A 461,373-nucleotide genomic window follows, 5' to 3' on the forward strand; every position below is an offset into this window, starting at 1 on the left:
CTGGAAGAGCTCGGCATGGTGTGGGACACCGCCGACGCACAGTTCGCCGAGAACCTCGCCGCCGCCCGCGCCTACTACTCAGAGGCCCGCACCCTGGCCGCACCCCGCCACGCCACCGCCCTCGACAAACCCGTCGGGCAATGGCTCACCAACCTCCGGCGGCCCGGCGGACTTGGCAAGGACCCCGAGCGAGCTGCTCGGCGCGCCAAGCAGTTGGCCGCGATCGACCCGGACTGGAATCCGGGAGGGTTGGGGTGGACCGTCGACTGGCAACGCCACTACACCGGCCTGAACGCCCTCCTCGCGGCCGGCGGAACACTGGACGAGATCCTGCCCGGCGTCACGTACCGGGGCGACGACATCGGTCGCTGGCTCGCACGGCAGGCACGGGACTGGACGCAACTCAACACCGAACAGCAACACCGCCTGAGCGAGATGGGCATGAAACCGGCTGCACGGCCCCAGAAGACCGCAACGCAAACCAACACGAAGGCTGGGGCAACGAAGGGCTCCGACGCGTTCCAGCGGGGCGTAGCAGCCCTCCAGCAATACATCGCGCGGGAAGGGAAACACGTGGTCGGAAGGCAGCACGTCGAAGAACTCCCCGACGGCACCTCCGTACGCCTGGGCGTATTTCTGAGCAACCAGAAAAGCCGCCGCGACCGCCTCACCGAGCAGCAGCTCGCAGCCCTCGCCGAACTCGGATACGACTGGGCGATGTAGATGACCCAGGTGCTGCGAATCCGGGGTCGGCAGGGGGTGGGCGAACTAGGCTGGTGGTTCTTTCTGGTGATGTGGGGGAATGTCGTGTTGATCGAGGGACTCATCGCTGCGGCGGCCGCGGGTGGCGGCGCGGTCGTGCAGGCCGCGGGAACGGACGCGTGGAACGGGATCCGCAGCGGGGTGGCCCGGCTGTTCGGTCACGGCGAAGCTGGACGCGAGCAGGCGGTACTGGAACGCCTGGACCGTACACGGGCAGTGCTGGAAGCCGCACAGGACGGTGCGGAAGCCGAGCAGGTCCGTATCGCGCAAGTCGCGGTATGGCAGACCCGGCTCGAAACCCTCCTGGAAGAGCTGCCCGACACCGAACGGCAACAGGTAGTGGCCGAGTTGGAAGCCCTGGTCGCCCAGGCCGACGCTGCCCAGCCGTCCGAAACGGTGCACAACGACTTCCGAAACGCAACGTTCGAGGGGCCGGTGCAGGGCAGCGGCACGCAGAACAACCACTTCCACCGGTAGACCGGCATGGGCGGAAAGAACAAACCGAAGAACAAGACGAAGAAGGCCGGTGCCAAGGGCGCGATGCGCAGGGGCGCACAGCCTGGATCAGCCGGGCGCGCCGGCCTGTCGCCCGGGAAGGTGCCTGGGCAGCGGGTCGATTTCCGGGAGTCGACCTTGTCCGGACCGACGCAGGGCAGCGGCACCCAGAACAACACGTTCGTGCAGCAGTACGCGCCGGTGCCGACCGCGCTGGACGCCCTGCCGCCCCTGCCAGAAGGATTCACCGGCCGGGACGACGACACCACCTTCCTGTTGAACGTGCTCGATCCCGATCGTGCGACCGGCCAGTCGGCGGTTGCGGTGCTGTCGGGCTGGGGCGGCGTGGGCAAGACGACCCTCGCCCACGCCGCAGGGCACGCCGCGCAGGAGCGGGGGTGGTTCACGGGGTTTCTGCTGGTCGACCTCCGTGGCTACGACCCTCACCCGGCGCAGGCTGACGATGCTCTTGAAGCGCTGTTGCGGTCGATGGGTGTGCGTCCCCAGCATCTTCCGCCGCCCGGTGCACAGCGGGAAGTCTTGTACCGGTCGCAGCTGAACGCGCGGGAGCGGGCAGGTGAGCGGTTGCTGGTGATCGCCGACAACGCCTCCACTGCCGGGCAGGTCCGGCCTCTTCTGCCGCCGGGAGACCACGGGATGCTGGTCACTTCCCGGCACAGTCTTCCCGGGCTCGGGCGGATGCGCACCGTCAATCGTCTGCAGCCCGACGACGCCGTCGCTCTCTTGAAAGGGGCGTTGCAGGGCAACGATCCCGACGATCAGCGGGTCGATCAGGAACCGGCAGCCGCTGAGCAGCTCGCTCTGGCGTGCGGCTACCTGCCGCTGGCGCTGCAGATCACCGCGGCTCTCCTGGCCGGAGACCCCGGCCAGCCGCTCGCCGAACGCGCAGAATCCCTCGATCACGCGGAAGGACTTCTGGACGGGCTGAACGATGGTGAACGCAGTCTGCGGGCCACGTTCGACCAGTCCTTCGACCGTCTCCCGCCCCAGGAACAGGACCTGTTCCGTCTGTTGTCTCTCAACGCCGGCCCCGACATCTCCACCACCGCCGCCGCTGTCCTGGCCGACCTGCCGCAGGCAGCCGCGGAACGTCTGCTTGGGCGGCTGGCGGCCAGCCATCTGATCGAACGCGGCACGATCCGCGGCCGGTGGCAGATGCACGACCTCCTGCGCGCCTACGCCCACGAACAGGCCGACGCGTTCATTGGCCGTGGACGTGTCCCGCGCCGACGCTACGAACAGGCCCGCGCCCGCCTCACCGACCACTACGTCCAACTCGCCGAAGCAGCCGACACCCACCTCAAGCCCCCCGGCACCGTAGTGGCTTCCCAGTTCGCCGGCCGGGCCCAGGCACTGGCCTGGTTCGACGCCGAACGCGAGAACCTGATCGCTACCGCCCACACCGAAGCCACCACAGAAACCGGCGTATCTCTGGGCTTTGCGCTAGGCCGGTACCTGGTGTGGCGGCGGCGTCTGCAGGACCTCGTAATGGTCCGCTCCCTCGCCCTCGACGCCTGCCACGCCATGGGCGACACCCGCAACATAGCCGGCGCCTGGGACAACCTCGGCGGCGCGCTCAAGGAACTGCGGCGCTACGAAGAAGCCCTCGACGCCCACCAAACCGCCCGCGACCTGTACCAACAGACCGGCGACACCCACGGCAAAGCCGGCGCCTGGAACAACCTCGGCGGCGCGCTCCAGGAACTGCGGCGCTACGAAGAAGCCCTCGACGCCCACCAAACCGCCCGCGACCTGTTCCAACAGACCGGCGACACCCACGGCAAAGCCGGCGCCTGGAACAACCTCGGCCTCGTGCTCAAGGAACTGCGGCGCTACGAAGAAGCCCTCGACGCCCACCAAACCGCCCGCGACCTGTTCCAACAGACCGGCGACACCCACGGCGAAGCCACCGCCTGGAACAACCTCGGCCTCGTGCTCAAGGAACTGCGGCGCTACGAAGAAGCCCTCGACGCCCACCGTATCGATCTCACTCATTGCCAGCGGACCGGCGACACCCACGGCGAAGCGATTGCCTGGAACAACCTCGGCGGCGCGCTCAAGGAACTACGGCGCTACGAAGAAGCCCTCGACGCCCACCAAACCGCCCGCGACCTGTACCAACAGACCGGCGACACCCACGGCAAAGCCAGCGCCTGGAACAACCTCGGCGGCACGCTCCAGGAACTACGGCGCTACGAAGAAGCCCTCGACGCCCACCAAACCGCCCGCGACCTCCACCAACAGACCGGCGACACCCACGGCGAAGCGATTGCCTGGAACAACCTCGGCGGCACGCTCCAGGAACTACGGCGCTACGAAGAAGCCCTCGACGCCCACCAAACCGCCCGCGACCTCCACCAACAGACCGGCGACACCCACGGCAAAGCCACCGCCTGGAACAACCTCGGCACCGTGCTCAAGAAACTACGGCGCTACGAAGAAGCCCTCGACGCCCACCAAACCGCCCGCGACCTCCACCAACAGACCGGCGACACCCACGGCAAAGCCACCGCCTGGAACAACCTCGGCACCGTGCTCAAGAAACTACGGCGCTACGAAGAAGCCCTCGACGCCCACCAAACCGCCCGCGACCTCCACCAACAGACCGGCGACACCCACGGCGAAGCCACCGCCTGGAACAACCTCGGCACCGCCTACCGTGGTCTCGAGCGCTTCGAGGAGGCCGTAGCGGCCGGGCAGCGGGCTGCTGAGATGCTGGCCGCGGCAGAGGACTGGTTCCGTACCGGCCAGGCATGGGGCGAGCTGGCCACCACCCTCACCGCAGCCCATGCCGATCCCCAACAGGTGACGGACGCCTGGAACCACTCCGCCACCGCGTACACCCAAGCCGGCGCAGAAGAGGAAGCCACCACCTCCCGCACCAACGCAAGAGGCACAGGCGCAGACACCCCAGAACCGTAACGACCTCTCACCACTCCCCTCGCCAGCAGTGCTGACCGGCTGGCTATGTTCACGAGTTTCGACAGCAGTTGTTCAGCGTTCCGGGAGGTGGCCGGATTGGCCCGGGCTCGCTGTTCACGAGAACGGGAGGCACCCGGTGGCCAGCCTTGATCCCGAGCCTGTCCGGGATCCGCTTGGAGTTCCCGATCAAGGGCCTTCGGACAGACGCTGGACTGTCTGCCAGCGTGGGGCCTCGTCGTCAGGGGCGTCCGGGGACAGGAAGTGGAACGGCACTTCGAGGTAGCGGGCCAGGGCTCGTCCTGCCTTGTCGGCAGCGGTCCCCGGTGGAGGCCGGCCAGGCCGGCGGTAGACGGTCGCCAAGTGGCCTTCCCCGGATGGATCCTCCAGGACTGCGACCAGGAGCACGAACCAGTCGTGGACGGTGTCGCCGTCCCAGAAGGCCTCGACCGCGGCCACCCGGCCCGGATGAGCTGCAGCACGGGCCGCGAGTGAGGGCACGTCGAGCGGAACGGGCTGCGGGTACCGCACGCGGTCGCCGAAGAACTCATAGCGCTCGTGGACGACCTGCTCCGCCTCCCGCAGACCCAGCCCCAGTGGGCGCAGCGCCTCCCACACGGCCTTGACGGCCATGAGTCGGCGATCGCCCAGCACGTCCGAGTCGACCTCCTGGCGGGTCTGATCCTCCAGATAGGCCCACCACCCGCTCACTGGGCCACCGCGGAATCAGTGAAGTGCCTCATGGGCCGAACGTACCTCAGCCGCGAACGACCCCGTCGGGGCCCGCGAGGAAGGCAGAGTGCTGTCGAAACTCGTGAACATCCCGCTTCGTTCTCAAGCGCGTCCTGCCTCCCGAACCGGTGTCGAAGTGCTGTCCGTTCTCGTGGACAGAGCCACGCTGGCTTTGTCGAGCAGTAGTGAAGTCACTTGTCGATGAGTTTGGGAGGCACCCCAATCCAGGGATGGGTGATGTCCACGAGTTTGGGAGGCACCGAGGTTCTTGCTGCCGATCTTGACGTGAGCGACGAGGGGGTTGACGGACATCGGAACGAAGACCGGTGCTAAAAGATTGTTGTATGTGGGTTCAGCGAGTGATCGAACTGACCGGGTGGGAGCCACTCGGGATCTCCGTCGACTGGGCGGCGATCGAGGGAGAGCTGGGGGTTCCGCTGCCGACGGACTATAAGGAGCTCTACGAAGTGTTCGGCGGCGGCGTCTTCAGCGATTCCGTCTACTTTCTGGGGCGCGACGAGGGCGTCTCGTTCGACTTCCTGACACAGTGGCGGGTCTCCCTGTCGGTCGACCAGGACAGCAAGCTCGGAGGCGTCTCCGGCGTCGATCCCTATGCGATCTACGCGCCGGGCGGCAAGGGGCTGGTTGAGTGGGGCTCCACCGAATGGGCCGACGAGTACTTCTGGCTGATCGATGCCGAGCGGCCGGGCGATTACCCCGTCCTTGCGCGGTCCAATGACGTCGGCGCATGGGACCGGTACGACATGTCCACCTCTGAGTTCCTCTACCGCGTCCTTGCCGATGCCGATTTTCAACCTTTCGGGATCGCGCAGTACGACCTCGGCACGACGTTCAAGCCCGGCTCCGGCGCCCCCGTCGACGGCCAGCCGCTCTGACGAGAGGCTGGCCGTCCCACGTTCGTGGACACGACAGTGCCGTCGTTTCTCATCGAGATCCGTGAGCCAGGTGATCACCAACTGCCTCCGGAACCGGTCGCCAAACGCTGTTCCTGGAGATCGACGAAGCCATCGCGCGGGTGTACTGCCGTTACCGCCCTTCGGCACGGGCCTTCAGGCGGGCAAGGATGCCATTTGTGCTGGCCATGTCTTCAGCGGCGACGCGCTGCTGCGCCTCTTCACGACGGGTCTGTTCGCAGTCCGGGCACAGACCGCCCTGCGTGGGGCGGTAGCCGTCGAGGCCCGCCGTGCCGGGCTCGACATCGGCCTGGCAGGACGGGCACTCCCAGGTGGCATCCCACCGGGCCAGTTCCTCGCGCCGCCGCTGGTCCTCCATGGCACGGGCCGCTTCCTGCGCCTGGCGGCGCCTATCGCCGCGGGCGTGGTACTCCTCTTCGGTCCCGGCGTTGGTGAGGGCGTCGGTGATCGGCTGCCAATCGCTGTGGCCGAAGCGCCACCAGACGGGTCCATGGGGGCCGTGGGTGCGTAGCTGGTCGAGGTGGGCGGCGATGACGGGGACCGTGCCGGCGAAGTCCCACCAGCCGTCTTCCTCGGTGTCATTGGGTGACCAGCCGTGAGGGTTCTGCCAGCGGGGCTGCCAGCAAGTGCAGGACAGATCGCGGATGGTCTTGATGCGGCTCATCCGGGCCTGTGTGCCGACGTCCTTCGTGAACACCAGCGCGACGGGCGGGAAGCCGCCGCGGCCGGAGTCGTCCCACAGCGTCGACCACATCGGGATATCACCGCCGTGGTGGTCCTTGACCTGGCGGAGGAAGAAGCGTCGGTACCGGTCGATCTTCGCGGCGACGGCCGCTGCGGGTTCGGTGTGGTTGTCGACCTCCACGAACAAAACCGGCACCTGATCCTCCGGCGCCGTCAGCACCGCATCCGCACGCAGGCTGCCCCGGGCCGGTGTCGTGAACGTGCCCGCGACCGGCAGGGCGACCTCGGTCTCCCAACCCCGCAGATGCCCCAGCCCCCGCGGGCGAACCGGGAGCACCCGCTGGGGTGCGGGGCGGGTGGTACGGCGCGCGACGGGCTTCGTCGGCAGTGGCGGCGACTGGCGGAACGCGTCGATCGTGTCCGTCACCGCCAGAGCATGCGCGGCGCCAGCCTTCGCCGCATCCCTCGCGGTGCCGCCCATCTCCCGTACCGGCCGCCCCAGCTCCGACGCGGCCGCCGCCAGCCCGGCCGTCGTCAGGTTCCACAAGTCCCGCCGCACCGGCCGGCCGTTCACCCCCGGCCGGGACGTCCGGCCGACCGACTCCATGAGCCCGGCGTGACGCAGGTCCTTGCACGCGTTACGTACCGTCTGCAGGTCGGCCGTGCCTGGCAGCACCAACTGCCGCAGCTGCTCCGCCGTCGCGACCTTCACCACCCCCAGCGCCAGCAACACCAGACCACGCGCCCGAGCCGTCGAGTTGTACGGCCACTCCGCCTTACCCATCACTCCCCCGTCCCTGGCCGGCACCGCGGCGGACAGCACGACTGTCTGCGGCCCGCGCCACCGCGTCTCCTCAAGTCCCCTTCACCGACAACAAACAGTCGGCAAAGGGGTGTCGGAGCGGCGGGCAAGCCACGAACCAGGCGCTGACCTGCACAGCAACCGGTCACCTCGCCAGTGATCACCGTAGGGCAGAGTGTAGGGGCGACTGTAGGGCTAAGTGTAGGGAAAACCACAAGGCGCAACCGGGGCCTGACGACTCACCAGCCACTCACCGATCACCCACCAGCCAGCGCCCGGAACGCAAACTGTCATGGCGAGTACCGGGCCCTCCGCTCGATAGTGAGGCCAAAGACCGGCAGAGCTCCGGTGCTGCACCGGACACCACTCACCACGTCCCATAGGCGACCAGACACCAGCAGACGAGCCGGCCGCGGGCCAACCAGGTGACGAACACCCCACCCGCTCGCGCGTCACAGCCCAGGCATCCCGCCCGGCACGGAGAGTGAAGCAGCAGCGCCCAGGCCGATCCTGAATGGCGCCAGCCCTTGAAGCTCCCGGAACGGCGCCGTGTCACCGCCCTCCCGGGAGCCATGGCACCCACGGCCGGCAGGCGGGCGACCTTCGCCAGCCGCACCGCCGACCGGCCGTGGTTTCTCAGCCCGACTGCGAGATGCCCTGCACGAGCTGGGTCAGGACGCTCAGAATTCCCTGACCGAGGTCTGTCGGGGCAATCAGCACCCCGAGGGCCAGCACGATGGCCACGGTGAACTTCTCGTCGAGTCGGCTCCTGGAGTGTGTCCGACGGCGCAGCCGCAGGACAACAATGACTGCGAGCAGTACCGCCACGTTGATCGTCAGCACCCGACCAGTCCTCCAGTCACAGGCAAGCTCCACCCTCAACCCTCTGGTGTAGCCCGAACTGACCGCCACGGTGACGCAGTTGCCCGTCGTTGGCGGCACACGGCGCTTCTCTGGCTGAATCCAACGGGCAGGAGCGATGAGGATCTGTGAAATTGGCCAGGCATGCTTCTCCTCCTCACTTCTTCCGGGGTTCAACCGAGTGGGGAAGGTGGGGAGCGATGAGCGTGTCGGTGGGGGCTCCTAGGGTGTGGGGTCATGGGGTTCACCGGGTCTTTCTTCGTCGCGCGGTCGGGCCGGCCGCTGCTTGAGCTTCCTGCGGTCGTAGTGGCCGGTGGTGATCCATATGCGTGGTGGCGCGATGGTGAATGGCAGATGCTGCAGGTGTGGCCGATGGGCGATCCTGGCAACTCGATCGTGGAGGACACGGGGGCGCCGGTGCTGGCCGCGCATGTCGTGGACGGCGACTTCGCGGCCGTGGAGGCGGCGAGTCCGAGCGGGCTGAGCTGGAAATGCGCGCTGCGGCCGGAGGCGGCTCGGGGGTATGACTTTCCGGAAGAATGGATCGGCGATCCGCGGGAGGTCACGGAGTTGGCGGCGGCGTGGGCGAGGGAGGCCGGGCGTCAGCCCGATCCTGAGGCCGTCTTTGCGGCGCTTGTCGCCGAGGCAGGGCCAGCGGAAGCTCTGGTGCCAACATTGCTGTGTGCCTTGGGCTTTGGCTTCACGGAGGAGATCTGTCTGGCGGAGGCCGGCGAGTAGTCACCGGCCTCCGGTAGTCGTGACGCTCAGTGGGCCCGCTGGTTGACGGGGGTCAGGCCGCGTTGTCCGCGTAGCAGGCGCGGAGGAGGTGGTCGATGTTGTTCACGGTGCTGGAGATGCTGAGGTTGTCGATCCAGCGGTGGCCGACGTGGGCAGTGTGGCAGATGCCGTCGGGACGGCGAAGACGAAGATCCGGGTGTTCCGGTCGGTGTCGCGGTGGTCGTTGTGGCCGATGTCGGCGTACTCGCGTATGTGCAGAGTTGGGTACGGATGAACGTGCAGAGCAAGTGGCCGCAGAATGGTGCTCATTGCCATGCGCGACGATGGGGCGGGGGATCTTCGTTACTTCAATCAGACCGGCTGGACCGTCATCTTTTGGACATCGTTTCTTCTGGCGTGGGCCCCGCCTGCTGACTGGCTTGGAGCACCTGCTAGAACCCAGCCATGACACACAGATTCACCGCTCGTGTAGTGGCGGCAGGAGTCGACCTCGACAACGACGTTATGCAAGCGGGCTTCGCGGAGGATGAGGCTGGCGATGGCTTCTTCCTGCTCTTCATGAGCAATATCGGCGAGCCATCCCGTCAGAACGTGACTCTGGGGCTCGACAGCCACTGCCTCGTGACGCAGGACCAAGGGACGGCCTACGGCTGTGTCCGGGAGGTGACCCTGTCGAACGGGCTGCTCACCGTGTCGCTGGACCCCGCTTCGCTGGACGATCTGGGGCTGGCTGACACCACAATCGAAGCACAGCTCGATGTGCCGGACGAGGACATCGAGCGGATGCGCGATGTCCTCGTCCAAGTACTGGCGTTCGGGCGAGAAGAAAACCGGCCCCAGCGCGTGGATCTGTAGGCCCCAGTCTGCATCAAAGTCTCCGGTAGCCAATGAGTACGGCAGCGATTCCGAAATCCCAAGCGAGGCGCCATGCGTCCGGTCACGGACTACGAGGACTTCTCCCGCCTTGAGAAGGCCGACCAGGTCGTAGCCGCAGTGCCTGGTGGCGGGTGGCGGGCCCACTGGAAGGACGAGGGCCCCGGGAAATCCCGCTGACGGAACAGGTGCTCGCGTGGCTGATCACCTCTCAGGGACGGGCGCCGGCCATCACAATGGACGCTCACGGGCATGTTGACGATGCCGATAGCGCCGACGCTTTCATCCTGACCATCCCCTCGTAGCGTAGAGACCGTGACTGTAGGGGAAGTTGGGGGTCATGGCAGAGAAGCGACGGAAGTTCGACGCGGAGTTCCGTGAGGGGGCTGTGCGGATCGTCTCCGAGACCGGTCGGCCGATCGCGCAGGTCGCGAAGGACCTGGGGATCAACGAGACCACCCTGAGCACCTGGGTGTCGAGGGCGAAGAAGGCCGGCGGGGACGGGACGCTGAGCGTGCCCGAGCGTGAGGAACTGGCGCGGCTGCGCAGGCAGGACGCGGAGAAGAACAAGCGGATCAGGGAGCTCGAGATGGAGCGTGACGTCCTCAAACGCTGCATGGTCCTTTGGGTGAAGTAGCTGAGGGGGACCCGGCGTTGCTCGTTGGGGTGATCAGCGACCAGAGGACCGAGTACGACATCCCGCACACCGTCGCCTGCCGCGCTCTCGGGGTATCCGAGGCGTGGTTCTACAAGTGGCGCCGCCGACCGTCCGAGCCCACGAAGCGCGAGGCCAGGAGGAGGCAGCTGGAGGAGAGGATCACGTATTTCTTCCGCGAGTCGGGCGATACCTACGGCTCCCCGCGGGTCACCCTGGACCTGTGGGCCGAGGGCTGGCAGGTCTCGGTGAACACGGTCGCCGAGATCATGGCCGACCTGGGACTGCAGGGCCGTAAGCGGCCCCGCAGGCGACGCTCGCTGACTCGTCAGGGCAAGCGAAGAGCCGCCCCTGACCTGGTGCATCGCCGATTCGACGCGGTCGCACCCGACGTGCTGTGGGTCGGCGACATGACCGAGATCGAGACCGGTGAGGGCAAGCTCTACCTCGCCACGGTCCTGGATCTGTTCTCGCGTCGCCTGCTCGGGTACGCGATGGGATCGCACCACGACGCCGCGCTGGTCGGAGCGTCGCTGCAGATGGCGGTCGCTGTCCGCGGTGGCGATGTGGACGGCGTGATCTTTCACAGTGATCGCGGAAGCGAGTACACCAGCGAGGCGTACAACAACCTGTGCGACAGGCTAGGCGTGGTGCAGTCCATGGGGCGCGTGGGATCAGCCCTGGACAACGCCGCCGCCGAGTCGTTCAACTCGCTGATCAAAGTCGAGTACATCCACCGCCACCAGTTCGCCACCCGCGCCGAGGCCCGGCTGAAGATCGCCACCTGGATCACGGACTTCTACAACCCGCGCCGCCGCCACAGCGGGGCCGCCGGCCTACCGCCAATCGAGTTCGAACGCACCATCAGCGAAGCACGCGCCGAGCACCATCAGAAGGACCAAGCCGCGTAAGGAAGGCCTCTACGTTTCCAGGGGATTGACAATCGACCCAAGCGGAGTGCAGGAGTGGCTTGACCACAACGAACTGGGACTCGCCTTCGACGACTTTGTCGATCTGGGGCATGGCTGTGAGCTTCCGCTGGTCTTCTGGCACACCTCGACGAGGCAGCTCGTGAGATGAACCTCTACTCGGCCGCTCTCGACAAGCCGCACCTCACCTCAGCAGATCTCTGTCGTCGCCACATCGCAGCCGCATCGGAGAGCGAGGACACACACTGAGTGACTGGACTCCTTCGCGGCATTGAATACGCGACACCTCAACATGCGAGCCCACCAGTCCCGAGGCCGAACGAGGTGCCGTGGCGAACGAGCCCTCCGCTCCCGCCTCCTGACCCCGAGCAGGTCCCGTCCCTCCCCGGCGCTACGATCCGGTTGATCACCGAACCGGGGAGGGGACATGGCCGAGGGCCGGGAAGCGACGGACGCCGTCGCAGACGGCCTTGCACCCTTCACTGTCCTGTCTGTTTAACGGCGCCCCAACTCACGAAGTTGCGTGCGGCCGCCAACAGCGTTTCAGTGGAAGGGAAGGTGTGCTTCACCTGCGGAATTGACCCAACCGGAAGCTTAGCTCCGCACACGTGACTAATGCACCCTCTCAAGCGGCCGGAGGACCGGCGCGAGTGAGCCTCGTGCGGTATGAGAGGTCAGTCGGGTTCGGGCGATAGCCGAGCGCTCTTTCCTGCGTCGGCATCCTCGTAAGTTCAACGACTCCTCACGTTAGGAGACTGTCGTGGTTGTAGCTAGGCAGGCCGGTGTAGCACTGGCCAAACAAGCTCCCAATCAGCTCACGGCCGTTGTTATCGGCAACGACGAACGCATGCATGTGGCCTGGGAAACGGACAACGGCCCCTGGCAGGGCCCGGTCGCTTTCGGCGAGCCCGTCCTTCCTTACTCTCCCGACGTAGCCATGGAGAGGCAGAATCACAATCAGCTTACAGCCGCCGCTGCAGGCGACAACGGTCAGCTTTATGTGGCCTGGGTGGTCGACAACGGCCCCTGGCAGGGGCCCGTGCCGGCAGGCACCAGAGGCGTGCTTGAACCTAAGGGATCGGTCGCTCTCGGCAGACAGAGCGACAACCAACTGACGGCAGTGGCCATCGGCCATGACCAACGCATGTGTGTGGCCTGGGAGACGGACAACGGCCCCTGGCAGGGCCCGGTCGCTTTCGGCGAAGCGTCCTTCATCGCAGGTTCGCCAGTCGGAGTGGCCAGGCAGAACCCCAACCAGCTGACAGCTCTCGCCGTGGGAGAAGACGGACGCATGCGCGTCGCATGGGAAACCAACAACGGGCCCTGGCAAGGACCGGTTGCGTTCGGAGAGGACGCCCTGGCCCCGGTGTCAGGCGTAGCGGTTAAACCACAGAACGACAACCAATTGACGGCCCTTGCAGTGGGAGCCGACGGACGCATGTACGTCGCATGGGAAACCGATAACGGCCCGTGGCAGGGGCCCGTGGGCTTCGGAGACCAGGGTCTGTTTCCTTCCTACGCGGGAATCGCTGCGGAAAAGCAGAACGACAACCAGCTCACAGCCGTGGCTATCGGACACGACGGACGCATGCATGTGGCCTGGGAGACGGGCAACGGCCCCTGGCAGGGGCCCGTCGCTTTCGGAGACGCCGCTTTTGAACCCGGCTCCGGCATAGGACTGGCCAGGCAAAACGACGGCCAACTCACCGCGATGGCCATCGGCAGCGACGGCCATCTGCACGTGGCCTGGGAGACGGACAACGGCCCCTGGCAGGGGCCAGTAGCCATCTGAGTCCGGCGCTGACCGCGTGCGGGCGGGTAGGGTCGAGTGCGGCGGCCGACGGGAGTTTCCCCGCCGACCGCCGTATGCCCTCCCTGTCAGACTCTCGTGAGACATGAGGACAATCGAGTCTTCTGTTGTTAGCAGGGCGAGAACAGGATCTTTCGAACGTGACGCTGAGCAGTGCCGACCTTGAGCCCGGTGTGGCCGATGATGAGGTCGTGGGCAAGAAGAAGCGCGGTCCCCGCGCGGGCGGGCCGAAGCGGCGGTCCTTCACCCCGGAGTACAAGCTTCGGATCGTGGAGGAGTACGAGCGGCTGACCGAACCGGGCGCGAAGGGCGCGCTGCTGCGCCGGGAGGGGCTGTACCACTCGCACATCTTCGACTGGCGGACCGCCCGGGACGCCGGCGCGCTGGATGCGCTGACCGCCAAGCCGTCCGGACCGACGGGCAAGAGCGCAGCCGAGAAGGAGGCCGAGCGGCTGCGGGCAGAGAACGAGAAGCTGGCCGCCGAGCTGGCCAAGTCCCAGAGGGCGCTGGCCATCCTGGGAAAAGCACACGAGCTCTTGGAACTGCTCTCCGGGAGCGAGGACTCCGAGCCCAAGCGGACGAAGTGATCACCGAGGCGTTCGCCGCCCTGGAGCCGGTCGTCGGGATCAAGCCGGCCTGCGAGCTGACCGGCCGCTCGCGGGCCACCGTCTACCGGCAGCGCCACCCCAAGCCCCGCGTGGCCGGGCCGCGCCGGGCGCCGGCAGCGCACCCGGCGGCCCTGTCCGAGCTGGAACAGGAACGGGTGCTGAGTGTGCTGCGCTCGCAGCGGTTCGTGGACAAGTCGCCGGCCTTCCCGTTGGGCCGGTGGCTGTCCGACCAGAGAAGGGCGTACCGGGCCGGGACCATGTGCAGTACCCGGGCGGATGAGCTGGAAGAGTTCGGCATGGTGTGGGACACCGCCGACACGGCGTTCGCCGAGAACCTCGCCGCCGCCCGCGCCTACTACGCACAGGCCGGCACGCTGGCCGCGCCCCGCCACGCCACCGCCCTCGACAAACCCGTCGGACAATGGCTCACCAACCTCAGACGACCCGACGGACTCGGCAAAGACCCCGAACGCGCAGCACGGCGAGCCGAGCAGCTCGCCGCCATCGACCCCGACTGGAACCCCGGACAACTCGGCTGGACCGTCGACTGGCAACGCCACTACACCGGCCTCACCACACTCCTCGAGGGCGGTGCCGGCCTCGACGACATCGTGCCCGGGGTGACGCACCACCGCCGGCCTGCTCTTGGGTTCGGTGAGCCAGGCACTGCTGCACCACGCGCACTGCCCGTCACCGTTGTCCGCGGCACGGCATGACCAGACCCACGGCGCGGTGAGGGCTGCCCGTCGCGCGAGTTTCCCACCGTCAGGCGCCGCTCAGGCCAATTCCGACCAGGGCGGTTTGTTCGTCGTCCACGCGTCGAGCCAGAGCCATGTGGCACCAGAGCAGGAGGCCCGGTCATCCGCCCGGTCGAGGAGCTGTCCAACCTCAGCCGCGCCCGCAACACCTTCGAGACCACCATCGTTTTCTGATCTCACCGTCCATGCCCGGCGGCGGCCTGGACCGCAGACAACGGCGGACCTCGCCGTACCGCCGGATGGCCTACGTGGGGTTTGGTCAAGGGAATGTGGGCTGGTTGAGTGGATGAGTCGTCCGGTCCACGGAACCGAACCCTCACCCCGGCCGCGGCCGGACGGCGACTCCGCCCCCCACACTCGGGAGGGGGGCGGACTCAAGCTGGGTCCGAACTCGCCCCCGAGCACTCCGCCCCCTGTCTCCGGCCACGGCTATGGCTGAGACGGGGGGCGGTTTCGTGCGTCCGGGGCTCGCTCACCGCGGGGCGGGCCACAGGTTCGGCCCGCCTCCACGCCAGTCGATCATCCCGGAGAACGTCTTCCTCGGTGATGTCGTCCATGCCGGCCCGACGCAGGAACTCCGTCACATCCCGCAGGCTGTGCGCCATGCCGAGGATCTCCCCGTCGACACGCACCCGGCGGCCGCCGGACTCATCGGGCGGATAGATCACGATCGGAAGGTATCCGGACATGGGCCAAGCCTCACCCCGGTCGGCAACCCGCTCAGACAAGCCACACGCAGCAGCGCCCGGTCAGGACCAGACAGGGCGGCCCGTCCAACATCCATGTCGCACACGCTCACGGCAGGCACGCCGCCGATTCGCTGAGGCCGCGCAGACTGGACCCACGGAAGTATTAGCCCTGTAGGAGATGTGGCCGTCGCCAGGAGACCCAGCGACGGCCGGCCGCGCCGTGACCCGCCGACTGGTCACGGGGGCATTTCCGATGCGAGCACCGGGTTCACAGGCTCAATCGACCCAGTCTGTGCAGGCTTCGCGTACCCCGACGTGTCGTGTCCATGCGCGAACGCACGAAAGGTATTCGGTCGGGTGCGGTCAGGGGGCAGGCCAGATCGCCTTGCCTGCGCCGGGGCGCCGCCCTTGTGGCAACCTCACTGACTCAGCCTCAGCCCGATACCGGTCCCGTTTGCACTGGTGGAGTGATTCACCGGCCATGGAAGCCCTCACAGCCGGTGAGTCAGCTGTCGGCGGCGATGATCAGGGGAGCGAATTTCTGGGGCGATGGTCGATGTCTCACGAAGGTGAACGATTGCGGCCGGTCAGGCCAGAAGGGGCGGCTGCGGCTGTGGAGGAACGTGAGCGGCGGCCCGGCAAGAAGGTGGTGGACCGGTCGGAGGGATTCGGTGAGCGGCTTCTGGGTCGGCTGCTGGATCGGGCGCACAAGATGCCGCCGCAGTTGATCGCTCCGATGATCGCGGAAGAAGTGGCCGGCATCGGTGGCCGAGAGGTCTCGATCCTCCTGCAGGACTATGCGCGAGAGCTGCTGGTGCCACTGCCTGGTCTGGGGCTCCTTATTGGCGAGCCCGAGGAGATCGCTGACTTTCCGGCCGGTACGGCGTTCCTGCGGGCCACCCCCGTCGAGGTCTGGCAGGCGGACGGCGTGCGGATGTATCTGCCGTTGCTGGACGGCAGCGACGAGGTGGGAGTGCTGGCCCTCACCCTGGACGCCGTCGATGACGACGACCGGCGGCTGTTGCGCCGGCTCGCGAGTCTGGTCGCCGACATTCTGGTGACCAAGCATGCCTACACCGACCGGCTCTTCCAGGCCCGCCGCCGTGAGCCGATGAGTGTGGCCGCGGAAATGCAGTGGTCCCTGCTGCCGCCGCTGACCATGTCCCTGCCGCAGGTCGCGGTGGGCGGGGCCGTCGAGCCCGCGTACGACATCGCCGGCGACAGCTTCGACTACACCCTCAACGACAACATCCTGCATGCAGCCGTAATCGACGCCATGGGCCACGGCCTGGACGCCGCCACGATGGCGACCGTCGCCATCGGCGCCTACCGGCATGCCAGACGCGCCGGCATCGGCCTGGCCGAGAAGTACCTGTACATGGACCACGCCATCGCCGAACAGTTCGGGCCCGACCACTTCGTCACCGCACAGATGATGAACCTGGACATCACCACCGGCCTGTTCCAATGGGTCAACGCGGGCCACCCCGTACCGCTACTGATCCGGGAAAAGCAGGTGATCCGCCAGCTGGAAGGCCCGACCACCCTGCCCGTCGGCCTCGGCGGTACATGCCCCTCCATCAGCCACCTCCAGCTCCAACGGGGCGACCGGGTGCTGTGCTACACCGACGGGGTGATCGAGGAACGGGACGCACACGGACAACCATTCGGCGAGCAACGGCTCATCCGCTGCGTCAACCAACTCGAACACCGGGAAGGAGGAATGCGGGCCGAGGCGCTCCAGCTCTCCCAAGCTCTCAAACAGGAACGCGGCGGGTCCACCAGTGATGACGCAACCCTCTTCCTGATCGAATGGCGCGGGGAAGCCGCCGACCACCTCACCGCCCTGCAGAAGTGAAGATTTTCTCAGGCATTGCGCACGGCCTGCTCGATGTCGTTGCGGTCAAGGCCCTCATTCTTCGCGTACTGCGTGATCGCTTCCTGCAGATCGCGCTCAAGGTCACGCCACGCCCGCCATGCCGTCTCGTAGGTCGTCGTCTGCGCCTCGCTCCACGGCTCAGTGGCCGGCGGCCCCAATCGCTCGCGCAGTTCCATGACCCGCACGTGCGCCTCGTCCGTCGCACGCCGCATGCCGACCAGCTCTGCCAGGGTGTCTGCCACGCCCGAACCCTAAAACGCCACAACCGGGCGCGCCTGCGCGAAACCGGACGGATCGGTAGTCACGCAGCGCTTCAGGGGTGGGCCGGGGCGCGTGGGGCGCGGCGGCGGCGGGGGGTGGCGCGTTGGGGTGCCAGGTCGGCGGGCGGTGTGCCGGGGTCAGGCAGGGGCTGGAAGGGCAGGTCGCTGTCGTGGTGGACGGCGAGGGTGAGCTGTCCGGCGGCGAGGCGGCGGGCGTCGGCGAGGGTGAGCGTGGACGCGTCGGTGATCAGCCGGTTGGTGAGGCCGTCGAGGAGCGCCAGGGCGACCGTGGCCACGTCCGCCGGGTCGCAGTCGCGGAAGTCGCCGGAGCGCAGGCCGTCTTCGACGAGTGTGGTCAGCGGTCCCAGCATCCGGGCGCGGAACTCGGCCAGGGTGGCGGCGAGTTCGGGAGATCCCGAGGAACGGATCTCCAGTTCGGCCCACAGCCGGCATTCGAGGACGTCGTCGTGGGTGAGCGGGAGTCCGAAGTCGATGAGGTCGGCCAGCCGTTGGGGCGGGGTGTCGCGGTCCGCCTGTCGGATGCGGCCTGCCAGACGGGCTTCGGCACGGGTGAGCGAGTGCGCCAGCGCGCCGGTCAGCAGCCGGTCGCGTCCGGTGAAGTGGTAGTGCACCAGGGCGCTTGAGACGCCGGCGCGGGCGGCGATGTCGGCGATGCGGACCCCGTCGAAGCCGTCCCTGGCGATCAGTTCGACGGCGGCCTGCAGGATGCCCTCCCGCGCGCCGCCGGTGGTGTCCGCGGCCGCGCCGTCGGTCTTGCTTGCCTGCTCGTTCACGGTGTCGATCCTGGCACAGCTCTTGCCTCACTCCTCGACTGACTTTAAAGTCAAGCTCCTGACCCTGACTTTAACATCAGGGGAACGTGCGAGGAGAGCAGCACATATGAGTCGCTACGGCGCGATGTTCGGCCCCGACATCACCTTTCTGGGAGTCGACCCCTGCACGCTGGACGAGCCGGAGACCTACGCGGACGCCGATGTCGTGATCGTCGGCGCACCGTTCGACGGCGGTGTGAGCCACCGTCCCGGCACCCGGTTCGGCCCGGGTGCGATGCGGTCGACGGACTACAACGCGCACGACGGCTCGCGTCCCTCACTGCCGCTGCGCGTGGACGCGCTGCGTGACCTGCGTGTGCTGGACGCAGGTGACGTGGAAATGTTCGCGGGCGACATCGAGGGCAGCATCAAGGCGATCGAGGAGGCCGTCGCGACGATCGCCGCGTCCGGCGCGGTCCCGATCGTGCTGGGCGGCGACCACACCATCGCGCTGCCGGACATCACCGGCGTGGCCCGCCACCACGGCTTCGGCCGCGTCTCGGTCATCCACTTCGACGCGCACGCGGACACCGCGCACATCGAGTTCGGGCACCTGCACGGCCACGGCCAGCCGATGCGGCGCCTGCTGGAGTCCGGCGCGGTGCGCGGCGACCGGTTCCTGCAGATGGGCCTGCGCGGCTACTGGCCCGACGGCGAGACGCTGGACTGGATGGCCGACCAGGACATGCGCTCGTACGAGATGAGCGAGATCGTCACCCGCGGCCTGGACGAATGCGTGGACGAGGCGATGGCCATCGCACTCGACGAGTGCGACGGGGTGTTCCTGTCCGTGGACGTCGACGTCGTCGACCCGGGCATGGCGCCGGGCACTGGCACCCCTGAGCCGGGCGGTCTGACGTCGCGGCAACTCCTGGACACCGTCCGCCGCCTGGCGTTCCACCTGCCGATCGTCGGCGTCGACGTCGTCGAGGTCTCCCCGCCCTACGACCACGCCGACATCACCGCGTTCCTCGGCAACCGCATCGTCCTCGAAGCGCTGTCCGGCATGGCCTCGCGCCGCCGCGGCGACGCGTGGGAGCCGGCCCGGCCGCTGCTGGAGGGACGCGGCACCCGCAACCGCACCAGCTGACCCGACTCCACCGACCGTAATTTGCACGGCGGTCGCTGTGGCGGACACCCTGCCGCGACAGCGACCACCCTGCACATCACCCGCATCCACGCAGGCCCCCCGGTACGACCCGACCGCACCACCGGCACCGCAACGCTCCTTTGGACCGCACTCCTTGGCCCGTTCGACCCGTATGAACCGGAGGACCCCGTGACCACCGCTGAACCTGCCAGAACCGCGACCGAGCTCGCGCCGCCGCCCACTTCGGGCGACGCGGTGCACATCGAGACGCGCGGCATCGACTACATCCCCGACGACGAGCGCCACGGCCGCCCGCGCGACCTGTTCTTCGTCTGGGCCGCGTCGAATGTGAACTACCTGTCCATCGTCCTGGGCGGCACCCTGGTCCTCCTCGGGCTCAACACCTGGCAGGCACTGCTCGTCGTCGTCCTGGGCAACCTGTTCTGGGCGTTCAACGGCATCCTCGCCATCAGCGGCCCGGTCTCCGGCACCCCGTGCAGCGTGCTGACCCGCGCCACGTACGGCATCCGCGGCAACCGCGTGTCGACCGTGATCACGAACTGGTCGGTGTGCGTGGCGTACGAGGCCATCAACCTCGCCATGGGCGCACTCGCCGGCTTCGCGCTCCTCGACCAGCTCGGCGTCGCCGTCGGCACCGCGACGCGCTGGGCCGTCGTCCTGGTACTGGCGGCCGTCACCATCGTCGTCAGCGTCTACGGCCACGCCCTGATCGTGCGCCTGAGCCCGGCGTTCACCTGGATGCTGACCATCACCCTGACCGTGCTCGCCGGATTCGTCGTCGCGCACGCCGAGCCCGGACGGCAGCCGGAGGGCGCCCCGCACGGCGGCGACCTGCTCGCGATGGCGCTGCTCGGCTTCGCCATCATCGCGTCCGGCCCGCTGTCCTGGGGCACCGGCGCAGACTACGCCCGCTACCTGCCCGCCGACTCCTCACCGCGCGCGGTGGCCGGATGGACCACGCTGGGCGGCTTCATCCCCTCGGTCATCCTCGGCGCGGTCGGCGTCCTCGCCGGCACCGCCGTCGACATGGAAGACCCCCAGGTCTCCCTGGAGGAGATCGTGCCGGGCTGGTTCTACCCGCTGTTCCTGCTGGCGATCGTCATCGGCTCGGTCGCCAGCAACATCCTCACCATGTACAGCTCCGGCCTCGCCCTGCAAGCCGTCGGCCTGCCGATCCGCCAGTGGGCCGCCGTCCTGCTCGACGGCGTCGCCGGTGTAGCCATCACCGCGTACGCCCTGTTCGTCACCGACTTCATCGACGCCCTCAGCCACATCCTCGAACTCACCGTCGCCATACTCGGCCCCGGCCTGGCCATCAGCGTCGCCGACCTCATCCTGCGCCGCAACCACTACCGCGGCCCCGGCCTGCACGACGAAACCCCCACCAGCGCCTACTGGTACCACGCGGGCGTCAACTGGGCCGGCATCACCGCGCAGGTCCTCGGCACCACCGCCGCGCTACTGTGCATCAACTCCACGAAGTACCAGGGCCCCCTCACCGACGCACTCGGCGGAGCGGACCTGTCCGCGCTGGTCGGACCCATCATCGGCGCAGGACTGTACGCGGTGCTGTTCAAGCGGCTGTACCCGGCCCACCTCGCCCAGGCCCGCGCCGACGCGTAACCCCGCGCCGGGACCGAGCCGCGCCCGGCCTCGGTCCCGGGGCCCACCATCGTCCGGCGGGCCAGACGGACTCGTCGCTTTGACGAACCCATGAAAGTGCGCAGCATCCGCTCAAACTGAGCAACCGAACCGACCATGTTCAGGACGCATGCATAGCCCTTGGTCAGGCACCCATAGGACACTCGACGCCACCCACAACCGAGACCACTCAGCCGTCCCTCTACCCACCGCAACCGCTCACTCAAGTTGAGTAACACCAGGTCAAAGCTCTTCTCCCTGCCCACCTAGAGCAGCCCGCGACAGTATCCCCAAGTGGGTGGGATTCCCCGCACGCAACACAGTGCCCGCCGGGGGTGCCCGTGCCACCGTCGTGTCAGCGACCGGCTCCGGGAAGACGATCACTGCCGCATCCGCCGCCCTGGAATGCTTCCCCGGCGGCCGGATCCTCGTCACGGTGCCCACCCTCGACCTCCTCGTGCAAACCGCCCAGGCGTGGCGCCGGGTCGGCCACAACACGCCCATGGTCGCGGTCTGCTCGCTGGAGAAGGACGACGTCCTGGAGCAGCTCGGCGTGCGGACCACCACGAACCCGATCCAACTCGCCCTGTGGGCCGGCCACGGACCGGTCGTCGTGCTCGCCACGTACGCCTCCCTCGTCGACCGCGAGGACATCGACGCCCCATTGGGCCAGCAGAAGGTGCGCGGGCCGCTGGAGGCCGCCCTGGCAGGCGGCGAGCGCCTGTACGGCCAGTTCATGGCCCCGTTCGACCTCGCGGTAGTTGATGAAGCCCACGCAACCGCAGGGGATGTAGGCCGGCCCTGGGCAGCAATCCACGACAACCAACGGATCCCCGCGGACTTCCGCCTCTACCTCACCGCCACGCCCCGGATCCTGGCTGCGCCCCGGCCGCAGAAGGGAAAGGACGGCCAGGAGCTGGAGATCGCCTCGATGCGAAGCGACCCGGCAGGACCCTACGGCGAATGGATTTTCGAGCTCGGGCTCTCGGAGGCGATCGAACGGGGCATTTTGGCAGGATTCGAGATTGATGTCCTCGAAATCCGCGACCCGGACCCGATCCTGGGACTCTCGGAAGACGCGCTGCGCGGCCGGCGCCTGGCCCTCCTGCAGACCGCCCTCCTGGAACACGCCGCGGCGAACAATCTGCGCACGGTCATGACCTTCCACCAGCGGGTCGAGGAGGCCGCCGCATTCGCGGCCAAGCTGCCCGAAACAGCAGCCGAGCTCTACCGCACCGAGGCGTCCGACAAGGCGCTGAAAAACGCTGACGAGCTCCCCGCGTCGGCTATCGACGCGAAGTTCTACGACCTGGAAGCGAACCGGCACGTACCCGCCGACCGCGTCTGGGCAAACTGGCTGTGCGGCGACCACCTCGTATCCGAGCGACGCGAAGTCCTACGCCAGTTCGCAGGCGGCATCAACGCCCAGAACAAGCGAGTCCACCGCGCCTTCCTCACCTCCGTACGCGTCCTCGGCGAAGGCGTCGACATCGTCGGCGAGCGGGGCGTGGAGGCGATCTGCTTCGCGGACACCCGCGGCTCCCAGGTCGAGATCGTCCAGAACATCGGCCGGGCGCTCCGCCCGAACCCGGACGGCACCACAAAGGTCGCCCGCATCATCGTGCCGGTGTTCCTGGAGCCGGGCGAGGACCCGGGCGACATGGTCGCCTCAGCCTCGTTTGCACCCCTGGTAGCCGTATTGAACGGGCTGCGCTCTCATGATGAACGACTCGTTGAGCAGCTCGCCTCCCGTGCCCTGTCCCGCGGCAAGCACGAGCGCAAGGTGCACGTGAAGCGTGACGACGAAGGGCGGATCGTCGGGGCCGGCGGCGAGGACCAGGAGCAGGACGGCACCGAGGCCGCGGTGGAGTCGGCGCTGCTGCACTTCTCCAGCCCCCGCAACCCCGCCACCATCGCCGCCTTCCTGCGCACCCGCGTCTACCGGCCCGAATCCCTGGTCTGGCTCGAGGGCTACCAAGCCCTGCGCCGCTGGCGGGCCGAGAACGAGATCACCGGGCTCTACGCCGTTCCTTATGACACGGAGACCGAGCTCGGGGTCACCACGTTTCCCCTGGGGAGGTGGGTCCACGAACAGCGCAAGGCCCTGCGGGCGGGCGAGATGGACGACCATCGCAAGGAACTGCTGGACGAGGCCGGGACGGTGTGGGAGCCGGGCGAGGAAGCCTGGGAGACAAAGCTGGCGATGCTGCGCTCATACCACCGTGCGCACGAGCACCTTGCCCCGAGGCAGGACGCGGTATGGGGCGACGCCGAGAACGAACTCGTACCCGTGGGGCAGCACATGGCCAACCTCCGCAGAAAAGGCGGCCTCGGCAAGGACACGGAGCGGGCAGCTACCCGGGCCGCACAGCTCGCCACCATCGACCCGGACTGGAACTGCGAGTGGCCACTCAACTGGCAACGCCACTACCGCGTCCTCGCCGACCTCGCCGACACCGAACCCGGCGGCAACCTCCCCGAGATCCAGCCCGGCGTCACCTACGAAGGTGATGACCTGGGGAAGTGGCTCGCACAACAGCGAAACCCACACACCTGGGCGCAGCTCACCGGCGAGCAGCAGCAACGACTTGCCGGACTGGGAGTAAAACCCGCAGAACAGCCCGCACCCACCCCCGCCAAGGCAGGTGGTGAGCTGTCAGCGGCGTTCCGGCGGGGAATTGCGGCACTCGCGCAATACCTCCAGCGCGAAGGACACGAACGACCGGTACCGAGGAAACACGAGGAACCCATCGAGATCGACAGCCAGCAACACGTCGTGAAACTCGGCGTATTCATCAGCAACACCAAAACCCGACACGACAAACTCACCCACGCACAACGCACCGCCCTCGCCGAACTCGGGGTGGGATGGGCGTAGAGGCGGGCGCAGCAGGGCGGTGAAACCGGACACGTCATACCGACCAGCAACCAACTGACCCGCATCATCACCAAAAAACGTCAGCCCCAGACCGGCATACGTGTCACCACTCGAATCACCAACCACAACAAGCTGAACACAACAAACCCCACACCTGACGCACTGAGAGGGCGTTAAGTCCCATCTCTCTGGGTTCGTGATCGCTCGTTCGTGTGACTGGTTGCCGTTCGGGGCGGCGATTGGGCATGTGCATGCTCGGATATCGGCATGGAGCGTGGGCCGTATCCGAGCGACTTATCGGACGAACAGTGGGCGTTGATCGAGCCGATGATCTTGTCCTGGAAACAGGACCGTGTGGCGCGGTCGGCGACCAAGGATCCCGGGACCTGTGATCTCCGGGAGGTCGTGAACGCGATCTTCTACCAGAACCGGACGGGCTGCCAGTGGCGCTACCTGCCCCATGACCTGCCCGCCTGGTCGGCGGTGTTCTATTACTTCACGCTGTGGCGCAAGGACGGGCTCGACCAGCGGATCCAGGAACTCCTGCGCTGCCAAGTGCGGGAGAAGGCCCACCGATTAGAGGACCCGTCCCTCGTGGTCATCGACACCCAGTCCGTGCGCGCGGCCGCGGGAGTCCCGAAAACCACGACGGGACTGGACGCCAACAAGCGGACGCCGGGGCGCAAGCGGGGACTGGCCGTCGACGTGCTGGGACTGATCATCGGTGTCGTCGTCCTGGCCGCCTCCGCGCACGACAACGCCGCCGGGGTGGCCCTGCTCGACCAGGCAGCGGATCGGTGCGGGATGCGCCTGGAGAAGGCCCTGGTGGACCAGGGATTCAAGGACGAGGTCATCATCCACGGTGCACTGCTGGACATCACCGTCGAGGTCGTCCGCCGCAACCCGGAGGACCAAGGCAAAGGCTTCGTCCCACAGCCGAAAAGGTGGGTGGTCGAGCAGGTCAACGGCACGTTGATGCTGCACCGGCGCCTGGCCCGCGAATACGACCACCGGCCCGACAACGCCGCCTCGCGTGTCTACTGGGTCTCCACCGCGAACATGACCCGCCGCCTCACCACACCCGCACCAGCCTGGCGCGATGACCTTCAGGTGGCAGCGTGAACGTCGTCGAACTGCTGGCGGACCTCCAGGCCCGCCACGACGAGGCCACCACTCGGGCCGGCGAACTGCGCGACCAGATCGAGCACCTGACGGCCGCCCTGACCGAGACCGAGGCCCGTCTGACGGACCTCGCCACGACCCGGAAGGTCATCGCGGAACTCGTACCGACCGGAGGCGAACCCGAACCGCCCGAGTCGGCCAGCGCCTACCAGGCCATCCTGAACGCCTTCAACAAGCACCCCGACCAGGCATTCCGAGTACGGGACCTGCACGAACTCCTCGGCATGCCCACCGACGACCCGGCCATGAATGTCTCCCGCAGCCGCCTCGGGCGCCTCACCCGCCAAGGCTTCCTCACCCAACCCGGACGAGGTCTCTACCAGAAACGGACTTAACGCCCTCTAAAGCGGGTGTCAGCCTTCCGTCGCCCCAACTCGAACGTGCTGCGGGTCTACGGCTGCCGTCCGGGCAGTCCAGCAGTCAGTGCCACTCTGACCCAGCGGTCAGAGTAAAAAATGAGCAGGTGGTAGATCTCGCGTAGCCTATCGGGTGCAGTGCCTGCGGGAGGCGCGGGCCGCAAGGAGCAAGGCATGATCCATTCAGCCGATATCCGCGAGTGGCGCAACCGGGACGTGATCGACCCCAAGGGACGCAAGATCGGAGCCCTGGAAGCGGTCTACGTTGACACCACCACCGACGCGCCGACCGTGGCCACCGTCCGTACCGGACTGCCGACCCGGCACCGACTCGTCTTCGTGCCCCTCGACGAGGCAACTCTGGGCCCCGGGTACGTGAAGGTGGCGCACGCGAGAGGGCTGGTGAGGAAGGCGCCGTCCATGGGCATGGATGACGTCCTGCCGGTCGAGCGGGAAGAAGAGGTCTTCAAACACTACGACAGGCCTTACAAGCCTGGCGCTGGGCGCGGGCGCCGCCTCGCGCGCCGCTGACCAGCCTCCATCGCCAGAGTGTCGAAGCCTGACCAAATCGCTGGTCACTGCGGGGGGGCTCATCGCCCGCAGCACAGGCCTGAGGATGTGCTCACCATGGCGCTTTTCCTGTTCCTGATCCTCGTGGCCATCGTCCTGGGAATCATCGGCACGGTGGCGGAGGGGCTGACCTACCTCCTGATCATCGGCATCGTGGTCTTCGTGGCAGACCTGGTCCTGTTCGGTATGCGCTGGTCCCGGCGCTCTCGTCACCACTTCGTCCGGTGATGGGCTAAAACTGCCGCGGACCGTGTGCCGGGCCGCCTCCGGGCCGTACGAGGGCGACCAATTACGGCCACTAACGACCACCAAGAACAAGGATGGCGCGGCAGACTGCCGCGCCATCGACATGTATCTACGCAGATAGACCCAGGTGTCCAGCCAGACCCGATACGGAGTCTGCCTGCGTGACGCTCTTGAAATACGCCGTCCGGAAGATCGAGGCCATGGACACCGCAGGGCGGCGGTGGCCACGCTACAAATCCGGCGACGACGCTTCCGTTGTCTTCTGCCAGTGGTGAGAGCTGCTGGTCAGTGAACCCCTCATTGTCCTGGTCTTTGTCCAGTGCGCTGACGGACGCCACCGTCCGCCGCTGTACGCGCGCCGTGTCTGACTTGCCCGGTGAACCCCCACGGACACCCCCGTACGGCCATGCGGACAGTTGGAAAGCGTGCGCCCCGGATTCGGGGCGCCGTACGGGTCGTGCCAGCCGAACCAGCCCATGTCGGACTGAGCCACGATTGAGGCATACGATCCAAGCCCTCGCGACGGACGTGAGTGCCTAACTGCGTGACAACGCCGACGCACAGCAGCGGACAACCGCGGACGTCTGCGGACCCTCGGAGCAGGCGAGAGACATACCAGGACGAGATCAAGCGCCCAGCAAGGTTCGTTCGGGACGAAGAAGTCAGGGAGGAGGGAGACGCTGTCTCGCCCCCCCGAACGGATGGGCGAGATTACGTGGCAGTCGGTGATTGCTCGGGGTGATCCTCGGGCCCTGCCGAGCCGCTCCCAGGGGGCCCTGCAGCCGAGCGCTCAGAGGCTCAGGGCGCCCGGTGGGACGCCGTACGCGACCCCATACGACGTCAGCGCCAGCAGCCCGCTGCCCTGGCGTCTACATCGACGACTGCACGATGACCAGCAACAACACGCATCCCGTCTCGGCGCAGGATGCTCGGATGGCGCTCACGGACGCGCAATTGGAGGCGTGCGTGTTCTGCCGACCGGACGCCGAGCTAGGGATCCTTGACTGAGCCTCCGCACGAGCGAGTGCGGGGCTCGATCCATATTCGGATGGCCGGAGCACACTGGGAGCATGTCCGGACAAGCGCCCGTGATCGTTCACCCGCCGCAGCCGGACGGCGGACGGCGGGTGACGATCCGCGATGAGTACGTCGGCACGGCGTACCACCTGCTCGACGTGGTGGAGTTCCTACGCCTCGCAGGCCTGCCCGAGGCTGATACGAAGATCGACGACCCGGAGCTGCTCGAATGGCGCGGCGGGGGACCGTCCTACTGGGCTCCGGAGGCGCGCGGCTGAGGTTGTGCGGTTGGGTATACGTGAGCCCCCGCACGAGCGTGCGCGGGGGCTTCGCTGTGCCCCTGTACATGCCCGGACGAGCCGAGAGACCCTGGTTAGGCAGGCCCATCAGGGCTGGGGGCTGTGCCGTGCAACGCTGCTCCTGCCACGGGGTGCGCAATGCGAGTGGAATTGATCAAACGCGCCGCCGACGTGCTGCTGGACGTCCCCGTCGACGCGCGCAAGGAGATCGTCATGCTCATTAGCGCCGCGGCCGAGGCTCCGTTCCCGCCGCCAGGGGCGAAAGCGGCAGCGTTCGGCAATCAGTGCTGGGTCGAGTACATGGCCCGGGGCAACGTGATCGAAGTGATTGACGTCGGGTGTCTCTGCTGACGGCGCTACGCGGCGGCGCTCTGCTCGGTCCAGATGCGTCCGCACCTGGTGCAGCGGGACGTCAGCGTGCGGGCCAAGCTGGAACCGCTGCGCGGGAAGCTGGTCAGACTGGCCGACCGAGGCTGGCTGCGAAAACTGCCCGAAGGCCGGTTCACCACCCGTCTCTGACCAGGCACGCCGCCGCCCGGGGCGGGGCGCCGCAGGCGTAACCGGAGTGCCCCGGTAGCCGTTGGACCCGTGTGACGAAAACCCAAGAACCCGCCGAGGACACCTGCCCGCTTGTCTACCAGTGCCGTCTGCCGCTGTCCACGAGCACCGTCAACCACCTCGCCGATCTGCTGCGACGCCACCTGAAGGCGATACGGTCCAGGTGGCTGATCCTGCCGCCCGGGAGGATCGCGGTGATCGTCCTGGCCGCGCTGCGGCACGACCAGCGCCTCGCCGACATGGCCGGCGGCAACAACGTGTCCGAGTCCACGGCCGTGCGGCAGTCGCGCGGGCCTCGCCCTCGGTGAGCGGGACGAGGACGCCGACGAACGCGCCGGCGTCAAGCTGGGTGATCGCGTTGCTCCACGTCGCGTGCGGGATGCGCACGGGTTCCTGAGCACCAACGGTCCGCGCGATCGCCAGCGAGACCAGGTGGGTCCGCTGAACGTCGGCAAGGTAGACGCCTGCACCGTCCAGGCCCATCGCGCGTGCCGCAAGGGCGGCCAGGTCGCCGGGCGCCGAGCCCCCGGTGGGCTTGTTCGAGGGGATCGGCGAGGAGCGTGCCGAACGCCACGTCGTCCACACCCACCACCCTGCCCCGCGGCCCCGCGCGCCGCTGCCGCTCAAGGCGGACAATGGCGAAGTCGCGCTCACCCGCTGGCGCCGGATTCACCCAGGTGAGAAGAGGCCGCAATGGCCGCGCTCGAGCTGATCACCTTCGGCCACGGCACCGCCGGCCGCGAGGAGCTGTGCCGGCTCCTGCGGGGTGCCGACGTGGCTGCGGTCGTGGACGTGCGGAGCTCCCCGGGCAGCCGCCATAACCCGGACACCAACCGGGCGCGGATTCAGCGGTGGCTGCCCGGGGCCGGCGTCTCCTACCGGTGGGAGACACGCCTGGGAGGCTTCCGCAAACCCCTGCCCGACTCGCCCGATGTCGTCTGGCGCAACCCCTCCTTCCGCAACTACGCCGGATACGCCCGCGATCCGCGGTTCCTCGCGGCGATGGACGAGCTCCTTCGGGAGGCCGGGGATCGGCGCACCGCGGTCATGTGCGCGGAGGCGATGTGGTGGCGCTGCCACCGCAGAATCATCGCCGACTACACGCAGACGGCCGGAAGGTGCCCGTCCTGCACCTGATGCCCGACGGCCGGCTCCATCCGCACACGCCGACACCCGGCGCCCGGCTACGCGAGGACGGCCTGATCGTCTACGACCGCCCGCCCGCCGGCTGACAAGCCGCTTCCGTCCGCCGCCGGATACCCGCCCGGCGGACCCAGGGCCGATCAAGCGAGCCACCGGTGTGGTCCGTTCGGGTGGGCGCGTGGCGACGAGGCGAGGCGGGCACCGGGCGCGGGGAACGCTTCTCCTTTGGCCGTGGCACCCGGCCCGGCCCGCAAGTGGACAGCATGGGGCACGGCGGAAACGTCATCGGCAAACTGATGACCGATCACCGCGAGGTGTAGGAGGTGTTTGGCCGGATCCAGGCGATGCCGGGCAGCGGCCAACAGTTTCGGGACCTGGTGAGGTCACCATCGAGCTGGTGCGGCACTCGGTGGCCGAGGAGCAGTACCTGTACCCGGCGGTGCGCGAACACATCCAGGACGGCGACCGGCTGGCGGACAAGGAGATCGAGGACCACAACCGGGTCGAGAAGATCCTCAAGCAACCGGAGAAGATGAACACCGTAGCGACACCAAAGGACCTCCTCCCCCACCCCACCCCAACGCGCCCAGCTCACCGGCCGCAGCAAGTAAGCCTTCCGCTCGCGCTCGCCTTGAGTAGGGGACCAGATCCCTGCGGCAGGCACTACGTGCGACCCCGTCGCCCCTGGAACTCGGCTCGCCGGTCCCGTGACGGGGTATTCGTGGGGGAGGGAGGCGTCCCCGACTTTCGGCTTCGCGCTTTGACTCAGGGGGCTATTTCGGAGGTGTGACGATGACGGACGACGCACGATCGCATGACGGCGCTCGGCCAGAGGGTGACAGGGAGCACGGCTTCGGCCGTCACGAGACTACCGAGGCGCGAGCCGACCGTCAGTGGGCCGAGATGCTGCAGGAGGTGCGCGTAGCGCAGACCGGGGCGCAGATCTTGTTCGGCTTCCTGCTCAGTGTCGTCTTCACTCCCCGTTTCGAGCAGCTGAGTTCGTTCGACAGGAATCTCTACGTGGTAACGGTCGTTCTCGGCGCGCTGGCGACCGGGGCGCTGGTCGCACCGGTCTCCTTCCACCGCACACTTGCCGGTCACCGGAGCAAGCCCCAACTGGTCCGAGTAACAGGGCGCTTGATCGCCACAGGACTTGTCCTGCTGTCAGCTGCCATCATCTGCGCCGTGCTCCTTCTGCTCCGGGTCGCGCTGGGAACAGGCTTCGCGTGGATCATCGCGGTGGTTGTACTGATGTGGTTCGCGTGCTGCTGGCTTACCTTGCCAGCAGTTCTCAAGCGGCGCCTGGAACGCGCCCAGTGACGGTGCCCTCGCTTCCCATAGGAATCCGCACTTGCACTCTCTGGCCTAAGGGCCGTCCCGTAATTCCTGGCGGGCGCACGACGACAGCTACGGCACCTCGCCGCGTTGTCGGAACGTCCGAATACATCCAGTATGCGGACGTCCCTTCGCCTTGCGATGCACCGTATCCGACGCCGCGCGCCGACCCACCAGGGATTACGGGACGGCCCTTATGCACGTGCGCCGTCTGGTGTGCCCCACGCGCGCGGCTGCCGTCACACCTTCCGCGAGCAAATGCCCGGGCTGCTCGAGCGAAACCAGCGTCGCACCGCCCGCCTGACCCGCCAGGTCAAGTCGCGGCGCGGCTGTGTGGGAGGACGTCGTGCTGGTGGTCAGCGAGCTGGTCGCCAACGCCCACCTGCACACGGCAGGCCCTCGCGAGATCGGTCTGGACCTGGGCGCAGACCGTGTGCGGGTCGGGGTCACCGACGGCGCCGCCACCGTGCGCGGACACGGCCTGCTTGTCGTTGAGCGGCTTTCCACCAGATGGGCCCCCGACGTGCAGCTGTTCGGCAAGTCTGTCTGGGCCGAATGCCCACTGCGGCAATACTGCCCAGGATCCGGGAAGCCCTGACGTGGCACCACCCAGCTCGCGGCCGGGCGGGTTTCACGCCGGCGCGAGCGGTTAGTAGTCGTGCCCTCGGGCCCAGCAGGATCCCGAGGTGCCACAACCGCGCTGTGGAGGAGTTGGGTGATGAAGGTTTCCGACTATGTGCTCGAGCGGCTGCGCGACTGGGAGGTGGAGTACGTTTTCGCCTACCCGGGGACGGCATCAACGGGCTGCTCGCCGCCTGGGGCCGCGCCGAGGACCGGCCGCGGTTCATCCAGGCGCGGCATGAGGAGATGGCCGCCTTCGAGGCTGTCGGGTATGCGAAGTTCTCCGGCCGCACCGGGGTGTGTGCAGCGACCTCAGGTCCGGGTGCGATCCACCTGCTGAACGGGCTGTACGACGCCAAGCTCGACCACGTCCCGGTGGTCGCGATCGTCGGGCAGACCGACCGCAGCGCGATGGGTGGCTCCTACCAGCAGGAGGTGGACCTCCTGAGTCTGTACAAGGACGTGGCCTCGGAGTTCTGCGAGATGGTCACCGTCCCCGCCCAGCTCCCCAACGTACTGGACCGCGCGATGCGCATCGCCACCACGCGGCGCACGGTCACCGCGCTGATCGTGCCCGCCGACGTGCAGGAACTCGACTACGAGCCCCCCGCCCACGCCTTCAAGCAGGTCCCCTCCAGCCTCGGCCTGCCCCACTACGCCCCCGTCCCCGCCGACTCATGCCCGCCGTGCGCGGCGCGCTGCCCGCCGACGACCCTCGCACCACCGCCACCCTGCGAGCCGTGCGCACCGACCTCGTCCAGGACCACTACGTCTACCGGTTCCGCCTCGACCAACGGCCCCTTGAGGATGCCGAGGGCGCCTTCCTGCTGTGCGGATTCGCCCTGGCCCTGGCCGAACACCAGCAGCATCACGACGTCGAGGCGATGCGCTGGTTCGAGCGCAATCGCGCCGCCTGCGGCCCGCCCGGCCTGTACGCGGAGGAGTTCGACGTCGCCCAGCGCCAGCTGTGCGGCAACCTGCCCCAGGCCTTCGTCCACGCCCTCATGCTCGAGGCCGCCGCCACGCTCGCACCCCGCCGGTGAGCACGGCACAGTCGGCGCCGTCGTGATGTAGACCCCGTCGTGCAAGGTCACACTCGATGCGGGCCCGCTGGTCGGGTACGGCCATGGCATGTTCCGGGCCGAGCGCGCTGACCGTGCAACCTGCGAGAGGACGTGCCATGAGCACCGTCGGAAGCACCGAGGACGACGCCCAGCCCGACGAAGAGAGGCGGGAGCGGTCCGCGGAGGAACGCAACATCGTGGCCCCGACCCCGCAGGACGTGCGGGCCAAGGCCGAGGACGACGAGCCCGAGGAGGACAGCGAGCAGCCGGAGCCGCCGGCGGCAGACACTCAGGCCCCGTGACCGGCGGCGCGGTCATCGCCAGCGCGACTGCCTTCCGCCCCGTTCGGGGGCGGAACGATGCGTCCGGCCGCTTGCACGCTTGTCACGGTGTCCCAGCGGCCTCGACGTGGAGCAGCTCGATCAGCTGGGGGCGGTGCAGCGTCGCGATGGGTTCCAGCAGGTCGGGATGGCGCAGCAGCGCGCCGGCTTCGGTGTCGTGGGCGCCCGGGTCGACGAGGCGCTGCAGGCCGGCACTGTGATGATCGGTGGCCGCGCGGGCCCGGTGTGCTCGGACGGCGAGGGCACGGTCGGCCAGCAGGCAGGCAGCCCAGCTGACGACGGTCTCGTCCACCCAGGTCCGCCAGGCGGTGCCGTCGCGGTCCGGGTCGCATCCAGTGAGCCAGTCCAGTCGGTCGGCTCCGCCCGGGCCGCACAGGTGGAGCAGCTGTACATCGAGGCCGGTGGGGTAGCGCAGATGGGCGGCGAGGGTGGCGGCCTGGAGGGCCTGGGCCTCGGCCAGGGCGTAGTTGAGCGCGCCCGCAGGCGGCGGGTAGGCGTCAAGGAGCCATCGGGTGCAGGCGGCTATGACGGGTGTCAGATCGGTGGGCACAACGATCGGTTTCCTGGGGAGCGTGCCGGCGCCCTTCCGTCCGGTCGGGTGCGCGAGCTGGTGCGCGGGGCGGCGCTGCCCCGTTCGTGGCCGACCAGCATAGGCGGCGCCTGCCAGGAAGGCCCATGACCTGGGTCACGCCCTGCCCGTGCGGGCAGCGGGGCCGGGCCGCGCGCCTGCGCGGCCCGGCCCCGGGAGCCTGGGTCAGGATTTGCCGCGGCCGGTGACGAAGTCGCGGGCCCGGTCGACCAAGCCGACACCCGGGGCGAGGAGCTTGCTGGCCATAGGAGTGCTTGGCGCGGAAGGGTGCGGCCGGGTGGGCGCCATGGCTTTGGCGTGACGGATCTTGTCCCCGAGGTCGTCCAGCTGCTCCGGGGTGCAGGCCCGGCGCAGCATCGGGAAGATGTTGTTCTCCTCGTCCTGGACGTGGGCGGCGACCTCATCCATGAGCTGCTGCAGCATCGTGCTCATCTGCGGGTCGTCGGTGTCCATCCTCTCCAGCTGCTTGAGGATCTTCTCGACCCGGCCGTGGTCGGCGATCTCCTTGTCCGCGAGCCGGTCGCCGCCGTCGATGTGCTCGCGAACCGCCGGGTACAGGTACTGCTCCTCGGCGACCGAGTGCCGCACGAGCTCGATGGTGACCTCGTCCACCTGGTCCCGCAGCTGCTGGCCGCCCGCGGTCATCACCTGGATGCGGCCGAACATCTCCTCGACCTCGCGGTGATCGGTCATCAGCTCGTCGATCACGTTCCCGCCTTGCCCCATCGCATATCCGCCTCTCTCATCCGGGGTCGGGTCTCTCCCGCCCAGCCCAGGTATCCCCGCCCGGCACACCGCGCCCGCCCAGCCCGCTGCGGCCTCACCCGATCGGCCCCACCGCGCACGGCCCGGCACCCGGACTTGTGCGGGCCCTGCTGCCGGACGTAATCCACTGCCGTGAGCCGCTTCCGCGACCCGGGCGCTGTCGCTGGGAGTGTCTAATCAACGGCGGATCTGATGATCAAGGAGACGCCAGAGATGACCGAGTCCGTTGTCGAGCAGGAGTCCGTGGAGAAGTGTCCTCCACCTACCTGTTGCTCCTCGCCGTCGGCTACCGCCGCGGCGCCACCGCCCCCGTCTACTCCGACCTCACCCCCGGCACCCGCCCGGTCGTCGACCCGGTGGTACAGGCCCTGGCCCTGACCGACGTGGTGGTCGGCGCCACCGTCACCGCGCTGCTGCTCGCCCTGACCATCCAGCTACGCAAGCGCCACCACACCGTCGATCCGCAGGCCCTCACGGGCCTCAAGGGCTGACCGTGACCGCAGCCGACCTCCTTCCGCTGGCCGTGGCCATCCCGCTGCTCGGTTCCGCCCTGCTCGCCGTCGTCGGCCGGATCCTGCCCAGGGTCGGCTGCGACATCGTGGCGACCGCGGCAGCGGCAGCCGAGGTGGTCTGCCTGGTGCTGCTGTGGCCACGCAGCGGCACCGTGGGGAGCGCGGACCTGGGAGGCTGGCCCGCCCGGGTCGGCATCGTGCTGGCCGCCGACCCGATCAGCGCCGGCCTCGCGCTGCTGGTCGCCACCCTGGTGCTCGCCGTGATCGTGTACTCCTGGCGGTACTTCGACGAACCCCAAGGCGAGCACGCCGGGGTGTTCCCCGCCCTCATCCTGCTGTTCGAAGCCGGCATGGCCGGCTTCGCCCTCACCGGCGACCTGTTCAACGCCTTCGTCTTCTTCGAACTCATGGGGGCCGCCGCCTACGCCCTGACCGGCTACCGCATCGAAGACCCCCGCCCCCTCCACGGGGCGCTCACCTTCGGCATCGTCACCTCTTTCGCCGCCTACTGCTCGCTCCTCGGCATCGGCCTGATCTACGCCCGCACCGGTGAGCTGAACCTCGCCCGCCTCGGCCAGCAGCTCGCCGGCCACCACACCGACATGCTGACCGTGGTGGCGTTCGTCCTGATCGCCACCGCCCTGCTGGTGAAGGCCGCTGCCGTCCCGTTCCACTTCTGGCTGCCCGACGCCCACGCAGTCGCCCCGACACCGGTATGCATGCTGATGTCCGGCGTCATGGTCGAACTCGGCGCCTACGGCATCGCTCGCCTCTACTGGACCGTCTTCTCCGGCCTCGGCGGCATCCCCCACGAGGCGTTCCGCAGCACCTTCGCCGCCCTCGGCATCCTGACCGCTGTGGTCGGCGCGGTGATGTGCTGGCAGCAGCGGCACCTCAAGCGCCTCCTGGCGTTCTCCACCGTCAGCCACGTCGGCCTGTTCCTCGTCGGCGTCGCCCTGCTCACCCCGGACGGCATCGCCGGAACGGCCGTCTACGTCGCGGCGCACGGCCTGGTGAAGGCCGCACTGTTCGCGCTGACCGGGGTGCTGCTCGACCGCTACGGCTCCGTCGACGAACACGGCCTGCACGGCAAAGCCCGCGACCTGCGCCTCGTCGGCATCCTGTTCCTCGCCGGCGCTCTCGCGCTGGCCGGGCTGCCGCCGTTCGGCACCGGCCTCGGCAAAGCCCTGAGCGAGGACGCTGCCGGACAGTGGCAGCCCTGGTTGCCCGCCGTATTCGTCGCCGCCTCCGCCACCACCGGCGCCGCAGTACTCCGTGCAGGCCTGCGGATCTTCTGGGGCGCCGGGCCCGCACCCCGCAGCCGACCCGGCGAGGAGGAGACCACCGGCGAAGGCGAGGAACCCGAGATCCGCGCCCCTCAACGCGTCCTGCCCCCGGTGATGACCATCGTCCCCGCCCTCCTGCTCGCCCTCGCCGTCGCGTCGGGCTGCCTGCCGACCGTCGCAGGTGCCCTCGTGCGCGGGGCGGCTGTGTTCACCGACCCCAACTACTACACCGCCGCCGTCATCGCCGGAACGGACGCACCGCCGGCCACCCCAGCGCCGACCGCCGACTGGACCACCACGGGCGTCCTTCTCGGCCTGCTGTCCACGGGCCTCGCCATTGCGCTCGCCACCGCAACCCTCAACCGGAAAACCCCCCAACAGCCATCCGCCCGCGCCATCCGTGCGCTGCGCCGCCTGCACTCCGGACGACTCGGCGACTACCTCGCCTGACTCGCCCTCGGCGTGGCGGTCCTGTGCGCCGCGATCGCCGCCCAGACCTGACCCGCCCCTTCCGCGCTACAGGCGCTCCTTCATCCGGATGGCGGCCTTCAAGTCCTCGTGGGCCTGCCCGCCCTGCTGCTCCAGCGTGGCGCGGACGATCGCGTCGAGCTTGCGCGGGGTGGCGTGCTCCGCGCGCCGCTCGGAGTTCTTCAGCATCGCCAGCAGCAGCATCACCGCGCTCATCGCGTCCCCCACCACCAGCCGCCACTCGGCGGACAGCCCGGCCAGAGCGCCCGCGCCGAACAGTCGGAGTGTCAGGCTCGAGAGGACCAGCGCGTTCGCGGGCGGTGGCCTCCAGGCCAGCCAGACGCAGCAGGTTCTAGGCGACGGGGATCCATTCGATGACGGCGAACAGGTGGCGATGGCGGAACTGCTTGGGGTGAAAGACGGAGACAGTGGCGACGACGTCCAGGGCTGCGGCGGCGCGCCGTCTTCTTTGCGGGGCGGGTGTCAGTGGAGGCACGGGCCATCATGCGGTGGCGGATCTTCGGCCACCAGCTCGCCCAGGCGCTGCATGGTGGCCTCGTTGCGCGTGGCGGCCCAGCCGATGAGGTCCTCAGGGATGCCCGCGAGTTCCATCACGGGGCGCCCGACGGTCGGGTAGCACGGTGTGGTGGCGAGGTTCAGGTCGGTGCAGATCTCTTCGAGGACGCGCTGGTTGTACAGCTCGGACAGCGCGACGGTGTACTCGAGGAGGGTGCGGGTACGGAATTCGGGCCTGCGAGGTGTGCCGGCCGGACACTGCGCTCGGCGCGCTGTGATCAGTGCCTGGTCGCAGCATGAAAGCGTGGAACTTCCGATCAGCGTGGCGCTGGCCCGTGCCGTTGCGGTGCTGCCGCAGGGGCCGGGCTGGTGGTACGAGCCGAAGTTCGACGGGCACCGGATGATCATGGTGCGTGCCGAGGACACGCTCAGTCCGATGACCGGTCCCGTTTGCACCGTTGGAGTGATTCACCGGTCATGGGAGCCTGCACGGCCGGTGAGCCAGGCGTCGGCAGCGATGATCAGGGGAGCGAACGCTTGGCGCGAGTCGAGTCCCACGAGGTGAACAATTCCGGTTAGTCAGGCCAATAGGGACGGCTGTGGAGGAACGTGAGCGGCCCGGCAAGAAGGTGGTGGACCGGTCGGAGGGGTTCGGTGAGCGGCTCCTGGGTGTGCTGCTGGACCGGGCGCACGAGATGCCGCCGCAGTTGATCGCTCCGATGATCGCGGACGAAGTGGCCGGCATCGGTGGCCGCGAGGTCTCGATCCTCCTGCAGGACTATGCGCGGGAGCTGCTGGTGCCACTGCCGGGCCGAAGGCTGCTTGTCGGCGAGCCCGAGGAGATCGCTGGCTCTCCGGCTGGTACGGCGTTCCTGCGGGCCACGCCTGTCGAGGTCGCGCAGGCAGACGGCGTGCGGATGTATCTGCCGTTGCTGGACGGCAGCGACGAGGTGGGAGTGCTGGGCCTGACCCTGGACTGCGTCGATGATGACGATCGGCGGCTGATGCGGCGTCTCGCGAGTCTGGTCGCCGACATTCTGGTCACCAAGCATGCCTACACCGACCGGTTCTTCCAGGCCCGCCGCCGCGAACCGATGAGTGTGGCCGCGGAGATGCAATGGTCCCTGCTGCCCCCGCTGACGATGTCCGTGCCACAGGTCGCGGTGGGCGGGGCCGTCGATCCTTCATACGACATCGCCGGCGACAGCTTCGACTACGCCCTCAACGACTACATCCTGCACGCGGCCGTGATCGACGCCATGGGCCACGCTCTGGACGCCGCCACAATGGCGACCGTCGCCATCGGCGCCTACCGGCACGCCAGACGTGCCGGCATCAGCCTGCCCGAGACGTACCTGTACATGGACCAGGCCATCGCCGAACAGTTCGGGCTCGACCACTTCGTCACCGCGCAGATGATGAACTTGGACATCACCACCGGCCTGTTCCAATGGGTCAATGCGGGCCACCCCGTACCGCTGCTGATCCGCAAAAGACACGTGGTCCGCCAGCTGGAGAGCCGGACCACCCTGCCAGTCGGCCTCGGCGGTGAACGCCCGTCCATCAGCCAGCTCCAGCTCCAACCCGGCGACCGGATCCTGTGCTACACCGACGGAGTGATCGAGGAACGGGACGTACACGGACAACCATTCGGCGAGGAGCGGCTCATCCGCTGCGTCAACCGAATCGAACACGTGGAAGGAGGAATGCGGGCCGAGGCACTCCGGCTCTCCCAGGTCCTCAAACAGGAACGCGGCGGGCACACCAGCGATGACGCAACCCTCTTCCTCATCGAATGGCGCGGGAACCCCGCCAACCACCCCGCCGCCCTGCACGAGTGAAGTTTCCTCAGGCCCGGCACGGGGCGCGAGTCGTTGTACGGCACCCGGGCAAACCGCGCCTACCTGCCGCGAAGTCGTCGTCGGCGCTGACTGACCCCGGACGCACGAACCGCCCCCTGCCCCGGCCGTAGCCGTGGCCAGAGACAGGGGGCGGAGTGCCCGGGATCGGGTTCGAACCCAGCTTGAGTCCGCCCCCTCCCGAGTGTGGGGGGCGGATTCGCCGTCCGGCCGCGGCCGGGGGGAGGGTTCCGTGGACAGGTCGACTCCTCCACTCAACCAGCCCACATTCCCCACCCCCAAACCTCACGTAGGCCATACGGCGGTACGGCGAGGTCTGTGAGCCTCGTCTATCGGTGGCGGTCCAGGCCGCCGCCAGGAGACATCGGGACCGCCACCTCCATTAATTTTCCTCCCGGGCCGGACCCTCCGCAGCTCGGTCGGGTGCGCCTGACGTCGCCGTGGGCCAGTCTGGAGGGATGAGTGCCCCGATAGTTGTCCACGGCCTCTCCCTTACCCGTGGTCGGACGGTCACGATCAATGATGAGATCGTCGGTCTCGTCTGCAACGACCACGACCTGATCGAACTTCTGCGGAGGGCGGGCGTCTACGACGCCGAGCATTGCCTCGACGACCCGCAATGGATCGAATGGTGCGGCGGCCGGGCGCATGAATACGAACCAGCATGACAAAACCGCCGCCAGCGCCGTCAGAGTCACGGACCACCCGGACTGTTGTGGCGTTGGGTCAAGCGGCGCTCTTGTTGCGGCGGTGTCCGGCCCGGGCGAGCGCGTCGATGAGCTCTTCCCGGCTCATCTTGGAGCGGCCCGCGATGTCCTGCTCGGTGGCCCGCTGGTACAGCTCCGTCTTGCTCAACTGCCGAAGCTTGCTCTTGCCCCGTCCCTGGCCGCGGGTTGTCGCCGACGCGCGGGCTGCCTTCGGCGGGGCCTTCCTGGCGGCGGTCTTCCTCTTCGCCTCCGGCTGGCGCACCTTGCGCGCGACGGTCTTCTTCTGCCGTGGCGCGGCCGGCTCCTGGTCTCTGGCGCCCCGGGCCTGGTCGAGGCTGCCCTGCAGGAGTGTCATCAGGTCGGCCACGTTGCTAGCCTGCGGCGCCTCCTCCGCCGCCGCGATCTCCTGGCCCTCGGCCTTCGCTCGTACCAGCTCCCGCACCTTGTCCTGGTAGGTGTCGTGATACCGGGCCGGATCCCACGGCGCGTCCAGAGCGTCGATCAGCTGGATCGCCATGTCCCGCTCCTTGCCCTTGCCGGCACGGCCGGAGGGCAGGTCGGGCAGCTCCTGGCCGGGATCGCGGACCTCGTCGGCCCAGTGGAGCGTCTGCAGCACCAGGAGTTTGTCCTCGGCACGCAGCGCGGTCAGGTACTGCTTGCCGCGCATCACGAATGTGGCGATGCCGGCCTTGCCCGCCTCCGCCAGCGCCGCCCGCAGCAGCTCATAGACCTTGGTGTACTCCTTGCCGCGGGGGGCGATGTAGTACGTGCGGTCGAATTGAAGTGCTCTCCCGGCTGAAGCCAGGAGATTCCTGCTTACCTTGCGGCAGCGGGCTTGACGCGCTTCGCGCGCCTGACGACTGCCCTCCCGGCAGCCGGGATGAGCGCGAGGCCCATCCGGTACAGGTGCAAGACGTTCCGGGCTGCGTTGTGGTCGGCGTTGCCCGACCATCCGCAGTCCGGGTTCTTGCACACGAACACGGCCTGGCTCTCCCGGTTGCCGGGCGTGGTGAAGCCACACGCGGAGCAGCGCCTGGAGGTGCCGGGGGCGGGGACCTTGTGCAGGGTGCCGCCGAGCTGGGCGGTCTTGTACGTCAGCATGGTGACCGTCCGGCCCCACGCCTCGTCGCTGATGGAGCGGTTCAGCCCAGACTTCTGGGCAACGTTCTTCCCCGGCTCCTCGATGGTTCCCTTGGCCGACTTGACCATGTTCGTGATGGTGAGTGCTTCGACCACGACGGTGCCGTACTGCTTGGCGATGGCGCTGGTCGTCTGGTGCTGCCAGTCCAAGGCCCGGCGCTTGGCTTTCGCGCGGAGTCCTGCGATCTGGTCGTAGGTGCGGTGCAGCCGGCGGCTGGTGCGCTCGCCGGGCTTGCGGTGCCGCTTACGCTGCGCGGCGCGCTGCTCCAGGTGCACAAGCCTGGCCTTCTCCTTGCCGGTCAGCCATTCGCCGTGCTCGTACGTTTCGCCGTCCGAGAGGGCCAGGGGCACGGTGACGCCCACGTCGATGCCGACGTCCGGCCCCTGGTGGAGATCGGGCTTGACCTCCAAGGTCTGAACACGGAAGGCGATGTGCCAGCCGAGCGCGTCCTTGACCAGCCGTGCCCCGGTGATCCGGTTCTCCGCGTTTGCGCGCTTGCCGACCGGAAGGTCTTTGGTCCACCGGAAGCGGACCCGGCCCACCTTGGGAATGTTGACCATGCCCCAGCGGCGGTGCACGCGGGTGATGTTCAGGTCCCGGCCCTGCGGGATGTCCACGGACATCACCGTGCGGAACCGGCCCTTGAAGTTCGGGGCGTCGGCGCGGCCCTCCCAGCAGTTCTTCCACGCCTGGAAGTACGTCTTCAGCACGGCTTGCGCGGCCTGAGCGGGCAGGACGGCCAGGAAGTCGATGTCCTTACGTGCCTGTCGGATCGCGGCATCCGCGCTCGCGAGCGTCCGCTTCTCCTTCGGCATCATCTGCCACCACGCGTGGAGAAGATTCCACATCGTGCGGGCCGCGTGCGCCTGGGCGTCGGCCTTGAGTTCACATGCAGGGGACAGCGCCAGTCGGGCGCGATGCCCGAACTGCCGCTTCTCCACACCATGTTCACTCATAGTAGCAACTCTACTACAGTTGGCTTATGTCACCACGCTGGAATCCTAATCCCGACGTGCGCACCGGACGTCATGTCGTCTACAACCTGCACGTTCACTTGGTTTTCGTCACGAAGTACCGGCGGAAGGCGTTCACCGACGCCATGCTGACCCGCACCGAGGAGATCATGCGGGAGGTCTGCGCCGACTTCGAGGCCGAGCTGAAACAGTTCAACGGCGAACAGGACCACGTCCACCTGCTCGTGCACTACCCGCCCAAGGTCCAGCTCTCCAAGCTGGTCAACTCCCTCAAGGGCGTCAGCTCACGCAGGCTCCGCCAGGAGTACGACAGCCACGTCCGCCGGTACCTGTGGGGCGGACACTTCTGGTCCGGCTCCTACTTCGCAGGATCATGCGGCGGGGCACCCCTGACCGTCGTCAAGCAGTACATCGAAAACCAGCAGCGTCCCGTCTGACCGTCACCCCAAAGACGCAGAGCACTCCCGCGCTCCGCGCCTCCGGGCCAAGGATGGCCTTCACCCCCGCCCTGAAGGGCGGAGCACTGGCCAAGATCAGAGGTAGACCGGCTCGATGTCGCCCAGGTCGACGAAGTCGCTGATGTCGATGGTCTGGGAGCGCCCGGGCGCGATCTCGTCCAGTTCGTCGGGCTCGATGACGACGTACTCGCCTTCGGCCGCCTCGAAGCCCTTGACGATGTCCTCGGCCGGTACTTCCTTGCCGGTGCGTTCGTTGACCCGCCGGTTGCGGGCCCGGTCGGCACTGCCGCGCTGCAGCTGGTGGAAGTGGACCGTGTGGTCCCCGACCGCGGTGTACAGGCCGACCGGCACGCTGACCAGCCCGAAGGTGATCACACCCGTCCAGATCGCACGTGCCATGACCGCCCACTCCCATCCTGCCCGTCACCGTCAGCGCACCAGGCGCAGCTGCTCCTGCTGACCACGCTGGCACTCCTGCATGCACGGCGCGCACTGGGAGCAGGCGAGCGGAGCGGAGTAGGAGCATGCAGCCGGGTAGGAGGCCGGCAGTGGATCTACGGATCCGGAAGCCGACATCTATCTGACGGGGCCGGTCAGACGTTCTACCTCTTGGGCAGCCTCCTGCGCCGCCCGTTCGGACCGGGTCACAGCGTCAGCCGCCGCCTGGCACCGTGCCTCGGCTTCCTGCTGTTCGTGTTCGGCCCGCTGAAACTCCTCGCGGGCCTTTCGCAGCTGCTCCTCGGCAGCGCTCACCTGCTGGCGGGCCTGGGCGTGCCGGTCGCGTGTCTGTTGCAGCGATGCGTCAGCGTCCACTTGTTCGGCGCGCTGCCTGCGAAGCCGCTGATCGGCCGTCGCGGCGGTCTTGCGGGCCTGGGCGAGCTGTTCCTGCCTCTGGCGGCGCCGCTCGGCGAGTTCGTCCTTCGCCCGTGTCCGCGAAGACCGCGGCGCAGTCGGCGCTCGTGCCGGTTTCTGCGCTGCGTCGGCTGTCGCGGCGGTGCCGGACGGAAAGTCTGCCGGCGGGGTGAGGGCGCTCTCCAGGCGTCCGGCGGCCCACCGGTCTGCCGCGTCCTGATCGGCGAGCACGGCGCGCAGGGTGGATGCGAGATCCTGCTGCGCTGCACCCGACAGCCGGTGCCCGGCTTCACGGGCAAGTGCGGCAGCTTGCCGGGACAGGGCCGAGACGATACTGCTGCGCTGGTCAGACAGCTCTTTGATCCCGTCGGCATCCAGGGTTCGGTATGCCTCGCGCAGCGCCCGTCCGAGCTCCAGGAACCGCTGGCTCTCTGCCGGTTGCGAGCGCAGCAGCAGGTTCGCCGCCCAGGCCGCGAGCGTGGGGCGGCGGGCGGCATGGATCAGACGGGCATCCTCCACACGCCCGTCCGCCTTGGCCTCGGCAGCAAGCTCCTCACGGCGGGAGACGAAAGCGGACGGCGGCGTGGCGTAGAGCTCGTCCACAACTCCCTCTACGTCGTGCCCTCCGCTCCCCCGCGCACCCTTACGCTGCATGATCACCAGACTCCATCGAGCCGGACTACCGCGCACCTCATGCCCCCACCAGCGCGGCAGGAGCAGGCCCGTGTCGGGGACGTTGCCTGCTCCGCGATGGCTTCAGTCTGCTCCGATGGACGGAGCCAGCGGGGGTTCCTTGCAGCAGCCCCGCAATCCGTGCCGCTTGCCGGGCGTCGTTTTGCCCCCACCCGGTCCGTGTGCTGTTCCGGGTGGCGTGTGGGGCATGGGGGGCGTATGCGTGGAGTGGATGCGGTGGCCCCATAACGGATGCCGCAAGAGCCGCCTCGCTGGCTCTGCCGCAGTAGGGGAAATACGAGGAATGGAGTGTGTGATGCCAGCGGGATCGACTCGTAAGCGGGAGCGGCAGTACGAGCACATCAAGGAGAGCGCAGAAAAGCGTGGTGCTTCCGAGGGGCGTGCGAAGGAGATGGCAGCACGCACGGTGAACAAGGAGCGGGCGCGCTCAGGCGAGGCGAAGTCCGCGAGCAAGACGTCCACAGGTGATTCGAAGTCTGCCTCGCAGCGTGGTGGTGAGCGATCCCATCGTGGAGCGCAGGGGCCAACGAAGGACCAGCTGTACGAGGAGGCGAAGAAGAAGCACGTCGAGGGCCGCTCGACGATGAACAAAGAGGAGCTGCGCAAAGCGCTCGGTCATTGACCTCGCACGGACCACCGAGCAGGTCTTCTCCTGGGTGGGCCAGCCGATGGCGGGGGCGAGGGCGAGGAGACGAACCCGGAGGACACCGACAGGCCTACACACGGGCGGATGTCTGCTTCGCGCGGCCGGCTACTGGACTGGAAGGCGGTATGCATCATGGGACATGGCGGCGATGTCATCGAGGAGCTGACGGCCGACCACCGTGAAGTGGACGAGCTTTTCGACCGGATCGAAGCCGTTCCGGCACGAGGCTCAGAACGCAGACGGCTCCTCGACCAACTGACCATTGAACTGGTACGGCACGCAGTCGCAGAGGAACAGCACCTGTATCCAGCGGTACGAGAGCACGTCCCAGGCGGGGATGCGCTGGCCGACAAGGAGATCGACGACCACAGCCGAGTTGAGCAGCTTCTGAAAGACCTTGAGGGGATGAACACGGACGATCCCGAGCTCATCCACCTGTTCGTCAAACTCCGCACCGAGGTCCGCGCCCACGTCCAGGACGAGGAGAGCGATCTGTTCGTTCAACTCCGTGCGGCTTGCGGTCCGGAGGTTCTGGATCTCCTGGGGCAGGAGGTCCGTATGGCGAAGGAAACTGCTCCTACTCGCCCCCACCCCGGCGCTCCGAGTTCCCCGCTGGCCAGCAAGATCCTTTCTCCTGGGCTGGGCCTGGTCGATCGTGCCCGCGACTTCATCACCGGCCGCGGCGAATGAAGGCGCCACGCGCAAACCAGACCGGTCCCGGCCGCACAGTCTCCGCGTGGTTGAAGGGCGACGAGGTATCCCCGGTAGGCGGCCGCGGGGAAATTTGCCGGCGACTTCAGATTTCGTGATCGCCTTCGCGGGTCAGGTGCCGTTCCTCATCCCAACAGGCTTGGGTTCGGTAGGCGGGTGTGGCGGCGGGGGAACAGGGTCCGGTGGAGAGGGCATTGGGCCTGGTACCGGGTCCGGCGGGCTCGGCACAGGGCCAGGCGAAGGAGGGACGGGCTCGGGGTGCGGGCCCGGTGGTCCCGGCGGTGGTGTTGTCACAAGGCCTCCTCGATTGGCGCACAGCCCAGAATTGGTCAGCCGGCGGACAGCGCTTCGACGAGGTCGCCAACGGCCGGATCAGGCAGTGCCCGGGCGACATCGGCCTGGGCGACCATTCCGACCAACACGTGTCCGTCTATGACCGGCAGTCGACGCACTCATCGTGCGGAGAATCTCCGACGCATCGTCGTCCGCGCCAATCGTGACGGCCTCACCCTGCGCCAGCTCGCCCGCCTTGATCTCAGCGGGGTCCTTGTCCGCCGCAAGCACCTTCACCACGATGTCACGGTCGGTGAGTACGCCCTTGAGACGTTCGTCCGCTCCGCAGATAGGCAGAGCACCCACGCCCAGTTCGGCCATCTTGTGGGCGGCCAGGAGCGCGGATTCGTCCGCGCCGATGCACTCGGCGTCCGGCGTCATGATGTCTCGCGCCGTAGTCATCACACACTTCCTTTCCGATGGATTTCGGTTCGGACACTTGCGCGGTCTTCCCGCGGTCAGGTGGTGAGCAGGCGGTTGAAGAACGAGCGGTAGCGCTGAAGTGCTATGCGCAGATCCTCGGTGAGGACCTCCTCGCCCCGGCCCCACTGGCTTTCGAGCCCTTCCTTGCGGGATGCGAACGACCCGGCCAGCGTCTGCATGACCTCGGCGACCAACGCGTCGGCCGCGCGGACGGCTTCCTGCGGATCGTCGACGAAAGCTGTCTGGACGGCCGTCCATTTGGACTGGAAGGCCTCGGCTTCCTCGGGACCGAGAAGCGGCTCGTTCGCCTGGGTGTCTTCCGGCGCCGATCCATGCGGTGCGCCTGCCGCCGGCTCCTGGGACGCCGCGTCCGCAGTGGCACCCTCGGCGGACGGGGGAGCGTCATCCGCCGCTGCCGACGCCGTCCCGCGATCTGCGTCCTGGTCCTCCCGGGGCCGGGCAAGATCCTCGGTGCTCAGGCCCATATCGCCCGCTTCACTGTGTTCGCGCTGCATGCTTGTCCACCTCGTCCGAATCAATTTCGGCGGGCTCTCCATCCGCGGCCCGCCGACATACGCGGGGTCCGGGTCAAGCGCGTTGCTGTCCCGGCCTGTCGCCGTTGGTGAGCAGGTCGTCGAAGAGCGCGCGGTAGTGCACCATCGCCCCCCGCAGTTCCTCGGTGGTCGTCTGCCGGCCGCCGGCTCGTGCATTGACTTCGTGGGCGGCGCGATAATGCTCCAGCGTGCGCCCATGCTCGACCGACAGGTCCTTCACCTGCTGCTCGTACCCCTCGGTCGGGTAACCACGTTCCTTCATGAGCCGGGTCACCAGCTGGTCCGCCTCACCGACCGCCTCTTGCGGACGGTCCACGAAGTGCTCCTGCACGCTGTTCCAGTCCCGCGCATACTGCTGACGGGCAGTCGAGGCCAGCGGCTTCAGATCGAGGTCGTCATGCCGTTCCTCGCGGGCGCGCAGATCACGTTCTGCCGCCCTGTGACCACCCTCGGCTTCCACCGCGCGCTCGTACTCGGCGCCGAAACGGTCCCTCAGGTGACGGCGACGAACTGCCGTCCACAAGCCGATCGCGAGGACAATGACGACGACCGCGACAATGATCGCAATGACAATTCCTGACGACATCGCACGCCTCCCTTGATGTCGCTGCTCAGATCCCTGTCATCCGGCCCCAGGCGCGCGGCAGCCCGGGAGGCGATTCCCGCGCCCCGCACGCCTTGCCGGGCCGCCGCATGCACTCCACCCATACGCCCCCAACGCCCCGCCCGCCACCCGGGACAGCACGGTGAACACACAGGGCACCGGACCAGAAGCGGTAGGTATGCGGCTGCGGGCACTGCTGACGGTCAACAGGGCAGACCCAAAACCAATCACTCCCCACGCTGCGCGACAGCCCGGCGCCAGCGCAGACTGGGGAGCATGAACCCCTACGAGGGGCTGGCCACGGTGGAGCGCACGGACGGGACCCTGGTCCGCGTCTGGGCAGAGGTCACCGTCGCCCAGGAGCACAGCCCGGCAGACACGGACAGGCCCTGGACGGCCCGGCTGACCGCACCCGGTGGCGAAGCACTCCTGCTGCGGGGCACCGTCACCCTGGTCCTCGACTCCGGGACCCGCTGGCCCGCCGAGGTCACCCACACCCAGCTGTCGTCCGGACCGCACTCCCCGAACTGGACCGAGATCAAGGGCACCGGGCCCGCAACCACCCGGCCAGACGCGATCACCGGCAGCCACGCCGAACGCGGTGACGGACCACAGCCTGGCATCGCCGGCCCCGGCGAACACAGAGGAACAGTTCACCGGCCCGAACCGGACCACGACCACGACCACGACCACGACCACGACCAAACCGTCGAGCACCCGAACCAAGGCCGCATATCGGGCATATAATTTCGGGGATGCGGGACATCCGAAGAATCGCCGAGTACACCCGAAGGTCGCCACAGGGATGTTCCGCACCGCCACGCAGACGGCCCCCGGCACGCGGCATCGACTGAGTGCCAGGGGCCGCCGCACAAGCGGGCGTCCCACCCCGCCACGTCGCCGCGCAGCTCACCGGTGCCTGGGTGCAGGAAAAGCGGCACACCCGCTGGTCTGCGCACGCGGCGCGGGCATCTGACCCGATGGCCGATGCCGAGCCTGGCCGCCCGCTCGTTGAGCCTCACGCTGAAACCAGGAACAAGAGAAGAGACGGCGAGTGGAACGGCGCCCCCTCCCCCAGCCCGCACGCCACGCTGACGAGCCGCTCAATGAGCACGGGACAGGGCCGCTCGGTGCGGACGGAGCGGGAACGGGTCTCTACACCGCCGACCAGGCAGCGGTGGTGGCCACAGCGCTCGTCTCCCAGATCCACGCCGCGGCAGCCGAGCTGGCCGGACTCGCCGAACACCTCCTGGTACTCCAGGAGCACCGATACCCCGACGGGCCATAAGCACGAGGCCCGTGAGACCTCCCGCCTGGTCGAAAAGGCAAGATGCCGGATCGGACGGTCGCGGCGAGGCGTTGCGGGTGGCCAGGATGCTGTGGCCACGCGGCAGATGTACGAGCATCAGATAGCGGGTGGAGCGCTCGACCGCCAAGTGGCGACGAGAGTGGTGCTCCTGGCTGCAACGTCGCGCGCCGCATTACACGGAGCGTCTTGCCCTTGCCCGGCGTGGACTCGCGCACGCCGCAACCACAGACGTGGAACAGCCCTTCGTGCACCCGGCCGACACCGTGACCGCACGACCGGCACCTGGACCCCGCAGCCATGAAAAGGATGGGCTCGTGCACCGTCGCCCGCTGCACCGCCAAACATCGATCACCACAGCAGCCGCCCACCCCGGCTGGTGCGCCCGATAGCTCCCCAAGGTGCGAGGCACCCGATACCGATCAGACTTGAATGCATGGCAGAAGAACGTCGGCCGCGCGGCGGGAAATCCTCGACGACAGCCGCGCGGCGAAAGCGACGTCTCCCGCAGCGCGGCGGAGCGATTCGGAAGCGCGCACCGCGCACGTCAAGCTGCGTTTTGCGGGCCCGCTGCCCTGTTGCAACTTCGTCGCCGCTGCAGGCACTCACGTTCAGGCTGTCAGAGTCTGACATGGGACTGATCACGGGACTGATCACGCTCCCCAACGCACCGGTCCGCGCTGTGATCTGGGTGGCGGAGAAGCTCTCCGATGCTGCCGAGCGCGAGTTGCACGCCCCAGGAGTGCACCGTGCCCAGCTGGCTGTACTGAACCGGGAGCTTGAAGACGGAGATATCAGCACGGAGGACTTCGAACCGGGAAGAGGAAAGGCTGCTGGACCGGCTGCATGCTGCACAGGTCGGCCCCGCACCGGACGATCGAAGGTGACGCACTCATGGATGACACAGCCAAGGTGACCCTCGCGGCCGCAGTAGTGGGCGGCTATGTGCTGGGCCGGACGAAGAAGGGCCGGCTGGCGCTGACCATTGCGACGTATCTGGCAGGGAGACGATTCGGCCTTGAACCCCGACAGCTTGCCGCCGAAGGGATGCGCAGACTCGGAGAGATTCCCCAGTTCGCCGAGCTGCAGGAGCAGCTCAAAGGGGAAGTCTTCGACGCGGGCCGTAAGGCAGTGGCTGCCGCCGCCGACCGGGGCATGAGTTCGCTGGCCGATGCCCTCAGCGACCGCACGGCCCGGCTCGGTGAGAAACAGGATGAGGCGGAGGAAGAGGGAGGTGCGGAGTACGAGGAAGAGGAAGAACCGGAAGAGGAAGAGCCGGAGGCCGAGTACGAGGAGGAGGAAGAGAAAGAGGAAGAGGAGGAACAGCCGGAAGACGAATACGAGGAGGAGGAAGAGGAAGAGGAAGAGCCGGAAGAGACGCAGCCGAAGCGGCGCCGCGGAGAGAAGTCTCGGACGGCCAAGAAGTCCGCAGCCCGGAAGACAGCTCCGGCGAAGAAGACAGCTGCGAAGAAAACTGCTCCGGCCAAGAAGTCCGCAGCCCGGAAAACGGCTCCGGCGAAGAAGACAGCTGCGAAGAAAACTGCTCCGGCCAAGAAGTCCGCAGCCCGGAAGACGACGTCCTCGAAGCGAGCAGCGTCCAAGCGCGCCGATCGTCGGAGGTAGTCAGTCATGACCAGGACGGAATCAGACCAGCCCACGGCACAAAAGTCGGGTGCGGACCGGCTTCGCGAAGAGGCGTCCAACTTCCTCAGTGCACAGGTGGAGAGTCTCGCCGAGAAAGCGGGCGACAAACTGACCGATGTCACTGGGCAGCTCACTGATGTGGCCGAGAGTGGATCGCTTCCCGCGATCGCCTCCCGTATTCTCCAGGGCGAATCCCCGCTGAAGGCATTCGTCGGGGAGAAAGCCAAGGGCGTCAAGGACAAAGTCGTGGGGAAGGTCAAGGAAGCGTTCGGCGGCGGAAAGGGGAAACGCAAGTCGAGCGGCGGCAAGGTCATGAACATCATCGAGGTTCTCGATGTGGGAGTGCCCCTGCGTGTCGCGTACGACCACTGGACGCAGTACGACCAGTTCAGCAGCTTCGCGAAGGGCGTTCGCGACGTCTCGAAGAGCGACGAGATGTCCAGTGGCTGGAAGGTCAAAGTCGGGCCTTCCTCGCGCAGCTTCAAAGCGACTGTCCAGGAACAGATTCCCGACGACCGCATCGTTTGGACATCCGAGGGAGCCAAGGGAACTACCCGTGGTGCGGTCAGCTTCCATGAGTTGGCACCCAGCCTGACTCGAATCGTCCTGGTCGTGGAGTACTACCCGTCCGGGTTCTTCGAGAAGACGGGCAACCTGTGGCGCGCTCAAGGGCGCCGAATGCGACTCGACTTCAAGCACTTCCAGCGATACGTGTCCCTCGCTCAGGAAGAGCCCGAGGGCTGGCGCGGTGAAATCCGGGACGGTGAAGTCGTCGTGTCCCACGAAGACGCCATGGAAGAAGAGGCCGCTGAGCAGGAGGACGCACAAGGCGAGGAGCCCGAGGACGAGGACTACGAGGACGAGCCCGAGGACCACGAGCCCGAGGACGAAGACTACGAGGACGAAGACGAGCCCGAGGACGAGGAAGGAGGCGAATACGAGGAAGATGAAGAGGAAGAAGGAGAAGAAGAGGATGTAACCCCCTCCAGGAAGCAAAGAGGACAGAGGCGACGCCGCGACTGACGTCAACTTCAGGCAGGGGGCCTACCCCGTTTCGGGACCGCAGAAGACCCACCAATCTTGTCGGGCCGCAGTCTGTCCGGATGGGTCATGATCCACCGCAGGGGCGCTGTCACGTTGGCCGAATGGGTGGGATGATCTTCGGGTTGATCGCTGGTGGAGGGGTCGTCCGTGGAGGGCATGTCGCCGTCGTACAGGGGTCACCAGTACCCGGTCGAGGTGATCTCCCATTGCGTGTGGTTGTACTTCCGGTTCCCGCTCAGCTTCCGTGAGGTGGAGGAGTTGATGCTCGAGCGCGGCGTGGTCGTCTCCCACGAGACCGTCCGGCGGTGGTGCGCCAAGTTCGGGCAGGTCTACGCCTCTGTTCCATTCATGCTGTTCCTGAGCTGCGTCAATGATCTGCTGCACATCCTCCACTGAGGACTCTTGCTGGCAGCGTGCAGTCATCGACAGCAACGCGGCATAGGCGCTCACCGGCAAGGTGCGCTGGGCCTGTTTGGTATCGGTCTGCCACACGGCGATCCAGTGCTCAATCTCCTCGGCATCGCCGCGGACACCCAGCTGCACAAAGTAGCTGTCCAGGCTGGTAGCGAAGGAAGGACCGTACTCGCCCTGTGCCAAACCGAGGAGGGAGTCAGCCCAGGCCCAGCGCGATTCGGCGTCGTCCGGCATCAGGGCGAGCTCTCGCGCGACCGATACGTGATCGAACCGGTCTTCGTCCCGCCGACCGATCGATACGTCTTCGATGATCCACGGCCTTTTTCTGCGCACCGCCGCACCCTCCCCTGGGAGTTGAACACTAAAGCAGTGACACTACGGACCACCTCTGACATACGCGGGCAAGTTCGGCAGAGAGAAGCAGGTAAAGCAGGCATCGTCGGGGTAGACCGGGCCACCGCATGACGGGCACGCCCACTTCCCCGCCTCCTGACGACGCAGCCTCTCCTCGTGCTCCTGGCGGCGTCGGGCGGTGCGGCCTCTTGTGAGGTCGTATTGCCGGTACCCTGCGGTGTCTACGGCGTCAAATAGCGGGCGCCGAAATCTGGAGGCACCACCCCATGCTGATTGCTCAGCGTCCCGCGTTGACCGAAGAGGTCGTCGACGAGTTCCGCTCCCGGTTCGTCATTGAGCCGCTGGAGCCGGGCTTCGGCTACACCCTCGGCAACTCCCTGCGTCGTACGCTCCTGTCCTCGATCCCCGGCGCTGCTGTCACCAGCATCCGGATCGAGGGTGTCCTGCACGAGTTCACCACCGTGCCGGGCGTCAAGGAGGACGTCACCGACCTCATCCTCAACATCAAGCAGCTGGACCTCTCCTCGGAGCACGACGAGCCGGTCGTGATGTACCTGCGCAAGCAGGGTCCCGGCCTGGTCACCGCTGCTGACATCGCCCCGCCGGCCGGTGTCGAGGTCCACAACCCGGACCTGGTCCTCGCCACGCTGAACGGCAAGGGCAAGCTGGAGATGGAGCTGACCGTCGAGCGCGGTCGCGGCTACGTCTCCGCCGTCCAGAACAAGCAGGCGGGCCAGGAGATCGGCCGTATCCCGGTCGACTCCATCTACTCGCCGGTGCTCAAGGTCACGTACAAGGTCGAGGCGACCCGTGTCGAGCAGCGCACCGACTTCGACAAGCTCATCGTCGACGTCGAGACCAAGCAGGCCATGCGTCCCCGTGACGCCATGGCATCGGCCGGCAAGACGCTGGTCGAGCTGTTCGGCCTGGCCCGCGAGCTCAACACCGACGCCGAGGGCATCGACATGGGCCCCTCCCCGACGGACACCGCTCTCGCTGCCGATCTGGCGCTGCCGATCGAGGAACTCGAGCTCACCGTCCGGTCGTACAACTGCCTCAAGCGCGAGGGTGTCCACACGGTGGGTGAGCTCATGGCCCGCTCCGAGGCCGACCTCCTCGACATCCGCAACTTCGGTGCGAAGTCGATCGACGAGGTCAAGGCGAAGCTGGCCGGCATGGGCATGAGCCTCAAGGACAGCCCGCCCGGATTCGACCCGATCGCCGCCGCCTTCGGCGACGCGGACGCGAGCTACGTCGAGACCGAACAGTACTGAACGCTGCGCCGGGTCACACGGAGCCGGAGGTCGCCTCCCGGACCGTTACGCGGGGCCGCGCAACGCTTCTGTCGAGCCGCCACCATCAGGAGCACCCCCGTGCAGTCGCGATCAGAACCGGATCACCGTAACGCGCAGCACAGACGCGGTCGCAGGAGTTCCCACGGCATCGCCGCCCGCCGCCCCGCCAAGACACCCACCCCTTCGTACGGCTATCGCGTACAAAGAGGTGTCGGCGTCGGGAAACGGCTTGCCCACGGGGTCTGACCAGCAGAAACGGCCGGAATCCGGAAAGAGGGGTTCACACCTCCGGTCACACCTCCGGTGCAACCCCGGGCGCACCTCTCCAGCCACCTGTGCAGACAACCGTGGGTGCAACCCTCCCCAGCCCCGAACAGGCCCCTACCAGGGCGGCTTGCCCGGACCGGCTTGCCCACCCCGCCCGACCGTCCTGCAGAACGCCGGAACCGGCCCGGGCACGCGAGGAACGTACAGGTCAGCGCGAGCCCTTGAGACCTTTCACCAGCGCCCGGCGTACCGGACCGCCGTCATCCGCCAGGAGCAGCAGCGCGCGTACTACCTCCGCCTTGTCCAATCGGCGCCCGACATCGGCCCTCAGATCCAGCAGCAGGCGGTCCACCTCTTCCGCCTGCTGCTCATCGAACCGAACAGTCATCGACACTGCGTCCGCCGCCTTCGGCGCGGGCCTGTTCACGAAGCGCGGGGCGCGGCGCGGCCTGGCCACAGGCGCGGGCGCAGCCTCGGCCGCCGTCGGAACTCGGCGGTCCTGTCCTGCGAGCCCGGGTGCTCGCAGCCCTCGGCCGGCCGCGCGAGGAGCGCCCGGCCGACGAGGAACCGTATGGCACGCTCGTGGTCATCACCGACACTGCGGCCACCAAGGTCTTGATGCAGTTGCGGGATGACAAGCCGGGCCTGCGGGCACCGGGCACCTGGGCCCCCATGGGAGGGGAGCAGAGCCCGGGGACGCCGACCCGCACGCCACCGGCATCCGGGAACTGGGCGAAGAGGTCGGCCTCGAGGGCATCGAGCTGACGCCCATGTTCTCCATCGACTCCGATGGCTACCCCGTGCACGTCTTCCACGGCACCTGGGACGGTGACCCGGACACGCTGACCCTCAACCGAGGGCCAGGCCCTCGCCTTCGTCGACCCGAGGAACATCGGGGACCGCCCGATGAGCATGCTCGCCCGCTACGCCGCCCTCCGCGGACTCGCCGCGGAACACGTCCAGGTTGAGGTGGGTGTATCCGGCTGCCGCCGCCCGCTCTTGCCGCCCGGCAGGGCTTAAGCGACGAAGAACTCGCCCGCAGGCACCCCGCCGACGCGAACGAAGACGAGCAGCCGGCCCGGCCCTGCTCCCGCGCGGAGGCGAGCTGACGACCGGCGTGCGGATCGAACTCTGCCGGGCCTGCGACGCCCACCGCCCTGCCGCCCGCCCGGCGGGGCCCCCGGCGCGCGAAGCTGCGGGCCGGTTAGCGGCTGCCGGCGGCGGCAGCGGCGGAGACGGGTGCGGTGAGCATCCCTTCGACGGCGTCGACGAAGGGCACCGCCCAGGCCGGGGGGGTCTCGCCGGGGGAGGTGTCGCCTCTGCGCTCATGGTCGGCCGCGGTGTGCACCAGGACCAGGCCGAGCATGCGGAGCCGCTGCTCCACCACGGGCTCGGGCATTTCGGCGAGGCAGCGGCGGATGCCCTGCCGTACCAGTCGGAAGCTGGCGGCGGATTCCCAGTCGTACGAGTTGTACTGGGGGTCGACGACCAGTTGGGCGAGGAAGCGGCCGTAGTGGGTCGTACCGGCGGAGACGGCGATGGCCAGTGGGAAGACGAGCTCCTCGAGTAGGCAGCGCAGGTCCGCGGGGCGGCCCTGGGCCTGCATCTCGGCGATCATGCGGAGTCGGCGCTCGTTGATGCCGCTCATCCGGTGCTCCAGCAGCGCCATGACCAGCCCGTTCTTGCTGCCGAAGTGATACAGGACGGCGGAGTTGTTGCGCTCGCCGGCGGCAGCGGCGATCTCCCTGAGGGAGACCACGCCGATCCCGCGCTCAGCGAAGAGCCGCTCTGCGGTGAGGAGAAGCCTCCTGCGGGTGTCCTGCGCCGCCGTACCCATGCCGATCAACCGCCCTTCTGCGTTCGGGGACCGTACGGTCGCCCGGTCATTCTGGAGCTTACGTCTTGCCCATTTCAAAGCATGCGACTTAAGATCTCGTGTAAGTGATTTAAACCCTGGCTGCCGCCCTGAATCCAGCTCCCAGCCCCACCGTGGCGCTCGCCCACCCGCTGCCGACCCAACTGTTGGAGACACCAATTATTGGGTCGGGCTGTGCCACAACCCCACCTGCCAGACCGCCACCAGCGGCTCATCACCTCGCTGCGTGCACACGGGCGCATCCTCGGGCTTGAGGAGAGGAGCCACATGGATGTGGGCCCGCTCGGACGGGACCACGACCTCCCGCCGCACACCGCCAGGGTTCCCCACCGGCCGCTGAACGGCCTGCCACTCCCCTTCTCCATCCACCCCTTGGGAACGAGGACCGAATGACCGATCATCCGGAACTGAACTGGGACGACACCACCGACCACGCCAACGCCACCCGCGGTCTCATCGACAAGCTGGATCCATGCGTGATCCGCGACGAGGCCGGCCGCGTCGTCTGGGACAACGACCGGTGGGACTTCCTGGAGAAGGACTGCCCGGAGACCGCCAATCGCAGTTTGTGGCGGCAGAGCCGCCTCAATGCCCTCCAGGGCCTGTTCGAGGTGGTACCCGGGATCTACCAGGTGCGCGGGTTGGACATCTCCAACATGACGCTGGTGGAGGGCGAGCGGGGCGTCATCGTCATCGATCCGCTGACCAGCATGGAGTGCGCGGCAGCGGGGCTCGCCCTGTACCACCGCCACCGCGGCGACCGTCCGGTCACCGCGGTGGTCTACACCCACAGCCACGGCGACCACTTCGGCGGGGCCCTCGGGGTGACCACCGCTGAGGACGTCGCCGCAGGCCGGGTGCCGGTGATCGCTCCCTCCGGTTTCCTGGAGCACGTCGGGGAGAACGTCTTCGTCGGACCTGCGATGAGTCGCCGCGCCGTGTACATGTATGGGAGTTCACTTCCCGCGGGTCCGGAGGGCATGGTCGGCTTCGGCGTCGCCCAGGACATCTCCACCGGTACCATCGGGCTGATCCCCCCGACGGTCACGGTCACCGAGACCGGCCAGGAGATGGTCTTTGACGAGGTCCGGTTCGTCTTCCAACTCACGCCGGACGCCGAGGCCCCCTCGGAAATGAACTTCTACTTCCCCGACCACAGGGCCCTCCTGGTCGCCGACAACGTCGTGCGCACCCTGCACAACCTGGGCACCCTGCGCGGCGCTCCGGTGCGCGACGCCCGCGCCTGGGCCGACTACCTCACCGAGACTGTCCGGCTGTTCGGCGACGACGCCGAGGTGCTGATCGGCTCCCACAACTGGCCTACCTGGGGCCGTGCGGAGCTGCTGCGGCTGCTGTCCGAGCAACGCGACGCGTACTCGTACATTCACGATCAGTCGGTGCGGATGATGAATCAGGGTCTGACGGCCGCCGAGATCTCCGAGGAGCTGTCCGAGCTGCCCGGCGACCTCGGCCGGGCCTGGCATCTGCGCGGCTACTATGGCTCGCTCAGCCACAACACCAAGGCCGTGTACCAGCGCTACATGGGCTGGTTCGACGGCAACCCAGCCCACCTGTGGCTGCACCCGCCCGTGGAGGCGGGCAGGCGGTACGTGGAGTTCATGGGCGGTGCGGACGCCACAGTCGAGAAGGCCCGTGCCTCCTACGACGCCGGCGACTACCGCTGGGTCGCCGAGGTCCTCAATCACGTCGTCTTCGCGTACCCCGACCACACCGAGGCCCGCGAACTGCAGGCCCGCACCTTCGAGAAGCTCGCCTACGGCGCCGAAAACGGCACCTGGCGCAACTTCTACCTCACCGGCGCCCAGGAACTGCGCAGCAAGGCTGGTGAGGGCGACATGCAGAAATGGGGACTGAGTGGGAACCTCCATCTGCTCGCGGGCCTGTCCGCCCGGCAGATCTTTCAGTTGATGGCTGTCCGCCTCAACGGCCCCCGCGCCGCGGCCCACCGGCTGCTTCTGCGCTGGGAGTTCACCGATTCCGGAGAGGTCTGGACACTCCTCATGGCCAATGGCGTCCTCACCCCCATGCTCGGTGACGCCCCCGGCGGCGAAGCCCCCCATCTGACGCTCCGGCTCACCCGCACCGAGCTCAACCTCGTCCTGGCCCGGCACACCACCTTGGCGGACTCCGCCATCGAGCTGGAAGGAGACACCACCGCACTGACGACGCTGTACGACCTGCTGGAAACCCCACCGCGTTCTTTCGCGATCGCCACTCCGTAGCACCCGGCCCTCAAAGCACGCACTCCCTCGACACCCCTGGCGGCGGTGAACGGCAGCGGGAGTGCGATCACCAAGGACGGAACATGACGAACCATCTGACACGGGAACAGATGCGGCGGACGGCCGCTGAAGGGTGGATCTACGGGCACCCGATGCTGGAGAACTACCGGACGATGTACGCCCAGGCCATCGATACCACCGACCCTGCCCTTGCCGAAAACGTCATCCATTGAGGTCATGCGGCATGTCGGTACTCGTGGAGAATGCCGCCGAGGCGATCGCGGCGGCGTATGTCGAGGCGGGCGATCTCGTCCGGATCAGTGATCGGCGTGGGCAATGGATACAGCGGGCGGGCATTCGCGATGCCCTGGTGCGGCCGATGGGAGTTGTAGAAGTGTTCGAACTCGCGCAGGGCGTGGAGCAGATGTCGCTGGTTCCAGATCAAGGTGCGGTCCAGCAGTTCGCGTCGGCAGGTCTGCACCCAGCGTTCCATGATCGAGTTCATTCGCGGCATCTGGACGCCACTGAGTACGACCTCTATCCCCGTATCCCGCAGGACCGTGTCGAACAGGTCGGAAAACTTTCCGTCCCGGTCCCGGATCAAGAACCGCGCCCGGCAGCCTGTGTCCTCCAAGTCCATGACCAGATTCTTCGCGGCCTGCACCACCCAAGCGCTGGACGGGTGCGCGGTCGCACCCAGGATGCGGATCCGGCGACTGCCGTGCTCGATCACCGCGAACACGAACAGCCGCGCCCCGGACAAGGAGACCGTCTCCAGAAAGTCGCAGGCCAGCAGGGCCTCGGCCTGGGAGCGCAGGAAGTCCGCCCAGGTACTCGAGCTCCGTTCGGGTGACGGGTCGATCCCGGCGTCCCTCAGGATCTCCCAGACGGTGGAGGCGGCCACTTTCACGCCGAGGACCATCAGTTCGCCGTGGATGCGGCGGTAGCCCCAGCTGGGGTTCTCCCGTGCCAGGCGCAGGATAAGAACGCGGATGGAAGGCACGGTACGCGGCCGTCCCGGTCGTTTCGGGCGTGACGCGGCAGCGTGGCGGTGTGCGACCAGGTCGCGGTGCCAGCGCAGCACGGTGTCCGGCTGAACGAGCAGCCGTAGCCGGCGCAGTACGTCCAGCGGGAGCCGATGCAGCAGCGCCGTCAGAAACACTCGATCGCTCGGGCTGAACCGCACCTTCGCCTTGCCGAGTTGACGCTCCAGCACCGACAGTTGGTGGCGCAGGGCGAGGATCTCGAGGTCCTTGTCCCTGTCGCCCATCGGCAGCAGGCGCAGCATGGCGAACGTGTTCGTCACACCGAGGTGAGCCAGTCGAAGCAGCACGGTCGATCATGATGCCGCAGTGACCGCCGGCAGCGTGAGAGCCCTTGCTTGAGCGATCGCTGTCGGCATCCGCGAAACCCGGCACACCCACCCCCCACCAGGGCGGATGAGGTTATCGGCAAGGGCAGCGCTGCTGCGCCGGGAGGGGCTGTACCACTCGCACATCATCGACTGGCGGACCGCCCGGGACGCCGGCGCGCTGGCCGACGCCTACGCCACCAACCCGCACCGGTTCCGCCGAAGACCGACGCCACCCCGCCTCCCGAAGGCGGCCTGGATCAACCAACCCGCCAAGGAGGAGCATCAGGAAGAACCCGCAGCCTGACGTGTCTCACCGGAATTGACAGGCACCGCCTCCCAAACTCGTCGAGATCACCCATCCCTGGATTGGGGTGCCTCCCAAACTCATCGACAAGTGACTTCACGAGATGCAAGAACGAATGTCGGTGAGTGTTGGCAGCGCTTCCAGCCCGAGAGGGCGGGAAGTGTCGGTCAGAAGCAGAAACGGCTGGACGCTGCCCCAGGTCTACCCGCAACTGACCATGATGGCGCTGGCACACCACGTCGCGGCCGCGTGAGCCGTTCGTGCCGGGTTCAGCAGTCGTAGCGGTGGGTGTACGGGGTGTCTGGGCAGACGCGGCAGACGAAGAAATACATGCCGCCGATGTCGCCCAGGCCCATGTCGTGTCCGAACGCGTCGAGGGCGGCGGGGTCCGCCTCGGCCCGCCAGGACGGGGTCGCGGCCTGGTCCTGGCTGGGGTTCCGGTCGTCCAGGGGGAGCCAGCGACCCATGCCCGGTTCGGTCGCGGTGACACTGAGCAGGTGTTCCATGCGCGTGCCGCAGCTCGCGCAGTCGGGCCAGTCCGGGGGCTGGGTCCACCCCGGGTAGCCGCCGACCTTGCTCTGCTGCGTGGTGGCCACCTCGAAGTAGTCGAATCCGCGTTCCTCCTGCAGGGCCTCGAACCGCTCGTCGAGCAGCTCGCTGAGTCCCTCCGGCAGGTCCCAGTTCGGATACTCCACGGTCGGTGTGGGGGACACCGTGCACGGGCGGGGCAGGGCAGGGTGGTCGGGTCCTGGGAGGGGACATCCCGCTTGATGTGCTGGGCGTAGGAGGTCCAGGAAGTGGCCCGGTCGGCGCCGCGGTGGCGGCGCCGACCGGGGTCCTGTGGGTCAACCCATCGTGGTGGCGAAGATGTGCAGAGTGGTCCTGCCGTCGGATGTACGGGGCAAGACGACGCTCGCAACGGCCTTGCCCGCTCGCAGGGGCACGGTCGCCGCATAGACACTCACTTATGGTTCGTACGGCCACTGGCCGAGTTGAGGTAGGGACGGGTGGTAAGGATGTCGGTGCCGACGGCCGGGCTGTTCCACCAGAAGTCGGCGAAGCCCAGGAAGTAGGACTGGGTGGTGCCGTCGGTGTAGGTGATCGTTCCGGTGCCGGAGGTCGAGCCGGCTGCTGAGAAGCCCAGGAAGCCGAGCTTGCTGCCGGTTCCGGTCAACGCGAAGGACTGGCCCTTGGCGATGATGTTGTCGGGCGTGCCCGGTGTGGTGTTGGGCCAGGTGACGGCCGGTCCGCCCGCATCACCGCCGGAACCGGCCGATCGGTGGATCAGTCAGTGGTGCGCGCCACGACCTCGGAGATCACCGGGGCCGGGCTCCCGGTCTTCCACAGCAAGCGCACCGTGTCGGCCTTGATGCCGTGCGCGGGCAGGCGCGTGTACGGCCCTGACAGCGCCCCGATGGTCCGCCACGCATCGCCGTCCTTGACCTGTACCAGGGCCTTGGAGCGGCTGTCGCCGGGCTGGAGGACCAGCACCGAGTCCAGCGACTTCGCCTCCGGCAGCTTCACGACGAGTGCGTCGCCGTTGGCCGGCGGACCGTCGGCGCGGTAGGCGGTGTCCAGGTCCCCGTCCGCCACGGCTTCCAGCGATGAGCCCTGCGCGGCAGCCGGGGAACCGGAAACCCCGCTGTTGGCCCCACCGACGACGTTAATCTCGGCAGCCGTGGTCCACGGGTTGCCGTTCACTTCGCTGAGCGCGCGCAGCCGGACGTAGTGCGCGCTGACCGGGGTGAAGCAGGCCTTCTTTTCCTCGGCCGTGTTGGTCCAGGTTCCGGTGGCGACCGGGTTGCCCCAGTTGGTGCCATCCTTGCTGGTGTACACCTCGTACTTGGCGATGCGGCCGTTGCCATTGTCCTGGCGTGGCAGGTAGGTCAGGCAGGACACAGACTTGTCGGCGCCGAGGTTGAGCTGGATCTCGTGCGGCATCGGGTCGGAGGTGCCGGACCACTTGGTGTGCCAGAAGGTGTCCGGGTCGCCGTCGACGGCGTTGGTGGCCGGGGCGTTCTCGCCGACGGTCTCCTGGCTGTCCGCATAGGTCACCGACAACATGCTCTTCTTGATGCCGAGTGCGGCGTCGTACTCTTTCGTGGCCTGCTTCACGAATGCGTCCACTACCCGGTCGCCGACCCGGACGTTTTGCGTGGTGCCGGGGCGGGGGTGTGTGGAGGCCGCCTTGACCAGACCGGGCAGCGCCTGCCGGTCGGCCCACGCGCCGGCCGCGTCTCCCGCCTGCTGGCTCTTCAGCATGTCCAGGGCCGTAACCATGGCCGTTCCCCAGTCGGCCGCGGAGTCCAGCCACGGCGCGGCATCGGTGAGGAAGCCCTGCTGACTCTGCGCCAGATCCGCACGCAGCACGGCGGGGCCCTCGGCGACGGCCGTCAGCCGGGGACGCAACGCGTGCACTGCCTGGACCGGGTCGGTCGGCCAGGCCGCCCAGAACTCCTTGATCGCCGCGGCCAGCTCCGGGGCCTGCGCCTTCTGGAGCGGAGAGGTGGTGTTGAGATCGGCGAATGCCCGCAGGGCGGCGGTGGTCGCCGGGTCTCCGCCGGCGAGCTCCGAGAGGGACGCGGCCCAGGAGCTCTGCGGTTCGTAGGCCTCGGCGTTCCAGAGGTAGTCCGCCACCGTGAACAGGGCGATCCTTGACGCATACGACTGGTTCATCGGATTCGCGGTGAGACCCGCGAGCTGCCCGGCCACGCCCGCTTCACGCCCGGTGTACGGGGCGAGAAGCAGGCGATCGCTGAGGTAGTCGTTGACCGGGTAGTTGTCCCAGAGCAGGATCTTGTGCCCGAAGACCTTCTCGGCTTGCTGCGCCTGGGCGGTCGTGATGCTGCCCGCGATCACACCTTCACCGGTCCACCCCATCAGAACACGGGGGTCCAGCTGTTCTCTGAGGGCGGTCTTGTACGTGCTGTTCCCGGTGTCGGCGTACTCAATCGGCACCGTCTGCAGCGGCTTGGCACCGGCGTGGGTGTCGATGAAGTCCTTCTGCACCCGGTTGAGCAGGTAGGACTGCGCGGCCCCGGCCGCGGCGGCGTTGGTGCCGAACTTCGTCTTGTCGCTGGCGCAGACGGGGTTGTAGCCGATGTCGTCCAGCGGGATGGAGAAGGAGCGCACACCGATGTCCCACAGTGACTGGAACTTGGCCACGAGTGCTTTCTCGTCCGCGTCGGAGCTGTAACAGACGTCCAGGCCGGGCGAGAGCGCGTAGGTGAACGCCATGTGGTCGACGGTGGCCCGGTCGGACAGGCTCTTGATCACCGCGAGTTTGTCGGCCGGATACTGATCACGCCACTTCGCGCGCAGGTAGGGGTCGTCCTTGGGCGAGTACACATAGATGTTCATCTTGTGCGCCGCGGAGAAGTCGAGGATGTCCAGTCGCGCCGGATCCGACCACGGCGTTCCGTAGAAGCCTTCGATGGTGCCGCGCAACGGGGTGGACGGCCAGTCCCGCACGGCCAGCCCGGCAAAAGTGCGCTGGGGGTCCTTGCCTTCGGGCAGCACGATCTGACGGAGTGTCTGGGCGGCGTAGAACGTTCCCGCGTGATCGGCCCCGGCCAGCACGATCGTCTGCTGCCCGGCGCCCAGCTCATAGCCTTCGGCGGGCAGACCGCCGACGCCCGGGAGCCCGAGTTCGGACAGCGCGTGCGCGGACCCGGGAGTCTCGTCCGGGCCACCGACGTACACCGTGAGGTTCTCGCCCTCAACGGGGTGGTCGGCGCGGACGATGTCGTGGGCGCCCGCGGCGCGCAGGAGCTCTTCGGTCACCCTGATCGCCGACGGATCGGCAGAGGCTCCGGCGATCAGCGTCACCACAGGAGTGACGGTGACATGCCCGCCCTGCGGGGTGACGGATCGGGGCTTGGGGAAGATCTGCGGTGTCCTCACCGCTGCTTGCTGCGGTGCGCTCTCCGCTGCGTGTGCCGTCCACTGGATTCCGGGCAACGCGACGCCCGCCGTTATGGCGAGCGCGGCGCCGGCCGCCAGCACCACCCGTCTGACGCGTGGCAAACCGTTCGACTGCTCCATGAGACATCTCTCCTTGCTCTGCTGTCCGGCTTGTTGCTGCGCATGCTGTCCCGGCCTGCGACGCCGGGCAGATGTCGGCAGCCACCAGACGGTCGGGGCGACCATCAGACTTGACGACTCGCCGTTGCTGCCGAGAACTTCGGATCACGGTGCGTCCTGCGCAGGCATCCAGTGCGGATCGCGCGAGCAGTGCAACCGGCGGGCCGGAGTGCCACTCACGGGACGACAGTGGTCTAGACAACAACGTAGTGGGCGCCGAATTCCACCGTCAATACCGGATCGATGTGCTCAATTTTTGGATTCACACCGGGGTAAGGATGCTCGTTTCCGGCTGCCTGCAACAGTCGTGGGCCCGGCGCGGCCCAGCCCACGCAGAAAGGCCCGGCACGGCGGAACGCGGGAGCTGGTGCCGCCCGGGAGGCGGGCCATGACAGTCGGCGGGCCGTCCGCCTCCGCACGGAGCCTGGTCAGGCGCCGGGACGGAAGGCGGCGACGAAACCGGTCGAAGGCCGGACGAAGTTCAGCCGGCTCACGAACTCCAGCGCCTCCGGGGCGCCGACGAGCCGGTCCATCAAATCCCGTACGGCGCGCGGACGCAGTCGTTCACGAGTCGTTCGTCGTGCCCGGCTATGCCGGATGCCCACCTCGACCGGACCATTGGCATCGCGGAGTGGCACAGTGCTCCGTCGCCCCGGTGAAAACGACGGCGAAACAATCGACGTCGTTCGCCTGCGTCACTCAGCCAAAGTGCCGTGGTAGGGCACTGTCACGTTGGCTGATCGGGGTGAGATGATCTGGCGGCTGGTCGTGTTGGGGCTGAAAATCCCCGCTGGGGCCACCGCCGCATCCAGGGCGAACCGGCCCGACCCGGGCACCCCATCGCGGCCTCCACGGTCTGGGAAATCCTGCACGCAGCAGGCATCGACCCGGCCCCGCGCCGCTCCGGCCCCACCTGACGCGGCTTCCTCACGGCGTAGGCTCAGGGGGTCCTTGCCGCGGACTTCTGCCCTATCGACACGGCCTGGGGCAAGCGTCTGTACGCGATGGCGTTCATCGAGCACGGCACCCGGAGACTGCACATCACCGGGGTGAGGGCGCACCTGAAGTTCCCCCGCTGAAGTGGACAGCCTGATACTGGGACGGATCGGTCCCGGAGAAAGCAGTCCAGGTTGAGTGGCAAGAGCAACATGAGCAAGCGGTACACGCCGGAGTTCAAGCGGGACGCGGTGGCACTGGTCCGGTCGTCGGGCCGGAATGTCACCGAGGTCGCCCGGGAACTCGGTGTGAGTCCGGAGGGGCTTCGCGGCTGGGTGAAGCAGGCGAAGACTGACCGCGGCGAGGGGGCACCCGGCGCGCTGACCACGGCGGAGAAGGACGAGCTCCAGCGGTTGCGCAGGGAGAACCGGGAACAGCAGCAGACGATCGAGATCTTGAAAAAGCAGCGGTGAGGTCAATGGGTCGGTGCAACATCCCAGGTAGAACGGTTACTGGAGGTGTTGCTGGGTGGCGAGGATCGGGCGTCCGGGGTTGTCGGACGAGCAGAAGCGTGAAGTGTGGCGGCGATGGCGGGACGGGCAGTCGCTGAGCGAGATCGGGCGTGCGCTGGGCAAGGTGCCCGGGTCAATCCACGGGGTGGTCGCGGCGAACGGCGGTTTTGTCCCGGCGGCCAGGACCCGATCGGCCGGGGTGCTGTCGCTGGCGGAGCGGGAGGAGATCTCCCGGGGCCTGGCCGCCGCTGACTCCTTCCGGGCGATCGCGGGCCAGCTGGGGCGGGCGCCGTCCACGGTCAGCCGTGAGGTGGGGCGTCACGGCGGGCGTGAGAAGTACCGGGCCGCTCGCGCGGACGAGGGCGCCTGGGGCAATGCCCGGCGCCCGAAGTCCTGTCTGCTGCAACAGAGTCCGGCCTTGCGGGACACGGTCGCGGGCAAGCTGAAGGAGGACTGGTCGCCGCGTCAGATCGCAGGCTGGCTCGCCCGCACCTTCGCGCCCGAGGACGGTATGTACGTGTCTCACGAGACGATCTACAAGAGCCTGTTCATCCAGGCCCGAGGCGTACTCAAGAAGGAGCTTGTCTCCCATCTGCGCCGCCGACGCACGATGCGCCGCTCGAAGAACGCCTCCACCGCAGGTCAGCAGCGCGGCTGCATCCGCGACGCGGTCTCCATCCGCGAGCGTCCGGCCGAGGCCGAGGACCGGGCTGTTCCCGGCCACTGGGAAGGCGACCTGATCACCGGTGCGAAGAACAGCCACATTGCCACACTGGTCGAACGGCACTCCCGCTACGTCATGCTCGTCCGGGTCGCAGGCAAGGACACCACCAGTGTGATCTCCGCGCTGAGTCATCAAGTCCGTTACCTGCCGGACGGGTTGATGACTTCACTGACCTGGGACCGGGGTACTGAGCTGGCCGACCACAAGCGGTTCACGATGGCCACCGACGTCAAGGTCTACTTCGCCGATCCGAAAAGCCCCTGGCAGCGGGGATCGAATGAGAACACCAACGGACTCCTCCGCCAGTACTTTCCCAAGGGAACCGACCTGTCCGGATATACCCAGGCCGACCTGGATGCCGTCGCGCTCAAGCTGAACACCCGCCCCCGGCAGACCCTCGGGTTCGAAACTCCCGCTGATAGGCTCGCGGCAGCTGTTGCATCAACCGGTTGACTCTGCCGCGGCCTTCTTCGCAAAGGAGACGATGAAGTAGGCACGCTGTGCCGTTTCATCGACGCGGAGAAGGCCGCCGAGACCAACCCCGGTGGCTACAGCGTGGCCCTGCTGTGCCGCGTCATGGGGATCAACCGCTCCAGCTACTACGCGTGGCTGGTGGCCCGGCTGGCAGCGGCCGAACGACAGTGCGTCGAGGACGAGTTGACCGAGGAGATCCGTGAGATCCACGCCTCCTCGCGGGGTGCCTACGGTGCCCCGCGCGTGCACGCCGCGCTGCGGCGTAAGGGCCATGCGGTCAACCGAAAGAAAGTCGAGCGGATCATGCGCGAGCGCGACATCCGCGGCGTCACCCGCCGCAGGCACCGCCACCTGACGCAGCAGGACACCAAGGCCGCACCGGCTCCGGACCTGGTCGGCCGCGACTTCACCGCCACCCGGCCCGGCACGAAGCTCGTCGGGGACATCACGTATCTGCCGACGATCGAGGGCTGGTGGTATCTGGCCACGGTCATCGACCTGGCGACCCGCGAAGTCATCGGGTACGCGATGGCCGGTCACCACCGTGCCGAGCTGGTCACCGACGCGTTGCGGATGGCCGCCGGCCGTGGAGGCCTGCAGCCCGGCTGCATCATGCACACCGACCGCGGAAGCGAGTACACGAGTGGCGAATTCCGCCAAGAACTACGGGAGTTGAACCTGCGGCAGAGCATGGGAAGAACCGGCATATGCTACGATAACGCCGCAGCCGAGAGCTTCTTCGGCCTGCTGAAAGCGGAGATCGGCACCGCCGTCTGGGACAGCCGCGAGGCGGCCCGCGCCGACGTCTTCCACTTCATCGAGGTCGAGTACAACCGCACCAGGCTCCGCAAGCACCCCGAGTTCGGGTACCTCACCCCACTCGAAACCCGAGCCAGGCTGCAGCAAGACTTCACCCCCGCAGCGTAAGCACCCGCTGTCCAAGATCAGGGGGAACTTCCAAGGCCGGGTAGTTAGCGTTTTCGCAGGTCACGCAAGGGGTGTTGACGGGTTCTCGACGTGGGGCAACGGAGCTCGTTGGTACAGGCAGTCGTCCAAGACAGCTTGTCCCGCAAGGAGCTCCGTTGCCTGTTCATTGTGTCTCGCCGTCGGCGCTGACGGCCATCACCCGTACGGTGACTGTGGCCGCGGGCCGGTTCGCTCCCGGACATCTGGGAGAACTGACGCCGATCATGCCGTTCGAGCTGGTCGACGCGGTCTTGTCCGAGACCAGGACCGTACAGCGGCGGTTGCGTGATCTGCCCTCGCGGGTCGGCATCTACTTCCTCCTGGCGATGTGCCTGTTCCCCGAGATCGGTTACCGGCTGGTCTGGGAAAAGCTGACCGCCGGCCTGTCGGGGATGCCGATCGTCTGCCCGAGCACGAAAGCGCTACGTGATCTGCGCCGCAGACTCGGCAGCACGCCGGTGCGGGCGTTGTTCGAGGTGCTGGCCGGGCCGTTGGCCCAGCCGACCACGCCGGGGGTACGGTTCGGCCCGTATCGGACGGTGTCGTTCGACGGCTGCAGCTCGATCAAGGTGCCTGACAGCGAGCGCAACCGGAACTGGCTGGGGCGGTGTCCGCACGGTGGCTATCCCCAAGTCGAGCTCATGACGCTGGTCGAGACCGGCACCCGGGCCGTGATCGCAGCGGTCTTCGGCCCCACCCGAGAGGGCGAGACCTCGTACGCCACCAGGCTGTTGCACCATCTGGGCCCCGAGATGTTGGTGCTGTGGGACCGGGGCTTCGACGGCAACGACTTCCTCGCCGCCGTGCACACCACCGGCGCACGGGTCCTGGGCCGCATTCGCCAGCGCCGCCGCCCACCGGTCCTCCAGCCGCTCGCTGACTCCTCCTACCTCTCGGTCATCGGCGGCGTCCCGGTGCGCATCATCGAAGCCCGGGTGAGCGTCACCTGCACGGACGGCAGCAACTTCGAGGGCTCCTACCGTCTGGCAACCACGCTCCTGGACGCCCGCCGTCACCCCGCCGACCGCCTCGTGCACCTCTATCACGAGCGCTGGGAGCACGAGAGCGCCTACTACGCCCTGCGCCACACCATCCTGCACGGACGTGTCCTGCGCTCGCACGACCCGGTCGGCGTCGAGCAGGAGATGTGGGCCCTGCTCACTCTCTACCAACTCCTGCGCCGCACCATGGTCGAGGCCGCGGAGTCCAGGCCGGGCACCGATCCCGACCGCTGCGGCTTCACTATCGCCCTCCAAACCGCCCGCGACCTGCTGGTATGCGCGGAAGGAGTCTTCGAGCAGGGCATCGGAGAGATCGGCCGCCGAGTCCTGTCGGCACTGTCGCCCGCACGGCGAACCCGCGTCAGCACCCGCAAGGTGAAGTCACCCATCTCCCGTTACGCGGAAAGGAAACTGGACGGCCGCCCCGACAGCAGCAAGGTCGTGACCTTGATGACGATCACTCTCCTGCCGCCCCCATCGCCAGAGCCCGCACTGCCCGCGACGACCGTCCGGGAGAACACCGGCAACGGCAAGACCGGCAGCCGCATGGCACGTGTCCTGGCCATCCTGCAGACAGAACCCGAACGGCTGTGGCGCGCAAGGGAGATCGCCGAGCTCCTCGGCGATGTCACCCTCGTCGCCACCTATCGACAACTCGCTCGCTGGACCGAGAGAGGAATGATCAAGAGAGTCCGCACGGGCCGCTACACGGCAATCACGCAGACGACCAGCCCCTTGCGTGACCTGCGAAAACGCTAACTACCCGGCCTTGGGGGAACTTCACCGGTCAACATAGCTGGCGCCACTGACAACGCGCAGGGCACTCCGGCGCTCCGCACCTCCGGGCCTCCGGGCCTCCGGTCCTCCGGGCCAGGGATCGCATTCCCGCCCGGCCTGAAGGCCGGGATTCCCTGCGAAGATCAGGGATGGAAGCGCAGCGTGTCCGTCGCCGAGTCCTCCGGTGCGCCTGCCCGCTCGACGAGCACCTAGGTGCGGCATCGTCGCTGTCGGGGACTGCAAAGCACTCATCTCATGCAGCGAAAGATCCCGGCGCCCGATCGTCGGCTGACAGTGTCTACACGCACCCTCAAGTGCAGCAGTCATCATGTGACGGACGGCTTGGTCCCGTAAATTTAATCCTTGGCCAGCCCAGTTAGCATGGTCTGCACTACAATGGGACTACACAGTCCATCTGTCATCGACTAGACGAGCGGCGAGAGCCGAGCTCGAGCCCAGGTGGCGTAGCAAGACAGTAAGGCCTGACGCGTCTCCGGCTCACGGCCGAAGCCCGACGGCCAGCAGTCAGATGACCCACACGACGCGGCGGAGTGGGATTGACCAAGGCCCTTCTCCCTCGATCCCGAATCCCCCCAGAAGGAGGCAGAGAATGACGATCACGAGCGGACAATTAGGCGAGGGCACCGTGGGGCTGATGCTCCGCGAGGCGTCAGCGCGAGCCGAGAGCGAAGGATCGTCGCTTGCAGTAGACGCCGGAACCAGAGGGATGCAGGCCCTCTCTCCGGAAGCCACGATGGCAGCCCCGCATAGTAAAGTCGGCCTCATGGCCGAAGATGATGTTGCTCCGTCGAAGAGGCGCCTGACGCCTCGCGGAGCTGTGACACGCGATCGCATCGTCCAAGCCGCTGCAGACCTCTTTTACGTTAAGGGCGTCAACTCGGTCACCTTGGACGACGTGCGAGCGGTGAGCGGGACCAGCAAGTCCCAGCTGTACCGCCACTTCGCAGACAAGGACGAGCTTGTGCACAGTGTAATTGAGCTGCGTGCCCAGCAAATTCTCGAGCGCGACCGGCAGCACCTGGAGCGGATGAGCTCCTTTCGGGCCCTGGAACGCTGGAGCGAGTCGATCATTCGACTCAATTCCCTCCAGGACGGTGCCTACGGGTGCGCCCTCGGTTCGCTGGTCGGAGCCCGCGCTGCTCAAGACTCTGCCGCGCGAAACCTGCTCGCCGAGAAGTTCGGCGAGTGGGAGAAACTGATCGCCGCTGGCCTGCGCCGCATGCAGGAGAACGGCAAGCTCAAGAAGGAGGCCGACGCGGCAAAGCTCGCCGTGGCCGTAATGTCTGCCCTTCAGGGCAGCTACCTGCTCGCGCAGATGACGCGTGATGTCGAACCGATGCGTATCGCCATGGACATGGCCCTCGCTCACGTGAAGACGTACACCGTGAGCTGACGTATGCCCTCGCGGAGGCGGGCAGCAGAGCGGCAGTCGCTGCCTGTCTCCGAGGCGCCTCAGCAAGCAGCGTGCCCGGGCCGACGGCGCCTCGCACCGGAAGTGCTAAATAAAGGACTGATAGGTCCTGAACCCGCAAGACCGACCATCTTCTCCGGGCAGCGTCCTCGCGGCGCGCGAGACCCGCCGACGGGATGAGCCGAAGCGATGCCGCTCCCCGGCCACCCAACTCCAGCCAGTTGATTGGAGCAATTGAAGCTGCTCTCCTGGCCGCTCTCGCGGGGTGCGCCTTCACTCCAGTGGAACGTTCGCACGGTACGCGCTCACTGTCGTGCATGACATCCAGCTAGACTGTTTAGTCCTTTATGATGGTCCCTGCCGGCTGACAAGACCCGCCCTCCCGCAACCAGGAGCGCCCACCGAGACGTGTGGCCGCCACCAGACGCCCGGTTCGGCACGGGCAGCTGCTCGGCACACCGCGAAGGAGCAACGCCATGAGCCACAGCGAAGATCCCTACGACATCGTCGTCTTCGGAGCCGGCAGCGCCGGGTACGCCGCCGCGCTACGCGGGGCGCAGCTCGGACTCACCGTCGCCCTGGTCGAGCGCTACAAGCTCGGGGGAACCTGCCTGCACAACGGCTGCATCCCCACCAAGGCCATCCTGCATGCGGCAGAACTGGCCGACCAAGCACGCCAGGCCGGCGACGTGGGAGTGCGCGCATCCTTCCAAGGCATCGATATGGACGCCCTGCACGCGTACAAAAACAAGGTCGTCTCAGGCCTCTGCAACGGGCTCACCGGCCTCGTCGCCGCACGCGGCATCACCTACGTGGAAGGAGAAGGCCGGCTGTCGTCGGCAACCTCCGTCGACGTCGGGAACCGTCGGCTCACGGGCCATCATATCGTGCTCGCCACAGGATCTGTGCCGAGATCCCTGCCCGGACTGGAGATCGACGGCCATCGGGTGATCTCGTCGGACCACGCCCTCACCCTCGACCGCGTCCCCAAGTCAGTGATCGTGCTCGGTGGCGGCGTGATCGGGGTCGAGTTCGCTTCCGCGTGGGCGTCCTTCGGGGCCAAGGTCGCGGTCGTCGAGGCCCTGCCCCGTCTCGTGCCCGCCGAGGACGAGGACATCTCCAGTCGACTGGAGGCAGAGTTCCTGAGCCGGGGGATTGGCCTCCACCTCGGAGTGTCCTTCGCTGGCAGCGAGTACACACGCGACGGCATCCGCGTCCGCCTGGCGGACGGCACCGCGCTCGAAGCGGACCTGCTGCTGGTGGCCGTCGGACGAGGCCCTGTTTCCCAGGGCTTGGGCTACGAGGAGGCTGGTATCGCCATGCAGCGAGGGCACGTGCTGGTCGACGAGTACATGCGTACCAACGTGCCCACTGTCTCCGCCATCGGAGACTTGGTCCCAACCCTGCAGCTCGCGCACGTCGGCTTCGCCGAAGGAATCCTCGTCGCCGACCGCTTGGCGGGGAAGACGCCCGTGGCCATCGACTACGACGGGGTCCCGCGGGTCACGTTCTCCCGCCCCGAGATCGCGTCGGTCGGTCTGACAGAGGCCAAGGCCAAGCAGGCCTACGGCACCGGGAACATCGACTCCGTCGTCTACGACCTCGCGAACAACGCCCGCAGCCGGACGCTGCGGACAGAGGGCCACGCCAAGGTCGTCCGGAGGAAGGACGGAGCGGTCGTCGGCATCCACATGACCGGCGACCGGATGAGCGAGCAGATCGGGGAAGCGCAGCTCATCTACAACTGGGAGGCGCTCCCCCAGGACGTCGCCGGCTTCATCCACGCCTACCCGACCCAGGGCGAAGCGCTCGGCGAGGCAAGTCTCGCGCTGACCGGAAAGCCGTTGCACCTGCAGACCGCACAGCACGACAGCATCGCCCAGTAGGCGCGATGCGCAGCGGTGAAGCCTGCCACCGGCATCTGAGCGGGGGCTGACCCCTGGAAGCCCTCCGACACCCTCAGCTGTCCCGTATGGTGCGGCTCCGCCGAACAGAGGCGTCGCACGGGCCGGGGGCGCAATCGGAACAGGAGAGAGAAGAATGCACCATGCCGTACCGAAACCGGGTCACGCCCGGCGGAGACATCGTGGCCGCCAGCCTGCACGGAGCCTGGACGGGCAACCGTGGACCCCTGCACACGGGGACGGATGTCGTGCGCCCGTACCGCGGTAAGGGCTGGGTCATCTGCGCCCTCGAGTTCAACGACCGGTATGAGCCCCAGTGGGTGCCCGGTCGGCTGACGTGGCTGTTCTTCCACGGCGAGGCGGTGGCGCTGGCCGCCGGGCACCGGCCCTGCTCGGAGTGCCGCCACGGCGACTACACGGCCTACCGGCAGGCCTGGGCCGCCGGCCTTGAGACCAGCAGGCCTTCTGCCCAGCTGATCAACAGCCAGCCCGGTCGCAAGCGGCAGAGGAGGCAGTACATGACGAGCGCCGAAGAAGACCCTCCCTCCACCCTCCATGACGGACCCGTACGAGGGCAGCATGACGAGCTCGTCGCGAGACTCACCCGTGAGGTGGAGACCCTTGCCGAAGAGATCGCGGCAAAGGAGAGGCAAGCCCTGGACCTCCGCGCGGACTGCGCCCTGGACGCGGCTGACGCCAGTGCCGCCGACGAAGCGGTCCGAAGAGCGCTCGCCGAGGCCGAAAACGCGCAACGCCTGAGAGAGCAGAAGCTCGTAACGCTCGCGATCCTCCGCGAGGGCACATTCGGTGTCTGCGGCAGCTGCGGAGCAGACATCGATCCCGAACGAATGACCGCGCTGCCGCACACACGGCTGTGCGTGCGATGCAAGCAGGCGCACGAGCCCAGCCCACACTCTTAGCCGCGATCTGCCCGCCCCTCCGATCCACCCCACCGGCCAGAACCCCTCAGCGCCGGCACTCCGTTCTCGCCCTGGGAGGCGTCCGTCGTGAAAATCATGCAGTTCCTGCAGCAACGAGACGCAGGCTTCACCGCGCTCCGCAGGTCCGCCAGAGCTGCCGTCGTCGCGCCGGGGCTTTTCGCGATCACCACAGCGATCACCGACCACGCCACCATGCCTCTCTTCGCAGCCTTCGGCTCGATCGCCATGCTGCTGTTCGTCGAGTTCGGCGGCCCCATGCGGGAGCGGCTCATCGCACAGACCGCTTTGATCGCGGCCGGCGCGGCACTGATCTCCCTCGGTACACTCACATCGCAAGAGACATGGCTCGCCACACTGGCAACAGCCGTCGTCAGCTTCCTCGTGCTGTTCTCCGGCGCGGTCAGCTCCACGCTCGCCACCGCCACCACAACCCTGCTCATCAGTTTCATCCTGGCCGCAACCCTGCCCGGCCCCGTCCAGGCAATACCAGACAGGCTCGCTGGCTGGGCCATGGCCGGCGCCACGTCCCTCGCGGCCATTCGGTTCCTGTGGCCCACACCGACGAGAGAGCCGTTGAGGAACGCCACCGCACAAGCCTGCAACGCCATGGTGGCGCGCCTCAGGATCGAGGCCGACTGCATGCTCGGCGGCTTCGAACCCGCGGACAAGGCGGCACTCGAGACGATCGTCCCCTCGGCCCAGACAGCGGTCAAAACACTACGGACCTCGTTCTACGCAACGCCCTACCGGCCAACAGGACTGACAACGTCCACCCGCATCCTCATCCGCCTCGTCGACGAAGTCCTCTGGCTGGAGACAATCCTCGACCGAGTACCGCTCACAGAGAAGACAGGAGCCGCCGACGCAGAGGTTTGCGAGCTCAAAGAAGCCGCCGCCGACCTGCTCGAGACCAGTGCCGAACTCCTGGCAGCGACCGACCACCGGGCACTCGACGAGCTGGACGCGGCCGCGAAACGCCTCGCACAGGCGCGCTCCGCGATGGAGTACGCGGCCGTGTCGGCGCGACTGACGGATACCGACAGCACCGCCACAGACCCGGCCCGCAACCACACCGAACGCGAGACCGCCGCGAGCCAGTTCGTCAGCTCGCTCGAACCAAGCTTCCGCGCCCAGGAGATGAGTTTCGCAGTCTCCGCCATCGCGGCCAACATCGGGCTTGTCGTCCAGGCCCGTCAACGCACCCTGTGGCAGCGGCTCACCGGCCAGCACCCCGAACGTGTGCGCTCCACCCTGGCCTCAGCCCAGGAGCGGGCCAAGTCGCACGCCGAGCGCCACTCCGTGTGGCTCCACAACAGCGTGCGAGGAGCGATCTCCCTCGGGCTGGCGGTGCTCGTAGCCGATCTGGCCGGAGTGCAACACAGCTTCTGGGTCGCCTTCGGCACTATGGCCGTCCTGCGTTCCAGCGTCCTCCTAACAGGGCAGAGCTCCCTGCGCGCGATCGCAGGCACCACCGCCGGCATCGTCATTGGCGGCACGCTGGTCTACCTCGTCGGCACGAACACCGCGCTCCTGTGGGCCCTGCTCCCCGCCGCCGTACTGTTCACAGGCCTCGCACCGGCGACGATCTCGTTCGCCGCCGGGCAAGCAGGCTTCACGATCTCAATCCTCATCCTGTTCAACATCCTTGAGCCCACTGGATGGACGGTCGGCCTGGTGCGCATCGAGGACGTCGCCATCGGCTGCGCAGTGAGCGTGCTGATAGGACTCCTGTTCTGGCCCCGGGGCGCCGGGTCAGCCCTCGGCCTGGCCACAGCGGAGGCCTTCGCCGAAAGCATCCGCTATCTGCGCAGCGCGATCGGATACGGCGTGACACGCTGCGACACGCTCATCCCCACGAGCCCTGTGCCAGAAGACGAGCGCTCCCGTGCGGCCGCGGCTGCTCGCCGACTGGATGACGCCTTCCGCGGATTCCTCGCCGAACGCGGCACGAAACATGTGCCCCTGTCCGATGCCACCGCGCTGATCACAGCCGTCGCCGTGCTGCGCCTGACCGCAGACGCGGTGCTCGACCTGTGGAGTCGTGACCGGGGAACACCCGCCGGCGACAGGACCGCGGCGCGCACAGAGATCGACCAGGCCGGCACCGCACTTGCCACCTGGTACGAGAAGACAGCGAACGCCCTATCCGGATTTGGGGAAGCGCCCAACTATGCCGACCAGGATCCAGCAGCCGGAGCGCGGCTCATCCATGCCGTGGAGCGAGACCTCAACGACGGCGAAGGCCGATGGTCCTCCACCGCCATCCGCGTCGTATGGACCGCCGACCACATCGAAGCCGCCCGCAGGCTCGAGTCGGACGTACTGAAGCCAGCCCAAGCCGTGGCAAGGCTCCAACGCGACCACAATGCGCGTACGAGCCTCTTCCGTCGGACACAACCGCCTCATACTCCCCGACGCTGAGCCACGATCCTCGCGAAGACATCATCCGGTCGACGTCGCCGGATGACTCAGAGCCGCCCACCAAACAAGCGGTCGGGGCAGCACGCCGATGGTGGTGAAGTCGCCGCGCTGGCGGGCGGTTTCGGCGATGATGTAGGCGTCGCGGGCGTCGGTCTTGGCCTCGCCCCGATAGGCCCCGGACATGCGGTTGACGGTGCGGCCGGGCACGTAGACGGCTTGCTGCCCGTGGGCCGCGAGCAGTGCCAGCAGAAGTGTCGGGGTAGTGCCGGAGATGTCCACCGCCCAGTGGACCTCGTCCGCGAGGTCGAGGATCTCGCCGATTGCGGTCAGGATCGCCGACTCGTCATTGTCGATCTTCTTGGACCACAGCGTCGCTCCGGTCTCGTCCACCACTGCTCCCCAGTGGTGGCCCTTGCCTGCGTCGATGCCGGCCCATAACCGGCCCTGCCTGCTGATGTCCACGCTTGCTCCTCGTGCCGTGAGGCTCGCTCGTCGGCCCGAGGAACACCCCGCCATCAGCTCCGTAAACAGCGACAAGATCGCGGATCTCAATCAGCAGCCAGGGTGCCCCGAAGGGCCGGGCGGCCACCCCTGGCGAGCCACTGAAGACAGCTTCGCGTAAGCCACACCCGGCCCTCCCGGGCCATCCAACAACTTACGGATCTTCGCGTGCTTGTCTATCCGTCGTCGATGGATCTGTCCAGCCGCACCCTGCGGCTCCTGACCGGGCAACTGACCGCCAGGCGGAAGAAGCTCGGGACGCGGTGGCGGCGACTGCCGGTCGACCGGCAGGCCCTCCTGGCCCTGGCCCACCTGCGGTGCGGTGACACCTATGCCCAGCTCGCCGCGGGGTTCGGCATCGGAATCGCGACCGTGTTTCGCTACATACGCGAAGCCGTCGATGTCCTGTCCACCCTCGCCCCGACACTCGCCGAGGCCCTCTCTGTCAAAGTAGATCGAGTCAGGCATACTGGATGATTCATTGAGTCGAGGGCGGAGAAGGAGTAGTGCCCGGGTGGCCAGCACGAATGACCACGGGACCCCTGATCCGCAGGTAGAAGCCCGTTCGACCGGTCCGCGCCGGTATACCGCGGAGTACAAGGCGAGGATCCTCGCGGAGTACGAGACGTTGGACAAGAAGGGCAAGGGCGCTCTGCTGCGGCGGGAGGGTCTGTACTCGTCGTTGATCACGACGTGGCGGCAGCAGCGGGACAAGGGCGCCCTGGACGGGCTCGCCGCGTCGGCCGGACGGCCGAAGGCGGACCCGAGGGACAAGGAGATCGCGAAGCTGAAGGCGGAGAAGGCCCGCCTGGAAGCCGACCTCGCGAAGGCCCGCACCGTCATCGAGGTCCAGGGAAAACTCTCCGCGCTGCTCGACCAGTTCGCCACGGACAGCGCCCCGAACAGGAACGGCGAGAAGAACCAGTGACCGGGGCCCAGTTCGCGGCCGTGGCGTTCAACACCGCCCGCAACCAGGCCCTTGAAGAGCTCACCGGGCTGGTCGGACGCGTCCAGGCATGCGCCGCGCTCGGCGTGAGCCGTGCCACCTACTACCGCCAACACCGCCGAAGCCCCGCCCCGGCCAAGCCGCGGCGGGAACGGCGCCGACACCCCCGCGCTCTCGCACCCGAGGAGGAGATACGGGTCCTCGATGTGCTCCATTCCCCGGAGTTCGCTGACATGGCGCCCGCCGAGATCTACGCGGTCCTCCTGGACCGGGGTGTCTACCTGTGCTCGGAGTCGACGATGTACCGGCTCCTGCGACGACATGGCGAGGTCCGTGAACGCCGCCGTCAGGCCGTCCACCCACCCCGGACCGTTCCCGAGCTGGTCGCCGAGGGCCCGAACCGGGTCTGGAGCTGGGACATCACGAAGCTGAAGGGGCCGGTCAAGGGCGTCTACTACTGCCTCTACACGATCATCGACATCTTCAGCCGCTACACGGTCGGCTGGATGATCGCCGCCCACGAGAACAAGGACCTCGCCGAGCGGTTCCTGTCCGAGACGATCGCCAAGTACGGCATCGAACCCGGGCAGTTGACGATCCACTCGGACCGCGGGTCCCCGATGGTCGCGCAGAACGTCGCCCAGATGATGGCCGGTCTCGGCGTCACCAAGTCGCATTCGCGGCCGAAGACGTCGAACGACAACCCGTACAGCGAGAGCCAGTACAAGACCCTGAAATACCGGCACGACTTTCCCGAGCGTTTCGGATCTCTCGAGGACGCCCGGGCGTGGTGCACCCAGTTCTTCACCTGGTACAACGAGGAGCATCGGCACTCCGGGATCGGCCTGCACACGCCCTACGACGTGCACTTCGGTCTCGCCGAGCAGCTCCGCGAGATGCGTGCCGACGTCCTCCAGGCGGTCTACGCGAAGCACCCTGAACGCTTCGTCCGCAAGCCACCAGAGCCCCCGAAGGTCCCCGCAGCGGCCTGGATCAACCAGCCGGCACCAGACGGCCCACTGATCCCAGCACAGCGTTAGAACGATCTACCTGCCTTGATCGCTTTGACAGGTTCCGAGGCGATGAAAACGATCCGCACGAAGGCGTTCGTCATCCTTGACGGCACCCTGCTCCCGATCGACCGCATCGCAGCCCACACCCCGTACTACTCGGGGAAACACAAACGCCACGGCATGAACGCGCAAGTCCTCACCGGCCCGTTCGGACGCCTGCTCTGGGCCTCACCCGCCCCGCCCGGCTCGACCCACGACCTCACCGCCGCCCGACAGCACGGAATCATCGAAGCCCTCACCGATTCGGGGCTCAAACGCTGGGCGGACAAGGCGTATCAGGGAGCTGGCGGGCCCGTCCGGGTACCGTTCCGAGGCCGCCGCCTGAAGCGATGGAAGCGCCGCCACAACAGCAGCCACGCCAAGATCCGCTGCCCCGGCGAGCAAGCCATGGCCACCCTCAAGGGCTGGCGCCTCCTGCGAAAGCTCCGCTGCAGCACCAACCGCATCACCGACATCGTCAAGGCCGTCCTCGTCCCTCACCACACCTCAATCTGAGGTTGGAGAAGGCTCAGTTTTGTCTCGTATGACGGCGCCGCCCGGTAGGGCGTGCCCCCTTCGGAAACTGCTCGGTCTCGGCTACCGGCCGTCACATCGTCTCCGCAGGGTGCCTGTGACAACGAAATGGATGCTGGCCCCTGCTCGCCCTACCAACGGGCCAGCTTGCCCTGGTCGAGGAACCCCTGCCCCGCCTGCTCCACTGCGTACGCGGCCACAAGCCGGTTCCAGCTGTACCGACCCGGGCCGATCTCCGAGACGAGGTGCGCTCGGGTGAGGCGCGACAAGACCTTGCGGACCCGGCACTCGGGCCGTCCGGCCAGCTCCGCGACCTGCGATGCCGCGAACATGGGGTCTGGGCAGGCGCTCAGGTCACGGAAGAGCGCGGCTGTTTCCATGTCGAGCAGGCGGTACGAGCGGGTGATGGACTCGCGGACGTCGAGCGCCTGGTCCTCGTCGCTCGCGAAGGCGTCCAGAGTGCTGTGCTCCGGCGCCTCGTACTCGTCGGCCAGGCTCGCCAGGCGCAGCTGCGGTCGATAGGCCGCGCGGGCGGCGACGTTGGCCAGGGCCAAGGGGAGCTGCCCGGCCAGCCGGATGATGCGGTCGACGGCCTCTGGTTCAGCTGCTGTCCGCGCTGCGCCGAGTCGGCGCGCGAGGAGGCTGCGTGCGTCCGCCTGGCTCAGGGGCATGAGTGTCAGGGGAAGTGCCTGGTAGGCAGCGACGAGCGCGTGCAGTTGCATGCGGCTGGTGACAAGGGCCATGGAGCCGGGGCCTCCAGGGAGGAGATGCTTTAGCTGGTCCGTGTTCCATGCGTTGTCGAGCACGACGAGCACTCGGCGGTTGGCCAGCAAGCCGCGGAAAATGAGCCCCCGTGCCTGCGCGGTCTCGGGCATGTCCTCGAGGCGGACCCCCATGGACTGCAGGAAGTCCTCGAGCACGTGCGCGGGGTCCCGCGGCTCGGCCTCCGGTCCGGCTCCCTGCAGGTCTGCAAAGAGCTGGCCGTCCGGGAAGCGGTCAGCCAGACGGTGGGCGACGGTGGTGGCGAAAGCTGTCTTGCCGACGCCGGCCAGTCCGCCGACCGTGCAGATGGCCACAGAGGACGACGCCTCTGCATCGGCGACCAAGCGCTCGACCTGCTCCTGCTCTCTCTCGCGGCCGACAAGGCTCGGCAGGGCGGCTGGGAGCTGAGCCGGGGCGTGAGGCGGGAGCGTCTGTAGCGCGCCCTTCGGGCGGTCGGCGCTTTGCGGGAGCTGGAATCGTCCGGAGAGGATGCGCTCGTGGACTTGCTGCAGTTCCGGCGACGGGCTGACGCCAAGGCGTTGACGCAGCAAGTGACTGGTCGTGTGGTAGATCGTCAGGGCCTCGGACTGCCGCCCAGCACCGTAGAGCGCAGTCATGAGGAGGCTACATATGCGCTCTCGAAGCGGGTGCTCGACAAGCAGGGCAGACAGTTCTGCGGCGGCTTCGGTGTAGCGCCCTCTCTCCACTTCGCAGGCGAGCTGCTCCTCCGCACAGGCGAGGCGCAGCTCGCCGAGGACGCTGCGCTGCTGGCCCGCGAACGGCCCTGGGACCCCGGCGAGGGCCACTCCTTTCCACATCTCGAGGCCCTCGGTCAGCAGGCTCGCCGCGGACGCCAGGTCACCGGTGCCGCGGGCCTCCCTCGCCCTTGCCGTCGTCTCCTTGAACCTGTTCAGGTCCAGAGCGTCCAGTTGGATGCGCAGCAGGTAGCCCCCGTCGACCAGGCTCACGGAGCTGTCACTCTGCTCCCCCAGTGCCTGCCTGAGCCTGTAGACGTACGTGCGCACGGAGCCTACGGCCGACGGTGGGGCGTCGTCGCCCCACACGTCCTCCACCAGTTTCGAGAGGCTTACAGGCTTGCCTGCCCTGAGCAACAGCGAAGCGAGCACGGCACACTGTCTCGGCTGACCGGCTCCGGCCTCGACCCCCTGTCTGTGTAGCCGGACTGGGCCGAGCACTGAGAACCGGACGCCCGCATACATGGTGTCTACCGCCTTGGGGATCCTTGTGAGGCTTGACTGCTTGGCCGTCCGCAACGGACCGCTTTTCTCAAACGTACCGCAGATCGGCCCAATTTTCTGGCCTAAATGGTCCCCTCTTTGTTGGCCAGGCCCACTGGGCACCTCGCGCTACACGGCTGCCATGGCGCTGCGCTGGTGTGCCAGGACGGCGGCATCCTGGCTGCGGTCGAGCAACTCTTCATGACACAGCGGGCAGGCTCGCGCAGCCGCGACTGGTGGCGGTTGGCGAACCACTCGGTGACCTCCGGTGTGGAGGAAGGCATGCAGCGGCGAGCGGGCGCCCTGTCCGCGTTCCGTCCGGCCAGGGAGCTCGACGGAAAGCGACCTGCCTTTTACACAGGTGGCCGCCGCTTTTCGTTGGCGGCTGGGGCCGCATGCGGGCAGTGGGGCGCGCGAACGAACACGTCCACCCGGTAGGCGACCGCGACGCAACCGCCTGTGGCGCCGCACCGGGACTTCTCGGCGCGCCTCGTCCCGGACGGTTTTAGCGCCCTCTCGTGCCCCCTTCAGGCGGATTGCCGTCCTCGGCGGGCACGACATATGCCTTGATGTGGCCGATCGCCATGTCGAGGGCGATCTTCATGGGTTTGACGTCCCGGGCCGTCTGGGCAAGGAGGTAGCCGCCTTGAAGGGCGGCCATGAGGCCGGTGGCGAGCTCTCCAGCGTCCACGTCGGCACGGAGGACTCCCGAGTCCTTCATCCGCACGAGCCCGGCCTCGAGCAGCCCCTCCCAGGTGTCGAAGTACCGCGCGATCGCCTTGCGCGCCTCTTCGTCCTGATCGGCCAGTTCGCTTGCAAGGGAGCCGAGCGGGCAGCCGTACGCTCCGTTTCGGAGCGCGTTGTGTTCAATCACTGCGTCCCGCCAGCGCTCCAGCCCGCGGAGGGAGTTGAGCCGCCGCAGTAGCTGGTGCTGGCGTTCGAGCAGTTCTACAGCCTGCAACGCAACAACGTCCCGCACCAACGCATCCTTGTCGGGGTAGTGGCGGTAGAGCTGGGATTTACTCGTTCCGCTGGCCGCCCTGACATCGTCGAGGGTCGTGGGACACACGCCCTTGACGTACATCATGTCGGCGGCGGCCCTCAAAATGCGCTCTTGAGTCGCCCGCCCGCGCTCAGTCAACCGGGAGCCGTTTTTGTCGCTCGACTGTTCCGCCACACTGACCAGATTACCGGTGCGAACGCTAGCAGGATTCAGAGTGGACCTCAAGGTCCTTTTCTATCCTCCGACTCTCGGCCCATCCGACCTGCTAGCCATCGCCCCGAGCCTCACCGTCCCGAGGAGCCCACGACCGGAGAGCTGGAACCCGGCGCCCAGTCGACGTGACAGCCGAGCCGCGACCATGCCGGCCACCCGACCGAGCAGCCGAAACGGCCCGCTGGATGAACCGACGGACCACCACGCACCCCGGTGAACAAGGGGAAGCCACGGGGAATCCCGCACGACATCGCAGGTCAGCGACTCTGCAGGCCAGGCGCCATCCACGTACGCGATCTTCCAAACTAGGGCTCTGGGTGACTGCGGCCGGAGGGCACTTTCAGCGGCCGGCTTGGCCGAGTCACATCGAGAACACACCGCTCAGCGAATGAGCGAGAGGGGGGTCTTCGCCGTCATGTGCGTCGGATGATCAGCACGGCCACGTCGTCGAGGTGGTCTACCGCGACCGCGGCGTCGAGGATGCGGTCGGCGGTCTCCTCGGCGTTCAGTCCGTCGTGGACGGCTTGGGCGGCCAGCGTTCCGGCTCGCTCCAGTCCGGCGTCCAGTGTCAGGGTCGGTCCTTCGACCACGCCGTCGGTGACCATGACCAGCGCGGCGTCCTTGTCCAGTGTGAAGGTTTCTTCGGAGTAGTCGGCGTCGGGCAGGACTCCCAGCACCGGGCCGCCCGGCAGCTCACGGATGCTGTGGCTGCCGTCGTCGCGTGCGTACAGCAACGGCACATGGCCGGCGCTGGCGCCGGTGACCTGTCCGTCGTCCGGGTCGATATGCAGCATGGTGCAGCTGGAGAATCGTGCCGCGTCCATGGTGACGAGCAGCTCGTTGGTGCGTGTCAGCACGGTTGCGGGATCCGGTTCGTGGGCGGCGATCGCGCGTATGGAGGCGCGCACCTGTCCCATGGCTGCGGCGGCGTCCACGTCGTGCCCTTGGGTGTCGCCGATCTCCAGGGCGATGGCACCGTCGGGCATGACGAAGGCGTCGTACCAGTCTCCGCCGATGTCGAGCCCGTCTTGGCTTGGTCGGTAGCGGGCGGCGACCTCCAGGCCTGGGAGGTGCTCGGGCAGCGTGGGGAGCATGGTCTGCTGGAGCGCTGTGGCCAGCTCGACTCGTGCCTCTTGCAACCTGACGCGTTTCAGTGCCTGGCCTGCAAGGTCGGCAAGAGTACCCATGAGGGCCCGCTCATCCGGGGACGCGTGGTGTTCGCTGTCGTAGGTCACCAACCAGGCCCCGAGCGGCTGATCGCAGATCGGGCTGAGGGAGGTGATCGAGATGGCGTAGCCGGAGTCGAGCTGGTCGAAGTACGGCACCATGGCCCCGTGCGGCCAGCGGCGGATGTACTCCTCCTGGTTGGGAATGAACTGCGGCTCGCCAGTGCGGATCACATAGGGCAGCGCGCTGGGGGCATCCAGCGGCAGGCCGTGCAGGGCGGCCACCGGTATCGGGGTCCCGGCATCGGAGGACACGCGCAGGCGGCCTTGCGTGATGAACGCCAGCGCGGCGCCGGTACCACCGAAGGTCGCGGCGAGCCGGGTCAGGACGACCTGCCGTACTTCTTGCTCCGTGACTGCGGCCATCACGGCGGAGGAGAAGGCCGCGATCTCGTCGGCGCGCTGACGCTCAGCACTCAGCGCGACCAACGCTCCGCGTCGGCGCGCTTCCCCCTTGGTGTCGTCGCGGATCACTCCGAAGACCCGCTCAGGGCCGCCATACCCCAGAGTGATCCGACGGGCCTGGCAGACCAGATGGTGGCAGCCATCGCGCTCGGTAAGGAACCGCAACCTGATCCAGGGGGACCGGGCGGCCGTCGAAGTCACGAGCCGCCGCAGAGCCCCGCGGTCATCGGGGTGGGCTCGCCGAACCACCTCGGACAACGACATGGAGGCCTCCGGGAACAGCGCCGCCAAGGCGGGTGCGCCACCGAGCCACTCCAGCTCGTGCTCCTGGGGTGAATACATGCACAGGCCGAGGTTGGCGGCCTCGGCCGCCAGACGGAACGGGATCAACAGGCCGCCCCGGTCGTTTCCCGCGTCCAACGAGTGCACCCACACCAGCGGCTCGCCACCTACGGGATCGTGCACTGGTCGCGCCTCGGCAAGGCAGACGACGGATGCTGCACCTGGCCCGGGGAACTCCAGTACCCGCATCACGATCGTCTTCGTCGTGGCGGCGTGGGCCACGAGACTCTCGACCGCAGTCCGCTGGCTTACGGGCATCAGATCAACCAAGCCACGACCCACGCACTGCTCCACTGACCTGCCCAGTGTCCTGGCCATCGCCGCGTTGAGGCTGCGGATAGCTCCGTCCAGGGTCAAAAGAGCCGACGGTGTAGCCATCTGAAGAAGTTCGCCCGAGGCGTCCATTCGCCGCTCACTACCCATCGTCGAGCGATATGACCTCGTCGTCCTTCAACAACAGTATCTGCCGCAGCGTCCACCAGCAGTGGAATGCGACAGGGCGCAAAGCGGGACACCAGCCGACAGCAGGCTAGCCGTAGGGAGATTGCCGCTGTGGCGGATCGCTGGGAGGCGGACCGCGCGGCGATGCTCACCATCCCACCGGTCGGTCCGCCCGACTGGTGGCCGCTTCGCACCCGCCTGGGCCGCGACCACTACATCCGCCTCGACACCAACGGCTACTCCGTCCGCCCCCGCGCGATCGGTCACATCGTCACGGTCCGCTGCGACACCGAGGAGATCACCGTGACCTGCGGCGACGACCCGGTGGCTCGCCATGCGCGCTGCTGGGCCAGACACCAGTCGATCGCCGACCCGGAGCACACAGCCGCGGCCCGTCAGCTGCGCGAGGAGGTCTGGCAGCAGCAGGCCGCCCGCACGCCGCCCAAACCGCACTCCTCGCTGCGGACAGCCTCGGTATCAAGGTCGAACAGCGCGAGCTGGGCACCTACGACCGCATGTTCACGCTCATCGAGGGCGGAGGCGGAAAGGAGGAGACCTGATGGCCCGCACCACCGTCCAGACCGGCCAGAAGACCACCACGGCCGCCCGCTCGGCGGCTGGCCAGGCAGCCCGCACCGGCCGGCAGACCGCCGCCGACCTGGCCTTCCTCGCTCGCGCCTTGAAGGCCCCGGCCCTGCTTGACGCCGCCGAGCGGCTGTCCGAACGCGCCCAGGCCGAGTCCTGGACCCACCTCGAATACCTCGTCGCCTGCCTGCAGCGTGAGGTCGCCGCCCGCGAAGCCCACGGCGGTGAAGGACGCATCCGCGCCGCCCGCTTCCTCGCCATCAAGACCGTCGAGGAACTCGATCTCACCCACCTGCGCGATCTGACACGCCAACGACTCGCGCACCTGGGAACCCTGGACTTCATAGCGGCCAAGGAGAACGCCGTTTTCCTCGGTCCGCCGGGCACCGGCAAGACACACGTCGCGACGAACTCGCCGTCCGAGCCTGCCAGGCAGGCCACCGGGTCGCGTTCGCCACCGCCGCCCAGTGGGTCGACCGCCTGGCCGCCGCCCATCAGACCGACCGACTCCAGGACGAGCTGGTCAAGCTGGGCCGTTACCCACTGATCGTGATCGACGAAGTGGGGCATATCCCCTTCGGTGATCCGGTTCTGGCTCATTCTCCGATCCGCTAGGCGATCGACGTGCGTCGACGAGCTCAGGTGGCGACCCGCTCAGGGTCGGGTGAGGTCTGGATGACGGTGAGGATCATCATGATTACTCACCGTGCTGACTGTTCCCGGTCGTGTCGGTGTGCGGGTTGCGTGCAGCGAGGACAGTGCACAGGGTGGCGACGACGGCAAGTCCGCCGTATCCGAGGGCGATCTGCGGTAGCGAGAAGGCGCTCGAGAGTTGGCCGGAGGGCAGGACCGGCCGCTGTCCCGAGTTCTCACGGACGAACGCTGATGATCGTCTTCCCGGTGATCCGCTGGGTCGGATTGAAGGCGGCGACGGCGTCATCGAGGGTCGAGACCTTGCCGATGATTGTCCGCAGCCGTCCGTCCCGCACCCGCCGGACGACCTCACCCAGTTGGGCACGATCGGGCACGACAACGAAATCGATCGCCAGGCCGTCCGCGGGACGCACCTCAGGCGGCCCGGCGATGGTCACCAGCGTTCCTCCGGCTCGAATCAGGCCCGTGGACCGCTTCCCGATGTCTCCGCCGATGACATCGAACACCAGATCGACACCGCCGACCTCTTCCAGGACGTCGTTCTCCAGGTCGACGAACTCCCTCGCGCCGAAGCCAAGCGCCGTCTGTCGATCGGCGGTACGTCCGGTGCCTATGACGTAGGCGCCGGCCTCTCGTGCGAGCTGCGTCACCATCGACCCAACGCCGCCGGCCGCGCCGTGCACGAGGATGCTCTGCCCCGCCTGAAGGCGGCCGTGCTCGAACAGCCCCTGCCACGCGGTCAGGCCTGAAATCGGCAGGGCCGCGCCCACCGTGAAGTCGACGTCGCCCGGCAGCGGCGCGAGGTTACGCGCCTCGACAGCCGCGTACTCCGTCAGGGTGCCGTCGCGAGTCCAGTCCGCGAAGCCGAACACCCGCTGTCCCACCGACAGCCCCGTCGTGCCATAGCCGAGAGCGCTGACCACTCCGGCCAGCTCGTGCCCGGGAATCGACGGCGTCCGGTCGCGGCCGAGGCGATCGGTCCAGGTCGAGGGCCACGTCAGCTCACCCGGAGTGAATCCCGACGCATGAACCTGAACGACGACATCGTTCAGCGCTGCCTGCGGCTCGGGCCGCTCCACCAGCGTCATCCCGGCCGTTCCCGCGGCCTGATCCGTCACCACAATCGCCTTCATGGGAATTGCCTCCTCGGTCTGTCTCTTTGGTGGAAATGTTGCAGGGATGGAAAGCCCGTTCGACATCTAATGCCAGGGGCCACAGGGCGCAGCCGGCCGACCTGGACAGCGTCGGCCGGCGGCGTGCATCGATGGGTGCGTGTCGCTCACGGACGAACGCTGATGATCGTCTTCCCGGTGATCCGCTGGGTCGGATTGAAGGCGGCGACGGCGTCATCGAGGGTCGAGACCTTGCCGATGTTCGTCCGCAGCCGTCCGTCCCGCACCCGCCGGACGACCTCACCCAGTTGGGCACGATCGGGCACGACAACGAAATCGATCGCCAGGCCGTCCGCGGGACGCACCTCAGGTGGCCCGGCGATGGTCACCAGCGTTCCTCCGGCTCGAATCAGGCCCGTGGACCGCTTCCCGATGTCTCCGCCGATGACATCGAACACCAGATCGACACCGCCGACCTCTTCCAGGACGTCGTTCTCCAGGTCGACGAACTCCCTCGCGCCGAAGCCAAGCGCCGTCTGTCGATCGGCGGTACGTCCGGTGCCGATGACGTAGGCGCCGGCCTCTCGTGCGAGCTGCGTCACCATCGACCCAACGCCGCCGGCCGCGCCGTGCACGAGGATGCTCTGCCCCGCCTGAAGGCGGCCGTGCTCGAACAGCCCCTGCCACGCGGTCAGGCCCGGCATCGGCAGACTCGCGCCCACCGTGAAGTCAACGTCGGCCGGCAGCGGCGCGAGGTTACGCGCCTCGATCGCCACATACTCCGCCAGGGTGCCGCCCCGATGCCCGTCCGCGAGGCCGAACACCCGCTGTCCCACCGACAGCCCCGTCGTGCCATAGCCGCGAGCGGTGACCACTCCGGCCAGCTCTTGCCCGGGAATCGACGGCGTCCGGTCGCGGCCGAGGCGATCGGTCCAGGTCGAGGGCCACGTCAGCTCACCCGGAGTGAATCCCGACGCATGAACCTGAACGACGACATCGTTCAGCGCTGCCTGCGGCTCGGGCCGCTCCACCAGCGTCATCCCGGCCGTTCCCGCGGCCTGATCCGTCACCACAATCGCCTTCATCCGGCGCCTCTCTGTATCCAGTCCACGCCTGCACGGCCTTCTCGGTTCGACAGTAATAAGCGGCGCCAGACACCGGCGTCTTACCACGCTGATCGATAGGGGTGGGGCGCGAGGGAGTCGAGGAACAAGCGCAACAGCGAAATTTCGGTAAGACGGCGCGAAGGACCGACGCTCATCAGATAGGTGCAGAGGCAATCCGGTAGGCCTTCTCGCTCATCGGAATCGCGTGGTGCGCCACGGGGCGTGGGAGAGCCCATCCCACACACCGCGTTGAAAGGAACCCTCATGCATGACAGCTCGGCTTGTTGGCAAGACCGCACTGGTCACCGGCTCTGGCCACGGCATTGGCGCAGCGATCGCGACCGGACTTGCCCAGGCCGGAGTCGATGTCATCCTTCTCGCCCGCACCGCCGACCAACTCGACGAAACCGCCAACGCCATCAAAGCAAGTGCGTCGAGTGTTGAGGTTCGCATCGTGACTACCGATCTGACCAACGACAACCAGCGCACCACGGCCATCGACGACCTGCTGTCCGGCAGCCCGGTCGATGTTCCGATCAACAACGCGGCCACTGCCGAGCCCCTCGGCGCCCGCACCAGGATCAGTCCAGCGCAGCTACGGCAGGCCTTTGAGAATGATTTGATTCGAGCTGGACGAGGTGTGCGCCGTGCGCTGGCCAAAGCCGTGCGCGAAGCTGTCCGCACCGGCCATCTGGCCCCGGGCACACGGCTGCCCTCCTCCCGCCAGCTCGCCGCCGACCTCGGCCTTGCCCGCAACACCGTGGCTGACGCCTATGCCGACCTCGTCGCCGAGGGATGGCTTACCGCCCGCAGAGGCTCGGGCACACTCGTGGCAGACAGGATGACCACTCGGCCGATCTTGGCACGCTCGGCCGCCGAGCCGTCCGGCGACCCTTGCCACGACCTGATCCCAGGTAACCCCGACCTCACCGCTTTCCCTCGTGCAGCCTGGCTGAAGGCCACACGCCGCGCCCTGGCCGCGGCCCCCGACGACGCGCTCGGCTACGGCGACCCCCGCGGTCGGCCGGAACTACGGGCCGCACTCGCAGACCATCTCGCTCGAGCCCGGAGCGTGTACGTGAGTCCGGAGCACATACTGATCTGCGCCGGCGTCTCCCACGGCCTGCAGATCCTGAGCGGAGTCCTGGCCGGGCGGGGGGCGAGAAACGTCGCCGTCGAGTCCTACGGCCTAGACAGGTACTGGGGCCTGCTGGCGGCTGCTGGGCTGAAGACCCTCCCGCTTCCCTTGGATATCCACGGGACCGACCCGGTGCCGCCCGTCGGCACCGATGCGGTCCTACTCACACCGGCTCACCAGTTCCCTGTGGGCACGGCGCTGCAGCGCGATCGCCGGACGGCCGTCGTGGACTGGGCCAGACGGACCGGCGGCTTGGTCCTGGAGGATGACTACGACGGTGAGTTCCGGTTCGACCGCCAGTCTGTCGGGGCGCTCCAAGGACTCGACCCCGACTGCGTGGTCTACCTGGGTACCGCCAGCCAGACCCTTGCTCCTGGCTTGCGGCTGGCCTGGATGGCGCTGCCTCCCACGCTCGCTGAGGAAGCCGTGGCGGTCAAGGGGCAGATCGACTCGTGCGAGGTATTCAGCCAGCTGACGATGGCGGAATTCATCACCTCCGGCGCCTACGACCGTCACGTACGTGCTGCCCGTCGGCGCTACCGCGATCGACGAGACGCTCTCGTCACAGCCCTGGCCCAGCACGCCCCAAAGGTGCGCGTCATCGGGACACCGGCTGGCCTGCACACCGTGCTCGGTTTGCCGCCCGGGACCGAGCAGCGGGTCCTTCAGTCGGCAACCCGGCAGGGCCTCAAAGTGGCTGGCCTGTCTCAATACCGCCATGAACGGTCCCTGAATGCCATGGCCGATGCCCTCGTCGTTGGATACGGGGTGCCCTCCGACGCTGCGTGGCCTCAGGCGCTCTCCGCACTCGTGCGGATCCTTTCCTGACGCGCCCCCGAATAGCCGGGCACCCGGACTGATCTCTTTGTGGGTACGGCGTCACCTCACGCCTGCCTGGGCTGCACCGTCAAGAAGGCAGGCGCGGACTCATGACGTGCATATTCGGCGGCACCGCGTCTGGCCGTCTTTCGCGTAGCTTGAGGATGGGTGCAGCGATTCCAGCTCCCCAGTGAGCTCTTTCAGCGTTGCCTCTCCAAGGTGAGGATGGCTGCGGCAATTGACGACATTCGATTCGGGCTGCATCGGGACCGTCGGAGAATTCGCCAGGACTTCAGCCGGGCCACGCCACGCTCGCCGGGGGCCCGCGCTTGAGAGAGCGCGCGGTTGACCGTCTGCTGTGTGGGTGACAGCTCCCGGCCGGGTCGGCGGTTGGCTGGCGTGGACACCCACGGTCCGGCGCCCTGGTAGGCCCGGTCGGCCAGGATGGGCACGCCCGGACTTTCACAGATCCTGATGACGCGATGGGCGCGGGCAGCGGTCAGGTCGTGGCAGCGGCCCGGAAGCGCTGGCGAGGCCCATAGCACCTGCCGGTCGGATCAGTCATCACCTGCACGTTCGCCCCGTGGCGGCGGTGCTTGGAGGAGTAGTCGGCGCGTCCGTCCCCCACACGGTCGCATTCCGTGAGGGTGCCATCGAGCAGGAGCAGTCAGGGTCTGCCTCACGCAGGGCGCGCAGCAGTCCGGGCGCGCGGTCGGCGAGCAGATGGATCACCCGGCCGTTTAGGCGAGGGCGGTACCGACGGAGATACCGAAGCCGGCAGCGATCTGCGCGAGGGTGTCGTGTTTACGCAGGTACACCAGCGCGACCAGGGCACGCTGGTGCGGCGGGAGCTTGCAGCAGCGGTCACCCTCGCGGGTGACGATGAACATGGTGACCCACTCGACCAGCGCGTGAGGCAGGTCGAGCGCGGCTCGATAGGGAACCAACGGGGCTCCTGCACAGTGAGTTGAGATCGAACATCTCCTCAACGGCACAGAAGTCTCTTGCCGCGTGTGAACATCATCGTTCGAGCAGTTGGAGTAGTTGAGGCCAGCTGTTTTCCATGGACTTTTCGTTCGCCGCGCGGATGCCACCGCCGTTGGCCCCAAGAGGCAGGTAGGGGAAGCCTCCGATGCCGTGGCCAGCCTTCGGGTAAGGCAGGGCCATGGCCCTGCGGCCAGAGGCGTTGGGCTGCTGAGCGATCGATTGGGCGGAAGAAAGCGATCCCCCACCGAGTCGGCCCCACCCGCGACGGCCAGTACGGTCCCGCGGACGTGGTTGAGCGGAATGGGAACAAGGTTCAGGCTCTTGCCGCCCTTGGTCCAGGCGGCCTGTGTCCCACAGCAGTTGGCGGGATAGGCGCCGTTGGTATTGCGCGCATCAGGGGGCTCACGTCCGGTGAAGAGGTGTCACCAACCGTGCCACCGAAACGCGCGGCATGGCCTGGTCGGGGCGGGCCGCGCGAACACCAGGTCACCGTCAGCGGGCCGCTGCCGGGCAACCCCACCCGCCAGCACCGCAGGAACGAAGGCTTCGACCGGAACGACTTCCAAATCGACTTCGCCCGCCGACAGCACCTGCCCTCGCGGCCAGGTCAGCCAGGGCTGGCACGGCCCCTACCCGACCTCCTCGCCCACTGCCGCACCCCTGATCGTGGCGCGGTTCACTGAAGCTTCGCCAACTTCGAACGTGCTGGTCGGAGGGGCTGGTGTGGTGCTTCTTTGGGATGCTCACGCTGATCGCGGGCGACAGTCTGCGCTCTTGATCATCTGACACGGTCAGCGGTTGACTTCGAGGTCGGTCAGGACGAGCAGTGCTCGCAGGAGGGCGGTGGCGCGGGCCGGGTCGGTGCGCAGCTTGGTGAGGATGCGCCACGCTTTGAGGTTTGCGAAGCCGTGTTCGACGGGGGCGCGGGCGGCGGCCAGGACGCGGTTGGCCTGCTTCTGGCCGGGGGTGAGCTTTCTCGCCCGGGTGGCCTTGTAGCCGGTGACGATGACCAGGTCGTCGGGGTCGTCAGGCTTGTCGACGCCGAGGAAGCCGAGGTCGGCCAGGGCACCGAGGCCGGCGGCCTTGAGGTGTTCGACGATCTTGTCGCGGCGGGCGGCGGTGGCGTCGTGGGTGCGTCCCGGCCGGCAGGCGGAGATCCAGATCAGTCTGCCGTTCTCGTCGGTCAGGGCGAGGAAGTGCAGGCCGTGGCGGTGGTGCTTGCCCGAGTAGTAGGGCCGGTCGTCTTTCCCGGTGCGGCGCACGGTGGGAATCAAGGTGCCGTCGATCAGCACCACCTCACCGCCCCGCCGGGCTATCTTGCGCAGGGCGCGGTCCAGCCGTTCGGCCTTCGCGGCGAGCAGACCGATCATCTCGTCGCGCCAGCGGCGCAGCGTGGACTCCGCGACGTTGTTGCCGCCGGCCAGATCCAGCAGGCGCTGGTCGTGCCGCAGCATCGCCAGCACGAGCACCGCGATCCGGCCCGGCGGCAGGATCCGAAACGGGGAGCGGATCGCCTTCAGACGAGTCCGTAGCAGGTCGGCGAGGTGGACAACAGTGCTCGTGGACACGGGCAGGCGGCACTGATACACAAGGGAGACGGCGTCCCCGGCGCGTTCTTTGTTATTGCTCACACGATCTCAACGACCGCCGGGGGCGCCGCAGTTACGTCCCACAACCGGCCATCCTCACCCGGGCCGGAGGGCCCGCGGCGCTGGTTAACTAATTGAGTACCGGCGGCCCCGCCTCGATGCGCCGCAGCACCGGAGCCAGGCAGTCCACATCGGGGCCGGGATCGAGTTGCCGTTCGTCCCACCAGGTGGCACCCGCGTCGCGCAGCGGGCCGATCACATCCTTGGCCTTGGCAGCGTCCGCCGGAGTGGCGCCGCCGACGACGAGGTCGAAGGGTCGCTGGGCGTCGCCTTCTCGATGACCGCGCACATAGGTGATCAACTCCCGCACGTCCTTGGGGTCCGGCGGGTATCCATGCAGGGCGTTCTTGAACAAAGGCACCGCGCCGTCCCACCGCGCGGCCCGTCGCATGGGCGGACGGTTCGGCCAGAATCCTCCGATCCACACCGGCGGCCGGGGCCGCTGCACGGTGGCGGGCTGCAGGCTCACGTTCCGCGCCTGGTAGTGCCGACCGTGATGGTCGACGGCCTCGCCCGTCCAGAACCGCCCCAACAACTCCAGCCCTTCGTCCAGCCGCTCGGCGAGCACACGTCGATCGGTGGAGTCGCCGAAGCTGCCGTATTCGTCCTCGACCGGCCCACCCAGCCCCGCGGCGAAGACGACCCTGCCTCCGCTGAGGTTGTCCAGGGTGGCCACCTGCCGCGCGAGCTGCTGAGGCCGATACCGAGCCACCGGAGTGAGCAGCGTCCCCACCCGGATCCGTGACGTCGCGAGCACGGCCGCGGTCAGCAGCATCCACGCGTCCCCGAAGGGCCGCCCCGAGTACCCCCGGTAATGGACGTGGTCCCAGACGAAGAGCCCGTCCCACCCGGACTCCTCGGCTGCCGCCGCGACGGTTGCCACGTTTCGGGGGTCGGCGAAGTCGCCGAAGTTCGGGATATTGATCGAGAAACGCATCCGGGCATCGTGGGCTATCCCCACCTGCCCAGGCAACGGATTATTGAAGGCGCACGGAGTACCGGCCGTCTGGCTGTTTGCGCAGCCAGCCCCGCTCGGCGAGCCGGGTCAGCTTCCCCCGCAGCGGCTCCAGCTTGCCCCGCACCCCGGTGTCCAGGCCCAACGTCTCGCCGACGGCCCGGGTCACCACCGGCGCCCCGGCCTGGCGGACCGCGGCCAGGATGCGCTGGTACCCCGGCGGCAGCACGGCCTCGTCCACGCCGCCCTCACGGTGCGGGACCAGCAACACCGCACGTCCCGCCACCTGCACCGCGGCCGGTGCGGCTGCCACCCGCTCGCCGGCGAACCGTTCGGCCATGCGCCGCCAGACCCGCTCGGCGACGGCGAGTTCGTCCCGCTCGTCCCGCACCTGATCAAGCTGCTTGACCAGCTGTTCTTCGAGTTCGTCCAGTTCCGCGCGGCGCGCGGCGATCCGTTCCGCGATCTCGGACTCCACCATGAAGCGGAGAGTAAGTGGCGCCGAGGCCGCGGCGCGGAGGAAACCGCAAAGTCGCCCCCAGACACCCCGTCAAATGATGAAGACCGCAGACTCTCACTCACGGCCAGCGTGAGTACGCCCCACACCCCTCACGCCAGCCCCTCCGACCAGCACGTTCGAAGTTGGCGAAGGTTCACTAAAGACCGTGTCCTACGTGGTGAGGCGGACGAGTCGTTTGTAGCAGCACAGGGCGGCGGCGAGACCAAGAAAGGCCAGGTAGTTGCGGGGGTTGCGTTCGACAGCCAGGACATCGTGCGCTCGATGACCCAGCGGCGTCGCCGTAATCGCTCGCTGGACTCGATGCCTTGCGGGCGATGCGTACTCCTATTCGCTTCCAGCGTAGCCATCTGCGCAGGTCGGCGCGGTCATAGTCTGTCCTGGGGCTTCTCGCCGCTGATGGGCATGACGAAGGTCAGGCGCGGCGGCCGTAGGTGCGTGGATCCACGGGCTGCTCGGACTTGGGAAGCCCGCCGACCACGAGACGGTAGGAGTCGATCACGAGCTCCTTCACTAGCTTCTCGTCGATGGTGCCCCCGCCTTCCACCGTGATCCAGTGCCTCTTGTTCATGTGATAGCCGGGGGTAATGTCTGCGTACTGCTCACGCAGGGCTGCGGCGTCGTCCGGATCAGCTTTCAGGATCACGACGGGGCGCCCCGGCATGTCGGTCATGAGCATGAAGACCTTGCCGCGCACCTTGCAGACCTCCCAGTCGGGGCCGAAACGATGCTCCAGGTCGGCGCCAGGCAGTTCCACAGTGCAGTCGCCCGCGATCTTCTGCAGCTCCTGTCCGTCCAAGGTGATCAACTCCTCTATCGATCCGAGTGCCCTGACCGCCCGGCCAAGGCCCAAGGTGGCGTCTCCCGCATGGCCGCCACGAACGACGGCGCCCGCACGCCGGCAACAGTGACGGAAGCCGACGGGGGTACAGAGACAGTTACGCGGGCGGCGCGACGTGGCAAGCTGCTTTCGAACCTCAGGCACCTGGGCGCGGTCCGTCAGCTCCGCCGCGATACCCCATGCCCTACCGTGCTGCGACAGCGTTTCCACTGCCTCTTCAGCTTCTGTCCGGATTTCGGCCGGTAATCACGGCACTGCCACCCCCAGCAAGCACCTGCTGCGTCGTAGCCAGACCAATACCGCTACCACCGACAACGACGATCTTACGGCCCTCGAAGTCTTCACTCATGAAATTCTTCCTTCCCCACTCAACGACGGATTTGTTCTGCTGGCAGTGATCGGTGTGCCTTGTCAGTTCTCGATCCTGACCTGGCGTACATCGAAGGCGACGTAGCCGCTGAAGTCGCGACCGACACGAGTCGCCGCCGACTCCTTGATGTTCGGGTAAGACCAAGCCCCGTCCCTGAGCGCCAGCTCGCCGACCACAACGTCGTGATACTGCGCTCTCCCCTTCCAGGGGCAGGTGTAGGGGGTTGGGCTGTCGCGGAGCGCGCCGGCCGCAACCGAGTTCGGCGGGAAGTAGATATTTCCCTCGATACTGACTACCGCTTCGCTCGCGGCCTCGGCCACGACGGTCTCCCCAACCACTGCCTTCATCAGTCTTTCCTCTCATCGATCCCTTTGCTTGGGCCACATCTGCCCTCGTGTCCGCCCGCGTTAGCCCAGAGGCACCAATCCCTCGCGCCATGGCTCTCCAAGTCGCGATCACCGATTGAGACGCCAGGCTTCAGTCGGGCGTCCAGTTGGTGCAGTCACAGCCAGCTCGCGCATTCGGCCGGAGGTTAGCGTCGGGTGGACTCCGCTTCTTACCCGTGTCTTGACGCTACGGGCGATCGGGGAGACGTGAGCTCATCGGCGTTCGCCAGCCATGCCGAATCACCCTGGCCTGCGGCTGGGTCGCTGTACTCCACCCAGGAGCTCGAGGCAGCACGTCGTGAGGCCGCGATGGGGCTCCTCCGAGGGGACTCCTGATTGCGGCCCGGTAGTCTCAGCCACGAGCCGCCACTCGCGCCGACTCGGCAGCAGCACGATCGGAGTAGCCCGGGTGTCGGGCGTCGACCAGATCGGCATAGGCGGTCGTTCGCGAGAGGTAGTCGACCACAAAGGGGCAGATTACGGTGATCGTGCCCCCGCGGGCACGGATCTCGTCGAGCACCCGCCGCACCAGCGCGCCGGCCACACCCTGGTGCTGATGACTCGTCTCGACCTCAGTGTGCCGAAGAGCGTACCGGTTGGGCTTCAGGTGGGTGTAGTAGAGCCAGCCGACCAGGTCGTCGTCACGGCAGAGCTCAAAGCGGCCTTGATCGATGCTGTCGATCAGCTGCTCGGTTACCGGCACCTGCTCTTCGCCGCTCATCACCTTACCTCTCCAACGTGTCGTCACGCCGACCATTCAAACAGCCCCGCTTCGGACCTTCTAGTCCAGTATGGCGCTTCGCTACTCGCAAAAGCATGTATAAATTGGACTCGGTGGTCCGTTCGCGACTGGTGAGGACTGCTCGGGACCACCGACCGAAGACGAACGAGGCGAGAAGAGAACATGGAGCCATCACCGACCGCCGTTGAGGTGCGCAAGGACGAAACTACCCGCCTCTATGAGGCACTGATCGATGATCAGGTCGTCGGTACCCTGGCCTACGAGACTACCGGCGGACGTGCCACGCTCACCCACTCTTATGTGGACCCAGAGCAACGGCATCGGGGCATCGCGTCTGCCCTAGCGCGCTACGCCCTGGAAGACCTGACTCAAAGTCCGGCCAAGGTTGGCATCTACTGCGGTTTTGTCGCCGACTACGTCCAAGACCACCCCGAGTGGAACGATGCCGTCGACATCAGCCGCTCGGCCTTCATCGCCACGCGCACCGCGCGAGACACGACCAGCGAGCGCTGACGCTACGGAGCACCTGCACGTTGCCATCGAGCCTGAGCTCATCGTCACTTCGACGCGTCGACCGACCGCAAGGCCCGCCCACCCCTGCCTTCCTGAGGACGGACGCGTCTCCGGTGAAAGTGGGTGGGGCAAGCCTCCCGGGCTCGGGAGGCCTGCCCCACCGCGTGCCTGGGCGGCTAGTACTGCAACGGTGTTGGGTGTAGCTCCCCCTGAGGCAAGACTGCCGCCGCCAGTAAACCCGGAGGACAGGAGCGCCCAGGGATGATCGGCAGGCGGTCCGACTGGTACGTCGCCGGTGCCTGCACCTAGGGTTCCGCCCCCATGCACGTCGATGTGTCTGGGGGCCGTGACCGAGCGGTGCCAGCGCCAGACATTCTGGCGTCGCAACTGACGGGCCAAAAGCCCTGAGGTCACTTTTGAGCGCCTTCAGGGAGGTCTGTGATGACGTCAGTTGGTGCCGCATGATGGCTTTGGTGCGCTATCACCGTGTTCTGCGGGCTCACCAGGTGCTGCACCTGGTGTCGCCCATGGTCGTGGGTCGTTTGCCGAACGGCATGCGGCCCTTGGGCATCGTGCTTCTCGTTCATCAGCAGCATGGTTCCTATGCGATAGCCGGTGCGGCCCTGGCCGCGCTGACGATCGGAACCACCGGGAGCGCACCGTTTCGCGGGCGCGCAGTCGACCGATGGGGGCAGACACGTGTGCTGGTCGCCCTCGCAGTGTCCCAGTGGCCGGCGACCCAGGCTTCGGCCTCTGGGGTGCCCACCTTGTTGAGGCAGCGCGCCGCGGCCCAGACGGCTGACTCTTCCTCCTCGCCGCCTACGAGCGCGAACGCGACTGAGCCGCACGCCCCGCACCCGCGCCTCGCCGAACCCGGGGGCGCCCGGCGCCGTCGCCACTTTTCCTCAAGCGGGCCGCGCCTTCGTCACGAGTCCCACCGGTTCTCGGAGATCCGGGCCCGGACGCGCGCTCCCTCGCGCTGCAGCACGATCAGGGCCATGTCGTCGGCGAGCGGCCCGCCCGTATGCGCTCGCAGGTCCGCGCCGATCCTGCGCACGAGCGCATCCGGACGCTGATCGGCCCAAGCCGTCACCCGCTCCACGAGGGGGTAGAAGCTGCCCATGCAGTCCCGGGCTTCGGTGACTCCGTCCGTGTACAGCACCAGCCGGTCGCCCGGGGCGAAACGGAAGGTCAATGGGGCGTACTCGGTCTCCGTCAGGGCGCCAAGACCCAGCGGCGGAGCGGGGACGCTGACTTCCAGGGGCGTGACGTGCCCCCCGTGCAGCAGGAGCGGCGGCAGATGGCCGAAACTGATCAGACGGGCACAGGGCTGGTCGTCCGGGATCTCCAGCACGGCCGCCGTGACGAAGCGTTCACCAGGCCATTCGTCAGGATCCCCGCGGTGCGCCTGGCCCAGGTCCCAGCGCACATCGGACTCCAGATCGGACGCGAGCCCGGACAGAGTGGAGTGCCGGTGCGCGTTGAAGCGGAAGGCACCGAGGACGGTCTCGATGTCCTCGATGGCCCCGAGCCCCTTGCCGCGCGCATCCCCGATGATCAGCCGGGTGGCGCCAGGCGCGCGGAGCAGTGCGTACAGGTCTCCACCGATACGGGCTTCGGTCTGGGCGGCCACGTACGTCGACGCCAGGGACACCGCTCCCGCGCGTCGCGGCAGTGGCCGCAGCAGCACGGACTGCGCGGCTTCCGAGACCTGGCGCACGATGGCCAGCTGGCGCTGATGCTGCTCGCGCAGACGGGTGGCGATCAGGAGCAGCGCCGAGAACAGCACCAGGGACAGCATCTGCACGAGTACGTTCTCGGTGGTCAGCGTGCGTCGCTCGGCTCCCGCGACGACCAGCGCCGCCAGGGCGAGCAGAGCGGTGACGGCAGTACGGCGGGTGTCGGCGAAGGCGGCGGCGAGCGCGAGCGGGATGACCAGCAGATGGGCGAGGTGGATGTCCGACGGCAGGAACCAGTCGGCCACCGGAACCGCCACGATCGGCACGGACCACAGGGTCACCCATCGGTAACCGCGCCATCCGCTCAGTGCCCTAGTCGCCTGCAAAGGCGGTCGGCTCTGCATCATTGTTCTCCCAGGTTCGGAGCGCACGGCAAATGAAGCGCGCCGCTCAGTACGCACACCGAGCTGCAACAGGGCACAGGGCACCGGGAAGAGCAGCCGTTCGTACGTCCACAAACTGCCGTATCCGGCCGCTTCGGCCGTTCTGGCTGCTTCGACCACGTTGCAGATCCACTCCCAATCTCTGGGGCGGACGAGGTCCGAGTTTCACGAAACCTCCGATGTAGTCGTTGGAGTTTCGCGACAAGGCGGGAGAGCCCGATGGGACTCTCCATCCCGCCACCGGGCTGCCGCTGGCGTGGCGTGGCGTGGGAGCGTACGTCCGCTCTCCAGCCGCATAAATGGTGCGTACGAGTTGTCGGTCTTCTCGGGGCACAGGCACTGGCCTCCAAGCGCTTGAGTCGGACGGGTAAGTGGTTTCACGCACTGGCTGGCAGTTGCTGATCAGCCCAGATGATTTTGCCGTCCAGGATGTGGCGGGTTCCCCATCGGCGGGACAGTTGAGTGACGAGGAAGAGGCCGCGGCCGTGTTCGTCGGTGGTGCGGGCGTGTCGCACAAACGGGTGGCAGTGGTTAGCGTCGGAGACTTCACAGGTCAGCATCTCGTGCCGGATGAGGCGTAGGCCGATCGTGCGGTCGCTGTTGCAGTCGCCCTTGCCGTGGATGATGGCGTTGGTGAACAGCTCGCTGACGATCAGCCCTGTGGACTCGGCTAGGTGTTCCAGTCCCCACTGGGTCAGCTGCCGGGCAGCGAGAGTTCGGGCACGGCTGACGACGGCGAGGTCGCTGGGGAACTGCCAAGAGGCAACCTGGTCTGCGCTCAGCGAGCGGGTCCGTGCGAGAAGCAGAGTGACATCGTCGCTCTGCGGCTTGGCCCGCAATGTGTCCACCGCGGAAGAGCACAGATCATCCAGTGTGAGGCCGGGCCGTGCGAGGGCCGCGCGCAAACGGTTCATGCCGGCGCTGATGTCCTGGCCGCGGGCCTCGATCAGACCGTCGGTGTAGAGGGCGAGCACGCTTCCTTCGGCAAGTTCCAAAGTTACGGACTCGAAGGGGACCAGTCCGAGGCCGAGCGGTGCTCCGGTGGGCAGGTCGGGGAAGGTGACGTGGCCGTACGGGTCGATGATCGCGGGCGGGGGGTGGCCGGCCCGCGCCATGGTGCAAGTGTGGGTGACCGGGTCGTAGACCGCGTACAGGCACGTGGCGGCCATCCTGGTGGTGGCCGGGTGCCGGGGGTCGGCTTCCGCCTCGGTGAGACGGATAACCTGCTCGTCGAGGCGGGACAGTACTTCGTCGGGAGGCATGTCCATGCTGGCGAGGGTGCGCATGGCGGTGCGGAGTTGACCCATCTCCGCTGCCGCGTTGATGCCGTGTCCGACCACGTCGCCGACGACCAGGGCGACGCGGGCGCCGGAGAGGGGGATCACGTCGAACCAGTCACCCCCGATGCCGTGGTGACTGTCGGCCGGCAGGTAGCGCCAGGCCACATCAGCGGCGGAGCCGCCTGTAGCGCGGTGAGGGAGCAGCAGCCGCTGCAGGGCGAGAGCCGCGGAACGTTCGCGCACGTATTGGCGGGCGTTGTCCAGGGCCAGCGCTGCCCAGCTGACGAGTTCCTCGGCCAAGAACAGGTCGTCCTCCTCGAACGGCCTGGGGTCCTTCGTCCGCACGAAGACCGCCACGCCCAGCACCGCGCCCCGGGCGTGGATCGGGACGACCATCAACGAGTGCATGGCGTGCTCGCGGAGCTTCTCCGCCCGCGCCGCATCGTGGTGGTCCAGCCAGGTGCCCGGGGATGCGTCCAGTATGGGCTCGAAGTGGGATTTCCCGGAGCGCAGAACACCGGTGACGGGCGAAGTGGGCGGGACGAAGACCGGCTCTCCGCGAACGAACAGGGACTCCGGCGTTCCCGGGTGAATCGAGGCCAGGCCCGCGCGGCAGAAGACGGGGATGTATCCACCCTGTGGGCCGAAATGGGCCAAGGGCTCCTCGCCGAGCGGGACGGACTCCGTCAGGTCGACGGTGGCGTAGTCCGCAAGAAACGGCACGGCGAGGTCGGCCAGTTCCTGCCCGGTCTGCATGACGTCCAACGTGGTGCCGATGCGCCTGCTGGCCTCGCCGAGGATTGCCAGACGCTCTCGCGCCCGTCGGCTGTCGGTGACGTCCACGCTCACGACGCACACACCCAGCGCGCGACCCTGCGCGTCGTCGAGGCGGAAGTAGGACGCCGTCAATATGCGGTTGCTTCGCACATTCGCCGGCAGGAAGGCCTGGTAGTCCACGTTGATCGCCGGGTCGCCGCTCTCCAGCACCTGGCGCATCACTGCCTCCAGCGTTTCGGCCTCCCTCCCGGGCGCCGCCTCCGTCAGCCTGCGGCCCAGCCGCTTGGGGAGAGGGATGCCGTCCTTGGAGCCCTGGGTGTCGTTCACCCGGATGCAGCGCAGGTGCGTGTCCCGTATGACGACACCGATCGGCAGGCGGCTTGGCAGCGGCAGCGTAGCGAGGAGCGGCTCCGCCACTGTGGCCTCGGCCGGCCACGCGGGAAGCAAGGCCTTGTCGGTCGCACAGACCACCCACCACTCCAGGCCGTCCTGCCCGGACAGAGATGACACGCACAGGCGCACGTCGATGCTGCGGCCGTCGCGGTGGCGCACCTGCGCGAGGTCGGACCAGCGGCCCCGGCGGGTGCTCTCTTGTGCGGCTTGTGAAGCCTTTGCTCGGTCGTCAGGGGCCACCAACAGGACACCGGCGGACCGCCCCACCACCTCCGCGGCCGAGTAGCCCACGAGCCGCTGAGCGGCCTGCGACCATCCGACCACCGTCCCCTGCGCGTCGAGGAGAGCTATCGCTGGGCAAACTGTCTCGATGGCCGTCTGAGCCTCGGAGACTGCTGTCTCTGCGTAACTGCCCATTGCTCTTCCCTTCTGTGTCCCCCGGCGATGCGGTCCCCCAGCTGCTCGGCTGTCTAGTGGATGGATAAATTCAGGGCAGGAGTGATCGAGCTACCAGGCACGGCAGCCCACAGCCCATTCACACTGCCCCCGACGGTGGCTGCGGCGGTGGTCTCGGCCCGTCAGACGTGCTCCGGCGGGACCCCTGTCGGGGCCTGGGCGCGGCCAACCAGCGCGTGTGCTCGGTGAAGCGCTGCGGGCTTCCGTGTGCTTTCGTCCGTGTTCATGCCTGCAACGCTACGCACCCGGCGGCACCGGAGTACGGTCCATTTATATGACAAATTCCCAGTCCAATTCTGCGGACAAAGCAAGATCACGATCTATGGAGCTGGAACACTAACCCGCTCCCGAACGTCGCGCCCCGAGCATGCGACGTGGCGCTCCGGCTTCGCGGGGCAATCGGTCTGACAGACGGCGCCCAGGGGCCCGCCTCGCCGTTCGACGCGAAGTGGCCCGGTCTTTTGCTCAGAAAATGGTCCACACATGTGGGCGGACGCGCTCATACGCTCGGGTCATGCCTGCAACAGCGCCCACCCCCGATGAACATCGGTGTCTTCCTCTCAGCCACTGACGTCAACGAGCACTACACCCAGCCGACCCGCGAGTTCGGGGGAGCTCATCGGCAGGGCCGGCCACACCCTGGTGTGGGGCGGATCCGATACCGGGCTGATGAAGGTCGTCACCGATGGAGTGTGGGCGTCGCGAGGACGGCTCACGGGGATCTCGATCGATTCTCTCCGGAAGTGGGTCAGGAAGGACGCCGACGAAATGACGTTCGCCAGGGATCTCGCTGAACGGAAGGCACGGTTGCTCGCCGTGTCCGACGCAGTAGTGGTGATGCACGGCGGCGTGGGCACGCTGGACGAAGCCTTGGAGGTCCTGGAGCTGAGGAAGCACGGCCTGTACGACGAGCCGGTGGTGCTGCTGAACACGGCGGGCTCCCACGACGGGCTGATACTCCAGCTCCGGCGAATGGACGAGCAGGGGTTCCTGCCGTTGCCCCTTGCAGAACTGGTCTTCGTCGCCGACACGGCCGCCGGCGCACTCGCCTACCTGGAGAAGTCCGTTGGAACGGATGGCGAGATCGTGACAGCACGGCTTCCCGCCTGAGAGATCGCGCCGGCTCCGGAACGGGCGGCCTGGCACTTGAGACCGACAGCCCCGGCGCCTCGAATCTCGGCAGGGACGCTCCCGAACCGGACAGAGGCGCGTCCGCTCCGCCCTCGGAACCGCTTCTAGGGCAGCACCCTGCACAGTGCGTCCAGTGCGCCTGCCCACGCGCTGTCCGAGGGCGCCGCGTAGTTGACCACCAGGGCGTCCCGTTCGGGCAACTGCCATCCGCAGTCCGCCACTTCGTAGCGGAACTGCGTCAACCCCCTGATCGCCAGACCTTGCCGGGCCGCGGCCTGGACCACCGAGCTTTCGGTTCCACGCGGGAGTTCGAGGACCGTCTGCAGTCCTGCAGCCATCCCGGTCACACGAATGCCGGGAGCCCTCTGGCGCAGGACCTCGACCAGTTGATCGCGGCGACGCCGGTAGCGCAGCCGCATTGAGCGCACATGACGGTCGTACGCACCCGAGGCGATGAATTCCGCCAGCGTCAGCTGCTCCAGGGCGCTCGTCATGTAGTCGCCGTGCCCTTTGGCCGCCATGATCTCCGGGATGAGTTCCTCCGGCAGCACCATCCATCCGAGCCGTACCCCCGGTGCCAGGGACTTGCTCACGGAACCGAAGTACACCACCCGCTCCGGATCGAGGCCTTGCAGGGCCCCCACTGGCTGACGGTCGTACCGGAACTCCCCGTCATAGTCGTCCTCCAGGATCAGTCCGCCCGTGGCACGTGCCCACTCGACGGCCGCCGTGCGCCGGTCCGGGCAGAGCGCGACCCCCGTCGGGTACTGGTGCGCCGGGGTCATCAGCACCGCCCCCACTTCGCGCAGTCGCGCGAGGTCGTCGATGCGTGCGCCATGGTCATCGACGTAGAGCGGCGGGGTGTGCAGACCGGCGTTCGCCAGCAGGTCGCGATACAGGTCGAGTCCGTAGGCCTCGACGGCCACCCCTCGCACCCGCCGTACCCTGAGCGCGTGCGCCATCAGCGCCAGGCCGTGGTGGAAACCGGAACAGATGACGATCCGCTCCGGCTCGGCGTACAACCCGCGGGCTCGCGCCAGGTAGTCCGCGAGTGCGGTGCGCAGCTCCATCCGGCCGCGGGCGTCGCCGTAGCCGAAGGCGTCGAGTGGCGCGGCGGTCAAAGCCCGGCGGGCCACGGTGAGCCACTGCGAGCGCGGAAAGGTCGCGAGGTCCGGTGCACCGGTCCACAGGCCATACCGGAGACGGGGCTCGTCCGGCCTCGCGCGAGGAGCGTCGGGCGCGGCCCTGTGCGGCTCGACCCGGGTGGCCACCCGGGTCCCGGAGCCCTGCTGGGCGGTGAGCCAGCCCTCAGCGACCAGCTCGGCGTAGGCCTCGACCACGGTGTTACGCGAGACGCCGAGATCCGCGGCGAGTGAGCGGGAGGCCGGCAGCCGACTGCCGGGCGCCAGACGCCCCGTCCGCACGACCTCCCTCAAGGCGTCCGTGAGCCCTGCACGCAGCCCGGGTCCGCGCAGCTCCAGATGCAGGTCGGCGCCGAACGCGGGGGGCGGACCGGCCGCGGAATTGGCCCGGGAATCCGTCATGTAAATGCACCATACTCCGATACCATCGACTGGCCAGTCGTCCCATTGGGCCGCGCTGCACGCCACCGCAGCCTCGTCGCGGTGACGACCGCGCGCCGTGTCGTTCCGCGAGCGTGTTCGCCGCAAGCGCGGACTGGTCCCGCTTCTTGTCATTGGCAGCACTTGGCCCGAGCACTGGGCCACACTCACTACCCCGCCCAAACCCGCTGCTGAAGACCCCCACGCACGAGCCCGCTGCCTGCTGAACGGTCACGCCCCGCCCGTGCCAGTGGCCTTCATCGACGCCGACCTCCAAGCCGTGGCTTTGATGGCGCAGCACGATCCGCGACTGGCGTACGTCGCTGGGCGGGCGGAACACGGGCAGATCAGCCAGTATCTGGCGGGTGCCCCAGCTTTGATAGAGCGTTATCAAAATGTGCCAGCCCTCGCGCGAGCCCTCATCGAAGCGGCCATGGATGCGCATCGACTGGGCCACCCTCCCGGCCTGCCGCTGCCTCTGTTGGAAGCCGCCGCGGAAGGCTATCTCGCCGACTCCCAGTGGGACCTGCTGGAGGACGACTGGTTCGAACAGGCCCTCGCCTACACCGCGGCCCCGCTACACGGTGCCCGCGGCCCGCTCACCCGGATCCGACCCCGTCGTGGCCAGTCTGCACCTGCCCACCCCACTACCGCCTCCCGACTACCTCGAACAACACGGTCGCACTGACAGAGACACCAGCCTCGTCCCGGCTGTCTTGTGGGAAGCCCTCATCGAGCACCACGCCTCCCGTGATTGCCGAACCCTCGCCCGGGCAGCACGAGACCGCGGCCTGCTTCGCATCGCCATGCGCTTCTATGCCATTGCCGCGCACGCAAGCGACAACGACGCCCTCAAGGAGGCTGCTTGGCTGCTGGTGCGGGCAGGGCGGAGGCAGGAAGCGATCTGAACCGCCCCAGTCTTCCCACGCAACGCCTCCGTGATCAGGTGTTGCGACGACCGGTTGAGTCCACCGGGTTTCCATCCGGGTGGTGGTCGATCCACGCCAGTCCGTCCATGTCCAGGCGCTGGCGGGTACGGGTGACGGCTACGTATGCGAGGCGGGCCTCGCTGTCGTCGATCGGCCCGGGAATGGCGCATCCGTTGGCGTCCTTTTGACCACTGCCTTTCGGCGGGGTGAAGTCGTCGGCGATTCTCACGCAGGCCCATTCGCGTCCCTTGGCCTCGTGCGCGGTGGAGACGATCACGTCGGCGTGTTGCTCGGGAGCCAGGCCAGCCAGAGCGTTCAGGATGACGTCGGTGCCGTGCTTGTCAACGAGGTCGACCAGGGCTACAGGTCGCGTCCGGCCGGATCGTGATCTGCGTAATCCTGGAGCTCTCCCCAGGTCGGGAAGAGGAGTAGTTCGGGGTGGGTGGTGCGGCGGCCTTCCTTCAGGTCGCGGGCGGCCAACGCAAGAGCCCGCAGTCCGTCTCCTCCCCCGGCCAGGGCGACCCGTTGTCCGCTGGCCATCATGGCCATGACTTGGGCCATGGCCCCTATGTTGGTGCGGCACAGGACCGCGTCGGGGCAGGCCACGGGGCCGAGTTCGGTGGGCACGGCCGGTGTGCCGGTGAGGCGGATGGGTGCGCCTGCGATGTGCAGCCGGCGGTTGGCTTCGCGGGCGAGGTGGGGGCCGAAGCGGAAGGTCAGGCGGAGGAAGTCAGCCGGTCCCGTTCGTGCAGCACGTACAGGGCGGCCAGGGAGGGAGCGATCAGCACGGCCGCGGTGCAGGCCACAGCGACCAGCACCCACAGGGTCGAGTCGGGAGCGGCGGCCTGGGTCAAGGACAGGTGAGTGCCCAGGAGGTACGGATACTGGGCGACGCCCCATCCGGCGATCACCGTGGCCACGGCCAGCGACGCCAACGGCCGCGGCAGGCGCGGCCGACGGGCTCTGAGTGTTGCCAGGGCTGCGAGTCCGGCTGCGGCGGACACGATCAGCAGAGCCAGTCCGCGGGTAGTGAGTTGGTGGAACAGGCGCGGTGCGTCCGCATGCAGGACGAAGACGCCGGCCATGCAGACGATGCCCACCGCGATGCCTGCCGCCAGTGCCCGCCGCCGGAAGTACAGGTGCAGAGCCTCATCCCGATAGGGGTGCGTGGCAGCCGAGGAGAGGAAAACGGCAGCGAGGTAGGCGCATACGACGACCGCCAGGACACCTCCCAGCACACCGGTGGGGTTGAGCCAACTGGACAGCGGGGCGCCGCCGCCGGCGCTGGGGACGCGGCCGGAGGCGACGGCCCCTGCGATGCCGCCGAAGCAGAACGGCGTCAGCACCGAGGAGACCGCGAACAGGACCCCGGTGAGACGCTGCTGCGCGGTGCGCAGCGTCACTTTGCGGAAGGCGAAGCCGGACCCGCGCAGGACGATGCCGAGTGCCGCGAGGCCGAGCGGGATGTACAACGTCGTGGTGATGGCGGCGAAGGCGGGCGGAAAACCCGTCCACAGCACCACCAGGCAATAGATGAGCCAGGTGTGGTTCGCTTCCCAGACCGGGCCGATGGACCGGTCGATGAGCGAGCGGGGGGCGCTGCCCCGTACGGCTCCGCCCGCGGTCAGATCCCAGAACCCGGCGCCGAAGTCGGCACCACCGAAGACGGCGTAGGCGATGACGCCGGTGAACAGGATGACGCCGATCGCATCGGTCATGGCGTTCGGCCTTCTGGGCTCGCGGCGGAGACAGCAGGGGCTTCGGGGCCGTAGGGGACCTGGACGTCTTCGTCGCCCTCTGCCGCCCATCGCCGGCGCAGGGCGCGCAGAACCAGCAGGGCACCGGTGCCGACGCTGACGTAGATGATCGCGGTCGCGCCGAAGAAGGGCCACAGGTTGCCGTGAGTGGTGACGGCGTCCCGTGTCAGCAGCAGTCCGACCACGGTCCACGGCTGCCGTCCGACTTCGGTGACCACCCAGCCACTTTCCAGGGAGACCAAGGCCACCACGCCCGACAGCGCGGCGCACCGCAGGAACCAGACGTTGGTGGGGACGCGGCGATGGCGCCACCACAGCCAGGCGAACCACACGGACAGGGCCAGCAGAGCCATGGAGGCGCCCACCATGACGTCGAACGCCAAGTGCACAATGCTCACACCCGCGTCGCTTGGGCGCACCGGTGCGGGGATTGCGTCGAGCCCGTCGATATGGGTGCTGGGGCGGAACCCGGCCAGGAGCGATGCCACGTCCGGGATCGGCAGCCCGTAGCGGACCTTCCCGTCGATCAGGACACCGCCAAGTGTTTCGGGGACGTGGTCGCCGGAGTCAGGAAGCATTTCGATGGCGGCGAACTTCGCCGGTTCGGAGACGAATACCTGACGGGCGATCAGGTCCCCGACGAAGATCTGCATGGGTACGGTGACGGCGGCCACGACGAAGCCGATGAGGAAGCCCGTGCGGTGGTAGGCGTCCCGTCTTCCTTTGAGCATCCCCGCCGCGTACACCCCGGCTACGACGAAGCCGGCGACGATGTACGCCGCCAGCAGCATGTGGATCGTCTCGAACCAGAACGCGCCGTTGAAGAACACCTTGGCCGGACTGACGTCGACGATGCGGCCCGCATGCATGGTGATGCCGCCGGGCTGGTTCATCCAGGCGTTGGCAGCCACCACGGCGGCGGCACCACCGAGGCTGGAGATCACCACCGGGACACCGCTCCAGAAGTGGGCCCAGGGCGACAGCCGGTCCCATCCGTAGATGTAGAACGACATGAAGATCGCTTCGAGGAAGAAGAAGATTCCCTCGATAGCGAACGGGAACCCGAAGGCGGCGCCGTACTGCCCCATCAGTCCGGGCCACAGGATGCCCAGTTCGAAGGTGAGTACGGTGCCGGACACGGCTCCCACCGCGAACAGCACTGCGGCAACCTTCGACCAGCGGCGTGCCAGGAGCATGGCCTGCTCGTCCCCGCGGCGTAGTCCTCGATGGTTGGCGAGGAGTATCAGGAAGGTGAAGGCCACACCGAACGGCACGATGATGATGTGGAAGCCGAGAGTGAAGGCCATCTGTTCACGAGCGGGCAGCAACTGCGACGGCTCACCTGCGGACGCCAGCGCCTGCAGCACTACGGTGGTGGCGCATGAGGCTGACGGCATGCCCCGTATCCTCGCGCTCGCTGTGCTCGAGGCGCGTGCCGACACGGCCCCGCCAAGCTCGTTAACCCGAGCGGATCACCCCAAAACCCCCGGCCCCCTGGGGCTGGCGCGGTTCGGGAACCGGCGATGCTCGGAGGAGACTCGGTGAAGCACCCGCAGCTGCATGCCCGTACACCTCAAGGCCGGCCCGGGCCTGGTGGAACAGGGCCGGATCGAAGCTGCGCATGTCGTGTGTCGGTCATGCGTTGGCGACCTAGAAGACTGCTGAAAATCTTTTGCGTTCTGGCCCCGGACCGGCAGGTCCGGGGCCAGTCTTGTGAGCATGCAGGGGGAATGGGCCGGGGAGATGGTCGGGCCGGATGTGTGGGAGACCTGCCGGGAGTTGATCCCGGCAGGGAGTGTGTTCGCTTTCCTGGCCGAGCATCGTGAGGTGCTGTTCCCGCCGGAGTTCTTCGCGGACATGTATCCGTCGGCCAACGGACGGCCGTCGTTGCCGCCGCAGGTGCTGGCCGCGACGGTGGTACTGCAGAGCCTGCAGGGGCTGTCGGACTTCGAGACAGTCCAGGAACTGCGATGTGACCTGCGCTGGAAGGCCGCCTGCGGGCTGGGCCTGTACGACACCGCCTTCGATCCCTCGCTGCTGACCTATTTCCGGCGCCGGCTCGCCCGCTCGGCCGACCCGACGCGGATTTTCACCAAGGTCAAAGAGGTGGTGACTGCCACCGGTGTCCTCAGAGGAAAGCAGCGCCGGGCGCTGGACTCCACCGTCCTGGACGATGCGGTGGCCACTCAGGACACCGTCACCCAGATCGTGGCCGCGATCCGCCGCGTGATCCGTGAGGTCCCCGGCGCCGGCGAGGTCGCCGGCCGGTGGTGTACTGCTCACGACTACACCGACCCCGGCAAACCCAGGATCGCCTGGAATGACGAAGCCGCCCGCGAGGCGCTGGTCGACGCCCTGGTGACCGACGCGCTCAACATGCTCGGCCGTCTGCCCGAGCGTGAGCTGGGCGAGCGGGCCGCGAACGCGGTGGGCCTTCTCGCTCTCGTCGCAGGCCAGGACGTGGAGCCGGCCGAGGACTCCGACGGCCGCGACGGACGCTGGCGTATCGCCAGGCGCACCGTGCCCGACCGGACGGTGTCCACCGTCGACCCCGATGCCCGGCACATCCACAAGAACCGAACCCGCCACCAGGAGGGCTTCAAAGGACACGTGTCCTTCGAGCCAGAGGCCGGACTGTTCACTGCCGTCGCGTTAACCAGCGGCTACGGGCCGGACAACCACGAGGCCGCCGTCGCGCTGGACCTGCTGGCCGACAAAGACCACAGCGAGGGCGAGACGCTGACCGTGCTCGGCGATTCCGCCTACGGCACCGGCGACCTGCGTGAACAACTGACCGCCCAGGGCCACGTCCTGGTGGTCAAGCCGCCGCCGTTGCGGCAGGCCGTCCCAGGAGGCTTCACCATCGACGACTTCCACGTCGACACCGACGCCGCCACCGTGACCTGCCCGGCCGGACAGACCGCGAACCTGGGCTGCACCAAGGCCGACGGGGGCCGCACCGCCCAGTTCAAACGGCTGTGCACCGGCTGCCCACTGCGGGAACGCTGCACAACCTCCAAGACCGGACGGGTTATCAACGTCCACCCTCAGCACGAACTGCTGACCGCAGCCCGCGTCCAGGCCGCCACCGACACCGCCTGGCAGGACGAATACCGCCGATGGCGGCCCCCGGTCGAACGCGCCATCGCCTGGCTCGTCGCCCACGGCAACCGCAGAGTCCGCTACCGAGGCGTCATCGCCAACAACATCGCACTCCACCACCGCGCCGCCGCCCTCAACCTCCGCCGACTGATCAACCTCGGACTCACCCGCACCAACACCACCTGGCACCTCGCCCCGGCCACCCCATGACGAAGAAGGGGCCGCCCGGCCTACGGCCGAACAGCCCCTCAACAAGATTTTCAGCAGTCTTCTAGGGTGTAGTGCCCTCTCTCCTCGGCCGCGGATCACCATGTCCAGGTACCTGACCGCGTCCAGGACGGTGATCCCGCCAGCGCCCGCGGCGGCCCCGGCCAGGAGACCACGCAGGCGCCGGACCCGACCGCTGATTCCTGTCATAGTCCGCTCATCCCTTCACGGAGTCCAGCAGCGCGGGGTGACAACCTCTGCGGGTGTCCCGGCGACGTCGTGCGGACCGCTTCCACCGTCACGAAAGTGAGGTCCGTGAGCAGCGGAGGCGAGCGGCGGCGCCGGTTCGAGGCGACCCTGCGTTTCTGTGGCGAAGTAGAGCTGACGGCGGACAACCTCGAAGCTGGCCTGGCTGGCCCTCTGCCGGGCTCGGGCTGGAACGGATGGCGGTCGGCGACGTGCGCATCACGTCGCCCTGGCAGGAAGTGACGCCACCGCCGCGTGAGCAGGTTGCCGTCCGGCAGCCCTCCCGCGTTCCGGTCGCCTCCCTGCCGGCGACGTTCACGCACCGGGTCACCGGCATGGACGGCGGGGCCTTCTACGGCAGTGACGGCACCGGCTTGATGCGTGTGCGGCTGCGCTACAACCAGCGCGATCTCTCCGGCCAGCTGAAGTTCTGCTTCGACCCGCCCGAGCCCGTGATGCCGCAGGTCATGGCGCCGGAGCTCCGTCTGATCGCCCGCTCCGGGCGCAATCCTGCGGGTCACTACATCTAGGCCGTCTGCCCGTTGGGATGGGCGTTGATCCATGACAGGCCACCAACGTCCAGGCGGTTGCGGGCCCGGGTGACCGCGACGTAGGCGAGACGGGCCTCGGCATCGTCGATGGGTCCGGGCAGGGGACGGCCATGTTCGTCGCATTCGTCGCTGTCCTGGGGCGGGGTGAAGTCGACGGCGACTCTTACCCGGTGCCATTCCCTGCCTTTGGCCTTGTGGGCAGTGGACACAGTCACATCTGCGACGGATTCGTCATCGAGTCGGTTGACGGCTGCGAGGATGGCCCCAGTTCCATGGGTGTCGACAAGATCGATCAGCGGCTGAAGCTCCCGACCGGCCGGGTCGTGTTCGGCATAATCCTGCAGATCGCCCCAGGTGGGGAAGAGGACAAGCTCGGGGTGCGAGGTCCGGCGGCCCTCCTTCAGGTCGTTGGCGGCGTGAGCCAAGGCACGTAGGGCTTCCCCTCCCCCGACCAGCGCCACGCGATGGCCCGCCGCAAGCTGCTGCATGACTTCGTTCATGGCGCCGACGTTGGTGCGGCACAAAACGGCGTCAGGCTGCTCGACAGGACCGATCTCGGTGCAGATCGCCTCGGTTCCTTCGAGGCGCAGGGGTGCGTCGGCGATGGTGAGCCACCGGTTGGCTTCGGCCGCGAGGTGGGGTCCGAAACGGAAGGATTTCGACAGGGTCAGTTGTGTGGCGTGAAAGGTGGTCATCACGTCGCGTGCTCCGCGCCATTGGTAGATGGCCTGTGCGGAGTCGCCGACCATGACCAGCTGGGCGTGGCTGCGCTGGTTGAGGAAGATCTCCTCGACCACGGGGTTGGTGTCCTGTGCTTCGTCCAGGAGCAGGAAGTCGGTGTTGATTTTCGGCTGGGTGAGGGCCCAGATCTTGAGGTAGTGGTCGTGGCCGAAGCGCACGGCGCCGTCGTCGGTGTGCTGGAGGTCCGTCCAGGCTCGGCGGGCGAAGGGCACGACGTGTTGGGCGAGTTGGGTGTGCAGGTCGGGGTCTTCGAGGCCGCGCAGACGGGGGACGTGGCACCGGGTGATGGTGGGGTCGGCGGAGTGGCAGAAGCTGGTCACGGTGCGCAGCGTGGCGTAGGAGAGGGCCTTGGGTGACAGGTCGCGTTCGCCGATGCGGATGGTTTTGGTGATGCCGAGGACTTGGCCTGTCTGCCAGGCAGGTCGTCTGGGGGCATTCAGGCGCCGGGCGTAGTGGTGGCCGGTGGTTGCGAAAGCCAGGGCGTGGGCGGTTTTGCAGGTGACGGTGGAAGGGAAGCGGGCAGCAGCGTCCCGCGCGATGGCTCTGTTGTAGGCGAGGTAGCGGCCGCGGCGGCGGGTGTGGTGGGCGAGAAGGGCGAGGGTGCTGGTCTTGCCGGTACCGGCACCCGCCTGGAGGGCCAGGTGGTCGCCGGCATGGAAGGCGTCGGCGGCGGCGATCTGTTCGTCGGTGGGATTCAGGTTCAGCACCGGGCACTCCGTCGGTGTGCGGGGACGTGGCGAGCTTGCGTACGACAGCGGTCAGCTGCTGCTGGGTGGCGTGGGCAGGAAGTCGTTCCAGGGCGATTCGCCCCTGTGGGCGTTTCCGGCTACGCGCGTACCAGCGCCCGGGTCACGGTGTGCACGAGGTAGATATCGGGCCTTTGGTCGGCTCGTGCTGCGCGCCGCTCGACGGTGGTGTAGTCGCCGGGGAGAAGGCGATGTTGGCCTGCAGACTTCCGTGGCACTCGGCGGCACGGAAGCATAGCTGCGGGTGAAGTTCGGCTGCGCGTGGCCGCCTGTGGTTCTCATGCCCGTGCCTGGGTGCGGTGGCGGAATGTGGTGGGCAGGCGGTTGTGGATGTGCCGGTGGTGCAGCAGGGGGTCGAAGGGTTCCCAGTCGCAGAGTGCGAGGTCGGCTGCGCCCGGGGTGCCGGCGTGGTGGGGGCAGCGTTGGTGGCGCCAGCGCAGTTGTTCCGCGTAGGTGAGGTGAGTGAGGTCGTAGACGGCCATCAGGCCATCTGGGAGGGCGAGTTGTCTGTGTCCGGTGGTGGCGGGGACGAGTGTCCATGTGCCGGCCGGTGCGCTGGGGCTGAGGACGGGGTGGGTGCAGCGGTGGCGTCGGCGGGTCTGGGCTACGCACTGGAGGGTGTCGATGGGCTGGGCGGCGAGGTAGCGGGTGTGGAAGAGCAGCACGATGGGCCGGGCCGGGCGGCAGGGCTCCGGGGCAGTGGCCGGTGAGGCCGTGTCCGGTGTTGGTGGGGTGAGGGTCCCGGTATCGAGGAGTCGGCGGGTGTGCAGGGCGAGGTGGCGGCGCAGGGCGGCGATCTGCGGGGTGAGCGGGGTGGGGGCGGTGCGTGCGGGGCACAGGGCGAGGTGCGGGATGCGGCACCAGGGGGTGCCGTCGTCGGCGGGGTGGGCGATGCCGGAGCTGACGTGCCAGCGGCTGGCTACCGGAACGGCGGTGGCGTCGAGTTCGTGCGGGTGGAGGCTGACGGGGCGGTTGTCGGGGCGGGTGTACCAGTCGATGCGGTTGCCGCAGTCGCGGCATCGGCTGGGCTGGGCGCTGCGTACGAGGCGGGTGGGGCTGTCGTGGGCGACGCGCAGAGCACGTTGGCGGTGGGGGCGGTTGGGGGTTCCGTCCCATCTGCGGCCGGATGAGGCAGTGGAGGACATGGCCGTGAAGGTGACAGGCGCCGCGCCGCCGCCGCGGTGAGCGTGCCGGATTGTCCTGCGGATGGCTCAATGCGGCGGGACTGATGTGCGGTTTCCCGTACGGGAGTTCCCGTCGGTGACTGGATCGGGTGATCCTCAACGGCGGGGCCAGTGGTGCTATTCGGCGGGCTGGGCGGGTGGCTCGTGGCCTTCGCAGAGGGTGGCGAAGAGGTGGTCGACGGACACGTCGAGGGCGTGGGCGAGGGCGTGCCAGGTCTTGAGGGATCCGATGGTGCGGCCCTGCTCGATTTCGATGAGGGTGCGTCTGGCCAGGCCGGTGCGGCGGGCGAGTTCGTCGTAGGTCCAGCCGCGTTCGCTCCTCAGCCGCGCGAGCTCCAGTCGGAGGGCGGTGAGGTTCGGGTCGGGCGGGAAGGTCGTCACTCCCCCATCCGAAGGTGCAGACCCCTGCCCTGTCAGTGCAGACCTCTGCCCTATTTCTGCAGGTGACCGCCCCACGGAAGGGCGGAGGTCTGCACTACGGTGTGCCGCCGACACCCCTCCCCTCACCACAACTCCCAGGGGCGGGTCGGCTCCCGGCTGAAGGCAGGAGGAACGGGCGCCCCATGAGGCTGTGCACCCTGCGCCTACAGGTACGGCGCACCTGGACCGTGGAACTACGCCCGCAGCAGGGCAAAACCGTGCTCTATTGCGCCTTGTGCGCACCACGCGGTCACGCTCTGGCAGCGTCTGCGGCCCGGCCCGCGGTCCTGGCGCACCTGGCCCACCACGCGCGGCGCGATGTGCTGCCCCCGCATCTGCGGACCTGCCAGTGCCACGAACGCGGATGCCGGTGGCATCCGCGCCACCGGGGTTGCGCCGGCCCGGTCCTGCTCGTCCTCGCCCGTGAACGCGGGGGCCGGCTCTGGCGTCTGGCCGACGTCTGCGCCGCCTGCGCGGGCGCCACCCCGGGCAGCGCCATCGTCCCCGACACCGCCATCACATCAACCCCAGGGAGGCTCGATGCCGGCCCCGGTTCCGCCGGGGCGAAGCGTGTCAGGCTGCCCGGTGGTGCCGCTCCGGCGGATCGTGTCCGCGACATGCTCAGCTATCTCGCGGCCGCGCTTCCCCCGGATGTGAACGCAGAGGGCCGACTCCTCGCCCTGCAGTGCGCACTGCGCAGCAACACATCCGGACAGGTACATCTGCCGACCGGACTGCTCCACGGCATGCGCCTGGCCCGAACTCTCGCACCCTGGGACGAACTGGAGGACGCCCGCTGGCTACGCCGCCTGCCGCATCCCACCAAGCAGACGAGGCACAGAACTACCGCCGCGCAACTGCTCGATGCGACCGTCCTCACCCAGGAACCCGCCCGGCACGACCGTCACCAGGCTGCCGACTGGGCCCTGCGTGCGGTCTCCCAGCCACGGCTGCGCACCTTGCCAGCTGCAGACCGTCTGACCGCACTGGTGCTCGCCGCGCACCACTCCCCCGCCCCTGGGCGGACCAGCATGGAAGCAGATCACCTGACCCGCACCTGCGGACTCGATCGAAACGCACTTGCCGCGGCACTCGACCGCCTCGCGGCCGTGAACGCCGTCGGAGCATGGACGTTCGAACCCGTCACGGAAGACGTGACCTGGGACCCGCCTCGGAAGTCGTTACCTCTCTGAACGTGACCGGCGCGTTGTCGCTGGTCAGGCGTCACACATGCTCCCGGTGGTCGGCCGCGTTCCAGTACAGGTGCGCGAGGCAATCACACGACAGGGCACACGAGTTGGACGCAGCAGCAGACCGCACGGAAGACTGCGGCACCAGGGGCCTCCTGATCGCTCGGGCTTCGACACCCACGAGCTGTGCAGGAGGACCTACCTCCATGCCAGGACTGTCGAGAGATCACCCGCCCGAGCCGCCACGGTCGACCCCGCGCTCACCATGATCGGTACGACAACGGCTTCTAGATGTGCAACACGTCCGCTGCGCACGATGAGAGCGCTCACGCCACAGCGATCCGAGGGCTTCCTCAGCGAGAAAGGCGCCATCGACTCATGGGCGACAGGCAGACGTTGCTGAGATCAGACCTCCGTCACCCCGGAACATGTCCCCAGTCCAGCGCGAACCCTATCTGGCAGCACTCTCATGGATCTCTGGCACGGTCAATGTGTCGGAGTTATGGTTGTGAGAAGAGCCTCTGAGCAGGAAGTCCGACGGAAAATGGACTGCCTGCACACCCGACCAGGCCAACAGCGAAGAGCTCAGTTGCGCGCCGCAGTTGCTACCTCAACGTCACATGGGAAATACCGTGACGGTGGCAGTCGAAGGCGGCGGGGCAGAGATCCCTGGACCGCCCGTCGACGGCGCGCCGCCAGGTGCTCCGGGTGAGCGGTGGCTTCGAGGATGATTTGCGGTATTGGCCGCGTTGCCTATGGACATCTTGCCTCATGCCGATTGCGTAAATCCTCAGCCCGGAAGGCGAGGTCGGCGACAGACATGTATAGCTACATAGTCAAGGTCCGCGGAAAAACCTACGTGTGGGGATCCAACGGACTTACCAGCACCCTCGCTTGGCCACTTTTGCTCGTCATCAACAACGACGCCCTTGGTGATCCGATTACCGTCGGCTCGGAGGCGACTGGTTCGAACTCGACTTCCTACGGAACACTCCAGCCAGGAGAGTGCTGGACGGTCCCACTGCAGGGCCTTCGCGGCGTCTTTGCCAACTGCCCAACCGACACCACGTTGGCCTGCTCCATCCTGGTGCCGCAGCTGCAATCGTCTGGCTCGCCATGAGGACAGCCGGAAACCGAGCAACCCATTGACCACGTCAAGAGGGCGGTGTTTGGGGTGTCGACCGGAAAAGCGGTGAATCTACGCGTTCGACCAGTGCAATCGGCAGATCTGTGCTACCCCGTTGACGGAACCATCCTCTTTCAGCCGGACTCGCTACTCGGAAAGAGCGTACAGCCCTTCAACATCAACGGGCTGTACGAAATTCTGGGCCAGGGCCACTCCGACGGGAGGCTCATGTGGGAGGCCCAAAGCATACATCAGAACCTGGAGTCGCACATACTGTCCGAGCTACGGGCTGAACCCGTAAAGGCCGAACTGGAGCAAGCCATACGTATGCGCCAAAACGCCTACATCACGACGTACTCAGATGCAGTCCTCCAGCAGGTTCAGCGCATATACTTGGACAACCCGTCAGATCAGTCGATAGTCCTGCATAGGCTCGTCGAGGCCCTCGAGGTCGACACATCCGTGCTGCATGGAACCCTGGAACGCCTCTACATTCAAGATGGGCTTTGGGGAAATGCCATAAAGAAGGCGAGGACCGACACCACTTTCTCGTCCGTTCTTAACGTCCCCCCCGGTGTAGGGTTTCCCACCGAATACCAAAACACGGCGGCAAGCAAGTCGGAGGCGATGGGATACGAGTATCGGATGCCGTCGTCCGAGAATGACATCAGATACCACCGGGCCCGGATCGGTCAACGGCAGGAGTACCTGGCGGCCTTCCGGATGAGGGAGATGTGCGCGAACGGGGGCACGACGTTTCCCAACGAACTCGCCTCAATCGACCAGCAGATCAGGAAGCTACAGGTCGCGTACATCGACACGATGTTGGTGTCGCCGTTCGGTGGCGTCGTCACAGGCGTCTTCCGGAATACCGGTGACTTCGTGAGCGCCGGGCAACCGGTCATCCGCGTCGAGAACGACTCGTCGGTTTACCTCGTCGGCACCATCAAGTACCGCGGCATGCTCCGCCTGAACAGCAAGGTCGCGGTCAGCGCCACGCTCTTCGACGCACCTGGCGGTCAGCAGACGAAAATCGAAGGTGTCGTCTCCTCCGTCCGTGGACACGACTCCGTCGACGAGCAATGGGACGTTCTCATCCTCTGTTCCAACCGGACAGCGGGAGGTGACCCGATCCTCCCGTTGAATTACAACTTCGACTTCGAGAGCACCACCGTTGACATCACCGGCGCATGACGGACCGCATGGTGGGCGCGGGCAGGACCCAGCCGCGCACTGACCAACAAGGGCTTACACCATGGGAGACTTTTGGGACTGGCTCGATAAGCTTCTGGGCGGAGACGACCCGAGCAACCGCCAGAACCTGGGCGGCATGTCGGGCGCCTGGTCGTTCGGGCTGTCAAACTATTTCGCCCGGGCGCCCGGCCCGCTTGCCCCAGTGCTCACCACCTACTTCACTAGTGGCATCAACTTCGACGACCCATCGGACCTGGCCGAGGCCATGTCGATGCTCGACGCAGCCGCTGCGCAACGAATGATCGCTGACGATCAGGTGCCCGGGGACGGCGACAGAGTCAGGCGTGGTGAGCTCGAGCAGGCCGCCGCACACGGTCAGATGGCCGTCGACGAGCCGATCGGACAGGCGAACGGGGTGATCGGGCAGGTCGACCAAGCCGGGGGCGCAGAAGCAGAAGGTGGCCGCAGTCGGCCCGTCGGTTTCGGCCCGGACAGTGACCCGGACAGCGGCCGCCGGCTAGAGGTCCTTGATCGCTGGGGTTCGCCCAACGCGCCCGACACAGGGGAAACGTCCGCCGAGCGCCGGCTGCTGGGCTCCCCCACAGGGCAGTCCACCCAGAATCCCGACCAATCGGAGGCCCTTCGCCGGACGCGGCCGGAGAGCGCGCTGCCTGCTCGACCCGAGACGGGCGCCGCCCCCACCGTGTCCGCGTCGTCGGAGGCGTACGGGGGCCGCGACCCCTCGTGGACTCCGTTCTACGATCTCGGCGAGCTCCAAGTCCAGGTGCGCGGTGAGCCTCGGCCGGGACAAGGCGACGGCGTCCCCGAGGTCGTCATCCACGGTGTACGTCCGCCGCGGCCAGCGCGGACACTTCCACCGCGCCCCGAGACCAGCCCGGCTCCAGACGGCGGCCCCGAGCGAGGATTCTGGAACCGTGGCGGGACCGGACTAGCATTTGGCGTGGCGACGGGGGTTGCTGGGTTCGTCATCATCGTCTCGAACCCTGTCGGCTGGGTGGTCGGGCTCACTGGTGCGCTGATGTTGGCGAGCGGAGTCGCTGCGTCGGGGAGCAGCATTGTGGAGCTGGGTACCTCATACGCCGGCAAGACCACGGCCGAGCAGGACGCGGCTGCGAACCGGGCGACCTCCGCGGTACTCGGCACCAGCTCACCAGGGGGCCTCCTTGGGGGCGTCGCCGGAACCGTCTACTCCGGCGACGCCAACGGCTTCGAGCAAGGCGCGTTCGTGGGTGGACTGGCCGAAGGCGCAGCGTCACTAGGCGCCGGTCTCGGTCGGATGGGCGCACGGGAGTTGCGTTTCGGTTGGCCCCGGAACATGAGATGGGCGTCGGCCAGGACTCGCAATCAGCAGGTGTTTGAACTCGGTGACGTTGCCGCCCGCAGCCGCTACAACCCCCTCTTCCCGGCGTCGACGGAGCGCATTGAGTTGTCTCACTTCCTTCAGCGCCAGCCGAGCCAGATGCCGAACTCGTTGCCGGGAAGGATCCAGCGCTTGGTCGGGGAAAGTTGGTACGAACGGATCGTCAACCGGCCGTGGAACCTGATCCCCATGTGGGGAAGCGAGCACGCGCTCATCGACCCTAAACGGTATGGCTTGATGAAGGATTCGTTCAAGCTCTCGTACCCGCCGCTGACGGGAACCGCCCGGTGGGCGCGTTGGGCTCCACCGTGGCTCGTGCAATCGACATACGGGGGCATGCGGGCGGGTATTGCCGTTGGTGAATACATCCTGGTCGACGACACCGGCTCCGATACCGACTCCGAGGGTTTCAGCCCGCCTCCCGACTGAGGGGCGCGAGCCCGGAACAGCAAGGTCGGGAAGCCCTTTGCCGATCGCGTCGATGACCTCCAGCACGTACCCGCCAGCCAGCTGCACCACGAATGGGGCAGTCCATGGCCCGCTGACGCCGTGATCTGTTCGAGGTGGTGCTGGCGGACCCGGCATCACTGTGCCGGGAGTACAGGCAACGCAAGATCATCTGCTGGATTTCAGACAGTGCCCGTTGCCAGTCGACCTCCCGGCTCCTCGTTATGGTCATGCAGTCGGCGACGAACACCACGCTCAGGTTCTCGTCCCGTCTCACGGCGGTGAGGACCTCATCGGGCGCGGCGTCGGCCCAGGCCGGATCGTCGATGAGGTGGACGTGGGCCTCGAGCTCACCGTTCTCACCCCATGGCTGCGTCAAACCCGTCGCCGCCGCCTGCCATGCGGCTTCGTCGTTGTAGTCGGTCCTGATGATCAGGGCAGCAAATTCATCACGTCCGACAATCTCAGGCAACACACGCATGTGCCCCTCCCCAGAGGGGACCGACAGTCTCACGGAGCACTGGCACGGCCTTCGCTCGGGGACGCTACCGTTCGCAGCGTCGCCACAGCAGACTGGTCGCGACCGACAGCACCGGCAGCGTCGAAACCGTCCGCAGCGCCCTCGGCCGCCTCGTCGTTCCTCCCGCGCTCACTCGCGTGAACCTCGAAACCGGCCGGATCCGCTCATCGCGGCCTGGCCGGGTGAGTCACAAATACGACCGCGCTTTCAGGGTGGGTTCGGTTGGGTGAGGGGCAGGCCGGTGGCGGTGAGGCATCCGTCAATGAGGTGGGGCCGGAGCTGGGTTCTGCGTAACTCGCGGCGGAGTATGCGGTCGAGGTCGTCGGGTGTGTCGAACGCGGTGTTGGCCATCGCTCTTCGCAGCAGTGACCAGATCCCCTCGACGGGGTTGAGATCGGGTGCGTACGACGGGAGGCGGATGGTGGTGAGCCAGTCGTGCTCGGCCTCGTACCGCTTCAGGCCTGCCGTCAGGTGCGTGTTGAGATTGTCCCAGACCACCACGATCGGGCCGCCGAGCTGGATGTGGGCCCGTACCAGCAGGTCCCGGTAGTCCTTCCAGGAGAAGCTCTTGCGTGCACCCTTCAACAGCAGGAGACCGTGAGGCCGATATATCAGCCGGCTTGCCTCGCCGGGTTTGTAGCAGCACAGGGCTGCCACCGAGGTCCGTCGGCGGGAGCGTCCTCTGACCCGGATGACGGGGGTGTGTCCGCGCCGGCCCCAGGTGCGGGCGCGAGGCGGCGTCATGGAGAACCCGGCCTCGTCCTCGAAGACGATCCAGCCCCCACACGCCGCCGCGATCCTTTTACCCGCGGCCACACCTCCTTCTTCCACAGCTCGACGGCGTGATCGTCGCGCTCGAGTGCTCTGCGGGCGGGTGCCTGCCAGGACCAGCCGTGCCGTTTCAGCAGCCGCCACACCGTCGCCACCGACAGACTCAGCCGGAGCTGGTGGCAGATCACCGTCTGGACCCTGGCCAGGGTCCACCGCTCATCTTCGAAGCCGTGCGCAGCCGGACCCTTGCCCAATTCCTCTTCCAGCACGGCGAACTGGGCATCGGTGACAGCCGGAGAGTTCGCCGGCCCGGCCGAGCGCAGGGCCTCCATCCCGCCCTCACGCCAGGCGCGGCGCCAGCGTTCCACCGACCGCACACTCACCCGCAGATCCTTTGCGATCACCGCGGTCTTCTCACCCGCCGCGAACCGCCCGCCGGCCTGGAGCCGGATCTCCTCACGAAACGCCCGACGCTCAGCGGTCAGGCCCCCACCCTCCGGATAACGCATACCAACGGCATACCGCAGGGATCATGAACCGTCACTACCCGACGACAACCCGAAATCCTCAGTAACCGATGTCCAGGACCTCTCCGGGATGTCCGTCGCGCCCGACATCTTGGCGGGCTGATGGTCATCTGGTGGCGGGCGAACGCTGATGAAGCTCGCTGTGCCGATGGCGACGCCCGCTGACATACTGCCGCCTCGCGTTGGGCCAACCGAAGTTCGGGGGTGATCCCTGGGCGCTTCGCCGGGTGGATGTGGAATGCGCAAAAAACCCGCACATCATTGGTGTGCGGGTAAAAGAGAGGGGCAGTGGCCACGATGTGGCGAGTGCCCCTTCAAGTCCGAGCAGAGGCTATCAAGAGCGCCGCCGCCGTGCCTCCGCTCAGAGCAGGGACACATTATCTGCTCTACCTGCGCCGAGGCTCGACCTGGCAAATCTTCAGCGGCAGGCGTGCCAATACCTGCCGCACCCTGGGACGTTCTCGGTCCCAGCTCCCGGGCCCTGTCTCCCCCGGCCCGGGTAGGCCGCTCGGCGCATCAACAGTGACAGTGCCTCGGTCGGTCTCGTCGTCGTATGGCCCGCATCTGCTGGTTCCTCACCCTCAAGGGAGGAGTGAGACATCACTCGACTGGCACATGAGGGCTCTACTCGTGCGTACCATCTCTAGACACTGCTGCACATTGCGGCAGTTATGTCCTGCGGGTGTCCCAGTCAGCACAGCCTGGGCACCTGCCTCCACCCGCTCGCGGACCGGGTTCGTGCTTCTCACCGCCGTACCCGCGAGCTGCAGAAAGGCCCATGACATGTCTGAAATTCAGGCTCACGCCACAGGACTGACGTCGCAGTACATCGCCCAGGTGACGGGCGACCTCGAGCGCAACGTCAAGGAGCAGGAACGCATCAGTGCGGAAATCGAGGAGCTGCAGGAGCAGTTGGGTGCCCTGCAGCACGACCACTCCGTGCTGGTGAGCATGCAGGAGGCACTCGGCGGCGCGAACGCAGTCGGCGAGGCAGACACCACGGCCGCGCCGACCGTACCGCGCCAGGCCACCGCCGAACCCCGGCAGAGCACGCCGAAGAAGGCGGCCGCCACGAGTGCAAAGACGACGGCATCCAAGAAGGGGGCCGCCAAGGCGTCCTCCGCCAAGGCCTCGTCCGCGAAGACACCGTCCGCGAAGGGCTCGTCGGCCAAGGGCTCGCCCGCGAAGGTACCCACGACAGACGCCAAGCCGACCCTCGTCAACCTGATCCGCGGCCACCTGGAGCAGCAGAACGAGCCGCGGTCCGCCACCGAGGTCTCCGCCGCGCTCACGCAGGCCCACCCTGACCGCGGCGTCAAGACCACCGTTGTGCGTACCACCCTCGAAGGGCTGGTCGCCAAGAGCCAGGCTCAGCGCACCAAGCAGGGCTCGTCCGTCTTCTACACCGCGACGGCCGCTTCGGAGCCTGCTGCGGCCGAGCCCCAGCAGGAGACAGTGGCCGGCTGACAACCCGAAGCAGCGCGCATCTCCTGCGCTCGTCGCGGAGGTAGGGCCAGTTCTGGGGCTGGGTGAGGTAGACGGCATCGGTGCGGAGGGCGATGACGGTGCCGGGCGGGGCGTGGAGGGCGCCGGCGTAGGTGTCGTCGTCGCGGTGGCGCTGGGAGAGCAGGGCGGCGCGGGCGGAGGACCAGATGTGGGCGGCCCATTCGGGGTGGGCGTTGGGGTCGCGGGTGAAGCCGGTGGGGCGTTGCCAGGTGATGGTGGTGTTGTCGAAGCCGATGATTTCGGCGTCCGGGGGGACGTCGCGCTCTGCGGTGCGGGGGGTGGTGCCGGTGACGGTGCGGGGTCGTTGGGCGAAGGCGCCGATGCCGTAGAGGAGGATCGCGCGGACGGCGCGGGAGGCGAGGTGGGCGGCGGTGCGCTGTGCGGGGTCGCCGAGGGGATACTGGCAAATTTACGAAGGAGACGCGGAGGGACTGACACTGGACAACACGGACTCACGTCACCAAAGGTTCGGAGTCACGTCACCTTGATCAGCTCTGGAAAACCGGCCCCGTACCGCTCCAGAATGTCTGCACCGGCTCTGACCAGGGACGATGGCCCTGGTCGCCGGTAGGGCACTCTGGGTACATATGCTCGTGCGCCTGCTCTACCTGTTCGCCACGCGGATCCTCGCGTGGCTCGTCCTACTCTCCCGTTCCTCCGCCGCCAAGAACGCCGAAATACTGATCTTGCGGCACGAGGTCGCGGTCCTGCGCCGTCAGGTCGCCGCCCCGAAACCCAGATGGTCGGACCGCGCCCTGCTCGCCGCCCTCGTCCGACTGCTCCCCCGGCCGCTGCACTGCCAGCGGATTGTCTCCCCGCGCACCCTCCTCGCCTGGCACCAGCGCCTGATCCAGCAGAAATGGACCCAGCCCACTCCCCCGGGACGCCCGCCCCTCTCCGAGCAGCTGCGCGAGCTGATCGTCCGGCTCGGCTCCGAGAACCCCCGATGGGGGTTCCGCCGCGTACACGGCGAGCTGCGCCGACTCGGGCACAAGGTCAGCCCGGCCACGGTGCGCCGAGTCCTGCGCGCCGCCGGCCTCGGGCCCGCGCCCCGCCCCCACCCGGCGCGCGGCGAGTGGACTGCCTTCCTCAAGACCCACGCACACGGGCTACTCGCCACCGATCTGTTCCATGTGGACACCATCGGATTGCAGCGGCTGTACGCGCTGTTCGTCCTGGAGGTGCGTACCCGCACCGTCCACATCCTCGGCGTCACCGACCATCCCACCGCGGCTTGGGCCACCCAGCAGGCCCGACAGATGCTGTGGCACCTCAGCGACCGCGCGACCGAGTTCACCCACCTGATCCACGACCGGGACGCGAAGTTCACCGCCGCCTTCGACGCCGTCTTCACCAGCGAAGGCATCACCGTGACGAAGATCCCTCCGCGCAGCCCCAACTGCAACCCCCACGCGGAACGCTTCGTGCGGTCTGTACGGGAGGAGTGCACCGACCGCCTGTTGATCTTCAACCGCAGCCATGCCGAGAAAATCCTCCACGACTACGCCCGGCACTTCAACAACCACCGCCCCCACCAAGGGCGAGATCAGCTCGCACCCCTGGACGACCCCAACGTCATACCCCTCCCAGCCGCCCGGATCCAACGCCGACAAGCCGTCACCGGCCTCATCAATGAATATCGCCCAGCAAGCTGATCACTCAGCAAAGCAGCAGGTCAGGGCCGGTGCAGCCGTTCTGAAGCGGTACGGGCCTATCTGACCGCAACGACAGAGGCGGAGCGAACTCCGGCGCTTCGCGCCTCCGGGCTTAGGATGCGTTTCCCTCCCCGGCCGAAGCCGGGGATACCCACGCAAGAACAGGGATGGAGGAGTCGGGGGGGTTCACTCAGACGGTGATCGTTCGTCGCTGAGCACCCGATTGCAAAGCCGGACTGCCGATGGTGGCGTTGGCAGGTCGCGAGCTGTTTAGTCAGTGCTCATGTAGTCCAGCCGCAGCGCGCCGTCGCGAGAACCGGTAGCGAGCACTGCCGTGCCGTCAGGGCGGAGCGCCGCAGTGGCGGCGTATCCGGGATGAGGCAGTGCGAGTTGCTCGCCGGTCAGTGCGTTCCACTGGCGGACGGTGTAGTCGTCGTATGCCACGATCACGCGGGGTGAGCCGGCGACCGGAACGACGGAGGTGGTGTGCGGAAACCGGTCGCCAGTGGGTATGGGCGGACCGAACGCTTTGCCGGTGGCTGCGTCCCACCGGTGGATCGCATGTTCGTCGTCGTGCGCCACCAGGAGCACCCGTCGGTCCGGAAGTCGGCACGAGGAAAGGTTGAAGACGCGCCCATCGGCGCTGACTGGCAGCGGCTCACCGACGGATTCGCCGGTCTCGGCGTGCCAGCGGCGCACGGTGTCGTCCTCGCCGCCGGTGACCACCAGCGGTGTGCCGTCCGGCAAGTTGAGGGTCGTGAGGGTGATGACGTAGCCGCGGTTGCACTCCCAGGCCGGTCCGTCTGGTTCGCCGGTGGCCGCATCCCAGCGGTGGAGATGGCCGTCGATGCCCGCCCCGAGAAACACTGTCCGCCCGCTCGCGGATATCGCTGTGGTGACCTGCCAGATCGTCGTTGTGTCGTCGACCCGGCCCAGGGACTGTCCCGTTGCAGCGTCCCAGCGGTGCAGTCCGTCCGGGTCCGACGTCGCCAGGATCAGCCGGCCATCCGGCAGGTGCGCGAGGGCGCCGTTGTGCACGATGAGCCATGGGTCTGCCTCAAAGTCGACGACACGGCGGCCGGAGAGAGTATCCCAACAGCGCATTTCACCGTCGCCCTCGCAACCTGCCGTGAACAGCAGTTCCCGCCCGTCATCCGGAAACCACCACGCCAGCGGATGAGCACGAGAGCGATGGGCGTTGGCAATGCGACGCATCGGGTCTCCTGGGCGTGCCGGGATGGACGCAATAGATGGTTGGGAACATGTCGAGCGGGTCGATCATATCTTCGAATACTCGGTGGCTAGTGTCTCGTGATTCCGTCAGCGTTACTTGATCTCGCGTGGCTCGTTCTCTTGGCATGGAGCTCTCTGTGGAACAGGCCGCCGAGTTGCGGGAGTTGGTCAACAGTCGGGACGTGCCCGCGGATATAGCCATGCGGGCCCGGATCGTCCTGTGGTCGGGCGAGGGACGTCGGCGCAAGGACATTGCCGAGCTGCTCGGGGTGTCGCTGCCGACCGTGGACCGCTGGAAGACCCGTTATGCCGAGCACGGGTTGGCCGGCCTGGAAGGCGACCGGCCCGGCGGGGCCCGGGAGCAGGTTCCGGCGCGGATTCGGGCTCGGGTGATCGCGCTGACGCGCATGACGCCGCCGGCCGTCACCGGTCTTTCGCATTGGTCCACACGCGAGCTGGCGAAGTATTTGAAGCGGACCGAGAACGTCACCGTGTCCTGGCACTACGTTGCGCGGATCTGGCGCGAGGAGAATCTCAAGCCGCACCGCAATGGCACCTTCAAGATTTCGAAGGACCCTGCGTTCGCGGACAAGGTCGCCGATGTCGTCGGCCTCTACCTCGCTCCGCCGGGCGGCGCGGTCGTGCTGTCCATCGACGAGAAAACGCAGGTCCAGGCGCTGGACCGGACCCAGCCGGTGCTGCCCGTCACCTTCGCGGCCACCGAGAAACGCACGCACGACTACGTCCGGCACGGCACCACGAACCTGTTCGCCGCACTCAACGTCGGCACCGGCGAAGTCATCGGCGAGTGCAAGCCGAGCCGGAACGGCAAGAACTTCCTGGCCTTCCTGAAGAAGGCGGTGAAACCGCACGGGGGCAAGGAGATCCACGTCGTTCTGGACAACCTCTCCACCCACACCACGCCGGAGGTGAAGGCATGGCTGGCGAGTAATCCGCACGTCCACTTCCACTTCACCCCCGTCGGGTCTTCCTGGATCAACCAAATCGAGACCTGGTTCGGAATGCTGACCCGCCAGTCGATCCGCCGCGGCACGTTCTCCAGTGTGAACGTCCTGATCAAGCAGATCCGTGACTACATCGACTCCTGGAACTCCGAGGCCAGACCGTTCACCTGGACCGCAACTGCCGAAGAGATCCTGACGAAGGTCCGACTCGTCCAGACCAACGTCAAGAAACTCGTCGCAAACAACTCAAAGTGATGCAAACGGAATCACGAGACACTAGTGGGTCGTCGGACACATGGCCGGTGTCGGGGGAGGCGGATTCCTGCCGCTTTGCCCGGCTGTGCCGTGCCTCCTCGCGCTGGGCGGCCACGTCAGGGATGACGGCGATGGTCTCGGTGAAGCGGCCCTGCCGGATGAGAAGTTCAGCCAGGTCGGTTGCGGCCCGCTTGCCGGGCAGCGGGCGCACGAGGGCGATGGCCTCCTCGACACGGCCGTCCTGCGCGAGCAGCCACGCGATGGTCACCTCGCGGTCCTCGACCTCATCGGCTGGCAGGGCTTCGATCTCCGCGATCGCTTCCCGGGCACGTCCCGCCTCTCCCATCAGCCACCACCGGTTGGACCGGAGCCAGAACGCCTCGTTCTCCGCGAGGAACTCAGGGCTGCGCCCTTCCGTGAGTTCAAGCGCCTGGTCGTACCGGCCCTTTTCTGCGAGCAGGAGCATGGCCGCCTGGAGGAGGTTTCCGTCATAGAGGTCGTCGAACGTGTGCTCCACCGCTTTGACGGCGTCGTCGAAGCGGCCCTGGCGGAAGAGCAGCTCCATCAGCATGCTCTCGTACCAGCCCGGATACCTGGCCGCGATGAGGCCGCGCAGGTACGCCTCCGCCTCTTCGGCTCGCCCCAGGCTCTCCAGGGCCCTCACGTACGGGCGTACGGCGGCGTGCGGGGAGCCCGCGCGGGAACCAGCCTGGCCCCGCGACGCCCGCGACCCCCGCGACCGTCGCAGCCGCCACAGCCCCCGCGGACTCAGGAGGACCCGAGTAGACCCCCGAAAACGTTGCCCCGCACCCGCGGAAGGCACCGCTCCAGCGCGTCGCCGCGCCCGGCGACCACGCTGAAGCCGGTGGGCCGCGTCCGGAGTTCGACGACCCGCAGCCGATCCAGCGCGGACAGCCCGGCGACCCGGGCCCGCAGCTCCGGGTCGTCGAACAACTCCTCGGGGCGCAGAAACGGCACCGACCGTCCCTGGTCGGCACCGCTCAGGTCGAGCAGCCGACCACCGCCTCCGGTATTGATCCCGAACGCGCTCAGCCAGTCCGCCTCGGCCGTCGCGAACAGCCCGGGGAGCTCGGCGAAGGTGCGGGGCTCGACCACCGGGTGCAGGAACGCGTCAGCATCCTGTGCCGCGCGGGTGGCGACACCCGCGGGTCCGGCGGCGGTCGCGCCGTAGCGGTCCGCGTCCAGGGACAGGCCGAGGGCGCGGACGAGGTCCAGGTCCGCGCCGTCGCGGGCCAGCAGCCGAGTCAGCTCCCGATTCAGCATCCTGTCGTGCTCGCCGTAGGCGTGGTAGAGCCACAGGAACAGCAGGCCGTCCGGGGCGAGCAGGGCCGTGAGCCGCCGCAGCGCGCCGGCGGGGTCGGCGAGGTGGTGCACCACCCCCGTGCTGATCACCAGGTCGAACACGCCCTCCGGTTCGCGGCCGGGCACCGCGCCGAGCTGGAACTCTACGTTGCTCGCACCGTGCCGCTCGGCCAGTTCCCGCGCCACGCCGAGGGACCGCGCGGACGGGTCGATGCCCAGGAACGAGGCACAGGGGTAGCGCAGCGCCGCCGCGACCAGGCGGTGCCCGGTCCCACAGCCCGCGTCCAGCACCCGCCACCCGGCCAGCTTCTCGTCCTCCAGCAGGTGGGAGAGGCCGTTCGCGGTGTCGTGGATCAGCTCGGCGTCCCCATCCGGGGAAGGGTACGGATGCCGCTCGTACAGGCGCGCCACCTCCCATCGCGCCGCCTCCTCTGAGAGCAGCGAGGCCAGGCCCGCCGGGGTGGGCGCGCCGTACAGATCGCGGACGCTCAGCTCGGCGCCGTACTCGGTGCGAAGCCGGGCCAGCAACCGCAGGGCGACCAGCGAACGCCCGCCGAGGGCGAAGAAGTCGTCGTCCGCGCCGACCGGCGGCCCGTCCCCCTCCACATCCAGCAGCTCCGTGAACAGCGCACACAGTGCGGTCTCGTGCACGCCGGACGGCGATCGGTAGCCAGCCGGTACGGGCCTGGGCAGGGCGGCCGCGTCGAGCTTGCCGTGCCGGGTGCGCGGCAGCTCGTCCACCAGCTCCAGCCACGTCGGGACGGCCGGGCTGGCCAGCCGCGCGGCGAGGTGCCGGCGCAGGTCCGCGACGGTGACGGCACCGGACACGGCGGGTGCGGCCGGCACGGCGAACCCGGCGAGCGCGGGCGTGCCGTCCGGCAGCGAGCGCACGACGACCGCGGCCTCGACGACCCCGGGATGCTCGCCGAGCACGACGGCCACATCTCCCGGCTCCACCCGGACGCCCCGGATCTTCACCTGGTCGTCGACGCGGCCGGCGAACTCCAAGCCGCCGTCCGCGAGTCGCCGCGCGAGATCGCCGGTCCGGTACATCCGCTCGCCCGGCGCACCGAACGGGTCGGGGCCGAACGCGGCTGCGGTCAGCGCCGGGTCGCCCTGGTAGCCGCGCGCCAGGCCGGAGCCGGCGAGGTACAGCTCGCCGACGCGGCCGGGCGGTGCGGGCCGCAGCTGATCATCGAGCACGTAGACCCGCACCCCGGGACGCGGCCGACCGATCGGCACAGCAGTGTCGCGGTCGAGGCGCCTGTCGGTATCGCGGTCGGCGCCGGGATCGGTGTTGCGGGAGCCCTCGCCCTGCCACCACACCGTGGCGTACACCGTGGCCTCGGTCGGCCCGTACGCGTTCACCATCTCGGACGCCCCGAGCGCTTCCCGAACCGTCCTGGCGACACGAGCGGTCAGCGCCTCCCCGGCCAGCACCACCGTCCCCGCCCCCGCCCCGCGAAGCCCGCGCCGCGCCGCAGCCGTCAGCACGGACGGCACCGCGACCACCAGCTCCGCCTGTCGGCCCGCGAGATCGTCGTGCCCTGCCACGAGTTCGACGGTCCCGCCGGCGCACAACGGCCCGAACAGCTCGAACAACGACACGTCGAAGGTCAGCGGAGTGGCGGCGAGCACGCGCGCCAGCCGCGCCGGGCCGAACTCGAGGCCGGCCCAGCGGACCAGCTCGGCGACCGCCTCGTGTGTCAGGCAGACCGCCTTGGGCCGCCCGGTGCTGCCCGACGTCGGCAGCACGCAGACCGGGTGTGCGGGGTCCAGCGCCGGGCACGGGGCGGTCACGGGCAGCCCGGCCAGGCCCGGCGGCGTGGCGTCGTCCAGTACCAGGAGCGGCTCAGCCGCGGCGGTGAGCCGGGCCGGCGGATCGGCGGGGTCCAGCGGCAGGTATGCGGCCCCTGATTTGAGCACCGCGAGGACGGCGACCAGCAGGTCCGCACCGCGCGGCAGCCGGAGCGCGACGATCCGCTCCGGCCCCGCACCGCGGCCGATGAGGTGGTGCGCGAGCCGGTTGGCGCGGGCGTCGAGGTCGGCGTATGTGGTGGCCACGCCGTCGCAGAGCAGCGCGACGGCATCCGGCGTGCGGGCAACCTGCTCCTGGAACAGCTGGACGACCGTCGTCACCTCAGGCCTCGAACCCGCACCGGAGGGCTGCGCCTGGGGCGTCGGGACCGGACCGGTGATCAGCGGCTCCACCGGCCGTCCCGGGTCCTCGGCGACGGCCGCCAGCACCTCCGCCAGCTCATGCAGCACCCCGGTCGCGTCCTCGGCGGTGAACACCGCAGGCTGGTAGCGCAGTTCGAGCCGGATCGCCTCGCCGGGGTGGGTGAACAGCGCGAGCGGGTAGTGCAGCGCGTGGTGGATTTCGACGTCGCCGGCGGCGGCGACCGCCGCGGCGTCGACGGGGTAGTTCTCGAACACGGTCAGCGTGTCGAACAGGACGTCCACGCCGAGGGAGCGCTGTATCCCGGCGAGCCCGAGGTGGTGGTGCGGGGTCAGCGCGGCCTGCTGCTCCTGCACGCGCCGCACCAGGTCGGCCAGGCTCTCGCCGGGCTCCGGACGGACGCGGACGGGCACGGTGTTGAGGAAGAAGCCGAGCATCCGCTCGATGCCGGGGACCTCCGGCGAGCGGCCGGACACGACGCTGCCGAACACGACGTCGCGCTGCCCGAGACGCCGCGCCAGCAGCAGCCCCCACGCGCTCTGCACCACGGTGTTCATCGTGACGCCGCAGCGCGACGCCGCACGCGTCAGGACACTGGTTTGCGCGGCCGTCAGTCGCACCGACGCCGACCGCGGCCAGGACGGCGGCTCCCGCAGCGCCGACGGCGCGACCAGCGAACCCTGCGAGACGCCCGACAGCATTTCGCGCCACGCTCGGGTCGCAGCGGGGCGGTCCTGCCTGCCGAGCCACGCGAGGTAGTCGCGGTATCCGTCCTCGTGCACGCCGCCCGCGTCGCTCACATCGTCCACGCCACCCAGGCCGCCCGATCCCCCGACCGCCGCCATCGCCGCCGTCAGCTCGGCCGCGAGCAAAGGCAGCGACCAGCCGTCGAGCAGAACGTGGTGGCAGGTCAGCGCGGCACGCCGACGGCCCGCGCCGGTATCGGCCACCACCAGCCGCAGCACAGGCGCGACGGTCTCGTCGAAGCGGCGCGTGCGCTCCTCGGCGAACAGGCGCTCCAGCCGCTCGCCGAGGTCCGCCGCCCCGGTCAGGTCGACCACGCGGCACGGCGGCTCGGGCGCCTGGTCGTGGACGACCCGCACCGGCCGCCCCGAGTCCGGGTACCAGAACGCCGACCGCAGGTGCCCGTGCCGGACGAGCAGCGTCCGCACCGCGGCCCGCAGCCCGTCGGCGTCCACGCCGTCCGGCAGGTCGAACACCAGCTGCACCGCGTACACCTCGGGCGACCCCGCCCCGTCCAGGACGTGGTGGTAGAGCATGCCCTCCTGCAACGGCGTCGCGGGCCAGACGTCGGCCACCGGGCGTCCGCCGGCCTCCAGCCGGTCGATGTCGGCCTGGGTGAGCGCCACCAGCGGCAGGTCCGACGGGGTGCGCCCGCCGGCTCCCGGCCGCCCCGCGAGGCCGGCGCGGTCGGCGAAGTCGGCCAGGCGGGTCAGGGCCCTGCTCCACGCGCCGGCCAGGCGCTCCACATCCGCCGGGTCCAGCAGGCCCGCCGGCCAGGAGATCGTCGTCGCCAGCTCGAGCGCCTCGCCGGCCTTCCCGCCGCCGTCCTCGGCGACCGCGTTGAACTCCACCGCGTAGGACAGTGGCGCGTCCGGGTCCGTCCCGCCGCGTACGTCGCGGCCGGTCGCGGACGGCGACCACGGTTCGGCGGCCCCGCCGGGACCCGCGATCCTGCCGAGGTAGTTGAAGCAGACCTCTGGCAGGTCGGCCCGGACCAGCACCTCGGACGGCTCCGGGGCCAGATACCGGAGCAGGCCGAATCCAAGCCCGTCCCCGGGCACCCGCCGCAGCTGTTCCTTGACGGCCTTCACCGCTTCGGCCACCGCGCCATCACCACCATCACCAACGCCACCGGCCTCCAGTCGGACCGGATAGACACCGGTGAACCAGCCGACCGTCCGGGACAGGTCCGCCCGCTCGTCCGAGGCGTGCCTGCCGTGGCTCTCCACATCCACCAGCAGCGCTCCGCCGCCGGCCGGCCGCCACTCGGCGAACGCCAGCGCCAGCGCGGTCAGCAGCACCTCGTCCGGCCCCGCGCGGAACGCCGCCGGCAAGGTCGTCAGCAGGGCCGCCGTCGGCCCGCCGGGCGTGCGAACGGTGATCGAACGCCGGGTGTGCGCGGTATCGCGAGACGAGTCCAGGGCACGCGCCGCCAGCCGTGGCGGCTGGTCGCGCACCGTGGCCTCCCACCAGGGCAACTCGGCGCGCGCCTCGTCCCCGGCAGCCCGCTGCCGCAACTGCTCGGCCCAGCGCCGGAACGACGTCCCGGCCTCCGGCAGCACCGGTTCCCGCCCCGCCGCGACCGCCCGCCAGGCCTGAGCGAGCTGCGGCAGCAGGATCCGCCAGGACACGCCGTCCACGACCAGGTGGTGCAGCATCAGCAGCACCTGGCCCGCCCGGCCGGGCCCGGCGTCGAACCAGACGGCCTGCATCACGACGCCCGCCACCGGATCGAGCCGGCCGCGCGCGGCATCCGCCTCGGCGCGGACCAGCTCGGCGGTCGCCGGCCCGGCGCGGCGCACCCGGTCGGCGACCGGCACACTCCCCGGCGCCGGGATCTCCAGGCCGCTCGACGTCAGTCGGCAGCGCAGCACGTCGTGCCGGTCGACCAGCGCCTGCAGCGCCCGGGCGAGCCGGTCGAGCCCGAGGTCCGCGGGCACGTCCACCACCACGCACTGGTGGTGGCCGGCGATCGGGCCGCCGCGCTCCACGGCGGCGCGCATGATCGGGGTCAGCGGCGCCGTCCCGATGCCGTCGTCGGGCGTCGGCTGCCCGGCGCCGTCCGACGCCGGGCCCGCCTGTGCGGCCCGGGCGGCCAGCCGCCGCACCGTGCGGTGTTCGAAGACGTCCCGGGCGCTGATCGCCACGCCGGCGGGCAGCGCCCGGCCGACGAGCTGGATCGCGATGATGCTGTCCCCGCCGATGGCGAAGAAGTCGTCGTCCAGGCCCACGGCCGGCAGTCCCAGCAGGTCGCCGACGGCCGCGCACAGCAGCCGCTCGGCCTCCGTCCCGGGCCGCGCCGCCGCGTTTTCCGGCCCTGACTCAGCGGCCTGAGACGCTGCGGGCACGAAGGGGACAGGCAGCGCGGCGCGGTTCACCTTGCCGTTACCGGTCAGCGGCAGCCGGCTCAGCGGCATCACCGCCGAGGGCAGCAGGTGCGCGGGCAGCACTTCCCGCAGCCGCGCCAGGACCGCGTCCGGGTCAGCCACCGCGCCGGGCGCGGGCACCACGTACGCCACCAGCCGCCTGGCCCCGGAGGCCTCCTCCCGGGCCACCACCGCGGCCTGGGCGAGCTCCGGCTGCGCGAGCAGCGCGTTCTCGATCTCGCCGGGCTCGATCCGGTAGCCCCGGATCTTGACCTGCTGGTCGGCCCGCCCCAGGTATTCCAGGACACCGTCGGCACGGCGGCGGGCCAGGTCGCCGCTGCGGTAGAGGCGGCTGCCGGGTGCGCCGTAGGGGTCGGGGACGAAGCGCTGCGCGGTCAGCCCCGGCTGGTGCAGGTAGCCGCGCGCCACACCCGCCCCGCCGACGCAGACCTCCCCGGCCGCGCCCCGCGGCACCGGGCGTCCGTCCGGACCGAGCAGCCGCACCACGAGGTCTGCCAGGGGGTGCCCGATCGGGCTGGCTGTGGCGCTCACGTCCTCGGGCAACAGCCGGTGGGCGGTGACGTGGACGGTGGTCTCGGTGATCCCGTACATGTTGACCAACGCGGGCCGGCCTGGTCCCCACCGGTCCAGCCACGGGCTGAGGGCGGCCGGCTCCAGCCGCTCCCCGCCGAAGACGACCGCGCGAAGGGCGAGATCGTCGACCCCTGAGCCGCCGTGCTCAGCCACCATCGTCAGGCCGCTGAACGCCGCGGGCGTCTGGCTGAGGACGGTGACGCCCTCGCGGGCCAGCAGTTCGGCGAGTTCCTCCGGGGCGCGCGCGGTCTCGGGCGGGACGACGACCAGCCGCCCGCCGTGCAGCAGCGCGCCCCACAGCTCCCAGACCGAGAAGTCGAAGGCGAAGGAGTGCGTCATCGCCCACACGTCGAAGGACCGGCAGTCCAGTTCGGCGGACGCGGCCGCGAACAGGCGCGCGGCGTTGGCGTGGGTCACGGCGACCGGCTTGGGGCGGCCGGTCGAGCCCGACGTGAAGATGACGTAGGCAAGGTTCCCGGGCCGGACCGGCGGCGCCTCCGCCGACAGGCCGGACGGCGGCAGGTCCGACGTCGACATGCCAGAGAGCGACAACTCAGAAGGCGACAGGTCGGACTCCGGCCGCTCGGCGTCCAGGACCAGCGTCGGCCCGTCGTGGACCTTCCGAGCCTCGGGCTCATGCCGCTCCGTCGTCACGAGCAGCGCCGCACGCGCGTCCTCGACCAGCAGCCGCAAGCGCTCCAGCGGGTAGGCGGGGTCCAGCGGCAGGTAGCCCGCGCCGGATTTCAGCACCCCGAGCACAGCGGCGACCAGCTCCGGACCGGGCTCCAGGCACACCCCGACCACGGTCTCAGGGCCCGCGCCGAGGGCGCGCAGGCGCCGGGCGATCTCCTCGGCCTGGGAGTCGAGCCGGCCGTACGTCCACTGCTCCCCGCGGTACGTGACGGCGGTCTTGCCGGGGTGGCGGGCGGCCTGCTCCTGGAACGCCTCGTGCAGGCAGCGGTCGGCCTCGGGGAGCGTGGCGGGAGTGGAGACGAGCTCCGTGCGGTCCTGCTCGGTCAGCATCGCGAGCCGGGACAGCGGCGCGTCCGGATCGTCGGCGGCCGAGGCCAGCAGATGCAGATAGTGCGCGGCGAACCGCTCGACGGTCTCCGGGTCGAACAACGCGGTCGCGTATTCCAGCTCGACGCCGACCGAGCCGTCCGGCCGTTCCGCGAGCTGCACGCCGAGCTCGAACTTCGCGACCCCGCTGTCCACGTCCTCCCGGCTCGTCCGGACGCCGGGCAGGTCTGCGGACTCCGGACCGTCGTGCATCCCGAACGACAGCTGGAACAGCGGCGGGCGGGAGGCATCCCGCTCGGGGGCCAACTCGCGCACCAGATGCTCGAACGGCACGTCCTGGTGGGCCTGCGCGTCCAGCACGGTGGTCCGTACCGAGGCGAGCAGTTCGGCGAACGCCGGGTCGCCGGCCCACCGGGTGCGCAGCACCAGGGTGTTGACGGCGTATCCGATCAGATCGGCGAACTCCGGGCGGGTCCGCCCGGCGACCGGCGTGCCGACCGCGACGTCGCGACGGCCGGTGTAGCGGCCGACCTGGATCTGGAACACCGCGAGCGCCACCATGAACAGGCTCGCCCGGTGGCTCCTCGCAAGGGTGCGCAGCCGCTCGGCCAGCGGCGCGGGAATGGTGCGCCGCAGCACGGCGCCGGACTCGTCGCGGACGGCGGCGCGCGGCCGGTCGGCGGGCAGCTCCAGCGGGGTCAGGCCGTCGAGCCGCTCCCGCCAGTGGTCCAGCTCGGCGGTCGAGGCGGCGAGGTGGCCGCGCTGCCAGGCCGCGAAGTCGGCGTACTGGACGGCGACCGGAGGCAGCGGCGAGGGCCGTCCCTCAGCGAACGCGGCGTACAGCGCGTGCAACTCGTGGAGCAGGATCCGCATCGACCAGCCGTCGAAGGCGATGTGGTGCAGCACCGTGACCGCGACGTGCTCGTCCTCTGCGACGCGCAGCAGCCAGGTACGCACCGGCCACTCCCGTTCCAGCGCGAACGGCCGGCGCGACTCCGCCGCGACCAGGTCGTCGACCCGCCGCTCGGCATCGCGGTCCCGCGATAGGTCCAGGACGGTGAGCCGCACCGGCCCGGGCTCGTCCACCACCTGCACGGGTTCGCCGTTCTGCTCGCGGTACCGGGTACGGAGGATCTCGTGCCGGGCCGTGACCTCCTCCCAGGCCCGCCGCCAAGCGTCCGGGGTGAGGGAGCCGCGCAGCCGCAGCCGGCCGGTCATCAGGTACGCGGGGCTGCCGGGCGCGAGGCGGTCCAGCACCCAGAGCTGTCGCTGGCCCGCCGACACGGGCCGAGGCACCGACCGGCTCGCCGCGCCGTCGGCGACCCTGTCGGCCGCCTGGCCGGCCGTGGTGTCAGTCCCCTGGCTGGGCGCCATGTCAGTTTCCTGGCCGGCCGCGGTGGCGCCGAGGCCCCGCCGCCCGCCGGCCCGCCGCGCCCGCAGCAGCTCCGCGCGTGCCCGCTCCCGGTCGTTCATCGCATCCCCCCGGCGTCCACGGCGGCCAGCGCCGCGGCCAGTTGCTCATCCGACAGGTCGTCCAGCTCGGCTTCGATCGCGGCCAGGACGCGCCGGGCCAGCCCGGCCGGCGTCGGGTCGTCGAAGAAGGCCGTGGCCGGCAGGTCCACGGCGAAGTCCTCGCGTACCCGCGCGATCATCCGGATCGCCAGCATCGAGTGCCCGCCGAGCCAGAAGAAGTCGTCGTGCACCCCGACCGGCACGCCCAGCGCCTCCTCCCACAGCTCCACGATCCGCGCCTCCTCCGGCGTGCGCGGCGCGATCCCGGCGGTCGCGGCCGCCGCCTGCGGCGCGGGCAGCGCCGCGCGGTCGACCTCGCCGTTCCCGGTCAGCGGCATCTCGTCCACCGCGACGAACCACGCCGGGACCATGTGCTCGGGCAGCTTGCGCCGCGCGTGGGCCGCGAGTTCCGCGGCGTCCGGCAGCTCGCCGCCGTCGGCCGGCACCAGGTATGCCGTCAGCCGGCCGTCCCCGGCGGTCACGAACGCGTCCCGCACCGCCGCGTGCTCCAGCAGCACCGCCTGCACCTCGGCCGGCTCGACCCGGAAGCCGCGCACCTTCACCTGGTCGTCGAACCGCCCGCAGAAGTCCACGGCGCCGTCCACGCCGATCCGCGCCCGGTCGCCGGTGCGGTAGAGCCGGGAGCCGGGCGGCCCGAACGGGTCCGGCACGAACGACCGCGCGGTCAATCCGGGCCGGCCCAGGTAGCCGCGCGCCACCCCGGCCCCTCCGACGTACAGCTCGCCGACCGCTCCGCGCGGCAGCGGCCGCATCGCCTCGTCCAGGACATGCACGGTGGCGTGCGGCAGCGCTTCGCCGATCGGCACGGCGACGCCAGGCACGACCGTGTCGACCGGGTGGACCGTGGTGCCGACCGCCGCCTCCGTCGGCCCGTACTCGTTGATCAGGCGGCCGGGCCCGAGCAGCCCGAGCCATCGCTCGGCCAGCGGCGCGGGCAGCGCCTCGCCGGCCACCACCAGGGTCCGCGCCAGCCCGGCGGCGGTCGGCGCGTCCAGGGTGTGGCTGAGGATCTCCAGGTGGCCGGGGGTGAGCTTGAGAAAGCTGAACGGGCCGCGTGCGGCGAGCACCGGTCCGAGCTCGGCGGTCGGCAGGCGCTCGGGCAGCAGGTGTACGGGCTGACCGGTCATCAACGGTCCATAGAGCGCGGTCACCACCAGGTCGTAGGCGATGGACGACAGCAGTGGCGCGCCGCCGGCACCGCGCTTGGCGACGGCCTCGACGGTCCACTGCATGTACGCGGCGAGCGCACGATGCGTGACCTGGACACCCTTCGAACGCCCGGTGGACCCGGAGGTGTAGATCACGTAGGCGAGCTGGTCCGGATCGGCCGGCCGGTGCTCGAGCCCGGCGCCGGCCGGCTGCCGGTCCGCCCCGTTGGCCCCGTCGACCAGCACGGACGGCCGTCCCGGCGCCAGCCGGCCGGCGAACGATGAGGAGGTGAGGACGGCGACCGCGTCGGCGTCGTCAAGGGTCTGCGCGATCCGCTCGGCGGGGGTGTCAGGGTCCAGCGGCAGGTACGCGGCCCCGGCTCGCCACACCGCGAGCAGCCCGGCGATCAGGTCCGGCTCGGCGCCCAGGAGGACGCCGACCACGGTGCCGGGGACGGCTCCCGCTTCGCGCAGCACCCGGCCCAGATGCCCGGCACGCGCGTCGAGGGCGGCGTAGCTGACCGTGCTGTCGGCACTGATCACGGCGGCTTCCTCGGGGACGCGGCAGGCTTGCGCGGCGACGACGTCCGGCACCGGTTCCCAGCCGTCCGGCGCGTGCGCCGGCGATGCCGTCGTCGCCGCCGCAGTCGTCGCCTCAACCACGAGCCCTGACAGCTCCGACAGCGTCATGTCAGTTGTCTCGCCGGCTCGTTCCAGCACGGCGGCGAGGTGCTGCGCGAGCTGCGCCGCGGTCTCGGGCGCGAACAAGGCCGCCGCGTACTCCAGCGCGCCGAGCAGGCTGCCGTCCGAGCGCCGCCGCAGCAGCACCGTCAGGTCGGTCTTCGCCACCCGCCAGGCCGCACCCAGCGCCGCCAGGTCGTCAGCCGCCATCGCGGTGCTGGTCAGGCCCTCCTCGTGCAGGTCGAACGCGACCCGGTACAGCGGCGTCGAAGAGGGGTCGCGCGGCACCCGCAGCTCGTCCACCAGCCGTTCGAACGGCAGGTCCTGGCGCGCGAACGCGGCCCGGCACACCCCCCGCACCCGCTCCAGCAGCTGACGGAACGTCGGGTCGCCGCCGGTGTCGCAGCGCAGCACCAGGGTGTTGAGGAAGAACCCGACCACGTCGTCCAGCCCGGGTGCCCCGCGCCCGGCGACCGGGGTGCCCACCGCCAGGTCGGTCTGCCCGCTGTAGCGGGACAGCACCGCGCAGAACCCGGTCAGCAGCGTCATGAACGGGGTCGCGCCGTGCTCCCGGCCCAGCCGCAGCAGCCGCTCCGCGGCGTCCGGCGGGACGGTGAACGAGGCCAGCGCGCCCCGCGGGTCGCGTTTGGCGGGACGCCGGTAGTCGGTCGGCAGCTCCAGCACCGGCAGCCCGTCGAGCGCGGTCCGCCAGTACGCGAGCTGGTCGTCGAACGCGCCACCAGCCTGCTCGCGCCGCTGCCGGGCGGCGTGATCCGCGTAGCGCACGGTGAGCGGCGGCAGCGCCTGACCCGAGCCGTTGCGGGGCTGTTCCTGGGCCGTGTCAGGGGTCTGCTCGTAGAGCCGCTGGAAGTCACGCTCCAGCAGCACCACCGACCAGCCGTCGCAGGCGATGTGGTGCAGCGCCAGCAGCAGCCGGGACGGCGCGCCCGGCACCCGCAGCAGGAGCGCCCGCCACACCGGCCCGGCGGCCAGGTCGAAGCCGTGCCGCAGCAGCTCGGCGCAGGCGTCCGGGACGCCGTCCTCCGGACCTTCGTACACCGTGAGCCGCACCGGCCCGGCCGGATCCACCAGCGACACGGGCCCGTCCGGGCCGTCCGCGTACCGGGTGCGCAGGATCTCGTGCCGCTCGGCGAGGGCCCGCAGCGCCGCGCCGACCCGCCGTTCCTCCTGGCCCCGGTCGGCGCACGGCGGCAGGCGCAGGATCGCGGGCACGGCCCATTCGGGACTGCCCGGGTCCGCCTGGTCCAGCGCCCACAGCCGGTACTGGCCGAAGGACAGCTCGGCCGGCGCCCCCTCCTCGGCTCGCGGCGAAGCCCCGGAGGCATCCGAGACGGCGGTCCCGTCCTCATCGGAGGCGGCCTGGATCAGCTCAGCCTGCTCGGCCACCGTCGTGCGCTCGAACAGCCGCCGGAACGACACCGGCCGGCCGGTCTGCGCCCGCAGCTCCTCGGCCAGCCGGGTCACCTGCAGCGACGTGCCGCCGAGCTGGAAGAAGTCGTCATTCGCCCCGATCGGGCGAGCCGTGAGCAGCCGGCCCCACGCCTCGGCGACCATTGTCTCGGCCGGGGTGCGCGGCGGCACATACGAGCCCTGCGACGACACCTGCTGCGCGCCGCCGCTACGCAACGCGGCCCGATCGGTCTTGCCGCCGCGGGTCAGCGGGAAGGCCTCGACCGTGCGGAACACCGCCGGCAGCAGCGGCGCGGGCAGCCGGTCGGCGAGGAACGCGCGCAGTTCGCCCGGGACCAGCTCGCGACGCACTGTCAGGTACGCGCACAGCCGCTGCCCGCCGCCGCCGTCCGCCTCCGCCAGGACGACCGCGCCGCGCACGTCCGGATGCTCGGCGAGGGCGGCCTCGACCTCTGTCGGCTCCACCCGCACCCCGTTGACCTTGAGCTGCGCGTCCAGCCGCCCCAGGTACTCCAGCACGCCGTCCTCCCGTCGGCGGACGAGGTCGCCGGTCCGGTAGAGCCGGGAGCCGGGCGGGCCGAACGGGTCCGGGACGAACGATCGCGCGGTCAGCTCGGGTCGGCCCAGGTAGCCGCGGGCCAGACCGGCGCCTCCGACGAACAACTCGCCCGCCACGCCGCGCGGTGCGAGGTCGCCGTCCTCGGTGAGGACCAGCAGGCGCGCGCCGTCGATCGGCCGGCCGATCGGGACCGGCCCGCTCTGTTGCTCCGGGTCGTGCCTCTGGGCGCTGACATCGATCGCGCACTCGGTGGGGCCGTAGGTGTTCCACAGTGCGACGCCCAGCGGCCCCACGGCGCGCTGTGCGAGGCCCGCGTCCAGCAGCTCGCCAGCCGAGAACAGCAACCGCAGCGAGGTGCAGCGCGGCCACCGCGGGACGTCGACCAGCAGCCGCAGCACGCTCGGCACGGCTTGCAGCACGGTGACCCCGTGCTCGATCACCGACCGCACGATCGCCTCGGGGTCGTGCTCGGCGCGGGACGGTGCCAGGACCACCGTGCCGCCGGCGGCCAAGGGGGCGAACACCTCCCACAGCGAGGCGTCGAAGGTCAGCGCGGTCTTCTGCAGGACCCTGTCGGCCGCGCCCAGACCGTGCGCGCGCACGGCCCAGCGCACCCGGTTGGCGAGCGCGGCGTGGCTCACCGACACGGCTTTGGGGCGGCCAGTCGAGCCGGAGGTGAACATCGCGTACGCGGCCTGCGCTCCATCGGGCCGGTGTGCATCGGTTCCGTCTCCGTCAGGTCCATCCGCATCGGCCGGCACCACGACCGGCACCCCGGCTTCGTCCGGCCTGCGGTCGGCGAGCAGCAGCACGGCCGCACAGTCCCGGGCGATGGTGCGCCACCGCGCGGCGGGCGCGTGCGGATCGACCGGCACGAAACAACCGCCGGCCCGCCACACGGCGAGCAGCGCGGCGACCATGTCGGCCGACCGGTCCATCGTCACGACGACCGGGCTCTCGGCCCGCACCCCGCATCCCGCGAGGACGTGCGCCAGCCGCGCGGCGCGGGCGTCGAGCTCGGCATAGGTGACCTGGCGGTCTCCGTCGATCACGGCGACCGCGCCGGGGGTGCGGGCGGCCTGCGCCTCGAAGTCCGCGAGCAAGGACGAGGACTCGGTACCCGGCGCGGGCGCGGCGGCGGATCCGGCCAGCAGAGCCCGCCGCTCCCCCGCGTCCAGCACGTCCATCGCGCCGATCAGCCGGTCCGGATCGTCGAGCCCTGCGGCCAGCAACCGCAACACTCCGTCGCGATGCCGTTCAAGGTCTGAGGGCAGGTACACATCAGGGTGCGCATCCAGCCGGATCGCCAGATCCCCGGTGCCCGGGTCGCCGTGGAAGCCGACGTACAGGTCATCGGTCGGCCCGTTCGTCAGCACATTGAGGCTCGCCGCTTCCTGCTCGCCGAAAACGGCGCGGCGCTTGAACGGCAGCACGTTGACCGCCACGTCGAACACGCCGCCGTCGAGCGCGAGGTCGTGCAGCAGCTCGTCGTGCGGGTAAAGCTGGTGGACGAACACCTCCGCGATCTCCCCGAACGCCTGCCGCGCGAGTGTGCCCAAGCTCAGTTCTCGGTGCACCGCCAGCCGCAACGGAACCACGTTCGCAGTCATCGCCGGCGTGCTCCGGGACGCCTTGTCCAGCCGCCCGGTCAGCGGGAAGCCGACCACCAGGTCAGTGCGGCCCGTCGCGCGGTGCACGTATGCGGCGGTGGCGACGACCAGCGCGGGCCAGGCGACGCCGAGTTCCTCGGCGACCGGCCGCAGCCGGCCGGCGAGGTCTTCGGGCACGGGGTGCTCGTGGTGCAGCGGCGGGACGAGTGTCCGGCCGCGCCGGCCGGCCAGCCCGGCGACGGCCGAGCGCCCCGTCATCCGGTCGGTCCAGAACGTCCGGTCCTGCGCGTACGCCTCGGACCCGCGGTACGCCGCCTCGGCCTCGGCGAAGGTGTTCAGCCCGACCCAGCCGCTGTCCTGCGGCGGCTCGCCGTGCAGGCTCGCGCCGTACACCGCCAGCACGCGCCGGGCGAACCCGGCCATGCCGACGCCGTCGATGACCAGGTGGTCGGCCCGGACGACCAGGCGGACCAGATCCGGGGCCAGGATCAGCAGCGAGATCGCGAACAGCGGGTCACCCGGGTCGGGCAGCCGGACGAAGTCCCGCAGCATCCACTCCTCGGCCGCTTGCCGAGCCGAGGAGCCGGCGGTGCGGTCAGGAAAGGCGTCGGGGTCCGTGAGATCCACCCGCGGCAGCGGCCAGTCCGGCGCCAGGTCCGGCAGCAGCCGCGGCTCGCCGTCCACGACCTCGATCCGCAGATGCAGAGCGTCGGCCTCGGCGACCGCCGACCGCGCGGCGGCCTCGACCAGGCCGGGCCTGGCCTGGCCGGTGAACTCGAGGTAGCCGCCGACCTGGTAGGCGGTGCTGCCGGGATGCAGCTGCTGCGCCCGCCAGATCTCGTGCTGCACTGCTGATAGGGCCCAGCCCTGGTCCTCACAGGATGTCGCCATGATACGACCCTGGGTGTACCACCTATATCGAGCCTATAGCGGTCGGAGCCACCTCCGAACACCCATGCTGACGTGTATGCTGAACAAGATCCGCTTCATCTGAGCTTGACTATTAACCTCACCAAGATCACGTCTTGGTGGGGTTCGTCGTTCGCCTGACAGCTGGGCGGCCTTTGCGTGATCGTGTCTTCTCGCTGAAGTCGACAGTCGATCAACCCAAAGGCCGTGATGGACAGTCTGCAAGACGACGCTGCGCGCGTCGAGGCATTGACCGGGTTATCCCGGTTTCGCCGCGAGTTCTACGAGTGCCTGACCCTGCGGGCGGATGCTCTGTTCGGGCGCTGTCACGTTGTTGGGTGTGTACGTGCCTGACGGGGCGTCGGGGCATGGTGGGCCCCGGTCCGGGCCTGTGTTCAGGCCGTGGTGGGCCGGCCGACAGCGCCGGTGATCTGGTCCCAGATGGCGAAGCGGTGGCGAATTTCGGCTCGGTAGTGGTGTGCGGTCATCAGGTGGCGGCGGGGTCGGAAGTGGGCGAGATCCCGCTGAACGCGGACAGGAACCGTTGGGCCCCACCTAGGGGCTGTAAAAAATCAACGTGGTGATTCGGCCTTCTGCGGAGCGTTTTCGGGTGGTGCCACGGAGGCGAGGAGGTCCGCTGCGGTGCGGAAGGGCGTGGCCGGTGTCGGGAGGTGGCCGTCTTCCTCCAGGAGGGGGCGGAGGTCACGGAAGATGGTGCCGATGGTCTGCGGGGTGACGTCGAACAGGTCAGCGAGTACCTGTCGGGTGCATACGGTGCGCTGGTGGAGGACTGCGATCAGGATGCGTTCCGCGTGGAGGATCTTCTGGTGGAAGGCGCCTCCGTTCGTCCCGGGCTGACGCGGCCCGCCGCGCCGCTGGTAGCGGCGCCGTTCCCGCAGGGCCGTATACCTCACCAGCAGCCGATCGGTCAGTTTCTGCAGGTCCTCGCGGCTCATGCCGGTCAGTGACGGGTCGGTCAGCACCGTGGAGATGTCCGACCGCCGGGGCGGGGTGGCGGAGCCAGTCCGTACGAAGGCGAGGACCTCCTGCGCCTGGGTGAAGTGCAAGGCGGTGGGGGTGATGGCGTAGTGGTGCTCGTCCAGCACAGGCCGGGTCTCCCTGATTGCCTGGCCGATCGCCGGCGGGGTGACCTGGAGGATCTCGGCCAGGACTTTCTGGGCGCACACCTGCCGCAGATGCAGGACGGTGATCAGGAGGCGGTCCCTGGCCGAGAGCAGGGACCGGCCGTGGGCTCCCGGTACCTGGCGGCGTTTCCCGCCGCGCTGCTGGTGGCGGAGTTCTTCGCGCCGTGCGGCCTGGGCGGGGGCCAGGCGCCGGGCCATCGCGTCCAGTTCTTCGTGGTTCATCCCGGTCAGGCGCGGGTCGGACAGCAGCTCAAGGTCCGCTGCCCGCTCCAGCAGCGGGGCCTTCCCGGGGGCCGCCGGGACGGTGGGCTTGTCCGCGGGGCGGATGGTGTAGTTCCAGGTGCCGCGCTCGGTGTGCGGCTCGAGGGGAAGTGCCTTCATGCGGTCGGTGCCGACCGTGACGCCGGTGGGATAGGCGCCGGTGTCCAGGGCGGCCTCGACCCGTAGCCCGGTGCGGGTCCGGGTTGAGGCGATGGTCTGGACGACGACTTCGTGGCTGGTCAGCGGCCGGCCGCGCCAGTTCATCGTGATGTGGGAGAACAGCCGATGCTCAATTTTATTCCATTTTGAAGCACCCGGCGGAAAGTGACACACCGTAATCTTCAGGCCCGTCTCGGCGGCCAGCGCGGCCAGTTCGGCCTTCCAGACCCGGCTGCGATAACCGTTGGAGCCACCCGCGTCCGCGGTGATCAGCAACCGGGTGGCCTGCGGGTAGTCGTCTCGTCCGCGAGCCTGCCACCAACGGCGGATGGACGCGACCGCGAAGGCGGCCGTGTCGTGGTCGCACCCGACGTTGACCCAGCCGGTATCGGCGGTGAGGTCGTAGACACCGTAGGGAATGGCCTGCTCGGCGTCGGGCCGGGCACAGAAGAAGAAGCTGTGGTCCTCCACCTTGACCGGCTCGCCCTTCGGGCGCCACTCACGGCCGGCGTTGGGCAGCTGGCCGAGCTTCTCCTTCTTCTTGGCATCCACGCTGATGACCGGCTCCCCGGCACCCTGGTGCTGCTTGACCTGCTCGTTGATGTAGCGGAACTGGGCGTCCCGGTCAGGGTGCTGCCTGCCCTCCAGAGTCTTGGCGTTGACCTGGAGACTGAAGCCGTTCTCCCGCAGCAGCCGGCCCACCGTGGGCGCCGAGACGGGATGCCCCTGCCCGGCGAGCTCCTCGGCCAGGTGCCGCAGCGACTTGGTCGTCCAGCGCAACGGCGATATGGGATCACCCCGCTCGTCCGGCTCGACCAGCGCCAGCAGAGCCGGAACGAGCCGCGGGTCCAGCTCCTCGGCACTCTTGCGCCCGCCACCACAGCGGCGAACCCTCCACCCGGGCAGCGGATCCTCGCCGCCCTCCAGCTCGAAGACCCCCTTCCGCACCGTCGTTTCGCTCACGCCCGCAGTGCGCGCGACGGCCCGGACCCCGCCATGGCCCAGCAGCCGGGCCTCGGTGGCCAGCGCCAGCCGCTGCTGCCGCTCATCCAGATGCGGAAACAACACCCCGAACCTCAGGGCGAGTTGATCACGAACCTCACTCGGTATGCGCATACCAGACCAACGCGCCAGAGCCCCCAAAGCAACGCGTTGATTCTTTACAAGCCCCTACGGAGCGGAAGCCCTTCATCGCCCGTTCACGCTGCCTGGTTGGCTGGTGGCTGTTCTCCGCCCGGTTGTTCAGACCCTTGTGCGAGCGGTGCTCCACCGAGGGCATGACCTCACGGTGAGCCGCGCCGTAGGAGCGCAACTTGTCGGTGACGACCACCCGGGGCACTGTGCGGGTCGTCTTCAGCAGTCTACGGAAGAACCACCGGGCCGCGGCAGTGTCCCGGCGGTTCTGCACGAGGATGTCCAGGACATCGCCATCCTGATCCACGGCCCGCCACAGGTACTTCCGCTCACCGTTGACCTTGATGAAGACCTCGCCCAGATGCCACTTGTCGCCGGGCCGGGGCTGCCGGCGGCGCAGCGCGCCGGCGTAGCACTGCCCGAACTTGGCACACCAGCGGCGGACCGTCTCATACGAGACGACGACACCGCGCTCGAGCATCAGCTCCTCCACCTCACGGAAGGACAGCGGAAACCGGAAGTACAGCCACACACAGTGGGAGATCACCTCGACCGGGTACCGATGGCCCTTGTACGACGGCGACACGTCCCCCACGGACAACCCTCTCCAGCATGATCAACCCGAAGATCATCCCACTCAGCCAGCCAACGTGACAGCGCCCGCAGGACGCCTCTTCGGTCCGTTTCGCGCCCGTGCGCGATGCCCAGTTGCCGGACTCGATCGCCGAGGAGAGCGGACCGGCGGTCGCGAACGCCCTGCTCGGCCTTGCGTCCTGAGCGGTACGGGAGCGCCCGGGGTTGCGGCCGTGCCGGCGCACCGGCCAGCCGCACCGGACTCGAAGCGCGCTTCGTTCGATCGAAGATCACGCCCGGCGGCGGACCCGTGCGGTCGGCCGGGCAGGCGTTGGGCGCCGCTGCTGCCCGGTCAGTCAGACGTCGGTGGCGCGAGCAGCACCTCGACGTCGCGGGCGCGCAGCGCGTCGAGCAGGGCCGGGTCCGCCGAGGTCTCGGTGACGAGGGTCCAGCCGGGCTGCCAGGGGGCCCAGGCGTGGAAGGGGGCCGCTCCCAGCTTCGCCGCGTGGGCGAGGACGTACACCCGGTGCGACCGGCGCGCCATCAGTTCCTTGAGCCTGATCTGCTCCGCGTCGGCCTCGCAGATCCCGAGTGCGGGCGAGACGCCGTCAGTGCCGAGGAACACCGCGTCGAACGTCATGCGTTCCAGCGCCGCTTCGGCGAGCGGGCCGACGAACGCGTGGCTGAGCGGCCGGTAGTGGCCACCCAGGCAGGTGAGATGCACGCCTTCGGCCCCGCCGAGTTCGAACACCGCGGACAGGCTGGGGGTCGCGACGGTGACCCCGTCCGCCACCCCGCGCAGGGCCCGGGCCAGTGCGGCCACCGTGGAACCGGCGTCGAACAGGACCGTGGCGCCCGGCGCGATGCGGGTCACCGCGAGCGCCGCGATGGCCCGCTTGGCCTCGGCAGCCTCGGCCGTACGCCGCTGCAGGGACGTCTCGGCGGAAGCGGTCAGCGCCATGGCTCCGCCGTACGTGCGGGCGAGGCGTCCGTCGGCGGTGAGGCGGGCGAGGTCGCGGCGGATCGTGGACGGGCTCACCGCGAAGCGCACACTGAGCTCGTCCACTCCCGTCGGACCGGCGTCCTGGGCCAGCTCCACGATGCTTTCGCGCCTGGCGCGGGCTTCCGCACTGGTCATCGGTGCCTTTCGGTGGCAAGGGCGACCGCCTGGCGAAGCGCCTCGACCATGCTGCCGCCCCGGGCGGTGCCGGTTCCGGCGATGTCGAAGGCGGTGCCGTGGTCGACGGAAGTGCGGATGACGGGGAGTCCGACGGTGACGTTGACGCCGTTCTCGATGCCGAGGACCTTGACCGGGGCATGGCCCTGGTCGTGGTACATCGCCACGATCAGATCGTAGTCCCCCCGGGCGGCCAGGAAGAACGCCGTGTCCGCGGGAAGCGGACCTTGGGCGTCGATGCCGTCGGCGCGCAGCGCCGCGAGGGCGGGAGCGATCTTCGCCTCCTCCTCGCCGTTGCCGAAGAGGCCGTTCTCGCCCGCGTGCGGGTTGATGCCGCAGACGCCGATGACGGGCTCGGCGGTCCCCGCCCGCACCAGGGCCTGGTGACCGCGGCGCACGGTGCGCTCGACCAGGGGCGGATCGATGCGGTTCACCGCGTCGATGAGGCCGAGGTGGGTGGTGACATGGATGACGTTCAGCTCAGGGGTGGTCAGCATCATCGACACCTCGTCCACGCCCGTCAGCCGCGCGAGCAGTTCGGTGTGTCCGGCGTACTCGTGACCGGCGAGCCGCAGGGCCTCCTTGTTGAGGGGGGCCGTGCAGATGGCGTCGACGTCGCCGCGCACCGCCAGCCGCGCGGCCTCCTCGACGTAGCGGTAGGCGGCCTCGCCCGCCTCCGGGGCGAGCCGCCCCCACGGCAGGCCGGCGGGGAGCAGGTCCAGGTCGACGACGTTGACGCGGCCGGGAGTCCAGTCGGCGTCCCCGGGTCCGGTCACCGTGACCACGGTGTCGCCGCTGCCGACGAGGGCGGCGGCCTCCCGAAGCCTGCGGGCGTCACCGATGACCAGGGGCCGGCAGCCGTGGACGATGTCGGGGTGGCCGAGCGCCGCCATGACGACCTCGGGGCCGACACCCGCACCGTCCCCCATAGTGACCGCGACCAAGGGGCGGTGGTCGTCGGCAGGCGTGGCCGTCCGGGGTCGGTCGGGGCTGTGCAAGGGGGCGTTCATCGCGGTCCTCCATCGGATGGGGTGTTCGTGCCTGCGGGCGTTCGGGGCGTTGTTCCGGCGCGGGCCGGGCGGTTGCGGTCCGGGAGCAGTGCCTCGACCATGCGCACCAGGGAGTCCGGGCCGCCGTGGCTTCCCGGACGGATGACGACGCCGCGTCCTTGCGGGGTGCGGCAGCGCACCGCGCCGTGGTGTACCTGCCCGACAGGCAGCAGCGAGGTGACCGCGAGCGCGTCCAGGAGGGTCCGGGCGGTCTCGCCGCCGGTGAGGACGAGATCGGCGTTTGGCGGCAGCCGTCCGGCGACGGCACGGCACAGGCCGTGCACGAGGCGGGGCGCCGCCGAGGGATCGACCGTGCCGGTGGGGGCGATGCTGAACACCGTGACCGGGGCGGGCAGTCGGACGGGCCCGGGACCCGTGTACGGGGCACGGGCGCGGACGTGGCCGACGGCGGTGGCGGGGGCGCGATGCTCGGTGTCCGGTGCGCCCGGCCGGCCGCTCCGGGGGTCGGCGACCAGGGAAGCGGCAGGAAGGGCGATGTGCTGGGCACCACGCGCGGACAGCTGCGCGATCTGCGCAGCCGCGCCGCGGTGTGCGGTGCCGACGACGACCGCGACCGGACGGAAGGTCTCCGGTGCCGGCCGGCCGGGGCCGATGCGCTGTCCCCCGGCGGCGGACCGCCGTCCCCCGGGGCCGGTGCTCTGCACCCCGGTAGCGGACCGCCGTCCCAGGGCGGCGACGATACCGCCGGCGCCTATGGTCCGTACGGTCCGCGGCAGCCTGAGCAGGGCTCCTGCGAGGGCGTCCAGGTCGGCGTCCGTCTCCGCGTCGCACACCAGGGCCGTGCCGGCAGCGAGACCGGAGCGCAGCCGGTGTTCCAGGCTCCGTGCTCCGGCCCGTACGTCGTCCAGGCGTACGGCGACGGTGCGGGCAGCGCCGAGCGCCTCGGCCACCGACCGGGGCGGCGGTCCGGGTTCCGCCTGCCAGGCGTCGGTGCGGTGCAGGGGGACTCCGTGCAGCCGTACGACCCCGTCGCGGACGGTCCGGCCGGCGGCGGGGAGCGCGGGTATCACCAGGAGACCTTCCGCCCCTTCCCCGAACGCCCGGGCCTCCGGGGCGAAATGGCCCCGCAGCAGCGAGTCGGCCTTCTTCACCAGCCGTCCGCCGGCCGGTTCGTGGCGGTGCACCGCGTGTGCCACGAGCAGCGCCGCCCCGGCGGCGCTGCTCCGCCGCGAGTCGAGGTCGATGACCCGGGTCCGCCCGGGCGGACCCGAGGCGGCCGGGTCGAGATCGATCGCGCGGCAGCAGGGCAGCAGGGCCGCGCACTCCGCCGCACCGGACAGGTCGTCCGCGAGCACCACGAGCGACGAACCCACTTCGTCGTCGAACCCTTCGAACGGCACGGGCGGCACGAGCGGCCTCCTACTCTCCTCCGTCGCCCGCGGCTTCCTCGCCTGCGGGCGTGGCCGAACGACCGCCGGGGCCACGCACGAAGCAGCCTGCCGCAGCCCCACGGCGGTCCGGGCCTTCGCGGCCAGCATGACAGTCCTGCGCACTTCGCGCGAGACCCCTTGCGTGAAGTGCGCACGACTGCCACCGTCGACTGCACGCCCTGCGGCCCGGAGTGCCGGGCGGGCTCGACACCATCGCCGCCTTCGTGGAAGGAATCCCCATGGTCACCGCCCGCGACGTCCATCTCCCGGGCGTACCCGTCCCGTTGTCCCCCCTGGTGCTCGGCACCATGACGTTCGGCGACACCGTCGACCGGGCGGGCGCCGCCGACCTGCTCGACATGGCACTCGACGCGGGCATCACGGGGGTGGACACGGCGAACGTCTACGCCGGCGGTGAGACGGAGCGCATTCTCGCCGGGCTGCTGCCGTCACGACGCGACCGGATGGTGCTGGCCACCAAGGCCGGCATCCCGCACCCGGACCAGGAGGGCCACGCCCCGCTGTCGCGTGCGGGACTGCGGGCCGCGCTGGAAGGCAGCCTGAAACGGCTCGGCACGGAGTACGTCGACCTCTTCTATCTGCACCAGCCCGACCACGCAACACCGGCGGCCGATACGATGGAGGCGGTGGCGGAGCTGGCGTCCGAGGGCCGCATACGCGCACTGGGTGTCTCCAACTTCCCCTCCTGGCGGGTGGCCGAACTCATGCGGCTCGCCGACGAGATGAACGCGCCGCGGCCCGTGGTAGCCCAGCAACTGCACAATCTGCTGGCCCGCCGCATCGAGGAGGAGTTCATCGAGTACGCCGCGCACCCGACGGCACGCGGGATACGCCTGATGGCCTTCAACGCCCTGGCAGGCGGCTTGCTGACGGGGCGTTACTCCGGGCGGGAGAAGCCCGGCGCGGGCCGGTTCACCACCTCCCGTCTCGCCGATGCTTACCACGACCGCTACTGGAACGACGAGCTACTCGCGGCCGTGGCCCGGCTGACGGACGTGGCCGAGCAGGCCGGGATCCCGCTCGCCGCCCTGGCGCTGCGCTGGCTGCTGCACCGGGACTCCACCCACGCGGTCCTGATCGGCTCGTCCAACACCGCCCAGCTGCGCAGCAACCTGGAGGCGGCCGCGGCGGGCCCGTTGCCCGAGGACGTACTCGACGCCTGCGAACAGGCGAGCAACGGCCTGCGCGGCCCCATGCCGCCCTACCACCGCTGAGGGCTGTCCCGTCACGACGCCCCGCAGACACTCCCGCCGCACCTGGCACCGCCCCTCGACGGAGCAGGCGTCGCCTGCCGCGCCACTGCTGGAACCCCGGCCGCACTCCTCCACAACCGCTGGTCGACGGCCCCGGCGCGGGGATCACAGAAGGGTGTCGCCGACCCCGGCGCGGGGATCACAGGGCGGTGTCGCCGACCCCGGACCCAGCGAACCGCAGCCGCAGTCCTCGTCGCTGCCCGCGACGAACGGGTGGCCCGTCACCGTCACCGTCCGGCCGTCGGCGACGTGCGGGACTTCGAACACATGGCGTCCCGCACCCCGGGTCAGTGGCGCTCCGCCGCCCGGGAGATGGATGTCGGCCCGCGCCCCGGGCGGTACCAGGACCTCCACGACCAGGGTCGTCCCCTCGATGCGCCAGCCGGCCTCGGCCCTTCCGTAGGGCGTGAGGTGGGCAGCCCGCGCACGGGTCAGCGTGCCCCCGGGTGTGGGTGCCACCCGGATGCGGCGCCAGCCGGGTGCGGCGGCGGCGAGACCTGCCACGGTGCGGTGGAGCCAGTCGGCCACCGAGCCGAGCGCGTAGTGGTTGAAGGACGTCATCTGCCCCGGGTTGACGCTGCCGTCGGGCAGCATCGAGTCCCAGCGCTCCCAGATCGTGGTCGCCCCCATGGTGACGGGGTAGAGCCAGGACGGGCAGTGCCGTTCGGCGATCATGCGGTGGGCGAGCGGGGCGTGGCCGGCCAGGCAGAGCGCCTCGCAGATCAGCGGGGTTCCGGCGAAGCCGGTGGCGATACGGAACCCGGCCCGGCGCACGAGCTGCGCGAGACGTTCCCCGGCGTGCCGCCGCTGTGCCTCCTCGGGGAACAGACCGAAGCACAGCGCCAGCGCGTAGGCGGTCTGGGAGTCGGACGAGAGACGTCCGGCCGGGGTGACGAACTCGTCGGCGAACGCGCCGCGAAGGCGGGCGGCGAGGGCGCGATGGCGGGCGGCGTCGTCCTTCTCGTCGAGCAGTTCCCCGATGTCGGCCAGCAGGTCGGTGGAGTGGACGAGGTGGGCCAGGGCGACGAGCCCGGCATCGGTGCGGGCGGCGGCGGGGTCATCGGGCGGCGCCCCCGGGTCGAGCCAGTCGCCGAGCTGGTCCGGGTCCCGCCACAGCCCGCCGCCCTCGGGCCCGTGGCCGGACGCGCACGCGATCCACGCGGTCATGGAGGGGTACTGGGTACGCAGCAGTTCTAAGTCACCGGTCTCCCGGTACAGCGCCCACGGGACCAGGACGGCGGCGTCGCCCCACAGTGCGTGCGGCTGTCCGCCCATCGGCGGGTCGAGTATGTCGGGGACCACCAGGGGCACCGAACTGTCGGGGCGGGCCAGTTGTTCGGCGGCGAGGTCGCGCAGCCAGCCGGACAGCATGCCGGTGCAGCCGTACAGAAAGGCGGCGGTGGGTGCGAACACGGCGATGTCGCCGGTCCAGCCCATCCGTTCGTCGCGCTGCGGGCAGTCGGTGGGGAGGTCGACGAAGTTGCCGAGCAGCGAGTGGACGACGTTCTCGTGGAGCCGGTTCACCGTCGCGTCCGAACTGTCGAACCATCCGGTGCGCTCCAGGTCGGTGTGGAGGACGACGGCCTCGACCGCGGCCTCGTCGAAGGGGCCGGGCCAGCCGTCGAACTCCGCGTACCGGAACCCGTGGAAGGTGAAGCGGGGCTCCCAGGTCTCGTGCTCCCCCGTGCCGCGCAGCACGTAGGTATCGGTGGCAGCGGCCCGGCGCAGTGGGCGCACGGCGAGTTCGCCGTGCTCAAGGACTTCGGCGTGGCGCAGGGTGACGGTGTGTCCGGCGGTACCTGTGACGCGTATCCGGAGCCGTCCCACGAGGTTCTGACCGAAGTCGGCCACGGTGCGACCGGAGGGCGTGGTGAGTACCTCGCGAACGGGGACCGTGCGAGTACGGCGGACCGGTGGGCCGGTGGGTGCGGTGATCCGGGCGGTGGGCGGCGGGAGTTCGCGCACCCGGGACCAGCCACGGGTGTCGTGGCCCGGCCGGGACCAGCCGTCCCGCTCCAGGCGGGCGTCGTAATGCTCGCCGTCGTACAGCTCGGAGCGCAGCAGGGGGCCGGTGGCCCCGTGCCAAGCGGAATCGGTGGCGACGGTCCGGACGGTGCCGTCGGTGTGGTGCAACTCCAGCTGGGCGAGGAGGGCGCGCCGCCGCCCGTAGTGGTGGCGGCTGCCGCCGTCCCAGCCGAGGCGTCCCGTGTACCAGCCCTCGCCGAGGAGGGCGCCGATCGTGTTGGGGCCGGGCCGCAGCAGGGCGGTGACGTCGTGGGTGCGGTGGCGCAACCGGTGGTGGTAGGAGGACCAGCCGGGTTCGAGCACCTCGTCACCGACGCGGACTCCGTTGATCTCGGTCTCGTAGACGCCCAGGCCGGTGGTGTAGAGGCGGGCGGAGGCGATGTCTGCGTCGATGCGGAAGTCCCGGCGGAGCAGGGCCGCCGGCAGTGCGCCCTCGTCGTCGCCGGTATCGGGGGTGACGAACGAGGCGCTCCAGTCGGCGGGGTCCAGCAGCCCGGTCTCGACGTCGGCGGGCTCGGACCAGGGGCTGGGAGTGTCGTCGGCGCCGCCCCACACCCGTACCCGTACGGTGGCGCGGTTGCGCGAGGCGAGCGGGGGGCCGGGCCAGGGGACCAGCACGGACTCGGCGCCGGGGGTGCGCCCGGTGTCGGCGAGTATCGCGCCGTCGGCTCCTGCGATCCGTACGCGGTAGGCGCGCTGCGTCCAGTCGGGTTCGTCGGTCAGGGTCCGCCAGCTCAGGCGCGGGGCAGGTTCGCCGATGCCGAGTGCGTGGCGGTGGTGTTCGAAGGTGGGGGCCGTCACCGTCGTCGGGTACTGCACGGCGGGTCCTCTCAGTCCAGTTCGACGCGCAGGACCTGCGCGTACGGGGTGGGGGGCCGTCCGGCGGGCAGGTGGACATCGAGGCTGTCCGGGCCCTCGGTCCAGCGGACCGGGGTGTCGGTGCCGAGCAGGGTGATGCGGCGGGGCGGGGTACTGACCAGGCCCCGGGAAGGGGCGAGGCTCTCGATGCGGACGGTGCGGTCGTCGGGCCAGACCATCAGGAAGACGTAGAGGGTGCGGCGGTCGGCGCCGACGGTGAAGCGGAGGTCGTGCGGGGTGTAGACGAGCGCCTTCTCTCGCGCGCGGTCGCCGGTGACGTTGGTGGGGCCTTCTCCGTAGACCTTCCAGGGGCGGCTGCCGAAGACGGCTTCGCCGCACCTGTCGGTCCAGGCACCGAGCGAGTCGAGGACGGCGCCGGTCGCCTCGTCGATGGTGCCGTCCGGGAGCTGGGGGACGTTGAGGAGCAGGCAGCCGTTCTTGGATACGGTGTCGACCAGCAGGTGAACGATCTCGGGGGCGGTCTTGTAGCGCTCGCCGTCGGCGTAGAACCAGTCGCCGATGCTGGTGTCGTACTGCCAGGGGTGCGGGTCGAGACCACCGAGCTGCCCGCGTTCGACGTCGAGGAGTACGGCACCGCGGTCCTCGTCGGGAATGGTCTTGATGGAGACGATCCCCTCCGGCCTGCGGGCGTAGTAGTCGGCGAGGAACTCCAGACCGCGGCGGCTGGGCGGGGCCGCCTGGCACACACTCCCCTCGTCGAAGGGCATCCTGGAGTCGTCCAGGTAGACGAGGTCGGCGTCGTGGCGGAGGGCGACGTCGCGCAGCCGCGCATAGAAGTCGTCGACGAAGGCCGCGTCCGGCTTGTCGCCGGGGCACCGGGGGCGGCCGTACAGGGCCCGCGGGTCGAGCCCTTCCCACCAGGTGCCGGTCCCGTCCGCCGCGGTGAGGTGTCCGTCGTACGGGACGCCCGCGTGGGGACCGTCGGCGTCCCGGCCGAACGCCGAATCGAGCCAGCGCCACGTCCAGGAGCCGGCGTGCATGCTGACGCCGAAGCGCAGTCCGGCGGCGTGGGCGGCATCGGCCCAGCGGGCGACGATGTCGGTGCGCGGCCCGACGTTGACGGAGTTCCACGGCTGGTGGGAGGAGTCCCACAGGTCGAAGTTGTCGCAGTGCGTCGCAAGGGAGACGAAGTAGCGGGCGCCGGTCCTGCGGAAGCGGTCCATCAGCTTCTCCGGGTCGAACCGTTCGGCCTTCCAGGAGTGGCACAGATCCTTGTGGCCGAAGACGGAGGGGTGGCCGAAGTGTTCGCGGTGGTGGGCCGTCTGACGTGCTGTCCGCTCCCGTTCGAATCCTTCGGTGCCTTCGTAGGGGCCGTAGAGGTGGCGGGCGTACCAGTCCCCCCTGCGGGCCGCGGACTGCGGGCCCCAGTGCGCCCAGATACCGAGCTTCGCGTCACGGAACCAGTCCGGCACCCGGTGGCCGCGCAGCGATTCCCAGTCGGGTCGGTACGTGTTCCTCAGGTCATGGTCGGCGGTCATCCAACTCCCTTTCCCTTGACGGCATTCAGGTGGCATGCCACCTTCTGGCCATGTCTGACTTCCTCGAACGACTGGAACGACGCGAGCGAGCAGCCGCAGACACCGACCGGGTCCGGGTGGGGGCCGCTTATTACCACGAGTACCAGCCCACCGACCGCCTGGAGACGGACCTCGATCTGATGGCCTCGACGGGGCTCTCGCTGATCCGGGTCGGCGAGTCGGTGTGGTCCACCTGGGAGCCCGAGGACGGGGTCTTCGACGTGGACTGGGTGGTGCCGGTCCTGGACGGGGCGCACGCCCGCGGCATCCGCGTACTGCTCGGCACCCCGACCTACGCGGTGCCGCCGTGGCTGCAGCGCGCCCACCCGGAGATCGCGGCGGTCCGGGCGGACGGCGGCCGGGTGCCGTGGGGCGCCCGGCAGGAAGTCGACTTCACCCACCCGGTGTTCCGCAGGTACGCGGAGCGGGTGGTGCGCCGTGTCGTCGCGGCGCACGCGGACCACCCCGCGGTGGCCGGGTTCCAGGTGGACAACGAGCCGGGTCTGCTCCTGCTGCACAACGACGGGGTGTTCGAGGAGTTCGTGTCCCGGCTGCGCGCGCGGTACGGGAGCGTCGAGAGGCTCAACTCGGCGTGGGGGCTGACCTACTGGTCGCACCGGCTGTCCTCCTGGACCGAGCTGTGGAGGCCCGGCGGCAACACCACCCCGTCCTACGACCTGGCCTGGCGCCGCTATCAGGCGGATCTGACGTCCGAGTTCATCGCCTGGCAGGCGGACATCGTGCGCGAGTACGCCCGGCCCGGGCAGTACGTCACGACCTGCCTGGCGGTGACCCGCCCGGCGGTGGACGAGGAGGCGGTCACGGAGGCACTGGATGTGACGGCCGGCAATGTCTACTACGTGGCGCAGGACGAAGTGGCGCTGCCCGACGAGGACCGACGGTACGAGGGCGGCTGGTTCGGCCAGGGAGTGTGGCAGATCCACCTGTCGGCGGACCGGCTGTGGGGCGCCCGCCAGGAGCCCTTCCTGGTCACCGAGACGAACGCCTCCTCCATCAACGCGTCGCACGCCAGCCATCCCGGCTACGAAGGGCAGTTGCGGCAGGCCGCCTGGACGCTGGCCGCGCGGGGCGCGCGCCTGATGCAGTACTGGCACTGGCACACGCTGCCGTACGGGGCGGAGACCTACTGGGGCGGCATCCTCGGGCACGACCTCGAACCCGGCCGTATTCAGCGCGAAGTCGCCCGGGTGGCCTCGGAGTTCGAGGCGGCCGGGGATTCCCTGACCGGGCTGGTCCCGGACGCGGACGCGGTCTTCGTCCGGTCCGTGGAGAGCGACTGGGCGATGCGGTGCCAGCCGCCGCTGTCGCTCCCGGGGACCTTCACCCCCGATCCCCAGTCGTACGAGCGCATATTCGGCGCGTTCTTCAAGGGGTTCTTCGACGCGGGCGCGCAGGCCCGGATCATGTCGCCCCGACAGCTCGCCGCCTCCCTGCGCCGCTCCCCCGGCACGCTCCCGGGCATCCTGGTGGTGCCCGCTCTGTACCTGTGCGATAGCGAACTGCCGGATCTTCTCGACAGGTACGCGCGCTCCGGCGGCCATCTGGTGCTGACGTTCCGGACCGGTTACGCCGACGAGGAGGCGCGAGCCCGCGCCGAGACTGCCCCCGGTGCGGTGCTGCGGGCGGCAGCCGGGGTGCGCTGCGTGGAGTACGCGAATCTGACCGGCCCGCTGACCGTCACGGCGGCCGAGGGGTCTGGGCTGCCGCTCGCATCCGGCGCGCGGGCCCTGGAGTGGGCCGACGGCCTGGAGGCGGACGGCGCCCTGCCGCTCGCGCACTACGTCCACCCGCACTTCGGACGGTGGCCGGCCGCGACCGTCCGGGACCACGGGCGGGGCCGGGTGACCTATGTCGGGACGCTGCCGGACAGCGCCTTCGCCGAGGCGCTGGCCCGGCATGTGGCGGGCTGCACGACCGCGGCGGCGTGCTGGGGCCCGCTGCCCGCGACGGTGCACGTGACCTCGGCCCGCAACGTGCTCGGCGAGCGCCTGTGGTTCGTCCACAACTGGGCGTGGGAGCCGGTGCGGGTCGCGGTACCCGAGGCGGTGCGGGACGTGCTCGGCGAGGAGCGCCTCGCCCCGCGTGAGGAGCTGCGGCTGGGCGCGTGGGACGTCCGGGTGCTCCGCGCGGACGGCGGCCGCGACGCGGGTCACGCCGGACCGCCGGGCGCGAGCGGACGCAGCAGGAACTCCATCCGCCAGGGCTGAGGCCGCAGTTGGTGACGGTCCAGGGGCGCCGGCCCGCAGGAGGCGCTGCCGAGTCCGTGCTGGGCGACGTCCAGATGGAGGTGGAGATGCTCGCCCGGCACCAGATCGTGCGGATGAGCGGCCGCTTCGAGCTGCTCGACGGACCAGGGGCGGACGGTGAGGCCGAACACTCCCACCCCGCCGGCCGCCTCCACGCGGAGCCCCCGGCCGGTGGCGGGGTCGGCCAGTTCGGCCCAGCGGACGTCCGCCCGCCGTCCGTTCTCCTGCGGGACGACATAGGGGGTCTGGAGGGCGGCGACGTCCGCGGCGAACAGTCCGACGCGGGCGGCCTGTGCACTGTCCGGGTACGCCTCTCCCGGGCCCTTTCCGTACCAGCGGACCCGGTCGTGGCGAGCGGGCAGCGTGAAGCGCACGCCCACGCGCGGCAAGGTCAGGCCAGCCCAGGGGCCGTCCGGGGTGATCTCGACGGTCAGCCGCAGCGCCTCGCCGTTCGGGGCCCAGGTGTGGCGGACACGCAGACCGTGCGGCAGTCCGTCCGGCGCCGACCTGGAACGCACGAGCAACTCGTGCGGGCGCCGCTCGACGCTCTCGGTGCGCAGTACCAGGCGGTCCAGTCCGGCCTTGCGCCAGAGGCGCAGCACGGAATTCGCGCCCATTCCGCGGTCGTTGTCGGTGGGCGCCCGCCACACGTCGAGGTACGGGCCCTCCAGTTCCAGGCCGGCCAGGTCTGCCAGCAGCCCGGTGCGCTCGTCGAAGGTGCCGGCCGCCGGGGTCCGCCCGGGTCCGGTGGCCGCCGGGCGGGGGACGGGCCCGCCGACGCGGGCCTGGGCCCAGGCGACCTCGTGACCGGCCGGCGCCCACGGTTCGTCGGCCGCCAGCACGGCCCGAACCGTCAGCCAGGTCTCCCCCGCGGGCCCGGCAGCCCGGCCGGGCGGTTCCGGCGGGCAGGGCAGTTCCGGGAAGGGCATGTCCGCGTCCTGGCGCGCGGGCACCGGTGGCGTCTTCAGCTCGCCGTCTGCGACCGGGGTCCCGTCCGTCTCCAGGGTCCAGCGGAACAGCAGGTGCGCCAGGTCCCGTGCGTCGTACCGGTTGCGCAGTGCGATCCGGCCGGCCGCGGGGTCGAGGCCGATCCCGACCGGCTCGACGGCCTTCTTGTACGCCGCGAGGCCGGGCGAGGGGGTGCGGTCGGGGAAGAGCAGCCCGTCGATGCAGAAGGTACCGCCGTGGGGGCTGTCCCCGAAGTCGCCGCCGTAGGCGAAGTACGTCCCGCCGTCCTCGCCGGTGCGGCGCAGACCGTGATCGATCCACTCCCAGACGAAGGCTCCGGCACAGCGCGGGTGGGATTCCAGGGTGCGCTGGTACTCGGTGAGCGAGCCGGGACCGTTGCCCATGGCGTGCGCGAACTCACAGAGAAGAAAGGGCAGTTGTCGTCGACGGGCCTCCGCCTCGGGGGCGTCGGCCGTCTCGGGGGGGGTCTCCTCCTCATGGCGGCCGATGCGGTCCACCTCGTCCACGGGGGCGTACATCAGGCTGTAGAAGTCGGAGTGGCGGTAGGTGCGGTCCCGCTCGTAGTGCAGCGGCCGCGACGGGTCGCGCTCCCGGGTCCAGTCGGCGAGGGCTCCCAGGTTGGTTCCGTGGTGGCTCTCGTTGCCCAGGGACCAGATGACGACGCTGGGGTGGTTCTTGTCGCGCTCGACGGTGCGCCGCATCCGGTCCAGGATCATCGGGCGCCACCGGGGGTCGTCGGCGGGGTTGCCCACCCAGTCCGCGTGGATGAAGCCGTGGGTCTCCAGGTCGCACTCGTCCACGACCCACATGCCGAGTTCGTCGCAGAGGTCGAGGAAGGCGGGGTGCGGGGGGTAGTGCGCCGTACGCACCGCGTTGATGTTGTGCCGCTTCATCAGGAGCAGGTCCTCGCGCATGGTGTCGCGGCCGAAGGCGCGGCCCCGGTCGGGGTCGTGCTCGTGCCGGTTGACGCCGCGCAGCAGCACGGGGACGCCGTTGACGGTGAAGCGGCCGTCGCGGATCGCCACGGTGCGGAAGCCGATGCGCAGGCGGACGGGTGCGGCGCCGGAGAGGGGGGCGAGGTCGGCGGCGTACAGGCGGGGCAGCTCGGCACTCCACGGTTCGACGCCGGGCAATTGGATCGGCCGGTCAGCGGGGTGGTCGTGGACGCCGAAGCCGGGCAGCGACACGAGAGCGGGGACGTCGGACTCGATGCGCAGGGTCCCGCTGCCCCGTTCGTGGTCGTAGGAGGCGTGCACGAAGTAGTCGCCGATCGATCCCGGCGGGACCTCCAGCAGCGTCACGTCGCGGAAGATGCCGGGCAGCCACCACATGTCCTGGTCCTCCAGGTAGCTGCCGGAGGACCAGCGGTGGACGCGTACCGCGAGGTCGTTGCGGCCGCGGCGCAGCGCGGGTCCGGCGTCGAACTCCGCGGGCAGCCGGCTGCCCTTCGATGTGCCGAGTTCGACACCGTTGAGCCAGACCTTGAAGCAGGAGTCGACACCCTCGAAGCGCAGCACGGTGGAGCCGTCGCCAGTGACCGGCCAGTCGTCGGGCAGGTCGAAGGTGCGGTGGTGGTCGCCGGTCGGGTTGGCGTCGGGGACGTGCGGCGGGTCGATGGGGAACGGGTAGGCGGTGTTCGTGTAGCGCGGCACGTCGTGGCCCTGGAGGACCCAGTGGCCGGGGACGGTCAGCGGTGACCAGGAGGGGGCGTCCTCGGCAGGGCCGCCGGGCGCGAGGAAGTCGAGGGGCGCGTCGGCGACCGGCGACAGGCGGAAGGACCAGGTGCCGCCGAGGTCCAGCCGCCGGCCCCCGAGGGGGAAATGGGCGCGCGGCGCGAGACGGCCGCTCCCCGGGGTCAGATCGGCCCAGTAGGCCGCGGAGGCGGTGGTGTCCATCGGGTCGCCGTGGTGCGGTGCGGTCGCCGCCGGGCGGTCCGTGTCCGTCATCGGTCCCTCACCTTCGGCCGGCGGCCGCTGTCGCACTTCTGGTAGCGGTCGCTCGCTCATCGCGCCGTCCAGTCGCCGGGGACCGTGAACTCCCAGCTGCCGGGCTCCACTTCCCGTACGTCCCGGCCGCCGCCAGGCAGTGGCAGTTCCACCCGGGAGGGTGCGCCGGGCGGCAGCATGACGGTCAGCCGGAATGCGTCCGGTCGTCGGTGCCAGGCCACGGCGGTGCGTCCCCGCGGTGTCTCGTACCAGGCGCTCGCCCGGGTGAGGCCGCCCACCGGGGCGGGCCGGACAACGATGCGCTCGTACGCGACGGAGTCCGCCGCCTGCCGCAGTCCCGCCAGGGAGGCGGTGAGCCATTCGGAGGCGGCGCCGAGCATGAAGTGGTTCTGGGAGGAGCCGCGGGTGGGGCCGTCCCAGCGTTCGGTCAGCGCGGTCGCGCCGTGGGCGAGCTGGTAGCCGTAACTGGGGCTGTCGGTGCGGCTCAGCAGGTCCGCGACGACGTCGTCGCGTTCGTGCGCGGACAGGACGCGCAGCAGTGCGGGCAGGGCGATCTCGCCGACAGTGACGTGGCCGTCCGCTGCCCGGACCGAGTCGACCAGGTGGTCCAGCACGGCCGGGACCTCCTCGGCAGGGACGGCGCCCATCTCCAGGGCGAGCGCGTCGCAGGCCTGGCTGCCGCTGCCGTAGGTGTGGCGGGCCGGGTCGAAGAACTCCGTGTGGAAGGCCCGGGCGACGCGGTCCGCGAGCCGGCGGTGGGCGGCGGCGTCGTCGGGCCGGCCGATCGCCTCGGCGATGTCGCCCAGCGCGGCAGCGATGCGCTGGTGGGCGTAGGTCGCGGTGACTGCCCTGGGGGTGGAGTTGTCGAACGCGATCCAGTCGGCCAGTCCGTGGTGCAGCAGCAGGCCGTCGTCCGAGCGGGAGTGCAGGTGGCCGAGGTAGCGCAGCATGTCCGGGTAGTGGGTGCGCAGTGTCGTGGTGTCGCCGTAGGTGCGGTACAGGTGCCAGGGGGCGAGGACCAGGGCGCCGCCCCAGTTGGCGTCGTCGCGGAACTTGTCCTCGAACATGGTGTACTCGGGGGCGATGCCCGGCACGAGGCCTTCGGCGGTCTGCGCGTCGGCCATGTCGCGCACCAGCTTGCGGTAGTACGCGGCGACGTCGTAGCCGCCGGCCACGACGGGGAAGACGAGGTGGGCCTGCTCCAGCCAGCCGAGCTTCTCGCGGTGCGGGCAGTCGGTGAGGACACTGAACATGTTGCCCTGGACGGCCCGGTCGATGATGCGGTGGATGCCGTTCAGCAGGTCCGACGAGCAGCTGAAGCCACCGGCACGCGCGTTGGCGGTCCGCATGACCTCGCCGCGTACGGTGTCCGGCGCGGGGTCGCCGGGCAGTCCCTCCACCTGGAGGTAGCGGAATCCGTGGTACACCGTCGCCGGGGCCCATACCTCGCCTCCCGGGTCCCCGCGCAGGGTGTAGCGGTCGTAGCAGGGGGTGCCGGTGAAGCGCTGGTTCACCGTGCCGTCGTCGGCGAGCAGTTCGGCGGGGCGGATCACGACGGACGCCCCGGCGGGTCCGGTGACCGTGAGGCGCGGGCGGCCCGCGATGTTGACGCCGAGGTCGAAGACATGGATGCCGGGCCTCGGTTCGGCGACCGATACCGGCGCGACGGTGTCGACCGCCTCGATGGGCGGGTGGGTGCGGGCGTTCAGCGTCACGCCCTCCAGCGGGGCCTCGACGGCGGCGCTCCATTGCGCGCGGTCGTGTCCGGGGCGGTCCCATCCGTGCCGTTCGAGGCGGGCGTCGTACTCCTCGCCGCCGAACCAGGCCGACAGGGTCACGGGGCCCCCGGCGGCATGCCAGGTCCCGTCGGTGACCAGAGTGGTGGAGGTGCCGTCGGCGAGGACGGCGTGGAGCACGGCGATGGCCCGGGGGCGGCCGTGGTCGATGTGGAGTTTGGCGTAGCGCCCCGGGACCCTCGGTGCGTGCGCGATGCCGTTGCCGAGGCTCAGCCCCACGGTGTTGTTGCCCTGGCGCAGTGCGTCGGTGATGTCGTAGATGGCGTAGATCAGACGGGTTCCGTAGTCGGTGTAGCCGGGTTCAAGGAGGGCGTGGCCTGCGCGGACGCCGTTGACGGAGGCCTCGTAGGAGCCGAGGGCGGTGGCGTGGAGACGGGCCGTGACCGGGGCGGACGGCAGGTGGAAGTCCACGGCGAGCAGCGGGAGCCGGGCGGGCCCGCCGGTGTCCGGGGCGGTGATCCACCGGGCGCCGGACCAGTCGGCCGCGGTGGGCAGCCCGGTCTCCCACGTCGCGGCGGAGCTCCAGGGCGAGAGTCCGTCGTCGTACCGGACCCGGACCCGCCACCAGACGCGCCGGCGGGCGCCGGGCGGTTTGCCGTCGTAGCGGACGCAGGTGCTGCGCGGATCCTCCACCGGTCCGCTGTCCCAGAGGTCGCAGGCGCCGGAGGCCAACAGGCCGGGGTCGGTGGCGGCCTGGATCCGGTAGGCCCGCTGCCGGCCGGCGGGCCGCCATGACAGGTCCGGGTGCTGCTCGTCGATGCCGAGCGGGTCGGCGAGATGGGCCGTACGCAGAGTGTGCGGTGCGGTCGTCACGTCCCGGGCTCCCTGGGTGGGTCGGTGGTCGGGTCGGTGGAGCGGATGCGTCCGGCCACCCGGTCGAAGAGGTCGACCGGGCCGGCCTGGCCGCCCTTGAGGACGGCCGACACGCCGTCGAGGCGCGGGTCTTCGAACGTCAGCCGGCACAGGGCCGCGCCGGGGGCGAGCAGGGTGTCGATCTCGGCGGTGCGGGTGCCCAGGCGGGCGGCGACCCGTCCCGCCGTGTCACCGCCCGCCACCACCACGCGGCGAACTCCGGCGTCGACGGCGGCCCGTACGGCGTGGACGAGGATGCCGCCGAGGCAGTCCGCGGGGTCGGTGCCCGGAGCGTCGCGGCGGCCGGCCGGCACGGCGTGCACGACGACACCGGGTGCGCGGCCGCCGAGGGCGCGCAGCACCGCCCCGCGGAGCCGGGCCAGGGCGGCGGGCGAGGTGTCGCAGCCGTGGTCCGGGTCCACCGGCACCGGCACGCCTGCCCAGCCGTGGTCCGTGGCGTGGCGGATCTGGGCGGCGGTACGGAGGGCGCGGCTGCCTGAGACGACGATCGCACGGGCGGGTTCCGGCGAGCCGTAGGGGTGTGTTCGCCCAGTGCCGGCGAGGACCTGACCGACCGCGAGGCTGAGGCCGCCCGAACCGAGTGCGAAGACGGGGGACGGGCCGCCCAGGAGCGCCAGTCGGGCCGCGTGCCGGGCGTGCGCGGGCGTCAGCGCGTCCAGCACTACGAGTCCGGGACGGCCGGCGGCCGCCGCCTCGTAGACGAGCCGGGCCTCGGCGAGGGGCAGTTCGTACACCGTCAGGTCGAGGCCGCTGACGGGGAGTCCGGTCTGCCGGCCGAGGTGCTTGCGCAGGTCGGACTCGCCCATGGGGGTGACCGGGTGACGGGACATGGTGGGCTGGCGGTCGAGACGGTGCACCCGGCCGTCGTCGTCCCGGGCGAAGTGGTGGCCGAAGGCGGTGTACCGCCCGAAGTCGGGCTGCGCGGCCAGGACGGGCACGGGCGCCCGGCCGAACACCTCGTGGCCGGTCTCAGCGGCACGACCCAGGCTCCCCGTTCCGGGTGAGGAGTCGGCGGTGGAGCAGATCTTGTACTGCACGAATCCGGCCCCGGTGGCGCGCAGTTCCTCCAGGACGGGCCGGATCATGTCGGCCATCTCGGCGGTGGGCAGCGCGCGGGCGGCGCCCGCCACCCCGATCACATCGAACCCGCCCGCGGCGGCGGCCTTCCGCACCGCGCCGGGGTCGAAGAGCAGCACACCGCGCAGGCCTGCCCGGTGGAACTGGGCGAGAGCGTCGGTGGACCCGGTGACGTCGTCGCCGTAGAACGCCGCCAGGGGCGGGGTCACGCCGGAGGCCGGGCCGTGGCCGGTGGGTGCGGCCGTCATCCGCGGATCCCGCCGAACCGCTTGAGGGCGAGGGCCAGCGTCCGGTCCCGGGCGGCAGCCTCGGCCAGTGGTTCGCCCTCCGCCGCCGCCCGCCACGCCGAGCGCATCGCCGCGACGCCGGCGCCGGGGCCCTGCGGGTGGGCGTGGATGCCGCCGCCGGCCAGGACCAGCAGGTCGGGCGTGCCGGTGAGTTCCAGGGTGCGGTGGGCGAGGCCGGGCCACTGGCCGGAGGAAAGCACGGGCAGGGCCTCGTAGCCGCCGAGGAACGGGGTGCGCATCGCGTGGACGGAGGCGACCACATCCTCGTCGGTCTCGTAGAACTTGCTGTCGATGCCGCCGACGTGGAGCTGGTCGACGCCGGAGAGCCGGGCGAGTTTCTGGAACACCAGGGGGCCGAGGCCGAGCTGGGGGCTGCGCAGCAGCGCCCCGCTCATGGCGCGGTGCCCGTGGATCGGCAACGTCGCATGTTCGCGCAGATGGGCGACGCCCGCCAGGCCCACGGTCTGCACGCACACCATCACGCAGGTGCCGCCGGCCTCGCGCACCAGGTCGTGGTTGGCTTCGAGGCGTCCGATGTCGTCGGTGATGTTGAAGGCGTACATGGTGCGGCGGCCGGTGAGGTCGGCGGCCCGGTCGAGCTCCTCGTTGACGACCTTGATCCGCTCGGGCAGGGGGGCGTGCGGCGGGTTCCCGTTGAGTTCGTCGTCCTTGACGAAGTCGATCCCGGCCATGGCCAGTTCACGCACCAGGGTGCGCAGCGCATCGAGCCGGAGGCCGACCCCGGGCTTGACGATCGTGCCGATCAGGGTGCCGTCGGGGGCGCCCATGAGGCGCCGGGTGCCCGCCGTGCCGAAGGCCGGGCCGGGGTAGCGTCCGGCGAACGCGGCGGGCAGGTCGAGGTCGACCAGACGCACGGCGGCCATCTCGCGGAGTTCGAAGAGGTTGCCCGCGACCGCCGCCAGCAGGTTCGGTACGGATGGGCCGAAGTTGTGCAGCGGGAAGGCGATCCGGACGCGGGCACGGTGTGGGCGCGGGCCGGCCTCCGGGGGTCTGGTCGCCCCGGGCAGCGGGGGGTTCCCGGAGTCGGGGAGGGCGGTCACCTCGAGGACGGTCGCCCCGAACCGGGTGCGCAGTGCGTCGCTCTCGCCCGGGACGCGTACGAAGGTGCCGGTGGACTGCTCGTTCGCCAGTACCGCGGCCGCCGCCCGGGGCGGCAGCCAGCTTTCGACGTCGTAGACCGCGACGACCTGTTCGTCCGCCATGCCTGCCTCTCTTCTGTACGGGCTCTTCGGGGTCAGCGCGCCGGGTCCAGCAGGACTTTCATGACGTCGCTCCCCCGGTCGAGCTCCTCGAAGGCGTCCTGGGCCGCGGCCAGCGGCGCCGGTTCGGCCGTGATCAGGGGGCGTACGTCGAGCGCGCCACTGGCCACGGCACGGGCCGCGGCGCGGAAGTCGCCGGGGGTGTACAGGGAGGAGCCCTTGACCCGGATCTCCTTGAGCACCAGCGGGTTCAGCCCGGCGCGCACCGTCTCGCCGAACATCGGCAGCACGACGACGGTGCCGCGCGGGCGGCAGAGGGCGAGCGCCTCGTCCATGCAGCCCGGGTGCCCGGAGGCGACGACGACGGCGTCGAAGGCGCCGGCCCGTCCTTCACCCGCCACCGCTCCGTAGCGGGCGTCCAGGGTGCGGCAGCCGGTGGCGCGGGCGGCCAGGTCGAGTGCCCGGGGGCGCACGTCGGTGACGAGGACGTCCTCGGCGCCGTGCAGGCGGGCGACCGCCGCGGTCAGATGGCCGATGGTGCCCGCGCCCAGCACCGCGAGGCGGGTCCCGAACCGCACGCCCGCCGTCCCGACGGTGTGCCAGGCCACCGCGGCGGGCTCGATCAGCGCGCCCTGCGCGTACGACAGTGCACCGGGCAGCGGCACCAGTGCGCGCCGCGGCAGCACGACGTACTGGGCGAGAAGCCCGGGAAGGCCCGCGCCGGGCAGCCGCCGGTACGCGCACAGGTGGGACAGCCCTCTCTCGCAGTGTCCGCACCGCCCGCAGGACGCCAGTGGCAGCACGGCGACCTTGGTGCCCTGCGCAACCGTGCCGTCAGCGGCTTCCGCCACCCGGCCCGCTCCTTCGTGGCCCAGAACCACCGGTGGCTCCCGGAACGGATGGCGGCCGCGGAAGGCCGCGGTGTCGCTGCCGCACAGGCCCACCGCCCGCATCTCGACCAGGGCCTCCCCCTCGCCGAATGGCGGAACCCCGGACTCCTCGATCTCGATCCCGCCGGCCCGCTTCAGCACGGCACTGCGCATCAGCCCTCCGCTCACTCCCTCACCCCTGCCTCGCCGGTGGCTGGCATGCCACCTGGAGAGGGGCGAACGTCCGGAACCGTAGAACCCCTGAAAGGTGGCGTCAACACCCTCCACCTCCCCAACACACGGTCGTGTACAGCACTTTCGCGGCTCTTGACGCCCTTCACTACCGCGCTTAGCGTCTTTCCCCGACGCGCGCACCACTGATTCACCGGACTCAGAGACGGCGTGGAAACGATGACTGGCATACCAGCAACCCTGCTCCTGGAAGAACGGGCCGAGCTGGCCATGAACGCCGTGGTGGGGCTGGCCGACCCCGATCTCGGCGGCATCCCCTTCTTCGGTGCCGACCTGACCGCCGAGCCGGCCGCGCTGCGGCACGGCGACTGGGACTACGGCTCCAGCCATGGCCGGCTCACCGACGCCTACGTGCTCGCCCGGCAGATGACCGGCGTCTCGTCGTGGAGCGACGTCGAGGCGGTGTACAGGAAGACACTGCTCGCCCTGATCGGCGACGACGGGCTCACCCGGCGGCGCAGCCATCCGCGCGGCCACTGGGAGCCGAACGCGAACATGATCGACCAGCGCGCCACCCTGCTCGCGCTCACCACCTGGTACCAGGAGAGCGGCGACGAGGAGGCCGCGTCCGCGGCCGACCGGCTGGTGGCGGCACTGCACCGGATCGCGGTCAAGGAACGCGACGTCTGGTACTACCCGGCGTCCGAGTACACCGACCGCGGCTGGCCTTCCGCCAACGCGGTACAACTCCATCTGGCCCCGGATCCGGCGTCGTTCTGCGGGCGGCTCATCATGCCGCTGCTGCGCTGGCACCGGCTGACCGGCAACGAGCAGGCCTGGGAACTGTGCGGGTGGTTCGCCCGGCTGATCACTGAGCACAGCGGGGTGTTCCTTCCGGACGGCTCGTTCAACTCGGCGCTCGCCTACCGCAGCGGGCACTTCCACACCCGGCTCGGCACCCTGGACGGCCTGGCGCGGTACGCGGTGGACTCGGGCGACCACGCCCTGACCGAGTTCGTGCGCCGCTCCTTCGACTGGGCGCTCGGCCGGTGCACCGCCTTCGGGTGGACACCGGGCGACCTGGCCGGCCAGCGCTACGAGCACGAGACCTGCTCCCTGGTGGACCTGATCGCCATCGCGGGCACCCTGGCCGGCGCGGGCCACCACCGCTACTGGGGCGTACTGGAGCGTTTCCTGCGGGGCCATCTGACCTCCGCTCAGCTCCTGGACGTCTCCTGGGTCCGCTCGGCCCCCGACCGCACGCTGGACGAGCCGGGGTGGGTCACCCACCACCGGGTCGGTGAGCGGCTGCGCGGCGCGTTCGCCGGGTACGGCGCGCCCAACGACTATGTCTGCGACAGCGTCCTCGGCCGGGGCCACACCGCGGACGTACAGGCCTGCTGCGTCGGATCCGGCGTCCGCGGCCTGTTCACCGGCTGGTCCCTCGCCGTCACCGGCGACGAGCGGCTGGTCCGCGTCAACCTGCTGCTCAACCGCGGCAGCCGGTTCGCCCACGTGCTCAGCCACCTCCCGCACACCGGGAGGGTGGACCTCGACGTCCGCGAGGACTGCCGCGAACTGCGGCTGCGCGTCCCCGCCTGGGCGGGCTACGCGCAGGTGCGGGTGGTCCGCACCGCGCCCGGCGGGAGCGAGCGCACCCGGCACGGGCACGAGCCCGGCCTGTGGGCCTCTGACGGATCGCTCTCGGTGCGCGAGCCCCGCGCGGGCGAGCGCGTCACCGTCACCTTTCCCCTGCCCGAGAACGTCACCGACGAGACCGCCGCCGGACGTGTCTACCGCACGCGCTGGCGCGGCGACGACGTCATCGGCATCGACCCGGAAGGAATCACCCGACCCATGTATCCGAACCGCACCCCCTCGCCGCAGGCCCCCCTGCGCGAGTACACGCTGCACGTTCCCGCGAAGGAGTGGTCCTGGTGAACGCCCCCGACCGCAGGACCTTCCTCGCCACGGCGGGTCTCGCCGCCGCCGGGGTGGCGGCCGGCACCGCATCCGCCGCGCACGCGGAAGGGTCCACGGTGCCCGGGGCGCAGCGCCGGGCCGCCCGCATTCTCGCCAGGATCCACGACCCGCGCTTCCCGGAGCGGCGGGTGTCGATCGCCGACCACGGAGCCGTCGGGGACGGCGTGCACGACTGCACGGACGCCATCCGGGACGCCATCGAGACATGTGCGCGAGCGGGCGGCGGACACGTCGTGGTGCCGCCCGGCGAATGGCTGACGGGGGCGGTCCACCTCCGGGACCGGATCGACCTCCACGTGGAGGAGGGGGCCACCCTGCGGTTCCGGCAGGAGCCGGAGGCGTATCTGCCGGCCGTCTACACCCGGTACGAGGGCGTCGAGTGCTTCAACTACTCGCCGCTGGTGTACGCCTTCGAGTGCCGCACGGTGGCGGTCACCGGGCGGGGCACCCTCGACGGGCAGGCCGACTGGACGCACTGGTGGGACTGGACCAAGGGGGTGGACGGGGGCCCTTCGTCGCAGAACCCCGACATCAAGCAGTTGCTGGCGATGGGAGACGCGGGCACCCCCGTGCCGCAACGCGTGTTCGGCGCGGGGCACTTCCTGCGGCCCAGCATGATCCAGTTCTACCGCTGCCAGGACGTGCTCGTCGAGGGCGTCACGGTCAGCAACTCGCCGATGTGGAACATCCACCCGGTGCTGTCCACCAACGTCACCGTGCGCGGTGTCACCGTGGACAGCCCGGTCGGGCCGAACAACGACGGGGTGGACCCCGAGTCGTGCTCGTACGTCCTCATCCAGGACTGCCTCTTCGACACCGGTGACGACTGCATCGCCTTCAAGGCCGGCAAGAACGCCGACGGCCGGCGGGTGGGTGTGCCGATGGAGCACGCCCTGGTCGAGCGCTGCGAGATGCGCGACGGGCACGGCGGCGTCACCCTGGGCAGCGAGAACTCCGGCGGCATCTCCGACATCGTCGCCCGGCACTGCGTGATGGACAGCCCGCGCCTGGACCGGGCGATCCGCCTCAAGTCGAACCCGCTGCGCGGCGGTTACCTGCGCGACGTGCTGTGCCACGACATCACCGTCGGCGAGGTCGGGGACGCGGTCGTGGAGATCGCGCTGGACTACGAACGGGTGGAGACCGGCGACTTCTACCCGGACGTGCGGCGGATCGAGATCCACCGGGTCACCACCAGCGCGGGACCGCGCGCCTGGACCTTCATCGGCAACGACGCCAACCCGATCCACGACGTGCTGCTGAGCGACTGCGCCTTCAACGGCATGACCGGTCCGAACGAGCAGCGCAACATCGAGGGCCTGGTGCTGCGCGACGTCACCATCAACGGCCAGGAGGCGTCGCCTTGACCGGCCCGCAGATGAGAACTCCGGCAGATCCTCCGGTCCGGGACCCGTGGGCCGAGGCGGACGCGGTGACGGCCCGGGTGGTGCCGCCCCGGTTCCCCGGCCGCGACTTCCCGGTGACCGCGTACGGCGCGGCCGGCGACGGGCGGACCGACTGCACGCTCGCGATCAGGCACGCCGTCACCGCCTGCCACTCGGCGGGCGGCGGCCGGGTCACCGTCCCGCCCGGAGTCTTCCTCACGGGTCCGGTGCGACTGCGCAGCCAGGTGGAGCTGCATCTGGAGGAGGGCGCCACGCTGCGCTTCGTCCAGGAACCGGCCCGGTACCTGCCGCCCGTGCTCACCCGGTTCCAGGGCGTCGAGTGCTACGGCTACGCGCCGTTCATCCATGCCCATGACGAGCGGGACATCGCGGTCACCGGTTCCGGTGTGCTGGACGGCCAGGCCGACGAGGAGCACTGGTGGCCCTGGGCCGGGCAGGAGGAGTTCGGCTGGCGGCCGGGCATGCCGCACCAGGAGCAGGACTGGCCCGAGCTGTGGCGGCAGGCCGAGAACAACGACCCGGTCGAACAGCGCGTGCACGCCGACGGACGGCACTTCCGCCCCGACTTCATCGAGTTCCGGCGGTGTCACGGCGTGCTGATCGAGGGGGTGACGATCGTCCGCTCACCTATGTGGGAGATCCACCCGGTGCTGTGCACCAACGTCACCGTCCAGGATGTGGTGATCGACAGCATCGGCCCCAACAACGACGGCATCGACCCCGAGTCCTGCCGGGACGTGGTGATCCGGCGCTGCGACATCACGGCCGGCGACGACTGCATCGCCATCAAGTCGGGGCGCGAGGCCGACGGCCGCCGGGTCGCCACGCCGAGCGAGAACATCGTGATCGAGGACTGCGTGCTGCGTCACCGCTACGGAGCGATCACCCTGGGCAGCGACATGACCGGAGGCATCCGCAACGTGTACGTACGGCGTTGCCGCATCGGCGGCCCGGGCCTGTACTTCGGCCTGTACATCAAGACCAACTCGGTGCGCGGCGGCTTCGCGGAGAACGTCCACCTCACGGACCTGACGGTCACCCACCTGACCAAGGAGTTCATCACCTGCGACTTCGACCGGGGCGAGGGTGACACGGGTGCCTACCCGCCGCGGGTGGAGAACGTCAGCGTCAGCCGGGCGACGGTCGGCCGGGCCCGCCGGGGCGTGCTCGCCCGGGGATACGCCCACGCGCCGATCCGGGAACTGCTCCTGGAGGACGTGAGGTTCGAGGAACTGGCGGAGGAGGACATCGTCACGCACGTGTCCGGATACGCGAGGGAGAAGGTGACCGGTGGCCGTGACGGAGGGTGAGGCACGCCCCGGGCGGTTCGATCACTGTCCTTGGGAGTTCTGGAGCAGGAGCGACGACGAGGAGCGTGCCGCGCAGCTCGCCCACCAGGAGGCGCTCGCGGAGCGGCTGCGCGCGGACGGCGGTACGGCCGAGTTCGGCGACCGGGTGTTCGTGTCTCCGTGGGCGGGGGTCCACACCGATTCCCTGCGGATGGGCGACCGGTCGTACGTCGGCGCGCACGCGGTCGTCACCGACGAGGTGTCGATGGGCCGCAACTGCACGCTCAACCCGTTCTCCACGGCCCGCGGCAAGGTGCTGATGGGAGACGGGGTGCGGGTGGGGGCGCACACCTCGCTGCTGGGGTTCAACCACGGCTTCGCCCCGGGCGCGCCGGTCCACAAGCAGCCCCTGACCTCGAAGGGGATCGTCCTGGGCGACGACGTGTGGATCGGTTCCCACGTGGTGGTCGTGGACGGGGTGACTATCGGCGACCACTGCGTCGTCGGGGCGGGGGCGGTGGTCACCAAGGACCTGCCGGCCTGGTCGGTGGCGGCGGGCAGCCCCGCACGGCGGCTGCGGGACCGGCGGGACACCGCGCCGGGCCCGGGCCCTTCCTCCGCCCGGCCGTCGGCGGGCGGTCTCGACGGACGGCTCGAGGCGTTCGCGCGGCGGGCCCGGGAGCAGGCGGCCGGGGTGCTGGACCGCTGCCGTACGGAGGGCGTGCCGGCCGACCGGCCGGGGGCCGCGCCGACGGTGCGCGCCGGCTGCGACGCGGTGGAGATCGCGGACCTGCTGCTGGGCGGCCCGCCGCCCGGTGAGGACCGCGACGCGCTGGTGGAGCGGTTGCGGGCGCTCCAGGACCCTCTGACGGGGCTGGTGCCGGAGATCGGTGGTCCCGCCCCGTCGCTGGACGACCACGCGGCGATGTACCACATCCTCTGTGTCGGCTACGCGCTCGGCCTGCTCGGCTCACGCTTCGCGCACCCGGTGCGGGCCGTCACCGGACTGCCGGCCGAGCGGCTGGTGGAGCGGCTGGACGCGCTGCCGTGGCGGACCGAGGCGTGGCGCAGCGGGAACTGGGTGGACGGGGTGGGGACGGCGCTGCACTTCGCCTCCCTGGACGCCTCCCCCGGCGCCTCACCGCAGGCCGAGGCGCTGTTCGGCTGGCTGCTGTCGCGGGCCGACCGACGGCACGGCCTGTGGGGCGAGCCGGATGCCAGGGAGGGCTGGCGACAGCCGGTCAACGGCTTCTACCGGGTCTCGCGCGGGTCCTTCGCGCAGTTCGGGCTTCCGGTTCCGTATCCGGAGCGGGTGGTGGACACGGTGCTGGCGCACAGCCTCGATCCGGCATGGTTCGGTCCGGACCGGGGCACGGCGTGCGACGTCCTGGACGTGGCCCATCCGCTGTGGCTCTGCGCCCGGCGCACCGGGCACCGGGCCGGCGAGGGCCGGGACTGGGCGCGGGGGCAGTTGGAGCGGGTGCTGACCAGGTGGCAGGACGGCGCCGGGTTCTCCTTCGCCCTGGAGCCCGGGGAGCGCAAGGACCGCCTCCCCGGACTGCAGGGCACCGAGATGTGGCTCGCGGTGACCTGGCTGCTCGCCGACCTGCTCGGGGTCGGCGAGGCGCTCGGCTACCGCCCCCGGGGCATCCACCGGCCCGAGCCGGCACCCGGCGGCGCCGGCTGAGAGCCTGTCGGGTGGCTGATCATGCGTGAAACGTGACGGTCGCGATCTGCCCTCCGGGCATGGCGACGGCCCCGGAATGATCACGTGGTGTGTGCCAGTGCGACAACTCCGAGGCCGTCAGCGGCCCATGCTATCCGTCCAGCCTGACCGATGAGATGTGGGAGATCATCCGGCCGCTCCTTCCCGTGCGTGACCTGCGGAAAGGAGGCGGGGTGCGCAAGTACGGCGACCGGCTGGTACTCAACTCGGTCTTCTACGTGCTGCGGTCGGGCTGCCAGTGGCGCATGCTTCCGCACGACCTTATGCCCTGGGACGCCGCGCACCGCTGGTTCACCAAGTGGCGCCGGGACGGCACCTGGGGCCGCATCCACGACGAACTCCGCCGCCAGGTCCGAATCGGGGCCGGACGCGATCCCGAGCCGTCGGCCGCCGCGATCGACGCCCAGTCGATCAAGACCAGCGAGGGCGGCGAGGCTCGCGGATTCGATGCGGGCAAGCGAACGACAGGGCGCAAGCGGCACGCGATCGTGGACACGATGGGCCTCCTCCTGGTCGTCGCGGTCACCTCCGCTTCCGTGCAGGACCGGGCCGGAGGCCGCACCGTCCTGGCCCAGCTTGCCGTCGGCTTCCGCACGATCAGTCTGGTGTGGGCCGACGGCGGATACGCCAACTCCGTTGATTCCACGCTGCTTTCATGGGCCCGCGATGCGTTGAACATCGTTGTGGAGATCGTGAAGCGGACCGACGACGTCAAGGGCTTCAAGGTCCTTCCCCGCCGCTGGGTGGTGGAGCGAACATTCGGCTGGCTGGTCCGAAACCGTCGGCTGGCCCGCGACTACGAACGGCTGACCGCAACCTCCGAGGCCATGATCAAGGTGGCAATGATCCGCCTGATGCTCACCCGGCTCGCCGGGCAGCCATCACGGTGGAGCCATGAATCCCACCGCAAGACCGCCCGAACCAAGACCATCGAGGACCTCATCGCAGCGTAATCAACCGGCCACCCGACAGGCTCTGAGGGGACCGGCCGGACCGCATGCGCAGCACCTGGGACAACACCTGGGCCGTCACCCAGGAGGGGTTCCAGGTGTTGCTGCTTCCGCGGTCCTGCCAGTTGGTGGGGAAGAAGCCCTCGGCCTGCTCTCCCGGGTCGTCGAAGCCCCACTCCCCCGGCCGGGTGCAGATGCCCTGGCCGAAGGCGTTCAGGATGAGCTCGCCGAGCTCGCGGTAGACCGGCCGGTCCACGAGGTCGCCCAGCCGGGCGAGTTCGTACGCCGGGAAGAACACGTCGATGTGGTGGTTCTGGACGCTGACACCGGGCCAGCCGGTGGTGGAGAAGCCGTGTCCGAAGGGCGTGTCCCACTGGTAGACCCAGGTGAGGAGCCAGTCGGCGGCCTCCTGGGCGCGGTCGGCCCACCGCTGTTCGCCGGTGAGCCGCAGCAGCTCGTAGGCGCACAGGAAGTAGGCCATGCCGCCTTCCTTGTCCTCGCAGGCGGCGTCGAGCGTGGCGCGGGCGAAGGGGGTGGTGTAGTCGTCGGCGAAGCGCCGGTGGTACTCCTCCACGAGCGCCCCGGCGTCCCGGAGCAGGTGCGGCTCGCCGGTGACGCGGTACGTCTTGAGCATCGCGAGGACACAGGGCAGCCCGGCCGTCCCGGCGAAGGAGGTCAGGGGCGTGCCGTCGGTGAGCCAGCCGAAGGGCGGCGGCCCGTCACCGCAGGCCGCCGCGACGCCCGCGGTGAGCGTCCGCACCCACGCGTCGGGGACGTCGAGGGTGTGCCGGCGGAACAGCCGTACGATGTCGGCGAGATCGCAGAGGTTGTCGCCGAAGGCCCGGGCCGAGACGTACGGGCCCTCCGCCCCGTCGAACCCGGCCCAGAGGCGTTCCCGGGTGGCGTAGAAGCTGAGGTGCAGTCCAGGCGCGCCAGGGACTGCGCTGCCAGCGAGATGGAACTCCACGGCCTTGCGGCAGCGTTCGACGCGCCGGGGTTCGTCGTTCTCGATGCCCAGGCGGGCGTCGCACCAGGCGAGCCGGAGGCTCTGGCCCGTCCATCCGTACATGAACCCGGCCCGGTGGCCGGGGCCGGTGAACTTGAGGTAGCCGGCGGCGTCGCCGTCGTCGTACCAGCGCCGGTCGAGGGCCTCGGTCTTGAGGCGGACCAGTACGTCCTGGGAGAGCGGGTTCGCGCCGCGCGGCCGGTACAGGGCCAGACCGCGGTGGACGAGGGTGCGGAAGCCGTGTCCCGGCCGGCTGGTGCGGCCCCAGTCGAGGGCGTGGTGGGCGTGGTGCTCCTCGCCCGGGGCCAGGTCGCGGTAGCCCGCCGCGCACGGGGCGGTGCGGGCCTTGTGGACGTAGGCGACGTCGGGCTCGCCGTTGAGGAGCAGGGCGCCGCTCACGCCGAGCAGGGTGACCCCCCAGGGCCGGTGGATCGCACCGAGGGAGCCCGGTCCCGGCCGGGCCGCGAACAGAGTGGCATACCGGTCTTCGCCGCCACTCCCCCACTCGGCGTGTGCGCAGGGGACGGGCAGCCGGTGGTCCTCGACGACGAGTCCGCCGGTGTCCGCCGCCAGGCGCGGGACGACGCGGCCGGGGTCGGCCGAGGGGTTGCCCCGGTAGAGGACCAGGGGCAGCGTGACCGCTTCCGGCCGCCGGGCGGGCAGCGGCAGGGCGATGCCCAGGACGACGTCCCGGCATGGAGTGCCGCCGTTCCAGCGCCAGGTGGTGCGGAGGTGCAGCAGGTCGTCCTCGAAGACCAGGGAGAGCCGGACCTCCAGCTCGGACGGGTCCGCGAGGGTGCAGTGGATCTCCAGCCGGTCCCCGGCGGACCGGACCTCGCAGGCTCCGACGCCGGGCCGGGTGGGGGCCCAGGGGCGGCCGACGGAAAGGACGAGGAGGTCATCCAGCGGGACCGCGAGCCGGGCCGGCTCCCCACCGTCGTCGTGGCCGAGCACCAGTCGCGACGGGCTCCGTCCGTCGCCTTCGGCGAACTCGACGTATCTGGCTCCGCTGCTGATCCTCAACATTCACAACTCCCTTTTCTGTAGGCACTGTTGACCGTTCGAACCGTCAGGTGAACCATTGTGGCATTCGCCTGGCATACCAGTGGCGTTCCTTGCCGGCCTTATCGTCTGGCCCGTCGGCGATTCCCCCTAGAAGGAGAGGCACACGTATGACCCCGCACCCGCAGCAGAGTGAACAGCAGCCGCCGAGCCGCCGGAAGTTCGTCGGCGGAGCCGCCGCCGCGGTCGGCGCCGCGACGCTCACCGGAGTCGGCATCGGCGCGTCCACTCCGGCCCAGGCCCGTACCGCCACCGGGCGGGTCACCACCTCCGCGTCCGGCGCCTCCTGCACCGCCATCCCGAACAAGTACGACGAGCCGTTCGAAGTCTGCGACGACGAGCTGTTCGTCTTCATGGCCAACTACAAGCCGTTCGAGTACCCCGGCTTCTTCGACACGGTCGTGGGCGACGCGATGCGCGCGGCCTTCCCCGGCCTCAAGATCAAGGCCGTGGCCTGGGACCAGCCGGTCCGGTACGAGGACCTGGACAAGGCGGGCGTCGTTCCCGACATCATCCTGGAGGACCCACGCCGGCGCATCGACCGTGATCTGGAACCACGTGCCTGGACCCGCGACCTCACCGACGACCTGCGGGCCACCGGCATCGACCTCGGCTCCCTCAACCCGGGCGCCGTCGCCCAGATCAAGGCCCGCTCGGACGGCGGCCTGTACGGCGTGCCGGTGTTCCTGGACGAATACATCATGTTCCACAACAAGAAGGTCTTCGACAAGAAGGGTCTGAGGACCCCGGCCAACGGCGTCACCTACGACGAGGCCTTCCGCCTCGCCAAGAAGCTGACCTTCGAGCAGGACCTGGTCGCGTACAAGGGATACCTCCAGCATCCGGACATGTACCTGGAGTTCAACCAGCTCGGTCTGTATCCGTTCGTGCCCGGGCGGGGCGGCACGCCCGCGCCCGAGGACGTGAAGGTGAACATCACCTCGGAGGGCTGGCAGCGGCTCGGCAGCAACCTGGAGCGCTTCCTGCTCCACCCGCACAACATCTTCACGACGGTGGACGACTACCTGACCACCGGCAGCGTGGCGATGGCGGTGGACAACCTCCGCAAACTTCCCGCGTACGCGGGAAGCTCGCTGTACCTGGAGGAGGACGACGCGGACGAGTGGCGCGAGCTGGCCAAGAAGATCGACCTGGGCATCACGTCCGTGCCGGTGCTCGGCAGCGGCGACAACGCCGTCTACCAGCCCAACACCATCGCCGCGTTCCTGCCGCCGCAGTCCTCCAAGAAAGCCCAGGCCCTCCAGGTCCTCAAGTGGCTGGTGTCCCAGGAGGGCCAGACCGAGCTGTCCCGGCACGCCCTGAAGCCCGCGTTGCGCTCGGGCGCCGTCGAGGCCGCCTTCGGCACCGCGATCCCCGAACTGGACAGGATCGACACCTCGGCGGTCTTCTGGGGTGACAACGCCGTCGTGCGGGACTACGAGAACACGGAGTTCTGGGACCTGCCGCTGTACATGGTGTTCCGGCAGCACGTCCTGCGGGACGGGCTGAAGGTCTCCTCGGCGCTGGAGATCACCGAGAAGACCGACATCCCCGCCTACATCAAGTCCCAGGTGGCGGCCGGCTTCGACTGGTGAGTCACCGCCTGCGGAGCCGTATCGCGAGGTACGGCTCCGCGGGCAGTTCGACCGTCACCCGGTCGCCGCCGGCGTCGTCGAGCGCCCGCACCGACATGTTCCAGGTGTCCAGGACCTCCACCCTCCAGGTGCCGCCGGGCAGCGCGAAGGAACGCCTGGGGTAGCGGTGCGGCCCGAGGTACTGCAGGACGTACTCGCCGGGCTCCTCCAAGGTCGAGGCGTCGTACGTCTCGGGAGTGTGGCCGAGGCCGGCCGGGGCCGCGCCGAGCACATCCCCGAGGAAGGCGACGCGCTCCACGGCGGTGCCGCTCAGCCGGCCGCCGCCGTCGCTCCAGGCGTCCTCGCCCCACGCCTCGGCGTGCCCGCCGTAGCCGCCACGGCACACCGCCTCCCAGAGGCGGCAGAGCAGCTCCGTTCCGGTCAGGGCACGCTCCGGATCCTCCGGGTCGTCGCCCTCGGCGCCGCAGTCGTCGACGAGGACCGGCTTGCGGAGATCCCGCACCAGGCCCGACACGGCCCGCGTCTGCGGGTGCGCGACCGAGGCGTGCGTGATCCACGGGGCGCCGAAGTCGGTCCCGGGCGGGCCGTGCACGGTGAGCGGGTGGTGTCCGTGGTCGTGCTCCTGCACATCGGTCTGCGCCTCGTGGACGGGGGGCGCGCACCACCAGACGTTGGGCCGCCCCGCCAGCCGGGCGACGGTCCGGGGGATGTCCCGGCCGTCCAGCATCACCTCCGCCTGCAGGCCGAGTGCGCCGAGCGCCGCGACCTGGTGATCGAGGACGTCCAGCGGAAGGGCGTGGTCGAGCAGCCGCACCTTGGTGAACGGGGCGTCCTTCAGGGCCCGCAGGGTCTTCTCGTCGGCCTGCGGGACGCTGGTGGCCAACGGATGGAAGGGGGTGCCGTCCTCGTGCCGGAAGCGGGTTCCGTGTACGCGCACGGGCCCGTGGTCCGTGCGCGGAGCCGCAGAGTGCGTTGTCATGTCACCTTCCGGATACGCAGGGCCAGGTCCGGCCGGTGGTCCATTGGAACGCGGACCGTGCCGTGGTGCGGCCCGCCGGGCAGCGGACTCACCGTCATGTTCCAGGTGTCGATCAGGTCGAGGACCCGGGGGACACCGTCGTCGGGCAGTTCCACGTCGTAATGGCGGTGCAGCCGGTCGCCGAAGTACCAAAACCGCACATCGGGCGACTCCTCCCACAGCCGGCGCTGGAACGCGATGCGTGCCGGGATCTCGCCGTGCAGCCGGCCACCTCGGGAGATCCAGGCCCAGTCGTCCGGATCCTGCTCGGGAAAGCACTCGCCGTGTCCGACATAGGCGCCCGCGGCCATACCGTGCCAGAACTGGCGCAGGAGCACCCGGCCCGAGAGGTTGCCCCAGCGGCGGCCGAGCACCCCCTCGTAGCCGATCTCGTCGATCACCACCGGCTTTCGCACCCGGTCCAGCCACTCGGGGGTCATCCGCGCGTCCCAGTGCTGGATGGACTGGTGGGTGGTCCAGGCGTGGCGGAAGTCGTAGATCCGCTCGTACTCGTACATCCGGGTGCCGTTGTGGATGGACCGCAGGTGCTGGTACGGGTCGCGGCGCTGGACGTACTGGCCGATGCGGGTCCAGTCCTCGACGGTCTTGGCCTTGTTGAAGTCGTACTCGTTGGCGACCGACCACCAGACGTTGCGGTATGCGGCGAGGCGGGCGACGACGTACCGGACGAGGAAGAGGTCCTCCTCGGAGCTCATGTCGTCCACACCCCAGTGCCCCTTGTCGTACGGGTGCAGGATGATGACGTCGGCCTCGACGCCCAGCTCCAGCAGGTCGCGCACCCGTGCTTCGAAGTGGGCGAAGAACGCCGGGTCGAAACGGGACCTGTCCAGCTCGCCGGGCCGGGGCCGGCCCGGGCCGAGGCCGGGGAAGACCAGCCGGGGCGGTGCCATGTCGAGCGTAGGCAGCAGGCACATGCGGACCTTGTTGAAGGGGGACGCGGCGAGGGTGCGCAGTGTCTCCTCCTCCGCCTTGAGGTCCTCGTCGTGGGTCCAGTGGTAGCAGGTGGTGCCGAACGGCAGGTACCGGGTGCCGTCGGCGTACCGGAAGGTCCTCGGGCCCGCGACCCGGACCGGGCCGTGGTTGCCCGGGCCGGCCGGGGTGCAGGTGAAGCCGCCCGCGGTGCCGTCGAGGGCCGGGGCGCGGGAGCGCGTGGTGTACGTCCAGGCGCCCTCCCGGTCCGGCATGAACCGGACGCGGTAGACGCCGTCTCCGTCGTAGAAGCCGTCGACGGGCACCACCCGGTGGCCGTGGCGGAACTCTGCGCCGAACTCGACGTCGCGGTAGGGGTTCCCGTCGGCCGGGCCGCCGAGCGTCAGCTCGAAGGTGCCCCAGCGCTCCACCGTGGTGCCGGTGGTCATGAGCGTCCTTCCCTGACCCAGTCCTCGGAGACGGTGACGTGCTTGATCGTCCTGCGGAGGTAGGAGTAGGCGATGTGCAGCAGGCCGTCGCGGCGGCTCTGCATGACGCAGGGGTAGGAGTAGCCGAATTCGCCGGCCTCCCAGTACTCGTCGTCGGCGCACTGGAGGTCGCGGCGCACCGGCCAGGTGCGGCCGTCGTCGTCGGAGAGGGCCACCGTGAGCGGGGTGCGCAGTGCCTTCCTGCGGCGGCCCTCGCCCTCGCCGACCCAGCGGAACTCGCCGCGTTCCAGGCTCGCATGGTTGTAGACCAGCGCCAGGGCACCACTGTCGAGCCGGGTGACCTGGACGCCGGAGTTGTTGTTGGGCAGCTCGGTCGGTACCGCCCTGCTCCAGCTGCGTCCGGAGTCGGTGGAGACCGTGGCGTGGATGCGGTCGGCGGCGCGGCTGCGCAGCAGGCCGAGCAGCGAACCGTCGACGCGCCGGACGACGCTCATCTGGACCAGGTGGTCGCTCCCCTCGACGTCGTACTCCTTCCAGGAGGCGCCCTCGTCCTCGCTGATCAGGACGGTGCTGTGCTCCCCCTCGGCGCGGCAGCGGTAGGCGGGCAGCAGCAGGCTTCCGTCACCGGGGTCGAGCGGCGGGTTGCGTACGAAGACGCCCGGTCCCTCATGGGCGATGTGCGCGGGGTCCCAGGTGCGGCCGCCGTCGTGCGAGGTACGGGCGACCAGGTGCGCGGTCTTCTGGTCGTGCGGCTCGTTGGACGGGTGGAACAGCCACACGGTGCCGTCCGGCCGCTGGTCGAGCACCGGGTTCTGCTCGGAGCGGTCCGGGTCGGCGGACATGGCCATGGCCCCGGTCCAGCGGTCGCCGCCGAGCGGCAGCCGGGACAGCACCACATTGGTGTCGCGGTCGCCCTCGTCGGGGCCGTTGAACCAGGCGCACAGCAGGTCGCCGTCGTCGAGTTCGAGGAGACTCGCGGAGTGGCTGTCGCCCGGGTGCGGGGCGGGCAGCAGCGCCTCCCGCACACCGGGATCGCCCGGCCGGGGCCGCAGCACACCATCGAATCTCGGGTCGTGCGCCGGCCCCCTCCCCTGTTCCGTTCCCGTCATGCTCGGCATCCCTTCAGTTCCAGTTCTCCGGCGAAGTGGCAGGCCGACGTCCTGCCGGCTGCGATCTCCCGCAGCGCCGGCACCTCCGTGCGGCAGCGGTCGCGCGCGTAGAAGCAGCGCGGGTGGAACGGACAGCCCTGCGGCACGTTCGAGGCGTCGGCCACCTCACCGCGCAGCACCACGCGCTCCCGGCGGCGCGCCCCCGGGTCGGGTTCGGGCACCGCGGACAGCAGGGCCTCGGTATAGGGGTGCAGCGGCTGCCCGTACAGCTCGTCGGTCGCCCCCGTCTCCACGACCTTGCCCACGTACATCACCGCGATCTCGTCGGCCATGTACTCCACGACGCCCAGGTCGTGGGAGATGAACAGGTACGTCAGGTCGGACTCGTCCTGGAGGTCCTTCAGCAGGTTGAGGATCTGCGCCCGCACCGACACGTCGAGCGCGCTGACAGCCTCGTCCGCCACGACCATGCGCGGGGCGAGCGCGAGGGCACGGGCGATGCCGACGCGCTGGCGCTGGCCGCCGCTGAAGGCGTTGGGGTAGCGCCGCAGGTACTCGGGGCGCAGCCCGACGCGGCGCAGGAGCTCAGCGACCCGTTCCTCGGTCTCGGCGGCGCCGAGACCGAGGTTGACGCGCAGCGGTTCGCCGATGATCTGGAGCAGCGTCATGCGGGGGTTGAGCGAGGCGAACGGGTCCTGGAAGACCAGCCGGATCTCGCTGCGGTACGGCTTGAGGGCACGCTCGTCGAGCTTGGCCAGGTCGATCACCGTGCCGTCGGTGCGACGGTAGGAGATCTCGCCCGAGGTGGGTTCGAAGAACCGCATCAGACAGCGGCCCAGGGTGCTCTTGCCGCAGCCCGACTCTCCCACCAGGGCTACCGTGCGGCCTGCCGGGACGGTCAGGTCCACTCCGTCGACCGCGCGTACCCGGCCGACGGCGCGGCCCAGCAGTCCTCGCCGGATGGGGAAGTGTTTGGTGAGGCCGTGTGTCCGCAGCAGCGGGGCGGTTCCGGTGGCCGTGGCTGCGGCCGTGGCCGTGACTTCGGAGGGCGGTGCCGTCATGGGGTGGTCTCCTCGTGCTCCTCGTGCTCCTCGTGCTCCTCGTACAGCAGGCAGCTCACCGCGCCCGGACGGCCCTGGTCCCGCAGCGGCTCCGGGACCGTCACGTCGCAACGGCCGGCCATGAACTCGTCGCAGCGCGGGTGGAAGGGGCATCCGGACGGCCGCCGGTAGGAATGGGGCACCATGCCCCGGACCGGCCGGAGCCGTTCACGCGATCCGGACCCGAGCTTGGGCACCGAGCGCAGCAACGCTGTGGTGTACGGATGGCGCGGCGCCCGGAACACGTCCTCGACGCGCCCCTCCTCGACGACGGTGCCCAGATACATCACGGCGACGCGGTCGGCCATCTGGGCGGCGACCCCGAGGTCGTGGGTGATCAGCATGACCGCCATTCCGGTCTCCTCCTGGAGGCCGCGCAGCAGGTCGAGGATCTGGGCCTGGGTGGTGACGTCGAGCGCGGTCGTCGGCTCGTCGGCTATGAGCAGCTGCGGGCCGCAGGAGAGCGCCATGGCGATCATCACGCGCTGCAGCATGCCGCCGCTCATCTGGAACGGGTACTCGTCGACGCGCCGTTCGGGTGCGGGGATGCCGACGCGGCCGAGGAGTTCGACGGCGCGGGCACGGGCCTCGGCCTTGGTGACACGCTCGTGGAGCCGGATCGCCTCGCCGATCTGGTTGCCGATCGTGTGCATGGGGCTCATCGAGGACATCGGTTCCTGGAACACCATGGCGACCCGCTTGCCCCGCACCTCCCGGACGGTCTCGGGGGCGGCGCTCACCATGTCGGCCGCGCCGTCGTCGGTGCGCACCCGGATCTGTCCGCCGGTGATCCTGCCGGGCCGGTCCACGAGACGCAGCACGGAGCGCGCCATGACGCTCTTGCCGCAGCCCGACTCCCCCACCACGGCGAGGACTTCACCCCGGGCGATGGCGAGGTCGACGCCGCTGACGGCCTGCACGACGCCGTCATCGAGTTCGAACTGCGTGTGCAGACCCTCGATTTCGAGAATGTTCTGCCGCGGTGGCGTCTGCTGACGCTCCCACGATGCCTCTGTCGTCGGCATCGCAGCCCCTTACTGTTTGTACGGGTCCGCGGAGTCCCGCAGCCCGTCACCGACGAAGTTCATGGCGAGTACGGTCACGAAGACCGCGACGCCGGGTATCAGCAGCCACGGCGCCGTCTCCAGCGTCCGCACGTTCTGGGCCTCCTGGAGCAGGACGCCCCAGCTCACGGCGGGCGACTGGAGGCCCAGGCCGAGGAAGCTCATGGCGGTCTCGCCGAGGATCATCGCCGGGACGGCCATGGTGAGCGAGGCGATGACATGGCTGGACATCGACGGGACCATGTGCCGGAAGATGATCCGGATGCGGCCGCAGCCGTCCAGCCGCGCAGCCGTCACGAAGTCCTCCTCGCGCAGCGAGAGGAACCGTCCGCGCACGACGCGGGCGAGTCCGGTCCAGCCGAGGACGGAAAGGATGGTGGTGATGGCGAAGTACCGCATCATGGGCCCCCAGTCGGCCGGCACGGCGGCGGAGAGTGAGAGCCACAGGGGCAGAGTGGGGATCGCCATCAGGAACTCGATGACGCGCTGGATGAGCGTGTCGGGGGCGCCGCCGTAGTAGCCGGAGACGCCGCCGAACAGCAGGCCGAGCAGGAAGCTCACCGCGACCCCGATGAGGCCGATGGAGAGCGAGACCCGCGAGCCCTGGATGATCAGGGACAGCAGGTCACGTCCCTGCCGGTCGCTGCCGAGCAGGAAGACCTTGTCCTTGGCATGGGCCGCGCCGAAGAGATGGCGGTCCCAGGGGATGATCCCCCACATCTCGTAGGAGTCGCCGCGCGGGAGGAACCTCAAGGGGACGCGCAGGTCGGGGTCGAGGGTGTGGATCTGCTCGAAGGTCTCGGGGTCCCGCTCGGTGCGGTAGCCGTTGACGTACATCTGCAGGCCGTCGGACCAGCTCAGGTCGACCTTGACCATCTGGGGCGGGGCGTAGGTGAGGGTGGAGTCACTGGTGCTGGTCGAGGTGGGCGCGAGGAACTCGGCGAAGACGACGACGACGTACGCGAGGAGCACGACCACGGCGCCCGCCACGGCCAGCTTGTGCTTGCGGAACTTGCGCCACACGAGCCGCCAGGGGGAGCTCCTGGCGGCCGCGGCATCGAATTCGAGCTCCGGGTCCGCCTCGGCCGGCGGTGCGGCCGGCTTGTGGTTCCTGGTCAGCACGGCGGCTCACCCTCCCTCGTAGCGGTGCCGGATTCTGGGGTCCCACCAGGCGAGGGCGAGGTCGCTGATCAGAGTCCCGATGACGGTGAGGGTGGACAGGATCAGGACGAAGCTGCCCACGAGGTACATGTCCTGGTTCTCCACCCCGCTCAGCAGGAGCGGTCCGGTGGTGGGCAGGCTCATGACGATGGAGATGATGGTCTCGCCGCTGATGAGGCCCGGCAGCAGCCATCCGACGGTGGAGAAGAACGGGCTCATGGACATCCGGACCGGATACTTGAGCAGCAGCTTCCATTCGGGCATCCCGCGGGCGCGCGCCGCGACGACGTACGGTTTGTACAGCTCGTCCAGGAGGTTGGCGCGAGTGATGCGGATCAGGCCGGCGGTACCGGACAGCCCGATGATGACGATGGGGAGCCACAGATGGGCGCCCATGTCGAGCACCTTGCCGAGGTTCCAGGCGGCGTCCTGGTACTCGGGGGAGAACAGGCCGCCGGGGCTGGTCCCGAAGAACCGCATACCGGCCCACATGAAGACGAGGGCGAGCAGGAACTCGGGCACCGCCATGCCGAAGAAGCCGAAGAAGGTGGCCAGGTAGTCGCCGGGCGAGTACTGGCGCACCGCGGAGAATATCCCGATCGGGAAGGCGATGGCCCAGATGAACAGCAGGGTGGAGACGGAGAGGAAGAAGGAGAGTCCGACGCGGTCCCAGATGAGGTCGGAGACCGGGCGGCTGTTCCAGGCGAACGCCTGCCCGAAGTCCCCGTGGAAGACGATGTTGGAGATCCACTTCCAGTACTGGGCGAGAAAGGACTGGTCCAGGCCGTAGCGGGAGCGCAGGGCGGACAGCTGCGAATCGCTCATCATCTCGCCGCGGCTCTCCGCCTCGGCCTGGAGAGTCGAGACGTAGTCGCCGGGCGGCAGGCTGATGATGAAGAACGAGGCCAGGGAGACCGCCCACAGGGTGACGACCATCCACATGACACGGCGGGAGAGGAACGAGAGCATGGGTGTCCCCCGTCCGGGTCAGGCCTTGCCGGAGAAGAAGTAGGTCGCGGGATTGCTCGGCCCGGGGGCCTGGTGCGCCACCGCCGCGCTGAACTCCTCGGGCACGTTGAACATGTTGTTGCGGACGATGCCGTACTCCGACGGCGGGGTGGAGATCCCGATGTAGTAGAACTCCTCCTGGGTGATCGCCAGGATCTTCCTGGCCAGGCCCAGCGCCTCGTCGGCGTCGAAGGTGCCCCGCAGCTTGTCGTTGAGTTCGAGCTGCTCGCGTACGCGGGCCGGCGGCTCCTCGCCTGACTTGCCCTCGCTGGTGTACCACTCGGCCCACTTGCCGCCGAAGCGGGAGGAGCCACGGGGGTTGGTCGGCAGGTAGTAGTGGTTGCCGCCGGCGCCGGTGCGGAGGTCGAACGAGCCGCCCTGCCAGGTCGCGGCCTCGGATTCGCCGGCCTCGACGCGCTCCCAGTACAGGGTCTCGGCGAGCCGCTGGATGTTGGCCTTGACGCCGACCTTCGCCCAGTCGCCGCGGATCAGGTCGCAGGCGTCCACCTGGTCCGGCTGGTCGGAGACGACCAGCACGGTGAAGGCGACCGTGTCGCCGTCCTTCGTGAGGCGGATGCCGTCGCCGTTGCGGCGGGTGAAGCCGGCCTTGTCGAGGTACTCGGCGGCACGGTCGACGCTGTACTCGGTGAACTGGCTGCCGAGTTGCTTGTTGTAGAGTTCGTCGCCCTCCGCGGGTCCGCACTGCCAGGGGATGCCCTGGCCGCCGTATATGGTGTCGATGATCTTCTTCCGGTCGATGGCGTACGACAGGCCGATCCGGAAGTCCTTGTTGGCGAAGAGCTTGCGCTTCCTGGGGTCGGAGTGGGTCTGGTTGAACCCGATGATCATCATGTTGGCGAGGGCCGACTTCACCTCGATCAGGCGGTAGGCGCCCTTCTTCCGGTTGCGGGAGATCACTGGCTTGTTGCGGATCGTCCCGAAGTGGGTGAGCTGCATGTCGAGGTCGCCGTTGGTGACCTTGAGGACCTCGACCTCGACGTCCTGGATGTTCTCCACGACGACCTTGTCGATGTACGGGAGCTGGCTTCCGTCCGGGTCGACCTTCCAGTAGTACGGGTTGCGCTCGGCGACCAGGCTGCTGCCCTTGCCCAGCTCGTTCTTGGACAACCAGGCGTTGAGAGTGGGCAGTTGGTGGTTGGCCCAGCAGTCGGCGCGCAACGGCAGGTAGTCGGTCCAACTGCTCAGGCCGGCCTTCTTTGCGAGCGCGTCGGCGGTCTTGCCGTGCTTGGGGTGGAACTGCTTGATGTAGTGGGCCGGCAGCAGCATGACGATGCCGGAGGTGCCCGCCATCTCCTCCAGGAAGCCGGGCTTGGGCTCCTCGTACACGTAACGGACGGTGTGGTCGTCGACCACCTCGAACTTCGCGTTCTTCCCGGACTTCGACATCCACAGGTCGTAGACGCCGTCCGGGTGGAGGTCCGGGTCGACGTTGTAGTCGTGGTAGGCAAAGGCGAAGTCGTCCGTGGTCACCGGCCGGCCGTCGGACCACTTCAGGCCCTTGCGCAGGGTGAAGACGAACTCCGCGCCGCCCTGCTTGACCTCGTACTTCTCGCAGACGTTCGGCAGGAGTTCCGTCTTCGTCATGCCCTGCCAGGTGGGGCCCCAGGCGACGAGCGGCTCGTAACCCATGCTGTAGTGCAGCCACATCACGTCTTCCTGCGTGATCATGGCCGAGTGCCAGGTGCCGCCGTAGGCGCCGGACTTCTCCAGCGGGGTCACCTTCAGCGGGGCGGCCGGAAGCCGGTCGGCGACCTTGGGCAGTTTCCCCGCGTCCGCGAGCTTCTTCAGCGCGGGTGCTTCCTTGCCCTTGGCGCCGGTCGCCGCTCCCGCGCCCTCGGGCTCGGTGTCGAAGAACCCGCAACCGGACAGCGAGGCGGCCACCAACAGGCCACCGCCCGCCCGCAGGAGCGAACGCCGGTCGAGCATGCCGCGCCGGTCGGGGGATGGCGTGCGGTCAGTCATCAGGTCCACGCTCCTTTGCGTGTATGTGCCGCCTCTTCCAGCTCGCGGACCTTGGGGACGACGGTCGCGGTCAGCCGGCCCCGCTCCTCGTCGTCCAGGCGTGCCAGCGGCTCGGCGGCGTGGGCTTCGTCGATGCGGCCGAGGGCCGCCAGGACGAACTTGAAGGTTGCGACGAGTGCGGCGAGCGTCGGTTCGCGGCGGGCCTCGCGCATCAGATCGAGCAGGTCCTCCAGCTGTTCCTGGAGGCTCCGGGCGTGTTGCCAGTCCCCGGCACGGGCGGACTCGTAGAGGTCGACCAGGAGACGGGGGGTGACGTTGGCGAGCGAGGTGGTGGCGCCTGCCACCCCCGCGTAGAGCGAGACGTCGGTCAGGCTGCTCCCGCCGGCGAAGCAGCGCACCTCCACTCCCTGCCGTGCGCCGCGGCGCAGCAGCTGCCGCAGCCAGCTCATGTCGCCCGCGCTGTCCTTGATGCCGCAGAGCACGCCCTCGCGGGTGAGTTCGACGACGCAGTCGACGGTCAGGGCGGACGGGGTGAGCTGGGGCATGTGGTACGCGAGGACGGGGATGCCCACGGCCTCGGCGACGGCGCGGTAGTGGTCGCGGAGCTCCTCCCTGCCGTAGCCGGCGAAGTACGGGGCGATGACGGCGATCTCGTCGGCTCCGGCGGCCATGGCGGCGCGTGCGTGACGCACCGTCACAGCGGTGGCCGCGTCGCCCACATGGGCGATGACCGGTACCCGGCCGCCCGCCACCTCGGCGGCGACGGCCACGGCGAGCGCCCGCTCGTCGTGGTCCAGGGCGTGGAACTCGCCCGTGGTTCCGTTGATCCACAGTCCGTGGATCCCGGCCTCGATCAGTCCGGTCAGGTGGCGTTCCAGTGACTTCCGCGCGAGGCACCCCTTCTCGTCCATGGGCAGAACGGTGGGCGCGATGATCCCGTGGAGCTCATGTATCGGCATCGATTCCTCGCGGTATGTCGGTGGAATGCCACGAGTCTCTTGAGTGTGACATCGGTCGTCAACCCTTTCGACAAAGGCAATAGTCCGTGCACGTGATGTTCCATCAGCAGTGGTCCACCTGCGGCATACCAGGTGTCTTCACAGACGTCCGGACGTCCCTCCGCGGCCCGGGAGGCCGGGCGTACGGTCAGTGGTTGATCTTCACCTGGCTGAACTTGGCGGTCGTGTAGTGGGCGACACCGTTGGCCTCCTTGTTGCCGTCCACGAACATGCCCACATAGACCTTGTCGCCCATGGGGATGCGTTCGTAGCCGATGCGGGTCCACTGGAGCGAGTCGGGCGAGATCTCCGAGGTGAACTCGTCGCCGCGCAGGGTGATGCGCAGCCAGTACGGCTTCGCGTCGAGCACCTCGTCCTCCTCGTAGGGCCAGGTACCGACACTCATCTCGGTGCCGTGGGAATGGATGCGCTTGACGACGCCCTTGTGGCCGCCGTCGCCGAGGTGGACACCGATGAGGTTGAACGGCGAGTCCGGCGTGAGGTTCTCCCGGATCATGATGCCGCCGAGCACCTCCTGGTAGACGTCGCTGACCGAGTCGAGGCGGGCGATCAGCTCCACCACCTCGTCGCCGGGGGCATCGACCTCCTGGTACACGAAGTGACAGGAGTCCGAACGGCCGCGGAGCTTGCCCGAGCCGCGCAGCGTGAACGAGCTGCCGGCCAAGGCCGATCCGCCCTGGATGGGCACCGGGCCGATGTCGACGGCCGTCCAGTTCCCGAGCGGGCCGACCCGGTCGACGTGGACGGGCACCATGCTGGAGGTGGTGGACGTGCCGGTGGAGTCGGTGGCACGCGCGGTGAGGTGGTGGGTGCCCTCGGGGGCGTTCTTCCAGACTGCCTCGAAGGGGGCCGATGTCGCCTCGCCGACCTGCTTGTCGTCGGCGAAGAAGACCACGGAGGCGATGGTCGCGCCGTCCTGAGCCTCCGCCTCGGCACGGAAGGTGATGTCGTGGGCCCCGGTGTCCGAGGTGTGCACCGCGTCGATCGCCGGGGCGGTCAGTCTCACCACCGGGTTGGCGGCCCCGGTACGGGTGAGGGAGTTCAGGTACAGCTCCAGGTTGCTGTAGCCGGTGGCCGGGTCGATGGCGCTGCCGTCGGCGGCGTCCTTGCCCTTCAGGCCGTGCTGCTTCTCCCAGACGTCGGGGATGCCGTCCTTGTCGGAGTCCTTCGGCGCCTCGGCGGAGGCGAGCGGGGGAACGCCGCCGACCTCCTTCTGCGAATTGATCATGCGGCCGGTCCCGTTGCGCACGTCGGCGACGAGACGGGCGTCGGTCGCGTCGCGGCGCGGCAGCAGGGCGCCGACGCCGTCGAGCACCGCCTTGTACGCCTCTTTGGCGGTCTGCGACGGGATCGGGTCCAGGACCTCGAACGGGTCCTCGCGCAACGTGACGCCGCCGAGCGGGAACTTGACGCCCCGGCCGTTGTCGCCGGTGACCTCCGCCTGCCCCTCCACGACATTGCCTTCGACGTGCCAGCTCCCGCCGCGGTCGGGCGAGACGATGACCGGCGCGATCTCGGCCAGGGTGTTGGGGCCCGGCTTGTAGTAGTTGCCGACGATGTTGACCCCGTCGGCCCACTCGCCGCCGTAGCAGGAGGTGTAGCCGTGGTTGTAGATGACGTTGTTGCGGTGGTCGGTGCGCATGGGGACGTCCTCGACAAAGCTGAAGCGCGGGTTGCGGCCGCCCTGGTGGATCAGCAGGTTGTGGTGGTAGGTGACGTTGTCGCCGCCCCACAGCCCGCCGTAGCCGTGCCGGCCCTTCGGATGGACGGAGACCGACAGCCCCTCCGCGATGATGCACCACTGGAGTGTGAGGTTCTCGTTGCCGTAGACGGAGCAGCACTCATCCACCGCCCAGCTGAAGGAGCAGTGGTCGATCATGACGTTGCGGCAGCCCTCCATCCCGAAGGTGTCGATCGCGGTGCCGAGCATGTCCGTACCGCGGAAGCGCAGGTGCCGGATGATGATGTTCTCGACCCCGTTGGCCTTGGTCTCATTGCCGACCACGCAGATGCCGTCGCCCGGGGCCGTCTGGCCCGCGATGGTGAGGTTGGACCCGGTGATGTCGAGTCCGCCCTTGAGCTCGATGTTGCCGGATACACGGAAGACGACGGTGCGGTCACTGCCGGACACGGCGTCGCGCAGCGAGCCGGGCCCGGAGTCGGCGAGGGTGGTGACCTCGTAGACCGAGCCGCCGCGGCCGCCAGTGGCGTACCGGCCGCCGCCCTCGGCCCCGGGGAAGGCGAGGACATCGCCTGCTGCCTCGGCCGCCGCGGCGAGCTTCTCCGACGCCTGCGCCGTCGGCACTCGAAGCGCCGCGGTGCCCAGGAGCGCGCCGGCTCCGACGACGAAGGCACGGCGGGCCATCGCTTCGCCCTTCTCCTTGCCCGTGGCGGCGGTTCCGTTCAGTGGGGTCATGACGTTGCTCTCCTCGGTGAGTGGAAGGTGGTCCGGCGCGCCGGGCGTGCGGCTCCGGTGCGCCGTGGGGGCGGGCGCGGCTCAGGGCTCGTCGGAGCAGTTCACGTCGAGGTCCCAGAGGATGACGTCGAGCGCGTGCGGGCTGATGGTGTGCTCGCCGTGTGTGGCGTCCTCCAGGAGCTCCCAGTGGCCGTTGCCGATCACCTCGATCCGTTGCCGCACCACCGGTTCGTAGCTGCGGTGGCCGACGCCGTTGAAGCAGCAGGCGTCGAACCGGTTGAGGATCTGCGTCTGCCGGCGGTGCCGCCCGACGGACGCCAGCGCGTAGATGTCGGGGAAGTCGCTGATCCCGTAGAAGACCGGGTGCCGGTCGAGCCGCTGCTCCCAGTCGCCCGTGGTCGGGCTCGGCTTGGGCGGTGCGGAGCGCAGGAAGAACGGCAGCGATCCGGCCGTCGGGTAGCTGCGGGTGATGCGCGGGTCGAGCGCCGGGTAGACCGTGGTGGTCCAGCCGCCGCCGGACAGGCCGATCATCTGGAGGGAGGGGGGCCGGTAGGTCCGGGTGACGTGGTTGACGGCGACCGTGAGGGGTTCCAGGAAGAACCGGAGGGTGGAGAACTCCGCGGTCTCCCACGTGCCGAAGTCGTTGTGGTTCTCCGGGGTCACGAAGGTGTCCGGGTCCGTGGGGCTGCGCAGTTGCTTGGGGTTCCAGTGGTAGAGCGGCATGGCACACAGCAGTACGCCGTATCCGGCGTCCACCAGGGCTTGTGCGGTGCGCTGCATGGTCTCGGGCGTCTCGCCGTGTCCGTTGTGGTAAATGGCGAAGCGCCCGTGGGCGGCGGGGCGGCGCGGCAGCAGCAGGTAGACGACGGATTTCAGGTCGTACGGCAGGGTGACGGTGAGCCGGTCGACGCGCCGGAGCCCGGTGAAGGCGGGCAGATCGGGTACGACGACGCCCTGTTCGACCTCGGGCAGCGTGTCGGGCAGCCGGCCGTCGGCGGACTTCCAGACCTCGGCGACGAGTTGTGCGCGGAGCCGTTCCACGTCCGCCTCGGTGTGCACGGTCATCAACTGCTCGACGTCGACCCCGACGACCTGCTGGGGCAGGGCCTTGTAGTCGATGCTGTGGGCGGCGGCCACCTCTTGATTGACGGGCGCCACCGGACGGGGGCGTGCGGGGCGGGCCGCGGGCGCGGCGCTCTGCGCCCGGGCGGTACCGGTTCCGAGGGCGGCAGTGGTCGCGGCGGCGCCCACCGTTCCCAGGAGGGATCTGCGGCTGACGTTCGGCATGGCGGGCACCTCAGTTTCCCCGGCCGCGGCCGGTCGTGGCGGACGGGTCCCAGCCGTCCAGCAGGGTCGCCGGGTCGCGCCAGGTGAGCGCCTCGGCCTCGGTCAGTTGCCGTGAGCAGGACAGTCGCTGCGAGGTGTCCGTCGGAGCCCCGCGCAGGTCCGTGCTGCCGTACTCCCAGAAGCGCAGTTGCTGACCGGTCGTGCAGTCGAATCCGGTCAGGCCCCAGCCGACGGGCGCCACATGGGCGTCCATGGCGGTGTCGATGAAGACGGCCTGGCTGGCGGGGAAGCGGCTGTCGATGCGACTGAGCAGGACGCTGCCGTCGGCCACGCCCGGCGCGCGGGTGAGCCGGGTGCCGGAGAAGACCACGCCCGGCCCGTCGGGAGCGTTGCGGATCTGGCTGATGTATCCGAGGTCGAGCGCCTTGAGCTCGGAGTTACGGACGAACACGCCGCCGGTCCCCCAGAAGAAGTCGACGTCTCCCTCGATGTACGAGTCGGCCACGTACGCGCGTCCCTGGAGGCGCAGGCTGTCCTGGTGGCTGAGGATGCGCACCCGGTCCAGGACGATGCGGTCGCCGTTGCCCCGGAACGCCTCGGACTGCGAGCCGCCGTCGGGGGTGAGGTTGTGTACGGTGATGCTCCGCAGCCGGAAGTCGTCGGCGTCCACGCCGAACGCGGCACGCCAGCAGTTGAACCGGTCCGGTTGCGGCAGTACCCGTCGCGGGCAGTAGCTCTGCTCCGGGGGCACGTCGGCCATGGCGGAGTCGCCGTTGAGCACGCTGTTGTTGGGGTAGGCGACGACGGTGCGGCCTGCTCCGGAGCCGTTCACCCGCAGGTGCGGCCGGCTCTGGCCGATGTAGACGATCTCCCGGTAGGTGCCGGGGGCCACATCGATCGTGATCTCCTGCTCGTTCCCCTCCGGGACGAAGTCGACGGCGCCCTGCACGGTGCAGAAGTCGCCGCCGCCGTGTGCGTCCACGCGCAGTTCCGCGGTTCCGGGGCGGGGCGCGGCGGCGGTGCGGAACCGCCACGTACGGGGCGAGGTGATGCCCGCGTGCCCTTCGAAGAAGCCCGGGTCCACGGTGACGTAGTACTGCTTCCCCGGGTCCAGGGAGCGGTGCAGCAGGACGGTGGCGGTGCGGCCCTCGACGACGACCGGCTCGTAGGTCCAGCGATGCGGTTCGCCGTAGTCGGAGCGTGCCCCGCCGATGAGGCGCTGGTACGACGCCGGGTCGGCGAGGTCGATGGTGTCGACGGCGCTGCCGTCGGGGCGGTGCACGGTCAGGCGGCCCCCGGAACCGACCCGGACGTCCGAGTCGAAGGTGAGGCGCAGGGGTGTGTCGGCGCAGACGGCGCGTGCGGTGCCGCTGGGGGCGACCGCGGCCGGCGCTCCGGGGGGGTCGGGCAGGACCCCGGCCACCGCGGGCAGGGGCACGGCCGTCGGGGCGAGCAGGACGGCGAGGATGGAACCGGCGCGCAGCACCGGTCGTACGAGGGCAACGAGCTGACGTAATTTCGTTCGCATGGGAGCGGCTCCTCATCCCGGCATACCTATGGCATGCCAGCGATGGAAGCACATGACCCGCAGGGTGAACACCCCTTGTACAGCGCCGGAACGACGGCCCGCACGACGACTGGGGACCGAGGCGGACAAGGCGGACCAGCCGGACCGACCGGGCCTCTTCACCATGGTCCGGCACCTGTCCGGACGGAAGCCCGCCCTCGGAACCGCTGGTCGCGGCGGCGCGGGGTCACCCTCGACCGTCTGGTCCGATCGCATCCCGGAGAGCAGCACTCCCCTGTGCCCGGCCGCCGCGGGAGACCGCCCCGGGGTGCGCCGACGGCGGCCCTCAAGGTGCTCGCGGGAACGATCTCGCCCAACGGGCGGACAGTTGGCCTACCAGTGGCATACCATTCGTCACGGGCGTGCAGGGCGAACGGTACGGTGGCCCGGACCACAGTCACGGAGTGCCAGGAGGACGGCATGACCCCACCGAAGGCGGATTCGACCCCGCGCGAACCGGCCACGTCGTCGATCGCCGTCACGGCAGAGGAGAGCCTGGAGAACCGGGCGCGCAAGGCACTGGTGGACTGGCTGACGAAGGAGCACCCCGCTCCCGGCCAGCCGGTCCCTGTGCGGGAGTTCGCCCGGCGGCTGGGGATGAGCCGTACCCCGGTGCGCAGCGCGGTCGGCCGTCTCTACGAGCGCGGCCTGCTCGCCTACGACCCCGTCGCCGGTTTCACCGTCGCCATTCCCTCGCTGTCCAGCATCTACGAACTGTTCGAGCTACGGCTGATGCTCGAATCGCACGCCCTGCGCCTCTTCGGGGAGCGCACCGACCGGCAGCCGCCGGCCCGGCTGCGCGAACTCGTGGACGAGGCCGACGTACTGGCCCGGGAGTCGGTGGAGGACCACACGCGCTACATCGACTTCCGGGAGAACGACGGCCGGTTCCACCGCGCCATGGTGGAACTGGGGGGACTCCCCCGGTTGTTGGAGCTCCACGACGACCTGCATCTCAGCATCCATGTGACCCGCACCGGCATGGAGGCCCCCATCACCGCGTCCAGGCTGAACACCGCCGTCTCGGAACACCGCGCCGTGGTCGACGCGCTGGAACGTGGCGACCGGTCGGCGGCCCGGGACCTGTTGGAGGCGCACATCCTGCGGGTGCGTGACCAGACCATCGCCTTCCTAGCCCGTCCCACCATCTAGGGGAGACCATGTCGGGACCTGCGGTACCCACCAGCAACGCGCGCACCGCACACCGTCCGCTCCGACTGGAGCGACCGGAGCTGACCGGCGGACCGTGGCGCCGGTGGCGCGACGTCAACCGCGCCGTCAGCCTGCCACTCGCCCGGGAGTGGCTGGAGCGCGCCGGCAATCTGGACAATCTCCGGATCGCCGCGGGGGAGGCTGCCGGTGAGCACCGCGGTCCCGTCTACATGGACTCGGACGTGTACAAGGTCCTCGAAACGGCGGCCTGGGAACTCGGGTCCGCCGACGACCCCGACCTGGCCGGGTTCCTCGCGGACACGACCCGGCTGCTGGCCCGCGCCCAGCGGGACGACGGCTATCTCGACTCCGCCTACGACGTGAAGCAGCCGGGTCAGCGCTACACCCGGCTGGTCGACAGCCACGAGATGTACTGCGCCGGCCATCTGATACAGGCCGCGGTGGCCGCCCACCGCACCACCGGCGACACCGCGCTGCTCGACGTCGCGCGCCGGTTCGCGGACCACCTCGCCGATGTGTTCCTGGAGGACGAGGGACCCGGACTGGACGGCCATCCCGAGATCGAGACCGCGCTCGTCGAGCTGTACCGGACGACGGGTGGGGAACGCCATCTCGCGCTGGCCTCCGTCTTCGTGGAGCGGCGCGGGCGCGGGCTGGTCGGCGCGCACAAGCACGGCACAAGGCACCGTCAGGACCATCTGCCGGTGCGCGAGGCCCCGGCGGTCACCGGCCACGCGGTGCGGGGCCTCTATCTGGAGGCGGGGGTCGTCGACCTCGCCTCGGAGACGGGCGACGCCTCCCTGCTCGATGCCTCGGAGCGCCGCTGGCTGGACATGGTCGCCGCCCGGACGTCCCTGACCGGCGGTCTCGGCTCGCGCCAGGTCGGCGAGGTGTTCGGCGAACGGTATGAACTCCCGCCGGACCTCTCGTACAACGAGACGTGCGCGTCGGCCGCGAGCATCCAGTGGAGCTGGCGGCTGCTGCTGGCCACCGGCCGGGCACGGTACGCCGACCTGATCGAGCGCACCCTCTACAACGCCTTCGCCGCCGCGCGCTCGGCCGACGGCCGGACCTATTACAAGGGCAACCCGCTCCAGCGCCGGGCGGACCACGCCGAGGCGGTCGGCGATCCACGCTGCCGCGACGAGTGGTTCTTCTCCGCCTGCTGTCCGCCGGCGGTCACCCGGCTGGTCGCCTCCCTTGAACACTACGCCGCGACTGTCTCCGAGCACGCCGGTGTGCCGACCCTGCATCTGCACCAGTACGCGCCGCTCTCCCTGACCGCCCCCTTCGCCGGCGGCCGGATCGGGCTGCGGGCCGAGACGGACTACCCCTGGCAGGGCCGTGTCGCGATCACCGTCGCCGAGGCACCCGAAGGACCGTGGGCGCTGGCGCTGCGCGTCCCGCCGTGGTCCGCCCGGACCCGGCTGGACACCCCGGACCACAAGGACGTCGCGGTCACCGCCGACCAGGACGGGTACGCGGTGGTGGAGCGTGAGTGGCGGGCCGGGGACACCGTGGTGCTGAATCTCGACATGGCTCCCCGGCTGACGCTTCCGCACCCGCGCGTCGACGCGGTGCGCGGCTGTGCCGCCGTCGAACGCGGCCCGCTGGTCTACTGCTTCGAGCAGGCGGACCAGCAGGACGGCGTCGAGGTGGACGACCTGGCGATCTTCCCCGACACGGTCTTCGAGGAGGTCGCGCACGGCGACCTGGACGGTCTCGGCCCCGCCGTCACCCTGCGGGCCCCCGCCGTCGCCGTGTCAGGAGCCCATGAGGCGGGGCTCCCCTACCGCACGCTCGGCGGCCCGGCCGCGGTGGACACCGCACGGCCCGTCACCGCCACCGCGGTGCCCTACCACCTGTGGGACAACCGCGGTGACGGCGCGATGCGGGTCTGGATGCCGCTGTACGTCGGGGACACGGGGCCGGCCTCCGCGTGACCCCCCGGCGGCCGGCCGGTAACCGGCGCGCGGGCAGCCTCGAAGGGCACCAGGCATCCCCCGGGACGGAACGCTTTCGCGCCGGTGGCCTCGACCGGGTAGCCGGGCCGGACGCCTCTCGCGGGCAGTGAAGCGACCGCGGACCACCACCCATCTCACCGAGGGACACATCCATGAGTGATCCGGTACGCAGACAACTCCTCCGCTTCGGAGCCCTGGCCGCCGCCGCGCTCCCGCTGGCCCGCTCCGGCGGCGCGGCAGCCGCCGACCGCGGCGGCCCCCGCTTCCCCGACGCCTGGTTCCCCGTGACCGACCACGGTGCGGTCGGCGACGGCGCCACCGACTGCACCGCCGCCGTCCGGGCGGCCGTGAGCGCCTGCCATGCGGCCGGCGGTGGGCACGTACTGATACCCGCCGGGCGCTGGGCCACGGGCCCCATCCACCTGCTCAGCGGCGTCGACCTGCACGTGGCCGAGGGCGCGACGGTGCTGTTCAGCACCGATCCGGCCGCCTACCTGCCGGTGGTGCGGACCCGCTGGCAGGGCATCGAGGTGTTCAACTACTCACCGATGATCTACGCCTACGGCCAGCACGGCATCGCGGTCACCGGGCGAGGAATCCTCGACGCTCGGAGCGACAACACACACTGGTGGCCGTGGAAGGGCTCCGGGCAGTACGGCTGGAAGCCCGGAATGCCCAATGAACGGGCCGACTGGGCGACTTTGGAGCAGTGGGGCGCACAGAACGTGCCGGTCGCGGAGCGCGTGCTCGGCGAGGGTCACTACTTGCGCCCCAGCTTCATCCAGCCGTACGCATGCACGGACTTCCTGATCGAGGGCGTCACGCTCCGCAACTCCGCTTTCTGGAACATCCATCCGGTGCTGAGCCGTGACATCACCGTGCGCGACGTCCGGATCGAGTGCGAGGGACCCAACAGCGACGGCTGCGACCCCGATTCGTGCGAGAACGTCACGATCGAGCGCGTCACCTTCGCCACGCACGACGACTGCATCGCCATCAAGTCCGGCCGCGACCAGGACGGCCAACGGGTGGGCGTGCCGTCACGGCGCATCCGGATCCGGGACTGCGTGTACCTCAGCGGCGGAGCCGCTGTGGCGATCGGCAGCGAGATGAGCGGCGGCGTGTCGGATGTGCTCGCCCAGCGGCTCCGCCTGCCCTTCGACCCCGCCCTGGGCGAGGCGTCCGTCGCCTCGGTCCTGGTCGTCAAGTCCACCCCGGCAAGGGGCGGTTACGTCAGAAACATCCGTGTCGTCGACGTGGATGCGCCGGCCTGGACGTACGTGCCGTTCGAGGTCACGTTCCAGTACGCCGGTGACGCCGGCGGTGCCACGCCCGCCGAGGTGACCCGGCTGTCGGCGGCGCGCTGGTCGATGCGCGGCCCCTGCGAGTACCCGGTGCGCGTACGGGCCCGGCCCGAGGCGCCGGTCAGCGACGTCACCCTGGACCGCCTGACCTTCGACGACGCCGCACAGGACATCCTGCTCCAGTCCGTGAACGACCTGACCGTGCGGCACGTCATGGTCAACGGCCGCCTCCAGGAAGGCGCGCCGTAACCCCAGGAGGCCTCCCCCGGCCCTGCCGCACGCGTGGCCAATAGCTGTCGTTGCACGGGGGGTTGACGCACTCGACGCGCATTCGTACGTTGATTTGCATGTCCACTCACCAACGCATAGATATTCACTCGCCGAGTCCGGGTGAACCGGTCTACGGCGCCGGCGTCTGGCACTTCGCCACGTACGTCGACCGCTACGCCACCGACGGATACGGCGAACCCCGCACGGTCCTGGACGCCATCAAGCTGGCCGGTGCCGTCGGCGACCTGTCCGTGCTGGACCTCAACTGGCCCTTCCCGCCGGGGGGCATCAGCACCGCCGAGGTACGCGACGCGTTGGCCGAACAGAAGCTGCGGGCCATCGCCGTGACCCCTGAGTTCTACACCGGCAAGTTCGCCAGGGGCGGCTTCACCAACCCCGACCCGGCCGTGCGCCGCCAGGCCATCGACCTGGTCGCCGCCTCCGCCGAAGTGGGGCGCGAGCTCGGTGTCGAGTACGTGAAGATCTGGCCGGGGCAGGACGGGTACGACTACCCCTTCCAGGCCGACTACACGGACCTGTGGGCCAAGTCGGTGGGCGCGCTGCGCGAACTCGCCCAGTCCTTCCCCGACTTGAACTTCGCCATCGAGTACAAGCCGCGTGAGCCCCGCAACCGGATGGTCTTCTCCTCCGTCGCGCGAACCCTTCTCGCCATCGAGGACATGGGAGTGGACAACGTGGGGGTGCTGCTCGACTTCGGGCACTCGCTGTACGGGGGCGAGACCCCCGCGGAGGCCGCCCGGATGGCGATCGCCCGCTCGAAGCTCTTCGCCATCGACGTCAACGACAACTTCCGCGGCTGGGACGACGACATGGTCGTCGGATCCGTCCACCTTCTCGAGACGTTCGAGTTCTTCTTCGCCCTGCACGACGCCGGGTGGGACGGGGTGTGGCAGCTGGATCAGTTCCCCTTCCGCGAGGACCCCGTCGAGGCCGCGCGCGCCGGCATCCGCACGATGCGCGCCTTCCACCGCGCCCTCGGCTACCTCGACCGCGATGCGTTGGCCGCCGCTCAGGCCTCGCAGGACGCGCTCGGCGCCCAGCGCATCGCGAAGCGGGCACTGTTCCGTGCCCTCGCCGAGTCGGAGAGCGAGTCCGCGTGACCGCCACCGCGGAGGCCACCGCCCCGCTCGCCGTTGACGCACCCGCGGCCCGGGCATACCACGGGATCGGCGCGCGCCTGCGCGCCGCCTCGCCCACCGAGGCAGCCGCCGAACTCGCCGGACTCTCCGCCTCCGTACGACGCGATGTCCTGACCACGATCCAGGCGGCGGGGATGGGGCATGTCGGCGGCGACCTCTCCGTCACCGATCTGCTGGTCACCGCGCTGTGGGGGACCCTGCGCATGCACCCGGACGAGCCGGACCACCCGCAGCGCGACCGCTTCGTGCTCAGCAAGGGACACTGCGCCGCGGCTCTGTACTCGACGCTCGCCTCCTGCGGGTTCTTCCCACGGGCCCGGCTGCGCGAGTTCATGGCACCGCTGTCGCCGCTGAACGGCCACCCCGCCCGGCTCAAGGTGCCCGGCGTGGAGACCAACACCGGTCCGCTCGGTCACGGATTCCCCGTCGCCACCGGCATCGCACTCGGTTCGCTCCTGCGGGGGGAGAGCTGGCGAACCGTCGTCGTCCTCGGCGACGGCGAGATGCAGGAAGGCAGCAACTGGGAGGCCGCCATGACGGCCGCCCACTACGGTCTCGCGAACCTCACTGCCGTGGTGGACCGGAACAGGCTTCAGCAGGGGGCCCGCACGGAGGACACCTCGTCCCTGGAACCCCTCGGCAGGAAGTGGGCGAGCTTCGGGTGGGAGGTCCGCGTCATCGACGGTCACGACCACCGGGCGATCAAGGAGGCGTACGCGCCGTCGACCGCCGGACGCCCCGTCGCGGTCATCGCGCAGACGGTGAAGGGCAAGGGCGTCTCGTTCATGGAGGACCGGGTCGAGTGGCACCACAAAGTACCCACCGACGAACAAGTACGCCTCGGACTTGCGGAGTTGGGCCGATGAACAGCCTTGCGCGGGAGACGGTGCTGTACGACTGCCGGGCGGACTTCGCCGCCGAGTTGGCCGCCCTGGCGCGTGCCGACGAGCGGATTGTGGCGGTGTGCAACGACTCGGTCGGCTCCAGCAACCTCGTGCGGTTCCGGGCGGAGTTCCCCACCCGGCTGATCAATGTCGGCATCGCCGAGCAGGACATGGTCGGTGTCGCCGCGGGGCTCGCCAATGCGGGATTCGTCCCGTTCGTGTCCGCCGCCGCGCCGTTTCTTACCGGTCGCGCGCTGGAGCAGATCAAGGCGGACATCGCCTACACGCAACGGCATGTCGTCCTGTGCGGCCAGAGCCCGGGCATGGCGTACGGCGAACTGGGCCCCACCCATCACTCGATCGAGGATCTGTCGTGGATGCGCGCGGTCTCCGGCCTGGAGATCATCGTTCCGGCCGATCCGTCCGAGACCCGTGGCGCGGTGCGCTACGCCGCCGCGTCGGGCAGGCCCGCGTACATCCGCATCCCCCGGTTCAAGGTGCCCGCCGTCATGCCGGAGGGCACGGGGTTCGAGACCGGTCGGGCCACGCGGCTCACCGAAGGCCGGGACGTCACTCTGATCGCCGTCGGCACCATGGTCTCGCGTGCGCTGGAGGCCGCCCGCATCCTCGGCGCGGAGGGCGTGTCGGCCCGCGTTCTCAACATGGCGTCCGTCGAACCGCTCGACGAGGCCGCCGTGGTCGCCGCCGCGCGGGAGACCGGGGCCATCGTCACCGCGGAGGAAGGACTGCTCTCCGGCGGGCTCGGCGCCGCGGTCACGAAGGTGGCGGCCGAGCAACATCCCGTACCCGTAAGGATGTTGGGTGTTCCGGGCTTCGCGCCGACGGGCAGCGCGTCCTTCCTGCTCGACCACTTCGGCCTGAACGCCGAGGGGATCGCCGGCGCCGCACGATCGGCCCTGGGACGGGCTCGATGAGACCGCATCTGCTCGCTGTCGACCAGGGCACCAGTTCCACCAAAGCCCTGCTCCTCGACGCGGTCGGAGACGTCTTCGCCCGGGCCGTGATCCCGCTGGCACAATCGCACCCCGGCCCCGGCCGCGTGGAGCAGGACGCCTGGGCGCTCCTGGAGAGTGTGCGGGCCGCCGTCGCCGACTGCCTGCGGGACGCCGATCCGCGCAGCGTGGCCGGTCTCGCTCTCAGCACGCAGCGCGAGTCGGTCGTCCTGTGGGACGCGGCGACGGGAGAGCCCGTGGCCCCGCTGGTCAGCTGGCAGGACCAGCGGGGTGGCGAGCTGGCGGCCCGCCTCGGCCGCGAGGGTCACGGCGACGACATCCGGCGGCGTACCGGGCTCCCCCTCGACCCCATGTTCTCGGCCCTGAAGATGGCTGCGCTGCTCGACGAGTACGACCCCGGCCGCACCCGTGGGCTGCGACTGGGCACAGTGGACGCGTTCCTCCTGCAGGCGCTCACGGGAGAGTCGGTCACCGAGATCGGCAACGCCTCCAGGACCCAACTGCTCAGCCTCGCCACCGGCGAGTGGGACGACGAACTGCTCGGCCTGTTCGACATCCCGCGCCAGGCGCTGGCCCGGGTCGTGCCTTCCACCGGGCCGTTCGGAACGGTACGGCGGCTGGATCCGCTGCCGGACGGCACCCCCGTGCTCGCGGTGATGGGCGACTCGCACGCCGCGCTGTTCGCACACGGTGGATGGCGTCCCGGCATCGTGAAGGCCACGTACGGCACCGGCTCCTCCGTCATGACCGTCACGGACGAACCCCGGGCGGCCGAGAACCTGTGCACCACCATCGCCTGGTCCACCGGCCGCCCGGCCTACGCCCACGAGGCCAACATCCGCTCCACCGGGCGCACCGTTACCTGGCTCGCAGATCTCCTCGGCGCCTCCCCCGACGAACTGATCCGGCTCGCGGCCGGCGCCGACGCGGGTGACGTGACGCTGGTCCCGGCCTTCGGCGGGATCGGCGCTCCCTGGTGGGACGCGCGGGCGGTGCCCGTGCTGGCCGGGTTCGATCTCGGTACCGGTCGTGCTCAACTGGCGTGCGCGGCACTGGAGTCGGTCGCCTTCCAGGTCGGGGATGTGCTCGCTGCCCTCCCTGCGGCACGGTACGTGGTGGCCGACGGAGGGCTCAGTCGCAGCGACGCCCTCATGCAGCTCCAGGCCGATGTCTCGGGCGTGACCGTGGCCCGCACCGCGCACCATGAGATGTCCGCTGCGGGAGCGGCCCATCTCGCCGGGCTCGGCCTGGGTCTGTGGACGCTCGACGAGTTGTCGGAACGGGCCGACAGCCGCCTGCGGATCAGCCGGCCCGCATGGGACCGTGCGCGGCGTGACGCTGCCCGGGCCCGGTGGCGACGCCGACTCGGCGCTGCCCGCAATCTCGGTTCGATCCGCCCGCCCAGTGGGTGAGGACTCAAGTATCCGAAGGGCACACAGATGTCATGACCAGCGTGGATCCGGCAGGCCCGGCCCCACCCCGTAGCGCGGCACGAAGGCGAGCAGCGAGCCTGCGTGAGATCCGGCGAATCACGCGGCGACCGTCTGCTCACCCGAGCATTCACCCGGCGATACATTGACCGCGTTGGACACGTTCGGACCTGGAGAAGAGAGGCACGATGGCGGCAGGATCGTCGGATCCCGGACCCGACCAGGTGCGGCTGCTGGTCAAGGTGGCCCGTATGTACCACGAGCGTGGTGTGCGGCAGCCCGAGATCGCGGCGCAGCTGAGCATGTCGCAGCCCCGTGTCTCCCGGCTCCTCAAGGAAGCGGTCGACCGCGGTGTGGTGCGCACGGTGGTCGTCTCCCCCGACGGCGTCCACGCCGAGCTCGAGGAGGCCCTGGTCGAGCGCTTCGCACTCCGGGACGCCGTCGTGGTCGAGGTGGAGGGCCCGGGCACGGACGTGATCCCGGCCCTCGCCGCCGCGACCGCCACCTACCTCGACGCCACGCTCAAGGGGGGCGACACCATCGGGGTCTCCTCCTGGAGCGCGACGCTCCTGGAGTCCGTGAAGATCATGCGGGCCAAGACGTCGTCCGTCGCCCACGAGGTCGTCCAGCTCCTCGGCGGCTCCGGCAGCCCGGAAGTACAGTTGCACGCCACACGCCTGACGAGCCGCCTCGCCGAACTGACAGGCGCCCAGCCGGTGTTCGCTCCGTCCGCCGCGCTGGTCGGCAGCCCGCAGCTGCGTGACCTGCTCTCAAAGGAACCGGCGATGGCCGAGACCATGCAGGCGTGGTCCCGGCTCACGCTGGCCCTGCTCGGGGTCGGCAGCCTCGACCCGTCGCCTCTGCTGCGCCGCTCCGGCAACGCGATCACCCACGAGGACCAGCGGCACCTCAGAGAACTGGGGGCAGTCGGTGACGTGTGCGCCCGGTACTTCGACGCCGACGGGCATGCCGTCGACGCGCGCTTCAACGACCGCCTCATCGGCATCGAACCCGACCGGCTGCGGGCGGTGGAACGCCGGATCGCGGTTGCCGGAGGCATGGACAAGGCTGCCGCGATCCGCGGTGCGATGCTCGGCAAATGGGCCAACATCCTGATCACCGATGTCGAAGTGGCGAGGGAACTGCTGAAGTGACCCGCCAGATTACGGCACTTGGACGCACAAGCTGCTGCCGCGGCTCCGGACCACCGAGGATCGGGCCGCGGCGCAGCCCGTCGTCGCGCCGCTGACCGGTGGGCCGCTCCCCCGCGTCAGCGCCCCGTGGACCGGGCGGTCAGCAGGTACCGTCCGCCGCGGCGGGTATCGAAGGACACCACGCACTCCTCGGGCCGGTCGGCACCGGCACCCTCGACGTCCACCGGGTGCGGGGTCCGGACACGCACCGGGTTGCCGAGCAGCGAGCGCACCTCGGCGTGCGTGATCCCGTCCGCCGTCCATGCGAGGTCGACCTCGAATCCGCCCCTGGCCCGCAGCCCGCGGAAGGAGCCGGCGGGCCAGGACTCGGGAAGCGCCGGCAACAGGGCGATCTCGTCGGCGTGGCTCTGCAGCAGCATCTCCGTAATGCCGGAGATCCCGCCGAAATTGCCGTCGATCTGGAACGGCGGGTGCAGGTCGAAGAGATTGGGGGCGGTGCGCGCGGGGGTGAGCAGGTCCGCCAGGTGCTTGTAGGCCCGTGCCGGGTCCAGGAGCCTGGCCCACATGTTGATCTTCCAGGCGAGGGACCATCCCTGACCGGCCGTTCCGCGCAGTTCCAGGCTCTTCACCGCGGCAGCGGCGAGTTCGGGAGTCGTGCGCGGATTGATCTGCGCGCTCGGGAAGACGCCGTACAGGTGGGACACATGACGGCTGCGGACCAGCGCGGCCTCCTCCCAGTCCTCCAGCCACTCCTGGATCTGGCCGAGGTACCCGACCCGCGTGGGCGCGAGACGGTCGCGGATCTCACTGACCCGCTCGACGAGTCCGGCGTCCCGGCCCAGTTCCCGGGCGGCCTTCCGGTAGGCGTCGAACAGGTCCCGCAGGAGCTGCATGTCGATGGTGGGACCGGCACAGATACTGACGCTCTCGCCCTCGTCCTGGTGATGGGTGACCTCGGGGGACTGCGAGGGGTTGGTGACGAGCCAGCCGGTCTTCGCATCCACGACGAGCGTGTTGACGAAGAACTCGACCGCGCCCTTCATCACCGGGTAGTTGCGGCTCAGCTCGCCCCTGTCACCCGTGAAGCGGTAGTGGTCCCAGAGCATCAGGCAGAGCCATGCGCCACCGGTCGGCCACATGCCGTACTGTGCGGCGTCCACGGGCGCGGTCCCCCGCCAGCCGTCCGTGTTGTGGTGCAGCACCCAGCCGGGTGCGTCGTACATCGCCTTGGCGGTACGGGTTCCGGACTCGGCCAGTTCGTGGACCATCTGCACGGCCGGGTCCCAGCACTCCGCCAGGTTGGCGGGTCCGGCCGGCCAGTAGTTCATCTCGAAGTTGATGTTGACGGTGTACTTGGACTCCCAGGCCGGGTTGAGGCTGTCGTTCCACAGGCCTTGGAGGTTGGCGGGCTGGCCCGGTGTCCGGGAGCAGGAGGCCAGCAGGTAGCGCCCGTACTGAAAGTACAGGGCGGCGAACTGCGGGTCCTTGCCGTCCGAGAAGAGCGGGATGCGCTGATCGGTGGGCAGAGCGGTCCGCTCCGAGGGACCCAGGTCGATTGCGACCCGGGAGAACAGCTGCCGGTAGTCGGCCACGTGCCGGGTGCGCAGGTGCTGGTACGGCCGTCCGGCCGCCGGGGCGAGGTGTCGGCGGGCTCGGTCCTTGGGATCGGCTCCGGCATCCAGGTAATTGCGGTAACTGGTCGCCATGGAGATCAGCAGGGTCACGCTGTCGGCGTCCTTGACGGTCAGCGCGCCGTCAGCGGTGGACACGCGGCCGCCCTCGGTCCGCGCATGGGCGAGCGCGCGAAAGTGCACGGACCCGGGCAGGCCGTACCAGTCGCCGCTGACGCCGTCGAGCGCGACGGTGTGCGCGTCCACGGTGGAGCCGGTTGCCTGCTGGGGAGTGGTGAAGCGGGCGGTGAAACCGATGGCACCCGGTGTGTCGGCGGTCATCCGTACGACGATGACCTGGTCGGGGCTGCTGGCGAAGACCTCCCGCACGTGGCGGACTCCGGCGCGCGTGTAGCCGGTGCGCACGACCGCGGTCTCCAGGTCCAGCTCGCGTTCGTAGTCGGTCACTTCGCCCGTGCCGTCGAAGACGAGTTCGAGGTCACCGAGCACCTGGTAGGCGACCTGCTCGGAGGGGCTGCCGATGAAGTCGGTGTCGATGAGCCGCTGCGCCTGGTTCCACTTCTCCTCCACCACCAGGCGGCGGATCTCGTCCAGGTGTGTTCCGGCACCGGGACGGACGTAGTCGTGCGGGCCCCCGGCCCACAGGCTGTCCTCGTTGAGCTGGAGCCGCTCGGTGTCGGCACCGCCGAAGACCATGGCGCCGATCCGCCCGTTGCCGACCGGCAGTGCCTCCAGCCATTCCGCCGCCGGGGACCGGTACCACAGGCGCATGGGGTTGGGACCGTGCGCAGAGCCGCCGGCCGCCGGTGCGGCGGCACCGGCCGCTCCGGCCGCCTGTGCGTTTCCGGCGCTCAGGGCCATCGACGCCGCGGATGCTCCGGCAACGGCCAGGACGTTCCGCCGGGACAACTCGGACATGGGGTGCCTCCAGATGTGTGGTGCGGTGCGGGCAGGTGACGTGCCGGTCGCGGGGCGGGGGGCGCGGCCGCGTCCCGCCCCCGGGGTGCGGAGGTACGGGCCCGTCCGGGTGGGGACCGTCGCCGGTCCCGCGGACGGGCCCGTACCTCTCGGGGTGTCCGGTCAGTGACCGGTCACTGGGTGTCGCCCTCGGGCAGCGGGTACGGGAAGTCGGCGGAGACACCGATCTTGTCGTACTCCATCTTCGAGGCGTCGTAGCCGTCTTCCCAGTTGGCGTTCTTCACGTCGTTGCACTGGTAGCTCTGGTAGCTCTGGTCGGTGGTCTTGCCGACCTCGATGTTCTCGAAGCTGAACCCGCAGCCGCCGGCGTCCATGTGGACACCGCGGGTTCCGCTGTCCGGCATGGAACCGTCCGGAATCACATCGCCGATGACCATCTGGCGGACGTGGTTGTCGATCGTGTGCGGTTCGACGTTGCTGACTCCGTAGGTGTAGAAGGCGCCCATGTCACCGCTGTCCAGGCCGGCCTGGTCGATGCGCAGGTACTCGAAGGTGTTGTCGCGGGCGTAGTCGTCCGCGGGAGCGACCTCGGGCCGCACTTCGAGGCTCACGCCGTAGCGCGCACTGTGCTTGATGTGGCTGTGGCTGATGGTGTTGTGACCGGTGTTCTGGAGCTCGATGCCGGAGGCGTCGCCGGGCACCAGTTCGCCGTAGTGGGTGATGTAGTTGTTGGTCAGCAGGTGTCCGTTGGAGGTGTTGCCCTCGCCCGGGTACGGGCCCTCCACCTTGATGCCGTCGCCGCCGATGTTCTCCAGCAGGCTGTCCCTGACCGTCAGTCCGTCGTTGGCGAAGAGCGCGTACACCGCGTGGTAACCGGTGTCGGATATGTGCAGCCGGGACAGGGTGATGTCCTTGCTGTTGGTCACGGTGACGGCGCCGAAGCGGTTGCGGGGAAGCTCGATCTGCCGGTCGTACTCCGGGTACTTGTGCGGTTCGCCGGAGTCGCCGTCGCTGATCCAGCCGTAGCGGTACCAGTCGACGAAGTCGGTGTACTGGAGCGAGAGCCCGTCGAGGGAGAGGTTCTGCACGCGCCGGTCCGGGCTGGGTCCGGCCAGGTTGAACAGGGTCTTCACGGTGGGCCGCAGAACGGTGACGTCGTTGATGTCACCACGCGGCTTGTAGTACACCTGGCCCTTCTTGAAGTCCATGTAGTACTCGCCCGCCTGGTCCAGGAAGTCCAGCGAGTTCTGCAGGAAGTACCGGGAGCCCCCGCGGGAGTTCATCAGGGCGTAGCGGGTCCAGTACTTCAGGGTCATCTGGTTCTTCGCCGCGTTCCAGTCCCGGATCGGGACGGTGTCGGTGAACCAGCTCCAGCTGCCGCCCGACCAGACGACGGCCGAGGCCTGGTCGAGATTCCAGCTCGCGTCCCAGTCGCCGGGGCTGGAGTACAGCCACTGGCGGACGGCCTCCTTCTCCGGCTCGGCGAGCACGGAGGTCATGTAGGGGGCCCACTCGTCGTCGGACTTGCGGTTGGGGTAGCGGGCCGTGGTGGCGCGCTTGCCGTCCTCGAAGAGGGTGTAGAAGGGCTTGTCCGTGCCGACGTCCGCACGGTAGATGCCGTCCTTGTACTCCTCCCAGCCGGTGACCGGGGCCGCGCCCATCACACGGGCCTTGCCCGCGCCGTCGTAGGAGCGGTAGACGACCCGGTGCCCGTCGGCACCCGAGTCCCGGTCGTCGAAGTCGATCGTGGTGGAGACCGGGTAGTCGCCCGCGCGCAGATTGACGTTGATGTCGCAACGCATGCGCCCGGGGCGGTTGAGGCCCTTGTCACGGATGTGGTCGCGGGCGCCTTCGATGGTCTTGAAGGGGCTGGCCTCGGTGCCCTTGGCCCGGTCGCTCCCGTCGGGCGCGACGAAGAGATCGGTGGCCTTGCAGCCGGTCGCCTGCGCCTGCGCGTCGGGGACGTTCAGTGTCGCTCCGCTGACCAGCAGGGCGCCGGCCGCCAGCAGCAGGGGAAGTCTTGACCTGTTTCGTACGAGGGTGGTGAGGGGCATGAGGTCTCCTTGCCACGTGCGTTGTGTGGCTTTGTCGTTCGGCCGTGGACGTGCGGCCGCCGGGCGGGGCACGGGTCGTACCGCACCGGGGCGTGCTCCTGCACGCAATGACGACGTCCGAGCACGTCATCGCGGCTTCACGTTCGGTCTGTCATCGCCCGCCGGTCACCGGGGAGCAGGAACGCTCCGCCCGGGCCGTACGTGCGCGGAAGGGCGCAGGAAGGATTCGGCCCGGGTAAGCGCGGGCACGGGGGTGCCGTCGCGCGGGCCGTCATGATCGGGGGCGGTTGTCCCCGGGGGGTTCCTGGTGTCCCGGGCCGGGCCGGGGACGGTGTTCAGGTGCGGACGGGAGACACAGCGCCGGTTCTTCCGGACCCCGTCCCTCCGGTCCTTCGTTCACGCAGCGTTTCCTCCTCGGGGGGCTTCGCGGAGCACGATCTGGTGGGTCACTGGCTGAGCACGATAAGTAAGATGTTCGCGCCCGGTCGCCGTCAATACGCCGGAGCGAACAATAAGTTGATGTGTGCGGGACGTCATTCCCGTGGCCCTCCGAGTCATAAATTCACCCAACCGTGGAGTGGCAAAGCCATGACATTTTCCGATCCGCAGGCGTTTCCCCAGCTCAGCGAGGAGGACCGGGCGGCTCTGTCCGACTACTCGCGTCAGCTGCCCGGGGCCGTGCGTCTGCGCAGCAGCATCGTCCTGGCCCTGGCCGAAGGGCTGACCAACGCCGAGGTGGCTCAGCGGTTCCAGGTCAGTCCCGCCACGGTGGCCAAGTGGCGGGACCGCTACGTGCGCCGGGGCGTGGCCGGACTGAGGGACGCTCCCCGCTCGGGCCGACCGCGCAGCGTCACCAGACGGGAGGCGGAGGCGCGTATCGCGGAGGTGCTCGCGCAGGCCGGCGACGGCACTCCGGTGCCGTCCACCCGCACCCTGTCGGACGCCCTGGGCCTGTCGCAGTCCACCGTGGCGCGCATCCGGCGCGAGCAGGCCGCCGAGCTGCCCGAGGGGGTGCAACCGCCGAAGGGCGGGCGCCGGCGAGGGGGCGGCCGAAGCGCGGCGGGAGCGGCCCCGTCCCCGGCACGCCTCCCGCACCGGCCGCCCTCGGACCACGTGTACGCGCTGCTGCGTGACTGGATCGTCAGCGGTGAACTCGCGCCAGGCCAGCGCCTCGTGGAGGCGGATATCGCCCGCCGGGTGGGCACGGGTCAGGCACCGCCGCGCGAGGCGATCAAGCGTCTGGCGCACGAGGGCCTGGTGACCTCCCAGCCGCACCGCGGCACGCGCGTGGCCCGGATCCCCGAGCAACAGGCCCAGGACGTGAGGGACATTCGGGTCATGTTCGAGGAGTACGTGGCCCGTCGCACGGCCGGCCGCCTGGACGCCGAGCACACACGGCTGCTGACGGACGATGTGGCACGGCTGCGCCTCGCCGTGGACAAGGGCGACATCGCGGCCTTCCGCGGCGCCGACATGTCGTTTCACCGGCATGTGTGCGCGGCCGCCGGCAACGACGCGCTGATCCGGCTGTGGCGCGTGATCGAGTCCAGCCTCTGGGATCTCCACGTACTGGGCGACCCCCGCTACGACGGTGGCTGGGGCGCGCTGGCCGAGCACCACGCGGAGCTCCTGGAGGTCCTGCGCTCCGGGGATCCCGAGATCGCCGGGCCGATGTTCGCCGCCCACGCCGCGGGCGAGGTGGACGGCTACCTCGCCGGTCCGACAGGCCCGGGCACCTCGGGCTGACAGCCGGGCGGCCTCGGGAATGCTCCGGCTCGACGGTCCGCACGGCGCGGGGCAGAACGCGGAACCGGGCCCCCAGTCCATGGGCGTGGGCGGGGCATCGCCGGACGCAGCCGCACGGGCGGACGGGAGGCGGGCCGGCCGGGATGGACCGTGTACGACCGGCCCGCGCGTTCAGGGTCGCCCCCTGGTGCGGGCGACGGACCTGCCGGGGTCGGATCCGGGCTCATCGGGCACAGCATGTGCTCCGACATGGTGTTTTGCCGTCCACGAACCGTGCAGCACAGGCGAGTTCGGCGTTACCGCAGAGCTTCCAGGTCGTCACTTGTATGATACGTTACGACTGTTGAAGGGGTGGCACGGGGCCTCCCCCTCGACGGCGCGACGCCATGGCCCGCGCCAAGAGAAAACGCCCCCGAACCATCAGCAAACGGCGCGGTCGTCGAGCGCGAGCCGCGTGCCCCGGCACCATCCCCCGCGGCCCGCGCCCGGCCTTCCCGGACCACAGGTCACCGGTCCAGGGACGCACCAGCCACCCCGGAGGCCTCCCGCGCCTCCATCCAGGGGCTGCTAACGAGCACTCAGAGGGGGAGCAGATGAAGATCACCGGATACCGGTCCCTGCGGACCGTGCACAACTGGGGCCGCCCCGTCGGGGACGCGAACGGCTTCGTCGCAAGCGGGGTCACCGAAGTCCCGGTCGTCCTGGTCGAAACCGACGACGGTCTCACCGGCGTGGGCCTGGGGGCCCACACCGAGGCCCATCGGATCTTCCCCGCCATCGAGGGTCAGGACCCCCGGGCCGTCACCGCCCTCTACGACCGGATGCTGGCCCGCACGTTCAAGACCGGCCACGGTGGGTCCGTGTTCGGCACCATCGGCGCCTTCGACATGGCGCTGTGGGACCTCAAGGCGAAGATGGCCGGCGAACCACTGTGGCGCACACTCGGCGCCGCCGACCGCTTCGTTCCCGGTTACGCCTCCGGCCTGGACATCGCCCTGGACGACGAGCAACTCGTCGCGCTGTACACCGGCTGGGCCGAACGCGGCTTCACCGGAGCCAAGATCAAGGGCGGACTCGACACCGACCGCGACATCACGCGGCTCAACGCGGTGGCGGACGTGCTACGAGCCACCACCCGCTCCCCCGCCCTGATGCTCGACGTCAACGAGACCTGGGGCAGACACCAGGCGGTGCGGCTGCTGGCCCGCATCGAGAGGCACGTCGATCTCACCTGGATCGAGGAACCGGTCCGCCGGTGGGACGTGGCAGGCAACCGGGCCGTGGGGCGAGCCGCACGCACTGCCGTCGCCACCGGCGAGAACCTGACCGGACTGGAGCAGTTCCGGCCCCTCCTGGCCGGGGACGCCGTGCAGGTGGTGCAGACCGGCAGCGTCTGGGGCATCACCCACTTCCTCCGGGTCGCCACCCTCGCCCACGGCCAGGACCTGCCCGTCAGCCCGGTCGGATACGAGACCAACCCCCTCGCCCACGCCGCCGCCGCGACCCCCAACCACCTGGTCACCGAAGTGCAGGACACCTCGGCCCCGGTGGGACTCACCGTGGACCAGGAGATCGCCGACGGCGGCATCGTCCTCGGTGACACCGTGGGGCTCGGCATCACCGTCGACGAGGCGGCGATCGCGCGGCTTGAGGAGACGGCCGGCTGGGCCCAGCCGGCCGGACCCCACGTCCGGCCGCCCGATGCCGGCCTGCGCCTCGTGGCCGAGTCCGGACACGACGGCCGGCCCACCGACAGCGCCGCCGCCGGGCACCCTCGTGCCGTCGGGCGCGCCCGGAAGGGGATCGCCCCGTGACACGACCACGTGCCGTCCTCGCGATGAACCCGCCGGGTCTGCCCGGCTCCCTCTTCGACGAGAACGCGTTCGCCCGCCTTCGCCGGGCCGCCGACATCGACACCGGCCTCGTTCTCACCGAGCTGGAATCCGCCCGCTCACGGGAGGCCCTGGCCGGGGCGGACATCCTCGTCGCGGGCTGGAACGCACCCGTCGTCCGCGCCGCCCACCTCCCGTACGTCTCCCGGCTGCGGGCCGTGGTCTACGCGGGCGGTGTCGCCGCGACCTGCCTGGAGGACCCCGAGTCCTTCGCCGCCCGCGGGGTGGTCGCCGCCAACGCCCGGGCCGCCAACTCCGTCCCGGTGGCCGAGTACACGCTCGCCATGATCCTTCTGGCCGGCAAGCGGGCGCTGCCCGCCGCGCGGGCGTACCGGCGGTCCAGGAGCGTTCCGGACCATCCGGCCACGCACTCCGTACCCGGCAACTACCGGCAGACCGTGGGCATCGTCGGCGCCTCCACCGTGGGCCGCGCTGTCCTCGCCCTGCTCCGCTCCTTCGATGTCGACGTGCTCCTGTACGACCCCACCCTCACCGCGGAGGAGGCCATCGGCCTCGGTGCACGGCCGGTGCCGCTCGACGAACTCATGAGAAGCAGTCACGTGGTGTCCCTGCACCAGCCGCTGACACCGCGAACGCAGGGGCAGATCGACGCGGGCCTGCTCGCCCTCATGCGCGACGGGGCAACGCTCGTGAACACCGCCCGTGGAGCCGTCGTCGACCAGGACGCCCTGACCGCGGAGCTCCGCAGCGGCCGGATCGACGCCGTGCTCGACGTCACCGACCCGGAACCGCTCCCCGCGGACAGCGGCCTGTGGTCGCTGGACAACGTCGTGCTCACCCCGCACCTGGCCGGCTCCATGGGCGGTGAGCTGCACCGCATCGGAGACGCCGTCGTCGACGAGGTGGAGCGGTTCGCGTCGGGCCGTCCGTTCGCCCACCCGGAGGACCTCGCAGCCTCCGCGCGCGCCAGGGTCCGGTGAGGCGCATGCGTACCCGAACCGCCGCCCGCACCCCGGCTCTGACAGAACTCGGCTTCGGCGCGGCCCAGTTGGGCAACCTCGGACGGGTCACGAGCGACGAGGACGCCTCGGGCGCCGTCGACGCGGCCTGGCGAAGCGGCGTCCGCTACTTCGACACGGCCCCGCACTACGGGCTCGGGCTGTCCGAACGCCGCCTCGGCGCGGCCCTCTCGCGGCGTCCCCGGTCCCAGTACACCGTCTCCACCAAAGTGGGCCGGCTGCTGGTGCCGAGTCCGGAGACGGCCCACCTCGGGGACGACGGCGGATTCGTGGTGCCCGCGGCGTCCCGCCGCAGCTGGGACTTCAGCCGGGACGGGATCCTGCGGTCCCTGGAGGGCAGTCTGGAACGTCTCGGCCTGGACCACGTCGACATCGTCTATCTCCACGACCCCGACGACCACTGGCAGGAGGCGTCCACGACGGGCGTCGACACCCTCGTCGAACTGCGCGACCAGGGGGTGGTGAAGGCGGTGGGCGCCGGAATGAACCGGACCGGGATGCTCACCGAGTTCGTCCACCGCTGCGACGTGGACATCGTCATGGTGGCCGGCCGCCACACCCTGCTCGACCACTCCGCCGCGGACGAGCTGCTCCCGCTCGCCCTGGAGAGGGGCGTGGGCGTCGTCGCCGCCGCGGTGTACAACTCCGGGCTGCTCGCGGCCCCCCGCCCACCGATGCACGCCACCTACGACTACCGGCCGGCCTCCCGTGAACTGCTCGGCCGGGCCGCCGCGATCGCCGATGTCTGCGAGCGGCACGGCAGCAGCCTCCCGGAGGCCGCCATCGCCCACCCCCTGCGGCACCCGGCGGTCACCTCGGTGGTCCTCGGCGCACGGAACGCCCACCAGTCCCGTACCAACGCCGACCGGCTGGCGGCCTTTGTCCCCGACGCGCTCTGGGACGAACTGACCGCGCTGTCCCTGCTTCCCACGAGCCGGGCGACGCGGCCCGCGGGGGGACGGACATGAACGTCACCGACTCCGCGCGGCCGGATGCCGCACGGCCGTGTAACCACTACGGAAGGAACGCCATGGAACACCGCACAACCGAGCCGGACACGGCCGCACTCGCCGGCTGGCTGCACAGCTGGATCACGGAGGAGGGCGCGGTCAATGGCTTCCACAACCACAGCGTGTGGGGCACGAACCCCTTCACCTTCCTCGACTTCACCAGCGGGCACACCACGTTCGCCGGCCCGGCCGTTGGGGCCCTCGCACAGGCCCTGGCCGAACAGCCCGACGAGCGGGGCGTCGAGCTGCTGCGGCGGCTGGTGCGCTACCAGGCCACGGAGTTCCAGGACGACGGCCAGTACCGGCACATCGGCTTCCAGGTCGGTGAGTCGGCGACCACCGGTCTCATCCACAACGCCGTCGGCAGCCTCGGTGTGCTGCTCGCGCTGAAGCACGCACGTCATCTGCTGCCCGACGACGAGGTGGACGCCGCGCTCGCGGCCGTACGCCGCAATCTCGACGCGTGCGAGATGTACGGGGGCGGCCGGGCCGGTGAGGACGGTACCTGCAACCAGGAGTACGCCCGGGTGTGGGTCAAGCAGCTCTACACGGAGCTGGCCGACGACAAGACCTACGCGGAGCAGATACCCGAGGACCTCGCCACCCTGGTCCGCCTGTTCCACCACCGCGGCGTACCCGACGCGGACAGCTCCGGCACGTTCCGCACCGTGCGGGACCGTACCGAGGGCGGCATCCTGGAACCGGCCGAGTACTACGGCCTCATGATCGTCCCCCTGGTGCTCGGCTACCGCGCCCAGGGCGATCCGGAGCTGCTGGCCGAGGCGAGGCGGCTGTGCCGGCACGTGGCCCGCTCGGCGTGGACCGACGAAACCGGCGCCGTCCGCTACCACCGCTACTGGTACGTCCAGGACGACCGCGCCCTGAAGTCGGACACGCCCATGCTGATCGCGGGCATGGGCCTGACGCTCTACGGCATCCACGAGGTGCTGGCCGAGGGTCCCGACGCCGAGCTGGAAGCGTTCACCGAGGCGTGCCTCGCCACCTATGCGGGCTACCAGACGCCCGGTGGCTACTTCGCCTCCGCCAGCGGCTGGCACAACGAGGCCGACATCGCACCCAGCACCGCCTGGCACGCCCACGACCTGATGTTCCTGATGGCGCGGCTGGGACCGGGCGACGGCTTCTGGGACAAGGTGCTTGCCCCCAGGGACCGGCAGTCGGTACTGATCAGCGACCGCGCCTTCTGGGCCGAGTCCGGCGTCCACTGGTGCGTGCGCTCACCGCTGACCGCGGGGGACCTGCACATCTACGGCCGCAAGGACAAGGACACCTTCACCCGGGAGTTCTTCGCCTGGACCGACCGCGAGCCGCTGCCCGAGGACCTGCGGTATCCGGACGCGCTCGAGTTCTTCGTCGCCAACGACGGCATCTACCGCGTCGACGGCGACGAGGCACCCACCGACATCACGGCCGTCGGCCCCCTGCCCTACCGGGGGCGGCTGTGACACCGGAGCACGACCCGCATCCGCACGCCCCGCAGTCCAGCGAACGTTGATCACCAGCTTTCCCTACCGAGGAAAAGAGAGTCGACAATGATGTCTGCCAACCGAGGGAGCAAGGCGCGCGGAGCCGCCCTTGCCGCCGTGGTTCCGCTGCTGCTCCTCGCGGCATGCTCGTCGGGCTCCGGTACGTCCGGCGGCAAGGACGGCGAGATCCGGATGATGGTCAACCTGACCGACAACCTCGACCGGGCCTACTGGGAGAAGCTGGTCAAGCCGTTCGAGGACAAGACCGGTCTGAAGGTGAAGATCGAGGGCCCGACCGGCAAGTCCGTCGCCGAGTCCTTCCCCCAGCAACTGGCCGCGGGGACCGCCCCCGATGTCATCCAGTCCATCTTCCCGGACGACGACACGGCTCCGGAGCTGGTCGACCTCAGCGGTGAGGCCTGGGCCAAGGGGACCCCGATGTTCGACGCGTACGCCATCGGCGACACGCACTTCGCCGTCGGCGTCGGCACCCAGACCCAGTCGCTCGTCTACTACAACAAGACCGCGTTCAAGAAGGCCGGCATCACCGCGACTCCGACCACCTGGAAGGAGATGACCGCCGATCTGGGCAAGCTCAAGAAGGCCGGCTACACGCCGATGCAGACCGCGGGCGACTACCAGACCGGCCTCCAGCTCCAGCAGATCTACCACCCGACGCTCAACGAGCTCCACCCGAAGTGGCAGAGCGCCGTCACGGACCAGAAGCTCACCGTGGGCGATGCCTACAAGCCCGCCTTCCAGATGTACGCGGACTGGATCGACGCCGGATACATAGCCAAGAGCGACGCCGGACTCAACCCCTCGCAGGCGGACGGCAACTTCATCGCCGGCAAGGCCGGTCTCTACACCAACGGCAGCTGGTTCGCCGCCACGCTGGCCAAGGCCGGGAAACTGCCCTTCGAGGTGGGCGTGTTCTCCCCGCCGGCCGCCGACGGCAAGAGCTATCCCGGTCCGCAGGGCGCCACCATGGCCAACCCGTACATGGTGCACAAGGGCGCGTCGGACGAGGCCGGCGCGAAGCAGCTGGTGGAGTTCCTCGTGACCGACCCGGCGGCCGTCAAGGCGCAGCTCGGCTCCGACGGGGTGTTCCGCCAGGAGTCCGACGTCAAGCAGACCGGTACCGACGCCCTGATCCAGGGCATTCTCGACAATGCTCCCGCGCTCGTCGCCGTGGGCGAGGGCCAGGGCAACGTCCGGCTGCCGGTGACGGGCTTCAACCCCAAGTTCACCGAGGTCGCTCAGAGCCTCTACACGGGGGCGAGCCCGGCCGACGCCGCCAAGGCCATCGACCAGTGGACCGACGAGAACCGCTGACCATGGCACGCACACTCCCCTCGAAGCAGCGGCGATGGCGCAACGCGGGCGTCAGTATCAGCATGGTCGTCCCCGCGGTGCTGATCTACGCCGCACTCCTGGTCGTACCGGTGATCTACGCGTTCTACTACAGCTTCACCGAGTACAACGGATTCCCCACCCGCGTCCCCGAGTTCATCGGGCTGGACAACTACCGCACCATCTTCGGTTCCGACGACATGACGGGCACCATGGTGATCACCGCCGTGGTGGCCGTGGTGGGCGCGGTCGCCGTCAACGTCGCGGCGCTCGGCCTCGCGCTGCTGCTGAAGCGCACCAACCGGTTCAACACCTTCGGCCGGGTGGTCATGTTCTACCCGCATGTCCTGAGCGCGCTGGTCGTCGGCTTCCTGTGGCAGGCGATCCTCGGGCCCCAGGGTGTGGTCAACACCATGCTGGAGAAGGTCGGAACCGACAGCCTGCCCTTCCTCAGCGACCCCGACTGGGCCCTGTGGTCGATGATCCTCGTCATCGTCTGGTCCCTGTTCGGCGTGCAGTTGATCCTGTATCTGGCGGGGCTCCAGGCCGTGCCGGAGGATCTGCTGGAGGCGGCGAAGCTCGACGGAGCCGGCCGGTGGCAGACCTTCCGTGCCGTCACCTGGCCATCGCTGGCTTCCACGGTGACGGTCGCCGTCATCACCTCGGGCATCTCGCTGCTGAAGACGTACGACGTCGTCGTGTCGCTGACCGGGGGCGGTCCCGCGGGATCGACCAAGACCCTCGCCTACTCGATCCTCGCGGTCTCGTTCCCCCAGCGGAACATCGGCCTGGCATCGGCCCAGGCCGTGCTGCTGATCCTCGCGGCCGCGGTCCTGTCCCTCACGGTCCTCTTCCTGCGCAGGCGCGCCGAGAACGACGCGGAGTCCATCGGATGAAGAAGACACTCACTTCGGCCGCCGCCCTGCGCGTCGCGTTCGTCACCCTGGCGTCCCTCGGCATGCTCGTGCCGATGTACCTCCTGGTGGTCAACGCCTTCAAGAGTCAGCGGGAGATCCTCAGCAACCCGTTCACCCTGGACCTCGGCACCGCGACGTTCCAGCACCTCGCGGACGCGTGGAACAACCCCGACTTCAGCATTCTCAAGGGCTACGGCACCACGCTCGCGCTGGTGCTCTGCGTGAACGCGCTGGCCATGGTGGTGTGCGCGCCCGCGGCCTACGTACTGGCCCGCACACCGAAGCTGATCTCCCGGCTGCTGCTGTTCTTCTTCATCGCGGGGATGTTCATCCCGACCCAGGTGATCCTGGTGCCGGTCATCTTCGTGCTTCGCGCCGTGGGACTGATGGGCACGATGCCCGGCCTCATCCTCTTCATGACAGCCACCACCATCCCGTTCACGCTGTTCGTCTTCTTCGGCTACATCCGCGTGCTGCCCCGGTCGCTGGACGAGGCCGCGGCCATCGACGGGGCCGGCAAGTACTACACGCTGTGGCGGATCATCGTGCCGCTGATGCGGCCGATCATCGCCACCGTGTTCATCCTGAACTCCCTGAGCGTGTGGAACGACTTCGCCAGTCCGCAGATGATCCTCGGCCCCGGCAGTGACGTCTACACCGTCACCACCGGTGTGTACGCCGCCGTCGGCCAGTACTCGACGGACTACACCAAGGTGTTCCCGACCCTGCTGCTCGCCGTGATCCCCATTCTGGTGATCTTCGTCGTGATGCAACGTCACGTCATGAGCGGCCTCGCGGCAGGAGCCGTGAAGGGCTGATCCCCGATGGCGGGGCCGGCCGGACATCTCCCGGCCGGCCCGCCCGTCCCTCTCCTCCCCCAGACCCGACCGGCCCGGCCCTTCCGCCCGGCCGGCAAAGGCCGTTGGCGGGCCGACCGGCCCGCGTCATGAAGGAGCCCCGCCATGCCCGCCCCCCGTACCCCGCGCCGTGTCGCGTCCGTGATCCGTCTGCGTCCGGAACAGGAAGAGAAATACCGGGAGTTGCACCGGTCGGTCCCGCAGCCGGTCCTGGACACCCTGTCCCGCGCCCACATCACCTCGTACTCCATCTTCCTGCGCGACCACACACTGTTCGCCTACTACGAGTACACCGGCGACGACTACGACGCCGACATGGCCGCCGTCGCCGCCGACCCGGAGACCCAGCGGTGGTGGACCCTCACCGATCCCTGCCAGCAGCCGCTCGGCTCGGCGGAGCCCGGGGAGCGCTGGGTGGACGCGGAGGAGGTCTTCCATCTGGACTGACCCACCGTCCGCCGACTCCGCCCGGCCACCTCCCACCGCCGCGTCCCCTCGCGCCCGCTCTCCGGCGCCCGGTTCTGTCGTGACGCTTGTGCGGGGTCAACGGGAGTCATAGTCTGCACATGTCATACATGTTCTGTTTGCCTGCGGCGCTGACCCAGGCGGCACAGGGGCTGTCGGACGCCCCCTCCGGCGTCCGCTCACGGACGCCGGGACGCCTCGAAGCGGACCGGATGTCGCGGCCGGGACGGAATCACGGAATCCAACGAAAGGCTCCTCCATGTCGAGAACCGGGAGACGACCGGCGCGGACCCTACTGGCCTCCGTCGCCCTGGCGCTGGTGACGAGCGCCGGCGTGCCGGCGGCCGGCACCGCGTCGGCCACGCCGTCCGGCCAGGCGGCCTCCTCCGGGGCCCTCACGGTATACGTGTCGGCCTCGGACGGCGACGACGGAAACAGCGGGGGCCGCGATGCCCCTCTGCGGACGATCACGGCGGCGCGGGACGCACTGGCCGGCCGCACCTCCCCCGGGGCGCGGGGCACGGTGTACATCCGGGGCGGGACGTACGTCCTCGACGACACCATCCGGCTCAGCGGCAAGGAGAACTCATGGGTGACGTACGCCGCGTACCGCGATGAGACGGTCACGCTGACCGGGTCGCACGAACTTCCGGCGGACGGGTGGCAGAGGCTCACCGACATCTCGGACGACACGCTCGCCGAGCCCCGGTACTCCTCCAACACCCGCCTGAACACACCGGAACTGCGTGACGGTGTGTGGGTGTTCGACCTCGGCGCGCACGGGATCGACCCGGGCACGCTCTACAAGAACGGCTTCAACTGGGTCCAGCAGCCGTTCGCTCCGGAACTCGTCGTCGACGGCGGCACCCAGACCCTGGCCGAGTACCCGGACGGCAACTCGTGCACCACCACGGAGACCGCCTGCCACCTGTGGGGGACGGGAGCCAAGTGGAAGGCCGACGGCCCCCGGGACCTGATGAACGTGGATCTGGACGCCCGCTTCGGGCCGGAGAGCGCCTGGAACAGCTCCGGCACGACGCCCCGCGCCCAGTTCGAGGACAAGAAGCAGCTCCTCCCCGACACCGGGCAGCGGGACACCTGGAGCCCGGAGGAGATGCGGCGCATGACCCCGTCCGTCTTCACGGTCGGCGGCCGCGCCGCCAGTGGCGACCGCTACCGGAACTGGGCACCCGAGGCGGTGCCCGCGGTGGATGATCCGGGCACCCGCGGATTCGGCGAGTACTCCGACGTACCGGTCCAGCTGGATCCGCGCTGGATCGAGGACATCGACAACACCAAGTCCGAGACGGAGGGCTGGCTCTCGGGCTACCTCGGCAACAACTACGCCAACGACATGTTGCGCATCCTGTCGTGGAGCGGCGACAAGCTGTACACGAAGTACCCCTCCATGTACATCCCGCAGGACTCCTGGACCAAGGTCAAGGTGCTCAACGTCCTGTCGGAGATGGACACGGCCGGCGAGTACTACATCGACCGCTACCACGACAACGACGTCCTCTACTACCGGCCCCAGAACGGCACGATCGAGGGGAGGACCACCACGCTGCAGACGTTCGACAAGAACTTCATGCTGCTCGACGGCACCCGGGGCGTGACGGTCCGGGGCCTGGCCATGACCGGGTCGCTGATCAGCGGCGTGCAGTTGCTGGACGCCGTCGGGACCCTCATCGACGGGGTCGACATCTCCAATGTGAGCATGGACGCGATCCGGATCGGGCGTACGACGGACACGATCACCAGCATGCCGGACTACGAGACCGTGCAGGGCGGGCACGACAACGTCGTGCAGAACTCCTACCTCCACGATCTCGGCGGCGGAGGCGTACTGCTCGGCGGCGGGGACCGCGCCACGCTCGAACGCGGAAACAACGTCGCCCGCCACAACGAGATCACACGTTTCTCCAAACTCGCCACGTACACCCCGGCCGGCTACATGTACGGCGTGGGGAACACGTTCGAGTACAACTACGTCCACGACGCACCGCACATGGCCGTGCAGATCATGGGCAACGACATGCGCGTCAACCACAACCACTTCTACGACGTGGTGAAGAACGCGGGCGACATGGGGGTCGTCTACGCCGGGCGGGACTTCACCTACCTCGGCAACGAGATCGCCTACAACCACTTCGAGAAGATCGGGGGTTCCAACGACGCCCTGTACATGGACGACGGCGCGACCGGAGTCCGCTTCCACCACAATGTCGTGAGCGACGCGAAGTCCGGCGTCAACTTCAACTCCGGCCACAGCAACACCGCGAACGACAACGTGTTCATCGGGGTGGACCACGTGGGCCACGGCGGCATCTACCACAAGAACGGCGAGACGCGCCTTCCGCCGGCCAACAGCTGGGTGCTGGAGAGCCGTTACAACACGTTCCTCGACGTCCGCGAGGGCGAGAAGTACAGCGCGACCCCCCGGACCGTCGCCGCCTGGCACGCGCACTACACGAACGGGAAGCAGAAGTACTCCGACGGAAAGCCGATCACGTATCCGGAGATCACCGACTGGTACGTGCCACGCGTGACCGCGACGGGCGAGGAGTGCACGGCCGCCGTCTACACCACGTCCGGGACCAACGGCTGCAGCCGCGCGTCGGTGTGGGAGGATCCCGACTCGGTCTGGGTGCCGTCGCGGGTCGAGATCGACCACGCGGTGATCGTCGGCTGCTGCGGCTTCATCGAGACGAAGGCCGACTTCGCCGAGCCGGCATCGCAGTACAGCCTGTCGCGGTGGAGCAACCGGGTCAACACCAACCCCGTCCTGGCCGCCTCGGTGGCGGAGACCGGCCTCGACCTCGGCACGCTCAGGTTCTCGGCCTCCGGCTCGGTGGCGCGGTCGTACGGGGCCGCGTGGGTCCGGGAGTGGAACCGCAGCGTCACGACGCAGGGCATCGGCCGCCCGGCGAACCGCGACACGGACGCCGTCCACCGGTAGCCGCCGGGTGACACCGTCTCCTCGCGCCGGGGCATCCACCGCACACGGATGCCCCGGCGTACGTCACGCGCCGGACGTGTCGAGTGGTCGCCGGCGCTCCCAGGAGGACGTGATGTGGTCCCGCATCGCCTCGGCCGCCTCGTCGGCGTCCTGGGCGAGCAGGGCGGCCGCAATCCGTGCGTGCGCCTCGTGCGTCAGCTCGATGTGCTCACGCGTGGGATCGCCGCTGTACTGGGGGTAGCGCACGGCCTTGCCCTGGATGCTCGACACGATGGCCCGCCCGAACGCGTCCCGCGACGCACGGTGGATGATCTCGTGGAACTCGATGTCGGCGCGGGAGTAGGCCTCCGGGTCGCCTCGCAGAGCCGCGAGTTCGTCGAGCTTGGCCGAGAGCGCCGCCGCCTGCGTGTCGTCCATGAGACGGGCGGCGCGGGCGGACATGGCGCACTCAAGGGTCGTCCGGATCTCGATCAGGTTGTCGAGGAAGACCAGCCGGTCCTTCCGCTGGAAGAGCGCGTCGAGGATCAGGGGGTCGAGCAGACTCCACTGCTCCTGATCGAGCACGACCGTCCCCCATCCCTGGCGCGTCGCGACGAGGCCCTTCTCGGAGAGGGCCATGGTCGCCTCGCGGATGACGGTGCGGCTCACCTCGTACTGTTCACACAGGACGCCCGCCGAGGGAAGTGCCGTTCCGGGCGGGTACTCGCCGAGCACGATGGCCGTCGCCAGGCTCTGCACGACGGCGGCGGCGAGGGGAGGCCGACGCCGTTGACGGGGGGACACGGCAACGGCGTCCGCGGATGGGTTACTCATCTGGTCAGCGACTCCCAATGTGTGCAGGTGTGCCCGGTCCCCACTGTCCGAGGGCTCAAGGCTAGCGGAACATGCTAAGGTCATCACTCGTATCATAAGTGATGACCAAGGTTTCCGGTCACGCCACCGCCCCGGAGGCGAGAGCACGCCCGGGGCCGGACCGGCCGCCCGCGAAAGGCACTTCGGGCATGCCCGGTCAGGGCTCCGGGGGCAGGATTCGCCCGTCACCACCGTGCGACACGCTTCAACCGAAGGCGGGGTGCGACGCATGTCACTGGGTTCCGGTCCACGGCCACGACGGGAACAGCGGGCCAAGGAGCGAACGAAGCCTGACCACCGGAAAGCTCGGAGCGCTTCGCGCCAGGTTACTCCCCGGTCCTTAATTCGCACTCAGGGACGGGGAGTTGAGGGAGCCGGCAGCAATCGACCGGGCGCGGTTCCGCCCGGCAGCGGCCGAGCGGAACCACCACAGCCGCAGGGACAACCGACACCGTACGGAGGCAATCCGAAGTGAGTCAGCGCAACGCCCTGGTGGTACGCGGCGGCTGGGAGGGGCACGACCCGGTCGGATGCACCCGGATGTTCATTCCCCGGCTCGAACGCGCGGGGTTCGACGTATCCGTCGCCGAGGACCTCTCGGTGTACGAGGATGCGGACCTGCTCGCCGCCACCGACCTCGTCGTCCACTCATGGTCCGGGGGCGAACTGACGCCCCTTCAGGAGAACACGCTCGTCTCGGCCGTGGAGGCGGGAACGGGTTTCGCCGGCTGGCACGGCGGCGTCATCGGAACGAATGTCGCCGCCGCTCGCTATCTGCGCATGGTGGGGGGACGGTTCCTGTGGCACCCGGACGGGTTCCAGGACTTCACCGTCCGCATCACGGCCCTGCCGGAGCGGGACGGCGAGATCACCCAGGGCATCGAGGACTTCGACGTCCTCACCGAGCACTACTGGGTGCTGACGGACACTCTGAACACGGTGCTGGCCACCTCGGTGCTCTCCCCCGACGGCGGCCAGTGGGACGAGCCGGTCGAGTTCCCCGTCGTGTGGACGCGCCGCTGGGGAGCCGGCCGGGTCTTCGTCTGCACCCTCGGCCACCGCGTCGCGGACCTGGAGGTGCCGCAGACCGCGAAGATGGTCGAACGGGGCCTGGTCTGGGCAGCACGCTGAGGCCCGGGGGCGGCCGCTCGCCGGTGCGCCGGCCGCCCCCGGGCCTCAGCGGGATCCGCCCCGGCCCGGGCGGCGCCCCTGCGTCAGGAGCTTGCGCGGGCGACGACCCGGTAGCCCACGTCGCGGTGCGGAACGCCGACCGGGGTGCCGCGCATCCTCTCCAGCAGCAACTCGGCCCCCAGCTCGCCGATGAGGGTGCCGGGCACCGCCACCGTGGTGAGCGAGGGGACGAGGTGCCGGGCCAGCTCGAAGTCGCCGAACCCTGCCAGGGCCAGCGTGCCGGGGACGTCGATCCCCCGGCGCACGCACGCCTGCAGGGCGCCGGCGGCGAAGACGTCGCTGGAGAACATCACGGCGTCGGAGTCCGGATGCCGTTCCAGCACAAGGTCCAGGAGCGTGACGCCGGTGTCCATGGTGACCGGCTCCGGTCCCGCGTCCACCGTGCGGGGAGCAGTCCCCAGCAGCTCACGGACAGCGGTCGCGTAGCCGTCGAGCCGCTCGGCGGCCCGGGGGTCGCCGGAGGTGTGCCGCCCGGCGAACGTGATCCTGCGCCGGCCCCGCTCGACGAGGTGCCCGACCATCGCGGCGGCCGCCGCCGCGTTGGAGAAGCCGACCAGCAGGTCCACCGGATCGTCCGACCAGCCCCAGGTCTCCACGACGGGCACTCCCGCGGCGGCCAGCAGGGCACGGGTTCCGGGGGTGTGGTCGGTTCCCACCATGAGCAGTCCGTCCGGCCGCCGGCCGAGGAAACTCCGCAGCACGTCCTCCTCGTGCTCCGGCCGGTAGTCGGTCGTGCCGACGAAGATCTGGTAGCCGTGGGCCGCCAGGGCGGTCGAGAAGGCGTGAACGGTGTCCGCGAAGACCGACGCGTTGATCTGCGGGACCAGGACACCGACCGTGCGGCTGCGGTTCGACGCCAGGTTGCTGGCGGCGAGGTTGGGCACGTAGCCGGTCGCCGCGATGGCCGCTTCGACGTTGGCCCGGGTCTCGTCCGGCACCGACCGCGGGTCGCGCACGACCCGGGAGACCGTCTGGGCGGACACCCCGGCCGCCGCCGCCACGTCCGACAGGGTCACCGAACGGGTGGCGGAACGCTTGCGTGGGCGGCGGGGTGGCTGGGTCACATCCGAGACGATATCCATTGCGCCCGCCGCCGCGCCGTCCGCCCGGCCGGTCCGGGCGGACGGCGCGCCCTGCGTCACAGCGCTCCTCGTGCGGCCAGGGAGCGCATCAGATCGGAGATTCCGAAGTTCCACGGCTCGCAGGCATCGCTCGGCCTGATCCGGCTGACGAGTGAACCGAGCCGGGGCGTGGCGATGGTGACCAGGTCTCCGTCGTGATGGGTGAAGCCCTGGCCCGGAGTGTCACGGTCCTCGACGGGGGCGAACATCGTGCCCAGGTAGAGCACCGCACCGTCGGGGTACTGGTGGTGCGGACCGATCAGCTGACCGACGAGGTCCAGTGGATCGCGGCTGATGGCGGACATGGAGGACACCGCGTCGAGTCGGTAGCCTTCCTCGCCCTCGACGGTCAGGGTCACCGCCGCCTTCCGCACGTCGTCCATCCCGAAGGTCGCGTCGAAGAGCCGCACGAACGGCCCCAGGGCGGCAGAGGCGTTGTTGTCCTTCGCCTTCGACAACAAGAGTGCCGAACGGCCCTCCACATCACGGAGGTTGACGTCGTTCCCGAGAGTCGCGCCCACGACCTTCCCTGCGGAGGAGACGACCATCACCATCTCCGGTTCGGGGTTGTTCCACCGCGAGGTGGAAAGGACCCCGGCATCGGTCGCGGTGCCGACGGCGGCCAGCACGGGGGCCTTGGTGAAGATCTCGGCGTCGGGCCCGATGCCCACCTCCAGGTACTGACTCCACATCCCCCGGGCGACCAGGAGTTCCTTCAGCGCGGCGGCCTCCGCGGAGCCGGGCCGCAGGGATGCCAGATCGTCCCCGACGAGTCCGCGTATCCGCTCGCGCACCTCGGCGGCGCCGGAGGCCTCGCCCCGCACACGTTCCTCGATCACCCGCTCCAGCATGGACACCACGAAGGTCACGCCGGCGGCCTTGACCGCCTGAAGGTCCACGGGGGCGAGCAGCCAGGGACGTGCGGGATCACGTGTCTCGGGCGGTGTGTTGGCCAGCAGTTCGTCGAGTCCGGCGAGGCACTCGCCGTCGGCCGTGCGCAACTGCGCCGCCGGGTCGGGTGTTTCGCAGAGGTCGCGGACGGTCGGGAAGGTCCCCGTCACGTCGTGCACACCGCTCTCGCGGACGGCGACGACGCAGGGACCGATGCCGGGCTGCCAGACCCGGCCGACGAGGGCCCCTTCCGTGCCGTCGTCGGGCAGGGTGGTAGCGGCGTCGGGCCACTGGGTCATGTCGTTCCTCTCAGGCTTTGCGGAAAACGGGCGGGCGCTTCTCGGCGAACGCGCGGCGGCCTTCGGCGGCGTCCTCGGTGGCGAAGCAGATGGTCTGCAGGTCCCGTTCGTAGGCGAGAGCCTGGTCCTCGGGCAGATTCCCGGCCGCCCGCAGGTTGATCTTGGCGGTCTCCGCCGCCACGGGGGCCCGGGAGGCGATGACCGCGGCAAGGGCCTGGGCCCGGTCGAGCAGTTCGCCGGGGGCGACCACCTCGCTGACCAGGTGCCACTCCAGCGCCCGTGCGGCGTCGATGCGGTCGCCGGTGAGCAGCATGAGTGCCGCGTTGCTCGGGCCGGCCGCGCGGCTGAGGAAGGCCGCCATGCCGCCGCCCCCGATCCAGCCGAGTGTGATCTCCGGTGCTCCGAAGGACGCCGTCCGTGAGGCGATCCGGATGTCGCAGGACAGGGCGGTCTCCAGCCCGCCGCCGAGGGCGTAGCCGCCGACGGCCGCGATCGTGGGCGTCCGGGCCTCGCGGATGGCGTCGCAGTAGTCGACGCGGTTGCGGAACTCCCACGGCGTGCGGTATCCGTCGAGTTCGCGGATGTCCGATCCGGCGCTGAAGGCGCGCCCGCCCGCACCGGTCAGGATCACCGCGCGGACGTCGTCCGTGGTGTCGCACCATTGCACGGCCCGGACCAGGGCGCGGGACATCTTGGGGGTCACGGCGTTCAGTTTCTCGGGCCGGTTCAGCGTGAGGGTGGCCACACGGTCGGCGACGTCGAGCAGGACGTGTCCGGTGCCGAGGTCGGGCGGGGTGCTGGTGGTATCGGTCATGCTCGTCCTACTTCCTTCGTGGTCCGGCTCGCGCGGTAGAGAGCTCGCAGCCGGCCGACTGCCGCCCGGTGGCCGGTCTCGCCGGCCAGGGCGTCCCGGACAACGGCGGAGGCGGCGCTCTGGAAGCCGATGTAGCCGGCATGGCGGGGGCGGACCCACGCCTGTTCACAGGTGGCGGTGGTCCGGCGGTAGAAGTCCGCTGCGACGATCGCCGGGTCGGTCCAGGCGGCGCGTGCGCTCGGCTGCCCGCTGTGCCGGGGCAGGAATCCGCACTGGGCGGAGGGCGACATCAGCCAGCGGATGTGGTCCAGGAGTTCCGAGGTGGGGGTGCAGCGGGAACTGACGGCGAGTCCGGTGCCGCCTAGGGTGGAGCCCGGCCGTCCCCCCGGTCGGGCGGCCGGGGCGTCGGTGAACGTCAGCCGGTCCGCGTAGGTGACGTAGCCGTACACCAGCGGGCAGTGCGCCAGGCGGTCGGTGCCCGCCATCAGCTCCAGCAGCCCGATCGGGTTGAGAGTGCGCGTACGGGCGGGTGCGCGGGCGTCGATCCCGGCCATGAGGTCCAGGACGGCGCGTCCCGTCGTGTCGCTGATCAGTTCACCGGGGTCGGCGGCCGGTTCCTCGCCGAGGGCGACCGCGACGGAGGCGAAGGTGAGGAAGGCGTGCGGTCCGGCGAGCGACAGGGCCACCGGCGCGCGGCTCGCGAGGCCGAGCACCTCCTCCCAGGTGGTGGGCGGCTCCCCGGCAAGATCGGTGCGGGTCGCGGAGACCTGGGTGGCCGCGTCCAGGGGCAGGGCCCACTGACTGCCGTCCATCGCGTACGAGCGCATGGTGGGTCCGATCGAGCCGGCGCGCCAGCCGTCCAGTTCCTCCCTGCCGAAGAGATCGTCCAGCGGGCGGAGGCAGCCCGAGGCGAGTGCCTCGCCGAGGTGCGGATGGTCCAGCACGACGAGGTCGTAGCGGGCACAGAGCTCGTCGACGGGATGGGACTCGAAACCCTCCAGCGGCTGGACGGACCAGTGCACGAGGTCGCCGGCCGCCGCGGCGAGGGCGTCGTGGCCGCGCGGGTGGTCCCAGGTCAGTCCGGCGTAGGTCACTGGGTCTCCGTCACGGTGCCGGAGGCGAACAGCGCCTCGATCTCCTCCTGGCCGAGGCCCGCTTCGGCCAGGATCTCGCGCGAGTGCTGGCCGGTGAGCGGGGCGCCGCGGTCGATACGGGGCGGCGTGGCGGAGAACTTGTAAGGGAACCCGGGCACCTTCACACGGCCCTCGGTGGGGTGGTCGTAGGTGACGAAGGTGCCGTTGTGGCGGATCTGCGGGTCGTCGACCAGGTCCGCGTAGCCGTAGACCGGTCCGGCCCATACGCCCGCGGTCTCGAAGACGTCGAGCCAGTGGCGCGATGTACGGGTACGGAGCCGGGACGCGGTGCGCGAGAAGAGCTCGTCGCGGTGGGTCCAGCCGTGCTCCTCGTCCTCCATGGACAGGAAGCTGTCCTCGCCGAGGAGTTCGCCGAGTGTCTTCAGCGGCGGGAAGGCGAGGACGATGTAGCCGTCGGCGGTCTCGAACGCACCGTAGGGTGCGCGGATGTAGACATGTGCGTGCGGTTCGCCGGAGCGGTTCTGCGCCAGGCCGCCCACGGTGTGCACCGACAGTTCCTGCATCTGGAGTGTGGTGACGGCGTCCAGCATGTTCACCGTCACGAGCTGTCCCTCACCGGTGCGTTCGCGGTGCAGCAGCGCGGCGAGCACCCCCTCGAAGGCGGTGGACGCGGTGACGGCGTCCACGAGGTACTGGCCCGCGGCCTGCGGTGCCTCGCCGGCGCGGCCCGCGGAGAGCATGGCACCGGACATCGCCTGGAGCAGCAGGTCCTGCCCGGGGCGCTGGGCGTAGGGACCGTCCTCGCCGTAGCCGGAGATGGAGACGTACACGAGCGACGGGTTGATCTCCGCCAGCGAGGAGTAGTCGACGCCGAGGCGGTCGGCGACGCCGGGGCGGTAGTTCTGCAGGAAGACGTCGGCGTCGGCCACGAGCCGGCGGAGCACCTCTTTGCCGTCCGGGTCCTTGAGGTCGACGGCGAGGGAGCGCTTGTTGCGGTTCAGCGAGAGGAAGGAGACGTTGATCCGGTTCCCGCCCGCGCCTCCCGCGGCTGCATGACGCTGCCACTCCCCGGTGACCGGCTCGACCTTGACCACGTCGGCCCCGAGGTCGCCGAGCCGCTGGGCCGCGAACGGGCCGGCCATGGCGATGGAGCAGTCGAGAACCCGGTACCCGGTGAGTATCCCGGGCTTGTCAGGCGTCGTCATGGGACTCCTTGAAAGGGGAGGGAGGCGAAGAGGAGGGAGGGAAGGGAACTCGCCGCGCCGTCGCCGCATTTGTTGTTCCAAGCTCTGTTGTTAGCGCTACCGGCAGCGCTAACATTCACGCTATGCGGGCACCGCTCGCAGTGTCAACGCCTCGATCCGCCCCGCGGCGCCCGGCCGGCACCGGGAAGATGGGAACCACCGATGAGTCAACCGCAAGCAGCACTCGTGACCGGCGCCGGCGGCGCCCTGGGGCGCGCCATAGCCTCCCGTCTGGCCGCCGACGGGCACGATGTGGCCGTGCTCGACCGCGACGCCGCATCGCTGGAGCAGACAGTCGAGGAGGTGCGGAAGTCGGGTGCCCGCGTCTTGGCTCTGACCACCGACCTGCGCGACGCACAGGCAGTCGAAGCGGCCGTCGAACGGTCCGCGGCCGAGCTGGGCACCCTGCGCGTCCTGGTCAACAACGCCGCCGTGTACCCGAGCCGGCCCTTCCTCGATGTGCCGCTGGCGGAGTACGAGGATGTGGTCGCGGTAAACCAGCGCGCCTACTGGGTCGCCGCTCAGGCGGCCGCGCGCCGCATGGCCGGCACGGGCGGCGGGGCGATCGTGAACGTCGCCTCGATCACCATGCACGGGGGCTGGGACTCGCTCGCCGCCTACATCTCCACGAAGGGCGCGGCCGTCGCCTTCACCCGCGCACTCGCCCGCGAGCTCGGGCCTGCGGAGATCCGCGTCAACTGCGTCTCCCCCGGCGCGTTCCCCACGGCGGCCGAGGAGATCCACGACGATCCCGAGGCCTATACGCGGCATGTGCTCGACCATCAGGCTCTCAAGCGGCGCGGCCGCCCCGAAGAGCTGGCCTCGGCTGTCTCCTTCCTCGCCGGACCGGACTCCTCCTTCGTCACCGGCCAATGCCTGGAGGTCAACGGAGGGTGGGTGATGGCGTGAAGCTGAACGGACGCGACTACGACCGTCACGCCCTCGCCCGGCACGCGGGCGACCTCGCAGCCGCCGGCGGTGTGCGGTCCGTCGTCCTGGACGACGGCTCCGAACGCGGCATCCGCACGCTGGAGTTCCGTACCGGCGCCGGACTTTCCTTCGATGTGCTCGTGGACCGGGCCATGGACCTCGGCGGGGCGGAGTTCCTGGGCCGCGGGTTCGGCTGGCGCTCCGCGACCGGGTTCCGCCACCCCGGCCTGCACGAGTACCGCGACGACGACGGCCTGTCGATGATGCGCAGCTTCTCGGGTCTGCTGCTCACCGCCGGTCTCGACCACACGCTGTTCGGCGCCGAGGTGGACGCCTCGCAGTACCGCTACCCGCCGCGCCGCGCCGCCTCCCACGCACTGCACGGCCGGGTCGGCAACCTGCCCGCCCGGCTCACCGGCTACGGCGAGCAGTGGCAGGACGAGGACCACTGCGTCCTCTGGGCGGAGGGCGAGGTCCGCCAGGCCGCGATCTTCGGTGAGCACCTGCGGCTCACCCGCCGCATCGAGGCCGATCTCGGCGGCACGGAAATCCGGCTCATCGACCGGGTGCGCAACGCCGGCTTCGACCCCACACCGCACATGTTCCTCTACCACATCAACGTCGGCTGGCCCTTCCTGGACGAGGGCGCGCGCTACGAGATGCCGCTGCGCCGCACGCTGTGGCAGAGCGACAGTGTCGCCGAACAGGGCGTCTCGAACACCGAGATGCCGGGCCCGCTGTCCGGATTCGTCGAGCAGGTCTACGAGCACGAACTGGAACCGGACGCCGACGGCTCGGTACGGCCCCGGCTGGTGAACGACCGCCTGGGGATGTACTTCGAGCTGGAGTACGACCAGGCGCAGTTCCCGTCCTTCTTCCAGTGGATGCACCTGCGCGAGGGCGCCTACGCCGTGGGCTTCGAGCCCTCCACGCACCATGTGCAGGGCGAGACCGCGGCCCGGGAGGACGGGTCCATGACGTTCCTGGAGCCGGGTGAGGAACGCCTGTACACGACGACGTTCCGGGTAGGCCGGACCGGCTGATCACCCGACGGAGCGGACCGCGTCGCGGGGCCGAGCACCGGCCCCGGCAACGGCGCGGCCGCTCCGGATATGTGCGCACAGGGGGGCGAGGGCGGGAGGCCGCCGGGCCCCGGGGCGTGTACGCGCAACCTGCTCGGCCCGGACCCGCCGGAAGGCGACGCGCTGCGGCACGGGTACCGGCTCATCGCCGACCGGGGGCGTGTCCCACGACGCGTTCATCAGCCCCGGCTTGTCGCCGGAGCCTGAGTGGGCGTTTAGCTATGGATTGTGGCTCTATGTTGCTCTTGCGGCCGACGACCTTCGGGCAGATTCACACCTTACGTGCGTCTTCGCGGCCTTCCGGCTGCCGACCTGTGCGCCCGCTTGATCCGCTTCTCGGTACTGGATTCCGTCTGGTTTAGCAATGGGCAGGAAGCTCCCAACCGGTGGGGAGTTTCCAGGCATTTCTGGCCGTGCAGGTTGGTGATGAATACGACAAAGTGTGCCGAAGCGTCCATCACGAATCGCCATCAAACGCCCACTCAGATCAGAGATCATGGAGACAGGCGCTGGGCCCAGGGAGTTGTGTCATGGGCCGCCCCAACCGCGCCACACGGGCTGCCATCACCTAGCGCCGCGCCGACGCCATCGGCCTTCCGCCGCACGACGAGTGACCGGGCCAAGAACATGAATTGATCAAGGCGTCGCCCATGGTGACAGCGTCCGCCACGTGGCCGCAGCGTGGCCAGGTACTGGCACGTCGTCACCCTCATCCGTCTTCGCGTACATGAAGGGCGTACCGGCGTCCAGGTTTCCCTTGCCGCGTTTCAGGCCGTCGAACTGGAGACACCGAACGAAGTCGGAGCCTGCCGACCTGTGGACCAGCATCCACGGTGCCAGGGGTATCGGATCGGCGTCGCGTGACACGATAAAGGGCTGACCTGTGACGACGGGTGCCTGGGTAGTGATCTTGCCCGGAGTGGGCTTGCCGGTACCCCTGAGACTCAGGACGTCGACGGAATACGTCGCTCCGTCGTATGTCATGGACGTGGGGACTGCGAGCTCCGCGCGCCAGGAAGCCAGAGCACGGTGGGCGAAGCGACGCAGCAGACCGTCAAGTCGCCCAGCTTCCTCGGCGGTTAGGGTGCTACGGCCGTGAGCGAGACCGTTGCGTGCGGCCACGAGGTCGAGCGCAGGTTGGCGATCCGCTCTCTCCGAAACCAGGCAGGAAAACAGCCGGGCAAAGGTGTCCCCTGCGCCCGGCAGGCTCGCGAGTGCTGCGCACACGTCGAACCAGGTGCCCATGCTCGGGGCGGCGAACCGCTGGGCCGTGATGCCCCTCAGGGGCGCGGGCGGGGTGTTGCTGAGCCCGAGCACCGCGACGAAGCGGAACACGGACTCCAGCGTGAGCAGTCCTTCGAACACTTTCTTGTCCGGGTCGGCGCTGCGGTCGTAGCGGGCGAACCGGTGAGCGAGCGGGGCCGGGAGGCGAGCCCCGGCGACGTCCAGTGACTGGTCGAGTGCGTCCGTGAGGACCTTCACGCATCGCTCCAGGAGTTCTTCTCCCGCAGCATCCTTGACAATCCAGTCGGTCACGCCGAGCCGCACTGCCTCGATGACCTGCTGTTTCGATCCTTCCCCAGAGAGCACCAGGGTCGGAATGCCCCAGCCGCCGTTCTGTAGCTCCCGCAGTAGCCACAGGCCGCCCCACTCGTCCGGGGGCATCTTCATGTCGATCAGAACGAGGTCGTATGGCTGGGCGGCAATCTCTTCCAGGGCTGTGTGTCCGTCGGTGACGAAGTGCAGGCGTGCGCCGGCTTTCTGCAGGGGACGGCACAGCGTGCGCGCCACGTCGCTCTGGTCGTCGGCGACGAGGATGCGCGTACGAGTGAGTGACGCGGTCATGATGACTCCGAGGTCGTGGGAGCGGCGAGAGGCAGGGTGATGAGCCAGGCGGTTCCGGAGTGCGTGGCGACGGGGGTGAGCTGTCCGCCGACGCGAGCCAGGAGTGAGCGCACCCCGAGGAGTCCGAGTCCGTTACCTCCGGCCTTGGTGCTGCGCACGCGTTGTCCCGAGGCGAATGCATCGGCAATGTCGGACGGCAGCCCTGGACCGTTGTCCGCGATCTCGACGGCGGCTTCGTAATCGTCGGCTGTCCACGCCAGGGTGATGGCACCGCCGTCGTGGAGTGCTTCGATCGCGTTGCCCACGAGGTTGTCAAGGACGGCGGTCAGTGCGCGGGCGTCCACGGCGACGCGGACGGCGCGTCTGGCCTCCGGGATCGCCAGCGAGATCTTGGCGGGCAGGCGGGCAAGAACGGTCCCTGCGTAGTGGCGTAGAAAGCCTCCCAGTTCGACGCTTTCGGAACCATGAGAGCCGAGCAGGGACGTCGCTGCCCTCAGCCGCAGTGCGAGGGAGTGCGCGGAATCAAGGTGTCTGCTCGCGGTGAGCTGCTGTTGCAGTCGGCCTGTCCGGGTCTCGGCTGGTTCAGCGGACGCGAGGCGCGCGGCCACGAGCTGGTTCTTCAGATCGTGCAGCAGATCGGCGACGGCAGCCCGGTACGGTTCGGGCCCAGGGCGAAGAGCATCGACGACGGCCTGGGTGACTGGCCCTGGTTCAGCGGGTGTGTTAGCTCTGCTGATGATCACGTCGATGCCGTGATCAGTTGCCTCCATGATGGCCGTCCTGGTCACTTTGGACCACAGTGCGCAGATCTTCTCCACATGGTCGGGAGCCGGCGATTCGGTGGAGCGGAACCGTAGATGCAGAGGTCGGTCGGCAACCATCTCGACCGAGATCGGTTCCCTGTTCGTGGTGACGGTGGACACGGCGGCGTCGAGGACGGCTCGTTCTCGTCCGGTGAGCCGTGCATGGGGCAGGGATATAGGCACGGTGACGCGGCCGCGGTGCAGGATCTGCCAGTCAGCGGCAAGGTCGGACAAGTCCGTGTCCGGGTCGTCGGCGCCGAGGCAGCGGTAGACGTCACACAACTGCACCAGGTGCTGAAGGTATGCCTGATCCATGTCCTCGGGTGCTTCGAACTGCTCCAAGGTGTCCATGGCGTGGGCCAAAGCCGTGTCCAGCGTGTGGTCAGGATCGGCCGCATTCGCGATGGCATTCCGAAAGGCCGCTGGGAGGAGGCTGTCCGGCTGCAGGCGCAGGGTGAGGCCGAGGAGTTCGTCGGCGCCGACAGCCCACTCAAGGAGATCGGCGGCATTGTCGGCCAGATGGAGACCGAACAGCTTCGCGTCGATCCATCGCTGAATCGGGACAGTTTCCGTGGCCAGCACGTATGCCTGATGTGCGAGCAAGAACAGGGCCAGAGAACGGTCGCGCCCGTCGGCCCCGTCGAAAGCTCGCGCTGGAAATCGCTCGGCAAGTCGGTCGAGGGAGTTCAGGACAACCAGCGACACGTTGTGCTTCGCCGCGGCTTTGCCTACGGCTGTGGATCCTTCTACCTTCGTGTCGAGGCCCAGCGGGGCGCTGCCGAGAATGCCCGTCGCGGTGTGCAGCGAAGCATGGTGCGGTCCCTCTACGCGGAACTCGTGGCGAACCTGGAGTTTCATGGCGCGGGCCGTTCGTTCCAGGAGCGTGGTCGGGTCGGCAGGGCGTGGCGTTGCGGGCGCGACAAGCTGCCATATCGGCTCCCAACGGCTGGGCCACTTCTCCGCCAAAGTAGCCGGAAAGCCTGCCGCAACCGTTACGGCACCGATGACGGCCTGAAAGGCGTCTGCTCCCACCTCCGTGGGAATCCCGTTCGTCTTCTGGCCCGTCCCGAGCAACAGCCCGACCGACAGGCCGGTCTGTCGAAGTGCGCTGTCATAGATGTCGTTTGAGAGGGTCAGGAACGAGAACTTCCCGGTTGGCTCCTTCACCATGTGTTGTGCGGCGACACGGAGATGCTCATAGATCAGCGCCTGGGCCCCGAGATGGGCGAGAACCTGATAGTCCTGCTGCCGGCACCGAGCCATCTCGGCACGGTTCTCAAACGCCCACGATCCGTGGACGAGTGCTTGGGACAGCAACGGGCGGGCCGTGTCAGGCAAACGGAAGAGACCCTGGATGCGCCGCACCGTCTGGGCATGCGGTTCTCGCGCCGGGAGTTCCAACGGGGTTGGACGCCGCACGCCGGTCTGAGGACGTGCAGCCAAGGCGCCGGGTATGTGCCGCCGAAGAAAGTCGAGCGCGGCCTCGCGAGCGGCAGCCTTCTTGCTTCTGCCAGTCCCTTCTCCGTGACGGTGGCGTGTGTCGGTGACGACGGCATGGAACACGGCGGCGTGATCGGGGCCCTCACGCTCGTACTCGTACGTCACGGTGTCGCGTCCCAGGCTTTCCTCCAACACCGATTTCGAGTCGTGGACGCTATCCAATTGCCTGCGAAGCTCCGTGCCGATGTGATCCGACAGCAGCCTGGCCGCAACCGCCTCCTCGCCCATAAGGCACAACGCGCCGATGACTTGGCGGCACAGGAAGGCCGTGATCTTGGGTGACAGGTTCTCTCGGTCAAGGCCGACGCTCAGAGCCGCGGACTGGCGAATCCACTCCTGGCTGGATGTCCATTGCGGGAACGTGGAGACGACCCGAGCAACACCGGTACTCATAGAACGCGAGGCGGTAGTCGCGGTGGTTCGATAGATCCTGGCGGCGGCCTCTCGGTGGATGAAGGCGACGCCAAGAGCGTTGAGGGCCTCCAACACGCCCTTCGTCATGCCCGGCGAGTCGATCCGGCTCTCGTGGCAGTACGAGCTGTGCACCATTGCCAGGGCGATCGTGTTGCGCACCCCGGGTCCAGGATCAACAAGCCCCAGTGTCCCGAGGTACTCGATGGCTGGTGCGGCCTCCTCGGCCCTGGCCTCCGCGCACTGTTCGAGCACACCCAATCCGGCGTGCTCGCGCACACCGGGCTTGGCTACATCCATTCGTCCCCCACCTGAACACCCCAGTACCGGACAGAACAGTATGGCGAGTTGGACCGGCAAGCGATCAATACCCCTACAAGCCCCGTCCGTCCCACCGCACATGGCTGGATTGCCACTCACCTACGCTGAAGGACGGTGCGGGGCTGACGATGGGACCTGTCCCCCGTGGGCCTGCGCGCCTTCCTCACCGATGCCTGGTCATGGCTGAACTACAAGCCGGCGATGGCCGCCACGCTCGACGGTCGACCACACCGGGCTCTCTCACCCGAACTGCGCGCCACGTGGTTCCCGGACGACTCCATCCGGCGCCTCGCCGCATACAAGCTGCTGTCCGCGTTCGACTGCAACCAGGCCGGCGAGCTCGCCACATTCACCGGCAACGTGCTGTGGATCTCTCCCCCGCACCCGAGCGTGGGGATTCCCAGTGGACCCCGTAGGTGGGATGCCGTCGGGCCCATCACTCGCGAGGGGCGGTGGTGAGCGGGAATCCTCCGTGGCCGCCGCCCCGGCACGTCCTCCATGTCGAGCGGATCCGCGTCGGCCCGGATGGCATGAACATCGAACCCTCCCCGGCCCGCGGGGGCGTCCTTAGCGGCGCTGATCCGGTACTCCACGGTGCGGGTGCCGTGGGCGGGCAGGTCCCGCGCACCGGAAGCGCCGGTCAACGGCTGGTAGTCGTTGACCACGACCAGCTCGACGGGGTGCCAGTCGCCATTTGGGGCCTCGCGTCGTTCCACCGTCAGCTTGGACGGCCGCTCCCCCGCGTAGTTCCGCGCTCCTGCGCGACCGGCACCTGCGGTTCCTCCATGACAGGCCCCCCTTCCTCGGCATGGTCAGCGTCTCCACCACACGGCTGCCGGCGCCGGTGCCGGACCCGGCATTCCTCCACGCGGTCGAAGCCGACATGGCCCGCGCCGGCCTGCCTCTCTTGGGCCGCGTCACACTCGCCGACCGCGGCCTCGAAGCAGCACGAGCAGCATGTGACGACGCACCGTCTCCGGCCACCACGGCGGCTCTCTCCTCTCCCGGGGATCAAGGCGTCGAACAAGCCCCCGCAGCCATCCGCTCCCGCTGGTGACCTCACCCCGGGGAGGGCACAGCCTCGACAACGGGAGAGGTCAGGCTGTGCCCCGCAGTACGGCGTCCAGCGCCGCGGCCGTGGCCTTGGGATTGTCCGAGGCCACGGTGTTGAGCACAGTCGTGCTTGCCAGGATGCCGTCGGACGTAGCAGTGCCCCAGGCCCAATGGCCTTCCTCTGCCCATACGAGCCAGACGTCCTCGCCGCGGGCAAGATACTCGTGGAAGGCGACGGCTTCCTGGTTCAGCCCGATACGAATGCCACCGTGCGGAGAGTCGAGGGTCTCCCACCCAAGAGCCTCCACGGCAGTGATGACCCCCGTGACATCGACGAGAGAGGATTCAGTCGCAGAATCGGAGACCGTTGAGGGCATGCCCATGCTCCGCGAGAGCTCGGAGGCCCGCACACGGGCAAGGTTGCGGCCCCTGGCACCAGAGACACCGATGTCCAGTGCGCTGATCAGCCGGTCCCCTGCTGCGCGGTAGGTGGACAGGACCGAGGCCGTGTATCCCAGAGGAAGGCGGTGCTCCCGGATCCATGCCAGCCGCCAGGCCTCCTCAAAGGTCACCCCAGTTCCCCGCCGGATCCTCCGGGCCGCACGAAATGTACCGGGGAACAACCGGAATCTGCGTAACTGGACGAGGGCCGGCTCCCTCCGTCCCACGGAAGTCGAGCGCACAACGCTCTGCTTTTCGATCACAGGAAACCCATCCTCCAGTCGGACTCAGGCCACGGGCGCGGGCATGCATACCCAGCCCCAGCGCCGGCCATAGCTTGTCCCGCTCGAAAATACGATTTAGCGGCTGTGGCCTGCACGTTTGCTGATCCTGGCGACAAGGCCTCGACCGGCCTGCGACGATCTGCGGATGTCGCTGTCGGTCGTCGCCACACTCGTCCGGAATCTGATCACCGTGCCCGCTGCCGTACTGCGCAGCCGTATGGCCAAAGATGCGGAAGTTCTCGCGCTCCGGCATGAAAACGCGGTGCTGCGCCGGCAGATCGCCCGGGTCTGCTACGAGCCCGCCGACCGGATCTGGCTCGCCGCACTCTCCCGGCTGATCCCGCGCAAACGCCGGCGCCAGGTCTTCGCGGTCACCCCCACCACACTGCTGGCCTGGCACCGTCAACTCCTCGCCCGCAAGTGGGCGTTCACCCAACGCCGCCGCCCCGGCCGACCCTCCACCGCGCCCGCCGTCAAGCAGCTCATTCTGCGCCTGGCCCGCGAGAACAGCACCTGGGGCCACCGCCGGATTCAGGGCGAACTCGCCCGCCTGGGCTACGCAATCGCCCCGTCCACAGTCTGGGAGATCCTGCATGCCGCCAGCATCGACCCCGCCCCGCAGCGCTCCGGGCCGACCTGGCGCCAGTTCCTCACCGCCCAGGCCCACGGCATCATCGCCGCCGACTTCCTCCACCTCGACACCGTGTCACTCAAGCGCCTCTACGCCCTGGTCGTCATCGAGCACGGCACCCGGCGCCTCCACCTCGCCGGCGTCACCGCCCATCCCACCGCGCAATGGACCGTCCAGCAGGCCAGGAACCCCGCCGTGATCCTGGACCGCCCCATCGACTCGCTGCGTTTCCTCCTCCGGGACCGGGACAGCAAGTACACCCGTGCCTTCGACGCCGTCTTCGAGGCCGACGGCGTGGAGATTCTGCTCAGCCCACCACGGGCACCCAAAGCGAACGCGATCTGCGAGCGAGTCGTGGGCACCCTCCGCCGCGAGCTCCTCGACCGCATGCTGATCTACAACGAGGCCCACGCCGTGAAAGCGCTGACCGAGTACATCCAGCACTACAACGGACACCGTCCCCACCAATCCCGCCAGCAGCTCCCCCCGGACAGCGACCAACCGTCCAACCCGGCCGCCATCACCGACCCTCCAGGCCCACCGGATCCGGCGACAACCCATCCTCGGAGGATTGATCAACCAGTATCGCCGCGCCGCCTGACCAAACGACACCACCGCAGCTCACAGCACCGAATCGTATTTTCGAGCGGGATAGCCTGGCCGGCCACCCGGAGGTCGAGCACCCGCTCGTCCTGACCCACCCGGCCACCGGCGCCCGCTCGCTGCTGCTCGGCTCCATGGTGATCAGCGGCATCACCACACTCGCCGAGAAGGAGAGCCGCGCCCTGCTCGAGGAGCTGCTGGAGCACACAACCAGCGCACCCTACGTCTACAGCCACCGCTGGAAGCAGGGCGACCTAGTCGTGTGGGACAACCTCGCCGCCCTCCACACCGCCTCCCCCTGCGACAGCTCCCGCCACCGCCGGCTGCTGTACCGCGCCGCCGTCCGATAGCCGAAACCCTCGCGTTCACACCGCCGGATGACCCGCGGCAAGAACACGAGGGCTGCCCCCTTAGCCGGCCCTAGGGTTTGCCCATGACCGTGAAGGTTCCCCTGAAAGAGACCGCCCTCAACGCCGAGCGCATCGCCCGCATCGGCCACGAAGTCCAGGCGGTCTGCCCGGAGTTCGACGCCAACAGCTTCGTGAAGTCGGTGACGGCCGACCTTCCCCGGCTGGAGCTGAGCGCCCGGATCGCCCGCACCAGCGAGGGCCTGCACGCCCACCTTCCGGTCACCGGCCCCGACGCGCTCGACATCCTGCTGCGCTCTCTCCCGCCGACGCCCGAGGCGGCCGGCGTGACCAACGCCTTCGGCCTGCACCTCTACTCGCCCCACTCCGACTACGTCTCCCGCTACATGCGTACCGCCGAGCACCTGGACCAGGCGCTCGCAGCGCTGGCCCGCATGACCGGATACTTCTCCGCCGAGCTCCCGGTACGGCACTTTCTCGCCGACTTCCCCGACGAGACGATGAAGGCCGTCGACGCCTGGGCCCGCGACGAGGACTTCCGGGTACGCCGGCTGGCGAGCGAGGCCACCCGACCCCTGCTGCCCTGGGCTCCACGAATCTCGCTGCCCGTCGACGCATGCCTGCCCGCCCTCGAGCAGCTCTACGACGACGCGCACCCCTACGTCCGCAACTCGGTCGCCAACCACCTGAACGACATCGCCGCCAGCCAGCCCGACCTCGTGCTGACCACCCTTCAGCGGTGGAAGCAGTCGGGCCGACTCGCAGACGAGCACTTCACCTTCATCGCCCGGGGCGCCCTGCGCAAGCGGCTCAAGGAGGGCTGGCCGCCCGCCTACGCCATCCTCGGCTACACCCACGACGCGCCCATCGCACTCACCCCTCTCACTTTGGAGCACACCGAACTCCGCGAGGGCGACACCCTGAACTTCTCCGCCGCTCTCACCGCCACCGCCACCACACCGGTCCACGTGATGATCGTGATCGCCACCACGGGGCAGAACGGCCGGCCGCGGGAGAAGGTCTCCTTCCTACGCCGTGCCACAGCAGAGCCCGGCGAGGAACTGCGGCTCGCCAAGGCCCACCCGCTGCGCTCGACCGCACAGTGGAAGGTCTCACCGGGCTCCTACTCCCTCGCTCTCCAGGTCAACGGCCGCCGCTTCCCCTCCGTCGCCTTCACCGTCCTCGACACCTGACACCCTCCCGCCCGTCCTGATCTGAACACCCGCCGCACGCCCGCCGGCATCCCCGCCGCGGCCCGGTCCGTGTTGTCCGCAACCCCCTGAAGGAGTGAACCGCCCTGATCGAACGAGTTTGAGCCGCGATCACCCAGAGCCCGCACGCCCCACCCTCGGCATTAGAACTCGCGTTCACCAAATGCCCTCCGATCGGGCCGTGACGGGACCAGATCCAGCGCGTTTTTAGAGCATCAGTGCCACACCGACGCCCAGACGGAGGACACGCCATGCACCCCACCCCCGCCCCCTTGCAGCAGCCTCCCGGAATCAAACGGCGGCCCGGTGTGATCACGCACAACGTTGACGGCAAGCTCAGTTCAGCACGTCCGGATACTGGGTGGGTGGCATGAGCGAGCCCACCGATGCATCAGCCGACAGTGTTCCGGGACCGCGCACCACCCCCACAGCGTCCCCCACCGCCCCCTCCGCACCGGGCGGCGGCTCGCACCCGCCCGCTCCCGAGCCGCAGACGCACCGCGCCACCACCCCGCCTTTCACGAACGAGGAGCGATCTGTGGGATACACCCGGGCCGACTGGTCCGAGCACTACAACGACGGGCGAGGCTTCCGGCGGCTTGGGGAGGAGGAGATGGGCCTGCTCGTCAAGCACGCGCCAGCGCCCGAGGGCGGCCGCGCGCTCGATGTCTGCTGCGGAACCGGCGAGATGGCCGTGTACCTCGCCTCGCTCGGGTACAACGTCGACGGCGTGGACTTCGCCGAGGGCGCCCTCGCGCGGGCCCGCGCGGAGCACGCCGAGGTGGAGTCCGTGCGCTGGCTGTGCCGGGACGTGGAGCACGACGACCTGGCCGACCTCGCCGAGGACGGCTACGACCTGATCGTCATCCGTCTGTCCGTCGCCTTCATCCGCGATCGCGCCCGGGTCCTGCGCCGTCTGGCCGCGCGGCTGCGCAAGGACGGGGCACTCGTCATCATCACCCCGGTCGCGGAGCACACACCCGAAGAACGACGCCACATCGCGCTGGACGAGCACGAACTCGCCACGCTCACCGACGGGTTCGGGCACGTCGAGCGGTTCGACGCGGAAGGGCTGGCGATGCTGGTCCTGCGCGGCCCGGGCAGCCCGTTCAGCGCGCAGGAGAAACAGCGGCCCGATCCACAGGCCGTATTCGGTGCCGCAGTGGTGGTCACAGATGCGTTCGGGCGGGTCCTGCTGGGCCGCTCGACTCAGGACATGTGGGAGTTGCCCGGCGGCCGGATCGAGACGGGCGAAGCCGCACCGTCCGCTGCCGTGCGGGAGCTGGCGGAGGAGACTGGGCTGACGGCGCGCGTGGAGGACGCTCATGTCATCACCGTGCTCCACGACGACCGGCTGGACGTGCGCCGCATCACCGCCGTGGTCCGCGTCACCAGCTGGGGCGGTGAACTCGGTCTGCCCGAGCCGCACCACTTCTTGCGCTGGGAGTGGCACGACCTGCACACCCTGGCCACGCTGGGAAAGATCTTCGCGCCCTCCGCACAGGCCCTGACCGCCGTGTGGCCCGGGGCGCTGCCGGGACTGCCGCCTGTCCACTCCTACCCGTGCGCCGCCACCGTCCCGCCAGTGCCTGGTGAGCCCGCCGAGGCCGCGCGGCTGCGCGAGCGGATGGCGGACATCGTAATCGGAAACGGCTGGGCTCCCTCCCCGCGGGTGCAAGCCGCGCTGCGCGAGGTCCCCCGGCACCGGTTCGTCCCCGAGGCCCCGCTGGAAACGGCATACCACGACGACCTCGCCGTGGTGACGGTCCGGGAGTCGCCCCAGACCGCGCTCAGCTCCGTCTCCGCAGCCTGGCTCCAGGCCGACATGATCGAGCAACTCCAGCTGGAGCCGGGGATGACCGTCCTGGAGGTCGGATCCGGCGGGTACAACGCGGAGCTGCTCGCGCACGTCCTCGGACCGCGCGGCCGCGTGGTGACCGTGGACGTCGACCCGTACGTGGTGCACCGCACGCAGCGGCTGTGCACGGAAGCCGGCAGCGGCCGGGTGACCGCCGTCCTCGGCGACGGCGGACTCGGCGCGCCCGGCCACGTCCCCGCCAGCGGGTTCGAGGGGGTGATGATCACGCACAACGCGGCTGACATCGCCCCCTCCTGGCGGGAGCAACTCGCCGAGGGGGCACGGTTGGTGGTGCCACTGGAGATGGGCGGCTACACCCGCTCCCTCACCCTGGTCCGGCGCGGTGACGTGCTGCACACCGAGCACTGGACGTACTGCGGTTTCGTGCGGGACCGCGGCGCCGCCGCCCGCACCGCCCCCGCCGTCCGTCTGGCCGACGGCGAAATCACCGTGAGGTGGGAAGACGGTGCTCCTCGCGATACCGCCGGGCTCGAGGAGGCACTTCGCGGGCCCCGGCATGAGGCCACCACCGGCCTCATCGTCCGAGGCGTCTTCAATTTCGAGACCTTGCAGGTCTACGCCGCGACCACGCTGCCGGGGTTCTGCCGCCTGGCCGTCCCGGAGGGTTCCACGCTGGTGACGCAGCAGGACGCGGCCGCGATGGTGGCGGACGGCTCCCTCGCCTACCTGACCCACCGCAAGGTCAAGGACGCCCCGGATCCGGCCGACCGTCTCACCGAGTTCTTCATCCACGCCTACGGCCCGACCGCCGACGAGCTGGCGGAGCGCTTCGCCGACTGCGTGCGTACCTGGGACCGGAGGGTGCGCGAGAGCGGCTACCCGCCGATGACCGTCCACCCTGCCTGCACCCCTGACGAGCAACTGCCGGCCGGTGACCTGCTCGACAAGCCCTCCGCGAGGCTCGTCTTCCAGTGGCCTGGCCGCATTCCCGACGGGGCGGAGGGCCTGCTCGCGGCGGGCGGACAGCCTGCCTGACTTCGACGAGCCGATCCCGCGAAACCCGGGCCGCCCAAGGCCGACGAGGCCGCGGCCGGTGGGACGACCAGGACGCCCGAGAACGAGGCACCGTGGAGGCCGCATGGCTGGCCCGGCTGCCGTGTGGCTGGGCGGTTGACGCCGTCCGTCAGACGACAAGCCGATCGAACGCTGGTTCCGCACTCTAAACCAGGGACTGCTGGCCGCTCTGCCCGGCTACAAGGGCTCGGACGTGCACAGCCGCGGCGAGAAGGTCGAGGACGAGGCGTTCTTCTCCATCGACGAACTCGAAGCGATCATCCGCGAGTGGATTACCCGGATCTATCACCAGCGCCGCCACCGTGGCCTGTCCGTGCCGGAGGTGCCGGGGCTGAAACTGACCCCGCTGGACATGTTCGAGCACGGCGTCACCCGAGCCGGACCGCTACGGATCCCGGCCCGCCCAAATCTGGCCCTGGAGTTCCTGGAAGAAGAACGTGTCCCGATCCACCACTACGGGGTCGAGATCGAGGGACTGCGCTACAACGGGGACGCGCTAAACGGCTACCTGGAACCGCACAGCGTCCAACTCAGGCCGAAGGGCCAGCTGCCCCCGCAGCCAGGCCAGGCGCTCGTCCGGGTCCTGAGTCTGCCGCAGACAGCTCTCGATCATGTTCCAGAAGATCTCGTCATCCACAGCGGCACTATGGCAGGCAGGTCTGACAGCCAAGACAAGTCACTGCGATCAGTACGATGACCGGATCTCTCGCTCGGCGACGACAGATCGGCGAGACACGGAAGGAATTCAGACAGATGAACATCCACTTCGAGGCCAGCTGGTGCGGAAGCGATCTGGGTGGTCATCGTTCCTGTCCCAACACCTACGACCATTACTCCCACGATTCCTTGCCACCGCTGGATGAACGACGCTTCAAGGGGACCTTCGAATGGCTCGGGGGGCGCACCGGGACCTCTGTGGACCGCGTCACCGAGCTTCGAACAGTGACGGAGGAGCTGGACCGGAAGGGGCTTTCGCTTCCCCAGGACTTCATCACCTACTTCACTTCGGCGAACCTTCCAGACATCCTGGGCGACCAGTCGCTGACTTGCTGCTGGAGCAGCCTTTCCAAACCAATACCCAGTCCGGTCGAGCCCGGCGCCTTCCTTGTCCGCTTCTTCCGCGACCAACAGGACTGCGTTCTTTGGTACTTCTACCTGCGTCCCGGCAGCTCGGCCTTCGTGGTGCACTCCCACCTGGAGTACGAGTATGAGTACGAAGCCCACGACAGCGGCGGCGAGTTCAACGGGAACAGTGACATCGACGACTTGGACGAGCAGATGGAGGCTCTCCAGTACTGCGCTCCCACCTTTGAGAAGTGGGCGTATCGCTTCTGGATCGAAAACCGCATCAGCGAGGCAGTCGAGAGCGAGGGCAAACCTTCACTCGACGAAGACGGGCATGCCTACTTGAACCACTACAGAACCTCTCGTCAGCATTCACCGTCCGTCTGACAGGGCCCTGCCCTTGCCGAAAACGTCATCCATTGAGGTCATGCGGCATGTCGGTACTCGTGGAGAATGCCGCCGAGGCGATCGCGGCGGCGTATGTCGAGGCGGGCGATCTCGTCCGGATCAGTGATCGGCGTGGGCAATGGATACAGCGGGCGGGCATTCGCGATGCCCTGATGCGGCCGATGGGAGTTGTAGTTCGGGTGACGGGTCGATCCCGGCGTCCCGCAGGATCTCCCAGACGGTGGAGGCGGCCACTTTCACGCCGAGGACCATCAGTTCGCCGTGGATGCGGCGGTAGCCCCAGCTGGGGTTCTCCCGTGCCAGGCGCAGGATAAGAACGCGGATGGACTGCACGGTACGCGGCCGTCCCGGTCGTTGCGGGCGTGACGCGGCAGCGTGGCGGTGTGCGACCAGGTCGCGGTGCCAGCGCAGCACGGTGTCCGGCTGAACGAGCAGCCGTAGCCGGCGCAGTACGTCCAGCGGGAGCCGATGCAGCAGCGCCGCCAGAAACACTCGATCGCTCGGGCTGAACCGCACCTTCGCCTTGCCGAGTTGACGCTCCAGCACCGACAGTTGGTGGCGCAGGGCGAGGATCTCGAGGTCCTTGTCCCTGTCGCCCATCGGCAGCAGGCGCAGCATGGCGAACGTGTTCGTCACACCGAGGTAAGCCAGTCGAAGCAGCACGGTCGATCATGATGCCGCAGTGACCGCCGGCAGCGCGAGAGCCCTTGCTTGAGCGATCGCTGTCGGCATCCGCGAAACCCGGCACACCCACCCCCACCAGGGCGGATGAGGTTATCGGCAAGGGCAGCGTCGCTCAGTCACAAGATGATCGAAACCGATGACCCCGACGTCGCGCTACGAGATCATGGAAACAAGTCCATCTCGCCGCAGAGCGGATCGGACAGGTAGGGGGATTCCCCTACCGAACACCCTCTCAGAGGGCGTTTAGCTATGGATTGTGGCTCTATGTTGCTCTTGCGGCCGACGACCTTCGGGCAGATTCACACCTTACGTGCGTCTTCGCGGCCTTCCGGCTGCCGACCTGTGCGCCCGCTTGATCCGCTTCTCGGTACTGGATTCCGTCTGGTTTAGCAATGGGCAGGAAGCTCCCAACCGGTGGGGAGTTTCCAGGCATTTCTGGCCGTGCAGGTTGGTGATGAATACGACAAAGTGTGCCGAAGCGTCCATCACGAATCGCCATCAAACGCCCACTCAGGAGCGTGGCCATTTCCTCGGTCGGTTCTGATGCGGGAACCATGCCCGGCGGCGAGTGCATCTTCTGGGAACCGTGGGGCAGCAGCCAAGGGGACGCTTGCGGACGGGTCGGCCGGGACTTGGGAGTGTTGTGCGGGCGGACGAGCAGGTGGCGGGGAGCACCGGAACCTCAAGCCCGTGAACCTTTTCAGCGAGGCCGGCAGGGGCGTCAGGATCTGCGACTTCGGCATCGCTCGTGCCGCGGACTCGACCACCCGCCTGACGGTGACAGGTATGCCTTTCGGTACTCCGGCGTACATGGCTCCCGAACAGTGGCACTTGTGCGAATCGAGTGTCGTCTGGTGTGCCGTCAGGGTGCTACGGCGGCCAGGTCGATGCCCGCTGCGACCTGGCCGCCTTCGGGTGCGTGCTCTACGCGCTGCTCACCTGGGCACCGCCCTTCAGCGGTCACCTGCACGTCCTGATGCGCTGCGAGGACACGGCACCCCCACTGCGGAGCCGGCACGCCGACGTCCCCTTCGAAACTGGACCGGCTCGTAGCCGCGCTGCTGCAGAAGGACCTGGCACGGCGCCCGGATTCGGCGCGGGAGGTGTCGGCGGTGCTGTCACGGGCCCAGGCGCTCGGCGGCCCCCCGGTCGAGGGCCGCTCGTGGCCGGGCTCCTGGCGCGGGTCAGGACCTCGACGGAAGTCTTCATTTTCGGTCAAGCGGGCCGTCTGGCGACCCGGGTGAGAGCTCCGGTCTCGTAGGTGGTGTCAGAGAGGGATACGCTGTGCTGCGGTCACTTGCGCGTGTTGATCTTCGTGTGTCAAGAACGATCGCTATCAGGCAGCAGCATCCCCTTCAGCAGCTTGCCAAAGACGACTGCCGGGCCACCCGCGCCTCTCGCCTGGCGCCGCCAGTAGGTGAGGCTGTGCCGCTTTCCCATGGGGTTGGTCGGATCGGAGTCCAGCACGCGCAGTGTGGCGTCCAGGATCTTCTCTAGGGCGACTGATCTGGCCGTTCCCCTCGCCCGGCGCTGCCAGTAGGCGAGCTCGAGCCGCGTCCCCGTGGTGAGGGAGTGGTCAGGGCCAAGCACCCGCAGCATGTGGTCCAGCAAGTCCTCTAGGGCGGCTGCTGTCCCGGCTTCGTCTCCCGCCTCCCCCCGGCAGATGGCCAGATTGCGTCTAGTCCTCAGGGTGTTGGGGTGGTCGGGGCCCAGTGTGCGCTCTTGATCGGCGAACAACTCCGACAAAGTCGTTCCCGGTCCGGTCGCGTCCCTCGCCTTCCCCCGCCAGTAGGCGAGGTGGTTCCAGGTAGTGAAGGTCTTGGGGTGGTCGGGGCCCAGTATGCGCTCTTGATCAGCGAGCAACTCCTTCAAGGTTGCTGCCGCTCCGGCCGCGTCCCCCGCCATCCCCCGCCAATAGGCGAGATGCGTCCGTGTGGCGAAGATGTCAGAAGGGTCGTCTCCCCGTTTCAGGACGGTGAACAGCTTCTCTGCTGCGTCGGCCACTGTCCCCTGACAGGCGGTGAGGAACGTCCGGGTGGCCCAGGAAATCGGGTGGCCGCGCCCCAGCGCCCGCTCCAGTACTGCGAACAGTTCCTCAGCTGAATCGGCCGTGTCCTTGACCATCCCCCACGAGAAGCCAAGGAGTCCCCAGGTAGCCTGGGTGATCGGGTGGTCGCGCCCCAGCACCCGTTGCTGGCCGGCGAGCAGGTCGGCGTAGGCGGCTGCTGCCCCCACTGCATCCCCCGCCTCCCCTCGCCAGCGGGCCAGTCTGGCGAGGGTGCTGAGCGTGTCGGGGTGGTCGGGCCCGAGCACGCGTTCCTGGTCGGCGAACAATTCCTCTGCGACGGTTGCCGCTTCCGTAAGGTCCCCCGTCTCCCGCTGCAAGTCGGCGAGGGCCTGCCGCGCAGCAAGCGTGTCGGCATGGCCCGGCCCCAGCATCTGTTCCCTCTCTGCGAGCAGCCGTGTGGCAGCCCCCGTTGCATCCCCCGTCTCCTCCCGCCAGTGGGCAAGGCCATCTCGGGCGGCGCGGGTGGCAGCGTGGTCGGGCCCGGCCACCCTTTCAAAGTCGGCAACCAGTTCGGCGAAGGCGGCCGCCGCTCCCCTCTCATCCCCCGTCTTCCCCCGCAACCAAGCGAGTTCGTGCCGTGTTTCCAGGACCTCAAGGTTGTCGTGCCCCATTACGCGTTCCTGGTCGGCGAGCAATTCGGCGAAGGCGGCTGTCGCACCGGCCGTGTCCCCCGCCCGGCCCCGCAACCAGGCCAGGTTGTGCCGGACAGCGAGGGTGCTGCGGTTGTTGCGCCCGAGCACGCGTTCCAAATCGGTGAGCAATTCGGCGTAGGCAGCTACTGCTCCAGCCGTGTCTCCCGTCTTCTCCCGGAACCACGCGATTCCTTGTCGTGTCTCCAGGACGTCTGGGTGGTCGTGCCCCAGCGCAGGTTCTTGGCTGGCGAGCCGCTCCTGGAGAACGGCTGCCGCTGCTGCGACGACGTCCGCCTCCTCCAGCAAGTCGGCAAGGTTTCTCCCCGTGACCGAGATGTCCGGGAGGGTGTCGGGGACGTCCAGGCCCAGGCGGCGCCATGCCTGAGGCATGACGTCGCAGATGAAGTGGAAGCGCCAGTCAAAATGCACTCTTCGGTACGCGACATCCCGCTCAGTCCATAGGAACGACCCAATCTTGGGGGCCATCTCCTCCTGGCGATCCCGCTGAATGTAGACCTGAACATAGGGGGCCCGCATCGCAGTGGCCAGCAAGCGGTTTGCCTTCCCGTCGTCGCCGCGGCGCCATGCGATCATCCCGAGAATGGTAACCGTGGTGTAGTACGCCTCACACGCCTCGGTTGCGCGCCGGGCGCTATTCAAGGCCACACGTTGGTACTGCAGCTCGTGCTTGATGCGCCTAGGGGAGAGGCTACTGACACCGGGGGTGTCGGTCTTGAAGAACCAGGTGCCGAGGAAATAGTTGTAGCTTCGGACGAAGGTCGACGCGTCCGCTATGAGTTCTTCGTTCACCTCGTCGGAGATCTGAAGAAGCGAGGCAAATTCCCTCGGGAATAGCCTCGTTCTTCTCGTCTCCTCTGCAGGAGACAAGTCCCCGTGCTGAATATGGGCGAGTTCGTGCGCAAGGACGAACGCGATCGCCGCTTCACGGTAGTCCTGCGGGCCCTGCCCGTGTGGCCACTCCTGATCCGAACGATTCTCCAGAGCGATACTGACAGCGCTGGTGGGCATGGGTGCTTCGCCGATGCCCTCCAGCGCACGCACATACTCGTTGATCTGGAGGTCGAGCGTCTCCCGCCCCTCCGCCGCGTCCCACGTGCGACCGATATTCTCGGCGGCGTAGGGAGAAAGCATGTTCATCCCCCAGGCAATGTCGGCGCTCAACTGGACCACGAGCGGTGAGATACCGATGAGATAGCCGGTGGCCTCGCCGGGGCTTTGGAAGACGCGCGACGCCATCTCGTTCGATGGAAGACAGAACGCCTCCACGGAACCAGCCAGCTCAATGGCCCGATCTCGTTCCTCCGGAGGGAATGTTGCAAGCAGCCCGTCAAGGACTTTCCGGACCTGAGGTTGGGTGGCGCCGAAGTACATCTCCCATGCACGTTCCGGATCTTCCTCGCCTGTGAGCCACCGCAGATAGGAGATGTCGATGCAGCTCATACTCATCTTGCGTGCCTCGGCCGCAAGCAGGGGATTCTGGTACCGGGCGAACAGGACGCTGCGCCCCTCGTCACGCATTCCCTGGCCCTTCACCCAGGGTGTCGCTGCTGCGCGAAGGTAGCGCGTCCGCGATAATGTCCGCCAGCCCGGCTCCATCGCGAACGGTCACTTCTCCCGATTTGGAGCGTACGACTACCAAGCCGCGGGGTAGCGACACGTCTTGACGGATGATCAATTGCTCTCCTACTGCGTCGATCACTACGCCTTTGCTCCACGCTTTGCGCAGTGTGTTGATCAGGTAGGCAAGTCCATGCATCGCCACCGACCCGATCAGCAGCACATCGCCCAGAGGTACGGCCCCGCGTGCATCGACACCCTTCCCGACGCTCTCGGCCGCTGCGAATGCCGCCTGGGCAGTAGCACGCGACTCTGGGTCATCGGGAGCGAACAAACTTACCCGGACCCGCTCGGCCCCAACCCCGTCCACACCGAACCCCCTGTCACGCACACGACTACGGCCAAGTCGACTGTAACGCGAGTCACTTCGAGGAGGCGCAGACAGTGCGCAGTCCACAGCGGGCGCGGCTGCGCCTGGTGGCCGCACGGAGCTGACGACCGACTACTTCTGTAGGTTGACGCCCTTCTCCGGGTGCGCGGCGGCGACGTAGTTCATGGCCTTGGTGGACGACAGGCTGAACAGCCTCATGATCTGCACCGGATCGGCAGACGCGTGAGCCTCGTCGAGGACGCGGTCGTGGTGGACCGCGGCACGAACATGCGCATCTGGCTGGCCCAGGTGCGCGGGTCCCGGTCCGGCGTAAGGATCGCTGTACGGGTGGTGGCCCAGATGTCTCTCCCAGCCGCGGCTGGACCGCCGCCCGACCTGTGGGATCTCATTGCCCATGGCACCGGCGAGCTGCCTGACCAGTGGTCCTTTGGCTGTCTCATGCGGCGTCGTAGCCGCGTTGTCTCAGGTGCGCTGCGCCTATTTTGCAGTGCCCTGCGAGTCAGCGGCTGGTGTCCACGGCGTTGGCGTACTGCTCGTCAGTGACAGGTTCCAGCCAGGTCGTTCCGTCTCCGTCGGCGTCGCCGACGACCATGGCGATGTGCGCCATGAGTGTGGTGTCGGTGGCGCCATGCCAGTGCTCCTCGCCTGCGGGGCACTTGATGGTGTGACCGGCGCTGACGCGTACGACGTTGCCGTCGCGGGTGCCGACCAGGCCCACGCCGTCGGTGATGTAGAGCGTCTGGCCGTTGGCGTGGCGGTGCCAGTTGGTGCGGGCGCCGGGGGTGAAGCGGACCAGGGCCGAGGCGAGGCGGGCGGGTGCGGTGGGGGTCTCAATGGGGTTGAGGTAGACGTCGCCGGTGAATCGCTCGGCGGGTGCCTTGGCCATGGGGGTGGCGGTGATGTGCTCCATGATGGTCTTCCTTGTCGCGATGGGCTGTTGGTCGATGGCCTAGGTGGGTTCAGGCGGAGGCGCGTTCGTCGGCGATCTTCTTGAGCTTGGTGATGGCGGTCATGGCGTTGGGCCAGCCGGCGTAGAAGGCGAGGTGGGTGATGGCTTCGGACAGTTCTTCGACGCTGAGCCCGTTGTCCAGGGCGACGCCGAGGTGGTAGTCGAGTTGCTCGCTGCGGTAGAGGGCAGCCAGCGTGGTCACGGTGACCAGGCTCCGGTCACGAGGGGACAGGCCGGGACGGTCCCAGATGTCTCCGAAGAGGACGTCGTTGGTGACCTCTACGAGCTTGGGGGCGATGGTCTTGAGTTCTTCGGGTGCGGACTGCTTGGGCACAGTGGCTCTCCTTGGGCGGCGACGCCTGGTGGTGCGGGTGGAAACGTGCGGCTACTGGGCGGTGTAGCCGCCGTCGACGGGGAGGAAGACGCCGACGACGAAGCCGGCGCCGGGACTGCACGGCCACAGGACGGCCTGGGCCATCTCCTCGGCGGTGCCGAGGCGTCCGACGGGCTGGTTGGCTTCGGCTTCGGCGCGATCGAGTTCTCCCTTGGCGATCATGTCGCTGACCATGGGGGTGTCGATGGTGCCGGACCGTGGAAACCTTCGGCAGCGGCGACCTGATCCTCATCAGTGACGTCGCAGATCAGGGCGAGGGCCTGGTGGCCGGCGTCGGTGAGGTTCTTGACCGCCTCGTTCACTGCGGCCTCGTTGACATCGGCAGGGGCGACGGCGGCGCCGGAGGCGGCGAATGCTTGGGCGGCAGCCAGGCCCATGCCGGAGCTGGCTCCGGTGATGAGGCGACCTGTCCGGTGAAGTCGTAGGTGGGGTTCACGGGGGTCCTCCTGGGGATGCGGTGCGGGGGTGGGCGGACGGGCTCAGGACCGCGCCTGTGTCGCTACAGCGGTCTCCCGTGGCGTGGGAATCTGAGCGTCAGCAGCGCCCTGGACGACGATGCGGGTCGTTCCGCGCTTGGCGACGGTGGCCAGGGTGATCAGCGGCAGCAGCGTCAGCCCGGCGAAGATGGCACCGACCAGGGCGGGGCCTGTCACGCCGAGGGAGGAGGCCAGGGCCTGTCCGGCGAGTGCGGATCCGGCGGCGATGCCGGTGTTGTAGGCGGACGTGGTCAGCGCCGAGGTCAGGGTGGGCGCGTCACCGGCGAAGCGGACCGCGAGGGCGGTGACGACCGGGTTGATGGTGAACCCGGTCAGCGCCATGAGGAAGACCAGGACGACGGCGGCTGCCGGGGTGGTGGACAGCGGGATCAGCGCGAGCAGGACCAGCGCGGTCGCCGCGGCGGCCGGGAGCGTCGTGGCCATGGGACGGCGGTCGCCGAACCGGCCGCCGATGGCGGTGCCGCCCAGTGCACCGGCTCCGAAGGCGACCAGGACCAGCGGCACGGCACCGGCTGGGATGCCGGCGCGGTCGGTCAACAGCGGTGTGATGTACGTGTAGGTCGCGAGGACTCCGCCCATGATGAGGACGGCGGCGGCCAGCGCCAGCCACAGACGGCCTTGACGCAGTGCCCGGATCTCGCTGCGCACTGAACCCTGGGCGCGCTGCTCGATTCGGGGGATGAAGCGGCCGATTACGGCGGCGGCAAGCGCGGCGAGTGCGGCCAGGGTCCAGAAGAGTCCGCGCCAGCCGGTGACGTGGCCGGCCAGGGAGCCGGCAGGCACGCCGACGACGTTGGCCAGGGTCAGGCCGCCCATCATCACGCTGACCGCGCGGGTCGCGTTGGCGGGCCCGGCGGCGGTGGTGGCGATGACGAAGCCGACGGCCCAGAACGCGCCGGTGGCCAGCGCGGTGACGAACCGGGCGGCCAGGACGACGGTGAAGGAACTGCTCAGGGCCGCGACGACGTGTCCGGCGGCGAAGACCGCCAGGGCGAGGACGAGGGTGAGGCGCTGCGGGAGACGCAGGGTGGCCAGGGCCATGGTCGGCCCGCCGACGATCATCCCGATGGCGAACGCGGTGATCAGCAGCCCGGCGTGGGAGACGGTGGCCCCGAGGTCGGGGGCGATGTCCGGGAGGATTCCGGCGATGACGAACTCGGTGGTGCCCATCAGGAAGGTGCCCGCGGCGAGCACCCACACAACGAAGGGCAGCTTGCCCGACGCGGCAGCGACGGGGTGGGACATGGAGAACTTCTTTCCGTGCGTGTGGGTGGTCAGGTGGCGGGCTCGATGGTGATCCGCTCGGCCTGGGCCAGCTGCTCGGCCGAGACGTCGAGGTGGCCGAGGATGAGGAGGTCGGCCGAGGGGCTGGGGCCGTTCTTGTAGAAGAGAGCGAGGTTCCCCCACGGTGCGTAGTACGCGAGGTCGCCGGCCTTGGCCGCGGATGGCTGGGGGGTGCCGTCGGTGGTGAGCTTGCGCAGCGGATAGCCGATCCGCTCGGTGCCGTGGAAGTCCTCCAGCTCCAGGGTGAGAGGGAGCAGGCTTGCCAGGTCGCGGGCGGCGGGGCTGTCGTTCAGCGCGGCCTTGACGGGCTGGCCGTCGAGGGTGACGCGAATGTTCATCGGGGTCTTCCTCTCAGCGCCGGACGGGGCGCTCGGTGCCGGTGTCCCGTGCCGCCCGGTCGGCACGGACTGGGATGTGGTGGGGGCGTCGGGTGTGTTGTGGGAGCAGGCGGTCGCGGCCACCATCAGGGCTGCCGGGATGGTGAGGAGCCGCAGAAGGGCAGGGCGGGGTGCGGTGGCCATCAGTGCTTCTCGCCGGTCAGGGCTTGAGGAGGGTCTTGATGGCGCGGCGCGCGTCCATCGCCGCGTAGCCCTTGGCGACCTCGTTGAGGGGCAGAGTGAGATCGAAGACGCGGCACGGGTCGATGGCACCGGTCAGGACGCGGTTGATGAGGTCGGGCAGGTAGCGGCGTACGGGGGCGGGGCCGCCGCGCAGGCCGACGTGGGAGAAGAACAGCTCTTGCCCGTCGATGGCGACGTCGTGGGGGACGCCGACGAAGCCGACGTTGCCGCCCGGGCGGGCGGAGTGCAGGGCCTGCTGCATGGCCTGGGCGGTGCCGACGCACTCCAGCACGCTGTCGGCGCCGATGCCGCCGGTCAGTTCCTTGATCCGGGCGATGCCCTCCTCGCCACGCTCGGTGACGATGTCAGTCGCGCCGAAGGCGCGGGCCAGCTTCTGGCGGGGCTCATGCCGGCTCATCGCGATGATCCGCTCGGCGCCCATCTCCTTGGCGGCGATCACCGCGCACAGGCCGACCGCACCGTCGCCGACCACCACGGCGGTGGATCCGGGCTTGACCTCGGCGGCGTCGGCAGCCCACCAGCCGGTGCCCATCACGTCGGAGACCGCGAGCAGGCTCGGCCACAGCTCCTCGCCCGGCACCTCATCGGTGGCGACCAGGGTGCCCTGGGCGTTGGGAATGCGCACGTAGTCGGCCTGGCAGGTCGACATGAACTCGCGGTGCAGGCAGTTCGACTGGAAGCCGTTCTTGCAGTTCGGGCAGGTGTTGTCCGAGGTGGCGAACGATCCGACAACGAACTGGCCCGGCTTGACCGCCGTGACCTCGGATCCGACCTCCTCGACGAAGCCGACGTACTCGTGGCCCATCGGGTGCGGCTCGGCCGTCGGCTCCAGGCCGCGGTAGGGCCACAGGTCCGAGCCGCACACGCAGGTCACCGCCGTACGGATGATCGCGTCGGTCGGAGCGAGGATCTTCGGGTCGTCCAGGGTCTCGAAGCGGATGTCGCCGGGGGCGTAGATCATTGCGCCGCGCATGAGGGGTTCCTTTGCGTGCCGAGACGACGTACCCCAAAGGGAATGGCTGTCGCCGAGTGCAGAGTCAGGTGGCGTCCCGTCCTGCCGGCTCACGGCCGGGCGAAAAGCACCACGTCATCCAGGTAACCCGCTTCTGGCACGCGCAGCGAGGCACCATCGAAGGGTGTACTGCCAGTACATCCCTACGGCCGCGGGCGGGACGTACCGTCGAAGGCGTGGACAACCAAGCAGAGGTCCGCGAGTTCCTCACCTCGCGACGAGCCAAGATCACCCCCGAGCAGGCGGGCCTGCCCTCCGGCAGCCGGCGCCGGGTGCCCGGCCTGCGCCGAAGCGAGGTCGCCGCGCTGGGCGACATGAGCGTGGAGTACTACTCCAAACTGGAACGCGGCAACCTCGTCGGCGCTTCCCCGGCCGTCCTGGAAGCCCTCGCCCGCGCTCTCCAGCTGGACGACGCCGAACGCGCCCACCTGCTCAACCTCGCCCACGCGGCCGACGGCTCCGACGTCCTCACCCGCCCCCGACGCCGACGCACCAAGGAGCTGTGGCAGCCGCACCGCAGTCTGCAGTGGACGCTGGACGCCATCACCGCCGGACCCGCCTTCGTCCGCAACGGCCGTATGGACATCCTGGCCGCCAACCAGCTCGCCCGCGCCTTCTACAGCGACGTGTACGCCGCCCCCCACAACCAGGCGAACCTGGCCCGCTTCAACTTCCTCGACCCCGCCTCACGCCGCTTCTACCCGGACTGGGACCAAGCCGCCGACATCGCGGTCGCCATCCTGCGCACCGAGGCCGGCCGCAACCCCCACGACAAAGACCTCCACGACCTCGTCGGCGAACTGTCCACACGCAGCGACGACTTCCGCACCCGCTGGGGTGCTCACAACGTCCGCCACCACGGCACCGGCACCAAACGCTTCCACCACCACGCCGTCGGCGACCTCACACTCGCCTTCGAAGGGCTGGAGATGGCCGCCGAACCCGGCCTCACCCTCACCATTTACGCCGCCGAACCCGGATCCCCCTCCGAAGAGGGCCTGCGCCTCCTCGCGACATGGGCTGCCACCCAGGACGCCAACTCAGCGGAAACCCAGCGAGCTGATCACTGCTGGGAAACCCGCTTGGGGTCTTACAGGGCCTGAGAGAGTGGCAGGGGCAGGCAGCTGTTGTGGTGGCTTACGGCTGCTGCCCGGTGGGTTTAGAGGCGCCGGCGGGACGTTCGGTGGGCCGGGGCTCGGTCATGTCGAGCAGGAGCAGGGCGTCGTGGTCGGGGCTGCCGGGTTCGGCGGTGTAGACGCCGATGCGTTGGCCGGGGGTGCCTTCGACGTGCAGGGACTGGGATGTGAGGGTGAGCCTTCCGACCTGCGGGTGCTGGAACACCTTCTGGGCGGGCTTGCGCCCGGTCACTTCGTAGCGTTCCCACAGGCCCGCGAAGTCGGGGCTTTTGAGGAGGAGTTCGCCGACGAGGTTCGTCAGATCGGGCGCGTCGGGGGCAGTGCCGGCGACGGCGCGCAGCCGGGCGACGCAGGCGGTGATCTGGCGGTCCCAGTCCGGGAACAGATCACGCGCGGCCGGGTGGATGAAGAGGTAGCGGGCGAGGTTGCGGTGCTTGACCGGCCAGTCATCCAGGCCTGCGTACAGGACGAGGCCGCCGGGGTTCCAGGCCAGCATGTCCATGCTGCGGCTGATCACGTAGGCGGGGTTCGGGCGCAGCGACTCGAGCAGCAGCTTGAGGTGGGGGCGCACGGTGCGGCTGGGCGCGGGAGGTGGTTCGGAGACGTAGCGGGCGGCCCGGGCGGCGAGCTCGCGCAGGTGCTGGTGTTCCTGGTCGTCCATGCGCAGGGCGCGGGCGAGGGAGTCGAGCACGGCCGGGCTGGGGCGGGTCTCCTTGCCGCGCTCCAGGCGCACGTAGTAGTCGATGCTGATCCCGGCGAGAGTGGCGAGCTCCTCACGGCGCAGGCCGGGGGTGCGGCGGATACCGGCGCCGACGGTGAGGCCGACGTGTTCAGGGCTGGTCTGGGTGCGGCGGGCGCGCAGGTAGCGGCCCAGCTCGGCGCCCTCGCTGTGCGCGCTCTGGGATGCCATGACTCCAGTCTCACCCGCCTGGCACCCGCCGCGCTGGGCCGAGGGGGGCCCTGTCATTACCCCTGAAGAGCCCGCCCTGCCACACCGGAGCAATCCGGGCGAAGGTGAATGAGGAAGACGCCGGCCCCGCGCCGTCGCCCAGGCTCCGACCGACATGACCTGCCGGGCCGGGCGAGCGAGGGGCCGGGCAACGCCATGGATCGGAAGAGGGCGAGATGCGGTACATCAAGCTGCGTGACCTGGAGGTTTCCCGGATCGGGCTGGGTGCGATGGGCATGTCTCACGGCTATACCGGCTCGGGCACCGATGACGCGGAGTCGATCAGGACCGTGCACCGGGCGCTGGAGCTGGGTGTCACGCTCATTGATACGGCCGAGATCTACGGCCCCTACACCAATGAGGAACTGCTCGGCCGGGCCCTGAAGGGCCGCCGGGACCAGGTGGTGCTGGCCACCAAGTTCGGCCTGGTCTCCCACGGCGGCGACGGCGCGTGGAACCTGGACTCCAGCCCGGCCAACATCCGGACCGCGGTCGAGGGCTCTCTGAAGCGACTGGGCACCGACCACATCGACCTGTACTACCAGCACCGGGTGGACCCGAACACGCCGATCGAGGAGACCGCCGGTGCCGTCAAAGAGCTGATCGCCGAGGGCAAGGTCCGAGCCTTCGGGCTCTCGGAGGCCGGCCCGGACACGATCCGCCGCGCGCACGCGGTCCAGCCGGTCACCGCAGTGCAGTCCGAGTACTCCCTGTGGACGCGGGGGATCGAGGACCGCGTCCTGCCCGTTCTGCGGGAGCTGAACATCGGCCTGGTGCCGTTCTCCCCGCTCGGACGCGGCTTCCTGACCGGCACGGTCCGCTCCACCGACCAGTTCGATAACGACGACTTCCGGCGCGGCAACCCGCGCTTCACGGGCGAGAACTTCCAGCGCAACCTCGCGCTCGCCGACGAGGTCAAGGCACTGGCCGCCGAAGTCGGCGCCACGCCCGCGCAGGTCGCGCTGGCCTGGCTGCTCGCCCAGGGCGACGACATCGGCCCCATCCCCGGCACCAAGCAGGTCAGCCGTGTCGAGGAGAACACCGCCGCCGACGCCGTCACGCTGACCGACGAGCAGCTCGACAAGCTCAGCAGCCTGCCGCCCGCCGCCGGCGACACCCACACCGCGGCCCAGGCGCAGATGCTCGAACGCTGACCCCTGCCCCGGCACACCGCGCTTCTCGTGGCGCCACCCCGCCCCTCGTCCCCTCGCTTGGAGTAACACCCCTCATGCGTGCAGCAGTGATGTACGGAGCCGACGACGTCCGCGTCGAGGACCGGCCTGACCCGAAGATCGACCAGCCCACCGACGCCGTCGTCCGCGTCGTCGTCGCCTGTGTGTGCGGCAGTGACCTGTGGCCCTACCAGTCGATGCCCGCCACCGACACCGGCCGCCCCATGGGGCACGAGTTCCTCGGCGTCGTCGATGAGACCGGCGCGGACGTGACCGGCCTGAAGACGGGGGACCTGGTCGTCGCCCCGTTCACCTACAGCGACAGCACCTGCGACTACTGCGCCAAGGGCCTGCACATCTCGTGCCGCAACGGCGGCCGGTACGGCTTCGACGGCGTCGACGGGGGCCAGGGCGAAGCGGTCCGTGTTCCGTACGCGGACGGCACCCTGGTGAAGCTGCCGGTGGCCGCCGACTCCGCGCTGCTGCCGTCGCTGCTGGCGTTGTCGGACGTGATGACCACCGGCCACCACGGCGTCGTCACCGCCGGCGTGACCCGCGGGGACACGGTCCTGGTCGTCGGCGACGGCGCGGTCGGCCTGTGCGCCGTGATCGCCGCGAAGCGGTTCGGCGCCGAGCGGATCGTGCTCGCAGGCCGCCACGAGGCGCGCACCGACCTGGGCCGCGAGTTCGGTGCCACCGACGTGGTCGCCGAGCGCGGTGAGGAGGGCATCGCCCGCATCTGCGAGCTGACCGGCGGCGTGGACAAGGTCATCGAGGCCGTCGGCACCCGGCAGGCCCTCGACACCGCCCTGGGTGCGGTACTGGACGGCGGCACCATCAGCCGCCTGGGTGTCCCGCAGTACGAGCAGGGCCCGATCGGCCCGGCCGCCTTCATGCGCAACATCACCCTGACCGGCGGCGCCAGCCCCGCCCGCGCCTACATCGAACAGCTCCTGCCCGACGTCCTGGACGGCACCATCGCCCCCGGCCGCGTCTTCGACCAGACCTTCACCCTCGACCAGACCCCGGACGCCTACCAGGCCATGGCCGACCGCCAGGTCCTCAAGGCCCTCATCCGCCCCTGACCAACCCCTCCCACCCGCACTGCGCGAAGGACATTCCGCTCATGCAGACCGTCACCCTCAACAACGGCGTCGAGATGCCGCTCCTCGGCTTCGGCGTCTACCAGATCCCCGCCGAGGACACCGAGCGCGCTGTCTCCGAGGCGCTGGCCGCCGGCTACCGCTTGCTCGACACCGCTGCCGCCTACGGCAACGAAGAGTCCGTCGGCCGAGCCATCAAGTCCAGCGGCATCGCCCGCGAGGACCTGTTCGTCACCACCAAGCTGTGGGTCCAGGACGCCCTAGCCGAGGACAACACCCGGCGCGCTTTCGAGACGTCCCTGACCAAGCTGGGCCTGGACCATCTCGACCTGTACCTGATGCACCAGCCCTTCGGCGATGTCTACGGCCAGTGGCGCGCCATGGAAGCCCTCAACCGCGAGGGCCTGGCCAAGGCGATCGGCGTCGCCAACTTCTACCCCGACCGCCTGCTCGACCTGATCATCAACAACGAGATCACCCCGCAGGTCAACCAGATCGAGACCCACCCCTTCTTCCAGCGCGCCGACTACCAGGACCTCATGCGCGAACACGGCGTACAGATCCAGTCCTGGGGCGGCTTCGCCGAAGGCAAGAACGACCTGTTCACCAACCCCCTGCTGGCCGAGATCGGCAAGCAGCACGGCAAGTCCGTTGCGCAGGTCGTGCTGCGCTGGCTCACCCAGCGCGGCGTCGTCGCCATCCCCAAGTCCGTACGCGCCGAGCGCATGGCCGAGAACATCGACGTCTTCGACTTCCAGCTCACCGACGAGCAGATGGCCCAGATCGCCACCCTCGACACCGGCAACTCCCTGTTCTTCGACCACCACGACCCCGAGATGGTCACCTGGCTCGCAGGACGCCGCCTGGACGCCTGAACCGAACCCGCCACCACCCCAGGGGCGAGCAGCCGCACCGCCGGCCGCTCGCCCCTCCCGCTGCCAGACCTCTCGCGAAGGGCCCACCTGTGAACGAACCGAACCACAGCACAGCCCGGCGCCGAACGATCCTGCGCGCCGCGCTGCTCACCCCAGTCACCGCCATGACCGTGCCCCATCTCGCGGGCTGTTCACCCGCGAACGATCAGCCCGACCGGCGGAAGACGTCCCCGAGCCGGGCAGCAAGCGTTACAGCGCGGGGCAAGGTGCTGCTCGCGTACTTCTCGCGGCCCGGCGAGAACTACTACTACGGCGATCGCACCAACCTGAAGGTGGGCAACACCGAGGTCATGGCCCGCAAGATCCGAGATCTCATCGGCTGCGACGTGTACCGGATCGAGCCCACCGACCCCTACCCGGAAAGCTACGGCGCGACCGTCAAGCGCAACGTCCGCGAACAGGACGCCGACGCACGCCCCGCCATCAAGGGCGCACTGCCCGACCTGGACGAGTACGGCACCGTACTGTTGGGCAGCCCCATCTGGAACGTCCGCGCCCCCATGATCATGACGACGTTCACCGAACAGCTCGACTTCACTGGCAAGACCGTGGTCCCCTTCACCACCCACGCCATGAGCGGCATGGGCACCACAGCACGTGACTACGCAGCCTCCTGCCGCGGCGCCACCTTCGCTGACGGACTGGCAGTCCAGGGCGAGGAGGTCGATCAAGCCAATCGCGACATCAGCGCCTGGCTGCATCGTGTCGGCCTGAGGGGCTCCTGAACGGCACTCCACGCATGCAGTTCATCTGTCCGGCCCCGCCGGCCGAGGACGGAAACACTCGAAGAGCACCCCGCTCACGTCCACCGCTTTCGTGGGACACCGGGTCTGTAAAGTTAACGGCTCTGTCACACGTCCGGTGGCGGCGGAGAGTGACGTCGGCCCTGTAGGTAGCAGCGTCCGTGAAGACCCAGGTCTACGGGGCGACGTCACTGACGTCGGTGCTCGAACGACACGTACAGGGATCGTCGCCCTACAACCACCGGGCGTACGCCCCATCGGGCCTTCTCTCGCTCACCGCGGAAAACACCGAGGTCACCGACGTCATGGCACCGCCGGTGACATGGTGCGACAAGAATAACGCTCCGTCACCACCGGATGCGCAACAGAGCCAAGTTAACGGTGGTTCTGGAGTTGTTAGTGAGTCAGCGGCGGGCGGCGGAGAGCCGACCGTCGAAGGTGATCTCGAAGGCGTTGAGTGCGGCCTTCGTGCGCCGTGAGGCGCTGGTGCGCCGTGAGGCGCGGTGAATCGAAGGAGGTGCAAGACCTCCTCGCCAGCCTGTCGCAGCAGACTGGTGGGAGCTGAGCGCAGTCCGATCCGGGAGACGCCGGGGAGGGCGGGAAGCAGCGCTGACAAAGCCGGGACTGCTCGGAACTACCAGACGGGCCGGGTCCGGCAAGCGAGATCAGAGGGCATACGAGAGGAATCAGTGGTAAAGCTCCGTAAGCGTGGCACCGGCTCAAATCTGGTGGATATGGGCCGGGTTGCAGTGCACAGTCCGTTTGCTGAACGGACTGACTCCGTAGCCGACTTGGCGTGTCGGTGGGGAGGCCACGGCGAAAGCCTGCGGCGTAACCGTGGCGATGCTGCCGGGGCAAAGCTGGATGCCGGACTGATCGATCGATTCACCGTGAACACGGGAACCGTCCCGCGTCGCTCCCAAGGCCCGGAATCCATCCGGGCCGGTGGGATAGATGCGTCGTCTGTCGAAGGCGCGGGACGGGGCGGAGGCCCCGTAGTAGTCCGAGCGGACGAGAGGTCCGCACATGGCGAAGGGGGCCAGCAAGTCGGCAGTAAGGATGCTGGAATGCCGGGAGGTCGTTGGTGAATACCGACGAACTGGAATACGCCTTGCTCAAGGCGGAACGCCGGGTACTGGAAATCCAGACCAAGCTGAACCGTTGGGCCAGTGATGAACCTCATCGCCGGTTCGATGATCTGTACAACCTCGCCGCGGATCCGGGCTTCCTGCTGGTGGCCTGGGACCGGGTGCGGAACAACAAGGGCGCGCGCACGGCGGGAGTGGACGGCGAGACCGCCTACTACATTGAGTCCGTGCGCGGGCTGGAAGGGTTCCTTGCGGAACTGCGGGAAGATCTCAAAGCCCGCACCTTCCGACCCCTACCGGCTCGGCGACGCGCGATTCCCAAAGCTGACGGCAAGGTCCGCTATCTGGGGATCGCGACCATCCGAGACCGGGTCGCTCAGGCGTCCTTGAAACTGGTGTTGGAGCCGATTTTCGAGGCGGATTTCCTCCCGTGTTCCTACGGGTTCCGTCCGAATCGCCGAGCTCACGATGCGGTGGCCGAGGTGCACCATTTCGCATCCCGCTCGTATGAGTGGGTTGTTGAGGGTGACATCAAAGCCTGCTTCGACGAAATCTCGCACTCCGCTCTCATGAACCGGGTGCGGGAACGTGTCGGAGACAAACGTGTCCTGGATCTGGTGAAGGCATTCCTGAAGGCAGGCATCCTCGGTGAGGACGGCACGCTGGTGAATACCAACGCCGGGACTCCGCAAGGGTCGATTCTTTCACCGTTGCTGAGCAATGTGGCTCTCTCGGTCTTGGATGAACACATCGCCCAAGGGCCGGGCGGCCCCGGAGCCAGCCCGTATGGAAGGGCCAAGCGACGCCGTCAAGGTCTGCCCAACTACCGCCTCGTGCGGTATGCGGACGACTGGTGCTTGCTCGTGTCGGGCACCGAGGCGCACGCCCAAGCCCTGCGGGAAGAAATCGCCGGGGTCCTGTCCACGATGGGCCTGCGCCTGTCGCCGGAGAAGACCTTGATCACCCATATCGACGAGGGCCTCGTCTTCCTCGGCTGGCGCATCCAACGTCACCAGAAGCGAGGCACCGGCAAACGATACGTCTACGTCTATCCGGCCAAGAAGGCCCTGGCGGCCGTCATGGCCAAGGTGAAGACAATCTGCCGGCGGAGCATGAACCTGCCGCTCGAAGACCTGCTGCGTCAGCTCAACCGGATGCTGCGGGGCTGGACCGCGTACTTCAAGTACGGATGCTCGAACGCGACTTTCAGCTATTTGAGGGCCTTCCTCTGGAAGGAGATCATCAGATGGCAGGAGCGCAAGCACCGGCGTGTTCCTTGGAAGGTACTACGCCGACGCTACGGTATCTGGCCCGCCGAAGGCGGGATGGAATTGTTCGACCCGGCAAGGGTGAGCGCCAAGCGCTACTACTACCGGGGAACACGCATCCCGACACCATGGCCGAGCACAGCATGAGGTGAACACCGACCCACGGGACTTGTGGAGAGCCCGGTGCGCTTAGCGGCGCACGCCGGGTTCGGGAGGCGACCCGGAGAAACGGACTGACCGCAAGGCCAGCACCGCGCTCCGGGTCGACCTCACTGATTTGAGTGGGGGGTGAGAGGGCGTTAAGTCCTATCTCTCTGGGTTCGTGATCGCTCGTTCGTGTGACTGGTTGCCGTTCGGGGCGGCGATTGGGCATGTGCATGCTCGGATATCGGCATGGAGCGTGGGCCGTATCCGAGCGACTTATCGGACGAACAGCGGGCGTTGATCGAGCCGATGATCTTGTCCTGGAAACAGGACCGTGTGGCGCGGTCGGCGACGAAGGATCCCGGGGGACCTGTGATCTCCGGGAGGTCGTGAACGCGATCTTCTACCAGAACCGGACGGGCTGCCAGTGGCGCTACCTGCCCCATGACCTGCCCGCCTGGTCGGCGGTGTTCTATTACTTCACGCTGTGGCGCAAGGACGGGCTCGACCAGCGGATCCAGGAACCCCTGCGCTGCCAAGTGCGGGAGAAGGCCCGCCGATTAGAGGACCCGTCCCTCGTGGTCATCGACACCCAGTCCGTGCGCGCGGCCGCGGGAGTCCCGAAAACGGCGCTGTCACGTTGGCTGGCTCATGGGATGATCTTCGGGTTGATCACGTTGGGGGGAACCGTCCGTGGTGGGTACACCGCCGTCGTACAAGGAGCACCGATACCCGGTGAGGGTCATCTCGCACTGTGTGTGGCTGCACTTCCGGTTCCCGCTCAGTTTCCGTGAGGTTGAGGAGCTGATGCTCCAGCGTGGTGTCGCCGTCTCCCACGAAACCGTCCGGCGGTGGTGCGCCAAGTTCGGGCAGGACTACGCCAACGCGCTGCGCCGCCGTCGGCCCCGCCCCAGGGACAAGTGGCATCTGGACGAGGTCTTCATCAAGATCAACGGTGAGCAGAAGTACCTGTGGCGGGCGGTCGACCAGGACGGCGATGTCCTGGACATCCTCGTGCAGGACCGCCGGGACAAGGCCGCGGCCAGGCGCTTCTTCCGTACACTCCTCAAGAAGACCGGTGCCGTGCCCCGGGTGATCGTCACTGACAAGCTCCGCTCCTACGGCGCGGCTCACCGCGAGGTCATGCCCTCGGTGGAGCATCGCTCGCACAAGGGCCTGAACAACCGGGCGGAGAACAGTCACCAGCCCACCCGGCAGCGTGAACGTGCGATGAAGGGCTTCCGTTCTGCCGGCGGGGCGCAGCGGTTCCTGTCCGCGTTCAGCGGCATCTCACCCCACTTCCGGCCCCGACGCCACCTGATGACCGCACACGACTATCGAGCCGAGATGACCATCCGCTTCGCCATCTGGGAGCACATCACCGGCGCCACCGGCCAGCCCACCACGGCCTGAACACGGCTCCCGAACCCGCCCCACCACACCCCGACACACCGTCAGATGTACGCGCGCCCAACGACGTGACAGCGCCCGCGACACGCATCAGTCGACCACCCTGGGCATCGGCACGTCGGCGGGGAGCAGCCCGCGTGCCTTGAGCTCCGCCCACAGCGCGTCCGGGACCGGGTGGGCGAGCATCGCGGCGGCGTCGCGGGCCTCGGTGGCGCTGCGGGTTCCGACGAGGACGCTCGCGACGGCCGGGTGTCCGAAGGGGAAGCGGAGTGCGGCGGCGCGCAGCGGCACTCCGTGGCGTTCGCACACCGCCTTGAGGTCCAGTGCCCGGGAGAGCAGGTCGAGCGGCGCGGTGACGTAGTCGTAGGTGGCGCCGGGACGGGGGTCTGCGAGCAGTCCGGAGTTGAAGACGCCACCGATGACGACACCGACGCCGCGCGCGGCGGCGAGCGGCAGCAGTTCGGCCAGACCGCGCTGGTCGAGCAGGGTGTAGCGGCCGGCGAGGAGCACGGCGTCGATGTCCGTGTCGCGGACGAAGCGGGCGAGCAGCTCGGCCTGGTTCATGCCAACGCCGATCGCTCCGACGACTCCCTCGTCCCGCATCCGTGCGAGCTCCGGGTAGGCCTGGTCGAGGGCCTGCGCGGCATGGGCGTCGGGGTCGTGTAGGTAGACGACGTCGATCCGGTCCAGGCCGAGCCGCTCCAGGCTGTCCTCGATCGACCGGCGCACGCCGTGGGCACTGAAGTCCCAGCGCCTGCGGTGGGTGGCGGGCACGGCGAAGCCGTGGGCGAGGTCGTCGCCCGTGGCTTCCGGGGTCGGGACCAGGATGCGGCCGACCTTGGTGGACACGACGTAGTCGCTCCGCGGCCGGGAGCGCAGTGCTGCGCCGAGGCGCCGCTCGGACAGGCCGAGACCGTAGTGCGGGGCGGTGTCGAAGTGCCGTACGCCCGATTCCCAGGCGGCGTGGACGGCCCGCTCGGCCTCGGCGTCGGTGACGGCGGTGAACAGGTTGCCGATCCCGGCGGCGCCGAAGGCGAGTTCGCCGACGCGCACGCTGCTGCGGCCGAGCCGGTTCAGGGGCGACGTCATGGCGTGGGCTCCGGTCGCAGGCGTAGGCCCGCCATGCCGCCGTCGACGGCGAGGGCGGTGCCGGTGGTGCTTCCGGCGGCCGGGGAGGCGAGGTAGGCGATGGCGGTGGCGACCTCCTGGGCGGTGACCAGGCGTCCGGTGGGCTGGCGGCCGTCGAGGGCGGCGCGTTCGGCGGCCGGGTCGGCGGCGGCGTCGAGCAGGCGTGCGACCCAGGGGGTGTCGACGGTGCCGGGGTTGACGCAGTTGACCCGGATGCCCTCGCGGACGTGGTCGGCGGCCATGGCGAGGGTGAGGGAGAGGACCGCGCCCTTGCTGGCCGAGTACAGTGCACGCTGCGGCAGCCCCGCGGTGGCAACGATGGAGCAGGTGTTGACGACCGAGGCGTGATCCGATGCGCGCAGGTGGGGAAGGGCGGCGCGGGTGGTGCGGACGATCCCGAGCACGTTGACGTCCAGGACGCGGTGCCACTGCGCGTCCGGGTTGTCCTCGACGGTACCGGCGGCCCCGATGCCGGCGTTGTTGACGAGGATGTCGATCCCTCCGAGTGCTGCGGCGGCTGCCTGCACCGCGGCGTGGACCGAGTCGTCGTCGGAGACGTCGGCGGTGAAGCCGCGCAGCGGGGCGGGGGCGCCGCTCGGGTCGAGGTCGAGGACGGCGACGTCCGCGCCCCGCTCGGCGAGCAACGTGGCGGTGGCCAGGCCTATGCCGGACGCGCCTCCGGTGACGAGGGCGGTGAGGCCGTGGAGTTCGGTGGTCATGCACGGGCCTCCGGGTTCGACGCTTCCAGGTCGGCGGCCCAGAAGACGCCGTCGGGGTAGCGGTAGGTGTCGAGGCTCGACTGCCTCATGGTGGCGGAGAAGCCGGGCTCGACGGGGGCCCGGTAGTGGCCTCGGTCGATCACGACCGGGGCGAGGAAGTGCTGATGGAGGTGGTCGACGTACTCGATGACCCGGTCGTCGGTGGTGCCGGATAGGGCCACGTAGTCGAACATCGACAGATGCTGGACGAGTTCGCACAGGCCGACGCCGCCGGCGTGCGGGCAGACCGGGATGCCGAACTTCGCGGCGAGCAGCAGGATCGCCAGGTTCTCGTTGACGCCGGCCACGCGGGCGGAATCCAGCTGGAGGACGTCGATCGCACCGGCCTGGAGCAGCTGCTTGAAGACGATGCGGTTCTGCACGTGCTCGCCGGTGGCGACCTTGACGGGGTGGACGCCGCGTCGGACGGCGGCGTGGCCGAGGATGTCGTCGGGGCTGGTGGGCTCCTCGATCCAGTACGGGTCGTACTCGGCGAGCGCGTTCGTCCAGGTGATCGCCTCGGCCACGTCCCAGCGCTGGTTGGCGTCGATCGCCATCCGGATGTCCGGGCCGACGGCGGCGCGGGCGGTGCGGCAGCGGCGGACGTCGTCCTGGAGGTCGGCCCCGACCTTGAGCTTGATCTGGGTGAAGCCGTCGGCGACGGCCTCCTGGGCGAGCCGGGTCAGCTTCTCGTCGGAGTAGCCGAGCCAGCCGGGAGAGGTGGTGTACGCGGGATAGCCGCATCGCAGCAGGTCGGTGGCACGCTCACGCGCGCCCTGCTTGCCCTTGGTCAGCAGGTCCAGCGCCTCGTCCGGGGTCAGGGCGTCACCGATGTACCGGAAGTCGACCTGGGAGACGAGCCACTGGGGGTCCGCGTCGGCGAGGAGCTGCCACAGAGGCTTGCCCTCCCGCTTGGCGGCCAGGTCCCACACCGCGTTGACGACGGCTCCGATCGCCATGTGCATCACGCCCTTCTCCGGACCGAGCCAGCGCAACTGGCTGTCGCCGATGAGCGCGTGAGAGAGGGCGCCGGGGTCGGCGGTGAGTTCGGCGACCGACCGGCCGACGACGTACGGGGCCAGGGCGTCGATCGCGGCGACCTGGACATCGTTGCCTCGGCCGATGGTGAAGGTGAACCCGTGGCCCTCGTGGCCGTCGGCCGCGGAGGTGCGCAGGACGACGTAGGCGGCGGAGTAGTCGGGGTCGGGGTTCATGGCGTCGGACCCGTCCAGTTCCCGCGAGGTGGGGAAGCGGATGTCGTAGGTGTCGACGGCGGTGATCCGCGCTGCGATTGCGGACAACTCGGTGCCTTTCACGCGTTGATGAAGGTCTGGCGCTGGGTGCCGAGGCCGTCGATGGTCAGCTCGACGGTGTCGCCCGTGCGCAGGTAGGGGGTGCCGGGCAGGCCGAGGGCCACGCCCGCCGGGGTGCCGGTGTTGATGACGTCGCCGGACCTGAGGACCATGTACTGGCTCAGGTACCAGACCAGGTACGCGACGTCGAAAATCATGTTCTTGGTGTGGCCGTGCTGGCGCGTCTCGCCGTTGACAGCGAGGCGCAGGCCGAGTGCCTGCGGGTCGCGGACCTCGTCGGGGGTGACGAGCCAGGGGCCGAGCGGGTTGAAGGTCTCGCAGGACTTGCCGAGGTCCCATTGCGGGGAGTACTCCAGCTGGAACTCCCGCTCGGACACGTCGTTGCTGATCGCGTAGCCGGCGATGTGCTCGGGGGCTTCCGCGGGGCTCGCCAGGTAGCGGGCCTCGCGGCCGATGACGACCGCGAGCTCCACCTCCCAGTCGGTCTTGACCGAACCACGCGGGATCAGCACCTCGTCGTACGGACCCACCACGGTGGCGGGGTCCTTCATGAAGACCACCGGTCGTTCGGGGACGGGCGCGCCGGTCTCCTCGGCGTGGTCGCGGTAGTTGAGGCCGACGCAGACCACCTTGCCCGGCCGGGCCACCGGGGCGCCGACCCTCAGTCCGGTGATGTCGAGCACGGGCAGTACGCCAGCCGCGCGAGCCTTCTCGATCCGGCCGGTCACGTCGCCGGCGAGGAACTCCCCGTCGATGTCACCGGTGAGAGACCGCAGATCCAACGCGGTCCCGTCCTGGAGGAGCAGCGCCGGAATCTCCCGTCCGGGGTCTCCGATGCGGATCAGCTTCATGTCCCGTCTCCTGTCATCGCGCGGGGCACACCCTTGTGTCGACACATCCGATGAATCGGCGGCAGCTCGACCATACGAGCGAGAGCCACTCCACCGCAAGGAGACATCCGATGTTTCCTTGCGAAAGAGAGCAAGGCCTGCGCCACCGCACCCACTACCCGACCCCTCCCCAGCAACTCTGGGAAGGGGTTTCGCGGGCGGGCAGTGCGCACTTACGCCCCGCTCCACCCATCCGTCTGGCACATACAGCCAGACCCTTACTCCTCGATCCATCCGATGATTTGTGAACGGATGGCCCGTCGTGCGTCCCCGACGCACCTCCACAAAGGCCGCCGCGCCCCCCGCAGTGGGGAGGGGCGACGGGTCGGGAACGTGCGGGCGCCCGCGAACGGTGGGCCCTCAGCCGGCGGGCGAGAAGACGAAGGTGAACTCGCTCGGCCGGGCCTGGAGTCGGTACGGGGGCAGCGGGGCCGGGCCGCAGGACGCCGAGCCGATGCCGTGCTGGCCGTGGTCGAGCTTGACCCACACCGTCCCACCGGGAACGAGGTCGGTGCGGTGGCGGGCGTCGTCGAGCGCCTCCGTGGTCCAGCGCCAGGCGGTGAACCAGAACTCCGGGTCGCCCTCGACGCGGAGCCCGCCGAGCTCCAACCAACGGACGTCGGCCCGGGCGCCGTTCTCCTGCGGGCGGACGTAGGGGGTCTGCAGACCGTCCACGGTCGACTACCAGCGTCCGATGGCGGACGCCTGGGAGCTGTCCGGGTACGCCTCGCCAGGGCCGCCGCCGAACCAGCGCACGGCGTCCGCGGTGTCGAGCCCGAAGCGCACGCCCAGCCGGGGCAGCGGGACGTTCCACTCGCCTTCCGGTGCGACCGAGACGGTCAGCCCGAGCCGGGTTCCGTCGGAGGTCCATCGGTAGGCGACGGCCAGCCCCACGTCCCTGGCGGCCGGGGCCACCCGGGTGCGGACGGTCAGCGCGTCCTCGCTCACGTCGACGCCATCCACGCGGTGCTTCATCCGGTGCAGGCCGAGCTTGCGCCACTCCTAGGGGGGCCACTCGTACGGCTTCTGCGTGCTGTCCTCGATCCGGTGCGAGGCGTAGACGAAGCCACCGGACGCGTTCGTGCCTCCGACGTCGTACGTGGTGCCGTCCAGGACGATCCTGGCCTCCGGCTCGCCGGTGTGGTCGAGTATCTCCTGGCCCGTGCCCGGGTTCTTCAACGAGGTGGTCGTGAAGTTGGGTGCGGTGTGGAAGGAACGCTGCACGATCCCTTTGGCCATCGTGACGGAGCGACCGTGGACGGAGATGGTCGACGGTGTGGTCACCGGGCGGACACCCCAGTCCTTGCCCGGCGCCGGGTTCGACGTCGCGGCGCTCGCACTGGCCCGCGTGGCAATGGGGACGACCGTGGCGACGAGACCGGCCGCGGCCATGGCGCGCAACATCTTGCGACGCGTCAGTTGCTGATCCCTGTCCATGAGCTTCCCTTCGACGAGAGCAACGCTCAGAGCGGCGAGATCTCGGTGGTCGATGAGCGGATGGATGGCAGAGGGATGTGACGGCCGTAGCAGGCCTCTTCCGAGGCAAGTCGATTCAGCCCTTCGTGGTGCCCCGGCCAGGCCGCGGGCGAAGAGCTTGTGAGGCGCGAGGGGGGAGGCCAGAACTGCAGGGCGGCCCGCGTCAAGGCGAACACCGCCTCGAAGTCCTGCTATGGGGGCCGATGGTGTGCCAACACGTGGGCGCTCGCCCCTCGGCGTACGCCCACGTGCAGGTCTCATTCAGCGTGACGGTGATCCGCCGCGCGCGTCCGGCCCGACCGGGCTACTCGGCGACGTCGATCTCGTAGTCGCGCTGGGCCCGCGGCTGGCCGGAGCTCTGGTATGCCGTGACCGTGAACCGCGCTGTTCCCGCCTTGGTGGGCGTACCCACGATCCCTCCGGTGTCGGCATTGAGCACGAGCCCATGGGGCAGGGCTCCCGAGGTCACCGCGTATCGCGTGGTCGCCGGCGTGTTGGTCTTCACGGTCGCCTCGTACAGGTGTCCCTTGGCCGCCGCGGGCAGCGGTCCGGCGTCGAGCTTCGAGGTCGGAGCGACGACGGCCTGGGGGTTGCCGACCGGCTTGCCGTCAGCGTCCAGCTCCTGCAAGGACCATCGCTTGCCCGGCTCGACCACGGTCAGGTGCCAGTTCGTCGTCAGGTCGCGGAACCGCGCCCGCTGCTCCGCGGTGAACGCACCCAGGTTGCGGGCCGTCTCCCATTGCTGGATGGCATCGAGCAGTCGCGTCGTGTTCTCCCCGCCCGACACAAGGCTGGAGACCGAGCTCTGGAAACCTGCCCCGGCGTTCAGACCGGCGCCTCGAGCCAGCTTCCACTCCATGGTGAGCAGACTGTCCGAGCCCTTGAGGCTGATCCAGCCGAGCATTCCGGGAAGGTAGTTCGCCTGGAGGTACTTGTTGTTCTTGGACACCTGCTCCATCGAGGTGCTGCCGACTTCGCCCCAGCTGGCCCGGGTCAGCGCGTCCCAGGTGTTCGAGGTCATCCGGCTGGTCTCGGAGATGAATCGGTCCTTGGCGTCGATTCGCCGGAACGTCCCGTTCACGAGGTGAGCCATGCCGTATGCGCCCCAGCCGGACTCCGATGCCGACTCCAGGCCGTCCCACGACATACCGGTGATGCCGGTTTTGTTCCATGCGGTGGTCAGCCTGTCGCTGATCTCGTCGAGGACTGCATGGTTACCGATCGCGCCGCCGTAGCTGTTGGCCACGACTCGGGCGGCGTGGTCGTCCGCAGCGTGTGAGACCGCGACCGATCCCCATCGCGCGCGCTGCACGCCGGTCAGCTTCCACTCGTTCCCGACCTGCTCGGCCGCTCCGTAGCTGACGAATTCGTCCCCGATGCGCAAGTAGCTGTGGTGCACTCCCGCAGCAAGCAGCGCGCCGGAGTCGAGGTACACGGTGGTGTCGCCGGCCGTCAACGGGCGGGTGAGCGAGGCGCTGCCCCCTGTCACGAGCCGGTTGTCGGCAGGTGCCGTGACGTAGGGGTCTTGCGGGCTCAAGGCCCAGTCGTAGGGCTCGTCGCCGGTGCCGATGAAGTCCGACAGGGTGTGTACGCCGAGCTGCACACCGTTGGCCTTGGCGATGTCCACGGCTGCCGCGGCCCCGGCGTCGCTCCCGCCCAGGCTCGAGTCGAACTTGTAGTGGCCGCTCGACTTCCATGGCCCGTAGTTGGTGGTGAGTGAGTAGATGCGGTTCATGCCGGCCGCCTTGGCGAATCGGGCCGCCGCCGGAATGTTGTCGGTCTTCAGGTCGCCGAGCACGAGCCACGACTGGCTGCTCGCCTGTGAGGCCTTCTGCCACTGACCGTTCAGCCTTGGGTAGGGCAGCTTCTCGCCCGCCGCGATGTTGGACAGGATCGTCGGCGTCGCCTCAGGCGAGGCTCCGAAGAGTGCCATCTTGGAACCGGCGATCTTGCCGTCGCGGCCGGGCAGCGGCCCGACCGGGATCGGATAACCGTGTACCTTGCGCTGGCGTTCCTTGGTGTAGTCGAAGGTGAAGGCGCGCAGTACGGAACCCCAGGGGGTCACGCCTGCCGCGCTCCACTCCTCCAGAGAACCCACGCTCACGTGGTCCGGGTCGTGGTCAACCTCGCTCTCCCAGCCCATGTCCTGGTACTCCTGCGGCCAGGCGCCTTCGGTACGGTCGGTCAGCGGACGGAGCCCGATGGCGAAATCGTCGTCGCGGACCACGCCCACCGATGTGCCGACCGTCTCGGAGATCGACGTGGCCAGTGGGCCCCAGAGAAGGGTCTGCACATCGACGTCCTTCGGCGCGTCGACGGCGACCGCCTCGAACGTGGTGTAGCCGCGCTTGCTGACCAGCTTCACCTGGATCTTCCAATGCGCCGCCTTGTTCCGGAACGTGAGCATCTGGCCGCCGGGTCCGGAACGGTCAACCGTGGTCGGCCGTTGCTGCTTGCCGTCGACGACCAGGCTGACCAGGGACGTTGCATGACCGGGCGCGATGTGGTCGACCCCGGTCCTGACGTCCTCCAGACCTACGACCGTCCCTGTCCTGTCGAGCTCGAGGTCCAGATAGCCGGCCTGGATCTCGATCGACGGAGTCGTTCCGTCAGGCCGTGCTTGCGCCGACTGTGCGCCGACCGTGGGCAGGATGCCGGCGGTCAGCATCACGACTGCCACGGCACCGGCCGCCCGCCGGCGCCGTTCGGGGCTCCTCCGGGTGGGCTGGGATCTGACTATGAGTTGTGAGAACTGCATGATGGTGCTCCTGTCATCTTTGACGGAAACTGCGCTGCACCGGCCGCTTGTGCCGGTCAGCCCTTCGTGGCGCCGCCGGTCAGGCCGCGGACGAAGTGCTTCTGGAAGGCGAGGTAGAAGGCCAGGACGGGCAGTGTGGCCAGCAGCATGAAGGCGAACACCGCCCCGAAGTCCTGCTGGTAGGGGCCGATGGAGCGGAAGATCCCGACCGTCACGGTGTTCCCGGCTCCCGGGCCCAGGACGAGCAGCGGGGTCAGGAAGTCGTTCCAGACCCAGACCCCGAGGAAGATCAGCACGCTGGCCGAGGCCGGCCGCAGGAGCGGGAAGACAACCTGCCAGAAGATCCGGATCCGGCCGGCACCGTCGACCGCTGCGGCCTCTTCGAGCTCGCGGGGGATCGAGCGGATGAAGCCCATGAAGACGAACACGGCGAACGGTAGGTAGTACCCGACGTTGACCAGTACCGCGCCCGGCATCGTGTGCATCAGCCCGATGGCGTTGAGGATCCGTGTGATCGGAAGCATGATCACTGCGGGCGGGATCATCAGGCCGGTCAGCATGACGCCGAGGACGGCACGGCTCCACCAGCGGCCCGACCGGACGAGGTGGTAGGCCGACATCGCGGCCAGCACGGTGGTGATCAGGATCGAGAGGGTGGTCAGTATGACGGAGTTGACGAGGCCGTACCAGAACAGCCCGTCAGGCCGCTGGAGCACCTGCTCGATGTTGTCGAGGGTCGGCGGAACCGGGAGCGCGAGCGGCGATCCGACGACCTTGGCACTGGTTTTGAAGGCGTTGACCAGCGCCACGTAGAGCGGCAGACAGAAGACGGCCGCCACGCCGGTGGCCAACAGCGGGCGGACCCACGGCGTTCGGGAGTTCACAGGTTCACCTCTCGTCGTTGCAGGAGCTTGAGCGTGGTCACGCTCGCGATCGACACCACGACGAGCATGATCCCGGCCATCGCGGACGCCACTCCCGGGCGTTGCTCGGAGAAGGCGGTGCGGATCACCTCGAAAGCGACGGTGGCCGTTCCGTCGGTGCCGGGGCCGCCGTTGGTGAGCACGGCGATCTGGTCGTAGACCTTGAACGCGCTGATCATCAGCATCACGGTGTTGATCGTCAACGCGGGCGCGAGCATCGGCCAGGTGATCGCGCGGAACTGCTGCCAGGGGCCGGCGCCGTCGAGGCTCGCCGCCTCATCGAGCTCGGCGGGGATCCCCGCGAGCCCGGCGAGGTAGACCACGACGGCGAAGCCGAGCAACTGCCAGACCATGATCCCGGAGACGGAGTAGATCGCGTACGACGGATCCGTGAGCCAGCCCGGCGGGCTCTTGACCCCCAGCGAGACGAGCGTGCTGTTCAGCAGGCCGTCGTCCGCCAGGATCGCGCGCCCGATCACCGACACCACCACGGCGGAAAGGATCACCGGTGTGAAGTAGACGCCGCGCAGCAGGCTGTAGAGCCGACCCTGCCGGCGCAGCAGCAGGGCGATCGCGAGACCGAGCAGGTTCGTCAACAGCACCACGATCACCGTGATCACCACGGTGTTCCACAAAGAGTGCCGGAACTCCTCGTCCCCGAGGAGGAAACCGTAGTTGTCCAGGCCCACGAAAGAGGTGTTCGGGCGGGTGGCGCGCTCGTCGGTCATCCCGATGTAGAGGGTCCACAGGATGGGTGCCAGAACCATCGCGGTGAAGACCGTGAGGGTCGGCAGGACGAAGACGGCGAAGGCTCCCGCCGACGGCCATGTCCAGGTGCGGCGCCTGCGCGGCCCACCCGTGCGCCCGGACGGGGCCGCAGTGGGCTCCGGCCGACCAGACCGCGGGACTCCTCCAGCGGCAACGTCCCCCGGCCGGGAGCGCAGGGGATGCGTCACTTCGAGAGCTCCTTGAACTGCTTGTTCAGCGTCGCGACGAACTTGCCCACGTCCGCGCGGCCGTTGAGGAGATCGTTCAGTGCCGCGTCGACCTTGGGTATGAAGCCCGACGGCAGGGCCGGGACGCCGCCTTCGTTACCGAAGCTCGGTGTCACGGTTCCGCTGGACTGGGCCCTGTTGTAGAGATCGAGGGTGGTGTTGTACAGCGGCGGCAGACCGGACGGCGGCTTGTAGCCCTTGAGGGCGACGAACAAGCCGTCGTACCGCGCTCCGCCGTCGGCGTTCAGCTTGGAGAACTCGATGGCCCACTTCTTGGCCTTGGCGACGTGGGGGGACTTGGCGCCCACCGACAGCCCGCCGCCGGTGTACGTGGGCACGACGAGCGAGCCGTCCTGCGTGGGCATGGGGAAGACGCCGATCTGCTTCTGCTGCGCCTTGTCCGGGGCCGCCGGGAACCACGAGCCCATCGGGTACATCGCGCCCTTGCCCGCGAGGAACGCCTCCTGCGCCTGTGCGTAGGTGGCCGACAGGTTGTCGACGTTCTCCTTGCCCGCCAGCGCCTTCATCTTGGTCGCCGCGTTGACGAACAGCGGGTCGCTGAAGTCGGTCTTCCCCTCGACCAGCTTGTCGAGCCACTTCGGGTCCTTGGCGTAGACCTCGTCGGCCACCAGCTGGGAGAAGGTCCATCGCGGGCCGAGGCCGTCCGGTGCACCGCCACCGATGACGAACGGCTTGATCCCCGCCGCCTTCAGCTTGCCGACCGCGGCAAGCAGGTCGTCCCATTTCTTCGGAGGAGTGGTGATGCCCGCCTTCTCGAAGGCCGCCTTCCGGTAGTAGATCTGCCAGGTCTGCGAGTTGGTGGGCAGCTGGTAGATCTTGCCGTTGAAGCTGTTCGCGGTCGGGCTGACCCAGTCCGCCAGTTCCTTCTTGCTGAACTGAGCGAGCTTGCCGCCCTCCGCCAGTCCGGCAGGGTCGATCGCGACCATGATGTCGGGCAGCGCACCGGTCGAGTCGAGCTGGCGCGCGTACTCGTTGCGCTGCTCGGCACTCGGCGCGACGAGTTTCTTGATCTTCACCCCCGGCACCTTGGCGCTGGTCCTGGCGATGATGTCGTCCCAGTAGGAGGCGGTGAGGTTGGGGGTCTCGAAGGTGAGCAGGCTCAGCGTCACGTCACCGCCCGAACTGTTCCCGTCTCCGCCTTCGCTCCCGCCGCCGACGGCACACCCGGTCAGTCCGACCAGGCCCAATGCCGCGGCCATCGCGACCCAGTTGGCCCGCTTGCCCATGAGGCCCTCCTTGCTGGTCGAACCCATCAGGGGATGTCGCTCGGCCAGAATTTAGATAAGTAAGTTTCTTGTCAATATTGCTCTTGGGGCGTCAATGTAGATAGCGTGACGCTGTGAGTCAAGACATGCGTGAAACCCAGCGCAGCGCGGCTCCCGCAGGCCGTGCGGGCGATGCCCACCTGTTGCGCAAGCTCAACCTCGCGGCCGCGATGCGGGCGTTCCTCGATACGACGTCGCTAACGGTCAGCGACGTGCGCAAGACCGTCGGAGTCTCCCGCCCCACCGCCGAGGAACTGCTGGCGACGCTGCTTGATCAGGGCTTCGTCCGTGAGGCGCTCGGGCGTCCGAACGGCGAGCGGTCCGCGGGACGGCCGGCCCGGCGCTACGAGGTCGTGGCCGAGAACTTCGCCGTCGTCGGAGTCGACATCGGCGCCCACAAGGTGGCCGTGGTCGTCTGCGACCTGCGCGGGAACGTCGTGGCGGTGCGCAGACGCAGCGTCGGCTCCGGCCTCGGGCCGGCCGAGCGCATCGGGGCGGCGGCACGTCTGGTGGAGGCGACCGTCCGGCAGACCGGGACGAGCTGGGAACAGATCCGCTCGGTGGCCTGCGGCATCACCGGCGTGGCGGCCAGCGGCTCGGAGGTCAAGGACGTCCGCACCGTTCCTGCGGGCCAGGACCTGGACGTCTACTCGCTCCCGGGCTTCGACAAAATCGACGTGGTCTCGGAGGTGTCGGGGCGCTTCAAGCGCGACGTGCTGGTATCCAACGACATTCACCTCGCAGCGGTGGCCGAGCAGTGGCAGGGCGCCGCCGCCGAGGCGCGCGACCTCGTCTACATGCACGCCGGCCGCCGCCTCGGGGCCGCGATCGTCATCAACGGGCAGATCCACAACGGACGGCACGGCCTGGCGGCGTCCGTCGGCGCCATGAAGATCCTGGGGTGGGCCGACGCGATGGCGCAGCTCGACCACGAGAGCCGCAGGCTTGCGGGCTCGGCCGCTGAGGAGTCCACCAGCGACGACGTCCGGGCGCTCTTCGAGGCGGCCGCGAACGGCGACCGCACTGCGGTGCGCACCGTCGACCGCGTCGCCGAGGCCCTCGCCCTGGGCGCCTCCATCTTGGTCCACGCCGTCGACCCCGACCTCGTCGTGCTCGGCGGCGGCCTGTCCCGCGCGGGGGACGTGCTCACCGGTCCATTCGAGCGGCACTTGGCCGCGACCTCACTCGACTCGCCGGAGTTCCGCGTGTCCCTGCTCGGCGACGAGTCCGTCGCCCTCGGCGCCGCCCGGCTGGCCCTCGACGATCTCAAGGCGCGCCTGCTCGCAGTGCAGGCCTGATCCGCCCCCTCTCACCGCACCAAGGAGCCACCGAATGATCGAGCCCGGACGCGTTGCCGTGCCCGCGCCCACCGCCCCCGTGTCCCTCTCCGGTCTCGGCGGGACCGAGACCACGACGATGGTCCTGCTGCCGCGGGCGGACGGCTTGCCTGACTTCGGGTGGATGGGGCTTTCCTTGACGGCGAGAGACGTCCGATCCTTGACGATCCCAGCCTCGGTCGAGACCACGGCCTGGAACTCCTGGCTGATCGGCTCACCGGTCAGCGTGTTCCCGGAGCACGCGCGCGGCTACCTCGGACGGCCTGCGCTGCTCGGCCACCGGGTCGGCCCCGAAGGCCCCGGGAGCGACTGGTCCACCGCGTTCGGTCCCGGCTCGGTGCGGTGTGACGACGGCTCGCTCGTGGTCCAGGCCACCGACGAGGCAGCGGGACTCGAACTGCGCTTCGAGGCCGAAGCCGTCCCGGGGGGAGGGCTCCGCCTCCGGCACCTGTTGACCAACGTCGATGCCGGCCCCTATGTGGTCGACGCGCTCGAGGTGGTCATCCCCGTTCCGACCGGCGCGGGCGAGATCCTCGACTTCACCGGTCGATGGGCCCGCGAGCGGCAACCCCAGCGCCGTGCCCTGGCGGACGGGCAGTGGGTCCGGGAGCACCGCCGCGGCATGCGCATCCTCGACGGCACTGGCCTGATCGTGGTCGGTACCCCTGGCTTCGGATACGGCGACGGTGAGGTGCTCGGTGTCCACCTCGCCTGGAGTGGCAACCACCGGTATACCGTCGAGCAACTCAGCTCTGGCACCGCCGTCGTCCGGGCCGGCGAGTTGCTGCACCCGGGCGAGGTGGTCCTCGCTGAGGGCGAGACGTACGCGATGCCCTGGGTACACGTGACCGCGTCCGCGCGCGGGCTCGACGGCCTGGCGGACGCCACCCATCAGTACGTCCGGTCGCTCGCGGCCCATCCGTCCCCGCCCGCACCCGTCATGTTCAACCCGTGGGAGGCGGTCTACCTCGACCACGACCTCGACACGCTGACGGCGCTGGTCGACATCTCGGCCAGGCTGGGCGCCGAGCGTTTCGTGCTCGACGACGGGTGGTTCGCGGGCCGCACCTCCCTCGACGACGGCCTGGGCGACTGGACCCCGGACCCGGCGGTGTGGCCGGACGGGCTGGCACCGCTTGTGGACCGGGTGCACGAGAAGGGGATGGAGTTCGGGCTCTGGTGGGAGCCGGAGGCCGTCAACCCGAACTCCGCGGTCTACCGGGACCACCCCGACTGGATCCTGCGCACGGGCGACCGGTCGCCCGTGCTGGAACGCAACTGCTACCTGCTCGATCTCAGCCGGGAGGATGTGCGGACACACCTGCTCGACGCCTTCGGCCGCCTGGTGGCGGCGCACCGGATCGACTTCGTCAAGTGGGACCACAACCGCGACCAGATCGACGGCGGTGACTCGCGCGGCTCCGGCCGGCCCGCGTCACGGCGGCAGACCCTTGCCTTCCGCGAGCTCCTCGACGAGCTGGCCCGCCGCCATCCCGGCATCTCGTGGGAGAGCTGTGCCTCGGGAGGCGGCAGGATCGACCTGGACGTGCTCGAGCGGGTCCAGAGCGCCTGGGCCTCCGACGTCACCGATCCGCTGTCCCGCCAACCGATCCAGCACTGGACCGCCCAGCTCGCCCCGCTGGAGTACCTCGGCGCTCATGTCGCCGCGCCGGTCTCCCACCAGACCGGCCGGACCAGCATCCTGGACCTCCGCGCGGCCACGGCCTTCTTCGGCCAGTTCGGCGTCCAGTGGGACCTCACGAAGGTGCCGGCCCACGAGCTGGACCGCCTCGCGTGCTGGATCGACCTTTACAAGCGGCACCGCGCGCTCCTGCACACGGGTCGGTTGACACGCGTCGAGCTGCCCGACGGTCTGCTCGCGCATGGAGTGGTCGCTCGCGACCGCTCGGAGGCGCTCTTCTCCTACGCCCAGCTCGACGAGATCGTGCCCGTGCCACCGCGGCTCCGCATCCCAGGACTCGACCCGGACCAGAACTACCGCGCCTCGCTCGTCACTCCCACCGACCCGTCGGCGACCTGGGAAGTCACGGGCATCCAGGCCTCCGGCGCGGCGCTGGGAGCACTCGGGCTACCGGGTCCCGCGCGGGCACCCCAGAGCGCGGCGCTGGTCCACCTGCGCGCCCTCTGATCCGGCCATGGCACCTCGGGACCGCATGACGTTGCGCATGCGCTACCCGCTTCACGAGTCGTGGTGCTGGCCCGGTTTCCGGATGCCATCCGGGAACCGGGCCAGATCCGAGAACTGCAGCTCGATCCTCATCCGGGGGCGCGTGTGCTGCTCACACCCGCACCGGCCGCCGTCGGATCACCCGCAGCACCGGAGGATGCTGCGGAACCGGAGTCCCTTCCCCCTCGGTCAGTGCTTGTTCCAAGGCGTCCAGGGTCTCTCCGGCTACTGCCAGTCCGGCCGACTCCTGGTGTGCCCGCACGATCGTGGAGTCCACTCTGACCGGTTCCAAGCCGACCTCGCCCCTCGCGGCGGCCTCGGCGATCAACGCGTCACGCCCTGGAACACCCCGGTCTTGGCCCAGCCGTTGAACCGGGAGTAGATCGTCGGCCAGGCCCCATAGCGTTCCGGGACATCCCGCCAGCCACTGCCGGTGCGGAACCGCCAAAGCACGGGCCTTCCCCCGTGAAGGTGGGCACGCGGTTATTGATCACGCGGCGAGCGTGAGTTTAGCGGTGTGGTGTCGGTGTTCGTATTCGTTGGGGCTGAGGTGGCCGTTGGCGGAGTGCCGGCGGCGGGTGTTGTAGCGGGTCAGCCAGGCGAAGACGGTCCTGCGGCAGCTATCGGAGTCGCCGTAGTCGTGGGCGCCCTGGAGGGTCTCGCGTTTCAGAAAGGCGTGGAAGCTTTCGCAGGCCGCGTTGTCGGCGCTGGTGCCGACCGCGCCCATCGACCGTGTGACCCCGAGTTGGCCGCAGAGGCCGGCGAAGGCCCGGGATCCGTATTGCGCTCCGTGGTCGGAGTGGAACACGGCGCCGTCCAGGCAGCCACGGGTCGAGGCTGCCATCCGCAGTGCGTCGGCGACCAGGCCGGTGCGAACGCTGGCTCGCACGGCAGGTAAGGGACTGGGCGTGCCTGAACCCGGAACAGCAACACCGCCTGGGCGAGGTGGGTGTGAAACCGGCTGCACGACCCCAGAAGACCGCAGCGCAAACCAACGCGAAGACAGGGGCAGCGAAGGGCTCCGACGCGTTCACACGGGGCGTAGCAGCCCTCACCCAGTACATCCAACATGAAGGAAAGACCGTCATCGGAAGGCACCACGTCGATGAACTCCCCGACGGCACAACGGTGCGACTCGGCGTGTTCCTCAGCAACCAGAAAAACCGACGAGACCGCCTCACCCAAGACCAACTCACCGCGCTCGCCGCCCTCGGACTGGAATGGGCGGCGTAGAAAGAATGGCTTGGTACAACTGAAGGCGAGTGCTATTCCCCGCCGACCCGTACGGGCTTTTCGAGGAGCGTGAACGACTTGGGCGTACCGCCCGGCTGCGGCTTGCCCTCCTTGCTCCCGACAACCTGGTAGCCGGCGTTGAGGTAGTACGCATTCAAGCGTGCGTTGCCAGCCAGGCAGTCCAGCCGTACCAACTCTCGGCCCGCCTCGGCCACGCGGCGCTCTGCGACTCGCAGAAGCTGCCGCCCTGTCCCGGACGGGACACTGCTGCGGTCCACCATCAGCCGGTGCACATAGCCAGCCGTCGGCGGCTGCGGCCCCCAGGCGTCCTCGTCCCCCCACCACAGCTCCCACGCCCCGACCACACGATCGGCAGCCTCCGCGAGCCATACCTCCCCACTCTCCATGATCCTGCGGAAGTGGTCTCCGCCCAGCTCACCAGGACGCCACTGACCAGTGACGCCCCGGGCAAGCATCCAGCGGGCAGCGTCGTCGCGCAGACGCACGACAGCGGCAAGGTCGGCGTCGTCGGCGAGACGGAAGCGTAGATCATTCACGCCGCGATCCTCGCACGGGCCTCCCCCCTGCATCGACCAGCCGCACGGGGCCTCCCGGGAAGAAGAACAGGCACTCGAGGAGCCCGTGGTGACGCCTGTGCATCACGCACCGCCCGCTGACTCAACACCCGGCGCATGCCGGGGCCGGTCGCCGTCTCCGTGATAGTCATCAGCCGCCCGGAACGCGAGCGGTCATGGTGAGTAGCGGGCAGTCCGCTCGATAGTGAGGGCAGATCCTGCACGCGGACGAGACCACCACCCGCATCGGCAGCGTGCGGCGCTGGCTGCATGTGGCCTGCACCGATTTCCTCACCCTGCTCCACCTCGCCCCGCGCTCCCGCGCCGGCGCCGACGCGGGCGAGGTGCTGCCCAACTACCGCGGCGTCCTGGTCCACGACTCGCTGTCCCTGTATGCGGGCTATCCGCACTGATCCCACCAGTTGTGCGGCGCCCATCTGATCCGTGAACTGACCGCCGCCGAAGAGGACTTCCCCCACCAGAAGTGGCACCAGCAGATCCGGTGGGCCCTGGCCGGACTGAACACCCAGGCGACGCGTGTACGTACCGGCGAGATCGGTGAGATCACCCCCGAGGCCCTGCTGCTCCACCTGCGCGCCTTCCACCAGGGCATCACGGTCGGCCTGTCCCAGCACCCCAGGGCGCCGGGCCGCAAATAGTCCCCGGCCCGCAACCTGCTCGAACGCCTGCGGGACCAGTCCCACTCAGTCCTGCACTTCGCCGACACCCCCGGCATGTGCCCTTCACCACCAACTGCGGCGAGCGGGCGCTGCGGCCGGTCAAGACCCACCGTCTGGAGAAACACCTGAGTGAACCGACATGAGTCACCAGCCGACATCTGGGCCGACGGCGACCACGAGCTCGGCGAGGGCGCCCGCTGGGTCGACGGACGTCTAATCTACGTCGACATCCTCGCCGGACGACTGTTGGAGGTTGTAGAGGATGGGAGGCGCACACCACGCGAACTGCTGCGGCTCGACGTCTCCCTTGGCGCGGTCGCCCCGGTGTACGGCCGCCCCGGCCACTGGATAGCCGCCGCCGGCACCGGCATCGCCCTGCTGACGCCGGATGGCCGGCCCGAGTGGCTGGCCCGCCCCGAGGAGCACTCCCCCGTTCCGACCCGCATGAACGACGGGGTCTGCGACCCGCACGGCCGGTTCTGGGCGGGCAGCATGCCTTACGACGGCACACTGGGCGCCGGCTCCCTCTACCGCACCGATCCCGACGGCTCCGTACACCGCGTCCTCGACGGCATGACCATCGTCAACGGCCCCGCCTTCGCCGCCGACGGCGACCTGCTCTACGTCGCCGACAGCGCTGCCGGTGTCATCCACCGCTGCACCCTCGACAGGGACGGAAATCCGACGGGCCGCGAGGAGTTCGCCCGTGTCACTGCCGGTGGCAGCCCCGACGGCATGACCGTGGACGACACCGGGCGGCTCTGGGTGGCGGTGTGGGGCCACGGGGTCGTTCATCGATACCGGCCCGACGGCACACTCGACGCGACCATCCCGCTGCCCACCCCACAACCCACCTCGGTGTGCCTGGTCCCGGAAGGCGGCCGCCTGCTCATCACCACGGCCCGGCACGGACTGACAGGGTCCACGGGTGTCGCCGGTGCTGTCCTCGCCGTCACGGTCGACGCGACGGCGCCAGCCGCCCGAGCCTTCGGCGCACCGTGAGACGCCGCTTGTTCCAACGCAGCCTGGCTGCTCACGGCGCGGACGACGGTCCGGCGCTCGCGGGCTGTTCGGGTGCGTCTACAGGTCGAACTCCAGGTGTTGACGACTTGGCGGTTGTGACTCCTCCCCCTCGTGAACGACTCCGTTGGGAAATCCGCGAATCGGCTGACGGTCAGGCGGTCAGGTCAAGTGCGGCGAGATGTGTGGTTCTGGTCTTGCCGATGGGTGTGTCGTCGAGCCAGGCGTCGAGGCGGATGATGTTGATCGCCGTGGCGGCGAGGACGTTGCCGAGGTGAGTCTTGGGCAGGCCGGTGTAGCGGGTCCGGCGGATGCCGGTGCGCCGCACTGCCTGGGAGATCGTGCCCTCCACGCCGGCGCGGATGTTGTAACGCTGCTGCCACTCGTCGGTCAGCTGCTCGCGGCGCCGCGCTTCCAGCGCCTCCTGCTGGTCTTGGGGGAGCAGGGTCAGGCTGCGGCCCCATTTGCCGTTCGCTGCCTTGGTGCACTTCTCGCGCACGGGGCAGTTCCCGCAGTCCTGGGCGGTGAAGTGCACCCGCGCGATGGGAGTTCCGCTGCTTTTTCGCTGGTCGGACCAGCTGGCGCTGATCTTGCCCTGGGGGCAGGTGACCTTCTTGGTCTGCCAGTCGATCGTGAAGGCGCTCTGCGTGAAGTGCTCGCCTTCGTGGTTCTCGTGGCAGGTGTCCAGTCCGACCGGCCCCACCAGCTCGATCCCGTACTCGTCCCGGGCGGTGACGATGTGCGCGGCGGTGACATAGCCGGCGTCCACGTCGTGCTCGCCTGGAAGTAACTTCCGTGCGGCCAGGCCTTGGTGGACCACGTCGGTCAGCTCGGTGTCGGCGACCGTCGCATCCGTGGTCACCACGTGGGTGATCAGATGTGGGACATCGGGTTCGCAGGTCTCGCTCAGGTGCGTCTTGTAGCCGCACCAGCCCGATCCCCGCTTCACGCCGTAGCGGGCGTCCGGGTCGTAGGGCGAGGACAGTCGGCGTCTGCCCGGCGGGAGGTCCTTGCCCTCCCGCCAGTGCACCCCCTCGCCATCACGGTGGTACTGCTCGACCCAGGCCCGGCGCAGGACCTGGACGGCGGGGATCTCCCGCAGCCAGTCCGGAGAGCCGGGAGCGAAGGCGGCCTCAAGGATCGTGAAGCCGTCACGGCCTACCTGTTCGGCCCACTCCTGGCGCACGTTCTCCCCCTTGGGGAAGCGGTAGGAGTCGATCCGGGCGCCGTATCGTCTGACCCAGTTTTCGGTGACCAGCGCGGACAGCCACTGCGGGGCCGCCGCTGACAGGGCCTCCAGCGCAGCCCGCAGGGTCTCGCCCACGAACTCCATCCGGTTCAACGTCCGCACCGCCGCGAGCACGTGGGTGGAGTCGGTCCGCTGACGGCCCCCCGCGCGCAGCAGCCCGAGCCCGGAGATGCGCTCAAGGATCAGGTCCAGGACCTTCTCCTCCAGACCGTGCTCGAGCAGCCGGGCACGGAAGTCGCAAAGGACGGAGAAGTCGAACCCCGGGTCGTCCAGCTCAAGACCGAGGAGGAACTTCCAGTCCATCCGGGCCCGGACCTGGTCAGCGGCCTGCCGGTCGGTGAGCCCCTCGGCATACTGCAGCACCGACACCAGCGCCAATGCCCCAGGCGAGACCGCCGGCCGCCCCCGTCCGGGGAACGCCTCGGCGAAGGACTCGTCCTCGAACAGCGGACCGAGCGCCTCACGAACACGGACCGCAAGCGTCCCCTTCGGGAACGAAGCCCGCACCACCCGCGCAGTCAGCTCCGGCACTCCACGATCAGCCCGCGGCTCCAGCGACATCCAGCCCCACCCTCGATCGGCGAACAGGCCGATCATGGCAGCCCGGCACACTCGGCATCACCGGTTTACGGATTTCCCAACGGAGTCGTGAACGAGGGGGCTTCTCGCTATGCCGGTGCGGCTTCGCGACGGACCAGCCCGGCCCGTAGAACGTTCAGGGCGCCCACCGTGTCCGCGTGCGCGCTGTGGTCGCACGAGACGCAGTGGAACTTCTCCTGTGTGGGCCGGTTCTCCGCTGCGACGTGCCCGCATTCGGGGCAGGTCCGGGAGGTGTTGCGGGGGTCCACAGCGATCACGTCTCGTCCGGCACTTTCAGCCTTGGCGTGCAGGATCGTCAGGAACACCCCCCATCCGGCATCCGAGATCGAGTGGTTGAGTCCGGCCTTTGCGGCGGCCCTGTTGGGCAGGAAGCTGCCCGGCCGGTCGGGGTCGGGCCTCGGTGCGGGGGCCTTGACCATGTTGCGGATCTTAAGGTCTTCGTGCGCGATGAAGTCGAGTTCGCGGACCAGGCCCAACGCGGTCTTGTGTGCATGATCGAGGCGCTGACGGCGAACCTTTCGGTGCAGGTCCGCAACCTTCTGGACGGCCTTCTTACGCCGGTTGCTGCGGCGCTTGCACCGAGCGACAGCCTGCTGTGCCGCTTCGAGCTTCGCGGCGGCCTTCCGCCCGTGCCGGGGGTTCTCGATGAACTCGCCGCCCGAGTCGGCAAGGAAGTTGGCTATGCCCATGTCGATGCCGACCACAGAGCCGGTCGCGGGAAGCGGCTTAGGCGCGGTCTGCTCGGCGGTCAGGATCACGTACCAGCGCTTGCCCTCACGCTTGAGGGACACGGTCTTGACCTTGCCGACCACCGGCCGGTGCTGGTTGACCTTGACGTGCCCGACACCTTGGAAGCGGACGCGGGTGACCGGGTCGTGCGGAGTGGAGTCCCAGCGGCAGCCGTCCCCGTCCTTGGGGAAGTCGACCGTGTCGAACCAGTTCACGCCACGGAAGCGCGGGTAGCCCGGCGTTTCCCCCGCCTTGACGCGGCGGAAGAACGCGGCGAATGCCTTGCCGAGACGGCGAAGCGTCGCCTGCTGGGAGGAGAAGGACCACCGGCCCTGACGCTCCGGGTCGTGCACCCGGATCTCCTTGAGCTGCGCGGACTGCATCCCGTACTTGATGCTCGTCTTCGACACGTGCCGGTACGCGTCACGGCGTTCCTGCAAGGCACCGTTGTAGAGGGAGCAGTGATCGCGCAGCATCTCGCCCAGTGCGATCGTCTGGCCCACGGTGGGCCGTATAAGGAACTTGTACGCACGAATCATCCGACCCACCCCCCTTCCACGTTGGCTCGCTTGATCATACTACGCTTGGCGTATGTCACCACGCTGGAAGCCAAACCCCGATATCCGCACCGGACGGCACGTCACCTACACCCTCCACGCACACTTGGTGTTCGTCACCAAGTACCGGCGTGACATCTTCGATGACGCCATGCTCAAACGGTGCGAGGAGATCATGCGAGAGGTCTGCGCCAGCTTCGAGACAGAGCTACGCGAGTTCAACGGCGAGGCGGATCACGTGCACCTGTTGGTGCACTACCCGCCGAAAGTCGCCCTGTCTAAACTGATCAACTCCCTCAAGGGCGTAAGCTCCCGGTACCTGCGGGCCGAGTACACCGGCCGCATCAACCGGATCGGCATGGGGGCAGTGTTCTGGTCCCGCTCCTACTTCGCAGGATCATGCGGCGGTGCACCGCTGACCGTGATCCGCCAGTACATCGAAGGCCAGAAGCGGCCTATCTGACCGCAACGACAGAGGCGGAGCGAACTCCGGCGCTTCGCGCCTCCGGGCTTAGGACGCGTTTCCCTCCCCGGCTGAAGCCGGGGATACCCACGCAAGAACAGGGATGGGGGGAGGCGCCGATGCGCCCGCTGTACGCAGCTCACCGCCGCGGTTGCCGTCGGTCTCGCAGCACTGCTGCTCAGGGGTGGATCAGTCTCTGGCCGAAACGCCGCACCGACGGGCAGCGGGCCGCTGAACGCCCGGCTGGCCACCGCCCACGAGCTATACGACTTCCCCCTCGGCCGAGCGACCAACGACTGCCCGCGACTCAGCCGCGGTAAGCCTGGTGGACACGCGCGGCAGCGGCTGCCACCGCACGGTGGACCTGGCGCCGTTCTTCCTGAGCCGCCTGCTGAGCCGTGAAGTCCATGGCCCGGGCCAAGGGGTCGAACACGGGCTGGGCCGCGGCCCACCGCCAGCGGGCGTCAGGATGCAGCACCCTCCACAGCGCGTTGCGCGCCTTGAGGTTCGCACCGCGACCATGCCTGCCGCGTCGGCGCGGTGCACACCCGGCTCAGATCATCCCGAAGCTGAGCAACCTCTGATCCACAGGTATTGACGATTGCTCGGCATCTGCATACGGGGTCTTCCAAACTGAGGCTCCGGGTGGCTGGGGCCGGATGGTCCTTCCGCGGCCGGCGTGGCTGAGTCATCGAGAACACGCCGCTCAGCGAATGAGCGCGAGCAGTGGTCTGATGTGCCCCGGGTCTGGTGGAGCCACTTTGCTGGACAGATGATGCTCCAGACGCTCAAGGAGGCTCCCGTGCCCCGTAGTTACCCAGTCGAGTTCCGACGCAAGGTCCTCGATCTCGTCGAAGCCGGCCGGCCGATCCGGCAGATCGCCCACGACCTCGGCATCAGTGAACAGACGATCTACGTCTGGCGCCGTCAGCGCCTCATCGACACCGGACGGCGCGAGCTGCTGCTGGAAATTCCTCAAAGCGCCGAAGTCAGTAGGCAGCATCCCGTCCCGCCGAGGGAGTGGACCCCGACAATTCCCATGGGCAGGTCCAGGCCACTGGCCGTTCCCGCCAGCCGGAGGACATCGTCGCCGACACCGCGAACGTCGCCGCGGCTGGAGATCGGGGCGCCCGGCCAGACGTGGCCAGCCAGCTGCTCGGCGCACTGCAGATCGAGGGAGCTCAGTCCGCTGAGCACGACATGCGACGGCTTCCTGTCGTTCGGCAGGCCGGTGGGGACGCTGGCAAGGTCCATCGCGACGGTGGGCTGGGACGGGACGGCTGGGCTGACCAGTGAGCATGCCTGCAGGATGGGTTGGCCGCCGTCTGGCGTCCCTGGTTGCAGCATCAGGGCGCTTGCTCCCCCGCGCATGTGCGGCAGGTCGTCGCAGCGGAGCAGCCCCAGGGCCTGTGCCAGGACGCCGTGGACCAGATCGACGCCGCAGACCACGACAGAGTCGGCCCGGTCCAGTGCTATGAGGTCCTGGGCCAGCCCGAGGGCGGTCATGCTGGCTCCGGAGGAACCTGTGAGGACGAACAGCTCGCTGAAGCCAAGCTGGCCCGCCAGTGAGCGGATGGCGCCTTCCAAGGGCGGACCGGGGTCACGGGGAGACACCTCGGCGAGCAATGACTCGCCCGTGTCGGCGAGCATGGAACCCACGATCAGTGCTGTACGCCGGCCGCCGACCGGGGCCAGCGTTTCGATGACCTGGCTGGCCAGTTCCGCGCACGACACGCCCTCGCTTTGGTGCGTCCGCTGAACATAGGCGGTCATGGTAAGGGCTGGCGCGGTGTCAGCTCGCCGGCCTCCGAGCCACAATTCCGCTGTCGCGTGCGCCGTGGCACCATCGGCCGTCGCGTCGGCAGCCACCAGCACCACCTGCTCGGCACGCCCGGCCGTCAACCACACCTCAGCCAGAGTCCGAGCTCGCTCGAGGTCGGCGGGGACACTGACGACCGGCCCCCAAGCTTGCAGCTTCTCCGCGATGCTCTTCGCCACCCGGCCCACCGGAAAGTAGGCGATCGCCCGGAAGAGATCGGTCGGCGCCCGCTCCCCGAGGCTCATCCGCTGGGCGACATCGGCTGTGCGCCGGGCCACCATATGCTGGTCGCCACGCTCGGTGGCGAGGATCAGCCCGAGGTGGCCGCCCTCGGCGAGTTCCAGTGCGCTGGCACGTAGCTTGGCTACGGCACGCCTGGCCGTGCGGGTCACGTGCAAGCCACGACCGAACTGCCGGGCCCGCAGCACCGCTGTGGCAGCGTCGGTGGAAATCCCGTCCGGAAGCGGTCCCAGATCATCCGCACCTTCCTCGGCGAATCCACACGATGCCCGCTCGGCGGCCGACAATCTCATAGCCGGGTCACCCTTCCCTAGCCGGTAATGACACCTGCTGCGCATGCCAGTCCGCGAAGGCTGAGGGCGGGTAGATACCCCAATACACCTCACGCACCTGCATGCCGTCCGGTGCCGGCACGCCGTACACTACAACGACAACCACCTGGTCTTTCTGTTGCAAACTCATGTTCATGCTCATCGTGGCGCGCCCAGTCGGCAGCAACGTTTCCAAGCCCTGGCGTCCGACCATATTCCCAGACGGCGTAAGCTTGCTGTCGACTACCGTCGGCGCTCCGTGGTAGAACTCGCAGCCGACATTCTGGATCTCCTTCAAGCTGTTGTTGAAGACCTCGACGTTGACGTCAACCGTGCCGTCGTCGTTGTCCTGGAAAGAAATCGATCGGCTGAGCCCCTGCAACACCGGATCCGTGGAATTTGAATACAGCGACTGCAGCATGACACGGGGTCCGTAATAGCTGGCCCACAGTTTGCCGGGCATGGCAACTTTATAACTTACCATCAGGCACCCCATCGTCTGATGGTAATAAATATAGGGTGCGATCTGATATTCGTATCCGATGTCTTTGACGCTTCCCGACGTGACGGTGATGTTCATGGTGGTGGTGTGCGACAGCATCGTCGTCTGCACGTCCGACTCCGAGTATGTCTGTCCTTCGCTCAGGTCCAACCCGAAATCGATCGGGATGTAGTCGAGCAGGGTGGTACTGAAGGAGAAGTGCGCGCTGTCCGTCGTGGAGTTGTGGACCATGAATGACTTGCTGATGTTTTCGCTGACCATCTGGTTCTGGTCGTAGTTCAGGGTGCTTCCGCTGGGCTCGTTGGTTACCGACATGTTGGTCAAGTTGAACAGCAGTTGGGACTCGTCGTAACCGTCCGGTTGCAGGTTGACATAGCTCAACAGGACGCCGTTTTGCGAGCGGGGTATGTAGCCCAGGCTGGGATCGCTCGCGGGGATGATGCTCTGGACCGGCTCCGGCGTCATCGGGAAAATGACCGCCATAGTACCGTCCGGGGCGTCCTGGCCGGCCTTGCGGTAGACCGGGTAGGTCCAGACGTAGTAGCTCATGGCATACAGCACGATCAGGTCGTCCACGGAGATCGTTGTGGTCGACTGCACGAGCCTGCTGGTGGAGTAGTCGTCGAGCTGGTCAAAGCCGTAGCCATAGGAGCTATTGACGTGCTGCCCCAAGGTTTGCCCGGAAATTCCGATAGAACGGCCGGTGTCCTGGCTGAACGTCCATACCTTGTTCGACGAGACATTGCATCCCGTGACCTTGGAGACGCTCTGGCCGAAGGTGAGGGTCGGGTTGCTGCTCGACACATCACCGGACTCGAACGGCGGCGCCTGAATGACGGCCAGCAATTGCCCCTTACCCACCGACTGGCTGAGCGTTGGCGGACCGAGGATCACGCTCTGCCCAGTGACATCGCTCGGCAACGCGAAGAAACCGGACTGGTAGTCGATGGTCATCACGTCCGTCAGGTGCTGTGGGAGACCGGGGGAATTGTTCAACCGTGGGAACGTCTTCTCGACCGCATCAACGGGCACCAGGCCGGCCAGAATGGAAGCCTCCCCCTTCATGAGCTGGTCGAAGGTGGCGCCACCGCCGACGACCAGCACCCCCAGCACTCCTGCGGGCGCATCGGCCGATACCGCCGTCTGGTCCGGAGGCAGTGCCTCCCCGAACAGACCCACCGCCAAGTGCAGGTCGATTGAGGCGAGAGGTTGTGAACCGGTGTTCGCTGCGGCGTACTTGCTGAGTTGCTTCAGGCTCTGAGTGCCGTGGGCCCCCTCCTCCAGCTCGAACAGCAACAGCGCGGCGCAGCCCTTCACGGACTGATAGGTCGCGCTGTATCCGACCACCAGCTGGTCGACGCCATTTCCGAGCAGGTCGCCGGCGGCCACCCGGAACGCCGCGCCCTCGGGCGGGGCGAAGCTGAGATCAGGGGTGGCCGTCGCGACCGAAACCAGAGTCTGCTTGGTCCAGCCGAGCACAGTAACGTTCAGGACGCCCTGTGGATCGGGATAGGTCACTACAACCTGCTGGTCCGAAGTGCCTGCCGCCAGCGAGGCTGTGGTGATGTCGACGACAGCCGAATTCTGTACCGCGCCTAGCGAAATGGTGTTGACCGATGACATCGCTGGGTTCGCACCGAGCACACTCGAACCGAGATCGTTGACCGTCAACTGCCCGTTGTGCACGGTGCAGACGATCGCGTGCGCATCGAGCTGATTGCGTGCCAGCAGCGCGCCCACCACCCTGCCCGTGACGGTGGTCGGCAGGCACAATGGGCTGGACAGGTGCCCGGTGGAGCAATCGAGCGATTGCAGGAAGATGCTCTGTGCATCCTGGCCGAACAGCAGGAGGTGCGGATCCTGAATCTGCTGCGGATCGAGATCCACGATGTTGCTCAGGTTGGAGACGGGCCAGGTTCGCGAGGTGGCTTTGCCGTATTCGCTTCCGATGATCTGTATCTTGTCGGCTGTCAGCACATAGACGTTCTGCACGGCGGCGTGCATATTGGTGGCCGCCTTGACGTCCCGGATCTGATCCTGTGCTTGCAGGTCGAGCGGCTCGACCGGGCTGCCACCATCCGCGTTGCATATCACTCGGTTATAGCGGGCGGCGGCCGCGCTCCGGGGAGTGCCGATGACCGTGAAATCCAGTACCTCATATAGCATTTGGCCGAGTTGTAGCGGGTTCTGCGGCTGCGGTTGTTGGCTCCCGGTCATAGCGTCTCTCCACAAAGCGGATCAGTCGAACGTGAGCGGGTACCGGTGCGTCGGTGCAGTGTGGCATCAGGTTGCGGTGGGCGCCCTCAGGCGCTGACACGACAAAGCTCTGTCAGCGCACCTCGAATCGCACATCGGCGGAGCCGAAGCCGGACAGCAGGATCGCCTTGGTCTGCTGGCCGGCCACCTGTTCCTGGTTGAGGTGGAAGGCGAGTTTCTGCTCGGCGTCTGTCTCGGTGACCTTGCTCTCCCCGATTCTGGTACCGGCCGGCACACTAGCCATCAGCTCGACGTTCAGGCCGCCGTCCGGCATGGGCGTGCAGGTGCCTCGGTAGGTGATGCCGCGGCGATCCGTTCCCGTGACCTGACCATCGTTCAGGCTGAACTGGCCGACTGACACATCCCCAGAGGGAGTCTGCAGATGCACGTCGACAGTCGAGCTCTCCAGATTCACAGTCATGTTCGGCCGCCTATCCGCTGGTTGAGCAACGCGATCAACGTTTTGCTGAAGTCAGCAGTCAGGAAGACATTCTGTAGCGTCGAGCGCAGCGCATCCTCCTCCTTGAAAGTGGAAAAGAAGTTGCCGATCGCTACCAGCCAGGAAGGCATCCCACCCGTATCCGGGGTGACGGTGACCGTCGGAGCACCATTGACCACGACGTTACTCAGGGTCACAGTGTCTCCCAACTTGGCAGCGTAGTAGAGCGAGTTGTTGCTGATGGTCTGGACGATGGCGCCGTGGCCTCTGGCGGTTGCGGAATCCGTTTTCTTTCCCAAGTCGTAGAGCGCGCAGGGCTGGCCATAGCTGTAGGTGCCGGAGATTCCTAGCTGGGAGAACGACAACGGCAGGTGCACCGTGGTGCCGTCTACTGCGGCTGCGGTCTGGATCTTCACACCGGACATGCTGGCGATCTTGAGAGAGGTCAGCGTAATGGTGGCGTCACCGTCACTACCCCAGCCCACCGAGCCCTCCCCGGGAGTGTTGAAAACGCTGCAGGCGCCAAGGTCGCCGGCATCGTACGTTTCCACAGGCAAACTCTGCTGCTGCGCCAGTTCAGGCAGCGTGTCCTGCACCCATGTCGTGATATCCGCCCAGGCGTCGATCACATCCTGCGGGGTGGCCATGAATGCCATCTCCTTTCTGCGACGGAGTTCGGCTACTGCACGGTGAGCATGTAGGGGCAGTTCACCTGGCGATCCTGTGTCTGTCCGGTGACACGCTGCTGACCGGGCTGTACGGCCGCGGGAACCGTCACGCGGACCATTTCAGAGTTCAGGTGCTGCAGGCTCAGGACATTCACGTTGCCGATGCGCAGGTACTTAATCTGGTTGAGGTTCTGACCAGTCAGGGTCAATGGTGTCTGACCCCGAACGGCTGTGCGCGGTTGCATGCCGGTAATCTGCGCCGCCCCAGGCGTTGCATTTACGGTGAAGACGGTCGAGCTCTGCGCACTGACGGGACCTGTCGGGCTTTGAACCGTCACTTCGAAGTCGCCGCTCTGCGAATTGGCCAGAATGGTGACGTTGATCGTGCTGCCGCGTGTGTCGACAGCAGTCACATCGACCGTAGGCGATCCGCTCAGCAGCACCGTGGTGTTGTTGATACTCGCATCTGATGGCATATCCGTCAGCGACAAGGTGACCCTCGTGTCGACGGGGCCATTCGTAGGATTGAAGCCCGTGATCTGCACTGTTCTCATTCCCCTCAATCGTTCCCCTCGATCGCGAGGGCCGTACTTACGTCAGCCGACCCTTGAATCCGATCGAAGCAGGTGGCAGAAGGATTGATTCGCGCCGCACCCCCGCATGCGCGGGGACCTCGGGAGCCGTATGGGCAATCTGCCGGATGCTGCGATCAGTCGTGATCGATTTCGATCGCAGGTCGAGTCATCTATCGGGGGTCGAGTGATCTGCTGGTGGATGGTCTTTTCGGAACCAGCACCCTGGTGAAATTCAGCACCGCATCTCAAGCCGTAGACATCACGCCAGGTCAAGTGCGCCTTTAATGTCGATGCCCTGTACATAAGCCTACCTCTTCCTAAATCCATCGGGTGAGGCGGAACTACTCCATACGGGTGACAGACCAGCGGAACCTGTCAAAGTAGGGGCGGCGCGCGCGGTTCACCCCGCTCGGCACTCAGGCAGATCCGAGTGGAACCGCTTGCAGCCGCTTGCCGAGCCAACTCGGCCACCAGGGCTCACCCCATGGCGCTGTCACGTTGTTGGGTGTCCCGATAGGGGCCTTCGCGACAGGCACCGTCACAGTCTTGACCGCCCCGGCCCGGCGACGGCCACCAGCACCCAAGGCGATCAGGAGAAGGCGACCTTGCCCAGCATCACGCAATCCGCTGCCCCGTGTCACATCCCGGCCGACGCCGCCGAGGAGGTCCTGCTCGGCGTGGACACCCACATGGACGTTCACGCCGCGGCTGTCACCACCGTGCTCGGTGGCGCCCTGGACGGCCGGAGCTTCCCGGCGACCGCGCAGGGATACCGCCAACTCGTCGCCTGGGCCCGCTCGTTCGGAGTGGTGCGACGTGCCGGTGTCGAGTGCACCGGCTCCTACGGGGCGGCCTTGGCCCGCCACGTGCACGCCGAGGGAATCGAGGTCACGGAGGTCAACCAGCCGGACAAGGCCGCCCGCCGGCGCCACGGCAAGACCGACGCCGTCGACGCCGAGGCCGCCGCCCGCGCCGTGCTGTCCGGACGCGCCACCGCCACGGCCAAGGCGAGTGACGGCCCGGTGGAGATGCTGCGGCTGTTCGAACTCGCCAAGGGATCCGCGATCAAGTCCCGCACCCAGGCCATCAACCAGCTCAAGAGCGTCCTGGTCTGCGCCGACTCCGCCCTGCGCGAGGCCCTGGCCAGCCTGACCAACCCGCACCTGATCAAGCGGTGCGCCGCACTGGAAGCTCTGGACGCGACCGGGCCTGCTACAGCTGCCCGGCACACCCTGCGTCTGCCGGCCCGCCGAATCCAGCACCTGACCGAAGAGATCGACGACCTGAACCAGCGGATAGCCGAGGCCGTCAAGGCGAGTACGCCCGGTCTGCTCGACGTACGCGGCGTCGGCCCGGACAGCGCCGCAGCCCTGCTCATCGCCGCAGGTGACAACCCCGAACGCCTCACCAGCGAGGCGTCTTTCGCCGCCTTGTGCGGCACCAGCCCGGTCGAAGCGTCCTCCGGCAAGACCGAGCGCCGCAGACTCAACCGCGGCGGCGACCGCCAGGCCAACGCCGCCCTCTACCGGATCGTCCTCAGCCGCGTGCGCTGGGACGACCGCACCCAGCCCACCGGCGGCCGACCCAACACCGCGACCGGCAACAACGGCTCCAGCACGGACCACTGCTCGTCAGAAAGATTCCCTCGCCCCACACCGAGATCATCACAACGCGGGACGAGGGAACCGAGGCACTTTCAAAACACGGCCTAGCTGGCCGGGCTGGGACCAGGCTGTGCTGTGACCGGCCCCGGGCCCGGCCGTAATTCGCTTGCCCTGGCAGCGGGGCAACGGTGCACTGTGGCCAGACACCACGAGTCGTGGTGCCGGCTATTTCGAGGAGGCAGCGGCGGCAATGGAGATTCGTTCCACGACCGATGAGGACCTTGACGTCTTCGTCGGCACAGTCCATGCCGCGTTCGGGCGCTTCCCGGAAACCCCGATCGATGGCGGCGGGCTCTGGTGGTCGGCGCTCGAAATGGACCGCTGCCTGCTCGCCCTGACAGCGGACGGGCGGCCCGTCGGCACCGCCGCCGCGCACTCCTTCGAACTCACCCTGCCCGGTGAGACCCTCGTCCCGGCAGCCGGGGTGACCGCCGTCGGCGTCCTGCCCTCGCACCGGCGCCAGGGCGTGCTCAGCGCGATGATGCGGCATCAGCTCGCCGAGCTGCGGGCCCGAGGGGAGTTCCTCTCCGTGCTGCTGGCCTCTGAGGCCCCGATCTACGGCAGGTTCGGCTACGGACCAGCGACCTACACGGCGCGGCTGACGGTGCCGCGCCACCAGGCCGCCCTCGCCGTTCCCCGGGCGCGCGGAACGGCCGACGCCCCAGCGACCGGCTCGGACAACGGCTCGGTCGAGGTGCTGCGTCGTGCCGAGTGCGGAGAGATTCTGGAAGAGGTCTACGACCGGTATCGCCGCGCCCAGCCCGGCGCGCTGTCCCGGCCGCACCGCTGGTGGGCCTTGCGCGCGGGGCAACCCCCTATCTCGCCGGCGCCGCGCTATATCGCCGTTCACCGTGACGCCGACGGCGTCCCGGACGGGTACGCCAGTTACTCGATCGGCGAGCCCGAGACCTTGACGGTCGACGAGACCATCGCCCCCGACGACGTCGTCTTCACGGCCCTGGCCCGGTTCGTACTCGGACACGACCTGGTCTCTCAGGTCGTGTTCAAGCACGTCCCGCCCCAGCACCCGCTGCGCTGGCAGTTCGCGGACTTCCGCGCCGGCGAGGTGAGCGGCGACACCGACTGGCTCTGGGTGCGGCTGCTCGATGTCCCGCGTGCTCTGACCGCGCGCGGCTGGTTCACGGACGGCGAGCTCGTCCTCGACGTCGAGGACCCGTTCCTCGGCGAGCACGGCCGCTACCTGCTGACCGTCCGGGACAGCAAGGCCGACTGCGTCCCCACGGACCGGGAGCCCGACCTGTCCCTGGACGTGAGCGACCTGGGCTCGGTCTACCTCGGCGGCACCGCCCCGAGCACGCTCGTGCGTGCCGGACACATCCGGGCCCACCGCCCGGGCGCGGCCACCCTCGCTGACGCCCTCTTCCGCGCCGAGCGCTCCCCGCACTGTCTGCACTGGTTCTGAGAACGAAGGGGCTGGGTGCGAAGCAACGGGGCGCTGGTCAAGCCCGGGAGCTACTTTGCACCGCTGAGTCCGGAGGAACCTGGAGACGCTATGCCCCTGGTGACCACTCACGGTGACCACGAGCGCTCACCGGCCGAGGAATACGTGACTCTCGATTACGCGAAGTCGCCGGTTCGATCCCCAATCGATGGCCGACCGACCCCGGGACAGCGGCTGTCCCGGGGCCTGAAGACGCAGGTGGCCTCAGCGCCTCGCCGGCGCAGATCCGTGGTGGAGCGCACGGTCAGCGTGGGATCAGCGAGCCCTCTTCCGTGACCATCAGGCGTGCCTGGTGGCCGCCCGGCGAGCAGTTGCGGCCGTTTGGATAGGACGGCTGCGGGGTGGTGCTGATCTGTCGGTCGAGCACGGTGGCGCCGCGCTGGTTCCTGAACACCAGCGTGACGTGTACCGGCTTTCCTGGCAGGTCACGTATCTCCGCGAAGCCAGGCCAGACGGACAGCTCGGAGGGTTGGGGGGTCCTAGTGTGATGCGCCAGAAAAGCCAGTCTTAAGTCTGCTGCTGATTTTTGGTGCTGGGTGGGCTGATTTTGGTGAGGTAGTCGGCGAGGGACTTGAGGATCTCGTCGGCGGTCTTGGTCCAGGTGAACGGCTTCGGGTTCTCGTTCCAGGTGTCGATCCAGGCGGTGATGTCCTTCTCCAGGGCTTTCACGGAAGTGTGGACGCCGCGGCGGATGAGTTTGTCGGTCAGCAGGCCGAACCACCGCTCGACTTGGTTCATCCAGGAAGAGCCGGTCGGGGTGAAGTGGACGTGGAAGCGGGGGTGTTTACCCAGCCACGTCTTGATCTCGGCGGTGTTGTGGGTGGCGTAATTGTCACAGACCAGGTGGACGTCGAGTCCGGTGGGCACGGCCTTGTCGATCCGGATCAGGAACTTCTTGAACTCGATGGCGCGGTGGCGGCGATGCAGTTCCGATATGACGGTGCCGTCGGCGATGTTGAACGCGGCGAACAGGCTGGTGATGCCGTGGCGCAGGTAGTCGTGGGTGCGGCGCTCGGGCATGCCCGGCATCATCGGCAGCACTGGCTGGGACCGGTCCAGCGCCTGGATTTGGCTCTTCTCATCGACGCACAGCACCACCGCCTTCTCGGGCGGGTTGTGGTAGAGGCCGACGACGTCGACGACCTTATCGACGAACTGCGGGTCAGTGGACAGCTTGAATGCATCCTGCAGGTGCGGCTTGAGGTCGAACTTCTTCCAGATCCGCCCGATGGTGGACTTCGACAATCCGGTGCGCTTCGCCATCGAGGCGCGCGACCAGTGGGTGTCCTTGCCCGGAGTGGACTCCAGCGTCGCGATGACCACGTCCTCGACCTGGTCAAGCAGGATCGAGGGCGGCCGGCCCGGGCGCGGCTCGTCCGCGAGCCCGTCCAGACGACCCGCGATGAACCGCGACCGCCAGCGGTTGACCGTCGCCTGCGCGATGCCGAGTTCGGTGGCGACCTGTTTGTTCGTCCCGCCCTCCGCGCAGCGCAGCACGATCTTGGCGCGCAGCGCCAGGAACTGCGCGGTCTTCGCCCGCCGCGCCCAGCGCGTCAACTGTGCATGCTCGGCCTCGGTGAGGACCAGGTCCGGCTTGCGCCGGCCCGGCCGTGGCTCGTCGGCCAGGCCCGCCAGCCGGTGAGCCGCGAACCGGGAGCGCCACTTGCGCACCGTCGCGACGTTCACGCCCAAGTCGGCCGCCACCTGGGCACTTGACGCACCATCCGCACACGACAGGACGATCCGCGCGCGCTCGGCCGGACGAGATCCCGCCCCACCACCCGCCCAACGCGACAACTCGGCGCGCTCCTCCTCGGACAGCACGACCTCGACAGCACGCGGACCCCGATGCGACATGAAAATAGCCTACAGACTTACAGCTGCAATTTCTGGTGCATCACACTAGCTGCCGGGCCTTCTGCGGCGGTAGCGGATTCCGTGGTCATCACGGGGTTCCCCGGGGCCGGTTCTTCCAGCGAGGTCTTACGCAACTGCAGCGTGCGCTTGCGGCAGGTGCCGTCCCAGCACACGGTGAGGGTCGCGTCAGCCACCCTGTTCGCCAGTTCCGGGTGCACCTCGGCCTGGATCCCGGCGGGCACGTCCATCAGGGTGCAGGGATGGGTGTCTCCCGCAAATACCCCGCACCCGGGCAGCAGTGCCAGAGCCCCCAGGGGTACTGCCAATCCGACGTTGTGTCGCACGCTGGCTCCTCGGCACCCGTCTGCATTTTGATCAATGGCCACTCATGCTCGCACGGCAACTGCACCCTGCTCTACGCGGGCCTGATGCGTGACCTGCCAACGCCAAGCGCGGCACCATCCACCAGGCGTACCGCGACGGGATGGAGGGCCAGCTCGGCGCGCTCGGCCTGGTCCTCAACGCCATCGTGCTCTGGACGACCCGCTACACCGGCGCCGCCGTCGCCCAGCTCCAGGCCGAGGGCCACGAGCTCCGGGACGAGGACATCGCCCGGCTCTCCCCGCTCAAGCACAAGAACCTGAACCTGCTCGGCCGCTACAGCTTCACCGCCAGCGTCCCGGCCGCCGGCGCCCTGCGCCTGCTGCGCCACCCGGACGCGGCTGGGCTCGGGCTCGACGAGGACGACGAGGAGTAGACGCCCTCTTGGCGTCTCCTCCGGGAGCCGGATCGTTGTCCGGGGTGAGGTGATGTGGTGCCACGCCCTCAGAATCTGCGCGTTCTGCGCGCAGTACAACGGAGTGCGGGCACAGGGGCAGCGGGTGGGGATGGCTCGGGCACGACCGCATACGCTGGGAAAGGTGGCGGGGCTGCGGCGGCGTGCGGACTGCGCGACCGGCGGCGGGGACAGAATCCACCATGTCCGGCGGCCGAGGGCCCGAGGCCCTGCTCATCGGCAACTCGCGGTGCCAGTGACGTGCGACCGCTGCAGCGCTGAGAAGCTGGCGCGGACGCGATTCACGGAACACCGCCGAACGCCCCAGTTCGTCTGGCTGCAGGTTCAACCAGCAAGCTCAGTGTTCGGCTGCCGTGCGGTGGTGTTCCTCGCGGTGGGCGAGTACGTCGGTCATGTGCGTTTCGGCCCAGTCCTTGAGGCCGGCCATGACCTGGTTCAGGGACAAACCGAGGTCGGTCAGTTCGTAGGTGACGGTGACGGGCACGGTGGGCGTGACGGTACGGGTGACCAGGCCGTCGACTTCCAGGGAGCGCAGGGTCTGGGTGAGCATCTTCTGACTGGCGCCCGCGAGCCTGCGGGACAGTTCGGAGTAGCGCATCGACCGGGGGCCGTCGCCGTGGTCGGCTCCGGGACGGTGCGGGCCGTCGCTGCCGAGCGCCGCGAGGATCAACGCGACCCACTTGTCGGAGATCCGGTCGAGCAACTGGCGGCTGGGACAGCCGTCCATGAACGCGTTGTAGCTCGCTTTCGCCTCGGCCCGCTGCTGAGCCGCCGTCTGCGTTGACATCGATCGCCCCTTCCGTACCTGGAGGCAGCTTACGCACTTTCAAGTGCCTTCTTCCGCTGCGGAATCCACAAAACGAGCATGGAGCACGGAAACGATCACCCCACCGCAGAGGAACAAAGCCATGGGCACCCCCACCTTCCGCACCCCCACCTTCCGCACCGCCGTCGTCCGCATCCCGAACGGGCCCGATTCGATCGAGGTCATCGAGGTGCCCGTCGTCGATCCTGGCCCCGGCCAGATCCGCGTCGCCATCGCCGCTGCGACGGTCAACCCTACCGATCTCGGCGTCGCGGCGGGCTTCTTCCACTCGATAGGGCTGGTCGATCAGCCCGAGCACACGGGCCTGGGCTGGGAGTTCGCCGGCGTCGTGGACGCGGCCGGGCCGGGCGTCGACCTGGCCGTCGGCACCCGGGTGGCCGGTCTGGTGGTCGGCTTCGACCGCGACTACGGCACCTACGCCGAGCAGATCGTGGTCGCGGCGGCCGACGTCGCCCCGGTCCCCGACGAGTTGGACCTGCTGGCCGCGACCACGGTCCCCCTCAACGGGCTGGCCGCTGCGCAGGTCGTCGACCTGCTCGGCGACGCGCCCGCCGGGGCCGCCCGACTGCTGGTGACCGGCGCCGCGGGGGCGGTCGGAGCGAACGTCGCCGTCCTCGCCCGGGAACGCGGCTGGCAGGTGACCGGGCTCGCCCGCACCGGCGACGAGGAGTTCGTCCGCGGCCTCGGCGCCGACTTCACCACGCACGCCGAGCCGGAATGGGACGCAGTCGTCGACCCCGCCCAGTTGAATGAAGAAGCGCTCAAGCTGGTCCGCGACGGCGGAGCCTACGTCGGGCTGCGGCCAGGCCTCGAACCGCCCGCCGAGCGCGGGATCTCGGTCGCCTCCGTGGTCACCGCTTTCGACAGCGCGCGACTGGCCGACCTCCTCACCCGCACCGCCTCGGGCGAACTTTCGGCCCGCGTCTACGCGGCCGTCTCTCTGGACCAGGCCGCCGAAGCCCACCGGGCCACCGCCAAGGGCGGCCTCCGCGGCCGCTACGTCATCCGCCCCTGACCAGCCCGGCGTCGAGTGCGCCGCCGACCGGGCTCACCGGCACCTGCCCGCCGGAAGCCTCCAACGCCAGGGGCCGGTCCCTGCTGCGCAGCCGACCGTCGGCCCGGCCACGACATCGGCGGCAACGCCGAAACCGGCGAGCTACAGCAGCCCCAGCCATCACGACGTCGGTCAGGACAACGCCGAGACGTCCGGGGCAAGAGACGAAGTCTCAGCCCGCTCCCTGCTGTCAGTGATGCGGTTGCGATGCCTCGCGAGGCGATGCGATGCCCGCCGTCGATCCGTTCCGTTCTGCCCCGCCGTACGACACCCTCAGGAGACCCGCCATGACCATGAAGCGCCTCGCCACCGTCCTCGCCGTCCTCGGCGGCCTGTTCCTCCTCTACACCGGGATCAGCTTCCTGCTCGCACCGCAGGCGACGGCCGAAGGGTTCGGGGTGCCGACCTGGCCGCAGGACCAGGGGAAGGGCTTCCTGGAGGTCAAGGGCATGCGGGACATCGGCTTCGGACTGGTGATACTCGCGCTGCTGCTGGCCGGGCAGCGCAAGGCGCTCGGGCTGGCGATGGCGGCAATGGCCGTCGTCCCGGCCGGCGACATGCTGATCGTGCTGAACGAAGGCGGCCCGGCGGCGACCGCGTACGGCGTCCACGGACTGGCTGCGACGACGGTCGCCGTGACCGCGGGACTGCTGCTGCGCGAGCGGCCGGCAGCCGCCTGAGGTCCACACGAAAGTGGATCTTGGTCCGGGGTGGCCGTCGTGTGGGACGGGGAATCCTGACCGAGGGTCGACGCCTGCACGGCCAACCGGGACCGCGCCCGACTCGTCGCAGACGCCCTGCGCGCCGGAGGGCCAGAAGCCCTGGCATTGAAGTACACCGATACTGCGGCCGCGCAGCGCATGGCCGCCCTCGTTCAGGATCCACGCAAGCAGCTCAACGAGGTCAACAGCGCCTTCCGCATCGCGATGCGGCGCCTCTACCGCACACGCAACATCATCCTCCGTGACTCCTCCCCGCCCTGAAGGGACGGGGCTTCTCGCTATGCCGTGTGGGCGTTGCGACGGGCCAGCCCGGCCCGTAGAACATTGAGTGCTCCCACTGTGTCGGCGTGTGCCGTGTGTCCGCACGACTGGCAGAGGAAGGTCTCCTGTGTGGGCCGGTTCTCCTTGGAGACGTGCCCGCATTCGGGGCAGGTCCGGGAGGTGTTGCGGGGGTCCACGGCGATCACTTCCCGTCCGGCGCTTTCAGCCTTGGCGTGCAGGATCGTCAGGAACACCCCCATCCGGCGTCGGCAATGCTGCGGTTGAGTCCAGCCTTCGCCGCTGCCCCATTGGGCAGGAATGCGCCCGCCTGCTCGGGGTCGGGCTTCGGTGCGGGGGCCCTGCTCATGTTGCGGATCTCGAGGTCTTCGTGCGCGATGACATCGTGCGCCCGGACCAGGTCGAGCGCGGTCTTGTGCGCGTGGTCGAGCCGCCGGCGGCGGACCTTGCCGTGCAACCGGGCGACCTGGTCCACTGCGCGCTGGTGGTTCCTGGTGCGGTCCTTGGCCTTGCGGCGCGGGAACCTGGACAGGGCCTGCTGTGCGGCTTGGAGTTTCGCAGCAGCGCGGCGGCCGTGGCGCGGGTTGGAGACGAACTCGCCGCCCGAGCCGGCAAGGAAGTTGGCTATGCCCAGGTCGATACCGACCACGCTGCCGGTCGTCGGGAGCGGTTCGGGCTGCTCCTGTTCGGCGGTCAGCACGACGAACCACTGGCGGCCCTCACGCTTGACCGAGACGGTCTTGACCCTGCCGACCACCGCACGGTGCTGGTTAACCTTGACATGCCCGACCCCTTGCAGCCGCACGCGGGTGACAGGGTCGTGCGGGGTGGAGTCCCACCGGCAGCCGTCCCCGTCCTTCGGGAACTCCACCGTGTCGAACCAGCTCACCGAACGAAAGCGCGGATAGCCCGGCGTCTGACCGGACTTGATCCGGCGGAAGAACGCGGCGAACGCTTTGTCCAGCCGGCGCAGCGTCGCCTGCTGCGAGGAGAACGACCAGCGCCCCTGACGCTCAGGATCGAACGCCCTAATGTCCTTCAACTGCCCGGACTGCATCCCGTACCGGACGGTGGTCCTCGATACATGCCGGTAGGCATCCCGTCGTTCCTGTAACGCCCCGTTGTAGAGCGAGCAGTGATCCCGCAGCATCTCGCCAAGCGCGATCTGCTGGCCCGTGGTGGGCCGCATCAGGAACTTGTACGCACGAATCATCCAGCCCACCCCCTTTTGGGTCAGTCCGGTCAACATAGCTGGCGCCACTGACAACGCAGAGAACTCCGGCGCTCCGCGCCTCCGGGCCAGGGATCGCATTCCCGCCCGGCCCGAAGGCCGGGATTCCCCGCGAAGATCAGGGATGGAGTGCGGGTCGGAAGCCATCCGTGATTGCGCAGGGCCGGCACGCACACGCGGTCTCCCAGCCCCGCAGCTGCCCCAGCCCCCGCGGCCGGACCGGCAGCACCCGCTGAGGGGCGGGGCGTGTGGTGCGGCGGGCGACGGGTTTCGTCGGCAGCGGCGGCGGCTGGCGGAACGCGTCGATCGTGTCCGTCACCGCCAGAGCGTGCGGGGCGCCGGCCTTCACTGCGCCCCTCGCGGTGCCGCCCATCTCCTTAACCGGCATCGCCGGACGTGGTCTTCACCTTCTTTCGCGAGCAGTGCCGCCGCTCGGACGCCGTCCTCGCCGCCACCGCGCTGTCGGCACGTCCTCGTGGCCGCCACCCGGGTACACGCGGGGGTGAGGTCACCGACCTCTGATGGATCGTCCTGCACATGATCGAGGAGTCCGCGCGGCACGCCGGTCATCTCGACATCGTGTGCGAACTGCTCGACGGCCGGACGGGGCTCGGGCCGCGGCAGGAAGACGCGTCGGGGCCGCCGGGTGACGTCGGCCAGCCACCTTCCCGACTGCGCCGCCCACGGCATCGCTGACCACGCAACGTCCCAGCCAGTACGGATCTCATCCCGCCAGACGTCAGAAATGCGCCAAAGCTTTCCGGAGGGTGGCGCTCCGGGTGACACCCGGAGGGCACTGGTTCATCATCTGCCCCTGACGCTCCAACTGCCCTCCCTGCAAAGGAGATTCACGTGCGACCCCATCGCCCTTCCCGTCTTGGTCGGCGAAGATCTCGTTCGCGATTTGCCTTAGGCGCGGCCTTCGCGGCCGCCGCCCTCACCCTGAGCGGCCTCCAGGCGGTCCCCGCCGCGGGCGCTCCCGCGGGGACCGCAGCGAACGTCGCCAAGCCCCGTACGGCCGCCTGCGCCGACGGTGGCGATCAGGGACCGCGCTGTGTCGTGCTGAAGACCGCGCTCGACACCGCACCGGCCAAGGGTAAGAAGACAACCCTGACCGTGACGCTCGATGCCCGCATCGACATCCCCGGGGCCAAGGTCGAGATCGACCTTCCGGCGGCCCTGCGCTTCACCAAGGCGCCGGAAGGCTTCGACGTCGCGCGCCGCGCCTCCGCCCTGCCCGACAACGGCGGATCGGTCAGCCGGGCCACCCGCACCCTTGACCTCAAGGCCGACCGGACCCTCACCTTCACCGCCCCCGTCACCGCCGCCACCACCGGCGACCTGGTGGTCCGGGCCCGCGTGCTGCCGCCCAAGGGGTACGGCGCCGGTGTCGAGGACCCGGCCCTGGTCACCGTCGGCGCGGACGAGGCCTCGTCCCGCCTCGGTCTCAAGTCCGGGACGTACACCGCCGCCCCGGTGCCCGACGGCACCACAGTCGAACCGCTGACCGGACGCCCCACCTCCAAGATCCCCGCCAAGGGTCTGGCCAAGCCGCACAGTGACGACGCCGCCACGAGCACAGCGAAGTCGCTCGCCGGCGCCCTCTCCTGCGTGCGCGGCTCCTTCGTCTACCACGACGAGGACGGCATCTCGAGGCCGTCCGCCAACCTCCAGGTGCAGGTCTGGGACGAGGACCCCGCGAACAGCGACGACCTGCTCACCGTCGGCCTGACCGACGGCAACGGCGCGTACCGGCTCTGCTTCGACAACGGCACGGACGCGCGGGGCGGACAGGACCTCTACCTCAAGTTCGTGACGCAGAACGGGCAGTGGGGCGTGGAGCGGGACGACGACGACGTCTACGAGTTCCGTACGGCGAACTTCGAGGACCGGGGCGACGGCACCACCACCAACCTCGGCGTGCAGACGGCCACCGACGAACGGCTGCACGGTGCCCTGCGCGCCTACGACTTCGTGAACACCGCCTCCGACTGGACGCCCGGCGACTGCTGGGACGAGCGTGACTGGGACTGCCGCCGCACCGACATCAACTGGCACCCGGACGACGACCCGGGTGGCGCCTTCTACCGGCCGAGCGAGGACGAGATCTACCTCCCGCCGCAGGACGCCGACGACCGCAATGTCGTGGTCCACGAGATGGGGCACGCGGTCATGGACGACACGTACGAGGAGAACGACTTCGACTCGCACTGTCCCGACCCGCACATCATCACGGGCACCAGTCACGTGAACTGCGCCTGGTCGGAAGGGTTCGCCGACTGGTACGGCGTCGCGGTGTTCGACGACCCGGTGTACCGGGACCGCACGGACACCAACAACGACGCCAGCGGTTTCACCGTCGACTTCGAGAAGCACACCTGGGACACCGGCGGCTGGGACGACGGGGACGCCGTCGAGGGCCGTGTGGCCGGCGCCCTGTGGGACCTGGTCGACACCGGTACGGAAGGCTGGGACGCGTACGGCGAAGGCCTCTCCCCGGTGTGGAACACCTTCCTCGACCACCGGGTGACGACCTTCCGCGAGTACTGGGACGCGCGCGTGGCGGACGGCCGTGAGACGGGCGCCCCCGCGCTGGGCAGCCTCTTCCAGAACACCATCGACTACGGCTACCGCAACCCGCTGACCAGCCACCAGTCGCAAACCCGGCCCACCCCTGACCCGGCCCACAACTACCGGTTCGATACCACCAAGGTGTTCTGGTCCGTGGTGGCGCTCCGCCCGCCCACGACCGCCGACTACGACCTGCGGCTCTACGACGACGAGGCGCAGAACAACCTGCTGACCACGAGTGTGGCCGGAGCGGGAGTCACGGACTTCGTGGCGATCAACTCCAACCGGCGCCCGACGGGCGACTACTACCCGCGGGTGTCCCTCATCTCCGGCAGCGGCGACTACCGGATCGAGGCCGACGAGACGGAAGGCATCTTCAGCGGCTCGACCACGGTCACCATGGGTACCGACCGGCTGGCCGCCGTCTGGGACATCTGCCCGTTGAACGGCGAGAAGGCGACCTACACCGTCACCCCCTCGGGCACGGACCAGGACCCCGAGCTCTTCGTCCTGAACGCCGACCGCAGCGGCGGCGACAACGTCGTGACCCGGCTCGGCGCCACCGAGACCGGCGACGCGGGCGGCCCCGGCGCACCGGAGTCCGTCACCGTCGACCTGCCGTCCGGCTGCCACGGACTGGTGGTCGTGAACAAGGCCGGCAACGGCACGTACACCCTCACCAAGTCATGACCACCGCCCTGCCGGGTCCCCCGCCCCGTGCTCTCGTACGCGGCCGGGGACCCGGCGGGCGGAACCGGTCCACGACGTGGCGTCGTCCCAGGGGTATGCGTGATCACTTGGCCTCGGTCGCCGGCGCGACGGCTCTCCTCCTGACCGCTGCCGTCCTGACGGCCTGCGGGTCGACGGGCGCGGACGACGCGGTACCTGCACGGCCGACGGGTCGAAGCGAGCTCGCGGCCGCGGTCCGGACCATCCCCGGTACCCCCTCCCCTCCCGTGCGTACGGCCCTGCCCGACCTCGCGCTCTACGGGGACCGCAGCGTGATCGTTCCCGGACGCCCGGCGGGTTCACTGCTCACGGCGACCGTACGACGGGTCACCGACGCGAAGGCGGACGCCCTCTACGCCGACGTACACGCGACGGCACGTACCGCACCGACCGAGCCGGATGCCGTCGACGGCCCCTTGCTCGCCCTGACGGTCGCGGACCGCACCTATCAACTGCCCATGCCGAACGATGAGTTGAGCGCCTTCCGCGAACGAGCCGACCCGTCCCGCTGGCCCGCGAACGTCTTCCTCGGCCCCACCCGCCCCTACCGGGCCTCCCGCCTCGCCGTGTTCGCCCGCCCCTGGCCGGACGCCTCCACCGCGTCCCGCTCCTGGCCTCTCGGCAACCCGTCGGCGGGCACCGAGACCCCCGAGGGCACCTGCACGATCCTCACCGGCGCCCGCCTCACCCGCGCCGAACGCCTGGCCACCGAGGCCGGGCCCGGAGTGGTGTGGACGTACGCCAGCACGCGCCTCCAGCTCACGCTGCGGCCCCTGTTGCCGCATGAGCGGGGGTGCGGGGATCTGGAGGTCACGGGCTGAGCGCCGGGTCCGCCGGCGGAGCGACGGTGGGACGAGCGGCGGCCACGTGGCCGCGCCCGTGCGGTGCCCATACGGATCAGCTGATGCTCCGTCGGACCGTCGATCAGGAGAACGCCGGGGGCCTGCAGGGCCTCCAGGAGCGCACGATCGGCGGCATCAGTACGGTTCGTAAGAGCGGTGGCGGGCAGGCCGAACGCTGCGAGCAGCGCGGCGCGCAGTTGTGGCAGAGCCGGTTTCACGGCGACGAGCGCGCGGTGTACCGGAACACGGGCCGGCAGCAGGCACAGCGCCTGGTGGACCGCGACGGTCTTTCCCTGGCCGGGGTCCCCGTACACGCACATGATCCCGCGCGCGGCGACCGTATGCGCGAGTGCTTCGGTCACAGCGCCCAGCTGACGCGTGGACACCACGTGCGCGCCCGGCACGTACAGGCGCGCCCCACTCCCCAACGGCGGTGGCTGCGCCGCAGGGTCGGCCTCGTCCGCCGTTTCGGCCTGCTCGGCACCGGGCAACAAAGCGGCGGAGCCGGCTTCGTCGGCCGTGCCCGGCAACGCGAGCTCGGCCAACGCGCGGTCGTACACGGCAGGATCGACCCGGCCGTGCCGGGGCCGAGTGATCTCCAAGACACGTCCGGCACGCTGCTCCTGGCGCACCACGCGGTGCAGCGTCGCCAACGACGGTAGCGGTCCTCTGGACGTGTCCGCCGGATCGCCCTGTGCCTGGCTTGGACAGCTGCCGGTGGAGCGCCGCCACGTTCCCGCCCAGATCAGACAGCTGGGCCCATAACTCGTTGGTGAACGCGAAACCACCACGCCGCGTCGGCGTCGCCTCGACACACCCCGGTGCACGGGCCATGGCCAGCCAGCGCCACACCGTACGTACACAGCCCCCCGCCGCACCGGCGGCGATCCGCACATGCACAGACGCCAGCTTGCCGGACTCGTCCAGAGCGAGCAGACGACGCACCACCACCTCGCGTGCCAAGACCCGGTCATGGGAGAACGACGCAAGCGACAAAGCCCGCGCAGCGGCAGGCGACAGTGCCTCGGTCGCACCCGATACCGAAGAGAACAACAACGACGGCTGAGTGGTCATACCCGCCAGCACACACCCGCTGTCAATCGAGCGAGCACAGGAATACGCATCCTCATATCAGCCACACACCCAGTGTGCTACGCCGAACACGCAGGCCACGACATCAGGTTACTCATCCCACAACAGCCGAGATCAACCACGGAACAGCAAGCTCACTGCGCTGAAATCCCCCACCACACCGATGACACCCAACCCACTGACACCAACCCACCCGCCCACAGTCAGTCTTCTCGTACCGGATCCCGCAAGGATCGGGTAGTCCCGACTGATGTGGTCTGACCCCCCACCATGCCCCTTGTATCAACTGCTTGACACAAGGGGCGGCGGGCGCCATCTTGTACTAGCCGCTTGATACAAGAAGCGGCAAGGCACGTTGTATGCACGTCAATTCCGGGGGAGTTCGTCATGCTCGCATTCGACGCAGAGTCGACCGCATCGGCAGCCGACCGATACCTGCGCTGGGCCGGTCTGCTCATCGGGGCCGTCGCCGCCCGGGCGGTCGGGCACGGCTTGGACGCCGGCGAGGACGTCGGCATCCTCTACGCCATCCCGGTCTTCGGGCTGTGCGCGGTTGCCGGGGTGCTGGCGGGGGACGCGCTCACAGCCCGCCCCCGAGGTGATGTCCGCACGGCGGGACTGACCCCGCGCCGGGTGCGCGACTACGTGCCTCCGCGCATGACGTTGCTGCTTCTCGGCCAGGCCGGCGTGCTCGTCGTCCTCTTGGCCGTGGCAGCCGTGTTGGCCTCGCCTGACGACATGGGCCGCGCGGGCCGTATTCTGACCGTCACCTGCCCGGACGGAAGGACCGCCAGCACCGGCCCCTGGCCCGGCCTCTTCTACGGTCTGCCCGTCCTCGCCTCCTTCGCCGTCTCCACGGCCGGCTGTCTGTGGTCCCTGACCAAGATCGCCCGCCGACCCGGCGACGAGAAAACCCGTCGCGACCGCGCGCTGGCCATCGTCGCCGCGTGGGGCCTGCTGGTCTCGGCACCTCTTCTTGGTGCCGCCTCCACGGCCTCCGGCGCCCTGATGGACATGACCTGTGACGGCACGGTTGGCCGGCTCGCCACCTGGGTGCTGTGGCCCACGGCCCTGGCTGCCCTCGTCACCGTGGCGTGGTGCCTGTTCACTGTGATCTCGCCCAAGGCCCGGGTACGCCGGTGAACAGCCCCGCCATCCGCGTCGACACCTCCAGCCCCGTCCCGCCGTACGAACAGATCCGGGCCCAACTCGCCGCCCTGATCACCACGGGTCGCCTCCTGGAGCGCGAACGCCTGCCGACGGTGCGCCAACTGGCGGCCGACCTGGGCCTGGCGGCCGGAACGGTTGCACGGGCCTACCGCGAACTGGAGGCGGCGTCCCTCATCCATACACGCCGGGGCGCGGGGACCCGTGTGGCTCCGCTTCCTTCGCGCGCCCCGGATCCCGACCCCACGAGGCTGGCGGAACTCGCTCGACAGTTCGTCACACATGCACGAACGCTTGGCGCGGAGGGGGACGCCGTGATGACCGCGGTACGGGAAGCGCTGGAGGAACTGCCATAGCCCCGCCATCAGCGCCCTGTGTGGGGACCTGCCTGTGGTGGTGGGCCTCTCGGGTGGCATTGGGGTGCTGGTGGGCGCGCGGTGCGGGCACCAGTACGGACACGGACGGGATACTCGTGGGCGTTCCTTCAGGGAGTCGACGTGCTCGACGGCGGCACGTGCTTCGGCGTCGTCAACATGTAATGGTGGAGTCGGGTATTGAAACTCTCGGAATGCCCCTGCTTGAAAGGGGCATAGGCTCCGAAAGCGCGGGGCTGGATCGGGCGCCTCGCTGCCTACGATGCGGTCCATGACGATCACGTATGAGTGGCGCGGTGATTTCGACAATGCCGCCGTCAACGCGCTCCACGCGGAGGCGTTCGGTCACGTTCAGGGGAAAATTGATTGGCAAACACGAGTGCAGCGTCACAGCCTCGGCTGGGTCTGCGCCCGAAGCGACGACAGACTCGTAGGGTTTGTCAACGTCGCCTGGGACGGTGGCGTCCATGCCTTCGTTCTCGAAGACACCTCATACGGCTAACACGGCAGCTGTAGATCGTGATCTGTAGCGTGTCGCCGCTGGTCAGCGGGATGGGTGGCGGCGGGCATGGGTACGGCCGCCGCGATCATGATCGTCTGTGACAACAGAGCAGGACGCGGCGGCCGTACCCATGAGGGCCGTGGCCGCGATGCCGAACCACTCGTGGTCGGCGACCGTACCTGTCGCTGGCCCGGAGGAAGCTGATGGCCGGCGCTGGGCGCCGCTGGACGCCCCGGATTCCACCAGGCCTGGTTGTCAGTGCTCGCTTCTATCGTGGCCCGCATGGTGACATTCGCGCCTGGCGACGGGGACCTGGGTTCGCGCAGATCAGCTACGTGATGATATGAGGATGGCGAACGGTCCTGGGGAAGACCCGGTCGCGCGTAAGGGGTGGGAGAACGTCATGGGCAAGAATGGGGCGTCCATACCGGACGAGGAGTGGGAGCGCTTCCTGCGGGAGGCCCAGGCCGGGACGCAGAGCGCGCCCGAGGAGCCCTCGGCGCGGGCCCGGATGGTCGGACGGCGTCTGCGGGAAGAGACCGGACCTCCTGAGGGATGGCGGACTCACCAACCGCCCCGGCGCAGACGGGGCAAGGCGTGGTACGTGGTCGGACTGCTGCTTGCGGTCGGGTTGTTGGTCGTGGCGTTGGATCCGGGGCGGGTCGTTGGATGGTTCGGGGACGGAGACGGAGACGGCGCAAGTGCGTCGCCCGCCACGGAGTCGGCACCTCAACTACCCACACCGGAGCAGCCGTTCAGGGGATCGCCGGCGGCGCGGTGGGAGGACGGGACGGCCGGGATCAGCGTGCCCGCGGCACGGTCGACCGGTTGGATGACCAAGGGACAGGTCACACAGGCGCTCGATCAGAGCCTGAACTTCCTTACCGCGTCCAGTCTGGATCCTGATGTGCTGCGCGGGGAGCGGCCGAAAAAGGCGATCGCGTTGATCAATCCACACCAGCGCGATGTCCAGGACTACCTGTCGACCGCGTTCCGCGAGCCCAGTCAGGAAAATGACCCTCTGCTGCTGTTCAGCCGCTTCGCGCAGACGAAGGTGCAGTTGGTGGGGGGCGTGGTCAAGACGCAAGGATCGATCACGTTCCGCGAGGGCAAGCGTGGCTCGGTCGAGGTGACCAGTGATGTCACCTACGTCTACCCGGTCGTCCGCGCCGCGACGGGCAGCGACGAAGTCGCGCGCACCATCGTGCGCCGCGAGACGGTGATGAGCTGGGATGACCCGGCGAAGGTGATCACCGAGCCGGGGACGTTCTCCCTCGTCTCCTACAAGGTGGACGCCACCAACGGCGGCTGCGGCGACTTCACGGGCTACTTCACCCCCGAGTTCACCGCCGACCGTGCGGCAAAGGGTTCGGGAAACGGCCCCGAGGTGGACCCGTACGACCGGAACAAATCGATGGACGCGCGCATGCAAGAGGCCGGCGAAGCGGAGTGCGGAACCGCCACACGATCGTGACGGACAGAAAATCAGTCGCTCAGATCCAGCAGGACGTTCGACGCCCTCGCACGATCACCGGCCAGGTCGAACCCCTCGACCGCCCGAGTCGGAGGCAGGGTGTGGCTGATGACCGGGTCGACGTGCAAGCCCAAGGTCAGAAGCGACAGCGCGTCGTCGAATTCGCGGCCGAAGCGGAAGGTGCCCCGCACGGTCACGGCAGCTGCGATCTCTCGTTTTCGTGTGAGTACGCGACCTGCGCCTATACAGCCCGGTGACAGTACCGACACCCCCGATCTCTCATCTCATGACAGTGGCAGCACGTCCGGCGAGCCCGACGTATGACTCACTGACCAGTACGTCCGGGCAACACACGGGGAACCCACCACTGTCACACCATTCACTGACACGAAACCGAGAGATCGCAGTCAGGATGAGGGCCGCGTGGGAGGGCGACACGGCGACCATGAGGTCCCGTACCCGGGCGTCGTCCGAGGTCCCGTTCGCGGTGAAGCCGAAGGAGGCCCGGCAGGTGATGACCAGCCCGCCCGAGGAGGCCGCGTGCTACCTTGCCTGCGCTTTGACCTGCGGTTGCTACTCCGATTCGGGCTCCTTCACCAGAGCGGCCTGGAGGCGCTTCTGCGGCTTCTTGGAGGCCCGAGGTAGCGCTCCACCGTCTTGCGAAAGACGCCCAGGCGTTCCGCCAGGGTCTTGGTGGAGCCCTTCTCCCGCGTGCGAAGGAATTTCATCTGGGCTCGCGCGGATTTCGGCGTGGGGCGGGTGAACAGGGCGCGCTCCGCGCGGGCGAGGCCGTCCATGATCTTGGCGCGCGTCCGGGCCGCCTGCAGTGCGTCATCAGTGAGCCTTTTCCAACCTCCCACGTCACAAACAGCGCTCCCTGCCCCGCCGGCTACGGCGTGGCCGCCTCCCGCAGGCGTAGTTGAGGTGTCAGGGCTCGGCCAGGGTGAACGCGACCGGGGTACCCGGTGCGCCCCATCCGAAGCGGATGGCGTTTGGTCTTCAGCCCGCAAGGCGCCCTGTGCTTCTTCGCACACGCGACTCAGCTTTCGAATCGACCAAGAAAAGGAACCTGGAATGGAGGGTGGCAGCACCGGGGGCCACGTTAGTGCGCTCGCGCACGCCCTTGCGCCGCGCGTTGTCCCGTTACGGGATCATCAATCGGTCCGGGTGCGAAGGCTCCGCGCCAGGGTGGGGATCATCGCCGTCGCAGGGACGAGGTGTAGCCCGAGGAGGGCGGTGGTGGTGGCGGTGTTTGCCCCGGAGAGGAGGGGCGGGACCAACGAGATCGCGGTCAGCGACACTGCCGTTCATACGAATCGCTTGGCGGGGCGAGCGCTCCAACGAAGAAGAGCGACGGCAATGACGATGCCCACGACCGAGAAGAAGCCGGTCACCACGGCGAACCCGGACAACGGGATCGTCTCGCCACCATCGGGGACCTCGAAGTCGACGCCAACGGCCTGGGCAAGCGCAGCAGCGAGGGTGGTGGCCACCATCGCTGCGAGCGTGGCAATGAAGCCGGTGCCGGCGAGCCTGCGGAGTCGGTGGGTGTGGCTGGCCTGGCCCGATGCCGGGCCTGCGACGACCCCGGTGTCATTCATGCTGTTCATGTCGTTCCTCCATCATTCGGTAACTGGCGTACGGGTGTGTTGACTGGCATGTGACGGTCCTGGCCTTGGGGGTGACGATGCGCACCCTCGCCGTGCGACGGCCGGGGTTCCGCAGGGCGCGGACGCCGGTGCCGCGGAGCCAGAACCCGGCGCCGCGTCCGAGGACCGGCCCGGGCTCGCCGTCGCGCAGCTCCAGCTGCACCCGCCCGCAGGTGACGACGCCGAACGCGTCGCACCATTCCGCCGCGACCACCGCGACACGCGCGCCACCGCGCAGCGCGAGCGTCCACACCGGGACTACTCCGTGCCGTCCGCCGGCAGGCGCTCCGGCAGCCCGAGCCGCGGGAACTGGTCGGCGTGGAAGATGACGATCTCGGTGATCACCCCGCCGGTGACGCGCAGGACATCGAGCGTCAACGGCAGGTAGGCACCCTCGCCCTCGTTCCAGAGGTAGAAGGCGACGGCGGGCTGCCGGTTCACCGACGTGGGGACGCCGCGCAGTCCCTGCATGCCCTCGAAGCCGTCCTCGACCCAGCCGGTCACCACCGCGTCGCGGCCCAGGGACAGGCCCGGCGTGGGCGGCATCGAGCAGCGGACGTCGTCACGGAGCATGTCGGCGAGCCGGTCGACGTCCGTGGCCACGCTGGCGTCGGTGAAGCGACGTACCAGCTCGCGCGTCCCGGAGTCCTCGGCGCCGCCGCTCCAGTCCTGCCGCTCGGCGGGCAGGTGCTCCCGCATGCCGGCGCGGGCCCGCTGCAGCGCGCTGTTGACGGAGTTGACGGAGCCGCCGAGGAGCTCCGCGACCTCCTTCGCCGGCCAGCCGAGCACGTCGCGCAGGATGAGTACGGCGCGCGGGCGCGGCGCGAGGTGCTGGACGGCGACGAGGTACGCCAGCTCGATCGTCTCCCGCGCGACGGCGACGGTCTCCGGCTCGTCCGCGTCTCCCGCGGGCAGCTCGTCGAGCAGCCGGTCCGGGTAGGGCTGCAGCCACAGCACCTCGCCGCCGGTCGCGGGCTCCGGGCGGCGTTTGGCGAGCAGGTCCAGGCAGGCGTTGGTGGCGATCCGGTACAGCCAGGCCCGGAACGTCGACCGCCCCTCGAAGGTCTCCCGCCGCCGCCAGGCACGGAGGAACGTCTCCTGCACGGTGTCCTCGGCGTCCTCGAACGACCCAAGCATCCGGTAGCAGTGCACGTGCAGCTCCCGCCGGTACCGCTCCGCCAGCCCCGAGAACGCCGGCTCGTCGACCTCGCCCAGACCGCTCCCGCCCAGACCGCTCTCGCCCAGCTCCTCCAGCCGCGTGTCCGCACTCATCACGTCATCCTTCCGTCTCGTCGTGTCCCGTCGTAGGTGTGACGGGTGCGGGCGCGACAACTCATCACCAGGGTCGGTCGGCATGGCTGGCTTGCGGGGATCTGACCGACGAGGAACGAGCTCGGCTGGAGCCGCTTCTGCCGGTGAGCAACCGACGTTGTGGCAGGTGGAGGGACACCGATCTCGGAGCGCTTCACTCGCCCGCACAGGAGCGGGGGTGGCGTCGATCGCATCTTGCGGCCCTCTGGGCGGTTCACTGGCTTCGCCCGCCGGGTGCCTGGGCCGGGGCGGGAGGCAGCGGTTGCTGTGGTGCCGCCTGCGGGGTGTGCTCTTGCTGCCGTACAGGCGGCCTCTGTTGCGCTTCGGCGCGAGCGAGGGTGGTGCGGCGTGCGGCTTCGGCGCGGGCGCGGTGGTGGATCCGGTGGGCGGCGGGTGTGGTCGAACTGCGGGGCGATTTGGGGGCCCAGGCCGGGGTGAAGGTTTGGTTCGCGAGCGGCATCGGCTTGTCCGGGTTCGGCGGGTCGCCAGGGATGCAGTGGTCGCGGATGGCGGCCGCGGTGATGGCGGTGTCGGTGTGGGGCGGGGCGGGGTGTCCGTGGAGGGTGCGGGTGAGGTAGCGGCGGGCTTCGGCGAGCAGGTGGCGGTGGCGGAAGCCGCCGCCGTGGTGGACCGAGACAACCGCGGTGATCTCCAGAGCTGCGGCCGCGACGTCCACGGCAGTGCGGACGGTGGTGCGGATCGCTGCGGCGGCGAGGCGGGCCAGGCGCAGGAGGTTGTCGACGACCTCCTCGCCGACACGGGCAATGGCGCCGTCCCGCCAGCGTTCCCGCAACGCGGGCAGGAAGGCGCGTGCCATCATCCGGTGCCGGATTTTGGTGGTGAGGGGCTGACGGGTGCGTTCCTGGTACTGGCCGGCGAGTTCTTTCAGGCGGCGCATGGTCGCGGTGTTGCGGGTGGCGGCCCAGTCGATGAGCTGCTGTCGATGAGCTGCTCGGGAATTCCCGCGAGTTCCATCACGGGCCGCTGTCCGGCGGTCGGGTAGCGGGGCACCGTCGCCAGATCGAGCGCGCGACAGATCTCCTCCAGGAGGCGTTGGTTGTAGAGCTCCGAGAGGGCGACGGCGTACTCGAGGAACGGGCGGGTGTGCAGAGTGCCCCACCGGTCGTCCTGGCGGCGGACCTTGACCGACAGCACCACGTGATCGTGGAGCAGCGGCTGACCGTCGCGGTTCTCGTAGTGGCGGAAGCGGGCGGAGATCACACCGGCACGGGCGCGTTGCACGGTGCTGTCGGCACCGACGCGTACCCACAGCAGGTCGGTCTCGGCGGTGGCCAGGACCTCGCCGGTGACGCGGGTCTGCAGGTCCTCGATGAGCTGCCGGACCGGCGGTGTGCCCAGCGCCCACAGGACCTGGACGCTGCCGGGCGGCCGGAACACGAGATCGGCCCCGGACCACTTCTGCACCCGGTACCCGAGCCGGGCCGCCCGGGCGGCTGCCGCGGGACTGTCGCCGGCGGCAAGACGGTCGGCAACGATGCGGTCCGCGTCCGGGTGGAGGCCTTCGCCGAACAGGTTCCGCATCTGCCCCTCGGTGACCCGCACCACGGGCAGCCGGTACCCGCACTTCCCATCCCGCCCGGAACCGGCAGAGCTCCGGTGCCGCGAGAAGCCTGCACCCAAAGACCGGAGCCTGTACGGGGAATGATCCTGACTGATCGACCGTTCATCCACCTGTGCCTACGGAGGGGACAGTCTCCCCGGGCCTCACCTACAGCCCATGGGGAAGATCGTTCGGCTGAAGCCCCATGGAGCCCTCCGCCGAGAGGCGACCCCCCTCCGTACCGCACACAGACCGCCCCGACTGGCCTCCCCCGGACCAGCCGGGGCAGACCTGTCCGCAGCCCACGGAGGCGTGCGGGCCGCGAAGCGGTGCTCCGTATCCACTCGAGTCAGAGTGCATTCCTCCGACAGAGGGGATTCGTGTGACTGAGCGTGCTACTTGGCCAGGCTGGCCAAGTAGCACGCTCAGAGTTCTGCGCTGCGCACATCGCTCGCAGGGAGCGGACTTCAGAGCGGCGTTAGGTCAGCCAGCCCAGGGGATCGGACCTTGCTTGAGTGCAAGGAGTTCCGACTCCTGCGGGGTCGGCCACAGGTCGACGAGGTACTGAAGTCCCCGGTCCGGCCGGTCCGGATGATGACGCTTCTGCGAGGGGAAGCAGTCCGCGCACGTCGCCTACCGCACGGCGACGTGATCCCCGGTCGACGACTTCGCCCCGGAGGTGGAGTTCCCGTAGTACGTCCACCGCCACGTCCCCGAACCGGTGGCCTTCACCGTGGTCCTGAGCGCCCCCGTACTACTCGACGTCGCCTTCTTGACCGTCGTGTACGAGGAGGCGCCCGCCGCCTTGAACTGCAGGCTCACCGTGCGGCCCGCGTACCCCTGGTACGTGTGGGTGTCCCAGTTCGCCCGTGTGACCCGCCCGGTCACGGTGATCGTCTTCCCTCTCGCGACCGGCTCCGGCGAGGCGTTGACAGTGACGCGTGTGGCCCGCTTGACCTGCAACGGGAGGTCCTCGTCGTCAGTGTCGTGGGCGTCACCGGCGAGAAAAACCCGAGCAGCAGTTCCCCAGGTGCCGGCGTCCTCGTTCCCGAAGTCAAGGTTCCGCGGGTCGATGTACAGCCATTCCTCGAAGTCGCAGATTCCGTTCGCCCTGTCCACGACCTCACAGTCGCTGGTGATGACGGAGCTGTGCAGCGTCTCCCCAGTGTCGAGCTTCCCCCGGTAGGGGAACACCGTCGGCCCGAAGTCGTATCTGAGCCTGGTCGTCATCCGGAAGACCGCATGCACCTCGACCTCCTCCGTGACCCCGATCACGATCGGCTTCCCGCCGTTCACCGCGACCCGGGTGAAGGAGACCCCGCCCTCCGCCGCCCCGGCCGGCACCGCCGCCACCCCTGTGAACACGACCGCCGCTCCACCGGCCACCACCGCTCTCCACATCGTCTTCCCCATCTTCGAGCCCGCCTTTCCCCTGCAGCCTGGACCGAGCGCCCAGGCGCACCGGCCGGAGGTTCATCCTCGCGCCTGACTGTGGGACAGGGGAGGGCCGTACGCGGTTGTACGCGGTGCGACAACGATTTGATCACCACGGCATCGCCCTGGCCCGGTTCCCGGGAGGGGGGCCCGATGGCTTCACGGAGGATCCGTTGATCAGCCTTCCGCATTCCGCACGTCTGCAGCGACGCATTTCTGAACGGCACAAGCACCCATCCGAGTTGCTTCGGAGGAAGCCGCTTGGTGGCGAGCGTCTACTACGCTGCGCTGCGCGGACTCCGGGCCGCCTGCTCTGCTTGCCGTACCCCACGGCTTGCCTACCGGATCGCCGGGTCCCGACTCTCGCGGACCGTCCAGCCGATCTCGCCCGGCAGTTCCCCAGCGCGGCGGGTGACGCCCAGGCCGGAGGCGGCCACGGCCACCGCCGTGCCGAGGCAGAGCAATGAGCCAGGGAAGCCCGCCACGGCGCCGAGCAAAGCTGGTGCGGCCAGCGCGAACGCGGCGAGCAGCCAGACGAGTTGGCGTCCGTGCAGATCCTGGCGGAACTTCGCGCGGCCAGCCAGGGCGAGGCTCGGGTGGTCGGGAGAGGTGGGGTGCAGGTTGACGGGAGCGCCGTTGACGGGGTCGGCGAGGTACTGGCGGGCGGCATCGCGGGAGAGCTCGCCCCACACCACGTGCCCGGTGTCGGCGACGAGGGCTACGGGGAGTCCCTCCTCGATCAGCTTCCAGCGCGTCGGCAGGCACACCCAGGCCTGGTGGCTGCCGAGTTGAAGTCCGGCCTGGAGCAGGTCCGTGGTGGTGCGCGTCAGGCCGGTGCCGCCGCCCGCCGGATACATCGGATAGACCTGTAGTGGGACGCCACCCCCGACCGGTGACACTTCGAGCCAGTGCGTGTGCTCGGCCTTGATCGTGCCGGGCTTGTCGCCGCGCTTCTCGTACCGCTTCCAGATGGGTGCCCCGATCCGTACGCGCACGGCGTGCACCTGCCCTGCGGCGGCGTCCGTGCATAGGACGCGCTGACGGGGGCCCAGCCGGTGCCCCAACAGGTCGGTCACGACGTAGACGAGCAGCCAGAAGCCGAGGCCTATCCCTACGATGACGGCGAGGCCTGTCAGCGCCCCCTCGTACAGAGCGAATCCGAACCGCAGTACGGCGAGCGGAGTGACGATCGTCAGCACCACGCCCGCCGCCAGGCCCCAGTCGTGGGGCGGTTGGCGTAGCGAGCGCGGGATCGAGGCCTGCGCCGGCACAGGCGACTCGACCCGCACCGTGGGCGCCGCCCGGCACGCGAGTATCCATCCGCCGGCGGCCAAGGCAGCGACCCCGAGGGCCTCGATGATGTCCCACCTGGGAGTGGGCGCGTCATGCCGTACGAGGGCAAGACCGACCGCGACGGTCACCGCGACGAGCGCGGCACCGCCGCACAAGCGGGTAAGGACTGTGGCACGTCGCATGGCGCACCTTTCTCCGAGGCTCCGGTGACGGGGTGGTCCGGGGAGTGGGGGGGAGGGGTGCGCTATTCCGTCTGGTTCAGATGGGGGCAGGACATTCTCGGCCTGACATCGCGGAGAAGTAAAGGGTCAGCCGAGCCGAAGGCTCTGCACCGACTTGAACACGGTCGCCGCGCCAACGGCAGTACTGACGGTAACGCGAACGGACGACGACAGCCTGCCAGGCCAGCGGCCCGCGCATTACGTACACCACGGCGGCGACGTCGACGGCGGCCAGCGCTAACTGACGGCCGGCCAACCCGGCAGGCTACGCGCTCCGTGCGTCGGCGAGCTTGTCCAGCTCGCGCATCGCCTCCGCGTGGGCGCTCATCCGCCTGCTCACACTGCCGCTCGTGAAGAGCGCCACACCAGCGACCGACACCGGCACGGACAACCCGAGCACCGCCAGGGCTTCAGGCCAGTCGCGCTCGTCCTGACACCAATCCCCCCTTTGCAGGCCGTCATTGGCCGTACCACGTTCGGTCAACAACCGTGACTCGCACTCCGCGGGGTAACGGTCGCCGGGCTTCTCATCGACCTCGTATGGCGTGAGCAGCAACAGGGCACACCATGTCCACTGGAGCGCCGCCACAGCCAACAGACCGATACCCCAGGCTCGTATCCGCCCGGCCCTGTCGCGGAAGTCGAGGTCGTACTCACGTGATCGCATGGCGAGCGAATCTAGCAGCGTGTTATCGCAGCCAGGCGGGCGCCCTGTAGTACTCCCGAAACTCGGCCACGGGCCCGGAGCTGCGATGATGGAGGACCATGCTGATTCGGCTGATCTACCGGTTCGCCGTCGCGGTGCTGTCCTGGCTGGTGCTGCTGGCCAGATGGTCGGCGTCGAAGAACGCCGAGATACTCGTACTGCGCCAAGAGGTCGCGGTCTTGCGGCGTGCCAACCCGAAGCCGCGGCTCCATTGGACCGACCGGGCTGTGTTCGCGGCGTTGTCCAGGATGCTGCCGAAAGCGTTGCGGCTGCACCGGATCGTCACCCCAAGCACGCTGCTGCGGTGGCACCGCCGCATGGTCGTCAAGAAGTGGACCCAGCCCCGGTCACCGGGACGTCCACCGCTCGACGACGAACTCGTACAGCTGATCGTCCGCCTCGCCACCGAGAACCGGACCTGGGGCGTGGTCCGGATCCAGGGCGAGCTGCGCCGCCTGGGGCATCGCCTCGGAGCGGGCACGATCCGAAGAATCCTGCGCGGCCGCCGGATCCCGCCGCCGACCGCACGCGACGACCGGTGGCGCACGCTTCTTCAGGCCCACGCCGAGTCGATCCTGACGATGGACTTCTTCCACGTGGACTGCGCGCTCTTCCTGACTCGGCTGTACGTGGCGTTCGTCATCGAGCACCGCACCCGCCGGGTCCACCTGCTGGGCGTGACCCCGTACCCGACCAGCGCCTGGGCCACGCAGCTGGCCCGGGACTTCACTGCTGATCTCGAGCAGACCCGGCACCGGTTCCGTCGTCTGATCCGGGACCGTGACACCAAGTTCACCGAGGCCTTCGACGCCGTACTCGCCGCGAGCAGGATCGACGTGCTGCTCACGGCTCCCCAAGCGCCGCGGATGAACGCGATCGCCGAGCGGTTCGTGCGCACCGTCCGCGCCGAGTGCACCGACCAGATGCTCATCGGCGGCGAGCGCCACCTGCGCACGGTCCTTGACCACTACGTCGCTCACTACAACGGCGGGCGCAGCCATCAAGGCGCCGGACTGAGCCTGCGCGCCCCCGACGATGAGCCGAACGTGATCCCGTTCCCGGTCCGGGCGGGGCGGACCCGCCGGGTACCCGTTCTCGGTGGGCTGATCAACGAGTACGAAGCCGCAGCGTGAACCACCAGGTGAGACTTGGTGACTGAGTTTCGGAAGTAGTACGGGTCTCACCAGGGGGCTCCTCACCTGGCGGAACACGAGCGAGCGCGTTCGTGCCCTTGAGGTCATTCCGTTGTCCGTCCACATCACCCACGGGCCCGGTTGAACCGGAGGTCACGGTTGACGAACAGGTGGACGTAGCCGCACGACTGGCAGATCAGGCCGGTCGCCGACTCGTTCGCCCAGGCCAGGTCGAAGAGCTCCATCCCCGTGCTGTTCAGCTTGACCTCCCGCTTGCGGAACGTGTCGTTGTCGCACATCAGGCAGTGGATCGGGTGCTCTCCGATCGCCGCGTGCACAGACTTGGCCATGCTGGTTCCCCTCTTCCTGCGTTAGTTCTGGCGGTGCGCGGGCGCGGCTGCACCGTCGGACCGCGACGCATGCCGTCCGGTGGGACGTGTGCGCAGGTGGCGCGGGTCCGTCGCGCCGCAGGAGCCTGGGCAGCACCTGGTCACCGCCAGCGACTACGTCCTGGGGCATGCAGGTGCGCTCGGTGCGGATACGGCTGGTGCCGGTGAGACTCAGCTCGCCGGAGCCCAAAGCCTCGATCCCGACCTCGTCGAGGTCCCCGGCACGCCTGGCCTGCGCGGCGAGCCGGTTGTGCAGCACCGTGTACGGGTGCTGGTTGCTTCCGGCGCTTACTCGGTTCCGCTCCTTGTACCCTGGTGGATGTGGGTCCGGTGCCGTCAACTCCCCCCGTTTGTCGGCACCGGAACCTCTTTTGTCCGCTCCCCCGCGGCGGGCAGCGCCTGACGGCGCCGTTCAGAAGCTGACCCTCAGGTTCCACGCCGTCGACGTTCGACGCGTCGACACGGAAGCGGCGTTGCACCTTGGCCGGTTACCCGTCTCGGCGACGGCCTATGTGATCATCGTGGCCGCCCCATCGCTCCCCCTGTCCCGTCGCGGTTTCCGTCTTCCAGCATCAGGCCCACGCCCCTGCCTCCGGTGGGGCCATCCTGAAGCAGGACCACGGCCCTAGGCATTGCCGCTGCCCGGCAGTCTTTGACGTCGTCTTGATGCCGGGCGCGAACCCTGACGGACGGCGTGCCAGTCTTGGTCCCCGCGCGTCAAGAACTCGTCAGCGACGCGTCAGTAATCGGGGAGGGACCGTAACGGAGAGGGAGCCGGCCGAGGAGTAACTGGAGGGGTACGCCGAGATCCTGGCGGGTGTGTGCGCGACCCGCCGCAGGCTCACCCGGGAGGAGCGCGAAGCCCTGGGTTCGCTCGGGGAGCGGGCCGCGGAGGCCGGCATCGGACTGCGGACCCTGGTCCGGGCCCACCTCTCCGCCGCCCAGCGGATGCGCCCCGGCCTGCCCCAGAGCGCCCAGGTGTCGCAGGCGCAGGCGCGTGAGCTGGGAATGGCACTTGCTCAAGCGCCGTTCTGGGCCGACGAAGTGGTGGTGGCCCTGCTTCGTCGGGTGCGGGCACACATGCCCCTGGTCCTGGTAACGAACGCGACCCTGGAGTTGGAGAACGACCTGGCGTCGTTGGGACTGGAGGACTTCGCAGACCATGTCGTCAGCAGCGCCCGGGTGGGGGTAGCCAAGCCGGACCGCAAGATCTACGAGATCGCGGCTGAACGAGCGGGCGTCGCGATGGACCGGTGCCTCTTCGTCGATGACCGACGGGAGAACGTCGACGCCGCAGCCGCGCTGGGAATGACTGGCGTGCACTACCGCGAGTCTGAGGATCTCCGCGAGTCGGTGAGCTTCCTGTTGGACGGCCAGGTTGGCTACCTCACTCACCGGCAACATTGAGTGAGACAAGACTGAGGAAACCCGGGAGACAACGTCACCTGAGAACACCGGCTGAATCCGTCTCACAAGCCGTTGCATACGTACAGGTCGCAGCATCAAGGGACGGCAAGATCGAATGAGATGGGACATCGGGCCATCCGGCGCTGCTTGGTTGGTGTCCCGTCTCAGGCGAACGACGACCATGGTGCCGTGTCGGGTGCCGATCATCCCGATCGTGGTGACCTTCCAGTCGAGCTGCCAGGCCGCTTTACGCATCGCGGCCCGGATCAGTTCCACCCCGCCCAATCCGACGGCCTCCTCGTCATCCAGGTTCACCTGGTACGAGCCGCCGAATCCACCGGCGCCTTCCGGGCAGTTGCGGCGCAGCAGGGGCACGAGGGCTTCGGCCATGGCGGTGCAGCGCGGGTCCTTCGCGTACAAGGCCATCGAGGGCCTCAGAACGGGGGATCGTCGCGCCAGGTGCCGTCCGACAGCTCGGGCGGCCGGGGGGTGCGCCGCTGGAGGACGGCCAGGGCGTCCTCGACGCGGCCGAGGTCGATGAGGTAGCCGGCCAGGTCATGGCTGTTCGTGGAGGCGTGCTGTTCGAGGACGGCGACGGCCTCCTCGGTGCGTCCGGCGCCGGCGAGCAGCTCGGCGATGTGCGGCGCCGCGTACGAGGTGGCGCCCTCGAGATGGGAGCGGGCCTGTGCGATCGCTTCGTCGACGCCGTCGCGGGCGGCGATCAGCGGCAGCCGTATCCAGTACAGGTCCCACTCCTCCTCGCCCCCGCGGGCGGCGGCGAGGGCGTCGAGGTGCGCAAGGCCGTCCTCGGGGCGGCCCTGGTCGAGGTACAGGTCGGACAGAGTATGGAGGATCCAGTCGTCCCCGTTGCGGGCGTCGGCCTGGACGCGCATCACGTTGATCGCTTCATTCCCCCGGCCGTGCCGGGCCAGGAGCTGCGCGAGCTCGCAAGCCGAGTTGGGGTCGTGGGCCACGGGTCCGTCGGCCTGCCGGTATGCCGCGATCGCCCCCTCCACGTCGCCGCGCTCCTCCAGCAACCTCGCGAGCCGTTGTACGGCGTACCGCGAGTCATCAGTCGCCGCAGCTGCCCGCAGCTCGCCGAGCCGGCCGTGCCGTGCCAGCAGCGCGGCCAGTTGCTCACCGTTGGTGCTGCCGGTGCGCAGCAGGGCGATCGCCTCGTCGGTGCGGCCCTGGCGCTCGCGGATCGTGGCGAGCAGCCCGATCGCCGTGTCGCGATCGAGGCCTCGGCAGCACCACGGGAAGTCGGAACACTGGTGCTCGGTCCGGGCGGCGAGCAGCGCGGCGGCTTCCTCGTCGCGGCCGGCAGCGGCCGCGATGTCGACCAGTGCCTCGGCGAGGGATAGCTCGCCGATGTGCGGGCGCAGCAGGGCGAACGCCTTCTCGGCACGGCCGTGCCGGGCGAGTAGGCGGGTGTAGGACTCCAGCGCCATTGGGTGCCCGGCCTCCATGCGGACCCGGGTGATCTCGATCGCCTCGTCGACGCGGCCCCAGCGCTCCAGCAGCTCGGCCGCGGCTACGACGGCCGTCCACCAGCCGGTTGCTAGATACGGGGCGAGCAGCTCCAACGCGTCGGCCTGCCGGCCCTGCTCACCCAGCAACCTCGCCCACGCCAGCGCGCAGAACCACTCCCCGCGTCCGGCCTGCAGCTCCACCACGTCGACGTGGCCGCGCTCGAGCAGCCGCAAGACCAGCTCCGGCGGGATGCAGCCGGACCGTGTCTGGGCCCGGTAGTCAAGATCAGTAGCGTCCACGGCCACGCACCATAGCGCTTGCCCCTGACACCTTGCCGACACCACCGGCGGTTTCGAATACAGCACAGTTGGAATGACGCTCCCCGCCAGTCGGCGCCTCCGCCGGGCAGCTTGCGACGTTCGCCCTGGAAGACGACGGCCGTACGTACACGATCAGTACCAGCGGTGTGCGGTGGCGGCGGTCCCTGGATGAACGGCCGTACCGGCACCAAAGTCTCGGTACGGCACCTGCCTCACCACGACGACACCATCGAAGTCTTCGACACCGCGACCGGCCGCCACCTCGGTTCGGCGTTCCTGGCCGCAGCGGCGAGCCGGGAGCAGATCCGCTGCCGACGGCTCCGAGGCGGCGAGACACCCACTTCCGTCCAGGCCCGCGCCGCCGCCCTCGGCATCCCCCTCCCCGACTGACCCCAGCACGGCAGGCGCAGCGGCGCCTGTGACGAGGCTCGGTGGTGCCAGCACCAGAGGCGGGCGCGGCAGGCTGCGTGGAGCTCTAGGCTCTGCGCATGACTCGACGTATCGGTCGGGGCGGGCGCAAGGGGCAGACGCATACCGCCGCTCCCCGGCTTCGCTCTTACAGCATCCCGCCGGCCTCAGCGGTCACGGTGACTCGCGCGGACGGCGCGGCAGAGACCGCTCCCGCGCGGAAACCGCAGGCCACTGAGGGACCGCGGCCCAAGCGAGGACCGTTGATCTGCGCGATGTGCGGTGACCCGACGACGGAGTCCCCGACCGTGTACAGCCGGGCACGCGGTACGCGGGGGAAGCCGGTGCACGCGTCGTGCGATCCGACGGCTACGACGGAGCGGCCCAGGCGTCCGCCCCGGCAGCAGGATCTGACGCCGCCGGTAGTCGGCCGCATCGCTCCCGGTGCCGACCCGGCGACTGCCTGGATCAATATTTCTTGTACGCAGTGCTCGGCCCAGCCGGGGCAGCGGTGCACCGTCCGCTACAGCGACGGGACGGGTGGGGAGGCGAAGAGCCCTCATCGGGAACGGGCCTTGGCCGCGAGGAAGGCCGCAGCGCCCAGGTGAGTGGACGCCTGGGCACAGGCGGTTCCAGGCAGCGGGCCGGGCGGAATAGGGCGGTAGCGGTGCGCGGCAACGTGGTAGTTGCTCTGCCAGTGGAAGCCCCAGCCGGGGAACCGGTGGGGGTCGATGCGGTTGAGCTCTGTCCCGAGAAGCTTTCGTAGGAGGCGCCCGCCTCGAGCCAGTCCCCCCAGGCAGCTGAGCGCCCCGTGCTGGGACTCGCCCAACCCGCGCAGCAGCTTCCGCCAGGGCTTGACGGCTCCCTCGTCCACTGCGGGGATCAGGATGCGACGCCTTCTCGCGGAGCGTCGGCCGGTGTGGCGGCCGGGGCTCGTTCCCGTTCGGGGGCCATTTACACCAGAGCCCTCAACACGGGGGCCTTGCGGGGATACTTGGCACGCATGGGGGCGCGCGCGTGTGGGCCACTGGCTTATCTCACGAGAACCGACAGCACTAGTACTTGACATCCTCCCCCTCGTGAACGACTCCGTTGGGAAATCCGTAAACCGGTGATGCCGAGTGTGCCGGGCTGCCATGATCGGCCTGTTCGCCGATCGAGGGTGGGGCTGGATGTCGCTGGAGCCGCGGGCTGATCGTGGAGTGCCGGAGCTGACTGCGCGGGTGGTGCGGGCTTCGTTCCCGAAGGGGACGCTTGCGGTCCGTGTTCGTGAGGCGCTCGGTCCGCTGTTCGAGGACGAGTCCTTCGCCGAGGCGTTCCCCGGACGGGGGCGGCCGGCGGTCTCGCCTGGGGCATTGGCGCTGGTGTCGGTGCTGCAGTATGCCGAGGGGCTCACCGACCGGCAGGCCGCTGACCAGGTCCGGGCCCGGATGGACTGGAAGTTCCTCCTCGGTCTTGAGCTGGACGACCCGGGGTTCGACTTCTCCGTCCTTTGCGACTTCCGTGCCCGGCTGCTCGAGCACGGTCTGGAGGAGAAGGTCCTGGACCTGATCCTTGAGCGCATCTCCGGGCTCGGGCTGCTGCGCGCGGGGGGCCGTCAGCGGACCGACTCCACCCACGTGCTCGCGGCGGTGCGGACGTTGAACCGGATGGAGTTCGTGGGCGAGACCCTGCGGGCTGCGCTGGAGGCCCTGTCAGCGGCGGCCCCGCAGTGGCTGTCCGCGCTGGTCACCGAAAACTGGGTCAGACGATACGGCGCCCGGATCGACTCCTACCGCTTCCCCAAGGGGGAGAACGTGCGCCAGGAGTGGGCCGAACAGGTAGGCCGTGACGGCTTCACGATCCTTGAGGCCGCCTTCGCTCCCGGCTCTCCGGACTGGCTGCGGGAGATCCCCGCCGTCCAGGTCCTGCGCCGGGCCTGGGTCGAGCAGTACCACCGTGATGGCGAGGGGGTGCACTGGCGGGAGGGCAAGGACCTCCCGCCGGGCAGACGCCGACTGTCCTCGCCCTACGACCCGGACGCCCGCTACGGCGTGAAGCGGGGATCGGGCTGGTGCGGCTACAAGACGCACCTGAGCGAGACCTGCGAACCCGATGTCCCACATCTGATCACCCACGTGGTGACCACGGATGCGACGGTCGCCGACACCGAGCTGACCGACGTGGTCCACCAAGGCCTGGCCGCACGGAAGTTACTTCCAGGCGAGCACGACGTGGACGCCGGCTATGTCACCGCCGCGCACATCGTCACCGCCCGGGACGAGTACGGGATCGAGCTGGTGGGGCCGGTCGGACTGGACACCTGCCACGAGAACCACGAAGGCGAGCACTTCACGCAGAGCGCCTTCACGATCGACTGGCAGACCAAGAAGGTCACCTGCCCCCAGGGCAAGATCAGCGCCAGCTGGTCCGACCAGCGAAAAAGCAGCGGAACTCCCATCGCGCGGGTGCACTTCACCGCCCAGGACTGCGGGAACTGCCCCGTGCGCGAGAAGTGCACCAAGGCAGCGAACGGCAAATGGGGCCGCAGCCTGACCCTGCTCCCCCAAGACCAGCAGGAGGCGCTGGAAGCGCGGCGCCGCGAGCAGCTGACCGACGAGTGGCAGCAGCGTTACAACATCCGCGCCGGCGTGGAGGGCACGATCTCCCAGGCAGTGCGGCGCACCGGCATCCGCCGGACCCGCTACACCGGCCTGCCCAAGACTCACCTCGGCAACGTCCTCGCCGCCACGGCGATCAACATCATCCGCCTCGACGCCTGGCTCGACGACACACCCATCGGCAAGACCAGAACCACACATCTCGCCGCACTTGACCTGACCGCCTGACCGTCAGCCGATTCGCGGATTTCCCAACGGAGTCGTGAACGAGGGGGATTCCTCACTTCGCAGTGAAGGTTTCCTGCTTCGCAGCAAGTTGCCCCGTCCGGGAGGACTCCCGTTGAGGTCTTACACCCGCTCCACAGGCCGTAACCGCCAGCCCGGCGGCCAGAATGTTGCGTGCCGCGTTCACATCGCGGTCATGCGTGGTGCCGCAGTCGCACGTCCACGCGCGGACGTTCAACGGCAGTTTCTCCCGGATGGTGCCGCACGCGGAGCACAGTCTGGTGGAGGGGAACCAACGGTCGACGGCGACCAGGTTCCTTCCGTACCAGGTGCACTTGTACTCCAGCATCGAGCGCATGTCGGTCCAGGCCGCGTCCGAGATGGCGCGGGCGAGACTCCTGTTCCTGACCATGTTGCGGACGCTCAGGTCCTCGATCACGATCGTTTGGTTCTCACGAACGAGCCGAGTGGTGAGCTGGTGCAGGAAGTCCCGGCGCCGGTCGGCGATCCGGGCATGCACCTTGGCGACCTTGACGCGGGCCTTGTCCCGGTTGCGGGAGCCCTCCTCCTTCTTCGCCAGGACCCGCTGCGCCCTGGCCAGGCGTGCACGGTCTTGGCGTTCATGGCGTGGGTTGGTGACCTTCTCCCCGGTGGACAGCGTCACGAGGCTGGTGATTCCGGCATCGATCCCGACCGCCGTATCCAGCCTCGACAGGGGCTTGACGGACGCGTCCTCACACAGCATGGACACGAACCAGCGGCCCGCGCTGTCCTGGGACACGGTCACCATGGACGGCTCCGCCCCCGCCGGGAGCGGCCGGGACCACACGATCGCGAGCGGGTTCCTCATTTTCGCGAGCGTCAGCACACCGTCGCGGTACGTGAACGCCGACTTGGTGTACTCGGCGGAGCGGCGGGTCTTCTTCTTCGACTTGAACCGGGGATACTTCGCCCGGCCCTCGAAGAAGTTCGAGAACGCCCCTTGCAGATGCCGCAGCGTCTGCTGCAACGGCACCGACGACACCTCGGACAGGAAGGCCAGCTCGTCGGTCTTCTTCCACTGCGTCAGCATCGCCGAGGTGGCGTTGTAGTTCACCCGCTCCTGACGCTGGAACCACGCCACCGTGCGGGCTTCCAACGCCAGGTTGTAGACCTTGCGGACACACCCGAACGTGCGCGACAGCTCCGCTGCCTGCTCGTTCGTGGGGTGGAAACGGTACTTGAACGCCCGCTTCACCAGCTCGGTCTTCACATCTCACAAACTATCAGATCCGTTCGTGAACACCGAACGGCCAGAACGGATACGCACCCGGACTCCGCCGCTTCGCGGCTACGGGCCAAGGATGCGTTTCCTCCCCGAGCTGAAGCACGGGGTATCCACGCAAGGAATTTGGGATGAGATTGGGAGGCGTCGGCGGCACGTCGTGTTCGATGTTCATGAGAAACGACAGCGCCCCCAGCGCGCCCCGCCGTCGCTGGGCCTCGCCTCGGGAAGCCGCGATGAGGCCTCAAGTAGCTCTGCGTAGTGTTCAGACTCCTTGGCGTCCGGCCAGGGAGCCCGCGCAAGAATCCGTTTGGCGGACCACGGCGGCCACTGCTACTTTTCCGGAGGCCGTGCGAGAGAACGAGGAGGTGGTACCCGTGAACGTATTCACATGGGTGCTCTCCTCCGGGGTCACGGTCGGGCGATAGGTCGTCCGGGAGCGCCGTTCAAGGGCACTCCCGAAAGGCACGACCATGCACTTCACTTCTGAACAGCGTCTCGATGGCGGCGTCCTCGAGCGCGAATTCACCCTCGGCGAGATCCCCGGCATCCTGTGGATGCCCGCATCCGCATCTGCATCCGCACCGGTGCCGCTGATCCTGCTCGGCCACCCCCCGCTCGGACTGCACAAGATGTACCCCCGGCTGGCGGGACGGGCCCGGCACGCCGCAGCGGATGGCTTCGCCGCGGCCACCATCGAGCTCCCCGGAAGCGGTGACCGGCCCCGTTGGGCCGCCGTCGAGCAGGCCCGCGCCGACCTGCGCAGGGCGATGAAGGCCGGCGAGCCGGTCGGCGACGAGATCATCGACGCCCTCATCCTCCCGCTCGTCGAAAAGTCCGTCCCGGAATGGCAGGCCGCCCTGGACGCCCTCCTGTCGCTGCCCGAGATCGGCGGCCCGGTCGGGTACTCGGGGGGAGTGATCTCCATCGGGACCCGACTGGCGGTGGTCGAGCCGCGCATCTCGGCCGCCGTTCTGTTCGCCGGAAGTTTCGTCCCTCGCGCCATGTTCGAGGAGGCCCGCCAAGTCACCATTCCGCTGCACGTCCTACTGCAGTGGGACGACGAAGGGAACGACCGGCAGGCGGCCCTGGACCTGTTCGACGCCTTCGGTTCCGAGGAGAAGACGCTGCACGCCAATATGGGCGGGCACACCGGCGTCCCGCAGTTCGCGGGGGACGCCGCGGCCCAGTTCCTCGCCCGACACCTGAAGTAAGGCCGGGCCCCCAGGCCACCAGCCGACGGTAAGCCGTGTTGGCCAGAATGCTGCTCATCTAGGGGCAGGTCCCGGCGCTCCTCTGTTGTTCATGCCGCGGGCCCCTGCCAACTTGGCAGGGGCCCGCGCTGCCCGAAGCCATGAACTGTTCGATTTCTGCAGTGCTTCGGGTGCTGCCCAATCTCGTGTCCAGATGCTGTCGGTTCTCGTGAACAAAGCCAGTCCCCTGAATGTGCCCCATCTGGTCAGCGCGTTGGCCGGACGCGCTCAGTTGGCCGGGGGAAGGCCGGTGCGGCGCGCGAGTGCGACGGTCAGGACGGACGCGGCGAGTAGGGCGGACGCCGTCCACGGCAGTGCCCCGGTTCCGGCACCGGTGAGGGCCACGCCGCCGAGCAGCGATCCGCCGGCCATGCCGATGTTCCAGCCGGTGACCCACAGAGAGTTGGCGGTGTCGGGGTCCTGGGGTGCCGCTCTGACTCCTGCGGTCTGCATCAGCGTGGGGATGCCGCCGTGGGTCGCGCCCCAGAGGAGTACGCCAAGCAGAACGGCCGCCGTGCTGTACGCGAACAGGCCGAGGGACGCCAGACACAGGGTGGCCAGGGTCAGCAGGCCGAGTGTCGCAGTGCGCAGTCGGCGGTCGGCAGTGATTCCGGCGATCCAGACGCCGCCCATGGAGCCGAGGCCGAAGACGAAGAGCACGGTCCCGGTGCTGACGTCCAGTGCCGCCCGCTCCACAAAGGGCGCGATGTAGGTGTAGAGCACGTAGAAACCGAGGACTGTCGCGATAGAGGCGGTGTTGATGGCGGCGATCCCGGGCGTTCTGATCGTGGCCAGCAGCCCTCCGCCGCGCCGCACTCGCTCTCCGGGCAGTTGGGGGAGGCGCCAGAGTGCCGCGGCGGCCAGGGCGAGGGCCAGCACGGTGAGCAGTCCGAACGTCCATCGCCAGCCGATGAGCCCGCCGAGCGCGGTGCCGGCCGGAATGCCGAGCGAGAGCCCGACGGTCATGCCCGCCAGCGCGGTGGCGATCGCCTTGCCGCTGCGCTCCGGGGCCAGGCGCGCGGCGTAGGCGGGGACCATCGCCCATAGCAGTCCGGCGAACTCTGCGGGTGCCGATTAATCATCCGACCTGCTCAGGCGGCATGCTGGTACTCATGCAGGGTTCCGCCGAGCCGGTCTCGTCGGTGGACCTCCAGATACGCGATCTGCCCTGGTTCGGTGATCGGTTCAGGTAGCGGGCGGAGCGGGGCGGCTTGGCCGAGGGGCCGGTGCGGCCGATGCCCGTTGTAGAACGATTCGAACTCTTGGAGCACGTGCAGGAGGTGGCTTTCGTTCCAGATCAAGGTGCGGTCCAGCAGCTCCCTGCGGCAGGTCTGTGTCCAGCGCTCCATGATGGAGTTCATTCGGGGCATCCGGACACCGCTGGTGACGACCTCCAGCCCGGCGTCGGCGAGCACGGCGTCGAAGGCCTGTGTGAACTTCGAGTCCCGGTCGCGGATCAGGAACCTGGCCCGGCCGCCTGCGTCCTGCAGGTCCATGACGAGGTTACGCCCCAGCTGCACGATCCACTGCGCGCCGGGGTGCGCGGTGGCGCCCAGGATCCGCACGCGCCTGGTGGCGTGCTCGATGACGGCGAAGACGTACAGGCGCGCGCCGGTCAGGGTGCGGGTCTCGAACAGGTCGCAGGCGAGCAGCGCGTCGGCCTGGCTGCGCAGGAAGTCGGCCCAGGTCGTGCTCTGCCGTTCGGGCGCGGGCGGGATGCCGTGCTCGCGGAGGATCTCCCAGACCGTAAAGGCGGCGACCTTGATGCCGAGAGCCGCGAGCTCGCCGTGGATGCGGCGGTACCCCCACGAGCTGTTCTCGTGGGCCAGGCGCAGCACGAGGGCGCGGATCGAGCGGACGGTGGGCGGGCGCCCGCGGCGCTTGGGCGCGCAGGTCGCGGCGTGGCGTCGCTTGAGCAGGTTGCGGTGCCGGCGCACGATCGTGTCCGGGCGTACCAGCAACAGGAGGTGCCGCAGCTTGTCCATGGGGAGGTGGTGGAGCAGGCCGACGAGGACCGCGCGGTCGGTGTCGGTGAACCTGGGCCGGCCGACCTGGCGCTGCAGGACCAGCAGTTGGTGCCGCAGCGCGAGGATCTCGACGCCTTTTGTCCCGATCGCTCATCGGCAGCAGGCGCAGGAGCGCGAAGGTGTTGGTCACGGCGAAGCAGGTCAGGCGCAGCAGCACGACAGATCATGATGCCGCCCGGCACCTGTCCCGTGAAGATCGCGGGACGAGCAGCGGGTGCCGCCCAGAGATCGGCGCCCAAGCTGCCACCTGCACGGATGATTTATCGGCACCCGCAGTGTTGGCGTTCCGCTTCATGAAAGCTTCACGGACGGACTCGTAGGTGCCACACGATGCTCCGGTTGCCTACGGGGCATGGACGGGTCTCACCTCACACGCAAACTCGCCGTCGCGGCGCATGCCGGGCTGGCCGGGTCGCTGCTCGGCGCCGCCGCCCTGCACGTCGGCTGGGCGAAGCAGGTGGATGCGGTCCGGCACACGGTGAGCGACTACGCGCTGAGCGACGGCGCGGGGCTGGTCTTCACCGGAACCGTGGCCTGCCTCGCGGCGGGATCGACGGCGCTGCTCGCCGGACTCGTCCGGTCCGGGCTGCCGCTCAAAGCCGCGGAGACCGCCCTGCTGGGGACGTGGTGCGGCGGGATGGCCCTCACCGCCGTCTTCCCCACCGACCCGGAGGGCAGCGCCCCCTCCACGCGCGGGATGGTGCACCGGTACGCCGCGGGCGGCGCCGTGGCGGCGCTCCCGGCCGCCGGATTGCTGATCGCCCGGCAGCTCGGGGAGCTGCCCGGTTGGGAGGCGACGGCGCGGTCCCTGCGCCGGACCTCCTGGGCGAGTACGGCGGCCGGCTTCGGCTTCCTCTGCGCGCACCTGTGTGCCACGGCCCCGGCCACCCCCGCGGCACGGTCCATCGCCGGTCGGCTTGGACTGGCCGAGCGGGTGACGCTCGGGCTGGAGGCGGGCCTGCTGTTCGTGCTGGCCGGTGCGGTGCGGGCGAAGCGGGGCCGGAAGTGACCTGGCTCGCCGGCGTCCTGGCGGTCCTGGACTCGTGCTGCTTCGCGGCCGGAACCCGGCTGCAGCACTCCGCCTCCGCGAGCCCGGCGTCCTTGACGACCGTGGTCCGGCGGCCCCGCTGGCTGGCCGGGCTGGGGCTCTTCGCCGCGGGCGCGGTCCTGCACGTCAACGCGCTGCGGCTGGCCCCGCTGACCGTGGTCCAGCCGGCCGGGGTGCTCGGGATCGTGGCGAGCGTGCTCTGGGGGCTCAGGACACAGGGCGCCCGGCTGCGACGCGGCACTGCGTGGGCGCTGGCGGCGATCCTCGTCGGGGCAGGCTCGTTCGCGGTACTCGCCGCCCTGGTCACCGTGTCCGTCCCGGTCACCACGGCGGCGCAGATCCAGGCGGGTGCGGGGGTCTGCGCCGTGGTGGCCGTCTGCCTGCTGTCCGGCCGTCTGTTCAATGGCCGCAGCCGGTGCCTGGTCCTGGGCATGGGCGGCGGCGCGGCGTACGGCTACACCTCGCTGCTGACGCGGGCCGCGACGGAGCAGTACGCCGCGCAGGGTGTGACCGCGGGCCTGCTCGGCACGCTCGCCGGTCTCGCCGTGGCGGTCCTCGCGGGCTTCTGGCTCGTGCAGCACGCCCACGCCTCGGGCCCGCCCGAGATCACCGTGGCCTCGCTCACCCTCGTGGACCCGATGGTCGCCGTCGCCATCGGCGTCGGCCTGCTCGGCGAGGCCCCCGGCCTGACCCCGCTGACCGCCGGTGCGGGTCTGGCCTGTGCCGCCCTCGCGGTCGGCGGAGTCGTCCGTCTCTCGCGTGATGTGCCCACCGTCTCGTCCCCTTCCCCTGATTCCTCCCCCCTTCCGTCCCTTCCCCTCCCCTTTGCCTGATAGGAGCACCACATGCCCGGCAGCCCCCGGCAGCGGATCGTCATCGGCGCGGACACCTATCCGCCCGACGTCAATGGCGCCGCGAACTTCGCCCACCGCCTGGCCATCGGGCTCGCCGGCCGAGGCCACGACGTCCACGTGATCTGTCCCTCTGCCGGCGCCGGTCCCGAGCGCGCCACGGTCGACGGGGTGACCGTGCACCGGCTCGCCTCCCACCGCACCCCGTTCCACCCCGCCTTCCGCATCAGCCTGCCCTGGCAGATCCGCGGCTCGGTCACCCGGCTGCTGGACCGGGTCGCACCCGACGTGGTCCACGTCCAGTCCCACTTCGCGGTGGGCCGGACGCTGACCGCCGCCGCCCGCCGCAAGTCCATATCGGTGGTGGCGACCAACCACTTCATGCCGGAGAACCTCATCGGCTACACCCGCATCCCCGACCGGATCGCCGACGCCGCCTGCCGACTGGCCTGGAGCGACTTCGTGCGGGTCTTCCGTCGCGCCCAGATCGTCACCGCCCCCACCCCCCGCGCCGTACAGCTGCTGCACCAGCACGGCCTGGGCAGCACCGCCCGCGCCGTGTCGTGCGGCCTCGACCTGCACCGATTCACCCAGGCCACGGCGAAGAGAGGGGACGAGGGACTGCGCGTGCTGTTCGTGGGCCGGCTCGACGCGGAGAAGAACGTGCACGAGCTCCTGCGCGCCCTGCCGCTCCTGCCCGCAGAACTCCGGGTCACCGCGGAGATCGTGGGCGACGGATCCTGCCGCCGCGACCTGGAGGCACTCGCCCTCGAACTCGGCATCGCCGACCGCGTCACCTTCCACGGCCTGGTCAGCGACCAGGCCGTCCTGGACGCCTACGTCCGCTGCGACGTGTTCTGCATGCCCGGCACCGCCGAGCTGCAGAGCCTGGTCACCATGGAAGCCATGGCCGCCGGGAAGCCCGTCGTCGCCGCCGATGCCATGGCCCTGCCCCATCTGGTGCACCCCGGACGCAACGGACTGCTCTTTCCGCCCGGCGACGTCCCGACCCTGGCCTCGGCCCTCGGTTCGGTCCTGGGTGACACTGAAGCCCGTATCCGCATGGGCGAGGCCAGCCGCGAGATCGTCGCCCACCACGACATCGGACGCACCCTGGACACCTTCGAAGACCTCTATCAGGAAGCGGCCGGACACCTGCGGTCGACGGTCGCCCAGCGCCTCCCGAAGGCCCGTGAGAACAGAGAACAGCATGAGTACGCAGCGCATTCTGATCGTTGACGACGAGCCCAAGATCCGGATGACGGTGCGCGGCTATCTGGAGGCGGACGGCTTCGAGGTCGTGGAGGCGCAGGACGGCCCGTCGGGCCTGTCCGCGGTCGTCACCGGGCAGCCCGATCTGGTCGTGCTCGACGTGATGATGCCCGGCCTCGACGGGTTCGCGGTACTGCGCCGGATCCGCGCGACCAGCAAGGTACCGGTGATCCTGCTCACCGCCCGGGCTGAGGAGGTGGACCGGGTCATCGGCTTCACCGCGGGCAGCGACGACTACGTCACCAAGCCGTTCAGCCCGCGCGAACTCGCCCTGCGGGTACGGGCCATCCTGCGGCGCGCGGACGGCCCGCCCGAGGCCACCGAGGACCGGACGCTGCGCTTCGACGGACTGGTCATCGACCCGGACACCCGTACGGTCACTGCCGGCACCGATCGTACGGTGGAGCTCTCCGCGCTCGACTTCGACCTGCTGGTGGCCCTGGCCGGCACTCCCGGCCGGGTGTTCACCCGACGCGGGCTGATCGAGCACGTATGGGGCCGCGACTTCTTCGGCGACGAACGCGTGGTGGACGTCCACATCCGCACCTTGCGGCGCGCGCTGGGCGACGACGCGAGCGCGCCCCGCTTCGTGGGCACGGTCCGCGCCATCGGCTACCGCTTCCTCGCCCGCCCCGCCGCGTGACCACCCCGGTCGCCGAAAGGACTCTGACGACATGACGCTGCGCTTCCCGGCCCGCGTAGACCGGCTGGTACGGCGGCTGCCGCCCCTGCCGCTGACCATCCGCCTGGCGCTCTCCCACGTGGCGGTCCTGGTCGTGGCGCTCATGGCGATGAGCGTCGCCGCCGACACCTTCGACGTCTTCGACCGCCGCGGACTCGTCGGGCGCCCCGGGCACGTGGACTTCGACCCGCTGGTCGGGTCCGCGCTGACCGTCGGCGCGACTGCGGCGCTCGTCCTGTCCCTCGTGTTCTCCCGCTTCCTGCTACGGCCCCTGCGCCGGGTCCGCGCCGCAACCCACCGCCTCGCCGACGGACACTACGGCGACGTCCTCGGCGTACCCCGCGAGCCGGGACTCGCCGCCCTCGTCGAGGACGTCAACCGGCTGGCGGCCGCACTCGCCGACACCGAACGGCGCCGTGCCCGCCTGGTCTCCGAGATCGCCCACGAGATGCGCACCCCCATCACCATCCTCAGCGGCCAGATCGAGGGCATCGCTGACGGCATCTTCGCCCCCGACGACGCCATGTTCGCCTCCCTGACCGACGACCTCGCCCGGCTGCGGCGACTCGCCGACGACCTCTCCAGCCTCTCCCTGGTCGAAGAGAGCGCCTTCACCCTGCACCCCGCGCCCACCGACGTGACCGCGCTGGCCCAGGCCACCGCCGAGCGGCTGCGCCCCCAGTTCGACGACAGTCAGGTCGCGCTCCACGTGACCCCCGGCCCGCAAGTCACCACCCTGCTCGATCCGGGCCGTATCACCCAGGTGCTGGTCAACCTCCTCGGCAACGCCCTGGTCGCCTGCGACCCCGGAGGCCGGGTATCGGTCACCGTGCACACCAACCCCGACCCGACGGCCCACGTCGAGATCCGCGTCGAGGACACCGGGATCGGCATCACCGACCACGACCTGGCCCGAATCTTCGCCCGCTTCGAACGCATCGAGCACCCCGGACGACCAGCCCCCGCGGGCGGCAGCGGCATCGGCCTGACCATTGCCCGCGGCATCGCCCGAGCCCACGGCGGTGACATCAACGTCGCCTCCCTCGGCCTGGGTAGAGGCGCCACCTTCACGGTGCGTCTGCCGCTGCGGCAGACGCAGTCGGCGTAGGGCAGGTGGCATGTTGACCGAACTAAATCGGCCCAAGATGCAGGTCACCGGCGGGAGTGAATCTGGCGCGGATCATGGTTCTGGGGCTGTCAGTATCCCGGGGTGCTACTCGAACCGGGCTGTAATGTGGCCAACCTCGTCGTGCTTCCGATCGGGCGTCTGGTGGAGGCCGACGACCCCGTACAGCCGTACCGATTCACCGACGCCGACGTCAGGAGGTCGCGGCCGTCTCGGACTTCCTCAAGGACCACGATCCGCCAGTCCGACAAGTGCCTGACCGCCACCGCGAACGGGAGGACCAACCTCACCGACTGCGACGACACCCCCGCGCAGACCTGGCAGCCCGGAACCGACGGTTCCCTGCTCAACCCGGCATCCGGCCGCTGCCTGACCGTCCCCGGCTCGGACATCGCCAACGGAACCCCGGCGGAACTCGGGGACTGCGACGGCACGGTCAACCAGAAGTGGCAGGTGCCCAGCTTCGTCCCGCCGCACCAGCTCAAGATCGGCGGCTCAGGGGTCATCAAGCCCGGCTCCACAACCACCGTGACAACCACACCCGCGACGTCATGCATGTCGCCACGGCTATCAGGTACGACGCAAGGTTCTTCGTTACCAACGACGAGCAGATACAGAAGCGCTCCGATGCGCTTGCCGAATACTTCGACTGACCCACACCACCGAGAGACCCCGGACGCCGAGCACCACCTCACCGCGTTCGGCACCGGTGAATCACATGTACGGGGGTTGTTGTGGCGGTCTGAACAGACAAACCGCCACGGCGGGCCTGGCGCGACGGGCGAGTCGGGGGGAGACCACGACGCCCGGCCGGCGTGACGGCGGTGGCGTGGTGTTCGCCTTTGCCCACGTCCAGACCGAGGAAGGCACCGATGTCGCTGATGTCGATCACGCGCTTCCTCCGGTCGTCCTCACCCGGCCGTCCCACGGCAGCGATCGCCACATCCACATTACGAAGAGCCTCCCGACCTGCAAAAAGGCCGGTGGTCATTACCCCTAATCAGCGGTCTGTCGATGCCTCCGGAGCCGGTGACACCACCCCCCAAGACATGCGATCGACAGGGGGAGAAAGTCATGCCAACTCCGGAGGCCGGGCGCCCCATTGCGGGGCCACCAAAACGGTAATGGGGGGCCGGTGGGCACGTCTTCCCGGACCGGGGCACGCTGGGAAGGTGAAGATGGGCGGCGCTGGCCGCTACCGGGTTCGCCTGCGCGGGACTCGTCAGGCAACTGCACCGTGCCGGGTATCTGGCGCCGAAGCCGGTCCCCGTGCCGGGATGAGGCGACGTGCCGGGGACGCCTGGCCACGAGGGCTCGGCCCCGGTACCTCAGCCGACCGCGGGCGCGGGGATGTCGCGCAGCCCCAGCCGTAGGTGCTCGACGTGGTAGAGGGCCTGCTCCAGGAGTTCGGCGACGTGGTTGTCGTAGAGCGCGTAGATGACCGACCGGCCCTGACGCTCACCCGTGACCAGGCCGAGGTTGCGCAGCAGGCGCAGCTGGTGGGAACAGGCGGACTGTTCCATGCCCACGGCGTCGGCCAGTTCGGTGGCTGCGCACGGGCCCTCCTGCAGGCGGGCCAGGATCCTCAGCCGCGAAGGTGTGGCCAGGGCCTGGAGGGTGGCGGCCACGTCGGCGGCACCAACCGATTCCAGGCGCTCGCGTGCGGTGGCGGTGGTGTTGGCGTCAGCTCCGTGGCCCATGCCCGTTATCCTACGGACATGAAGACATGAATGTGTCTTCATGTGTTCCTGTACGGTGGAGGGGTGGCATGGGCTTGTCCCGGCTGCTGCCATCTCGTCATGCCGTCGTAAAGGACCCTCGTCTCCCATGCCCTCTACCTTGACCGCGCCCTCAACAGACCGGGCCGCGGCCCCGCGCGAAGGCGGTGCACCCCGCCGCTGCACCCGGGTCTTCGCCCTGCCCGAGGCGCGCTGGGCCGCTGCGGCCACCATCCTCTTCCTGATCGCGCTCCCGCTGCAGCTGACCGGTGCCCCTGCGTGGGCGTGGGGACCGCTGTACGCGCTGTCGTATGCGACCGGTGGCTGGGAGCCGGGGTGGGCGGGCTTGCAGGCGCTGAAGGACAAGACCCTCGACGTCGACCTGTTGATGATCGTGGCGGCACTCGGGGCGGCGGCGATCGGTCAGGTGATGGACGGCGCGCTGCTGATCGTCATCTTCGCCACTTCGGGCGCGCTGGAGGCGCTCGCCACCGCGCGGACGGCCGACTCCGTGCGAGGACTGCTGGACCTGTCACCCGCCAAGGCCACCCGCCTCGACACCGACGGAAGCGAAGTGATCGTCCCCGTCGAGGAACTCGCGGTCGGAGACACCATTCTCGTAAGGCCCGGTGAGCGAGTCGGCGCCGACGGCCGCGTCCTGGACGGCGCGAGCGACGTCGACCAGGCGACCATCACCGGCGAGCCGCTGCCGGTCGCCAAGGAGGTGGGCGACGAGGTCTTCGCCGGCACCCTCAACGGCACCGGCGCGCTGCGGGTGCGGGTGGAGCGGGACGCCTCCGACTCGGTGATCGCCCGGATCGTGCGCATGGTGGAGGAGGCGTCCGAGACCAAAGCGCCCACCCAGCTGTTCATCGAGAAGGTCGAGCAGCGCTACTCGCTCGGCATGGTCGCCGCGACCCTGGCCGTCTTCCTCGTCCCCCTCGCCTTCGGCGCGGAGCTGACCAGTTCACTGCTGCGCGCGATGACCTTCATGATCGTCGCCTCGCCGTGCGCGGTCGTCCTCGCCACCATGCCGCCGCTGCTGTCGGCGATCGCCAACGCCGGACGCCACGGTGTGCTGGTCAAGTCCGCGGTGGTCATGGAGCGCCTCGGCGAGACCGACGCGGTCGCGCTCGACAAGACCGGCACGCTGACCGAAGGCACGCCGCGCGTCACGGATGCCCGCCCGCTCACCGGATCGGGACTGGACGAGAACGAGGTGCTGACTCTTGCGGCGGCAGCCGAGCACCCGAGCGAGCACCCGCTGGCCCGCGCCGTCGTGGACGCAGCGCGCGAGCGCGGGCTCGACCTCCCTGTGGCGGAGGACTTCGACTCCACGCCCGGGATCGGGGTGACCGCATCCGTCGGCGGGCGGGTGGTCGCGGTCGGCGCACCGGCACGGCTGCTGGACGGATCCTCGGACGCATACTCCGCGCGGGCGGCCGTCGTCGCGCGCGAACTGGAGGACAGCGGCCGGACCGCTGTTCTTGTCACCGTGGATGGCGCCCCTGTCGGACTGCTCGCCATTGCCGACCGACTGCGCGCCGACGCCACCGCGACCGTGGCCTCGCTGACGTCCCTCACCGGGGCCGCGCCCGTGCTGCTGACCGGCGACAACCCCCGCGCCGCCGCCCGCCTGGCCGCCGAGGTCGGCATTGGCGACGTGCGGGCAGGGTTGCTGCCGCAGCACAAGGTCGACGTGGTCAAGGAACTGGAGGATGCAGGCCGCAGGGTGATGGTCGTCGGCGACGGCGTCAACGACGCCCCTGCCCTGGCGGCCGCCCACACCGGCGTCGCCATGGGCCGGGCAGGATCCGACCTCGCGCTGGAGACCGCCGACGCGGTGATCGTCCGCGATGAACTCCGTACGGTCCCCGCCGTGATCGCGCTGTCCCGCAGGGCCCGCCAGCTGGTCGCGCAGAATCTGATCATTGCGGGCGTCTTCATCGCCTGCCTGGTCGCCTGGGACCTGATCGGCACCCTGCCACTCCCGCTCGGCGTGGCCGGCCACGAAGGGTCCACCGTCATCGTCGGCCTCAACGGACTGCGGCTGCTGCGCGAGGCGGCATGGAAACGGGCAGTCCAGTGAGCCACCGACACAAGGATTCCACGCAGGCAGAGCCCCGGTGCACGGTCACCGTGTGCCGGGGCTGCTGCTGCGGCACGGACAAGATCCCCGGCGTCGACCACGCCGCCCAACTCGCCGCTCTCAAGACCGAACTGGCATCAAACGCCCGGGTCCGGGCAGTGAACTGCCTCGACGCCTGCGAGCAGGCCAACGTCGTCGTCGTACAGCCCTCAACGGCTGGACGGGCCGCGGGCGGGCGCCCGGTCTGGCTCGGGCTGGTCAACGCCCCGGACGCGGCCGCCGACATCGCGGCCTGGGTACGCGCCGGAGGACCGGGCCTCGCCGAGACGCCCGAGATCCTCGACCTGTACGCGTTCGGGCCGTCGCGCCGGGTGCGGCGGGCCATCGAGGACTGAGCGCGCTCGGCCGACCCGCCTTCTCATCGGGTGTGCAGTGCGTCGGCCAGATAGTCGTGGCTGTGCCGCCAGCCGTTCGGCCCCGGTACGGCGTCCACGAGGTGCGGGTGCCCATCGCGCAGGTTGGTGTGCTCGTGCTCGACGACCAGCCGATTCTTCGTCGGCCACAGACGCACCGCCAATAGTCCGGCCGTCAGGGCGATCGCACCCAGTGCGACCACCGCCGACTGCAGCCCCGCCTCCGCGCCCAGCCATCCGGCCAGCGGGTATGTCAGCAGCCAGCAGCTGTGCGAGAGGGAGAACTGGGCGGCGAACGCCGACGTGCGCTCCTCGGGCGGCGTGGAGCGGCGGATCAGCCGACCGGTCGGCGTGAGGACCATCGAGCAGGCGGCGCCGAACGCCGCCCAGATGAACAGCAGCGCGGGCCACTGCCAGCCGCCGCTCCCGGCCGCTGTGACGGCGCCGAGCGCGGCGAAGACCAGCGTGAGCAGCAAGGCACCGCGCAGCATCACCGCGCGGTCCGAGACCCGGTCCAGAACGCGGGGCAGAATCAGCGTCACGATCATCGAACCGCCTCCGTATGCGCCCAACGCCAGCGACACGAGCAGATCAGCGTCGCGCGCCGTTCCGAAACTGGCCAGGGCCACGCAATAGGCCATCCCAGCACAGCAAACCTCGCTGGCCAGGAGGAGTTCTCCGAGGCGCTCACGGAACTCGGTCCGGCGGGAGACAGCCACGAGCCATGCCGCAGTCCTCCGTTCCCGCCAGCCGCCCTCAAGAAGAGTGGCGATCTCATCCGCGGTGATGAGTCCCGCATCCTCGCAGAGATCTCGCATGAATCGGTCGTACTCAGGACTTCGCATGCGCAGCAAGCTGCCGCCGAGCTTCAGGTAGCGCCGCTCGGGCGTGACATAGCGGCGAACCAGGGCCAGCAGCTCAGCATCGTCGTGGGGATGGCATATCACACGGCCGATCCTGCCTCGCTGGTGCGCAACTAGGGCGTGTTCCAGGTTCAGATCACTGTTGGGTCAAATCGCTCCGCCGGAGTGGCTCGGGACGGTAGACATCCGGGGTGACGCGAGGCGATCTGACGGATGCAGAGTGGGAGTTGTTCGAGCCGCACCTGCCGCTCGGCGTGAGCGGACCGATCCCTGACCTGCGTAAACAGTTGAACGCGGTGATGTGGAGGTTCCGGACCGGGAGCCCGTGGCGCGACATCCCCGAACGCTACGGGTCCTGGTCCACCGTCTACGGCCGCTTCCAGAAGTGGGCCCTTGCGGGCACCTTCGAGACGCTGATGGAGCGGATGATCGCCGAGGCGGCCCGGCGAGGACAGGCCGATCTGGACCTGGTCAGCGTCGATTCCACCGTCGCACGCGCGCATCACCACGCGGCCGGCATGGCCGTCGACCCCGAGCTCCTGGAGGAACTGGTGAAAGCCGCCGAGGAGGAAAAGGGGCTCCAGCAAAGGGACAATCCGCCCAGGTGACGGTCGAAGGCGACCCGGTCGAGGAAGCGTTACGTGCCGAACGACGACGGATACACCGCCGCCACAAGGCCCGCCTGAAAGCTGCCGCGTTGGGGCGCTCGCGGGGCGGGCTGACGGTCAAGACGCACCTGGCCACCGACCGGCGGTGCCGCCCGCTGTCGTTCGTGGTGACGCCGGGACAGGCGGCCGACAGTCCGCGTTTCGCCGCAGTCCTCGACCGAGTCAGGATCCGTGGGCCGGTCGGTCGGCCCCGCACCCGCCCCGGGGCCGTCGCCGCCGACAAGGCGTATTCCTCCCGCGCGAACCGCTCCTACCTGCGTAAACGCCGGATCCAGGCGGTGATCCCGGAGAAGAAGGACCAGGCCGCCCACCGCAAGAAGCGAGGCTCGAAGGGCGGCCGCCCCCTCTCCCACGACGCCGAGCTTTACAAGGAGAGGAACACCGTCGAGCGCGGCATCAACAAGATCAAGGAATGGCGAGGGCTGGCCACCCGCTACGACAAGACTCCTACCAGCTACCTCGCCGGACTCCACCTACGCGGATCGATCATCTGGCTCCGGAGTCTCCGCCCCACATGATCCGAACCTGGAACACGCCCTAGGCCAGCCCATTCCTTGCGCTGCTCGTCCCAGGAGAGGCGACAACCTACGTGGCTCGTCATGCCCACCCGCACATCTTCGGCTCCTGCGGCGACCTGTCACCGGAATAGCGCGCCTACGGAACAAGTGCACTCCGCCAATACCGCTGCGCACCCAGGGCTGTTGCAACGCATGCAACACCGGCACCGGGCCCACCTCCGGCACCTACTTCGCTTCCCCGGCCAAGCACCTGCTCGCCGCCTGACCGCGCCACCTGAAGGAGAGATCGCTGTGACCGAGACTCTCACCCCGCCCGTCACCGGACTGCTGCCCGACTCCCCGCTGGCCGTCCTGTTCGACATCGTCGCTACCACCGCCCGCATCTCCCAGGATGAGGAGCGCGACGGTGCGGAGACCGCGGCCGCCGACCACGTCTACCGCGCGTACTCCGACACCCTCGGCAGGGCGCTCGAGGAACACGAGTGGACCGGCTACCCCGCCCTGCGGGACAACGCGTTCGAGCCGAGCGCGGTGGCCTACCTGGACGGCGGCCTGTGGCTGCACCACACCATCACCCACGACGTCCTCACGCTGATCGTCCCCTGCGCCTGCGGGCGCGGATACGTCGACTCGCAGCTGGAAGACGAGAACGACCTGCTGGAAGTCCTGGAGGAACTGCGCGGCACCAGCGGGCGCAGCGCGCACGACGGCGACACCGGCGGCCTGTACTGCGCCAGCACCACTGCCTGAGCCGATGCTCACCCGAACCGGTTCCCTGATGGCGGCCGCTGCGGTGCCCCTGGCGCGCGCCGCGGCCGCCACAGTCCTCAAGGCCGGCCACTGGGAGCTGTACGCCGACCGGCACCGCATCGAGCTGGCCCCCAGGCCCCGCCGGTCCTGCCCCGACTGCCGGGGCGCGGGCGGCTGGTGGACCAGCGGCCCGTTTCCCGGACATGGAGGCGTGCGGCTGCTGGTCCGACCGGCGCACGCTGCGCCTCCCGCTCCTGCTTGTCCCGGCCTGGCCGGACGAACCCCCGTTCTGACACAGCCTCGCCCCGGCCGCACAGGACCCTGTTGGCGAAATCAGATGTTGAGCCTGGTGCGAGCTGAAGCTCGCACCGGGCTCTCCTGTCCAGGCCAGTGCTGAGGTGCGAGGATGCGTAAGTGGTGACTGAAGCAGAGTGGGAACGAGTTCAAGGTGAGCTGCGTTTCGGTCAAGTCTTCACGGGCACTGTCGTCCGAGTGCCCAGGCCCGGGGCGATCGGTGTCTTCGTGGACATTGGCCTCAGTGTCGGAGGGTTCGTCGACGTCGGGCTTCTGCCCCGTCGGCGAAGCGAGGACTGGCCCGCCGAGGGAACAGTGACCGACTTCGAGGTCTGGTGGGTGCACAGCGATCACCAGCAGATACGGCTGAAGCCCTCTGACCCGCAGTACCTGTGCGAGGACTTCGCCGACGTCGTTGCCCGATTCAGGCCCAATTGGCCATCCGACATCGGCAAAGCCGTAAGGGGTCCGCGGCCATCAACTCCGTAGGCGTTGCTCAGCCCTCGCTCTGCTGAAGAGCCGCAAAAGTGTGAGACGCGCGTGCGGGCATGGGAGGTACCGGAGAGCCAGGCGTCGATGCGGGCGAGGTTGATCGCTGCTCCGGTGAGCTGGTGCTGAAGGCTGGTCTTGGTCAGGCCGCGATAGCGGGATCTGCGCATACCGCAGCGTTGAACGCCTTGAGCGATGGTGCCCGCGCCGCCGGCACGGATCTTGTACCGCTCTTTCCACTCGTCGGTTTGCTGGAGGACGCGAGTCTGTTGGAGGGCGTCGTACTCTTCGCGGGGCCGGAGCGTGATCTGTCGACGCTGCGTCGTTGGTGCGCTGAGGCAGTCGCGCCGTTGTGGGCAGGGGCGGCAGTCCAGAACCGAGAAGGCGACTCGAAGTACGGGCATCCGCCGCTGTGAGCTGTAAACGGCCCACGATTTACTGGTGCGACGGGGTCACGGCCACCGTCTGGCTGTTCCCAGGAGGTTGTCAGCACCAGGTGGCAGGATGCCGTGCCATGACCGCACTGATCAGTGAGTCGTGGACGCGAATCGAGAACTGGCTGGCCGAGCACGCCCCGGCGACCTACGCCGCGCTGGCGCCGCCCGCGGATCCGGCGGACATCGCCGCGGCCGAACGCGTCATCGGCCGGCCACTGCTGAAGCCCTTGGTGACGTCGTTGTCGCGGCACGACGGTCTCCTCGACCAGCGGGTCTCGCTGCTTCCAGGGTTCTACAGACCGATGAGTGCACGCGAGATAGCGGCTGAGTGGCAACTTTTCAACGGGTTCTACGACAAGCGCACGGCGGATGAGGAAGGAGAGGAGGCGGACTACGACTTCATGAAGATTGGGGCCAGCAACGTCCTGTACGGACATCCGCAGTTGATCCCCATCGCGCGGGACGTCCGCGGGGTTTGCCTCGTACTGGACCACCGTCCCGAGATCGACCGGGGGCGCGTCCACGAAGCCGAGGCCGAGCAAGGCCTTATGCGCGGATCACACGAGATGTGGACGTCCCTGCCGGTGCTCATGGAGACGATCGCCACGTCTCTCGAGACCAACCAGCCCCTCAACGACTACACGCCCGTAGTGGACGAGGAGCAGAGGCTGTACTGGGACTTCATACCGCTGCGCAGTGACCGGACCTTGCATCGGTCATGACACAGCAGCGGATAGTGAGGTCGGTGGAGCTTGCTTTGGGGCGAGTGATCATGGCCCCGTAAGCTTCTGGCGAGTCGGGCAGTCTGTGGACTGCCCGTTACCTGACTTCGGCGTATTAGTTTAGTCGCCGAGGACCCGCTCCCACAGCAGCCCGTCCCGCCAGCTCCCGTCGAGAAAGATCGAGGAGTGCGCGACGCCGTACGGGCTGAACCCGTTGCGGCGCAGGACCCGCTGCGACGGCAGATTCTCCAGATTGGTGGACGCCTCGGCGCGGTGCAACCCGAGTTCGTCCGTCATCACCCGGAGTACAAGCCCGACGGCGTGCCTGGCGTGCCCTTGATTCTGGGCGACGCTGGCGATCCAGTATCCGACGGAGCCGCGGCGCAGGTGCGGCTGCGGCAGGATGCCTCCGACGGTGACCTGTCCGATCACCTGGTCGTCGGCGAGCACCACGCCCGGCCAGACCGCGCCGGCCCGGTATCCGGCCAGCAGGCTGTCGATCCGCTCCGCCTGGCCCTCCGGGGTGAAGAAGTCGGCCGGCTGGGCCGGTTCCCACGGTCGGAAAGCCTCGAAGTCCCGCACCCGATGCGCGGCGATCGGGGCGGCGTCGGTGGGCTCGATCAGGCGGATCCTGGTGCTGCTGCGCATGGGCTGATCCTCGTCGCGGTGAGTCGGATGAGACGGCCAACCTATGCGAGGGTGCCCGCGCCGCCGCACCCTACGCCCGCCGGAGGATCGAGCCGATGCGCAGCTCGTGTTCTCGATACCCCTGCACGCAGAAAGTGCCTTCCGCTTGGACCGACGGAACCTCTCGACAAGGTTCATCGTCCCAGCTCAGAACAATGCCGGTGAGTTAGCGCGTCGGTGCAGGTCAGGCACTTGATGGTGCGGGGTTTGGGTGGGAATATCCCCTGGTGACGTTGCGTGATCCGTCACTTCTGGTGATGTGTCGGCGGAGGCCGGGACACGGCAACGGAGTTCCCGGTAGGACAGAAGATCGACCAAGATCCGACTGTCCGCGAGGGAACTCCGTTGCGGAACCTGTCAAAGCGATCAAGGCAGGTAGATCGTTCTAACGCTGTGCTGGGATCAGTGGGCCGTCTGGTGCCGGCTGGTTGATCCAGGCCGCTGCGGGGACCTTCGGGGGCTCTGGTGGCTTGCGGACGAAGCGTTCAGGGTGCTTCGCGTAGACCGCCTGGAGGACGTCGGCACGCATCTCGCGGAGCTGCTCGGCGAGACCGAAGTGCACGTCGTAGGGCGTGTGCAGGCCGATCCCGGAGTGCCGATGCTCCTCGTTGTACCAGGTGAAGAACTGGGTGCACCACGCCCGGGCGTCCTCGAGAGATCCGAAACGCTCGGGAAAGTCGTGCCGGTATTTCAGGGTCTTGTACTGGCTCTCGCTGTACGGGTTGTCGTTCGACATCTTCGGCCGCGAATGCGACTTGGTGACGCCGAGACCGGCCATCATCTGGGCGACGTTCTGCGCGACCATCGGGGACCCGCGGTCCGAGTGGATCGTCAACTGCCCGGGTTCGATGCCGTACTTGGCGATCGTCTCGGACAGGAACCGCTCGGCGAGGTCCTTGTTCTCGTGGGCGGCGATCATCCAGCCGACCGTGTAGCGGCTGAAGATGTCGATGATCGTGTAGAGGCAGTAGTAGACGCCCTTGACCGGCCCCTTCAGCTTCGTGATGTCCCAGCTCCAGACCCGGTTCGGGCCCTCGGCGACCAGCTCGGGAACGGTCCGGGGTGGGTGGACGGCCTGACGGCGGCGTTCACGGACCTCGCCATGTCGTCGCAGGAGCCGGTACATCGTCGACTCCGAGCACAGGTAGACACCCCGGTCCAGGAGGACCGCGTAGATCTCGGCGGGCGCCATGTCAGCGAACTCCGGGGAATGGAGCACATCGAGGACCCGTATCTCCTCCTCGGGTGCGAGAGCGCGGGGGTGTCGGCGCCGTTCCCGCCGCGGCTTGGCCGGGGCGGGGCTTCGGCGGTGTTGGCGGTAGTAGGTGGCACGGCTCACGCCGAGCGCGGCGCATGCCTGGACGCGTCCGACCAGCCCGGTGAGCTCTTCAAGGGCCTGGTTGCGGGCGGTGTTGAACGCCACGGCCGCGAACTGGGCCCCGGTCACTGGTTCTTCTCGCCGTTCCTGTTCGGGGCGCTGTCCGTGGCGAACTGGTCGAGCAGCGCGGAGAGTTTTCCCTGGACCTCGATGACGGTGCGGGCCTTCGCGAGGTCGGCTTCCAGGCGGGCCTTCTCCGCCTTCAGCTTCGCGATCTCCTTGTCCCTCGGGTCCGCCTTCGGCCGTCCGGCCGACGCGGCGAGCCCGTCCAGGGCGCCCTTGTCCCGCTGCTGCCGCCACGTCGTGATCAACGACGAGTACAGACCCTCCCGCCGCAGCAGAGCGCCCTTGCCCTTCTTGTCCAACGTCTCGTACTCCGCGAGGATCCTCGCCTTGTACTCCGCGGTATACCGGCGCGGACCGGTCGAACGGGCTTCTACCTGCGGATCAGGGGTCCCGTGGTCATTCGTGCTGGCCACCCGGGCACTACTCCTTCTCCGCCCTCGACTCAATGAATCATCCAGTATGCCTGACTCGATCTACTTTGACAGAGAGGGTTGGGTACTCAGTGTGCCATCGTCCGTATGCCGTCTGCCATCACCGAGGGCAGCCAGGCTCCGTTGAACAGGCTGGTGGCCCCCACGGACCGGCGCTTTGGCGAGCACGTCCGTCTCGGCGTGTTGACCGAGGAGATCAGCCCTGAACTGGTTGACGAGGTCGTGGAGTTGACCGGCTGCGGCGAGCGTCGCCGCCGGTTGTTGCCGGCCCGGGCGGTGATCTACTTCGTCCTGGCGTTGTGCCTGTTCAGCAGCTCCGACAGTGCCGGGCCGCCGGGATACCGGTCAGTCCTGCGCACGTTGACGGAGAAGCTGCGGCATCTGCCGGGCCTGTGTGTGCAGCGCTTGCCTACCAGTTCGGCCCTGACACGGGCCCGGCAGCGGCTGGGCGACAAGCCGCTGCAGGCCCTGTTCGAGCGGCGGTGCGGCACGCTGGCCACGACCGTCACTCCGGGCGCGTTCGCCTTCGGGCTGCGGCTGGTCGCCTGGGACGGCACCGCGCTGGACGTCCCCGACACCCCGGCAAACGCAGCTGAGTTCGGCTTCACCGGCAAGGGCGGGGTCAACCAGAGCGGACACCCGCAGGTCCGCCTGATGGCCCTGACCGAATGCGGCACCCATGCCCTGGTCGATGCGGCCTTCGACGCCGTGGCCAGGTTCAGCGAGCACAAGCTCGCCCGCCGGCTGCTGGCCTCCCTGCGACCGGACATGCTACTGCTGGCCGACCGCAACTTCGCCGGACACCAACTGTGGGGCCTGGCCCGCGCCACCGGCGCCCACCTGGCCTGGCGGATCAAGAAGAACCTGGTCTTCGTGCCGCTGCGGGTGCTGTCCGACGGGTCCTACCTGTCCATCATGCGCACGCCCGCGGAGAACATCCGCCACGGCCAGGCCCGCGCGGCCGGACGCACCCTGCCCGAGCCTCCCCGGGGACACCTGGTACGGATCATCGAGTACACCGTCACCATCCACCCGCAGGCCGGCCCACCCCGCACCGAGACCTTCCGGCTGGTCACCAGCCTGCTGGACCACCGCCTCGCCCCGGCCCACCAGCTGGCGAGGGCATATCACCAGCGGTGGGAGATCGAAAACGGATTCGCGGAACTGAAGAACAGCCTGCGCGGCGCCGGATTCATCCTGCGCTCCAAGGCGCCCGAGCTGATCTGCCAGGAGATCTACGCCCTCCTCACCGTCTACCAGGCACTATGCGCACTGCAGACGCGCGCGGCAGAACACGGCGGGACCGATCCCGACCGGATCTCCTTCACCGTCACGGTGCAACTCGCCCGGCTCACCGTCGCCGCCCAGGCCGCAACCGACGTCACCACGCTGGACACCGCCCGCCGCGAAGTCACCACAGAGCTCTTGGCCGCCCTCCTCCCGCCCCGCCGCAACCGGCAGTGCCAGCGCATCAAGAAGCCGTCCAAAAACACCTTCGAGGTCAGAAAACGGGACCAGCCCCGCACTCCCAGTAACGTCCGCTACACACTCAAAGTCACCAAGCACCCAACCTGACCTGCACCGACGCGCTAACTCACCGGCATTGCAGCTCAGAAGGCACTTTCGTATTTCCTCCCCGCTTCCGGCCTCATCTCAACCGAAACGGCGAGGTTAGGGTCAGTTCGGTCTGTCGAGGGCGAGGCCCGTCCCGGCGAGGGACCCGCCGAGGATGCTGTGCCGGTACTGCAGCGCCTTGAGCCGCGGTTCGGGCGACAACTACGACGTGCACGACACGGCGACGCGAACCGTCGGACACAACACCCCAACTGGGGGTGACACGACAGTGCACGACGCCTCTACAAGCCAGAGATAACTGCCTCACCCACACGGCCACGCAGGCGATCGTCGCCGGACTCGGGTCCCGCGCGCTGGGCATCCGGGTCCACCCCGGCGCGGCCGCGGCCGCGCTCGCCCTGTCCTTCGGCACGCACTACATCGCGGACCGCCGGGTGCCGGACCGCGGCCTCCTGGAGAAGCTTGCCGACAAGACCGGCAAGACCAACTTCTACCGGCTCGCCTCGCACGGCATGAACGGCGCTTTCTCTGAACTAAGGGCTGTCCCGTAAATGATCTCTGGGCCGGTGTGGACGTGGCTGTTCGCTGTGTGGCCCGCTCGCCTACCCGGCGAGGGCGAGGTTGTGCAGGCGGGCGATGCCGAGCATGGCGTGGTGGACGCCGTCGCCTTTGAGGCGGCAGTCGCGGAGGATCTTCCAGGTCTTCATGCGGGCGAAGACGTGCTCGACGCGGGCGCGGACCTGCTTGTGGGACGTGTTGTGGGCCTGTTTCCAGTCGGGCAGTTCTTCGCCTTTGCGGCGGCGGTGGGGCATCACGAGCCCGGTGCCTGGATAGTGCTGTGACCGCGTAGGTTCGCCGGGTTGGGTTGGGTCAAGCCGCCGTTTTCAAAGATCGCACTCTGACCGGAGCCCGGTGTCAGAGCCTCCCGGTAGCGTGTCGGCAACCAGATCCGACTCCTATCCGGGAGAACCACCGTGGACATCCTGCTCATCGCTGGCTTGTGGCTCGACGGATCCGCATGGGACGACGTCGTGCCCGAACTCACGGCGCTCGGCCACCATCCCGTGCCGCTCACCCTCCCAGGCCAGGGCGACGGCGCCGCCTCCGCAACGCTTGATGACCAGTTGGCAGCAGTGCTTGCCGCAGTTGACGCGGCGCCCGGAAAACCCCTGGTGGTAGGGCACTCCGCAGCATCGACCCTGGCCTGGCTGGCCGCTGACGCACGACCGGAGAAGGTGGCCAAGGTCGCCCTGATCGGCGGCTTCCCCGCCGCCGATGGGCGGGCCTACGCCGATCACTTCGCGATCGAGGGCGGCGCCATGCCCTTCCCGGGCTGGGATCCCTTTGAGACCGCGGACACCGCCGACCTGGACCAGCAGACCCGGGACCGCGTCGCGTCCGCCGCCCTTCCAGTCCCCGAGGCAGTCGCCACGGGAGTCGTACGCCTGACCAACGAGCGCCGCTTCGACGTCCCCGTTGTGGTTGTCTGCCCCGAGTTCACCCCCACTCAGGCCAAGGAGTGGATCGCCTCCGGTGAGAGTCCTGAGCTCGCCCGCGCTACCCACCTTGAGTACGTGGACCTCGACTCGGGCCACTGGCCGATGGCCACCCGCCCCCGCGAGCTCGCCCGCGTCCTGGCAAAGGCCGCCAACTCCTAGCGGTGCCGGGTTGGGCAGTCAGGTTGCGCTCGGTAGTGGTCTGCCGCCTCGGATCCGCAGCCTGACCAACCCGCCATGGCACCAGCAGCCGAGCGGGGACAAAGTGCCGCACGGGTAATCCGGATGCCGAATGAAGCCTCAGCGCCGCGCGTGACGGATTATCAACCGTCCGAATTCCATCCCTGTTCTTGCGTGGGTATCCCCGGCTTCAGCCGGGGAGGGAAACGCGTCCTAAGCCCGGAGGCGCGAAGCGCCGGAGTTCGCTCCGCCTCTGTCGTTGCGGTCAGATAGGCCGCTTCTGGCCTTCGATGTACTGGCGGATCACGGTCAGCGGTGCACCGCCGCATGATCCTGCGAAGTAGGAGCGGGACCAGAACACTGCCCCCATGCCGATCCGGTTGATGCGGCCGGTGTACTCGGCCCGCAGGTACCGGGAGCTTACGCCCTTGAGGGAGTTGATCAGTTTAGACAGGGCGACTTTCGGCGGGTAGTGCACCAACAGGTGCACGTGATCCGCCTCGCCGTTGAACTCGCGTAGCTCTGTCTCGAAGCTGGCGCAGACCTCTCGCATGATCTCCTCGCACCGTTTGAGCATGGCGTCATCGAAGATGTCACGCCGGTACTTGGTGACGAACACCAAGTGTGCGTGGAGGGTGTAGGTGACGTGCCGTCCGGTGCGGATATCGGGGTTTGGCTTCCAGCGTGGTGACATACGCCAAGCGTAGTATGATCAAGCGAGCCAACGTGGAAGGGGGTGGGTCGGATGATGCGTGCGTACAAGTTCCTTATACGGCCCACCGTGGGCCAGACGATCGCACTGGGCGAGATGCTGCGCGATCACTGCTCCCTCTACAACGGTGCCTTGCAGGAACGCCGTGACGCGTACCGGCACGTGTCGAAGACGAGCATCAAGTACGGGATGCAGTCCGCGCAGCTCAAGGAGATCCGGGTGCACGACCCGGAGCGTCAGGGCCGGTGGTCCTTCTCCTCCCAGCAGGCGACGCTTCGCCGTCTCGGCAAGGCATTCGCCGCGTTCTTCCGCCGCGTCAAGGCGGGGGAAACGCCGGGCTACCCGCGCTTCCGTGGCGTGAACTGGTTCGACACGGTCGACTTCCCCAAGGACGGGGACGGCTGCCGCTGGGACTCCACTCCGCACGACCCGGTCACCCGCGTCCGCTTCCAAGGTGTCGGGCACGTCAAGGTCAACCAGCACCGGCCGGTGGTCGGCAAGGTCAAGACCGTGTCCCTCAAGCGTGAGGGCAAGCGCTGGTACGTGATCCTGACCGCCGAGCAGACCGCGCCTAAGCCGCTTCCCGCGACCGGCTCTGTGGTCGGCATCGACATGGGCATAGCCAACTTCCTTGCCGACTCGGGCGGCGAGTTCATCGAGAACCCCGGCACGGGCGGAAGGCCGCCGCGAAGCTCGAAGCGGCACAGCAGGCTGTCGCTCGGTGCAAGCGCCGCAGCAACCGGCGTAAGAAGGCCGTCCATAAGGTTGCGGACCTGCACCGAAAGGTCCGCCGTCAGCGCCTCGATCATGCACACAAGACCGCGTTGGGCCTGGTCCGCGAACACGACTTCATCGCGCACGAAGACCTTAAGATCCGCAACATGGTCAAGGCCCCCGCACCGAGGCCCGACCCCGACCGGCCGGGCAGCTTCCTGCCCAACAGGGCCGCCGCAAAGGCCGGACTCAACCACTCGATCTCGGATGCCGGATGGGGGGTGTTCCTGACGATCCTGCACGCCAAGGCTGAAAGTGCCGGACGAGACGTGATCGCTGTGGACCCCCGCAACACCTCCCGGACCTGCCCCGAATGCGGGCACGTCGCAGCGGAGAACCGGCCCACACAGGAGAAGTTCCACTGCGTCTCGTGCGACCACAGCGCGCACGCGGACACGGTGGGCGCCCTGAACGTTCTACGGGCCGGGCTGGTCCGTCGCGAAGCCGCACCGGCATAGCGAGAAGCCCCCTCGTTCACGAGGGGGAGGAGTCACTGCCCCAGAGATTCGGATCTTCGGCCCGCCGGGGCGGGAACGCCGCCGGGTCTTGTAGCGCAGGTCCTTCCATCCCGTGCGCAGACCTTCGACGTCAACGATCGCGTCGCGAGGCACTGTGATCTTGGCCCCGCCGGCGCCGAGTAGCAGCTCGATGTCGACGACCGGATGCTCGATGACCGCCCGGGACAGATCCAGGCGCACCCTTCCGAATGCGGACTCCACCTTGAGGATCCGAGGCACTCGCCATACGCCGCGCCGCTGGATCCGTCCGCCAGCGGCGGCGATCGTTGACGTGGCATCCGGACTCCCCTCCGGGAGCGAGGCCATAGCCGACGCGAGCTCGCCATGCGTATTTGCGGTGAGCACCTGGTCGAGACGTTCGTCCATCTCCTCGTGCGAGATGCGCTCAGAGGCGTATGCCTCCTGCAGGCGCTGCACGGCCGTCTCGCGGTCGTCTTCGCTGAGCAGTGGCAACCGATCTTCCTGCGCAGAGGTCACCGTTTCACTCTAGTGCCGCCCCGACGATGTGAACGTGCCAAGGTCCGGAGCGGGCAAGGCATCTGATAAGGAGGCCGACCCCTCACCACCATGGCCTTGGTCGCTCAACCCGGCGAACCTATGCGGTCACAGCAATAGCCGCCGTCGGCGATTGTCATGGTCTTGCCGACGGCAGCCTTCGCGCCGGACTCCTCCCACGCCTTGCAGTCGTTGCGGTTGCCCGGCAGGGGCCGGCCGACCACCACGACGAGGCGGGTGTCGGCGTCGATGACGACCTGGTGGTTCGTGGAGTACCTGTAGTTCTTCGACTGCGCGGCGATGGCGTGGTCGCGGGTGGGCACGAGGGTAAGGGCTGTCCCGTTATCGGCGTCCCTGTTCGACGTAGGGTCTGCGGAACGGCGCTGCGGCGCTGTTGTCTCGGCGACATGAGAGGGCATCGTTGAATCCGAACCCCACCTGCTGCTTCTGCTATCAGGTCATCGATCTCGACCAGGACGGGGCAGCGACTGACCATCCCCTCGTAGCGTAGAGACCGTGACTGTAGGGGAAGTTGGGGGTCATGGCAGAGAATCGACGGAAGTTCGACGCGGAGTTCCGTGAGGGGGCTGTGCGGATCGTCTCCGAGACCGGTCGGCCGATCGCGCAGGTCGCGAAGGACCTGGGGATCAACGAGACCACCCTGAGCACCTGGGTGTCGAGGGCGAAGAAGGCCGGCGGGGACGGGACGCTGAGCGTGCCCGAGCGTGAGGAACTGGCGCGGCTGCGCAGGCAGGACGCGGAGAAGAACAAGCGGATCAGGGAGCTCGAGATGGAGCGTGACGTCCTCAAACGCTGCATGGTCCTTTGGGTGAAGTAGCTGAGGGGGACCCGGCGTTGCTCGTTGGGGTGATCAGCGACCAGAGGACCGAGTACGACATCCCGCACACCGTCGCCTGCCGCGCTCTCGGGGTATCCGAGGCGTGGTTCTACAAGTGGCGCCGCCGACCGTCCGAGCCCACGAAGCGCGAGGCCAGGAGGAGGCAGCTGGAGGAGAGGATCACGTATTTCTTCCGCGAGTCGGGCGATACCTACGGCTCCCCGCGGGTCACCCTGGACCTGTGGGCCGAGGGCTGGCAGGTCTCGGTGAACACGGTCGCCGAGATCATGGCCGACCTGGGACTGCAGGGCCGTAAGCGGCCCCGCAGGCGACGCTCGCTGACTCGTCAGGGCAAGCGAAGAGCCGCCCCTGACCTGGTGCATCGCCGATTCGACGCGGTCGCACCCGACGTGCTGTGGGTCGGCGACATGACCGAGATCGAGACCGGTGAGGGCAAGCTCTACCTCGCCACGGTCCTGGATCTGTTCTCGCGTCGCCTGCTCGGGTACGCGATGGGATCGCACCACGACGCCGCGCTGGTCGGAGCGTCGCTGCAGATGGCGGCCGCTGTCCGCGGTGGCGATGTGGACGGCGTGATCTTTCACAGTGATCGCGGAAGCGAGTACACCAGCGAGGCGTACAACAACCTGTGCGACAGGCTAGGCGTGGTGCAGTCCATGGGGCGCGTGGGATCAGCCCTGGACAACGCCGCCGCCGAGTCGTTCAACTCGCTGATCAAAGTCGAGTACATCCACCGCAACCGGTTCGCCACCCGCGCCGAGGCCCGGCTGAAGATCGCCACCTGGATCACGGACTTCTACAACCCGCGCCGCCGCCACAGCGGGGCCGCCGGCCTACCGCCAATCGAGTTCGAACGCACCATCAGCGAAGCACGCGCCGAGCACCATCAGAAGGACCAAGCCGCGTAAGTGAGGTTCCCCCGAGATGCGGAAAGAAGTGACAGCGGGTCAGATGGGACTCATGAGAGGAACATCGACCATGGCTGCCCCCAGGAAATACTCGCTCGAGTTGCGTGACCGCGCAGTGCGGATGTATCGCACCGCGGACCCCAAGCCGCAGATCAAGAAGCTCGCCATCGACCTCGGTGTCCATCCCGAGGCCCTGCGCGGCTGGATCCGGCAGGCCGAGGCGGACGCCGGCGAGCGCGACGACCGGCTGACCACCGACGAGCGAGCGGAACTCGCGGCGCTGCGCAAGGAAAACGCCCAGCTCAAGCGGGCGAACGAGGTTCTGCGGACGGCCTCGGCGTTTTTCGCGGCGCAACTCGACCCGACCCGGCCCAGGTGATCGAGCTCCTTACCGAGCATCGAGACCTGGGAGTCGAGTGCGTACTTCGGGAACTGCACATCGCCTCCTCCACCTACTACCGCTGGCGCCGCGCGGAGCGCGAGCCGTGCGAGCGCGTGCGCCGGGACGCCGAGCTGACCGAACAGATCAAGCAGATCCACACCGATTCCGGCGGGATCTACGGCTCGCCGCGCGTCCATGCGACCCTCAAGCGCGAAGGCGTGCACGTGGGCCGCAAACGGATCGAGCGCCTGATGCGCGAGGCCGACATCGCGGGCATCAGCCCGCGACGCAAGGGTTTCACGCGCCGTGATCCGGGGGCTACGCTCGCCCCGGACCTGGTCGAGCGCGACTTCACGGCGCCCGCGCCGAACCGGCTGTGGGTCACCGACCTCACGATGATCCCCACCAGCGAGGGGCCCCTGTGGCTGTCCGCGATCCGGGACGCGTTCTCCCGCCGGGTGGTGGCCTGGGAGACCTCCGCCCGCGCGGACGCCGACCTGGTGCTGTCCACGCTCGAGTACGCCCTCGCTTCCCGCGAGGTCGAGCCCGGACAGCTCATTCATCACGCGGATCACGGCTGTCAATATACGTCGGTCAAGCTCACAACTCGCCTACTACGAGCGGGGGTTCAGGCGTCCATGGGCTCGGTCGGGGACTCGTACGATAACGCCCTCGCGGAGAACCTGTGGATGATCACCAAGACGGAGTGCATCCGCGGCCGCGTCTTCGCCACCCGGGCCGAGGCGAACCTGGCGCTGTTCGAGTACATCGATGGGTTCTATAACTCCCGGCGCATCCAGAAGCGGCTCGGCTACCTCAGTCCGATCGAGTTCGAGGAGAAGTACTACGCCGACCAGGCAACGGCCGAACGAACGAACCTGAAACCCCGTCAACCCCTCCTGACCAGCTGATCAGTATCTCCCGCAGGCCGGGGGAACCTCAAAGGAAGGCCTCTACGTTTCCAGGGGATTGACAGACCGAGCTCAGGCTGGGTGCGGTTGACCCCGTGCGAGGCGGTGCCGTGCGGCAGCAGGCCTATTCACACTCAGGCTGTCTGCGGGAACGGGTTCACCCGGACATCGACTTGTGGTTTGAGTTCTGAGGCCAGTCTGACCTCCAAGGTTGTCGACCGTAGGTGCGATGATCCTGCGATGCCTCGCGTGATCACGGCGTCGGAACCGTACTGGATAGCCCCGTTCACCGGGCTGAACCCGAGGCAGTTCGGGAAGCTGGTGACCGTTCTGCGGCGCCAGGGTGCGGACGCAGTCCGCAAGGGCCGGCCGTGGAGTCTTCCGTTGGAGGACCGGGCTCTGCTGGTTGCGGCGTACTGGCGAACGAACCTCACGATGCGGCAGCTCGCTCCGCTGTTCGGGGTGTCGAAGTCGGCGGCGGACCGGATCATCGACCACCTCGGGCCGATGCTCGCTCTCCAGCCCCGCAAGCGGTTCGCCAAGGACACCGTGCTCATCGTGGACGGCACCCTGGTCCCCACCCGCGACCACACCGTGGCCGAGCGGTAGAAGAACTACCGGTACTCCACCAACCACCAGGTCGTCATCGACGCCGATACCCGTCTGGTCGTCGTGGTCGGCCGGCCGCTCGCCGGGAACCGCAACGACTGCAAGGCGTGGGAGGAGTCAGGCGCCAAGGCCGCTGTGGGCAGGACGCTCACGATCGCCGACGGCGGCTATCCGGGCACCGGACTCGTCATCCCTCACCGCCGCGAGCGCGGCCAGACCGAACTCCCGGACTGGAAGGAGGAACACAACAAGTCCCACAAACAGGTCCGGGCCCGCGTCGAGCACGTCTTCGCCCGCATGAAGACCTGGAAGATCCTCCGCGACTGCCGCCTCAAAGGCGACGGCGTCCACCACGCCATGCTGGGCATTGCCCGGATGCACAACCTCGCCCTCGCCGGATAGGGAAGCGGGCCGCACGGCGGCCCACCAAGCCCGAGACAACCAGAAGATCATTTACGGGACAGCCCTTACCGTCCACGATAAGCACGGCGTCCCGGGCGAACCGTTTGCGGGGCTGGAGCGCGAGCATCGGCCCAAGGTGGTCGATGATCCGGTGGGCTGCAGACTTCGAGACACCGAACAGCGGCGCGATCTGCCGCATCGTCAAGTTCGTCCGCCAGTACGCCGCGACCAGCAGCGCCCGGTCCGCCAGCGGAAGGCTCCACGGCCGACCCTTGCAGACCCCGTCCGCACCCTCGCGCCGCAGCACGGTCACCAGCTTGCCGAAGGAACGCGGACTCAGCCCGGTGAACGGGGCTATCCAGGAAGGCTCCGACGCCGCAATCACACCAGCCATACCAAGATCGTCTCATTGGGTGACCAGCGGCTTTGGCCCGTCGTTTAGCTGCCGCTCAGCGGCGAGCCCCATGCGGGATCGTGTCGCGATCTTCTCGTCAAGCGGGTAAGCAGGTGCTCCGCTGTGTTGGAGGCGGTGTATTGCGGCGCTCCAGCCGAAGTCAGGGCGGCGCTGAGCCTCGCCGGCGCTTCCTCCGGCACGTCCGGGTCGGTAAGGAGGGGAAGAACCAGCAGGAGACGGGCGGCCGTGTCCTCGACACCTTCGGCCGCGGGGGACGGGGTATCGGCGATGCGGACCAGTTCGTGCCACGTCAGCCCGGTCCCCGACAGGTCTCCTTCCCAACTGGCGATCTGCTGGGCGTAGCTCCGGCCTGGATGGGTGAAGAGGTAGTCGATGCCGTACTCGCCGACCATGTTGCGGTAGATCACCACAGCTCCGGGACCGTCTGCAGCGGGCACGCGGAACACCGGCCAGCGTTCGGGATCGAAGAGGATCTCGGACAAGGCATCGGTATCGGCGCCGTCATCGCCGAACCACTCCGGAACAGGACGCGCAGCACTCGACCCATCGCCGCACATTGCCAGGAAGTAGTTCGACCAGAAGCCCGGCCGAGCCAGCAGTGATTCCCCCGCAACCAGCGGGCCGTCGTCGTATCCCTCGATCAGCACCCCCGGATCCTGTCACCAGCCACTGACACGGTTCGATCCAGGATCGGTGTGGAGGCGCTGTCCAGTTACGGGACAGGTCTTAGGGGATGTCCGGTCGATCATGGCCTTCGTATCTGGGGCACGCTCGGACGAGCCGTAGGGGAGCGGCGAAGGGCCGGGCGGTTCTGCTCGGCGGTCAGGCGGGAACGTCGGCCCGGTCCAGGACAGCGGCCATCTCGTCCTCGGGGAGCGCCGGGTTGGCACCCGCGCTGGAGGCCAGTTCAGGGACATGAAGCGCCTCGCGGAGCCGGTGGAGCGGGAGGCGCGGGTCGCCGACCGCCGCCTGGCGTGTCCAGACCGCAGGGTCATGGCTGAGCCGTTCGATCAGCGTGGGTGTGGCGGCCGGGTCCCGGACGGCCAGCCGACGGTAGTTGCCGTCCGGGTGGTCCGCGTAGCGCGCGGCGAGACCCTCGCGGGGGAAGCGGGGGTGCGTCTCCGCCATCCAGGCGGAGAACGTGCCACCGAGCCGCGCGTACACACGCATCAGGACCTCCTCCGGGGTGTCGGGGTGGTGCACACTCAAGAGGTCCTCCACCAGCGGGTCCTCGGTGCGCGCGAGCAGGCGCATGAGGTCGGGCGGCAGGTGGGGGCTCTGGGCGGCGGTGCGCCGGAGCAGCGGGTGGGCGGAGGTCGCGGCCCGTCGCAGCACCTCGGGGTCGGCGAGCCCGTCCCGTACCCACTCCACGTCCCCCCTAGCGAAGGCCCCCACTGTGAAGTCGATCGACATGCGTCGTGTCTCGTCCAGTTCCGGTCTCAGGGAGACCGCGAGCCGTACGGCCTCGTCGGGGTCGACGGCGAGCCGCTCCACGAGGTCGGTGGGCAGCGACGGGTTCTCGGCGAGGGCGGCCAGGTGCGTCCGCTCGGCGACGCACCGTTCGGCGTCGGCGCGGTGGAAGAGCCCACGGCGCAGCACCTCGGCGGCGGACTTCGGATCGTGGAGGAGTTCGGCGGTGATGCGTGCGTCCCGTCGGCACTCCCACAGCGCGGCGGCCCGCCGCACCTCGGGGTCGGGGTCGGCCAGCAGCGCCGACCGCTCGCCCGGCGGCAGCTTCTCCCATGCGCGCGCCGCGCTCCGGCGCGCTGCCGGATCGCGGTGCGTGGCCAGCGAGGCCACGAACGACGGCACCAGATGGGGCGAGTCCAGCAGGTCCGCCCGTACGGAAGGGTCGGGGTCGTCGAGCAGGCGGGCGCACACGTCGTCCGGCAGCGGCGCGACCGTCGTACGAGGGTCGCGCCACTCGGGTCCGTACGCGAGAGCGGCCCGCACCTTGGGGGAAGGGTCGTCCACGAGCCGGGCCCGCTGCGCGGGCTCGGCCCTGGTGCTCATCGCGAAGTCGATCCGAGCGCCCGGGTTCGGGTGAGCCAGGATCACCGCGACGGCCGGCTCGGGAAGTCCAGCCCGCTGGAGGGCGTGACGGGGCGGGCCGTCACCGCCGCCATCGAAGGCGAGCAAGCGCAGCAGCAACGGTGTCGGCAGCGCCGGGTTGCGGGCGACTCCGTCCAGCGCGGACGCGTGGAACGCGACCATGATTCCCCTACCCCTGTGTCTCCGTCGGCTGGTCCGCGACCATGATCCCCCTACGCCCGTCAGGCCGTCAGGCCGTCGGGCCGTCCTGTCGGCTGGCTGAACTCCGCTGAACGGCCTCTCTGTAGGCTCCTCAGCTCAGGAGGTGCTGTGGAGATGGTGGACCGCGCTGGGGAAGGGTTTGAGTACGCCCTGACCAGCGACGAGGATGAGAGCGACTTCTGGGGCTTCGCGCAGGAGGCCAGAGGTTTGTTCAACGGGAGTGAGGACGGTCTTCGTCAGGTCGAACTTCTGGGATGCTCGCCGCGAGGAGCGCTGCTGACCTCCCTGGATCATCTCGGCGGGCGCCGCGCATATGCAGGGAGCGCGCATCTGGCCCTTCTCGACGCCGAAGGCAGTGAGATGGGTTCCTACTTCGTAGGCAACGTCACCGCAACCGCCGCCAAGCCTTCCCTTCGTGAGGAGGGCCTTTTCGACATCACTGTGCGTCTGTGGTGCGACCAGCTCCTCCCCGGCTCGGCATGGGTGTGGGAATTGCTTCGAACGGGACAACTGAATCGGAAGGGCATGTGGCACTCCCTCCCTCCGGAAGACCGGAAAGCCTGGTTGTCCGTAGCGCTGTGGTCGCGGCAGTACCAGCGCCGCGACCAACCCGAGGACACCGCGCCAGGGGAGGTGTTCATCTTGGACGGCCAGCAGGTCGTTGATGCCGATAGCTTCTACTGCGCGCTGGGTGAGGCCATCAACGGTCCCGGTGGCTACTTCGGGTGGAACCTCTCCGCCGTGGACGACTGTCTCGGCGGACGCTTTGGTGCCGCGCCTCCGTTCACCCTGGAGTGGCAGAGCTCAGACATCGCGAGGTCGCGTCTGGTCAACGACCATGCCGGCAACGGGGGCAGTGACGCCTTCTTCGAGGTGCTCCTAGAGATCTTCACGGACCGCGGCATCGACGTCCTACTGCGGTGAAGAGGGAGCTGTGCCCCTGCTGTCTGCGGGCCGGCGCCAGGACTCGGTCGTCGGCCTATCGCAGGTCAGGGCTTCTTTATGTCACTTGTGCGAGCGGCAACCTGGTCGAACGTGGGGATGCCGATGAAGACCGCGGAGTTCCTGCGTTCCTGCCTCGCATCTAGCTGGGAGATCTTCTCCTCGGCCGCAGCAAGACTGACGTTGAGTCCTTCTACTTCGCCGAGCCAGCCCTCGCGTTCAGCCTCCGCGATCCGGTCTGCCAGGTTGTCACGGATCTCGACGAGCCTGGGCCTTCCGGACGGGGAGACGATGAGGAGAGGGCATCGGACGCATGCGTGCTCATGGACACAGTCGGTGCCGTATGCGCGTCCGCAGTCGCCGAGCGCGAGCTTGCGGCGCTCGAAGTGGCCGAGGAACTGCTCCCACTCCTCCGCCGTGACAGCTCGGTATTCCTCGGGAGGCCGAACCGCTCGACGGCGAGCAATGAATGCCTGGTGAGCCTCGATAGCGTCCATCGGATAGGTCGCGGCATAGCCCATCGTGGTGTTGATGCTGCCGTGACCAGCGATGACTTGCGCAATATGCGGCGGCAGGCCGTTCATGATGGCGTCCGTGATGAAGATCCGCCGGAAGTCGTGGGGTGCGAAAGTGAGCGGCCTGCCAGACGCATCGGTGAGTCCGGATGCCATGAGGGTCTCGTTGAGCGCGTCCCGGATGGTGTGTTGCGAGATCTGGCGGTTCTCCCCGCTGACCTGCCACTGGTAGAGAAGCGGCATCGGCGGGTTCCACGTCCTCTCGTGGGAGTCGTAGCTGTGGACGAGAGGCACGGTGCCGTCGGCGGAGCGGATCCGCGAGATCACGGCGCTGAGCACATCTGCGAGTTCTGGCGTCACCAGCAGAAGCCGCTCTTGGTCGTTCTTCGATGGAGCGATCTGCAGGAGCGGGATGACTTCTCCGCTGGTGGGCAGCTTGTAGCTGATGATGCTGTGGTGGCCGATCTCGCCGAGCTCTTCGATCCGGATCCCGGTGTGTCGCAGGATCTCGATCGTTGCCCAGGCCCAGAAGGCTCGCTTCTCCTCGGTGCCTAGGTGGCGCCGGCGGCCGTGGGCGTCGTACGCGTTCGTGGGCCGGCCATCGAGCCGTGCGGTCCGGAGCGGGAGAGTGAATGTCTCTCCCAGCACCGTGATCTTGGAGCCCGGGTCGGCCGCGTTCAACGCGTCCAGCCTGGCCCTGGCCTCCTTGAGTCGACGTTCCGCGACGCGGACCAGCACCGGCAGCACCGGCAGGCGTTCGCGAGTCCGCTGGTCGGATCGGGACTTCTGCCGTTGTTCGAGCTTCCTGACCGACCACTCGTCTTGGCTGATCGGGACCGGCGCTGCCCAGCGGCCCCACCGTTCGGGCTCCTCAAGCGCCCAGTGTGCGATGTCCAGGTAGAACGCCCTGACCAGCTGCTTCACCGCCGGAGCGGTCTCCCGCGGTTCGGTGACCAGCGCCGTGGTTCCGTCGGGCTGCCGACGGCGGACCGTCTTCGTGGCGAGCCGGACCTTCCAGGCTGTGGCGACCTCCTTGTCGAGGCGCAACGACTCGATGCCCGGATGATGGCGTTCGAGGTCGGACCAGAAGAGCTTGGCCAACACCGTCGACAGCTGCCTGAGTGAGCTGTAGTCGATGCTGGGTCGGCGCTCGCTGAGGTAGTCGACGATGAGGTCCCGAACTGGCTTGCACTGCAGCTGGTAGCGGTCGACCAGCATCTCGACGCTCACCTGCCCGGCGCGGTTCGAGAAGCTGAGCAGACTGCCCGGTGCGTCTGGCGGGAACTGTCCCAGTTCCCTGAGCCAGAGGTAGGCGAGCCTGGCATTGCGGGTGTCGGCCTGCCGTCCGACGGCAGCCTGCAGCAGGGCCAGACAGTCTCCGACGGTGATGTCCTGGACGGTGCCGCCGTAGGCCGCGATCATCTGGGCGATGGCCAGCAGGGCCGCGGAGGCGGTCTCCAGGTTGCCATTCCCGGGGCAGCCCGCAGCCTCCAGGTTGCCATTCCCGGGGCAGCCCGCAGCCTCCAGGCGTGCGAAGCCTTCGGGGTCCCTACTGTGCTGGATGGCCGGCCGGGCGAACCTCGACGAGTTGGCCATGAGCCACGCCAGATCGGGACGGATGACATCAGCGCAGATGAGCGCGTGCATCCCGGCCTGAATCGTGGCAGCCGGAGTGGCCCTGCCCAATGTCCTGGCGTAGGCCTGGACGTGCGCGTACCAGCCCCTCTGCTCGCCAGCCGCAGGCGAGGCCAGCCAGCGCTGCTGCCAGGTGTCGCCCGGAAGCGTCTCCATCCAACTCAGCAGCAGGCGGGCACCGACCATCCGCGTCGCCTGAGTGCTCTCGGTGCCAGGCAGCCGCTGGTCGGGATGGCGGAGCCAGTCGTAGAGGTCCGCCCGGTTCAAGGAGGTGACGGGCCAATCCGTCGGGCGCGGTCGTGGTGGGAACCGCTGAAGCAGCTTGGCCGCCTCTACGCCGGCCAGGGGGCGCGCGGACCGGAGATCCCTGTGTGTGTCCGGGACGGCGATAGTCATGTGCGTGCCCCTCCGAACAGGACGTTGAGCGATTCCGCGTTGTAGGCGGGGGCAGCGGGTGCCGACGGCGGGTTCTGGCGCCGTTGCTCCAAGCGCGCAAAATAGGCGAGACCTGCGGTGATCACTTCGTCCTTGCTCGGATTGAGGTACTTCTGCAAGGTCGTCTGGTACTTGTGCGCGAGGATGTGCTGCACGTAGACAAGGGACATCCCCGGGTCCTCGGTCATCCGGAACGTCGCGGTGTGCCGCAGATCATGAAGGGTCCAGTTCGAGCCCAGCAGCTCGTTCACGCGAACGAACATCGCTCGGGCCGCGTGGTAGTTCAACGGCCGCCAAGGCCGCCGCAACGTCCACCACAGTGGCTCAACCCGGCCCCGCGGAGCACCCTTCCGCCAAGCCTCCTCCTGGTAGAACCGCAGCCAGACGAACGCGTCCGGCGACGCCGGCAACTGCTGATAGTCCAGGGTGCCCTTCCGGACGACACCGATGAGCTGCTGTCCCGGGAGGGCATCGCGTTCACTGGAGGTGAGGAGCTCCCTCGCGCGGGCACCTGTGGAGACCCAGAAGGCCAGCAGGGCGCGATCACGGTGCGAGCGCAGCCCGGCAAAGACCTCGGTGTACTTGTCGTCCGGGATCCGGCGCGGCACCCGCTCCGGGACGGTAGGCCGGTAGCGGCCCTTTCGGTCGCTCCTGAACTCGCCCATCGGGTTGTGATGAGCGTTCGCCCGGCCCCTCCTCCGGGATCGGTCCAGAGGAAATGGATTGATCAGCAGCGAACCGGAGTTGCTGTCCAGGTGGAAGTCGTAGAAGGTCCGCAGCACCGTCTCGCAGTGAGCCTGTGTGCTCTTGGCGTACTTCTTTCCGATCGTCGGCTTGCCGGTCACCAGGTTCGGTGTCCCCGGCTCAGACTTGCCCACCCTGGGAGCCGGCGGCTTTGCGTTCGGCTTGCCGCGGTGACGCCAGTGGACCCGCGCCGGCTTGTCCGCCAGCTGCATCCACAGCATGAAGTCCCTGGCGTCCGTCCGGGCCGCTCGGTCCCACTCGAGACTGAGAGCCCATAGAAACCGCCACCAGCGCAGCAGGTCGTTCCCGTACGACCGCAGAGTCGTGGCAGGGGTATGAGCCGCGAGCAGGTCCTTGAAGAAGAGCGCGACGGGCTCCACCGGATCCCCGGCAGGGTCCATCAGCCGGTATGGCTCCCATGGATCACCTGTTTTGCACAGCTTGCCAATCTCGGGCAGCACGAACGCAGATAAGTTCCTCTCGGGACTGCTTGGCTCAGGCATGTGGGGAAGCTAGCAGACAAGCCGCTGACCTGCGAAAACCTCGAATTTAGTTCAGTCAACACGCCTTCCACCTCGACAGCTCGTGGCACCACGGCTGGGAGACCGTCGCCGCCCTCATCGCCACCAGCAAGGCCACCGTCCGGTGACCGGCCGCTCCCGTACGCGGCTGGAGCGCGTCCGCGCCTCGGTCGGCTTCCCTGTCAAGTTCTTGTGTTCAGACTCTTCGTCTTGATCGAAGGGCTCTGGGGCGCGGGCGAGACCGCCGCAGCATGACGCTGCGGCGGCCTCGTTCGTTGCTGGTTCTTACTCAGCTCGAACGAGCAACGACCTGTCCGACAACGGAGAAGCGCCTTTCGCACTGTGGGCAGGTTGCCTCGCCGAAGGCATAGGTCAAGGCGTGCGCCACATCCTCGTGGCCGTCCGTCAGAGCTAGCTCGTAGAGACGGCGGCCAAGGCCGTCGAGGGCGCCGGGAGCGGCCGGATGAAGAGGGAGGGTTTCGATATCGTCGGAGAGGGCGTAGTCCTCCGACGTACTGAAGAAGCCCCGCTCACCAATGACCACCCATACCGCCGCGCAGCCGTCTGGATCGGGGCACTCAAGCTCGTACTCCTCACTGACGATGCCCCAGATCAGGTCCTCTGCCCAGTGGATTTCGCCCTCCAGGTTCAGAACCGCCTCAAGCAGGTGGCAGTAGTCTTTCCGGTCAGCGGTGGCCTGCCGCCACCGGTTCGCAGCGGCCAGCAGGCGTACGACTTCGGGTGTGTGCTGGTCTCGTAGCTTCCGGGTCTCGTATCGCTGGCCGGCCTGAACTAGGAGGGCACCTGCCAGGTGGAGGGCTGCAGCCGCTGTGTCGGCGTCGCCGCCCTCGGCCATGTTCATCAGCGCAGGCAGTACCAGCGGATGGGACACGTCGAGGGAGCCGTTGTGATAAAGCTCCGTCCATAGGTCGCTCCAGGCCTGACTGTCCCGACCGATGGCGGCACGGTCCAGCAAGGTGGTCAAGCGGCCGGAATCGGCGTCGTTTGCACGGGGAACCGGGGAACTACTCGTCATCTCGACATCCAAGCAGACTCCAGAAAACCTCGTTCTACGCCCGTTGCGGCCGGAAACCCAACCGAATGCCTACTGGAACCACTGCACGCCGTGATCGATGGGGCAACGGCTTCTCAGGCGGTAGGTGGGCGGAACGGAATGACATTCGCGGCGTCCGATGTAAGCCGCGGTTGGCCACCACCGCCGACGGCCGCAAGGCGTGCCTGCACCACGCCGGTTCTCTCGGGCTTGAGGGTCGCCTGAGCGCGGAGGGCGTCAGGTTCTCCCCTCCTTGTAGAAGTCGGCGTCGTGGCCGACGGGCCGGCCGCCCCCGGAGCCCTTCTTCTTCCGGTTGGCGGCCTGGTCCCTCTTCTCCGGGATCACCGCCTTGATGCCGCGTCTGCGCAGGTGGGCCCGGCTGCCCCTTTTGACCCGGCCTTCTCCGCCTCGGTGGCAGCCTTCTCCAGGGCGGTAGGGACGTCCTCGCCCAGGTGCATCCTGGCAGCGTCATGGAGAGCGCGCGCGGTGGTGGAGTCGGATCTATCAGCACCTGGTCAACCGACGCGACCAAGCGATCGCCGCTCACGTCGACGAGCAGATCAAGAAAGTCCGGCCGCCAGACACAGTCGCGCACGAGCCCGGGGAGGCATCGACCCGTAAGTGGCACGACGCCCTTCCCCCGCCATAATCGCAGAGGAAAGATCAAGGCCCAGGCTCCCGGTTTACTACCGGTGACCTGGGCCTTTTTCGTGCTTACCGCTGGTGGGCGCGGACGGTTTCGAACCGCCGACATCTGCTTTGTAAGCGAGGTTGGGCGATCACGCGCGTGACCTGCGGATTCCGTACCGTGGGCAGAGTCCGGCCGAACTCACCCCTGCGGAGCCCGGTTCCCCGTGAGTCCCCGTCCGCTCCGGCACGAGAGTGGCACGGCCACGGGACCGTGCCTTGGGCTCCCTCGATGCGAACCTTGAACTCAGGAGAGTGGCTCTTGTGATTCCGCGGTAACCGTCCTCCTTCCGGACAACCCAATCTCAGAGGGGGCGCTGTCCGGAAGCTTCGGGGCGGCTTTCGGGGCCTTTCGTGCTTACAGCAGTTGGACGCCGGGACGGCTGGCGTCGATGTAGAAGGACTGCGCGTCCCAGCCGGGCGCGTCGGGTCGGGTGACGAACTGGACGTTGTGCTGGGTGCTGGTCATGCCGGTGGGGGTGACGGTGTGACGGAGGTAGCCGCGGTAGCCCTGGGCGTACTTGATCCAGGGGTTCTTCATCCATCCGGTGACCGTCGCGGGGTCGCCCGGGCCGTCGCCGGTGGAGGTGATCGAGGTGCCGATGAACTGCGAGCCGACGATCGGGCTCGTGGCGTCCGGGATCCTGAGCAGCGCGTCCGAAACCAGCGTCCAGTGCAGGTCACCGGCGAGGATCACCGGGCTCACGCCGCGGTCGTAGTAGGCCTGGTAGATCCGGTTGCGGGTCGGGCTGTTCTGCGCCACGCCACCCAGCTGCTGGCCGACCGCCATGACGTTCCATGTCGTGTCGTAGGAGCCGATCCCGTCGATCAGCCAGGCCTCCTGCTTGTCGCCGATCTTGGAGACCACCGGGTCGTTGTCGCCCTTGCGGTACTGCCGACCGTCCAGGACGTCGAACTGGACGAGGTTGCCGACCGCGAAGCGGCGGTAGACCTTCATGTCGGGACCGACCGGCGGCGCCATCCGTGTCGGGATGTTCTCCCACCAGGCCTTGTAGCCCGCGGCACGCCGCTCAAGCTCGAGCTTGCCGCGGTCCGCGGCCCCGGCGTAGTCGTTGGCGACCTCGTGGTCGTCCCACGTGACCACCCATGGGAAGGCCGCGTGGCTGGCCTGGAGGTTGGCGTCGAGCTTGTACAGCGCGTACCGCAGCCGGTACTCGTCGACCGAGTGGCAAGGGGCGCGGATCTCGGCCGCAACATCGATGCCCCGCGGGGTCGTGACCGGGATCTGGGTCTCGTAGATGTAGTCGCCGAGGTGGAAGACGACGTCGAGGTCCTCCCGCGCCAGATCGCGGTAGGCGGTGTAGTGGCCGTTGATCCAGTTCTGGCACGAGACGTGCGCGAAGTTGAACGACGACACCGCCGCACCCGGGGCCGGCAGCGTACGGGTCCGGCCGACCGGGCTCAGCTCCGAGCCGCAGCGGAACCGGTAGAAGTACCAGCGGTCGGGCCGCAGGCCACGGACGTCGACGTGGACCGAGTGGTTGTCCTCCGGAAGGGCGAAGATCTCACCCTCGGTCACGATGTGCTCGAAGGCCTCGTCATCGGCAACCTGCCAATGCACCGGAACCTTGCGCTGCGGCATCCCGGAGCCGACGGCCAGCGGCTCGGGGGCGAGCCTGGTCCACAGGATCACGGAGTCCGGCAACGGGTCACCCGAGGCGATCCCCAGGGAGAATGGGTAGGAGCTGAAACTACCGACACCCGAGGTGGAGGCAGCAAATGCCGGTGCCGCCTGGCCCAGCACGCCCGCGGCCGCTACCGAGGTCACAGCCGCGCCGGACATGATCAGGAAGCCACGGCGATTAGGGTGATCGGTCCCAGAACCCGACTCGAATCCAGACGCGGACACATGCTTGCGCTCATCACTCATGGGGCGATCTCTCTGCTGTTGTCTGAACAATGGAGCGTGGGGGGCACAAGCACGCTAGAGAGACCACACCACCGCGAGGACCGGCCGGAACGGGCCATCCGATGAACCGTCCGTAAATATTGTCAACGGCCAAGTGCGTGTGGTTCTGGCCGCCTTTGAGCGATCGATGCGAGTCAGAAGGTCACGGTTCGGGCGTTCTCGCCGGTAGCTTGATCCTTGAACGCGAACATGGTCGCTGTCGATCACCGAGTTGTTGACGGTCCAGTTTCCGAGGACGGCTTCGCGTTCCTCTACGACCGAAATGAGCCGGGACCGTCGGCCCGGTCCTCACCGTCCTCCACGGCCGACCTGGTTCAGGAGTGCCGCTCGATTCGTGACTCGCCAAAGCTTGCGGGTAGATGGGGGCTTCCAGCCTCCTGACAGGCGCCCACGAGCTCGAGCGTAGGAAATGCCCCAGCCAAACCCTTTCCTTCACCCACCACTCACCCCAGCTCCCATCCCGGAGTCTGAGCGCCTCCGCCGGAGGCATTTCTTGAAGCCGCGGGCTTGGTTCTCGTCTCATGCCCTTCGGGCCTCTCCACACGTGGGCGCGCGTCGGCGGCGGCAGCGCCGAGCGGGCCGGAGGCAGGAGCGTGGGCGCAGCCAGAGCCAGGAAGCGCGCCCGGCGGAGCGGAGCGCAGCCGGGCGCCTTGAACCTGTAGAGAAAGTTTCTACTCACTCCATCAACATGGGGTTGTCTTGTCTCGGTTGATGCTTGACGTTGTGGCTTCATCTGATGCTTGACACCGCTTGCCTCGGCTTGGCTGTGTGCGTCTGACAGGCGTGTGCAGGGAGGGCCGGGGCCGTACTGGTGGAGTTGAGTGTGGTCGAGCAGCGGTATCACGCTGTCATGGAGGTCGCCGCGGGGGTTCCTGTCACTCAAGTCGGGGCCCGTGATTCATACTTGCGCACCCAGGAGTGCACCGACTGCCTCGACACCCCAAACCGCCGTCCACCGCCTCGTGGTCGACCGGGACGCCGGTCGATGCCCATCGGTCGGCGGCGGGCGCCGATCGCGTGCAGCGTCGCTACATCTCCCGCAACAATCTCCACCACCGCCAGCCCAGGCTCCGACACGAGCACAGCATTGATGTATCCCATGCCGTACGAGACGGGCCTCGCCAGGCTGGAGTTACGCCGCAGGCCACAGTTCACCCAGCCGTGTTGCTGGGTCCGTGCGGGCCAGCGGCATCAAGGTAGTGGGACGCATACGCAGCAACCCGGGGGGTCGGCGACTTTCGGACGTCAGCCCGACTACTGCCTACGACCGGGCACGCACCTCGTTTGCGTGGCTGACGACAGCCCGGCCCGCATAGTCCCGAAGCCACTGGGTGCGGCGGACACGCTGCTGGAGGCGGGCGAGGAACCGACCGACCTCTCCCCCACGCCGCTTGCCGGGCTGCACGGCGGGCCCGGCTTCCACCCTGATCAGGACTGAGCGGCGGCGGCTCAGCGGTGAGGGATGCTGCCCAGCGCCGAGGGTGACTCCCTGGGGGCGGCTCGGGGCCGGTGGAGCGCGAAAGAAACGGAAGCCCATATTTTATGACGTCGGTCACAGCGCTCCGGTGACCAACCAGCGTACTTAGTAGACGCAGCGTGGCAGATATTTGAGGATTTGTCCGTTTTAGCCTGGATGCGGATCCCGCCGTGTCCCGGAATTCCGCCCGGCCGGCTCGCACGCCCGCTGCCCCGTGGTGTAAGGCTTCTGACGTCGCGACAGCTTTCCCTCCCGCCACCATGTGCGGACTGGAGACCCGCGCACTGCCCTGGCGAGGTCCTGGGACCTACGAGGCGACGTAGCGGCGAGACCCGTTGCGCTCCCTGTCGAGCCGTTCTAAGAATGACGACCCACAGGACGTCGCTGCAGTTCGGAACCGGTGTTCACGCAGGGTCGACCGCGCACCGGGCGCTCGGCGTCACCGAGTGAGTAGGAGCCCCCACATGAAGTCGTCCCGAACGTCCGCGAGACTCCTCGCCCTCGCTCTCGGCCTGGGTCTGGCCTCCAGCGCGCTGGGCGCGGCGGTGCCGGCGAGCGCCCAGACGGCCGCCACCCCGTCCGCTTCCGCTGGTACCTCCGTGGCGCGGTACGACGGGTCGGTTGAGGAGGCCGCGAACAACAAGGCGTTCTTCGCGGCTGTGCTCAAGTCGGTCGCCGAGAAGCGGGCCGCCCAGCCCAACGCGCAGGCGGTGACCGTCTACTACAACGCCTCCCAGGCACCGAGCTTCCGTTCGCAGATATCGAGCGCGGCCTCGATCTGGAACAGCTCCGAGTCCAACGTCAAGCTCCAGGAGGCTTCGAGCGGTGCCGACTTCTCCTACCACGAGGGCAACTACCCGCGCGGGTCCTACGCCTCCACCAACGGCCACGGAAGCGGCTACATCTTCCTTGACTACGCCCAGAACCAGCAGAACGACTCGATCCGCGTCGTCACCCACGAGACCGGACACGTGCTGGGCCTGCCGGACGACTACAGCGGTCCGTGCAGTGAGCTGATGTCGGGCGGCGGCCCCGGCCCGTCCTGTACCAACCGCTACCCGAACGCCACCGAGCGCTCGCGTGTCGACCAGCTGTGGGCCACCGGACTCGCGCAGGCCCCGGGCACGGTGAAGCAGCCCGCTGACCACCTGAGCGCTGCACCGCCGGTACGGACCGTGGCGCCGGGCCACGGTCCGGGGCATCGGCTCCACAGCACGTCCTGGAATTGATTGCGTTCCCAAGTGGGAAGCGGCTCGCTGTCGAGCATGGCTTCAGCCACATGCTCAAGACGGTCGTCTGAGCACTCTTGCAGGCTGGCCGACAGACGCTGGTGCTTCGTATCGCTGTCCTGGGAGGGCGGAGCCGGGAGGCGAAGCCAACCGCCCACTGGTTGGTGACCTTGAACGTGGCCAACAGGGCCGGGTTGGTCGCCAACACTGCCAGCCCGGCCACGATCAGCAGAAGCCGGCTCTCTCGCCACCCACCCGCGCCCATATAGGCACACTGAGCTGTACTGAGATTTGTGGAGTCCCTGATGCCAGGGTTGCCTTCCTGGCGAAGGAGAACCACCAGCACCATGGCAGCACCCCGTAAATACCCTGATGAGCTCCGTGAGCGCGCGATCCGTGAGGTCCGCGCCACGGGCCGGCCCATCGCCCACGTTGCGAAGGATCTGGGCATCCACAAGGAGGCCCTGCGCGGCTGGGTCCGCCAGGCCGAGGCCGACCGCGGCGGGCGCGACGACCGGCTGACCACCGCCGAGCAGGACGAGCTGAAGCAACTCCGCAAAGAGGTAGCGGAGTTGAGGCGGGCGAACGAGATCCTCAAAGCCGCGTCCGTGTTTTTTGCCCAGGAGATCGACCGTCCCCGGACGAGGCCGAGCAGGTGATCAACCACCTGCGTGACAAAGGTCTCGGGGTCGATCCCGTCTGCCGGGTGCTGGAGCTGTCGCCGTCGACGTACTTCGCGCGCAAGAAGCGGCCGAAGTCGGCCCGCCGGCTCCGCGACGAGCAGCTCATGCCCCTGATCGAGCAGGTCCACGCGGAGTCGGGCGGCACCTATGGCGCCCGCCGGATCACCCGGGCCCTGTGCCGCAAGGGCGTCGACGTGGCCCGCTGCACCGTCGAGCGGCTGATGGCCTGGTACTGGTCCCGGCCGGGACTCCGATACGCATCCAGGGACGATCTGAGGAACGGAGTGCCCACTCCGGAGAGCAAGGCGGCCCTGGACGCGCTGTCCGATCTGCGCGCCGACTACCGGAATGCCGTCCTGGCTGCCTTCCTGGCCTGCGAGGATCCCGAGACGCGCCAGGATCTCTCCCTCTGGATCTCGCTGGAGTCCTCTGCCTATCCGGACGCCCTTCAGGACGATCACCAACGGGCCAAGGGTCTCATCATCGCCGACCCCGAGCACTATCGACTGATGCTCCAGCGCTCCGGCCGGAGCTGATGCGTCAACCCGATCGGACGTGATCTCGTCCCCGCGCGATCGGCAACTGGCATCACTTCTCGCTGACATTGATCATGCAGAGATGCCGCCAGTGACTCCCGAAGCCACCTCGAAACAACTCCCGGGCGAAGTTCATATAGCCGGCTCCCGACGGAGACGAAGGGGGTGTCAGCAGCACGCTGACATTGAGTGTCGGCCGCGCGTCTCGGCCGACACTCGGTCGCCCTCGTGGCGCCCGGCCTCGTCCCCAGCCACCCCGGTCTCCGGCGCCTCACGAATAGTCGAGCTCGACGTAGTCGATGTCGGTGAACTCCACGAGGAGCCCGTCCGCACGACGGCCGTCATCCTTGAAGTACTGCTCCTGGAGGTCTGCTTGACGAGGAACCGTATCTGGGCGCCGGCGGATTTGGGGATGGGGCGGGTCGCGGTGTTCGCGGCGGCCTTGTCGAGGCTGTCGCCGATGATGCCCACGGGGCACTCCTCTCGGTGATCGTCTGTACGGGGTGCTGAGCGCCGATCTCCACCCCGTGTGACCGGAGAGACCCCGGGGTGGTAGATCGTCAGCGAGGGGTTCGCCTAGGCGGCTTGCCGGGGCATGTGGTCACGCTGGGGTTGTAGGGTCTCGCGGTTGGTGTCGGAGACCGCCCTCGTGACCTGCTTCTTCTTCCGTTGCCTCACGGCGTGTCGGATATCGGAGCCTCAGCTTCGTGTCGATCCCCCGGCGGTCTGTCTTGATCGGAGCAGACCGCCGGGCTTGTGACCTGGGCTGTCGCGCACCTTCCGAGTCAGCAGCCCGCAGGTCTCCCACCTGTGCGGTTGCCAGGTGGTTTGGGGACGAGCGCGGTGTCGGGTCGGAAGTGTGGGCACGCGTCGACGCCGTCGGCGAGGGCCTGGACGCGGGCTGACGGAGCGGAACTCGCGTGGAAAAGCCTCCGGGTGTGTGACCCGCTCGATCACGCCGTGCGGTCGATGCGCTTTCCCGGCCGGTCGGACGGGCGGATCAGCGCAGTCCGCCGAAGAGATCGTTCTCGGGTATGGCCGCGCCGGTGGCGTCCTGGACACGTACGAAGGTCTCCATGCCCATCAACTCGCCGAACCTCTCCTTGCCCATCTTGAGGAAGAAGATGTTCTCGCCCTGACTGGCGTGCGCGGCCAACGCGTCGAACTTCTGACCGCTGAACGCGGTGGTGTCCACCCACGTGGTGATCTCATCGTCGGGGAGGCCGATCTCGGCCATCGCGGCGGCCTCGGCAGGATCCGGCTCCGGCATGTCCTCATGAAACTCGCGCATGATCTCGCCGAACCGCTGCATCATCGAGCGGGGCATCGTCGTCCAGTACACCTTCGGTGTCAGCGCGGTCATCTCCAGCGCCGCCATCGTGATGCGGTGGGCCTGGATGTGGTCGGGGTGGCCGTAGAAGCCGTTCTCGTCGTAGGTGACGACCACATCAGGTCGGTAGTGCCGCATGAGTTCCGCGAGTCGGGCCGCGCCTTCCTGCACGGGGGTCTGCCAGAAGGATCCGGGGGCGTCGTTGCTCGGCCAGCCCGTCATCCCGGAGTCGGCATAGTCCAGCATCTCCAGATCGCTGACCTTCAGGACGTCACAGCTCGCCTCAAGTTCTTGACGGCGCATCAAGGCGACCGCCGCCGGATCGTGCCCGGGATCGCCCGGCTTGGCACCCCCCGGTCCGTCACCGCAACCGCCGTCGGTACACGTCACCAGAACCGTGCGGATGCCTTCCGCCGCGTACCGCGCGAGGACCCCTCCGGTTCCGGTGGCCTCGTCGTCGGGGTGGGCGTGTACTGCCATGAGCGTCAAGGGCCGGTCAGTCATGAAACAGTCCTCCTGCAGAAATTACGTCTTGGTCCGAGGCGCGGCGGGCGTACCGCGATCCCGGGGCCCGGATCCTGGTGGGGCGGACGACCTTGTGGTCTCCGTGTTCCCCGCCCATGCGGCGCCGGTCCCTCGGTCGATGCAACCGTGTCGGCCGGACCGGTTGTTCCCGGCGCGGCCGCTTGGCCTTCCAGGCGTCGGCGTTTCAACGCGAACGAGGTACAGGCGCGACCTGCATGTCTCAGCGCCACGTCGGATCCGACTTCCATCCGGCACCAGCCGTGAGATTCCGACACGAAATTTGAGACCCTACAAGGGTGTAGGATCTCGCGGCTCGTGTCATAGAGCATTGCGCTGACCAGCAGGTTCCTGATCTGTCTCAGGACGTTGCCCTATGCCTCTGTCTCACCTCCCACGGCATTTCCTCGCGGGGCGACACGAGCGTGCTGGATGATGGGGCGGTGCAGCTCCCCTACGTCTACCGCGTCACCAAGTACGACCCCGCCGACCGTGACGAACACGGGTATTACACCGGCAGTGAGGACACCGTCAGCGATCACGGCGAGGTCGAGGCGTCGTATCTTCAGGCGGTCGCTGCGTTTGCTGAGGACACCGGCGTCGATCACCTGGCAGTACGTGAACCACAGATCCCGTCCATCGCGCACTTCGGCGTGGAGCCTCCGGTGGACGGCTTTGGGTTGAACGGGCTCTTCCCTGGCGGCCCTACCGGTTTTCACGACGGGGCAGAAGTACCGCTCGGAATCGGTCTGGAACTGGTGCGAGCCATGTTGCGTGATAACGGCGCCTGCCGGCTGGAGGTGGAAGGCACGTTCGCGGTCCACGTGGGGTGGGACCAGTACCTCTACATCAGCAGCAGCCGGCCTTGCGAGGAAGCGTTGGCCCACACCCGGGAGCTCGGACTGTTCCCAGAACGCCTGGACGCCTCCCCGTATGCCTTCGGGGCCGAGGAGGAAGAGCAGGTCATCCAGCGGCCCGGCGATGACGACTTCTGGGCCGACCTGCACAGGGCAGTCGTCACCGGCCGTGCAGGAATCCTGGAAGAGACATATCTCGAAGGTGCCTCACGATGGCACCACCTCACCAGCGACACCATCGACCCCGTTCGCGTTGGACTGGCTCCCCGGGCCCGTCTCGCCGTCTGGCCGTCCCTGTCCACCGACATCGACGCCGTCCTGAGAGCCCTGCCCGCTGATGGCCTCGTCGAAGGCGTGTGGCAGGACGACGACGGCAACATCCGCAGCGCCATCGCAGACGAGGACGAGTTCCCCGAACTGGCCGCCCGGATATCCCGTGCCCATGCCGCCGCGCTCCTGTCTGTATACGCGGGTGAATCTGTGCCTCTGTGCACTGCTGTCATGCCCGACAACGACGGAGTCCTACGGGCTCGTTGGCGAGCCGAGCCGACGCCGAGCGACCGCGACTGGGCACTTCGTCAGGCCCAAGGGTGAGCGCTTCGACCGGCGAGTCTCACGAAGACGGCATAAGTGCCACCGATGTGCCATCGGAGCTGAGATTGTGCCGCGAAATTTGAGACCCTACAAGGTCATGTAGGGTATCGCCGCCGATGACATGTCGATCTTCTGTGACCTGCTGGTTCTCTGTTGTCTCACCGCGATGTCACTCAAGATCAGTCTCAGATCGATGCCATTTCCTCGGCGGAACGATGAGTCTGCGGCTGAGCCACCGAGCACGAGGACTACATGTGAGCTCAGATCGCGCACCGATGAGTTTCCCGCGCCGCGCCGGTCTGTACGCGTGAGACCGACTCACGGAAGGCTGGCGCCATGCGGAAACTGATCTACGGCATGAACCTGACCCTGGACGGCTACATCGCCGCGCCCGGCGACGACATCGGCTGGAGCGTGCTGAGCGACGAGCTGTTCCAGTTTTGGTCCGACCAGTTGCAGGCGACCGACCTGTCGCTGTACGGGCGCAAGCTGTGGCAGACGATGAGCTCCTACTGGCCGACCGGCGACCAGCAGCCCAACGCCACCCCGGCGGAGATCGAGTTCGCGCGCCGCTGGCGGGACATGTCGAAGGTGGTGTTCTCCTCGACGATCGACAAGGTCGACTGGAACACCCGCCTGGTCACCGGCGACGCGGTCGCCGAGATCACCCGGCTCAAGGCCGAGGACGGCGGCCCGATGGACATCGGCGGCGCGACGCTCGCCGGGGCGGCCATGCGGGCCGGGCTGATTGACGAGTACGTGCTGGCCACCGCGCCGGTCCTGGTGGGCGGCGGCACGCCGTTCTTCACCGCGCTGGACAACTGGGTGAACCTCAACCTGGTGGAGACGCGGACGCTTCCCTGCGGCGTGATCCTGACCAGGTACGAGACGAGGCGCTGAGCGCCCGTCCTGGGTGACCCGGACTACCGCCCGAGCCACCCAAACGAGTGAAGCCCCTGAACTGCAAGTCTCATGGCAGTGGCATTTCTGCCATCCGTCTGCCAACTGCCGTGAGATTCTGCCAAGGCTTTTGAGACCCTACAACAGGGGTGATCCAGGGCTGATTCATGTCGACGAATCGTGAGTAGTGGCCCTGGAACGCGACTGTGATCGTTCCGGTGGGTCCGCCCCGGTGTTTCCCGATGATCAGGTCGGCTTCGTCTGCTCGGGGCGACTCCTTGTCATAGAGGTCTTCACGGTGCAGGAGGATCACGATGTCGGCGTCCTGCTCGATGGACTCAGTCCAACAAGCGGGCGGTGAAGTCCTCGAACCCCAACAGCACCTCGTCCTTCGGCCGTGCCCGGCGCCGGCCTGGGCGCGGCTGGCGGACGTAGCCGGGCAGAGCGGCAAGGAACATCGACTCCACCGCCCGGTTCAACCCCTCCACCGTGCCCTTGAGATGCGGGGTGCAGGCCGGGAGGTCCTCAACCGTGACGTCAAGAGCGTTGAACGCGGCAGTCACCGTCCTCGACAAGAAGTCCTTGCCCCGGTCCACCCGCACCCGCTCCGGCAGCCCACCCTGCGGCCCGAACGGCTTCTCGCGCACCACTGCCGCGCGCAGCGTGGTCAGCACCGACTCCCGGGACGGGGACCCGGGCGTGACCGCAACACCCATGATCGCGTTCGTCGCGCAGTCCACGAACCAGGTGATCCACGGCCGCAGGGCGGTGCCCTCGACATCGACCAGGACCGGGGCCTGAACGTGATCGGCCTCCCACACCTGGCTCCGCCACCCCCGCGGCCGGGACAGAAACACATCGTGCCTGCGGGCCTCACGCTCCCCACCCGCGAGCCCTGCCCATGCGGGAGCGCAGCAACGCCTCAGGGCCGCGCTCCTTGACGGTCTTGGGGTCCCAGTGCAGCCACACTTCGGGCAGGAGAGCGGGATGATCCACGGAAAGCGGGAGAGCCGTGTGGTAAGCCTTGAAGAGGTTTATCTGGCCAGGTGATTTGGTCGGCAGGCTCTTGAGGAGACGTTGGTAGAGATCCGTCCTGGCGTCATTCTCGCTGCTGAACTTGCGGGTGGCCTGCCACCAGCTGTGCAGGTCACGCCAGCGCAGGCCCGCGGTGGGGACCTCCCGGTCATAGATAAGGGTGTCGTCCGGGCGCCCTCCGACGATCTCGATGTCGTTGTCCACCGAGGACCGGAATCGGATGTCCGGTTTGGTCAGGGGGCAAAGATGATGTTTTTGGCCGCTCGTTGCCGTGCAGCCGCGTCGACACCACCGTGAACACGGGATAGCCGCCGTCACTGCCGGTTTGCCTCAACTCGATTCCGGTAGCGGGCTGGGCAGTCGTACCGAGATCGGTTCCAACAGCTGAAACGGCATCAGCAACACCTTCGTCGGCGACTTCACGGGTGACGGTGGGGATGATCTCGGCGGTGTCGGGACGTCGATCGGGATGCTTTACCTGTACAAGTGTCATGGCGGCGGCGCCATCGATGGCGGTTCCTCCCGTACGGAGATCGGTTCCGGTGGCTGGAAAGGGATCTCGGACTACGTCGGCGGTGACTTCACCGGTGGCGGTACGGGTGACCTGGCAGCCCTCGAATCCCAGCCGGGCGCCACCGGAAAGCCCTACCTCTACAAGGTCAACAGTACGGGCGGTCTCAACGCCCGCATCGACATCGGCACCGGCGGCTGGTGACACCCCATCAGGCGGGTCCGAGTTCACTGCGGCCCCGCCCCGCCTCTGTGCGCTCCCAGACCCCGACCGCGCCGGCCGTGCCGCATCGGACCCCGACTTCTGGAAGAGAGAATGAAGAACCGTCATCTGCGCCGTTCAGCCTCTGCCTTCATGGCCGTCATCGGACTGACCGCCATGTTCCAGCACTCCGCTAACGCCTCGGCGGCGGAACCGCTCACCCACGTCGAGTACCGGGGACTCTCCATCGACGTTCCGGCCGGGTGGAGGCTGGTGGACCTGGAGACGGACCCGAACGCCTGCGTAAGACTCGATCAGCACGCCGTGTATCTGGGGCATCCAGGAGCCGAGCAGTTCTGCCCCGGCCACCTGATCGCGGCGAAGACCGATGCGATCGTGCTGGAGCCGTTCACCGGAGCTGCACCCCGAGAGGATGTGCCCACCGTGAACGTCCCTGCGGGCTCTCCCGCTCCCCGTGTCCTCCCGGCCGGCGACTCCCGCGAAGTACGGCTGGCCTTCGAGGGCGCCGGCGTCTATGCAACCGTCAGTTACGGCTCGTCGACGGCAGCGATCGAGAGGGTCCTGGGCTCCGCCACCACCAGCAGCGTGGCTGAGCCGCAGACAGTTCCGGCGCCCCGGAAGCGAGCTTTACCGTCCGCCCCTTCCGCGATCCCGGGCACCGGCTACACCGGCAAAGCCTTCGATGCCTGCTCGGCACCCTCTTCGGGCGCCATGGCGAACTGGGCGTCCTCGCCCTACAGAGGGGTGGGCATCTACATGGGCGGACCGAGCCGGGCCTGCTCCCAGCCGAACCTCACCGCTTCATGGGTGGCCGAGCAGAGCGTCCGTGGCTGGCATCTGCTCCCCATCTACGCGGGCCTTCAGGCGGCGAGCATCTCCTCCTTAAATGCGACCAGCCAGGGCCGGTCGGCCGCCGACGCGGCGGTCGATCTGGCACAGGGGCTCGGATTCGTCACCGGCACGGTGCTCTACACCGACATGGAGGCGTACTCCTCGGGGTACCGCACCAACGTCCTCAACTTTCTCTCCGGTTGGTCCGCCCGTCTGCACGAACTGCGCTACCGGTCAGGTGTGTACAGCTCCTCCTCCAGTGGCATCAAGGACCTCTCCTCCGTCTACTCGTCCACGGCGCTGGAGCGTCCGGACGTGGTCTGGTCCGCCAACTGGAACGGTGAAGCCAATACCGCCGACGTGAACATCCCCGCCGGGTACTGGTCCGAGCACCAGCGCGTTCACCAGCACGCGGGCAATGTCACCGAGTCGTACGGCGGGACGACGATCAACATCGACCGGGACTACGTCGACGTCGGCGCGGCTGTGGCCACGGGCAACCCGGGTATGACAAAACTGACGGCCGGTGACTTCAATGGGGACGGCAGGAAGGACCTGGTGGCCGTTGAGGTGTCGACGGGCAATCTGTGGCTGTACCCCGGTACGGGCACGGGAACCCTGACCTCGCGGGTGCTGATCGGTACGGGTGGCTGGAACGGCATGGCGAATCTGGCCGTCGGTGACCTCAACTCGGACGGCAAGGACGATCTCGTCGGCACCGAGGTCGCGAGCGGAAAGCTGTACCTCTACCCCGGTACCGGTAGCGGTCCGGGCCGTCGTAAGGAGATCGGTTCCGGCGGCTGGAACGGGATCAACAACACCTTCGTCGGTGACTTCACGGGTGACGGCAGGGATGACCTCGGCGGTGTCGGGACGTCGACCGGGAAGCTCTATCTCTACCGGGGCCACGGCGACGGCACGATCGACGCCGGTTCCTCCCGGGCGGAGATCGGCTCCAGTGGCTGGAACGGCATGGACAAGATTGTCAGTCCTGGTGACATGAACAGGGACCGTAGGGACGACATCGTCGCCACCGAGAAGTCCACCGGGAAGCTCTACCTCTACAAGGGCCACGGCAACGGCACCATCGACGCCGGTCCCTCCCGCACGGAGATCGGCTCCAGTGGCTGGAACGGCATCTCGGACTACGCCGGCGGTGACTTCACCGGTGACGGTACGGGTGACCTGGTAGCCGTCAAGTCCCAGCCGGGCGCCACCGGAAAGCTCTACTTCTACAAGGGCACCGGCAAGGGCGGCCTCAACGCCCGCGTCGAGATCAGCTCCGGCTGGTGAGGGTGTTCGTAAGCCCGTCGGCGCACGGTTGGGCATCGTGACGTTCTGTCTGGTCTACCGATTCGGCTGTCTTCTGCTCGGCTGGCTGCGCCTGCTGGCCCGCTCCTCCGCGGCCAAGAATGTCGAGATACTGATGCTCCGGCACCAGCTGGCCGTCCTGCAGCGCAGCAACCCCAAGCCAGCCTTCACCCGCGGAGACCGCGCGGTACTCGCGGCCCTGCTCCGGTTGCTGACCAAGCGTCACCGTTCAGCGCTGAAACTGCTGGTCACCCCGCGTACCGTGCTGCGCTGGCACGCGAGGCTGGTCGCGAAGAAGTGGACCTACCCGCGCCGACGCCCGGGCCGTCCGGCCAAGCCCGAGGCGCTGCGCGCCCTGGTGCTGCGCCTGGCGAGGGAGAACGACGGATGGGGGGTATCGCCGAATCCATGGCGAACTGCTCAACCTGGGCTGGAAGGTCGCCGCCTCCACCGTCTGGGAGATCCTGCAGCAGGCCGACATCGACCCGGCGCCCCAGCGCGCCGACCGCTCCTGGGCCCGATTTCTCAAGACCCAGGCCCAGGGGGTCCTTTCCGTCGATGTCTTCCACGTGGACACCGTGTTCCTACGGCGTCTATTCGTCCTGTTCTTCATCGAGCACGGCACCCGTCGGGTGCACATCGCCGGCGTCACGAGACACGTCACCGCCGCATGGGCCACCCAGTGCGCCCGCACCCTCCTCATGAGCCTGGACGGCACACGCACTGCCGACATCCGGTACCTGATCAGGGACACCGCCGGGTACTTCACCAGGGGCTTCGACGCGGTCTTCACCGCCGTCGGCACCCGCGTGGTGCCCATCCTGCCGGGCGTTCCCCGGATGAACGCGATGGCTGAACGCTGGGTGGGATCCTGCCGACGCGAGGCCACCGACCACGTCCTGATCACCGGAGAGCGGCACCTGCGCCTCGTCGTCGGGCGAGTACGCCGCCCACCACAACGAGCATCGGCCTCACCGATCATTGGGACAACGGTGCCCCGACGGTGTCGGCGCGCCCGAACCGGCCGCCGTCGATGCCCCGTCGCGGATCCTCCGGCGTGATCGCTTCGGCGGCCTCATCCACGAATACGCGCAGGTCGCATAAGGTGACGAAGGTTGTCGGCACGCACAGGGTTTGGCTTCCGGGTCGGTGTGCCAAGAATGAGCGTGCGGGTCTCAACATGGGGTGTACGTACGTCGGTCGGTCCCGCGCGGCACGCATCAGCGTCGGCAGCGGCGGAGCCCGTATTTCGTCCTCGGCGTTGAGCGCTCATTCCCGCCGGCGGCGGCGACCCGCTGCGCCCGTTGCAATCCTTCAGGCACGTGTGTCCTGCCGCTCGATGAACGGCAGGACACACGTGGTTCGGCATCCGGATGAGCGGTAAGGCTACGGCCGGGGCGGGATCAGCCGCTTGTGACGTTGTCCGAGACACGCATCCGCTCTCCCAGGAACCCGCCGAGGGCAGTGAGCAGAGACAGGGCCACCAGCAGCAGGGCCGCCGGCCACGAGTTCCCACCGCTGGCCTTCAGCAGGGCGGTCGCCACGAACGGCAGGAAGCCGGTGAGCGCGCCCGCGAGGTTGTAGGCCAGGGCCACACCGCTGTAGCGCAGGTGTGCGGGGAACAGCTCGGTGAGCAACGCCCCGGACACGGCGTAGGCGACGGCGAGCACGGCGATGCCGACTGACATGGCCAGCACGATCGCCAGGGGGTTCCTGGTGTCGATCAGCCAGAAGACCGGGAAGGCGCACACGGCGCTGAGCAAGCCGCCCCACAGCGTCACGCGTCCGGGGCCGAGACGGTCCGCCAGCCGGCCCACGACGATGATCACCGCGATCTCGACGACGGCCGCCGTCAGCGTCGCATTGACCATAAGGCCGCGCGACAGCCCCAAAGTGCCGGTCCCGTAGCTGATCGTGAACGTTGTCAGCAGGTAGAACCCTCCGACGCCCAGCAAGGCCGAGCAGATCGCGACCAGCAGCCGTCCCCAGGCCTTGCGGAAGACATCGAGTGCCGGGATCTTGGCCCGCTCGTCCTGCTTCAGCAGCTCGTCGAACAGCGGCGACTCCTCGACCTTGCGGCGAATGTAGACCGCGATGACCAGCAGCGGGAAGGCGAGGAGGAACGGCAGGCGCCAGCCCCAGGAGTCGAACGAGTCGGACGGGAGGAGCAGTACGAGGGCGAAGACTCCGGACGAGAGCAGCGTGCCCACCGGCGAACCGACCTGCGGCAGCGCGGCGTAGCGGCCGCGCTTTCCGGGCGGCGCGTGTTCCACGGCCAGGGTGACGGCGCCACCCCACTCTCCGCCGACCGCGACTCCCTGGAGCAACCGCAACAGGACGAGCAGCAGCGGCGCGGCAACGCCGATGGATCCGAAACCTGGCAGCAGACCGATCAGCCCGGTGGCCGCGCCGATCATCACCACGGTGATCAACAGGGCCGGCCTTCGTCCTATGCGGTCGCCCAGCCAGCCGAAGATGACGGCGCCGATCGGCCTGGCCGCGAATCCGACGCCGAACGTCGCGAAGGCGGCCATGGTGGCTGCGACGGGACTGAGCGTGGTGAAGTACAGCCGGTCGAAGACGAGGGCGGCGGCGGTGCCGAAGAGGAAGTAGTCGTACCACTCCAGCGCCGTACCGACGAAGGCGGCGAAAGCGACCCGCCCGGCGTCCTCGCCGGTCACGACTACCGCTGTGCCCGGCGGAGACTCCGGGGTGGCCTGGTCCGTCTTGTTCATATCTGACTCCTTGCATGCGGCCGTGACAACCCGGCCATGGGGAGGGGACCCTTCGTTGTTGTGCTGTCCTCAAGTGCGTCGGCACCGTGCACGCACGCGCCGGCCACGAAGGTGGCGAGGACGTCGATGGCGCCGATCCGATCGGCGTCCACGTCGACGGGGTCGTCGGAGAGCACCACGAAATCGGCGTGTTTGCCGGGTGTGATGCTGCCGCGCCGATCCTCGTCGTGACTGGCCCACGCCGCGTCGAGGGTGTACGCGCGCAGTGCCTGCTCCGCGGTGACCCGCTCATCGGGGCCGAGCACGACGCCCGCCCGACTGAGCCGTTCGACCATGGACTGCATGCCGAGCAGGGGGGCGCCCGGGGCGACCGGTCGGTCGGAGCTGCCCGGCACCCGAATCCCCCGGTCGAGGAAGGACCGATGGCGGTACATCCACGGGGTTCGCCCGGGGCCGAGCGCCTGGGCCATGGTGTCTCCGACGGCGTACAGGAAGTGCGCCTGCGGCACCGGAACCACGCCCAGCTCGGCGTAGCGGTCCAGCTGGTCGGGGCGGACCACCCCGGAGTGCTCGATGCGATGCCGTACGTCGCGGCGCGGCGAGACGCGACGGGCCTCGGCGAACGCGTCGAGGGCGAGGTCGACGGCGCTGTCGCCGATGGCGTGTGCGGCCACCCGCCAGCCGGCCCGGTGCGCGTCGACGACGAGTCGGCGCATCTGCTCCGGACCGTCCTGGAAGACGCCCGTTCCATGGATGTGCCCGCAGAACGGTTCCGAGACCGCGGCCGTCCGGCCGATCAGCGATCCGTCCAGCCAGATCTTCATGGGGCCCAGCCGCAGTCGGTCGTCGCCGAAGCCGGAGCGCAGTCCCAGGTCGAGTCCGGTGGTGATGCCGTCGTCGGCGTGCGAGCGCAGCGCGTGCAGATTGTCGGCGGCCACCATCAGCTCGACCCGGGTGCGCAGCGTGCCGCGGTCGCGGGCCAGTTGGTAGGCGGCGGCCTCGACGGGACTGCGGCCGATGAGGCCGAGGCCGATACCGGCCTCCACCACGTGGGTGAGCCCCTCGGCGGCGTAGACGGCGCTCGCTTGGGATACGGCGTCGGCCAGGTCGGTCACCGGATACGGCATGACCAGTGCGGACACCAGGCCCTGGGCCCGCTCCTGGAGCAGGCCGGTCGGGGCGCCGTGCTCGTCTCGTACGACGACGCCGCCCTCGGGATCAGCCGTTGTGCCGTCGAGAATGCCGGCCCGCCGCAGCACCTCGCTGCTCACGGCGCACATGTGCCCGGAGCGGTGCTTCAGCCACACCGGCCGGCCGCCGGCCGCTCGGTCGAGCTCGGCGCGGTGCGGGTGCGCGCCCATGACCGTGTCGTCGTAGCCGGAGCCCACGACCCAGGCGTCGGCGGGGAGTCCGGCCGCGCGGCGGGCGACGGCGTCGTAGACCTGGGGCAGGGTGGCGGCGCCGCCGAGGTCGAGTTCGCTCAGGGACTGTCCGAACCAGGCCATGTGGTTGTGGGCGTCGCCGAAGCCGGGGACGACCACCGCGCCGCCGCAGTCGAGTGTGGTGCGCGCGGGAAGGTCCTCCACTGTGTCGTCGAGGCCGAAGATGCGCCCTGCGAAGACGCCAAGGGTGTGGGCACGGGGATGGCGGTCGTCCACCGTACGGATGCGGGCATTGCGCAGTTTGAGATCGAGCATGGGGTGACTTTCCGTGGACGGATGCGCGGGCGGCCTGGTTCAGGCCAGGTTCTGCAGACGGGTCAGGGGCAGGTCGGCGGCGCGATGGATGTCGATCGGGCGCCCGTTCACGAGGACCGCGTCGGGTGTGGTGGGTACCCGCACGTCGGGCACGGCGGTGTTGGCGACCATGTCGCCCCGGCTCAGGCCGCGGCTGTTGCGCAGGGCCGTGTAGCGGACTCCCCGGGGCAGTGTTTCAAGCGCGACGCGGTCGTCCAGACATGCCTGGGACACGAAGACCGTGGACAGCCGGCGCGGAGCCCCGCCCAGACCGCCGAAGTAGGGTCTCATCACCCGGGGCTGGGTCAGTCGGGTGGAACCGGAGCCCGACCCCGACAGGCCCCAGGCGACGAACCCGGACTTCAGCACCAGCTCCGGTTGCGCGCCGAAGGTCACGGGGCGCCACAGCACGATGTCGGCCATGCTGCCGGGCCGCAGCGATCCGACATCCGATGCCATGCCATGGGCGATCGCGGGGTTCAGGGTGATCTTGGATAGATAGCGCAGCACCCGTTCGTTGTTGACGACCTCGGGCCCGCTCTCCCCGGCCAGGTGGGCCTGTACGTGGGCGAGCTGCCAGGTGCGGCGCGCGGTCTCCGCGATCCGGCCCATGCCCATGGAGTCGGAGTTGACGATGCTGATCGCGCCGAGGTCGTGCAGGGCGTTCTCGGCGGCGATGGCGTGCTCGCGTACCCGGCTCGCCGCGATGGACACATCGGTGTCGAGCCCGTGGTGACCGCGGTGAACTGTCATCGTCATCGGCAGCAGTTCGGCGACGGTCGCCGGGGTCAGCGGCAGCGTCGGCGTCGTGGAGGAGGTGAGGACATGCGGCTGGGACACGATCTCCAGGAGATCGGGGTGACCGCCGCCGCCCTCGACGTGGTACGCGTGCACGGTGCGCCCGCGTGTGGCGGAGAGGGTGTCGGCAAGGTAGCCGGATTCGTTCAGCGTGTCCGTGTGCAGCGCGACGGGGAGGTCGGCCTGCTCCGCGACACCCAGACAGGTGTCGACGATCCGAGGAGTGGCACCCCAGTCCTCGTGGATCTTGAATCCGCCGGCTCCGGCGAGGACCGCACGCTCCAGCAGCTCGTGCGAGGACGACGAGCCCCGGGCCAGGAACGCCACGTTGACGGGGGCGTCGCGCCAGCCCTCGATGAGGCTGTGCAGGTTGTAGGCGGGGTTGGCCCCGACGTCCCACACACCGCCGATGCCCATGCCCACAAGGGTGGTGACACCCGCGGCGAGCGCGGCGGGCACGACCTCGGGGCTGGAGAGGTGTACGTGGGAGTCCACCACACCAGGCGTCGCGATGAGTCCTTCCCCCGTGATCATCGCGGTGTGGGAGTCGACGACGAGTTCCACCCCGTCGGTGTTCTCCGGGTTCCCGGCCCGCCCGACACCGACGATGCGGCCGTCCTTGATGCCGATGCTCGTCTTGCGTACGCCGATCACCGGGTCCATGACGACCACGCCCAGAATCACCATGTCCAGCGCGCTGTCGCGGGGCGCGCGGCCCGCCACGAGCAGACCGTCTCGTGCCGTCTTGCCGCAGCCGCCGAGCAGCTCCTCGCCGGGCTCCGTGTCGTCGGCCTCGACCTGCACCCACAGGTCGGTGTCGGCCAGCCGGATCCGGTCACCGGTGGTCGGACCGTACAGGGACGCGTACGCGCGCCGGGACATCCGGCTCATCGGTCTCCTCCTCGTGTCACTACGGTCACGGTCCGGGTCCGGCCGGGCTCGAACTCGGCCGAGGTCCCAGCCGGAAGGTCCAGCCGGTGGCCCCGGGCGGCCTCGCGGTCGAAGTCGAGGGCCTTGTTCGCCTCCTCCAATGGGAAGTGGGAGGAGACCCAGACCGGCCGCGGCCCCCGGTTGGTGACGGCGAGGGTCTTACGGGGGCGGCCGGGGGCGAGCTCCGTCTTCCCCTCAGCGACCAGCACACCTCCGGGGCCCGTCGCGCTGGCGGGCCCGAACGGCTCGGGCACATGGACCAGGGCGGAGCCGTGCGGGAAGAGGGCTTCGACCTGAAGGCTGGGCACGGCCTCCGCGACGCCCGGCAGCAGCCGGTGCCGCGCCACGATGCCCTGGGCACGTTCGACCACGGTCTCCAGCGGCCTACCGTCCCAGGCCATCTCCAGAATCTCGTCGCACACCAAGGCGATGGCCTCGGTCATACCGAGCAGCGCACCACGAGCCAGCCGCCGACGTGCGAGCTCGGCCGCCGCGAAGAGCGTCAACCGCTCCTGTTCGCGTGGAGTCAGATGCATGGGCCGTTCCCTTGGAGATCATGCGCAGTCCGTCGGCTGCGCGGGGGCATGCACAGACGATGCCTGGGGAGACGGCGTGCGAACAATAACGAAAATGCTCCACAGTAAGGAGCAGATAATGGGCACATGCACAATCCACCGAATGCCGATGACCTTGGCCGGGCCTCCGCCACGAGGCCGGGGGGTGATGTCGGTGCGCCGGTCCCCGCCGAGCTTCGGGCTCTCGTCCGCGACTGTCTGGACGAGCTGGATGAACTAATCGGGCATTACGTCGCGGAGGTCTCGGCCTTCGACGACTACCGGTCGGTCGTCGCGCCCGACGACCTACGCGAGACCGCCCGTGCCTGCTTCGAACTGCTCCTTCGTCTGGTCGGCGGCCTTCCGGTACCCGACGACCTCCGTGAGGTCCCGGAGCGGCTGGGCCGCCGTCGGGCCCACCAGGGTGTGCCGCTGGAGCGGCTTCTCCAGGCGGTCCGCATGGACTTCCGGGTGCTGTGGACCGCGTTCCTGGAGCGCATCCAACCGGCCGATCTGCCTCAGTTGACGCGCGGTGCGGTGCGGGTGTGGGAAGCCGTGGAATTCCACACTGTGCACGTGCACGCCGCCTATCTGGACGAGGTCGCGGTCCTGGCCCGTGAGCGGGAGCGGGAGCGCACCGCGCTCATGGGCAGGCTGCTGTCGTCGGACGGCCGTGACCAGCAGCTGGTCGCGCAGGCGGCGACCCTGCTCCAGGTGAACGCGCAGTCGGATTTCGCCGTGGTGATGGCACCGCCGGAAATGCAGCAGGGCCTGCGCAAGGCCGTCGCCGCACGACTCGCAGGGCAGGCCACCCACTTTCAGGATCACAACGGCATGCTGGTGCTTGTGGCCAAACTGCCGCACGCAGCGCGCACTCCGCCATCCGCCTGGTTGGACGGCGTGCCGTGCGCGGTCGGTCCGGTGGCGCACGGACTGGCACGCGTTCCGGATGTGGTCCGCGTGACCGAGGCGATCGCCGCGACGCTGGACGGCCAGGTGAAGGACGCCGTGACACTGAGCAAGGCGTGGATGCCCGTAGCCGTGGCACGTCTGGGCGAGATCGGGGGGATGCTGGCCGACTCGGTGCTGTCCGGTCTGGATCCACTGCCTCCGCACGAGCGGGAGCGTCTGCTGAAAACCGTGATCGCGTACTGCGAATCCGGGTCGATCGCGGCGACCACCCGCGAGCTGTACTGCCACCGCAACACGGTGCTCAACCGACTGAGCCGGTTCACGCAGCTCACCGGCTACCAGCCGACCAGGCCGACAGAGGCGGCCACCGTACTGTTTGCCCTGCAGTGCGCCCGCGGGCGGACCGTCTGAGAGGGCGTTCGATAGGGGAACCCCCCCTATCTATCCGATCCGCGCTGCGGCGAGACGGACTTGTTTCCATGATCTCGTAGCGCGACACCTGGGTCATCGGCTTCGATCATTCTGTGACTGAGCGACGTGCCTACCCTTCGGACCTCAAGGACGATCAATGGGAGCTCATCGAGCCGCTGTTGCTGGCGTGGCGAGCTGCCCGGGCCGAGGGCCGAGAGCCCACCACCGACCTGCGCGAGGTGGTCAACGCGGTCCTCTACGTTGCCCGGACGGGGGTGGCCTGGCGGTATCTGCCCCATGACTTCCCGCCGCACACCACGGTCTACGGCTACTTCCGGGCGTGGGAAGCGGACGGTACCGCCGAGGAGATTCACGACACTCTGCGTGAGCAGTTACGGAGGAAGAAGGGTCGCCGGATCCTGCCGACCGCCGCGGTGATCGACGCCCAGACGGCGAAGGCATCACCGAATGCGCCGGAGAGCACGCAAGGGTACGACGGTGGCAAGAGGATCAAGGGCCGCAAGCGGCATATCGCCACTGACACGCTCGGGTTGCTGCTGGTTCTCATCATCACGGCCGCCGGCGTACATGCCGAACTGCTCGGTCGGAATCTGCGCGCCGCCGGTGATGACATTGTCCTTCACGGTCACCTGTGTGGGCGTGCCCCCTGCTGGCCCGTTCAGGTTGATGCCGTCCTCCAGGTAGCGGGCCACGCTTACGTGGCTGACCCGCCCAAAGCCGGTGCTGCCCGCTGCCCCGTCCACCTGGATGAAGGCCGGCAGCCCGAAGACCACGCCTCGGCCGCTCGCCTGATCGTCCGGGCAGGACGGGTCGGGAGTGATGTCGGTGACTCGCGAGTCCGAGAGATCGAGCGTCGAGGCCTGGAGAGCGACAATGCCGCTGACGATCGGACCGCACGGGACCGGCCCAGTCACCGTGAACCCGGACATGCGGACGTGAGCGCCATGTGCGATCCGCACAACAGAGGCCACCGGCCGATTGTTGCCCGTTCTCGAGGCGTAGGGGGTGAGCGTCGCGGGCGACTTGCTGACCGGCGCGTGCTTGCCGACACCCTTGAGGCGCAGGTCCTTGCCGCTGACGACAACCTCTTCGGTGTACGTTCCGCTCCGGACGAGGATGGTGTCACCCGAGGCGGCCGCGTCCACGGCAGCTTGAATTGTTAGGTAGTCACGCGGCACCACGAGCGTCGATACCGCATGGGCAGCAGGCGCGATTCCCACCATGGCGCCCAGTGCCGCCAGGACTGACAGACAGACAAGAACGCTTCTTGTTCGGTGCCTGCACAGCTGCTCTCGTCTGTTCAAAACGCCCTTCACGGAAATCCTGTTCATAAAAGGGGCGAAACGCTATTGCAGTTATCTAAATCCCATAGAAGGTGTCAGAAGTGGCGCACCCTGGGATCCAATCAAAGGCTGGCCCGTTTGGATCAGGCCTCACCTGAGCATCAAGATCGAGCCCGTTGCTGGGGAAGACCGATCGTCTGCTCCATGGGTGTCGGCGGCTGTCTTCGCTTCGTACGTTGGCCGCATGGGCAGGGACGGGTTTTCTCGGCTGCGGCTGGTCGCAGTCGCGAAGAACGACTCCAGGCCGCGGCTGTGCCGTGGGTGCGGCGGTCCGCTGATGCCGACGGCGAAGGCGACGGCGATGTTCTGCTCGTCCGCCTGCCGCTCGCGGCACTGGCGCCGGATGCGGCGAGCGCGGGCGAGGACCGAGGCGGTAAAGGCCAGCGTGACGTCCAGCTGCCCGGAGTGCGGGACATCCTGGACGGTCGGCGTCGAACGTCCCGTCTCGGCAACATACTGCTCGCCCGTCACGCTTCCCTGGAAGCAGTCGGTCCAGGTGCCCCTCGCAAGGCCCCGACCGTCGCCATCATCCTCGACGGGAAGGGCGGACAGGAGGCCAGCACACTGGTGATCCGCGGCAAGCACGTCCAACGTGCCACCGTGATGTGCGAGTTCGGGCGCGCCACGTGCGCCGGAGATCTGCCCCCGGCGACGGCGAGGGGTGATGCAGCACCCTCCAGGACACCCACTGTCCGGTTTGTCCGCTCGGGTGTGCCGGGGCAGGCGCATCGTGTATAACCGTTGCGCTGTGCGGCGGGAATGCGGGGTCCGAACTCCCCGCAGCCGAAGCACGATTGAGCCCCAAGGCCTCCGAAACCGTGCTGCCACCCCCTCGTTTCCCGTCCCACGACATGAACTGCCGTCGGCCCGCGGCCGGCCGCGGACACTGATCAGCTGCGTACGAGGGATGGGATATGAGTCCGAGAGGAGCCCGCGCCAGGCGGGCGAACGGAAAGAAGCGCGCGGTCTGGCTGGCGGCGGGAGTCGTCGTCCTGGGAGGCACGGGTGTGACGGCCGTCGCCGTCTCGGGAGGTGGCGAGGACGCCGGGCCCGGTGACGGGTCGCGGCCGGCGAAGGCGCATGTGCTGGCCCTGGACGGCAAGGACCCGAAGAGGCGCGCGCTCCCGCGCACCGAGACGCAGACGTTCTCGCTCATCGGCGTCTCGTGGGAGGACAGCGGCGACACCTTCGAGGGCACCGCGCAGATACGTACCCGCAAGGCGGCCACCGGCGAGTGGAGCGAGTGGCGCGACCTCGACTTCGACGTACGGGCGCCGGAGTCCGCTGAGGGCGACGCGTCGGACGTGCGCGGCGCTTCGGAGCCGCTGTGGGTCGGCCCGTCGGACGGGGTCGAGGCGCGGGTCGTCGCGGACGGCAAGGAGACCGCGGTGCCCGATGCACTCCGGCTCGACATGATCGACCCGGGCAAGACCGTCAAGGGCAAGGGCAACGGCGGCGACAAGGGGAGTGGGAAGGGGAACGGGAAGGGGAACGGCAAGCCCACCGCCTCCCCCGACGCCACGCCGGGGCCCTCCGATCCCGCGCCGACCGACGCGCCCACGACGGCCGCTCCGAGCGCCGATCCAGGCGATACGACAGGAGGCTCCGGCGGCGGCGAGGGCTCGCAGCCTCCCACCGACGAGCCGACGGGTTCGGCCAGTGCGCCCGAGGAGCCGGCTCCGTCCACCGCCCCGACCGAGTCCGCCCCTGGCACGGACCCGACGGAAGGAACGCCGGACGAGCCCACCGGGGCTCCGACCGGGGCGCCCACAGACGAGCCCACCGGCCGGCCCTCGGCCGAGCCTCCCACCAGCGAGGCCCCCACGGACCCGACCCCCAGCACGGTGCCCACGGAGGAGCCCACCGGACCCGCTCCCACCACCGATCCGAGCGGCGCCCCCGAGCCCAGCGCCACCGCTCCGACCGCTCCCGCCATTGTCAGCCGTGCCGACTGGGGCGCGGACGAGTCGCTCGTCCAGGACCCGCCCGCGTACCTGAACAAGGTCGACGCCGTCTTCGTCCACCACACCGCCGGGACGAACGACTACACCTGCGCCGACTCTCCGGCCATCATCCGCGCGATCCTCACGTTCCACGTGCAGACGAACGGCTGGAACGACATCGGCTACAACTTCTTCGTCGACAAGTGCGGCACGGTCTTCGAGGGCCGTGCGGGCGGCGTGGACCGGCCTGTGCTCGGGGCCCACACCTATGGATTCAACAGCTATTCCTCGGGCATCTCCCTGCTCGGCGACTACGAGAACGGCGGCACGCCGACGGCCGCGGCCAAGCAGGCCATCGCCGACCTGGCCGCCTGGAAGCTCGGTCTGCACGGCGTCGACCCGGAGGCGAAGGTGACGCTCACCGCCGCCGCCGACACCGGCGTGTGGACGAAGGGCCAGGCAGCCACTTTGAACACCGTCTCCGGACACCGCGACGGTTACGCCACGCTCTGCCCCGGCGCGAGCCTGTACTCCGCGCTCCCGGGGATCCGTTCGGCCGCTGGCAATTCCCCGTACGCCACCGGAAACTGACGAGCACGACCACCACGAACAACAGCGGCCGGAACCCTTCCACAGGGTCCCGGCCGCCTGGCGTCGCGCGACGCGATGTCAGATGCTGTGGACGCCGACTTCCCAGCCCGCCACCGTCGCCAACCTGATCAAGCAGGCCGCCACCGGCTGACCACACCCGAAGACCGCACCTGGCAGCGCCCGCCGGCCCGGGCGCGGCTGGCGAACGTAGCCGGGCAGAGCGGCAAGGAACATCGACTCCACCGCCCGGTTCAACCCCTCCACCGTGCCCTTGAGATGCGGGGTGCAGGCCGGGAGGTCCTCAACCGTGACGTCGAGAGCGTTGAACGCGGCAGTCACCGTCCTCGACAAGAAGTCCTTGCCCCGGTCCACCCGCACCCGCTCCGGCAGCCCACCCTGCGGGCCAAACGGCCTCTCGCGCAGCACCGCCGCGCGCATGCGTGCCGGGGATCCCATTCTTCTTTCTCCGGACTACCAGATCGACGAGGTGCCGAGCCGGTACTTGTGCCGGTCGTCATGCGCCCGTCTCGCGCCGGAGACGACGCGGAACTACACGGACGACTACTGTCTGTTCTTCGACTTCCATCGAGGGCCCGGACGGTCCGGAGCCGTTGTGGCTGTGGCGTAACGATCGTCGAGCGGGGCTGGGAGGCCGGTCGGGATGGACGAGGCTGCGCCGCCGGCCGGTAACTGCGCTGTCGCACCTGTCGGCTGACGCTGGATTGTGAGCGTCTGTCTTCCGGTCTTCTACTGCCCGGCGGGGGCATGGGGAGTGAGTCCGGGGGTGACCAGTCGGCTCTCGTATGCGATGGCCACGAGGTGGGCGCGGCTGGACGCGCCGAGTTTGTGCCTGATCCGGTTGATGTGCGTCTTGACTGTGAGGGGGCTGAGGCCCAGCAGCCGGGCGATGGCGTCGTTGTTGGGCTGGGTGGGGACGAGGGCGAGGACCTGGCGCTCTCGGTTGGAGAGCGATGCGAGTGCCGGAGGACTGAGGGGTGCCGAAGTCGCGTGGGTGGGGGCGGGTGAGATGACCATTCCGCCGCGGCTGACGAGGTCGAGGGCGGTGAAGAAGTGGTCGAGTTCGAGGTGCAGGCCGAGGATGCCGGTCACTCCTGCGCCCACAAGGAGGGCGAGGTCCGCCGGGGAGTTCCCGAGGAGGACGACTCGGGTCCGGGCGGCAGCCTGCCGCAGTGACTGCTGGGTCGCGACCGGTGGGACACCGGCGAGCTCCTGGGCTTCGATCAGGAGGATGTCGCTCCGTGTGGTGGCGAGGAAGGTGAGGGCCTCGGCAAAGGTGGGTGTCTGAGCCTGGAGGGTGAAGGTGGGGGATCCGTCGATGATGTGCGCGTAGGCGTCGCGTACGAGAGTGGCGCCGCCCGCGACGATTACCCGGTGCATCGCCGTCCTTCGGGCAGATGGCAGGCCCGCGGCGCCGTGGCGGCCGCGGGCCTGAGAGGCGGGGGTGTCAGCGGTGCTCGTCCGAAGAGCCGGTGAAACTGGGCTCACGTTCGGCGATGGCGGGGGGCGGTGTGTGCCGGGTGAGGTTCTCGCCTTCGATGTCAACGCTGGGCAGGATGCGGTCGATCCAACCGGGCAGTGACCATGCTCGCTTGCCGAGGAGGGCCAGAACGGCGGGCACGATCGTCATGCGGACAATGAAGGCATCGAAGGCGACGGCGACCGCGAGCCCGAAGCCCAGTGCCTTGATCATGGCGTCCTGGGAGCCGACGAAGCCGGCGAACACGGAGATCATGATGAGGGCTGCGGCGGTGACGACGGTGGCGCTGTGCTTGAACCCCGACTCGATCGCCGAGCGGGCATCAGCGCCGTGGACGTGGGCCTCGCGCATACGGGTCACCAAGAACACCTGGTAGTCCATGGCAAGGCCGAAGACGATACCGACCATGAGGATGGGCATCAGACTCATGATGGGGCCAGTCTGTTCCAAGCCGACCAGATCCTTGAGCCATCCCCACTGGAAGACCGCGACGAGCGCGCCGAGGGAGGCCAGCACCGACAGCAGGAAGCCGAGGGCGGCCTTGACGGGCACGAGAATCGAGCGGAAGACCAGAATCAGCACGAGGACGGCCAGGCCGACGACGAGGGCCAGGTAGGGCGCGATCGCCGCGCTGAACTTGTCGGAGATGTCGATGTTGAGCGCCGTCGTACCGGTCACCAGGGAGCGGGCTCCGGTGTCCGACTCGATGTCACTGGCCAGGGAACGGATGTCGTCGACGAGTTCCTTGGTCGCGTCGCTGCCCGGTGCGCTCTTGGGGATGACCGTGATGGTGACTCCTCCACCCCGTGAACGGGGTGGCTTCTCGCTATGCCGGTTGGGCTTCGCGACGGACCAGCCCGGCCCGTAGGACGTTGAGAGCACCGACGGTGTCCGCGTGCGCGTTGTGGCCGCAGGCGACGCAGTGGAACGTCTCCTGTGTGGGCCGGTTCTCCTTGGCGGTATGCCCACACTGGGGGCATCGCCGGGAGGTGTTGCGGGGGTCCACGGCCATCACTTCCCGCCCGGCGCTCTCAGCCTTGGCGTTCAGGATCGCGAGGAACACCCCCCATCCGGCATCGGCGATCGAGCGGTTCAGCCCGGCCTTCGCGGCGGCCCCGTTGGGCAGGAAACTGCCCGGCTGGTCGGGGTCGGGCTTCGGTTCGGGGGCCTTGCTCATGTTGCGGATCTTGAGGTCTTCGTGCGCGATGAGGTCGTGTTCCCGCACGAGGCCGAGGGCGGTCTTGTGGGCGTGGTCGAGGCGCTGGCACCGCACCTTGCGGTGCAGACGTGCCACCGTCTCCACTGCCTTGCGGCGGCGCTTGCTTCCGCGCTTGCACCTGCTCAGTGCCTGCTGAGCTGCTTCGAGCTTCGCTGCGGCCTTTCGCCCGTGACGCGGGTTGGGCACGAACTCGCCGTTCGAGTCGGCGAGGAAGTTGGCAATGCCCAGGTCGATGCCGACCACGCTGCCGGTCGCGGGCAGCGGCTCGGGCCGGGGCCGCTCGGCAGTCAGGATCACATACCAGCGCTTGCCCTCACGCTTGACCGAGACGGTCTTGACATGGCCGACCACCGGCCGGTGCTGGTGCACCTTGACGTGCCCGACACCTTGCAGACGCACACGCGTGACCGGGTCGTGCGCAGTGGCATCCCAACGGCAGCCGTCTCCGTCCCTGGGGAACTCCACCGTGTCGAACCGGCCCACTGTGCGAAAACGCGGACAGCCCGGCTTCTCACCGGCCTTGACACGGCGGAAGAACGCCGCGAACGCCTTGTCCAGACGCCGCAGCGTCGCCTGCTGGCTGGAGAACGACCAGCGGCCCTGACGTTCCGGGTCGAACGCCCGGATGTCCTTGAGCTGGGCGGACTGCTGCCCGTATCGGACCGTCGTCTTCGAGCTGTGCCGGTAGGCGTCACGGCGTTCTTGCAACGCGCCGTTGTAGAGCGAGCAGTGATCGCGCAGCATCTCGCGAAGGGCCTGGTCCTGCCGGGCGGTGGGTCGCAGGAGGAACTTGTACGCACGGATCATTCAGTCCACCCCCTCCGACTCGAATCGACCTTAACCGTAGCATTGGTTCATGTCACCACGTTGGGAACCAAACCCTGACGTACGGCGCGGCCGTCACGTCGTCCACCACCTCCACGCGCATTTGGTGTTCGTCACCAGGTACCGGCGGACCGTCTTCAACGACGAGATGCTGACACGCTGCGAAGAGATCATGCGAAAAGTCTGCGAGGACTTCGAGGCAGACCTGATCGAGTTCAACGGCGGAGAAGACCACGTGCACCTGCTCGTGCATTACCCGCCGACGGTCGCCCTGTCGAACTTGGTCAACAGTTTGAAGGGCGTGTCCTCGCGCCGGCTGAGGCAGGAGTTCACCGGCCACGTCAACCAGCCCATCATGCACGGCCGCTTCTGGTCCGGCTCCTACTTCGCGGGGTCATGCGGCGGCACACCCCTCCACGTGGTCAAGGACTACATCGAGAACCAGAAGCGGCCCGACTGAGCGCAGCTCCGCGGGCGAGGCATTCCGGAGCGAAACTGCGGCGCTCCGCGCCGCAGGGTTCAGGATCGGATTCCCTCCCCGCCTGAAGGCGGGGATTCCCTCCGAAGAAGAGGGATGGCAGTGTCGGCGGCCGGGTTGAACGCGGCCGGTGTCACCGCGGCCACGGCTGGCAGGTCTGCGAGGGACTTGCCCATGTCCGCGGCGCCGCTGCGGGCGACGGCGGGATCCTGGTCGTCGACGGTCACGGTGAGGGGGCCGTTGAAGCCGGGCCCGAACGACTGCGACAGCATGTCGTAGGCCTTGCGCTGAGTGGACGAGGTGGCCTTGGAGCCGTCGTCCGGCAGTCCGAGTTCGAGTTTCGCAGCGGGCAGGGCGATCACACCCAAGGCCACCACCGCCAGGAGCAGGACCTTCGCCGGCTTGCGCAGGACGTAGGAGATCCACCGCTGCCCCAGTCCCGTCCTGTCCGGCTTGGCCGCATCAGCCTCGGGGGCGGTCTGCTTGCGTGCCTTGCCGCGGACGCGTTCGCCGGCGAATCCCAGGAGCGCGGGAACCAGGGTGGTGGCGACGAGGACCGCGACGACGACGGCACCGGCGGCGGCCAGGCCCATCGCGGTGAGGATGGGCAGCTTCACCATAGCCAGACCGGCAAGAGCGATGACCACGGTCAGCGCGGCGAAGACGACGGCGGATCCGGCCGTGCCGTTCGCGCGGGCAGCGGCCTCCCTCGCGTCGTACCCCTCGGCGCGCTCCGAACGGTAGCGGGAAACGATGAACAGGGCACACTCAGGCTGCCCGAGCCGCTTCCGCTGTTGCGCGACGAGCACCAGGTGCCCCCGCCGCCCTCGTAGGACCGCCCTGGGCGATCATGGCCGTATGAGTGGTGGGAACGAGGAAAGCACGGCACGGTTGCGGCGGGCGGGGCTGGAGATCATCGAGGGCCGCGGCGACACGGGAGAGCTCCCGTCCCCGGGGGCTGCGTGGCATCCGCTGCGGGCCTACGGCTCCGAGCCTGCGGCCGTTGTGTACGACCACCGCCCGGATGCCACGGCCAAGCTCGACGCGGAGTGGCACCGGCTCGCGGTCGAGCACAGAGTGGTCGACGGGGAAGGGAGGTTCCTCCTCGCGGTGGACGGGCGCTGGCTGCCCGTGCGTCTCACCGAGGGGTGGCACCTGTCCGGTGCTTCGAGCGACGCCGACGGGCCGGCCGAGTTCCTCACGCTCTCACTCGACGGAGAGCGCGTGCTGGGGTGACGCACCGCACCTTCGAGCTGCGGCTGGGCCTGTGCCGGGGCCTCACGGCGTGGTACGAGCGGGAGGCGCGAAGGGCGCGGCTGGAGGGCCTGACGGACAATCCGTCGGCGTCCGCGGACGTGCTGGAGCGGTTGCTGACACTGGACGGGGTGGGGCACCTGATGTTCTACATCATCTCCGCCTTGACGTGGTGGACACCTGGACGGTTTCCCACCCAGAGCCGTGGGTGCGTCTGCGGGCCACGCAGGCCGCCTCGGTCGCCCAGTGGGAGCGCATGCTGGACGCGACGGACCGGGAACAGCGCCTGCTCATCGCCGAGGAGGCCGCGGACCACGACACGCCGCTGTCCAACGCCCTCTTCGGCCGCCTCGCCGCCGATCCGGACCCCGTCGTGCGGAGCCGGATCGCCCGCCACCCGAGTCTGCCGGGCCGGCTGCGCGTGCAATTGGCCGCGGATCCCGACGCCTGGGTGCGGGAGGCCGCCTGCGCCCGTGTCTGGCCGCTTCTCGACGCGTCCGCGCGGGCCCGGCTTCTCGAGGACGACGACGAGGACGTGCGCGGCGAGGCGCTCGTGTGCCACCACCGGGAGCATCCGATGGGGCGGGACGTCTTCGACATCCTCGACTACGACCGGCGGCACGCCGCGGCGATGTTCTGCGTCCTCGACCGGGAGCTCGCCGAGGACCTCGTGGCCGACGTCCGGTGGCGCGACAGTGTCACGTACAACGAGCATCTCCACCCGGACTTGGTCACCGTCCTGGGGGAGGACCCCGACGACACGGTCCGTCTCACCGTGTCCGTGCGCCCGGAACTCACCGAGGAGGAGCGGTCCCGTATCCGCGTGGATGTCGACCCCGACGTTCCCCAGACCGAGCCGTGGTGGTTCCGCGACCGCCGGTGTGACGCCGAGGAGGTGCGGCTCTGGGCGGCGTCTGGCCATCTCCTGCTCCGGGTGGGCGCCGCGCGCTGCCCGGACCTTCCCCCGGACGTCGTCGGACTCCTCGCCCGGGATCCGGCATACGCCGTGCGCCTGGCCCTCACCGAGTCCTGCCCGCAGACGCCGCCGGAGACGCTCCTGGACGTCTGGCAGCGTTGGACGCGCCCGTCGGCACCCAACCGCCCAGCCCCCCGCGAGCACCCCCGCTTCCCGCGCGCGGGCATGCTGCGGTGCGCCGCCGACCCGCATCCGCGGATGCGGCAACTCGCCCTCGACGACCCGGACTCCACCGCCGAGCTCGTCGAGCGCCTGAGCCGCGACCCCTCCCCCGAGGTTCGTCGGGCGGCGCTCCAGGACCCGCGGCTCGCGCCCGCCTCCGTCCTCCGGCTGGCTGCCGATCCCGACAGTCAGGTCCGGGAGGCCGCCCTGCGCGACCCTCGACTGCCGCAGGATGACCTGTTGCGGCTGCTGGCCTCCCGCGACCCGGACATCGCACGCGCTGCGGCCGCCAACCCCGCCCTTCCGGTGGCCGTGATGCATGACTTGCTCGAAGCGGCTGTCTAGAACGGGTCCCCCCGCGGCTTCGCAGCGCAGGGTGGTCCAGCGGAGTTCAGTGGACACCTCCAGGTAGACCTCGGCACCGGCAACGGACTGGGCGGCAGGCGTGGCCCTGATGGTGGGGCTGATCGGCACGGCCCTCGGCGGGCCGACTCTGACCCGTTCCCGCCGCATCGGTTGACCGGCCCACCGCAGCGGATGGGACCGCGATCCAGATATGCCTGAAACCGATCAGATGCCGTCGCGTATTGGTGCTGTCGAAACTCGGGTTCTGGCACACATTCCGTGAAAAATCTTGCTGGCTCTCGCCAGCAGGAGGCGCGCGCGTCATGTGAGCTGCGCGGCCACGCGTCACCGGGGTCGGGTCAGGCCGGACTCAAGATCGCTCACGGAATGTGTGCCAGAACCCAGACTGGTGCACAAGCGCTGTCCGTTCTCGCCTGCAGAGCCAGGCCGCCGCACGTGGTGCACGATGCGGTGTAGAGGGCGGCGGCCAGGCCCATCCGGCTGCTGGCCTCGGCCGGCGGGCCGGCGGGCTCGCTGGCCGGGGCGTCCATGTGCTCGGTGCGGTAGCCCCGACGGGGACCTTCCTGCGGCGCGTGTTGCGGTCGAACCGCTTCTGCCACTCGCGGGTCGGGAACAGCAGGAGCATCCCGGCCAGCAGGAGGAACGCGTCACCGTTGACCTGGCCGGGCGCCGGGTCAAGGACCGCGACCGGCGTCCATTCAAGCTATGAGCAGGCGGAGGCCGAGATCTGCCGCGTCGAGGTCGGCGAGGTCGCTGTTGCGCTCGGCCCACCGGCCAGAGTTGAGGTCGTTGCTGAGGCTTCGCACCGCTCGCTGCTCGGCCTCCGGCCCGACTCTCGTCCACACTGACATCGCACGGCGCACGTGATCCTCCAGATACGCCCCCGGTCGGCGCCAGTACGCCTCGAACAGGCCGTCAGCACAGTCCCACGGGATGGGCACCGGCTCAGCGCGGGCACCGATCGCGTCGGCCATCCCAGCGAGCGACGGAAATTCTGCGAGGACGGCGGCGAACTCGGGCAGGTAGTCGCGGGTAAGCCAGAACCGGTCCTGCCATCCGGGCTCGTCGGTGTCGAACGTGAGCACCACCACTCGGCGGGCCACGCGCCGCATCTCGCGCAGCCCCGCTATCGGGTCGCCCCAGTGGTGAACGGTGGAGACGGCCATCGCGACGTCGAAGGAGTGGTCCTCGAACGGCAGGCTCTCCGCGGCAGCGGCCACGCACGGCGCCGAGCCGGCAGGCCGCTGCCCCCGCATGACCGCCGAGGGCTCCACCGCGGTCACGTCGCGATCAGCAGGCTCGTAGGAGCCGGTGCCGGCCCCGACGTTCAGCACCGTCTGCGCGTCCCCGAGCGCGTCCAAGATCTGCGCGGCGATCCGCGGCTCGGTGCGCCGTGTCGCGGTGTAAGCGCCGCCGATCGCGTCGTACAGCCGTGCACCGAGCATCTCCAGTTGCTCCTCCGGTGTCACCTTCAGTCCCTTCGCCCGTGCCTCAAGTTCCCTGTCGATGGCCGCCACCATGGCATCAGCGCGATCACGCCGCTCCAGCAGCAGGCCGCGCAGTCGGCGCAGGTGCGCGACCGCGTCGGTGGACGAGTCGCCAACCAGTTCCGCAACCTCCCGCAGACCGAAGCCCAGCCGCCGGTAGGCCAGCACCTCCCTAAGCCGCTCCACGTCGCCCGCCGAGTAGGCCCGGTACCCGGCCGCGGTCCGCGCCGACGGACGCACGAGCCCGATCTCGTCATAGTGATGCAGCGTGCGGACGCTCACGCCGGCCAGCTCGGCCACGCGTCCCACGGTCCAGTGATCCTCCACGGCACCGACTATGCAGCCTGACGCCACGTGAGGGTCAAGAGCCTCACTCGCGGCAGCAAGAGCCGAACGCGAAGCAGCGGTCCGAGGTGACTGCTTCCGCTCGGTCCGGGCGGTGATGGCGGGGCCGAGGTCTCCTTGGTCGGTGAGGTCGACGTTGTCGGGGCTCGCGGCGTTTCCCAGGAGTCCGGAGAGCTGATGGATCGCGTTGGCGCCCCGTGTCGCCTTCAGGCGGGCGGGATTGAGGTTGGAGGCACCTTGGCACTGCCGGTGCCTCCTGTAGTGCGGCATCCGCGTCGAAGGCGTCTCGAAGCCTGCTCGGCCAGGCGGTGCTGGCCGCCTTCTCCGGCAGCGGCATTCCAGCCTGCTCAGCGCTGCGCACCGCGGTTTCATCCCAAATTCCTTGCGTGGATACCCCGTGCTTCAGCTCGGGGAGGAAACGCATCCTTGGCCCGTAGCCGCGAAGCGGCGGAGTCCGGGTGCGTATCCGTTCTGGCCGTTCGGTGTTCACGAACGGATCTGATAGTTTGTGAGATGTGAAGACCGAGCTGGTGAAGCGGGCGTTCAAGTACCGTTTCCACCCCACGAACGAGCAGGCAGCGGAGCTGTCGCGCACGTTCGGGTGTGTCCGCAAGGTCTACAACCTGGCGTTGGAAGCCCGCACGGTGGCGTGGTTCCAGCGTCAGGAGCGGGTGAACTACAACGCCACCTCGGCGATGCTGACGCAGTGGAAGAAGACCGACGAGCTGGCCTTCCTGTCCGAGGTGTCGTCGGTGCCGTTGCAGCAGACGCTGCGGCATCTGCAAGGGGCGTTCTCGAACTTCTTCGAGGGCCGGGCGAAGTATCCCCGGTTCAAGTCGAAGAAGAAGACCCGCCGCTCCGCCGAGTACACCAAGTCGGCGTTCACGTACCGCGACGGTGTGCTGACGCTCGCGAAAATGAGGAACCCGCTCGCGATCGTGTGGTCCCGGCCGCTCCCGGCGGGGGCGGAGCCGTCCATGGTGACCGTGTCCCAGGACAGCGCGGGCCGCTGGTTCGTGTCCATGCTGTGTGAGGACGCGTCCGTCAAGCCCCTGTCGAGGCTGGATACGGCGGTCGGGATCGATGCCGGAATCACCAGCCTCGTGACGCTGTCCACCGGGGAGAAGGTCACCAACCCACGCCATGAACGCCAAGACCGTGCACGCCTGGCCAGGGCGCAGCGGGTCCTGGCGAAGAAGGAGGAGGGCTCCCGCAACCGGGACAAGGCCCGCGTCAAGGTCGCCAAGGTGCATGCCCGGATCGCCGACCGGCGCCGGGACTTCCTGCACCAGCTCACCACTCGGCTCGTTCGTGAGAACCAAACGATCGTGATCGAGGACCTGAGCGTCCGCAACATGGTCAGGAACAGGAGTCTCGCCCGCGCCATCTCGGACGCGGCCTGGACCGACATGCGCTCGATGCTGGAGTACAAGTGCACCTGGTACGGAAGGAACCTGGTCGCCGTCGACCGTTGGTTCCCCTCCACCAGACTGTGCTCCGCGTGCGGCACCATCCGGGAGAAACTGCCGTTGAACGTCCGCGCGTGGACGTGCGACTGCGGCACCACGCATGACCGCGATGTGAACGCGGCACGCAACATTCTGGCCGCCGGGCTGGCGGTTACGGCCTGTGGAGCGGGTGTAAGACCTCAACGGGAGTCCTCCCGGACGGGGCAACTTGCTGCGAAGCAGGAAACCTTCACTGCGAAGTGAGGAATCCCCCTCGTTCACGAGGGGGAGGATGTCAAGAGTTCTCTGTGCGCTGGCGGGCGGAGCGATCGGCCCGGTCCTGCAGATCCGGTACGTTCAGCAGCCGTTCGGCGAGCTCTCGGATCTCGGAGGCGTTGTTGACCGCCCAGGCCCGCTCCGCGAGCCGGTCGCGTTGGTCGCGGGCGTACTCGATGCGTGCCTGCTGGGTCAGCGCAGAGCCGTTGAGTTTGTCGATATCTGTGCGCAGCTGGGGGTAGCGGCGCTCGGCGGCCTGTCGGCTGCGCAGTTCCAGAGCGTCCGCCAGGCGCGCCCAGGTGACCCTCTTGCGTCGGGCCGCGACGATGAAGCGGCGTTCGTCCTCGAGCAGTTTCTCGCGCAGTGCTCGGATCACGAGGAGGCTCGCGAGCAGGTCGGTCTCGGTGAGGTCGTCGGTCGCGTCGAGTTCGACGAGCGTGGTGACTTCGTCGTACTTACGGCGATCTCCCCCAGCGTGCCGGTTGGGGACAGGAGCCCGGTCCGTTTTCCCATTTCTCCGGTCCAGCCGGTCGGGGCCTGAAGGGCGGCCAGATGCTGCCAGGCGTAAAGCCGGTTGTACTCGGCGTCGGGCCGAACAGTTGGTGTCGTCTCGCGGACAACTCTTTTTGTCGTCTGCCGGATGACGAAATGCGGTGCAGACATCTAAATAGCTCCGAGAAAGAAGGAAGTAAGAGGGTGTCTCACGTGGCAAGTTTCGCGAGCTTCTTGTAGCAGGTCAGGGCGGCGGCCAGGCCGAGGAAGGCGAGGAAGTGCGAGCCCTTTCGTTCGTATCGGACGGTGAGGCGGCGGTAGCCGAAGAGCCAAGCGATCGACCGTTCGATCTTCCAGCGGTGCCGACCGAGGCGTTCGCCGGACTCGATGCCGGGCCGCGCGATGCGCGCGACGAGCCCGCGCTCGCGCAGCCAGGCCAGGTGTTCGGCGGAGAAGTACGCCTTGTCCGCGCGGAGTTTGACGGGTCGGCGCCGCCGTGGTCCCCGGCGGGACCGGACGGCGGGTATGCCGCGGATGAGCGGCTTGAGGGCGAGGCTGTCGTGCATGTTCGCGCCGGACACGGCGACGGCGAGCGGGATGCCCTGGGCATCGGACAGCACGTGCAGCTTGCTGCCCTTCTTGCCGCGATCGACCGGGTTCGGCCCGGTCAGCGATCCCCCCTTTTGGCGCGAACGGAGGCCGCGTCGACGATCGCCGAGGTCCAGTCCACCTCGCCCCGGGCCCCGAGTTCGTCCAGCACCGCCCGGTGCAGCCGACGCCACAGGCCGGCCTCGGTCCATACCGTGAAGCGGCGATGCGCGGTGGCGGGCGACGTGCCGAACGTCGGCGGCAGATGCCGCCAGGCACAGCCGCTGGTCAGCGCGTACACCACTGCCGTGAACACGGCCCGCTCGTCACACGGAGCGGTCCCACCACCTTGCGGACGAGCAGCGAACGACGGGAGCAACGGGGCGGCCAGCTCCCAGAGTTCATCAGGAACCAGACGCTTCGATAGATCAGCACCCACGACCGGCATCATGCCGCACGAACATCAAGTCACGTGAGATAACCTCTAAGCCTTGATTGGTGCGGCCGACCTGGCGGCCTGCTCGATCTTCGCGCAGTAGGCTGCACGGGCTTCCTCGTCGATCTGCTTCTCGTGTTCGGCGCGCAACCCGGTCCGGCCGTCGAGGCCCTCGCGCAGGATATCGGCGTGCCCGGCATGCCGGATGGACTCGCCGAGGACATGGACCATGATGGCGAACAGGTTCGTGTCGGCATAAGGCTCCGGCCACCACGGCACGTGGCCGGGGGCGTCGAGGGGAAGCTCGTTGATCGTCGCGTCCGAGTGTTCCCACGTGCGCCGGTAGAACCCGATGATCTGATCGCGGGTCTCGTCCTCGGTCGCCCACAGATCGCTGCCGTTGGAGTCCTGCCACCGGGGCAGCGGTTCCGGGGAAGGGCGGTCGAAGACCTCGCCGAAGTACCTGGCCTCGACGGTGGCCACGTGTTTGACCAGGCCGAGGAGGTTGGTCCCGGTCGCTGTCAAAGGTCGGCGGGCGTCGTATTCGGACAAGCCGTCGAGTTTCCAGAGCAGCGCCTTGCGGTCCCGCCGCAGTCTCCCGTGCAGGTTGTCTTTCGCGAATTCATCGATCATGCGGCATGAGCCTGCCATGGGCTGCTCGTGGTTTCAAGATCCCGTACGTGGTCCGCAACGACTGGCAGAGCCGAGGCCTGGCCATTGCCGCCGCCCTGACCTGCTACAAGAAGCTCGCGAAACTTGCCACGTGAGACAACCTCTAAGTAATTGTTAGTCGCCGGTCTCGATGTTGTCCCCGCCGCCCGGCGGGCGCCGCCGCCTCCAGGCCGCGCGGCCCAGCTGCGAGCGCTGCCGCTGCGGCGAAGGCCGCGGCTCCGAGAAACTGGGCGCCGGCATCACGAAGGATTGAAAACATGCAGGTGGGACGCACGCGAGGGAGCCGGAGGTCGTGCGTCGCTCTCCTCACTGAACCCGGATCCACCGGTTGATGTGCGGCGGTGATGTTGCCGGGAACGAGGAAGTGCCCTGTGACCTGCGATGATGGGAGTTCTTCAGGCTTCCAGCACGCACGACCACGAGGGCACTTCCGAGATGGTGCGACACGAAGTCGCTGGTGGCAAGTGGGTTCGTCCATGGGAGGGGCGATGAAGTTGACGACGTAGCCCCAGGTCAGTGTTCAAGACCTGTCCCCGCCCTGACGTGCGCTGCTGGTAACGGCAGGGTGCGAAGCTCAGGGCTCAAGCCCAAGGACATCCGTTCCATCCGGATGTCACAGGTGAGGGGAAAGCCGGACGGGCGAACGCGAGTGAATCCTCGATGACCCCTCGTCAAAGTGAGCTTCGGGTGATGGATGCTGGACCGGGGTGTAGAGGCTGGCCGTTGAGAAGTGGCAGACGGCGGCTGGGGGCATCTCACCAGCCGTGTGAACACCGTCGCCTCTGGGGGAGAGAGGGCGCCCTACCCGGCTGTGTCTTGGACCAGCGGAACGTGGAAACCCCGTCGGGGTCCTGCCGTGTGGGAACGGCAGGTGGACCGACCGTGAGGGACGTTGATCTCCCCGGCGGGAACAGGATGGTCCAAGAAGCGAACGCCGGCAGGCCGAAAGGCAGCAGGAAAACGGGGCATCGCGGCCGAGCTCTCCCGAAGCCGTCCCGGATAACTGGCCGGATACGGGCCGATGCCCGGACCCGAAAGGGTGCTGACGTGGATCAGGTGAGCTTTTGAAGACGACCGGTCACAGGAGTCGGAACCGAAGGGCAAGTTAGACACGATGACGGGACACGCGTTCGCGCTTGCGATGGCGGCTCTCGGAGTGAACGGACCGGAGGACGGACGCCTCAACTGGGACACCGTGAACTGGCGGGCCCAGGAGGACAACGTACGACGACTGCGGCAGCGAATCTTCAAGGCGACGCAGGACGGGGACTGGGCCAAGGTCAGGTCCCTGCAAAAGTTGATGTTGCGAAGCCGTGCCAACACGCTGACCAGCGTGCGCAGGGTGGCACAGATCAACGCTGGCCGCATGACCGCAGGGGTGGACGGGGAGGTTGCTCTGACCTCCACGGCCCGGGCCAGGCTCGCCGAGCAGACGGATCGGACCCGCAAGTCCTGGACACCACTGTCGGTCAAGCGTGTGTACATCCCCAAGCCCGATGGACGGCAGCGTCCGCTCGGGATTCCCGTGATTTTGGATCGCGTCCACCAGATGCGGACCAAGAATGCACTGGAACCCGAGTGGGAAGCCCGCTTCGAGCCCAGATCGTACGGGTTCCGGCCGGGCCGCAGCTGCCAGGACGCAATCGAGGCCATCTACTGGACGCTGAACGGAAAACACGCAAAGCGCCAGTGGGTTTTGGATGCGGATCTCAAAGCGGCATTCGACAGGATTGATCACGCTCACCTGCTCAGCCAGCTCGACGGATTCCCCGCCAAGGACCTCGTCAGGCAATGGCTCAAGGCAGGTGTGATCGACAAGAATGGGCTGCACCCGACCGAAGAGGGGACCCCTCAGGGTGGGGTGATCAGTCCCGTGCTGATGAATGTCGCCCTCCACGGGCTGGAGGAAGCCGCCGGAGTCAGATACTCGACGCTCGGCAGTAATGCTGCGCGGACAGTCCCGGGCTCCGTGGTGCTGGTGAGGTACGCCGACGATCTTGTCGCTCTGTGTCACACGCGTGACCAGGCCGAACAGGTCAAGGCACGGCTGGCCGACTGGCTCGGACCCCGAGGTCTTGCCTTCAACGAGGACAAGACCCGGATCACGCATATCGATGCTGGATTCGACTTCCTGGGGTTCAACATTCGCCGGTATCCCAACGGCAAGCTCCTCATCAAACCCAGCGCCACGGCGGTCAAACGGATCCGGGACCGGCTCACCACCGAGATGAGCGCCCTGCACGGGACGAACGCCATCGCGGTGCTCCGCAAAATTAACCCGATTGTGCGGGGCTGGGCCGCTTATTACCGGAGCGTGGTGTCCAAAGAGGTGTTCGCCCTGGTGGATCATCATCTGTGGCGGGTCACCTACAAGTGGGCACTTCGCGCGCACCCGAACAAGTCGAAGAGCTGGGTGATCAACCAATACTTCGACCGGTTCAACCCGTCCAGAAACGATCGATGGGTCTTTGGGGACCGCAACAGCGGTGCTTACATGGTCCGTTTCGTCTGGACGCAAATCGTCCGGCACCAGTTGGTCGCAGGGGCGGCGTCTCCCGACGATGCTGCCCTCTCCGAGTACTGGGCCAAGCGTCGCAGCAGAAAACCGCTTCCGCTGGACAAGGAGACCCTCCGCCTTGCCCGGGAACAGCGCGGACTCTGTCCGCTCTGCAAGGAACGGCTCCTGCACGCCGACGACCAGCCACGCAGCCCGCAGGAATGGGAAGCATGGCAGGCGTCAACTCGCAGGTCAGTCAGGAAAGTCCGGGCTACCGGCGAGGGGCGACTCGACGCGAAGGATGAAGCGCTCCAACTTGTGCACACCCACTGCCGTCAACGGCTCACAGGCCGTCGTGGCAGGGGAAACAGTGCTACTGCGAAGCCCGTGGGGCTTGCTTGAGCCGTGGTGCGGGGAAACTCGCTCGCCCGGTTCTGAGGGGGCGGGGATGCAGCAATGCATCCCCGCTACCCGACCAATCTTCCCACGCCACGGCGAGGGTCTCCGCACGGTTCGATGATCCGAATCTGATCGCGTACGGCGGGCTGGCTCCGCTGGTGCGCCCGGCCGAGCGGTGCGGGCTTCCCGGCCTGGTCGCCGAGCGGGTGCGCCTGCCGGCTTCGAAGAACGGCACCGGTTCCTTCCCCGCGGCCAAGGTGATGGCGCTCATCGCCGGGATGGCGGCGGGCGCGGACAGCATCGATGACATGGACCGGCTGCGGCACGGAGCGATGAAGCGCCTGTTCACCGGGGTGCGGGCACCGTCCACGCTGGGCAGCTTCCTGCGGTCCTTCACCCACGGGCACGTGAAGCAACTGCACGCCGTCTTCCGCCGGTTCCTGCCACGCCTGGCCGCACATACCCCGCTGCTGCCCGGCATGGACACGGTCGCCTACCTCGATCTGGACGACACCATCAAGCCGACCCACGGCTATGCCAAGCAGGGCGTCGGCTACGGATACAACAAGGTCAAGGGCCTGAACGCGCTGATCGCGACGCTCTCCACGCCACTCGCCGCCCCGGTCATCGCCGCCACCCGCCTGCGCCGGGGCGGTGTGAACTCCGTGCGTGGGGCGGGCTCGTTCGCCGCCGAGGCGATCCGCACCGCCCGTGCCTGCGGCGTGGCCGGCACGCTGATCGTGCGGGCGGACTCGGCCTACTACGCCGCCGACGTGATTGCCGCCTGCCGGGCCCTGGACGTCCGGTTCTCCGTGACGGTGCGAATGAACGCCTCGATCAAAGCGGCCATCGCAGCGATCGGCGAGGACGCCTGGAGGCCGATCAAGTACCCCCAGGCAGTGTGGGACAGCGAGGAGGAACGCTGGATATCCGACGCCGAGATCGCCGAGGTCGAGTACACCGCGTTCGCCTCCAAGCCGAAGAAGCAGCAGGTCACCGCACGGTTGATCGTGCGCCGCGTCAAGCGCCTGAACCCGGCGGCGGTGCCCGAGGGGCAGGGCGAGCTGTTCACGGCCTGGCGCTACCACGCCGCGTTCACCGACACCCGCCTGCCGCTGGTGGACGCCGAGGCCGACCACCGGCGGCACGCGATCGTGGAACAGGTGATCGCGGAGTTGAAGAACGGCCCCTTCGCGCACGCCCCCTCGGGGAGCTTCCAGGCGAACTCCGCCTGGCTGGCGCTGGCCGCGTTGGCCTTCAACCTCACCCGCGCCTGCGGAACCCTCGCCGGCACCTTCCACGCCAAGGCCACCTGCGCGACCATCCGCGACCGTCTGATCAACGTGCCCGCCCGGCTGGCCCGTTCGGCTCGACACCTCACCCTCCACCTGCCCGAACGCTGGCCCTACCAGGACGCCTTCGAGGCCCTGTTCAGGACCGTGCACGACCCCATCGGCTGCCTGAGCCGCCATCCGACCCGCCCGCGAGGGCCCGAGAGCTGTGGACCCGTGGAAATGCTGGGCAGACCAGCGGCCACCTCATGCCCGCAGCCGGACACACCGACCCGGACCACCAGAAATGATCACCCGCGAAGTGAGCCGGTGGATCCGGGCTGAATCTGAGTGCTTTGCGGCCTCTGTGTGCTGCCCGGCTCGTACAGCTCGGACCACATACACAAAGGCCCGCCGGCCCAGGTCCGGCCTTTCCTGCATCCGGCGAAACGGCGGAACGTCAGCACAGGAAGTCTCGGACCCTTGGCATGGGACGATCCCTCGGTGACTCGACCCCTGAACCGTGACCGCTCCCTTGAGGAGCTGGAGGACGACCGTTGGCCGGTCCCGTCGGGCGACGCGACTCGCCTTGTGGCGACCGCGCACGCGCTTCGGCGTAAGCCGATCGGCGAGCTGACAGTTGAGGACATGAGGCTGCTGATCAGGCAGAACGAGGGCCTGCCCTATCTCCTGCCACTGGCGTTGGAGGTCCTGCGGCTGGATCCGATGGCGGAGGGTCACATGTACGAGGGTGATCTGCTGGACGCGGTGCTGACCAGGAGTCCAGAGATCTGGAGCAAGTCGCCCGAGCTCGGGCGTGAGCTTCGCCTGATCGTCTCGGACCTGAGCGATCTGACACCGAACCTCAAGCACGAGGTGGAGCGGTTCCTGACTCTGTAGCACGCCAGCGGCACCGCCCTGCAGGTGCCCAGGTGGGGGCACCGTTTACGAGGTGGTTCTATTCACGAATCCCGACAGCAGATGTACGGCACTTCGGGAGGCGGCCCGCCGCTGCCGAAGTCAATGTTCACGAGAACGGGAGGCATCTCGCCCCTGGCAGGCGTCGCTTGTAGGGCCCGGCCCCGTTGGCGGGGGTGGGGCCCGGGCCGATGGGTTGATCGGTCCGCGAGTCTTGATCGCTGCCGAGCCTGCTGATTGGCTGGCCGGTATGACTGAGCTCGGGCCCGTCGCCTGGCCACCTGCCCCGATCAGGACCGAGAGGCTCGTGCTCCGTGAGCCCGAGGCCCGGGACCGTGCGGCGTTCATCGAGCTGCTCGCCTCGCCAGAGGTGCACACCTACCTCGGCGGCCCCCGGCCGCGTGACGAGCTTGAGCGCGAGATGTCCGGGGTGCCCGAGCGGTGGCCCGGGAGCTTTGTCGTTGATCTCGACGGGTCGATGATCGGCCAGATCCTGCTCAGGAGAGCAACGGGGCACTGTCGCCCGGCTGCCGCGGGGAAGGCCGATCTCGGCTACCTGTTCCTGCCGCGGGCGTGGGGATTCGGGTATGCCGCCGAGGCGTGCGCGGCGGCACTCGGCTGGCTCGCCGGCGTGCTTCCCGGCGAGCCGGTAGTGCTCACCACCCAGACCGCCAACGTCGGCTCGATGCGTCTCGCGGCGAAGCTGGGGTTCACTGAGGTAGAGCGGTTCGAGGCCTGGGGCGCCGAGCAGTGGCTCGGCATGTGGTCCCCGGTCACGCCGTCCGATTGAGCTCGTGCTCGGCAGTGCGGATCCGCAACTCGACAGCACTGCTAGATGATCGATTCCAAGGGCTTTAGTGGTCGTATGCGGTCAGTGCGCGCATGACCGGCTGGCCTGTGTGGTCGTTGTGCCAGATGGCGGCCGTGAGCGCGAGTATGCGCTGCAGGACGCGGACCGCCACGCCTGCGGGTGTGCGACCGCGGTGGCGTTCGAGGTCGAGTTGCCCCTTGAAGGTCTCGTTGATCGACTCGATGACTTGCCGCAGCGGCTTGAACAGCTGCGATCCGGCCCGCTCGCCTTCGCCCTTGCGGGCTGGCCGCAGCAGCCGGATGTCCAGCTCGGCCAGCTGCTGCTCGAACTCGCGGCCGAAGTAGTTCTTGTCGCCGATCAGTGTCTGGCCGGGACGCTCGTCGATGAGCTGCGGCTCGACGGTGAGCAGGTCCAGCAGGGTCTCGCGTTCGTCGGCCTTGGCGCCGGTCAGGGCGAAGGCGACGGGCAGGCCGCGCAGGGTGCACACCAGGTGCAGCCGTAGTCCCCAAAAGAACCGGCTGTGGCTGGCGCAGTAGCCGTACTGGGCCCATCCGGCCAGGTCGGAGCGTTTGACGGTCTCGCGGGAGCGTCCGCACTCGACGGGCGTGGAGTCCACCACCCACACATCGTCGGTCCACAACGTGGTGTCGACCGCCAGCGCGCGGGTGACGTACCGGATGAGCTCGGCGGCCTTGCGCAGCCGCTTGTTGTAGCCGGGCTGCTGGGGCAGGTAGGGGAACAGGTGCCGCAGGTGGGCGCGGGCGTGCCGCAGCCACCGGGCCTCGGAGGTGAAGCCGAGCATGGCCTGCATCATCGCCAAAGTCACCAGCTCGGCATCGCTGAGCTGCGGCGCAATGCCCACGGCCGGCCGCCACGGGGCAAACTGCGGCGAATCCTTCAACAGGTCGTCGGTCTTCACATAGAGTGCGGTCGCGAGGGAGTCCAACTCTGTCTTCACACACTGACGTTGGACTCCCTCCTTCTATGCGCGCAGGCGATCCCTTGGAATCGATCATCTAGGACGGAGCCCAGCGCTGTTGAAACTCGTGAATATCTCACCAGGCGGAGACGGCCGAACGCCTCCCGAAGCGCTGTCCGTTCTCGTGGACGCAGCCAACGAGGGCTGTCGTACGAGCGGGCGCGGGCGCGGGCCGGCCGCCTCGCGGGACAGCCGCGGGTGAGACGGCGAACCATGACACCGATCATCGCCCAGCGGATCATGGACTCCGCGTGGGCCGGACTGGTCTCGTAGTCCCTGCCGAGGCGCCGATGGGCGGTGATCCACAACGGCGGAGCTCAAGCGGATAATAGGAAGGTCGTGCCATGACTCGATCCTTTCATGAAATCGAATCTCTATTCGAGCCAGGGCGGTTCAGGATGCGATCTGCGGAGTGCTGACCTGCGCGACACCGATCTGACCGGCGCCGTGTTCGGGAGCGTGAACACCGGCGTGCCGGCGCGGGTGTCGGTGATGGCGCTCTCTGAATCTGGCCAGGTGCCGCTCACCCGTTCCCCCAGACCTGCTCGCCGTGATTCCTCAGTCTGGTGGCGAACCACCAGTCAGCCGACCCACGGGCCTGCCAGGTCAGCGCGGATCATCTCAAGGTCGGCAGCCGTCCTTCCGCGCGCGTGGATCCAGCATTGGTCGAGCAGGCCGTCACGGCGCAGCAGTCGGCCGGGGGCTGCGTACCAGTGCAGGGGTGAGTCGTCCGCGCCGGCCCACATCGGATGGTCGGGCAGGTCGACTCGTGCGTAGTGCGCTTGCAGGCTCGGCAGGAGCGTGTTCGGCAGCTCACAGGCGTCGTAGAGCCTTCCCGGCGCGAACAGCGACTCGCTCAGTACCAGCTCCACCCAGGCCACGGACATGCGGTCGAAGAAGGGGAGCCAGCCTTCGTGCGACTCCACCACCACGGGTGGATCCTCCTGCTCGATTTCGTCCAGGGGGATCCCCCATGACGCGCAGTCCTGGTTCTCGCGGCGGAAGACCAAGACGCCGCCGAAGCCCTCGTCGACGTAGAGCCCTACCGGTGTGACCAAGGGATCCTGCTGTCTGGTCAAGTCGTTCCGACGGCCGAAGAGCGTGTATCCCTCCCGCAGCGTGGTGGGGAGTTCGAATCCCAGCTCGGCCTCCGCAGCATCCAGTTCGGCCGTGGTGTAGCCGTCCTCGGCCTGCAATGGGCGACCCATCCACTCGTCGGCGAAGCGTCGCACGAAGTCCCAGGCGCGGGAGCGGCCATCCACTCCGCCTCGCAGCACCGCAGACACGTCAAAAGCATCCGGCATGGTGCAGACGCTACCGCCTCCGTTGAACGCACAACGGTCCGGGGAAACGCAAGCAGCCCTGGCCGTTTTTGATGAGCGCCATCGCCTCTTAGCTCCTGCTTACCGTGCGCGTGTACCGCCACGATCTCGGGCGGTAGCGATCACCGACCCTAGGTGGCCCTGCCTCTGTCACCGTCTCACCAGGGACAGGGCCACCCGCACCACACACAACCACCCACCCCCGGGCAGGGGCCGGTGACGTATCGGAACGGGGGCCGGTGCTCGGACGGCGCCGCGTAGCCTTGGCCGACAAGCTGCGGCCTTTCGCGTGGCCGGAACACAACAGGAGGCTGCGCGTTGCTCACCGTGGATCTGCACCCGATCTTCCGCAACAACCGGGACATCGAACTGGCCCTGCGTCAGGCCATGTTCAAGGCAGCGCGCAGCGGCGAGACCACGATGGAGATCATTCCGGGCAAGGGCTCGGGAAAACTGAAGAAGCGCGTGCTCGCGTTCCTCAACCAGCCACACATCAAGAAGCTTTACGAACGCTTCGAGACAGACCCGACCAACGACGGCAGAGTCGTAGTCCACCTCAAGTCGTAAGACCGGGCCGCCCCATGGGAGAACGGCCTCACGCCCGAACGCCATAGGGTCTGATCGTGTCAGCTGGTCAGGGTCAGGCTGGTGCCTATGAGGCAGCCGTCGATGAGGTGCGGTCGGTACTGGGTTTTCTTGAGGCTGCGCTTCACGGCGGTGGCGAGTTGGTCGAGGTTCGCGGCGGCGAGGTTGCCGATAGTCCGTTTCACCAGTGACCAGATGCCCTCTTGCGGGTTGAGGTCAGGTGCGTAGGAGGGGAATTGGAAGACCGTCAGCCAGTCCTCGTTCGCGGCGATGAAGTCCTTCATCTGTGGCATGAGGTGGGTGCGCAGGTTGTCCCAGACCAGGACGATGGGGCCTTTGAGCTGATTGTGCGCCCGCACGATGAGGTCGCGGTAGTCCTGCAAGCTGCGGCCCAGCCAGCGCGCCCTGCTCGCCCTGGCCTACCTGCGCAAGAACGAGACATTCCCGCAGCATCTCCAGTGGGCAGCGGCCGGTGTCCCTGAGCAGGATGTAGGCGGTTTGGTAGAGCAGCTGGAGGTCGGCGGCCGGGACATCGCGGCGGCCCTGGACCTCTCCGAGGCCGAGGGTGGGGCATTCCCCGCGAACAGACCAGACCCCACCACCATGACACCGCACAACCCCACACGTCAGGCACTCACCAGAATCGAGCGACAGAGTCCCACAGGATGCCAAACGCCACTGTGATCAGCGAACGAGACGGGGCAAGTCGAGTTCGATACCGAAAGGGACTGCTGTCTTTATGCGATCGCGGTTAATACCGGTGGCGACGTAGGCGCGGGTGGTGTTGTCCAGCTCGTACGTGTGGATGACGGGGAGGCCGTTTTCCTCCTCGACACGCCAGTAGTGCGGAATACACGCCTGCGCGTACTTGAACGGCTTCAGCGACCGGTCACGGTCGGCGGACTCATCCGAGACGACTTCGATGGCGAGGGCTACCTGGTCGGGGAGGTAGCGCGTGCGGTTCGGGTCGTATGGGACCGTGACAGCAAGGACGTCGGGCTCGGGCCGGTTCTTCTCGTTCAGCTTGATCGTCATTTCCCGGTCGATCTCGAATCCCTCGGGAGCCTGATCGTCCAGTGCGGTCGTAAGCCGGGTGACGACGCGGGCGTGCCAGGACCGCTGCGGGGACATCATGAAGATCAGCGCTCCATCGATCAGCTCGGTGTGTCGCGGGAGGGCGGGTGCGTTGTCGAGGTCATCGGCCTCCCACCCACTCGGCCGGGGCGGCAGCATCCAGGACGGGAGCGCGTCCCATGCGGTCGTCATCGTGTCCTCCTTCGGGCGCTCTGGTCAGCTTAATCCGTCAGTTCCGCGTAGCGGCGGTGCGGGCCGCGACGAGAGCGGCGACGGGGTCGGCTGTGGCGGGGGCGCAGGGCCACCATGCGGCGGCGGTGCCGTGGCCTTCGCGGATGTAGGGGTGCCAGCGGTTGTCGGGGCCGAGGCGGATCTGGATGCCTTCGTTGTCGGCGGTGAGGCGGTTGCGCCAGGCGCGCAGCCGCACCGTGCGGGCGGCGGCGTCCACACCGTCGGCGTTGTCGGGGTCCAAGAGGGCGGTGCGGGCGGCGGCCATCGCGGCGGGGTCGGGGGTGAGAGGTGCGCGGGCGACAGCGACGCCGGCGGGTCCGCCGTGGCACCGGGCGCGGACCAGGCGGGCGAAGTCGGTCGCGGGCAGGCCGGTGGCACGGACGAGCCGGTGGAACCAGTCCTCGTCGACGCCGCTCGCGGCGAGGCGTACGGCGTCCTCGAGGGGGGTTCCGGTGAGCGAGGCGGTGTGCCCGGCGGCGAGACCACGGGCCCGCTGAGCGGTGTCGCGGGTGAGCGCTTCGAGGTCGTCGAGGGTGAAGGGGGCGCCGGGCGGGGGCTCGGTGGTGAGCGGGGAAGGGGCTGTCTCGGGCTCACCCCACGAGGCCTCGACCGGTTCGGGGGCGGGTGGGCTGAAGACGCCGCTGAAGGAGACGAACGCGTCGCGGGCGAGCACGCCCTGGCCGCGGGGTGCGTCGTCGGTCTGTGAGGTGGTGCCTGTGAGGGCCTGGCGGCGGGTGCGCAGCGCGCTGAGGACAGCGTCCTTGGTGCGGCCGCGGAGCGTGAAGAGCCAGAAGGGATCGTCGTCGAGGTGGGCGGCGGTGGCGTAGCACAGGGCGGCGGCGTGCTTGCAGGGGTAGCCCCAGTCGGGGCAGGAGCACTCGGGGTCGAGTTCGCTCGGCTCGGGCAGCAGGGGGACTCCGGCGGCGCGGGCGTCGTCGACGAGGTCGGCGGGCATCTCGCCGTCGAGGAGGGCGGCGGTGCGGCCGGCCTGTGCGGCGATGGCGTCGAGGAGGGTGTTCCACTGGGCGTCGGTGAGGACGCGTAGGTGCACCGCGGCGGCGTAGGGCCAGGGGTTACTGCCCTCGACCTCGGCGCGCAGGAGGCCGGGGGCGGCGGTGACCGGGCCGACCATGCCCTTGCGGGTGTAGGTGCGGCCGCGGGAGAGGCGGCCGGCGTCGAGGGTGGATGCCTCCAGGGCGTCCACCCAGGCCTGGCCCCACCAGGTGGCGGCGAAGGCGCGGGTGCCGGTGCGTGGGGCCTTGCGGGCAGGAGCCCTGCGTGCGGGCGTCATGCCTGAAACTCCTTGGAGAGTACGACGAGTTCGGCGAGGTCGGCGTCGGAGAGTTCGGCCAGGGCGGACTCGCCGGAGGCGATGACCTGGTCCGCGAGGGCGCGCTTGGCGCCCAGCAGGCGGGCGACCTTTTCCTCGACGGTGCCTTGGGCGGTGAGCCGATGGATCTGTACGGGGCGATCCTGGCCGATTCGGTACGCGCGGTCGGTGGCCTGGTCCTCGACGGCCGGGTTCCACCAGCGGTCGTAGTGGATCACATGGGTGGCGCGGGTGAGGTTGAGGCCGGTCCCGGCGGCCTTCAAGGAGAGCAGGAAGACGGGGAACTCGCCCTGCTGGAAGGCATCGACCATGCCCTCGCGATGTGGCACCGAGGTGGCGCCGTGCAGGTAGCGGGCGCGCATGCCGCGGTCGGCGAAGTGCCGCTGAAGGAGCTTGCCCATCTGCGTGTACTGGGTGAAGACCAGGGCGCTCTCGCCTTCGGCGACCACTGTGTCGAGTAGTTCGTCGAGGAGTTCCAGTTTGCCGGAGCGGCCGGGCAGCGGGCCGGTCTCGCGCAGGTAGTGAGCGGGGTGGTTGCAGATCTGCTTGAGCGCGGTGAGGAGTTTGAGCACCAAGCCGCGGCGGGCGATGCCGTCCGCCTTCTCGATGAGGGCCATGGTCTCGCGGACCTGTGCCTCGTACAGGGCGGCCTGCTCGCAGGTGAGGGCGATGGGGTGGTCGGTCTCGGTCTTGGCCGGGAGTTCGGGAGCGATGCCGGGGTCGGACTTGCGGCGGCGCAGCAGGAAGGGGCGGGTGAGCCGGGTGAGGTGCTCGGCGGCCTGCCGTGCCTGATCGGCGGTTTCCTCGTCGCCGTCCGTGCCGAGCGCGCCGCGCTCGATGGCCTTCGCGAAGCGGTCGCGGAAGGCAGACAGCGGGCCGAGCAGGCCGGGGGTGGTCCAGTCGAGCAGTGCCCACAGCTCGGAGAGGTTGTTCTCCACCGGGGTGCCGGTGAGGGCGACGCGGGCGCGGGCGGGCACAGCGCGCAGTTCGCGGGCGGTGGTGGCGTACGGGTTCTTGACGTGCTGGGCCTCGTCGGCGGCGACGAGCGACCACTTGACGGCGGCGAGCCGCTCGCGGTCGCGGCGCAGCACGCCGTAGGTCACCAGGACGAGTTCGTCCCCGGCGAGGTGGTCGAGGGTGCGCTCTTGGCCGTGGTAACGGCGCACCGGGACGGTGGGGGTGAAACGGGCGGCCTCGCGCTGCCAGTTGCCGAGGAGGGAGGTCGGGCAGACCACCAGGGTGGGGCCCGCGGTGTCGGACTGCCCCTGGCGGTGCAGGTGGAGAGCGAGCAGGGTGATCGTCTTGCCGAGGCCCATGTCGTCGGCGAGGATCCCGCCGAGCGTGAGACGGGTCATGTCCGCCAGCCAGGCCAGGCCCCGTTGCTGGTAGCCACGCAGGGTGGCGGTCAGGCCCTCCGGTGTCCGGACGGGGGTACGCCCCTCGGGGTCGCGCAGCCGGGCGACCAGCTCACCGAAAGCGCCGGCCGCCTCCACCGCGGCGCGCTCGCCGTTCCACTCCACCTCCCCGGTCAGCGCCGCCTGGAGCGCGTCCAGCGGGGCGAGTTCGCGGTCGCGCCGCCGCTTGAGGCGGGCCACCAGTTTCGGGTCGGCGACGACCCACTGCTCGCGCAGCTTGACCAGCGGGCGGCGGGCCTCGGCGAGCTGGTCGAGTTCGGCTTCGGTGAGCCTCTGGCCGCCGAGTGCGACATGCCAGGAGAAATCAAGCAAGGCGTCGCGGCCCAGCAGGGTGTCCACGGTCGCGCCGGGCGCGGTGGCCGCTCCGATCTCCGCCCGCGCCTGGAGGGCCTTGACCAGCTCGCGTGGCCAGTGCACGCGCACACCCGCCGTGCGCAGCACGTCGGTGGCGTCCCCCAGCAGCTCCATGGCCTCCTCGTCGTCGAGCCGGAGCGCGCTGGGGGCGGCCTCGGCGAGCAGGCGCTTCAGCGGCTGCCAGGCGCGGGCGGCGCGGCGCAGCGCGAGCAGCGCTTCGGCCTCGGCATGCGGGCCGAGCAGGCGCTGCGCACGGTGCGGGTCGGCCCACAGCTCGGCGGCGTCGAGGACCAGGGACGGGTCGGCCGCGGTGCGCAGCTGCAGCACGGCCCGGAAGGCGCGGCGGTGCCCGGCCGGGGGCTCCACCCGCAGCTCCACACTCACCTGCGCGGCCCGCTCGGCGGCGGCCTCGGCCGCCCACTCGGCCAGACGCGGATGCAGGGCGGTGGCGCGGTCGGCGTACGGGTTGCCCGGTACGGCCCAGACGGCGGCCGGGGTGCGCGGCAGGGTGTCGGCGAGCGCGTCGCAGAACTCCCGCACCAAGGTGGCCGGTTCAGCGATGCGCACCATCCGGTCGTCGTCCGCCGCGGGCGCGGGGAGGTTGTGGGCGTACGGGGGCAGCACGGCGGCCAGCGCGTCCAGGTCCCGCTTGCCCCGCGCCCCGAGCGGTCCGAAGCGCCAGGTGGTGTACGTGTCAGAGGTCAGTGCCGGATACAGACGCCCCTCGCCGAGCAGTTCAAGGGCGCGGCGGGCGACGGCTGCCCACGCGGCGAGCGACGGATGGACACCGGAGACGGGCAGGCCGAGCAGAAGGGCGAGCGCATCGCCGGCACCAAGTGCCCACCCCTCGACAGTGCGGGTACGCACTGTGCCGCCGTGCGGCAGGACCAGCGGCAGCCGGACCCGCTCCACTGCCCCCGGCGCGGCGGCCTGGGCAGGCACGCGGCGTGCCTCGGTAGCAGGCCGGTAGAACACCAGCCGGCCGAGCCGGGCCGGCTCGGCCGGCACGAACACGGCGGCCCAACTGCCGGAGGCCAGGTGCTCGCGCGCCCAGGCGACAGCAGCGGGGTCGGCGAGCGGCCCGGCTTCGACGTCGATCTCCCTCACGAGAAGACTCACTTGGCGCTCCCCGCGTTATTCGCACTCCCCGCCTTGAACGCGGCCTTCCGCAGCCGCTTGGCCAGAGCCTTGTCGAGGGACTTGACGGCGTCGGCCAGCGCACCGAGCACCTCGCCGGCGTGCGGGTGGCCGGCCCGCCACAGGTCGTCGGCGTGCTCGGCCACCTGATCAAGCGGACGCCTGCCACCCTCGGGGCCCGCCAGCAGCCTTTCGCGCAGCGCCTGTTCGCCGGCACCCACGAATGGCAGCGCACCGTCCACCAGCATCCACTCCAAACCCCACGCGTCCTCCCCCTCGGCGGGTTCACCGATCCGACGCAGCATCGAAGCCGCCGCGTGCGAACAGCCGGTGACCTTCGAGACCGCCGCCTTACGCAGCACCGCCTTTGCTCGCCCGGTGCGGTCCGCCTCCAGCACGGCGGCCAGCACCCGCGGGGCCTGCAGGCGGCGCAGCGCGTCGCCGGGTTCCGTACCGTCGCAGGCGTCCACCACTTGCACCGCCGCGTCCGCCGCGGAGCGGGCCGCCAGCCAGCCCGCCACCTCCGCCGCCGCATCCGCCTCGGAGGGGTATGAGTCGAGCGCGACCAGCAGTGTACGGGCGTCCGCCTGGGCGAGCGAGCCGATCACCGGTGCCGGCACGCCGGCCGCCACCAGCAGCATGCGCAGTCCGGAACGGCCCAGCGCGGTGAGCCGGAAACGGCCGAGCGACGGCGCGGCCTCCCCACCGCCGTCGAGGCCGTCGAGCAGCAGAGCGAGGGCGACGTCCCCGACTGGGGGTACCTCCCAGGCCGCTTCGGGCACTGGGGGAGGCTCGTGGCCTTCGCGTTCGGCGGCGCCGAACAGCTCCAGCGTTCCGGCGGTATCGTCGTACTGCTCGGTCAGCAGCGCCCGCACCAGCCGCCGGGCCGGGCCCTCCGGCAGCCCTTCCATACCGTCGGTGAGGAAGGCGGCGACATCAAGCCACTCCCCGTCTGGCAGCCCGTACGCCGCGAGCAGCATCAGGAACACCAGCGGCGGGGCCTCGTCGGTCAGCTCCCGCAGCGGCGCCGGCTCGCCCAGCAGACCACCCATCGCGGGGAAGGTGAGGGAGAGCTCGACCGCCGCGCCCGCCACGCCTTCCTGCCAGGCGGCCAGCAGCGCCATGTCGTCGCCCTCGTCCGGCAGTTCCCCGCCGGCCCGCGCACGATTGCCCTCCACCTCGACGAACCCGCAGTTCAGCGACCACTCCCAGGGCAGATCCAGCGGCTCCATGTCAGCCGCGCTTCGAACCTTCGCCAGCCGCGCGGCCCGCTCCTCGGCATCGCCCCACTCGTCGGGGTCAATGCGCCACAGTTCGGCCTCCTCCACGGCCCGCCGGGCGAGCTTCGGCCGCAGCAGCCCCTTCGGCGTTAGCTCCCGCCCGCCGTCGCACCAGTGCCCGAGCCGCACCGCCGCCATGAAGGCGGGCACCTCGCGCACCACGCGGGCCAGATCCCCCTCGCCGGGCAGCCGCACGGCCGGCAGCCGCAGGCCCACGGCGCCCAGCACATCGGACAGCGACGCCTCTCCAACCGCCCCGTCGTCCTCGGCGAGCGGCCCCGCGCCGCCGGGTACCGGGTGCAGACCGCCGCACTCGCACCGGTACGTCCCCGGCAGAGTCTGGCGCCCGCCCGGCCCGGCGCGCCTCTTCCGCCGAGGGCCCGCCGCCCGGCGCAGCGGCACCTGCGCGAGCGCCCCGGTGAGCTCGGCGGGGTCGAAGGCAGCCGGGTCGAAGCCCTCCTCGTACAGGCCCGCCAGCACCTCGTCGTGCAGGCCGTCGTACTCCACCCACTCCTCACCGCCGCGCCGGACGACCGTGGCGCTCGGGCGCTCCCCGTCCCCGTACCGGTCCAGCAGCCCGGCCAGCCCCCATACGCCACCAAGGTCCTCGGCCGGGGGCATGGCCCGGCGCCCGCCCGCGCACACCGCGTGCTCCCCCTCGCCCTCCTGGGCGGGGCGCACCGCCTCCACCGTGATCCGGTGCAGCCAGTCGTCACCGATGTCGTACGTGTAGTCCATACGGTTGCCGGTGCGCGGCAGAGCATCTGCCAGGACGGTCTCTTCCTCGTCGAAGACGGGGAGGTCGAGGTCCTCCGGCGGGGCGTATCGCTGGCCCAGGCGATCCTCGAAGGCGTGCAGGTGCATGTCGTCCCAGCCGAACGCCACCTGGATCACGTCATGCAGCGAGCCCAGCGTGACGTCCGATGGCACTACCAGCCGCCGCCACACCGGCGGCTTCATCCCTTCCAGACTGACCTTGAGCTGGTGAACGGGAGGGATTCGCTCGACGGAGCTGCGCTGGGCGGTCATGGCGTGAGGGCTTCCCACTACTCGGAGGCGTATGCGCCGGAACACCTCCGTATACCGCCGCCGTACGCCGAACGGCTGACACGGCCATTCTTGCAGTTCTGAGCCAACGGCCCGGCCGCCCGACGGAATTCCCCCAGCCGGCTTGCGTACGAACCGCACCTTGTGCCTGAGCTCGAGTCCTGGCAGGAGAGGTGATCATATTGGGTCGAAACACTCCAGAAGGGATGTCTGATGGACGTGAAGACCGGTCGCATGCTCGAGAATGCTGACGGCGTGTCGGTTACCCTGCTTGACCAGAGCCTTGACGGTGCCGATGTTGCACACGCGATGACGAAGGGCCGCCAGGCGGCCGCTGGGCTGAGTCTGAGCCCGCTGGCGCTGGACGGGGCGACCGTGATGCCGAGCACGGCCAGTTCCCCGTGGATACGGCGGTAGCCCCAGCCGCTGTTCTCGCGGGCCAGGCGCAGGACCAGCGCCCGGATCGAGCGGACGGTACGCGGCCGTCCGGGCCGCTTGGGGCGGCGGATGCGGGCGTGCCGCCGCTTCACCAGGGTGTGGTGCCACCGCAGCACCATGTCCGGACGTGCCAGAAGCCGGAGACGACGCAGCACCTGGCGCGGCAGCGGTGCCAAGTGCGCGGCGAGGAAGGCCCGGTCCTCGGGGGCAAACCTCACCCTTTTGGGACCGAGTTGCCGCTCAAGGACCGCGATCTGGTGGCGTAGGGCCAGGATCTCGACGTCCTTGGCGCGGTCGCTCATCGGGAGCAGCCAGAGCGCGGCGAAGGCATTCGACACGCTCAGATAGGCGAGACGCAGGAGCACGAGTGGTCATCATGCCGTGGCAACTGGCAACGGCCGCAAGCGGGATGACCTGCGCGGACGAGATTCTCGGCACGCACAGGCCTGGCGCACCGAGCTGGCAGGAGCGTCGGGCATCTCGGCGATAAGGGAGCCCCTGGTTGAAGGAGTAACCAACTGGGTCTAAAGAGCAGGGCCGAGGATTTTCAAGGCCGGAGTTCCGTGAATCCCGAGGTCAGCGAGGTGTGTGCGGCCCGCGCTCGCGCTCGCGACCGGCCCCGGCTCGGCTCGGCGGCCCGCGCTCGCGGGTTCACGGCCGGGGCCAGGGGCGTCCGGCGAGACGTTCGATGTCAGTGTTGAACCGTTCGAGGTAGGCGGCGAAGCCCGCGATGTCCTTGTCCGACCAGTCGGCCATAACCCGGTCCAGGTTGTCGACGGTGCGTTCGCGTTCCTCGTCGAGCAGACTCGCGCCCTTGTCCGTGATGCGGAACTTGCGGGCCATCCCGCCGTCGGGGTCGGGTATGCGGTCCACGAGGCCGGAGCGCATCGCTGCGCCGGTCTGCCGATTGAGAGTGGACGCGTCGAGTCCGAAGGCCGTGCTCAGTTCGCCGATGGACATGGGTCCTTGGACGCGAATGCGGCTCAGCAGGATGTAAGCGCTGCGCTCCAGCCCGCCTTCGCGCCGCACGTTCCTGTGGTGAACGAGTCCATGGCGGCTGAGCAACATCTGCTCGTACTCGACGTCGCTCGTGGGCCTGACCATATGCCTGCTGCCTTCCCTTTCCTGCCAGTCCGACGCGCTGCCCTGTCCTTCGCGACGGCCTTCTCCTGCATCCTCTCATGCGCATATGCCTCATGCACAAAATGTGATCAATACATGAGGCATGTACGATGCATATCGTTCTCTCGTCATGCAACCAAGGAGTCCTCTATGGATGCCTCCCAGGCATCAAGCCGCTCAGGCGGTGTGGTCGCCACGCTGGCCTTCGCGGGCATCACGGCAGCGATCATGCAGACCCTGGTCACGCCGCTCATCGCGGAGCTGCCTCAGATCCTCCACACCACCTCGTCGAACGCCGCCTGGGTCATCACCGTCACCCTGCTCGTGGCGGCCGTCTTCGTGCCGGTCTCCGGACGCCTGGGCGACCTGCTGGGCAAGCGCCGGATGCTTATCGCGTGCTCGGTGCCGCTGATCGTGGGGTCGGTGGTGTGCGCGCTGTCCTCCTCGGTCATCCCCATGATCATCGGGCGTGGTCTGCAGGGCATGGGGATGGGCATGCTGCCGCTCGGCATCGCCCTTCTGCGTGACGTGGTCCCCGCGGAGAAGCTCAGCTCCTCGATCGCCCTGGTCAGCGCTTCCATGGGCATCGGCGGTGGCCTCGGCCTGCCGATCGCCTCAGCGGTCGCCCAGTACACGAACTGGCGCGTGCTGTTCTGGGGCTCCGCGGCCCTGGCCGTAGCGGTTGCGGCTCTCATCTGGTTCCTGATCCCGGACGTACCGGCCGGCGCCAAGGGTCAGCGCTTCGACCTGCCAGGAGCGCTCGGCCTCGGCGCCGGCCTGGTCTCCCTGCTGCTCGCGGTCTCCAAGGGCGCCGACTGGGGCTGGGGCTCGGCGACCACGCTCGGCCTGTTCGCCGCAGCTGTCGTGATTCTGGTCGGGTGGGGGATGTGGGAGCTGCGGACCCGCGACCCGCTGGTCGACCTGCGCACCACCGCCCGCCCCCGCGTGCTGCTCACCAACCTCGCCTCGATCTTCGTCGGCACCGCCATGTACGCCAGCATGCTGGTCGTGCCGCAGCTGCTGCAGTTCCCCGAGGCCACTGGTTACGGTCTGGGCCAGTCGATGCTCGCCGCCGGCCTGTGGATGGCTCCCGGCGGCCTCATGATGATGATCGTCTCCCCGCTCGGCGGGAAGCTCACCGATGCCCGAGGCCCGAAGTTCACGCTGATCTCCGGGGTCCTGGTCATCGCGGCCGGTTACGGTCTGTCGCTGGCACTGATGGGCTCGGCCTGGGGTCTCATGCTGGTCACCATCGTGACCAGCAGCGGTGTGGGTCTCGCCTACGGTGCGATGCCCGCCCTGATCATGGGTTCGGTCCCGCTCTCCGAGACCGCCGCCGCCAACGGCTTCAACACGCTGATGCGCTCGCTCGGCACCTCGGTCGGCTCGGCCGTGATCGGAGTGGTCCTCGCCCAGATGACCACCACGACGGGCGGCTACACCTTCGCCTCCGAGGACGGCTTCCGCACCGCTCTGATGATCGGCGGCGGCGTCGCCCTCCTCGGCGCGGTGATCGCGGCCGCCATTCCGGCAGTCCGCGTGGTGGCAGGCTCCGGCGACGAGACCGCCCCTATCACCGAATCCGATCAGGCCGCGGTCAAGGCCTGACGGCTCAGTAGCGCCGGACGAGCCCGGCCGCTGCTCGACCGGCCGGCCCGGTCCTGTATCCGGCATCTCGCCGCGGATCCGACATCGAATCCGCGGCGAGAGGTCTCTGTGGGCGCCCGGCGCTGGGGACGCAGACGAACAGCACGGACCTGGAGCTGGAGCACCGACGGCACCGGCCTGGTTGAGGGCCGACATCCTGGTCAGGATGCGCGATCTTCCTGCCTCCACGCCCGCCGGGGAGAGGACGGCAGGCATGGCGCTGCAGCAACGGGCCCAGCACTCGCCACAGCCACAGCCACTACCTCAAGTGCCCGAAGCGCCGCAGCCTGCGGTGCCGAGACGACAGCTGGCGGCCCCCGGAACTCACGCAGAGCTCGCCTTGAGGGGCCGTTCAGACGGCGGGGCTGGATCAGGCGTTGAGGTCCAGTACGCGGACCGGCTCGCCCTGCCACCGCTTCGGGGCAGTGGTGGCGATGATCGCTCCGTCGGGGCGGTCGGGTGTGGGCTGCGCCGCGTACTGGCTGTGGGCCGCAGCCCATGTTTCCTGCCGGGCGAGGGCCAGGGCCGCGGCCAGATCCAGGTCCAGGACGGTGATACCCGGCAGTGCGGCCAGGTGCTCGGCTGTGCCGGGCCGTGCGCGGCCGGCTTCGACGAGCACACACGCCGGGGCGTACAGGAACCAGCCGGATTCGGCGTGGGCCCGGTGGATGAGACGGGACGCGAGGACGTTGCCCTGACCCGCCGCGGCCATCGCCGTTTCGTCCAGGACGATATGCATGGCGTCGGTCACCGGCTCGTCACCTGGGCCAGGCGCCGGTCCAGCTCACTGTCCAGGTCGTCCTGCTCGGCCGGGGTGGGAGCGTAGCCGTTCCACTCCTTCAGTGCGGCGAGGGCCTTCTCGGCACGCTCGGCACGCTCGGCCGGGGTGAGCATGGTCTCGGCCAGACGAGCCAGATAGGCGCGCAGCGACAGCCCCTCAGCGGCTGCGATCGCGGCGAGCCGGTCCCTGGCCTCTTCGGGGATACGGACATTGGCATCGGACGTGACTCCTCCACCCCGTGAACGGGGTGGCTTCTCGCTATGCCGGTTGGGCTTCGCGACGGACCAGCCCGGCCCGTAGGACGTTGAGAGCACCGACGGTGTCCGCGTGCGCGTTGTGGCCGCAGGCGACGCAGTGGAACGTCTCCTGTGTGGGCCGGTTCTCCTTGGTGGTATGCCCACACTGGGGGCATCGCCGGGAGGTGTTGCGGGGGTCCACGGCCATCACTTCCCGCCCGGCGCTCTCAGCCTTGGCGTTCAGGATCGCGAGGAACACCCCCCATCCGGCATCGGCGATCGAGCGGTTCAGCCCGGCCTTCGCGGCGGCCCCGTTGGGCAGGAAACTGCCCGGCTGGTCGGGGTCGGGCTTCGGTTCGGGGGCCTTGCTCATGTTGCGGATCTTGAGGTCTTCGTGCGCGATGAGGTCGTGTTCCCGCACGAGGCCGAGGGCGGTCTTGTGGGCGTGGTCGAGGCGCTGGCACCGCACCTTGCGGTGCAGACGTGCCACCGTCTCCACTGCCTTGCGGCGGCGCTTGCTTCCGCGCCTGCACCTGCTCAGTGCCTGCTGAGCTGCTTCGAGCTTCGCTGCGGCCTTTCGCCCGTGACGCGGGTTGGGCACGAACTCGCCGTTCGAGTCGGCGAGGAAGTTGGCAATGCCCAGGTCGATGCCGACCACGCTGCCGGTCGCGGGCAGCGGCTCGGGCCGGGGCCGCTCGGCAGTCAGGATCACATACCAGCGCTTGCCCTCACGCTTGACCGAGACGGTCTTGACATGGCCGACCACCGGCCGGTGCTGGTGCACCTTGACGTGCCCGACACCTTGCAGACGCACACGGGTGACGGGGTCGTGCGGGGTGGAATCCCACCGGCAGCCGTCGCCGTCCTTCGGGAAGTCCACGGTGTCGAACCGCTTGCCCGAACGAAAGCGCGGATACCCCGGTGCCTCTGCGGCCTTGACCCGCCGGAAGAACGCGGCGAACGCCTTGTCCAGCCGGCGCAAGGTGGCCTGCTGAGAAGAGAACGACCAACGGCCCTGACGTTCCGGGTCGAAGGCCCGGATGTCCTTGAGCTGGGCGGACTGCTGCCCGTATCGGACCGTCGTCTTCGAGCTGTGCCGGTAGGCATCGCGGCGTTCTTGCAACGCGCCGTTGTAGAGCGAGCAGTGGTCACGCAGCATCTCGCGAAGGGCCTGGTCCTGCCGGGCGGTGGGTCGCAGGAGGAACTTGTACGCACGGATCATTCAGTCCACCCCCTCCGGCTCGAATCGACCTTAACCGTAGCATTGGTTCATGTCACCACGTTGGGAACCAAACCGTGACGTACGGCGTGGCCGTCACGTCGTCCACCACCTCCACGCGCATTTGGTGTTCGTCACCAGGCACCGGCGGACCGTCCTCGACGACGAGATGCTGACACGCTGCGAAGAGATCATGCGAAAAGTCTGCGAGGACTTCGAGGCAGACCTGATCGAGTTCAACGGCGGAGAAGACCACGTGCACCTGCTCGTGCATTACCCGCCGAGGGTCGCCCTGTCGAACTTGGTCAACAGTTTGAAGGGCGTGTCCTCGCGCCGGCTGAGGCAGGAGTTCACCGGCCACGTCAACCAGGCCATCATGCACGGCCGCTTCTGGTCCGGCTCCTACTTCGCGGGGTCATGCGGCGGCGCACCCCTCCACGTGGTCAAGGACTACATCGAGAACCAGAAGCGGCCCGACTGAGCGCGGTTCCGCGGGCGAGGCATTCCGGAGCGAAACTGCGGCGCTCCGCGCCGCAGGGTTCAGAATCGGATTCTCTCCCCGCCTGAAGGCGGGGATTCCCTCCGAAGAAGAGGGATGGACCTCGAGGACACCGGCTGCCGGGCGCGATTCCTGATCCGGGACCGGGACGGCAAGTTCCCCGCCCTGTTCGACGCCGTCCTCGCCGACGCAGGGATCGAGGTCGCGCTGGAGGTGCTGCGCAGGGCGGCGCCAGGCGAAATGCTGGAGGTGCCTGGGCCCGGGCAGGGTCGTCGTCTGGTGGGGTGTCAGACTGGCGGTCCGGACCGGGGTATGTGGCCGTATGAGGGGGACCGGGTTGGGTTTGGTGATTGAGAGCCGACCGTCGGAGCTGCTGTACATCGAACGGGTGTGGCGCAGCTGCAGCGACGACGTCAGCCGGATGATGTCGGTCGCGACGTCACACTGGGAGCTGGTGTTCTGGGAGCACCGTGGTCAGGTGCGGGCGGCTGTACTGGGTCCGGAGCCGAGGGCATGCCGGGCGCCGGTCCCCGGGGACGCCGTCTTCTTCGGGATCAGTTTCGCGCTGGGTACGTCGATGCCGCACATTCCGGTCAGCCGGCTGGTGGGCGGCAATGCGGCGATTCCCGACGTGACACGGCGTTCGGTGTGGCTGAAGGGGTCTGCCTGGCACGTTCCCAACTACGACAACGCCGAGGCGTTCGTTTTGCGGATGGTGCGCGAGGGCATCGTGGACTTGGACCCGGTCGTGCCCGCTGTGCTCGACGGCGCCTGCCCGGCCGCCTCCGATCGCACCCTGCAGCGGCGCTTCGTCGCGGCGACCGGCCTGACCCGGGGCGCCATCAGGCAGATCCACCGCGCCCGCCAGGCGGCGGTGCTGATCCAGGAGGGGGTGTCGGCCCAGGAGGTCGTGCACCGGCTGGGATACTTCGACCAGCCGCACCTGGCGCGGTCCTTGAGCCGGTATGTCGGGCGGACCGCCACTCAGCTGAGCGCCCCGGACACAGCGGAGCCGCTGTCGCTTCTGTACAAGACCTGACCCTTGGCGCCCGCCTAGTGTTCATGACGTAGCCGACGGGGTCGGCTCATCCCTGCCGGAGCGCCGTCCGGGCCGGGGCGCGCGGAAGACCCCGGACTCATCGTGGAGGAATCATGCGCAAGGTTGTTTCGGGTCTGTTCGTCTCGCTCGACGGTGTCGCCCAGTCGCCGAACGAGTGGCAGTTCGAGTTCGACGAGGAGATGGGTGCGGCGCTGGCCAACACGCTGGAGACGGCCGACACGATTCTGCTGGGCCGGGTGACGTTCACCGAGTGGGCCGGATACTGGCCGACTGTGACCAGTGGTGAGGACGCCGGTTTCGCAAAGTGGATCAACGACTCGCCCAAGTACGTCGTCTCCTCGACGCTGGACAGCGTCGAGGACTGGGCGAACAGCACGCTGATCAAGGGCGATCCGGTGGCTGCGGTCAACGAGCTCAAGGCGGGCGAGGGCAAGGACATCACCGTCGCCGGCAGCCCGACGCTGGTGCGCTCGCTGCTGGAGCAGGACCTGTTGGACGAGCTGGTGCTGCTGATTCACCCGGTGGTGGCCGGCGAGGGTCGCAAGAAGCTGTTCGCCGACGACGCCGCGCTGAAGAAGCTGCAGCTGGTGAGCGCCCAGCCGACCAGCAGCGGAGTGATCATCGCGACCTACCGCCCGGCGCGCTGAGCCGGCGCGAACCGGGCGAGGGCGTCGAGCAGCAGCCCAACCCCGTCGCCGAGGCGTTCAGTTCCCGCGACCGCGCGGGCACCTGCCTCAACTTCGGAGAGGTCGAGCGCGGCCTGGTCGTCGTCGACCAGGCAATCATCGCCGTGCAGTCGGCCCGCTCAGCACGGCCGACCGTGACCTTGCAGTGGGCATCCTGAACCTACGCGGGATGACGCTCGCCGGACGGCTCCAGGACAAGGCCGAGGGCAAACGCGAGGCGCAGCGGCACATCGAGTCCGCATGGCGCGCCGCCGGATCGTTGCCCACGCGCGACGTCGACGCCCACGGCCTCACCTCGGCTCGTTCACCGTGCAGGTCGCGGGAGTTGAGGGACAACTGCACTCCGGAGTACTCGGTGTCTCGCCAAGGTTGCGAAGGCGTGGCGGGCCAGGCTCCGAGATACCAGTGCAATGCGGCCGGGACGGTGCCTACTACGGCAGCGAACTCCCCTTCGAAGCTGCCGAACGGCACGTCTTCTTCCAGCCCCGGACTCAGCGGCAGAAGTTCCGCCATGTCTCGGGAGCCGACGGGTAGCTGGTGGGGCTGGAACGGCCGCGCCGAGGCGCTGCCGCCGAAGGACGTCTCGTTCGCCGCGGCGAGCGGGCGGTTGCCGGCGCGCCGGGCCCGATGGCTGAAGGTGCGCACGATCCGGGTGCGCGACCTGTTCGGCTGACAGTGGGCCCGGCGGCCGCGTTCCACACCCCTGGGTGTGGCGGTATGGCGGCAAGGGGGACGGAGTCTGTGACGGCGTCGCGCCGTCAGCCTCGCTGGTACGCCGCCGCGTATCCCTCGGCCCGGTAGTCCTGCTGCCAACTGGCGGGGATACCGAGGGCGGTGGGGGCGTCGGCGATCCCGGCCCCCAGGCGGGGGTCGGCGCCGGGCAGGGGCTGGCAGGCGGTGCGCAGCAGCAGGTACAGCAGGTCGGCGCGGGCCGCGGTGCGGGGCACCGCCTGGGTGCGCAGGTGGTCGTGGTGGGCCAGCAGCAGCGCCGCCAGGCCGGTGACGTGCGCGGCGGCGATCGCCGTGCCGTCGACGGCGGCATAGCCGTCGCCGAGCGCGGTGGTAATGACCGCCGCGCCGGGCGCGACCAGGTCCACGCCGGGGCCGGTGGGGGTGAACGGTGCCGGGTAGGGGCCGGGCCATGGCGGCTGCACCGCGGTGAGCGGGCTGCTCACGGGATAGGTGCCGGTGTGCGCGATCGCCCCCACCGCCAGGACCCCCGGCAGCGCGGCCGGGTGGGTGAGAGGCCCGGCGGTGTCCCCGGCCGGGGCGATGACGCTGATGCCGGCGGCGTGCGCGTCGGCGAGTTTCCAGGCGGCCAGCTGGGATGGTACGGGGTAGGCGAGGCTGATCTGGGCGATGTCGATGTCGTGGGTGATGCAGTAGTCGACCGCCTCGAGCAGGTCGCTGAGGTGCCCGCCGGGGAACAGTTTCAGGGCATGCACCTCGGCCTCCGCCGCGATCCCGGCGATGCCGGCGTTGTTGTCCGCCGCGGCGACGATGCCGGCACACCAGGTGCCGTGCCCAGTCACATCGAGGCCCCAGGTGCCGTTTCCGGCGCCGGTGAAGTCGTGACCGTGCTCAATGGTGCTCTTGAGGTCCGGGTGGGCGGTGTTCACCCCCGAATCGAGCAGCGCGATCTTAATTCCGTCGCCGCGGTAGGTCGGCGGGATCTGGTTGAGCCGCATCGCCTGGCTGCCCCAGCCGGTGAGCGCCTTGCCGGGGAAGCCCTCGAAGGTGTCCGCCAGGGCCTGCACCGCAACTACCGCCTCCCCGTTGCCCGCGGGTTGGGGGGTGCCGGTGCGGGCTGGCCAGTAGCCGGCCACCGGGCGGACGTAGAGGGCCTGCAGGGTGTCTGGGGTGTCCGCGGCCAGGGTCAGCGTCAGCCGCCCGTCCGGGCCGGTGATGCCGTGCACGGGGCCGCCGGTGCCAATCGCCCACACATGCGCCCCGGCCACCGCATCCCCGTCACCGCCCACCACGCGCAGCGTGAACTGTTCGGGCTCCTCCAGCGTGACCGCCAGCATGGGGTCGATCACCGGCACCGGGCCCACACCCACGGAGGGGATGGGGGTGTAGGACAGCGGCTGGTCGATCTCCACGACCACCTGCGGGTTCCCGGCCAGGGCGCGGGCCCGCTCCTGGGGCATCTTCACCACCGCGACCGGGGGGCAGGCCGGGTGTGGCTCCGCGATCGCCCCCAACCCGCGCGACCGCGACGGGCGCACCTGCGCCACCGGTTCCACATCGGGGTCTTCCTCCAGCAGCTTGAACAGCGCCGAGGCCTCGATCGGCGGCACCCCACCGCCCAGCAGCCCCAGGGGTCGGGGCGCGACCAGGTAGCGGCCCCACCCCGCCCGCACACCCCGACCCGGCGCACCGGCCTCCGGCCGCTCGCGGCGTTCCCCGCCCGTGCCACCCGGCCCGCCTGCGGCCGGCGGCTGCTGTTCGGCCTCGCCCACCGCGCCCTGCGCACGCGAGCTCTTCCCGCCCTTGCCGTTGCCCGGCTTCACACCGTTGCCGCCCTGCTCACTCATTCAGCCAACCGCCATCTCAACGTAAAGCGTCGTCGTACGCCCCGGTTCTTCAGTGGCCGGCCGGGAAGCGGGCGTTCATGAGCTCCCCGGCCAGCGTCCCGCCGCGTCTGAGGCCCTCGCGTGCCACGGCGCGGCGGGGTATCCGGCCGGGCAGGCCCGCTCCCCCACAGGGAGAAAAGGGGAACGGGTGCTGCCCGACCGGGGTGCTCACATGCCCATAGGCGACAGCTGCCCGTACTGCGGCTGCTGCCCGAACATCCCCTGGCCCGGGAACTGTCCGAGCTGACCCTGCGGCTGCATGCCCGGGAACTGGCCGAACTGCTGCTGGCCGTAACCACCGCCCGACGGCTGCTGGCCCTGCTGGCCCTGCTGGCCCTGCTGGCTCTGCTGCACCAGCGTCAGGATCGCGATAGGCAGCGCCTGCTGCACGGACTGCTCCACAGCGCTGCGCACGCCCTGGAGCAGGGTGTGGTGCAGCGCGACAGCCAGGTACGGGTGCGCCTGGTGGGCCAAGCCCTGCTGCTGCAGCTGCTGCTGGACCTGCTGGATCTGCTGCAGCGTCTGCTGCATGCGCTGCGCCACCTGCTGGCTCGCCTGCTGGCACGCCTGTTGGATCGACTGCTGGACCACCTGCCCGATCTGCTGCTGGCCGATCTGGCCCCAGGGCTGCTGTTGGCCGTACTGCGACTGCGTGATCGGGGGCTGGCCGAACAGCTGCTGCTGGTTGTGCGGCTGCTGGGTCTGCGGCTGGCTGATCTGCTGGGGGGTGTAGACGGACATGCGGGACTCCTCCTTGAGTCTCTCGGTTTCGAAAGCACAGACGAGCGGCACGCCAGGAAAGCCAGCCTGCCGCCACCGAGCAGCAAAGCACCAACCGACCAAGAACACATTCCGGGACATACCGCCAAGCGACGGAGTCGCGTGACGGACGCGTTGACAATGCCCCCGGCCGCAGCATCCGCCCTGCTCCACGTGATCGTCCAGGCAGGCTGCAACACCGGTTCCCCACTTCCCGGTCGGGCGGCGCCGCGGTGACGCTGACTGGATGCGACAGGTAAGTGATCGTGCCCTGGGTGGTCGATGCCGCTGCGGCCCGGCAGATGCTGCAGGCCCGACTGCTGCGCCGCCCGGACTGCCGGGGTGTCCTGTGCCCCTGAGCGGCGGGGCTCGCTCATACGCAGGGCGCCGACCGGGCAGCGATCGCCCGCGACCTCGACGTCCCGGCACGCACGGTTCGGGACTGGCTACGCGCCGCCCGGCGCGGTGCCACCGGCCGGGTTCGTTGCACACCAGTTCGGAGCGGCCGGGCCGCAGCGTCACCGTGGTTGAGGTCGACGCGCCCGGGATGATGCCTTTCTCGGCCCCTGCGCCGCGGCCGCGTGGCACGCCTCCACCCCATGCCGCCGCGGCATCGATGCCCCCGGAGAGCCGATGGGGCGCTGCCCAACGGAGTGGCCTGCCGACCCCAGCCGGACTCGGTCTCGAACCTCTGTGCGCTAACCCTCCTGCACCACGGGGTGCGCGTGCTCGACGGTGTCGTCAATGAGGACGACCTGGTGTCCGACGGCGGCGAGCAGCGAGGCGGCGATCGCGGCCCGGAAGCCGCTGCGGCAGTGCACCCAGTGCTCGGCCTCCGGCAGGGACACGATGGCGTTGGGCAGTTCGGGCAGCGGGATGTGGCGGGCGCCGGGCAGGTGGCCGGAGCGCCACTCGCGGTCACTGCGGACGTCCAGGACCTCCACCTGTCGCCTGGGCCGGACAGTGGCGAGGGTGGCGAAGTCGGATCGCGGGTAGGAGGCAAGTTTTTGTGGGCCGACCCATTCGAGCGGGTTTCCGACGGCGGCAGCCGCAAGATGGTCGAAGCCGATCCGCAGCAGCTCGATGCGGGCTGCCTGCAACTCGTTGTGGTCGGCGGCCAGCAGGGTGACGGGGGCGTCGAACGGAACCAGCCAGCCGAGGTAGGTGGCAAGGGATCCGGAGGCGTCGAAGTTGACCGTGCCCGGCAGATGGACCGGCGCGTAGTCGGCTCGCGGACGCACGTCGACCACCCACTCGCCCGCTGTGATCCGGTCGGCCAGTTCGGCCGGATCCGCAAGCCTTGGCCCGGAGAGCGAGGCGCGGGGCGGCGGCCCGGCGGCGTTGATCGGCGCCATCCGACGGTAGTACGCGGGGCAGGGCTCCAAACCCGTCAGTGTCCCGGTCACGAAGGCGTCTTCGGCTTGGCTGAAGACAGGGTTCACGGCCCGTTCGCGGCCGATGGTGGAGCGTTGGACCGCGCCGACGGTCGTCGCGGCGCAGAAGCTGCCGAAGCCGTGGGTCGGCAGGATGACGGTGTCGTCGGGTAGGACCTCGGCCAGGTGGCGCACTGATCGGTACTGCTGGTGGGCGAGCGGCTCGGCCAGGTCTGCACCCATGAGGTCGGTACGGCCCGTGGTGCCGTACAGCAGGGAGCCGCCGGTGCATACCAGCCGAGACGCCCCGTCGGCGGGCGCGAAGGCGTAGGCGAGGTGGTGGTCGGTGTGCCCGGGTGTGGCGATCACCTGGATCCGCAGCTTCCCGGCCGTCAGTTGGTCGCCGTCGCCGACCCGGACGGCGTCGAAGCCAAGGGGCGGCCCGGCTGGCACCGCGTACGCCGCCTGGCAGCGGCGGGCGAGCTCCAGACCGCCTGTCACATAGTCGTTGTGCAGGTGGGTCTCCACGACCGTGTCGAGCCGCAGGCCGCGGTCCTCGAGCACACTGGTGACGCGCTCCAGGTCACGTTGCGGGTCCACTGCGACCGCGACCGACCCGTCTGTGATCAGGTAGCTGCGGTTCCCGAGGCTGAGCGTGGAGATCTGGATGATCTCCACGCTATCGGGCAGCCGCTCGGAGAGCCGCAGCTCGGCCTGGGTGGCCCGGCCCGGCTCCGCCTCGACCGGCATCTCCGTGACACCACGCGGCGAGAGCGCCCGCAACACCCAGTGCCCCGGGGGCACGTAGAAGCGGAATTCCCCAATCGCGGAGGTGACTACCTCACCGACGAACTCCCCTGCCGGATCGAGCAGCCGGACCCAGACGCCCGCGGCCGGCCCGTCGGCGACCTGGACGCGGCCGGTCACGACGGTTCGGATGGTGGGTTTGGGATCCACAGGTGTCGCGGTCATCTCTGATCCGTCTCGCGCAGCCCCGCCTATGCTTCCGGCGGGGTCACTTCTCGATCGGAACGCCGACCATCGAGCCGTACTCGGTCCACGAGCCGTCGTAGTTCTTCACGTTGGGGTGGTCGAGCAGTTCGTGGAAGACGAACCAGGTGTGGGCGCTGCGCTCGCCGATCCGGCAGTAGGCGATGGTGTGGCGGTCGAAGTCGACGCCTGCGTCGAGGTAGAGCGCCCGGAGTTCCTCGTCTGTCTTGAAGGTGCCGTCGTCGTTGGCCGCCTTGGACCAGGGGACGTTTCTGGCACCGGGGATGTGACCACCGCGCTGCGCCTGCTCCTGCGGCAAATGGGCGGGGGCCAGCAGCTCACCTGAGAACTCCTGGGGGGAGCGGACGTCGATCAGGTTCTGGTTCTGCTGCCCGATCGAGGCCAGCACCTCGTCACGAAAAGCCCGGATCGAGTAGTCCGGCTCCTTGGCGGTGTAGCCGGTCCTCGGTCGCTGCGGCACCTCGTCGGTGAGCGGCCGCGACTGCAGTTCCCAGATTTTGCGACCGCCGTCGAGCAGGCGCACGCGCTCGTGCCCGTAGACCTTGAAGTACCAGTAGGCATAAGCGGCGAACCAGTTGTTGTTGCCGCCGTACAGGACAACGGTGTGGTCGGGCGTGATGCCGCGCTCCGACATCAGCTCCTCAAAGCGCTTCTGGTCCACGAAATCGCGGCGGACCGGATCCTGCAGATCGTTCTTCCAGTCCAGCTTCACCGCGCCCGGGATGTGACCGGTGTCGTAGGCGCTCACATCCTCGTCGACCTCGGCGATCACCATGCTCGCGTCGTCCACGTGCTGCTGCACCCAGTCGGCGTCGACCAGGGATTGGTCCCGGCTCATGGGCATGCCTTTCACTCGGGGTGTACCCCTCTTCCAGCACAACCCCTGCCTCGGAAGGCGTCAACATCAGGATCCGCCTGGCACCTACGGGAACCCCGCTCCAGAGCTGGAGCGCGCCGGTCGCAGGGCCGCTGGAAGACGTCGCCGGTGCTGACGATGGCTGGAGGCTCGCTCCAAGCCCCTGGGCGCCGCTCTGGCCTCTGGCGTGCGCCGTAGCGGGCGGTCCCGCGGGGTGGCCTCTACCGGCCGGTCACATCGAGCTCGGCGTACATGCCAACGGCGTACTGGCCGGGTTCGTTGCACACCAGTTCGTAGCGGCCGGGCCGCGGCGGCGAGGGTGAAGACGCCGGAGCCGGTGTCCTGCCAGCTGACGGGGAAGACGATCACGGGTGCGTAGGTGAAGAACTGCTCTCCGTGAGCGGCTCACAGGATCGCGTTCCAGGCCACGGGCCGTAGGGCCGCGGCGAGCGCACCGGTCGCAACGACGGGCGCGGCTGCCCGGGTGGCGGCGATGAGGACGGCGGCGAGGACGGCCGACAGCGCGGCGCCGTAAACGGCCTGGACATCCCACATGCCACCCGGCTGGACCTCGACTACGGCAAGGCCGGAGCGGGACCGGCTTGGCTACGTGACGTCTGCAGCCGACTCAAGGAAAGCGGGCTGGAGCCGTTGGAAGGGCTCAAAGGCTACGACGAGGCCAGCGACATCCGCGACGATCTCGAGCCCAAAGAGATTCGCACGATCCTGCAGCACCTGCGCACGTTCGGGATCTTCTACGCCGCGCCGCTTGACCTCGACTACGCCATGCTGCAGAAGTTCCAGGCCGCCTACAAGCATCCTGAACCGGGCGACTGCGGCCCGCACACCAGCGACCCCACCAACACGGTCATGGGAGAGGCGGGAACCAGGCTGGCCTACTGGAGCAACGAGGAACGCCTTGAACTGCTGCGTTGGTACCGCTACCTGTTCATGTCGCGCTCGAAACCAAGCACCCACCTGCAGGCGCTCGGCCACCTGAGCGACGGCGAGCTGAGCGCAAACCGGAGGTATGGGTGCCGACCGTTGCGCTCCTGTCGCTATCGGTGAGTCGGCAGGAGCGCGAGTGCCGTCCGTTGCGACCGGTCAAGCCGAGCCTCTCCAGGCGGACGAGTTCCACGGCTCCCGGGGCAGCAGGTGGCGGAGGCCTGGGCATCAGTTGGTACCACTGGTACCATGGATACCATGTCGGAACCCAAGGCCATGAACCTACGCTTCCCCGATCCCGAGCAGCGGGCCGCCATCGCGGCCGCCGCAAAGCAGGAAGGGGTCAGCATGCAGGAGTACATCCTGTCCGCCGCCTACGCCCGCGCCACCGCCATCGAGGACAGGTTCCTGGACAGTTTCAAGGAATCGATGGCTCGCAGCGGCGCCGCGTTCGCCGCCGAGCCCAGCAGCATCGACGCCACCGCGGAGCAGCGTGCCGCTGAGCAGCAGGCGCGCGAGTTCGAGCAGCAGGGGCAGGGCCACGCCGCGTGACCCAGCCGGAACCGATCCACCCGCTCGACGTCACCTACCTGCTGCACGCCGCCGAGATCCTCGACGGCGACCCCCAGGTCGACGACTACGGCCCCCTCTACGCCGCGGTCGCGCGCGTCAACGCCCAAGCCATGGACCGTGACATCTACGGCTCCCTGCACCTCAAAGCAGCAGCCCTCCTCCAGACCCTGGCAAAGTTGCCTTGCCTGGAGCATTCCAACGAAGCCTTCGCCTGGCACTCCGCCGAGGCCTACCTCGCCCTCAACGGACACCGGCTCGACTACCCGCCCAAAGCAGCCCTCGCACTCGTGCGCGACGCCGCCTCCGGGGCGCTCGGTGTCGCCCGGATCGCCCGTCAGCTGCACGGCTGGACTGTCACCTGACTCCTCGGGCAGAAGTCTGAACAGCGAGGCACGGCCCGCCCGGTCGACGTACGAAGGGCTGTGTCACGTTGGTGGGGGTGTGACCGGCTGATGGCGTGTCAGGGTGTGGTGGGGCCGGGTGGCAGTTTCGAGTCAGGCCGCGGTGGGCATGGCGGCGGCACCGGTGATCTGGTCCCAGACCGCGAAGCGGATGGTCATCTCGGCGCGGTGGCCAGCGGCAGTCATCAGGTAGCGGCGTGGCCTGAAGTGGGGTGAGATGCCACTGAAGGCGGACAGGAATCTTTGTGCGACGCCGACCGCCCCGACCTCAACCTTCGGCACCCAACCCCCTGTCACCAACCTCCATGAACAGGGACAAACACACACCGTGCTGTACCGACCGGCAACCAACCGAGGTTTTCTCAACGAAATGATCTCGTGAGGTGACTCGGCCCAGCGGACCCGCGAGCCGCGATGGGTCCTGCGGCGCCGGCGGTCGTACTGTCGCCGGCGGCGGATCGGCACCCCGCGCGGTAGCCGGGCCCTCGGAAAGGGAGCCCTCGGGGAGATCGTGTTCGAGGTCGCGGATCTTGCCGGGAAGTTCTGCGATGCGGGTGCGCTGGGGGCCGTCCGCGACGCGACGGTAGGCCTGGTTGTAGGCGTCCCGACCGAGCCCGGAGTGCTCGATCAGCTGGTTGCGCAGCACGTGCAGGCCAGTGCTGCCGACGATGTGAGGAAAGAGCCGGAACAGGGCGTCGCGGGTCAACTGGCGCTGCGCTATGAGGGACTGGGCGATGCGATCTTCCGCCATGTCGACCTGAGGCATGAACGCCTCCTGTCCCGCGATCACGTCAGCGATCGTCCGGCGGCGACCTTGCGTTTCGGCGGTCTGCGAGGCGGAGGCGATGGCCGCGCGGGCGGCCGGGATGGCTGCCTCCGCGGCGTCGGCCAGGACGGTGGCGTGCATCAGCAGCGCATGGCGCGCCGTGAGTTCGTCCAGCTGTTCGTGAAGGTAGCTATGCGTGCGCAGGGCCTGGTCCTCCTGCGCAGTGGGGGCCTGTCGGGGGTCGGCTGAGGCGGTGACCCCGGTGAGGGTGGAGGCGGCCTGCACCAGCTGCGAGCACCGTTGCCGGCTCATACGGCCGACACACCTCAGCCGTTCACCGACGAACAGGCGCGCTCCGCGCAGAGCGGCCTCGGGGACACCGAGCCCGCACGGCTCCGCTTCGGACTGCTGTGGGACGAGACCGTCCACGAGCAGCCTGATGTCCTGGAAGGGGATGGCCGCGACCGACGCACGTCATGCCACCACGTTCTGCGGGATCTCCTGCTCCGCCCAGATGATCTTGCCGTCCGTGGTGTAGCGCGTACCCCAGCGTCGCGACAGCTGCGCCACGAGGAAAAGGCCACGCCCGCCCTCGTCCAGGGTACGTGCATGCCGCAGCCGTGGTGAGACGTTGCTCGAGTCGAAGACCTCGCAGGTCAGGACGGACTCGCGGATCAGTCGCAGGCGGATGGGACCCGAGGCGTAGCGGATGGCGTTGGTGACCAGCTCGCTCACCAGGAGTTCCGTGGTGAACACCAGGTCGCTCAGGCCCCAGGCTTCGAGACACCGCCCCGCCATGGCGCGCGCGCCGGACACGGCGGCCGGGTCGGAGGGCAGATCCCATGAAGTCACCCGGTCCGCGCCGAGCCCGTGGATGCGTGCAATCAGCAGGGCCACGTCATCGTCCCACCCATCGGCGTCCGGCCTGTCCAGCAGCTCACCGCACATGTCCTCCAACGGCCGGTCAGGGCTCGCCAGGGCCGCGTACAGCCGTGCCAGACCGACGTCCGGATCCTGGCCGCGGACCTCGAACAAGCCGTCGGTGTACAGGGCGAGCAGGGTTCCCTCAGCCAGCTCGATCTCGGCGGACTCGAACGGCAGACCTCCCAGACCGAGCGGCGGACCCGCCGGGAGATCGGGGAGGACCACCGGCCGGTCAGGACCGACGACGGCGGGTGGCGGATGACCGGCCCGCGCCATGACACACGTGAGGGCCACCGGATCGCAGACCGCGTACAGGCAGGTCGCACCGAGTTCCGACGGCGCTTGTCCGTGGTCCTCCGGGGATTCCTCGGCGATGAGCCCCAGCATCAGATCGTCGAGGTGGGCCAGGATCTCCTCGGGCGCCAGGTCGAGATTGGCAAGGGTGCGCACGGCGGTGCGCAGCCGGCCCATCGACGCCGCTGCGTTGATGCCGTGTCCGACCACATCACCGATCACCAGGGCGACCCGTGCCCCGGAGAGCGGGATGACGTCGAACCAGTCGCCGCCCACACCTCCGCCCGAGGGCAGATACCGCGTCGCCACCTCGACCGTCGCCTGCGCCGCGATCCGGCGTGGCAGCAGGAAGCGTTGCAATGCCAGCGCGGTATTGCGTTCCCTGGTGAACTGGCGGGCGCTTTCCACACCGAGCGCGGCCCGTCCGACGATCTCGTCGGCCACGAGGAGGTCGTCGTCGTCGAACGCCTCGCGCGGCGCACGACGGAGCAGGGTCGTCATCCCCACCACACTGCCGCGCGCCCTGACCGGGACCAGCATCAGCGCACACGGGCTGAGGATCGGTGCGGCCGTTCCGAGCAGCGCATCGGTGGCGATCCAGCCTGCGCACCCCTGCGCGGGCACGGCTTCTCTGCGAGAGGTCCCGTCGGACAGGCACTGCGCGCCCGGTGAACCCAGCGGGAACTGCACCAGACGCCCGACTTCTGCGATCCCCTCCGGCCCGTCGCCGTCGGTGCCCCTGCGTGCGACGCGCCGCAGCCGTTCGACGCCGGACAACGCTCCGTCAGGGGACTCGCCTTGCAGCACGGAGTCGAAGATGTCCACGGTGATCAGATCGGCCAGGTCCGGAACACACACCTCGGCCAGGCCCTCCGCGAGGCTGAAGACGTCGAGGGTCCTGGCCGTCCACGCTCCGGCCCTGCTCAGCAGTGCGAGATACTCCCGGGCACGCCATCGGTCGGTGACGTCGAGAACCATGTAGCAGACCCCCCGCACCCCGCCCGAGTCGTCCTCCAGCCGGAAGAACGACGTGGAGTAGGCGTGTTCGCGGTCGGGTTCGGCTCGTGTACGGCCGTGGTACTCGACGTCGACGGCGGGCCGCCCGGTCTCCAGCACCTCCCGCAGGACCGACTCGATGGCGACCGCGTCGAGCCGTGGCAGCACATCGCCCAGACGCTTGCCCAGGCGTTCCTCGCGGCTCACGCCGCCGAGCTGCTCCAGGGCGTCGTTGATCCAGACGTAGCGCAGGTCGGTGTCCATGAAGGCCATGCCGATCGGGGACCGGGCCAGGAACTGCCCCACCAGAGAGTGACCAGACTGCCACTCTCCGCCCTCGGAGGTGCGGTCTCCCCAAGAGCCGGAGGACATGGCGGACGGGTCCTGTCCCTGGCCTTGGTCACTGGTTTTCATCGCTGCTTCGCCATGGCCGCTCGTGGCTGATGAGGTTGTCCTCTCCAGCATGGCACCGCGCGAGAGCCTCGGCGTGGGTGCGCCGGGTACGCCGTCCGTGCCGATTACGGGCGTACGCCGGCCGCATGGGCGGGCGCCTCCGGGATCGCCCGGCACCGGTAGGTGCCCAGCGCGAGCTGTACCGTCACAGCAGGCTCCCCACCACGGCGGCCGGCCCGGCAACGAGCTCCTGGACAAGCCCGGTGACCGCCTCCAGGTCCAGGCCAGCTGTGTCGGCGAGCGCGCCCAGATCCACGGTGCGGCCGTCGACCAGCGGGCGCAGCACCGCCTCCGCCGCTGTTCTCGCGGTCCAGGCGCAGGACCAGCGCCTGGACCGAGCGGACGGTACGCGGCCATCCGGGCCGCTTGGGACGGCGGATGCGGGCGTGCCGCCGCTTCACCAGGGTGTGGTGCCACCGCAGCACCGTGTCCGGACGTACCAGAAGCCGGAGACGACGCAGCACCTGGCGCGGCAGCGGTGCCAGGAGCGCGGCAAGGAAGGCCCGGTCCTCGGGGGCAAACCTCACCCTTTGGGACCGAGTCGCCGCTCAAGGACCGTGATCTGGTGACGTAGGGCCAGGATCTCGACGTCCTTGGATCGGCACGCTCGTCGAGCGCACGACCAGGTTCACGATGCTGCTGCACCTGCCCCGGATGGACGGCTACGGCGTCGAACCACGTGTGAAGAACGGCCCGGCCCTGGCCGGCCGCGGCGCCGAGGCAGTCAAAGACGCGATCGCCGCCACGATCACCACGCTGCCCGAGCACTTGCGCCGCTCGCTGACCTGGGACCGCGGCAAAGAACTGGCCCAGCATGCCCAGCTCCGCATCGACACCGGGCTGCAGGTCTACTTCGCCGACCCGCACAGCCCCTGGCAACGGGGCACCAACGAGAACACGAACGGACTCCTTCGCCAGTACTTTCCGAAGGGCACCGACCTGTCGCGATGGGATACCGACGAACTCTCGGCCGTTGCTCTCGCACTCAACAACAGGCCCCGCAAGAACCTCGGTTGGAAGACACCCGCCGAAGCCCTCAACGAACATCTATTCTTGGTCCAAGAAGCCGGTGTTGCGACGACCACTTGAGGCCGGGTTGCGCTCCGTTGTCGCTGTGGAAGATCGCTCCGTCCAGGCTGCCGCCTCGCGTCAAGGCGGCAGCCTTCAGCGCGTCGGTGACCAGCTCGGTGCGCATGTGGCCGGCGATCGACCAGCCCGCCAGCCGCTTCGAGCACAGATCCAACACCGTGGCCAGGTAAAGGAATTGACCGTCTCCCACCGGGAGATACGTGATGTCGCCGACGTAGCGGGTGTTGGGTTCCGGCGCGGTGAAGTCGCGTCGCAGCAGATCGGGCACCGGCGTCGCGGACGGCTCCGGAATCGTGGTGCGGACCTTCTTGCGAAGATGCACCCCGACGATGCCAAAGGCCCGCATGACCCGTTCCACCCGCTTGTGGTTGACCCGCACTCCGGCGTCCGCCAGCTCGGCCGCCACCCGCGGGGAGCCGTAGGTGCCGTCCGAGTCGGTGTGGATGCGATGGATGTGCTCGGCCAGCTCGGCGTCCGCCAGCTGCCGCGCGAAGCGGGCCTCGGCGCCGGCCAGCCAGCGGTAGAAGCCGGATCGGGAGCATTCCAGTACCCGGCACAGTCGCTTGACGCCGAAGGCGCCGCGGTGGTCCTCGACGAACTGAAGCGACTCACCAGTTGTCCTTCGCGAAATACTTCGCGGCCCGCCGCAATATGTCCCGTTCCATCTCCAGCTCACGGACCTGCCGCCGCAGCCGGGTGATCTCCGTATCCTTCGCCGACTGGGCCGGCGCCGCCACCGCAGGTGGCGAGCTTTGGGAGTGCTCGGCCGTGTCCGCGGCCTTCTTCACCCACTGCCGCAGCGTCTCCGCGTTCACGCCCAGCTCCTCGGCGATGCGTGACACCGGACGGTCGGACGAGTGCACCAACGCCACCGCGTCAGCCCGGAACTCCGCCGGATACCTGCATGTCCCCACTCGGGACCCCTCTTCTCCCTGGACCACTCGTGATCCAGCCTCCGAGATGTCCACGATCAGGGGGGAGGCCCCCTCGGATCACACCCGCGGGCGAGGACGAGAAACCCAAGCCCCGCACCGGCCAAGCCGACAAGTGGGCGATCAACCTCACCGCCGCCACCCAGTACTACCAGCGCGAAGACCACCTCCACGTCCCCCGCAAACACGTCGAAACGATCACCATGGCCACCGTGAGCGGGGCCGACGGCAGAAACCAGAAACAGCAGGAACAGCAGGAACAGCGGGAGCAGCGGGAGGTCCGGCTGGGCGCCTGGGTCAGCAACCAACGAAGCAGGGCCACAACGCTGACACCGGAACGCATCGAGCAACTCTCCGCCATCGGCATGAGATGGGCGTAGCAAACGGGACGGGCGGGATCGAGAACAGCCCGAAAGACCGGAGACCACCATGAAGCAGCGACGCAGCGGCTTCTCCAGCAGGGCATGCAGCAGCGAAGTGAACTCGAGTACCGCCTGGGAGAACACATCGCCGAGCAGTGAGGCCCCGTCAGGCCTTGAACGGGCCGGTCGGCGCGCGTGACCGTGGGTTGTCCGAGCACCTGTCGTGCTGGGGCAGTCAGAGCGAACGGGCGGCCTTCGGTTACGGACGAAGGCCGCCCCATGCCGACCACAGCGGTGTTCGCGCCGAGGCCGCCGCCAGATATCCCGCTCTTCTCTCCCGTCCATATGTGGTGCGGGTGTCTCTGCCTGCCGTACCGCGGCACCGGGCCGGGACGGATGAAGTTCGGTGCAGGTGCGTTTACGGAGCAGTCGGGTGCGTCCTACCGCGGCGGCCGTTCGCGTGGGTTACTCAGCCACGCGGCGGCCGAGGTCGAGTTCCACGCCGTCTGGCCGCTGCAGTCCGCGTTCGAACAGCGAGCGTACGCGGTGCGCGTTCTCGGGTCGCCCGGCAGTCTGGAAATAGGCCTGAAGGCTAGCCCCGTAGGACTCGGCCGTCGGCAGGGACTCGACGTCCACCAGAGCCTTGATCCGGGTGACCGCAGTCTTGTCGAATCCTGCGATACGACGGGCGAAGGTGTCGACGAACTGCTCCAGTTCGCCCGCCGGCACGACGCGGTTGACATAGCCGTACTGTGCCGCGAGATCGGCTGGGAAGTCGTCGGCGCCCAGCAGGATCTCGAGGGCACGTCCACGGCCCACCAAATGAGGCAGCCGACCGCTGGGGTTGCCCCCGGGCACGGATCCGACGCTCACTTCGAACTGTCCCAGGATGGCACCGGGCCCGGCGAAGCGGGTGTCCGTCGCCAGGACGAACTCGCTGCCGGCGCCCCGGGCTCGGCCGTTGATCTCGCTGATCGTGACAGCGGGCACCTGAGCGAGCCGGTACAGGTTGTCGGCGAACGGATGCAGACCCGAGGGGGCCGGCTTCATGGCGGCCACACGAGACCGGTCCGCCTGGAAGTCCCAGTGCGCCATGAAGAAATCGGCGTTGCTGCTGCGGAAGACGACGACGGTCAGATCCGGGGCCTGCTCGATGCGGGTGATCAGCTCCGCGAGCTGCTCGATGGTGTCGGGGTCGATCAGGTTGATCTCTCCGTTGGAGAAGGTCACCCTCCAGTAGGACGGGCTGACCTCTTCGACGGCGAACTGCTCGTGGTTACTCATGCGGGGTCCCTCCTTGTGAGGACAGTGGTGCGCACAGAAGCGCTGTTCACGTAGGAAATCTCGGCGAGAGTGGGGCGGTCGTCCGACGTCTTCACGTGTCCTGCGCGCCGAGGCCGGGCAGAGGCCGCTCCATGTGCGTCTCGAAGTCGCCGGGGATGCCAAGGCTTCGTTCCTGGATGGCGGCGAGCCGCCTCCAGCCCGCCGGGCGACCCGCCGAGGCCCAGCCAGCGGCCACGGCCGGTGCACGGCCGGCCCGACGGCGCATGTGCAGGACGTTCCCAGCAAGGGCCATCCCCGCGAGCAGCACGAAGCCCAGTCCGCTGAGCACCACGCCGGCCCACCCGAACGCGGAGAACATGACTGCTGCCACAGCGGATCCGACGGCACCTCCGGCGAACACCGCGAAAATGTAGACGGTGTTCAACCGGGCTCTGATCGCGGGCTGCGCGGCGAAGATGCGTGTCTGGTTGGCGATCTGGCCGCTGGTGGTCCCGTAGCCGAGAAGATTGCAGCCGACGGCAAGCGCTATCAGCGACTGGCCGGCGAACCCGAACAGGGCGAAGGCGAGCAGCACCGACGTGAGTGACAGCATATTGACGCGTCGTGCGCCCCATCGGTCGCTGAGGCGTCCGGAATAGCGGGCGGCCAGGGCTCCAGGGACGCTGAACAGCCCAAAGAGCCCGATCACCGCGGGACCCAGCGCGATCGGAGGGGCGGTGAGGTGGAAGGCTAGTGACGACCAGAAGGCGGAGAAGGCCGCGAAGACCGTCGCTCCCAGTACCGCCGAGAGGCGCAGAGGCGCGTGCTCGGTGATCAGTCTGGGGAGTGAAGCCAGCAGGCGCCGATAGCTCTGCCGCGTTCCGGCCGGAGTCGGCGGATCGGCGGGCATGTAACGCGGGAGGACGAGGAGAAGGGCTCCGGTGGCCACGGCCGCGACGGCGAAGCCGGCCCGCCAGGTTCCGACAGCCTCGGCGATGAGGCCGGCAGCGGTGCGCGAGAGCAGGGCGCCCATGGTCAGGCCCGTCCCCACCGCCCCGAGGACACGTCCGGCGTTGCCGGGAGCGGCCATGGAGACGACGGTCGGCATGATGACCTGCGGGAGCACAGTGCTGGCGGAAAGTATGAGGGTGGCCATGCTCAGCGGAGCGATCGAAGGAGCGGCGGCACCAGCCAGGAGGGCAAGGGTGGTCACCACCAGGAGAAGGGTGGACAACCGTCGCAGCCGGACGCTGTCCGCGAGCGGCACGATGGCGATGATGCCCAGGGCGTAGCCGATCTGCCCTGTTGTGGCCACCAGCCCCGCAGCGGAGGCTGACGTGTGGAAGTCCTGGGCGATCTCGTCGAGTAGCGGCTGGGTGAAGTAGATGTTGGAGACGGTGATCGCTGTCGCGGCGGCGAAGACGGGGATGGTTCCGCGCTTCACGCCTGGACGTGTGATTGCGCTGGTCATGGGGTCCTCATGTCGTGATGTGACAGGCGGAGACGCGAAGCGTGGCAGGCGCGACGGTGCTCCGGTGCCGGCGACGTCCTCTGTCAGCGGCGTACGCTCTCAGACCCGGCCGAGCGGCTGCCGGCGGCAACATCGCCGCCGGTCACGCGGAGCGGGCTTCCGCTCCTGCGGTTCGGTGCCTCGGCCGGCTGAGCAGTGTCTTCAAAGGATTTCGTTTTGATGGATCACGGCTGGGTGGTGATTCAGTGCCATGAACTCTCCGGTGCGGAGCGGGCGTTCGTCCGTCCGCCGCTGCCTGCGTTCCTGCGTGGCAGGAGGCGGTCGGACGACCGCAGCCGTGCTGGCCGGGGTCGTGGGGAGGTTCCGTGCAGGGCTGCTTGGCGGGGACGCGCCCGAGCAGTGCGGCCCACTGGGCCACGCCGCAGGTCCGCTTTCACCGAAGGGCCAGGAAGGAATACGCATTCAACTACGGGGGCGACAGGCACGGCAGGAGGCGGCCCGTGGTCAGGCCGGCCTCTCCCACACGAGTTCGGCCGTGCGCTCCGCGCCCCACAGTCGGGTGGGGGTGGGGACGGCGAGGGTGAGCAGTGGGCCGTCGAAGCTCACCTTGCGTGTCTGGGGATGTCCGGTCCAGTTCGGGAAGAGGCTGGTGGTGACGTGATGCTCGACAGTGGTGGCGTCGACGACCTCGAACGGTCCGCCGTACGCGAGGTAGCCGACCGTCGTCCGGGCCAGTTCCTCGGGCATGGCATCCTCGAGCCGTGCGGAGCTCAAAAGTGGGCGATCGCTACGTCCCAGCTGGGCGGACATGTATCCCTGGGGGGTGTAGAGGATCAGTCCGTTCGGGTTGGGGCCGAGGGGCTCGATCACGTCCCCGTCAGTGCTCGTGGCGGTGTAGGACACGAGACGCCAGGCGCCGAGCAGTTTCCCGCGTACCTCGTCGCGGGCCTTGCGTTCGGCGTCCGCAGCGGTGCCTTCGGTGGCGTTCATGGAAAGGGGGCTCCTTCCATTCCAGGAGAGGGGGACCCGTCCGTAGCGGCGGACGGGTCCCGGGAGAACGGTTCAGCGCTGCGTGATTTCGCCGTCCACCAGTCGCCACAGGTGCAGCGGGTTCGCCTCGCGCAGTGGCTGCGGCAGGAGCTCGTCCGGGAAGTTCTGGTACGTGACCGGGCGGACGAACCGCTCGATCGCGCCCATACCCACGGACGTGAAACGACTGTCGGAGGTCGCCGGGAAGGGACCGCCGTGGGTGGATGCGTAGGAGACCTCCTGCGGGATGGAGAAGGCGTTGAACACGATCCGTCCCGTGCGGCGTTCCAGAACCGGCAGAAGCCGTTCGGCAATGCCGCGGTCCGCGGCCTCGGCGTGCAGGGTGGCCGAGAGCTGCCCGCGGAAGGCTCGGGCCGCCTCGAGCAGCTGTTCCGGTCCAGTCACCCTGACCAGCAGAACGGCCGGGCCGAAAACCTCCTCGCGCAGGGCGGGTTCGGCCAGTAGCTGCTCGCCGGTGACCTCGTACAGCAGGGACTCGCCGGCCCCGGCGTGCGTGCGTGGGGGTGTCGCCCTCAGCGATCCGGACGGCGCCGTCGTCCTCCAGGCGCTGCGCGTTGCGGGTGTAGGCGTCGTGGATGCCGGGTGAGAGCATGGTTCGCGCGGCAGCCTTCTTCACCTCGGCGGCCGCTGCCGCACGCAGCTCCGCGAAGCCGGGTCCGTCGGCCGCGAGGAGGATCGTGGGCTTGAGGCAGGCCTGTCCGACGTTGTACATGGCGCGCTGCACCAGGCTGGTGCCGATCTCCGCGCCACGGGCCGCGAGCGCGGCGGGCAGCACGAAGGTCGGGTTGACGCTGGTCATCTCGGTGAACACGGGGATGGGGTCAGGACGCTTCTGCGCCCGTCGGTAGAGGGCCATGCCGCCGCCCTCGGAGCCGGTGAACGTGACCGCCCGGACCAGCGGATGGTCCACGAGCTCCTCACCAATCTCGTTGCCGGCGCCCCGAATGAGAGAGAAGACACCTTCGTGCAGGCCCGCCTCCGCGACGGCTTCCTGGATGACGCGGCCCTGTATTTCCGAGGCGCCGGGGTGTGCGTTGTGCGCCTTGACGATCACGGGGCAGCCGGCCGCGAGGGCGGAGGCGGTGTCACCGCCCACCACGGAGTAGGAAATCGGGAAGTTGCTCGCGCCAAAGATCACCACAGGACCCAGGGCCGCCTTCTGCAGCCGGTGGTCCAGACGTGGTGCGGGCTGCCGGTCCGGCTGCGCGGGATCGATGGTCGCCTGCAGAAAGCGGCCCTGACGGACGACGGTGGCGAACTTGCGGAACACACCGGCGCTCCGCACGGCCTCACCCTCGAGCTGCGCCGCGGGCAGGCCGGTTTCCAGGGCAACACGTTCCGCGAGCTCGTCCTTGACCGCCTCGAGCTTGTCCGCGATGAGGTCAAGGAACGCGGCCCGCTCAGCCAGGCCGGTGTGGCTGTAGCTGTCGAAGGCCTCGTCCGCCAGGCGGACCGCGTGGTCGGCCTCGGCCGGGCCACCGAAAGCGAACTCGGGCTCGATGAGCTCACCGGTGGCGGGGTTGAGCGCCTTCATGGCCCCCGCGGTGGCGGCTACTCGGGACGCTCCGATCAACAGGGCTCCGGTCAGTGTCATGCGCGTTCTCCCTTGAATGCGGCGGTGAGCTCGTCGGTGGTGATGATGGCGTGGGCGTAAGTCGGGCCATTCAGGTCGTGAGCGGCGTGCATCATCTCCGGCAGGAACGCCGCGGTGGCGTCACGCACCAGCGTCACGTGGTAGCCCAGTTCCATGGCGAAGCGGCCGGTGGACTCGATGCAGGTGTTCGCCAGCAGACCCACGGCCACCACATGCGTGATGCCGTGCTGCTTGAGCTGGAAGTCGAGATCGGTGTTGGCGAATCCGCTCTGCGCCCAGTGCTCCTGGACGACTACATCACCGGGCTGCGGCTGGAAGTCGGGATGGAACTCGCCGCCCCACGTCCCGCGGGCGAAGCTGTGACGCTCCATGATGCTCAGCTGCGTGGGGTTGGGGTGGTTCCACGTTTCGTAGTCACCCGACTCCCATCGGCGATGCGGGACGAACACCACGCGGACACCAGCCTCACGGGCGGAGGCCACCACCGAATGCAGGTGCTCAAGCAGTCCGACCTCCTGCGCCATCTGCTCCAGGCGCGGCCAGATCTTGCCGCCCTCGGACAGGAAGTCGTTGTAAGGGTCGACCAGCAGAACGGCCGTACGACGAGGGTCGTAGGTAGGGGACATGGTCGCATCTCCAATCTGGATGACGGTCATCATCCACCAGCTAGATTACGTTGGTCATCCAGAATGTCAAACGAAAACCATAAAAGCCCTATATTGGACATGGGTGTATGATGGCCATCATCCAGTTATGTGGTGGCCATACTGCGCCGCCCCAAGGAAGGGCAGGGTCGACATGGGCCACTCGCAGGCCGAGAAGGCTGCGACCCGCGAACGGGTCCTGCAGATCGCCTCCCGCAAGATTCGCTCCGAGGACATCGCCCGCCTCGGTATCGCTGACCTCATGAACGAGGCCGGGCTGACACACGGCGGCTTCTACAAGCACTTCGACTCACGCGATGACCTGATCACACAGGCTGCCGCCGCCGCGCTGACGGAGGGCACGGCGAAGATGGAGCGCTCCGCACAGAAGAACGCCCGGGATCCGCAGGCAGGCCTCATCGACGCCTACCTGGCGAAGAGACACCGAGATGATCCGGCCACGGGCTGCGCGCTGGTCACCCTGGGCGCCGTCGCCGGACGTGATGACGGGCACCTCAAAGAGGCCTACGAGAAGCAGGTCCGCACATACCTGGACCTGATCGCGGGACTCGACAAAAACTCCGAGGACGCCCGGGCCGAGGCGATACTCACCCTCAGCGCCCTGGTCGGTGCCGTACTCATGGCCCGGGCCGTGGCTGACGAGGCCTTCTCCAACGAACTACTGGAGACGGTCAGAGCCCGGCTGACCTGATCCGCGAAGCGAAGACCTGGCGACGGACCTGAAGCCCAACGGGCATGACACCCGCGCGTGGCATCGCAGGGGGTGGGCGCCACCGCGCCTCCGCCACCCGAACCGCCGGGCTGCCCGCACTGCGGACTCCCGCAAGACCGGTACCCCACCCCGCACGAGGGCCACTGGGTACTTCTCGAGCCCGCCGTCGGTTGCTTGACGTGCACCGCGATGCGCTCAGCGGTGCGGTGACCGTCGGACGGACAGGACCGCCACATCGTCGTGCTGGGCTCCCTCCCCGGCGAACGCGCGCGCGTCGTCGTAGAGGGCGCGCGGCAGGTCGGTGGGGGAGAGAGATACGTGCTTGGCGAGGCGTTCGGCGACGGGGTAGAACGTGCCGTCGGCAGAGCGGGTCTCGGTGAGCCCATCCGTGGTCAGCAGCAGCGTCGCACCGGGTGGGAAGGCGAACCAGTCGACGGTCGCGGGTTCGGCGGCGAGTTCGGCGAGACCGAGCGGGACGCCGGAGCCGAGAGCCGGCGTGATGACGGTGGCGTCGTGCAGCAGTTGCGGCAGAATGTGCCCACAGTTAATGACTTGTACCTCTTCGTTCGCGTCGACGTTGACGATGAGCGCTGTGACGAACCGTTCGTCGTCGCCGGTCTGTGCGGCGTAGGAGTTGTGCCGTACGACAGAGGCGTCGAGGGCGTCGACGAGGGCGGTCAGGGTGGGCTCTCGGTGGGCCGTCGCCCGGAAGGCGCCGATGACGGCGAACGCGGCGCCGACCGCGGGCAGGCCCTTGCCCTGGACATCGCCGATCAGCACCCGGGTACCCCATGGAGAGACGACAACGTCGTAGATGTCGCCGCCAACGAGCCGGTCCTCCTGAACGGGCTCGTACACGCCGTCGACCAGGACGTCGTCGGTGAGCAGAGGCAGGGGGCGCAGGATGTGGCGCTGCATTGCGGCGGCGGTGGAGCGCAGCCGCAGCATCTCGTTCTCGCGGTGGATACGGCTACGGCACGCGTAGACGGAGGCCGCGCCCAGGGCGAGGGTGAGCAGCATCATGAGGATGCTGTCGAACCACCGCACCTCACCGTGCCGGACCAGCACGGTGACGATGACCACCAACGTGGTCCATGCAGCCACGAACTTCGTCTGGCGTACGGTGCACAGCGCGGACGCCGTCCCCGGCAGGAATACAAGGAGCCCGAGAAGCCACACCGGGGACTCGGACAGGGCACCGAGGGCCACCACCAGGACCGTCACTGACACCACGCCAATCATTACCTCGGCGTCGCGCGGTGGTTCGATGGCCTCGAAGGGATGCCTGAAACTCTTCGGATGCTTACGGGGCACGTGACCTCCCGGGCAGGTGGTGTACTCCCCGTACGGTAGGCAGGCACGGCCGTGGGTAAGCCGCGCCCCGCCGGACGATGTCCCCTGTGCGGTGACCAGCACTACATGCAGGGTCCGCGGCCCGTGGACTCCTTCGACCCGGTCGGATTCGATAACACGGGACCGGCGGACCAGCCGGTCACCGGCCTGGGGAGCGCGGAGTTGCAGCACTCCCTGGCAAAGATCAGGCGGCAGGCCTACGCGGTGACCGTCGGCACCGTCTCGCCGGAGACGGCCGGGCTGACGGCCCCGATCCGCGACGCGGTGGGCACCGCGGTGGCCGCCGTCGGCGTGGTGACGCCCGTCGAGACGTTCCGGCCGCTGCGGCTCGCGCCATATGACGATCCGGGCGAACGGGGAACGCGGACGCTGGCGAGGCGGTCGGACTCGATCAGGGTGCCGTCCAGGATCACGTGGGTCATGGCCTCGCTTCGGCGCCGGTCCAGGACCTTGTGCAGGTCCGGGGCTTGGTCGGCGAGGATGTCGATGCCCTCGTGGGGGTAGCGGTAGCCGGTGGCCTGGGAGATGCCGGCGTCGCGCGCCAGGCAGTGCACCCAGCCGCGTTCGCGGAACCAGCGCAGGACCAGGACGGCCTGGCGGAACGGGCCGAGTGCCCGGCTACCGCGCGGGGTGCCGATCCGCCGCCGGTGTGCGGCCGGCAAGCGTGAGAGGTGGTCCACGACGTGGCGCGGGACGTCGAGCGTGGCGACATAGGTGACCAACGTGAAGCCTCTGGTGGTTGCGGACATGATCTTGTGGTGAGACCCGCCCTACCAGGGGCTTTACGTGCGTCTGCGGTCGGGTGTGGTCCGTCCGACTCTCCTTCGCCAGGCGGTAGTTCACACCGCTTCGCGCAGGTCATTTCGCGGAGAAAACGTCACTGGCTGGCCCGTTCTTCCTAGGGCTCGGCGGACGAGCCGGCTAACGCGCCACGCGGTAGCGGAGGTAGACGACTCCCGAGCTGAAGGTGCGGGTCTCGACGAGTTCGAGATCCACCCGGCGCTCGCGCTGGGGAAAGAACGGGATGCCACCGCCAACCAGCACCGGGTAGACCCTGGCCCGGTACTCGTCGATCAGACCCAACGCGGCCGCCTCGGCGGCGAGAGTCGCGCCGCCGATCGCGATGTCGCCCTCCCCCGGCTCGGCTCGCAACCGCTCGATCTCCTCCGCCAGGCCGCCGGAGGCCGGGCGGGCATTGCCCTGCACCGTCGACAGCGTGGTGGAGAACACCACCTTTGGGAGCGGCTTCCAGATCGCGGCCCACTCGAGCATTGAGTCGTCGAGCGATGGATCCTGGTCGGCGGTCTCCCAGTACAGCATCGTCTCGTACAGCCGTCGTCCCAACAGGTGGCAGCCGACCTCTCGAACCTCGTCGGTGACGAAGCGAAAGACCTCCTCGTCGGGCGCCGTCCAGTCGAAGTCGCCGTCCGGCCCGACGATGTAGCCGTCAAGTGAGACGCCCATCGAATAGGTCACCCTGCGCATCAGAAGTCCTCCTCGGCAACGGGCTCGACAGTACGACCGTCGGCGCCGCAGGACCCATCGCGGCTCGCGGGATCCGCTGGGCCGAGTCACCTCACGAGATCATTTCGTTGAGAAAACCTCAATGGCCAATGCTCACCGTTCCTTCTGCGGAACGACCCTCACTATGGGCGCAGGCATCCACGTAGCCATGGGTGAAGTCAGAAGGGGCGGAAAAAGCGTTGCTTGTATCCACAGCAGGCAAGACGACGCAAACAGACAAGATGACACATCCGGAACCCAGTGCTGAGACAGGGGTGCGCCGCGGGAGCCGAATCCCGGCGAATGCCACCGTCTCGCTCTGCCCTGGAAGTGCTTCAAAAAGCTGCGGCGGAGAGGAACATCCTGTGCGCTCGCACCGGCGAACTGGCACTTCCGCAACGCCGGCCCACCCCTCGGCACAGTGACGAGGGCCGGCGAGCTCCTGGCGCAGAGCGGGACCATACTTCGACGTTCGGAGTCTCTCCAGCAGAGCGGCGACCAGTGCTTGGAGTGTGGCTGCGCCCAGGCCGATTTCAATGGGAAAGGTGTAACCCAGGTACGGCCCAAACTGGGTTGCCTCCACCGCCTACCCCAGAGTCGCTGGAACAACCACGACGACGCGGTTGTACGGCAACCAGTTCCTTGAAGCCGTTTACTACGGTTCCGCTTTAGTCGGACCCATTCCGAACGAGTGAATCAGAGAACACAAAGAGCCTGACATCCGTCAGGACACTGAGTAGCGGATACATTGAAATGGAGATGTTTGACGATGAGTGAAGACTTAAGGAGCGAGCATGGCGGCGGCACAACAGGCCACTCCGATCACGCCTCAGGTGGCCATGACCCTGGCCGCCATCGCGGCAACTGGAGCGACTCCGCGTCCGTCGGGGGAGACCCTTCAAGCCCAGACCGATCGGATCAAGCTCGGTATCTCCCGGCAGTTCTCCAACTCCCCCCTGACGAAAAACTGGACACCGACGTGGCTCGCGCTGAGCCCGGACAACGCGAACATGGCGTACATCGCCAAGAACAACGACGGCTCGAACCAGTTTGCCGTGGTCGTCCGCGGGACAATCGCCAGCGTGACCGACATTCTCGAAGACCTCGACGTCGGCACGGTGGTGCCGTTCACCGCCAGCGGGTCGACGTCCCCCATCTCCGTGTCGAAGGGGGCGATGGACGCCTTCACTCAGGTCGTCGACATGCGTTCGCTCAGCGCCAGCTCCAATCTCGTGCAGGCGCTCGCCGGCCTCTTGACGGGGATTCCGCAGCCGACGGTCTACGTGATCGGTCACAGCTTGGGTGGTTGCATCGCAAACATGGTCGCGCTGTACCTGAAGGCGCAGACCTGGCAGCAAAGCCAGCCGCAGTTCGGGGTGGTCACCTTCGCGGCACCCACCGCCGGTCTGGAGAGCTTCGCCGGCTACCTCACCTCCCAGTTCGGGAGCATGAACCAGCGCTACGTCAACGCCTACGACGTGGTGCCGCTGGCCTGGGCCGATCTCCCCACCGCGGAGAGCTGGTACCCGGATCCCGGACCAGCGGCGACCCTCGAGGTGAAGGTGCTCCTCGGGTCGATCGCAGCTCTGTGCGGAAACAATGTCTACGTCCAGCCGGGCACTGCCGTCAGCAAGAACACCGACTACATGCTCCGCGACGACAATTTGGTCAAGGCCTCGGTTGAGGATTTCCTGGGCCAGGTCGCATTTCAGCACGCCAACTCCACCTACCTCAGACTGCTGGACGCGCCCGTCCTCTCCGGGCCGCCGACGGTGACCGGCGTGATCCCCAGCTTCGGCGCATCGGGCACACAGGTCACTATCAAGGGCCGCGACTTCAGCAAGGATTGCAACGTCGACTTCGGCCCCGTCCCGTGCCAGAAACCACCCACGTTCAATCCTGACGGCACCATCACTGCCGAGGTGCCCGACGGGACCGGCATCGTCAACGTGTATGTCACCAACCCCTTGGGCACCTCCCCGGCCGTCCCGCTCGGGCAGTTCGCCTACGGCGGGCCCGAACCCGTGGTGGTCACTGGCATCACACCGGACAGGGGCAGGGCCAACGACTCGGTCACTATCTCCGGCGCGGGCTTCGCGAAAGGCGCCACCGTGTATTTCGGGAAGAACATCTCGCCATCCGTCCAGGTCGACTCGGACAAGATCGTCGCCAAAGCACCCCCGTCGGGCAAGGCTACGAGCACGACCGTGGACATCACCGTGACCGTGAACGGCTACTCGTCCCCCACCGGTCCAGCCGACGAGTTCACCTACACCGGGTGACACCGGAGTCGGTCAGCTCACTGGTCCCGGACAGCGGTCGCCCCGCGGTCCGGGACCACATCGCGTCCGTGAGCCCAATGGCCCGAACGCCGCTTCGCCATCGAAGGCGCCCGCGGCCTGGGCCGCACGCTCGCCCAGCAACTGGCCGACGCAGGCGAGAACGTGGCCGACGGGCCCGGGCCCGGTTCCTGGCCACCGGAGGAGACCGCAAGTGCACCGGACCGCAGGGCGATTCCCACCATTGGTCTCCACGCCCTCTGCCCCCACCGATCCGCCGCTGCATTGTCAGCCTGGCGTTCATCCCCCACCACCCCGATGGAGGCATCGGCACCCTGGCCCGGGTACGCGCCGTGCCGACTTCGACCACATGGTGCGGCTCGGCTGGGTCAGCTCCCCGCAGTCGATCGAGGTCCGCTTCGGCACGAGCCGGGCCGGGGCCGTCGACGTCGCGCTCTACACCACGGCGTCCGTCGACGCGGTCATCCCCGCCCACCCCGAGGTCGACTGGGAGCGGCTGCGCACGGTGAAGAAAGGCCAGCGCTCTCCGCTCGCCGCTCTGCAACCTGCCCCGGCCGGCACGATCAACGACGACGCTCCCCCGCGGCTGTTGCGTGAGGGAGCGTCGTCGTCACGACCCCGACGCCTTTGGGCTCGAGGTGGTGTGCAGCCAGTCGGCGACCTGCTTGGTCAGGCGTTCCTGGACCTGGGGGCGGCAGGCGAAGTGTTCGACGACCCGGGCTAGTTTGGACAGGCCGAGGATGCGGTGGCCGGGCAGGTAGCCGACGTGGGCGGTGCCGACGACGGGCAGCATATGGTGCTCGCACACCGATCGGACAGGGATGCTACGCGCCAGCACCAGCTCGTCGTAGCCCTCGTCGTTGGGGAAGGTCGTCAGGTCGAAGGGGCGCGGGCTGAACAGTTCGGCATAGGCGCGGGCCATGCGGCCGGGGGTGCCGTGCAGGCTCTCGGTGTCGGTTTGGACGCCGAGCGCTTCAAGGAACTGGGCCGCGGCGCGTTCGGCGCCGGACAGGTCTATGCCACCGGTGTCGTGGATGACGCGCAGCGGGGTGATGGACGGCATCGTCGTTCGGGGCCCGGGAATCCCGCGAAGCGGGTAGGGATACCAGCCGTTTCCGGTGCCGAGGCCGTGATCGGTGCGGTGGCGTCCATGACGTACTGCTCGTGGGATGTCGAACTGCGGGCGGCGGGTGGTGTTACGCCTCAGAATGGGCGCACGCTGGTGGGCGCGGTGCAGCAGCCGGCTCCAGACGGACGCAGCAGTGACCGGGTCTGGGCGCCAGGCACGCCTGGAGGCCGCTTTCGTCGAGCCCTTCCAGCACGCCGCGAAGCAGGTGGAGGTTCATGCCGCACACCGTCTGGGTGTGTTCGCGGGCGAGCGCATGGAAGGGGCAGTTGCCCAGGACGATGGCGTCACCGTCACCGCGGGGTTCGAAGCCGTTCTCTTCCAGCACGGCGAACACATCTGCCTGGCCCGGTCCGGCGAGCTGTGTGCCTAGCTCGTGGGCCTTTCGGTGCAGGACCGAACGGACCGGTTCACCGGTGGCTTCGGATTCCTCCAGCGCCTGGGCGAGGAGCCGTCCGGCCAGCTCGTAGTGCCGCTCGGGCAGGCTGACGGTGACCTGCTTGCTGGAGCGCTTGTAGAGCTTGGCGGGCCTGCCCGCTCCCGGGCCGGTACGTCCGCTGCGCCGTTCGTAGACGACGTCGAGCAGTGATTCGTCAGCCAGCCGGTCCAGGTGGAAGGCCGCGGTCTGCCGGGCAAGGCCGAGCGCCTCGGCGGCTTCATCGCGGCTGACCGGTCCCGGCTGGCGCACGACGTGATCGTAGAGCCTCCTGCGGGTCGGCTCGTCGAGCGCGGCGACGGCGGAGACGTCGGGGCGGGGTGCTTCCTTCGAGTGGTCCACGAACACCAGTGTAAAACCAATAGCAATTGACTAAAGAAGGTTTGCACGCTTCTATCGTTAGTGAGAGTTGTCGATAGAAGGAGGGGCATCATGTCGTCCGCACCCGCAACCACCACATCCACCGCCTCCCGGCGGGCCGCGCTCACCGACCCCGGCTACCAGGCGTTCGTCATCCTGCGCACCGGGTTCACCGTTGCGCCGATCCTGTTCGGGCTGGACAAGTTCGCCAACCTGCTCGTGGACTGGCCCACCTACCTCGCGCCGTGGATCAACGATGTCGTTCCGGGCAGCGCCCAGGCGGCCATGTACGCAGTGGGAGTGATCGAGATCGTCGCGGGCCTTGCCGTCGCGCTCGCCCCGCGCGTCGGGGGCTGGCTGGTGGCCGGATGGCTCGCCGGCATCATCGTCAACCTGCTGACCATCCCCGGTCACTATGACGTCGCGCTGCGCGACTTCGGCCTTCTGCTCGGCGCGGTCGCCCTCGCCCGGCTCGCACAGCGCTACCACGGCAAGCGGCAGTCTCACTGACAGCAGGCAGCCACGGTGACGAGGCGGGTGGGCCCCTCCATCGGCTCACCCGCACGCGTTGCCGTGGCGGACTCGGCAACCCGGAACGCAGTTCACACCCGCCTGACATCGAGCCACCACGCGGTCGCCAGCCTCCTGGCGGGTGAAGGAGCGTCTGCGCCCGGTCCGCAGGCGATTCGGGCGGTATGCAGAGGGCATCGCCCGAAGCGACGCGAGGGAGAAAGATGAGAACCTGGACCGGCTGGCCGCCGAAGGCGTAGTCGGCAGCATCAACCTCGGCAGCTGGGCCACCCGCCAACTCACCCGCTGGAAGGCCTTGCGCAGACCTTGGACGCTCAGTCGACCGAAAGCGGCGCGTCCGAGCCGGGTGCCGATGCTCGCGCACCGACGGGTTGCGCGACCTCTCGGGTACGCCGCGTATAGGCCAGGTACAGCACCGTCGCCACCAGCAGGCCGACGATCCAGGAGATG

Annotated in this window: 360 protein-coding genes and 66 pseudogenes (1 of these 426 only partly in view); 209 read left to right on the forward strand and 217 right to left on the reverse strand. The window is 68.9% G+C overall.

The features are described 5' to 3' along the window. The 3 genes from OG972_RS40815 to OG972_RS40825 form a co-directional block, all read left to right on the forward strand. The coding region (locus OG972_RS40815; protein WP_266991180.1) for a helicase associated domain-containing protein at window positions 1-723 on the forward strand (723 nt) is incomplete at its 5' end. After that, entirely contained in the window at window positions 724-1,239 is a 516-nt protein-coding gene (locus tag OG972_RS40820; RefSeq protein WP_266991182.1) for a hypothetical protein, read from the forward strand. Window positions 1,240-1,245: 6 nt separating this feature from the next. Further along, window positions 1,246-4,200 carry a tetratricopeptide repeat protein gene (locus OG972_RS40825; RefSeq protein ID WP_266991184.1) on the forward strand — a complete coding sequence of 985 codons (2,955 nt, stop codon included), beginning with the start codon at window positions 1,246-1,248 and terminating at the stop codon, window positions 4,198-4,200. Window positions 4,201-4,386: 186 nt separating this feature from the next. On the opposite strand, the gene OG972_RS40830 is transcribed toward OG972_RS40825, so the two are convergent. Continuing rightward, the gene (locus tag OG972_RS40830) at window positions 4,387-4,908 is read right to left on the reverse strand and encodes a hypothetical protein (RefSeq protein WP_266991186.1); all 522 of its coding nucleotides are present in this window, start codon (window positions 4,906-4,908) and stop codon (window positions 4,387-4,389) included. Window positions 4,909-5,288: 380 nt separating this feature from the next. Between OG972_RS40830 and OG972_RS40835 the strand changes: the two genes are divergently transcribed. Continuing rightward, window positions 5,289-5,825: an SMI1/KNR4 family protein gene (locus OG972_RS40835; protein WP_266991188.1), complete on the forward strand. Its 537-nt coding sequence runs from the start codon at window positions 5,289-5,291 to the stop codon at window positions 5,823-5,825. A gap of 151 nt (window positions 5,826-5,976) precedes the next feature. Here the strand turns inward: OG972_RS40835 and OG972_RS40840 are convergent, their stop codons facing one another. Further along, a complete protein-coding gene (locus OG972_RS40840; protein WP_266991190.1) occupies window positions 5,977-7,332 on the reverse strand; it encodes a replication-relaxation family protein in 1,356 nt (451 codons plus the stop codon). Window positions 7,333-7,986: 654 nt separating this feature from the next. Then, on the reverse strand, window positions 7,987-8,193 hold the full coding sequence (locus OG972_RS40845) for a hypothetical protein (protein ID WP_266991191.1): 207 nt from the start codon (window positions 8,191-8,193) through the stop codon (window positions 7,987-7,989). A 255-nt stretch (window positions 8,194-8,448) separates the two neighbouring features. On the opposite strand from OG972_RS40845, the gene OG972_RS40850 reads away from it, so the two are divergent. From OG972_RS40850 to OG972_RS40895, 9 genes are all read left to right on the forward strand, one after another. Next, window positions 8,449-8,949 (forward strand): hypothetical protein, encoded by a 501-nt coding sequence (locus tag OG972_RS40850; protein WP_266991193.1) that lies wholly within the window; start codon window positions 8,449-8,451, stop codon window positions 8,947-8,949. 444 nt (window positions 8,950-9,393) lie between these two features. Continuing rightward, complete coding sequence (locus OG972_RS40855; RefSeq protein ID WP_266991194.1) at window positions 9,394-9,804, forward strand: Imm10 family immunity protein; 411 nt, start codon at window positions 9,394-9,396, stop codon at window positions 9,802-9,804. Window positions 9,805-9,876: 72 nt separating this feature from the next. Further along, complete coding sequence (locus tag OG972_RS40860) at window positions 9,877-10,002, forward strand: hypothetical protein (protein WP_266991196.1); 126 nt, start codon at window positions 9,877-9,879, stop codon at window positions 10,000-10,002. Between the two features lie 160 nt (window positions 10,003-10,162). Beyond that, window positions 10,163-10,459, forward strand: coding sequence for a transposase (locus OG972_RS40865; RefSeq protein ID WP_266991198.1), 297 nt, complete (start codon window positions 10,163-10,165; stop codon window positions 10,457-10,459). Window positions 10,460-10,488: 29 nt separating this feature from the next. Further along, window positions 10,489-11,388, forward strand: coding sequence for an IS3 family transposase (locus OG972_RS40870; RefSeq protein WP_266991200.1), 900 nt, complete (start codon window positions 10,489-10,491; stop codon window positions 11,386-11,388). Window positions 11,389-12,166: 778 nt separating this feature from the next. Then, window positions 12,167-13,198, forward strand: coding sequence for a hypothetical protein (locus OG972_RS40875; protein ID WP_266991202.1), 1,032 nt, complete (start codon window positions 12,167-12,169; stop codon window positions 13,196-13,198). 158 nt (window positions 13,199-13,356) lie between these two features. After that, entirely contained in the window at window positions 13,357-13,803 is a 447-nt protein-coding gene (locus tag OG972_RS40880) for a transposase (RefSeq protein WP_266991204.1), read from the forward strand. Continuing rightward, entirely contained in the window at window positions 13,800-14,540 is a 741-nt protein-coding gene (locus OG972_RS40885) for a helicase associated domain-containing protein (RefSeq protein WP_266991205.1), read from the forward strand. Before OG972_RS40880 ends, OG972_RS40885 begins: the two co-directional genes overlap by 4 nt. A gap of 1,344 nt (window positions 14,541-15,884) precedes the next feature. After that, the gene (locus tag OG972_RS40895) at window positions 15,885-17,129 is read left to right on the forward strand and encodes a PP2C family protein-serine/threonine phosphatase (protein ID WP_266991206.1); all 1,245 of its coding nucleotides are present in this window, start codon (window positions 15,885-15,887) and stop codon (window positions 17,127-17,129) included. 8 nt (window positions 17,130-17,137) lie between these two features. On the opposite strand, the gene OG972_RS40900 is transcribed toward OG972_RS40895, so the two are convergent. Both OG972_RS40900 and OG972_RS40905 read right to left on the reverse strand, forming a co-directional pair. Next, a complete protein-coding gene (locus tag OG972_RS40900; RefSeq protein ID WP_266991207.1) occupies window positions 17,138-17,392 on the reverse strand; it encodes a hypothetical protein in 255 nt (84 codons plus the stop codon). A 71-nt stretch (window positions 17,393-17,463) separates the two neighbouring features. Beyond that, window positions 17,464-18,204, reverse strand: a complete 741-nt coding sequence (locus OG972_RS40905; protein ID WP_266991209.1) for a TetR/AcrR family transcriptional regulator — start codon at window positions 18,202-18,204, stop codon at window positions 17,464-17,466. 106 nt (window positions 18,205-18,310) lie between these two features. Here OG972_RS40905 and speB point away from each other — a divergent pair, with 106 nt between their 5' ends. The 19 genes and pseudogenes from speB to OG972_RS40995 all read left to right on the forward strand — a co-directional run bounded on the left by speB (window position 18,311) and on the right by OG972_RS40995 (window position 32,566). Continuing rightward, window positions 18,311-19,333 (forward strand): agmatinase, encoded by a 1,023-nt coding sequence (gene speB / locus OG972_RS40910; protein WP_266991211.1) that lies wholly within the window; start codon window positions 18,311-18,313, stop codon window positions 19,331-19,333. Window positions 19,334-19,522: 189 nt separating this feature from the next. Then, window positions 19,523-20,977: a cytosine permease gene (locus tag OG972_RS40915; RefSeq protein WP_266991213.1), complete on the forward strand. Its 1,455-nt coding sequence runs from the start codon at window positions 19,523-19,525 to the stop codon at window positions 20,975-20,977. Between the two features lie 316 nt (window positions 20,978-21,293). Further along, a complete protein-coding gene (locus OG972_RS40920) occupies window positions 21,294-23,873 on the forward strand; it encodes a DEAD/DEAH box helicase (protein ID WP_266991215.1) in 2,580 nt (859 codons plus the stop codon). A 267-nt stretch (window positions 23,874-24,140) separates the two neighbouring features. Further along, window positions 24,141-24,995 carry an IS5 family transposase gene (locus OG972_RS40925; RefSeq protein WP_266991217.1) on the forward strand — a complete coding sequence of 285 codons (855 nt, stop codon included), beginning with the start codon at window positions 24,141-24,143 and terminating at the stop codon, window positions 24,993-24,995. After that, window positions 24,992-25,390 carry a hypothetical protein gene (locus OG972_RS40930; protein WP_266991219.1) on the forward strand — a complete coding sequence of 133 codons (399 nt, stop codon included), beginning with the start codon at window positions 24,992-24,994 and terminating at the stop codon, window positions 25,388-25,390. The genes OG972_RS40925 and OG972_RS40930 overlap by 4 nt, the downstream gene beginning before the upstream one ends. A 195-nt stretch (window positions 25,391-25,585) precedes the next feature. Beyond that, on the forward strand, window positions 25,586-25,942 hold the full coding sequence (locus OG972_RS40935; RefSeq protein WP_030927846.1) for a PRC-barrel domain-containing protein: 357 nt from the start codon (window positions 25,586-25,588) through the stop codon (window positions 25,940-25,942). Between the two features lie 96 nt (window positions 25,943-26,038). After that, complete coding sequence (locus OG972_RS40940) at window positions 26,039-26,209, forward strand: hypothetical protein (protein WP_266991224.1); 171 nt, start codon at window positions 26,039-26,041, stop codon at window positions 26,207-26,209. 828 nt (window positions 26,210-27,037) lie between these two features. Then, window positions 27,038-27,235, forward strand: a complete 198-nt coding sequence (locus tag OG972_RS49700) for a DUF6233 domain-containing protein (protein WP_353961659.1) — start codon at window positions 27,038-27,040, stop codon at window positions 27,233-27,235. Window positions 27,236-27,297: 62 nt separating this feature from the next. Beyond that, window positions 27,298-27,522: a hypothetical protein gene (locus OG972_RS40945; protein WP_266991225.1), complete on the forward strand. Its 225-nt coding sequence runs from the start codon at window positions 27,298-27,300 to the stop codon at window positions 27,520-27,522. Between the two features lie 165 nt (window positions 27,523-27,687). Then, window positions 27,688-27,894, forward strand: a complete 207-nt coding sequence (locus OG972_RS40950; RefSeq protein ID WP_266991226.1) for a hypothetical protein — start codon at window positions 27,688-27,690, stop codon at window positions 27,892-27,894. Window positions 27,895-27,927: 33 nt separating this feature from the next. Continuing rightward, window positions 27,928-28,062 (forward strand): hypothetical protein, encoded by a 135-nt coding sequence (locus OG972_RS40955; RefSeq protein WP_266991228.1) that lies wholly within the window; start codon window positions 27,928-27,930, stop codon window positions 28,060-28,062. Between the two features lie 71 nt (window positions 28,063-28,133). Then, entirely contained in the window at window positions 28,134-28,409 is a 276-nt protein-coding gene (locus OG972_RS40960; RefSeq protein WP_266991230.1) for a hypothetical protein, read from the forward strand. Window positions 28,410-28,794: 385 nt separating this feature from the next. Next, window positions 28,795-29,333 (forward strand): annotated as a pseudogene (locus OG972_RS40965) (DUF488 family protein). Between the two features lie 234 nt (window positions 29,334-29,567). After that, window positions 29,568-29,776 (forward strand): annotated as a pseudogene (locus OG972_RS40970) (hemerythrin domain-containing protein); the annotation flags it as partial. A 260-nt stretch (window positions 29,777-30,036) separates the two neighbouring features. Next, the gene (locus OG972_RS40975; RefSeq protein WP_266991232.1) at window positions 30,037-30,564 is read left to right on the forward strand and encodes a DUF6328 family protein; all 528 of its coding nucleotides are present in this window, start codon (window positions 30,037-30,039) and stop codon (window positions 30,562-30,564) included. Window positions 30,565-30,925: 361 nt separating this feature from the next. Continuing rightward, window positions 30,926-31,177: an ATP-binding protein gene (locus OG972_RS40980; protein ID WP_266991234.1), complete on the forward strand. Its 252-nt coding sequence runs from the start codon at window positions 30,926-30,928 to the stop codon at window positions 31,175-31,177. A 120-nt stretch (window positions 31,178-31,297) separates the two neighbouring features. Beyond that, window positions 31,298-31,875 (forward strand): annotated as a pseudogene (locus OG972_RS40985) (thiamine pyrophosphate-binding protein); the annotation flags it as partial. Beyond that, window positions 31,875-32,243: pseudogene (locus OG972_RS40990) on the forward strand (glycoside hydrolase family 15 protein); the annotation flags it as partial. The pseudogenes OG972_RS40985 and OG972_RS40990, both read left to right, overlap by 1 nt. Before the next feature lie 137 nt (window positions 32,244-32,380). Further along, window positions 32,381-32,566, forward strand: a complete 186-nt coding sequence (locus OG972_RS40995) for a hypothetical protein (RefSeq protein ID WP_266991236.1) — start codon at window positions 32,381-32,383, stop codon at window positions 32,564-32,566. A gap of 82 nt (window positions 32,567-32,648) precedes the next feature. On the opposite strand, the gene OG972_RS41000 is transcribed toward OG972_RS40995, so the two are convergent. Together OG972_RS41000 and OG972_RS41005 are read right to left on the reverse strand one after the other, a co-directional pair. Beyond that, window positions 32,649-33,155 (reverse strand): hypothetical protein, encoded by a 507-nt coding sequence (locus OG972_RS41000; protein ID WP_266991237.1) that lies wholly within the window; start codon window positions 33,153-33,155, stop codon window positions 32,649-32,651. Window positions 33,156-33,359: 204 nt separating this feature from the next. After that, complete coding sequence (locus tag OG972_RS41005; RefSeq protein ID WP_266991238.1) at window positions 33,360-33,920, reverse strand: hemerythrin domain-containing protein; 561 nt, start codon at window positions 33,918-33,920, stop codon at window positions 33,360-33,362. A gap of 293 nt (window positions 33,921-34,213) precedes the next feature. Between OG972_RS41005 and OG972_RS41010 the strand changes: the two are divergent. Next, window positions 34,214-34,450 (forward strand): annotated as a pseudogene (locus tag OG972_RS41010) (NADH-quinone oxidoreductase subunit K); the annotation flags it as partial. 2 nt (window positions 34,451-34,452) lie between these two features. Beyond that, window positions 34,453-36,207 carry a complex I subunit 5 family protein gene (locus OG972_RS41015; protein WP_266991240.1) on the forward strand — a complete coding sequence of 585 codons (1,755 nt, stop codon included), beginning with the start codon at window positions 34,453-34,455 and terminating at the stop codon, window positions 36,205-36,207. A gap of 66 nt (window positions 36,208-36,273) precedes the next feature. On the opposite strand, the gene OG972_RS41020 is transcribed toward OG972_RS41015, so the two are convergent. The 3 genes from OG972_RS41020 to OG972_RS41030 form a co-directional block, all read right to left on the reverse strand. Then, entirely contained in the window at window positions 36,274-36,441 is a 168-nt protein-coding gene (locus tag OG972_RS41020) for a hypothetical protein (RefSeq protein ID WP_266991241.1), read from the reverse strand. Window positions 36,442-36,577: 136 nt separating this feature from the next. Then, on the reverse strand, window positions 36,578-36,721 hold the full coding sequence (locus OG972_RS41025; protein ID WP_266991243.1) for a hypothetical protein: 144 nt from the start codon (window positions 36,719-36,721) through the stop codon (window positions 36,578-36,580). Further along, the gene (locus OG972_RS41030) at window positions 36,709-37,167 is read right to left on the reverse strand and encodes a hypothetical protein (RefSeq protein ID WP_266991245.1); all 459 of its coding nucleotides are present in this window, start codon (window positions 37,165-37,167) and stop codon (window positions 36,709-36,711) included. The genes OG972_RS41025 and OG972_RS41030 overlap by 13 nt, the downstream gene beginning before the upstream one ends. 173 nt (window positions 37,168-37,340) lie before the next feature. Between OG972_RS41030 and OG972_RS41035 the strand changes: the two genes are divergently transcribed. Together OG972_RS41035 and OG972_RS41040 are read left to right on the forward strand one after the other, a co-directional pair. Then, window positions 37,341-38,582: a PP2C family protein-serine/threonine phosphatase gene (locus OG972_RS41035; RefSeq protein ID WP_266991247.1), complete on the forward strand. Its 1,242-nt coding sequence runs from the start codon at window positions 37,341-37,343 to the stop codon at window positions 38,580-38,582. Window positions 38,583-39,058: 476 nt separating this feature from the next. Then, the gene (locus OG972_RS41040) at window positions 39,059-39,268 is read left to right on the forward strand and encodes a hypothetical protein (protein ID WP_266991249.1); all 210 of its coding nucleotides are present in this window, start codon (window positions 39,059-39,061) and stop codon (window positions 39,266-39,268) included. Between the two features lie 58 nt (window positions 39,269-39,326). On the opposite strand, the gene OG972_RS41045 is transcribed toward OG972_RS41040, so the two are convergent. Then, on the reverse strand, window positions 39,327-40,112 hold the full coding sequence (locus OG972_RS41045) for a Ku protein (protein ID WP_323135992.1): 786 nt from the start codon (window positions 40,110-40,112) through the stop codon (window positions 39,327-39,329). Between the two features lie 11 nt (window positions 40,113-40,123). Then, window positions 40,124-41,404, reverse strand: coding sequence for a transposase (locus OG972_RS41050; RefSeq protein WP_266991250.1), 1,281 nt, complete (start codon window positions 41,402-41,404; stop codon window positions 40,124-40,126). Window positions 41,405-41,430: 26 nt separating this feature from the next. Here OG972_RS41050 and tnpA (OG972_RS41055) point away from each other — a divergent pair, with 26 nt between their 5' ends. Beyond that, entirely contained in the window at window positions 41,431-41,859 is a 429-nt protein-coding gene (tnpA, locus tag OG972_RS41055; protein WP_266991251.1) for an IS200/IS605 family transposase, read from the forward strand. A 102-nt stretch (window positions 41,860-41,961) separates the two neighbouring features. Here the strand turns inward: tnpA (OG972_RS41055) and OG972_RS41060 are convergent. After that, a pseudogene (locus tag OG972_RS41060) lies at window positions 41,962-42,279 on the reverse strand (Ku protein); the annotation flags it as partial. A 177-nt stretch (window positions 42,280-42,456) separates the two neighbouring features. Further along, the gene (locus tag OG972_RS41065) at window positions 42,457-43,386 is read right to left on the reverse strand and encodes a hypothetical protein (RefSeq protein ID WP_266991253.1); all 930 of its coding nucleotides are present in this window, start codon (window positions 43,384-43,386) and stop codon (window positions 42,457-42,459) included. A 334-nt stretch (window positions 43,387-43,720) separates the two neighbouring features. Between OG972_RS41065 and OG972_RS41070 the strand changes: the two genes are divergently transcribed. After that, window positions 43,721-44,047, forward strand: coding sequence for a plasmid stabilization protein (locus tag OG972_RS41070; protein ID WP_266991255.1), 327 nt, complete (start codon window positions 43,721-43,723; stop codon window positions 44,045-44,047). A gap of 156 nt (window positions 44,048-44,203) precedes the next feature. Next, the gene (locus OG972_RS41075) at window positions 44,204-44,761 is read left to right on the forward strand and encodes a hemerythrin domain-containing protein (protein WP_266992932.1); all 558 of its coding nucleotides are present in this window, start codon (window positions 44,204-44,206) and stop codon (window positions 44,759-44,761) included. A gap of 350 nt (window positions 44,762-45,111) precedes the next feature. Here the strand turns inward: OG972_RS41075 and OG972_RS41080 are convergent. The 3 genes and pseudogenes from OG972_RS41080 to OG972_RS41090 form a co-directional block, all read right to left on the reverse strand. Beyond that, window positions 45,112-45,517 (reverse strand): annotated as a pseudogene (locus OG972_RS41080) (CBS domain-containing protein). A gap of 56 nt (window positions 45,518-45,573) precedes the next feature. Beyond that, window positions 45,574-46,053: a hypothetical protein gene (locus OG972_RS41085; RefSeq protein ID WP_266991257.1), complete on the reverse strand. Its 480-nt coding sequence runs from the start codon at window positions 46,051-46,053 to the stop codon at window positions 45,574-45,576. A gap of 73 nt (window positions 46,054-46,126) precedes the next feature. Continuing rightward, on the reverse strand, window positions 46,127-46,678 hold the full coding sequence (locus tag OG972_RS41090) for a hypothetical protein (protein WP_266991259.1): 552 nt from the start codon (window positions 46,676-46,678) through the stop codon (window positions 46,127-46,129). Window positions 46,679-46,972: 294 nt separating this feature from the next. Between OG972_RS41090 and OG972_RS41095 the strand changes: the two genes are divergently transcribed. From OG972_RS41095 to OG972_RS41125, 7 genes and pseudogenes are all read left to right on the forward strand, one after another. Beyond that, window positions 46,973-47,443: a hypothetical protein gene (locus OG972_RS41095; protein WP_266991261.1), complete on the forward strand. Its 471-nt coding sequence runs from the start codon at window positions 46,973-46,975 to the stop codon at window positions 47,441-47,443. A gap of 307 nt (window positions 47,444-47,750) precedes the next feature. Next, the gene (locus tag OG972_RS41100; protein WP_266991263.1) at window positions 47,751-47,984 is read left to right on the forward strand and encodes a hypothetical protein; all 234 of its coding nucleotides are present in this window, start codon (window positions 47,751-47,753) and stop codon (window positions 47,982-47,984) included. A gap of 649 nt (window positions 47,985-48,633) precedes the next feature. After that, window positions 48,634-48,889 (forward strand): annotated as a pseudogene (locus OG972_RS41105) (gas vesicle protein GvpG). Between the two features lie 7 nt (window positions 48,890-48,896). Beyond that, window positions 48,897-49,625 (forward strand): histone protein, encoded by a 729-nt coding sequence (locus OG972_RS41110; protein WP_266991265.1) that lies wholly within the window; start codon window positions 48,897-48,899, stop codon window positions 49,623-49,625. A 6-nt stretch (window positions 49,626-49,631) separates the two neighbouring features. Beyond that, window positions 49,632-50,669, forward strand: a complete 1,038-nt coding sequence (locus tag OG972_RS41115) for an SRPBCC family protein (RefSeq protein WP_266991267.1) — start codon at window positions 49,632-49,634, stop codon at window positions 50,667-50,669. A 177-nt stretch (window positions 50,670-50,846) separates the two neighbouring features. Next, window positions 50,847-51,026: pseudogene (locus OG972_RS41120) on the forward strand (IS6 family transposase); the annotation flags it as partial. Between the two features lie 698 nt (window positions 51,027-51,724). Continuing rightward, window positions 51,725-52,732 (forward strand): DNA-directed RNA polymerase subunit alpha, encoded by a 1,008-nt coding sequence (locus OG972_RS41125; RefSeq protein ID WP_266991268.1) that lies wholly within the window; start codon window positions 51,725-51,727, stop codon window positions 52,730-52,732. A gap of 496 nt (window positions 52,733-53,228) precedes the next feature. Here the strand turns inward: OG972_RS41125 and OG972_RS41130 are convergent, their stop codons facing one another. Both OG972_RS41130 and OG972_RS41135 read right to left on the reverse strand, forming a co-directional pair. Next, a complete protein-coding gene (locus OG972_RS41130) occupies window positions 53,229-53,408 on the reverse strand; it encodes a hypothetical protein (protein ID WP_266991270.1) in 180 nt (59 codons plus the stop codon). 816 nt (window positions 53,409-54,224) lie between these two features. Further along, window positions 54,225-54,857: a TetR/AcrR family transcriptional regulator gene (locus OG972_RS41135; protein ID WP_266991271.1), complete on the reverse strand. Its 633-nt coding sequence runs from the start codon at window positions 54,855-54,857 to the stop codon at window positions 54,225-54,227. Window positions 54,858-55,285: 428 nt separating this feature from the next. Here OG972_RS41135 and OG972_RS41140 point away from each other — a divergent pair, with 428 nt between their 5' ends. After that, complete coding sequence (locus OG972_RS41140) at window positions 55,286-57,139, forward strand: alkyl/aryl-sulfatase (RefSeq protein ID WP_266991273.1); 1,854 nt, start codon at window positions 55,286-55,288, stop codon at window positions 57,137-57,139. Between the two features lie 83 nt (window positions 57,140-57,222). After that, window positions 57,223-57,372 carry a hypothetical protein gene (locus OG972_RS41145; protein ID WP_266991275.1) on the forward strand — a complete coding sequence of 50 codons (150 nt, stop codon included), beginning with the start codon at window positions 57,223-57,225 and terminating at the stop codon, window positions 57,370-57,372. 2 nt (window positions 57,373-57,374) lie between these two features. Here the strand turns inward: OG972_RS41145 and OG972_RS41150 are convergent, their stop codons facing one another. Next, window positions 57,375-58,472: an integrase core domain-containing protein gene (locus OG972_RS41150; RefSeq protein WP_266991277.1), complete on the reverse strand. Its 1,098-nt coding sequence runs from the start codon at window positions 58,470-58,472 to the stop codon at window positions 57,375-57,377. A gap of 106 nt (window positions 58,473-58,578) precedes the next feature. Between OG972_RS41150 and OG972_RS41155 the strand changes: the two genes are divergently transcribed. Next, window positions 58,579-58,797 carry a hypothetical protein gene (locus OG972_RS41155; RefSeq protein ID WP_266991279.1) on the forward strand — a complete coding sequence of 73 codons (219 nt, stop codon included), beginning with the start codon at window positions 58,579-58,581 and terminating at the stop codon, window positions 58,795-58,797. Between the two features lie 269 nt (window positions 58,798-59,066). Here OG972_RS41155 and OG972_RS41160 read toward each other — a convergent pair whose 3' ends face one another. The 3 genes from OG972_RS41160 to OG972_RS41170 all read right to left on the reverse strand — a co-directional run bounded on the left by OG972_RS41160 (window position 59,067) and on the right by OG972_RS41170 (window position 62,841). Then, window positions 59,067-59,510, reverse strand: a complete 444-nt coding sequence (locus OG972_RS41160) for a hypothetical protein (protein ID WP_266991280.1) — start codon at window positions 59,508-59,510, stop codon at window positions 59,067-59,069. Window positions 59,511-59,758: 248 nt separating this feature from the next. Further along, the gene (locus OG972_RS41165) at window positions 59,759-59,971 is read right to left on the reverse strand and encodes a hypothetical protein (protein WP_266991282.1); all 213 of its coding nucleotides are present in this window, start codon (window positions 59,969-59,971) and stop codon (window positions 59,759-59,761) included. Window positions 59,972-60,081: 110 nt separating this feature from the next. Beyond that, entirely contained in the window at window positions 60,082-62,841 is a 2,760-nt protein-coding gene (locus OG972_RS41170) for a beta-N-acetylglucosaminidase domain-containing protein (RefSeq protein WP_266991283.1), read from the reverse strand. 806 nt (window positions 62,842-63,647) lie between these two features. On the opposite strand from OG972_RS41170, the pseudogene OG972_RS41175 reads away from it, so the two are divergent. From OG972_RS41175 to OG972_RS41215, 9 genes and pseudogenes are all read left to right on the forward strand, one after another. Continuing rightward, window positions 63,648-63,941 (forward strand): annotated as a pseudogene (locus OG972_RS41175) (integrase); the annotation flags it as partial. Window positions 63,942-64,010: 69 nt separating this feature from the next. Further along, window positions 64,011-64,289 carry a transposase gene (locus OG972_RS41180; protein ID WP_266991285.1) on the forward strand — a complete coding sequence of 93 codons (279 nt, stop codon included), beginning with the start codon at window positions 64,011-64,013 and terminating at the stop codon, window positions 64,287-64,289. A gap of 55 nt (window positions 64,290-64,344) precedes the next feature. Beyond that, window positions 64,345-65,505, forward strand: coding sequence for an IS30 family transposase (locus tag OG972_RS41185; protein WP_266991287.1), 1,161 nt, complete (start codon window positions 64,345-64,347; stop codon window positions 65,503-65,505). Between the two features lie 57 nt (window positions 65,506-65,562). Further along, the gene (locus tag OG972_RS41190) at window positions 65,563-66,453 is read left to right on the forward strand and encodes an IS3 family transposase (protein ID WP_266992934.1); all 891 of its coding nucleotides are present in this window, start codon (window positions 65,563-65,565) and stop codon (window positions 66,451-66,453) included. Window positions 66,454-66,608: 155 nt separating this feature from the next. Next, on the forward strand, window positions 66,609-68,252 hold the full coding sequence (locus tag OG972_RS41195; protein WP_266991289.1) for an IS4 family transposase: 1,644 nt from the start codon (window positions 66,609-66,611) through the stop codon (window positions 68,250-68,252). A 628-nt stretch (window positions 68,253-68,880) separates the two neighbouring features. Then, on the forward strand, window positions 68,881-69,684 hold the full coding sequence (locus tag OG972_RS41200) for a TetR/AcrR family transcriptional regulator (RefSeq protein ID WP_266991291.1): 804 nt from the start codon (window positions 68,881-68,883) through the stop codon (window positions 69,682-69,684). A gap of 494 nt (window positions 69,685-70,178) precedes the next feature. After that, complete coding sequence (gene lpdA, locus OG972_RS41205; RefSeq protein WP_266991293.1) at window positions 70,179-71,588, forward strand: dihydrolipoyl dehydrogenase; 1,410 nt, start codon at window positions 70,179-70,181, stop codon at window positions 71,586-71,588. A gap of 161 nt (window positions 71,589-71,749) precedes the next feature. Beyond that, window positions 71,750-72,526, forward strand: coding sequence for a TraR/DksA C4-type zinc finger protein (locus OG972_RS41210; protein ID WP_266991295.1), 777 nt, complete (start codon window positions 71,750-71,752; stop codon window positions 72,524-72,526). A 96-nt stretch (window positions 72,527-72,622) separates the two neighbouring features. Next, complete coding sequence (locus OG972_RS41215; protein WP_266992936.1) at window positions 72,623-74,968, forward strand: FUSC family protein; 2,346 nt, start codon at window positions 72,623-72,625, stop codon at window positions 74,966-74,968. A 96-nt stretch (window positions 74,969-75,064) separates the two neighbouring features. On the opposite strand, the pseudogene OG972_RS41220 reads toward OG972_RS41215, so the two are convergent. Further along, window positions 75,065-75,424, reverse strand: a pseudogene (locus OG972_RS41220) (IS110 family transposase); the annotation flags it as partial. A 213-nt stretch (window positions 75,425-75,637) separates the two neighbouring features. Here OG972_RS41220 and OG972_RS41225 point away from each other — a divergent pair. The 3 pseudogenes from OG972_RS41225 to OG972_RS41235 form a co-directional block, all read left to right on the forward strand. Then, window positions 75,638-75,910 (forward strand): annotated as a pseudogene (locus OG972_RS41225) (transposase family protein); the annotation flags it as partial. 73 nt (window positions 75,911-75,983) lie between these two features. Further along, window positions 75,984-77,455, forward strand: a pseudogene (locus tag OG972_RS41230) (IS3 family transposase). Window positions 77,456-77,458: 3 nt separating this feature from the next. Continuing rightward, window positions 77,459-77,983, forward strand: a pseudogene (locus tag OG972_RS41235) (transposase family protein); the annotation flags it as partial. Window positions 77,984-78,132: 149 nt separating this feature from the next. Here OG972_RS41235 and OG972_RS41240 read toward each other — a convergent pair. The 3 genes from OG972_RS41240 to OG972_RS41250 form a co-directional block, all read right to left on the reverse strand. Next, window positions 78,133-79,890, reverse strand: coding sequence for a BTAD domain-containing putative transcriptional regulator (locus OG972_RS41240; RefSeq protein ID WP_266991297.1), 1,758 nt, complete (start codon window positions 79,888-79,890; stop codon window positions 78,133-78,135). Window positions 79,891-80,506: 616 nt separating this feature from the next. Then, window positions 80,507-81,178 (reverse strand): TetR/AcrR family transcriptional regulator, encoded by a 672-nt coding sequence (locus OG972_RS41245; RefSeq protein WP_266991299.1) that lies wholly within the window; start codon window positions 81,176-81,178, stop codon window positions 80,507-80,509. Window positions 81,179-81,630: 452 nt separating this feature from the next. Continuing rightward, complete coding sequence (locus OG972_RS41250; protein WP_323135976.1) at window positions 81,631-83,613, reverse strand: SpoIIE family protein phosphatase; 1,983 nt, start codon at window positions 83,611-83,613, stop codon at window positions 81,631-81,633. Window positions 83,614-84,190: 577 nt separating this feature from the next. On the opposite strand from OG972_RS41250, the pseudogene OG972_RS41255 reads away from it, so the two are divergent. Continuing rightward, a pseudogene (locus OG972_RS41255) lies at window positions 84,191-84,831 on the forward strand (ATP-binding protein). A gap of 254 nt (window positions 84,832-85,085) precedes the next feature. On the opposite strand, the gene OG972_RS41260 reads toward OG972_RS41255, so the two are convergent. Together OG972_RS41260 and OG972_RS41265 are read right to left on the reverse strand one after the other, a co-directional pair. After that, window positions 85,086-86,003: an NADP-dependent oxidoreductase gene (locus tag OG972_RS41260; protein WP_266991303.1), complete on the reverse strand. Its 918-nt coding sequence runs from the start codon at window positions 86,001-86,003 to the stop codon at window positions 85,086-85,088. Window positions 86,004-86,149: 146 nt separating this feature from the next. Continuing rightward, on the reverse strand, window positions 86,150-87,067 hold the full coding sequence (locus OG972_RS41265) for an NADP-dependent oxidoreductase (RefSeq protein WP_266991305.1): 918 nt from the start codon (window positions 87,065-87,067) through the stop codon (window positions 86,150-86,152). Window positions 87,068-87,356: 289 nt separating this feature from the next. Here OG972_RS41265 and OG972_RS41270 point away from each other — a divergent pair, with 289 nt between their 5' ends. Continuing rightward, window positions 87,357-89,054, forward strand: coding sequence for an aminotransferase class I/II-fold pyridoxal phosphate-dependent enzyme (locus tag OG972_RS41270; protein WP_266991306.1), 1,698 nt, complete (start codon window positions 87,357-87,359; stop codon window positions 89,052-89,054). Between the two features lie 191 nt (window positions 89,055-89,245). On the opposite strand, the pseudogene OG972_RS41275 reads toward OG972_RS41270, so the two are convergent. From OG972_RS41275 to OG972_RS41315, 9 genes and pseudogenes are all read right to left on the reverse strand, one after another. Then, window positions 89,246-89,992: pseudogene (locus OG972_RS41275) on the reverse strand (transposase family protein). Window positions 89,993-90,823: 831 nt separating this feature from the next. Further along, window positions 90,824-91,663 carry a transposase family protein gene (locus OG972_RS41280; protein WP_266991307.1) on the reverse strand — a complete coding sequence of 280 codons (840 nt, stop codon included), beginning with the start codon at window positions 91,661-91,663 and terminating at the stop codon, window positions 90,824-90,826. Between the two features lie 88 nt (window positions 91,664-91,751). Next, window positions 91,752-92,618: an LLM class flavin-dependent oxidoreductase gene (locus OG972_RS41285; RefSeq protein WP_030976813.1), complete on the reverse strand. Its 867-nt coding sequence runs from the start codon at window positions 92,616-92,618 to the stop codon at window positions 91,752-91,754. A gap of 40 nt (window positions 92,619-92,658) precedes the next feature. After that, window positions 92,659-93,117 carry a hypothetical protein gene (locus OG972_RS41290; protein ID WP_266991310.1) on the reverse strand — a complete coding sequence of 153 codons (459 nt, stop codon included), beginning with the start codon at window positions 93,115-93,117 and terminating at the stop codon, window positions 92,659-92,661. Between the two features lie 189 nt (window positions 93,118-93,306). After that, window positions 93,307-93,532: pseudogene (locus OG972_RS41295) on the reverse strand (IS5/IS1182 family transposase); the annotation flags it as partial. 36 nt (window positions 93,533-93,568) lie between these two features. Next, a complete protein-coding gene (locus tag OG972_RS41300) occupies window positions 93,569-93,952 on the reverse strand; it encodes an MmcQ/YjbR family DNA-binding protein (protein WP_266991312.1) in 384 nt (127 codons plus the stop codon). A gap of 259 nt (window positions 93,953-94,211) precedes the next feature. Then, a complete protein-coding gene (locus OG972_RS41305) occupies window positions 94,212-94,343 on the reverse strand; it encodes a hypothetical protein (protein WP_266991314.1) in 132 nt (43 codons plus the stop codon). A 62-nt stretch (window positions 94,344-94,405) separates the two neighbouring features. Next, the gene (locus OG972_RS41310; RefSeq protein ID WP_266991316.1) at window positions 94,406-94,711 is read right to left on the reverse strand and encodes a DUF427 domain-containing protein; all 306 of its coding nucleotides are present in this window, start codon (window positions 94,709-94,711) and stop codon (window positions 94,406-94,408) included. A 391-nt stretch (window positions 94,712-95,102) separates the two neighbouring features. Next, the gene (locus tag OG972_RS41315) at window positions 95,103-95,471 is read right to left on the reverse strand and encodes a GNAT family N-acetyltransferase (RefSeq protein WP_266991318.1); all 369 of its coding nucleotides are present in this window, start codon (window positions 95,469-95,471) and stop codon (window positions 95,103-95,105) included. Between the two features lie 183 nt (window positions 95,472-95,654). On the opposite strand from OG972_RS41315, the gene OG972_RS41320 reads away from it, so the two are divergent. Next, entirely contained in the window at window positions 95,655-96,005 is a 351-nt protein-coding gene (locus tag OG972_RS41320; protein ID WP_266991320.1) for a GNAT family N-acetyltransferase, read from the forward strand. 925 nt (window positions 96,006-96,930) lie between these two features. Here OG972_RS41320 and OG972_RS41325 read toward each other — a convergent pair. Beyond that, the gene (locus OG972_RS41325; protein WP_266991322.1) at window positions 96,931-98,010 is read right to left on the reverse strand and encodes a PP2C family protein-serine/threonine phosphatase; all 1,080 of its coding nucleotides are present in this window, start codon (window positions 98,008-98,010) and stop codon (window positions 96,931-96,933) included. A gap of 494 nt (window positions 98,011-98,504) precedes the next feature. After that, window positions 98,505-100,994: a SpoIIE family protein phosphatase gene (locus tag OG972_RS41330; RefSeq protein WP_266991323.1), complete on the reverse strand. Its 2,490-nt coding sequence runs from the start codon at window positions 100,992-100,994 to the stop codon at window positions 98,505-98,507. 578 nt (window positions 100,995-101,572) lie between these two features. On the opposite strand from OG972_RS41330, the pseudogene OG972_RS41335 reads away from it, so the two are divergent. Then, window positions 101,573-102,143: pseudogene (locus OG972_RS41335) on the forward strand (TIGR00730 family Rossman fold protein). A 125-nt stretch (window positions 102,144-102,268) separates the two neighbouring features. On the opposite strand, the gene OG972_RS41340 reads toward OG972_RS41335, so the two are convergent. After that, a complete protein-coding gene (locus OG972_RS41340) occupies window positions 102,269-103,708 on the reverse strand; it encodes a PLP-dependent aminotransferase family protein (RefSeq protein WP_266991324.1) in 1,440 nt (479 codons plus the stop codon). Window positions 103,709-103,976: 268 nt separating this feature from the next. Here OG972_RS41340 and OG972_RS41345 point away from each other — a divergent pair, with 268 nt between their 5' ends. Then, the gene (locus OG972_RS41345; RefSeq protein ID WP_266991325.1) at window positions 103,977-104,414 is read left to right on the forward strand and encodes a hypothetical protein; all 438 of its coding nucleotides are present in this window, start codon (window positions 103,977-103,979) and stop codon (window positions 104,412-104,414) included. A gap of 254 nt (window positions 104,415-104,668) precedes the next feature. On the opposite strand, the pseudogene OG972_RS41350 reads toward OG972_RS41345, so the two are convergent. From OG972_RS41350 to OG972_RS41360, 3 genes and pseudogenes are all read right to left on the reverse strand, one after another. Further along, a pseudogene (locus tag OG972_RS41350) lies at window positions 104,669-105,372 on the reverse strand (DNA helicase); the annotation flags it as partial. Further along, a complete protein-coding gene (locus OG972_RS41355; RefSeq protein WP_266991326.1) occupies window positions 105,372-106,373 on the reverse strand; it encodes a cytochrome d ubiquinol oxidase subunit II in 1,002 nt (333 codons plus the stop codon). The gene OG972_RS41355 and the pseudogene OG972_RS41350, both read right to left, overlap by 1 nt. Next, complete coding sequence (locus OG972_RS41360) at window positions 106,370-107,809, reverse strand: cytochrome ubiquinol oxidase subunit I (RefSeq protein WP_266991327.1); 1,440 nt, start codon at window positions 107,807-107,809, stop codon at window positions 106,370-106,372. Before OG972_RS41360 ends, OG972_RS41355 begins: the two co-directional genes overlap by 4 nt. Window positions 107,810-108,131: 322 nt before the next feature. Between OG972_RS41360 and OG972_RS41365 the strand changes: the two genes are divergently transcribed. Then, window positions 108,132-109,724, forward strand: a complete 1,593-nt coding sequence (locus tag OG972_RS41365; RefSeq protein WP_266982217.1) for an IS1182 family transposase — start codon at window positions 108,132-108,134, stop codon at window positions 109,722-109,724. 440 nt (window positions 109,725-110,164) lie between these two features. Beyond that, window positions 110,165-110,497, forward strand: coding sequence for a hypothetical protein (locus tag OG972_RS41370; protein ID WP_266991329.1), 333 nt, complete (start codon window positions 110,165-110,167; stop codon window positions 110,495-110,497). On the opposite strand, the gene OG972_RS41375 is transcribed toward OG972_RS41370, so the two are convergent. From OG972_RS41375 to OG972_RS41385, 3 genes are all read right to left on the reverse strand, one after another. After that, the gene (locus OG972_RS41375; protein ID WP_266992938.1) at window positions 110,494-111,957 is read right to left on the reverse strand and encodes a UvrD-helicase domain-containing protein; all 1,464 of its coding nucleotides are present in this window, start codon (window positions 111,955-111,957) and stop codon (window positions 110,494-110,496) included. The genes OG972_RS41370 and OG972_RS41375 overlap by 4 nt on opposite strands. Window positions 111,958-112,283: 326 nt before the next feature. After that, on the reverse strand, window positions 112,284-113,150 hold the full coding sequence (locus tag OG972_RS41380; protein ID WP_266991331.1) for a DUF6083 domain-containing protein: 867 nt from the start codon (window positions 113,148-113,150) through the stop codon (window positions 112,284-112,286). A gap of 156 nt (window positions 113,151-113,306) precedes the next feature. After that, a complete protein-coding gene (locus tag OG972_RS41385; protein ID WP_266991333.1) occupies window positions 113,307-113,570 on the reverse strand; it encodes a helix-turn-helix transcriptional regulator in 264 nt (87 codons plus the stop codon). A 182-nt stretch (window positions 113,571-113,752) separates the two neighbouring features. On the opposite strand from OG972_RS41385, the gene OG972_RS41390 reads away from it, so the two are divergent. From OG972_RS41390 to OG972_RS41400, 3 genes are all read left to right on the forward strand, one after another. Next, window positions 113,753-114,802: a hypothetical protein gene (locus OG972_RS41390; protein ID WP_266991335.1), complete on the forward strand. Its 1,050-nt coding sequence runs from the start codon at window positions 113,753-113,755 to the stop codon at window positions 114,800-114,802. Window positions 114,803-115,973: 1,171 nt separating this feature from the next. Continuing rightward, entirely contained in the window at window positions 115,974-117,119 is a 1,146-nt protein-coding gene (locus tag OG972_RS41395) for an HlyD family efflux transporter periplasmic adaptor subunit (RefSeq protein ID WP_266991337.1), read from the forward strand. A 61-nt stretch (window positions 117,120-117,180) separates the two neighbouring features. Further along, the gene (locus OG972_RS41400; RefSeq protein ID WP_266991339.1) at window positions 117,181-118,929 is read left to right on the forward strand and encodes a hypothetical protein; all 1,749 of its coding nucleotides are present in this window, start codon (window positions 117,181-117,183) and stop codon (window positions 118,927-118,929) included. Here OG972_RS41400 and OG972_RS41405 read toward each other — a convergent pair. The 3 genes from OG972_RS41405 to OG972_RS41415 form a co-directional block, all read right to left on the reverse strand. Then, the gene (locus OG972_RS41405; RefSeq protein ID WP_266991341.1) at window positions 118,910-119,428 is read right to left on the reverse strand and encodes a hypothetical protein; all 519 of its coding nucleotides are present in this window, start codon (window positions 119,426-119,428) and stop codon (window positions 118,910-118,912) included. The genes OG972_RS41400 and OG972_RS41405 overlap by 20 nt on opposite strands. Window positions 119,429-119,674: 246 nt before the next feature. Next, window positions 119,675-120,211, reverse strand: a complete 537-nt coding sequence (locus OG972_RS41410; protein ID WP_266992940.1) for a transposase — start codon at window positions 120,209-120,211, stop codon at window positions 119,675-119,677. After that, the gene (locus OG972_RS41415; protein WP_266991343.1) at window positions 120,208-120,747 is read right to left on the reverse strand and encodes a winged helix-turn-helix domain-containing protein; all 540 of its coding nucleotides are present in this window, start codon (window positions 120,745-120,747) and stop codon (window positions 120,208-120,210) included. Before OG972_RS41415 ends, OG972_RS41410 begins: the two co-directional genes overlap by 4 nt. A gap of 801 nt (window positions 120,748-121,548) precedes the next feature. On the opposite strand from OG972_RS41415, the gene OG972_RS41420 reads away from it, so the two are divergent. Further along, window positions 121,549-122,232, forward strand: a complete 684-nt coding sequence (locus OG972_RS41420) for a hypothetical protein (protein WP_266991345.1) — start codon at window positions 121,549-121,551, stop codon at window positions 122,230-122,232. Between the two features lie 626 nt (window positions 122,233-122,858). Further along, window positions 122,859-123,926, forward strand: coding sequence for an integrase core domain-containing protein (locus OG972_RS41425; protein WP_266991347.1), 1,068 nt, complete (start codon window positions 122,859-122,861; stop codon window positions 123,924-123,926). A 270-nt stretch (window positions 123,927-124,196) separates the two neighbouring features. Here the strand turns inward: OG972_RS41425 and OG972_RS41430 are convergent, their stop codons facing one another. Then, a complete protein-coding gene (locus OG972_RS41430) occupies window positions 124,197-124,964 on the reverse strand; it encodes a WD40 repeat domain-containing protein (RefSeq protein ID WP_266991349.1) in 768 nt (255 codons plus the stop codon). A 320-nt stretch (window positions 124,965-125,284) separates the two neighbouring features. Here OG972_RS41430 and OG972_RS41435 point away from each other — a divergent pair, with 320 nt between their 5' ends. After that, window positions 125,285-126,379 carry an IS630 family transposase gene (locus tag OG972_RS41435; RefSeq protein ID WP_266985531.1) on the forward strand — a complete coding sequence of 365 codons (1,095 nt, stop codon included), beginning with the start codon at window positions 125,285-125,287 and terminating at the stop codon, window positions 126,377-126,379. On the opposite strand, the gene OG972_RS41440 is transcribed toward OG972_RS41435, so the two are convergent. The 9 genes and pseudogenes from OG972_RS41440 to OG972_RS41480 all read right to left on the reverse strand — a co-directional run bounded on the left by OG972_RS41440 (window position 126,348) and on the right by OG972_RS41480 (window position 149,344). Beyond that, window positions 126,348-126,950 (reverse strand): hypothetical protein, encoded by a 603-nt coding sequence (locus tag OG972_RS41440; RefSeq protein WP_266991351.1) that lies wholly within the window; start codon window positions 126,948-126,950, stop codon window positions 126,348-126,350. The genes OG972_RS41435 and OG972_RS41440 overlap by 32 nt on opposite strands. A 197-nt stretch (window positions 126,951-127,147) precedes the next feature. After that, complete coding sequence (locus tag OG972_RS41445) at window positions 127,148-136,078, reverse strand: non-ribosomal peptide synthetase (protein ID WP_266991353.1); 8,931 nt, start codon at window positions 136,076-136,078, stop codon at window positions 127,148-127,150. Continuing rightward, entirely contained in the window at window positions 136,075-142,458 is a 6,384-nt protein-coding gene (locus tag OG972_RS41450) for a non-ribosomal peptide synthetase (protein ID WP_266991355.1), read from the reverse strand. The genes OG972_RS41445 and OG972_RS41450 overlap by 4 nt, the downstream gene beginning before the upstream one ends. A gap of 413 nt (window positions 142,459-142,871) precedes the next feature. After that, window positions 142,872-143,035 (reverse strand): annotated as a pseudogene (locus tag OG972_RS41455) (IS6 family transposase); the annotation flags it as partial. Between the two features lie 13 nt (window positions 143,036-143,048). After that, window positions 143,049-145,157 (reverse strand): ISAzo13 family transposase, encoded by a 2,109-nt coding sequence (locus OG972_RS41460; RefSeq protein WP_266991357.1) that lies wholly within the window; start codon window positions 145,155-145,157, stop codon window positions 143,049-143,051. A gap of 52 nt (window positions 145,158-145,209) precedes the next feature. Next, a pseudogene (locus tag OG972_RS41465) lies at window positions 145,210-145,770 on the reverse strand (IS6 family transposase); the annotation flags it as partial. 330 nt (window positions 145,771-146,100) lie between these two features. Further along, window positions 146,101-146,886 carry a DeoR/GlpR family DNA-binding transcription regulator gene (locus OG972_RS41470; RefSeq protein WP_266991359.1) on the reverse strand — a complete coding sequence of 262 codons (786 nt, stop codon included), beginning with the start codon at window positions 146,884-146,886 and terminating at the stop codon, window positions 146,101-146,103. Next, window positions 146,883-147,935, reverse strand: coding sequence for a 4-hydroxythreonine-4-phosphate dehydrogenase PdxA (gene pdxA / locus OG972_RS41475; protein WP_266991361.1), 1,053 nt, complete (start codon window positions 147,933-147,935; stop codon window positions 146,883-146,885). Before pdxA ends, OG972_RS41470 begins: the two co-directional genes overlap by 4 nt. Beyond that, window positions 147,932-149,344, reverse strand: a complete 1,413-nt coding sequence (locus OG972_RS41480; RefSeq protein WP_266991363.1) for a four-carbon acid sugar kinase family protein — start codon at window positions 149,342-149,344, stop codon at window positions 147,932-147,934. The genes pdxA and OG972_RS41480 overlap by 4 nt, the downstream gene beginning before the upstream one ends. 260 nt (window positions 149,345-149,604) lie before the next feature. Between OG972_RS41480 and OG972_RS41485 the strand changes: the two genes are divergently transcribed. Continuing rightward, window positions 149,605-150,600, forward strand: a complete 996-nt coding sequence (locus OG972_RS41485) for an aldo/keto reductase (RefSeq protein WP_266991365.1) — start codon at window positions 149,605-149,607, stop codon at window positions 150,598-150,600. Between the two features lie 144 nt (window positions 150,601-150,744). Here OG972_RS41485 and OG972_RS41490 read toward each other — a convergent pair whose 3' ends face one another. Further along, a complete protein-coding gene (locus OG972_RS41490) occupies window positions 150,745-153,483 on the reverse strand; it encodes an alpha-L-rhamnosidase (RefSeq protein ID WP_266991366.1) in 2,739 nt (912 codons plus the stop codon). An 11-nt stretch (window positions 153,484-153,494) separates the two neighbouring features. After that, the gene (locus OG972_RS41495; protein ID WP_266991367.1) at window positions 153,495-155,021 is read right to left on the reverse strand and encodes an alpha-L-fucosidase; all 1,527 of its coding nucleotides are present in this window, start codon (window positions 155,019-155,021) and stop codon (window positions 153,495-153,497) included. A 50-nt stretch (window positions 155,022-155,071) separates the two neighbouring features. On the opposite strand from OG972_RS41495, the gene OG972_RS41500 reads away from it, so the two are divergent. Then, window positions 155,072-157,288: a beta-galactosidase gene (locus OG972_RS41500; protein ID WP_266991369.1), complete on the forward strand. Its 2,217-nt coding sequence runs from the start codon at window positions 155,072-155,074 to the stop codon at window positions 157,286-157,288. Here the strand turns inward: OG972_RS41500 and OG972_RS41505 are convergent. From OG972_RS41505 to OG972_RS41525, 5 genes are read right to left on the reverse strand one after another with little or no spacing between them, the layout of a single operon-like run. Continuing rightward, window positions 157,231-160,242, reverse strand: a complete 3,012-nt coding sequence (locus tag OG972_RS41505; protein WP_323135979.1) for a glycoside hydrolase family 2 TIM barrel-domain containing protein — start codon at window positions 160,240-160,242, stop codon at window positions 157,231-157,233. The genes OG972_RS41500 and OG972_RS41505 overlap by 58 nt on opposite strands. A gap of 56 nt (window positions 160,243-160,298) precedes the next feature. Beyond that, the gene (locus OG972_RS41510; protein WP_266991370.1) at window positions 160,299-162,851 is read right to left on the reverse strand and encodes an alpha-L-rhamnosidase; all 2,553 of its coding nucleotides are present in this window, start codon (window positions 162,849-162,851) and stop codon (window positions 160,299-160,301) included. Continuing rightward, window positions 162,848-164,236 (reverse strand): four-carbon acid sugar kinase family protein, encoded by a 1,389-nt coding sequence (locus OG972_RS41515; RefSeq protein ID WP_266991371.1) that lies wholly within the window; start codon window positions 164,234-164,236, stop codon window positions 162,848-162,850. The genes OG972_RS41510 and OG972_RS41515 overlap by 4 nt, the downstream gene beginning before the upstream one ends. After that, entirely contained in the window at window positions 164,233-165,498 is a 1,266-nt protein-coding gene (locus OG972_RS41520) for a RuBisCO large subunit C-terminal-like domain-containing protein (RefSeq protein WP_266991373.1), read from the reverse strand. Before OG972_RS41520 ends, OG972_RS41515 begins: the two co-directional genes overlap by 4 nt. 32 nt (window positions 165,499-165,530) lie before the next feature. Continuing rightward, the gene (locus OG972_RS41525) at window positions 165,531-166,538 is read right to left on the reverse strand and encodes a zinc-binding dehydrogenase (protein ID WP_266991375.1); all 1,008 of its coding nucleotides are present in this window, start codon (window positions 166,536-166,538) and stop codon (window positions 165,531-165,533) included. Between the two features lie 237 nt (window positions 166,539-166,775). Between OG972_RS41525 and OG972_RS41530 the strand changes: the two genes are divergently transcribed. From OG972_RS41530 to OG972_RS41550, 5 genes are all read left to right on the forward strand, one after another. Further along, window positions 166,776-168,497 (forward strand): hypothetical protein, encoded by a 1,722-nt coding sequence (locus OG972_RS41530; RefSeq protein ID WP_266991377.1) that lies wholly within the window; start codon window positions 166,776-166,778, stop codon window positions 168,495-168,497. After that, window positions 168,494-169,906 (forward strand): glycoside hydrolase family 28 protein, encoded by a 1,413-nt coding sequence (locus OG972_RS41535; RefSeq protein ID WP_266991378.1) that lies wholly within the window; start codon window positions 168,494-168,496, stop codon window positions 169,904-169,906. Before OG972_RS41530 ends, OG972_RS41535 begins: the two co-directional genes overlap by 4 nt. Beyond that, window positions 169,903-171,255 (forward strand): glycoside hydrolase family 28 protein, encoded by a 1,353-nt coding sequence (locus OG972_RS41540; RefSeq protein ID WP_266991379.1) that lies wholly within the window; start codon window positions 169,903-169,905, stop codon window positions 171,253-171,255. Before OG972_RS41535 ends, OG972_RS41540 begins: the two co-directional genes overlap by 4 nt. Further along, window positions 171,242-172,921, forward strand: coding sequence for a DapH/DapD/GlmU-related protein (locus OG972_RS41545; RefSeq protein WP_266991380.1), 1,680 nt, complete (start codon window positions 171,242-171,244; stop codon window positions 172,919-172,921). The genes OG972_RS41540 and OG972_RS41545 overlap by 14 nt, the downstream gene beginning before the upstream one ends. Window positions 172,922-173,076: 155 nt before the next feature. Continuing rightward, window positions 173,077-173,913, forward strand: coding sequence for an IS5 family transposase (locus tag OG972_RS41550; protein WP_266991381.1), 837 nt, complete (start codon window positions 173,077-173,079; stop codon window positions 173,911-173,913). Here the strand turns inward: OG972_RS41550 and OG972_RS41555 are convergent. Continuing rightward, the gene (locus OG972_RS41555) at window positions 173,900-175,942 is read right to left on the reverse strand and encodes a hypothetical protein (RefSeq protein WP_266991382.1); all 2,043 of its coding nucleotides are present in this window, start codon (window positions 175,940-175,942) and stop codon (window positions 173,900-173,902) included. The two genes, OG972_RS41550 and OG972_RS41555, sit on opposite strands and share 14 nt — an antisense overlap. A gap of 146 nt (window positions 175,943-176,088) precedes the next feature. On the opposite strand from OG972_RS41555, the gene OG972_RS41560 reads away from it, so the two are divergent. Then, window positions 176,089-177,573, forward strand: coding sequence for an ABC transporter substrate-binding protein (locus OG972_RS41560; protein ID WP_266991383.1), 1,485 nt, complete (start codon window positions 176,089-176,091; stop codon window positions 177,571-177,573). A gap of 1 nt (window position 177,574) precedes the next feature. On the opposite strand, the gene OG972_RS41565 is transcribed toward OG972_RS41560, so the two are convergent. The 12 genes from OG972_RS41565 to OG972_RS41620 form a co-directional block, all read right to left on the reverse strand. Beyond that, window positions 177,575-178,552, reverse strand: coding sequence for a DUF5605 domain-containing protein (locus tag OG972_RS41565; protein ID WP_266991385.1), 978 nt, complete (start codon window positions 178,550-178,552; stop codon window positions 177,575-177,577). Next, on the reverse strand, window positions 178,549-179,970 hold the full coding sequence (locus OG972_RS41570; RefSeq protein WP_266991387.1) for a DUF5060 domain-containing protein: 1,422 nt from the start codon (window positions 179,968-179,970) through the stop codon (window positions 178,549-178,551). Before OG972_RS41570 ends, OG972_RS41565 begins: the two co-directional genes overlap by 4 nt. After that, complete coding sequence (locus tag OG972_RS41575) at window positions 179,967-181,079, reverse strand: exo-alpha-sialidase (protein ID WP_266991388.1); 1,113 nt, start codon at window positions 181,077-181,079, stop codon at window positions 179,967-179,969. The genes OG972_RS41570 and OG972_RS41575 overlap by 4 nt, the downstream gene beginning before the upstream one ends. Further along, the gene (locus OG972_RS41580; protein WP_266991390.1) at window positions 181,076-182,140 is read right to left on the reverse strand and encodes an ABC transporter ATP-binding protein; all 1,065 of its coding nucleotides are present in this window, start codon (window positions 182,138-182,140) and stop codon (window positions 181,076-181,078) included. The genes OG972_RS41575 and OG972_RS41580 overlap by 4 nt, the downstream gene beginning before the upstream one ends. Continuing rightward, entirely contained in the window at window positions 182,137-183,204 is a 1,068-nt protein-coding gene (locus tag OG972_RS41585; protein WP_266991392.1) for an ABC transporter ATP-binding protein, read from the reverse strand. The genes OG972_RS41580 and OG972_RS41585 overlap by 4 nt, the downstream gene beginning before the upstream one ends. A 9-nt stretch (window positions 183,205-183,213) precedes the next feature. Further along, window positions 183,214-184,365, reverse strand: a complete 1,152-nt coding sequence (locus OG972_RS41590) for an ABC transporter permease (RefSeq protein WP_266991393.1) — start codon at window positions 184,363-184,365, stop codon at window positions 183,214-183,216. A 6-nt stretch (window positions 184,366-184,371) separates the two neighbouring features. Continuing rightward, window positions 184,372-185,373 (reverse strand): ABC transporter permease, encoded by a 1,002-nt coding sequence (locus OG972_RS41595; RefSeq protein WP_266991395.1) that lies wholly within the window; start codon window positions 185,371-185,373, stop codon window positions 184,372-184,374. A gap of 18 nt (window positions 185,374-185,391) precedes the next feature. Continuing rightward, window positions 185,392-187,395: an ABC transporter substrate-binding protein gene (locus OG972_RS41600; protein WP_266991397.1), complete on the reverse strand. Its 2,004-nt coding sequence runs from the start codon at window positions 187,393-187,395 to the stop codon at window positions 185,392-185,394. Then, window positions 187,395-188,354, reverse strand: coding sequence for a dihydrodipicolinate synthase family protein (locus OG972_RS41605; RefSeq protein ID WP_266991399.1), 960 nt, complete (start codon window positions 188,352-188,354; stop codon window positions 187,395-187,397). The genes OG972_RS41600 and OG972_RS41605 overlap by 1 nt, the downstream gene beginning before the upstream one ends. 187 nt (window positions 188,355-188,541) lie before the next feature. Beyond that, window positions 188,542-190,830, reverse strand: coding sequence for an Ig-like domain-containing protein (locus OG972_RS41610; protein ID WP_266991401.1), 2,289 nt, complete (start codon window positions 190,828-190,830; stop codon window positions 188,542-188,544). Between the two features lie 81 nt (window positions 190,831-190,911). Beyond that, window positions 190,912-192,117, reverse strand: a complete 1,206-nt coding sequence (locus tag OG972_RS41615) for a hypothetical protein (protein ID WP_266991403.1) — start codon at window positions 192,115-192,117, stop codon at window positions 190,912-190,914. Between the two features lie 10 nt (window positions 192,118-192,127). After that, window positions 192,128-193,645: a pectinesterase family protein gene (locus OG972_RS41620; protein ID WP_266991405.1), complete on the reverse strand. Its 1,518-nt coding sequence runs from the start codon at window positions 193,643-193,645 to the stop codon at window positions 192,128-192,130. Window positions 193,646-194,104: 459 nt separating this feature from the next. Between OG972_RS41620 and OG972_RS41625 the strand changes: the two genes are divergently transcribed. The 8 genes from OG972_RS41625 (at window position 194,105) to OG972_RS41660 (ending at window position 203,997) form a co-directional block, all read left to right on the forward strand. Next, on the forward strand, window positions 194,105-194,836 hold the full coding sequence (locus OG972_RS41625; protein ID WP_266991407.1) for a GntR family transcriptional regulator: 732 nt from the start codon (window positions 194,105-194,107) through the stop codon (window positions 194,834-194,836). Window positions 194,837-194,844: 8 nt separating this feature from the next. After that, window positions 194,845-196,800, forward strand: coding sequence for a glycoside hydrolase family 127 protein (locus OG972_RS41630; protein WP_266991409.1), 1,956 nt, complete (start codon window positions 194,845-194,847; stop codon window positions 196,798-196,800). A gap of 173 nt (window positions 196,801-196,973) precedes the next feature. Continuing rightward, window positions 196,974-198,374, forward strand: coding sequence for a glycoside hydrolase family 28 protein (locus OG972_RS41635; protein ID WP_266991412.1), 1,401 nt, complete (start codon window positions 196,974-196,976; stop codon window positions 198,372-198,374). Window positions 198,375-198,472: 98 nt separating this feature from the next. Continuing rightward, window positions 198,473-199,516: a TIM barrel protein gene (locus tag OG972_RS41640; protein ID WP_266991414.1), complete on the forward strand. Its 1,044-nt coding sequence runs from the start codon at window positions 198,473-198,475 to the stop codon at window positions 199,514-199,516. After that, window positions 199,513-200,421 (forward strand): transketolase, encoded by a 909-nt coding sequence (locus OG972_RS41645; protein ID WP_266991416.1) that lies wholly within the window; start codon window positions 199,513-199,515, stop codon window positions 200,419-200,421. Before OG972_RS41640 ends, OG972_RS41645 begins: the two co-directional genes overlap by 4 nt. Further along, window positions 200,418-201,374: a transketolase family protein gene (locus tag OG972_RS41650; protein WP_266991418.1), complete on the forward strand. Its 957-nt coding sequence runs from the start codon at window positions 200,418-200,420 to the stop codon at window positions 201,372-201,374. Before OG972_RS41645 ends, OG972_RS41650 begins: the two co-directional genes overlap by 4 nt. After that, window positions 201,371-202,825 carry an FGGY family carbohydrate kinase gene (locus tag OG972_RS41655; RefSeq protein ID WP_266991420.1) on the forward strand — a complete coding sequence of 485 codons (1,455 nt, stop codon included), beginning with the start codon at window positions 201,371-201,373 and terminating at the stop codon, window positions 202,823-202,825. Before OG972_RS41650 ends, OG972_RS41655 begins: the two co-directional genes overlap by 4 nt. Window positions 202,826-203,031: 206 nt before the next feature. Next, window positions 203,032-203,997, forward strand: coding sequence for a sugar-binding transcriptional regulator (locus OG972_RS41660; RefSeq protein ID WP_266991422.1), 966 nt, complete (start codon window positions 203,032-203,034; stop codon window positions 203,995-203,997). Window positions 203,998-204,113: 116 nt separating this feature from the next. Here OG972_RS41660 and OG972_RS41665 read toward each other — a convergent pair whose 3' ends face one another. Further along, window positions 204,114-206,546: a glycoside hydrolase family 95 protein gene (locus tag OG972_RS41665; RefSeq protein ID WP_266991424.1), complete on the reverse strand. Its 2,433-nt coding sequence runs from the start codon at window positions 206,544-206,546 to the stop codon at window positions 204,114-204,116. Window positions 206,547-206,719: 173 nt separating this feature from the next. Then, window positions 206,720-208,600, reverse strand: a complete 1,881-nt coding sequence (locus OG972_RS41670) for a right-handed parallel beta-helix repeat-containing protein (RefSeq protein WP_266991426.1) — start codon at window positions 208,598-208,600, stop codon at window positions 206,720-206,722. Between the two features lie 588 nt (window positions 208,601-209,188). Here OG972_RS41670 and OG972_RS41675 point away from each other — a divergent pair. The 10 genes from OG972_RS41675 (at window position 209,189) to OG972_RS41720 (ending at window position 222,266) form a co-directional block, all read left to right on the forward strand. Next, on the forward strand, window positions 209,189-210,346 hold the full coding sequence (locus OG972_RS41675; protein WP_266991428.1) for a GntR family transcriptional regulator: 1,158 nt from the start codon (window positions 209,189-209,191) through the stop codon (window positions 210,344-210,346). 593 nt (window positions 210,347-210,939) lie between these two features. Further along, window positions 210,940-212,160 (forward strand): mandelate racemase/muconate lactonizing enzyme family protein, encoded by a 1,221-nt coding sequence (locus OG972_RS41680; protein WP_266991430.1) that lies wholly within the window; start codon window positions 210,940-210,942, stop codon window positions 212,158-212,160. Then, a complete protein-coding gene (locus OG972_RS41685; protein WP_266991432.1) occupies window positions 212,157-213,179 on the forward strand; it encodes a hydroxyacid dehydrogenase in 1,023 nt (340 codons plus the stop codon). Before OG972_RS41680 ends, OG972_RS41685 begins: the two co-directional genes overlap by 4 nt. A gap of 5 nt (window positions 213,180-213,184) precedes the next feature. Then, entirely contained in the window at window positions 213,185-214,186 is a 1,002-nt protein-coding gene (locus OG972_RS41690) for an aldo/keto reductase (protein ID WP_266991434.1), read from the forward strand. A gap of 62 nt (window positions 214,187-214,248) precedes the next feature. Continuing rightward, complete coding sequence (locus OG972_RS41695; RefSeq protein ID WP_266991436.1) at window positions 214,249-215,694, forward strand: hypothetical protein; 1,446 nt, start codon at window positions 214,249-214,251, stop codon at window positions 215,692-215,694. An 87-nt stretch (window positions 215,695-215,781) separates the two neighbouring features. Next, a complete protein-coding gene (locus tag OG972_RS41700; RefSeq protein ID WP_266991438.1) occupies window positions 215,782-217,050 on the forward strand; it encodes an ABC transporter substrate-binding protein in 1,269 nt (422 codons plus the stop codon). A 2-nt stretch (window positions 217,051-217,052) separates the two neighbouring features. Beyond that, window positions 217,053-217,964 (forward strand): carbohydrate ABC transporter permease, encoded by a 912-nt coding sequence (locus tag OG972_RS41705; protein WP_266991439.1) that lies wholly within the window; start codon window positions 217,053-217,055, stop codon window positions 217,962-217,964. Beyond that, on the forward strand, window positions 217,961-218,803 hold the full coding sequence (locus OG972_RS41710) for a carbohydrate ABC transporter permease (RefSeq protein WP_266991440.1): 843 nt from the start codon (window positions 217,961-217,963) through the stop codon (window positions 218,801-218,803). The genes OG972_RS41705 and OG972_RS41710 overlap by 4 nt, the downstream gene beginning before the upstream one ends. 144 nt (window positions 218,804-218,947) lie before the next feature. Continuing rightward, window positions 218,948-219,289: an L-rhamnose mutarotase gene (locus OG972_RS41715; RefSeq protein ID WP_266991442.1), complete on the forward strand. Its 342-nt coding sequence runs from the start codon at window positions 218,948-218,950 to the stop codon at window positions 219,287-219,289. Between the two features lie 277 nt (window positions 219,290-219,566). Beyond that, entirely contained in the window at window positions 219,567-222,266 is a 2,700-nt protein-coding gene (locus OG972_RS41720) for a right-handed parallel beta-helix repeat-containing protein (protein ID WP_266991444.1), read from the forward strand. A gap of 63 nt (window positions 222,267-222,329) precedes the next feature. On the opposite strand, the gene OG972_RS41725 is transcribed toward OG972_RS41720, so the two are convergent. Beyond that, on the reverse strand, window positions 222,330-223,079 hold the full coding sequence (locus tag OG972_RS41725; RefSeq protein ID WP_266991446.1) for a FadR/GntR family transcriptional regulator: 750 nt from the start codon (window positions 223,077-223,079) through the stop codon (window positions 222,330-222,332). A gap of 510 nt (window positions 223,080-223,589) precedes the next feature. On the opposite strand from OG972_RS41725, the gene OG972_RS41730 reads away from it, so the two are divergent. After that, complete coding sequence (locus OG972_RS41730) at window positions 223,590-224,249, forward strand: ThuA domain-containing protein (RefSeq protein WP_266991448.1); 660 nt, start codon at window positions 223,590-223,592, stop codon at window positions 224,247-224,249. Window positions 224,250-224,332: 83 nt separating this feature from the next. Here the strand turns inward: OG972_RS41730 and OG972_RS41735 are convergent, their stop codons facing one another. The 5 genes from OG972_RS41735 to OG972_RS41755 form a co-directional block, all read right to left on the reverse strand. Next, on the reverse strand, window positions 224,333-225,373 hold the full coding sequence (locus OG972_RS41735) for a LacI family DNA-binding transcriptional regulator (protein ID WP_266991450.1): 1,041 nt from the start codon (window positions 225,371-225,373) through the stop codon (window positions 224,333-224,335). A 74-nt stretch (window positions 225,374-225,447) separates the two neighbouring features. Next, window positions 225,448-226,620 carry a fumarylacetoacetate hydrolase family protein gene (locus OG972_RS41740; protein WP_266991452.1) on the reverse strand — a complete coding sequence of 391 codons (1,173 nt, stop codon included), beginning with the start codon at window positions 226,618-226,620 and terminating at the stop codon, window positions 225,448-225,450. A gap of 10 nt (window positions 226,621-226,630) precedes the next feature. Further along, the gene (locus OG972_RS41745) at window positions 226,631-227,434 is read right to left on the reverse strand and encodes an enoyl-CoA hydratase/isomerase family protein (RefSeq protein ID WP_266991454.1); all 804 of its coding nucleotides are present in this window, start codon (window positions 227,432-227,434) and stop codon (window positions 226,631-226,633) included. After that, a complete protein-coding gene (locus OG972_RS41750) occupies window positions 227,431-228,528 on the reverse strand; it encodes an extracellular solute-binding protein (RefSeq protein ID WP_266991456.1) in 1,098 nt (365 codons plus the stop codon). The genes OG972_RS41745 and OG972_RS41750 overlap by 4 nt, the downstream gene beginning before the upstream one ends. Continuing rightward, on the reverse strand, window positions 228,525-229,733 hold the full coding sequence (locus OG972_RS41755) for a CaiB/BaiF CoA-transferase family protein (RefSeq protein ID WP_266991458.1): 1,209 nt from the start codon (window positions 229,731-229,733) through the stop codon (window positions 228,525-228,527). The genes OG972_RS41750 and OG972_RS41755 overlap by 4 nt, the downstream gene beginning before the upstream one ends. A 201-nt stretch (window positions 229,734-229,934) precedes the next feature. Here OG972_RS41755 and OG972_RS41760 point away from each other — a divergent pair, with 201 nt between their 5' ends. Together OG972_RS41760 and OG972_RS41765 are read left to right on the forward strand one after the other, a co-directional pair. Further along, entirely contained in the window at window positions 229,935-230,681 is a 747-nt protein-coding gene (locus OG972_RS41760) for an SDR family NAD(P)-dependent oxidoreductase (protein ID WP_266991460.1), read from the forward strand. Beyond that, window positions 230,678-231,745, forward strand: a complete 1,068-nt coding sequence (locus tag OG972_RS41765) for an aldose 1-epimerase family protein (RefSeq protein ID WP_266991462.1) — start codon at window positions 230,678-230,680, stop codon at window positions 231,743-231,745. Before OG972_RS41760 ends, OG972_RS41765 begins: the two co-directional genes overlap by 4 nt. A 675-nt stretch (window positions 231,746-232,420) precedes the next feature. On the opposite strand, the gene OG972_RS41770 is transcribed toward OG972_RS41765, so the two are convergent. Beyond that, window positions 232,421-233,629 carry a response regulator transcription factor gene (locus OG972_RS41770; protein ID WP_266991464.1) on the reverse strand — a complete coding sequence of 403 codons (1,209 nt, stop codon included), beginning with the start codon at window positions 233,627-233,629 and terminating at the stop codon, window positions 232,421-232,423. Next, window positions 233,626-236,643 carry an ATP-binding protein gene (locus tag OG972_RS41775; protein ID WP_266991466.1) on the reverse strand — a complete coding sequence of 1,006 codons (3,018 nt, stop codon included), beginning with the start codon at window positions 236,641-236,643 and terminating at the stop codon, window positions 233,626-233,628. The genes OG972_RS41770 and OG972_RS41775 overlap by 4 nt, the downstream gene beginning before the upstream one ends. A gap of 165 nt (window positions 236,644-236,808) precedes the next feature. Here OG972_RS41775 and OG972_RS41780 point away from each other — a divergent pair, with 165 nt between their 5' ends. Continuing rightward, window positions 236,809-237,123, forward strand: coding sequence for a hypothetical protein (locus OG972_RS41780; protein WP_266991468.1), 315 nt, complete (start codon window positions 236,809-236,811; stop codon window positions 237,121-237,123). 638 nt (window positions 237,124-237,761) lie between these two features. Here the strand turns inward: OG972_RS41780 and OG972_RS41785 are convergent. After that, on the reverse strand, window positions 237,762-238,289 hold the full coding sequence (locus OG972_RS41785) for a hypothetical protein (protein WP_266991470.1): 528 nt from the start codon (window positions 238,287-238,289) through the stop codon (window positions 237,762-237,764). Between the two features lie 298 nt (window positions 238,290-238,587). On the opposite strand from OG972_RS41785, the gene OG972_RS41790 reads away from it, so the two are divergent. The 6 genes from OG972_RS41790 to OG972_RS41815 all read left to right on the forward strand — a co-directional run bounded on the left by OG972_RS41790 (window position 238,588) and on the right by OG972_RS41815 (window position 245,600). Beyond that, complete coding sequence (locus OG972_RS41790; protein WP_323135980.1) at window positions 238,588-239,769, forward strand: integrase core domain-containing protein; 1,182 nt, start codon at window positions 238,588-238,590, stop codon at window positions 239,767-239,769. Beyond that, the gene (locus OG972_RS41795) at window positions 239,766-240,026 is read left to right on the forward strand and encodes a TauD/TfdA family dioxygenase (RefSeq protein ID WP_266992944.1); all 261 of its coding nucleotides are present in this window, start codon (window positions 239,766-239,768) and stop codon (window positions 240,024-240,026) included. The genes OG972_RS41790 and OG972_RS41795 overlap by 4 nt, the downstream gene beginning before the upstream one ends. 83 nt (window positions 240,027-240,109) lie before the next feature. Then, window positions 240,110-241,237 (forward strand): DNA alkylation repair protein, encoded by a 1,128-nt coding sequence (locus tag OG972_RS41800; protein WP_266991472.1) that lies wholly within the window; start codon window positions 240,110-240,112, stop codon window positions 241,235-241,237. A gap of 556 nt (window positions 241,238-241,793) precedes the next feature. After that, window positions 241,794-244,109 (forward strand): methyltransferase, FxLD system, encoded by a 2,316-nt coding sequence (gene fxlM, locus OG972_RS41805; protein ID WP_266992946.1) that lies wholly within the window; start codon window positions 241,794-241,796, stop codon window positions 244,107-244,109. A 232-nt stretch (window positions 244,110-244,341) separates the two neighbouring features. Then, entirely contained in the window at window positions 244,342-244,845 is a 504-nt protein-coding gene (locus OG972_RS49430; RefSeq protein ID WP_323135981.1) for a hypothetical protein, read from the forward strand. Window positions 244,846-244,901: 56 nt separating this feature from the next. Further along, window positions 244,902-245,600, forward strand: a complete 699-nt coding sequence (locus OG972_RS41815; protein ID WP_266991474.1) for a hypothetical protein — start codon at window positions 244,902-244,904, stop codon at window positions 245,598-245,600. 38 nt (window positions 245,601-245,638) lie between these two features. Here OG972_RS41815 and OG972_RS41820 read toward each other — a convergent pair. Continuing rightward, window positions 245,639-246,284, reverse strand: a pseudogene (locus OG972_RS41820) (helix-turn-helix domain-containing protein). A gap of 564 nt (window positions 246,285-246,848) precedes the next feature. Here OG972_RS41820 and OG972_RS41825 point away from each other — a divergent pair. Continuing rightward, entirely contained in the window at window positions 246,849-247,358 is a 510-nt protein-coding gene (locus tag OG972_RS41825; protein WP_266992948.1) for a protein kinase, read from the forward strand. Between the two features lie 267 nt (window positions 247,359-247,625). Here OG972_RS41825 and OG972_RS41830 read toward each other — a convergent pair whose 3' ends face one another. The 9 genes and pseudogenes from OG972_RS41830 to OG972_RS41870 all read right to left on the reverse strand — a co-directional run bounded on the left by OG972_RS41830 (window position 247,626) and on the right by OG972_RS41870 (window position 255,652). After that, window positions 247,626-250,544 (reverse strand): tetratricopeptide repeat protein, encoded by a 2,919-nt coding sequence (locus OG972_RS41830; protein ID WP_266991476.1) that lies wholly within the window; start codon window positions 250,542-250,544, stop codon window positions 247,626-247,628. Next, a complete protein-coding gene (locus OG972_RS41835) occupies window positions 250,537-250,806 on the reverse strand; it encodes a hypothetical protein (protein ID WP_266991478.1) in 270 nt (89 codons plus the stop codon). The genes OG972_RS41830 and OG972_RS41835 overlap by 8 nt, the downstream gene beginning before the upstream one ends. A gap of 279 nt (window positions 250,807-251,085) precedes the next feature. After that, complete coding sequence (locus OG972_RS41840; RefSeq protein ID WP_266991480.1) at window positions 251,086-251,370, reverse strand: hypothetical protein; 285 nt, start codon at window positions 251,368-251,370, stop codon at window positions 251,086-251,088. Window positions 251,371-251,473: 103 nt separating this feature from the next. Further along, on the reverse strand, window positions 251,474-251,884 hold the full coding sequence (locus OG972_RS41845; RefSeq protein ID WP_266991482.1) for a cupin domain-containing protein: 411 nt from the start codon (window positions 251,882-251,884) through the stop codon (window positions 251,474-251,476). 49 nt (window positions 251,885-251,933) lie between these two features. Beyond that, window positions 251,934-252,257, reverse strand: a complete 324-nt coding sequence (locus OG972_RS41850; RefSeq protein ID WP_266991484.1) for a carboxymuconolactone decarboxylase family protein — start codon at window positions 252,255-252,257, stop codon at window positions 251,934-251,936. A gap of 51 nt (window positions 252,258-252,308) precedes the next feature. Next, window positions 252,309-252,753: pseudogene (locus OG972_RS41855) on the reverse strand (SDR family oxidoreductase). Between the two features lie 43 nt (window positions 252,754-252,796). Continuing rightward, entirely contained in the window at window positions 252,797-254,059 is a 1,263-nt protein-coding gene (locus tag OG972_RS41860; RefSeq protein WP_266991486.1) for an MFS transporter, read from the reverse strand. Window positions 254,060-254,088: 29 nt separating this feature from the next. Continuing rightward, window positions 254,089-254,619: a cyclophilin-like fold protein gene (locus OG972_RS41865; RefSeq protein WP_266991488.1), complete on the reverse strand. Its 531-nt coding sequence runs from the start codon at window positions 254,617-254,619 to the stop codon at window positions 254,089-254,091. A gap of 16 nt (window positions 254,620-254,635) precedes the next feature. Then, entirely contained in the window at window positions 254,636-255,652 is a 1,017-nt protein-coding gene (locus OG972_RS41870) for a zinc-dependent alcohol dehydrogenase family protein (protein WP_266991489.1), read from the reverse strand. 215 nt (window positions 255,653-255,867) lie between these two features. Here OG972_RS41870 and OG972_RS41875 point away from each other — a divergent pair, with 215 nt between their 5' ends. Continuing rightward, on the forward strand, window positions 255,868-256,794 hold the full coding sequence (locus tag OG972_RS41875) for a helix-turn-helix transcriptional regulator (protein WP_266991491.1): 927 nt from the start codon (window positions 255,868-255,870) through the stop codon (window positions 256,792-256,794). Window positions 256,795-256,828: 34 nt separating this feature from the next. Here the strand turns inward: OG972_RS41875 and OG972_RS41880 are convergent, their stop codons facing one another. Next, window positions 256,829-257,737, reverse strand: coding sequence for a helix-turn-helix transcriptional regulator (locus OG972_RS41880; protein WP_266991493.1), 909 nt, complete (start codon window positions 257,735-257,737; stop codon window positions 256,829-256,831). A 215-nt stretch (window positions 257,738-257,952) separates the two neighbouring features. On the opposite strand from OG972_RS41880, the gene OG972_RS41885 reads away from it, so the two are divergent. The 8 genes and pseudogenes from OG972_RS41885 to OG972_RS41920 all read left to right on the forward strand — a co-directional run bounded on the left by OG972_RS41885 (window position 257,953) and on the right by OG972_RS41920 (window position 265,642). Further along, complete coding sequence (locus OG972_RS41885) at window positions 257,953-258,930, forward strand: aldo/keto reductase (protein WP_266991495.1); 978 nt, start codon at window positions 257,953-257,955, stop codon at window positions 258,928-258,930. Between the two features lie 74 nt (window positions 258,931-259,004). Further along, window positions 259,005-260,033, forward strand: a complete 1,029-nt coding sequence (locus tag OG972_RS41890; protein WP_266991497.1) for an alcohol dehydrogenase catalytic domain-containing protein — start codon at window positions 259,005-259,007, stop codon at window positions 260,031-260,033. 41 nt (window positions 260,034-260,074) lie between these two features. Then, a complete protein-coding gene (locus OG972_RS41895) occupies window positions 260,075-260,926 on the forward strand; it encodes an aldo/keto reductase (protein WP_266991499.1) in 852 nt (283 codons plus the stop codon). 89 nt (window positions 260,927-261,015) lie between these two features. Next, window positions 261,016-261,711, forward strand: coding sequence for a flavodoxin (locus tag OG972_RS41900; RefSeq protein WP_266991501.1), 696 nt, complete (start codon window positions 261,016-261,018; stop codon window positions 261,709-261,711). 179 nt (window positions 261,712-261,890) lie between these two features. Continuing rightward, complete coding sequence (locus OG972_RS41905) at window positions 261,891-262,208, forward strand: hypothetical protein (protein WP_266991503.1); 318 nt, start codon at window positions 261,891-261,893, stop codon at window positions 262,206-262,208. Between the two features lie 605 nt (window positions 262,209-262,813). After that, entirely contained in the window at window positions 262,814-264,232 is a 1,419-nt protein-coding gene (gene ltrA, locus OG972_RS41910) for a group II intron reverse transcriptase/maturase (protein WP_266989918.1), read from the forward strand. Window positions 264,233-264,478: 246 nt separating this feature from the next. Continuing rightward, window positions 264,479-264,855 (forward strand): annotated as a pseudogene (locus OG972_RS41915) (transposase); the annotation flags it as partial. A 67-nt stretch (window positions 264,856-264,922) separates the two neighbouring features. Further along, on the forward strand, window positions 264,923-265,642 hold the full coding sequence (locus OG972_RS41920) for an IS6 family transposase (protein WP_266991505.1): 720 nt from the start codon (window positions 264,923-264,925) through the stop codon (window positions 265,640-265,642). Between the two features lie 87 nt (window positions 265,643-265,729). On the opposite strand, the gene OG972_RS41925 is transcribed toward OG972_RS41920, so the two are convergent. From OG972_RS41925 to OG972_RS41970, 10 genes and pseudogenes are all read right to left on the reverse strand, one after another. Then, window positions 265,730-266,728, reverse strand: coding sequence for an aldo/keto reductase (locus tag OG972_RS41925; RefSeq protein ID WP_266991507.1), 999 nt, complete (start codon window positions 266,726-266,728; stop codon window positions 265,730-265,732). After that, complete coding sequence (locus tag OG972_RS41930; RefSeq protein WP_266991509.1) at window positions 266,725-267,486, reverse strand: SDR family NAD(P)-dependent oxidoreductase; 762 nt, start codon at window positions 267,484-267,486, stop codon at window positions 266,725-266,727. The genes OG972_RS41925 and OG972_RS41930 overlap by 4 nt, the downstream gene beginning before the upstream one ends. Next, the gene (locus OG972_RS41935) at window positions 267,483-268,826 is read right to left on the reverse strand and encodes an L-fuconate dehydratase (protein WP_266991511.1); all 1,344 of its coding nucleotides are present in this window, start codon (window positions 268,824-268,826) and stop codon (window positions 267,483-267,485) included. Before OG972_RS41935 ends, OG972_RS41930 begins: the two co-directional genes overlap by 4 nt. 11 nt (window positions 268,827-268,837) lie before the next feature. Then, window positions 268,838-269,689 carry a fumarylacetoacetate hydrolase family protein gene (locus OG972_RS41940; RefSeq protein WP_266991513.1) on the reverse strand — a complete coding sequence of 284 codons (852 nt, stop codon included), beginning with the start codon at window positions 269,687-269,689 and terminating at the stop codon, window positions 268,838-268,840. 399 nt (window positions 269,690-270,088) lie between these two features. After that, window positions 270,089-270,727, reverse strand: a pseudogene (locus OG972_RS41945) (beta-galactosidase small subunit); the annotation flags it as partial. Between the two features lie 3 nt (window positions 270,728-270,730). Next, window positions 270,731-271,165 (reverse strand): hypothetical protein, encoded by a 435-nt coding sequence (locus tag OG972_RS41950; RefSeq protein WP_266991515.1) that lies wholly within the window; start codon window positions 271,163-271,165, stop codon window positions 270,731-270,733. 343 nt (window positions 271,166-271,508) lie between these two features. Then, complete coding sequence (locus tag OG972_RS41955; RefSeq protein ID WP_266991517.1) at window positions 271,509-273,962, reverse strand: Ig domain-containing protein; 2,454 nt, start codon at window positions 273,960-273,962, stop codon at window positions 271,509-271,511. Window positions 273,963-274,018: 56 nt separating this feature from the next. Further along, window positions 274,019-274,846, reverse strand: coding sequence for a carbohydrate ABC transporter permease (locus OG972_RS41960; protein WP_266991519.1), 828 nt, complete (start codon window positions 274,844-274,846; stop codon window positions 274,019-274,021). Beyond that, window positions 274,843-275,841, reverse strand: coding sequence for a carbohydrate ABC transporter permease (locus tag OG972_RS41965; RefSeq protein ID WP_266991521.1), 999 nt, complete (start codon window positions 275,839-275,841; stop codon window positions 274,843-274,845). The genes OG972_RS41960 and OG972_RS41965 overlap by 4 nt, the downstream gene beginning before the upstream one ends. Then, complete coding sequence (locus tag OG972_RS41970; protein ID WP_266991523.1) at window positions 275,838-277,127, reverse strand: ABC transporter substrate-binding protein; 1,290 nt, start codon at window positions 277,125-277,127, stop codon at window positions 275,838-275,840. The genes OG972_RS41965 and OG972_RS41970 overlap by 4 nt, the downstream gene beginning before the upstream one ends. Window positions 277,128-277,252: 125 nt before the next feature. Here OG972_RS41970 and OG972_RS41975 point away from each other — a divergent pair, with 125 nt between their 5' ends. After that, window positions 277,253-278,464: an ROK family transcriptional regulator gene (locus OG972_RS41975; protein WP_266991525.1), complete on the forward strand. Its 1,212-nt coding sequence runs from the start codon at window positions 277,253-277,255 to the stop codon at window positions 278,462-278,464. Window positions 278,465-278,498: 34 nt separating this feature from the next. Further along, window positions 278,499-280,652: an alpha-galactosidase gene (locus tag OG972_RS41980; protein WP_266991527.1), complete on the forward strand. Its 2,154-nt coding sequence runs from the start codon at window positions 278,499-278,501 to the stop codon at window positions 280,650-280,652. Between the two features lie 384 nt (window positions 280,653-281,036). On the opposite strand, the pseudogene OG972_RS41985 reads toward OG972_RS41980, so the two are convergent. Together OG972_RS41985 and OG972_RS41990 are read right to left on the reverse strand one after the other, a co-directional pair. Beyond that, a pseudogene (locus OG972_RS41985) lies at window positions 281,037-281,162 on the reverse strand (transposase); the annotation flags it as partial. A gap of 19 nt (window positions 281,163-281,181) precedes the next feature. Next, window positions 281,182-281,568 (reverse strand): annotated as a pseudogene (locus OG972_RS41990) (transposase); the annotation flags it as partial. Window positions 281,569-281,642: 74 nt separating this feature from the next. Here OG972_RS41990 and OG972_RS41995 point away from each other — a divergent pair. Then, complete coding sequence (locus tag OG972_RS41995; RefSeq protein WP_266991529.1) at window positions 281,643-281,924, forward strand: helicase associated domain-containing protein; 282 nt, start codon at window positions 281,643-281,645, stop codon at window positions 281,922-281,924. Between the two features lie 32 nt (window positions 281,925-281,956). Here OG972_RS41995 and OG972_RS42000 read toward each other — a convergent pair whose 3' ends face one another. Continuing rightward, a complete protein-coding gene (locus tag OG972_RS42000) occupies window positions 281,957-282,481 on the reverse strand; it encodes a GNAT family N-acetyltransferase (protein ID WP_266991531.1) in 525 nt (174 codons plus the stop codon). 236 nt (window positions 282,482-282,717) lie between these two features. Between OG972_RS42000 and OG972_RS42005 the strand changes: the two genes are divergently transcribed. The 3 genes from OG972_RS42005 (at window position 282,718) to OG972_RS42015 (ending at window position 284,181) form a co-directional block, all read left to right on the forward strand. After that, on the forward strand, window positions 282,718-282,912 hold the full coding sequence (locus OG972_RS42005; RefSeq protein ID WP_266992950.1) for a transposase: 195 nt from the start codon (window positions 282,718-282,720) through the stop codon (window positions 282,910-282,912). Between the two features lie 9 nt (window positions 282,913-282,921). Further along, entirely contained in the window at window positions 282,922-283,158 is a 237-nt protein-coding gene (locus OG972_RS42010; RefSeq protein WP_266991533.1) for a hypothetical protein, read from the forward strand. Window positions 283,159-283,308: 150 nt separating this feature from the next. Continuing rightward, window positions 283,309-284,181 carry an SMP-30/gluconolactonase/LRE family protein gene (locus OG972_RS42015; protein WP_266991535.1) on the forward strand — a complete coding sequence of 291 codons (873 nt, stop codon included), beginning with the start codon at window positions 283,309-283,311 and terminating at the stop codon, window positions 284,179-284,181. A 172-nt stretch (window positions 284,182-284,353) separates the two neighbouring features. Here the strand turns inward: OG972_RS42015 and OG972_RS42020 are convergent, their stop codons facing one another. Both OG972_RS42020 and OG972_RS42025 read right to left on the reverse strand, forming a co-directional pair. Then, the gene (locus OG972_RS42020) at window positions 284,354-286,009 is read right to left on the reverse strand and encodes an IS1182 family transposase (RefSeq protein ID WP_266991537.1); all 1,656 of its coding nucleotides are present in this window, start codon (window positions 286,007-286,009) and stop codon (window positions 284,354-284,356) included. A 107-nt stretch (window positions 286,010-286,116) separates the two neighbouring features. Then, window positions 286,117-287,316 carry a transposase gene (locus OG972_RS42025; RefSeq protein ID WP_266991539.1) on the reverse strand — a complete coding sequence of 400 codons (1,200 nt, stop codon included), beginning with the start codon at window positions 287,314-287,316 and terminating at the stop codon, window positions 286,117-286,119. Window positions 287,317-287,368: 52 nt separating this feature from the next. Here OG972_RS42025 and tnpA (OG972_RS42030) point away from each other — a divergent pair, with 52 nt between their 5' ends. Both tnpA (OG972_RS42030) and OG972_RS42035 read left to right on the forward strand, forming a co-directional pair. Next, window positions 287,369-287,797 carry an IS200/IS605 family transposase gene (tnpA, locus tag OG972_RS42030; protein WP_266991541.1) on the forward strand — a complete coding sequence of 143 codons (429 nt, stop codon included), beginning with the start codon at window positions 287,369-287,371 and terminating at the stop codon, window positions 287,795-287,797. A 775-nt stretch (window positions 287,798-288,572) separates the two neighbouring features. After that, window positions 288,573-288,680, forward strand: a pseudogene (locus OG972_RS42035) (hypothetical protein); the annotation flags it as partial. A gap of 92 nt (window positions 288,681-288,772) precedes the next feature. Here OG972_RS42035 and OG972_RS42040 read toward each other — a convergent pair. From OG972_RS42040 to OG972_RS42060, 5 genes are all read right to left on the reverse strand, one after another. After that, window positions 288,773-290,143 carry a hypothetical protein gene (locus OG972_RS42040; protein WP_266993054.1) on the reverse strand — a complete coding sequence of 457 codons (1,371 nt, stop codon included), beginning with the start codon at window positions 290,141-290,143 and terminating at the stop codon, window positions 288,773-288,775. Window positions 290,144-290,156: 13 nt separating this feature from the next. Further along, window positions 290,157-292,886, reverse strand: coding sequence for a hypothetical protein (locus OG972_RS42045; protein WP_266991543.1), 2,730 nt, complete (start codon window positions 292,884-292,886; stop codon window positions 290,157-290,159). A gap of 112 nt (window positions 292,887-292,998) precedes the next feature. After that, on the reverse strand, window positions 292,999-293,346 hold the full coding sequence (locus OG972_RS42050) for a hypothetical protein (protein WP_266991545.1): 348 nt from the start codon (window positions 293,344-293,346) through the stop codon (window positions 292,999-293,001). After that, a complete protein-coding gene (locus tag OG972_RS42055; protein ID WP_266991547.1) occupies window positions 293,343-294,011 on the reverse strand; it encodes a hypothetical protein in 669 nt (222 codons plus the stop codon). Before OG972_RS42055 ends, OG972_RS42050 begins: the two co-directional genes overlap by 4 nt. Before the next feature lie 32 nt (window positions 294,012-294,043). Next, entirely contained in the window at window positions 294,044-294,577 is a 534-nt protein-coding gene (locus tag OG972_RS42060; RefSeq protein ID WP_266991549.1) for an IPT/TIG domain-containing protein, read from the reverse strand. A gap of 635 nt (window positions 294,578-295,212) precedes the next feature. Between OG972_RS42060 and OG972_RS42065 the strand changes: the two genes are divergently transcribed. Both OG972_RS42065 and OG972_RS42070 read left to right on the forward strand, forming a co-directional pair. After that, window positions 295,213-296,319, forward strand: coding sequence for an IS110 family transposase (locus OG972_RS42065; RefSeq protein WP_266991551.1), 1,107 nt, complete (start codon window positions 295,213-295,215; stop codon window positions 296,317-296,319). Window positions 296,320-296,461: 142 nt separating this feature from the next. After that, on the forward strand, window positions 296,462-297,694 hold the full coding sequence (locus OG972_RS42070; RefSeq protein ID WP_266991553.1) for a GNAT family N-acetyltransferase: 1,233 nt from the start codon (window positions 296,462-296,464) through the stop codon (window positions 297,692-297,694). Window positions 297,695-297,977: 283 nt separating this feature from the next. Here the strand turns inward: OG972_RS42070 and OG972_RS42075 are convergent, their stop codons facing one another. The 3 genes from OG972_RS42075 to OG972_RS42085 all read right to left on the reverse strand — a co-directional run bounded on the left by OG972_RS42075 (window position 297,978) and on the right by OG972_RS42085 (window position 299,934). Continuing rightward, window positions 297,978-298,127 (reverse strand): hypothetical protein, encoded by a 150-nt coding sequence (locus OG972_RS42075; RefSeq protein WP_266991555.1) that lies wholly within the window; start codon window positions 298,125-298,127, stop codon window positions 297,978-297,980. Window positions 298,128-298,240: 113 nt separating this feature from the next. Continuing rightward, window positions 298,241-299,590: an IS630 family transposase gene (locus OG972_RS42080; RefSeq protein ID WP_266991557.1), complete on the reverse strand. Its 1,350-nt coding sequence runs from the start codon at window positions 299,588-299,590 to the stop codon at window positions 298,241-298,243. A gap of 17 nt (window positions 299,591-299,607) precedes the next feature. Further along, a complete protein-coding gene (locus OG972_RS42085) occupies window positions 299,608-299,934 on the reverse strand; it encodes a hypothetical protein (RefSeq protein WP_266991559.1) in 327 nt (108 codons plus the stop codon). A 104-nt stretch (window positions 299,935-300,038) separates the two neighbouring features. Between OG972_RS42085 and OG972_RS42090 the strand changes: the two are divergent. Continuing rightward, window positions 300,039-300,347, forward strand: a pseudogene (locus tag OG972_RS42090) (Tn3 family transposase); the annotation flags it as partial. A gap of 376 nt (window positions 300,348-300,723) precedes the next feature. On the opposite strand, the gene OG972_RS42095 reads toward OG972_RS42090, so the two are convergent. Beyond that, complete coding sequence (locus tag OG972_RS42095; RefSeq protein WP_266991561.1) at window positions 300,724-301,173, reverse strand: helix-turn-helix domain-containing protein; 450 nt, start codon at window positions 301,171-301,173, stop codon at window positions 300,724-300,726. Window positions 301,174-301,294: 121 nt separating this feature from the next. Here OG972_RS42095 and OG972_RS42100 point away from each other — a divergent pair, with 121 nt between their 5' ends. From OG972_RS42100 to OG972_RS42110, 3 genes are all read left to right on the forward strand, one after another. After that, entirely contained in the window at window positions 301,295-302,227 is a 933-nt protein-coding gene (locus OG972_RS42100; protein WP_266991563.1) for a zinc-binding dehydrogenase, read from the forward strand. Window positions 302,228-302,553: 326 nt separating this feature from the next. After that, entirely contained in the window at window positions 302,554-302,946 is a 393-nt protein-coding gene (locus OG972_RS42105; RefSeq protein WP_266991565.1) for a DUF4267 domain-containing protein, read from the forward strand. Between the two features lie 147 nt (window positions 302,947-303,093). After that, window positions 303,094-303,249, forward strand: coding sequence for a hypothetical protein (locus OG972_RS42110; protein ID WP_266991567.1), 156 nt, complete (start codon window positions 303,094-303,096; stop codon window positions 303,247-303,249). 17 nt (window positions 303,250-303,266) lie between these two features. Here the strand turns inward: OG972_RS42110 and OG972_RS42115 are convergent. Continuing rightward, window positions 303,267-304,480: pseudogene (locus OG972_RS42115) on the reverse strand (RNA-guided endonuclease InsQ/TnpB family protein). A 531-nt stretch (window positions 304,481-305,011) separates the two neighbouring features. Between OG972_RS42115 and OG972_RS49435 the strand changes: the two are divergent. The 8 genes and pseudogenes from OG972_RS49435 to OG972_RS42155 form a co-directional block, all read left to right on the forward strand. After that, a pseudogene (locus OG972_RS49435) lies at window positions 305,012-305,194 on the forward strand (DUF664 domain-containing protein); the annotation flags it as partial. A gap of 156 nt (window positions 305,195-305,350) precedes the next feature. Continuing rightward, complete coding sequence (locus OG972_RS42125; RefSeq protein ID WP_266991569.1) at window positions 305,351-307,759, forward strand: hypothetical protein; 2,409 nt, start codon at window positions 305,351-305,353, stop codon at window positions 307,757-307,759. Window positions 307,760-308,025: 266 nt separating this feature from the next. Beyond that, window positions 308,026-308,619 (forward strand): hypothetical protein, encoded by a 594-nt coding sequence (locus OG972_RS42130; protein WP_266991571.1) that lies wholly within the window; start codon window positions 308,026-308,028, stop codon window positions 308,617-308,619. An 83-nt stretch (window positions 308,620-308,702) separates the two neighbouring features. Further along, complete coding sequence (locus OG972_RS42135; RefSeq protein ID WP_266991573.1) at window positions 308,703-309,302, forward strand: hypothetical protein; 600 nt, start codon at window positions 308,703-308,705, stop codon at window positions 309,300-309,302. Window positions 309,303-310,119: 817 nt separating this feature from the next. Continuing rightward, the gene (locus OG972_RS42140; RefSeq protein ID WP_266991575.1) at window positions 310,120-310,875 is read left to right on the forward strand and encodes a hypothetical protein; all 756 of its coding nucleotides are present in this window, start codon (window positions 310,120-310,122) and stop codon (window positions 310,873-310,875) included. After that, window positions 310,872-311,255 (forward strand): GntR family transcriptional regulator, encoded by a 384-nt coding sequence (locus tag OG972_RS42145; protein ID WP_266991577.1) that lies wholly within the window; start codon window positions 310,872-310,874, stop codon window positions 311,253-311,255. Before OG972_RS42140 ends, OG972_RS42145 begins: the two co-directional genes overlap by 4 nt. 289 nt (window positions 311,256-311,544) lie before the next feature. Then, a pseudogene (locus tag OG972_RS42150) lies at window positions 311,545-311,757 on the forward strand (GNAT family N-acetyltransferase); the annotation flags it as partial. Between the two features lie 421 nt (window positions 311,758-312,178). Continuing rightward, window positions 312,179-313,249, forward strand: coding sequence for a hypothetical protein (locus OG972_RS42155; protein WP_266991579.1), 1,071 nt, complete (start codon window positions 312,179-312,181; stop codon window positions 313,247-313,249). An 11-nt stretch (window positions 313,250-313,260) separates the two neighbouring features. On the opposite strand, the gene OG972_RS42160 is transcribed toward OG972_RS42155, so the two are convergent. From OG972_RS42160 to OG972_RS42205, 10 genes and pseudogenes are all read right to left on the reverse strand, one after another. Then, on the reverse strand, window positions 313,261-313,446 hold the full coding sequence (locus OG972_RS42160) for a hypothetical protein (protein ID WP_266991581.1): 186 nt from the start codon (window positions 313,444-313,446) through the stop codon (window positions 313,261-313,263). Window positions 313,447-313,842: 396 nt separating this feature from the next. Then, a complete protein-coding gene (locus OG972_RS42165; protein WP_266991583.1) occupies window positions 313,843-314,109 on the reverse strand; it encodes a hypothetical protein in 267 nt (88 codons plus the stop codon). Between the two features lie 294 nt (window positions 314,110-314,403). Further along, window positions 314,404-314,859, reverse strand: a pseudogene (locus OG972_RS42170) (DUF6069 family protein). Then, the gene (locus OG972_RS42175; protein WP_266991585.1) at window positions 314,843-315,151 is read right to left on the reverse strand and encodes a hypothetical protein; all 309 of its coding nucleotides are present in this window, start codon (window positions 315,149-315,151) and stop codon (window positions 314,843-314,845) included. The pseudogene OG972_RS42170 and the gene OG972_RS42175 overlap by 17 nt, the downstream one beginning before the upstream one ends. Window positions 315,152-315,156: 5 nt before the next feature. Beyond that, window positions 315,157-316,170 (reverse strand): RNA polymerase subunit sigma-70, encoded by a 1,014-nt coding sequence (locus OG972_RS42180; RefSeq protein ID WP_266991587.1) that lies wholly within the window; start codon window positions 316,168-316,170, stop codon window positions 315,157-315,159. A 253-nt stretch (window positions 316,171-316,423) separates the two neighbouring features. Next, on the reverse strand, window positions 316,424-317,107 hold the full coding sequence (locus OG972_RS42185) for a hypothetical protein (RefSeq protein ID WP_266991589.1): 684 nt from the start codon (window positions 317,105-317,107) through the stop codon (window positions 316,424-316,426). Next, window positions 317,095-317,775, reverse strand: a complete 681-nt coding sequence (gene mobF / locus OG972_RS42190; protein WP_266991591.1) for a MobF family relaxase — start codon at window positions 317,773-317,775, stop codon at window positions 317,095-317,097. Before mobF ends, OG972_RS42185 begins: the two co-directional genes overlap by 13 nt. A gap of 628 nt (window positions 317,776-318,403) precedes the next feature. Continuing rightward, the gene (locus OG972_RS42195) at window positions 318,404-319,183 is read right to left on the reverse strand and encodes a hypothetical protein (RefSeq protein WP_266991593.1); all 780 of its coding nucleotides are present in this window, start codon (window positions 319,181-319,183) and stop codon (window positions 318,404-318,406) included. A gap of 359 nt (window positions 319,184-319,542) precedes the next feature. Next, window positions 319,543-320,679: a hypothetical protein gene (locus OG972_RS42200; RefSeq protein WP_266991594.1), complete on the reverse strand. Its 1,137-nt coding sequence runs from the start codon at window positions 320,677-320,679 to the stop codon at window positions 319,543-319,545. A gap of 304 nt (window positions 320,680-320,983) precedes the next feature. Next, window positions 320,984-321,385: a hypothetical protein gene (locus tag OG972_RS42205; protein WP_266991596.1), complete on the reverse strand. Its 402-nt coding sequence runs from the start codon at window positions 321,383-321,385 to the stop codon at window positions 320,984-320,986. Window positions 321,386-321,483: 98 nt separating this feature from the next. Here OG972_RS42205 and OG972_RS42210 point away from each other — a divergent pair, with 98 nt between their 5' ends. Beyond that, the gene (locus tag OG972_RS42210; RefSeq protein WP_266991597.1) at window positions 321,484-322,557 is read left to right on the forward strand and encodes an integrase core domain-containing protein; all 1,074 of its coding nucleotides are present in this window, start codon (window positions 321,484-321,486) and stop codon (window positions 322,555-322,557) included. A gap of 125 nt (window positions 322,558-322,682) precedes the next feature. Here OG972_RS42210 and OG972_RS42215 read toward each other — a convergent pair whose 3' ends face one another. Further along, window positions 322,683-322,907 carry a zinc ribbon domain-containing protein gene (locus tag OG972_RS42215; protein WP_266991599.1) on the reverse strand — a complete coding sequence of 75 codons (225 nt, stop codon included), beginning with the start codon at window positions 322,905-322,907 and terminating at the stop codon, window positions 322,683-322,685. 858 nt (window positions 322,908-323,765) lie between these two features. Here OG972_RS42215 and OG972_RS42220 point away from each other — a divergent pair. After that, on the forward strand, window positions 323,766-324,353 hold the full coding sequence (locus tag OG972_RS42220; RefSeq protein ID WP_266991601.1) for an HAD family hydrolase: 588 nt from the start codon (window positions 323,766-323,768) through the stop codon (window positions 324,351-324,353). 434 nt (window positions 324,354-324,787) lie between these two features. Here the strand turns inward: OG972_RS42220 and OG972_RS42225 are convergent, their stop codons facing one another. Beyond that, window positions 324,788-326,125, reverse strand: a complete 1,338-nt coding sequence (locus tag OG972_RS42225) for a lipopolysaccharide assembly protein LapB (RefSeq protein ID WP_266991603.1) — start codon at window positions 326,123-326,125, stop codon at window positions 324,788-324,790. Window positions 326,126-326,314: 189 nt separating this feature from the next. Here OG972_RS42225 and OG972_RS42230 point away from each other — a divergent pair, with 189 nt between their 5' ends. After that, window positions 326,315-326,536 (forward strand): hypothetical protein, encoded by a 222-nt coding sequence (locus OG972_RS42230; protein ID WP_266991604.1) that lies wholly within the window; start codon window positions 326,315-326,317, stop codon window positions 326,534-326,536. 577 nt (window positions 326,537-327,113) lie between these two features. On the opposite strand, the gene OG972_RS42235 is transcribed toward OG972_RS42230, so the two are convergent. Continuing rightward, window positions 327,114-327,428 carry a hypothetical protein gene (locus OG972_RS42235; protein WP_266991606.1) on the reverse strand — a complete coding sequence of 105 codons (315 nt, stop codon included), beginning with the start codon at window positions 327,426-327,428 and terminating at the stop codon, window positions 327,114-327,116. Between the two features lie 298 nt (window positions 327,429-327,726). Between OG972_RS42235 and OG972_RS42240 the strand changes: the two genes are divergently transcribed. Continuing rightward, a complete protein-coding gene (locus OG972_RS42240) occupies window positions 327,727-329,382 on the forward strand; it encodes an IS1182 family transposase (RefSeq protein ID WP_266991537.1) in 1,656 nt (551 codons plus the stop codon). Window positions 329,383-329,434: 52 nt separating this feature from the next. Here the strand turns inward: OG972_RS42240 and OG972_RS42245 are convergent, their stop codons facing one another. Beyond that, the gene (locus OG972_RS42245) at window positions 329,435-330,631 is read right to left on the reverse strand and encodes an RNA-guided endonuclease TnpB family protein (protein ID WP_266988933.1); all 1,197 of its coding nucleotides are present in this window, start codon (window positions 330,629-330,631) and stop codon (window positions 329,435-329,437) included. A 485-nt stretch (window positions 330,632-331,116) separates the two neighbouring features. On the opposite strand from OG972_RS42245, the gene OG972_RS42250 reads away from it, so the two are divergent. After that, the gene (locus OG972_RS42250) at window positions 331,117-331,857 is read left to right on the forward strand and encodes an alpha/beta hydrolase (RefSeq protein ID WP_266991608.1); all 741 of its coding nucleotides are present in this window, start codon (window positions 331,117-331,119) and stop codon (window positions 331,855-331,857) included. Between the two features lie 267 nt (window positions 331,858-332,124). Here OG972_RS42250 and OG972_RS42255 read toward each other — a convergent pair whose 3' ends face one another. Next, window positions 332,125-332,946: an MFS transporter gene (locus tag OG972_RS42255; protein WP_266992952.1), complete on the reverse strand. Its 822-nt coding sequence runs from the start codon at window positions 332,944-332,946 to the stop codon at window positions 332,125-332,127. Between the two features lie 41 nt (window positions 332,947-332,987). Next, window positions 332,988-334,080, reverse strand: a pseudogene (locus OG972_RS42260) (integrase core domain-containing protein). Window positions 334,081-334,275: 195 nt separating this feature from the next. Between OG972_RS42260 and OG972_RS42265 the strand changes: the two are divergent. From OG972_RS42265 to OG972_RS49705, 6 genes are all read left to right on the forward strand, one after another. After that, the gene (locus tag OG972_RS42265) at window positions 334,276-334,932 is read left to right on the forward strand and encodes a DUF998 domain-containing protein (protein ID WP_266991610.1); all 657 of its coding nucleotides are present in this window, start codon (window positions 334,276-334,278) and stop codon (window positions 334,930-334,932) included. Then, window positions 334,929-335,804: a hypothetical protein gene (locus OG972_RS42270; RefSeq protein ID WP_266991612.1), complete on the forward strand. Its 876-nt coding sequence runs from the start codon at window positions 334,929-334,931 to the stop codon at window positions 335,802-335,804. The genes OG972_RS42265 and OG972_RS42270 overlap by 4 nt, the downstream gene beginning before the upstream one ends. Window positions 335,805-335,816: 12 nt before the next feature. After that, on the forward strand, window positions 335,817-337,061 hold the full coding sequence (locus OG972_RS42275; protein ID WP_266991614.1) for a glycosyltransferase: 1,245 nt from the start codon (window positions 335,817-335,819) through the stop codon (window positions 337,059-337,061). Further along, entirely contained in the window at window positions 337,033-337,737 is a 705-nt protein-coding gene (locus OG972_RS42280) for a response regulator transcription factor (protein ID WP_266991616.1), read from the forward strand. Before OG972_RS42275 ends, OG972_RS42280 begins: the two co-directional genes overlap by 29 nt. Before the next feature lie 31 nt (window positions 337,738-337,768). Beyond that, on the forward strand, window positions 337,769-338,884 hold the full coding sequence (locus tag OG972_RS42285) for a cell wall metabolism sensor histidine kinase WalK (RefSeq protein WP_266991618.1): 1,116 nt from the start codon (window positions 337,769-337,771) through the stop codon (window positions 338,882-338,884). 162 nt (window positions 338,885-339,046) lie between these two features. Then, window positions 339,047-339,721, forward strand: a complete 675-nt coding sequence (locus OG972_RS49705; protein WP_353961665.1) for an RICIN domain-containing protein — start codon at window positions 339,047-339,049, stop codon at window positions 339,719-339,721. A 509-nt stretch (window positions 339,722-340,230) separates the two neighbouring features. Here the strand turns inward: OG972_RS49705 and OG972_RS42290 are convergent. Next, window positions 340,231-340,602: a helix-turn-helix transcriptional regulator gene (locus OG972_RS42290; RefSeq protein WP_266991620.1), complete on the reverse strand. Its 372-nt coding sequence runs from the start codon at window positions 340,600-340,602 to the stop codon at window positions 340,231-340,233. Window positions 340,603-340,729: 127 nt separating this feature from the next. Here OG972_RS42290 and OG972_RS42295 point away from each other — a divergent pair, with 127 nt between their 5' ends. Together OG972_RS42295 and OG972_RS42300 are read left to right on the forward strand one after the other, a co-directional pair. Next, window positions 340,730-342,709: a heavy metal translocating P-type ATPase gene (locus OG972_RS42295; protein WP_266991622.1), complete on the forward strand. Its 1,980-nt coding sequence runs from the start codon at window positions 340,730-340,732 to the stop codon at window positions 342,707-342,709. Further along, a complete protein-coding gene (locus OG972_RS42300) occupies window positions 342,688-343,104 on the forward strand; it encodes a (2Fe-2S) ferredoxin domain-containing protein (protein WP_266991624.1) in 417 nt (138 codons plus the stop codon). The genes OG972_RS42295 and OG972_RS42300 overlap by 22 nt, the downstream gene beginning before the upstream one ends. 23 nt (window positions 343,105-343,127) lie before the next feature. On the opposite strand, the gene OG972_RS42305 is transcribed toward OG972_RS42300, so the two are convergent. Continuing rightward, a complete protein-coding gene (locus tag OG972_RS42305) occupies window positions 343,128-344,069 on the reverse strand; it encodes a DUF6000 family protein (RefSeq protein ID WP_266991626.1) in 942 nt (313 codons plus the stop codon). Between the two features lie 107 nt (window positions 344,070-344,176). Here OG972_RS42305 and OG972_RS42310 point away from each other — a divergent pair. The 3 genes and pseudogenes from OG972_RS42310 to OG972_RS42320 all read left to right on the forward strand — a co-directional run bounded on the left by OG972_RS42310 (window position 344,177) and on the right by OG972_RS42320 (window position 346,214). Further along, window positions 344,177-345,171, forward strand: a pseudogene (locus tag OG972_RS42310) (IS5 family transposase). A gap of 291 nt (window positions 345,172-345,462) precedes the next feature. Then, on the forward strand, window positions 345,463-345,921 hold the full coding sequence (locus tag OG972_RS42315) for a hypothetical protein (RefSeq protein ID WP_266991628.1): 459 nt from the start codon (window positions 345,463-345,465) through the stop codon (window positions 345,919-345,921). A gap of 4 nt (window positions 345,922-345,925) precedes the next feature. Continuing rightward, window positions 345,926-346,214, forward strand: a pseudogene (locus OG972_RS42320) (hypothetical protein). Between the two features lie 525 nt (window positions 346,215-346,739). On the opposite strand, the pseudogene OG972_RS42330 reads toward OG972_RS42320, so the two are convergent. Next, window positions 346,740-347,147 (reverse strand): annotated as a pseudogene (locus OG972_RS42330) (transposase); the annotation flags it as partial. 71 nt (window positions 347,148-347,218) lie between these two features. Between OG972_RS42330 and OG972_RS42335 the strand changes: the two are divergent. Further along, window positions 347,219-347,863 (forward strand): SMI1/KNR4 family protein, encoded by a 645-nt coding sequence (locus OG972_RS42335; RefSeq protein WP_266991632.1) that lies wholly within the window; start codon window positions 347,219-347,221, stop codon window positions 347,861-347,863. Window positions 347,864-347,983: 120 nt separating this feature from the next. Here OG972_RS42335 and OG972_RS42340 read toward each other — a convergent pair whose 3' ends face one another. Both OG972_RS42340 and OG972_RS42345 read right to left on the reverse strand, forming a co-directional pair. Continuing rightward, complete coding sequence (locus OG972_RS42340) at window positions 347,984-348,511, reverse strand: GNAT family N-acetyltransferase (RefSeq protein WP_266991634.1); 528 nt, start codon at window positions 348,509-348,511, stop codon at window positions 347,984-347,986. A gap of 424 nt (window positions 348,512-348,935) precedes the next feature. Continuing rightward, a pseudogene (locus OG972_RS42345) lies at window positions 348,936-350,407 on the reverse strand (IS3 family transposase). Window positions 350,408-350,512: 105 nt separating this feature from the next. Between OG972_RS42345 and OG972_RS42350 the strand changes: the two are divergent. Beyond that, window positions 350,513-352,000 (forward strand): IS4 family transposase, encoded by a 1,488-nt coding sequence (locus tag OG972_RS42350; RefSeq protein WP_266991636.1) that lies wholly within the window; start codon window positions 350,513-350,515, stop codon window positions 351,998-352,000. Between the two features lie 257 nt (window positions 352,001-352,257). Next, window positions 352,258-352,551 (forward strand): hypothetical protein, encoded by a 294-nt coding sequence (locus OG972_RS42355; RefSeq protein WP_266991638.1) that lies wholly within the window; start codon window positions 352,258-352,260, stop codon window positions 352,549-352,551. A gap of 51 nt (window positions 352,552-352,602) precedes the next feature. Here OG972_RS42355 and OG972_RS42360 read toward each other — a convergent pair. Continuing rightward, window positions 352,603-352,833, reverse strand: a pseudogene (locus tag OG972_RS42360) (transposase); the annotation flags it as partial. A gap of 141 nt (window positions 352,834-352,974) precedes the next feature. On the opposite strand from OG972_RS42360, the gene OG972_RS42365 reads away from it, so the two are divergent. Next, window positions 352,975-353,658 carry an alpha/beta fold hydrolase gene (locus OG972_RS42365; RefSeq protein WP_266991640.1) on the forward strand — a complete coding sequence of 228 codons (684 nt, stop codon included), beginning with the start codon at window positions 352,975-352,977 and terminating at the stop codon, window positions 353,656-353,658. 283 nt (window positions 353,659-353,941) lie between these two features. Here the strand turns inward: OG972_RS42365 and tnpA (OG972_RS42370) are convergent, their stop codons facing one another. Further along, window positions 353,942-354,370: an IS200/IS605 family transposase gene (tnpA, locus tag OG972_RS42370; RefSeq protein WP_266991541.1), complete on the reverse strand. Its 429-nt coding sequence runs from the start codon at window positions 354,368-354,370 to the stop codon at window positions 353,942-353,944. Window positions 354,371-354,421: 51 nt separating this feature from the next. On the opposite strand from tnpA (OG972_RS42370), the pseudogene OG972_RS42375 reads away from it, so the two are divergent. After that, a pseudogene (locus OG972_RS42375) lies at window positions 354,422-355,620 on the forward strand (RNA-guided endonuclease InsQ/TnpB family protein). On the opposite strand, the gene OG972_RS42380 reads toward OG972_RS42375, so the two are convergent. Together OG972_RS42380 and OG972_RS42385 are read right to left on the reverse strand one after the other, a co-directional pair. Next, window positions 355,579-356,157, reverse strand: a complete 579-nt coding sequence (locus OG972_RS42380) for a DUF1707 domain-containing protein (RefSeq protein ID WP_266991642.1) — start codon at window positions 356,155-356,157, stop codon at window positions 355,579-355,581. The pseudogene OG972_RS42375 and the gene OG972_RS42380 overlap by 42 nt on opposite strands. A 134-nt stretch (window positions 356,158-356,291) precedes the next feature. Continuing rightward, a pseudogene (locus OG972_RS42385) lies at window positions 356,292-356,504 on the reverse strand (transposase); the annotation flags it as partial. A 212-nt stretch (window positions 356,505-356,716) separates the two neighbouring features. Here OG972_RS42385 and OG972_RS42390 point away from each other — a divergent pair. The 5 genes and pseudogenes from OG972_RS42390 to OG972_RS42410 all read left to right on the forward strand — a co-directional run bounded on the left by OG972_RS42390 (window position 356,717) and on the right by OG972_RS42410 (window position 360,246). Continuing rightward, window positions 356,717-357,013 (forward strand): transposase, encoded by a 297-nt coding sequence (locus OG972_RS42390; protein ID WP_266991643.1) that lies wholly within the window; start codon window positions 356,717-356,719, stop codon window positions 357,011-357,013. 29 nt (window positions 357,014-357,042) lie between these two features. Then, window positions 357,043-357,942 (forward strand): IS3 family transposase, encoded by a 900-nt coding sequence (locus tag OG972_RS42395; protein WP_266991644.1) that lies wholly within the window; start codon window positions 357,043-357,045, stop codon window positions 357,940-357,942. Between the two features lie 70 nt (window positions 357,943-358,012). Then, the gene (locus tag OG972_RS42400) at window positions 358,013-358,321 is read left to right on the forward strand and encodes a transposase (protein ID WP_266366366.1); all 309 of its coding nucleotides are present in this window, start codon (window positions 358,013-358,015) and stop codon (window positions 358,319-358,321) included. Next, entirely contained in the window at window positions 358,318-359,235 is a 918-nt protein-coding gene (locus OG972_RS42405; protein ID WP_266991646.1) for an IS3 family transposase, read from the forward strand. Before OG972_RS42400 ends, OG972_RS42405 begins: the two co-directional genes overlap by 4 nt. 240 nt (window positions 359,236-359,475) lie before the next feature. After that, a pseudogene (locus OG972_RS42410) lies at window positions 359,476-360,246 on the forward strand (transposase). A gap of 67 nt (window positions 360,247-360,313) precedes the next feature. On the opposite strand, the pseudogene OG972_RS42415 reads toward OG972_RS42410, so the two are convergent. The 3 genes and pseudogenes from OG972_RS42415 to OG972_RS42425 form a co-directional block, all read right to left on the reverse strand. Continuing rightward, window positions 360,314-360,640: pseudogene (locus OG972_RS42415) on the reverse strand (transposase family protein); the annotation flags it as partial. Window positions 360,641-360,684: 44 nt separating this feature from the next. Next, window positions 360,685-361,308, reverse strand: coding sequence for a hypothetical protein (locus tag OG972_RS42420; protein WP_266991648.1), 624 nt, complete (start codon window positions 361,306-361,308; stop codon window positions 360,685-360,687). A gap of 175 nt (window positions 361,309-361,483) precedes the next feature. After that, window positions 361,484-362,875 carry a Mucin-2 gene (locus OG972_RS42425; protein ID WP_266991650.1) on the reverse strand — a complete coding sequence of 464 codons (1,392 nt, stop codon included), beginning with the start codon at window positions 362,873-362,875 and terminating at the stop codon, window positions 361,484-361,486. A gap of 153 nt (window positions 362,876-363,028) precedes the next feature. Here OG972_RS42425 and OG972_RS42430 point away from each other — a divergent pair, with 153 nt between their 5' ends. After that, entirely contained in the window at window positions 363,029-363,838 is an 810-nt protein-coding gene (locus OG972_RS42430; RefSeq protein WP_266992954.1) for a barstar family protein, read from the forward strand. A gap of 65 nt (window positions 363,839-363,903) precedes the next feature. On the opposite strand, the gene OG972_RS42435 is transcribed toward OG972_RS42430, so the two are convergent. From OG972_RS42435 to OG972_RS49710, 6 genes and pseudogenes are all read right to left on the reverse strand, one after another. After that, window positions 363,904-366,273 (reverse strand): site-specific integrase, encoded by a 2,370-nt coding sequence (locus OG972_RS42435; RefSeq protein ID WP_266991652.1) that lies wholly within the window; start codon window positions 366,271-366,273, stop codon window positions 363,904-363,906. Window positions 366,274-366,398: 125 nt separating this feature from the next. Next, window positions 366,399-367,586, reverse strand: a complete 1,188-nt coding sequence (locus OG972_RS42440) for a site-specific integrase (protein ID WP_266991654.1) — start codon at window positions 367,584-367,586, stop codon at window positions 366,399-366,401. 409 nt (window positions 367,587-367,995) lie between these two features. Then, complete coding sequence (locus tag OG972_RS42445; protein WP_266991656.1) at window positions 367,996-368,691, reverse strand: hypothetical protein; 696 nt, start codon at window positions 368,689-368,691, stop codon at window positions 367,996-367,998. 348 nt (window positions 368,692-369,039) lie between these two features. Then, window positions 369,040-369,167 (reverse strand): annotated as a pseudogene (locus tag OG972_RS42450) (IS5/IS1182 family transposase); the annotation flags it as partial. Window positions 369,168-369,805: 638 nt separating this feature from the next. Further along, window positions 369,806-371,251: an alkaline phosphatase gene (locus tag OG972_RS42455; protein ID WP_266991658.1), complete on the reverse strand. Its 1,446-nt coding sequence runs from the start codon at window positions 371,249-371,251 to the stop codon at window positions 369,806-369,808. Between the two features lie 1,005 nt (window positions 371,252-372,256). Beyond that, window positions 372,257-372,478, reverse strand: a complete 222-nt coding sequence (locus OG972_RS49710) for a DUF6207 family protein (protein WP_353961666.1) — start codon at window positions 372,476-372,478, stop codon at window positions 372,257-372,259. A 217-nt stretch (window positions 372,479-372,695) separates the two neighbouring features. On the opposite strand from OG972_RS49710, the pseudogene OG972_RS42460 reads away from it, so the two are divergent. From OG972_RS42460 to OG972_RS42475, 4 genes and pseudogenes are all read left to right on the forward strand, one after another. Then, window positions 372,696-372,815: pseudogene (locus tag OG972_RS42460) on the forward strand (polyphosphate kinase 2); the annotation flags it as partial. Window positions 372,816-373,318: 503 nt separating this feature from the next. Beyond that, a pseudogene (gene snpA, locus OG972_RS42465) lies at window positions 373,319-373,966 on the forward strand (snapalysin); the annotation flags it as partial. Between the two features lie 464 nt (window positions 373,967-374,430). After that, a complete protein-coding gene (locus OG972_RS42470; RefSeq protein ID WP_266991660.1) occupies window positions 374,431-374,742 on the forward strand; it encodes a transposase in 312 nt (103 codons plus the stop codon). Next, window positions 374,739-375,302, forward strand: a complete 564-nt coding sequence (locus OG972_RS42475) for an IS3 family transposase (RefSeq protein ID WP_266991662.1) — start codon at window positions 374,739-374,741, stop codon at window positions 375,300-375,302. Before OG972_RS42470 ends, OG972_RS42475 begins: the two co-directional genes overlap by 4 nt. Before the next feature lie 369 nt (window positions 375,303-375,671). Here OG972_RS42475 and OG972_RS42480 read toward each other — a convergent pair. Continuing rightward, window positions 375,672-375,773: pseudogene (locus tag OG972_RS42480) on the reverse strand (XRE family transcriptional regulator); the annotation flags it as partial. A 529-nt stretch (window positions 375,774-376,302) separates the two neighbouring features. After that, window positions 376,303-377,136, reverse strand: coding sequence for a PIG-L family deacetylase (locus tag OG972_RS42485; protein ID WP_266991664.1), 834 nt, complete (start codon window positions 377,134-377,136; stop codon window positions 376,303-376,305). A 461-nt stretch (window positions 377,137-377,597) separates the two neighbouring features. On the opposite strand from OG972_RS42485, the gene OG972_RS42490 reads away from it, so the two are divergent. Continuing rightward, a complete protein-coding gene (locus OG972_RS42490) occupies window positions 377,598-378,605 on the forward strand; it encodes an RNA-binding protein (RefSeq protein ID WP_266991666.1) in 1,008 nt (335 codons plus the stop codon). Window positions 378,606-378,941: 336 nt separating this feature from the next. Next, on the forward strand, window positions 378,942-379,505 hold the full coding sequence (locus OG972_RS42495; protein WP_266991668.1) for a dihydrofolate reductase family protein: 564 nt from the start codon (window positions 378,942-378,944) through the stop codon (window positions 379,503-379,505). Window positions 379,506-379,671: 166 nt separating this feature from the next. Here OG972_RS42495 and OG972_RS42500 read toward each other — a convergent pair. The 3 genes and pseudogenes from OG972_RS42500 to OG972_RS42510 all read right to left on the reverse strand — a co-directional run. Further along, window positions 379,672-379,842 (reverse strand): annotated as a pseudogene (locus OG972_RS42500) (DnaB-like helicase C-terminal domain-containing protein); the annotation flags it as partial. A gap of 94 nt (window positions 379,843-379,936) precedes the next feature. Next, window positions 379,937-380,404, reverse strand: a pseudogene (locus tag OG972_RS42505) (transposase); the annotation flags it as partial. Further along, window positions 380,379-380,744 (reverse strand): hypothetical protein, encoded by a 366-nt coding sequence (locus OG972_RS42510; RefSeq protein ID WP_266991670.1) that lies wholly within the window; start codon window positions 380,742-380,744, stop codon window positions 380,379-380,381. The gene OG972_RS42510 and the pseudogene OG972_RS42505, both read right to left, overlap by 26 nt. Before the next feature lie 265 nt (window positions 380,745-381,009). Here OG972_RS42510 and OG972_RS42515 point away from each other — a divergent pair, with 265 nt between their 5' ends. Further along, window positions 381,010-381,255 (forward strand): hypothetical protein, encoded by a 246-nt coding sequence (locus OG972_RS42515; protein WP_266991672.1) that lies wholly within the window; start codon window positions 381,010-381,012, stop codon window positions 381,253-381,255. Between the two features lie 111 nt (window positions 381,256-381,366). Then, window positions 381,367-383,397: a glycoside hydrolase domain-containing protein gene (locus tag OG972_RS42520; protein WP_266991674.1), complete on the forward strand. Its 2,031-nt coding sequence runs from the start codon at window positions 381,367-381,369 to the stop codon at window positions 383,395-383,397. Here OG972_RS42520 and OG972_RS42525 read toward each other — a convergent pair. Next, the gene (locus tag OG972_RS42525; protein ID WP_266993056.1) at window positions 383,381-383,641 is read right to left on the reverse strand and encodes a hypothetical protein; all 261 of its coding nucleotides are present in this window, start codon (window positions 383,639-383,641) and stop codon (window positions 383,381-383,383) included. The genes OG972_RS42520 and OG972_RS42525 overlap by 17 nt on opposite strands. 343 nt (window positions 383,642-383,984) lie before the next feature. Between OG972_RS42525 and OG972_RS49440 the strand changes: the two genes are divergently transcribed. Further along, a complete protein-coding gene (locus tag OG972_RS49440; RefSeq protein ID WP_323135982.1) occupies window positions 383,985-384,476 on the forward strand; it encodes an integrase in 492 nt (163 codons plus the stop codon). Between the two features lie 342 nt (window positions 384,477-384,818). Here the strand turns inward: OG972_RS49440 and OG972_RS42535 are convergent, their stop codons facing one another. From OG972_RS42535 to OG972_RS42550, 4 genes are read right to left on the reverse strand one after another with little or no spacing between them, the layout of a single operon-like run. Continuing rightward, the gene (locus OG972_RS42535) at window positions 384,819-386,150 is read right to left on the reverse strand and encodes an MFS transporter (protein ID WP_266991676.1); all 1,332 of its coding nucleotides are present in this window, start codon (window positions 386,148-386,150) and stop codon (window positions 384,819-384,821) included. After that, window positions 386,147-387,847, reverse strand: a complete 1,701-nt coding sequence (locus tag OG972_RS42540) for an amidohydrolase (protein ID WP_266991678.1) — start codon at window positions 387,845-387,847, stop codon at window positions 386,147-386,149. The genes OG972_RS42535 and OG972_RS42540 overlap by 4 nt, the downstream gene beginning before the upstream one ends. A 39-nt stretch (window positions 387,848-387,886) precedes the next feature. Continuing rightward, window positions 387,887-389,575, reverse strand: a complete 1,689-nt coding sequence (locus OG972_RS42545) for an urease subunit alpha (RefSeq protein WP_266991680.1) — start codon at window positions 389,573-389,575, stop codon at window positions 387,887-387,889. Continuing rightward, a complete protein-coding gene (locus tag OG972_RS42550) occupies window positions 389,572-390,150 on the reverse strand; it encodes an urease subunit gamma (RefSeq protein WP_266991682.1) in 579 nt (192 codons plus the stop codon). The genes OG972_RS42545 and OG972_RS42550 overlap by 4 nt, the downstream gene beginning before the upstream one ends. 126 nt (window positions 390,151-390,276) lie before the next feature. Here OG972_RS42550 and OG972_RS42555 point away from each other — a divergent pair, with 126 nt between their 5' ends. After that, window positions 390,277-391,491 carry a CdaR family transcriptional regulator gene (locus tag OG972_RS42555; RefSeq protein WP_266991684.1) on the forward strand — a complete coding sequence of 405 codons (1,215 nt, stop codon included), beginning with the start codon at window positions 390,277-390,279 and terminating at the stop codon, window positions 391,489-391,491. Between the two features lie 113 nt (window positions 391,492-391,604). Further along, a pseudogene (locus OG972_RS42560) lies at window positions 391,605-392,024 on the forward strand (IS5 family transposase); the annotation flags it as partial. Here the strand turns inward: OG972_RS42560 and OG972_RS42565 are convergent. Both OG972_RS42565 and OG972_RS42570 read right to left on the reverse strand, forming a co-directional pair. Next, window positions 391,953-392,735, reverse strand: coding sequence for a hypothetical protein (locus tag OG972_RS42565; protein WP_266991686.1), 783 nt, complete (start codon window positions 392,733-392,735; stop codon window positions 391,953-391,955). The pseudogene OG972_RS42560 and the gene OG972_RS42565 overlap by 72 nt on opposite strands. Before the next feature lie 210 nt (window positions 392,736-392,945). After that, the gene (locus OG972_RS42570) at window positions 392,946-393,446 is read right to left on the reverse strand and encodes a hypothetical protein (RefSeq protein WP_266991687.1); all 501 of its coding nucleotides are present in this window, start codon (window positions 393,444-393,446) and stop codon (window positions 392,946-392,948) included. 323 nt (window positions 393,447-393,769) lie between these two features. Here OG972_RS42570 and OG972_RS42575 point away from each other — a divergent pair, with 323 nt between their 5' ends. Next, entirely contained in the window at window positions 393,770-395,389 is a 1,620-nt protein-coding gene (locus tag OG972_RS42575) for a peptidoglycan recognition protein (RefSeq protein WP_266991688.1), read from the forward strand. Window positions 395,390-395,596: 207 nt separating this feature from the next. Here the strand turns inward: OG972_RS42575 and OG972_RS42580 are convergent. The 4 genes and pseudogenes from OG972_RS42580 to OG972_RS42595 all read right to left on the reverse strand — a co-directional run. Continuing rightward, window positions 395,597-395,833, reverse strand: a pseudogene (locus OG972_RS42580) (transposase); the annotation flags it as partial. A 303-nt stretch (window positions 395,834-396,136) separates the two neighbouring features. Next, window positions 396,137-396,787 carry a response regulator transcription factor gene (locus OG972_RS42585; protein WP_266991690.1) on the reverse strand — a complete coding sequence of 217 codons (651 nt, stop codon included), beginning with the start codon at window positions 396,785-396,787 and terminating at the stop codon, window positions 396,137-396,139. Window positions 396,788-396,854: 67 nt separating this feature from the next. Further along, window positions 396,855-397,676, reverse strand: a pseudogene (locus OG972_RS42590) (MMPL family transporter); the annotation flags it as partial. Between the two features lie 37 nt (window positions 397,677-397,713). Beyond that, a complete protein-coding gene (locus tag OG972_RS42595) occupies window positions 397,714-398,913 on the reverse strand; it encodes a transposase (RefSeq protein WP_266991692.1) in 1,200 nt (399 codons plus the stop codon). A gap of 49 nt (window positions 398,914-398,962) precedes the next feature. Between OG972_RS42595 and tnpA (OG972_RS42600) the strand changes: the two genes are divergently transcribed. Further along, window positions 398,963-399,391, forward strand: a complete 429-nt coding sequence (gene tnpA / locus OG972_RS42600) for an IS200/IS605 family transposase (protein ID WP_266991694.1) — start codon at window positions 398,963-398,965, stop codon at window positions 399,389-399,391. A gap of 83 nt (window positions 399,392-399,474) precedes the next feature. On the opposite strand, the pseudogene OG972_RS42605 reads toward tnpA (OG972_RS42600), so the two are convergent. After that, window positions 399,475-400,179: pseudogene (locus OG972_RS42605) on the reverse strand (MMPL family transporter); the annotation flags it as partial. An 88-nt stretch (window positions 400,180-400,267) separates the two neighbouring features. Between OG972_RS42605 and OG972_RS42610 the strand changes: the two are divergent. Then, on the forward strand, window positions 400,268-400,645 hold the full coding sequence (locus OG972_RS42610; RefSeq protein ID WP_266991696.1) for a hypothetical protein: 378 nt from the start codon (window positions 400,268-400,270) through the stop codon (window positions 400,643-400,645). Between the two features lie 190 nt (window positions 400,646-400,835). Beyond that, window positions 400,836-402,146, forward strand: coding sequence for a PE-PGRS family protein (locus tag OG972_RS42615; RefSeq protein ID WP_266991698.1), 1,311 nt, complete (start codon window positions 400,836-400,838; stop codon window positions 402,144-402,146). Between the two features lie 719 nt (window positions 402,147-402,865). On the opposite strand, the gene OG972_RS42620 is transcribed toward OG972_RS42615, so the two are convergent. After that, window positions 402,866-403,963 carry a MerR family transcriptional regulator gene (locus tag OG972_RS42620; RefSeq protein WP_266992956.1) on the reverse strand — a complete coding sequence of 366 codons (1,098 nt, stop codon included), beginning with the start codon at window positions 403,961-403,963 and terminating at the stop codon, window positions 402,866-402,868. 551 nt (window positions 403,964-404,514) lie between these two features. Here OG972_RS42620 and OG972_RS42625 point away from each other — a divergent pair. Then, complete coding sequence (locus OG972_RS42625) at window positions 404,515-405,711, forward strand: RNA-guided endonuclease TnpB family protein (protein ID WP_266988933.1); 1,197 nt, start codon at window positions 404,515-404,517, stop codon at window positions 405,709-405,711. 31 nt (window positions 405,712-405,742) lie between these two features. On the opposite strand, the gene OG972_RS42630 is transcribed toward OG972_RS42625, so the two are convergent. The 3 genes from OG972_RS42630 to OG972_RS42640 form a co-directional block, all read right to left on the reverse strand. Beyond that, on the reverse strand, window positions 405,743-406,099 hold the full coding sequence (locus tag OG972_RS42630; RefSeq protein ID WP_266991700.1) for a hypothetical protein: 357 nt from the start codon (window positions 406,097-406,099) through the stop codon (window positions 405,743-405,745). 325 nt (window positions 406,100-406,424) lie between these two features. Beyond that, a protein-coding gene (locus tag OG972_RS42635; protein WP_266992958.1) for an IS5 family transposase occupies window positions 406,425-407,251 on the reverse strand; the annotation gives its coding sequence in 2 pieces (ribosomal slippage) (window positions 406,425-406,892 and window positions 406,895-407,251; 825 coding nt in all). A 36-nt stretch (window positions 407,252-407,287) separates the two neighbouring features. Further along, on the reverse strand, window positions 407,288-407,872 hold the full coding sequence (locus tag OG972_RS42640) for a DinB family protein (RefSeq protein ID WP_089014494.1): 585 nt from the start codon (window positions 407,870-407,872) through the stop codon (window positions 407,288-407,290). A gap of 5 nt (window positions 407,873-407,877) precedes the next feature. Between OG972_RS42640 and OG972_RS42645 the strand changes: the two genes are divergently transcribed. The 5 genes and pseudogenes from OG972_RS42645 (at window position 407,878) to OG972_RS42665 (ending at window position 413,786) form a co-directional block, all read left to right on the forward strand. After that, the gene (locus tag OG972_RS42645; protein ID WP_266991705.1) at window positions 407,878-408,006 is read left to right on the forward strand and encodes a hypothetical protein; all 129 of its coding nucleotides are present in this window, start codon (window positions 407,878-407,880) and stop codon (window positions 408,004-408,006) included. Window positions 408,007-409,025: 1,019 nt separating this feature from the next. Continuing rightward, a complete protein-coding gene (gene ltrA / locus OG972_RS42650; protein WP_266991707.1) occupies window positions 409,026-410,810 on the forward strand; it encodes a group II intron reverse transcriptase/maturase in 1,785 nt (594 codons plus the stop codon). A 32-nt stretch (window positions 410,811-410,842) separates the two neighbouring features. Next, window positions 410,843-412,240 (forward strand): annotated as a pseudogene (locus OG972_RS42655) (IS1380 family transposase); the annotation flags it as partial. Between the two features lie 342 nt (window positions 412,241-412,582). After that, on the forward strand, window positions 412,583-412,978 hold the full coding sequence (locus OG972_RS42660) for a contact-dependent growth inhibition system immunity protein (protein ID WP_266991709.1): 396 nt from the start codon (window positions 412,583-412,585) through the stop codon (window positions 412,976-412,978). A 268-nt stretch (window positions 412,979-413,246) separates the two neighbouring features. Further along, on the forward strand, window positions 413,247-413,786 hold the full coding sequence (locus OG972_RS42665; RefSeq protein ID WP_266991711.1) for a GNAT family N-acetyltransferase: 540 nt from the start codon (window positions 413,247-413,249) through the stop codon (window positions 413,784-413,786). Between the two features lie 64 nt (window positions 413,787-413,850). Here OG972_RS42665 and OG972_RS42670 read toward each other — a convergent pair whose 3' ends face one another. Both OG972_RS42670 and OG972_RS42675 read right to left on the reverse strand, forming a co-directional pair. After that, complete coding sequence (locus tag OG972_RS42670) at window positions 413,851-414,765, reverse strand: IS982 family transposase (protein WP_266991712.1); 915 nt, start codon at window positions 414,763-414,765, stop codon at window positions 413,851-413,853. A gap of 215 nt (window positions 414,766-414,980) precedes the next feature. Next, window positions 414,981-415,091 (reverse strand): annotated as a pseudogene (locus tag OG972_RS42675) (IS5/IS1182 family transposase); the annotation flags it as partial. Between the two features lie 55 nt (window positions 415,092-415,146). Between OG972_RS42675 and OG972_RS42680 the strand changes: the two are divergent. Further along, a pseudogene (locus OG972_RS42680) lies at window positions 415,147-415,239 on the forward strand (pentapeptide repeat-containing protein); the annotation flags it as partial. Between the two features lie 128 nt (window positions 415,240-415,367). Here the strand turns inward: OG972_RS42680 and OG972_RS42685 are convergent. Next, complete coding sequence (locus OG972_RS42685) at window positions 415,368-416,090, reverse strand: SMI1/KNR4 family protein (RefSeq protein WP_266993058.1); 723 nt, start codon at window positions 416,088-416,090, stop codon at window positions 415,368-415,370. 345 nt (window positions 416,091-416,435) lie between these two features. On the opposite strand from OG972_RS42685, the gene OG972_RS42690 reads away from it, so the two are divergent. Next, window positions 416,436-416,675, forward strand: coding sequence for a Smr/MutS family protein (locus OG972_RS42690; RefSeq protein WP_266992960.1), 240 nt, complete (start codon window positions 416,436-416,438; stop codon window positions 416,673-416,675). Window positions 416,676-416,734: 59 nt separating this feature from the next. On the opposite strand, the gene OG972_RS42695 is transcribed toward OG972_RS42690, so the two are convergent. The 7 genes and pseudogenes from OG972_RS42695 to OG972_RS42725 form a co-directional block, all read right to left on the reverse strand. Beyond that, complete coding sequence (locus tag OG972_RS42695) at window positions 416,735-417,088, reverse strand: transposase (RefSeq protein ID WP_323135993.1); 354 nt, start codon at window positions 417,086-417,088, stop codon at window positions 416,735-416,737. 289 nt (window positions 417,089-417,377) lie between these two features. Then, on the reverse strand, window positions 417,378-417,959 hold the full coding sequence (locus tag OG972_RS42700; protein WP_266991714.1) for a Uma2 family endonuclease: 582 nt from the start codon (window positions 417,957-417,959) through the stop codon (window positions 417,378-417,380). A gap of 37 nt (window positions 417,960-417,996) precedes the next feature. Further along, complete coding sequence (locus OG972_RS42705) at window positions 417,997-419,289, reverse strand: SWIM zinc finger family protein (protein WP_266991716.1); 1,293 nt, start codon at window positions 419,287-419,289, stop codon at window positions 417,997-417,999. Beyond that, window positions 419,286-422,135 (reverse strand): DEAD/DEAH box helicase, encoded by a 2,850-nt coding sequence (locus OG972_RS42710; RefSeq protein WP_266992962.1) that lies wholly within the window; start codon window positions 422,133-422,135, stop codon window positions 419,286-419,288. Before OG972_RS42710 ends, OG972_RS42705 begins: the two co-directional genes overlap by 4 nt. 77 nt (window positions 422,136-422,212) lie before the next feature. Continuing rightward, window positions 422,213-424,543, reverse strand: a complete 2,331-nt coding sequence (locus OG972_RS42715; protein WP_266991718.1) for a plasmid pRiA4b ORF-3 family protein — start codon at window positions 424,541-424,543, stop codon at window positions 422,213-422,215. A gap of 377 nt (window positions 424,544-424,920) precedes the next feature. Further along, a pseudogene (locus OG972_RS42720) lies at window positions 424,921-425,364 on the reverse strand (integrase); the annotation flags it as partial. Window positions 425,365-425,650: 286 nt separating this feature from the next. Then, on the reverse strand, window positions 425,651-426,103 hold the full coding sequence (locus OG972_RS42725; protein ID WP_266991720.1) for a MarR family winged helix-turn-helix transcriptional regulator: 453 nt from the start codon (window positions 426,101-426,103) through the stop codon (window positions 425,651-425,653). Between the two features lie 168 nt (window positions 426,104-426,271). Between OG972_RS42725 and OG972_RS42730 the strand changes: the two genes are divergently transcribed. Then, window positions 426,272-427,729, forward strand: a complete 1,458-nt coding sequence (locus OG972_RS42730; protein ID WP_266991722.1) for an MFS transporter — start codon at window positions 426,272-426,274, stop codon at window positions 427,727-427,729. Window positions 427,730-428,138: 409 nt separating this feature from the next. On the opposite strand, the gene OG972_RS42735 is transcribed toward OG972_RS42730, so the two are convergent. Genes OG972_RS42735 through OG972_RS42745 form a run of 3 tightly spaced genes read right to left on the reverse strand, consistent with a single transcriptional unit; the run spans window position 428,139 to window position 430,007 of the window. Beyond that, entirely contained in the window at window positions 428,139-428,507 is a 369-nt protein-coding gene (locus tag OG972_RS42735; RefSeq protein WP_266992964.1) for a hypothetical protein, read from the reverse strand. A gap of 8 nt (window positions 428,508-428,515) precedes the next feature. Beyond that, window positions 428,516-428,752, reverse strand: coding sequence for a hypothetical protein (locus OG972_RS42740; RefSeq protein ID WP_266992966.1), 237 nt, complete (start codon window positions 428,750-428,752; stop codon window positions 428,516-428,518). A gap of 55 nt (window positions 428,753-428,807) precedes the next feature. Then, the gene (locus OG972_RS42745; RefSeq protein WP_266991724.1) at window positions 428,808-430,007 is read right to left on the reverse strand and encodes a transposase; all 1,200 of its coding nucleotides are present in this window, start codon (window positions 430,005-430,007) and stop codon (window positions 428,808-428,810) included. Window positions 430,008-430,056: 49 nt separating this feature from the next. On the opposite strand from OG972_RS42745, the gene tnpA (OG972_RS42750) reads away from it, so the two are divergent. From tnpA (OG972_RS42750) to OG972_RS42770, 5 genes and pseudogenes are all read left to right on the forward strand, one after another. Further along, on the forward strand, window positions 430,057-430,485 hold the full coding sequence (gene tnpA, locus OG972_RS42750) for an IS200/IS605 family transposase (RefSeq protein ID WP_266991726.1): 429 nt from the start codon (window positions 430,057-430,059) through the stop codon (window positions 430,483-430,485). Window positions 430,486-430,599: 114 nt separating this feature from the next. Further along, window positions 430,600-430,713 (forward strand): annotated as a pseudogene (locus OG972_RS42755) (integrase); the annotation flags it as partial. Window positions 430,714-430,840: 127 nt separating this feature from the next. Beyond that, window positions 430,841-431,542, forward strand: a complete 702-nt coding sequence (locus OG972_RS42760) for a helix-turn-helix domain-containing protein (RefSeq protein WP_266991728.1) — start codon at window positions 430,841-430,843, stop codon at window positions 431,540-431,542. Window positions 431,543-431,655: 113 nt separating this feature from the next. Further along, window positions 431,656-432,210, forward strand: a complete 555-nt coding sequence (locus OG972_RS42765) for a dihydrofolate reductase family protein (RefSeq protein WP_266991730.1) — start codon at window positions 431,656-431,658, stop codon at window positions 432,208-432,210. Between the two features lie 550 nt (window positions 432,211-432,760). After that, window positions 432,761-432,922, forward strand: a complete 162-nt coding sequence (locus OG972_RS42770) for a hypothetical protein (protein WP_266991732.1) — start codon at window positions 432,761-432,763, stop codon at window positions 432,920-432,922. A gap of 85 nt (window positions 432,923-433,007) precedes the next feature. On the opposite strand, the gene OG972_RS42775 is transcribed toward OG972_RS42770, so the two are convergent. The 5 genes from OG972_RS42775 to OG972_RS42795 all read right to left on the reverse strand — a co-directional run bounded on the left by OG972_RS42775 (window position 433,008) and on the right by OG972_RS42795 (window position 439,379). Continuing rightward, entirely contained in the window at window positions 433,008-434,786 is a 1,779-nt protein-coding gene (locus OG972_RS42775; protein ID WP_266991734.1) for a S8 family serine peptidase, read from the reverse strand. A 207-nt stretch (window positions 434,787-434,993) separates the two neighbouring features. Continuing rightward, window positions 434,994-435,566: a hypothetical protein gene (locus tag OG972_RS42780; RefSeq protein ID WP_266991736.1), complete on the reverse strand. Its 573-nt coding sequence runs from the start codon at window positions 435,564-435,566 to the stop codon at window positions 434,994-434,996. Between the two features lie 716 nt (window positions 435,567-436,282). Further along, window positions 436,283-437,929: a DUF1416 domain-containing protein gene (locus tag OG972_RS42785; RefSeq protein ID WP_266991738.1), complete on the reverse strand. Its 1,647-nt coding sequence runs from the start codon at window positions 437,927-437,929 to the stop codon at window positions 436,283-436,285. 43 nt (window positions 437,930-437,972) lie between these two features. Then, window positions 437,973-438,806 carry a sulfurtransferase gene (locus OG972_RS42790; protein WP_266991740.1) on the reverse strand — a complete coding sequence of 278 codons (834 nt, stop codon included), beginning with the start codon at window positions 438,804-438,806 and terminating at the stop codon, window positions 437,973-437,975. 423 nt (window positions 438,807-439,229) lie between these two features. After that, window positions 439,230-439,379, reverse strand: a complete 150-nt coding sequence (locus OG972_RS42795; RefSeq protein ID WP_266991742.1) for a hypothetical protein — start codon at window positions 439,377-439,379, stop codon at window positions 439,230-439,232. Window positions 439,380-439,475: 96 nt separating this feature from the next. Between OG972_RS42795 and OG972_RS42800 the strand changes: the two genes are divergently transcribed. The 3 genes from OG972_RS42800 (at window position 439,476) to OG972_RS42810 (ending at window position 440,704) form a co-directional block, all read left to right on the forward strand. Beyond that, the gene (locus OG972_RS42800; RefSeq protein ID WP_266991744.1) at window positions 439,476-439,892 is read left to right on the forward strand and encodes a hypothetical protein; all 417 of its coding nucleotides are present in this window, start codon (window positions 439,476-439,478) and stop codon (window positions 439,890-439,892) included. A 126-nt stretch (window positions 439,893-440,018) separates the two neighbouring features. Then, window positions 440,019-440,321, forward strand: coding sequence for a DUF1778 domain-containing protein (locus tag OG972_RS42805; RefSeq protein WP_266991746.1), 303 nt, complete (start codon window positions 440,019-440,021; stop codon window positions 440,319-440,321). Then, window positions 440,318-440,704 (forward strand): fic family toxin-antitoxin system, toxin component, encoded by a 387-nt coding sequence (locus OG972_RS42810; RefSeq protein ID WP_266991748.1) that lies wholly within the window; start codon window positions 440,318-440,320, stop codon window positions 440,702-440,704. Before OG972_RS42805 ends, OG972_RS42810 begins: the two co-directional genes overlap by 4 nt. 132 nt (window positions 440,705-440,836) lie before the next feature. On the opposite strand, the pseudogene OG972_RS42815 reads toward OG972_RS42810, so the two are convergent. The 4 genes and pseudogenes from OG972_RS42815 to OG972_RS42830 all read right to left on the reverse strand — a co-directional run. Continuing rightward, a pseudogene (locus tag OG972_RS42815) lies at window positions 440,837-441,001 on the reverse strand (IS6 family transposase); the annotation flags it as partial. Between the two features lie 10 nt (window positions 441,002-441,011). Further along, window positions 441,012-441,938 carry a hypothetical protein gene (locus OG972_RS42820; protein ID WP_266991750.1) on the reverse strand — a complete coding sequence of 309 codons (927 nt, stop codon included), beginning with the start codon at window positions 441,936-441,938 and terminating at the stop codon, window positions 441,012-441,014. Window positions 441,939-441,983: 45 nt separating this feature from the next. After that, a complete protein-coding gene (locus tag OG972_RS42825; protein ID WP_266991752.1) occupies window positions 441,984-444,095 on the reverse strand; it encodes a SpoIIE family protein phosphatase in 2,112 nt (703 codons plus the stop codon). Window positions 444,096-444,321: 226 nt separating this feature from the next. Next, window positions 444,322-444,462, reverse strand: coding sequence for a hypothetical protein (locus OG972_RS42830; protein WP_266991754.1), 141 nt, complete (start codon window positions 444,460-444,462; stop codon window positions 444,322-444,324). Window positions 444,463-444,740: 278 nt separating this feature from the next. On the opposite strand from OG972_RS42830, the pseudogene OG972_RS42835 reads away from it, so the two are divergent. Then, window positions 444,741-445,265: pseudogene (locus OG972_RS42835) on the forward strand (IS30 family transposase); the annotation flags it as partial. Between the two features lie 7 nt (window positions 445,266-445,272). Here OG972_RS42835 and OG972_RS42840 read toward each other — a convergent pair. Together OG972_RS42840 and OG972_RS42845 are read right to left on the reverse strand one after the other, a co-directional pair. Then, a pseudogene (locus tag OG972_RS42840) lies at window positions 445,273-445,990 on the reverse strand (IS3 family transposase); the annotation flags it as partial. Between the two features lie 12 nt (window positions 445,991-446,002). Continuing rightward, window positions 446,003-446,233: pseudogene (locus OG972_RS42845) on the reverse strand (transposase); the annotation flags it as partial. Between the two features lie 23 nt (window positions 446,234-446,256). Here OG972_RS42845 and OG972_RS42850 point away from each other — a divergent pair. Then, a pseudogene (locus OG972_RS42850) lies at window positions 446,257-446,577 on the forward strand (helicase associated domain-containing protein); the annotation flags it as partial. A gap of 447 nt (window positions 446,578-447,024) precedes the next feature. Here the strand turns inward: OG972_RS42850 and OG972_RS42855 are convergent. The 6 genes and pseudogenes from OG972_RS42855 to OG972_RS42880 form a co-directional block, all read right to left on the reverse strand. Beyond that, window positions 447,025-447,843, reverse strand: a complete 819-nt coding sequence (locus OG972_RS42855; protein ID WP_266991756.1) for an enoyl-CoA hydratase/isomerase family protein — start codon at window positions 447,841-447,843, stop codon at window positions 447,025-447,027. 91 nt (window positions 447,844-447,934) lie between these two features. Next, entirely contained in the window at window positions 447,935-449,293 is a 1,359-nt protein-coding gene (locus tag OG972_RS42860; protein WP_266991758.1) for an MFS transporter, read from the reverse strand. 504 nt (window positions 449,294-449,797) lie between these two features. Further along, window positions 449,798-450,283, reverse strand: a complete 486-nt coding sequence (locus OG972_RS42865; RefSeq protein WP_266991760.1) for a lipocalin-like domain-containing protein — start codon at window positions 450,281-450,283, stop codon at window positions 449,798-449,800. 72 nt (window positions 450,284-450,355) lie between these two features. Further along, window positions 450,356-450,727 carry a hypothetical protein gene (locus OG972_RS42870; protein ID WP_266993060.1) on the reverse strand — a complete coding sequence of 124 codons (372 nt, stop codon included), beginning with the start codon at window positions 450,725-450,727 and terminating at the stop codon, window positions 450,356-450,358. A gap of 280 nt (window positions 450,728-451,007) precedes the next feature. Continuing rightward, window positions 451,008-451,937: pseudogene (locus tag OG972_RS42875) on the reverse strand (aldehyde dehydrogenase family protein); the annotation flags it as partial. Next, window positions 451,934-452,563 (reverse strand): isochorismatase family cysteine hydrolase, encoded by a 630-nt coding sequence (locus OG972_RS42880; RefSeq protein ID WP_266991762.1) that lies wholly within the window; start codon window positions 452,561-452,563, stop codon window positions 451,934-451,936. The pseudogene OG972_RS42875 and the gene OG972_RS42880, both read right to left, overlap by 4 nt. A 172-nt stretch (window positions 452,564-452,735) precedes the next feature. Between OG972_RS42880 and OG972_RS42885 the strand changes: the two genes are divergently transcribed. Continuing rightward, window positions 452,736-453,293, forward strand: a complete 558-nt coding sequence (locus OG972_RS42885; RefSeq protein WP_266991764.1) for a TetR/AcrR family transcriptional regulator — start codon at window positions 452,736-452,738, stop codon at window positions 453,291-453,293. Between the two features lie 72 nt (window positions 453,294-453,365). After that, on the forward strand, window positions 453,366-453,524 hold the full coding sequence (locus tag OG972_RS42890; RefSeq protein WP_266992968.1) for a DUF6083 domain-containing protein: 159 nt from the start codon (window positions 453,366-453,368) through the stop codon (window positions 453,522-453,524). Here OG972_RS42890 and OG972_RS42895 read toward each other — a convergent pair. Beyond that, the gene (locus tag OG972_RS42895; protein WP_323135994.1) at window positions 453,510-454,556 is read right to left on the reverse strand and encodes a PP2C family protein-serine/threonine phosphatase; all 1,047 of its coding nucleotides are present in this window, start codon (window positions 454,554-454,556) and stop codon (window positions 453,510-453,512) included. The two genes, OG972_RS42890 and OG972_RS42895, sit on opposite strands and share 15 nt — an antisense overlap. Before the next feature lie 177 nt (window positions 454,557-454,733). On the opposite strand from OG972_RS42895, the gene OG972_RS49715 reads away from it, so the two are divergent. Next, window positions 454,734-455,171: an IclR family transcriptional regulator C-terminal domain-containing protein gene (locus OG972_RS49715; RefSeq protein WP_353961660.1), complete on the forward strand. Its 438-nt coding sequence runs from the start codon at window positions 454,734-454,736 to the stop codon at window positions 455,169-455,171. Window positions 455,172-455,588: 417 nt separating this feature from the next. Here the strand turns inward: OG972_RS49715 and OG972_RS42905 are convergent, their stop codons facing one another. Continuing rightward, the gene (locus tag OG972_RS42905) at window positions 455,589-456,152 is read right to left on the reverse strand and encodes a dihydrofolate reductase family protein (protein ID WP_266991770.1); all 564 of its coding nucleotides are present in this window, start codon (window positions 456,150-456,152) and stop codon (window positions 455,589-455,591) included. Window positions 456,153-457,009: 857 nt separating this feature from the next. On the opposite strand from OG972_RS42905, the gene OG972_RS42910 reads away from it, so the two are divergent. Together OG972_RS42910 and OG972_RS49445 are read left to right on the forward strand one after the other, a co-directional pair. Next, window positions 457,010-458,452: an IPT/TIG domain-containing protein gene (locus OG972_RS42910; RefSeq protein WP_266991772.1), complete on the forward strand. Its 1,443-nt coding sequence runs from the start codon at window positions 457,010-457,012 to the stop codon at window positions 458,450-458,452. Between the two features lie 346 nt (window positions 458,453-458,798). Then, window positions 458,799-459,020 (forward strand): annotated as a pseudogene (locus tag OG972_RS49445) (hypothetical protein); the annotation flags it as partial. 61 nt (window positions 459,021-459,081) lie between these two features. On the opposite strand, the pseudogene folE reads toward OG972_RS49445, so the two are convergent. Beyond that, a pseudogene (gene folE / locus OG972_RS42915) lies at window positions 459,082-459,622 on the reverse strand (GTP cyclohydrolase I); the annotation flags it as partial. A 44-nt stretch (window positions 459,623-459,666) separates the two neighbouring features. Continuing rightward, a complete protein-coding gene (locus tag OG972_RS42920; protein WP_266991775.1) occupies window positions 459,667-460,380 on the reverse strand; it encodes a metalloregulator ArsR/SmtB family transcription factor in 714 nt (237 codons plus the stop codon). An 84-nt stretch (window positions 460,381-460,464) separates the two neighbouring features. Between OG972_RS42920 and OG972_RS42925 the strand changes: the two genes are divergently transcribed. Next, on the forward strand, window positions 460,465-460,902 hold the full coding sequence (locus OG972_RS42925) for a hypothetical protein (RefSeq protein WP_266991777.1): 438 nt from the start codon (window positions 460,465-460,467) through the stop codon (window positions 460,900-460,902). Window positions 460,903-461,237: 335 nt separating this feature from the next. Here OG972_RS42925 and OG972_RS42930 read toward each other — a convergent pair whose 3' ends face one another. Next, a protein-coding gene (locus OG972_RS42930) for a cytosine permease (protein WP_266991779.1) crosses the window boundary here: on the reverse strand, window positions 461,238-461,373 show its end. 1,289 nt of this gene lie beyond the right edge of the window; 136 of the gene's 1,425 nt are visible here — the last part of the coding sequence; its start codon lies off the right edge, out of view; it ends in the stop codon at window positions 461,238-461,240.

The sequence above is a fragment of the Streptomyces sp. NBC_01669 genome, assembly GCF_026339735.1.
In the GTDB taxonomy this organism is placed as follows: domain Bacteria; phylum Actinomycetota; class Actinomycetes; order Streptomycetales; family Streptomycetaceae; genus Streptomyces; species Streptomyces yanii.

Excerpts from the sequence above, each read along its gene's own strand:
- OG972_RS41980 (WP_266991527.1), top strand. The coding sequence starts at position 278,499 with ATGATCGAGCCCGGACGCGTTGCCGTGCCCGCGCCCACCGCCCCCGTG.
- OG972_RS41635 (WP_266991412.1), top strand. The coding sequence starts at position 196,974 with ATGAGTGATCCGGTACGCAGACAACTCCTCCGCTTCGGAGCCCTGGCC.
- OG972_RS42575 (WP_266991688.1), top strand. The coding sequence starts at position 393,770 with ATGAGTCCGAGAGGAGCCCGCGCCAGGCGGGCGAACGGAAAGAAGCGC.
- OG972_RS42425 (WP_266991650.1), bottom strand. The coding sequence starts at position 362,875 with ATGGTCGCGTTCCACGCGTCCGCGCTGGACGGAGTCGCCCGCAACCCG.
- OG972_RS41415 (WP_266991343.1), bottom strand. The coding sequence starts at position 120,747 with ATGCGTTATCCGGAGGGTGGGGGCCTGACCGCTGAGCGTCGGGCGTTT.
- OG972_RS41115 (WP_266991267.1), top strand. The coding sequence starts at position 49,632 with ATGACCAGGACGGAATCAGACCAGCCCACGGCACAAAAGTCGGGTGCG.
- OG972_RS41310 (WP_266991316.1), bottom strand. The coding sequence starts at position 94,711 with ATGAAGGCAGTGGTTGGGGAGACCGTCGTGGCCGAGGCCGCGAGCGAA.
- OG972_RS41305 (WP_266991314.1), bottom strand. The coding sequence starts at position 94,343 with ATGAGTGAAGACTTCGAGGGCCGTAAGATCGTCGTTGTCGGTGGTAGC.
- OG972_RS41760 (WP_266991460.1), top strand. The coding sequence starts at position 229,935 with ATGAGTCAACCGCAAGCAGCACTCGTGACCGGCGCCGGCGGCGCCCTG.
- OG972_RS41500 (WP_266991369.1), top strand. The coding sequence starts at position 155,072 with ATGTCTGACTTCCTCGAACGACTGGAACGACGCGAGCGAGCAGCCGCA.
- OG972_RS42265 (WP_266991610.1), top strand. The coding sequence starts at position 334,276 with ATGGACGGGTCTCACCTCACACGCAAACTCGCCGTCGCGGCGCATGCC.
- OG972_RS41975 (WP_266991525.1), top strand. The coding sequence starts at position 277,253 with ATGCGTGAAACCCAGCGCAGCGCGGCTCCCGCAGGCCGTGCGGGCGAT.
- OG972_RS41445 (WP_266991353.1), bottom strand. The coding sequence starts at position 136,078 with ATGAACGACCGGGAGCGGGCACGCGCGGAGCTGCTGCGGGCGCGGCGG.
- OG972_RS42645 (WP_266991705.1), top strand. The coding sequence starts at position 407,878 with ATGAGCCTGCCATGGGCTGCTCGTGGTTTCAAGATCCCGTACGTGGTC.
- OG972_RS41740 (WP_266991452.1), bottom strand. The coding sequence starts at position 226,620 with ATGACCCAGTGGCCCGACGCCGCTACCACCCTGCCCGACGACGGCACG.
- OG972_RS42730 (WP_266991722.1), top strand. The coding sequence starts at position 426,272 with ATGGATGCCTCCCAGGCATCAAGCCGCTCAGGCGGTGTGGTCGCCACG.
- OG972_RS41890 (WP_266991497.1), top strand. The coding sequence starts at position 259,005 with ATGCGTGCAGCAGTGATGTACGGAGCCGACGACGTCCGCGTCGAGGAC.
- OG972_RS42055 (WP_266991547.1), bottom strand. The coding sequence starts at position 294,011 with ATGGCCACCCCGCAGGATGTGATCGACGCCTGGGCGGATATCACGACA.
- OG972_RS41690 (WP_266991434.1), top strand. The coding sequence starts at position 213,185 with ATGCGTACCCGAACCGCCGCCCGCACCCCGGCTCTGACAGAACTCGGC.
- OG972_RS41555 (WP_266991382.1), bottom strand. The coding sequence starts at position 175,942 with ATGTTGAGGATCAGCAGCGGAGCCAGATACGTCGAGTTCGCCGAAGGC.
- OG972_RS42550 (WP_266991682.1), bottom strand. The coding sequence starts at position 390,150 with ATGCATCTGACTCCACGCGAACAGGAGCGGTTGACGCTCTTCGCGGCG.
- tnpA (WP_266991726.1), top strand. The coding sequence starts at position 430,057 with ATGTCACCACGTTGGGAACCAAACCGTGACGTACGGCGTGGCCGTCAC.
- OG972_RS41660 (WP_266991422.1), top strand. The coding sequence starts at position 203,032 with ATGGCGGCAGGATCGTCGGATCCCGGACCCGACCAGGTGCGGCTGCTG.
- OG972_RS42070 (WP_266991553.1), top strand. The coding sequence starts at position 296,462 with ATGGAGATTCGTTCCACGACCGATGAGGACCTTGACGTCTTCGTCGGC.
- OG972_RS42565 (WP_266991686.1), bottom strand. The coding sequence starts at position 392,735 with ATGGTGGGAATCGCGCCTGCTGCCCATGCGGTATCGACGCTCGTGGTG.
- OG972_RS41530 (WP_266991377.1), top strand. The coding sequence starts at position 166,776 with ATGACTGGCATACCAGCAACCCTGCTCCTGGAAGAACGGGCCGAGCTG.
- OG972_RS42195 (WP_266991593.1), bottom strand. The coding sequence starts at position 319,183 with ATGGGGAAGACGATGTGGAGAGCGGTGGTGGCCGGTGGAGCGGCGGTC.
- OG972_RS42050 (WP_266991545.1), bottom strand. The coding sequence starts at position 293,346 with ATGACTGTGAATCTGGAGAGCTCGACTGTCGACGTGCATCTGCAGACT.
- OG972_RS42735 (WP_266992964.1), bottom strand. The coding sequence starts at position 428,507 with ATGCATATCGTCCTGGACGAAACGGCGATGGCCGCGGCGGGTCAGGGC.
- OG972_RS42280 (WP_266991616.1), top strand. The coding sequence starts at position 337,033 with ATGAGTACGCAGCGCATTCTGATCGTTGACGACGAGCCCAAGATCCGG.
- OG972_RS41610 (WP_266991401.1), bottom strand. The coding sequence starts at position 190,830 with ATGACCCCACTGAACGGAACCGCCGCCACGGGCAAGGAGAAGGGCGAA.
- OG972_RS42275 (WP_266991614.1), top strand. The coding sequence starts at position 335,817 with ATGCCCGGCAGCCCCCGGCAGCGGATCGTCATCGGCGCGGACACCTAT.
- OG972_RS41615 (WP_266991403.1), bottom strand. The coding sequence starts at position 192,117 with ATGCCGAACGTCAGCCGCAGATCCCTCCTGGGAACGGTGGGCGCCGCC.
- OG972_RS41925 (WP_266991507.1), bottom strand. The coding sequence starts at position 266,728 with ATGACGTCGCCCCTGAACCGGCTCGGCCGCAGCAGCGTGCGCGTCGGC.
- OG972_RS41420 (WP_266991345.1), top strand. The coding sequence starts at position 121,549 with ATGTCTGAAATTCAGGCTCACGCCACAGGACTGACGTCGCAGTACATC.
- OG972_RS41710 (WP_266991440.1), top strand. The coding sequence starts at position 217,961 with ATGAAGAAGACACTCACTTCGGCCGCCGCCCTGCGCGTCGCGTTCGTC.
- OG972_RS41585 (WP_266991392.1), bottom strand. The coding sequence starts at position 183,204 with ATGCCGACGACAGAGGCATCGTGGGAGCGTCAGCAGACGCCACCGCGG.
- OG972_RS40945 (WP_266991225.1), top strand. The coding sequence starts at position 27,298 with ATGTCCGGACAAGCGCCCGTGATCGTTCACCCGCCGCAGCCGGACGGC.
- OG972_RS41505 (WP_323135979.1), bottom strand. The coding sequence starts at position 160,242 with ATGACGGACACGGACCGCCCGGCGGCGACCGCACCGCACCACGGCGAC.
- OG972_RS41260 (WP_266991303.1), bottom strand. The coding sequence starts at position 86,003 with ATGAAGGCGATTGTGGTGACGGATCAGGCCGCGGGAACGGCCGGGATG.
- OG972_RS41695 (WP_266991436.1), top strand. The coding sequence starts at position 214,249 with ATGGAACACCGCACAACCGAGCCGGACACGGCCGCACTCGCCGGCTGG.
- OG972_RS42880 (WP_266991762.1), bottom strand. The coding sequence starts at position 452,563 with ATGTCCCCTACCTACGACCCTCGTCGTACGGCCGTTCTGCTGGTCGAC.
- OG972_RS41265 (WP_266991305.1), bottom strand. The coding sequence starts at position 87,067 with ATGAAGGCGATTGTGGTGACGGATCAGGCCGCGGGAACGGCCGGGATG.
- OG972_RS42400 (WP_266366366.1), top strand. The coding sequence starts at position 358,013 with ATGGCTGCCCCCAGGAAATACTCGCTCGAGTTGCGTGACCGCGCAGTG.
- OG972_RS41895 (WP_266991499.1), top strand. The coding sequence starts at position 260,075 with ATGCAGACCGTCACCCTCAACAACGGCGTCGAGATGCCGCTCCTCGGC.
- OG972_RS42790 (WP_266991740.1), bottom strand. The coding sequence starts at position 438,806 with ATGAGCCGGGACCAATCCCTGGTCGACGCCGACTGGGTGCAGCAGCAC.
- OG972_RS41860 (WP_266991486.1), bottom strand. The coding sequence starts at position 254,059 with ATGTCCCACCCCGTCGCTGCCGCGTCGGGCAAGCTGCCCTTCGTTGTG.
- OG972_RS42910 (WP_266991772.1), top strand. The coding sequence starts at position 457,010 with ATGACCCTGGCCGCCATCGCGGCAACTGGAGCGACTCCGCGTCCGTCG.
- OG972_RS42885 (WP_266991764.1), top strand. The coding sequence starts at position 452,736 with ATGGGCCACTCGCAGGCCGAGAAGGCTGCGACCCGCGAACGGGTCCTG.
- OG972_RS41865 (WP_266991488.1), bottom strand. The coding sequence starts at position 254,619 with ATGGCCACCGCACCCCGCCCTGCCCTTCTGCGGCTCCTCACCATCCCG.
- OG972_RS42795 (WP_266991742.1), bottom strand. The coding sequence starts at position 439,379 with ATGTGGGATGTCCAGGCCGTTTACGGCGCCGCGCTGTCGGCCGTCCTC.
- OG972_RS41665 (WP_266991424.1), bottom strand. The coding sequence starts at position 206,546 with ATGTCCGAGTTGTCCCGGCGGAACGTCCTGGCCGTTGCCGGAGCATCC.
- OG972_RS41885 (WP_266991495.1), top strand. The coding sequence starts at position 257,953 with ATGCGGTACATCAAGCTGCGTGACCTGGAGGTTTCCCGGATCGGGCTG.
- OG972_RS41790 (WP_323135980.1), top strand. The coding sequence starts at position 238,588 with ATGTCGCTGTCGGTCGTCGCCACACTCGTCCGGAATCTGATCACCGTG.
- OG972_RS40975 (WP_266991232.1), top strand. The coding sequence starts at position 30,037 with ATGACGGACGACGCACGATCGCATGACGGCGCTCGGCCAGAGGGTGAC.
- pdxA (WP_266991361.1), bottom strand. The coding sequence starts at position 147,935 with ATGAACGCCCCCTTGCACAGCCCCGACCGACCCCGGACGGCCACGCCT.
- OG972_RS42585 (WP_266991690.1), bottom strand. The coding sequence starts at position 396,787 with ATGCACCGGGTAATCGTCGCGGGCGGCGCCACTCTCGTACGCGACGCC.
- OG972_RS42470 (WP_266991660.1), top strand. The coding sequence starts at position 374,431 with ATGGCAGCACCCCGTAAATACCCTGATGAGCTCCGTGAGCGCGCGATC.
- OG972_RS41575 (WP_266991388.1), bottom strand. The coding sequence starts at position 181,079 with ATGACGGGAACGGAACAGGGGAGGGGGCCGGCGCACGACCCGAGATTC.
- OG972_RS41640 (WP_266991414.1), top strand. The coding sequence starts at position 198,473 with ATGTCCACTCACCAACGCATAGATATTCACTCGCCGAGTCCGGGTGAA.
- OG972_RS40935 (WP_030927846.1), top strand. The coding sequence starts at position 25,586 with ATGATCCATTCAGCCGATATCCGCGAGTGGCGCAACCGGGACGTGATC.
- tnpA (WP_266991541.1), top strand. The coding sequence starts at position 287,369 with ATGTCACCACGCTGGAAGCCAAACCCCGATATCCGCACCGGACGGCAC.
- OG972_RS41215 (WP_266992936.1), top strand. The coding sequence starts at position 72,623 with ATGCAGTTCCTGCAGCAACGAGACGCAGGCTTCACCGCGCTCCGCAGG.
- OG972_RS40825 (WP_266991184.1), top strand. The coding sequence starts at position 1,246 with ATGGGCGGAAAGAACAAACCGAAGAACAAGACGAAGAAGGCCGGTGCC.
- OG972_RS42855 (WP_266991756.1), bottom strand. The coding sequence starts at position 447,843 with ATGAGTAACCACGAGCAGTTCGCCGTCGAAGAGGTCAGCCCGTCCTAC.
- OG972_RS41290 (WP_266991310.1), bottom strand. The coding sequence starts at position 93,117 with ATGGTGGAGTCCGAGATCGCGGAACGGATCGCCGCGCGCCGCGCGGAA.
- OG972_RS40995 (WP_266991236.1), top strand. The coding sequence starts at position 32,381 with ATGAGCACCGTCGGAAGCACCGAGGACGACGCCCAGCCCGACGAAGAG.
- OG972_RS42100 (WP_266991563.1), top strand. The coding sequence starts at position 301,295 with ATGGGCACCCCCACCTTCCGCACCCCCACCTTCCGCACCGCCGTCGTC.
- OG972_RS41705 (WP_266991439.1), top strand. The coding sequence starts at position 217,053 with ATGGCACGCACACTCCCCTCGAAGCAGCGGCGATGGCGCAACGCGGGC.
- OG972_RS42905 (WP_266991770.1), bottom strand. The coding sequence starts at position 456,152 with ATGCGCAGGGTGACCTATTCGATGGGCGTCTCACTTGACGGCTACATC.
- OG972_RS41845 (WP_266991482.1), bottom strand. The coding sequence starts at position 251,884 with ATGGAGCACATCACCGCCACCCCCATGGCCAAGGCACCCGCCGAGCGA.
- OG972_RS42535 (WP_266991676.1), bottom strand. The coding sequence starts at position 386,150 with ATGAACAAGACGGACCAGGCCACCCCGGAGTCTCCGCCGGGCACAGCG.
- OG972_RS41525 (WP_266991375.1), bottom strand. The coding sequence starts at position 166,538 with ATGCGCAGTGCCGTGCTGAAGCGGGCCGGCGGGATCGAGATCGAGGAG.
- OG972_RS40860 (WP_266991196.1), top strand. The coding sequence starts at position 9,877 with ATGCGTCCGGTCACGGACTACGAGGACTTCTCCCGCCTTGAGAAGGCC.
- OG972_RS41050 (WP_266991250.1), bottom strand. The coding sequence starts at position 41,404 with ATGAGTGAACATGGTGTGGAGAAGCGGCAGTTCGGGCATCGCGCCCGA.
- OG972_RS41550 (WP_266991381.1), top strand. The coding sequence starts at position 173,077 with ATGTGGGAGATCATCCGGCCGCTCCTTCCCGTGCGTGACCTGCGGAAA.
- OG972_RS42140 (WP_266991575.1), top strand. The coding sequence starts at position 310,120 with ATGCTCGCATTCGACGCAGAGTCGACCGCATCGGCAGCCGACCGATAC.
- OG972_RS40855 (WP_266991194.1), top strand. The coding sequence starts at position 9,394 with ATGACACACAGATTCACCGCTCGTGTAGTGGCGGCAGGAGTCGACCTC.
- OG972_RS42545 (WP_266991680.1), bottom strand. The coding sequence starts at position 389,575 with ATGAGCCGGATGTCCCGGCGCGCGTACGCGTCCCTGTACGGTCCGACC.
- OG972_RS42665 (WP_266991711.1), top strand. The coding sequence starts at position 413,247 with ATGACTGAGCTCGGGCCCGTCGCCTGGCCACCTGCCCCGATCAGGACC.
- OG972_RS40940 (WP_266991224.1), top strand. The coding sequence starts at position 26,039 with ATGGCGCTTTTCCTGTTCCTGATCCTCGTGGCCATCGTCCTGGGAATC.
- OG972_RS41675 (WP_266991428.1), top strand. The coding sequence starts at position 209,189 with ATGACATTTTCCGATCCGCAGGCGTTTCCCCAGCTCAGCGAGGAGGAC.
- OG972_RS41170 (WP_266991283.1), bottom strand. The coding sequence starts at position 62,841 with ATGGAGCAGTCGAACGGTTTGCCACGCGTCAGACGGGTGGTGCTGGCG.
- OG972_RS41755 (WP_266991458.1), bottom strand. The coding sequence starts at position 229,733 with ATGACGACGCCTGACAAGCCCGGGATACTCACCGGGTACCGGGTTCTC.
- OG972_RS40850 (WP_266991193.1), top strand. The coding sequence starts at position 8,449 with ATGGGGTTCACCGGGTCTTTCTTCGTCGCGCGGTCGGGCCGGCCGCTG.
- OG972_RS42340 (WP_266991634.1), bottom strand. The coding sequence starts at position 348,511 with ATGCGCAGCAGCACCAGGATCCGCCTGATCGAGCCCACCGACGCCGCC.
- OG972_RS42595 (WP_266991692.1), bottom strand. The coding sequence starts at position 398,913 with ATGATCCGTGCGTACAAGTTCCTCCTGCGACCCACCGCCCGGCAGGAC.
- OG972_RS41605 (WP_266991399.1), bottom strand. The coding sequence starts at position 188,354 with ATGCCGATACATGAGCTCCACGGGATCATCGCGCCCACCGTTCTGCCC.
- OG972_RS42495 (WP_266991668.1), top strand. The coding sequence starts at position 378,942 with ATGCGGAAACTGATCTACGGCATGAACCTGACCCTGGACGGCTACATC.
- OG972_RS41650 (WP_266991418.1), top strand. The coding sequence starts at position 200,418 with ATGAACAGCCTTGCGCGGGAGACGGTGCTGTACGACTGCCGGGCGGAC.
- OG972_RS41520 (WP_266991373.1), bottom strand. The coding sequence starts at position 165,498 with ATGGCGGACGAACAGGTCGTCGCGGTCTACGACGTCGAAAGCTGGCTG.
- OG972_RS40925 (WP_266991217.1), top strand. The coding sequence starts at position 24,141 with ATGGAGCGTGGGCCGTATCCGAGCGACTTATCGGACGAACAGTGGGCG.
- OG972_RS42135 (WP_266991573.1), top strand. The coding sequence starts at position 308,703 with ATGCTCCGTCGGACCGTCGATCAGGAGAACGCCGGGGGCCTGCAGGGC.
- tnpA (WP_266991541.1), bottom strand. The coding sequence starts at position 354,370 with ATGTCACCACGCTGGAAGCCAAACCCCGATATCCGCACCGGACGGCAC.
- OG972_RS41470 (WP_266991359.1), bottom strand. The coding sequence starts at position 146,886 with ATGACCAGTGCGGAAGCCCGCGCCAGGCGCGAAAGCATCGTGGAGCTG.
- OG972_RS42780 (WP_266991736.1), bottom strand. The coding sequence starts at position 435,566 with ATGTCCGTCTACACCCCCCAGCAGATCAGCCAGCCGCAGACCCAGCAG.
- OG972_RS41570 (WP_266991387.1), bottom strand. The coding sequence starts at position 179,970 with ATGACCACCGGCACCACGGTGGAGCGCTGGGGCACCTTCGAGCTGACG.
- OG972_RS42715 (WP_266991718.1), bottom strand. The coding sequence starts at position 424,543 with ATGACCGCCCAGCGCAGCTCCGTCGAGCGAATCCCTCCCGTTCACCAG.
- tnpA (WP_266991694.1), top strand. The coding sequence starts at position 398,963 with ATGTCACCACGTTGGGAACCAAACCCTGACGTACGGCGCGGCCGTCAC.
- OG972_RS42095 (WP_266991561.1), bottom strand. The coding sequence starts at position 301,173 with ATGTCAACGCAGACGGCGGCTCAGCAGCGGGCCGAGGCGAAAGCGAGC.
- lpdA (WP_266991293.1), top strand. The coding sequence starts at position 70,179 with ATGAGCCACAGCGAAGATCCCTACGACATCGTCGTCTTCGGAGCCGGC.
- OG972_RS41075 (WP_266992932.1), top strand. The coding sequence starts at position 44,204 with ATGGGACATGGCGGCGATGTCATCGAGGAGCTGACGGCCGACCACCGT.
- OG972_RS41285 (WP_030976813.1), bottom strand. The coding sequence starts at position 92,618 with ATGCGTTTCTCGATCAATATCCCGAACTTCGGCGACTTCGCCGACCCC.
- OG972_RS41870 (WP_266991489.1), bottom strand. The coding sequence starts at position 255,652 with ATGCGCGGCGCAATGATCTACGCCCCCGGCGACATCCGCTTCGAGACC.
- OG972_RS42610 (WP_266991696.1), top strand. The coding sequence starts at position 400,268 with ATGAGTGGTGGGAACGAGGAAAGCACGGCACGGTTGCGGCGGGCGGGG.
- OG972_RS42805 (WP_266991746.1), top strand. The coding sequence starts at position 440,019 with ATGGATACCATGTCGGAACCCAAGGCCATGAACCTACGCTTCCCCGAT.
- OG972_RS41460 (WP_266991357.1), bottom strand. The coding sequence starts at position 145,157 with ATGCGCATACCGAGTGAGGTTCGTGATCAACTCGCCCTGAGGTTCGGG.
- OG972_RS41085 (WP_266991257.1), bottom strand. The coding sequence starts at position 46,053 with ATGCAGCGCGAACACAGTGAAGCGGGCGATATGGGCCTGAGCACCGAG.
- OG972_RS41880 (WP_266991493.1), bottom strand. The coding sequence starts at position 257,737 with ATGGCATCCCAGAGCGCGCACAGCGAGGGCGCCGAGCTGGGCCGCTAC.
- OG972_RS42300 (WP_266991624.1), top strand. The coding sequence starts at position 342,688 with ATGGAAACGGGCAGTCCAGTGAGCCACCGACACAAGGATTCCACGCAG.
- OG972_RS41315 (WP_266991318.1), bottom strand. The coding sequence starts at position 95,471 with ATGAGCGGCGAAGAGCAGGTGCCGGTAACCGAGCAGCTGATCGACAGC.
- OG972_RS41425 (WP_266991347.1), top strand. The coding sequence starts at position 122,859 with ATGCTCGTGCGCCTGCTCTACCTGTTCGCCACGCGGATCCTCGCGTGG.
- OG972_RS41320 (WP_266991320.1), top strand. The coding sequence starts at position 95,655 with ATGGAGCCATCACCGACCGCCGTTGAGGTGCGCAAGGACGAAACTACC.
- OG972_RS41360 (WP_266991327.1), bottom strand. The coding sequence starts at position 107,809 with ATGCCGTCAGCCTCATGCGCCACCACCGTAGTGCTGCAGGCGCTGGCG.
- OG972_RS41355 (WP_266991326.1), bottom strand. The coding sequence starts at position 106,373 with ATGACCGATGCGATCGGCGTCATCCTGTTCACCGGCGTCATCGCCTAC.
- OG972_RS41155 (WP_266991279.1), top strand. The coding sequence starts at position 58,579 with ATGAGGTTATCGGCAAGGGCAGCGCTGCTGCGCCGGGAGGGGCTGTAC.
- OG972_RS42700 (WP_266991714.1), bottom strand. The coding sequence starts at position 417,959 with ATGACGACCGCATGGGACGCGCTCCCGTCCTGGATGCTGCCGCCCCGG.
- OG972_RS42250 (WP_266991608.1), top strand. The coding sequence starts at position 331,117 with ATGCACTTCACTTCTGAACAGCGTCTCGATGGCGGCGTCCTCGAGCGC.
- OG972_RS42210 (WP_266991597.1), top strand. The coding sequence starts at position 321,484 with ATGCTGATTCGGCTGATCTACCGGTTCGCCGTCGCGGTGCTGTCCTGG.
- OG972_RS41485 (WP_266991365.1), top strand. The coding sequence starts at position 149,605 with ATGGTCACCGCCCGCGACGTCCATCTCCCGGGCGTACCCGTCCCGTTG.
- OG972_RS41005 (WP_266991238.1), bottom strand. The coding sequence starts at position 33,920 with ATGGGGCAAGGCGGGAACGTGATCGACGAGCTGATGACCGATCACCGC.
- OG972_RS42285 (WP_266991618.1), top strand. The coding sequence starts at position 337,769 with ATGACGCTGCGCTTCCCGGCCCGCGTAGACCGGCTGGTACGGCGGCTG.
- OG972_RS42745 (WP_266991724.1), bottom strand. The coding sequence starts at position 430,007 with ATGATCCGTGCGTACAAGTTCCTCCTGCGACCCACCGCCCGGCAGGAC.
- OG972_RS41620 (WP_266991405.1), bottom strand. The coding sequence starts at position 193,645 with ATGCGAACGAAATTACGTCAGCTCGTTGCCCTCGTACGACCGGTGCTG.
- OG972_RS42455 (WP_266991658.1), bottom strand. The coding sequence starts at position 371,251 with ATGTCCGGCGCGGCTGTGACCTCGGTAGCGGCCGCGGGCGTGCTGGGC.
- OG972_RS42335 (WP_266991632.1), top strand. The coding sequence starts at position 347,219 with ATGACCGCACTGATCAGTGAGTCGTGGACGCGAATCGAGAACTGGCTG.
- OG972_RS41600 (WP_266991397.1), bottom strand. The coding sequence starts at position 187,395 with ATGACTGACCGCACGCCATCCCCCGACCGGCGCGGCATGCTCGACCGG.
- OG972_RS42825 (WP_266991752.1), bottom strand. The coding sequence starts at position 444,095 with ATGTCCTCCGGCTCTTGGGGAGACCGCACCTCCGAGGGCGGAGAGTGG.
- OG972_RS41950 (WP_266991515.1), bottom strand. The coding sequence starts at position 271,165 with ATGGACAGGGATCAGCAACTGACGCGTCGCAAGATGTTGCGCGCCATG.
- OG972_RS42020 (WP_266991537.1), bottom strand. The coding sequence starts at position 286,009 with ATGTCGCTGGAGCCGCGGGCTGATCGTGGAGTGCCGGAGCTGACTGCG.
- OG972_RS41125 (WP_266991268.1), top strand. The coding sequence starts at position 51,725 with ATGCTGATTGCTCAGCGTCCCGCGTTGACCGAAGAGGTCGTCGACGAG.
- OG972_RS42640 (WP_089014494.1), bottom strand. The coding sequence starts at position 407,872 with ATGATCGATGAATTCGCGAAAGACAACCTGCACGGGAGACTGCGGCGG.
- OG972_RS42685 (WP_266993058.1), bottom strand. The coding sequence starts at position 416,090 with ATGCCGGATGCTTTTGACGTGTCTGCGGTGCTGCGAGGCGGAGTGGAT.
- OG972_RS41720 (WP_266991444.1), top strand. The coding sequence starts at position 219,567 with ATGTCGAGAACCGGGAGACGACCGGCGCGGACCCTACTGGCCTCCGTC.
- OG972_RS42515 (WP_266991672.1), top strand. The coding sequence starts at position 381,010 with ATGCTTTACCTGTACAAGTGTCATGGCGGCGGCGCCATCGATGGCGGT.
- OG972_RS42350 (WP_266991636.1), top strand. The coding sequence starts at position 350,513 with ATGCCGTCTGCCATCACCGAGGGCAGCCAGGCTCCGTTGAACAGGCTG.
- OG972_RS42180 (WP_266991587.1), bottom strand. The coding sequence starts at position 316,170 with ATGAGTGCGGACACGCGGCTGGAGGAGCTGGGCGAGAGCGGTCTGGGC.
- OG972_RS40955 (WP_266991228.1), top strand. The coding sequence starts at position 27,928 with ATGCGTCCGCACCTGGTGCAGCGGGACGTCAGCGTGCGGGCCAAGCTG.
- OG972_RS40820 (WP_266991182.1), top strand. The coding sequence starts at position 724 with ATGACCCAGGTGCTGCGAATCCGGGGTCGGCAGGGGGTGGGCGAACTA.
- OG972_RS41040 (WP_266991249.1), top strand. The coding sequence starts at position 39,059 with ATGAGTGCCCCGATAGTTGTCCACGGCCTCTCCCTTACCCGTGGTCGG.
- OG972_RS42770 (WP_266991732.1), top strand. The coding sequence starts at position 432,761 with ATGTCTCGGGAGCCGACGGGTAGCTGGTGGGGCTGGAACGGCCGCGCC.
- OG972_RS41700 (WP_266991438.1), top strand. The coding sequence starts at position 215,782 with ATGATGTCTGCCAACCGAGGGAGCAAGGCGCGCGGAGCCGCCCTTGCC.
- OG972_RS42025 (WP_266991539.1), bottom strand. The coding sequence starts at position 287,316 with ATGATTCGTGCGTACAAGTTCCTTATACGGCCCACCGTGGGCCAGACG.
- OG972_RS41800 (WP_266991472.1), top strand. The coding sequence starts at position 240,110 with ATGACCGTGAAGGTTCCCCTGAAAGAGACCGCCCTCAACGCCGAGCGC.
- OG972_RS42205 (WP_266991596.1), bottom strand. The coding sequence starts at position 321,385 with ATGCGATCACGTGAGTACGACCTCGACTTCCGCGACAGGGCCGGGCGG.
- OG972_RS41715 (WP_266991442.1), top strand. The coding sequence starts at position 218,948 with ATGCCCGCCCCCCGTACCCCGCGCCGTGTCGCGTCCGTGATCCGTCTG.
- OG972_RS41410 (WP_266992940.1), bottom strand. The coding sequence starts at position 120,211 with ATGACGCCGCCTCGCGCCCGCACCTGGGGCCGGCGCGGACACACCCCC.
- OG972_RS41405 (WP_266991341.1), bottom strand. The coding sequence starts at position 119,428 with ATGCGTGTGTTGCCTGAGATTGTCGGACGTGATGAATTTGCTGCCCTG.
- OG972_RS41680 (WP_266991430.1), top strand. The coding sequence starts at position 210,940 with ATGAAGATCACCGGATACCGGTCCCTGCGGACCGTGCACAACTGGGGC.
- OG972_RS41560 (WP_266991383.1), top strand. The coding sequence starts at position 176,089 with ATGACCCCGCACCCGCAGCAGAGTGAACAGCAGCCGCCGAGCCGCCGG.
- OG972_RS41380 (WP_266991331.1), bottom strand. The coding sequence starts at position 113,150 with ATGTCCTCCACTGCCTCATCCGGCCGCAGATGGGACGGAACCCCCAAC.
- speB (WP_266991211.1), top strand. The coding sequence starts at position 18,311 with ATGAGTCGCTACGGCGCGATGTTCGGCCCCGACATCACCTTTCTGGGA.
- OG972_RS41515 (WP_266991371.1), bottom strand. The coding sequence starts at position 164,236 with ATGACGGCCGCACCCACCGGCCACGGCCCGGCCTCCGGCGTGACCCCG.
- OG972_RS42290 (WP_266991620.1), bottom strand. The coding sequence starts at position 340,602 with ATGGGCCACGGAGCTGACGCCAACACCACCGCCACCGCACGCGAGCGC.
- OG972_RS41955 (WP_266991517.1), bottom strand. The coding sequence starts at position 273,962 with ATGCAGTTCTCACAACTCATAGTCAGATCCCAGCCCACCCGGAGGAGC.
- OG972_RS41970 (WP_266991523.1), bottom strand. The coding sequence starts at position 277,127 with ATGGGCAAGCGGGCCAACTGGGTCGCGATGGCCGCGGCATTGGGCCTG.
- OG972_RS41815 (WP_266991474.1), top strand. The coding sequence starts at position 244,902 with ATGAACATCCACTTCGAGGCCAGCTGGTGCGGAAGCGATCTGGGTGGT.
- OG972_RS41390 (WP_266991335.1), top strand. The coding sequence starts at position 113,753 with ATGAGGCTGTGCACCCTGCGCCTACAGGTACGGCGCACCTGGACCGTG.
- OG972_RS41565 (WP_266991385.1), bottom strand. The coding sequence starts at position 178,552 with ATGACAACGCACTCTGCGGCTCCGCGCACGGACCACGGGCCCGTGCGC.
- OG972_RS42440 (WP_266991654.1), bottom strand. The coding sequence starts at position 367,586 with ATGGACCCTGCCGGGGATCCGGTGGAGCCCGTCGCGCTCTTCTTCAAG.
- OG972_RS41725 (WP_266991446.1), bottom strand. The coding sequence starts at position 223,079 with ATGAGTAACCCATCCGCGGACGCCGTTGCCGTGTCCCCCCGTCAACGG.
- OG972_RS41140 (WP_266991273.1), top strand. The coding sequence starts at position 55,286 with ATGACCGATCATCCGGAACTGAACTGGGACGACACCACCGACCACGCC.
- OG972_RS41065 (WP_266991253.1), bottom strand. The coding sequence starts at position 43,386 with ATGCAGCGTAAGGGTGCGCGGGGGAGCGGAGGGCACGACGTAGAGGGA.
- OG972_RS40865 (WP_266991198.1), top strand. The coding sequence starts at position 10,163 with ATGGCAGAGAAGCGACGGAAGTTCGACGCGGAGTTCCGTGAGGGGGCT.
- OG972_RS42185 (WP_266991589.1), bottom strand. The coding sequence starts at position 317,107 with ATGCGCCGCCTGAAAGAACTCGCCGGCCAGTACCAGGAACGCACCCGT.
- OG972_RS41095 (WP_266991261.1), top strand. The coding sequence starts at position 46,973 with ATGAACCCCTACGAGGGGCTGGCCACGGTGGAGCGCACGGACGGGACC.
- OG972_RS41625 (WP_266991407.1), top strand. The coding sequence starts at position 194,105 with ATGACCCCACCGAAGGCGGATTCGACCCCGCGCGAACCGGCCACGTCG.
- tnpA (WP_266991251.1), top strand. The coding sequence starts at position 41,431 with ATGTCACCACGCTGGAATCCTAATCCCGACGTGCGCACCGGACGTCAT.
- OG972_RS41830 (WP_266991476.1), bottom strand. The coding sequence starts at position 250,544 with ATGCGTGACGAGGGGCGCAGCGTCCTGTTCGCCCGGTACCAGAATCCC.
- OG972_RS41135 (WP_266991271.1), bottom strand. The coding sequence starts at position 54,857 with ATGGGTACGGCGGCGCAGGACACCCGCAGGAGGCTTCTCCTCACCGCA.
- OG972_RS41495 (WP_266991367.1), bottom strand. The coding sequence starts at position 155,021 with ATGACCGCCGACCATGACCTGAGGAACACGTACCGACCCGACTGGGAA.
- OG972_RS41400 (WP_266991339.1), top strand. The coding sequence starts at position 117,181 with ATGGGAGACTTTTGGGACTGGCTCGATAAGCTTCTGGGCGGAGACGAC.
- OG972_RS40840 (WP_266991190.1), bottom strand. The coding sequence starts at position 7,332 with ATGGGTAAGGCGGAGTGGCCGTACAACTCGACGGCTCGGGCGCGTGGT.
- OG972_RS42485 (WP_266991664.1), bottom strand. The coding sequence starts at position 377,136 with ATGACTGACCGGCCCTTGACGCTCATGGCAGTACACGCCCACCCCGAC.
- OG972_RS42775 (WP_266991734.1), bottom strand. The coding sequence starts at position 434,786 with ATGAGTGAGCAGGGCGGCAACGGTGTGAAGCCGGGCAACGGCAAGGGC.
- OG972_RS42865 (WP_266991760.1), bottom strand. The coding sequence starts at position 450,283 with ATGAACGCCACCGAAGGCACCGCTGCGGACGCCGAACGCAAGGCCCGC.
- OG972_RS42520 (WP_266991674.1), top strand. The coding sequence starts at position 381,367 with ATGAAGAACCGTCATCTGCGCCGTTCAGCCTCTGCCTTCATGGCCGTC.
- OG972_RS49710 (WP_353961666.1), bottom strand. The coding sequence starts at position 372,478 with ATGGGATACATCAATGCTGTGCTCGTGTCGGAGCCTGGGCTGGCGGTG.
- OG972_RS42155 (WP_266991579.1), top strand. The coding sequence starts at position 312,179 with ATGGGCAAGAATGGGGCGTCCATACCGGACGAGGAGTGGGAGCGCTTC.
- OG972_RS41110 (WP_266991265.1), top strand. The coding sequence starts at position 48,897 with ATGGATGACACAGCCAAGGTGACCCTCGCGGCCGCAGTAGTGGGCGGC.
- OG972_RS42105 (WP_266991565.1), top strand. The coding sequence starts at position 302,554 with ATGACCATGAAGCGCCTCGCCACCGTCCTCGCCGTCCTCGGCGGCCTG.
- OG972_RS41340 (WP_266991324.1), bottom strand. The coding sequence starts at position 103,708 with ATGACGGATTCCCGGGCCAATTCCGCGGCCGGTCCGCCCCCCGCGTTC.
- OG972_RS41435 (WP_266985531.1), top strand. The coding sequence starts at position 125,285 with ATGGAGCTCTCTGTGGAACAGGCCGCCGAGTTGCGGGAGTTGGTCAAC.
- OG972_RS41745 (WP_266991454.1), bottom strand. The coding sequence starts at position 227,434 with ATGACCGATACCACCAGCACCCCGCCCGACCTCGGCACCGGACACGTC.
- OG972_RS41595 (WP_266991395.1), bottom strand. The coding sequence starts at position 185,373 with ATGCTCTCGTTCCTCTCCCGCCGTGTCATGTGGATGGTCGTCACCCTG.
- OG972_RS41020 (WP_266991241.1), bottom strand. The coding sequence starts at position 36,441 with ATGAGCGCGGTGATGCTGCTGCTGGCGATGCTGAAGAACTCCGAGCGG.
- OG972_RS42725 (WP_266991720.1), bottom strand. The coding sequence starts at position 426,103 with ATGGTCAGGCCCACGAGCGACGTCGAGTACGAGCAGATGTTGCTCAGC.
- OG972_RS42230 (WP_266991604.1), top strand. The coding sequence starts at position 326,315 with ATGAACGGCCGTACCGGCACCAAAGTCTCGGTACGGCACCTGCCTCAC.
- OG972_RS41450 (WP_266991355.1), bottom strand. The coding sequence starts at position 142,458 with ATGGCGACATCCTGTGAGGACCAGGGCTGGGCCCTATCAGCAGTGCAG.
- OG972_RS42765 (WP_266991730.1), top strand. The coding sequence starts at position 431,656 with ATGCGCAAGGTTGTTTCGGGTCTGTTCGTCTCGCTCGACGGTGTCGCC.
- OG972_RS41840 (WP_266991480.1), bottom strand. The coding sequence starts at position 251,370 with ATGGGCAATGAGATCCCACAGGTCGGGCGGCGGTCCAGCCGCGGCTGG.
- OG972_RS41330 (WP_266991323.1), bottom strand. The coding sequence starts at position 100,994 with ATGGGCAGTTACGCAGAGACAGCAGTCTCCGAGGCTCAGACGGCCATC.
- OG972_RS42200 (WP_266991594.1), bottom strand. The coding sequence starts at position 320,679 with ATGCGACGTGCCACAGTCCTTACCCGCTTGTGCGGCGGTGCCGCGCTC.
- OG972_RS41250 (WP_323135976.1), bottom strand. The coding sequence starts at position 83,613 with ATGGGTAGTGAGCGGCGAATGGACGCCTCGGGCGAACTTCTTCAGATG.
- OG972_RS42540 (WP_266991678.1), bottom strand. The coding sequence starts at position 387,847 with ATGCTCGATCTCAAACTGCGCAATGCCCGCATCCGTACGGTGGACGAC.
- OG972_RS41365 (WP_266982217.1), top strand. The coding sequence starts at position 108,132 with ATGCAGGGGGAATGGGCCGGGGAGATGGTCGGGCCGGATGTGTGGGAG.
- OG972_RS41655 (WP_266991420.1), top strand. The coding sequence starts at position 201,371 with ATGAGACCGCATCTGCTCGCTGTCGACCAGGGCACCAGTTCCACCAAA.
- OG972_RS41370 (WP_266991329.1), top strand. The coding sequence starts at position 110,165 with ATGGCGGTCGGCGACGTGCGCATCACGTCGCCCTGGCAGGAAGTGACG.
- OG972_RS42295 (WP_266991622.1), top strand. The coding sequence starts at position 340,730 with ATGCCCTCTACCTTGACCGCGCCCTCAACAGACCGGGCCGCGGCCCCG.
- OG972_RS42705 (WP_266991716.1), bottom strand. The coding sequence starts at position 419,289 with ATGACGCCCGCACGCAGGGCTCCTGCCCGCAAGGCCCCACGCACCGGC.
- OG972_RS41580 (WP_266991390.1), bottom strand. The coding sequence starts at position 182,140 with ATGACGGCACCGCCCTCCGAAGTCACGGCCACGGCCGCAGCCACGGCC.
- OG972_RS42215 (WP_266991599.1), bottom strand. The coding sequence starts at position 322,907 with ATGGCCAAGTCTGTGCACGCGGCGATCGGAGAGCACCCGATCCACTGC.
- OG972_RS42080 (WP_266991557.1), bottom strand. The coding sequence starts at position 299,590 with ATGTCGCATCGGGGTCCGCGTGCTGTCGAGGTCGTGCTGTCCGAGGAG.
- OG972_RS41930 (WP_266991509.1), bottom strand. The coding sequence starts at position 267,486 with ATGACCACCGAACTCCACGGCCTCACCGCCCTCGTCACCGGAGGCGCG.
- OG972_RS41770 (WP_266991464.1), bottom strand. The coding sequence starts at position 233,629 with ATGACCGCGTCACTCACTCGTACGCGCATCCTCGTCGCCGACGACCAG.
- OG972_RS42860 (WP_266991758.1), bottom strand. The coding sequence starts at position 449,293 with ATGACCAGCGCAATCACACGTCCAGGCGTGAAGCGCGGAACCATCCCC.
- OG972_RS41070 (WP_266991255.1), top strand. The coding sequence starts at position 43,721 with ATGCCAGCGGGATCGACTCGTAAGCGGGAGCGGCAGTACGAGCACATC.
- OG972_RS41825 (WP_266992948.1), top strand. The coding sequence starts at position 246,849 with ATGCGGGAACCATGCCCGGCGGCGAGTGCATCTTCTGGGAACCGTGGG.
- OG972_RS41145 (WP_266991275.1), top strand. The coding sequence starts at position 57,223 with ATGACGAACCATCTGACACGGGAACAGATGCGGCGGACGGCCGCTGAA.
- OG972_RS42555 (WP_266991684.1), top strand. The coding sequence starts at position 390,277 with ATGCACAATCCACCGAATGCCGATGACCTTGGCCGGGCCTCCGCCACG.
- OG972_RS42390 (WP_266991643.1), top strand. The coding sequence starts at position 356,717 with ATGGCAGAGAATCGACGGAAGTTCGACGCGGAGTTCCGTGAGGGGGCT.
- ltrA (WP_266991707.1), top strand. The coding sequence starts at position 409,026 with ATGACGGGACACGCGTTCGCGCTTGCGATGGCGGCTCTCGGAGTGAAC.
- OG972_RS41130 (WP_266991270.1), bottom strand. The coding sequence starts at position 53,408 with ATGACTGTTCGGTTCGATGAGCAGCAGGCGGAAGAGGTGGACCGCCTG.
- OG972_RS41630 (WP_266991409.1), top strand. The coding sequence starts at position 194,845 with ATGTCGGGACCTGCGGTACCCACCAGCAACGCGCGCACCGCACACCGT.
- OG972_RS42430 (WP_266992954.1), top strand. The coding sequence starts at position 363,029 with ATGGTGGACCGCGCTGGGGAAGGGTTTGAGTACGCCCTGACCAGCGAC.
- OG972_RS41210 (WP_266991295.1), top strand. The coding sequence starts at position 71,750 with ATGCCGTACCGAAACCGGGTCACGCCCGGCGGAGACATCGTGGCCGCC.
- OG972_RS41090 (WP_266991259.1), bottom strand. The coding sequence starts at position 46,678 with ATGTCGTCAGGAATTGTCATTGCGATCATTGTCGCGGTCGTCGTCATT.
- OG972_RS42240 (WP_266991537.1), top strand. The coding sequence starts at position 327,727 with ATGTCGCTGGAGCCGCGGGCTGATCGTGGAGTGCCGGAGCTGACTGCG.
- OG972_RS41940 (WP_266991513.1), bottom strand. The coding sequence starts at position 269,689 with ATGAAGCTGATCCGCATCGGAGACCCCGGACGGGAGATTCCGGCGCTG.
- OG972_RS41200 (WP_266991291.1), top strand. The coding sequence starts at position 68,881 with ATGACGATCACGAGCGGACAATTAGGCGAGGGCACCGTGGGGCTGATG.
- OG972_RS42895 (WP_323135994.1), bottom strand. The coding sequence starts at position 454,556 with ATGATTGGCGTGGTGTCAGTGACGGTCCTGGTGGTGGCCCTCGGTGCC.
- OG972_RS41670 (WP_266991426.1), bottom strand. The coding sequence starts at position 208,600 with ATGCCCCTCACCACCCTCGTACGAAACAGGTCAAGACTTCCCCTGCTG.
- OG972_RS42925 (WP_266991777.1), top strand. The coding sequence starts at position 460,465 with ATGTCGTCCGCACCCGCAACCACCACATCCACCGCCTCCCGGCGGGCC.
- OG972_RS42045 (WP_266991543.1), bottom strand. The coding sequence starts at position 292,886 with ATGACCGGGAGCCAACAACCGCAGCCGCAGAACCCGCTACAACTCGGC.
- OG972_RS42785 (WP_266991738.1), bottom strand. The coding sequence starts at position 437,929 with ATGACCGCGACACCTGTGGATCCCAAACCCACCATCCGAACCGTCGTG.
- OG972_RS41775 (WP_266991466.1), bottom strand. The coding sequence starts at position 236,643 with ATGGATGTAGCCAAGCCCGGTGTGCGCGAGCACGCCGGATTGGGTGTG.
- OG972_RS49715 (WP_353961660.1), top strand. The coding sequence starts at position 454,734 with ATGCAGGGTCCGCGGCCCGTGGACTCCTTCGACCCGGTCGGATTCGAT.
- OG972_RS41270 (WP_266991306.1), top strand. The coding sequence starts at position 87,357 with ATGACAGCTCGGCTTGTTGGCAAGACCGCACTGGTCACCGGCTCTGGC.
- OG972_RS41440 (WP_266991351.1), bottom strand. The coding sequence starts at position 126,950 with ATGCTGATGGAGCTGCTCTTCCGCCAGGGCCGCTTCGACGACGCCGTC.